312 protein-coding genes and 7 tRNA genes are annotated in these 355,025 nt (G+C 34.0%); 136 read left to right on the top strand and 183 right to left on the bottom strand.

All coding sequences use genetic code 11. From position 1 onward, the window contains the following. Positions 1 to 388 precede the first annotated feature (388 nt). The 5 genes from BLP44_RS02475 to BLP44_RS02455 all read right to left on the bottom strand — a co-directional run bounded on the left by BLP44_RS02475 (position 389) and on the right by BLP44_RS02455 (position 5,452). Positions 389 to 2,287 (bottom strand): amidophosphoribosyltransferase, encoded by a 1,899-nt coding sequence (locus tag BLP44_RS02475; RefSeq protein ID WP_008465986.1) that lies wholly within the window; start codon positions 2,285 to 2,287, stop codon positions 389 to 391. Between the two features lie 80 nt (positions 2,288 to 2,367). After that, the gene (locus BLP44_RS02470; RefSeq protein ID WP_008465988.1) at positions 2,368 to 3,291 is read right to left on the bottom strand and encodes a PfkB family carbohydrate kinase; all 924 of its coding nucleotides are present in this window, start codon (positions 3,289 to 3,291) and stop codon (positions 2,368 to 2,370) included. Between the two features lie 289 nt (positions 3,292 to 3,580). Continuing rightward, the gene (locus BLP44_RS02465) at positions 3,581 to 4,468 is read right to left on the bottom strand and encodes an alpha/beta hydrolase family protein (protein ID WP_091128924.1); all 888 of its coding nucleotides are present in this window, start codon (positions 4,466 to 4,468) and stop codon (positions 3,581 to 3,583) included. An 8-nt stretch (positions 4,469 to 4,476) separates the two neighbouring features. Beyond that, positions 4,477 to 4,881, bottom strand: a complete 405-nt coding sequence (locus BLP44_RS02460; RefSeq protein WP_091128920.1) for a hypothetical protein — start codon at positions 4,879 to 4,881, stop codon at positions 4,477 to 4,479. Further along, the gene (locus BLP44_RS02455; protein WP_091128917.1) at positions 4,865 to 5,452 is read right to left on the bottom strand and encodes an RNA polymerase sigma factor; all 588 of its coding nucleotides are present in this window, start codon (positions 5,450 to 5,452) and stop codon (positions 4,865 to 4,867) included. Before BLP44_RS02455 ends, BLP44_RS02460 begins: the two co-directional genes overlap by 17 nt. Before the next feature lie 309 nt (positions 5,453 to 5,761). Between BLP44_RS02455 and BLP44_RS02450 the strand changes: the two genes are divergently transcribed. Then, positions 5,762 to 6,109, top strand: a complete 348-nt coding sequence (locus tag BLP44_RS02450; RefSeq protein WP_008465992.1) for a DUF6249 domain-containing protein — start codon at positions 5,762 to 5,764, stop codon at positions 6,107 to 6,109. A gap of 63 nt (positions 6,110 to 6,172) precedes the next feature. On the opposite strand, the gene rnhA is transcribed toward BLP44_RS02450, so the two are convergent. Next, positions 6,173 to 6,652: a ribonuclease HI gene (gene rnhA, locus BLP44_RS02445; RefSeq protein WP_091128913.1), complete on the bottom strand. Its 480-nt coding sequence runs from the start codon at positions 6,650 to 6,652 to the stop codon at positions 6,173 to 6,175. Between the two features lie 150 nt (positions 6,653 to 6,802). After that, positions 6,803 to 7,366, bottom strand: a complete 564-nt coding sequence (purN, locus tag BLP44_RS02440) for a phosphoribosylglycinamide formyltransferase (protein WP_008465995.1) — start codon at positions 7,364 to 7,366, stop codon at positions 6,803 to 6,805. A 175-nt stretch (positions 7,367 to 7,541) separates the two neighbouring features. On the opposite strand from purN, the gene BLP44_RS02435 reads away from it, so the two are divergent. The 13 genes from BLP44_RS02435 (at position 7,542) to BLP44_RS02375 (ending at position 22,561) form a co-directional block, all read left to right on the top strand. Continuing rightward, positions 7,542 to 7,778, top strand: a complete 237-nt coding sequence (locus BLP44_RS02435) for an acyl carrier protein (RefSeq protein ID WP_007137004.1) — start codon at positions 7,542 to 7,544, stop codon at positions 7,776 to 7,778. Positions 7,779 to 8,017: 239 nt separating this feature from the next. Further along, complete coding sequence (gene fabF, locus BLP44_RS02430; protein ID WP_008465997.1) at positions 8,018 to 9,271, top strand: beta-ketoacyl-ACP synthase II; 1,254 nt, start codon at positions 8,018 to 8,020, stop codon at positions 9,269 to 9,271. A 10-nt stretch (positions 9,272 to 9,281) separates the two neighbouring features. Further along, positions 9,282 to 10,022 (top strand): ribonuclease III, encoded by a 741-nt coding sequence (gene rnc, locus BLP44_RS02425; RefSeq protein ID WP_008466000.1) that lies wholly within the window; start codon positions 9,282 to 9,284, stop codon positions 10,020 to 10,022. 125 nt (positions 10,023 to 10,147) lie between these two features. Beyond that, complete coding sequence (locus BLP44_RS02420) at positions 10,148 to 10,636, top strand: IPExxxVDY family protein (protein WP_008466002.1); 489 nt, start codon at positions 10,148 to 10,150, stop codon at positions 10,634 to 10,636. A 5-nt stretch (positions 10,637 to 10,641) separates the two neighbouring features. After that, the gene (gene pyk, locus BLP44_RS02415; protein ID WP_008466005.1) at positions 10,642 to 12,075 is read left to right on the top strand and encodes a pyruvate kinase; all 1,434 of its coding nucleotides are present in this window, start codon (positions 10,642 to 10,644) and stop codon (positions 12,073 to 12,075) included. Between the two features lie 602 nt (positions 12,076 to 12,677). Continuing rightward, on the top strand, positions 12,678 to 14,354 hold the full coding sequence (locus tag BLP44_RS02410; RefSeq protein ID WP_066033108.1) for an arylsulfatase: 1,677 nt from the start codon (positions 12,678 to 12,680) through the stop codon (positions 14,352 to 14,354). Positions 14,355 to 14,412: 58 nt separating this feature from the next. After that, the gene (locus BLP44_RS02405; protein WP_091128910.1) at positions 14,413 to 15,429 is read left to right on the top strand and encodes an HAD family hydrolase; all 1,017 of its coding nucleotides are present in this window, start codon (positions 14,413 to 14,415) and stop codon (positions 15,427 to 15,429) included. Positions 15,430 to 15,520: 91 nt separating this feature from the next. Further along, the gene (locus BLP44_RS02400; protein ID WP_091128907.1) at positions 15,521 to 16,339 is read left to right on the top strand and encodes a hypothetical protein; all 819 of its coding nucleotides are present in this window, start codon (positions 15,521 to 15,523) and stop codon (positions 16,337 to 16,339) included. A gap of 13 nt (positions 16,340 to 16,352) precedes the next feature. Beyond that, a complete protein-coding gene (locus BLP44_RS02395; protein ID WP_091128903.1) occupies positions 16,353 to 17,753 on the top strand; it encodes a DUF2252 domain-containing protein in 1,401 nt (466 codons plus the stop codon). A gap of 267 nt (positions 17,754 to 18,020) precedes the next feature. Further along, positions 18,021 to 18,599, top strand: a complete 579-nt coding sequence (locus BLP44_RS02390; protein ID WP_008466016.1) for a DUF4136 domain-containing protein — start codon at positions 18,021 to 18,023, stop codon at positions 18,597 to 18,599. Between the two features lie 129 nt (positions 18,600 to 18,728). Then, positions 18,729 to 19,904: a helix-turn-helix domain-containing protein gene (locus BLP44_RS02385; RefSeq protein ID WP_091128899.1), complete on the top strand. Its 1,176-nt coding sequence runs from the start codon at positions 18,729 to 18,731 to the stop codon at positions 19,902 to 19,904. Between the two features lie 86 nt (positions 19,905 to 19,990). Further along, on the top strand, positions 19,991 to 21,151 hold the full coding sequence (locus BLP44_RS02380; protein WP_066033104.1) for a BamA/TamA family outer membrane protein: 1,161 nt from the start codon (positions 19,991 to 19,993) through the stop codon (positions 21,149 to 21,151). 213 nt (positions 21,152 to 21,364) lie between these two features. Continuing rightward, positions 21,365 to 22,561 carry a C1 family peptidase gene (locus BLP44_RS02375; RefSeq protein ID WP_091128896.1) on the top strand — a complete coding sequence of 399 codons (1,197 nt, stop codon included), beginning with the start codon at positions 21,365 to 21,367 and terminating at the stop codon, positions 22,559 to 22,561. A gap of 86 nt (positions 22,562 to 22,647) precedes the next feature. Here the strand turns inward: BLP44_RS02375 and BLP44_RS02370 are convergent, their stop codons facing one another. The 3 genes from BLP44_RS02370 to BLP44_RS02360 all read right to left on the bottom strand — a co-directional run bounded on the left by BLP44_RS02370 (position 22,648) and on the right by BLP44_RS02360 (position 24,209). After that, entirely contained in the window at positions 22,648 to 23,085 is a 438-nt protein-coding gene (locus BLP44_RS02370; protein WP_091128892.1) for a hypothetical protein, read from the bottom strand. A gap of 2 nt (positions 23,086 to 23,087) precedes the next feature. Beyond that, a complete protein-coding gene (locus BLP44_RS02365; RefSeq protein ID WP_091128888.1) occupies positions 23,088 to 23,669 on the bottom strand; it encodes a Panacea domain-containing protein in 582 nt (193 codons plus the stop codon). A 144-nt stretch (positions 23,670 to 23,813) separates the two neighbouring features. Then, the gene (locus BLP44_RS02360) at positions 23,814 to 24,209 is read right to left on the bottom strand and encodes a helix-turn-helix domain-containing protein (RefSeq protein WP_091128886.1); all 396 of its coding nucleotides are present in this window, start codon (positions 24,207 to 24,209) and stop codon (positions 23,814 to 23,816) included. Positions 24,210 to 24,384: 175 nt separating this feature from the next. On the opposite strand from BLP44_RS02360, the gene BLP44_RS02355 reads away from it, so the two are divergent. Both BLP44_RS02355 and BLP44_RS02350 read left to right on the top strand, forming a co-directional pair. Further along, complete coding sequence (locus BLP44_RS02355; RefSeq protein ID WP_091128882.1) at positions 24,385 to 24,663, top strand: hypothetical protein; 279 nt, start codon at positions 24,385 to 24,387, stop codon at positions 24,661 to 24,663. A gap of 119 nt (positions 24,664 to 24,782) precedes the next feature. Further along, positions 24,783 to 25,463: a hypothetical protein gene (locus BLP44_RS02350; protein ID WP_066033094.1), complete on the top strand. Its 681-nt coding sequence runs from the start codon at positions 24,783 to 24,785 to the stop codon at positions 25,461 to 25,463. 352 nt (positions 25,464 to 25,815) lie between these two features. Here BLP44_RS02350 and BLP44_RS02345 read toward each other — a convergent pair. The 3 genes from BLP44_RS02345 to rseP form a co-directional block, all read right to left on the bottom strand. Next, positions 25,816 to 25,889, bottom strand: a tRNA-Asn gene (locus BLP44_RS02345). Positions 25,890 to 25,928: 39 nt separating this feature from the next. Further along, positions 25,929 to 26,002, bottom strand: a tRNA-Asn gene (locus tag BLP44_RS02340). An 83-nt stretch (positions 26,003 to 26,085) separates the two neighbouring features. Next, positions 26,086 to 27,429 (bottom strand): RIP metalloprotease RseP, encoded by a 1,344-nt coding sequence (rseP, locus tag BLP44_RS02335; RefSeq protein WP_066033093.1) that lies wholly within the window; start codon positions 27,427 to 27,429, stop codon positions 26,086 to 26,088. A 201-nt stretch (positions 27,430 to 27,630) separates the two neighbouring features. Here rseP and BLP44_RS02330 point away from each other — a divergent pair, with 201 nt between their 5' ends. From BLP44_RS02330 to hflX, 7 genes are all read left to right on the top strand, one after another. Continuing rightward, a complete protein-coding gene (locus tag BLP44_RS02330) occupies positions 27,631 to 28,701 on the top strand; it encodes an NADH:flavin oxidoreductase/NADH oxidase (protein ID WP_091128880.1) in 1,071 nt (356 codons plus the stop codon). A 65-nt stretch (positions 28,702 to 28,766) separates the two neighbouring features. After that, positions 28,767 to 29,810, top strand: coding sequence for a Gfo/Idh/MocA family oxidoreductase (locus tag BLP44_RS02325; RefSeq protein ID WP_091128876.1), 1,044 nt, complete (start codon positions 28,767 to 28,769; stop codon positions 29,808 to 29,810). 461 nt (positions 29,811 to 30,271) lie between these two features. Beyond that, on the top strand, positions 30,272 to 31,486 hold the full coding sequence (locus BLP44_RS02320; RefSeq protein ID WP_008466050.1) for an MFS transporter: 1,215 nt from the start codon (positions 30,272 to 30,274) through the stop codon (positions 31,484 to 31,486). 220 nt (positions 31,487 to 31,706) lie between these two features. Continuing rightward, the gene (locus tag BLP44_RS02315; RefSeq protein WP_091128872.1) at positions 31,707 to 34,526 is read left to right on the top strand and encodes a carboxypeptidase-like regulatory domain-containing protein; all 2,820 of its coding nucleotides are present in this window, start codon (positions 31,707 to 31,709) and stop codon (positions 34,524 to 34,526) included. 20 nt (positions 34,527 to 34,546) lie between these two features. Continuing rightward, on the top strand, positions 34,547 to 35,881 hold the full coding sequence (locus BLP44_RS02310) for a DUF5689 domain-containing protein (protein ID WP_091128870.1): 1,335 nt from the start codon (positions 34,547 to 34,549) through the stop codon (positions 35,879 to 35,881). Positions 35,882 to 36,017: 136 nt separating this feature from the next. Then, a complete protein-coding gene (locus BLP44_RS02305) occupies positions 36,018 to 36,875 on the top strand; it encodes a hypothetical protein (protein ID WP_008466054.1) in 858 nt (285 codons plus the stop codon). Positions 36,876 to 37,041: 166 nt separating this feature from the next. Beyond that, on the top strand, positions 37,042 to 38,274 hold the full coding sequence (hflX, locus tag BLP44_RS02300; protein WP_008466055.1) for a GTPase HflX: 1,233 nt from the start codon (positions 37,042 to 37,044) through the stop codon (positions 38,272 to 38,274). Positions 38,275 to 38,417: 143 nt separating this feature from the next. Here hflX and BLP44_RS02295 read toward each other — a convergent pair whose 3' ends face one another. The 6 genes from BLP44_RS02295 to BLP44_RS02270 all read right to left on the bottom strand — a co-directional run bounded on the left by BLP44_RS02295 (position 38,418) and on the right by BLP44_RS02270 (position 42,567). After that, a complete protein-coding gene (locus BLP44_RS02295; protein WP_008466056.1) occupies positions 38,418 to 39,368 on the bottom strand; it encodes a DUF3078 domain-containing protein in 951 nt (316 codons plus the stop codon). A 79-nt stretch (positions 39,369 to 39,447) separates the two neighbouring features. Beyond that, positions 39,448 to 39,957, bottom strand: coding sequence for a DUF2480 family protein (locus BLP44_RS02290; protein WP_091128867.1), 510 nt, complete (start codon positions 39,955 to 39,957; stop codon positions 39,448 to 39,450). Positions 39,958 to 40,029: 72 nt separating this feature from the next. After that, positions 40,030 to 40,353, bottom strand: a complete 324-nt coding sequence (locus BLP44_RS02285; protein ID WP_008466058.1) for an SUF system Fe-S cluster assembly protein — start codon at positions 40,351 to 40,353, stop codon at positions 40,030 to 40,032. 131 nt (positions 40,354 to 40,484) lie between these two features. Continuing rightward, positions 40,485 to 40,910 (bottom strand): SufE family protein, encoded by a 426-nt coding sequence (locus BLP44_RS02280; protein WP_066033087.1) that lies wholly within the window; start codon positions 40,908 to 40,910, stop codon positions 40,485 to 40,487. 2 nt (positions 40,911 to 40,912) lie between these two features. After that, the gene (locus tag BLP44_RS02275) at positions 40,913 to 41,338 is read right to left on the bottom strand and encodes a hypothetical protein (protein ID WP_035691498.1); all 426 of its coding nucleotides are present in this window, start codon (positions 41,336 to 41,338) and stop codon (positions 40,913 to 40,915) included. 14 nt (positions 41,339 to 41,352) lie between these two features. Next, complete coding sequence (locus BLP44_RS02270) at positions 41,353 to 42,567, bottom strand: aminotransferase class V-fold PLP-dependent enzyme (protein WP_091128864.1); 1,215 nt, start codon at positions 42,565 to 42,567, stop codon at positions 41,353 to 41,355. A 218-nt stretch (positions 42,568 to 42,785) separates the two neighbouring features. On the opposite strand from BLP44_RS02270, the gene BLP44_RS02265 reads away from it, so the two are divergent. Then, the gene (locus BLP44_RS02265) at positions 42,786 to 44,135 is read left to right on the top strand and encodes a serine hydrolase domain-containing protein (RefSeq protein ID WP_091128860.1); all 1,350 of its coding nucleotides are present in this window, start codon (positions 42,786 to 42,788) and stop codon (positions 44,133 to 44,135) included. A gap of 2 nt (positions 44,136 to 44,137) precedes the next feature. Then, positions 44,138 to 44,506 carry a hypothetical protein gene (locus BLP44_RS02260; protein WP_091128856.1) on the top strand — a complete coding sequence of 123 codons (369 nt, stop codon included), beginning with the start codon at positions 44,138 to 44,140 and terminating at the stop codon, positions 44,504 to 44,506. A 112-nt stretch (positions 44,507 to 44,618) separates the two neighbouring features. On the opposite strand, the gene sufD is transcribed toward BLP44_RS02260, so the two are convergent. The 4 genes from sufD to BLP44_RS02240 all read right to left on the bottom strand — a co-directional run bounded on the left by sufD (position 44,619) and on the right by BLP44_RS02240 (position 48,732). Further along, the gene (gene sufD / locus BLP44_RS02255; RefSeq protein ID WP_008466068.1) at positions 44,619 to 45,935 is read right to left on the bottom strand and encodes a Fe-S cluster assembly protein SufD; all 1,317 of its coding nucleotides are present in this window, start codon (positions 45,933 to 45,935) and stop codon (positions 44,619 to 44,621) included. Between the two features lie 66 nt (positions 45,936 to 46,001). Beyond that, positions 46,002 to 46,748: a Fe-S cluster assembly ATPase SufC gene (gene sufC / locus BLP44_RS02250; protein ID WP_008466070.1), complete on the bottom strand. Its 747-nt coding sequence runs from the start codon at positions 46,746 to 46,748 to the stop codon at positions 46,002 to 46,004. A 120-nt stretch (positions 46,749 to 46,868) separates the two neighbouring features. Then, positions 46,869 to 48,317 carry a Fe-S cluster assembly protein SufB gene (gene sufB, locus BLP44_RS02245; RefSeq protein WP_008466071.1) on the bottom strand — a complete coding sequence of 483 codons (1,449 nt, stop codon included), beginning with the start codon at positions 48,315 to 48,317 and terminating at the stop codon, positions 46,869 to 46,871. Between the two features lie 85 nt (positions 48,318 to 48,402). After that, complete coding sequence (locus BLP44_RS02240) at positions 48,403 to 48,732, bottom strand: HesB/IscA family protein (protein ID WP_008466073.1); 330 nt, start codon at positions 48,730 to 48,732, stop codon at positions 48,403 to 48,405. A gap of 332 nt (positions 48,733 to 49,064) precedes the next feature. Between BLP44_RS02240 and BLP44_RS02230 the strand changes: the two genes are divergently transcribed. Continuing rightward, positions 49,065 to 49,985 (top strand): coiled-coil domain-containing protein, encoded by a 921-nt coding sequence (locus tag BLP44_RS02230; protein ID WP_008466074.1) that lies wholly within the window; start codon positions 49,065 to 49,067, stop codon positions 49,983 to 49,985. A 74-nt stretch (positions 49,986 to 50,059) separates the two neighbouring features. Further along, entirely contained in the window at positions 50,060 to 50,917 is an 858-nt protein-coding gene (locus tag BLP44_RS02225; RefSeq protein WP_091128850.1) for an MBL fold metallo-hydrolase, read from the top strand. Positions 50,918 to 50,990: 73 nt separating this feature from the next. On the opposite strand, the gene BLP44_RS02220 is transcribed toward BLP44_RS02225, so the two are convergent. Further along, entirely contained in the window at positions 50,991 to 54,284 is a 3,294-nt protein-coding gene (locus tag BLP44_RS02220; RefSeq protein ID WP_091128847.1) for a T9SS type A sorting domain-containing protein, read from the bottom strand. 294 nt (positions 54,285 to 54,578) lie between these two features. Here BLP44_RS02220 and BLP44_RS02215 point away from each other — a divergent pair, with 294 nt between their 5' ends. Next, a complete protein-coding gene (locus BLP44_RS02215) occupies positions 54,579 to 56,213 on the top strand; it encodes a S8 family peptidase (protein ID WP_091128844.1) in 1,635 nt (544 codons plus the stop codon). Positions 56,214 to 56,277: 64 nt separating this feature from the next. Next, positions 56,278 to 58,158: a M1 family metallopeptidase gene (locus tag BLP44_RS02210; protein WP_091128840.1), complete on the top strand. Its 1,881-nt coding sequence runs from the start codon at positions 56,278 to 56,280 to the stop codon at positions 58,156 to 58,158. Positions 58,159 to 58,242: 84 nt separating this feature from the next. Here BLP44_RS02210 and BLP44_RS02205 read toward each other — a convergent pair whose 3' ends face one another. Both BLP44_RS02205 and BLP44_RS02200 read right to left on the bottom strand, forming a co-directional pair. After that, positions 58,243 to 59,439, bottom strand: a complete 1,197-nt coding sequence (locus BLP44_RS02205; protein WP_091128837.1) for a DUF418 domain-containing protein — start codon at positions 59,437 to 59,439, stop codon at positions 58,243 to 58,245. A 176-nt stretch (positions 59,440 to 59,615) separates the two neighbouring features. After that, the gene (locus BLP44_RS02200) at positions 59,616 to 60,554 is read right to left on the bottom strand and encodes an L-threonine 3-dehydrogenase (protein ID WP_091128833.1); all 939 of its coding nucleotides are present in this window, start codon (positions 60,552 to 60,554) and stop codon (positions 59,616 to 59,618) included. Positions 60,555 to 60,875: 321 nt separating this feature from the next. Between BLP44_RS02200 and BLP44_RS02195 the strand changes: the two genes are divergently transcribed. The 3 genes from BLP44_RS02195 (at position 60,876) to BLP44_RS02185 (ending at position 65,572) form a co-directional block, all read left to right on the top strand. Continuing rightward, positions 60,876 to 61,484, top strand: a complete 609-nt coding sequence (locus BLP44_RS02195; RefSeq protein ID WP_091128829.1) for a hypothetical protein — start codon at positions 60,876 to 60,878, stop codon at positions 61,482 to 61,484. Continuing rightward, the gene (mfd, locus tag BLP44_RS02190) at positions 61,477 to 64,842 is read left to right on the top strand and encodes a transcription-repair coupling factor (protein ID WP_091128825.1); all 3,366 of its coding nucleotides are present in this window, start codon (positions 61,477 to 61,479) and stop codon (positions 64,840 to 64,842) included. The genes BLP44_RS02195 and mfd overlap by 8 nt, the downstream gene beginning before the upstream one ends. A gap of 175 nt (positions 64,843 to 65,017) precedes the next feature. Further along, complete coding sequence (locus tag BLP44_RS02185) at positions 65,018 to 65,572, top strand: DUF5683 domain-containing protein (protein WP_091128822.1); 555 nt, start codon at positions 65,018 to 65,020, stop codon at positions 65,570 to 65,572. A gap of 504 nt (positions 65,573 to 66,076) precedes the next feature. Here BLP44_RS02185 and BLP44_RS02180 read toward each other — a convergent pair. From BLP44_RS02180 to BLP44_RS02170, 3 genes are all read right to left on the bottom strand, one after another. Further along, positions 66,077 to 66,733 carry a hypothetical protein gene (locus BLP44_RS02180; RefSeq protein ID WP_008466087.1) on the bottom strand — a complete coding sequence of 219 codons (657 nt, stop codon included), beginning with the start codon at positions 66,731 to 66,733 and terminating at the stop codon, positions 66,077 to 66,079. 125 nt (positions 66,734 to 66,858) lie between these two features. Next, positions 66,859 to 67,230 (bottom strand): YraN family protein, encoded by a 372-nt coding sequence (locus BLP44_RS02175; RefSeq protein ID WP_091128819.1) that lies wholly within the window; start codon positions 67,228 to 67,230, stop codon positions 66,859 to 66,861. Positions 67,231 to 67,381: 151 nt separating this feature from the next. After that, positions 67,382 to 68,281, bottom strand: coding sequence for a S66 peptidase family protein (locus tag BLP44_RS02170; RefSeq protein ID WP_035691568.1), 900 nt, complete (start codon positions 68,279 to 68,281; stop codon positions 67,382 to 67,384). Between the two features lie 229 nt (positions 68,282 to 68,510). Between BLP44_RS02170 and BLP44_RS02165 the strand changes: the two genes are divergently transcribed. From BLP44_RS02165 to BLP44_RS02155, 3 genes are all read left to right on the top strand, one after another. Continuing rightward, entirely contained in the window at positions 68,511 to 69,602 is a 1,092-nt protein-coding gene (locus BLP44_RS02165; RefSeq protein WP_091128815.1) for an endonuclease/exonuclease/phosphatase family protein, read from the top strand. Between the two features lie 116 nt (positions 69,603 to 69,718). Then, complete coding sequence (locus BLP44_RS02160; protein WP_066033077.1) at positions 69,719 to 70,258, top strand: 3-hydroxyanthranilate 3,4-dioxygenase; 540 nt, start codon at positions 69,719 to 69,721, stop codon at positions 70,256 to 70,258. Positions 70,259 to 70,389: 131 nt separating this feature from the next. Continuing rightward, positions 70,390 to 70,701, top strand: coding sequence for a hypothetical protein (locus BLP44_RS02155; protein ID WP_091128812.1), 312 nt, complete (start codon positions 70,390 to 70,392; stop codon positions 70,699 to 70,701). 2 nt (positions 70,702 to 70,703) lie between these two features. Here the strand turns inward: BLP44_RS02155 and BLP44_RS02150 are convergent, their stop codons facing one another. Then, a complete protein-coding gene (locus BLP44_RS02150; RefSeq protein ID WP_091128809.1) occupies positions 70,704 to 70,994 on the bottom strand; it encodes a type II toxin-antitoxin system RelE/ParE family toxin in 291 nt (96 codons plus the stop codon). Positions 70,995 to 71,047: 53 nt separating this feature from the next. Continuing rightward, positions 71,048 to 72,004, bottom strand: a complete 957-nt coding sequence (locus tag BLP44_RS02145) for an MBL fold metallo-hydrolase (protein WP_091128805.1) — start codon at positions 72,002 to 72,004, stop codon at positions 71,048 to 71,050. Positions 72,005 to 72,185: 181 nt separating this feature from the next. On the opposite strand from BLP44_RS02145, the gene amaB reads away from it, so the two are divergent. Next, the gene (gene amaB / locus BLP44_RS02140; RefSeq protein WP_066033075.1) at positions 72,186 to 73,739 is read left to right on the top strand and encodes an L-piperidine-6-carboxylate dehydrogenase; all 1,554 of its coding nucleotides are present in this window, start codon (positions 72,186 to 72,188) and stop codon (positions 73,737 to 73,739) included. Positions 73,740 to 73,801: 62 nt separating this feature from the next. Here the strand turns inward: amaB and BLP44_RS02135 are convergent, their stop codons facing one another. The 18 genes from BLP44_RS02135 to aspS all read right to left on the bottom strand — a co-directional run bounded on the left by BLP44_RS02135 (position 73,802) and on the right by aspS (position 93,873). Further along, on the bottom strand, positions 73,802 to 76,657 hold the full coding sequence (locus tag BLP44_RS02135; RefSeq protein WP_091128802.1) for a pectate lyase family protein: 2,856 nt from the start codon (positions 76,655 to 76,657) through the stop codon (positions 73,802 to 73,804). 469 nt (positions 76,658 to 77,126) lie between these two features. Continuing rightward, positions 77,127 to 77,897 carry a Bax inhibitor-1/YccA family protein gene (locus tag BLP44_RS02130; protein WP_008466098.1) on the bottom strand — a complete coding sequence of 257 codons (771 nt, stop codon included), beginning with the start codon at positions 77,895 to 77,897 and terminating at the stop codon, positions 77,127 to 77,129. Positions 77,898 to 78,060: 163 nt separating this feature from the next. Next, positions 78,061 to 79,452 carry an NADH-quinone oxidoreductase subunit N gene (locus BLP44_RS02125; protein ID WP_091128798.1) on the bottom strand — a complete coding sequence of 464 codons (1,392 nt, stop codon included), beginning with the start codon at positions 79,450 to 79,452 and terminating at the stop codon, positions 78,061 to 78,063. A 67-nt stretch (positions 79,453 to 79,519) separates the two neighbouring features. Beyond that, positions 79,520 to 80,959 carry a complex I subunit 4 family protein gene (locus BLP44_RS02120; protein WP_091128794.1) on the bottom strand — a complete coding sequence of 480 codons (1,440 nt, stop codon included), beginning with the start codon at positions 80,957 to 80,959 and terminating at the stop codon, positions 79,520 to 79,522. A gap of 10 nt (positions 80,960 to 80,969) precedes the next feature. Continuing rightward, complete coding sequence (nuoL, locus tag BLP44_RS02115; RefSeq protein WP_091128791.1) at positions 80,970 to 82,853, bottom strand: NADH-quinone oxidoreductase subunit L; 1,884 nt, start codon at positions 82,851 to 82,853, stop codon at positions 80,970 to 80,972. 6 nt (positions 82,854 to 82,859) lie between these two features. After that, a complete protein-coding gene (gene nuoK, locus BLP44_RS02110; RefSeq protein WP_008466103.1) occupies positions 82,860 to 83,180 on the bottom strand; it encodes an NADH-quinone oxidoreductase subunit NuoK in 321 nt (106 codons plus the stop codon). After that, positions 83,180 to 83,719, bottom strand: a complete 540-nt coding sequence (locus BLP44_RS02105; RefSeq protein WP_066033069.1) for an NADH-quinone oxidoreductase subunit J family protein — start codon at positions 83,717 to 83,719, stop codon at positions 83,180 to 83,182. Before BLP44_RS02105 ends, nuoK begins: the two co-directional genes overlap by 1 nt. Next, the gene (locus tag BLP44_RS02100; protein WP_035691504.1) at positions 83,720 to 84,265 is read right to left on the bottom strand and encodes a NuoI/complex I 23 kDa subunit family protein; all 546 of its coding nucleotides are present in this window, start codon (positions 84,263 to 84,265) and stop codon (positions 83,720 to 83,722) included. Positions 84,266 to 84,353: 88 nt separating this feature from the next. Then, positions 84,354 to 85,406, bottom strand: coding sequence for an NADH-quinone oxidoreductase subunit NuoH (gene nuoH, locus BLP44_RS02095; RefSeq protein ID WP_008466108.1), 1,053 nt, complete (start codon positions 85,404 to 85,406; stop codon positions 84,354 to 84,356). A gap of 3 nt (positions 85,407 to 85,409) precedes the next feature. Next, positions 85,410 to 86,441, bottom strand: coding sequence for an NADH-quinone oxidoreductase subunit G (locus BLP44_RS02090; protein WP_008466109.1), 1,032 nt, complete (start codon positions 86,439 to 86,441; stop codon positions 85,410 to 85,412). Between the two features lie 92 nt (positions 86,442 to 86,533). Beyond that, a complete protein-coding gene (gene nuoF, locus BLP44_RS02085) occupies positions 86,534 to 87,904 on the bottom strand; it encodes an NADH-quinone oxidoreductase subunit NuoF (protein WP_091128787.1) in 1,371 nt (456 codons plus the stop codon). A gap of 1 nt (position 87,905) precedes the next feature. Next, positions 87,906 to 88,436, bottom strand: a complete 531-nt coding sequence (locus tag BLP44_RS02080) for a complex I 24 kDa subunit family protein (RefSeq protein ID WP_008466111.1) — start codon at positions 88,434 to 88,436, stop codon at positions 87,906 to 87,908. A gap of 90 nt (positions 88,437 to 88,526) precedes the next feature. After that, positions 88,527 to 89,765: an NADH-quinone oxidoreductase subunit D gene (locus tag BLP44_RS02075; RefSeq protein ID WP_008466112.1), complete on the bottom strand. Its 1,239-nt coding sequence runs from the start codon at positions 89,763 to 89,765 to the stop codon at positions 88,527 to 88,529. 21 nt (positions 89,766 to 89,786) lie between these two features. Further along, entirely contained in the window at positions 89,787 to 90,308 is a 522-nt protein-coding gene (locus BLP44_RS02070; RefSeq protein ID WP_091128784.1) for an NADH-quinone oxidoreductase subunit C, read from the bottom strand. A gap of 1 nt (position 90,309) precedes the next feature. Then, entirely contained in the window at positions 90,310 to 90,858 is a 549-nt protein-coding gene (locus BLP44_RS02065; RefSeq protein WP_008466114.1) for an NADH-quinone oxidoreductase subunit B, read from the bottom strand. Between the two features lie 150 nt (positions 90,859 to 91,008). Beyond that, a complete protein-coding gene (locus tag BLP44_RS02060) occupies positions 91,009 to 91,374 on the bottom strand; it encodes an NADH-quinone oxidoreductase subunit A (RefSeq protein WP_008466117.1) in 366 nt (121 codons plus the stop codon). A 244-nt stretch (positions 91,375 to 91,618) separates the two neighbouring features. Further along, entirely contained in the window at positions 91,619 to 91,813 is a 195-nt protein-coding gene (locus BLP44_RS02055) for a cold-shock protein (protein WP_007137066.1), read from the bottom strand. A 308-nt stretch (positions 91,814 to 92,121) separates the two neighbouring features. After that, positions 92,122 to 93,873, bottom strand: a complete 1,752-nt coding sequence (gene aspS, locus BLP44_RS02050) for an aspartate--tRNA ligase (RefSeq protein WP_091128781.1) — start codon at positions 93,871 to 93,873, stop codon at positions 92,122 to 92,124. 158 nt (positions 93,874 to 94,031) lie between these two features. Here aspS and BLP44_RS02045 point away from each other — a divergent pair, with 158 nt between their 5' ends. Further along, positions 94,032 to 95,027, top strand: coding sequence for a TlpA family protein disulfide reductase (locus BLP44_RS02045; RefSeq protein WP_066033063.1), 996 nt, complete (start codon positions 94,032 to 94,034; stop codon positions 95,025 to 95,027). Positions 95,028 to 95,238: 211 nt separating this feature from the next. Next, a complete protein-coding gene (locus tag BLP44_RS02040; protein WP_066033062.1) occupies positions 95,239 to 95,586 on the top strand; it encodes a toxin-antitoxin system YwqK family antitoxin in 348 nt (115 codons plus the stop codon). 58 nt (positions 95,587 to 95,644) lie between these two features. On the opposite strand, the gene BLP44_RS02035 is transcribed toward BLP44_RS02040, so the two are convergent. The 7 genes from BLP44_RS02035 to BLP44_RS02005 form a co-directional block, all read right to left on the bottom strand. Further along, positions 95,645 to 96,757 carry a PepSY-associated TM helix domain-containing protein gene (locus BLP44_RS02035; RefSeq protein ID WP_091128778.1) on the bottom strand — a complete coding sequence of 371 codons (1,113 nt, stop codon included), beginning with the start codon at positions 96,755 to 96,757 and terminating at the stop codon, positions 95,645 to 95,647. Between the two features lie 274 nt (positions 96,758 to 97,031). After that, complete coding sequence (locus tag BLP44_RS02030) at positions 97,032 to 98,582, bottom strand: PepSY-associated TM helix domain-containing protein (RefSeq protein ID WP_091128774.1); 1,551 nt, start codon at positions 98,580 to 98,582, stop codon at positions 97,032 to 97,034. A 5-nt stretch (positions 98,583 to 98,587) separates the two neighbouring features. Beyond that, positions 98,588 to 98,887, bottom strand: coding sequence for a hypothetical protein (locus tag BLP44_RS02025; RefSeq protein WP_008466135.1), 300 nt, complete (start codon positions 98,885 to 98,887; stop codon positions 98,588 to 98,590). Between the two features lie 20 nt (positions 98,888 to 98,907). Further along, the gene (locus tag BLP44_RS02020; protein WP_008466137.1) at positions 98,908 to 99,240 is read right to left on the bottom strand and encodes a hypothetical protein; all 333 of its coding nucleotides are present in this window, start codon (positions 99,238 to 99,240) and stop codon (positions 98,908 to 98,910) included. A gap of 53 nt (positions 99,241 to 99,293) precedes the next feature. Then, complete coding sequence (locus BLP44_RS02015) at positions 99,294 to 101,783, bottom strand: TonB-dependent receptor (RefSeq protein ID WP_091128767.1); 2,490 nt, start codon at positions 101,781 to 101,783, stop codon at positions 99,294 to 99,296. A 217-nt stretch (positions 101,784 to 102,000) separates the two neighbouring features. Further along, positions 102,001 to 103,251 carry a 2-oxoglutarate dehydrogenase complex dihydrolipoyllysine-residue succinyltransferase gene (gene odhB, locus BLP44_RS02010; RefSeq protein WP_008466142.1) on the bottom strand — a complete coding sequence of 417 codons (1,251 nt, stop codon included), beginning with the start codon at positions 103,249 to 103,251 and terminating at the stop codon, positions 102,001 to 102,003. A 97-nt stretch (positions 103,252 to 103,348) separates the two neighbouring features. Then, positions 103,349 to 106,126, bottom strand: a complete 2,778-nt coding sequence (locus BLP44_RS02005) for a 2-oxoglutarate dehydrogenase E1 component (RefSeq protein WP_008466143.1) — start codon at positions 106,124 to 106,126, stop codon at positions 103,349 to 103,351. Between the two features lie 117 nt (positions 106,127 to 106,243). Here BLP44_RS02005 and BLP44_RS02000 point away from each other — a divergent pair, with 117 nt between their 5' ends. Further along, positions 106,244 to 106,795, top strand: a complete 552-nt coding sequence (locus BLP44_RS02000; protein ID WP_066033057.1) for a hypothetical protein — start codon at positions 106,244 to 106,246, stop codon at positions 106,793 to 106,795. A 66-nt stretch (positions 106,796 to 106,861) separates the two neighbouring features. Beyond that, positions 106,862 to 107,434, top strand: a complete 573-nt coding sequence (locus tag BLP44_RS01995; protein WP_091128765.1) for a hypothetical protein — start codon at positions 106,862 to 106,864, stop codon at positions 107,432 to 107,434. A 28-nt stretch (positions 107,435 to 107,462) separates the two neighbouring features. On the opposite strand, the gene BLP44_RS01990 is transcribed toward BLP44_RS01995, so the two are convergent. Next, positions 107,463 to 107,816, bottom strand: coding sequence for a hypothetical protein (locus BLP44_RS01990; protein WP_091128762.1), 354 nt, complete (start codon positions 107,814 to 107,816; stop codon positions 107,463 to 107,465). A 75-nt stretch (positions 107,817 to 107,891) separates the two neighbouring features. After that, complete coding sequence (locus BLP44_RS01985) at positions 107,892 to 108,866, bottom strand: polyprenyl synthetase family protein (RefSeq protein WP_008466147.1); 975 nt, start codon at positions 108,864 to 108,866, stop codon at positions 107,892 to 107,894. A 265-nt stretch (positions 108,867 to 109,131) separates the two neighbouring features. Between BLP44_RS01985 and BLP44_RS01980 the strand changes: the two genes are divergently transcribed. From BLP44_RS01980 to BLP44_RS01955, 6 genes are all read left to right on the top strand, one after another. After that, on the top strand, positions 109,132 to 109,653 hold the full coding sequence (locus BLP44_RS01980; protein ID WP_008466148.1) for a YceI family protein: 522 nt from the start codon (positions 109,132 to 109,134) through the stop codon (positions 109,651 to 109,653). Between the two features lie 107 nt (positions 109,654 to 109,760). After that, positions 109,761 to 110,360, top strand: a complete 600-nt coding sequence (locus BLP44_RS01975; protein ID WP_008466151.1) for a TetR/AcrR family transcriptional regulator — start codon at positions 109,761 to 109,763, stop codon at positions 110,358 to 110,360. A gap of 88 nt (positions 110,361 to 110,448) precedes the next feature. Continuing rightward, complete coding sequence (locus BLP44_RS01970; RefSeq protein ID WP_091128757.1) at positions 110,449 to 111,780, top strand: TolC family protein; 1,332 nt, start codon at positions 110,449 to 110,451, stop codon at positions 111,778 to 111,780. 12 nt (positions 111,781 to 111,792) lie between these two features. Beyond that, positions 111,793 to 112,860 (top strand): efflux RND transporter periplasmic adaptor subunit, encoded by a 1,068-nt coding sequence (locus tag BLP44_RS01965; protein ID WP_008466154.1) that lies wholly within the window; start codon positions 111,793 to 111,795, stop codon positions 112,858 to 112,860. Positions 112,861 to 112,951: 91 nt separating this feature from the next. Beyond that, positions 112,952 to 116,128 carry an efflux RND transporter permease subunit gene (locus BLP44_RS01960; RefSeq protein ID WP_066033054.1) on the top strand — a complete coding sequence of 1,059 codons (3,177 nt, stop codon included), beginning with the start codon at positions 112,952 to 112,954 and terminating at the stop codon, positions 116,126 to 116,128. Between the two features lie 333 nt (positions 116,129 to 116,461). Further along, entirely contained in the window at positions 116,462 to 117,712 is a 1,251-nt protein-coding gene (locus BLP44_RS01955) for a TCR/Tet family MFS transporter (protein ID WP_066033053.1), read from the top strand. A gap of 69 nt (positions 117,713 to 117,781) precedes the next feature. Here BLP44_RS01955 and BLP44_RS01950 read toward each other — a convergent pair whose 3' ends face one another. The 5 genes from BLP44_RS01950 to BLP44_RS01930 form a co-directional block, all read right to left on the bottom strand. Continuing rightward, positions 117,782 to 118,219, bottom strand: coding sequence for a retropepsin-like aspartic protease (locus BLP44_RS01950; protein WP_066033052.1), 438 nt, complete (start codon positions 118,217 to 118,219; stop codon positions 117,782 to 117,784). After that, positions 118,164 to 120,791, bottom strand: a complete 2,628-nt coding sequence (locus tag BLP44_RS01945) for a CHAT domain-containing protein (protein WP_091128753.1) — start codon at positions 120,789 to 120,791, stop codon at positions 118,164 to 118,166. The genes BLP44_RS01950 and BLP44_RS01945 overlap by 56 nt, the downstream gene beginning before the upstream one ends. Before the next feature lie 151 nt (positions 120,792 to 120,942). Further along, positions 120,943 to 122,895, bottom strand: coding sequence for a DUF7849 domain-containing protein (locus BLP44_RS01940; RefSeq protein WP_091129779.1), 1,953 nt, complete (start codon positions 122,893 to 122,895; stop codon positions 120,943 to 120,945). A 112-nt stretch (positions 122,896 to 123,007) separates the two neighbouring features. Next, the gene (locus BLP44_RS01935) at positions 123,008 to 123,991 is read right to left on the bottom strand and encodes a hypothetical protein (protein ID WP_091128750.1); all 984 of its coding nucleotides are present in this window, start codon (positions 123,989 to 123,991) and stop codon (positions 123,008 to 123,010) included. 179 nt (positions 123,992 to 124,170) lie between these two features. Next, positions 124,171 to 124,470, bottom strand: coding sequence for a hypothetical protein (locus tag BLP44_RS01930; protein ID WP_066033048.1), 300 nt, complete (start codon positions 124,468 to 124,470; stop codon positions 124,171 to 124,173). Between the two features lie 130 nt (positions 124,471 to 124,600). On the opposite strand from BLP44_RS01930, the gene BLP44_RS01925 reads away from it, so the two are divergent. From BLP44_RS01925 to BLP44_RS01905, 5 genes are all read left to right on the top strand, one after another. Further along, complete coding sequence (locus BLP44_RS01925; RefSeq protein WP_066033047.1) at positions 124,601 to 125,185, top strand: RNA polymerase sigma factor; 585 nt, start codon at positions 124,601 to 124,603, stop codon at positions 125,183 to 125,185. 2 nt (positions 125,186 to 125,187) lie between these two features. Beyond that, positions 125,188 to 125,913: a tetratricopeptide repeat protein gene (locus tag BLP44_RS01920; RefSeq protein WP_008466172.1), complete on the top strand. Its 726-nt coding sequence runs from the start codon at positions 125,188 to 125,190 to the stop codon at positions 125,911 to 125,913. Positions 125,914 to 126,627: 714 nt separating this feature from the next. Continuing rightward, a complete protein-coding gene (locus BLP44_RS01915; RefSeq protein ID WP_066033044.1) occupies positions 126,628 to 127,407 on the top strand; it encodes a TatD family hydrolase in 780 nt (259 codons plus the stop codon). Between the two features lie 64 nt (positions 127,408 to 127,471). Continuing rightward, entirely contained in the window at positions 127,472 to 128,608 is a 1,137-nt protein-coding gene (locus BLP44_RS01910) for a 1-acyl-sn-glycerol-3-phosphate acyltransferase (RefSeq protein ID WP_091128748.1), read from the top strand. Beyond that, positions 128,598 to 129,626 (top strand): asparaginase, encoded by a 1,029-nt coding sequence (locus BLP44_RS01905; RefSeq protein WP_091128745.1) that lies wholly within the window; start codon positions 128,598 to 128,600, stop codon positions 129,624 to 129,626. Before BLP44_RS01910 ends, BLP44_RS01905 begins: the two co-directional genes overlap by 11 nt. 119 nt (positions 129,627 to 129,745) lie before the next feature. On the opposite strand, the gene BLP44_RS01900 is transcribed toward BLP44_RS01905, so the two are convergent. Beyond that, positions 129,746 to 130,987 carry an MFS transporter gene (locus BLP44_RS01900; RefSeq protein WP_091128741.1) on the bottom strand — a complete coding sequence of 414 codons (1,242 nt, stop codon included), beginning with the start codon at positions 130,985 to 130,987 and terminating at the stop codon, positions 129,746 to 129,748. 91 nt (positions 130,988 to 131,078) lie between these two features. Between BLP44_RS01900 and BLP44_RS01895 the strand changes: the two genes are divergently transcribed. The 10 genes from BLP44_RS01895 to BLP44_RS01850 all read left to right on the top strand — a co-directional run bounded on the left by BLP44_RS01895 (position 131,079) and on the right by BLP44_RS01850 (position 139,460). Next, entirely contained in the window at positions 131,079 to 131,951 is an 873-nt protein-coding gene (locus tag BLP44_RS01895) for a LysR substrate-binding domain-containing protein (RefSeq protein WP_091128738.1), read from the top strand. 60 nt (positions 131,952 to 132,011) lie between these two features. Beyond that, positions 132,012 to 132,098 (top strand) — tRNA-Ser (locus tag BLP44_RS01890). A gap of 133 nt (positions 132,099 to 132,231) precedes the next feature. Continuing rightward, the gene (gene rhuM, locus BLP44_RS01885; protein ID WP_091128734.1) at positions 132,232 to 133,233 is read left to right on the top strand and encodes a virulence RhuM family protein; all 1,002 of its coding nucleotides are present in this window, start codon (positions 132,232 to 132,234) and stop codon (positions 133,231 to 133,233) included. Positions 133,234 to 133,324: 91 nt separating this feature from the next. Next, the gene (locus BLP44_RS01880; protein WP_091128731.1) at positions 133,325 to 133,687 is read left to right on the top strand and encodes an S-adenosylmethionine decarboxylase family protein; all 363 of its coding nucleotides are present in this window, start codon (positions 133,325 to 133,327) and stop codon (positions 133,685 to 133,687) included. 3 nt (positions 133,688 to 133,690) lie between these two features. Then, entirely contained in the window at positions 133,691 to 134,920 is a 1,230-nt protein-coding gene (locus BLP44_RS01875; protein WP_091128727.1) for a DUF4178 domain-containing protein, read from the top strand. Position 134,921: 1 nt separating this feature from the next. Further along, on the top strand, positions 134,922 to 135,107 hold the full coding sequence (locus BLP44_RS01870; protein ID WP_244511655.1) for a hypothetical protein: 186 nt from the start codon (positions 134,922 to 134,924) through the stop codon (positions 135,105 to 135,107). Between the two features lie 12 nt (positions 135,108 to 135,119). After that, on the top strand, positions 135,120 to 135,335 hold the full coding sequence (locus BLP44_RS01865) for a DUF350 domain-containing protein (protein ID WP_091128719.1): 216 nt from the start codon (positions 135,120 to 135,122) through the stop codon (positions 135,333 to 135,335). After that, the gene (locus BLP44_RS01860) at positions 135,328 to 136,848 is read left to right on the top strand and encodes a polyamine aminopropyltransferase (RefSeq protein ID WP_091128716.1); all 1,521 of its coding nucleotides are present in this window, start codon (positions 135,328 to 135,330) and stop codon (positions 136,846 to 136,848) included. Before BLP44_RS01865 ends, BLP44_RS01860 begins: the two co-directional genes overlap by 8 nt. After that, the gene (locus BLP44_RS01855) at positions 136,823 to 138,451 is read left to right on the top strand and encodes an NAD(P)/FAD-dependent oxidoreductase (RefSeq protein ID WP_091128712.1); all 1,629 of its coding nucleotides are present in this window, start codon (positions 136,823 to 136,825) and stop codon (positions 138,449 to 138,451) included. The genes BLP44_RS01860 and BLP44_RS01855 overlap by 26 nt, the downstream gene beginning before the upstream one ends. Further along, positions 138,429 to 139,460: a hypothetical protein gene (locus tag BLP44_RS01850; RefSeq protein ID WP_091128707.1), complete on the top strand. Its 1,032-nt coding sequence runs from the start codon at positions 138,429 to 138,431 to the stop codon at positions 139,458 to 139,460. Before BLP44_RS01855 ends, BLP44_RS01850 begins: the two co-directional genes overlap by 23 nt. Here BLP44_RS01850 and BLP44_RS01845 read toward each other — a convergent pair. From BLP44_RS01845 to BLP44_RS01820, 6 genes are all read right to left on the bottom strand, one after another. Beyond that, positions 139,450 to 139,956: a GNAT family N-acetyltransferase gene (locus BLP44_RS01845; protein WP_091128703.1), complete on the bottom strand. Its 507-nt coding sequence runs from the start codon at positions 139,954 to 139,956 to the stop codon at positions 139,450 to 139,452. The genes BLP44_RS01850 and BLP44_RS01845 overlap by 11 nt on opposite strands. Positions 139,957 to 140,144: 188 nt before the next feature. Beyond that, positions 140,145 to 140,897 (bottom strand): SGNH/GDSL hydrolase family protein, encoded by a 753-nt coding sequence (locus tag BLP44_RS01840; RefSeq protein ID WP_091128699.1) that lies wholly within the window; start codon positions 140,895 to 140,897, stop codon positions 140,145 to 140,147. Positions 140,898 to 140,949: 52 nt separating this feature from the next. Next, positions 140,950 to 141,378, bottom strand: coding sequence for a hypothetical protein (locus tag BLP44_RS01835; protein ID WP_091128696.1), 429 nt, complete (start codon positions 141,376 to 141,378; stop codon positions 140,950 to 140,952). A gap of 67 nt (positions 141,379 to 141,445) precedes the next feature. Beyond that, the gene (locus BLP44_RS01830; protein ID WP_091128691.1) at positions 141,446 to 142,219 is read right to left on the bottom strand and encodes a helix-turn-helix domain-containing protein; all 774 of its coding nucleotides are present in this window, start codon (positions 142,217 to 142,219) and stop codon (positions 141,446 to 141,448) included. Between the two features lie 133 nt (positions 142,220 to 142,352). After that, positions 142,353 to 143,135: a DUF3050 domain-containing protein gene (locus tag BLP44_RS01825; protein ID WP_091128687.1), complete on the bottom strand. Its 783-nt coding sequence runs from the start codon at positions 143,133 to 143,135 to the stop codon at positions 142,353 to 142,355. A 91-nt stretch (positions 143,136 to 143,226) separates the two neighbouring features. Beyond that, positions 143,227 to 144,405, bottom strand: a complete 1,179-nt coding sequence (locus BLP44_RS01820; RefSeq protein ID WP_091128684.1) for an acyl-CoA dehydrogenase family protein — start codon at positions 144,403 to 144,405, stop codon at positions 143,227 to 143,229. A 165-nt stretch (positions 144,406 to 144,570) separates the two neighbouring features. Here BLP44_RS01820 and BLP44_RS01815 point away from each other — a divergent pair, with 165 nt between their 5' ends. Continuing rightward, on the top strand, positions 144,571 to 146,346 hold the full coding sequence (locus BLP44_RS01815; protein ID WP_091128680.1) for a helix-turn-helix domain-containing protein: 1,776 nt from the start codon (positions 144,571 to 144,573) through the stop codon (positions 146,344 to 146,346). A gap of 26 nt (positions 146,347 to 146,372) precedes the next feature. Here the strand turns inward: BLP44_RS01815 and BLP44_RS01810 are convergent, their stop codons facing one another. Genes BLP44_RS01810 through BLP44_RS22845 form a run of 4 tightly spaced genes read right to left on the bottom strand, consistent with a single transcriptional unit; the run spans position 146,373 to position 147,067 of the window. After that, positions 146,373 to 146,570: a hypothetical protein gene (locus tag BLP44_RS01810; protein ID WP_091128676.1), complete on the bottom strand. Its 198-nt coding sequence runs from the start codon at positions 146,568 to 146,570 to the stop codon at positions 146,373 to 146,375. Beyond that, on the bottom strand, positions 146,557 to 146,697 hold the full coding sequence (locus BLP44_RS01805; RefSeq protein WP_139159162.1) for an rSAM-modified peptide: 141 nt from the start codon (positions 146,695 to 146,697) through the stop codon (positions 146,557 to 146,559). The genes BLP44_RS01810 and BLP44_RS01805 overlap by 14 nt, the downstream gene beginning before the upstream one ends. A gap of 40 nt (positions 146,698 to 146,737) precedes the next feature. Next, on the bottom strand, positions 146,738 to 146,878 hold the full coding sequence (locus tag BLP44_RS22850) for an rSAM-modified peptide (protein ID WP_139159161.1): 141 nt from the start codon (positions 146,876 to 146,878) through the stop codon (positions 146,738 to 146,740). A gap of 45 nt (positions 146,879 to 146,923) precedes the next feature. Next, positions 146,924 to 147,067, bottom strand: coding sequence for an rSAM-modified peptide (locus BLP44_RS22845; protein ID WP_139159160.1), 144 nt, complete (start codon positions 147,065 to 147,067; stop codon positions 146,924 to 146,926). A 573-nt stretch (positions 147,068 to 147,640) separates the two neighbouring features. Here BLP44_RS22845 and BLP44_RS01800 point away from each other — a divergent pair. From BLP44_RS01800 to BLP44_RS01785, 5 genes are all read left to right on the top strand, one after another. Next, complete coding sequence (locus BLP44_RS01800) at positions 147,641 to 149,197, top strand: vitamin K epoxide reductase family protein (protein WP_008466214.1); 1,557 nt, start codon at positions 147,641 to 147,643, stop codon at positions 149,195 to 149,197. Positions 149,198 to 149,258: 61 nt separating this feature from the next. Beyond that, on the top strand, positions 149,259 to 149,441 hold the full coding sequence (locus tag BLP44_RS22895) for a hypothetical protein (protein WP_008466216.1): 183 nt from the start codon (positions 149,259 to 149,261) through the stop codon (positions 149,439 to 149,441). Positions 149,442 to 149,684: 243 nt separating this feature from the next. Further along, on the top strand, positions 149,685 to 149,876 hold the full coding sequence (locus BLP44_RS01795) for a hypothetical protein (RefSeq protein ID WP_091128669.1): 192 nt from the start codon (positions 149,685 to 149,687) through the stop codon (positions 149,874 to 149,876). Positions 149,877 to 150,190: 314 nt separating this feature from the next. Further along, positions 150,191 to 152,383 (top strand): peptidase domain-containing ABC transporter, encoded by a 2,193-nt coding sequence (locus tag BLP44_RS01790; protein WP_091128666.1) that lies wholly within the window; start codon positions 150,191 to 150,193, stop codon positions 152,381 to 152,383. A gap of 2 nt (positions 152,384 to 152,385) precedes the next feature. Continuing rightward, the gene (locus BLP44_RS01785) at positions 152,386 to 153,681 is read left to right on the top strand and encodes an HlyD family secretion protein (protein WP_091128663.1); all 1,296 of its coding nucleotides are present in this window, start codon (positions 152,386 to 152,388) and stop codon (positions 153,679 to 153,681) included. Here BLP44_RS01785 and BLP44_RS01780 read toward each other — a convergent pair. From BLP44_RS01780 to BLP44_RS01770, 3 genes are all read right to left on the bottom strand, one after another. Next, complete coding sequence (locus tag BLP44_RS01780) at positions 153,678 to 154,340, bottom strand: tRNA1(Val) (adenine(37)-N6)-methyltransferase (RefSeq protein WP_244511653.1); 663 nt, start codon at positions 154,338 to 154,340, stop codon at positions 153,678 to 153,680. The genes BLP44_RS01785 and BLP44_RS01780 overlap by 4 nt on opposite strands. A 113-nt stretch (positions 154,341 to 154,453) precedes the next feature. Next, positions 154,454 to 154,978 (bottom strand): ribosome maturation factor RimM, encoded by a 525-nt coding sequence (gene rimM / locus BLP44_RS01775; RefSeq protein WP_008466225.1) that lies wholly within the window; start codon positions 154,976 to 154,978, stop codon positions 154,454 to 154,456. 16 nt (positions 154,979 to 154,994) lie between these two features. Next, the gene (locus BLP44_RS01770) at positions 154,995 to 155,555 is read right to left on the bottom strand and encodes a 30S ribosomal protein S16 (RefSeq protein WP_008466226.1); all 561 of its coding nucleotides are present in this window, start codon (positions 155,553 to 155,555) and stop codon (positions 154,995 to 154,997) included. Positions 155,556 to 155,744: 189 nt separating this feature from the next. Between BLP44_RS01770 and BLP44_RS01765 the strand changes: the two genes are divergently transcribed. Together BLP44_RS01765 and BLP44_RS01760 are read left to right on the top strand one after the other, a co-directional pair. Next, a complete protein-coding gene (locus BLP44_RS01765; protein WP_091128655.1) occupies positions 155,745 to 156,239 on the top strand; it encodes a DUF6252 domain-containing protein in 495 nt (164 codons plus the stop codon). 110 nt (positions 156,240 to 156,349) lie between these two features. Next, a complete protein-coding gene (locus BLP44_RS01760) occupies positions 156,350 to 156,694 on the top strand; it encodes an RNA recognition motif domain-containing protein (RefSeq protein ID WP_012023384.1) in 345 nt (114 codons plus the stop codon). 119 nt (positions 156,695 to 156,813) lie between these two features. On the opposite strand, the gene leuB is transcribed toward BLP44_RS01760, so the two are convergent. From leuB to BLP44_RS01730, 6 genes are all read right to left on the bottom strand, one after another. Next, on the bottom strand, positions 156,814 to 157,869 hold the full coding sequence (leuB, locus tag BLP44_RS01755; RefSeq protein WP_091128652.1) for a 3-isopropylmalate dehydrogenase: 1,056 nt from the start codon (positions 157,867 to 157,869) through the stop codon (positions 156,814 to 156,816). 153 nt (positions 157,870 to 158,022) lie between these two features. Next, complete coding sequence (locus BLP44_RS01750; protein ID WP_091128649.1) at positions 158,023 to 159,543, bottom strand: alpha-isopropylmalate synthase regulatory domain-containing protein; 1,521 nt, start codon at positions 159,541 to 159,543, stop codon at positions 158,023 to 158,025. Between the two features lie 228 nt (positions 159,544 to 159,771). Beyond that, positions 159,772 to 160,368 (bottom strand): 3-isopropylmalate dehydratase small subunit, encoded by a 597-nt coding sequence (gene leuD, locus BLP44_RS01745; protein WP_091128646.1) that lies wholly within the window; start codon positions 160,366 to 160,368, stop codon positions 159,772 to 159,774. 99 nt (positions 160,369 to 160,467) lie between these two features. Beyond that, the gene (leuC, locus tag BLP44_RS01740; protein WP_008466234.1) at positions 160,468 to 161,862 is read right to left on the bottom strand and encodes a 3-isopropylmalate dehydratase large subunit; all 1,395 of its coding nucleotides are present in this window, start codon (positions 161,860 to 161,862) and stop codon (positions 160,468 to 160,470) included. Between the two features lie 516 nt (positions 161,863 to 162,378). Next, positions 162,379 to 163,299 carry a helix-turn-helix domain-containing protein gene (locus BLP44_RS01735; RefSeq protein WP_008466235.1) on the bottom strand — a complete coding sequence of 307 codons (921 nt, stop codon included), beginning with the start codon at positions 163,297 to 163,299 and terminating at the stop codon, positions 162,379 to 162,381. 77 nt (positions 163,300 to 163,376) lie between these two features. Continuing rightward, positions 163,377 to 164,180 carry an SDR family oxidoreductase gene (locus tag BLP44_RS01730; protein ID WP_091128643.1) on the bottom strand — a complete coding sequence of 268 codons (804 nt, stop codon included), beginning with the start codon at positions 164,178 to 164,180 and terminating at the stop codon, positions 163,377 to 163,379. A gap of 335 nt (positions 164,181 to 164,515) precedes the next feature. Here BLP44_RS01730 and dnaE point away from each other — a divergent pair, with 335 nt between their 5' ends. Together dnaE and BLP44_RS01720 are read left to right on the top strand one after the other, a co-directional pair. Continuing rightward, entirely contained in the window at positions 164,516 to 169,051 is a 4,536-nt protein-coding gene (gene dnaE, locus BLP44_RS01725) for a DNA polymerase III subunit alpha (RefSeq protein ID WP_091128639.1), read from the top strand. A gap of 177 nt (positions 169,052 to 169,228) precedes the next feature. Beyond that, positions 169,229 to 170,161 (top strand): outer membrane beta-barrel protein, encoded by a 933-nt coding sequence (locus tag BLP44_RS01720; protein WP_008466238.1) that lies wholly within the window; start codon positions 169,229 to 169,231, stop codon positions 170,159 to 170,161. A gap of 111 nt (positions 170,162 to 170,272) precedes the next feature. Here the strand turns inward: BLP44_RS01720 and BLP44_RS01715 are convergent, their stop codons facing one another. From BLP44_RS01715 to BLP44_RS01700, 4 genes are all read right to left on the bottom strand, one after another. Next, positions 170,273 to 171,268 (bottom strand): Gfo/Idh/MocA family protein, encoded by a 996-nt coding sequence (locus BLP44_RS01715; RefSeq protein ID WP_091128636.1) that lies wholly within the window; start codon positions 171,266 to 171,268, stop codon positions 170,273 to 170,275. A 349-nt stretch (positions 171,269 to 171,617) separates the two neighbouring features. Beyond that, positions 171,618 to 173,726: a prolyl oligopeptidase family serine peptidase gene (locus BLP44_RS01710; protein ID WP_091128631.1), complete on the bottom strand. Its 2,109-nt coding sequence runs from the start codon at positions 173,724 to 173,726 to the stop codon at positions 171,618 to 171,620. A gap of 161 nt (positions 173,727 to 173,887) precedes the next feature. After that, complete coding sequence (locus tag BLP44_RS01705) at positions 173,888 to 176,095, bottom strand: TonB-dependent receptor (protein ID WP_091128628.1); 2,208 nt, start codon at positions 176,093 to 176,095, stop codon at positions 173,888 to 173,890. Between the two features lie 159 nt (positions 176,096 to 176,254). Continuing rightward, a complete protein-coding gene (locus BLP44_RS01700) occupies positions 176,255 to 176,608 on the bottom strand; it encodes a hypothetical protein (RefSeq protein WP_170830205.1) in 354 nt (117 codons plus the stop codon). 227 nt (positions 176,609 to 176,835) lie between these two features. On the opposite strand from BLP44_RS01700, the gene BLP44_RS01695 reads away from it, so the two are divergent. Continuing rightward, entirely contained in the window at positions 176,836 to 177,540 is a 705-nt protein-coding gene (locus tag BLP44_RS01695) for a porin family protein (RefSeq protein ID WP_091129775.1), read from the top strand. Here BLP44_RS01695 and BLP44_RS01690 read toward each other — a convergent pair. Further along, entirely contained in the window at positions 177,535 to 178,140 is a 606-nt protein-coding gene (locus BLP44_RS01690) for a hypothetical protein (RefSeq protein WP_139159159.1), read from the bottom strand. The genes BLP44_RS01695 and BLP44_RS01690 overlap by 6 nt on opposite strands. 199 nt (positions 178,141 to 178,339) lie before the next feature. Here BLP44_RS01690 and BLP44_RS01685 point away from each other — a divergent pair, with 199 nt between their 5' ends. From BLP44_RS01685 to BLP44_RS01670, 4 genes are all read left to right on the top strand, one after another. Then, positions 178,340 to 180,811 carry a bifunctional UDP-N-acetylmuramoyl-tripeptide:D-alanyl-D-alanine ligase/alanine racemase gene (locus tag BLP44_RS01685; RefSeq protein ID WP_091128622.1) on the top strand — a complete coding sequence of 824 codons (2,472 nt, stop codon included), beginning with the start codon at positions 178,340 to 178,342 and terminating at the stop codon, positions 180,809 to 180,811. 201 nt (positions 180,812 to 181,012) lie between these two features. After that, complete coding sequence (mscL, locus tag BLP44_RS01680) at positions 181,013 to 181,393, top strand: large conductance mechanosensitive channel protein MscL (RefSeq protein WP_008466253.1); 381 nt, start codon at positions 181,013 to 181,015, stop codon at positions 181,391 to 181,393. A gap of 176 nt (positions 181,394 to 181,569) precedes the next feature. Continuing rightward, a complete protein-coding gene (locus BLP44_RS01675) occupies positions 181,570 to 182,559 on the top strand; it encodes an aspartate-semialdehyde dehydrogenase (RefSeq protein ID WP_008466254.1) in 990 nt (329 codons plus the stop codon). Positions 182,560 to 182,679: 120 nt separating this feature from the next. Further along, complete coding sequence (locus BLP44_RS01670; RefSeq protein WP_091128618.1) at positions 182,680 to 183,189, top strand: SMI1/KNR4 family protein; 510 nt, start codon at positions 182,680 to 182,682, stop codon at positions 183,187 to 183,189. Positions 183,190 to 183,257: 68 nt separating this feature from the next. On the opposite strand, the gene BLP44_RS01665 is transcribed toward BLP44_RS01670, so the two are convergent. The 4 genes from BLP44_RS01665 to BLP44_RS01650 form a co-directional block, all read right to left on the bottom strand. Then, positions 183,258 to 183,575 carry a 2Fe-2S iron-sulfur cluster-binding family protein gene (locus tag BLP44_RS01665; protein WP_008466258.1) on the bottom strand — a complete coding sequence of 106 codons (318 nt, stop codon included), beginning with the start codon at positions 183,573 to 183,575 and terminating at the stop codon, positions 183,258 to 183,260. Between the two features lie 57 nt (positions 183,576 to 183,632). Next, positions 183,633 to 184,112 (bottom strand): hypothetical protein, encoded by a 480-nt coding sequence (locus BLP44_RS01660; protein ID WP_008466260.1) that lies wholly within the window; start codon positions 184,110 to 184,112, stop codon positions 183,633 to 183,635. Between the two features lie 214 nt (positions 184,113 to 184,326). Beyond that, positions 184,327 to 184,566 (bottom strand): NifU family protein, encoded by a 240-nt coding sequence (locus BLP44_RS01655; RefSeq protein ID WP_008466263.1) that lies wholly within the window; start codon positions 184,564 to 184,566, stop codon positions 184,327 to 184,329. Positions 184,567 to 184,645: 79 nt separating this feature from the next. Next, a complete protein-coding gene (locus BLP44_RS01650; RefSeq protein ID WP_008466265.1) occupies positions 184,646 to 185,776 on the bottom strand; it encodes an Mrp/NBP35 family ATP-binding protein in 1,131 nt (376 codons plus the stop codon). A 405-nt stretch (positions 185,777 to 186,181) separates the two neighbouring features. On the opposite strand from BLP44_RS01650, the gene BLP44_RS01645 reads away from it, so the two are divergent. Next, on the top strand, positions 186,182 to 187,783 hold the full coding sequence (locus BLP44_RS01645; RefSeq protein WP_091128614.1) for a L,D-transpeptidase family protein: 1,602 nt from the start codon (positions 186,182 to 186,184) through the stop codon (positions 187,781 to 187,783). Between the two features lie 65 nt (positions 187,784 to 187,848). Here the strand turns inward: BLP44_RS01645 and BLP44_RS01640 are convergent, their stop codons facing one another. The 3 genes from BLP44_RS01640 to BLP44_RS01630 form a co-directional block, all read right to left on the bottom strand. After that, on the bottom strand, positions 187,849 to 190,275 hold the full coding sequence (locus tag BLP44_RS01640; protein ID WP_066033009.1) for an ABC transporter permease: 2,427 nt from the start codon (positions 190,273 to 190,275) through the stop codon (positions 187,849 to 187,851). A 133-nt stretch (positions 190,276 to 190,408) separates the two neighbouring features. Further along, the gene (locus BLP44_RS01635) at positions 190,409 to 191,116 is read right to left on the bottom strand and encodes an ABC transporter ATP-binding protein (protein ID WP_008466269.1); all 708 of its coding nucleotides are present in this window, start codon (positions 191,114 to 191,116) and stop codon (positions 190,409 to 190,411) included. A 109-nt stretch (positions 191,117 to 191,225) separates the two neighbouring features. Continuing rightward, on the bottom strand, positions 191,226 to 192,476 hold the full coding sequence (locus BLP44_RS01630) for an efflux RND transporter periplasmic adaptor subunit (RefSeq protein WP_091128611.1): 1,251 nt from the start codon (positions 192,474 to 192,476) through the stop codon (positions 191,226 to 191,228). A gap of 160 nt (positions 192,477 to 192,636) precedes the next feature. Between BLP44_RS01630 and BLP44_RS01625 the strand changes: the two genes are divergently transcribed. Both BLP44_RS01625 and BLP44_RS01620 read left to right on the top strand, forming a co-directional pair. Beyond that, positions 192,637 to 193,989, top strand: a complete 1,353-nt coding sequence (locus tag BLP44_RS01625; RefSeq protein ID WP_091128608.1) for a sigma-54-dependent transcriptional regulator — start codon at positions 192,637 to 192,639, stop codon at positions 193,987 to 193,989. A 138-nt stretch (positions 193,990 to 194,127) separates the two neighbouring features. Further along, positions 194,128 to 195,453: a sensor histidine kinase gene (locus BLP44_RS01620; protein ID WP_091128605.1), complete on the top strand. Its 1,326-nt coding sequence runs from the start codon at positions 194,128 to 194,130 to the stop codon at positions 195,451 to 195,453. A 187-nt stretch (positions 195,454 to 195,640) separates the two neighbouring features. On the opposite strand, the gene BLP44_RS01615 is transcribed toward BLP44_RS01620, so the two are convergent. The 5 genes from BLP44_RS01615 to BLP44_RS01595 form a co-directional block, all read right to left on the bottom strand. Further along, positions 195,641 to 195,967 carry an MGMT family protein gene (locus tag BLP44_RS01615; protein ID WP_008466273.1) on the bottom strand — a complete coding sequence of 109 codons (327 nt, stop codon included), beginning with the start codon at positions 195,965 to 195,967 and terminating at the stop codon, positions 195,641 to 195,643. Positions 195,968 to 196,044: 77 nt separating this feature from the next. Next, on the bottom strand, positions 196,045 to 196,683 hold the full coding sequence (locus tag BLP44_RS01610) for a lysine transporter LysE (protein ID WP_008466275.1): 639 nt from the start codon (positions 196,681 to 196,683) through the stop codon (positions 196,045 to 196,047). Positions 196,684 to 196,725: 42 nt separating this feature from the next. Next, complete coding sequence (trmB, locus tag BLP44_RS01605) at positions 196,726 to 197,403, bottom strand: tRNA (guanosine(46)-N7)-methyltransferase TrmB (RefSeq protein WP_008466277.1); 678 nt, start codon at positions 197,401 to 197,403, stop codon at positions 196,726 to 196,728. A gap of 138 nt (positions 197,404 to 197,541) precedes the next feature. After that, on the bottom strand, positions 197,542 to 198,924 hold the full coding sequence (locus tag BLP44_RS01600) for an ammonium transporter (protein ID WP_066033003.1): 1,383 nt from the start codon (positions 198,922 to 198,924) through the stop codon (positions 197,542 to 197,544). Between the two features lie 263 nt (positions 198,925 to 199,187). Then, complete coding sequence (locus tag BLP44_RS01595; RefSeq protein ID WP_091128599.1) at positions 199,188 to 199,676, bottom strand: nuclear transport factor 2 family protein; 489 nt, start codon at positions 199,674 to 199,676, stop codon at positions 199,188 to 199,190. A 233-nt stretch (positions 199,677 to 199,909) separates the two neighbouring features. On the opposite strand from BLP44_RS01595, the gene BLP44_RS01590 reads away from it, so the two are divergent. Further along, on the top strand, positions 199,910 to 200,569 hold the full coding sequence (locus BLP44_RS01590; RefSeq protein WP_091128595.1) for a hypothetical protein: 660 nt from the start codon (positions 199,910 to 199,912) through the stop codon (positions 200,567 to 200,569). A 222-nt stretch (positions 200,570 to 200,791) separates the two neighbouring features. Here the strand turns inward: BLP44_RS01590 and BLP44_RS01585 are convergent, their stop codons facing one another. Next, the gene (locus tag BLP44_RS01585) at positions 200,792 to 201,106 is read right to left on the bottom strand and encodes an HPF/RaiA family ribosome-associated protein (protein ID WP_066033000.1); all 315 of its coding nucleotides are present in this window, start codon (positions 201,104 to 201,106) and stop codon (positions 200,792 to 200,794) included. 342 nt (positions 201,107 to 201,448) lie between these two features. Between BLP44_RS01585 and BLP44_RS01580 the strand changes: the two genes are divergently transcribed. Next, the gene (locus tag BLP44_RS01580) at positions 201,449 to 201,682 is read left to right on the top strand and encodes a hypothetical protein (RefSeq protein WP_091128591.1); all 234 of its coding nucleotides are present in this window, start codon (positions 201,449 to 201,451) and stop codon (positions 201,680 to 201,682) included. Positions 201,683 to 201,945: 263 nt separating this feature from the next. Here BLP44_RS01580 and BLP44_RS01575 read toward each other — a convergent pair whose 3' ends face one another. The 4 genes from BLP44_RS01575 to BLP44_RS01560 form a co-directional block, all read right to left on the bottom strand. Continuing rightward, positions 201,946 to 203,253, bottom strand: a complete 1,308-nt coding sequence (locus BLP44_RS01575; protein ID WP_091128587.1) for an MvaI/BcnI family restriction endonuclease — start codon at positions 203,251 to 203,253, stop codon at positions 201,946 to 201,948. Continuing rightward, complete coding sequence (gene dcm / locus BLP44_RS01570; RefSeq protein WP_091128584.1) at positions 203,234 to 204,457, bottom strand: DNA (cytosine-5-)-methyltransferase; 1,224 nt, start codon at positions 204,455 to 204,457, stop codon at positions 203,234 to 203,236. Before dcm ends, BLP44_RS01575 begins: the two co-directional genes overlap by 20 nt. Further along, positions 204,454 to 204,675, bottom strand: a complete 222-nt coding sequence (locus tag BLP44_RS01565; RefSeq protein ID WP_091128579.1) for a helix-turn-helix domain-containing protein — start codon at positions 204,673 to 204,675, stop codon at positions 204,454 to 204,456. Before BLP44_RS01565 ends, dcm begins: the two co-directional genes overlap by 4 nt. A gap of 121 nt (positions 204,676 to 204,796) precedes the next feature. After that, a complete protein-coding gene (locus BLP44_RS01560; protein WP_091128575.1) occupies positions 204,797 to 207,268 on the bottom strand; it encodes an AsmA family protein in 2,472 nt (823 codons plus the stop codon). 232 nt (positions 207,269 to 207,500) lie between these two features. Here BLP44_RS01560 and trxA point away from each other — a divergent pair, with 232 nt between their 5' ends. Then, a complete protein-coding gene (trxA, locus tag BLP44_RS01555; RefSeq protein ID WP_008466289.1) occupies positions 207,501 to 207,818 on the top strand; it encodes a thioredoxin in 318 nt (105 codons plus the stop codon). A gap of 228 nt (positions 207,819 to 208,046) precedes the next feature. Here trxA and BLP44_RS01550 read toward each other — a convergent pair whose 3' ends face one another. The 5 genes from BLP44_RS01550 to BLP44_RS01530 all read right to left on the bottom strand — a co-directional run bounded on the left by BLP44_RS01550 (position 208,047) and on the right by BLP44_RS01530 (position 213,253). After that, entirely contained in the window at positions 208,047 to 209,270 is a 1,224-nt protein-coding gene (locus BLP44_RS01550; RefSeq protein ID WP_091128571.1) for a hypothetical protein, read from the bottom strand. A 50-nt stretch (positions 209,271 to 209,320) separates the two neighbouring features. Continuing rightward, complete coding sequence (locus BLP44_RS01545) at positions 209,321 to 211,528, bottom strand: TonB-dependent receptor (protein ID WP_244511651.1); 2,208 nt, start codon at positions 211,526 to 211,528, stop codon at positions 209,321 to 209,323. A 10-nt stretch (positions 211,529 to 211,538) separates the two neighbouring features. Then, positions 211,539 to 212,009 (bottom strand): DUF4625 domain-containing protein, encoded by a 471-nt coding sequence (locus tag BLP44_RS01540; protein WP_066032994.1) that lies wholly within the window; start codon positions 212,007 to 212,009, stop codon positions 211,539 to 211,541. After that, entirely contained in the window at positions 212,006 to 212,437 is a 432-nt protein-coding gene (locus BLP44_RS01535; RefSeq protein ID WP_170830204.1) for a DUF4625 domain-containing protein, read from the bottom strand. The genes BLP44_RS01540 and BLP44_RS01535 overlap by 4 nt, the downstream gene beginning before the upstream one ends. Positions 212,438 to 212,902: 465 nt before the next feature. Next, positions 212,903 to 213,253: a hypothetical protein gene (locus tag BLP44_RS01530; RefSeq protein ID WP_091128560.1), complete on the bottom strand. Its 351-nt coding sequence runs from the start codon at positions 213,251 to 213,253 to the stop codon at positions 212,903 to 212,905. A 152-nt stretch (positions 213,254 to 213,405) separates the two neighbouring features. Between BLP44_RS01530 and BLP44_RS01525 the strand changes: the two genes are divergently transcribed. The 9 genes from BLP44_RS01525 (at position 213,406) to BLP44_RS01485 (ending at position 224,252) form a co-directional block, all read left to right on the top strand. Beyond that, entirely contained in the window at positions 213,406 to 215,973 is a 2,568-nt protein-coding gene (locus BLP44_RS01525; protein WP_091128556.1) for a M1 family metallopeptidase, read from the top strand. Further along, complete coding sequence (locus BLP44_RS01520) at positions 215,970 to 216,896, top strand: DUF58 domain-containing protein (RefSeq protein ID WP_091128552.1); 927 nt, start codon at positions 215,970 to 215,972, stop codon at positions 216,894 to 216,896. The genes BLP44_RS01525 and BLP44_RS01520 overlap by 4 nt, the downstream gene beginning before the upstream one ends. An 86-nt stretch (positions 216,897 to 216,982) precedes the next feature. Beyond that, positions 216,983 to 217,056: transfer RNA gene (locus BLP44_RS01515), tRNA-Asp, on the top strand. Positions 217,057 to 217,727: 671 nt separating this feature from the next. After that, a tRNA-Asp gene (locus tag BLP44_RS01510) sits at positions 217,728 to 217,801 on the top strand. A 183-nt stretch (positions 217,802 to 217,984) separates the two neighbouring features. Next, positions 217,985 to 218,806 (top strand): helix-turn-helix transcriptional regulator, encoded by an 822-nt coding sequence (locus BLP44_RS01505; protein WP_091128549.1) that lies wholly within the window; start codon positions 217,985 to 217,987, stop codon positions 218,804 to 218,806. Between the two features lie 437 nt (positions 218,807 to 219,243). Then, positions 219,244 to 220,536, top strand: coding sequence for a TolC family protein (locus tag BLP44_RS01500; RefSeq protein ID WP_244511649.1), 1,293 nt, complete (start codon positions 219,244 to 219,246; stop codon positions 220,534 to 220,536). Positions 220,537 to 220,655: 119 nt separating this feature from the next. Further along, a complete protein-coding gene (locus tag BLP44_RS01495; RefSeq protein ID WP_091128540.1) occupies positions 220,656 to 221,705 on the top strand; it encodes an HlyD family secretion protein in 1,050 nt (349 codons plus the stop codon). 1 nt (position 221,706) lies between these two features. Beyond that, a complete protein-coding gene (locus tag BLP44_RS01490) occupies positions 221,707 to 223,290 on the top strand; it encodes an MFS transporter (RefSeq protein ID WP_091128537.1) in 1,584 nt (527 codons plus the stop codon). 302 nt (positions 223,291 to 223,592) lie between these two features. After that, on the top strand, positions 223,593 to 224,252 hold the full coding sequence (locus BLP44_RS01485) for an HAD family hydrolase (protein WP_091128536.1): 660 nt from the start codon (positions 223,593 to 223,595) through the stop codon (positions 224,250 to 224,252). Positions 224,253 to 224,502: 250 nt separating this feature from the next. Here the strand turns inward: BLP44_RS01485 and BLP44_RS01480 are convergent, their stop codons facing one another. Beyond that, complete coding sequence (locus BLP44_RS01480; protein ID WP_091128534.1) at positions 224,503 to 225,294, bottom strand: hypothetical protein; 792 nt, start codon at positions 225,292 to 225,294, stop codon at positions 224,503 to 224,505. Positions 225,295 to 225,714: 420 nt separating this feature from the next. Here BLP44_RS01480 and BLP44_RS01475 point away from each other — a divergent pair, with 420 nt between their 5' ends. Continuing rightward, a complete protein-coding gene (locus BLP44_RS01475; protein WP_394363675.1) occupies positions 225,715 to 225,996 on the top strand; it encodes a hypothetical protein in 282 nt (93 codons plus the stop codon). Positions 225,997 to 226,251: 255 nt separating this feature from the next. Here BLP44_RS01475 and BLP44_RS01470 read toward each other — a convergent pair whose 3' ends face one another. Next, a complete protein-coding gene (locus tag BLP44_RS01470) occupies positions 226,252 to 227,097 on the bottom strand; it encodes a hypothetical protein (protein WP_091128529.1) in 846 nt (281 codons plus the stop codon). 183 nt (positions 227,098 to 227,280) lie between these two features. Further along, positions 227,281 to 227,362 (bottom strand) — tRNA-Leu (locus tag BLP44_RS01465). A gap of 110 nt (positions 227,363 to 227,472) precedes the next feature. On the opposite strand from BLP44_RS01465, the gene BLP44_RS01460 reads away from it, so the two are divergent. The 6 genes from BLP44_RS01460 (at position 227,473) to BLP44_RS01435 (ending at position 233,191) form a co-directional block, all read left to right on the top strand. Beyond that, positions 227,473 to 228,861: a dipeptidase gene (locus BLP44_RS01460; RefSeq protein WP_008466344.1), complete on the top strand. Its 1,389-nt coding sequence runs from the start codon at positions 227,473 to 227,475 to the stop codon at positions 228,859 to 228,861. Between the two features lie 233 nt (positions 228,862 to 229,094). Beyond that, positions 229,095 to 229,544, top strand: coding sequence for an energy transducer TonB (locus BLP44_RS01455; RefSeq protein WP_091128524.1), 450 nt, complete (start codon positions 229,095 to 229,097; stop codon positions 229,542 to 229,544). A gap of 201 nt (positions 229,545 to 229,745) precedes the next feature. Beyond that, positions 229,746 to 230,177 (top strand): toxin-antitoxin system YwqK family antitoxin, encoded by a 432-nt coding sequence (locus BLP44_RS01450; protein ID WP_091128521.1) that lies wholly within the window; start codon positions 229,746 to 229,748, stop codon positions 230,175 to 230,177. 19 nt (positions 230,178 to 230,196) lie between these two features. Further along, the gene (locus BLP44_RS01445) at positions 230,197 to 231,159 is read left to right on the top strand and encodes a DUF6624 domain-containing protein (protein WP_091128517.1); all 963 of its coding nucleotides are present in this window, start codon (positions 230,197 to 230,199) and stop codon (positions 231,157 to 231,159) included. Further along, positions 231,156 to 231,530 carry a BlaI/MecI/CopY family transcriptional regulator gene (locus tag BLP44_RS01440; protein WP_008466353.1) on the top strand — a complete coding sequence of 125 codons (375 nt, stop codon included), beginning with the start codon at positions 231,156 to 231,158 and terminating at the stop codon, positions 231,528 to 231,530. Before BLP44_RS01445 ends, BLP44_RS01440 begins: the two co-directional genes overlap by 4 nt. Continuing rightward, the gene (locus BLP44_RS01435) at positions 231,527 to 233,191 is read left to right on the top strand and encodes a M56 family metallopeptidase (RefSeq protein ID WP_091128515.1); all 1,665 of its coding nucleotides are present in this window, start codon (positions 231,527 to 231,529) and stop codon (positions 233,189 to 233,191) included. Before BLP44_RS01440 ends, BLP44_RS01435 begins: the two co-directional genes overlap by 4 nt. Before the next feature lie 214 nt (positions 233,192 to 233,405). Here BLP44_RS01435 and BLP44_RS01430 read toward each other — a convergent pair whose 3' ends face one another. Continuing rightward, positions 233,406 to 234,770, bottom strand: a complete 1,365-nt coding sequence (locus tag BLP44_RS01430) for a saccharopine dehydrogenase family protein (RefSeq protein ID WP_066032974.1) — start codon at positions 234,768 to 234,770, stop codon at positions 233,406 to 233,408. A 187-nt stretch (positions 234,771 to 234,957) separates the two neighbouring features. Between BLP44_RS01430 and BLP44_RS01425 the strand changes: the two genes are divergently transcribed. Beyond that, positions 234,958 to 235,344, top strand: a complete 387-nt coding sequence (locus BLP44_RS01425) for a DUF423 domain-containing protein (RefSeq protein ID WP_091128512.1) — start codon at positions 234,958 to 234,960, stop codon at positions 235,342 to 235,344. Positions 235,345 to 235,645: 301 nt separating this feature from the next. Further along, complete coding sequence (pckA, locus tag BLP44_RS01420; RefSeq protein WP_091128508.1) at positions 235,646 to 237,250, top strand: phosphoenolpyruvate carboxykinase (ATP); 1,605 nt, start codon at positions 235,646 to 235,648, stop codon at positions 237,248 to 237,250. 125 nt (positions 237,251 to 237,375) lie between these two features. Here pckA and BLP44_RS01415 read toward each other — a convergent pair whose 3' ends face one another. After that, positions 237,376 to 238,434, bottom strand: coding sequence for a phytase (locus BLP44_RS01415; RefSeq protein ID WP_091128505.1), 1,059 nt, complete (start codon positions 238,432 to 238,434; stop codon positions 237,376 to 237,378). Between the two features lie 76 nt (positions 238,435 to 238,510). Continuing rightward, the gene (locus tag BLP44_RS01410; protein ID WP_091128502.1) at positions 238,511 to 241,321 is read right to left on the bottom strand and encodes a TonB-dependent receptor; all 2,811 of its coding nucleotides are present in this window, start codon (positions 241,319 to 241,321) and stop codon (positions 238,511 to 238,513) included. A gap of 239 nt (positions 241,322 to 241,560) precedes the next feature. Between BLP44_RS01410 and BLP44_RS01405 the strand changes: the two genes are divergently transcribed. Continuing rightward, positions 241,561 to 242,661, top strand: coding sequence for a DUF4407 domain-containing protein (locus BLP44_RS01405; protein ID WP_091128499.1), 1,101 nt, complete (start codon positions 241,561 to 241,563; stop codon positions 242,659 to 242,661). A 140-nt stretch (positions 242,662 to 242,801) separates the two neighbouring features. Here the strand turns inward: BLP44_RS01405 and BLP44_RS01400 are convergent, their stop codons facing one another. From BLP44_RS01400 to ruvC, 7 genes are all read right to left on the bottom strand, one after another. After that, a complete protein-coding gene (locus BLP44_RS01400; protein ID WP_008466384.1) occupies positions 242,802 to 243,503 on the bottom strand; it encodes a PH domain-containing protein in 702 nt (233 codons plus the stop codon). 81 nt (positions 243,504 to 243,584) lie between these two features. After that, entirely contained in the window at positions 243,585 to 243,944 is a 360-nt protein-coding gene (locus tag BLP44_RS01395) for an MmcQ/YjbR family DNA-binding protein (RefSeq protein ID WP_008466385.1), read from the bottom strand. A 6-nt stretch (positions 243,945 to 243,950) separates the two neighbouring features. After that, entirely contained in the window at positions 243,951 to 244,301 is a 351-nt protein-coding gene (locus tag BLP44_RS01390; protein ID WP_091128496.1) for a DUF4260 domain-containing protein, read from the bottom strand. After that, positions 244,298 to 244,699, bottom strand: a complete 402-nt coding sequence (locus BLP44_RS01385; RefSeq protein WP_008466389.1) for a GNAT family N-acetyltransferase — start codon at positions 244,697 to 244,699, stop codon at positions 244,298 to 244,300. Before BLP44_RS01385 ends, BLP44_RS01390 begins: the two co-directional genes overlap by 4 nt. Positions 244,700 to 244,867: 168 nt before the next feature. After that, entirely contained in the window at positions 244,868 to 245,638 is a 771-nt protein-coding gene (locus tag BLP44_RS01380; protein ID WP_091128491.1) for a cyclase family protein, read from the bottom strand. Between the two features lie 79 nt (positions 245,639 to 245,717). Continuing rightward, positions 245,718 to 246,863 (bottom strand): radical SAM family heme chaperone HemW, encoded by a 1,146-nt coding sequence (gene hemW / locus BLP44_RS01375; protein ID WP_091128488.1) that lies wholly within the window; start codon positions 246,861 to 246,863, stop codon positions 245,718 to 245,720. A 66-nt stretch (positions 246,864 to 246,929) separates the two neighbouring features. Next, positions 246,930 to 247,484 carry a crossover junction endodeoxyribonuclease RuvC gene (gene ruvC / locus BLP44_RS01370; protein ID WP_008466394.1) on the bottom strand — a complete coding sequence of 185 codons (555 nt, stop codon included), beginning with the start codon at positions 247,482 to 247,484 and terminating at the stop codon, positions 246,930 to 246,932. Between the two features lie 102 nt (positions 247,485 to 247,586). Between ruvC and BLP44_RS01365 the strand changes: the two genes are divergently transcribed. Both BLP44_RS01365 and BLP44_RS01360 read left to right on the top strand, forming a co-directional pair. After that, positions 247,587 to 248,531, top strand: a complete 945-nt coding sequence (locus tag BLP44_RS01365) for a lysylphosphatidylglycerol synthase transmembrane domain-containing protein (protein WP_091128484.1) — start codon at positions 247,587 to 247,589, stop codon at positions 248,529 to 248,531. Further along, on the top strand, positions 248,528 to 249,631 hold the full coding sequence (locus tag BLP44_RS01360) for a glycosyltransferase family 2 protein (RefSeq protein ID WP_091128480.1): 1,104 nt from the start codon (positions 248,528 to 248,530) through the stop codon (positions 249,629 to 249,631). Before BLP44_RS01365 ends, BLP44_RS01360 begins: the two co-directional genes overlap by 4 nt. Positions 249,632 to 249,740: 109 nt before the next feature. On the opposite strand, the gene BLP44_RS01355 is transcribed toward BLP44_RS01360, so the two are convergent. Then, the gene (locus BLP44_RS01355) at positions 249,741 to 250,226 is read right to left on the bottom strand and encodes a hypothetical protein (RefSeq protein ID WP_066035107.1); all 486 of its coding nucleotides are present in this window, start codon (positions 250,224 to 250,226) and stop codon (positions 249,741 to 249,743) included. A gap of 153 nt (positions 250,227 to 250,379) precedes the next feature. Here BLP44_RS01355 and BLP44_RS01350 point away from each other — a divergent pair, with 153 nt between their 5' ends. Next, positions 250,380 to 250,880, top strand: a complete 501-nt coding sequence (locus tag BLP44_RS01350) for a DUF456 domain-containing protein (RefSeq protein ID WP_091128477.1) — start codon at positions 250,380 to 250,382, stop codon at positions 250,878 to 250,880. A 284-nt stretch (positions 250,881 to 251,164) separates the two neighbouring features. Further along, a complete protein-coding gene (locus BLP44_RS01345; protein WP_008466405.1) occupies positions 251,165 to 251,767 on the top strand; it encodes a DUF937 domain-containing protein in 603 nt (200 codons plus the stop codon). A gap of 63 nt (positions 251,768 to 251,830) precedes the next feature. On the opposite strand, the gene BLP44_RS01340 is transcribed toward BLP44_RS01345, so the two are convergent. The 6 genes from BLP44_RS01340 to BLP44_RS01315 form a co-directional block, all read right to left on the bottom strand. Continuing rightward, the gene (locus tag BLP44_RS01340) at positions 251,831 to 252,739 is read right to left on the bottom strand and encodes a pseudouridine synthase (protein ID WP_008466407.1); all 909 of its coding nucleotides are present in this window, start codon (positions 252,737 to 252,739) and stop codon (positions 251,831 to 251,833) included. A 204-nt stretch (positions 252,740 to 252,943) separates the two neighbouring features. Next, the gene (locus BLP44_RS01335; protein ID WP_008466409.1) at positions 252,944 to 253,900 is read right to left on the bottom strand and encodes a geranylgeranylglycerol-phosphate geranylgeranyltransferase; all 957 of its coding nucleotides are present in this window, start codon (positions 253,898 to 253,900) and stop codon (positions 252,944 to 252,946) included. 59 nt (positions 253,901 to 253,959) lie between these two features. Then, positions 253,960 to 254,550 (bottom strand): DUF502 domain-containing protein, encoded by a 591-nt coding sequence (locus BLP44_RS01330; RefSeq protein WP_091128474.1) that lies wholly within the window; start codon positions 254,548 to 254,550, stop codon positions 253,960 to 253,962. Positions 254,551 to 254,615: 65 nt separating this feature from the next. Then, positions 254,616 to 255,554 carry a mevalonate kinase family protein gene (locus tag BLP44_RS01325; protein ID WP_008466414.1) on the bottom strand — a complete coding sequence of 313 codons (939 nt, stop codon included), beginning with the start codon at positions 255,552 to 255,554 and terminating at the stop codon, positions 254,616 to 254,618. 30 nt (positions 255,555 to 255,584) lie between these two features. After that, a complete protein-coding gene (locus tag BLP44_RS01320) occupies positions 255,585 to 255,935 on the bottom strand; it encodes a four helix bundle protein (protein WP_091128471.1) in 351 nt (116 codons plus the stop codon). Between the two features lie 29 nt (positions 255,936 to 255,964). Continuing rightward, the gene (locus BLP44_RS01315) at positions 255,965 to 257,071 is read right to left on the bottom strand and encodes a diphosphomevalonate decarboxylase (RefSeq protein WP_091128465.1); all 1,107 of its coding nucleotides are present in this window, start codon (positions 257,069 to 257,071) and stop codon (positions 255,965 to 255,967) included. A 252-nt stretch (positions 257,072 to 257,323) separates the two neighbouring features. Here BLP44_RS01315 and BLP44_RS01310 point away from each other — a divergent pair, with 252 nt between their 5' ends. After that, positions 257,324 to 257,800 (top strand): TspO/MBR family protein, encoded by a 477-nt coding sequence (locus BLP44_RS01310; protein ID WP_091128461.1) that lies wholly within the window; start codon positions 257,324 to 257,326, stop codon positions 257,798 to 257,800. Positions 257,801 to 257,841: 41 nt separating this feature from the next. Here BLP44_RS01310 and BLP44_RS01305 read toward each other — a convergent pair whose 3' ends face one another. The 13 genes from BLP44_RS01305 to BLP44_RS01245 form a co-directional block, all read right to left on the bottom strand. Next, a complete protein-coding gene (locus BLP44_RS01305) occupies positions 257,842 to 258,573 on the bottom strand; it encodes a hypothetical protein (protein WP_091128457.1) in 732 nt (243 codons plus the stop codon). Positions 258,574 to 258,646: 73 nt separating this feature from the next. After that, complete coding sequence (locus tag BLP44_RS01300; RefSeq protein ID WP_091128454.1) at positions 258,647 to 259,324, bottom strand: MBL fold metallo-hydrolase; 678 nt, start codon at positions 259,322 to 259,324, stop codon at positions 258,647 to 258,649. A 61-nt stretch (positions 259,325 to 259,385) separates the two neighbouring features. Next, positions 259,386 to 259,958 (bottom strand): Crp/Fnr family transcriptional regulator, encoded by a 573-nt coding sequence (locus BLP44_RS01295; protein WP_066032956.1) that lies wholly within the window; start codon positions 259,956 to 259,958, stop codon positions 259,386 to 259,388. Positions 259,959 to 259,962: 4 nt separating this feature from the next. Further along, positions 259,963 to 260,610: an HAD family hydrolase gene (locus BLP44_RS01290; protein ID WP_091128447.1), complete on the bottom strand. Its 648-nt coding sequence runs from the start codon at positions 260,608 to 260,610 to the stop codon at positions 259,963 to 259,965. A gap of 4 nt (positions 260,611 to 260,614) precedes the next feature. Continuing rightward, the gene (locus tag BLP44_RS01285; protein WP_091128443.1) at positions 260,615 to 261,850 is read right to left on the bottom strand and encodes a BaiN/RdsA family NAD(P)/FAD-dependent oxidoreductase; all 1,236 of its coding nucleotides are present in this window, start codon (positions 261,848 to 261,850) and stop codon (positions 260,615 to 260,617) included. A gap of 170 nt (positions 261,851 to 262,020) precedes the next feature. Further along, a complete protein-coding gene (locus BLP44_RS01280; protein ID WP_091128439.1) occupies positions 262,021 to 262,698 on the bottom strand; it encodes a glycerophosphodiester phosphodiesterase in 678 nt (225 codons plus the stop codon). Positions 262,699 to 262,813: 115 nt separating this feature from the next. After that, a complete protein-coding gene (locus BLP44_RS01275) occupies positions 262,814 to 264,475 on the bottom strand; it encodes an alpha-amylase family glycosyl hydrolase (RefSeq protein WP_091128435.1) in 1,662 nt (553 codons plus the stop codon). A gap of 270 nt (positions 264,476 to 264,745) precedes the next feature. Further along, positions 264,746 to 266,608, bottom strand: a complete 1,863-nt coding sequence (locus BLP44_RS01270) for a glycoside hydrolase family 13 protein (protein WP_091128432.1) — start codon at positions 266,606 to 266,608, stop codon at positions 264,746 to 264,748. Between the two features lie 141 nt (positions 266,609 to 266,749). Then, a complete protein-coding gene (locus BLP44_RS01265; RefSeq protein WP_008466439.1) occupies positions 266,750 to 268,864 on the bottom strand; it encodes a glycoside hydrolase family 97 protein in 2,115 nt (704 codons plus the stop codon). Between the two features lie 28 nt (positions 268,865 to 268,892). Further along, positions 268,893 to 271,196, bottom strand: a complete 2,304-nt coding sequence (locus tag BLP44_RS01260) for a glycoside hydrolase family 65 protein (RefSeq protein ID WP_091128428.1) — start codon at positions 271,194 to 271,196, stop codon at positions 268,893 to 268,895. A 76-nt stretch (positions 271,197 to 271,272) separates the two neighbouring features. Next, complete coding sequence (pgmB, locus tag BLP44_RS01255; RefSeq protein ID WP_066032948.1) at positions 271,273 to 271,926, bottom strand: beta-phosphoglucomutase; 654 nt, start codon at positions 271,924 to 271,926, stop codon at positions 271,273 to 271,275. Between the two features lie 18 nt (positions 271,927 to 271,944). Further along, the gene (locus BLP44_RS01250; RefSeq protein ID WP_066032947.1) at positions 271,945 to 273,300 is read right to left on the bottom strand and encodes an MFS transporter; all 1,356 of its coding nucleotides are present in this window, start codon (positions 273,298 to 273,300) and stop codon (positions 271,945 to 271,947) included. 175 nt (positions 273,301 to 273,475) lie between these two features. After that, complete coding sequence (locus BLP44_RS01245) at positions 273,476 to 274,507, bottom strand: LacI family DNA-binding transcriptional regulator (RefSeq protein ID WP_008466448.1); 1,032 nt, start codon at positions 274,505 to 274,507, stop codon at positions 273,476 to 273,478. Between the two features lie 236 nt (positions 274,508 to 274,743). Between BLP44_RS01245 and BLP44_RS01240 the strand changes: the two genes are divergently transcribed. The 4 genes from BLP44_RS01240 to BLP44_RS01225 all read left to right on the top strand — a co-directional run bounded on the left by BLP44_RS01240 (position 274,744) and on the right by BLP44_RS01225 (position 283,440). Further along, the gene (locus BLP44_RS01240) at positions 274,744 to 277,725 is read left to right on the top strand and encodes a SusC/RagA family TonB-linked outer membrane protein (RefSeq protein ID WP_091128424.1); all 2,982 of its coding nucleotides are present in this window, start codon (positions 274,744 to 274,746) and stop codon (positions 277,723 to 277,725) included. Positions 277,726 to 277,760: 35 nt separating this feature from the next. Next, complete coding sequence (locus BLP44_RS01235) at positions 277,761 to 279,365, top strand: RagB/SusD family nutrient uptake outer membrane protein (protein ID WP_008466452.1); 1,605 nt, start codon at positions 277,761 to 277,763, stop codon at positions 279,363 to 279,365. 19 nt (positions 279,366 to 279,384) lie between these two features. Next, on the top strand, positions 279,385 to 280,485 hold the full coding sequence (locus tag BLP44_RS01230) for a SusE domain-containing protein (RefSeq protein WP_091128420.1): 1,101 nt from the start codon (positions 279,385 to 279,387) through the stop codon (positions 280,483 to 280,485). Positions 280,486 to 280,566: 81 nt separating this feature from the next. Beyond that, positions 280,567 to 283,440, top strand: a complete 2,874-nt coding sequence (locus tag BLP44_RS01225) for an alpha-amylase family glycosyl hydrolase (RefSeq protein ID WP_091128417.1) — start codon at positions 280,567 to 280,569, stop codon at positions 283,438 to 283,440. A gap of 140 nt (positions 283,441 to 283,580) precedes the next feature. Here the strand turns inward: BLP44_RS01225 and BLP44_RS01220 are convergent, their stop codons facing one another. Beyond that, positions 283,581 to 283,814 (bottom strand): DUF6814 family protein, encoded by a 234-nt coding sequence (locus tag BLP44_RS01220; RefSeq protein ID WP_008466457.1) that lies wholly within the window; start codon positions 283,812 to 283,814, stop codon positions 283,581 to 283,583. 14 nt (positions 283,815 to 283,828) lie between these two features. After that, the gene (locus tag BLP44_RS01215; RefSeq protein ID WP_091128414.1) at positions 283,829 to 285,322 is read right to left on the bottom strand and encodes an MFS transporter; all 1,494 of its coding nucleotides are present in this window, start codon (positions 285,320 to 285,322) and stop codon (positions 283,829 to 283,831) included. Between the two features lie 159 nt (positions 285,323 to 285,481). On the opposite strand from BLP44_RS01215, the gene BLP44_RS01210 reads away from it, so the two are divergent. Next, positions 285,482 to 286,117, top strand: coding sequence for a hypothetical protein (locus BLP44_RS01210; RefSeq protein WP_091128411.1), 636 nt, complete (start codon positions 285,482 to 285,484; stop codon positions 286,115 to 286,117). 92 nt (positions 286,118 to 286,209) lie between these two features. Here BLP44_RS01210 and BLP44_RS01205 read toward each other — a convergent pair. Then, positions 286,210 to 286,282 (bottom strand) — tRNA-Phe (locus BLP44_RS01205). Positions 286,283 to 286,381: 99 nt separating this feature from the next. Between BLP44_RS01205 and BLP44_RS01200 the strand changes: the two genes are divergently transcribed. From BLP44_RS01200 to BLP44_RS01170, 7 genes are all read left to right on the top strand, one after another. Next, positions 286,382 to 287,116: a type III pantothenate kinase gene (locus tag BLP44_RS01200; RefSeq protein ID WP_091129770.1), complete on the top strand. Its 735-nt coding sequence runs from the start codon at positions 286,382 to 286,384 to the stop codon at positions 287,114 to 287,116. Further along, entirely contained in the window at positions 287,109 to 288,338 is a 1,230-nt protein-coding gene (locus tag BLP44_RS01195) for a BamG family beta-barrel-assembly machinery protein (protein ID WP_008466463.1), read from the top strand. The genes BLP44_RS01200 and BLP44_RS01195 overlap by 8 nt, the downstream gene beginning before the upstream one ends. A gap of 51 nt (positions 288,339 to 288,389) precedes the next feature. Further along, entirely contained in the window at positions 288,390 to 288,947 is a 558-nt protein-coding gene (gene lptC / locus BLP44_RS01190; protein ID WP_091128408.1) for an LPS export ABC transporter periplasmic protein LptC, read from the top strand. Positions 288,948 to 288,951: 4 nt separating this feature from the next. Beyond that, the gene (locus BLP44_RS01185) at positions 288,952 to 289,146 is read left to right on the top strand and encodes a hypothetical protein (RefSeq protein WP_008466468.1); all 195 of its coding nucleotides are present in this window, start codon (positions 288,952 to 288,954) and stop codon (positions 289,144 to 289,146) included. 3 nt (positions 289,147 to 289,149) lie between these two features. Then, positions 289,150 to 290,406: a hemolysin family protein gene (locus tag BLP44_RS01180; protein ID WP_008466469.1), complete on the top strand. Its 1,257-nt coding sequence runs from the start codon at positions 289,150 to 289,152 to the stop codon at positions 290,404 to 290,406. A 107-nt stretch (positions 290,407 to 290,513) separates the two neighbouring features. After that, complete coding sequence (locus tag BLP44_RS01175; protein ID WP_066032939.1) at positions 290,514 to 292,613, top strand: peptidylprolyl isomerase; 2,100 nt, start codon at positions 290,514 to 290,516, stop codon at positions 292,611 to 292,613. Between the two features lie 270 nt (positions 292,614 to 292,883). Next, positions 292,884 to 293,327 (top strand): hypothetical protein, encoded by a 444-nt coding sequence (locus tag BLP44_RS01170; RefSeq protein ID WP_008466471.1) that lies wholly within the window; start codon positions 292,884 to 292,886, stop codon positions 293,325 to 293,327. Positions 293,328 to 293,338: 11 nt separating this feature from the next. On the opposite strand, the gene BLP44_RS01165 is transcribed toward BLP44_RS01170, so the two are convergent. Then, positions 293,339 to 294,247 carry a GYDIA family GHMP kinase gene (locus BLP44_RS01165; protein ID WP_008466472.1) on the bottom strand — a complete coding sequence of 303 codons (909 nt, stop codon included), beginning with the start codon at positions 294,245 to 294,247 and terminating at the stop codon, positions 293,339 to 293,341. Positions 294,248 to 294,344: 97 nt separating this feature from the next. Further along, a complete protein-coding gene (locus BLP44_RS01160) occupies positions 294,345 to 295,658 on the bottom strand; it encodes a hydroxymethylglutaryl-CoA reductase, degradative (RefSeq protein ID WP_066032938.1) in 1,314 nt (437 codons plus the stop codon). Positions 295,659 to 295,838: 180 nt separating this feature from the next. On the opposite strand from BLP44_RS01160, the gene BLP44_RS01155 reads away from it, so the two are divergent. The 6 genes from BLP44_RS01155 (at position 295,839) to BLP44_RS01130 (ending at position 303,100) form a co-directional block, all read left to right on the top strand. Then, positions 295,839 to 298,010: a S9 family peptidase gene (locus BLP44_RS01155; RefSeq protein ID WP_091128404.1), complete on the top strand. Its 2,172-nt coding sequence runs from the start codon at positions 295,839 to 295,841 to the stop codon at positions 298,008 to 298,010. A 34-nt stretch (positions 298,011 to 298,044) separates the two neighbouring features. Further along, positions 298,045 to 299,721 carry a peptide MFS transporter gene (locus BLP44_RS01150; protein ID WP_091128401.1) on the top strand — a complete coding sequence of 559 codons (1,677 nt, stop codon included), beginning with the start codon at positions 298,045 to 298,047 and terminating at the stop codon, positions 299,719 to 299,721. Between the two features lie 5 nt (positions 299,722 to 299,726). Next, positions 299,727 to 301,211 carry a peptide MFS transporter gene (locus BLP44_RS01145; RefSeq protein WP_066032935.1) on the top strand — a complete coding sequence of 495 codons (1,485 nt, stop codon included), beginning with the start codon at positions 299,727 to 299,729 and terminating at the stop codon, positions 301,209 to 301,211. A gap of 47 nt (positions 301,212 to 301,258) precedes the next feature. Beyond that, complete coding sequence (locus BLP44_RS01140) at positions 301,259 to 301,726, top strand: thioredoxin family protein (RefSeq protein WP_008466477.1); 468 nt, start codon at positions 301,259 to 301,261, stop codon at positions 301,724 to 301,726. Between the two features lie 214 nt (positions 301,727 to 301,940). After that, positions 301,941 to 302,393 carry a hypothetical protein gene (locus BLP44_RS01135; protein WP_008466479.1) on the top strand — a complete coding sequence of 151 codons (453 nt, stop codon included), beginning with the start codon at positions 301,941 to 301,943 and terminating at the stop codon, positions 302,391 to 302,393. Between the two features lie 260 nt (positions 302,394 to 302,653). Next, positions 302,654 to 303,100, top strand: a complete 447-nt coding sequence (locus tag BLP44_RS01130) for a thioredoxin domain-containing protein (RefSeq protein ID WP_162927163.1) — start codon at positions 302,654 to 302,656, stop codon at positions 303,098 to 303,100. Between the two features lie 2 nt (positions 303,101 to 303,102). Here BLP44_RS01130 and BLP44_RS01125 read toward each other — a convergent pair whose 3' ends face one another. The 5 genes from BLP44_RS01125 to surE all read right to left on the bottom strand — a co-directional run bounded on the left by BLP44_RS01125 (position 303,103) and on the right by surE (position 307,907). Next, positions 303,103 to 305,133, bottom strand: coding sequence for a ComEC/Rec2 family competence protein (locus BLP44_RS01125; protein WP_091128392.1), 2,031 nt, complete (start codon positions 305,131 to 305,133; stop codon positions 303,103 to 303,105). Between the two features lie 52 nt (positions 305,134 to 305,185). Further along, positions 305,186 to 305,671: a C40 family peptidase gene (locus BLP44_RS01120; protein WP_008466482.1), complete on the bottom strand. Its 486-nt coding sequence runs from the start codon at positions 305,669 to 305,671 to the stop codon at positions 305,186 to 305,188. Positions 305,672 to 305,677: 6 nt separating this feature from the next. Next, positions 305,678 to 306,799: a lipid-A-disaccharide synthase gene (gene lpxB, locus BLP44_RS01115; protein WP_091128387.1), complete on the bottom strand. Its 1,122-nt coding sequence runs from the start codon at positions 306,797 to 306,799 to the stop codon at positions 305,678 to 305,680. Positions 306,800 to 306,865: 66 nt separating this feature from the next. Then, on the bottom strand, positions 306,866 to 307,135 hold the full coding sequence (locus tag BLP44_RS01110) for a hypothetical protein (RefSeq protein ID WP_008466484.1): 270 nt from the start codon (positions 307,133 to 307,135) through the stop codon (positions 306,866 to 306,868). Next, positions 307,128 to 307,907, bottom strand: coding sequence for a 5'/3'-nucleotidase SurE (gene surE / locus BLP44_RS01105; RefSeq protein WP_008466485.1), 780 nt, complete (start codon positions 307,905 to 307,907; stop codon positions 307,128 to 307,130). Before surE ends, BLP44_RS01110 begins: the two co-directional genes overlap by 8 nt. Before the next feature lie 212 nt (positions 307,908 to 308,119). Between surE and BLP44_RS01100 the strand changes: the two genes are divergently transcribed. Together BLP44_RS01100 and BLP44_RS01095 are read left to right on the top strand one after the other, a co-directional pair. Further along, entirely contained in the window at positions 308,120 to 310,303 is a 2,184-nt protein-coding gene (locus BLP44_RS01100) for a carboxy terminal-processing peptidase (protein WP_008466486.1), read from the top strand. Positions 310,304 to 310,398: 95 nt separating this feature from the next. Beyond that, complete coding sequence (locus tag BLP44_RS01095; RefSeq protein ID WP_091129766.1) at positions 310,399 to 311,184, top strand: DNA/RNA non-specific endonuclease; 786 nt, start codon at positions 310,399 to 310,401, stop codon at positions 311,182 to 311,184. Here the strand turns inward: BLP44_RS01095 and rpe are convergent. The 13 genes from rpe to BLP44_RS01030 all read right to left on the bottom strand — a co-directional run bounded on the left by rpe (position 311,161) and on the right by BLP44_RS01030 (position 327,353). Next, positions 311,161 to 311,823 (bottom strand): ribulose-phosphate 3-epimerase, encoded by a 663-nt coding sequence (gene rpe, locus BLP44_RS01090; RefSeq protein ID WP_066032930.1) that lies wholly within the window; start codon positions 311,821 to 311,823, stop codon positions 311,161 to 311,163. The genes BLP44_RS01095 and rpe overlap by 24 nt on opposite strands. A gap of 360 nt (positions 311,824 to 312,183) precedes the next feature. Then, complete coding sequence (locus BLP44_RS01085; RefSeq protein WP_007804760.1) at positions 312,184 to 313,047, bottom strand: sigma-70 family RNA polymerase sigma factor; 864 nt, start codon at positions 313,045 to 313,047, stop codon at positions 312,184 to 312,186. Positions 313,048 to 313,202: 155 nt separating this feature from the next. Next, entirely contained in the window at positions 313,203 to 314,933 is a 1,731-nt protein-coding gene (locus tag BLP44_RS01080; protein WP_091128384.1) for a hypothetical protein, read from the bottom strand. Continuing rightward, a complete protein-coding gene (locus BLP44_RS01075; RefSeq protein ID WP_091128381.1) occupies positions 314,921 to 316,096 on the bottom strand; it encodes a DUF4249 domain-containing protein in 1,176 nt (391 codons plus the stop codon). The genes BLP44_RS01080 and BLP44_RS01075 overlap by 13 nt, the downstream gene beginning before the upstream one ends. A gap of 58 nt (positions 316,097 to 316,154) precedes the next feature. Further along, the gene (locus tag BLP44_RS01070; RefSeq protein ID WP_091128377.1) at positions 316,155 to 317,348 is read right to left on the bottom strand and encodes a DUF4249 domain-containing protein; all 1,194 of its coding nucleotides are present in this window, start codon (positions 317,346 to 317,348) and stop codon (positions 316,155 to 316,157) included. A gap of 55 nt (positions 317,349 to 317,403) precedes the next feature. Then, on the bottom strand, positions 317,404 to 318,588 hold the full coding sequence (locus BLP44_RS01065) for a DUF4249 domain-containing protein (protein ID WP_091128374.1): 1,185 nt from the start codon (positions 318,586 to 318,588) through the stop codon (positions 317,404 to 317,406). A 7-nt stretch (positions 318,589 to 318,595) separates the two neighbouring features. After that, positions 318,596 to 321,379, bottom strand: a complete 2,784-nt coding sequence (locus BLP44_RS01060) for a TonB-dependent receptor (RefSeq protein ID WP_091128370.1) — start codon at positions 321,377 to 321,379, stop codon at positions 318,596 to 318,598. Positions 321,380 to 321,384: 5 nt separating this feature from the next. Then, entirely contained in the window at positions 321,385 to 322,131 is a 747-nt protein-coding gene (locus BLP44_RS01055; protein WP_091128368.1) for a hypothetical protein, read from the bottom strand. A gap of 323 nt (positions 322,132 to 322,454) precedes the next feature. Then, positions 322,455 to 324,599, bottom strand: coding sequence for a polyribonucleotide nucleotidyltransferase (locus BLP44_RS01050; RefSeq protein ID WP_091128365.1), 2,145 nt, complete (start codon positions 324,597 to 324,599; stop codon positions 322,455 to 322,457). A 179-nt stretch (positions 324,600 to 324,778) separates the two neighbouring features. Further along, positions 324,779 to 325,045, bottom strand: a complete 267-nt coding sequence (rpsO, locus tag BLP44_RS01045) for a 30S ribosomal protein S15 (RefSeq protein WP_008466503.1) — start codon at positions 325,043 to 325,045, stop codon at positions 324,779 to 324,781. 162 nt (positions 325,046 to 325,207) lie between these two features. Beyond that, positions 325,208 to 326,146 (bottom strand): energy transducer TonB, encoded by a 939-nt coding sequence (locus tag BLP44_RS01040; RefSeq protein ID WP_091128363.1) that lies wholly within the window; start codon positions 326,144 to 326,146, stop codon positions 325,208 to 325,210. A 24-nt stretch (positions 326,147 to 326,170) separates the two neighbouring features. After that, positions 326,171 to 326,866, bottom strand: a complete 696-nt coding sequence (locus tag BLP44_RS01035; RefSeq protein ID WP_091128359.1) for a toxin-antitoxin system YwqK family antitoxin — start codon at positions 326,864 to 326,866, stop codon at positions 326,171 to 326,173. 31 nt (positions 326,867 to 326,897) lie between these two features. After that, a complete protein-coding gene (locus tag BLP44_RS01030; protein WP_066032920.1) occupies positions 326,898 to 327,353 on the bottom strand; it encodes a GAF domain-containing protein in 456 nt (151 codons plus the stop codon). Between the two features lie 70 nt (positions 327,354 to 327,423). Here BLP44_RS01030 and xrtF point away from each other — a divergent pair, with 70 nt between their 5' ends. The 6 genes from xrtF (at position 327,424) to BLP44_RS01000 (ending at position 332,154) form a co-directional block, all read left to right on the top strand. After that, a complete protein-coding gene (xrtF, locus tag BLP44_RS01025) occupies positions 327,424 to 327,960 on the top strand; it encodes an exosortase family protein XrtF (protein WP_066032919.1) in 537 nt (178 codons plus the stop codon). Next, on the top strand, positions 327,950 to 328,396 hold the full coding sequence (locus tag BLP44_RS01020; protein WP_091129763.1) for an exosortase F system-associated membrane protein: 447 nt from the start codon (positions 327,950 to 327,952) through the stop codon (positions 328,394 to 328,396). The genes xrtF and BLP44_RS01020 overlap by 11 nt, the downstream gene beginning before the upstream one ends. 46 nt (positions 328,397 to 328,442) lie before the next feature. Continuing rightward, positions 328,443 to 328,841, top strand: coding sequence for an HYC_CC_PP family protein (locus tag BLP44_RS01015; RefSeq protein WP_091128357.1), 399 nt, complete (start codon positions 328,443 to 328,445; stop codon positions 328,839 to 328,841). 120 nt (positions 328,842 to 328,961) lie between these two features. Next, on the top strand, positions 328,962 to 330,968 hold the full coding sequence (locus tag BLP44_RS01010) for a TonB-dependent receptor plug domain-containing protein (protein ID WP_091128353.1): 2,007 nt from the start codon (positions 328,962 to 328,964) through the stop codon (positions 330,966 to 330,968). 30 nt (positions 330,969 to 330,998) lie between these two features. Next, entirely contained in the window at positions 330,999 to 331,340 is a 342-nt protein-coding gene (locus BLP44_RS01005; RefSeq protein WP_008466516.1) for a heavy-metal-associated domain-containing protein, read from the top strand. 133 nt (positions 331,341 to 331,473) lie between these two features. Continuing rightward, the gene (locus BLP44_RS01000) at positions 331,474 to 332,154 is read left to right on the top strand and encodes a DedA family protein (RefSeq protein WP_008466518.1); all 681 of its coding nucleotides are present in this window, start codon (positions 331,474 to 331,476) and stop codon (positions 332,152 to 332,154) included. A gap of 260 nt (positions 332,155 to 332,414) precedes the next feature. Here the strand turns inward: BLP44_RS01000 and rodA are convergent, their stop codons facing one another. The 6 genes from rodA to purH all read right to left on the bottom strand — a co-directional run bounded on the left by rodA (position 332,415) and on the right by purH (position 339,682). Next, positions 332,415 to 333,650, bottom strand: a complete 1,236-nt coding sequence (gene rodA, locus BLP44_RS00995; protein WP_008466520.1) for a rod shape-determining protein RodA — start codon at positions 333,648 to 333,650, stop codon at positions 332,415 to 332,417. A 15-nt stretch (positions 333,651 to 333,665) separates the two neighbouring features. Then, the gene (mrdA, locus tag BLP44_RS00990) at positions 333,666 to 335,639 is read right to left on the bottom strand and encodes a penicillin-binding protein 2 (protein WP_066032915.1); all 1,974 of its coding nucleotides are present in this window, start codon (positions 335,637 to 335,639) and stop codon (positions 333,666 to 333,668) included. Then, a complete protein-coding gene (locus tag BLP44_RS23100) occupies positions 335,636 to 336,142 on the bottom strand; it encodes a hypothetical protein (protein ID WP_008466524.1) in 507 nt (168 codons plus the stop codon). The genes mrdA and BLP44_RS23100 overlap by 4 nt, the downstream gene beginning before the upstream one ends. Next, a complete protein-coding gene (mreC, locus tag BLP44_RS00980; protein ID WP_008466526.1) occupies positions 336,135 to 336,959 on the bottom strand; it encodes a rod shape-determining protein MreC in 825 nt (274 codons plus the stop codon). Before mreC ends, BLP44_RS23100 begins: the two co-directional genes overlap by 8 nt. 111 nt (positions 336,960 to 337,070) lie before the next feature. After that, the gene (locus BLP44_RS00975) at positions 337,071 to 338,099 is read right to left on the bottom strand and encodes a rod shape-determining protein (RefSeq protein ID WP_008466528.1); all 1,029 of its coding nucleotides are present in this window, start codon (positions 338,097 to 338,099) and stop codon (positions 337,071 to 337,073) included. A gap of 56 nt (positions 338,100 to 338,155) precedes the next feature. Next, on the bottom strand, positions 338,156 to 339,682 hold the full coding sequence (purH, locus tag BLP44_RS00970) for a bifunctional phosphoribosylaminoimidazolecarboxamide formyltransferase/IMP cyclohydrolase (protein WP_091128350.1): 1,527 nt from the start codon (positions 339,680 to 339,682) through the stop codon (positions 338,156 to 338,158). A 165-nt stretch (positions 339,683 to 339,847) separates the two neighbouring features. Between purH and BLP44_RS00965 the strand changes: the two genes are divergently transcribed. Together BLP44_RS00965 and BLP44_RS00960 are read left to right on the top strand one after the other, a co-directional pair. Further along, entirely contained in the window at positions 339,848 to 341,095 is a 1,248-nt protein-coding gene (locus BLP44_RS00965; RefSeq protein WP_066032913.1) for an ABC transporter permease, read from the top strand. Positions 341,096 to 341,185: 90 nt separating this feature from the next. Further along, the gene (locus BLP44_RS00960; RefSeq protein ID WP_091128347.1) at positions 341,186 to 342,073 is read left to right on the top strand and encodes a cupin-like domain-containing protein; all 888 of its coding nucleotides are present in this window, start codon (positions 341,186 to 341,188) and stop codon (positions 342,071 to 342,073) included. A gap of 131 nt (positions 342,074 to 342,204) precedes the next feature. Here BLP44_RS00960 and accD read toward each other — a convergent pair whose 3' ends face one another. The 3 genes from accD to tamL form a co-directional block, all read right to left on the bottom strand. Then, positions 342,205 to 343,062: an acetyl-CoA carboxylase, carboxyltransferase subunit beta gene (gene accD, locus BLP44_RS00955; RefSeq protein WP_008466538.1), complete on the bottom strand. Its 858-nt coding sequence runs from the start codon at positions 343,060 to 343,062 to the stop codon at positions 342,205 to 342,207. Between the two features lie 111 nt (positions 343,063 to 343,173). Further along, positions 343,174 to 344,241, bottom strand: coding sequence for a class II fructose-bisphosphate aldolase (gene fbaA, locus BLP44_RS00950; RefSeq protein ID WP_008466540.1), 1,068 nt, complete (start codon positions 344,239 to 344,241; stop codon positions 343,174 to 343,176). A gap of 60 nt (positions 344,242 to 344,301) precedes the next feature. After that, entirely contained in the window at positions 344,302 to 346,875 is a 2,574-nt protein-coding gene (gene tamL / locus BLP44_RS00945; protein ID WP_008466542.1) for a translocation and assembly module lipoprotein TamL, read from the bottom strand. Between the two features lie 37 nt (positions 346,876 to 346,912). Here tamL and BLP44_RS00940 point away from each other — a divergent pair, with 37 nt between their 5' ends. Further along, a complete protein-coding gene (locus BLP44_RS00940; RefSeq protein WP_091128343.1) occupies positions 346,913 to 347,641 on the top strand; it encodes an RNA methyltransferase in 729 nt (242 codons plus the stop codon). Positions 347,642 to 347,650: 9 nt separating this feature from the next. Here the strand turns inward: BLP44_RS00940 and porT are convergent, their stop codons facing one another. The 4 genes from porT to BLP44_RS00920 form a co-directional block, all read right to left on the bottom strand. Next, a complete protein-coding gene (gene porT, locus BLP44_RS00935) occupies positions 347,651 to 348,361 on the bottom strand; it encodes a type IX secretion/gliding motility protein PorT/SprT (RefSeq protein ID WP_008466547.1) in 711 nt (236 codons plus the stop codon). Between the two features lies 1 nt (position 348,362). Beyond that, a complete protein-coding gene (gene ubiE, locus BLP44_RS00930) occupies positions 348,363 to 349,094 on the bottom strand; it encodes a bifunctional demethylmenaquinone methyltransferase/2-methoxy-6-polyprenyl-1,4-benzoquinol methylase UbiE (RefSeq protein WP_008466549.1) in 732 nt (243 codons plus the stop codon). Positions 349,095 to 349,673: 579 nt separating this feature from the next. Beyond that, a complete protein-coding gene (locus tag BLP44_RS00925) occupies positions 349,674 to 350,156 on the bottom strand; it encodes a dihydrofolate reductase (protein WP_066032910.1) in 483 nt (160 codons plus the stop codon). An 11-nt stretch (positions 350,157 to 350,167) separates the two neighbouring features. Then, the gene (locus tag BLP44_RS00920; protein ID WP_008466553.1) at positions 350,168 to 350,512 is read right to left on the bottom strand and encodes a 2TM domain-containing protein; all 345 of its coding nucleotides are present in this window, start codon (positions 350,510 to 350,512) and stop codon (positions 350,168 to 350,170) included. A 239-nt stretch (positions 350,513 to 350,751) separates the two neighbouring features. Between BLP44_RS00920 and BLP44_RS00915 the strand changes: the two genes are divergently transcribed. Then, on the top strand, positions 350,752 to 351,048 hold the full coding sequence (locus tag BLP44_RS00915; RefSeq protein ID WP_008466554.1) for an isoamylase early set domain-containing protein: 297 nt from the start codon (positions 350,752 to 350,754) through the stop codon (positions 351,046 to 351,048). Positions 351,049 to 351,086: 38 nt separating this feature from the next. On the opposite strand, the gene BLP44_RS00910 is transcribed toward BLP44_RS00915, so the two are convergent. The 4 genes from BLP44_RS00910 to BLP44_RS00895 all read right to left on the bottom strand — a co-directional run bounded on the left by BLP44_RS00910 (position 351,087) and on the right by BLP44_RS00895 (position 354,593). Beyond that, a complete protein-coding gene (locus tag BLP44_RS00910; protein WP_091128338.1) occupies positions 351,087 to 351,938 on the bottom strand; it encodes a thymidylate synthase in 852 nt (283 codons plus the stop codon). 75 nt (positions 351,939 to 352,013) lie between these two features. Then, positions 352,014 to 352,637, bottom strand: coding sequence for a bifunctional nuclease family protein (locus tag BLP44_RS00905; protein ID WP_008466556.1), 624 nt, complete (start codon positions 352,635 to 352,637; stop codon positions 352,014 to 352,016). A gap of 165 nt (positions 352,638 to 352,802) precedes the next feature. After that, positions 352,803 to 353,771, bottom strand: a complete 969-nt coding sequence (locus BLP44_RS00900; RefSeq protein WP_091128333.1) for an electron transfer flavoprotein subunit alpha/FixB family protein — start codon at positions 353,769 to 353,771, stop codon at positions 352,803 to 352,805. A gap of 75 nt (positions 353,772 to 353,846) precedes the next feature. After that, entirely contained in the window at positions 353,847 to 354,593 is a 747-nt protein-coding gene (locus tag BLP44_RS00895; RefSeq protein WP_008466558.1) for an electron transfer flavoprotein subunit beta/FixA family protein, read from the bottom strand. Positions 354,594 to 355,025 lie beyond the last annotated feature (432 nt).

Here is a 355,025-nt window from a genome sequence, read left to right as displayed (position 1 = left end):
CTCACTGATTATCAACTCGTTAATTATTTAAAATAAAAAAGGCGGAAGTTACTCCACCTTTTTTGCCCCAAATCTACCATAAACTAACCTACTAACGTTATGGTCTAGTAAATGTATGACAGTTATTTTTTCGAGTAAAAATTTTTAGATGAAAGGTAAGTAAATCCGATGAAGAGATATAATCGGCTGTTTATAAATAGGTTGAGTTTATTTCAATAAAAAAGGTGGAATTGCTTCCACCCTTTTTGCCCCAAATCTACCATAAACTTAACCTACTAATGTTATGGTATCTCAAAAGTATCATAGCTTTTCAATTTCACCAAAGAAATGGGATGAACGGCAAAAAAAACCGATGAAATGCACTATTTAACCTTTTATTAGTATTTTATTAATACGCTCGAGCGTCTTTTCCTTCATAAAAATTCATGAAAGCACGATTTACAACTCTGTTTCCACCAGGAGTTGGGTAATCTCCGGTAAAGTACCAATCACCTAAATTTTTAGGGCATGCTCTGTGTAAATCTTCTACTGTTTGGAAGATGATTTTTACCTCTGCATTTATTTCTGGTGAGCTTAGCATTTCTGCAATTTTATCTGAGATTTCTTCGTCAGTAAATTGATCATATATTGCTGTAACATAATTCACAACATCTTTGTCTGCGAAATTTTCTTGAGCTTTACATTTGGCATAAACTTCGTCTACAATATGATAAAGGTTTCTTTCTTTTAATAAAGCAAGTGCTGCTCTAAAAGCAACTAAACCTTCTAGTTTTGCCATATCGATTCCGTAACAATCAGGATAACGAATTTGTGGTGCAGATGAAACAATTACAATACGCTTTGGTTTTAAACGATCCATCATTTTGATGATGCTCATTTTCAATGTGGTACCACGAACAATACTGTCGTCAATAATTACTAAGTTATCTTCTGGTTTAATTACGCCATAAGTGACATCGTAGACGTGAGCCACCAAATCGTCACGGCTGCTGTCTTCTGTGATGAAAGTTCTAAGTTTAGCATCTTTAATAGCCACTTTCTCTGTGCGTATCTTTACAGATAAAAGCTCTTGAAGTGTCTCTGCAGTTAATGTGTTTCTATTTTCTAGAATGTAATTATTTTTTCTCTGATTTAAGAAATCCTGAGCAGCTTCAACTAAACCATAGAATGATGTTTCGGCTGTATTTGGAATATATGAGAAAACAGTGTTGTCTGTGTCGCTATCAATTGCTTTAAGAACGGCAGGTAAAATAAATTTTCCTAAATTTTTACGTTCTTGATAAATTTCAGCATCACTTCCTCTTGAGAAGTAGATTCTTTCGAAAGAACAAGCTTTTAAAGTAGTTGGTTCCAAGATTTGGTTCATGGTAACATTACCATTTTTCTTGATAATCAATGCATTTCCTGGATTGATTTCCTGAACACTTTCAAAAGGAACATTAAATACAGTTTGAATAACTGGTCTTTCAGAAGCGACAACTACAACTTCGTCATCTTGATAATAATAAGCTGGACGAATTCCTGCAGGATCTCTAAAAACAAATGCGTCACCGTGGCCTAGTAAACCAGCCATAGCATAACCTCCGTCTAAATTTTTAGCTGAACGAGCTAAGATTTTAGCAATATCCAAACGTTCTGCAATTACTGGAGAAGCTTCTCTTTTTGAGTAACCTTCAGCTTTACAATCTTGGTATAACTGCATTACTTCTTTGTCTAAGAAGTGACCGATTTTTTCCATTACCGTAACGGTATCAGCCATTTCTTTTGGGTGTTGCCCTAATTCAACCAAGTTTTCGAAAAGTTCTTTAACATTTGTCATGTTAAAGTTTCCTGCCAAAATCAGGTTACGGTGCATCCAGTTGCTTTGACGCAGGAATGGGTGAACACTTTCGATGCTGTTTTTTCCAAAAGTTCCGTAACGAACGTGACCTAAAAACAATTCTCCAACATAAGGAATATTTGCTTTTAGCTCTTTCATGTTGTCTCCCAATTCTGGATGTGCTTTTAACTCCTCGCTGATTCTTTCATTGATTTGTTTAAAAACATCTTGTATAGGTTGTGCGTGATTAGAACGAACTCTACTAATGTAGCGCTGTCCTGGATCAACATCAAATTTAATGCTTGCAAAACCAGCTCCGTCTTGTCCACGGTTATGCTGTTTTTCCATCATTAAATACATCTTCTGGATTCCGTAGAAAGCAGTTCCGTATTTTTCTTTATAATATTCAAGCGGTTTAAGTAGTCTAACTAAAGCTATCCCACATTCGTGTTTTAAAGCGTCGCTCATTGTTTTTTGTTATTTGTGTGTTGTTGTAAGTTGTGTGTATTCGTAATAAAAAAGCCCCGTTTTATCGAGGCTCTTAGGCATTATATTTCTATGTCAAACTGAGTTAACGACTTAAATTGCTGTAATCGAATCGCTACCTCGGCTTTGCTTAATGATTCCATTCTTTCAGTTCCAAACTTCTCAACACAGAACGAAGCTAAATTTGAACCGTAAATAATTGCATTCTTCATGTTGTTAAACGAAATATTTTCGCTTTGCGCAATAAATCCAGAGAAACCACCTGCGAAAGTGTCTCCTGCTCCTGTTGGATCAAAAACATCTTCTAATGGTAAAGCCGGTGCAAAGAAAACTTCTCTGTTGTGGAATAAAAGTGCTCCGTGTTCTCCTTTTTTGATCACCACATATTTTGGTCCCATGTCTTGGATTTTAGCGGCAGCTTTTACTAATGAATATTCTCCAGAAAGTTGTCTTGCTTCTTCGTCATTGATTGTAATAACATCTACACGTTTAATAACGTCTAATAATTCTGGAAGAGCACAGTCCATCCAAAAGTTCATAGTGTCTAAAACTACTAATTTTGGTTTTTTCTCCATTTGATCTAAAACACTGCTTTGTACTAATGGGTGTAAGTTTCCTAACATTACAACATCAGCATCTTTGTAGTTTTGAGGAACTTTTGGCTGAAAATCAGCTAAAACGTTCAACTCAGTTACAAGAGTATCTCTAGAATTTAAATCGTTGTGGTATAAACCGCTCCAGAAAAAAGTCTTTCCTCCTTTTACAATTTCGATACCAGAGATATCAATATTTTTTGAAGTTAAAAGATCTAAATGTTCTTGAGGGAAATCGTCGCCAACTACAGAAACAATGGCCGATTGCAAGTTAAAAAATGACGCTGATAATCCGATGTAGGTTGCAGCACCACCTAATATTTTATCTGTTTTTCCGAAAGGAGTTTCAATCGCGTCGAAAGCAACTGTTCCAACAATCAATAGTTTATTCATTTTATGAATTTCGAATTAGGGTGCAAAGATACTTCATAAGTTACAATCTTGCAACGGTTTAGGTTCTCAAAATTTTCTTAAAAAAATGACATCGATTTTAGAGTGAAAATACTGTAAATGAATTGGTTAAAAACTGTTTTTAATGAAGCTTAAAATAGATTTTTCAGAATTAATCTGCAAGTTTTTTGAAAATAATTGCGAATATTTTACAGGTTATTCTTCTGGCTAGCTTTTTTGAAAAAATAAAGTTTTTTTCTTAAAAGCATTAAGAATTGTAATTAGATTATTTTTATTGCTTCTGATTATTTGCTTTACTTATATTTTTAATCCAATTGATCGCATCGTTCAGAGGCTCTTCAGATTTTGAAAAAGCGGTATTATGTCCCAGATTTGGAAACAATTTATATTCATAATGTTTTCCTTTAGATTTTAATTTATCAAGATATTCGATGGATAGATTCGAAGGAACTTGAATATCCTTACCTCCAAAAATCCAAATTCCTGGGATTGATAATTTACAAAGTACGTCAATAGGATTTGTATCAATAAACTCATATTTGTCTGGATCATTGAATACATGTTTTCTTGCCTCTTCTTCTGAATGTGTATCCCAGAATTTTTGATCTCCATTGGTGTAAAATTGGAATCTCAATTGTTCTTTAACCGTTATAAGCGCTCCGCTAAATATGGTCATAAATTTAACTTTCTTATTTTTCTCTGCTGCCAATGGAATAATCCATCCAGCTTGACTTCCGCCTATTAAACCGATTGATATTTTAGTATTTGATAAAGATTTGGATAAAGCATTTACGGCAGCACTTGCGTCTAAAGACAAAAGAGTTAGATTGGCGAAGTCCACATTGTTTGTTCCTACTTCTGGTCCTGCATATACGCCACCTGATTCTCCAACTCCGCGTTTGTCATATGTCAAAACTGCAATGCCATTGTTGGCTAGAGTTGTAGCAAAATCGATCATTCTTTTTTCTTGTCCAGATCCATGAACAATCACAACAGCAGCTTGAATGTTATTAGGCGTAAAAACAGTTCCAGCGAGAGAAATTCCTTCGCTAACAAATTTTATTTCTTTAGTAGTAAAATTTGATGGAATTGCTGATGCATAATTAGTAGCAAACAATAATAACACTAAGAGTGAATATAAGGGCGTTTTATTTTTCATTTTTAAATTTATAATTGATATTTCTTATCAAAATAATTCTTCAAAATACCAACCTGAACCAAAATCATAATTGGAACAATCAAAATGGCATATAAGATGTTTTTAGAAAAATGAATTCTAGAAAATGCTGTTGAGATTCTATCAGAATATAATTTCCCGATTACGTCAATTTTAAAATCATTATTCGAAACAGAAAACAGAGAAACATAAATCACTAATGCCGCCACAGCTAAGCCAATCGAAATCCAGATTGGTTTAGAAATTAAAGGTTTGTATGCTTTGAGTTTTTTCTCTTCTAGTATATGAACTTCAGCCATTATTTTTGAAGTGAAATCTACTGATGGTGACTGCAGTTTTTCTTCAGCCATCATTTTCTCAATAAGTTGTTCTATATTTTTATCGCTCTCTTTCATAACATTCTATTATTTCTGGTTCTAACTGCTGTCTCAAAATTACGGCTAATTTCTGTCGGCTCCTAAATAATTTCACTTTAGCATTATTGGCCGATATATTCATAACCTTTCCAATTTCTTCTAAACTATGATCATCAAAATAAAATAAGGTTAAAAGGAAATTTTCATCACATGGCAATAAATTCAAACATTTCTGAATGGTCTGCTTTCGTTCATTTTCTTCTAATGCGCTTAAAGCATTGTCCATTGTTTTGATTAAATGAGACGAAAAATCATCAATAGAAATATTCAAATCTTCTTTTTTGTTTTTCTTTAAACGGTCTAGACAAGTATTATAGGCAATTTTATAAATCCAAGTTGAAAACTTAGATTCTCCTTTAAATTTTGTCAGCGAACTATAAATTTTTATAAAAGTATCCTGTGCAACTTCTTCTGCTTCTTCCCGATTTTTAACCATTTTTAGAGCCAGCGTAAAGATCATATTTTTATAACGATCCACAAGAACGGCAAAAGCACTGGTCTCGCCCTTCAGGATTTTATCGATATAATGTTGATCAGTTAATGTGCTCATAATTATATAGGACGACAGAATGTTAATTTAGGTTACAAGAAATTGAAAATAAATTCCAAAAAGCAAATCCCAAATTCCAATCCAGTTAACTATCAGAGTTAAATTCAGATTATACATATTATATATATAGTATAAGCTTTTAGAAAGATTCAACTTTGACAAAGTTTTTTAGAGTCAAAATTAATTGATTATCAGTAAGTTTTGAAATTTGGAGTTTAGAAATTGGAATTTATTTTAAAATTCTTGTAACCTCATTTTAAAAACCCTCGTCATATGAGGTATATCAATCAATTAAAAACATAAAATATCATGGACGAAAAAATTTTAATTCCAATCAGTCTTTTCTTAATGATCTTCGGGATCGTTTATTTAATTTATTCAACAAGAAACAGAGAGCGTCTGGCTCTAATAGAAAAAGGGGTAGATGCCAGTATCTTTTTGCAAGGAAAGGGAAGTGGAGTTCCAGCTTGGAAAATCTTTGTAGTAAATCTAGCATTCTTATTAATAGGAAGCGGTGTTGGAATTTTTCTTGCGCTATTAATCACCACTTATACATCTCTTAATGATGGTGCGGTTTATCCTTCAATTATTTTTATAATGTCAGGAATCGGACTTTTGACAGGATTTAAAACTGCAAAAGACTTAGATAAAGAATAAAATTGAAATTAGTAATTTGAGTATAACGTATCGAGAATTTAGGTTTTCGATACGTTATCTTTTTTATAGCAACTTAGAATCGATGTTTTCGTAATAAGAATCGATTGAAAGTTTGGGTTGCATGGATGCCATTACAGCCAGTTGATCACAGCGTTCGTTTTGCGGATGGTTGTTGTGTCCCTTAATCCATTTAAAATCGACTTGATGTTTGCGGTAGACGGCTAAAAAGCGTTTCCAAAGATCTGCATTTTTTCTTCCAGCAAAACCTTTTTTCTCCCAGCCAAGCACCCATTTCTTTTCAACAGAATCGACAACATATTTAGAGTCCGAAACCACAAGGACTTTCATGTTGGGTTTTTTCAGTTTTTCTAACCCCACAATTACAGCCAAAAGTTCCATCCTATTATTAGTAGTCAGACGAAAGCCTTCGTAGAATTCTTTTTTGTGCGGAGTGCCCACCAGTTCCATCACGACTCCATAACCGCCATTTCCTGGATTTCCCTTTGCCGCGCCATCGGTATATATATGTACTTCGTGATTCATTTTATTTTAGACTGCTTAGATTTTAGATTTTTGGACTTTTAGATTTTTCTTTTTTAGATATTAAACATCTTCAGATTTTAGACTGCTTAGATTTTTTAAAATGCTTTAGATTAAAATCTAAGTAGTCTTATGTCTAAGAAGTCTAATAGTCTAAATTTCTAATAATCTATGTATGATTTCTGGAAAATGTTTTTGTTCCAGCTCATGAATCTTTTCTGCAACTGTTTCTGGAGTGTCTTCATCTGTCAAAGCCACATTTGCCTGAAAGATGATTGCGCCTTCATCGTAGTTTTCGTTAACATAATGAATAGATATTCCAGTTTCTTTTTCCTTATTATTTATAATGGCTCTATGGATATGCATTCCATACATTCCTTTGCCCCCATAATTAGGTAAAAGTGCAGGATGGATATTGATTATTTTATTTGGATATTGTTCAATTATGTTTTCTGGGAATTTGAGTAGAAAACCAGCCAAAACTATCAAATCCGGGTCGATTTTTTGTATTTTTTGTAAAACTTTTCTTTCTAAAAGTTCGTTTTTTTCGAAGATTTCGACTGGAATTTGATGATTTTTTGCTCTTTCAATCACTTTTGCCGAAGCATTATTTGTAAAGACCGAAACGACCTTTGCAATTTCAGTGTTCGAAAAATATTTTATAATGTTCTCTGCGTTAGTTCCTGATCCTGAGGCAAAAACGATAATTTTTTTCATAAAGTTGTGTGTTTTGAGAGTGCAAAAAACGGAATAAAAATCGAAAATAAATAGCTTTAAAAGACCTTTCTTGAAATTAATTTTATAAATTAGTGTCACATTTATAAACTAAATAGTTGTTTTAAAATAAAGTTTTTTATTTTTGCCAACAAATTAAATTCTAAAATTAAAGATTATGTCAGACATTGCATCAAGAGTAAAAGCGATTATCGTAGACAAATTAGGTGTTGACGAAAACGAAGTTGTAACAGAAGCAAGCTTCACTAATGATTTAGGAGCTGACTCACTAGACACTGTTGAGCTTATTATGGAATTCGAAAAAGAATTTGATATTCAAATTCCAGACGATCAAGCAGAAAACATTGCTACTGTTGGTCAAGCTATTTCTTATATCGAAGAAGCAAAAAAATAATAATACCACACCCGAATTCTAAAAAATCTCAAAATTTGAATATCCAAATCCCAAAATTGGAATTTGTTTTTTAAAGAATTGGAATTTCTAGAAATCGGGTGTTATTATTTTTTAAATTTAAATTTCGATTGATTTTTCAATCAAAAAGATATATTTATATTGTAATTCCCATGGCTCTTAAATAACTATAAGTTAAGAAAGCGTGGGTTTTATTTGTTTAAAGTACAAAACACATATTTATGGCATTAAGGCGAGTTGTTGTAACAGGATTAGGTGCACTTACTCCTATTGGGAATAATATCCAAGAATATTGGAATGCACTTGTGAATGGAGTTAGCGGAGCCGCTCCAATCACATATTATGATACCGAGAAACACAAAACGAAATTTGCCTGCGAAGTAAAAAACTTCAATATTGAAGATTACATGGATCGCAAGGAATCTCGTAGATTAGATAAATTTGCACAATACGCAATTGCTGCCAGTGATGAAGCTATTAAAGATGCTGGAATCACAAATGATAACGTAAACAAACAAAGAGTTGGTGTTATCTGGGGAGCAGGAATTGGAGGTTTAGAGACTTTCCAAGATGAAGTATTGTACTATGCAAAAGGTGATGGAACTCCAAAGTTCAATCCTTTCTTTATTCCTAAAATGATTGCCGATATTGCTCCTGCACATATTTCTATGCGTAACGGGTATATGGGACCAAATTATACTACGGTTTCTGCTTGTGCATCTTCTGCAAATGCATTAATCGATGCCTTCAATTACATTCGTTTAGGAATGTGCGATGTTATTGTTTCTGGTGGTTCTGAAGCTGCTGTTACAATTGCAGGTATGGGAGGATTTAGCTCAATGCACGCTTTATCTACAAGAAACGAAAGCCCAGAAACAGCTTCTAGGCCTTTTGATGCAACCAGAGATGGTTTCGTTTTAGGTGAAGGAGCAGGAGCTTTAGTTCTTGAAGAGTATGAACATGCTAAAGCAAGAGGGGCAAAAATCTATTGCGAAATTGGCGGTGGCGGTATGTCGTCTGATGCTTACCACTTAACTGCACCACATCCGGAAGGAATTGGAGTTATCGCAGTAATGGAAAACACATTGAGAGATGCTGGAATGACTCCCGATCAAGTGGATCATATCAATACTCACGGAACTTCTACGCCATTAGGAGACGTTGCTGAGTTAAAAGCAATTAGTGCTGTTTTTGGTGATCATGCTAAAAACATCAATATTAACTCTACAAAATCTATGACAGGACACTTATTGGGTGCAGCTGGAGCTATTGAGGCTATTGCTTCTATCTTGGCAATGCAGCACGGAATTGTTCCTCCAACGATTAACCATACAGTTGTTGACGAAAACATTGATCCATCTTTAAATCTTACTCTAAACAAACCTCAAAAAAGAGAAGTAAATGTTGCTATGAGTAATACATTTGGTTTTGGTGGACACAATGCTTGCGTATTGTTTAAAAAACTAGCTGATTAATTTTCTGTATATGAATATTATCAAAAAAATATTTTCGAAATCCCGTTCTCAAGAAGACGGGATTTTTTTTGACACTATTCAGAAAATTCTTGGTTTTCAGCCTTCTAACGTAGATTTTTATAGACGGGCATTTACCCATCGTTCGTCTAATAAACTAGATCAAAATGGGCATCCTATTAATTATGAACGTTTAGAATTTTTAGGAGACGCTATGTTAAGTGCCGTGATTGCTGCACATTTATTTAATAAAGCTCCAAATGGAGATGAAGGTTATTTAACCAAAATGCGTTCGAAAATAGTGAGTCGTGAACATTTGAACGAATTGGGTAAAGACTTAAATTTAGTGCAGTTTGTAGAGAGCAAAGTGCCGATTCAGCATTTTGGAGAAAACATTCACGGTAATATTTTTGAATCCCTAATAGGTGCTATTTATTTAGACAAAGGCTATACTTTTTGCGAGAAATTCATCCAAAAAAGAGTAGTGACGCCTTATGTAGATATTGCGCGACTTGAAGGAAAAGTGATAAGTTATAAAAGCCTTGTTATCGAATGGTGCCAGAAAGAAAAAAGAGTTTTTCATTATGACATTTTTGAAGATAACGGTATAGACGGACAGCGTTTATTTGGTGTTAAATTGAGTATTGATGATAAAGTTGTCGCAAGAGCGCGAGCAACTTCAAAAAAGAAAGCAGAAGAAAAAGCATCGCAGAGAGCTTATTTTGCGTTTCAAGAAAAAATTGACAAGAAATAGCTGCAAAAATGTTGTAACTCTCACAAGGCTACATCGTTTTCGTTTATAATTTAACAAAACAAGCATGTCATAACTGTTGATGCTCCGTTTAGAAATAGTATATTTACAACTTGATTTTTCAAGACATGGCTATTCATAAATTGGATTTAGACGAATTTGACGAAATTGATTATTATTTAATGGCAATTCATACTTCATTAGAAGATTATAGATTAGCCTATTTTATCAATAAAATCCTTCCGATCAACTTAAGTAAGAGCAAAAACGAGATCCATGCTCAGACTAAGGAAGGTGAAGCAAATTTTTCGAGATTCTATTATTATGATGAAGAAAAAGCTGTTTCCTGGAATTTAATTCAGAATAAAAATGAAATCATTTCTGTGAGTACAAATGATTTCCAGAATTTGTTTTCTAATGAAACAAGTGAGGTTTCGACAACAATTCATTTACTTCCTGAATTCAAAAAAGTCGATTTTTTCTTGAAAATTGATAATGGCGAAGAGGCGCTTAATTTTTCAGAAATTCAACAAAAATTAAACACAATAGAAAGTATTGTGGCTATTTATGCCGTTGATACAGACAAAATAAAATCAAAAAACAATCTAATTTTTTAAAAAAAATGCTAACAAACAAGAAAACCAAAATTGTTGCTACACTTGGCCCCGCTTGTAGTACAAGAGAGATCATTAAAGATATGATCGATGCAGGTGTTAATGTGTTTAGAATCAATTTTTCGCATGCAGATTACGAAGGAGTAAAAGAAAGAATTAATATCATTAGAGGCTTAAACGAAGAGTTTGGTTACACGACAGCAATTTTAGGAGATTTGCAAGGACCAAAACTTAGAGTTGGTGTAATGGAAGAAGGTACTGTTGTAAACGATGGAGATGAAATCACTTTTACAACTGCCGAAGATATTATCGGAACATCAAAAAGAGTGTTCATGAAATATCAGAATTTCCCAAATGATGTTAACCCAGGAGAGCGAATCTTGCTTGATGACGGTAAACTTATTTTTGAAATTGTTTCTACAGATAAAAAAACTGAAGTTGTTGCTAAAGTTATTCAAGGCGGAGAATTAAAATCTAAAAAAGGAGTTAATCTTCCAAATACAAAAATCTCTTTACCAGCTTTAACAGAGAAAGATATTGCAGATGCTATTTTTGCAATCGAACAAAAAGTAGACTGGATCGCACTTTCATTTGTGAAAACTCCTCGCGATTTGCAAGATTTACAAGAATTAATTGCTAAGCATTCTGAATATAAAATTCCAATCATTGCTAAAATTGAAATGCCAGAAGCTCTTGAGAACATGGATAAAATTGTAGCATACTGCGACGGTTTAATGGTGGCTCGTGGAGATCTTGGTGTTGAGCTTCCAGCTCACGAAGTTCCATTGGTTCAAAAAGATTTGATCAGAAGAGCTAAAACGGCTAGAATTCCAGTTATCGTTGCTACTCAAATGATGGAAACAATGATTACAAGTTTAACTCCAACAAGAGCAGAGGTAAATGACGTTGCTAACTCAGTAATGGATGGTGCAGATGCTGTAATGTTGTCTGGAGAAACTGCTACAGGAAACTATCCAGTACAAGTTATTCAAAGAATGGCACAAATTTGCGAAGCTGTAGAAAACTCTCCGCTTATTCAAGTGCCTCAAAATACACCACAAATTAAAACGAAACGTTTTGTTACTAAAACGGTTTGCCACCAAGCAGCTTTATTAGCAAATGAAATTGAAGCTAAAGCAATTTGTACCTTGACAAATAGCGGTTACACAGCTTTCCAAATTTCAGCTTGGAGACCATCAACAGCTCATATTTTAGTATTTACTTCAAACAGAAGAATCTTAACACAATTGAATTTATTATGGGGAGTTAAATCTTTCTACTATGATAATGAAGAAAGTACAGATGATACTGTAACAGATGTGAATCAAATTGCAGTTGACAAAGGTTATGCACAAAAAGGTGATTATTTAATTAACCTTGCTGCAATGCCAATTAAAGATAAAGGGATGGTTAATACGATGAGAGTTTCTGAAATCGAATAACAATTTCTTCAAATAATTTTAAAAAGACCGCTTAATTTTTTTAAGCGGTTTTTTGTTTTTAAAGAGTCTTTAAAAATTAAAACTGATTTCGCTATTTATATTTTGTCTTTTAGTGGAAATTTTGATCTATAATTTTTTAATAATCTGATAAAATTTTAGACAAAAAAAAGAATTTTTTGTTTCATTTTACTAAAAATTTAAAAATCGTCTATTCAAAAAAAATCTTTTGACGATTAATAACTTCTTTTTTGCCGTTTTACAATAAAAGCATAACTGATTAATTTTCTGGCAGTTTGATATGTTTCATCTTCTAAAATGAAACATTTTGTTGCAGATTCTCCAATTTTCTTGTTTCATTTTATAAAATGAAACAAGCTCATGCCGAATAAATACGATTGTTCGCTCTTTTATTAGTTAATTTTGAGATACTTAAGAAAAAGTTAAAATATCATGTTTCAAATTTTTAATATAAAATGAATTTGAAACATATCGAAAAGATGCAACATTGATGTAGAAGCGTTTTTTTGGAAATTACTATTTCCCATTTATTTTTTTTGGATTTTCAAACTCATACATAAGAATTACTAACGAATTTTTTTATCATGAAACAAATCGAATTAAAATGCGGATTTATAAATGCCATAAAGTTATTTGCAATACTATTTTTATCTGGTGTTTCTGTTACTGCACAAAGTAAGAAACCCAATATTTTGGTGCTTTGGGGCGATGATATTGGAACAACTAATATTAGTGCTTATAGTGATGGCCTTATGGGGTATACCACTCCTAATATAGACAAGTTGGCCAATGAAGGATTGCGTTTTTTACACTATTATGGAGAACAAAGCTGTACAGCAGGGCGTGCGGCCTTTTTAACAGGACAGCATGGTCTTCGTACAGGACTTACAAAAGTGGGATATCCGGGTGCGCCAATGGGTATGAGCCAGCTAGATCCTTCAATTGGGGGAATCATGAAAAGTTTGGGTTATGCAACCGGACAATTTGGTAAAAATCACGTGGGAGATCGTAATGAAAATCTTCCAACAGTAAATGGTTTTGATGAATTTTTCGGGAATCTGTATCACTTAAATGCTGAAGAAGAACCAGAATTACCAGATTATCCTAAAGATCCAGAATATCTGAAAAAATTTGGTCCTAGAGGCGTTCTGAAATGTACAGCTACAAATGTCGATGATGCAACAACAGATCCTCGTTTTGGAAGAGTAGGCAAACAAAAAATTGAAGATACAGGAGCACTTACTAAAAAAAGAATGGAAACGATAGATGATGAAACTTCAGCAGCAGCAATTGATTATATCAAGAGACAAAGTGCAGCTGGAAAACCATTTTTCTGCTGGTTCAACGCTACTCGTATGCACCTTCGCACGCACGTTAGAAAAGAGCATAGAGGGAGATATACTCACGGAGACAGTGAATATATTGATGGTATGATCGAACATGACGAAACTATTGGAAGTATATTAAAAGCATTGGATGATTTAGGAATTGCCGATAATACAATTGTAATCTATTCAACAGACAATGGCCCTCATATGAACACATGGCCTGATGGGGCAATGACTCCATTCCGTTCAGAAAAAAACACTAACTGGGAAGGAGCTTTCCGTGTACCATGTATCGTGAGATGGCCAGGGCATATCAAACCAGGAATCACTAACGAATTGATGAGTCACAACGATTGGATTCCAACTTTGGCTTCTATTGCAGGAGAACCAGATATAGTTAACAAACTTTTAAAAGGATATAGTGCTAACGGTAAAAATTATAAAGTGCATTTAGATGGTTATGACCAAAGTAGTTTTTTACTAGGAAAAACACAAAAAAGCGCCAGAGACAAATTCTTCTATACAGATGATGATGGTCTTTTGGTTGGTTTAAGAGAAGGAGATTATAAATATGTTTTTGCAGAACAGCGTATGCAAGGAACATTGGGAGTTTGGGGTGAGCCTTTTACTAAATTGCGTTTACAGAAAATATTCAATCTATACCAAGACCCATTTGAGAGAGCCGATATAACCTCAAATACATATTGGGATTGGGTAATGAATCATGTACAGATGGTATATGGCGCTATATATGATGTGACGGTATTTGCAGAAACCTTTAAAGAATATCCTCCAAGATCAATCCCGCCAAGTTTCTCTGCTTATACTATCATGGAAGATGCAATAAAAGATATAAAAGCGAGGGAATATGTTGAGAAAAATATTTTACCAAAAGTGAAAGAAGAAGAGGCAGCTTCAAAAAAGAAAAAATAAATTAATCAAAAAGAGATTCAGATAAATAAGATCTGAATCTCTTAATAAAATAAACACCATGAGAAAAAATATATTCATTTTGTCTCTCGCAGTTTTGTTTTGTTTTTCCTGTAAAAAATCAGATACAATAACTTCTCCAAATACAGAGAGTAAAAAAACGGAAACTATTGCAAGCGGAGACCCTTTGCCAAGCTGGAATGACGGAGCCGTAAAAAGCGATATAATTGCTTATGTTGAAAAAGTAACAAAAGAAGGAAGTCCAGATTTTATTCCAGAAGAATATAGAATTGCGACTTTTGATAACGATGGAACTTTATGGGCTGAAAAGCCTTATGTACAGGAACTTTTTGCTTTTTATAAAGTGCAGAAAATGGTAGAAGCCAAACCAGAATTAGCCCAAAAACAACCATTTAAAGCAGTAATAGAAAAAGACAAAACCTTTTTTGAAAAGGGGGGCGATAAAGCACTTATAGAATTGGTTGCGGCAACTCATACCGGGATGACCGAAGATGAATTTGAAGCTTCAGTTAATGATTTCTTTAAAAACGCAAAATATCCTGGTAAAAATGTTCCAGTGAAACAAATACGTTATCAGCCGCAATTGGAATTGCTAAATTATTTACGCGCAAACGGATTTAAAACGTACATCGTTACTGGCGGGACAATAGAGGTGGTACGAGCTATATCTCAGGATTTTTACGGAATTCCAAAAGATCAAGTGGTGGGAACTTCTTTTAAATACAAATATGATGCAGCTAAAAATATCGTACAGAGAGAAGCAGCTTTAGACCATTTTAATGATAAAGAAGGAAAACCAGTAGGCATTCAGCTGCATATTGGTAAGCGACCTGTTTTTGCTTGCGGTAATGAAGGCGGAGCAGGAGATATTGCGATGCTTACCTATTCGCAGGGAAATAAATATCCGTCATTTCAACTGCTTGTAAATCATAATGATTCAATAAGGGAATACAAATATCAAGAAAAGGATAATGCTTCATTAAATGCCGCTGCAAAAAACAAATGGCATGTGGTAGATATGCAGAAAGACTGGAAAAAAGTTTTTGCAGACAATTAGATTGAGTTAGTTAAAATTGAAGTGAAACAGTTTATTGGTTGGCTGTTTCATTTTGATTTTAAAATGTTTACAAAATTTTAAAAGAACGCCTATGGAGTTTCATAAATTTATTAGAGTACTATTGGGTACAATCTCTTTCGTTGTAAGCTATAGTTCTTATGCTCAAGAAGAACATAAACCAGGAAATAGCCCTCAGGAACTGGCTGATAAATTGGCAAATCCAGTGGCGAGTTTAATTAGTGTGCCACTTCAGAATAATTTGAATTATGGAATCGGACCATACAATGGCGTCAAATATACGATTAATGTTCAGCCCGTTATTCCATTTAAATTGAGTGACAACCTAAACTTAATAAGCCGATGGATTTTGCCGGTTGTAGATCAGCGAAATATAACTGGATTAAATACACACGAATTTGGTTTGAGCGATGCCACAGTGACAGCATTTTTTGCTCCAAAAACTGAAAAAATAATCTATGGAGTCGGACCAGCATTTTTAGTACCAACGGCTACAGATAAATTATTAGGAACAGAAAAATTTGGTGTCGGACCAAGCGTTTTAGTAATGCATCAGGGCAAAGGCCTTTCAGTTGGTTTTATTGCCAATCAGATCTGGTCTGTAGCTGGAGCCTCTGACCGTGCCGATTTTAATCAGTTTTACACCCAGATATTTCTTTCGCACAGTTATAAAAGTGGTGCCAACTGGGGCGTAAATGCCGAAATTACCCAAAACTGGGAAGGAAATACTACTTTAATCTCTTTAAACCCAATGATGGGGGGTATTACCAAATTTGGTGACCAAGTGGTACAGTTTTCAGTTCAACCACTTATTCCGATTGTGGGACATCAGGCCATAAAACCCGATTGGGGCTTGAGAGCTGTAATTTCTTTTGTGTTTCCTGGATCATAATATTTTATCAAGAATGGCTGATGTACTTAAAAATACAGACGAAATTAAGTTTGATCCTATTGCATCAAAGGCGCAGCGTTATGAAAAAGGCGTTTCGATTAGAAAAAAAACGCCTTTAGCAAAACATCAGGAATGGAACTCTTTTAAAAATAGAAAAGATCCTGTAGATATTTTAATTCAAACCAGTAAAGGAAGAGTTGAAAGTCTGGTGCCAATTCGGTATAGCAGAATGATGGAATCGCCTTTTGCATTTTATAGAGGAGCTGCCGCGATTATGGCAGCCGACTTAGCTCATACTGCTGTATCGGGAATAAATTTACAGCTCTGCGGTGATTGCCATTTAATGAATTTCGGCGGATTTGCAACTCCAGAACGCAAATTGGTTTTTGATATAAATGATTTTGACGAAACCTTTCCTGGACCGTGGGAATGGGATGTAAAAAGACTGGCAGTCAGTTTTGTGATTGCAGGGCGATGGCGAAAATTCTCCAATAAAAACTGTAAAGAATTTGCCTGGCATGTTGCTGATAGTTATAAGCGCCATATGTTGGATTACAGTAAATTATCGGCGCTTCAAATTTGGTATGCAGATATCGATTTGGCAGAGCTCATAGAATTAGGGCATGATAAGGAACTAAAAGAGTTTGACCAAAAGAGAATAAAAAAAGCTTCAGAATATACCGCTCACGAAAAGGAGTTTGCAAAAATGACGTATTTTGATGGAGCCAGAGCACGCATAAAAGATGATCCGCCTTTAATATTTCACCCGAGCGGAGATCTCGAAAAACTGGTTGCTAAAGAAGGAGAAATTGTTCATAAAAGATATATAGAATCTCTTTCAGAGGAAAAGCAGATTTTGCTAAGCAGGTATAAACTTCATGATATTGTCATAAAAGTGGTAGGTGTAGGAAGTGTTGGAACGCTTTGCGGGATCAGTTTGCTAATGTCTGCTACAGGCGAACCTATTTTTTTGCAGTTCAAAGAAGCCAGAAAAAGTGTGCTCGAAGAAAATGTAAAAATTAAAGGAAAATATATCCATCAGGGAGAACGTATTGTGATGGGACAAAAGCTTATGCAGTCTGCATCTGATATGTTTTTAGGTTGGACAAACGATAGTAAAGATAGATTCTTCTATATCAGACAGCTTAGAGATGCCAAAATAAAGTCGGTTCTAGAAGTTATGAAACCCAAAAACATGGCAGAATATGCCAAAGCTTGCGGATGGGCACTTGCAAGAGCTCATGCGCGTTCGGGAGACCCTTCCATGATTTCAGGGTATATTGGAGAATCAGACGAATTTGCCGATGCTATTTCGGAATTTTCGCTTTTATATGCTAATCAAAATGAATTGGATTATAATAAAATGCTAGAAGCAATAAAACATGGTAAACTTCCTATAGCGGGTGAAATTTAGGGTAGCCAAAGAGTAAAATTTGGCAAAAAAAAATGTGAAAATCTTGCATACAACACCTCAGAAAAAGGATAAAGTAAGATTTTATTTATTTAATACTGTTAATTAAATAAAATGATTTATCTTTGATAGTGGTCTAAGTAACTGTTTAATAGGTACTTGTGTATTTTTTGCAATTATTTAGATGCTTTCCTCTTCGTTCAAGATTTTTATGACTTTAATACATTCGAGTTAAACTGATTTAATTATTAATTTAATAAATACCACAACATGAATATTAAAAGAACAAGTCTTCGTATAATCCCAATCTTATTTTTGGGTTTGTTTTACAGCTGCTCTCCAACTGTAAAAGTTACAACTGATTATGATCATGCTGCGAACTTCAGCGAATACAAAACTTTTGCGGTGTATGATTTAAAAGCACAGCAAGGCCAAGTAAATCAGTTAAATGTTGATCGTGTTGCAAAAGCAATTCGAAACGAAATGCTCGCAAAAGGATTTACAGAATCTAGCAATCCTGATTTAAAAGTAAATGCGGTTTCGATATTAAAAAACAAAACCCAAGTGACAGCCGATACTAATTTTTATGGCTATGGCGGAATGTATCGTCCATACGGATATTGGGGCGGCGGTGCCATGATGGGCGGCGGTACCACAACATTCAACAGCTATGATTATGTTGACGGCTCGTTGGTAATAGATATCGTATCTACAAAAACCGATAAACTGGTTTGGCAAGGAATCGGAAATGCCGAAATTGACAGCAAACCAGATAATCCAGAACAATTCATCAACGATGCAATCAAAAAAATATTAGCTGGTTTCCCTCCTGGAGCAGTTAAAAAATAATTGATACATAATTGTACTTGCCGAAAGTACGGCAAGTACAATTATTTCTACTTCTGCATACGCCCCCATCGTATTCTATTTTTAAGATTTTAAGAAAAAATAATACCCACGCAAATTAAACTTAAAAAAATGATCGATATATTACTCTCACTTTTCTTTTTTATTGCCACAATTGCAGGTTTGGCAACTTCAATTATGGTTTTGTTTTCAAAAAAAAACTATTCAAAAAGTTTCTTTTTAGGAATGTTTTTATTGAGTTTGGCGGTAGTAAGTATCTACAATTTTTATCTGTCGGCCAACTTATTTAAAAATTTCCCAGATCTATTTACTATCACAAAAGCGTTTATATTTTTAACCGCTCCATGCTCTTTTTTATATGTTAGAAACATTTTATCATTAAATAAAAGTTTTAGAAAATACGATTGGCTGCATTTTATGCCTTTTGTGATCTATTTCTTTTTAACGCTAATTGTTTATGTTGGAAGCCATACCAATATAAAAGCGGTCGATTATATTGCAGAATTAATCAAAAATCCATTTTCTGTTTTAACCCTGACGATTTGGCTTTTCTATGTCTTTTTTCAAACCATGTTGATTTTAAACTATGATCTGAAAAAATTTAAAGGAAACCAATTTCATCAAATTAAAGTAATTAATTGGATTAGAGTGTATAATCTCATGATTCTGTTTTTATTTTCGGCGCTTTTTGTTCATCATTTCCTATTAAGAAAAATAGATGCAACAGACCTTTCTTGTTATGTGCTTATTTCCTCTGTATTGTTTTTTACGGTCGGCTGGCTTTATTTCAGACCTCATATTTTTCATGATCAAGAAGAAACCTTCGATTTTGTTGTTGATAATACAATAGAGGTAAAAACAAAAGAAACGAAGAATACAATTCCGATAACAAACGAACTGACGCTCGAAAAAAGAGAAGAATATCTTTTAAAGCTAGATCATGTTTTGAACTCTCAGCATCTATTCTTAAAAAAAGATTTCGTAATCAGAGATTTGTCAGATGAAACCGGAATATCTGTACACCACTTATCCAATTTGATTAATTCTGAATTTGGGCTTCATTTTCAGGATTACGTTAACCTCAAAAGGATTGAGTATTTTAAAGACAAAATAAATGATCCAGAATGGAAAGATTTGTCTTTAGAAGGCATGGCTTGGGGTTCTGGTTTTAAATCTCGAACTACTTGTTTTAGGGCATTTATAAAACACACCGGAAAATCTCCTTCAGAATACTTTAAAACCATTCGAATAAATCCGGAGCATACAAACGCGTATTACTTTAAATAGTCGTACTTAGGAATACATGAGTTTAATACTAGCGGTAGTTTCTATTTTTTTTAATGAGATGAGTTTGAATATAACGATAACATTCTATGGAAAACAAAAAAACAATACACAAAAAAGTCCTGTTTTTACTTTGGATAGTAGTATCGTTTAATGTTTTAAATGCACAGAAGCATCATACCGTTATGAAAGATTCTTTAGATGGCGCTTTCGATTTGAGCGACTTTCTAATTTATGCCAACGGATTCATAGTCGTGCCCACCATTATTACAGAGCCCGCCGTTGGAGGATTTGGAGGTGCTGTTGCGCCAGTTTTCCTGAAAAAACGTGCTCCTGTTGTGGATGAAAACGGTAAAAAACGATTTATAAATCCAGACATTACGGGAGGAATCGGAATGTATACGGCCAATAAAAGCTGGCTGGCAGGAGCTTTTCGTTCGGCAACATTGGTAAAACCTAAAATATTGTATCGCGCTTTTGCAGCTTACGGCGATATGAATTTATCATTTTATGCCAATAATCTTCCGAATCGGAAAGACGAAGAATTTAAACTCAATTTTAAATCGACCATTTTTTACACGCAATGGCTCAAACAATTTAATAATGCAAAATGGAGCGCAGGACCGCAGTATTTATTTTTAAATTCTAAGATAAATCTGCCCGATTTTAATCTTCCGCCGCCATTTGTTGATCCAAAAGATATTAAAAGCACGATAAGTCAGCTTGGAGCTGCGCTTCAGTTTGACGGACGTGACAACATATTTACGCCAGATAAAGGAATAAGAATCCAAACCGATTTTTTCTGGTCTGATAAAGCATTGGGGAGCGATTATCAGGCATGGCGTATCAATTTATCGGCAATTGGATATTATCCGTTGGCGAAAACCTTAATTGGCGGACTAAGGATTGAAGGGGAGCAGGCGTTGGGAAGTCCGCCTTTTTATTTAAAACCAGGAATCAATATGCGAGGAATTCCCGCAGCCAGATATATGGGAAACACCAGTATTGTGAGCGAGTTAGAATTTCGATGGGATTTGTACCGAAGATGGAGTCTTATGGGCTATGGAGGTCTCGCAAGCGCTTTTAACGATTGGGATCAAGCTTTTGCCAAACCTGTAGTTTATAGCTACGGAACAGGCTTTAGATATCTCATAGCCAGAAAATTTAAACTCCGTATGGGAGTAGACGTTGCCAAAGGGCCAGAAGAATGGGCTTACTATATCGTTTTTGGAAGCAACTGGATGCGATAAATACAGAAACAGAAAAAAACTTGTAAGAAGTTGTTTGTAAATAAAAAACCTCGATACAGGAGTATCGAGGTTTTTTGTGTTAAATATCTTAATAATCAGGCCCATTAAGAAAATATTAACAACTAAACATTACACAAATTGTATAATATTTAATTGTTTTGTAACAAATTGGAAACATTTGAGACTAATTTTAGTAAATCTTAAACATAACTTATGAATACATTTTCATTCAAATCAGTGTTTGCCGCTTCAATATTTTTGGCTGGAACTGCAGGCTGTTTTGCGCAAGACATTTTAGTAAATTCACTTAAACTAAATGCTAGCGACAAAAGTAAAGAGAACTTCAAATTTACAGAAGTAATTAACCTAGGAACAACATCGGTAAAATCTCAAGGATCATCTGGAACTTGCTGGAGCTACTCAACAAACTCATTCTTAGAGTCAGAAATGATTCGTTTAGGAAAACAGCCTGTTGAGCTATCTCAAATTTATTCTGCAAGAAATGTATATGTAGAAAAAGGGATTAACTATGTTCGTATGCACGGAGCAATTACGCTTGGAGATGGAGGAGCTCTTCACGATGTAATTAATATGTACAAAAAATACGGAACTGTGCCAAGAGAAGTTTACACAGGATTAAACTACGGAACAGACAAAAACAAATTTGCCGAAATGAGCGCTCTTATCGAAGGTGTTTTGGCAGCAGTGGTGAAAAACCCGAACGGAGAATTGACTCCAAACTGGCAAAAAGCATATTCTGCTGTTATTGATTCTTACTTAGGAAAAGTGCCAGATAACTTTACATACAAAGGAAAAAACTATACGCCGCAATCTTTTGCTAAAGAAGTAGTGGGAATTAACCCAGATGATTACGTAGAAATGTCATCTTTTACAAATGCGCCTTACTACCAAAAAACAACTATGATGGTGCCAGACAACTGGTCATTGGATCAAGTTTACAACGTAAAATTGAACGATATGACAGACGTTATCGACAATGCACTTAAAAAAGGATATACTGTAGCTTGGGCAACAGATGTTAGCGAGAAAAGCTTTAGCTGGAAAAACGGTGTGGCTTACGTAGCATCTAAAAAATTCGACGACATGACAGCTGAAGAAAAAGCAGACATGTTTAACGGACCAAAAGCTGAACCAGAAATTACTCCAGAAATGCGTCAGGCGGCGTTTGATAACTACACAACAACAGACGACCACGGAATGCACATTATTGGTCTTGCAAAAGATCAAACTGGAAAAGAATACTATATTGTAAAAAATTCTTGGGGAGAAACAAACGACTACAAAGGTTTCTTGTTTGTAACTAAGAACTTCGTAAAATATAAAACTACTGCATTACTAGTAAACAAAGGAGGAATTCCTGCTGAAATTGCTAAGAAATTAGGGGTTTAATTAACCTTAGAGTTTTAAGAAATAGAAAAGCGCTACAATGGAAATTGTGGCGCTTTTTATATTTAAAAAATCTTATTTTAAGGAAATCAGAGTAATTTTTTTAACCTTCTTTTAACTGATGGAGAGTTTTTAAAACATTCTATTATGTTTTCAAGTTCGATGTGATCTAGAACGCCTTTAATTTCATAATGAAAATCCGGAATAGGATAAGTTTGAAAAAATAAAGTTTTGTCAATTTCTTTTAACCAGCAACCATGTAAATAAGTGTCTTTAGAAAAAGAAAAATCATTATTCGAATCTAAAACATGACCAGCTTTAAAACAATATGTAGTTTGTTGGGCATCAATCAAATCTATACAGCCATGATTAATTATTGTATCAGAAGGGAAGTATTCAATGCTCGATGGCAAAGAAACTATTAATTGAGTTCCGCTTACTTCTTTTAAAAGTAAAAAGAATTTATTTTTTGAATCACCATTTTCGAAAACATAATTAGGAATATGTAATAAAGTCCCATCTTTCATAATTAACGAACTCTAAATCCGCTCAAACTTGATTCAAGCTTTTTATGATGATTGTAAATGGAAAGCTTTACAGGTTCGTTTTGTAGAATTTCCTCAAAATTCAATTCCACATTAGAACTGTTTTTTACACCCATTTCAAATTTTTCAATTAGATTGTGACGACATGCAGTATTGTACCATAAAGAATCTTTTTTATGAGTAAAATTAATTAAAACATAAGCGGGTTGATTCTTTACTGTTTCAGTTAGTTTTTCTAAAAGATCTAATTCATTATCTGAAAACTCATCATCATTAAATGTTTTTTTAGATTTGATATATCTTTTGTTTTCTATAGTATTTATTTCGATATAATCTTTTAAAATTATTGGATCATCCGAAAGGTCAACAAATATTTCTTGGGATACAGGTCCTAATTGCCAAACTTCATATTTTAAATTTAGAAAAGGTAATCCAAACTCTTTAATAGAAAATTCATCCAATAAATAGAGAATTTTTAAAAGTTTAGTTTTAGATAAATCATCAATTTTATCTGCTAGATAAATGATTGTATTCCCAATTTTTTCTATGTCGTTTTTAAAATGCATATAGATTGCAACATGCTGTTTTTTCGCATGTTAAATTTAGATTTGTAGTGGCAAATTTACGGTTTTTATTTGAGAAAGCCAATAACCTCTGCAGTCTTATCAGTAGAATCTTATAAATTATAAATATTAAGGAAACGGAATTCACTACTTCCCCTTCATCAACCTCTCCAAATACTCCACTTTATCCTTTTCAGCCTGAACCAAACGCTCATAAAGCTCTACAATTTTATCAAGAGGATTGAAAGTACAGTTGTGGTTTACAGTTGGTCCGCTATGAATAACAGAGCCTTCATGGTTGTTTTGAATATTGTTTAATACAACTTCATCACTATAATTCTTAATAGCATCAGCCGAAACGCCCAAAGCTTCTGCAATGGCGTTTAGTTTTTCATCATCAACGGTTTCGCTTCCTTCAATATTAGAAATCGTCTGTTGGCTCATGCCAATAGCAATGGCAAGTGCTTCTTGTTTCATTCCTCTAAGCTCACGAATGCGGCTTATGTTTCTCCCGATATGTTTTGGTTTTGTTGCTGTGCTCATACATCAAAGATATTAAAAATCCTTAAAAATTAAGATATTGGTAAAAGACTATCTTTTTTGGTGAATTACCAAATCTAATGTTTTGTCAGAATGTATTCTATTGTTTATTTAGCTGAGGTAAAAATACAATTTTTCGTACAATAAATATTCATAATCAAAACCATAAATAAACGCCATGAAAGCAGAAAATGAAAGCAATGCCAATGAGAACCAAATAATAGAATCGATAGCGAGATTGGTATCAGATATTGGTTTCGACGGAGAATATAAAAACCATCCAGAATATTTAACCGAGATTTTTGAGCATCTTCTAGAAACAGAATCTGGAGACAGCCGTTCCTTGCGAATTAAAATGCTAAGCTGCATTAGAACCAGTAAAATGTTGGCAAAAGCGCTAGAGCCATTTTCAGACGAAGAAATACAAAAGGCCTGCGTTAAAATGATAAAAGGGTAAAAAGAAGTACTTTATCGGCTTTCTAAGTAATTCATGGTCAGAATAAAAGCTAAGTAAAAGAAAATCAGTATCTTTAGTCTGAGTTTTTTAATAGGAGCATTAATTTTATTCAAAAAATCATGAAAAAGTATGAAGCAATTTTATGTACACTTGCGTTCGTATTTTCTCTCGGCTGTTTTGCTCAGAGCACAAACAGTGCCTCTGCTTCTCCAGCACCTGGAAAAACGACATTATTGACGGATAGTCTCCCTACAGATGATATGGTAATTCAATCGTATTATGTAGAAGAAAGAATAAATAAACTTTTTGGAGGTAGAATTATTACCTACCAAGTTTCAAAATTGGACATGGTCGATACTTATGATCTTGGTCCGAATAATACAAGAACCGTAATTCCGAATTACGTAAAAAGAAAACCTAAAGTTGCTCCAAATACAATAGAAACCAAAACGCTTGTTGCAAGTGCGAATACTTCTGTAGCGCCTGTTAAGGTTGAAGTTACAGCTCCTGCGCCTTCAACTTCAAAATATATAACCGTTAATATGGTCGACACTTACGAAAAAGTGATTGATAAAGGGTATAAATCTGTCGATATGCTTAAAAAAGTAGCCGACCGTTTTTATTTTGAAGGCAATCTAACCGCAGCAGCGGGCTATTACACCCAATTATTTGACCAAGCCAAAGATTTGGATGTTATTTATTATTATAGATATGCTCAGTCCTTAAAAGCAATAAATGAAGATGAAAAAGCAAATACTTTGATGAAAAGGTTCAAGAGTGAAACTTTGAGTATGAAATAGGGTTTTTCTTTGTGTGTTTTTTTAATCGCAAAGTTCGCTAAGGTTATTTTGAGTTAAATCTAAAGATTAAGTTCGCAAAGCTTTGTATAAGACTTTGCGAATTTTTTGTTTTATCTACAGTTTGTCATCCTGAGGAACGAAGGATCACACTCGCATATCGACAAAGATTGGTAACCTTTGCGATCTCCTTTATAGATTCTTATTTAAGTCTCGAAAAAAAACTCTTCGTGTCCTCTGCTTAAAACCTTTGTGAACTTTGCGTAAACCTTTGCGTTCTTCGCGGTTAAATAAACAATCCTACTATTGGGATTTGGGCAAAAAAAAGACTATCATTTCTGATAGTCTTTTTTTGCTCCCCCTCTTGGGCTCGAACCAAGGACCCTCTGATTAACAGTCAGATGCTCTAACCAACTGAGCTAAGGAGGAATCACCTTAAAAGGTTAATATGTTTGCTAAAAAAAGTTGCTCCCCCTCTTGGGCTCGAACCAAGGACCCTCTGATTAACAGTCAGATGCTCTAACCAACTGAGCTAAGGAGGAAAGTGTTGCTCTTTTTAGCGAGTGCAAATATAAAACTATTTTTAGTTTCTCAAAAACATTTCCACTCTTTTTTTGACTTTTTTTTACTTGCCTACAATGGCCTTGTAAATGTCGTTACCATTAGCAAATAGTAGCAGTGAAATAAGTAAAACAAAACCAACCATTTGCGCATTCTCTAGGAATTTGTCGCTTGGTTTTTTGCCGCTAATAATTTCATACAATAAAAACATTACGTGCCCACCATCAAGAGCCGGAATTGGCAATAAATTCATAACGCCAAGCATAATTGACAATAAAGCTGTGATTGACCAGAAAACTTCCCAGCTCCAAGAACTAGGGAAAATGTTGTAAATCGCCGCAAAACCACCCACTTGTTTGTAAGCTTTAGTTTCAGGATTAAAAATCATCTTCAATTGTTTTCCGTAACCTACTAATTGATCTTTTCCTTTTTCAAGACCAATCGGAATAGATTCGAAGAAACCATATTCTTTAGTGCTTATTTTATAGTATCCTAATTTCTCCAATGATTTCATGTCTAAACCACCAGCAAAAACACCTAAAGTTCCTTCTGGAGAAACCTTCACAGTAAGAGGTGTTTCTTTTAAATCGCGTAAAACAACTGCAGAAATTGATTTTCCTTTATTAGCTGCTAAGATTGCTTTTGCTTCATCAAAATATTTAACTTTTTGTCCGTTAAGAGAAAGAATCAAATCTTTTGCTTTCAAATTCTGATTAGGCGATTCTTCTCCAACTTTTCCGATAGCAAAAGGTCTGCGGATATCGATTAGCATTCCTTTTTCTGTTTTAGAAAGCTGATCCACAAAATCGGTCGGCATTGTAATAGTTTGCTGTTTTCCGTCTCTTTCGATCAAAATATGTTTAGCCATGATCACATTCATGTTCATGTCGCTGTCAAAATTCTCTACAGCTTTACCATCTATAGAAATAATTTTATCACCCGTTTTAAAACCAGCTTTAAGCATAGCAGGATTTTCAATTGCCACACCATCTTTTAAGTCAGCATTTGCAATATAAGTATCTCCATAAGCAAATGCCATTCCGATATAGATAATAAAAGCCAGAATAAAGTTTACGGTAACACCGCCAAGCATGATAATTAAACGCTGCCAAGCTGGTTTAGTACGAAATTCCCAAGGCTGAGGCGGAAGCGCCATTTGCTCTTTGTCCATACTTTCGTCAATCATTCCAGAAATTTTCACATAACCACCCAGCGGCAGCCATCCGATACCATATTCTGTTTCTCCGATTTTCTTTTTGAAAAGTGAATATTTAACATCAAAAAACAAATAAAATTTTTCGACTCTAGTTTTAAACAATTTAGCAGGGATAAAATGCCCTAATTCATGAAGAATAATAAGTAAAGATAAACTCAATAGAAATTGAGACAGTTTGATAACTATATCCATTTGTTGTTTTTAATTCGTATTTAACGCACAAAAGTAGCGTTTTCTATTTTAATATAAGTATGCAAGATAGTGTTTAAGATTTTAAATGTTTGTTAATTAATAAACATTTCGATTTCTCGTTTTAACAAGATGCCGTAACTTTACTTTTTGAACACTGCCTTACTCAATTGGTAGTATAAAATCATTAAAAGTTACAAGTATATGGCAACGAAATTATTTTCTCCCTTTACCATAAAAAATATCACCTTAAAAAATAGAATTGCGATTTCGCCAATGTGCCAGTATTCTGCAATTGACGGATTTGCAAACGATTGGCATCTGGTTCATTTAGGAAGCCGTGCCAGCGGAGGTGCCGGACTTATTATTCAGGAAGCAACGGCGGTTTCTCCAGAAGCCAGAATTTCTCCTTCCGATCTTGGAATCTGGAAAGATGAACATATCGAAAAACTAAAACAAATTAATGCCTTTATTGTTTCTCAAAATTCTATTCCCGGAATTCAATTAGCGCATGCAGGAAGAAAAGCAAGCGTTTCGGCTCCGTGGCTTGGAAATAAAAAGTTAGATTTCGCTAAAGGCGGATGGCAGACTGTAGCGCCAAGCGCGATTCCATATCATGAAAATGAACCATTTCTTCCGGAAGCATTGGACAAAAACGGAATTCAAAAAGTGATCTCCGATTTTAAAACCGCGACAAAAAGAGTGGTTGAAGCAGGATATAAGGTTGTAGAAATCCATGCGGCTCATGGTTATTTATTGCATCAGTTTTTATCCCCTCTGACAAACGTAAGAACAGACGAATATGGAGGAAGTTTCGAAAACAGAATCCGTTTTACATTAGAAATTGTAGAAGCGGTTCAATCAGAATGCCCTTCAGATTTGCCATTGTTTGTTAGAATTTCGGCAACCGACTGGGCGGAAAACGGATGGAATCCAGAAGAATCTGTTCAGCTTTCTAAAATATTAAAAGAAAAGGGCGTAGATTTAATTGATGTTTCGTCAGGCGGATTGGTTTCGCATCAAAAAATAACATTAGGGCCAGGTTATCAAGTTCCTTTTGCAGAAAAAGTGAAAGCTGAAGCAGATATCGCAACAGGAGCAGTCGGATTAATTACAGAAGCCAAACAAGCCGAAGAAATCTTAAATAAAAATCAAGCCGATTTGATTTTATTCGCCAGAGAATCTTTGAGAAATCCGAACTTGCCTTTAGATTTTGCCGCAACATTAAACGACGATATTCAATGGCCAAAACAATACGAAAGAGCTAAACTTTAAAAATTTTATGCGTACCGATTTGTGTTAATTCGTGCAATTCGTGGCAAAACAAAAAAACTATACCAATGCAGAAGATAAAAACAGCACTATTATCATACGGAATGTCGGGGAAAGTTTTCCACGCGCCATTTTTAGATATTCACGAAGGATTTGAACTATTAGGTTCTTGGGAAAGAAGCAAAAAATTAATTCAAGAAGATTATCCATACGTAAAAAGTTACGCTTCGCTAGACGAATTATTAAACGATGATGTCGATTTGGTAATTGTAAATACGCCAGTTGGAACGCATTACGAATATGCTAAAAAAGTGCTTTTGGCAGGAAAACATGCCGTGGTAGAAAAAGCATTTACAACAACGGTTGCAGAAGCAAAAGAATTGGCAAAAATTGCAAAAGAAAAGGGTTTAAAATTGGCTGTCTTCCAGAATAGAAGATGGGACAGCGATTTTAAAACCGTGAAAAAAGTAATTGATGATGGCGTTTTGGGAGATTTGGTCGAAGCCGAATTTCATTTCGACAGATACAATCCGTTGCTAAGCCCAAAAGCACATAAAGAAACGGCCAATGACGGAGCTGGAGTTCTAAAAGATTTAGGTCCGCATATTATAGATCAGGCAATAAGTCTGTTTGGATGTCCAAAAGCTGTTTTTGGCGACATTCGCGTAACCAGAGAAAACTCTGTTGTAGACGATTGGATCGATTTGACTTTGTTTTATTCTAATTTCAGAGTCCGTTTAAAAGCAGGATTTTTTGTTAGAGAAGCGAATCCAGCATATACACTTCACGGAAAAAAAGGTTCATTTTTAAAACCTCGTGGAGATGTTCAGGAAGACGAATTGAAAATTGGCAAAAAGCCAAACCTAGATTCTTGGGGAACAGAAGACGAAAGTTTGCAGGGACTTTTGCATACCGAAATAGACGGTAAAATTGTGAGAGAAAAAATTCCTACGCTTCAAGGCAATTATTTCAGTTTCTTTGATGGCGTTTACGACTCGATTGCAAATGATAAAAAAGAACCCGTTACCGCAGATGAAGGCGTAAAAGTAATGCAGGTTATAGAAGCCGCAATTGCAAGTAATGCCCAGCAAAAGGTAATAGGCATATCATAAAACGTTCCGTAGGAATGTCTGATTGGTAGAATGCACAGCAAAAGGTGATAAGCATATATTAAAAACATTCCATTAGGAATGTCTCGTCGGTAAATTTTTCGTTCCGTAGGAACGTTTGATACATTAAATTGTTAAAATGACACCAAAATCAAACGTTCCTACGGAACGTAAATGTGATGGGATATTATTTTTTTCTACCGACGAAATGTTCCTACGGAACAACGAAATGTAAATAGAACGGGATATCTCAAAAATTGAGAATCCCTTTTTTTGTTTACATAAAAAAATGAAACAAATTATAATTCTAGTAAACCCGAAAAATCGTAATTTTAATAATAAGAATTCAATTAAAAACCTCTCAATTTATAAACAATAACGTTGTATATTGTAGATAATCTTAGGCTTTATGCACTTTGACGAGCGTTTTTAGTATTTTTGACAACATTCCAATAAAAATCAATATGCTGATAAACATTAATCCATTATCGCTTTTTCAGACCAAAGCAAAAATCAAGAAAGTATTTAGAGAAGCCAAAGCTTCCTATTTAAATCGCATTCGTTTTGCTGTTGGAATGTTTTATTTCGGAATGGGTTTGAGTTTTGCCACATGGGCGAGTAGAATTCCAGATATCAAAACAGCTTTGCATTTAACAGAAGGTGATTTGGGTTCTATACTTTTTGCGCTTCCGGTTGGGCAATTGGTTATTATGCCTTTTTCAGGCAAAATGGTTACTAAATTTGGAAGCCATCGCATTTTGATTTTCTCCTTAATCATGTATGTTTTGTGCCTTATTAATTTAGGTTTGGCAACAACATCATTACAATTATCCCTCGGATTATTTTTATTTGGTCTTTTCGGAAACTTAGCCAATATTGCTGTAAACACACAAGGTGTTTATACCGAAGTTTTGTTTAAAAAAACAATTATGTCTTCGTTTCACGGAATGTGGAGTTTTGCCGGATTTACAGGCGCACTGGTTGGTTTAGGAATGCTGGCTTTAAAATTAAGTCCGCTGCATCATTTTATTATTGTAGCCGGAATTGTTTTATTGATGGTGGCATTTAACTTTAAATTTTTGGTTAGAGCCAAAGAAAAAAAGAAACCCAAAGAAGAAGGCAAAAAACTATTTGTAAAACCAGACACGGCTCTGCTTTGGCTAGGTGTTATCGGATTTTGCAGTATGGCCAGCGAAGGTGTTATGTTTGACTGGAGCGGAGTTTATTTTAAAGATATTGTAAAAGCTCCAGGACCATTGGTTGTTTTAGGGTATACTTCTTTTATGATTATGATGGCTAGCGGAAGATTTCTTGGCGACGGATTAATCAATAAATTTGGACGCGAACGTGTCATGCAGATTAGCGGTGTTATGATTTCGGCTGGACTTTTTACAGCGGTTTTTCTTCCTTATATCATTCCGTGTACCATTGCTTTTATGTTTGTAGGTTTGGGCGTTGCAACGATTGTTCCTACTGTTTACAGCATTGCAGGTAAAAACCCGACAGTTCCAGCGGGAGAAGCTTTAACGATTGTTTCGAGCGTAAGTTTCTTAGGTTTCTTAATGGGACCGCCTGTAATTGGGCACATTGCACAAAGTTTCGGACTGCAGTTTTCTTTTGCCTTTATCGGAATTTTTGGAGTTCTGATTGCTTTTATGGTTTCTAAAATTAGGACATAGGCTTAATATAATTGTTTTTAAGATTTATTATTTTTAGCTATTATTTACTTAAACTGAAATAAATTTGAAAGAATTTACTTATATTTAAATAATTTGTTTATTTTTGAATTTCTAACTTAGACGTTAAAGTTATAAGTTTCTCTTTTTCCAAAAACCAATTTTATCTTTTGAATTAAGGATTTTAATCCTAAGAATATTTAAAAGTTAATAACAGGTTTTAATGGTAAAAAACTACGCATTCATCTTTATTTTTTGGTTCTTTAATTTTGCTTTTGCACAACAAGAAATAACAGTAACAGGAATTGTTATTGATGCCCGAACGCAGAATCCGCTCGAAAATGTAGTGGTGACGATACAGAACACAGCTGTGATGCAGCTTACTTCAAAATCGGGAAAATTTGAACTTCATATATTTCCCAAAAAAGAACAATTACTTTTACTAAGAAGCCAAGGATACAAAGATTTTCTTTTGAAAGTAAAGTCCAATGCTGGACAGAATATTAATCTCGGAATATTACAGTTAGAAGACACTTATTCAGATGAGGTTCCTGCTGCATTAATCACTTTATCAGATAGCGATTTCTCAGAGGATAATAGTTCGTCTGAAATGACTTCGGGACTTTTGCAATCATCAAGAGATGCTTTTATGCAGGCGGCAGCTTTCAATTGGGGACAAGCTCGATTTCGCATGCGTGGTTTAGACAGCGAAAATGCAATCACGATGCTTAACGGAATGGCAATGAACAAAATCTACGATGGCAGACCGCAATGGAGCAATTGGGGAGGTTTAAACAATGTGCTTAGAAATCAGGAATTCTCGGTTGGAACAGCAGCTTCCAATTATACTTTTGGAGGTATTTTAGGCACACAGCAGATTTTTACACGCGCTTCCTTGTATCGAAAAGGAGCATCGCTCACGTTTTCTGGAAGCAATACTACTTATTTGTGGCGAGCAAACGGAACTTATGCCTCAGGGATGAATGCTTCTGGGTGGGCTTTTGTGGTATCAGCTGGAAAACGCTGGGCCGATCAAGGATATTTTGAAGGCACAAATTTCGATGCCAATTCTTTTTTTCTTAGTGTTGAAAAGAAATTAAACAGCAGGAATTCAATCAATTTTACAGGGTTTTATACGCCAAATTCACGAGGAAAGAACTCAGCGAATACTAGTGAAGTAACCGATTTAATGAGCGAAAAATACAACTCATATTGGGGATTTCAGAATGGTGAAAAGAGAAATGCAAGAACAAAAAATGTAGAAGAGCCACTCTTTATGCTGAATCACTATTTTAAAATTGATGATAAAACCAATCTGAATTCAGGTATAATGTATCAGTTCGGAAAAGTTGGAAATAGCAATATCGATTACCAAAATGCTGATAGTCCCGATCCTGTTTATTATAAAAAAATGCCAAGTTATTTTAGTTCGCTTTATGCTAAAGATCAAGGAGAGTTTTCGGGTGAATTTACTCCAGATTATGAAAATGCAGAAAAAAGCAAAATAGCATTTTTAGCAAATCCCCAGATTAATTGGAACGAAATGTATTTTGCCAATCAAAAAATAGAACAGAGTAGTTATGTGCCTGCGCAGAGCCATTATGTGCTGTATGAAGACAGAACAGATGATCAGACTTTTGCAGTAAATTCAAATCTGAATACACAGATAACGCCTAATATTTCTTTTGATGGCGGATTTACTTTTAAGAAATTAAAATCGCATAATTTTCAGTATTTATTAGACCTTCTTGGCGGAGCATATTTTGAAGATATTGACACTTTTTACAAAGGAAGCCTTTCTCAGTCTGATTTACAGCATCCAAATCGCCAAGTTGGAGTAGGAGATATTTACGGATACAATTACAATTTATTGGCTAATACCTTAGATGTTATTACGCAGTTTAAATTTAGTTACAATAAAACAGAATTCTTCTTAGCTCAATCCTATTCCATGTCAGATTATCAGAGAGAAGGATTGTATCAAAATGGATTGTATCCGACAAATTCATTGGGAAAAAGTGAGAAAGTAAATTTTGAGAATTTCGCTTTCAAAGGCGGTTTCACTTATAAAATTTCAGGAAAACAATTGTTGTTTTTTAATGCCGCACATTTTACAAGAGCGCCTTCTCTGCGGAATACTTTTTCAAATTCACGTTTGAATAATAATGTTGTAGACGGAATTGAAAGTGAAAATATCAGCAGCGCTGAGGCTAATTATGTATATCGTTCAGCAAAACTCAAATTACGCTTAACAGCCTATTATACAGCAATTAAAAATACTTCCAGAACTTCTTATTTCTATGCTGAAGGTATTTTTGACAATGGTTCTGGTTATGATTCGACCAATGCATTTGTCAGCCAGACTCTGACCAACTTGGATAAGAAAAATACGGGAGCAGAATTAAGTTTTGAATATCAAATTTGGCCAACATTAAAAACAACTTTCTCGGCAGCATTTGGAAATTACGTCTATACCAGTAACCCAAATGTAATGATTGTAAATGATGCCAATAGAGCAAAAGAAGGAGTGCAAACCACTTTTGATTTTGGACCCGCTTATTTAAAGAATTACAAACAGCCGGGAACTCCTCAGCAAGCCTATTCATTTGGAGTAGAATATCGTGATCCGAAGTTTTGGTGGTTTGGTGGCAATATCAATTATTTGGCAGAGAGTTATATAGATGTTTCGCCAATTTCTAGAACATCTCAATTTTACATCAATCCGGCAAATGGTTTTCCTTTTCCTGAGGCAACTTCCGAAAGAGGGAAAGAATTGCTAAAACAAGAAAAATATAAACCTGTCATGTTGCTGAATTTTAACGGAGGCAAATCTTGGCGTATTCATAAAAAATATGTGGGACTTTTTGCCAGTGTCAATAATGTTTTGGATTTAATATATAAAACAGGCGGTTTTGAACAGGCAAGAAATGCCAATTTTAGAGCATTGAATCAAGATGTTTCAAGCGGAACACCATCTTTTGGACCAAGATATTATTATGGTTATGGACGAACTTATTTTCTAAATCTTACAATCGGTTTATAAAACAGAAAACCTTATTTCTCATGAAAAAAATTATTTTATTGTTTGCATTATCCCTAATTAGTTGCACTAAAGAAGTTGAAACTCCAAAATTAGCATGCACTCAGCCCAATCTTCCTGTAAATAAAAGTGTAGAAAAAGTCTATGAGCTTTCGGGTACAACAGCGAAACAATATTTGTATGACGACATTATTGAAGCTTACGTAGTTTCGAGCGACGAAGGAGGCAATTTTTTTAAGACTATTTCATTGCAGACCAAAGAAACTGAAAAAGCACCAGCAATTGGTTTCAGCGTCCCTATTGATGCCACAAATACTTATATAGATTTCCGAGTGGGAAATAAAGTGTTTGTAAAACTTAAAAATCAATTTACAGATTTGTATTACGGCGGTTTAAGAATTGGGAGTTTGTATGTGAGTAATGCTGGTGATCCGACAATTGGCAGAATTTCCCAAAACGAATATAAAAATGTATTAAACGCTTCGTGCACAAATATAGACGAGAACCAGTTGGTTAAATCACTTTCTGTGGAAGAAGCGCTTTCAGATTCTAAGCTAAATACTTTGATAGAATTAAAAGATGTGGAATTTACCGAAGCCGCATTAGGACGCCATTATTTTGAAGAATCTAATAATGTTGGAGGTTCAACAAACTGGTATTTGAGAGACAAAACAGGAAATCAGATTATTTTTAGAACCAGTAGTTATGCAAAATTTGCAGATCATGCTGTACCGGAAGGAAGCGGAAAAGTGAAAGGAATTCTAACCAAATTTGGTACAGATTATCAATTTATGGTTCGATACGAAAGTGATATTGTGATGAATGGAAAAAGAAATACTCCATTTTTTTCAGAAGATTTTCAGTCTGTTAAAAACAATGTCAATTTTGCACTTCCGGGATGGAGCAACATTGTAGAGAAAGCAACAAAACTCTGGAAAAGTATGGTATATTCTGGTAATGGCTATGCAGAATTCAATACAACAAGCACAACTGCAGCCGAGAACGTGGCTTGGCTTGTTTCGCCTAAAATAAATCTAACGGGATATAAAAATGCAGTGCTTTCTTTTAGAAGTGCGCAACACGATTTGAAAATTGATTCTCCGTTAAATACATTAGAGGTTTACGTTTCAACTAATTTTGATGGCGCAAGCGTGACCAAAGCAAAATGGACAAAATTGGAAGCAAAAGTTCCAACACTTTCGACTCCTTCGCGTGAGTTTATCAGTTCTGGAGGAATCGATCTTTCGACTTATTCTGGAAACATAAATATTGCCTTTAAATACATCGGATCAGGAAAAGACAAAACATTAAATGGTGCATTTATGGTTGATGATATTAAGATATTTGGAGAAAAATAAGGCGTGAATTTTATTTTTATAAATAATGTATTGATTTTTAGTGTTTTGTTTAAAAGTTTGTAGTTTTTGTATTTCAAATAGTTAAAATCTAAATGAATTTTGTACTTTGGTCATCCCAAATCAATACAAATACCACATGAAAACCTACTTTATTGCCATCTTATGGATGGTGTTTCCTTTCTTGATGCACAGTCAAGACAACGTTAAGCTAAAGCAGATCAACATTGTAAAAACAAATTACCAAAACTCTAAAGACGGAGAAATTGTTAACAAAACAATGGTTTTTAAAGACGGTAAGCTTCAAACAATAACCACTTCAGATGTTGTACAGCATTTTTATTACAACAAAAACGGATTGCTGGATATGACTGTAAAAGATAAGGTAGGAAGCGACTGGAAAGAAGTAATCAACTATACTTATAACGCCGACAATAATATTACCAAATTTGTAAAAAAATACCAAGAAGGTCCAAATTATATTACCAAGACTGTTTCATTTGTTTATGAAGGCGCAAGGGTAAAAGTAACAACAAAAAAGAGCACCAATCATCAGAATTTAGTAGATGATATTGAATATCTTGTTGAAAACGGAATTATTGTAAGACGTACGTCACGCGATAGAAACAAGGCCATCATTGGAAAATTAGAATACGTTTATGTAAACGATAATGTGTCAAGACATAAAGGATTGGTTGGAGATAAAATCTCTAAATCATTTACTTATGATGATAAAAAATCGGTTGATCAGTTAATCGTTCAAAGTCTTTTTGGAGATAATTACAAAGTAATTGTACCTATGATTTCATATCATGAAGAAGAATTTGAGTTTGAATCAATTTCTTATAATAATGAAGTTAATTTCAGTCCATCATCTACAGCATTAGTTGCAATAAGCAGAAAATACAAATACAACAAATTAAACTATCCGATTTCTTGCTCTCAGATAGAAGAAAACGGAATTGTGAAAACGGAAAAAACGTTTATTTACGAATAAGGGTTTTAAACTTAGACCATTCATTTGAAAAGTGGAACTTTAGTTGAGTTTATCTTAACGGGTTCCATTTTTTTTGTAATGTATTCTTTTAAATATAAATGTAAAAACAAAATTGTATAATTGATTGTAGCTGACAAATGATTAAATTTGCACCTTATTCAAGACTATGTTAGAAAAAGAAGTTATAAATTTTGAGAGAACAGTAATTGTTGGTATTGTCACTCAGAATCAAAGTGAAGAAAAACTAAATGAATATTTAGACGAATTGGAGTTTCTGACTTTTACCGCAGGAGGTGAGGTCATTAAGCGCTTTTCGCAAAAAATGGAACGCCCTAATCCGAAGACTTTTGTGGGTACAGGGAAAATTGATGACATCAATCTTTTTGTAAAAGAAAACAAAATATCGACTGTAATTTTTGATGATGAATTAACGCCATCTCAGCAGAAAAATATATCAAGAATTATTGACTGTAAAATTCTAGACCGAACAAATTTAATTCTAGACATTTTTGCGCAAAGAGCCGAAACTTCATATGCAAGAACTCAGGTAGAATTGGCACAATGTCAATATTTACTTCCGAGACTTTCTGGTTTATGGACACACCTTGAACGTCAAAAAGGGGGTATTGGTATGCGTGGACCTGGAGAAACAGAGATTGAAACCGATAGACGTATTGTGCGTGACCGAATTTCGTTATTGAAAGATAAAATCAAAACAATTGACAAACAAATGAGTATTCAGCGAAGCAATCGCGGAGCAATGGTCCGTGTAGCTCTTGTTGGATATACCAATGTCGGAAAATCGACTTTGATGAATGCAATTGGTAAAAGTGATGTTTTTGTTGAGAATAAATTGTTTGCAACTTTAGATACAACAGTTAGAAAAGTGGTGATTAAAAACCTTCCTTTTTTACTTTCTGATACGGTAGGATTTATTCGAAAACTGCCAACACAATTGGTTGATTCTTTTAAAAGTACCTTAGATGAGGTTCGTGAAGCGGATTTATTGCTTCATGTGGTAGATATTTCGCATCCAGATTTTGAAGATCATATCGAGTCTGTAAATAAGACTTTACAGGAAATAAAAAGCAACGACAAACCAACTATTATGGTTTTTAATAAAATCGATGCCTACAAACATCTTACTATCGATGAAGATGATTTGATTACAGAAAGAACCAGAAAACACTGGACACTTGACGAGTGGAAACAAACTTGGATGAGTAATGTAGGGCAGGATAAAGCATTGTTTATTTCTGCCAGAAACAAAGAGAATTTCGAAGAATTTAGAGAAACAGTTTATGAAGCGGTTCGCCAGATTCATATTACGCGTTTTCCTTACAACAATTTCTTGTATCCAGATTATAAGGATGCAGTTGAAAAGGATGAAGAAGAATAAAGGAACGGCTTTTGAGAAATCAAAAGCCGTTTTTTGTTTTGTTGCAGATTAAAGATTTAAAAGAATTTAATCTAAATAATTCCTTAATCTGCGGTATTCATATTTTTTTAAATCTATTTGTTGAAATCTTGCTCATGCAATAATTAAAACCCAAAATTAACGCCTAGACCAAATACTTCTCTAGTTTGAAGTCCGGCAAATGCATTATCATCATAAATAGCCTGAAACGATAAATTAGCAGATAGAAACTTGTTGATTTTCATTATAACATTTAGGGAATAATTTATATCGACATTTTGTGGGTCTTCGAGATAATTGGAATAAAGGTTAAGTGTGTTTTCGGCAGTCACGTTTGTCATGATCGCCAATTTATAATAAACTGAAGCATAAAAACCAAGCTCGTAACGTATGCTTTTGCCTTCATCAACGCCAAAATAACTGCCGTCTACATATGGCAATCCTGTAAATCTATCAATTCCAGTTGTATAGGCGCTGTCTACGAAAGTGAATTTTGAAGTTAGCGGAGCAAAATTTATTTTAAGATTGTCATCTTTTGTCCAGTAAATACCTGGCCCTGTGGTAAGATATCCAGGAGACATAAATTTGGTTTGTTCAGTCCTTATTTGCTTTCCATTGGCATCTTGATCATAAATGTAGCCAGTTGAAAATTGTGTTCTAAAATTTAAGAAGTATGAATAATACCATTCTCCAAAGGCTCTTTTTCCGAGAATAGAATTGAATTCTAAACGGTCATCTGTTTTTTTTGTGAAGTCATCATTTTTGGTTTGAAGAAGACCGTACGATGCTAAAATTTTGTTGTCCCAAGTTAAATCGTCTTTTTTGTAATTGAAATCATAATTGATTCCTAATGTTCCAGAAAAGCTATCTTCTCCACCTGCAATCCAGTTGTTAAAACTCGATTGGTTTAATAAAAGGGAAACAGTTCCTTTTGTTTTCCACCCTTCTCCTTCTATAGTATCGTTAATTTTTTTTACTGCTTTTTCAGTATTTTGAATTAACTCTTTTTCTGAATTTTGGGCTTGTACAAATGTGAAATTTACTAAAATGAAAAGTAATAGGGTTAGCTTTCTCATGGTCTTTAGTTTAGAAGTGTATTACCAAATATACTAAAAACCAATGGAAAGTTAAGGTTTGCTGTAGTGTTATTGCAGGTTATTTCTTAGAATCTTTGTATAAAGGCACTGCTGAACATGCTTCGCCGTACATAATACTGCGGGCAAATGGCTGTAAATAATTTGTAGCTAAAATGTAAGCGCGCATAGGAACTGGCTTTCTAGAACAGCCTTTTACAATGACCGGTTTGCCTTTGTAAACAGAGTAATCTATTTTGCTTAAAAGCTCTTCATAAAGGCTTGCGTCAAGATCTTCTATAGTTCCGTTTACTACTTTTTTAGCAAAAGGAGCCAGATGAACACCAACTAAAATTAATGCCCAAGCCGGAATAATCGCATCTGTACTGCAGTTTACAGCTACATATTGATCCTGATATTGTGACCAATCGTGATTTTTAAGATGTTCTCTAAAGTCCTTTTCTTTCAATAAAAATCCTTCCAAAAGCCATTGCGAAATGTCAATCTGCACTCGCATTCCTTTTGGGTAATAATCCTCAAGATCAAAAACTTCTAAAGCACTATTGGCAACTTTATTGATGATTTCTTCCATTTTTTTTAGTTTTCAGTCACAGTCACAGTAGCAGTTTTTAACTGAGACTGTGACTGTAAACTGTATACTTTTTTAAAGCATTCCTAATTCTAATTTAGCTTCTTCGCTCATTAAATCTTTGCTCCAAGGCGGATCAAAAGTAATTTCAACATCAACATCTTTAATGTTTTCGATTGCTTTTACTTTTTCTTCTACTTCTCTTGGCAAACTTTCTGCAACAGGGCAGTTTGGTGAAGTCAGCGTCATAAGGATTTTTACTTCGTAATCTGTATTTACCATTACGTCGTAAATTAATCCTAATTCGTAAATATCTACTGGAATCTCAGGATCGTAAATGCCTTTTAAAACTCTTACGATTGATTCTCCTAATTCGTTTGTATCAATTTCTTGTTCCATTTTGTATATTTGTTTTACCATTAAGAGATTAAGAAAATTAAGTTTTATAGTTTACTTAATTCCCTTCTAATTACTTAGAAAATTAAGCATAAAGCTTTATGAACCTTAATGCCTTAATGGTTTAAAATTTCTTAATTTTTGTTTTTAGCGTCAAAAGCCAAAGCGTACATTTTGATGTTTTTGATCATCGAAACCAAACCGTTGGCACGAGTTGCAGATAAATGTTCTTTTAGGCCGATTTCGTCTATAAAATCAGTATCAGCTTCCAGAATATCTTTTGCTTTTTGATTAGAGAAAGCACGAATTAAAATCGCAATTATTCCTTTCGTTAAAATAGCATCACTGTCTGCTGTAAAAACGATTTTATCGTCTTGTTCTTCACCCTGCAGCCAAACTTTTGATTGGCAGCCTTTGATTAAATTATTGTCGGTTTTGTATTCTTCTTTAATTAACGGAAGACTTTTTCCTAGCTCGATGATGTATTCATAACGCTGCATCCAATCGTCGAACATTGAAAATTCGTCTATTATTTCGTCTTGTATTTCTTTTATCGTCATAATTATTCTTTAGCAAAATCAACTAATAAGTTTACTAGTTTCTCGATTTCTTTTGGCGGAAAACCATTGTCAAAACCTGCAGTTTCGTATGTTTTTCCGTCTTTAGTTATTTTTAAATTTCCTATTGCGGCGCCGTCATACGTGCGTTTGTCTGTTGGTGCTTTTAAAGAAGAAAGACTTTCTAAATTTACTTTTGAATAGGCATCAACAATTTTATTCCATTTTGCATCATCAATATTGCTTTTAACAGCTTCGGCGTTGCGTTCTTTAACAACAGAAACCGATTTATTTTGGACTACAATACTTTTGTAATAGCCTCTCGACATTGCAGAATATTCAATTTGTGTAGATTTCATATCTGCTTTTTTTTGACTGCAGCATCCCGTAGCAATAAAAAGCGTCAGGAGTAATAATGATACTATTCGCATATAATTTGTTTTTGTTAGCTTAACATAGTTTGTGCTTTCTTAACTGCACCAACCATTTGATCGATTTCCTCTTTAGTATTATAGAAAGAAAACGAAGCACGAATTGTCCCCGGAATACAAAAGAAATTCATAATGGGTTGTGCGCAATGATGTCCAGTTCTAACGGCAATTCCTAATTTATCTATAATAGAACCAACATCATACGGATGGATTCCATCAATATTAAACGAAACTACAGACGCTTTATTTTTGGTGTTTCCGTAAATTCGAATACCTTCAATTTCGTTAAGACGTTTTGTAGCGTGTTCTAAAAGTTCGTGTTCGTAAGCCTGAATGTTTTCGAAACCAACACTGTTTAAATAATCAATAGCAGTTCCTAAAACAATTCCACCAGCTATGTTTGGCGTTCCGGCTTCAAATTTATGAGGAAGATCAGCATAAGTTGTTTTTTCGAAAGTCACTTCTTTGATCATTTCGCCACCGCCTTGATATGGAGGAAGCTTGTTTAGCCATTCTTCTTTTCCGTACAAAATTCCAGTTCCCGTTGGACCGCACATTTTATGGCCAGAAAAAGCATAAAAATCACAGTCTAATTCCTGAACATCTGGTTTTAAATGCGGCACTGCCTGCGCGCCGTCAATTAAAACTGCGGCACCTACAGCATGTGCTTTTTCAATAATATATTTGATTGGATTGATTACACCCAACGCATTTGAAATATGATTTACAGTAACAATTTTCGTTTTATCTGAAAGCAGTTTATCAAATTCCTCAATAATTAATTCTCCGTTTTCATCAATTGGAATTACTTTCAAAATAGCACCCGTTTTTTCGCATAACATCTGCCAAGGCACAATATTACTGTGATGTTCCAAAGAAGAAACAACTACTTCATCACCCGGTTTTAAGATCGAAGCAAATCCGTTTGCAACTAAATTAATACCATGTGTTGTTCCTGAAGTAAAAAGCACTTCATGGGCATGTTTTGCGTTGATGTGATCTTTTACTTTTCCGCGCGCAACCTCATAAGCATCAGTTGCTAACTGGCTTAAAGTGTGAACGCCACGGTGAATGTTGGCATTAATTTCGTTATAATATTTTACTTCAGCATCAATTACAACTTGTGGTTTTTGCGAAGTAGCTCCGTTGTCGAAATATACTAATAGCTTTCCGTTTACAGTTTGTGAAAGTATCGGGAAATCAGCTCTTATTTTTTGAATATCTAGCATGTCTTATTTAGAAAAAATCTATTTACAAAAGTACTAAAACTAAATTTGTTTATACAGTAATTCTATAATTTCCTTTTATGGCGCCATTGTTACAGGAGCAAATACTGATTCTGCAAAAAATGATTTGCTTTTCTGAATTATCCGAAACAGATTTCTAATTTGAGTTCTAAAATCGTGAACATAAATTATTTATATTGCAATAAAAATACTAACTCATCATGAAAAAATTTCTCAAAGTACTTTTGCTTGTATTGGTTCTTGCTTTTTTGTATTTCGGATTTACAACTTATCCGAAACTTGATTTAATTTCGGGTTTTTCGGCCAAAAGTGTTGCGTCAGGTCATTTTATTGACAATCGTCCGTTGGATTTAATTCAGAAAACCGACAATGATATCAATTTGGTTGATTTGGCTAAAAACTCAATCGATGATGCTGGGAAATTTGCTATTTCTTCTGTTTACGGATTGAAAGAAAGAAAAGCCATTTATCGCGAAGGTCTTGGGGCAACTTTGATTAATGATGATTTTGATATTACAAAGCCATATCTGCTTCCAAAAAGAACAAAATTAGAAAACAATCTTCCTTTTCCATACGGAAACAACGAACCAAAAGATTCTACTTTCACGAATATTGATTATTCCAAATTGAAAAAAGCGGTTGATAATGCGTTTGATAAAACGGGAGGAAGAATTAAAAGAACTCGTGCAGTTGTGGTTTTATACAAAGATTATTTGATTGCCGAAAAATACGATACAGGTTTTAATAAAGACAGTAAAATTCTGGGTTGGTCGATGACTAAAAGTATAACAAGTTCGGCTTTTGGAGTTTTAGCTAAACAAGGGAAAATTGACATCTATAAACCTGCACCAGTTGTGGAATGGCAAAATGATGAACGAAAAAACATTACGCTTAACGATTTGCTTCACATGAATTCTGGTTTAGAATGGGAAGAGAATTACAGCACAATTTGCGATGCAACAAAAATGCTTTTTCAAGCCGAAGATATGGGAAAAGTACAATTGGAAAAACCTGCTCAATTTAAACCAAATACTCATTGGAATTATTCTTCAGGAACAACCAATTTATTGTCACTGATTTTAAGAAGGCATTTTAAAACACAGCAAGAATATCTAGATTTTTGGTACAGTGCCGTAATCGACAAAATCGGAATGAATTCGATGATTGTTGAACAAGATATGTCTGGAACTTTTGTAGGATCGTCATACGGATGGGCAACTCCAAGAGACTGGTCAAAATTTGGATTATTATATCTTCATAAAGGAAACTGGAACGGAGAGCAAATCCTTGATGAAAGCTGGGTAAAATATACAGCAACTCCAACCAATACTTCTGAAGGAAAATACGGAGCACAATTCTGGTTAAACGCAGGAGGAAAATTCCCAGATGTTCCTCGTGATATGTTTTATTGTAGTGGTTATCAAGGTCAAATGGTGGCGATTATTCCATCTAAAGATATGGTAATCGTGAGAATGGGTGTGAGAGAAGAGGAACCTGGATTTGATTTTAATGGGTTTTTGAGGGATGTAATTGATAGTTTGAGGAAATAATTATGAAGTATAAATTAAATCATGAAATTAGTTTTTGGTATAATTTAGTTTCAAAAATAATTTTCATAGGCTCATTAGGCTTTTTGCTCTATAGTGCGTTTGTGGAAACCCTTGCCTTGTTATTATGTATAGTGTTTTCTTTTTCTTCGTTTATTTTGATGCAAATGTTCAAGAAATATAAAACAATAGAATTTGATGAAAAAAGTATTTATTTTGATGATACTAAAGTTGATTTAAAAGATGTTGAAGAGATAGGTTTGGGCAAAATAACATTCAAAATAAATTTGGAAAAAGATCCAATAAACTTTTTTTACTCACCTCTTAGTAACAATTTTAATTTGCTAAAAACCTTTCACAAGGAACAAGTTTAACTGCAATCCCGATAGCTATCGGGAGCCAAGTAAAAAGCACAAAGTTCGCAAAGCTTATTAAAAAACTTTGCGAACCTTGCGTAAAACTTAGCGCTCTTTGCGGTTAAGTTAATTACAAATCAAACCCTAAATTCACGCCCAATTTCATGGCAATGATTTTAGTAATTCTTTGTTTTAATTCTGGTATTTTGATGCTTTCGATAACGGCATTTGAGAATGCGTACATCAATAAAGCTTTAGCTTCTTTTTTTGGGATTCCGCGAGACTGCATGTAGAACATTGCTGTTTCATCAAGCTGTCCAACAGTACATCCGTGAGAACATTTTACATCATCAGCAAAAATTTCCAATTGTGGTTTTGCATTGATTGTAGCTTTGTCGCTCAATAAAATGTTGTTGCTTTTTTGGAAAGCATTTGTTTTTTGAGCTTCTTTTTCAACCAAAACTTTTCCGTTGAAAACTCCTGTCGAACGATCAGAGAAAATTCCTTTATAATCTTGGAAACTTTCGCAGTTCGGCGTTGCGTGGTTTACCAAAGTATAATGGTCAACGTGTTGTTTATCATTTAAGATAGAAATTCCATTAAGCGTACTTGTTAATCTTTCTCCGAAATGGTAAAAGTTTAAATTGTTACGAGTTAAATTTCCTCCAAATGAGAAAGTATGAACAGACGCATGGCTTTCTTGCTGTTGAGAAACGTAAGTATTGTCAATTAAATTCGCTTCGTTATTATCGTTTTGAATTTTGTAATAATCAACAATCGCGCGTTTTTGGGCAAAAATCTCTGTAACAGAGTTTGTTAAAACCGGATTTTCGTTCAAGCTTTGGTGACGCTCAATAATTTGAACATGTGAATTTTCGCCCACAATAACCAAATTTCTTGGCTGAACCATTAAAGCGGCTTCATTTCCGGTTGAGAAATACATGATCTCAATTGGTTTGTCCGCTACTTTTTTCTTTGGGATATTGATAAATGCACCTTCAATTGCAAAAGCCGTATTCAATGAAGTCAAGCTGTCATCTTTACTCGCAATTTGATTAAAGTAGGTATCAATAACCATTTTATATTTTGGTTTGGTCAATGCCGAAGACATTAAGCAAACATCGATTCCATCGTGGGTTGTAGAAGACAAATGCGAACTGAAAACCCCATCGATAAATACTAATTTGTAAGTGTCAATTTCGTGTAAAAAGTATTTTTTTACTTGGTTAAATTCGATTGCGTTTTCCTGCTTTGGAAAAACCGTAAAGTCATTTTTTAAGATGGCATTTAGCGATGTATATTTCCAAGCTTCTTCTTTTTTGGTTGGGAAACCTTTATTTTCGAAGTTTTTTAAGGCATTTGTGCGTATGTCATGTAAATCTGAATGTACATCGACACGCTCTTCAAAAGCCATAAAAGACGATACTAATTTTTCTTTTAAATCCATTTTCTTAGTTGTAAGTTATGAGTTATGAGTTATGAGTTTTTGCAAACTGCAAACTATAACTCTAAACTAGTTTTCTGCCTTGATCCAATCGTAACCCTTTTCCTCTAGCTCATACGCTAGCTCTTTTCCGCCAGATTTTACGATTCTTCCGTTGTAAAGAACGTGAACGAAATCAGGAACGATATAATCTAACAAACGCTGGTAGTGTGTAATTACGATAATAGCGTTTTTGTCGCTTTTTAATTTGTTTACACCATTTGCAACAATTCTTAAAGCATCGATATCAAGACCAGAATCGGTTTCGTCAAGGATAGCTAATTTTGGCTCTAGCATTGCCATTTGGAAAATCTCGTTTCTTTTTTTCTCTCCTCCAGAAAAACCTTCGTTAAGAGAACGGGAAAGAAATTTACGGTCAATTTCTAATAGTTCCGATTTCTCACGAATTACTTTCAACATTTCGTTAGCAGGCATTTCTTCTTGTCCGTTTGCTTTACGAGTTTCGTTGATAGCCGTTTTCATGAAGTTAGTAACGCTAACTCCAGGAATCTCTACCGGATATTGAAAAGAAAGGAAAACTCCTTTGTGCGCTCTTTCTTCAGGAGCTAAATCAGCAAGATCTTCTCCGTCAAGAATTACTTCACCATCTGTAACTTCATAGTTTTCGTTTCCTGCAATCACAGCAGAAAGTGTACTTTTTCCAGAACCGTTTGGTCCCATAATAGCGTGAACTTCTCCAGCTTTTACTTCTATATTAATTCCTTTAAGGATTTCTTTATCACCAATTGCGGCGTGAAGGTTTTTTATTGATAACATCTTTTTTTTGTTTAAAGTTTCAAGTTTCAAGTTCTCAGTTGTGCTAAAAAACGAAACTTTGAAAAATCTTTTATTTTAATATGATATAAAATTCTTTTTTAATGGTTAAAAACTCGGTTCTTAACCTACAGATCCTTCTAAAGAAATCTCTAATAATTTTTGTGCTTCAACAGCAAATTCCATTGGAAGTTTGTTCAAGACATCTTTACTGAAACCGTTTACAATTAAGGCAATCGCTTTTTCAGTCGGAATACCTCTTTGGTTACAGTAGAAAACCTGATCTTCTCCAATTTTACTTGTTGTAGCTTCGTGCTCGATTTTTGCTGTTGGATTTTTACTTTCGATATAAGGGAAAGTATGTGCACCACAATTGTTACCCATTAATAATGAGTCGCATTGAGAAAAGTTTCTTGCATTCTCTGCTCTTGGCGAGATTTGCACTAAACCACGGTAGCTGTTTTGAGATTTTCCAGCCGAAATACCTTTAGAAATAATAGTCGATTTAGTGTTTTTTCCTAAATGGATCATTTTTGTTCCAGTATCAGCTTGTTGGAAATTATTGGTTACAGCGATAGAATAAAATTCTCCTACTGAATTATCTCCTTTTAAGACGCAAGAAGGATATTTCCAAGTTACAGCAGAACCTGTTTCAACCTGTGTCCAAGAAATTTTAGCGTTTGTTTCGCATAAACCTCTTTTGGTTACAAAGTTGTAAACTCCACCTTTTCCTTCTTTATTTCCAGGGAACCAGTTTTGAACGGTTGAATATTTAATTTCAGCATCGTCCAAAGCGATTAATTCAACCACAGCAGCGTGCAATTGATTTTCGTCACGGCTTGGAGCAGTACATCCTTCAAGGTAAGAAACGTAGCTTCCTTCATCTGCAATAACTAGAGTTCTTTCGAATTGTCCAGTTCCTGCTTGGTTGATTCTGAAATACGTTGAAAGTTCCATTGGGCATTTTACGCCTTTTGGAATATAACAGAAACTTCCGTCAGAGAAAACTGCTGAGTTTAATGCTGCATAGAAGTTATCTTTTTGAGGTACAACAGTTCCTAAATATTTTTTAACTAATTCAGGATGTTCTTTAATAGCTTCAGAAATCGGACAAAAAATAATTCCTTTTTCTGCTAAAGTTTTTTTGAAAGTTGTGGCTACCGAAACAGAATCGACTACAATATCCATTGCGATATTGTTCATTTTTTTCTGTTCGTCGATAGAAATTCCTAACTTTTTGTACATCTCTAATAATTCTGGATCAACATCGTCTAGAGTTTTATTAGGATCTACTTGTTTTGGAGCTGAATAATATGAAATTGCCTGAAAATCTGGTTTTTCATAACTTACATTTGCCCATTCTGGCTCGATCATTTCTTTCCAAGCGCGGAAAGCTTCAATACGCCATTCGGTCATCCATTCAGGTTCTTCTTTTTTAAGAGAAATAGCTCTTACAATTTCTTCGTTTAAGCCAATAGGGAAAGTTTCAGATTCTATATTGGTATAAAATCCGTACTCATATTCTTTAGTTTCCAGTTCGATCTTTAAATCGTCTTCGGTGTATTTGCTCATTATTTTTGTTGTTGTCTAATGTTTTGAAGTCTAAAATTCGAAAGTTAATAGAAGTCTTAGCGACTTGAGAACTTTCAGCTTTTGACTAAAGAGAAAATGATTCTCCGCATCCGCAAGTTCTGCTCGCGTTAGGATTATTGAAAACAAATCCTTTTCCGTTTAATCCGCCGGAAAATTCCAAGATTGTTCCAGCTAAATAAAGGAATGATTTTTTTTCAACAGCAATAGATATATCGTTGTCTACAAATATTTTGTCGTCGTCGTTTTTGGTTTTATCAAATTTTAACTCATAAGATAAACCAGAGCATCCGCCGCTTTTAACACCAACTCTTACGTAGTCGTGCGCAGCATCAAAACCGTCGTCTTTCATCAAGTCGATGATTTTCTTTTTGGCAGTATCAGAAACTTTTATCATGGTTCTTAGATGTTTGTTTTTAATGAACATTTACTTCTGTATAAAAATTATTACAGATTTAAAACGCTAATTTTCAATGTTAAATAGAAATTGTCTGCAAAGATACGACTTAAAAACCTTTTTCCATAACGGTTCACATTATTATAACAAATGAGAAAATAGATAATACTTATTTTGACAAAATCGATCTTAAAAACAGTTCTAAAATTTAAAAAGAAATCCTTTTTTAGAATTAAGCTGCAAATATCGCTCCTAAATGTTAAAAAACAAGTATTTCTACTGATTAAAGCCATTTTTTATTCAATTATTTTTGCAAAAAATTTGGAGTAATTATGAAAAAACAAAATGAAATAAAGTGGTTTAAACCCATGTTTGCTATAATTTTTGTTTTAGGAGTAGGTGCTGTGGTCTGGGTTTTTAGCAGTGAACCTGATAAGAATAATAGCGAAGTAAAAGAGGAAAGTATTGCCAATACCATCTCATTTGAAAGTAAGGAAACAAGTGAGCAAAAGAATATTTTGGATTCTCTAAATACATTAAAAAATGCATACGATCAGGCTATTTTAGAAAAAACAGCTTTATCTAAAGAATTAGAGTTAGAGCGTAAAAATGTTGAGAACTTAGTCGCAATTATTAAAGCTTCTAATAATCCATCGGCGGAGCAGATTAGAGTTTATAGAAATCAGCTTTCAGATTTGAATGCGTCATTAGAAAACAGAGTTCAGGAAATTAAAAAACTGAAATCTCAAAATAAAAATTTATTGACCGAAATCGAAACCCAGAATGTTGTCATGTATAAACAAAAGTTAGAAAATGACACTTTGGTTTCTAAACAAAAAAAGTTAGAATCGACTTTAAAGGACGCTTCAAAATTGTATTTAAGCAATTTTAAAGCAGTTGCGCTTCGTGAAAAAAGTTCTGGAGCCGAATTGGAAACAACGAAAGCAAAGAATACAAAAAAACTTAAAATTAGTTTTACTGTTAACGGAAATGCCGTTGCAAAAACAGGAAAAAGAGTTTTTTATGTTCAAGTTTTAGATCAGAAAAACACTGTTTTGGGTGATAATAAGCTAATTGAGTTTGGTAATGATAAAGCACTTGTTTACAGTTTTATAGTAAGTACAGATTTTCAAGGCAAATCGGTAAATGCATACGGAATTTTGAATGCTGACCAGTTTAAGAAGGGAACTTATTTTGTGAATTACTTTGATAAGCAGGAAATAATGGGAAGCACTTCGGTAACTTTAGAATAAAAGTTTTTTTGACTTTAAAATTTAGCAAAAGGAGTTTGAATTTTCTAGCTTTGTTCTTTTAGAAAATTATTCTCATGAAACTTTACCCAATAGAATCCGGAAATTTTAAGTTAGATGGAGGCGCCATGTTTGGTGTTGTTCCTAAAACGATTTGGAATAAAACCAATCCTGCCGATGCCAATAATTTGATTGATATTGCTGCGCGCTGTTTATTGATCGAAGACGGAAATCGGCTGATTTTGATTGATACAGGAATGGGTGACAAACAATCAGAAAAGTTTTTTGGATATTATTCGCTTTGGGGTTCGCATTCTTTAGATAAATCTTTAGCAAAATATGGTTTCAGTCGAAATGATATTACGGATGTTTTTATGACGCATCTTCATTTTGATCATTGCGGCGGAAGTGTTCAATGGAATGTTGACAGAACAGGTTATGAGCCAGCTTTTAAAAATGCTAAATTTTGGACAAACGAAAATCATTGGGAATGGGCAACAAAACCTAATGCCCGTGAAAAAGCATCTTTTTTGTCTGAAAATATTCTGCCAATGCAGGAAAGCGGCCAATTACATTTTATTGATAGACCTGAATCAGATTTTGGCTTTTCGAAAGAATTAAATTTCGACATCTATTATGTCGATGGCCACACCGAAAAACAAATGATTCCGTACATAAAATACCAAGATAAAACGATTGTTTTTTGTGCTGATTTATTAGCAACAGCGGGACATATTCCGTTGCCGTATGTTATGGGTTACGATACGCGACCTTTGCTGACAATGCCGGAGAAATCAAAGTTCTTGAATTTGGCTGCAGATAACAATCATTATTTGTTTCTGGAACACGATGCCCACAATCAAATAATTACTGTTGAACATACCGAAAAAGGTGTTCGATTGAAAGATGTTTTTACTTGCGAAGAAATTTTGTAGCAAAATCAAATAAAAAAAAATCCCGTTTTCAACATTCTGAAAACGGGATTTTTAAATCAAATTAAATTCTAACCTATTCTATTATTACTTTCTTCGCAGAAGCAACATCTCCATTGATTAAGTATATATAATAAATTCCTTTTGGCAATCCAGATAAATTGATTGTATTATCTGTGTTTGCATTGTTTAAAGTAAAAGATTTTACCAATTGCCCTAATGAGTTGTAAACTGTTGCTTTGTCTAAAGCGATATTGTTAATGTTTATTTCTCCTTTTGTCGGGTTAGGATATACAATGACTTGACTAAATTCAGATTTGTCAATCCCTAGACTTTTACAAGTATTAGAATACGTGGTAGTCGATTCTTTGATGTTCGACCAATTTACATTTGAATAATTCTCATCATCAACTTGTATACAGCTTAGAGAGGTAAGTCCTAAGAAAGTGGTATACAATGCAGAAGCAGATTTCTTTCCAGTATTTGATGGCAGAATAAAATTAGCATTGTTTCCGTTTCGAAGATTTAAGTAAACCAAAGGGTTATTAACAACATAAACAATTCTAAGTCTAGTATTTTTGGATAAATCTAATGTAGTAAGCTGATTTGAAGAAGCATTCAACGTTTCTAAAAGTAAATTGTTGCTTACATCAAGAGAGGTAATTTGGTTATTGCTTATATCTAAAGTTGTTAATGAAGTAAAATATTCAATACCCGTCAGATTTTTAATATTGCTATTTGAAAGGTCTAAACTTGTAACAGAACTTGCATTTGCTATAGTAATTTTTCCGTTTAAACCGTCTGTATCTATTCCTAAATCGATTAACTTTTGTTCAAATCGTGAATCTGGAATTGAAATATTATCACAGTTTTCACTAAAAGATGCTGTTGCGTCTTTTGCTGTTGGCCAATTGGTATTAGAATATGTAACATTGTCAACTTGGATGCAAGTTAAATCTGGATTTTGCTTGAAATTTAAATCGATAGTTGCTAATAATGCATTATTTCCATTTTTTAAATTTAATGCTGTCAGCTTATTGTTTTTGCAGTCTAAATTAGTCAGAGCATTATTTTTAGATACGTCTAGACTTTTCAGCTGATTATTTGAACAATAAAGTTCTTTTAAAAGAATATTGTCAGATAAATCTATGGAAGTTAACTGGTTATTAAAAAAGTTAAGATGGAATAATGCACTATTTTTAGTAACATCAAGGCTTGTTAATTGATTTGAATAACATTCTAAATAATACATTAAAGTATTTTTTGACACGTCAAGAGTTGTTAGTTTGTTCAATCCGCATTCTAACCCAAGTAAGTTTAAATTTTTTGTAACATTTAATGAAGTTAACTGATTGCCAAAACAATAAAATTGTTCTAATAAGGTATTGTTGGAAACGTCAATATTGGTTAACTGATTATTTACACAATATAAATTTTTTAAAGCCAGATTTTTTGAGATGTTTACATTTTGTAATTTATTGTTACTGCATTGTAATGTTATCAAACTAGTATTGTTGCTAAGATTTAAAGTTGTCAACAGATTTTGTTCACAATATAAAGTCTTAAGGTTTTTATTATTTGAAAGATCTAAAGATGCAAGACTATTTTTTGCGCAATTTAAAGTAGTAAGAGATGTAAAATCTTGTATTCCGGTTAAATCCGAAATACTTTTTGAAGATACATTCAAACTTGTAATGTTTGAAATATTTGCAGTAAGAACTTTACCATTCGGAATACCAGAATCATAGCCCAAAGCAATGAGTCTGTTTTCAAAATTAATATCTGGAATTAAGGTATAATTACCGCATACAACATTAAATGACGCACCGGCATCTTTTTTGTCAGACCAGTTTGTATTGGCATAAATTACATTATCAACCTGAATACAAGTTAAATTCGGGTTGTTAATAAAGGTTGTATAGAAAAGTTCGAAATTATTGTTGTTTCCGTTCTTTAAATTAAGATATGTTAAGTTATTGTCATTGCACGATATTTCGGTAATTTTTGGATTTTTAGAAATATCTAAATCTGTAATCTTGTTGAAATGACAGTTTAACATGTATAATTCTGGATTATGCCATACATCAATGCTTGTTAACTCATTATAATGGCACATCAGTTGTTCTAATAGAATGTTTTGAGAAACATCTAAACTTTTAATTTTATTTTGGTGACAAACTAAAGAAATTAATTTTTTATTGTTTGATACATCTAAACTTGTTAGTTCGTTAATTCCGCAATTTAAATCACTTAACTCTAGATTTTTATTGATGTTTAAACTTGTCAATTTATTGCTTCCGCACCATAAACTTTTCAAAGCAAGATTTTTATCTACATTCAAAGTAGTTAACAGATTGCCTCCGCAATTTATACTCTGTAGCGCTACATTGTTGTCAATATTTAAGGACGTTATTTTGTTGGAATTGGTCGCTAATTCAGTTAATAATGTATTTGCAGTGACATTTAAACTAGTCAATACATTTGATGAACAATTTAAACGAGTAAGACTAGTGTTGTTAGAAATATCTAATGCAGCTAATTTATTTTTCTGACAATCTAAATTATCTAATGCTGTATTTGTATTTAAATCTAATGCAGTTAATTGATTAGTGCCAAGATCTAAATAGGTCAATTTCGTATTTTTTGAAAGATTGACACTTGTTAGAGAATTTCGGCTTGCAATTAAAGTTTGTAAAGAGGTAAAGTTTTCAATTCCTGTCAAGTCTGAAATAGAACTTCTTGAAACATCCAAACTAGTTACAGATGAAATGCTTGAAGTCAAAACCTTTCCATCTGCAGTACCAGTATCGATGCCTAGGTCAATCAATTTATTTTCAAAATTAATATCTGGAATAGATGTGTATTTGTCTATGACAGAAACATTGTCAACTAAAATTTCAGAATTAAGAGAACCAGTAGTCCAGATATCAACTTCGACATTTTCAGAAACGGTTGGCGTATATTCAAATTCAATTTTTCTCCATTCTGTAGAAGAAAAAACCACATCTGATTTTTGAATTATTATCTCTTTAAAAGTGCCTGGCTTATGTTGCAAACTAAAATCTACAGAAGAAAAAGTACCTTTTGCAAGTTTGTGATACATTGTAACTATATACGTTTTACCTGCTGTTACAGGAAAATATTCAGTATTAATAAAGTTAAATGTTCCGCTGGCAACCATCATGTTAATACTTGAAGAACCATTTTGAGCAACAGTACTTTTAGAGATATAACCGCTAAAATACTGAAACCAATTATCCGGTTTAGATGACACAGACCAAGTTTCGAAATCTCCATTCGGAACTAAGTTGGTTTGAGCGTAAAAAGAAAAATTTGCCAATAATAGCAATAAAAGTAGTTTTGATTTCATAGGCTAAATTTGTAAATATGAGTGCGACAATAATACGACATTAGAAGTGTAATTCATTACGTAAAGCCGTAAAGACTATATTATTGTTGATTTTTTGACGATTCAAACCATTATAAGTATATTTTTAAATGATACAATTAGATTTATAATGATTTGATAGGTAAATGATTGCGGATATTATAGTTTTCAGTATTTTTCGTCAAAAATTCATAACACATTGTTAACAGTTAGTTTTTTGTAACAAAAAAGCATAATTTAGACCCATCTTTTAACTTTACTTATATTTATAGATACATGAGTCATATAAAACCTCTTAAATTATCTGCTTTTGCATTGCTTGTTTTAGCAGGATGCAGCGCTACAGTTCAAGCGCAGGTTTCTACTTCAAAGGAGTTTATTACAGCGCCGGCGGTGGTTGTGAAAAAAGCGCCTCTTAGCGAAAATGAATTAAAGAGATGGAGCCATCTAGATTTAATAAAAGATTCTATTCCAGGAATGAGTGTTGACAAAGCTTATGCTGAATTGCTGCAAGGTAAAAAAGGGCAGAAAGTAATTGTAGGAGTTGTAGATTCTGGTGTAGATATCGAACACGAAGATTTGCAGGGAATGATCTGGACGAATAAAAAAGAAATTCCAGGAAACGGAATCGATGATGATAAAAACGGATTTATCGATGACGTTCACGGATGGAATTTTCTTGGAGATGCCGTTCACGAAAACCTAGAAATGACACGTATCGTAAAAAAAGCTGATGATGGTTCTCCAGAATACAAAGCAGCTTTGGCGCAATATACAGAGAAGTATGAAAAAGCATTAAAAGATAAACAGCAAGTAGACTTTTTGCTTGAGGTTCACAATACCATTAAAAAAGAGCTTAATAAGTCAACATACAAAATAGAAGACTTAAGCGCTATTACTTCAACAGACCCTAAAGTGGCAAGAAGTAAAGCAATTATGACTCAGATTTTTACAAATGCAGGTCCAACTTTTGATCCAGAAGCTGATTTCACAGAATACAAAGAACAAGTTGACGACCAATTAAACTACAACTTGAACAAAGAATACGACGGGAGAAAAATTGTTGGTGATAATCCTGAAGATATTAAAAACAACCATTATGGTAATAATGTAGTTTTTGGTCCAGATAAAGAAAAAGCACTTCACGGAACTCACGTTGCAGGAATTATTGCTCAGGTTAGAGGAAATAATTTAGGTGGAGACGGAGTAGCAAACAATGTTGAAATTTTGACCGTTAGAGCCGTTCCAGACGGAGATGAGTATGATAAAGATATTGCTTTGGCAATTCGTTATGCAGTAGACAATGGAGCAAAAGTAATCAACGGAAGTTTCGGAAAAAGCTTTTCTCCACACAAACAATGGGTTTATGATGCTATTGCCTATGCGGCTAAAAAAGACGTTTTAATTGTTCATGCAGCAGGTAACGATGGTTATAATATTGATGAAGCAAAAAACATCAATTATCCGAACGATTCTAAAGACAACGTAAAAGAGTTTGCAGACAATTTAATCACAATTGGAGCGATTAATAAATCGTATGGAGAAAATGTTGTTGCTCCATTCTCGAACTTCGGAAAAATCAACGTAGACGTTTTTGCTCCAGGTGAAGAAATCTATGCAACGGTGCCAAACAATAAATACAAATATTTGCAAGGAACATCAATGGCATCTCCAAATGCGGCAGGTGTTGCAGCATTGATTCGTTCATATTATCCAAAATTAAAAGCAGCTCAAGTTAAAAAGATTTTAATGGACTCTGGAGTCGCTCTTCCTTCAATGGTTGTTTTGGGTGAAAGCGAAAATCCAGGTGAAAGCCCAAAAGCAGTTTCTTCTGTAGAATCATCAAAAACAGCTAAGATGGTAAACGCTTATAATGCTTTATTAATGGCTGAAAAGATGTCTAAAAAATAAACAATAATACACTATTAATCCAATGGAAGGGCGAAAGCTCTTCCATTTTCTATTACATATTAACATGCGAAAAATTATTTTACTTTCTTTCCTTAGTCTAGGGTTTAATTCGGCTTTTGCACAAAGCGCTCCATATTGGCAGCAGCACGCTGACTATAAAATGGAGGTTTCGATGGATGTAAAAAACTATCAGTACAAAGGAAAACAAGAATTGGTTTATACCAACAACTCTTCTGATACTCTAAAAAAGGTTTTCTATCATTTATATCCAAATGCTTTTCAACCAGGAAGCGAAATGGATGCGCGTCTTCATTTTATTAAAGACCCAGACGGAAGAATGGTAAACAAAGTAAAACAAGCTGACGGAAAAGAAGTAAAACAAAGCCGTATAGAAACGTTAAAGCCAAATGAAATTGGGTATTTAAAAATCGCAAACTTCAAACAAGATGGTGTTCCTGCTCAAACGAGAGTTTCAGGAACAATCCTAGAAGTGACTTTGGCAAAACCAATCCTACCAAATTCTAAAACGACTTTTACATTAGATTTTGACGGACAAGTTCCAGTTCAGATTCGTCGTTCAGGAAGAAATAATTCTGAAGGAGTAGAACTTTCTATGTCACAATGGTATCCAAAATTAGCTGAATTTGATTTTGAAGGATGGCATGCAGATCCTTACATCGCAAGAGAATTTCATGGCGTTTGGGGTAATTTTGATGTAAAAATTACAATCGATAAAGATTACACAATTGGTGGTTCAGGATATTTACAAGACAAAAATTCAATTGGTCACGGTTACCAAGATGCAGGCGTAACGGTAACATATCCTAAAAAAGCAAAAACGTTGACTTGGCATTTTATTGCGCCAAATGTTCACGATTTTACATGGGCTGCAGACAAAGAATATACACATGATATTGTAAAAGGACCAAACGATGTAGATTTGCATTTCTTCTACAAAAACAACGAAAAAACAACGGCAAACTGGAAACAGTTAGAGCCTTTAATGGTTAAAGTAATGGAATATTACAACCAAAGAGTTGGAGCTTATCCATACAAACAATACTCATTTATTCAAGGTGGAGACGGTGGAATGGAGTACGCAATGTGTACTTTAATGTTAGGAAACGGAACTCTAGAAGGAATTCTAGGTACTGCAACGCACGAATTAGGACACTCTTGGTTCCAGCATATTTTGGCTTCAAACGAATCAAAACACCCTTGGATGGATGAAGGTTTTACAACTTACATCGAAGACAGTGCTTTGAATCAATTAAAAGGAGACAAAAAAGAAGTAAACCCTTTTGCTGGAAATTATAAAGCATATTACAGTTTAGTAAATTCTGGAAAAGAACAGCCACAGACAACTCACGGAGATCGTTATGACGAAAACCGTCCGTACAGTATTTCTTCTTACATCAAAGGAAGTCTTTTCCTTTCTCAGTTAGAATATGTAATCGGAAAAGAGAATGTTGATGCAACTTTAAAAAGATATTTCAACGATTTCAAATTCAAACACCCAACTCCAAACGACATTAAAAGAACAGCTGAAAGAGTTTCCGGAGCTGAGTTAGATTGGTATTTGATTGACTGGACACAAACAACCAACACGATCGATTATGGAATTAAAGATGTTGCTGATAATGCAGGAAAAACAACAATTTCTTTAGAAAGAATTGGAAGAATGCCAATGCCAATCGATTTAAAAGTAGAATACACTGACGGAACATCTGAGACATTTTATATTCCGTTAAGAATGATGAATTTTGTTAAACCAAATCCAAATCCGAACGAAAAAAGAACAGTTCTAGAAGATTGGGCTTGGGCACAACAAAACTATAGTTTTACAATTGACAAAAACAAAACGTCAATCAAAAAAATCACTATTGATCCAAGCGGATTAATGGCTGACGTAAAACAAACGAACAATGTTTTTGAAGTGAAGTAAATTTCTCTTTTATGAATATAGAAAAAGCCCTTAAATTTATTTTAAGGGCTTTTGTTTTTATTATCAAGTTTATTCCAAGTTTTTTTATACCATTTTCATATCTGTAACAGCCTCTGGTTGTGCTTTTTTAAATGGAACCCATTCTCTATAACTAGCAGACCTCCATAACCATTCAATTGGGCCATAATTGTATTTTGAAAGCCACCATTTGCTAATGAATAGTTGAATAATAAATACAGAAATAGCGAGGATAAAGTAAAACCAATACGGCATTGAATCTGCAATTCCCAATCCAATTCCAGAAAAAATTATACCTGCCAATATATTTTGGCTCATATAATTGGTTAAAGTCATTTTTCCGCCTGCGCTAAAATAGTTGAAAATCGTTTTTAATTTGCCATTTATATACAAGAGGCAGATTGCTGTCGAGATAAATATCATCGTGCATAACACCAGCCAGTATAGCGGATGGAAAATCTTTAAAAAAGGAGCTTTGTAGATTATAGCAATGTTAAAACCGATTCCGATAAGTATAGCTATAGCTAAACTGGTAATGCAGACCGATTTTAAAAGTCTCTTTAATTCTGTTAAACGATTGAAAAAGTTTAGTTTTTGAAGCATAAATCCAAAAAGCATACAGCCCAGCATTACATAATGAGCCGTAATGGCATAACCTGGAATAATTATCTGCTCGTAAAACGAAGCAAGCAGATTAAACTTAAAAAAGTCAATCCAATTTCCAGAATGATACAGTTTTAAAAATTCTGGATTTGTTGCAATGGCAGGATGTTCAATTTTAATGCCATTTACATAAGCCATTACAAAAGGAACTGTAAGTACAATTACAGCAGAAATAATAGCTAAAGTTTTGGTAGAGCATTTGTAAAAAAGCAATAATACAAGTCCAAGAAAGGCATAATCCTTTAAGATATCGCCAAGCCAAAAAGCAGAATTAATAAAAGCTAAAATAAATAGCAAAACCATTCGCCAGGCAAAAAAAGCAACAGGATTTTTTCCTTTAGAGGCTACATTGTTAATTAAAATAGCAAATCCGTAGCCAAACAAAAGAGTTAATAATGTCCAAGATTTTGCAGCAAAAAAGTAACGGTTAATAAATTGAAGCACTTGTGAAAAAGCATTGTGCTTAATTTCTTTTTCTATACCAATGTATAAAAAGTCCAGATAATTGCCAATGGCTACACCCAATATAGCCCAGCCCCGAAGTATGTCGACAATTGCAGTTCTTTTGTTCTGCTCGACAGGATAATAAGAATTTGTCATTTGATTGATGTTTTTGTTGTGATTTGATTGATGATTTTAGAATAAACTTGATTATTGTTTAAACGCAATCAAAAGTACATAAATTATACAATCAGTATTTTTTTTCTTACAATAAAATTCAAAAAAAAGCGTGTCATTCTAAAAATAACACGCTTTAAAATCTTTATAGTTTTAGATTATGACAAATGCTCCAGCATATCTTTTGTCATAGTTTCCAAATCAAATTTATGATTCCATCCCCAATCTTTTCTTGCTTCAGCATCATCAATACTTGCTGGCCAGCTGTCAGCAATTTTCTGACGGAAATCTGGATTGTAGGTGATTTCAAACTCTGGAATGTGTTTTTTTATTTCAGCAGCAATTTCAGTTGGAGTAAAACTCATAGCGGCCAAATTATATGAAGAATGTATTTTGATTTCTTCAGCCGATGCTTTCATGATATTAATGGTTGCATCAATGGCATCATCCATATACATCATTGGCATTTTAGTTTCAGAAGACAAAAAGCATTCGTATTTTTTATCGGCAATAGCCTTGTAGAAAATATCAACAGCATAATCTGTAGTTCCGCCGCCTGGAGGAGTAGACCAGCTAATTAAACCTGGATAACGAATACTGCGAACATCAACGCCATAAACATTATGGTAATATTCGCACCATCTTTCGCCAGATTGTTTACTGATTCCGTAAACCGTAGAAGGTTCCATTATAGTGTATTGAGGCGTATTTTCTTTTGGAGTTGTTGGACCAAAAACGGCAATACTTGAAGGCCAGAAAATCTTCTGAATTTTTTTTGCTTTCGCTAAATTCAAAACATGAAAAAGCGAATTCATATTTAAATCCCATGCAAAAGCAGGATTCTTTTCGGCAGTTGCAGATAAAAGTGCTGCCATCAGATAAACATCTGTAATTTTATGCACTTCAACCAAATGCTCAATCTGATTAAAATCTAAAGCATTGACCACTTCAAAAGGGCCTGAATTAACAACATCAGTATTTAATTTTCTAATATCAGAAGCGATAACATTATCGGTTCCGTATAATTTACGCAGTTTTTGCGTCAGTTCTGTTCCAATCTGACCGCAGGCGCCAATGATCAATATTTTAGGATTCATTTTTTGCTGATTTTTTAGAGACACAAATATAACGTTTTCGCAATTACTTGCGCTTTTTTAAAGGATAAATTATAAATTCAATAATTAAAAAGTTTGTTTGTTATATTATTCTCTTTTAAGAGTGTGTCTTTGTGCCTTTTTGAAAATCTCTGAAAAAGCGCTATTTTATTGGAAAAACCATCAAATGAAATATTTCAAATTATCATCCGAATTACCATTAAAAGACAAAAAATAACCTTGATTTATAGAATCTTTAGCAAAAAACAGAATTCATAATTGTAAATTTACTTCGTAACTTTGCAGCCTAACTATATTTTATCAATGAAATACCAAATATCTCTTTTTCTGCTTTTGACAACTGTGTTATTTTCTTGCCAAAATGAAAATGAAAAACGCCTTGCAGAAAATGCAAAAGAAGCGAAAAAGAAAGAAGCTATTTTTAATAATATAAATAAAGGCTGGACTTTTCTAGATGAACCTATCAATGAAATCTCAGAATCGCAATTGAATTCTTGGACAGAGTGGCGTGAATTTATAAAAGAAATCGGAGAAAAGCCTAGAAAGACAATTGGTGCATTTCAGAAAAAATCGGCAGCTATTTCTAAAAAGGCGATGGCTTTAAGCAATAATATTCCGGCTCAGTTTAACCAGCCTCAAATCAAAAGCCGTATTTCTATTTTGATTACCAAAATCAGAATGCTGGATTTGTTTATTCATTTAAATAACATTCCAGACGATAAAGTGGTTTTTTTAATACAAGAAATCAACAAAGAACTGATTTCGCTGGAGAGACAAATGGATAAAATTGTCGAAAAAGCCAAAATCCCGAAAGAAGAAGGAGAAGAAGATTTCCTTAGAATGTTAGATACAACACGCGCGATTCCGAATTCGGCACCGCCAATAGATCCAAATATACCAAAAGTTGAGTAAAAACGTCTTATATACTACATACGATAATCTGCCAAAAGCAGAGCAGATTGCCAAAAGTTTACTGGAAGGAAATCAGGTAAAAATGAACATCAGCGGATTGTTGGGATCTGCTGTTTCATTTATTATTCGTTCCGTTTTTAGGAAAACAGAACTGCCTTTTTTGATTGTTTTAGACAACAAAGAAGAAGCTGCGTATTACCTAAACGATCTGGAACAGATGATTGGAGAACAAGATGTATTGTTTTATCCAGCTTCATTTCGTCGTCCGTATCAAATTGATGAAACCGATAATGCCAATGTTCTGCTTCGCGCTGAGGTTTTAAATCGAATTAATTCTAGAAAAAAACCGGCTGTAATTGTTACCTATCCAGAAGCGCTTTTTGAAAAAGTAGTTACCAGAAGAGAACTAGATAAAAATACTTTAAAAGTGGCTTTGAATGATAAAATTTCAATTGATTTTATCAACGAAGTTTTATTCGAATATGAATTCAAAAGGGTAGATTTCATCACAGAACCCGGTGAATTTTCGGTTCGTGGAGGAATTGTCGATGTGTTTTCTTTTTCAAATGATCATCCGTATCGAATTGAGTTTTTTGGAAATGAAGTAGACAGCATCAGAACTTTTGATGTTGAAACACAATTATCGGTAGAAACACATAAAAAAATCACGATTATCCCGAATGTCGAGAATAAACTTTTTCAGGAAAATCGTGAAAGTTTCTTAGACTATATTGCAGAGAAAACCGTTCTCTTCATTCAAAATACTGAAGGGCTTTTTAGTCAATTAGATAAACAATTTGCAAGAGCGGAAGAAGCTTTTGAGAAATTGTCGAAAGAGATAAAACATGCCACGCCAGAGCAATTGTTTTTAAATCAAGCGTCATTTATAAAACGAGCATTGGATTTTTCGGTTGTAGAATTGGCTTCAAGACCAGTTTTTAAAACCACTAAAAAATTCGAATTTCATATTCAGCCTCAGCCTTCTTTCAACAAACAATTTGATTTATTGCTGAATAATTTGAGCGATAATCATTTTAACGGATATGTCAATTATCTGTTTTGTTCAAATGAAACGCAGGCGAAACGTTTTCACGATATTTTTGAAAGCTTAGACGAAGCCAATTCAGAAAATATCAGAAAGCAATATCATACCATTGTATTGCCTTTATACCAAGGTTTTATTGATGAAGAAAATCAGATAACGGCTTATACCGATCATCAGATTTTTGAGCGTTATCATAAATTCAACATCAAAAACGGATATTCTAAAAAGCAAAATATCACTTTAAAAGAATTAACTGCGCTTTCTGTAGGAGATTATGTAACGCATATCGATCATGGAATTGGTAAGTTTGGCGGACTGCAGAAAATTCAAGTTGAAGGCAAAACGCAAGAAGCGATAAAACTGGTTTATGCCGATAATGATATTGTGTATGTGAGTATTCACTCGCTCCATAAAATCTCGAAATACAACGGAAAAGACGGAACGCCACCGAAAATCTATAAACTTGGATCGAACGCTTGGAAGGTCTTAAAACAGAAAACTAAAGCCCGCGTCAAACATATTGCGTTCAACTTGATTCAGCTGTATGCGAAACGCCGTTTGGAAAAAGGTTTTCAGTTTGCGCCAGACAGTTATCTTCAGAACGAATTGGAAAGTTCGTTTATTTATGAAGATACTCCAGATCAAATGAAATCGACGGCAGAAGTAAAAGCCGATATGGAAAGCGATCGCCCAATGGATCGTTTGGTTTGTGGGGATGTTGGTTTTGGAAAAACAGAGGTTGCCATTCGTGCGGCTTTTAAAGCCGTTGACAATAGCAAACAAGTTGCGGTTTTGGTTCCGACCACTATTTTGGCTTATCAGCATTATAGAACTTTTTCTGAGCGATTGAAAGATATGCCGGTTTCAATAGGCTATTTAAATAGATTTAGAACTGCGAAACAAAAAGCGCAGACTTTAAAAGATTTAGCCGAAGGAAAACTAGATATCGTAATTGGAACGCATCAGTTAGTAAACAAAAATGTGGTTTTTAAAGATCTTGGTTTATTGATTGTTGATGAGGAACAAAAATTTGGAGTAAACGTAAAAGATAAATTAAAAACTATTGCCGCAAATGTCGATACATTGACTTTGACAGCAACGCCAATTCCAAGAACTTTACAGTTTTCATTGATGGCTGCTCGAGATTTATCGGTAATTACAACGCCTCCACCAAATCGTTATCCGATTGAAACGAATGTGGTTGGTTTTAATGAAGAAATTATTCGTGACGCGATTTCGTATGAAATTCAGAGAAACGGACAAGTTTTCTTTATCAATAATAGAATTGAAAATATAAAAGAAGTGGCAGGAATGATTCAGCGTTTGGTTCCAAATGCAAGGGTCGGTATTGGTCATGGACAAATGGACGGAGCAAAACTCGAGGAATTGATGTTAGGTTTCATGAATGGAGATTTTGATGTTTTGGTCGCAACAACAATCATCGAAAGCGGATTGGACGTTCCAAATGCCAATACAATTTTCATCAATAATGCCAATAATTTCGGACTTTCAGATTTGCATCAAATGCGCGGTCGAGTAGGGCGAAGCAACAAAAAAGCATTTTGTTATTTCATCTGTCCGCCATATTCATCGATGACCGAAGATGCCAGAAAACGTATTCAGGCATTAGAGCAATTCAGCGAATTGGGAAGCGGTTTTAATATTGCGATGAAAGATCTTGAAATTCGTGGTGCGGGAGATTTATTAGGAGGTGAACAAAGTGGTTTCATCAATGAAATTGGTTTTGATACGTATCAGAAAATCATGAACGAAGCGATCGAAGAATTGAAGGAAAACGAATTCAAAGAATTGTATCCAGAGGAAAATGATATTGACACGAAAGAATACGTAAAAGACATTCAAATTGATGCCGATTTTGAGCTTTTATTCCCAGATGAATATATCAATAACGTTTCGGAACGTTTGGTTTTATATAACGAATTGAGCGCTATAAAAGACGAAGCTGGTCTACAGGAATTTGAGAAAAAACTAATTGACCGTTTCGGTCCATTGCCAAAACAAGCTGTTGCATTGTTAAACAGCATCAGAATCAAATGGATTGCAACGAAAGTTGGAATCGAGAAATTGGTCTTGAAACAAGGTAAAATGATTGGCTATTTTGTATCTGATCAGCAATCTGATTATTATCAATCGGTGAAGTTTAGAAATGTCTTGAACTTCGTTCAAAAACATGCGGCGCTCTGCAAAATGAAAGAAAAACAAACCGTTAATGGATTACGTTTGTTATTGACTTTTGAAAATGTGAAGTCGATAAAACGTGCTTTGGAGTTGATGGAATTGTTTGAGGAGTAAAATAAAGTTTGCCACGAATTACACGAATTTCCACTAATCTTAAATTTAATTCGTGAAAATTCGTGTAATTCGTGGCAAACGTATATAAAAAATTAAGCTTTCTTTATCTTTTATTTAAGAAAAATCTTAGAACTAAAAAGTTTTCTTTGAGTCAAATTTTCAAAGACAACTTTATATGCAAAACCAGCTTATTCTCCTATTTTTATTTTTAGGATTCACCACAATCTTCGCTCAAGGAAAAGATAAAATCGTTTTAAAAGATTCTTTAAAATCGGAAACGATTGACCCGCTTCGTTCAGCAAAAGCAGCATTTTATTCGGCTGTTTTACCAGGTTTAGGACAAATTTACAATAAGAAATATTGGAAGATTCCTTTAGTTTATGGGGCAATTGGCACGGGCACTTATTTTTATATTGACAATCAGAAAAAATATAATCTATACAGAGACGAATACAAAAATAGGCTTGAAGGAAAAAAAAGCGATTCTGAATTTTTAGCACGTTTATCAGAAAGCCAATTGACAACTGCTCAAAAAGAATATCAACGATACAAAGATTTATCAGCTCTATTTATAGTCGGATTCTATGTTTTAAATATTATAGACGCAAATATAGATGCTGCTTTATCGCAATTTAATGTTGATGAAAGATTGGCATTTAAACCTGCTGTTATGAAAAACGATATCACATTGAATACTAATTTTGGGTTTGCTCTAAATTACTCTTTCTGATATTTGTAAAAAAAAATCACTCCGAAGAGTGATTTAATGGCATTATTGTGGTTTTGGTTAGATAATTGTATCGTCAATTTGAAAAAAGTAGTGTTGATTTTAATTCTAACAAGCCACTTTCTTTCAAAACAATTTAATTCAATATTAGTTTGGCTGTACAGTCAAAAATCTCTCTTGTTTTTGATGCGTTAGCAAATATATAAAAATATTATTCGTAATAAATTATATTTAAAAAAACTTAATTCGGATTTTTTGTTAGTTTTTTATATAAAAGACGTAAAATGCAGTGTAAAGTGGCCTTTTGCAAGTAAGTGTCATATTGACGCTTTTGCAGAAATAAAATTTATTTTAGGACTGTCTTTTGAGAATATTCTTATTTGATAAAAATGGAATTATACTTAGGCGTTATTTTACTCAAAGAAAAATCCTTTCATCTTTCATTAAAAAGATAAAAGGATTTTGTGTTATAAGAAGAATCAAACGATTCTTAATATCTTATTTAATTTAGTTTTTCAAGTCTTTAATTACTTTAAACGCTACATCAACTTGATCTTCTCCAACTAAAATGGTAAACTCATTTGAAGTCGAAATTACCTCGTTAATGATAATTCCTTCCCAAGCCAAACGTTGGAAAATGAAATAGTAAATACCAGGAACAACAATGTTTTCTTTAGGTAATTTTACAGTGATAGAAGCTAAATTATCTAATTTCTGAATTAATTTTTCTCTCATAAAGTGTTTTTCAACTAAATGATTTACACTGCTGCTTACTACAATATTGGTTTCATTTACTCCACGAGATGAGGTATAAAAAATATCCGATAAAGCGTTAATATCCGAAATTAAATCTGCTTGTTTGTTTAAGACAGTTTCAGATGCTGCGAAAGTGTAATCTGTAAGTTCAGAACGAACGGTGATTTCACCTATATTTTTTATTACTTTATTGATTTTGTGGTTCAGTTTAAAATCTAGTTCTTCCGTCAGTCGTTTTAAAGACATTACTACAGCGCCTTGTTTTACTTCTTTTCCAAACTCACTTTCTAATTCGGTCATAATATTTCGCGAAAGTGATGTTAGGTTAATAATTCCGAGAGACAGGGCATTTAATAAAAATGGTTTTGTTTTAATGTAGTTTTCTACAATAGAAGAAACAGTTTTCATAATTCTTTTTTTTTTTTTTTGGTAACAGTTGAGTTGGTTTGTTAATTTAACATTGCGATGTTATAATTCTTTGCAAATATAAATAAAAAAACAAATTGTTACAATTATAACAATAAAAAATTATGTTAAAAGTGATAAAAAGCGTCATTAAGATGTTCAATTGCAAATGATTCCCCATTTTTATGGACCGCAATGATGTCAAAACGGATTTCTAAATCTTCTTGAAAATCCTTTTCCCTATCGTTTATGTAGGCATTTACTGCTTTAATGAGTAATTGAATCTTTTTTTGCTTGACAAAATCTTGTGGAGAACCAAAATCTAAACTCGAACGGGTCTTAACTTCAATAATGGCTAAAATGGAATCTTTTTGCGCAATAATATCTATTTCTGCTTTTTGGATAACAAAGTTTCGTTCTACAATTGAATATCCGTTTTCTTCAAGATATGCAGCCGCGAGATCTTCGCCTAATTTTCCTAAATCATTATGTTCTGCCATTGGTTTTGTTTTTTGTTTCAGGTTTCAAGTTTCAAGTTTTTTGCACGCAAAGACGCGAAGGCACAAAGAGTATTAAAAACTTTGCAACTTCGCGTCTTTGCGAGATTTTATGTGGTATTTAGTTCTCCTTAAAAGAAGGAGTGATGTGGTATTATTTTTTAAAAGTAACTGTACTTCCAGAAGCAGTAACTTCCATCGTAACGATATTTCCCATAATGAGAGCTCTGTTGTCTCTAATGTGTCCTGCTGGGAAATTAAAAATAACTGGAATATTGTATTTTTTGGTTACGTCATCTATAATTTCCAAAGCATTTTTCCCCCACGGCACTTCATTGTCTTTCATGCTTGTCATGCCTCCAATGATAATTCCTTTAAGGTTTTCAATGCACCCGTTGCGTTTTAAATTCATCATCATACGGTCAATATGGTACAGATATTCATCTAAGTCTTCTATAAATAAAATTTTATCCTTGCAGTCAATTGCAGATGGAGATCCTAATAAACTATATAGGATAGATAAATTACCTCCAACCAATTCACCCGTTGCACTTCCTAAACGGTTCATTGGAGATGGGCTGATTGAGTAAGAAATTGGTTCGTTAAATAAAGCTGCTTTTAATGAGCTTACGGCATCTGGAGTTGCTCTGGGAACTGTTACTGGCATGATACCATGAATAGATTTATAACCCATTGTATTCAAATGATTATGGAGAACGGTTACATCACTAAAACCAATGACCCATTTTGGATGCTGTTTGAATTTAGTAAAATCTAATAAATCTAACATTCTAACAGTGCCATATCCGCCTCGAACGCACCAAATTGCTTTAATATTTGGATTGTCTAATTGTTTTTGGAAATCGGCAGCTCTCTGTTCATCTGTTCCTGCCAATTGATGATAATCCAAACCAATTGTTGATCCGATTACAGCTTCTAAACCCCAGCTGTGCAATAAATCTATTGTTGGTTTTAAGTTGTCATCGATATTTTTTCTTGCTGTTGCTAAAAGTGCTACAGTATCTCCTTTTTGTAAATAAGGCGGTGTTATCATGTTTTGTTGAGATTGACAGTTGAATGATTCTAAAGCAAAAATAAGAAATGCGAGTTGAAACAGAATATTTGGCTTCTTAGTATTTAAAAGGTTTTTCATGATCATCATTTGCTTCTTTTCATTTGTATGAAAAAACAAATATAGAAATTTTAGATTTTAAATTTATTTGAAATTTCTTACAATTAAATAAAAAAGAGTAATATTGGAATGTTTTTTAAAATACTAAATAATGCACTTTTTCAGAGCCTTTTTAATAGTTCTATTTTTTTCAATTCAAACGCAATCTCAATCCAAAAAGTATAAAATACACACAGTAGCTTTTTACAATTTCGAAAACCTGTATGATACTGTAGATGATATATTTACAAACGATGATGAATGGACGCCAAATGGAGCACAGCATTGGACAACAGAAAAATATCAGCAAAAATTAAAAAATCTAGCAAGAGTTTTATCTGAAATTGGAACGCCAGAAAATTCAAATGCGCCCACTTTAATTGGTGGAGCAGAAATCGAAAACCGAGGTGTTTTAGAAGATCTAATAAAAGAACCAAAATTGCAGTCTTTAGATTTAGGAATAATACATTTTGATTCACCAGATAAACGCGGTATTGATGTGGCGTTGCTTTATCAGAAAAAATATTTTAGACCGACTTCTTATTCGAATATTCCATTGATTATTTATAAAAAAGAAATTCCTCAAAAAGAAGAAACAGAAGTTGTAGACGATGAAATTGAAGTTAAAAAAGAAAGCAAAAATCGTGTTTTTACAAGAGATCAGCTTTTGGTTTCTGGATTTTTAGAAAATGAAGAAATACATATTATCGTTAATCACTGGCCATCCAGATCGGGTGGAGAAAAGACTACGAGTTTATTCCGCGAAGCTGCAGGAAAATTAAACCGAAAAATTATCGATTCATTACAACATATTAATCCGCAGGCAAAAGTATTAACAATGGGAGATTTTAATGACGGACCATTTAATAAAAGTATAAAAGTTGGATTAGGAGCAAAGAGCTTAAAAACAGAAGTTGCGGAATTTGATGTTTTTAATCCGTTTGAAGAACTTGCCAATAAAGGTTTAGGAACTATTGCGTATCGTGACTCTTGGAATATTTTTGACCAGATTTTCATGACAGCTTCTTTGGTTAAATCGGATTTTTCGAGTTTTAATTTTTGGAAAGCAGGTATTTTCAACAGACCTTATCTTATTCAAAATTCAGGTGCATATAAAGGTTATCCATTACGAAATACACTTAGTGAAGCAGGTTTTAGTGATCATCTTCCAGTTTATGTGTATTTGATAAAAGAATTTAAATAAGTATTCAGTCTCAGTCGCAGTTTTCAGCCACCGTAATTAGTCTCAGCAAAACTGAAAACTGCGACTGAGACTGAATACTTTTCACTACCTTAGCTTTTTATAAATTTTGAATAAAAATGGCTATAGCAAAACCTTTCAACTTAACTAAATGGATTGACGAAAACCGTCATTTATTAAAACCGCCAGTTGGAAATAAAAATCTTTACGTAGATTCTGGAGATTATATTGTAATGATTGTGGCGGGACCAAATGCAAGAAAAGATTATCATTATAACGAAACAGAAGAGCTTTTTTATCAGCTAGAAGGAAATATTAAGGTTGTCATTCAGGAAGATGGCCAGCGTAAAGAAATGGAATTAAATGCGGGCGATATGTATCTACATCCAGCAAAAGTCCCTCATTCTCCTGTTCGTTCAGAGGGTTCGATAGGTCTTGTTATAGAAAGAAAACGTGCCGGGCAAGGTTTTACAGATGGTTTGCTTTGGCATTGCGATAACTGTAACCATAAACTGTATGAAGTGTATTTTGAGCTTCATAACATAGAGAAGGATTTTCTGTCTCATTTTGAACATTTCTACAATTCAGAGGAATTAAGAACTTGTAAAAATTGCGGAACTGTTATGGAAACTGATTCTAGGTTTGTAGCGAAGAAATAAGGTTAATTACATATAAAAATAACCCAACAACTATTGTAAGATTGTTGGGTTATTTTTTTAACGCTAAAAAAGAAGATTGTATCATTTTTGAAGTATATTTGTATTACAAATAACTCATAAATATATCAAAAATGATACAAGAAATAATTGCATATAAAAATATTGTCGATAATATTGAGAGTTTAATGAACAAATCACCATTTAAAAAAAGCTATATTATTGAGCAAGTTGGTATTCCAAGTCCAACGTTCTATCGTAAGTTAAAGACTCAGACTTTTTCTGCCGATGAAATGCTTTCTATTGCTAAAATTCTTTCTCCAGAAGAAAACTTTAGATTAGAATTAAAAGAGGAAATCGAGCAGGGTAAACGTGATCTCGAAAATGGAGATTTTATTACTCATGAAGAAATGCTGGCAGAATTAAGAAGTAAAAAACTTATATAGATTTACAAATCATAAGGATTTAAAGGCCGTTGGCGATTATTCCAAAAAGCAATCAGTTTTATTTGATTTTCTTTTATTGCATAATATAAAGTAATATGTTTTGAGATTACTATTTCCCGGCATTCTAAATCATCCCTATATTTTCCTATTTGAGGGTTTTTTTCTAATAACTTATTTACTCTTAATACATCGAGAATAAATTTTTCTGCTATTAATGGTGACCAATATAATTCTAAATAATTTCGAATAGAGTAAAAGTTATATTTTGCTTTTTTTGACCAAACAATTTCCATTTAATATAATTTATTTGGGCTAAAATATAAAAAATAACTTACAAATTTATTTTCTATAATTCAAGTTTTTTCCCTTGCTCAGGATAGATAATCTTCAAGCCTAAATCATTTTGAGCTTTTAACTGCTCTTTTATTTTAGCAATATTCTTTGCAGGCGGTTTCAAATGTGTGATGATAATTTTAAAGTTTTCAAGAGAACCTTTTCCTGCTAAATCCTCTAGGACATGAAGTTCTTTCATTAAATAATTTGGGGTTAAATGACCAAATAAAAATTTGTCAGGCTGTTCGTTAGGAAACGAAACTTCAATAAAAATTCCTTTTAATTGCTTTTCTTTTATCAATGGAGCAACTGCTGTCCATAAATCGCGAAGATTATTACTTTTTTCTACTTCGTCAGGACCAGTATCACCTAAATATAAGACATAATCATTCTCATTTTTAATTAAGAAAGCAGTACTCTCAAACGGATTAACATGGCTAAGAGAAAAAGCTTTAACTGTCATTTTGGTATTAGTTAAAGAAGTTTCTTCTCCCAGATTCAAAGTTTGAAAATGGTATTTTTTTAAACGAAAACCAGAGCCTGCATCTCCAAAATTAGCCCAAGTCTGATCGTTGAAATAATGGTTTTTCATCATTTCCATACATTTATTGGTAGCGTAAACCGTTTTAGAAGAATCGGCGGGAGAATTTATAATCAATCCCGAAACATGATCTAAATGGGCGTGGGAAATCAAATATCCTTTGATATATTTTCTTAGAACTTCGCTTGTAGAAACTTTAAACGTTTTCTTTTCTATGGCTTTTTCTATTCCAGCATTTACAGTTCCAGCGTCGAGACAGATATAATCGGTTGTGTTTGATGGAGCTATTAAATAAGCGGAAAGATTTTTTTCGTCAATTCCGCCTTTTATTCCTAAAGGAACTACTTGAAATGAGGATTTTGCTTTTTGAGAAAATATATTGGTTGTTACTAAAAGAAAACAAAGGAGAAGCCTAATGTAAGAGTTCATATTTTTAATTTTAAGTAATGCAAATTTCATTAAATAAATTCAATATTGAAGTTTTTGTTTCTGTTAATACTATAAAATAAACTTAAATTTACTTTCATTTATGAATTAACTTCAATGGGAAATTAATTCGAAAACAATATCTTTACATAAAAATATAACAATTTTAACCAAAAAAGTTACAATGACAACAATAGCATCGCAATTTGGAATGAAGGAAGCTCTTGAAAAATTGGGCATCAAGACAATAAATGAAGGAACATCAACAGGAATTAATAATTTTTCATCTGGAGAAATTCTAGAAAGTTATTCGCCAGTTGACGGAAAATTAATTGCTTCGGTAAAAATGTCAACAGCAGAAGATTATGAAAAAGCAATCCAGAGTGCTGCAGAAGCGTTTAAAACTTTTAGATTAATTCCTGCGCCACAGCGTGGTGAAATTGTACGTCAGTTTGGAGAAAAATTGAGACAAAATAAAGAAGCTCTTGGGAAACTGGTTTCTTACGAAATGGGAAAATCATTTCAAGAGGGTCTTGGAGAAGTTCAGGAAATGATTGATATCTGTGATTTTGCAGTTGGTTTATCTCGTCAGCTTCACGGATTAACAATGCATTCTGAAAGACCAGGACACCGTATGTATGAGCAATATCATCCGTTGGGAATTGTTGGAATCATTTCGGCCTTTAATTTTCCAGTTGCAGTTTGGTCTTGGAATACTGCTTTAGCTTGGATTTCTGGAGATGTCTGTGTTTGGAAACCTTCTGAAAAAACACCTCTTTGCGGTATTGCTTGCCAGAATATTATAGCTCAGGTTATTAAAGAAAACAATCTTCCAGAAGGAATTTCATGTTTGATAAACGGTGATTATAAAATAGGAGAGTTATTGACTGCTGATACTCGAATTCCGCTTATTTCTGCGACAGGTTCAACCAGAATGGGAAAAATTGTTGCTCAGACTGTGGCAGGAAGATTAGGCAAATCATTATTAGAACTTGGAGGAAACAATGCTATTATTGTGACTCCTGATGCCGATATTAAAATGACCGTTATCGGAGCTGTTTTCGGAGCTGTTGGAACGGCTGGACAACGTTGTACTTCAACTAGAAGACTGATTATTCATGAAAGTATTTATGATAAAGTAAAAGATGCATTGGTGGCAGCTTACAAACAGTTAAGAATCGGAAATCCTCTTGACGAAAACAATCATGTTGGTCCCCTAATTGACACTCACGCAGTGGAAATGTATGCAGCGGCTTTAAATAAAGTTGTAGCCGAAGGCGGAAAAATTTTAGTTGAAGGAGGAGTGCTTTCTGGACAAGGTTATGAAAGCGGCTGTTATGTTAAACCTGCGATTGCTGAAGCTGAAAATTCATTTGATATTGTTCAGCATGAAACTTTTGCACCTGTTTTATATTTAATTAAATATTCAGGCGAAGTAGAGAATGCAATCGAAATTCAGAATGGTGTCGCACAAGGATTGTCTTCTGCAATTATGACGAATAATTTGCGTGAAGCAGAAAGATTTTTATCTGCTACAGGTTCAGACTGTGGAATTGCAAACGTAAATATCGGAACTTCTGGAGCAGAAATTGGCGGAGCTTTTGGTGGTGAAAAAGAAACTGGAGGCGGACGTGAATCAGGGTCTGATGCTTGGAAAATTTATATGAGACGTCAAACTAATACAATCAATTATACTACAAATCTTCCATTAGCACAGGGAATTAAATTTGATTTGTAATTGTGTTATTATATAAAAGAAGAAGGCTTCCAAATTTGGAAGCCTTTTTCGTTAAGTTAGTTTTACTTTTTTATTAGTGTTTGATTAAATGATCCGTCGACAGTATAAATTTTAGCTAGGTAAGTGCCAGGAATTAAACCGCTTGTATCGATACTAGTAGAGTTCCCGGAATTAATTACCAGATTTCCAGAGATATTGTAGATAAGTACTTTTTGCACTTTTTGTTCTGGATCAGATAAGTATAATGTGCTCGAAACAGGATTTGGGTATAAAATTATTTGTGTTTCTGTACTTTCTTTTGCAGTAGTCTCAGTTGCAGAGGCCATTCTTAAAGTGCTGCCACTATAAACTGTACTAATGTAATATAGGTTGGCTACAGAACCTTTTGTGATAGTGTGAGAACCTGCACCGATTGATGCAGTTACAATACCTGAAGATGCTGTGTATGAAACGTTGTCTACTTTAATAGTTCCTGTAAAACTTGAATCGAAAACCAAAGTCAAGGTAGATGCACTAGCTGTTGTATATGTTATGGAGGTACTTGTTTCAATTTTTAGACGCTCAGTAAGAGTTAATCCATTGTAGGTTACAGAACCTGGTGTTGAATTCATGTTTCCTGTAATAGAGTAGAATGTACTTGTCTTTCCAGAAGTTGTAAAGTTATGAATTTCAGATCCGCCAGTAGAACCTGATGTTACCGTAATAGTTCCTGATGCCGTTACAGGAGTTCCCGCAGTTCCTGAAGTTGTTACAGAGTATGAAACATTTGCAGTTGGAGTTCCTGTAATAGTTATGGTTTTTGCAGCTGTATTTTTTACAAAAGATAGACCAGAAGCTGGTAATCCTGTTACAGTTGCGTCTGTAGCGTTTCCGCCCCAAGTAAACACGATTGAAGCGATAGCAGTTCCAGAAGAAACAGTCTGACTATTATTTCCTGTTGAAGTTAAAGTTTGGTTTCCAGCAGCAGTAACTGTTACAGTTCCTGAGCCAGTGGCTGGAGAACCACTAGTTCCAGAAGTTGCAATTGAGTATGAAACTGTTGCAGTTGGCGTACCTGAAATGGTGATAGTTTTTGCTGTAGTATTCTTTACAAAAGTCAATCCCGAAGCAGGTAATCCTGTAACAGTTGCGTCGGTTGCATCTCCTCCCCATGTAAATACGATTGAAGAAATTGCAGTACCGCTTGCAACAGTTTGATTGTTGTTTGAAGCAGAAGTCAAAGTTAAAGTCTGCGTTCCAGCAGGCGGATTTCCTTCTCCTTGTACAGCAACTAAAGTTCCAGTATAGTTTGTAAGAGCAGTTTTTAATGCTGTAATAACTAAAGAAGAAGTATCATCTGTAGCATTGTTGAATGTCCATTTTAAATCTCCTCCAGAAACACGTCCTGCATATTGAGTAGCTTTAGCTTTAGCTGTTGCTGGACTATCAATTACTAAATTTTTTACATATAAATTCGCATCGGTATCAAAGTTGTTGTAAACATTAGCGCCCGATTTAGATTTTACGGCACTGCTTACCACTTCGCCCCTTGTAGCAGCCACATAAGCATCAAAATCTGTTGTAGAGCTTATTTTTCCAGAGATATTGTACAACGGATTCGGATCATTATAAGCTACAAAACGCATATTATTTGTTCCGTTAGAAGCATCAAAAGTATTGTTGAAAGCTTTGATGCTTCCTCCAGCTTCACCAGAGAATGTTCCCATTGTTCCAGCGTTATTTACTTGATTGGCTTCATCCCAAATATCAGAACCTTGTAAAGAAGTCAGCATTGGGTGTTTGCTATTTCTAAAATAATTTCCTTCCATGAAAAGCGATGATCCAAGAGTTGATCCTGCTCCATATTTAGAAACTCCATCATAATAATTGTTATAAATATGCGCTGAATAATAACGTACACGAGGATGACGAGAATCTGAGTGATCAAACCAGTTATGGTGATACGTGATGTACAGTCCTGAAGTTGTTCCTTCGCTTAAACCTAAAAGGCTTGCTTTTCCATTGTCCCAAAAGTGGTTGTAAGATAATGTGATATAGGTCGAAGTTTTATTGTCAAGTGCACCGTCACCTTTTATCTGGTCAGCATCGCTTCCTGCATTCCCATAGAATAAATCGCAGTTATGAACCCAAACATGGTCATTGTCCTGTTGCATTCCTACGTTATCCCCTGCAGTACTGTTGCAGTTCATAAATCCGAGATTACTTACTTCTATGTTTGAAGCAGATTTCAATCTAACTCCCCATCCATTTGCAACTGCATCATCTCCAATACCTTCAAAAGTAACGTAACTTGAAGCATTGTTTGCGTTTTCGATAACCACGTCGCCACCTTCCATAACGTTCATATCGGTAATATTTCCAATTAAACGAATGATAAAAGGACGTGTATCTTTTCCTTTTTTAATCGCGTAAAGAATATTTTGAAGACCAATGCAAGGATTTGCACTAGCCCCAGTAATATTCATCGAAATGGTATTTTTGGTGTTTTGCGTAATGTAAAGAATTACGGCATTGTCTTTTGGAGTTCCGTCTGCTTTGTATCCTCCCGGAACACGTCCGCCTTCAAATGCAAATCCATTTCTGTCGTGTGCCGACACTGTAAGGCTTCCTGTCGTTGCTCCTGTTCCTTCAGTACCATTTACTACAGGTTTTACTTTTACAGTATAGTTTCCAGCTTTAAGTCCAGGAATATCAGCGCGAAAATAGGAGCCATAACTTCTAATTAGCTGGTCATCTATTTTTTGGTCTGTAAATCCGTTACCCGTATAATACACATTATAGGTCTGGGCACCGCTGACTGGTTGCCATTTTACAAAAGCAGATTCCAGCCAGCCAGAAGCTTCATTAATCTGAATGGTTTGAGCCCATAATTGAACTGTCATAAGAAAGACAGCTACGAAAAGTAGGTTTTTTTTCATAAGGTTTGTTTAAGATAGTTAATAAAATAAGTAAGTGGTTTTACTTACGATTCCAAGTGGTTTAATTGTAATCGATTACACAAAATTATATATTAATTTTTAATAGTATAATTTTTTTACTAAAAAAAAGAGGATAGTTAAATTTTTTAGCTTTTAAAATGTTAAAAATGTAATAAATTGCATTAATTGTAATTTATTGCATATTCTAAATCAGATGAAGAATGCTGAATTTTTCTCGCTTTATACAATTTTAAACCTTAAGCAAAAAGAAGGAGTGGGAATCTGTAATTTTTTTTTATTACATAAATTACATTTTCATTTTTTGTAAGAAATAGATTCTTTTAGTGTTTTAAATAAAAGATTATTCTTAAAGTTTTAATTTTTAGAATCAGAAAAATAATTGGGTTGAAATAAAAAAAGCCTTTCTGATTTTACTCAAAAAGGCTTTTGGATTATTTAAATGAGACTGTTAGTCCCTACTAGAAATTTTTGTTAAAAGTCTTAGGAATTCGATATACAACCAAACCAAAGTAATCATCAATCCCATTGCTCCATACCATTCCATAAATTTTGGCATTTTTTCTCTTGCTCCTTTTTCAATTAAATCAAAATCCAAGAAAAGATTAAGAGCAGCAATGATGATAACAAAAACACTTATACCAATACTCATCATAGAATTTCCATAATGAACAGGTGTCCAGCTTGAAAACATTGATACAACCCAAGAAATTAAATAATATGTTGCAATTGCTAATGTAGCCGCAACGACAACAGATTTGAATTGTTCTGTAACTTTAACGATTCTAAATTTATACAAACCAAGACAAACCAAGAAAGTAACAAGAGTTGCACCAACTGCATTAATTACGATTCCAGGAAATTTTAATTCAAATATTGCAGAAATACCTCCTATGAATAATCCTTCAAATAGGGCATATCCTGGAGCTAGGTAAGGAGATAATTGCGGTTTAAACGAAGAAACTAATACTAAAATGAAACCAACAATAGCACCGCCAATTGTAGGCAACATTGGATTTATTCCATTAAAAGTCATCCACCATGTTACCATAGCAGCACCACACAAAATAAGGAATAAGATTGCTGTTTTGTTGATAGTTCCAGACACCGTCATTTCTTGATTGTAGTCAATAATCTGAGCTTGGTGTACTTCTGTCCTTGGTTCAGCGTTTGATGAAAAACGCTTACTGTTTAAAAATGGATTTTTTGAATTAAAGTTCATATTTTAATACATTTAATTGAACTCAAATATATGGAGATTTTTTGAAGTGCAATTATTGGAAAGAATTTTTTAACATGAATTTCTGTTCTTATGTAAGGCATAAAAAAAATCCATTAAAAATTAATTTAATGGATTTTCGAGTATTTTAAATCAAGAGGTTATCTTATTTCAATAAGTCTAAAACTAATGATGGGAATAAACCTAATGCAATGTTTAAAGCAATTGATACCACAGCTGTAGCATAAATAAGGAATGGTTTTCCTGTTCTTTCTTGATTAGGTTCTTTAGAATACATCGCAATAATAAGTTTAAAATAATATCCAACACTTATAATTGAGTTGATTACTGCAACGATTACTAAACCAATATATCCTGCTTGAATGGTTTGGTCGAATAAGAATAACTTGGCAAAGAATCCAGAGAAAATTGGAATTCCGGCCATTGACAATAATGAAGCTGTAAGGATTGCTGCTAATAGCGGATTTGTTTTTCCTAAACCATGGAAGTTTGTAATATCTTCATTATCATGATCTCTGCAAACATATAAGATTACACTGAAAGCCGCGATCCCTGCCAATGCATATGCGGTAGTATAATACAGTAGAACTCCAGCAGAAGCAGAAACCGTTAATAATGCCATTAACATGAAACCTGCATGAGAAATTCCAGAGAAAGCAAGCATACGTTTTACGTTTACTTGTCGTAATGCCATGATATTACCAACAGACATTGAAGCAATAGAAATGATAACTACAATAACTTCAAACGTATGTAAGAGATCTTGATTGTCGAGTGAAGCAATTACATTCATGCCAGAGATTAGCTTAAATAGAGTTGCAATAGCTACTACTTTTGCCAAAGTACTCATCAAGGCAGTTGTTAGAGCTGGAGAACCTTCGTAAACGTCTGGAGCCCAGAAGTGGAAAGGAACAGCTGCCACTTTAAATAACATTCCGATAATCATTAAAATCAATCCAATAGGAAACCAGATCGGTAATTCTGCAGATAAAGCACTCTCATGGATTTCACTGATATCAAAAGTTCCCATTGCTCCGTAAATCAAACAGATTCCAAATAAAATAATTCCAGAAGCAAAAGATCCCATTAAGAAATATTTCATACCTGCTTCGTTACTCTTAATATTCAAACGGTCACTTGCCGCTAAAACATATAAAGCAATAGATAGAATTTCGATTCCTAAGAAGAACATGGCTAAGTTTCCAAAAGAAACCATTGCTACAGCTCCAGCTAGTAAGAAAACTTTAATAGCAACATAATCAGAAATTTTCGTTGGGTGATTATGGTAAAAATTATGGCTTAATGCTACAAGGAAAATAGTCAAAACGATAAACAATGATGAAAAAGCTGTAGAAAACTTACTCACTGCTATCATGTTGTTGTAATAACTTTGTTCTGCTCCAAATTCACAGTAATTAAGTGCCAATACCCCTAATAAACCCAAAATGGTAATAGGAACGATCGCCTTTCTTAAATTAAGAATTTCAAACAATAGGCAGAAAATACCCAATCCTGTTATAGCTATTAATGTATTCATTTTTATCTTTTTGATTTAGGATTTCAATTTTTAAGCTTAAATCCTAATTTATTTTTTGTTTAAAATATTAGTTCTTATTGATAACTTGTAAAATGTTTTCCAAGCTTGGTGTAATCAAATCTGTGATTGGTTTTGGATAGAAACCAAAGAATAATAAAACTGCAATGATTACAGCAAATGAAATTCCTTCGTTTAGCGTAACATCTGCAAAAGTTTTAGAATTAGTTTCTCCTAACATTACATGCTGGAACATTCTTAACATATAGTAAGCGCCTAGAATAATAGTAGTACCGCCAAGAATAGCAAACCAGATATTGATTTGAGATAAACTGTATAATACTGTAAACTCTCCAACGAAGTTAAATGTACTTGGTAATGCAACAGAAGCTAATACTAAGATTAAAAACATCGATGTGAATTTTGGAGATTGAGCACGGATTCCTCCCATTTCGCCAATTTCTCTCGTTTCGTATCTTCTGAAAATTACTTCTGCAGCAAAGAACAATCCCACTACAACAAAACCGTGAGCGATCATTTGCATAACTGATCCTCTAAAACCGTCAAGAGTCAAAGTGTAAGATCCAGCGGCAATTAATCCAACGTGAGCAAGAGAAGAATAAGCTAATAATTTCTTTAAATCTTTTTGTCTTAAAGCTACGATAGAGCCGTAAATAACTCCAGCAATTCCTAAAGCAATAAAAATATGCATATATTCTTTAGCCGCGATTGGTGCAAGTGGCAATTGCCAACGTAGAACACTGTACAATCCCATTTTTAGCATGATACCAGATAGAAGCATTGTTCCAACTGTTGGTGCTTTTTGGTACACATTTGCTTGCCAAGTATGGAAAGGAATAATTGGAATTTTAATAGCATAAGCTAAGAAGAAAGCCAAGAAAACCCAGAATTGCTCGCAAGCAGATAAGTTTACTTTGTATAAATCTTCAATTAAGAAAGAACCAGCTTTTGTGTATAAGTAAATAAAAGCAGTTAACATGAATAATGAACCAGCAAGTGTGTAAATAAAGAATTTAACCACTGCTTTTCTGCGTTCTTCAGCATCGCCATTACCCCAGATCAAAGCAATAAAGTAGATTGGAATAAGTGCTAGCTCCCAGAAGATATAGTATAAAAGACCGTCAGCTGCTAAGAAAGTTCCTGCCATAGCAAAAGCCATAAACAAGATTAATCCATAAAAGCCTTTTGCATTTTTATATTCATTTCCGAAAGAAGAAAATATAATAATCGGAGTTAAAGCTACAGTTAATAAAACCATTGCAAGCCCAAGTCCGTCACCACTTAAAGCGAAAGAAATTTTTGGCTGATTGATCCAGCTGTTGATTACGCTGATATTTTCGCCAGCATTATAATTATTCAATAATACAATTGAACATCCTAAAGCTGCTAAACTAAATAATAAAGCAACTTTTGAAGCTAGTTTGTCACCAGAAAAATAAGTGGCAAATGCACCAATTAAAAGTATAATTAATATAGTAGAAACGTTCATAGTAATAATATTATTGAGCTAAAAATATATAGGAAACAATTGCGCAAAGTCCTAAAACAAAAACAAATAGATATAATCCTATACTTCCGGTTTGTAATTTTTTTCCTTGGAAAGCAATTTCGTTTGCTATTTTACCTAATCCAAAAACAAGAGCAGATAATCCTGTCTCGATATAGTCTCTAAAGAATTTAGATAAACTATTAATTGGCTGAACAAATACTGCATCGTAAACTTCGTCTACATAATATTTGTTATATAAAACTTTGCTTAAACCAGTAATGTTTTCATCAGATTCTGGAACATTATCTTGTTTAAAGTATTTTACGTAAGCAATTAAAATTCCAAGTAATCCACCTAGAACTGCAACACCCATCAAAGTGTATTCAGTTGGGCCTAAGTGGTGTTCTTCTCCAGCTACTTTCGTGAAAAGAGGAGCAAGGTATCCATTTAACCAGCTGTTTCCAGGTAAACTGATCAATCCTCCAAAAGTCGCCAAAATAGCTAAGATGATAAGTGGAATAGTAATTAATGAACCACTTTCGTGTAAATGATGTTTTTGTTCTTCAGTTCCTCTAAATTCTTTAAAGAAAGTCAAGAACATTAAACGGAACATATAGAAAGCTGTCATGATTGAAGCAACTGATCCAACAACGTATAATGGAATACTGTGGTGGAATGCTGTCAATAAAATTTCGTCTTTAGAGAAGAATCCAGAAAAGAATGGAACTCCAGAAATTGCTAATGAAGAAATTAACATAGTCCAGAATGTGATTGGCATTGCTTTACGCAAACCTCCCATATTACGCATATCTTGCTCTCCGTGTAATCCGTGAATTACAGATCCAGATCCTAAGAATAAACAAGCTTTGAAGAAAGCGTGAGTGATTACGTGGAAAACAGCTACTTCATAAGCTCCAAATCCTAATGCTAAAAACATTAATCCTAATTGAGAAACTGTAGAGTAAGCCAATACTTTTTTGATATCGTTTTGAACTAATCCAATTGTAGCAGCAACCAATGAAGTGATTGCTCCGATAATTGCAATAACAGATTGAACATCTGTTGCAAGGTCAAAAACAAAGTTTAATCTTGTTACCATAAAAATACCAGCGGTAACCATTGTTGCCGCGTGGATTAATGCAGAAACTGGAGTTGGACCAGCCATCGCATCAGGTAACCAAGTGTATAACGGGATTTGAGCAGATTTACCACAAGCTCCAATAAATAAACATAAAGCAGCTAAAGAAAGTAATGGTAAATTTAAGTTAGTCGCTCCTGCAATTGCAGTTTTTAAAGTTGCATAATCTAATGTAGAGAACATCGATCCGATGATGAACATTCCGATTAATAAACCTAAATCTCCAATTCTGTTCATGATGAAAGCTTTTTTTGCAGCATCATTGTAATCTTGGTTTTTATGCCAAAATCCAATTAATAGGTAAGAGCAAAGTCCAACACCTTCCCATCCGATGAAAAGAACTAATAAGTTGCTTCCAATTACAAGCGTAATCATGAAGAATACGAATAGATTTAAATAGGCAAAGAATTTGTGCATATTCTCATCATCGTGCATGTAACTGATAGAGTATAAGTGGATCAAAGATCCAATTCCAGTTACGAAAAGTAACCAAAGAACAGATAATTGATCTAATAAAAATCCAAGATTGATTTTTAAGTTGCTAATCTGTATCCAATCAAATAAAGTAACTTCAATTCCTTTTCCAGTTGAAGTTATTTGATTAAAAAGTAAAAGAGAAACTACAAAAGAAATTGCTACGGCAATAGTTCCGATTGCACCAGAAACTGTTTTTCCTAAGCTTTTTCCAAAAAAGACATTTACTAGAAAACCTAGTAAAGGAGTTAAAACTAAAATTAAAGCTAAATTGGTATCCATTTCTGATTATCCTTTTAAATTTTTTAAATTATCGATACTGATTGATCCGATATTTCTAAAGATAGAAACTAAAATGGCCAATCCTACCGCAACTTCGGCTGCAGCAACCGCCATCGAGAAGAACACAAAAACTTGTCCTTGCGCATCTTGATGATAAGTTGAAAAAGCAACAAATAAAAGGTTTACCGCATTCAACATAATTTCGATAGACATGAAAACGATAATAGCATTTCGTCTGTACAATACACCAAAAATACCAATACAGAAAAGTACAACACTCAAAAAGATGTAGTTTTCAATACCTATTTGATTTAATATATTACCCATTATTTATTTAATTTTTCTTTTTTAGACAATAGAACTGTTCCAATCATAGCAACCAAAAGCAAGATCGAAGCAAATTCAAATGGAACCATATATTCGTCCAATAAGATTTTACCTAAAACTTTAATTGATTGGAAATCTTCTCCAGTAGAATCGTACTCACCAACAATTGGTTTTGAGTTAATAAAGATTGCAATTAAAACAATCAATATTAAACAGAAGGACACAATAGCACCTAAACGTGTAATTCTAGGACGGTGAACTTCTCGCTGTTCGTTCAGGTTCATCAACATGATGGTAAACAGGAACAGAATCATAATAGCTCCGGAGTAGACTATTATATGAACAACAGCTAAGAACTGAGAATTTAATAGTAAATAATGACCAGCAATAGAAAAGAAACAAATCACTAAGTAAATAGCCGAGTGAATCGGGTTTCTACTGAAAATAGTCAAGAAAGCAGTAATAACGGTAATAAACGCTAAAAAGCAAAAGATAACTTGAATAGTTGTTGCGTGTGCAAAATCAGGAATATGTATCATTTAGTTCGCGTTTTTAAGTTGAGCATTTTTCAAAGCCATTTCTAAAGGCATTACTAATTTATCTTTCCCGAAAATGAAATCTTCTCTGTTGTAACTAGCAGGAACTAACACTTTAGACTCAGTTAAGTAAATAGCGTCTTTTGGACAAGCTTCCTCACATAAACCACAGAAAATACAACGAAGCATATTGATTTCGTAGATCTCAGCGTATTTCTCTTCTCTATATAAGTGTTTTTCATCAGGTTTACGTTCTGCAGCTTTCATAGTGATTGCTTCAGCAGGACATGATAATGCACATAATCCGCAAGCAGTACAGTTTTCGCGACCTTGCTCATCGCGTTTCAACATGTGCTGACCACGGTAAACCGGACTCATTTCACGAACCTGTTCTGGGTAATGAATGGTAACTTTTTTTCTGAAAAGGTGTTTGACAGTAATGATTAAACCTTTTACAATCGCCACAAGATACAATCGCTCAACAAAAGACATCTCCTTATTTGAGACCACCTTTTTTCTACCCGATAATGATATAGTTTCTATTGACATTTTTACTATTATAGTTTATGATTTACAATTTGATATTCAATCAAATTCAAAATCTATTTTTGTTTTTATTTGAAGCTTATTACGGTTCTTAGAATCCTAAAGCTGCTGCAATATCGTGTCTTAAAATAACAACACCTGTAATCATGATATTAATAATCGAAAGCGGAATTAAAATTCTCCAGCCTAAGTTCATTAATTGGTCATATCTAAATCTTGGAATTGTCCAACGCACCCACATATAAAAGAATATGAAGAAACATATTTTAACGAACAATGCCGCGATCCCTAATAAGTTAGCTGCATTTACACCTACATTTTCTACCATCCATTGCATTCCTGGGTAGTTGTATCCGCCAAAGAATAAAACAGAAATAATAGTAGAAGAGATAAACATACTTGCGTATTCAGCAAATAAATAGAATCCCATTTTCATTGATGAATATTCTGTATGGTAACCTCCAATTAATTCGTTTTCACATTCTGCTAAATCGAAAGGAGTTCTGTTGGTTTCTGCAAATGAACAGATTAAGAAAATTAAGAATGATAATGGCTGATAAAAAACATTCCAGTTCATTCCTTGTTGCTGTAATGAGATTTCTTTTAAGCTCATTGTTCCTGTCATCATCAATAAAGCAATTATTGATAATCCCATTGCAATCTCGTAAGAAACCATTTGAGAAGCTGCGCGGATAGCTCCCATCAAAGAGAACTTATTGTTAGAAGCCCATCCACCAATCATAATGCCGTAAACTCCAACAGAAAGAACTCCAAAAATGTATAATAAAGCAATATTTACATCGGTAGCTTGAAGAATAATGTCTCTTCCAAAAAGATGCAAGCGATCTCCCCACGGAATTACAGCACTTGTCATCAAGGCTGTACTCATTGCAATTGCCGGACCTACAACGAATAAAAATTTATTTGGCGTATTTGGGAAAAACTCTTCTTTTGAGAATAATTTCATACCATCTGCAAGTGGCTGTAATAAACCTCCCCATCCAGCTCGGTTTGGTCCAACACGGTCTTGCAAAAAAGCAGCAACTTTACGTTCTGCCCAAGTAGAATACATTGCCATAATCATTGTTACCGCAAAAACGACAACAATAACAACACTCTTTTCTATAATAAATGCACTTTCCATTTCTTATTGTTTTTGGTCTTTATCAGTTAATGGAATTGCTGCCATACTAATCTTTTTACGGTCGATATCTCTACCTAAAAGAATGTTCTTTTCTGTATCGATTTGAACTTTCTCTAATTTTTGAGTGTAATTGTTTTGGTTGATTACAGAGTCTTTTTCAAACTCTCTTGGTCCTTCAATTACCCAGTCATTCACATCTTTGTGATCAAAACGACAGCTGTTGCAAATAAATTCTTCAACTTCATGGTACTCGTCTTTACGACCCGTTACACGCTGGATTTCTCCTCCAAACATCCAAACCGTAGTTTTACCACAACACCCTGGAGTAGTACATTCTCTGTGCGCGTTATAAGGTTTGTTAAACCAAACTCTTGATTTAAAACGGAAAGTTTTATCTGTTAAAGCTCCAACCGGACAAACATCAATCATGTTTCCAGAGAACTCATTATCGATAGCTTTAGAAATACCAGTTGAGATATTAGCGTGATCACCACGATCTAATACTCCGTGAACTCTGTTGTCTGTCAATTGATCTGCAACTTGTACACATCTTTGGCATAAAATGCAACGGTTCATGTGAAGTTGGATATTTGGACCAATATCTTCTGGTTCAAATGTTCTCTTTTCTTCAATGTAACGTGATTTCGGATTTCCGTGCTCAAAACTTAAATTCTGTAAATCACATTCTCCCGCCTGATCACAAATAGGGCAGTCTAATGGGTGGTTAATCAATAAAAACTCTGTTACAGATTTACGCGCTTCGGTAACTCTGGCAGAAGATTTACTGTTTACTTCCATTCCGTCCATACATCCTGTTACACAAGATGCCATTAATTTTGGCATTGGTCTTGGGTCAGCTTCACTTCCTTTAGAAACTTCAACTAAACAACAACGACATTTTCCTCCGCTGCCTTTTAATTTTGAGTAATAGCACATGGCTGGCGGTACCAAATCTCCACCAATCATACGTGCAGCCTGCAGGATCGTTGTTCCTGGTTCTACGTCTATACTTTGACCGTCTATGGTTACTTTCATCTCTTTATGATTTGAATGTTGAAAGTCGGAATATTGAAAAGAATTGCTGTCCTTTTTAACATTATGAACTTTATAACTTTCTGCTTTTTATATTATACGATTACTTTACCGCCAACTAAATGCTTAACTTGTGAAAAAGGCTCGGCAACAAAGTGATCTCTATTTTTAATTTTTTCTGGGAAACGAACATGATATTCGAACTCATCTCTAAAGTGACGAATTGCAGCTGCTACTGGCCAAGAAGCTGCGTCTCCAAGTGGACAGATTGTGTTTCCTTCAATTTTACTTTGAATGCTCCACAATAATTCGATATCTTCTTCACGGCCTTGACCGTTTTCGATTCTCCATAAGATTTTTTCTAACCATCCTGTTCCTTCGCGGCAAGGCGTACATTGTCCGCAAGATTCGTGGTGGTAGAAACGGGCAAAGTTCCAAGTGTTTCTAACGATACAAGCTGTGTCATTATACACGATAAATCCTCCAGAACCTAACATAGATCCAGTAGCAAAACCACCATCACTAAGAGATTCGTAAGTCATTAAACGATCTTCTCCGTTTGCTGTTTTGAAAATTAAATCAGCAGGTAAGATTGGCACAGATGAACCTCCGGGTACAAATGCTTTTAAAGGACGATCAGAAGACATTCCTCCTAAATATTCGTCAGAATTCATGAACTCATCTACGCTTAAACCTAATTCTATTTCGTAAACACCAGGATTTTTAATGTGTCCAGAAGCCGAAATTAATTTAGTTCCTGTAGAACGTCCAATTCCAATTTTAGCATAATCATCTCCAGAATTGTTTACAATCCAAGGCACAGTCGCAATAGTTTCAACGTTGTTTACAACAGTTGGATTTGCCCAAAGACCAGAAACGGCTGGGAAAGGTGGTTTAATACGAGGATTTCCTCTTTTACCTTCCAATGATTCGATCAATGCTGTTTCTTCTCCACAGATATATGCTCCAGCTCCACAGTGTACGTGAAGTTCTAAGTCATAACCTGAACCTAATATATTTTTTCCTAACCAACCGGCAGCTTTTGCTTCGGCGATTGCTCTTTCTAAGATTTTGAAAACCCACATATATTCTCCACGGATGTAGATATATGATAGGTTAGCGCCCAAAGCGTAGCTTGAAGTAATCATTCCTTCGATCAATAGGTGAGGAATAAATTCCATCAAATAACGATCTTTGAATGTTCCAGGCTCAGATTCGTCGGCATTACACACTAAGTGTCTAGGTCTTCCTGATTTTTTGTCAATAAAGCTCCATTTCATTCCAGCAGGGAAACCTGCACCACCACGACCACGTAATCCTGATTTTTTTACTTCTTCAGTAACTTCATCTGGAGTAAGTGTTTTTAAAGCTTTTTCTACAGAAGCATAACCGCCATTTTGGCGATACACTTCGTAGGTTTTAATTCCAGGAATATTGATTTTATCTAATAATATTTTTTGTGACATCTTATTTATCGTGTAATATTATTTTATCCTCTCTACAATCAGCAATGATCTGATCGATTTTCTCTTCTGTCAGTTTTTCTTTGTAGAAATCTCCCAATTGCATCATTGGAGCGTATCCGCAAGCACCTAAACATTCTACACCGGCAATAGTGAACATTCCGTCTGGAGTTGTTTCACCCATTTTAATGCCCAATTTTTCAGAAGTATAATCCATTAAATCTTCGGCACCACGTAAGCAGCAACAAGAAGTCTGGCAGAATTCAAACATGTACTTACCAATTGGCTTCTGGTTGAACATCGTATAAAAAGTAACCACTTCATAAACCTCGATTGGTTTTATCTGAAGAATCTCGGCAACTTTATCTTGCAATTCAATACTAAGCCAGTTGTTGTGTGCATCCTGAACTTCGTGCAAAACAGGCAATAAAGCCGATTTTTGTTTGCCCTCAGGATAATGACTGATTAATTCATTGATGCGATTCATCAATGCCTCGGTCATGTTTATTTCTTGTTTGTAATGTTTTCTTTCCATTTTATTCTTATTTTGCCACAAAGGCGCAAAGGCACAAATTTTTTAATTCAAATTCTTCCCAATAGCTATCGGAACTAAAATCTAAATTTTTTAGGCGTCTAATTCTCCTGCAATTACGTTCAAACTTGAAAGAATGATAATTGCATCAGAAAGCATGGCACCTTTAATCATTTCTGGGAATGCTTGATAATAAATAAAGCAAGGTCTTCTGAAATGTAATCTATATGGAGTTCTACTTCCGTCTGTTATTAAATAGAAACCGATTTCTCCATTTCCTCCTTCTACAGGGTGATAGATTTCTGCAACTGGTACAGGAACTTCTCCCATTACAATCTTAAAGTGATAAATTAAAGATTCCATAGAAGTGTAAACATCTTCTTTTGGAGGAAGGTAGTAATCTGGAACTTCAGCGTGATATTCGTTTCCTGGAGGCATTTTTTCTAATGCCTGACGAATAATGCTTAAACTTTCCCAAACTTCAGCGTTACGAACACAGAAACGATCATAAGTGTCTCCTGATTTTCCAACAGGAACAATAAAATCGAAATCTTCGTAAGATGAGTAAGGTTGTGCAACACGTACGTCGTAATCGACTCCAGCAGCACGTAAATTTGGACCTGTAAATCCGTAAGCCATTGCTTTTTCAGCAGTGATTGCACCAACGTTTACAGTTCTATCAAGGAAAATTCTATTTCTCTCGAATAAATTTTGGAATTCTTGCCAAACAGGTGGGAATTCTTCTAGGAATTTGTCTAGTTTTTTGAAAACTTCTGGAGACCAGTCTCTTTCAAAACCACCAATTCTTCCCATATTTGTAGTCAAACGAGCTCCACAAATTTCTTCATAGATTTCGTAGATTTTTTCTCTAAATTGAAAAACGTATAAGAAACCAGTATACGCACCAGTATCTACACCCAAAATCCCGTTACAGATAATGTGGTCTGTAATACGAGCCAGCTCCATAACGATAACTCTTAAATACTGAGCTCTTTTAGGAACTTCAATACCTAATAGTTTTTCTACTGTCATCCACCATCCCATATTATTAATAGGAGATGAACAATAGTTCATACGGTCTGTAAGTGGTGTAATTTGGTAAAAAGGACGATTTTCGGCAATTTTTTCGAATGCTCTGTGGATGTAGCCAATCGTTGGCTCAGCTTCAAGAATTTTTTCACCATCCATCAGCAGGATATTTTGGAAAATACCGTGTGTGGCAGGGTGTGTAGGACCTAAATTCAGTACAGAAAGTTCGCTTCCGTCGTCGTTTAATCTCTCCTTAATTATTTTAGCATAACGATGCTCTGGTGGTAATAATAGTTCTGACATTTTATAATGTTGAATTATTTTTTAGCAATTTGATGTTGTTCTTCCAAAGAATCTGTCGTCCTTGTCAGTTCTTCCGCTGTCTTCCAGTGGGAATTCTTTTCTCATTGGGTGAGACTGCATTTCGTCCATATTTAAAATACGTTTCAATTGAGGGTGTCCTATAAAGTTAACTCCAAAGAAATCGTAAGTTTCTCTTTCCATCCAGTTTGAACTCAAGAAAATATTGGTAATCGATTTGATTTCTGGTTTTTCACCATTTAAGAAAACTTTGATTTTTAATCGTTTGTTTTCATACCAGTTGTGTAAATGGTAAACAACCGCAAACTGACGTTCTGTTTCGTTCTCTGGATAGTGAATTCCGCATAAATCTGTTAAGAAATGAAAACGTAATTCTGGATCGTTTTTAAGGAATAGAATCAAGGCTGTAATTTTATCAGCCGAAGCTTCTAAAGAAAAAATATCTCTTTCTTGCTGAAAGTTAAAAACATCATTATTAAATGTTTCTACAAGTTTGTCTTGAATCAGGGTATTTTCTAAGGCCATCTTATGAGATATTATATGAAGCTAATAATTCTTGGTATTCTGGAGAGCTTCTTCGTCTCACCGATTCGCTTTTTACCAATTCCTGAAGTCTCATAACTCCATCAACAATTTGTTCTGGTCTTGGCGGGCATCCTGGCACATAAACGTCAACAGGAATAACTTTATCAATTCCTTGAAGAACAGAATACGTGTCGAAAACACCTCCTGAAGAAGCGCAGGCTCCAACAGCAATTACCCAGCGAGGTTCAGACATTTGCTCGTATACTTGTCTTAAAATTGGCGCCATTTTTTTAGAAATAGTTCCCATTACTAAAAGCATATCTGCCTGTCTTGGCGAGAAGCTCACACGCTCAGAACCAAATCGAGCTAAGTCATAGTGAGATGCCATTGTTGCCATGAACTCGATACCACAGCATGAAGTCGCGAAAGGAAGCGGCCATAATGAGTTGGCTCTTGCTAAACCAACAACATCATTAAGTTTTGTCGCGAAGAAACCTTCGCCAACAACTCCTTCTGGTGGTGCAACCATATTTACTTTTGAATCGCTCATTTTATTTTAGATTTCTGATTTTAGATTTTAGATTTTGTAATTCTAAAAAAGTAAAATCAATTTTTTAAATCAGTACTTTAAATTTTGAGTTCAAATTTTAAATCTCAGAATTAGATAAATCTTAAATCTCAGATCTAAAATCTAAAATCGTTATTCCCACTCTAATGCTTTCTTTTTGATGATGTAAAAGAATCCAACCAAAAGCAAAGACATGAAAACTAACATTTTTAACATTCCTTCAATTCCTAAGTCTTTGAAGTTTACTGCCCATGGATAAAGGAAAATAACCTCTACATCGAACAACACAAACAAAATGGCAACTAAGAAGTATTTTACAGAAAAAGGAATACGGGCATTACCAACAGATTCGATACCGCATTCGAAGTTTTGATCTTTAACTTCAGAGGATCTTTTTGGTCCTAATTTCCCAGAAATGATGATTGTTCCTACCACAAAACCAACAGCTAGAATAAACTGCATTAAAATAGGAATGTAACTGTATTGATCAGATTGCATAAACTTTGATTTTATACTTAAAAAATGAGCCACAAAGATAACTTGGAAGTCTGTAAAACACAAGTTAAAAAAGGATTTAAGTAGGGTGCCAAACGGCGTTTATGTCTAATTTTTATTCATTATAAATAACAAGGTGTTATTTTAATATTTTTTTAAGATTTGGGGTAAAAAAAAACGTCCCGATATTTTCGGGACGTCTTCTGAGACCATTCAGAGGCAAAAAAAAATAATTGCTATATTTTTCTTAGATCACTGCTACTTTAGCAGCAACTTTCCCTTTTCTTCCTTCTTCTTCTTCGTAGCTTACACGGTCACCTTCGCGTAATTCTTCCGCGTTAATTCCTGAAGCGTGAACGAAGATGTCCTTTCCTGTTTCTTCGTCTGTAATGAACCCATAACCTTTAGATTCATTGAAAAATTTTACTGTACCTGTACGCATTGTAATTGTAATAATAATTTATAATAAAACAAATGTAACATATAAAATCATACAAAAGACAAATACGTGTTAATTTTTTGTAAAAATTATTGATTTACAGTGTTTTTACGCGGTTTATTGCATCAATTTGTTTATAAAATAGCATAATTTGCGAATCATTAATTGTAAGAATATAAAAATATTAAAATTGTAAGAATATGATAATTTAAAAAAATTATCATTTAAGATTTTTCTTAACATTTTGTTAAAATAAAAAAGCCGCTGAATTTTCAACGGCTTTAATATTTTTTATGATTATTTTACTGCTTTTAAGCAATATCAACTTTTATACGAAGTTCTTTCAATTGTGCATCGTCAATTGCTGCAGGGGCATCGATCATGACGTCGCGTCCAGAATTATTTTTAGGGAATGCAATGAAATCTCTAATGGTTTCTTGTCCTCCTAAGATAGCAACAAGTCTGTCTAAACCAAAAGCAAGCCCTCCGTGAGGCGGTGCTCCAAATTGAAAAGCATCCATTAAGAATCCGAATTGCGCTTTTGCTTCTTCTTCAGTAAATCCTAAATATTTGAACATTAATTGCTGCGTTGCTTTATCGTGAATACGAATAGATCCACCTCCAATTTCATTACCATTCAAAACCATATCGTATGCATTTGCACGAACTTTTCCTGGTTCTGTTTCCAATAAAGCCATGTCTTCTGGTTTTGGCGAAGTAAAAGGGTGGTGCATAGCATGGTAACGCCCACTTTCTTCGTCTAACTCTAACAATGGAAAATCTACAACCCATAATGGAGCAAATTCTTCAGGATTACGCAATCCTAAGCGAGTTGCCAATTCCATACGTAGAGCAGATAGTTGTGCACGAGTTTTATTAGCTGGACCAGAAAGAACAAAAATCATATCACCAGGATTTGCTTCCGTTGCTTTTGCCCAATTTGTTAAATCATCCTGATCGTAGAATTTATCTACAGATGATTTATAAGTTCCGTCTTCGTTGCATTTTACATAAACCATTCCAGATGCGCCAACTTGTGGACGTTTTACCCAATCAATTAATCCGTCGATTTCTTTACGAGTATAATTTCCTGCTCCAGGAACAGCAATTCCGACAACTAATTCTGCTGCATTAAAAACAGGGAATTCTTTGTGTTGTGAAAATTCGTTCAGTTCTCCAAATTTCATTCCGAAACGAATGTCCGGTTTGTCATTTCCGTATGTTTTCATGGCATAGTCGTACGTGATTCTTGGGAATTTATCTACTTCAATGCCTTTAATTTCTTTTAATAAATGTCTTGTCAAGCCTTCAAAAATATTCAAGATATCTTCTTGCTCTACAAATGCCATTTCGCAGTCAATTTGAGTAAATTCTGGCTGACGGTCTGCACGTAAATCTTCGTCACGGAAACATTTCACGATTTGGAAATATTTATCCATTCCGCCCACCATCAATAATTGTTTGAAAGTCTGTGGGGATTGTGGCAAAGCGTAAAACTGACCTTCGTTCATACGGCTTGGCACAACGAAATCTCTTGCTCCTTCTGGAGTAGATTTAATTAAGTAAGGCGTTTCAACTTCGCAGAAATCTAAATCAGAAAGATATTTGCGAACTTCCATTGCCACTTTATGACGGAATAACAAACTGTTTTTTACAGGATTTCTTCTAATATCCAAATAACGATATTTCATTCTGATGTCTTCTCCACCGTCAGTTTCATCTTCGATTGTAAATGGAGGAGTAAGAGCAGTATTCAAAATTGTTAATTCAGAAACTAAAATTTCGATTTCACCAGTTGGAATATTTTTGTTTTTGGCTTCACGCTCAATAACAGTTCCTTTTACCTGAATTACAAATTCACGACCCAAAGTTTTGGCCAATTCAAAAACAGTTTTATCGGTACGACTTTCGTCGAAAATAAGTTGTGTGATTCCATAACGGTCGCGTAAATCGACCCAATTCATAAATCCTTTATCACGTGATTTTTGAACCCAGCCCGCAAGTGTAACTTCGGTATTAATATTTGAAGCGTTTAATTCGCCACAATTATGACTTCTATACATAATCAAAATTTTAGACTGCAAAAGTAAACACAAAATTCAAATTAATATAGTAAAGTGATAAGTTGATTCAGAATAATTTTAAATATTTTGTTAATTCTAAAAATCCGAAGCTTTAATTTCTTTAGTTTTGATTCATCTAAAAACTAATATTAATACCTATGAAAAAACTTTTTGTTGCAGGTTTGGTAATTTTCAATGCACTTTATATTGTTGCCCAAAGCAAAAATTCAATTAAGTTCACAGCTAAAATTGCCAATAGAAATAGTGATACTTTAGTGATTAAAGGAAGAGATAATTTCAGGCAAGTAATTCCAATTGATAAAAAAGAAATTTTTGCTGCTACTTTTGATGCTCCTCAAGGGTTCTATGTTTTTTCCGATGGAACAGAATCGTCTAATTTATATTTAAAGCCAAATTCTGAACTCAATTTAACTATGAATGCCAAAGAATTTGATGAAACGATTGTATATAAAGGTAAAGGTGTGGATGAAAGTAATTTTTTGGCACAACAGGCTTTAAAAGACGAAAGCTTTCAGAAAGATGCTTTTGCTAAAGAATCAGGCGAATTTACTGCTTTGCTTGATAGTAAATTAAAAGCCGATACAGAGAGTTTAGAAAAAGGAAATTTTGCTCCAGAATTTAAAACAGCTCTAAAACGCAGTTTTGAAAGTTTCCACCAATATGCAGCCGAAGAGTATGAAAGAGTTTCTAAAGCAAATAAGATGGTAGGAAAACCGTCTCCTGGATTTGACTACGAAAATTTTAAAGGAGGAAAAACAAAGCTTTCTGATTTAAAAGGAAAATATGTTTATATCGATCTTTGGGCTACTTGGTGTGCGCCTTGCAGAGCTGAGATCCCGTATTTGCAAAAAATTGAAGAGAAATACCATGGAAAAAATATTGAATTTGTAAGCATCTCTATTGACAAAGCAAAAGACAATGAAAAATGGAAAAAGTTTGTAACCGATAAAAAATTGGGAGGCGTTCAATTGTTTGCAGATAAAGATTGGGAATCTGAGTTTGTTGTGAATTATGGTGTGACAGGAATTCCGCGATTTATCTTAATAGACCCACAAGGAAATATTGTGAAATCTGATGCATCAAGACCATCTGATCCTGAACTAGATAAACAACTTAGCGCATTATTGAACTAATTTATTTACGAAATTTACAACGTTATCGTAAAACTCAAATATTTCTAGAATACCAGTAAAACCAGTGCCTTAGCGCTGGTTTTCTTATTTTATGCATTTTTCCAATGTTAAGTTTTTATTCTATGTTACCAAATTGTTAAGTAAAAGTTTTTTTAATGTAAACAATTAACTATATTTGATAAAGATTTCTTAACATTAAATACCTAAAGATATGAAAAAGAGTGTAATTTTAGCTGCAATATTGTTCTCTGGAATTGTAGTTGCACAAGAAGGAAAGCCTGAATTAGAAGCTGCTGGGAATAAGGTAAAAGCAACGTATTACTATGACAATGGTAAAGTGCAGCAAGAAGGCTTTTTTAAAGACGGTAAATTAGACGGTGTCTGGGTATCATATGACGAAAATGGAAATAAAAAAGCCGTTGGAGAATACACAGACGGAGTTAAAACAGGAAAATGGATTTACTTTAATGAAAACAGTTTAAGCGAAGTTGCTTATGTAGACAACAAAGTAAGCTCAGTTAAAAGTTTACAGAAAAATGCTTTAGCAAACAGAAATTAGTCATAATTTCAAAAATCAATTATAAAAAGACCGTTTCGTTTTTAATGAGACGGTTTTTTTATGCTTTACTTTTTTTAGATTTTCTACTTCTTCCAAACCAAATTATGAATCCGCTGACAGGAAGTGCGGCAGCAATTAAACTCACAGTAAAAGCTATTATTTTTCCTGGAAGATTTAAAACTTGTCCCGTGTGTATTCCGTAATTCATTTCGACAACTTGCAGTCCGAGGCTTTTTTCATCAAAAGTTTGGCTTTGGATTAATTTTCCGCTTGACGGATGAAAATAATAATTACTCTGCTGATCATAGCGTAACGGATGTGGATAAGCACCTGTGCTGCCAATATCGCCTTTTTTCTGCGGAATCATTATAAAAAACATTTCTGCTTTTGGCTGCAGTTTCTTAGTTTGAACAAATGCTTTGTCAATTGCTGTAACCGAATTTGCTTTGAAAGAGGTCGTGTCAATTATAGGTGTTTTTGTTTCAACACCCTTGTCTCCTCCAAAATTGAAAGATTTATAAATTCCGTCGCCAACCCATTCATAGGTAAAAGTAAGTCCGGTTATGGCTAAAATTAAGGCTATTATAGAAATGTAAAAACCTGTAGTATTATGCCAGTCGTAATTGACGCGTCGCCATTTTGCTGACCATTTTATGGTAAAACTTCTTTTAATGTCACTTTTTCGTTTTGGCCACCATTGTATGATTCCTGAAATGAGCAATAAAATAAAAATGATGGTCGCTCCGCCAATGATATGCTTTCCGATATAATCGGGTAGAAGGAGATACAAATGAATGTATTCTACAATAATGAAAAAGTCAGTTTCTGGATTTTCAGATTTCAGATATTTCCCATTATACGGATTGAAATATAAGTAGAGACTTCCCTCATCAGAATAAGTATAAACAATCGCCGATCTGTTTTTTCCATAATAAGCGATCATGGTGACTTTGTTATTAGGAACGACTTCTTTTGCTTTTTCCTGCAGTTGAGATGGTGGCACAAAAGGTTTGTTTTGAGGTTCAACCAAACGCCATTCTTTTCTGGTAATGTCTTTTATTTCATCATGAAAACAGAAAATGCAACCTGTAATACAGACTATAAAAACAATAACCCCAGAAATTAATCCGAGCCATTTATGTATAAATCGTATTTTGGTTTTGAATCCCATTTTTTGATTAAAAGCGTAAAAGTATGCTCAAAATCTATATAGGGCAAATATTTCTAAAGCATTTTGTTTGTAAAGGTAAGTGTTGGTCAAAGAAAAATCTCGGAAAGTCGCAAAGTCGCAAAGATTTTGTTTCCCGCAGATTTTGCAGATTGAGCAGTTTTTTTAATATTTTTATCTGCTTAATCTGCAAAATGTGCGAGAGAAAATCATTCCATTTTTCTAATCTGTAGCTTTAAATAAAAACTTGGCGCCTTCGTGCCTTAGTGGCTAAAAATTAAGAAACTGCTTTTTTAGGTTTTAAATGATACGCTGTGTATAAAGAAATTCCAGCAAGGAAAATCCAAAAAACATCTATGAAGAAAATCTGAAATTTATTATCCATAAAAGAATTCCAAAACCAATTTCCAGAAACAATTCCATTTGTAATTGGAATTAAGAATCCTAAAATACTTCCTGAAATCAGAGAGAATTTGTTGGTGAAAGCGTCATTTTTTTTAATGATAAAGAAAATCGTCAGCAAGAGCCAACCTCCAAAATAAAGCGCATAGAGATTGGACTGGCTTAAAGGATAGAAAATTTTGCTTCCTATAAATGCCAAAGCTGTAATTGGATACATGCTTAAACAAATCGCCAAGTAAATACGAACAACAGCAGCGTTGAAACGTCTTTTCTTTTCTGGCATATTGTTTTTCTGTCGGGCAACAAGCCAAATCATAACTCCAGAGATAATGACAAAACAAGTTATAATTCCTAAAAGGAAACTAACAATTTTTAAGGCATATCCGCCATAATCTCCAAAATGTATTCGGTATAAAACATTTTTGACAACATCTAAATAACTAGTATGAGCAATTGGATCTTTTTTGGCAATTTCTTTTCCGTCAGAAACTCTGTATACTACTTTTCCAATTCCTGTAAATTTTTTATGGCTTAAAAGTTCGCCCTCAACCAAAACGTGCATATTGGCATCTCCATAATTTTGGATGAAAACACGAGTAATTTCAAAATCAGCCCAGTTTTTTTTAGTTCTGGCAACCAGTTCATTAATATTAAATGGATTTGCCAGTTTTTTATTTTCAAATTTATAATCTGGATCAGTATATTCGAGTTCTTTATATAATTTATCTTGATCTCCCTTGTAAAGAGCCATTACAGCTGGAGCTACAATCAAAAGTTTAATCATAAAAAATGCTCCGGTAACCGCATATACAAATTGAAATGGCAGGCCAATCATTCCTAAAGCAGTGTGTGCATCTGTCCAAAGCGTTTTTAATTTTTCTTTGGGACGGAACATGTAAAAGTTAGAAACAATTTTATTCCAATGCAATAAAACTCCTGTTATGATAGCAAACAAAAAGAACAAAGCCGTAAATCCAGACAAATAATACCCTGCAGGATATGGAATTTGCGCCAAGAAATGAAGACGGTATAAAAGTTCGCCTAATGAATAAGACTCTTCGTAAGTGTAGGTTTTGTAATTTTTATTGTCTAGATAAAAGAACTCTCCCGCTTGCTGTTTTTTTGGAGCTAAGGTATCTTTAGTCCCTTCCATATATACAGCAACTCTATTTTCTACAGACGGTTTAGAAATGGTAAGATTTCTTCCGTGCAAAACATATTTTTTGTCAAGATGCTGAAGTGCATCATTATAATCTAATTGAATTTCTCTTGTGATTGCTGTAGATTCACTTCTTTCCCAATTGATGATTTCATCTCTAAAAAAAGAAAAAGATCCAGCGAAGAAAATTACAAAAAGAACTACGCTGATAACGATTCCGCTGACAGTATGCGTGTGAAAATAGATATTGTAATGACGGTTATTCATAAATATTATTGTGCCGTATTATAGGTTTGACCGAGATAAATGAAAAGACAAAAAAGTAGAGATAGCAAAATGTAAACTCCCCAGATTTTCCAGCCGTTTTTCGCTAAGAAAGCAATAATCATTAATGCCACCCAAAGAATAAAACCGCTGAAAGCCATTGTGATTAACACATCTTTTCGGCTAAACCAAGCCGCTAAAGCCAAATGAAAAGTAACAGAAACAAAGTATCCGCCTAAAATTGCAGCAGTAATTTTAGAAAAACGAGGCCAAAAAGAAGGGTTTAGATATTTTGGATTTGCTGGCATATTATATTTTAAAGTGGATTTTAATTGTAATAAAGTTCAGTTACAGCAACAAAAATGAGTAAGGCTAAAAGTAACTTGCTGTTTATTTTTTTTAAAGGCGTAAGGATAATGATTAAACTTCCCACAGTCATTAGCTGAATGAAAAACATCAAAGTGCCACAACCCAATGATTGTGTAAAAAGCCACATTGCATAAGCAGAAAGCAAAAGCATTAATCCAATAATTTTGGTTTGCTTTGGATTTTTCTGCATCCATTTTTCAAAACCTAAATCATACGACAACACTGCTCTTTTAGAAGTATAATACAGTGTGTAAAAAGCTAAGAAAACGATAAGACTGGCAATTGTAATCATAATCATTAAAATTTAAAAACACCTTCCGGTTAAGGAAGGTGTTTTGTTGTTTATTAGAATCTATAAGCGAAACTTGCCGCAACACTTCTCATGTTTCTTGGATGAATAGTTGACCATCCATCATAAGTATCAACATTTGCTATGTTGTCTAGTTTAAGAGTCAATGTGAATTTTTCTGTTCCGTAGAAAATAGAGGAATTTAAAACAGTGTAAGATGGTATTGTAAACTGACCAACGCCGTTTCTGTTCATTATTAAGTTTTTGTCAGCATAATTTCCTCCAAAACCTAAACCAAATCCTTGTAAATCTCCTTCTAAGAATTTATAGCTTGCCCAGAAGTTTGCAGAGTTTCTTGGTCCAGAGCTTTCTGGTCTGCGTCCTACGAAAGAAGGATCTCCAGCATTTAAGACTGCATCTACGTAGCTATAACCTGCCACAATGTTTAAACCAGTAACTGGACTTGCTACGATTTCTGCTTCAAAACCTTTGTTTCTTTGAGCTCCGTCTTGATAAGAAGTTTGAGTGTTGATAGAACCGTTAGATCCATATACTGTGTACACTTGATCTTTTACTTGAATATCATAGTAGCTGAATGTTGCATATACTTTGTCTTTAAGAACATTTAATTTTGTTCCAATTTCAAATTGATTAGCGTGTTCTGGTTTAAAAGTTCTCGGGCTAGAACTTCCGTCGGGTAAAATATCACTTGTTGGAGCAGAGTTTGCAAAGCCGTCCATATAGTTTGCAAAAATCGAAACCTTATCAATAATTGGTTGGTACACTAAACCAAATTTTGGAGAAAAAGCAGTTTGGTTGTAATCATCTGCTTTTGTTGTAACATCTCCAGCTGTCATAAAACGGTCTACACGTAAACTTCCCATTGCAGAAAGAGAAGGAGTAATGTTGATAACATCAGAAACATAAGCACTAAAAACTTCTTGTTTTGTTTTATTGTTATTTGCTGCAGCTTCTGCTAAAAGTTTATCTGAACCAGCTTTTGTCAAATTACCATTGTCACCAGTTGTAATATACTTGTCTGGATCTGTAATGCCGAATACGTATTGGTTTACAGTTGCTAAATCCATATTTCCAATATAAACTCTTCCGTTTGCCACATAGCCTGATCCGTTATCGATTTGTCCTCTATTGAAGTAGTCTAAACCAGCAACGATGCGATTTCTTAAACTTCCAATTTTGAAATCTCCAATGAAATTCTGTTGAATATCTGTTGTTAAAGTTGTAGAGTTTTGGTAATTCATAGAACGTCCTAAAACAATTCCTTCAGTAATTTCAGGAATAAATCTTGTTCCTTCATATAAATAAGTATAATATCCTTCAGATTTTGATGAACCTCTAGAAACTACTGTTTGAGAAGTCCATTGGTCAGAGATTTTATAGTTCATTTGTCCTTGAAGACTGTAAGATGGCGTTTGAATTGCAAGTTCGTTACTTGTGTAAGAACGTTTGTTGTCGTAACCCAATTCGTCAATATTGTGAACTCTTAATGCAGCGCCTCTATCCAAGAAAAGCATAGTTGGGTTTGTTGCTTCGTTTTTCATGAATTCAGTATTGATGAAAAATGAAAGTCTGTCATTTACTTCATAAGATAATGAAGGAGCAAAGAAGAAAGATTTTCTATATCCGGCATCTTGAAAGCTGTTTTCGCTGTGATAAGCTGTGTTAAGACGGAAGTTAATTTTGTGTTCTTCGTCTAATGGAGTATTTACATCAGCAGTCACGCGGTTTAATCCGTAGCTTCCAGCTGTATATGTTACTTCTCCGCCAAAACGGTCGTAAGGTTTTTTAGTAGTCATATTGATTAAGCCACCATAAGAAATAAGGCTGCTTCCGAATAAAGTTCCAGAAGGTCCTTTAATTACTTCAATTTTATCGATGTTTGCAGGATCTAAACTTCCGTTTGTTAAGCCTGGTAATCCATTAATCATTGTTGGCTGTACAGCAAATCCTCTTAAAGAGAAATATCCTGCTCCATCACCTCCACGACCTGTAGAGGCCCATAACGGATTTAATCCTGGAGCATTTTTAAGAGCATCATCAAGGTTTGTAACTACTTGCTCTTTTAAAAGTTCGCTTGTAATTGTAGTATATACTTGTGGATTTTCAAGATTTTTAAGAGGTAATCTTGATACTTGCTGTGTTTCTTTACGAGCAAGAGGGTTTTTTCTGCCGTTTCCGTTAATTACAATTTCACTTAACTGCTCAGAGTTTGAGGTAATACTGAAATTTTCAATTAATTCGTCTCCGCTATTAAGCGTAATGCTTTTTTCTTTAGATGTAAATCCAACTGCTGATACTCTAATAATATAAGTTCCAGGTTTTAGGTTCTTTATTTCATAGTTACCTTTGGTGTCTGTGTTTGTTCCGATTTTTGTTCCTTTTAAAGCAACAGATATGTTATCTGCTGTTCCACTATCCGAACTAATCTGACCTTTTATTGTCGCTTTTTCTTGTGCCAAAACAGATGTTCCTGTAAGTAGAGCCAAGCATAAAGTTAAGAGCGAAATCGTAAATTTTAATTTCATTTTTATTTAGAATTAATTTTGATAGTGCAAATTTAATTGCTGGAAAGCAATCAAACAAGTTGTTTTTATTTATTCTAAATAAAATATTTTTTAAAGGATAAAATTTTCAATAATTCAAAAAATTAACATCTTAAGCTAATCTTAAGCTAATTTTAAGCAAAAAAAGCCTGTTCTAATGAAAGAACAGGCTTTTGTATTGTCGAAAATTATTTAAAAATTACAATTCTAAAGCACGTTTAGCGTCGCCATTCATTAATAATTCTAATGGGTTTTCTAAAGCTTCTTTTACAGCAACTAAGAAACCAACAGACTCACGTCCGTCGATGATTCTGTGGTCGTAAGAAAGAGCCACATACATCATTGGGTGAATTTCAACTTTTCCGTTTACAGCAATCGGACGCTCGATGATATTGTGCATTCCTAAGATTCCTGATTGAGGAGGGTTGATGATTGGAGTAGATAACATACTTCCGAAAACACCACCATTAGTGATTGTGAAAGTTCCTCCAGTCATATCGTCAACTGTAATTTGACCATCACGAGCTCTTAAAGCTAATCTTTTGATTTCAGCTTCAATTCCACGGAAAGTTAAATTCTCGGCGTTACGAACAACGGGAACCATTAATCCTTTTGGTCCAGAAACAGCGATAGAGATATCACAGAAATCGTATCCTACTTTGTAATCTCCATCGATCATAGAGTTTACATCTGGATATAATTGAAGTGCTCTTGTAACTGCTTTTGTAAAGAATGACATGAAACCTAAACCTAAACCACCATGTTTAGCTTTGAAAGCATCTTTGTATTCATTACGAATATTGTTGATTGGAGTCATGTTTACTTCGTTGAAAGTAGTAAGCATAGCTGTTTCATTTTTAGCTGAAACTAGTCTTTCTGCTACTTTACGACGTAACATAGATAATTTTGTACGCTCAGTTCCACGGTTTCCTCCAGTTGGAGTTCCCATTGAAGCTACAGCTGTTGCATTTACTGCATCGTCTTTAGTAATTCTGCCACCTTTACCAGTTCCTGTTACAGAAGCTGGAGCAATATTTTTCTCGTCTAATATTTTTCTTGCTGCTGGAGATGGAGTTCCTGCTGCATAGCTTGTAGCAGCTGGAGCTTGAACTGGCTCAGCTTTTGGAGCTTCTGCTTTTACTTCAGCCTTAGGAGCCTCAGCTTTTGGAGCTTCTGCTGCTGGAGCTGCAGATCCGCTTCCTGCTGGTTTAGCAGCATCTGTATCAATTAAACAAACTACAGCACCTACTGCAACTGTATCACCTTCTTCAGCTTTTAGTGTAATTACACCGCTCATTTCAGCAGGCAATTCAAGAGTAGCTTTATCTGAATCAACTTCAGCAATAGCCTGATCTTTCTCTACATAATCTCCGTCTTTTACTAACCAAGTTGCAATTTCAACTTCTTTTATTGATTCCCCTGGTGATGGGACTTTCATTTCTAAAATCATCTTGTTTTTGTTTAAGGTTTTTATCGTTTCATGTTTCATGTTTCAGGGTGTTAGACTTGAAACTTGGAACATGAAACTTGAAACAATTATTTTTTAATTATCTAAATAAATTTTTATCGAATACCATTCTAATTGCATCAGCATGACGGCGTTTAGCACGTGTATAACTTCCTGATGCTGGAGCAGAATATGCTTTTAATGAAGCCAATCTCCATTTTACTAGATCAAAGTTCATTAACATATAGCTGTAAGCTCCCATGTTTTTAGGTTCTTCCTGAGCCCAAACATAGTCATCTGCATTTGGATATTGTGCAATGATTTCTTTAAGTTGCTCAACAGGGAAAGGAAATAATTGCTCGATACGAACAACAGCAACGTCTTTTCTTCCGTTGTTTTCTCTTTCTGCAGTAATATCATAGTAGAATTTACCCGTAACGAAAACTAATGTTTTAACATCTTTTTTGTTAACTGTAGTATCGTCAATAGTTTCTTGGAAACTTCCATTTGCTAAATCTTCTACTGGAGATACGCATCTTGGATCACGTAGTAAACTTTTTGGAGTAAATACTACAAGCGGTTTACGGAAATTTGTTTTTAATTGTCTTCTTAATAAGTGGAAGAAGTTAGCAGGCGTTGTACAATCTGCAACATACATATTATGTCTTGCACAAAGCTGTAAGTAACGCTCCATTCTAGCAGAAGAGTGCTCAGCACCTTGTCCTTCGTATCCGTGAGGTAATAAAAGAACAATACCATTTTGGTTGTTCCATTTATCTTCACCGCAAGAAATGTATTGGTCAATCATAATTTGAGCTCCGTTAGAGAAATCTCCAAATTGTGCTTCCCAGATTGTCAAAGCTTTTGGACTTGCCAATGCATATCCGTAATCAAAACCTAAAACTCCGTACTCAGATAAGTGAGAGTTGTAAACATTAAAGTTTCCTTTTTTGTCCTCTAAGCTGTTGATTAAGATTACTTCTTCTTCAGAATCTTCAACTTTAACTACAGCGTGACGGTGAGAGAAAGTACCTCTTTCTACGTCTTGCCCAGAAATACGAACATCAAAACCTTCTTGCAATAAAGATCCGTATGCTAAATGCTCAGCCATACCCCAATCTAAAAGATTAGTTTCGAAGAACATTGTTTTTCTGTCGTTGATTAATTTTTGAATTTTACTGATGAATTTTTTGTCTTCAGGTAAATTAGAAAGTGCATTTGCAATTTGAGTTAATTTTTCTTTTGGATAAGAAGTATCAACTTTTTGAAGCATTTGCGTGTCTGTAACCTGAACAAAACCTTCCCATTCGTTTTTCATGAATGGAGTAATGATAGTCAAATCTTTTTTACGAGAAGCTTCTAAATTCTCCTCCAATTGAGATTTGTATTGTTTTTCTAAAGCATTTACATAAGAAGCATCGATTACACCGTCAGAAAGTAATTTTTCTGCGTAGATGTCTCTTGGGTTTTTATGTTTAGCAATGATTTTGTATAAAACAGGCTGAGTAAAACGTGGCTCATCACCTTCGTTGTGTCCGTATTTTCTATATCCTAATAAATCGATAAATACGTCACGTCCAAACTGCATTCTGTAATCTAATGCAAAAGATACCGCGTGAACAACAGCTTCTGCATCGTCAGCATTTACGTGTAATACTGGAGAAAGCGTTACTTTGGCAACGTCTGTACAGTAAGTAGATGAACGAGCATCTAAATAGTTTGTTGTAAAACCAACTTGGTTGTTGATTACGATATGAATAGTTCCGCCAGTTTTGTATCCGTCCAATAAAGACATCTGAATGATTTCATACAAAATACCTTGACCAGCGATAGCCGCATCACCGTGAACAGCGATTGGCAATACTTTTGAAATATTTTCTGGGAAATGTCTTTCTTGTTTTGCTCTTGTGATACCTTCAATTACCGCTCCAACAGTTTCTAAGTGAGAAGGGTTTGGCGCTAAATTGATATTGATGCTTTTTCCAGATCTTGTTTTTCTGTCTGCCGTAAGACCTAAGTGGTATTTTACGTCACCGTCAAAATACTCTTGATCGTAGTCTTTCCCATCAAACTCACCAAAAATATCTTGAGTAGATTTTCCGAAGATATTTGCCAAAACGTTCAAACGACCACGGTGAGCCATTCCCATTACGAATTGTTCAACACCTTTTTCTGCAGCTTGCTCAATTAAAGCGTCAAGAGCTGGGATGATAGATTCTCCACCTTCTAATGAGAAACGTTTTTGTCCAACATATTTAGTGTGAAGGAAGTTCTCAAAAGAAACGGCTTCGTTTAATTTATTTAAGATTATTTTCTTTTCCTCTGTAGAGAAATTAGGCTGATTTGTATTTACAGCTAATTTGTCCTGAATCCATTTTACAACATTAGGATTTCTAATGTACATATACTCAATACCGATATGCTGGCAGTAAATAGTTTTTAGACGATTTACGATATCTTGCAATGAAGAAGGCGCCATTCCGATTGTTTGAGCAGCGTCAAAAACAGTTGAAAGATCTGCTGTAGATAATCCGAAGTTTTCAATATCCAAAGTTGGAGATGAAGTTCTACGATCACGAACAGGATTTGTTTTCGTGAATAAATGCCCGCGCGTACGGTATCCGTCAATTAATTTAAGAACGTTAAATTCTTTCTTTAGTTTTTCAGAAATCTGACTGTAATCTGTGTTATCGCTAGTCACGTACTCAACGATCGTTTGCACCGGATTTTCGTCATTATAAGTCGTTTGCCCAAAGTCAAAACCTTGAAAGAAACTTCTCCAGCTAGGCTCAACGCTGTCTGGGTTAACTAAATATTGATCGTATAATTGTGCAAAAAACTCAGTATGCGCTGCGTTTAAAAATGAAAACCTATCCATAATATGAGTGAATATACTTTTTTGTTATATAGAAAGGCAAAAGTACAACAATCGCATTTATTTAAATCTTTTTTTTACGTACTTTTACGTAAAAATTTGTTAAAATAAACGTTAACTATGAATAAAATTCAATTTTCAATCGATTGCAGATATTTTTTTGTGATTTTGGCTGTCTTATTTTCAAGTTATAGTATTGCACAACAAAAATATGTCATTGACAATAGTAACCATTTTTGGGATAAAGTTCAATTTGGAGGTGGTTTAGGTCTCGGATTTGGTTCAGGATATACCAATATCTCGGTAATGCCAAGCGCCATTTACAATGTTAACGAAATTGTAGCAGTTGGAGCGGGTCTTCAATTTGGCTATTTATATCAAAAAAATTATTACGAATCTTTCGTTTGGGGAGGAAGCCTTATAGGTTTAGTAAATCCAATCCCCGAAATCCAATTATCAGCTGAATTGGAACAGGTTAGGGTTGATACCGATTATGAAGAAAATTATTATCACCCAGGTTTTTCCGATTCTTATTGGAACACAGCTTTATATCTAGGAGCAGGTTATAGAACAAAAAATGTAACAATTGGAGCACGTTACGATGTCCTTTATGATCCTAATAAAAGTCTTTACGGCTCTGGATTTATGCCTTTTGTGAGAGTGTATTTCTAAAAGTTGCTATCCCGATAGCTATCGGGACTGAGATACTGAGGTTGTAAGATTTTTAAAAGTGGAAATTTGAAGAAAAAATATTTTTTAATAGCGGTAATTACAATTATACTTTTTGGTTGTAACAATTCCAAAAAAGAGGATATTAAATATGAAAAGGTTGTCGAAAAAGAATTTCACCCTTTTTTTGATTCTGATGAAATTGATCATTATTATGTGAATTACACTCTTAAAAATGTTCTGGATTTTATCGATAAAGATAGGACTTCAAAAAGAAACAAAGAATTTTCAGATTTATTTATGGGATATTATCCCAATAGTATTCCTAAGAAAGATTTCGTAAAAACATTATTGTCATATGGTTACAAAAAATCAAAGCTGACAATTAGACAGCAGAAAGAAGTTGAAAATGTTTTCAGTGCAAAAGACTCTTTACAGATGAGTGCATATGCTTGTGTTGCTGAATATCGAGATATCTTTATTTTTAAAAAGAAAAAAAAGACAATAGGAATAGCAAAAATTTGTTTTAAATGCGGGCGTTTCCAAATTGTAGGAAGTAAATTAGAAACTGAAGGATTTGGACTTTGGAGTGATTTAAAGAAATTGCACAATATCGTCCGTCCCAATGAGAAAAAAACTTAGGACCTTAGCATCTTAGAACCTCAGAACCTTATTTGTAATAATTTCGAAACCAAACCTTCTGCCATTCTCTTTTTAAGATCAAAAAAGCAACTTGCTCTGCTAAAATGACTAAATCTGAACCATCAAGTTGTTTGATTTCATTTTCTGGAACGTCAATGATATAAAGTAGATTTAAATATTCAGCAAATTTATACTGAATCATTCTATAGACTTTTTCGTGAAGCTGGATTTTTAATTCATCTGGAGAGATGCTCATTGGAAAATCAATTCCTTCATTCGCCAGATTAAAATCTTTATTAAGCTGCTCAATAAGACTCAGATATAAAGTCTCTGCTTGCGCCTGCGCTAATAATGATTCGGTATTTGCTGGTGCTACAAACATATGATTTTAGATTTTAGATTACTGATTTATGATTGTAGAATTTGTTATTGAAATTGATTTTTGAATTGCTAGTTTTTAAACTTTACGTCCCATTAAATTTTCTCCGAAAGTTCTCAAAACATTTTTCTTCTCATTGCTTATTTCCATTTTTTCTAATGTTTCAAAAGCTTTAAAAGTGTACATTTCGATTGCTTCCTGAGTGGCTTTTGATGCTCCGGATTCGTTGAAAATGGCTTTAGCGGTTGCTATTTTTTCTGTATTATCTTCCAGTTGAAGCGTGAATAATTTTTCTAATTCAGAAGCTTTTTCATCAGAAGAAAATTCTAAAGCCTTCAGATATAAATACGTTTTTTTGTTTTCTATAATATCTCCTCCAACCTGTTTTCCGAATGTTTCTGGGTCGCCAAAAGCATCTAGATAATCGTCTTGAAGTTGGAAAGCCAAACCTAAATTTAATCCAAAATCATAAATTAAATCAGCTTCTTTTTCAGAAGTTTTAGCAACAATGGCACCCATTTTCATGGCAGCCGCCACCAAAACAGCTGTTTTGTATTCAATCATTTTAAGGTATTGAGGAATCGTAACATCTTTACGAGTCTCAAAATCTACATCCCATTGCTGTCCTTCGCAAACTTCAAGAGCTGTTTTGCTAAATAATTTGGCCAAGTTTCTAAAAACACTTGGTTCGTATTGTTCAAAATATTGATATGCCAAAATAAGCATGGCATCTCCAGAAAGAATTCCCGTATTTAAATCCCATTTTTCGTGCACGGTAATTTGCCCTCTTCTCAAAGGCGCATCATCCATAATATCATCATGAACCAACGAAAAGTTATGAAAAACTTCAACTGCCATTGCTGCAGGAAGTGCCGTCTGGTACTCAGTATCAAAAACTTCTGCGGCCATTAATGTTAAAACGGGACGGATACGTTTTCCGCCAAGTCCTAAAATGTATTCTATAGGTTCGTAAAGATTTTTAGGCTCTTTATGTATGTTTTGGCTTTGTAGATAATTGATGAAAAAATCCTGGTACTGACTTATATCCTGCATAATGAATTCTGATTTCGAGCCCCAAAGATACAATTCAAATATTAATTTCTGGAGATGAAATGTTAAAAGCGTATAGATCATTAAAAAGGGCTTTTAACCTTTCTCATTTCTAATATGTTAAAAAAAATTCTAAAAAACTCGGAAACTTTTTTGGTATTTGGAGTTTCCTGTCTATATTTGCAGCATTAAAATGGAAACCGAGAACACTGTAAAAGTTTCCATGAAAAGTTTTAATGATTCGTAAAATCAATTAAATCAAGTATTTATGAAAACAAAATGGACCTTAGATTCTAGCCAGTCAGATGTTTTATTGAAAATGAGACGATCAAGAACTGCTTATTTGGGAGGAGATGCAAATAAATTTGATGGGTATGTGAATATTGAAGATAATGAAATTGAAGATGCTTCTGTCGAATTCTCATTAGACATCAATAACAAAAATGAAAGTTTCCAATCTATAGATGCTTATTTACAGCTTCAGGATTTTTTTGAAGAAGATGAACATCCGATCATCAGTTTCAAATCGACATCGTTTCAAAAAGTAAATCAGAACATCAATTTTTTCAAAGGAGATTTAACTATAAAAGATATTACTAGAGTAGTTGAATTAGACGCTGAATTTCTAGGAGAAAATATTTATAACGGAGAAAAGAAAGTAGCTTTTGAAATCAAAGGAAATATCAAACGTGAGGACTTTGGTTTAGATTACAGTTCTTTCAACCATGCTTCGGGAGGTGCTTTAGGTAAAGATATTAAACTTATAGCAAATTTAGAATTTAGCATATAAATCTTACCAAATCAATAATTTGATGTAAAATTATTACAAATAACAAGGAAACTATTTTTTTAATTTTAGTTTCCAAAGTATATTTGTGATGCAATCGAGAATTTAAAATGAAAGAGAAGATTATAGCAAAAGCAAGTGAATTATTTTTGAAGCTTGGTTTTAAGAGTGTTACGATGGATGATATTGCAGGTGAAATGTGTATTTCAAAAAAAACGATTTACAAATATTTCTGCAATAAGGAAGTTTTGATTGAAGAAAGTACCTCAATGGTTCATAGACAAGTTCACGAAATTATGGATACCATTATAGCGAAGAATTATAATGCTATTCATGAGAATTTTGAGATCAGAGAAATGTTCCGCGACATGTTTAAAAATAATACAGACACGTCTCCAATTTATCAGTTAAAAAAACATTACCCTGAGATTTACCAAAATATCCTTTCTTTTGAAATCGATCAGTGTACACAGTGTTTTAGAGATAACATCGAAAAAGGAATTCGCGAAGGGCTTTACAGAAGTGATTTGAATGTGGAGGTTTATGTTAAGTTTTACTATACACTAGTTTTTCATATAAACGAAAATACGGTTTCTGAAAGCGAAGCACAAAGAATCGAGCTTGAGGCATTAGAATATCATACTCGTGCAATGGCTACTGAAAAAGGAGTCGAAGAATTAGAAAAACAGCTAAAAAGAATAAATAATTAATCCAAATATATTCAATCGTCATTATTCTGAACGAGGACGGAAAATGGCGATACTATCTCAAAATTTAAAAATAAATATTTAACTACTTATGAAAAGAATCCTTCTTATATTTTTGTGCACCATTGGCTTCTCTGTCAACGCACAAACCACTTTAACCCTGAAAGACGCGGTCAATTATGCGCTTCAAAATAAGGCCGATGCTAAAAAAGCAAAACTTCAGGTAGAAAATAGTGAGTATCAGATTCAGGAAATACGTTCGAGAGCCTTACCGCAAATTAGTGCAAACGGGAATTTAACATATAATCCGGTAATTCAGACAACAGTTATTGATGGAGCTGCATTTGGCGCGCCAGGAACTACGATTCAGGCAGCATTTGGCCAAAAATGGACATCAACTGCGGGGATTTCTTTGACTCAGGCATTATTTGATCAGTCTGTTTTTACAGGTTTAAGAGCAGCAAAAACGACTCGTGAGTTTTATCAAATAAATGATCAGTTAACTGAAGAACAAGTTATTGAGAGAGTTGCAAATAACTATTATTCAGTTTATGTGCAAAGAGAAAGACTTATCCTTTTAGATAGCAACTATGTAAATACACAAAAAGTTCGTGATATTGTTCAAGGGCAGTTTAATAACGGTTTGGCTAAAAAAATTGATTTAGACCGTATTATCGTAAAACTGTCTAACATTGATACAGATCGTCAGCAGGTTAAAAATCAAATCGAGTTACAGGAAAATGCATTGAAGTTTTACATGGGTATGCCTATCGAAACTCAAATCGTGATGCCAAAAGAAGAATTTGAAGTTGTGCCAGCTTCTTTAACACAAGAGCCAAATATTGAAAACAGAACAGAATATTTGCTTTTGAAAAAACAAGAAGAACTTTTAGTATTCAATAAAAAAGCTGTTGAAGCAGGTTATTATCCTACACTTTCATTATCTGCAGGTTACAATTATATCGGACAAGGACCTGAAATGCCTTGGTTTGCAAAACCAGAAAAAGGTGTGTATTGGTCAGATTTCTCAGCTATTGCTTTAAACTTACACGTGCCAATCTTTACAGGTTTCGGAACTCGTGCAAAAGTGAGACAAGCTGATGTTCAAATCAGAGAACTTCAGGAAGATATTAAAGACACTAAACTTTCTCTTGATTTAGATTATAGAAATGCAATGACACAGATTAATAATAATCTTGTAACAATTGAAAATCAGAGAGAGAATATGCGTTTAGCGTTAGAAATTCTAAGCAATACCAAAAATAATTACCTTCAAGGTTTAGCATCTTTAACCGATTTGCTAGACGCAGAAAACGCATCACTTGAAGCTCAAAATAACTTTACAAGAGCGGTTTTAAATTATAAAATTGCCGAAATATCTCTAATCAAATCAAAAGGCGAACTTAAATCTCTTACTAAATAACAAATTATTACAATGAAGAAAATAATTATAACAGTCGTAATCATAATTGTAGCTTTTTTTGGAGTGAGCTACATTTTAAATAAGAACAAAGCAGAAAACGAAGCGAAAACTGCAATTGTAGCAGAAAAAAACGCAGCAGTTTCTGTAAAAGTAGCAACAGTAAAAACAGAAGATGTTAATTTGGCTTTTACTGCTAATGGAAACTTTGTGCCAATTCAGGAATTGACTTTCTCTGCTGAAAAATCTGGAAAAGTAATTAGTGTTTTAGTAAAAGAAGGTGACTATGTAAAAGTAGGACAAACTCTTTTAACAGTGAGAGGAGACGTTATCAACGTAAATGCTCAGGCAGCTGAAGCAGCTTACCAAAATGCAAAATCTGATTATGCTAGATATGAAAACGCTTTTAAAACTGGCGGTGTTACAAAACAGCAATTAGATCAGGCAAAATTGGCTTTGACTAACGCTCAATCTAATTATACTCAAGCAAAAATCAATGTTGGAGATACAAGAGTAAAAGCGCCAATTAACGGATATATCAACAAAAAATATATTGAACCAGGTTCTATTTTAGCTGGAATGCCTGCAACAGCATTATTTGACATCGTAAATGTTTCTAAATTAAAACTGAATGTTACTGTAAACGAAACTCAAGTAGCAAGCTTAAAATTAGGAAGTACAGTAAATATTACAGCAAGCGTTTATCCTGACAAAACTTTCTCAGGAAAAATTACTTTTATCGCTGCAAAAGCAGATGCTTCTTTAAATTTCCCTGTAGAAATTGAAATTACAAACAATGCAAGCAATGACTTAAAAGCAGGTATGTACGGAACTGCAACTTTCGGTTCAACAAACCAAAAACAAAACTTAAAAGTAGTTCCTAGAAATGCATTTGTTGGTAGTGTGAGTAGTAACGAAATCTTTGTTGTAGAAAACGGAGTTGCTAAATTGAGAAAAGTAGTTGCTGGAAGAATTTTAGGAGATAAGGTTGAAATTATCAGCGGTTTAAATGACGGAGAAACTGTAATTGTTACAGGTCAAATCAACCTACAAGACGGAAATACAGTAGAAATTATTAAATAATTATTTGGTTATAAGCATTAAGCGATAGGCTATAAGCAATTTAAAAGCTTAAAGCCTACTGCCTACAGCTTAAAGCATAAAGAAAAAATATATGAAATTAGCCGAAATATCCATAAAACGTCCGTCGTTAGTAATTGTATTGTTTACGATTCTGACACTAGGTGGATTGTTCAGTTACAGCCAATTAGGCTACGAGCTGATCCCAAAATTCGAAACCAACGTAATTACGGTTTCAACTGTTTATCCTGGAGCTTCTCCAAGTGAGGTTGAAAATACAGTAACAAAGAAAATTGAAGATGCGATTGCGTCTCTTGAAAATATCAAGAAAATCGACTCGAAGTCTTACGAGAGCCTTTCGATTGTATCGATCACATTGACTTCAAACGCGAATGTTGATATTTCGATGAACGATGCGCAGCGTAAGATCAATGCGATTTTGAGTGACTTGCCAGATGATGCAGATCCACCATCATTGACTAAATTCTCTTTGAGTGATTTACCAATTATGACGCTTGGTGCAAATGGTAAAATGGACGAAGCAGCTTTCTACGATTTGATCGATAAAAAGATTGCTCCAGTTTTATCTCGTGTGCAAGGGGTTGCTCAGGTAAACATTATTGGTGGTCAAGAGCGTGAGATTCAGGTAAACCTTGACGCAGTAAAAATGCAAGGTTACGGACTTTCTGTTCCGCAAGTGCAGCAGACCATTTTGAGTTCAAATTTGGATTTCCCTACAGGTAACATCCAGACTCGTAACCAAAAAATCTTAATCCGTTTAGCGGGTAAATATAAAAGTGTTGAAGAATTGAGAAACTTAGTAGTTTCTTCTCAAAACGGAATCCAAATTCGTCTAGGAGAAATTGCAGATGTTCAGGATACTCAAAAAATTGCAGAGAAAATTGCGCGTGTAGATCAAAGAAGCGCGATTGTACTTCAAATTGTAAAACAATCAGATGCTAATGCCGTTGCGGTAAGTGAGCAGTTGATTAAAACAATTAAAACTTTAGAGAACGATTATAAATCGGCTCAATTAAAATTAGAAGTAGCAAAAGACAGTACAGTCTTTACTCTTGAAGCAGCAGATTCTGTTGTGCATGACTTGTTAATTGCGGTTATTCTGGTAGCATTCGTAATGTTGTTCTTCTTGCACAGTATTCGAAACTCATTGATCGTAATGGTATCTATTCCAGCGTCTTTGATCGCTACATTTATCGGAATCTATTTATTAGGTTACACGCTTAACTTAATGTCTTTACTTGGTTTATCTCTTGTGGTTGGTATTCTTGTGGATGACGCGATTGTGGTATTGGAAAACATTTACCGACACATGGAGATGGGTAAAAGTCGAATTCGTGCCGCTTATGACGGAACAGCCGAAATCGGTGCAACTGTAACTTCGATTACTTTAGTAATTGTGGTGGTGTTCTTACCGATTGCAATGAGTACAGGATTAGTGTCAAACATTATTACACAATTCTGTGTTACGGTAATTATTTCTACAATGTTCTCATTATTGGCTTCATTTACAATTATTCCATGGTTATCATCACGTTTCGGAAAATTGGAGCACATTGAAGGTAAAAATCTTTTCGGAAGAATTATCCTTGGATTTGAAAGCTACTTAACTCGTTTTACTGACTGGGTATCGAACTTATTAAACTGGTGTTTAGATCACTATATTAAAACAATGGTTGCCATTGTGGTAATGTTCTTTGGAACGATCTTCTGGTTAATGGGAGGCGGATACATTGGAGGAGAGTTCTTTGCATCATCTGATAGTGGAGAGTTCTTGGTTCAAATTGAGATGCCAAAAGATGCTTCATTAGAGCAGACAAACTTTATGACGCAAAAAGCAGAAGCTTTCTTAAAAGGAGAGAAATATGTTTTCAGCCAGATTACAACAGTTGGTCAAACCAGTGAAGGTTTAGGAGCAGCTCAAGCAACAGCTTACAAAGCAGAGATTGACGTTAAAATGATCGATCAAAAAGATCGTACAGATGACGCCAACGTATACGCTGCAAAAGTGAAACGTAAATTGGAAAAAGTTTTAGTTGGAGCAAAAGTAAAAACAGTTCCTGTAGGTATCTTAGGTACTGCTGAAGATGCTACTTTAGGTTTGATCGTAACTGGTCCAAACGTAGAAAGTGCCATGAAATTTGCTAAACTTGCCGAAGCTGAATTGCGTACAATTCCTGGAACAACTGAGATTAAATTAACAGTTGAGGATGGAAACCCTGAGATCAACGTTCAGGTTGACAGAGATAAAATGGCTGCGTTAGGATTAACACTTCAAACAGTTGGTTTAACCATGCAGACTGCTTACAGTGGTAACACAGACGGTAAATTTAGAGCTGGTGAATACGAGTATGACATCAATATTAAATACAACGAATTTGATAGAAAAAACATCACAGACGTTAGTAATTTGATTTTCATCAACAATGCTGGTCAGCAGATTAAATTAAACCAATTCGCGACAATTACAGAAGGTTCTGGACCAAGTAAATTAGAGCGTAGAGATAAAACTGCTTCTGTAACTGTCCAAGGTCAGAACGTTGGGGTGCCAGCGGGAACAATTGTTCAGCAATGGCAGGCAAAATTAGATAAATTGCAAAAACCAACCGGAGTTAACTATATCTGGGGTGGTGACCAAGAAAACCAATCGGAAGGATTTGGTACTTTAGGAATCGCATTATTAGCCGCTATTATTTTGGTTTACCTTGTAATGGTTGGATTGTATGACAGTTTCGTTCACCCGTTTGTCGTATTATTTGCTATCCCGCTTTCGTTCATTGGGGTTTTATTTGCACTGGCATTAACAAACAATACCTTAAATATCTTTACCATCTTGGGGGTAATTATGTTGATCGGTCTGGTGTGTAAGAATGCGATCATGCTTGTGGATTATACCAATCAACGTAGAGCGGCTGGAGAATCTATCAGAAATGCCTTGATTCAAGCCAACCACGCTCGTTTACGTCCGATCTTGATGACGACAATTGCGATGGTATTTGGTATGTTCCCAATTGCATTGGCATCTGGAGCGGGAGCTGAGTGGAAAAACGGATTGGCATGGGTAATTATTGGAGGTTTGATTTCTTCATTATTCCTTACGTTAATTGTAGTTCCTGTAATCTATGATATTATGGAGAAAATCATTAGAAAATTCTCTAAAGGTGAAAAAATCGACTACGAAGCAGAAATGCATGCCGATTATACACCAACAGAATTAAGCGAAGATGGTTTTAATCCTAAACATACTCATTAATAGTTTTAATTTTTGATAGTGAAATTCCGAGCCCGAATTCGGAATTTCACAATGAAAAATCCCAGATTCCTTCAATTGGAATTTGGGATTTTTTTGATTGATTCTTTTAAATATTTCACCCAGATTCAATAGATTTTACCAGATTAATTGTAAAAGATCAGCGTGTATCTGCTTAAATCTTTTTTAAATCTGCGTGAAAAAATGTACCAATTTTAATAATTCAATACTAAGTTCTTAAATTCGGAATTTTAGATTTTTTTCATTGTGAATTAAAAAGATGATATAAAAAATGTCAGCTTTTTCGTTTATTTGCATCACCTTACAAAAATTATTATGCTACAAAAAGATAAGTCAGCAGCAATTGGTTTTATTTTCATAACCATGTTAATAGACATTACAGGATGGGGAATTATTATTCCTGTAATACCAAAATTAATCGAAGAATTGATTCACGGAGACATCAGCGAAGCTGCAAAAATTGGCGGTTGGTTGACTTTCGCGTATGCGATAACACAGTTTGTATTTGCTCCCGTTATTGGAAATTTAAGTGATAAATTTGGAAGAAGACCAATTATCTTAATTTCCCTTTTCGGATTTTCTTTAGACTATCTTTTATTGGCATTTTCGCCAACTATTATCTGGCTTTTTGTTGGAAGAATTATCGCGGGTATAACAGGCGCGAGTATTACAACTGCTTCCGCTTATATTGCCGATGTTAGTACGGCTGAAAACAGAGCTAAAAACTTCGGATTAGTAGGCGCTGCTTTCGGATTAGGATTTATAATCGGACCAGTTATTGGCGGACTTTTAGGTCAATATGGCTCTAGAGTTCCTTTTTACGCAGCCGCAGTTTTGTGTATGCTGAATTTCCTTTATGGATTTTTCATTTTACCTGAATCACTTAAAAAAGAAAACCGCAGACCATTCGATTGGAAACGTGCCAATCCAATCGGAGCTATTTTAGGATTAAGAAAACATCCAACATTAATCGGATTAATCGTTGCCATTTTTTTACTATATGTGGGTTCTCATGCGGTGCAAAGCAATTGGAGTTTCTTTACCATCTATCAATTTAATTGGGACGAGAGAATGATCGGAATTTCATTGGGAATAATCGGTTTATTGGTTGGCGTAGTGCAAGGAGGATTAGTTCGTTACATCAATCCAAAAATCGGAAATGAAAAAAGCATCTACATTGGTTTAGCTTTATATACAATCGGAATGCTATTATTTGCTTTTGCAACAGAAAGCTGGATGATGTTTGTGTTTTTAATTCCGTATTGCCTTGGCGGAATTGCCGGTCCAGCATTGCAATCTGTTGTAGCAAGTAAAGTAGCGCCAAGCGAACAAGGAGAAATTCAAGGGACTTTAACCAGTTTAATGAGTGCTTCTTCAATTATTGGTCCGCCAATGATGGCCAATACATTTTACTTTTTCACTCATGATGATGCGCCGTTTAAGTTTGCAGGAGCACCTTTTATTTTAGGTGGAGTTTTAATGTTGCTGAGTACAGTTGTTGCTTATTTTTCGTTGAAAAAACATGCGGTTCCGAAAACACAAATTGATAATCAAGAAATAGTATAAAGCTAAAAAGTCTTCATTTTAATGAAGACTTTTTTATTTGGAATTTAGATTTTTTTTTGATTGGAATTTCTATTTCAAATATAAATAATGATTAAAATAGTCAATAATCGCTTTTCCTTCCAATAGAACATCAGCGCCAATAATGCCATGAACAGCTTTTGCTTTAAAAGATTCTAAAGCCTCATTTACGTGTGAAAGATCAAAAATTACGATGCTGAAATCTTTGCTTTTCCAGCTTCCTAACTGCAATTTATTTTGAGACGAAATCTGTGTTGTCATTCCAGTTCCGCCTGCTCCAGAAGCTTTTGTTTTAGAGTTCTTAGCAGAAAGTTCGAAGCGTTCAATACACTCAAAGCCTACGCAGGTATTGGATGCGCCAGTGTCTAAAATGAAATTTCCAGAAATGCCGTTTATTTTGGCTTTTATCTGCAAATGCTGGGTTTTGGTGATTTTAAACTTTATTTTTTTGTACTTCTCTATTTTGAGAATTTCGTGAAGATTTTCCATTCCTGTAATGATTGAAAACCAAAAATAAGCCAATTGCCGCCAAAAAACTAATGATATACAAGATATAATTGGTTTGCTTTTCAGGCTTTTCAAGAGTGCCATAATACACAAAAGCACTCCAATAATAAGGTGACTTTTTTGCATTTGGAACGTTTTCATCTTTTAAAAACTCCCTTTTTGCATTTGCCGTTGCCTGTGCAAAAGACGAATTATGTTTTACCTCTTTATAAAAATAATCCATGAAAACAGAAGTTGTATAATCGTTTACATTCCACAAAGAAAATAATAGATTTTGTGCTCCCGCAAACTGAAAACCTCTTGCTACGCTCAGAGCGCCTTCGCCTTTATAGAGTTTTCCAATTCCGGTTTCACAAGCGCTCAGAACCACCAAATCAGGATTGAGCTGTAAATTATACAATTCAGAAAATAAAACTTCTTGATCATAGAATTTGATGCTTGCCGGAGTTTCCAGATCGCCTGAAGAGGCATGCGTGCTGAGATGTATAATCGATTTTCCTATTGCACTGTTTTTAAAGTTTGAGAAATCAGCATTTTTATTCTCAAAAAACTGTCCGTCAAAATTATGTTTTATAGATTGCAATTCATTTTTCGAAAAAGGAAGTTCGTAATTGGTTTTTTCGAAAATTGGAAAAAGGCCTAAAATATTCTTTTTGCCATTTGAAAGCGGATTTGTGTTCAAATATAATTCTGCAGAATTGTTATAAGAAACATCAAACTTATCCAGCAGATAATGCATTTTTGTAAAATTGGTTGTGTTTGAGGTTTCGCTTATTAAAGCTTCAAAAGGCAGAAAAGACAGAATTCCATCTGGAACAAGAATCAAATTTTTATGTTTTTCAACTTTTGGAATTTGAAGTTTCTTATAGATTTTATTTCCAAGTGCATTATACTTTTTAGGATTGTTGGCAATTGCAGATGGATCTTTAAAAAAGTCAATGAATGAAAGCAATTCCTTATCAGCTGTTTCAATTTTGTGCAGTGTGATTTTTTTGTTTTCGAGAATGAAATTATAGATGCAATGACTTCCAAAAAAATATTCCACTAATGCAGCATTGTCTTTTTTCAGTTTGTCGTACAACTTAGTCAAATCCAATTCAGAATTCTTTTTCTGATCGGTTTTGTTTTGCTTTGTTTTCAAAAGCAGCATCAATTCATTCTGTTTTTTAACGGCTTCATTGATTTTAGAAATATTAGCCGCTTCTAATTTTTGCTGTTCTTTCAGAATGGCGGTATTCCAATTTTGGAGCTGTTGCAAAATCAGTTTTTCTTCTCTTGAAATCGTTTCAATATTTTTAAGATGCTTTTTTAAAACAACCGATTTTGTTTGTTCAGACAATAGAAAAGCACTTTCGATATAATTCATTTTTCGTTCTCTTTCAAACAATGAAAGATAAATTTCAATGCATTTTTCTGTTCTGCTTCGGTTTCGTACTTGTGTTATAATTTTTGAATTTTCATAAACCAAAAGCGACTGAATCATTTCTTCGATTTTAAAAGAAAGCTCATAACTTTTTAAGGCATTTTTTGGCTGATTTTCGGCTAAATAAATTAAGGCCTGCAAATCTAAAGCATCTAATAAAACCGTTTCGGCATAAAGCGAATTCCCATTTGGGAGCCTATTTTTTGAAGCCGAATAACTGGGAAGAAGTGTTTTAAAAACTATTTCTAGATTTTGCTGAGCATCAACTATATTGCCTTCAGAAAAAGCAATAAAAGCGGCTTCATAATAAAATTGCCCTATTTTTCGAGGTTCCCGTTTCGGATTTTTATTGAATTCTGTTTTCGCCTTTTCGAAAAATTCGGAAGCTTTTTTAAAATCGTTTTGATCTACTTTTAACTGAGCCAGATTTCGATATGCATTTGCTAAAGTTTCGGTTTGCGATTTGTCATTTTTTAAAAGAGAAACCGCTTTCAAAAATGAAGTTTCAGCTTCAGCCTTTTTAGAAGATAAAACATAGTTTGTTCCCAAATTATTCAATAATAGACCTTTTTCAACAGCAGAAAGTTTTTCGGTCTGGATTGTTTTTTCAATCAATTCTATTGCTTTATAAACGTTACCAGTATTTTGATAGACATTTGAAAGATTAAGAATGGCGGCCGTTTTTTGGCTCTTGTTTTTCTCTTGACTGGCAATAAAATAATATTGTTTGATAGTGTTTTCGGCATTTTCATAATCGCCCAAAACGGTATATAAATTGCCCAAAGGTTTCAGGCAGAATTCAATTATATCATAATTTTTAAGTTTGTTTTTCTGATAAATCATCCAAGCTTTTTCGTAGCTTTTTACCGCATCTAAATTCTGTCCAAACTGATTTTCATAATACGCTTTGTTGCAATTTAAAATGACAATTGCCAACAATTCATCTTTGGTTTTGGTCTTGGCACTTTTCCAGAAATCACTTTCTATGTTTCTTAAATTCTGCAACGCTTCCGCTGAAGGATTCGCGGTAAAACTGTCAACAGCATTATATATTTTATCCTCCTGACTTTGTCCGAAAACATTCAGACACAGGAAAAGGAAAATAAAACCATATAAGTGATGTAAGTTCATATTATATTGTTTTTGCCACGAATTTCACGAATTTTTATAAATCGAAACTCAAAATAGCATTACTTAAATTTAGTGGAAATTAGTGAAATTCGTGGCAAAATATTCTTTGTGTATCTCTGCGTAACCTTTGTGCATCTCTGCGGTATAACCTCTAAAACTTCCAAATTCCATACACCTGAAAATAATTAAAATTCTGTTCAAAATTAATCACATAGCGCGCGCCCAAACTAGGTCCGATTCTGGCGAAACCAGCTGTTAAGTCAAATAAAAGCCCTGTTTTAAAGCCTGAGAAATTGTTTTTTATCGTATTAGAACTTGTTGTTGAACTGATCAAAAAGTTTTCTTTATCGCCTTCAAAAGTATCGACCGTGATCGTTTGATTCTGTTCTGAATACACATTTACATTCGCCTGAATTCCCGCTCCAACTCCAATGTAGTTATTGATATTATATCGAATTAAAACAGGAATTTCCCAATTGATATTTTTATTTTCAGTGGCAGTTGTGGTGCGTACCAATTGTCTGGTTCCGTTGGCATTTGTATTAAATTCTTCCGAAACGTTTACTTTGCTGTCATATTGGTTTAAAGCATTTTCCCATTCTACCTGCCAATAAAAACGATACGATTTAAAAGGCGAAAGCGTCGCGCCCACAAAATAGCTCGTCGATTTATCTAGATCTGGATAAAAATTATAACCTGCTTTGGCGCCAATCGAAATTCCAGGAAGGAATCTGGTAGTGGCATAGTTGGTAATTATGGGTTCGTTTTTATCAAAAATAATGGCAGTTCGGCTTTTGGTTTTTACCTTATGAAAATCTTCACCAAACTTCATGGAATATTTGACAAAACCTTTTGTAGAATCTTTTTCATGTACATTTTTCTGTTCGCTTCCAGGAAGATAAATGTTTTTAAAAGTAAAAATGATTTGTTTCTGTTTGATAATCGTATCGAGACAGCTTACGGTTGGCTCTTCACCTTTTGGACAAATCGGACATTCGGGATACATGCTTTCAATCTGAAAAGTTTTTTTGTCAAACATGTCGGGAACATCGGTTTCCAAACGGATCTTTCTTGCTGGACCTTCACCATTATTTTGAAAACGGGTTTTAAAATTTACTCGTTTGAAACGCACTAATCTGTAATTCATAAAACTTCCGTTAGAACCCATTTTGTTTGGATCGTGAGAAGTTACAATTTCCATTTCCAGATTTTTCACTTTATGGTTTTTATAACTTCTATTCGGGACAAAAATTCCTCGCATGGTTACTGTTGCACTGGTATCTTTTATCATTTCGGGAGTTGTTTTGAAAGTGTAAAAAACATTTCGAGTTTCTCCCGGATTCGCATCATCAAATTCTAAAATAGAAACATTGTGATAGGTTTTATTGGCATCTGAAAGTGAAGCTTCCAAATCTTCTTCAGTTGTGGTATTTCTATATTTTTTGATTTTGGAAGTCCCTTCGGCGGAAGCCAAAAAAGTATTCGAGTCATTTAAATCATCAGTCGAAGCAACAAGATTTTCTTTCACTTCACGTTCGCCCGCATACGTTCTGAAATCACTTAATTCGGAATTATTGTGTTTGAATTGCTTTTCATTATAAAATAAATAAAGCTTTCCGCTAGAAACATAATTTTCAAGATTCTGATAACTTACCACAACTACCATTTCTTGTTCTGGAATTGGATCACAGTTTTTAATAATCGCAAAACCATTCTGATCGGGAATAGAAGCAATGTCTTTATAATTGGTGTCTGTAATATCGTTTATGGCCACTTTCTTTGGGCGAGTTGCCGGAGGTTTTCCGTTGTCATAATTATTCGTTACAGCAAGTCTTGCCGTGTAAGTTCCTTTGTTTTTATAAACATGTTTAGGTTCGGCTTCTTTGCTGTAATGGCCGTCTCCTAATTCCCATAAATAAGAATAACTTGGTTTTGGCGCACCCGCAATCGGAATCAAAGGCGGAGTTTCTGGTTTAAAACTAACCTGATTTCCGTTTTGAATAAAACCTATATTGGCTCTTCGTGTTATGGTGTCTTTCACTTTGGTTTGTCCTATTGAAAAAATAGAAAATAGAATAAAGAAAATAGACAGTTGTGGTTTCATAACTAGATAGTTTTGAGGTTTAAAAATTTCTGAATGAAATCTCAAACAAGATTAAATGTAAAAAAAAGTGATGAGCAAATCACCACTTTTTCTCAAAAAAAGCATTTAGAAGTTACTGTATGGCATTAATTGCAGCAACTAATTGAGCTTCGGTGCCGACTGTTGTTTCGGCTAAATTAAATTCGTAAACCGCATTTGCAGAAATTGTCACGCCTTTTATCGCATAGCGCCAGTTTCCGTTATCTTCTGTTGCAAAAATGATATGGCAAGCTAATCCAATCGGAATTTGACCGTAATGTTCGCTAAACAATCCTTCAGCTGTATAAGTGTCCAATTGAGCAAGTGCATTTTTGCCTTCTCCATCGTAAGAAAGAAAAACGGCACTGTTTGTATTGTTGTATCCGTCTGGAACATCAACTAAAAGAGTTGTTTTTGGTCTTGGATCGTGGTAAAAACGATCTACGTTGGTCCAACCGAATTTACCGAAAGTCACATAATAATTGTTTAATTCACCTTGTACACCGCCTTTTCCATCAGTTCCATCAGCATTTGCTTTTGCTTCCCTCCAAGCCAAATTGCCATCTTCGTCGATAACTCCAGTCCACAAAGTCATTAGGTTATCAAAACCATTTGTCAATGCAGTCGGAACGATCATATTCATACTGCAAGAAGTTTGCAATTCGACTCCTCCCTGAGTTGCTTTGATGAAGAATTCTCCTCCAGAAATTAAAAGATTTTTCTTCCCGTCTGCGGTAATTCCCATAGTTGGTTTGTTGGTAACCAGCATATTTCCTTTATCAAAAAGTTCGATGTATTCAATATCGACTTGCCCAGTTACAGGATTTCCGTTTTTGGTTAAACAATCTCCGTTAATGTAAAGCTTTACACCCTTTGCTGAAGTTAAGGTAACAACGCCGTTTCCTGCGGTCATAGTAAAATTTTGCGTGTTTCTTTTTACTCCTTTTTCGCTAATGCTTTTAAACGCTTCAGAAGTAGGAGGCGAAATTTTGATATCTTCTCCGTCGCTATTGTCGCAGCTTGCGAACGTTGTCATCGCTATTATTAAAAGTCCGATCTTTTTTAAATTTGTTTTCATAATTTCTAGTTTTTATAAATCTGGCTTGATTGTTTCAAGTAGTTTTCAGATTTGGTTAATTAATTTTAATGTTATATCAACTCGGGTTAGATTTTGTTACCCTCTTTTTCAAAAATTTTTTTAAAGGGCTTTTATGTGCTTATATCAATTGACGTCAAAATTTGTTACCTCAGTTTTGTTTAAATAGAAATGCATTTGTCTTCAAAAAGATTTCCATCTTCGTCAACAGCGACCAAAATGTCTTTTTTGCGGGAGAATTTTAGAATAAGATAAATCCAGACAATTAGCCAGATGCCAAAAGTGAATACGCTTAGAAACAAATGAAAAGTATGATTTATGTTTTTCTTTTCTTTAGACAAAACCACATAAGGCAGTTTTTCATTTTGTTCTGTAATTACAAAACCGTTACGTGTTTTAGCAGCGATTATTTCGTAAAAGCGATCTAGATTTTTTTCATTGATATATTGGTAACTTTCCATTTCTTTTAATTTTTTAAAGGTTTTTAAAAGACTTTTGTTTCGATATATACAATTGATTGTAATATTGTTACCTCTTATTTTTGAAAATTTTTAAGATTCTTTTTTTAAATTAGCTGTAAAATGCATTTTTATGGATCAAAATAAAATTCATCCTGATCAAAAATATATCGACGGACTTGCTGCAAACGATTCACTAGTTATCGAAATGATATATAAAAAATTTGCGCCCAAAGTAGTTCAGTTTATCACCAATAATTCTGGAGATAAAGATCAGGCGCAGGATGTGATTCAGGAAATTATGATTTTGCTTTTTAATCAGGCGAAAGCCAAGAAACTTCAGCTCACTTGTCCGTTTGACGCCTATTTTTTCTTGCTCTGCAAAAGACGCTGGCTAAACGAATTGAAAAATTCTGCCAATAAAGGGGTAACAATTTATGAGAATGTGGTATCTATCAATGAATCTGCTCACGAATTGATTGCACAGGCAGAAGAATTTGATGAAAAACAGAAGCTTTTCGAAACCATGTTCCAAAAATTGGGAGAGAAATGCCAAGAAGTTTTGAAACTCAGTTTTTCTCTAAAATCAATGGAAGAAGTAGCCCAAAAACTCAATGTGACTTACGGTTATGTCCGAAAAAAGAAATCGTTGTGTGTAGGCCAGCTGACGCAGTGGATTCAAGAAGCGAAAAATTTTAACTCTTTAAAAAACAATTAATCATGAACGAAGAACGCTATATATTATTTGACCAATATCTTCAAGGCGAACTGACCGTTGATGAAAAAAACAATTTTGAGAAACAATTATCTGAGGATGCTGCATTGGCTTCGGAGTTTGAAAGTTTCAAAGAAATGCATTTTCAGTTGGAGAATAAATTCGGACAAGAACAGGAAAGAGAAATCTTTAAAGGAAACTTGACCAGAATTTCAGATAAATATTTTAATAAAAAGGAAAATAAAGTAGCTTCACTTAAACCGTGGTATTTTGCGGCAGCGGCATCTATAATTATTATGTTCGGGCTGTTTTTCTTTGATTACAAGCATTATCCAAATTTTGAAGATTATAATCATCCAGAAAGTGCTTATTTTACAGAAAGAGGCGTTTCTGAAGCCATTTTAAAACAAGCAGAGAATAATTTCAACGGAAAAAGATATGAAACAGCGATTCCGATTTTTGAAATGATTTTAAAAGAAAACAATTCAGACGAGATTAAATATTTCTATGCCGTTTCATTATTGCAAGTTGGCAAATACGTAAAAGCAGAAAATATATTTAAAGAATTGGAAGCCGGAAATTCTGTTTATAAAGAAAAAGCAAAATGGAATCTAGCTTTATCTAAATTAAAACAAGGAAAATATGATGACTGTAAAGCCATTTTACAGACAATTTCGCAAGACTATGAAGATTATGATGAAGTTGAACAGCTTTTAGAAGAATTGGATTAAATTCTAATTATTTAAGAAAAAATTTACCTCTTTACGGGAAACCTCAATCGAATTTGGAATTTTAGTTCTAAATTCGATTTTCTTTTTACAAGAACTTGTTCCAAAAACAATTTAAGTTAACCAGAAAAGCTAAATGAAAAAAGTTGTAATAATTTTTCTTCTTGTTTTTTCTCAGACCATTTTTGGTTTGGGTAGCATTACCCAGACCGAAAAATTGGCTGCGACATGTAGGAATTGTACCCGATATTGAGGTAAAACCAACAATAAAAGGGATAAAAGAAGGCAGAGATGAAGTTTTGGAACGCGCTTTGCTATATATAGAAACAGGAAAATAAACCCAGTTTGTCGTACTGAGTAACGAGGGATCGCACTAGCTGATCGAGAGAAAAAATGGGGGTTTTCTCCTCGAAGCTTCTTGTGAGGTCCTTCGTTCCTTAGAATGATAAAAAATAGGTTGTTATTGTTCTAGCCTTTGTCAAAGTGTACAACTTTTGACAAAGGTTTTTTTTTCACCCTGAGTGAAGTCGAAGGATCGCATTGAGAATCCATAAAGATTAGCGATTAGGGCTTCGACTCCGCTCAGCGTGACAAAAATAAAATCCGTGACAATCCGTGTTTTCACAAAGTGAATCCGTTTCATCCGCGTACCTCAATCGCAACAGAATTGCTATTCTTTTAATATTGTCGTAATTTTGGCACTTTAAAATTACAGCCTTGAATTCAACACCCATTATTACCGATACCCACACGCATTTATATTCTGAAGAATTTGATCAGGATCGTGACGAAATGATTCAGCGCGCTATTGATGCGGGAATTACACGTTTTTTTATTCCTGCAATCGATGCTGCAGCAACACAATCGATGTACGATTTAGAAAAAAATTATCCTGAAAATATATTTCTAATGATGGGTTTGCATCCCACTTACGTGAAAGATAATTATTTGGAAGAATTAGCTCATGTGGAAACAGAATTGTCTAAAAGAAAATTCTACGCAGTTGGCGAAATCGGAATCGATTTGTATTGGGATAAAACACATCTAAAAGAGCAGCAAATTGCTTTTAAAAGACAAATTCAGCTGGCAAAACAGTATAAATTACCCATTGTAATTCATTGCAGAGAAGCGTTTGATGAGATTTTTGAAGTATTAGAAGAAGAAAAATCTGAAGATTTGTTTGGGATTTTTCATTGTTTTTCCGGAACTTTAGAACAAGCAGAGCGCGCCATTTCTTATAATATGAAATTGGGAATTGGTGGAGTTGTTACTTTTAAGAACGGGAAAATTGATCAGTTTTTAAATCAAATCGATTTAAAACATATCGTTTTAGAGACCGATTCACCGTACTTAGCGCCCATTCCATATAGAGGAAAAAGAAATGAAAGCAGTTATTTGGTCAACGTTATAGCTAAATTAAGTGATGTGTATGGCGTTTCTACAGAAGAAATTGCAGCAATCACAACCCAAAACTCAAAAGACGTTTTTGGGATTTAACCTGAGCCTTACAAAACTTTAAATTTTTTTTTGTTCTTTTGCCCACTTTAAACAATTATAAATAATGCAGAAATTTGATGCCATTCGACCGTTTTATGATTCCGAAATAAATGAAGCACTTCATGCGGTGGTCAATCATCCTATGATGAAAACCATGATGAACTTTACTTTTCCGGATGTAGAAGATGAGGTTTGGAAGGAACAATTGAAGAAAACCCATTCTATACGAGATTTTCAATGCAACTTTATTTATAACACGATCCAAAAAGTTTTAGAAAAAAGCTCTGAAGGTCTTACCACATCAGGTTTTGAAAAACTGGAACCCAATACTTCTTATCTATTTATCTCAAATCACAGAGATATTCTTCTGGATACAACCTTGCTAAATGTTTGTCTGTTTGAACATGGTTTAGTAATGACAGCTTCGGCAATTGGAGACAATTTAGTAAAGAAAGCTTTTTTGGCAACTTTGGCAAAATTAAACAGAAACTTCTTGGTTCTAAGAGGTTTGTCTCCAAGAGAAATGCTTCAAAGTTCAAAATTGTTGTCTGAATATATGGGACAATTGCTGCTTCGCGAAAACCGTTCGGTTTGGATTGCTCAAAGAGAAGGAAGAACGAAAGATGGAAATGACGAAACCAATCCAGGAGTTTTAAAAATGATTGGAATGGCTTCTGATGAAGAAGATTTGATGAATTATTTTAAGAAATTAAAAATCGTTCCTGTCTCTATTTCATACGAATACGATCCGACAGATGTTTTAAAGATGCCGCAATTAATGGCAGAAGCAAACAACGAAGTGTACGTAAAAGATAAAAACGAAGATTTCATGAATATCATTAGCGGTATCATGGGAACTAAAAAGAGAATACACATTTCTGTCGGAGATGTTTTAGATACTGAAATCGATCAGATTGTGGCAGAAAATGATAATGTAAACAAACAGGTTCAAGCGTTGGCGCAGACTATTGATGATGTAATCTTGAAAAATTATCAATTATGGCCAACAAATTTTATTGCTTACGATATTTTAAACGAAACAGACAAATTTGCTCATAAATATAAAGAGAGCGAAAAACAGCTTTTTGAGCGCCGTTTAGAAATGCGTATCGGAAGCGATAATCCTGTGACAAGACAAGGATTTTTAGCTATGTATGCCAATCCTGTTGTCAACAAATTAAAATACCAAGATGTCATCTAAAGCAAAAATATTATTGGTTTATACCGGAGGAACCATCGGTATGAGCAAAGATTTTGAAACTGGAGCACTGAAAGCCTTCAATTTTGGTAAATTAATTCAGAAAATACCAGAAATCAAGCAATTGGATTGCGAAATCGAGTCGATTTCCTTCGAACATCCAATAGATTCTTCAAATATGAATCCTCAAATGTGGACCAAAATCGCCACAATCATTGAGGAAAATTATAATTCTTACGACGGATTTGTTGTCCTTCACGGATCTGATACCATGTCGTATTCGGCTTCGGCATTGAGTTTTATGCTGGAGAATTTGTCAAAACCAGTTGTGTTTACAGGTTCGCAATTGCCAATTGGGGATTTGCGCACCGACGCCAAAGAAAATCTGATAACAGCAATTCAAATTGCTTCTCTACAGGAAAATGGAAAGCCAGTTATTACAGAAGTCTGCTTATATTTTGAATACAAATTATACCGCGGAAACCGAACTTCTAAAGTAAATGCTGAACATTTCAGGGCCTTTACAGCACCAAATTATCCTGAATTGGTAGAATCTGGTGTTCATTTAACATTAAACAGACATTTATTTCTTCCTGTAAATAAAAATGCAAAACTGATTGTTCATAAGAATTTAGACAATCACGTTGCCATCATCAAAATGTTCCCAGGAATGAGTGAAATTGTTCTGGCTTCCATCCTTGCAACTAAAGGGTTGAGAGGAATTATTCTAGAAACTTACGGTTCTGGAAATGCACCAACTGAAGATTGGTTTTTAAACTTAATCGAAAAAGCCATCAAATCTGGAATACATATCGTAAACGTAACGCAATGCTCAGGCGGAAGCGTAAATATGGGACAATACGAAACCAGTACAGCTTTGAAATCGTTAGGGGTTATTTCAGGAAAAGACATTACAACCGAAGCCGCAATTACCAAATTAATGTATTTGCTTGGGCATAATATTCCGCAAAACGAGTTTAAAAATATTTTTGAAACTGCACTTCGCGGGGAAATATCATAGTTTAAATTGCAATATTTTAAAAATCCCAAATTCCAAAATCTAAAGTTGGAATTTGGGATTTTTTTATTGAAATTTTCGCTTAACCATACAGTTTGTGGAAAATTGGAATTTGGAATTTTTTAAAATTTGGAATTTCTATATTCCACAGGACAAGTCTCCAATTCATCAGAAGCTTTGTGTTTTTTGTAATAGATATAAATCAAAACAGAAAGAATACAGATTATTCCCTGAATAGCAACTGTGGCTCTTACGCCAAGCGAGTGCGAAACATAACCAATAATTAAACTTCCCACAGGAATCATTCCCTGATACGCCATCATATAATAACTGATGCTTCTAGAGCGCATACTCACAATACTATGCGTCTGAATATAAATGTTGATAGATGAAGTTTGTCCCATCATTCCGATTCCGCTCAGAGTCATACAGATTAGCGCAATTGTAATGCTATTAGAAACGGCTAGGATAATAATGCTAAACCCAAGTAAGAGACTGGCCGCAATCATTAATTTTCCCATATTTTCAGCCGATTTTAAATTGGCAAGATAAATAGCAGATAAAATTGAGCCGACTCCGGCAGCGCTTTCAAACCAGCTGAAAGTTTCGGCATTTCCGCTAAAAATATCTTTTGCAAAAACAGGCATCAAAGTATTAAAAGAAATTACAAACAAACTGCTGCAAGTTAGCATTAAGAGCATTCTTGCCATTTCGCTTTCTTTTTTTACGTAATCAAGCCCTTCTATAAGATCGTCCAGCATTTTAAGCTTGTTTTCTGCTTTAATATGCGGTGTGATTTTCATTAGCATTAGCGAAATTAAAACAGGCACATAACTCATAAAGTTTCCAATAAAACAGATGTCTTCTCCATATTGATGCAGAATAATTCCCGCAAGCGCAGGCCCCGCGATTCGGGCAAAATTGTTCATAGTCGAGTTAAGAGCAACTGCGTTTGGAAGGTCTTCTTTATTGTCAACAATGTCAATCATCATAGTTTGGCGACAAGTCATATCAAAAGCATTGATAATTCCCTGAACAAGGCTGAGCGCCAGTATAAAATTGATATTGTAAATTTTGAGATAAATAAGTAGCGCCAAAGTTCCTGCCTGAAGCATTGCCAAAGACTGCAATACCATCATAGCGCGGTGTCTGTCATAACGCCCAATAATACTTCCGGCAAGAGGTGCCAGAAACAGAGACGGTATCATACTTAAAAAAGTCGCTAATCCCAATAAAAATACCGATCCTGTTATACTATAAATCATCCAGCTTACGGCGGTTTTCTGCATCCAGGTTCCGATAACTGAAACAGATTGTCCGTAAAAGAATAACTTGAAATTTTTAGATTTTAAGGCTTTAAACATGATCTTTATTATTTGATTACAAAGTTCGGAATTATGATTTCATTAGAAAAATTAATAATTTTACTTATAATAAGTAGTAAAACTTATCAATATGGAAATCTATCAATTGCAGTATTTTATTAAAACCGCTGAAGTTTTGCATTTTACAAAAGCGGCAGAGTTGTGTTTTGTAACGCAATCAGGACTTTCGCAGCAAATTAAAAAGCTAGAAGAAGAGCTCGGAATGCCATTGTTTAAGCGAATTGGAAAAAAAGTGCAGTTGACAGAAGCAGGAGCCGTTTTTCTGATTCATGCTAAAAAAGTGGTCGAAAATCTAGAAAACGGTAAACAGGCGATTGAGGATTTAAACGAAATGATTGGCGGAGAACTCCGAATTGGCGTAACCTATATTTTTGGATTATTGATTCTGCCTGTTGTAAATGCATTTGCCAAAAGATACCAGAATTTGAGAATAATTGTGGAATATGGTACAACAGAAGCTTTAGAGCAAAAACTGATTAATAATGAATTGGATTTGGTTTTAGTAATTTCGTCTCACGAAATTGGTCCTCCAATTCAGAAAGTGCCCTTGTTTACTTCAAATATGGTTATGGCAGTTTCAAAAAATCATACTTTGGCTGAAATAGACAAAATATCATTTAAAAAAATAGCTGAAGTACCTTTGATTCTTCCGGGAAAAGGTTCTAATTCGCGCGAATACGTAGAGTTGCTGTTTGTAAAACATAACATGAAACCAAAAATTTCGATCGAATTAAATTCGATTCATGCTTTATTGCAAATGGTAGAAAATAGCGATTGGGCAACTATTGTAGCTGAAAAAGCTTTGAAAGGTTGGGAACATAGCCTTAAAGCAATACAAATTACGGGAGTTTCGACCAAAAGAGATTCATATATGTTGACAATGGGAGGTTACCAGAAAAAGGCCGTAAAACTGTTTATGGAAGAATTTAGAAAGAGCATCTGAAGTAACTTTGATTTTACTTTTGTAAAGTCAGATTTTTTTGTGTTATTTGCAGACCAAAATAGAGAGGTGTCCGAGTGGTTTAAGGAGCTAGCCTGGAAAGCTAGTATATGGGTAACTGTATCGAGGGTTCGAATCCCTTCTTCTCTGCAAATTTTAATTAAAATAATACCAAACCTCGGAATCTGTATTTCGAGGTTTTTTTATTAACTTTCTACAGTTATGCAAGATTTGTATTCAGTTTCATTATCTTATTTTAAGATTCAATAAATGGAAAAAGAAAATGACAAAAAGTGAAATCATAATATATAGTACAGCTGATGGTTTGATTAAAATTCAAACACGATTAGAAAATGATACTGTTTGGCTTACACAAGCGCAAATGTCAGAGCTTTTTGGTAAAGATAGAAGTGTGATTACCAAGCATATTGCAAATGTTTTCAAAGAAGGTGAATTAGAGGAAAAAAGCAATGTGCAAATTTTGCACATTGCAAATTCAGATAAACCAGTTAAGTTTTATAATCTTGATGTTATAATCTCGGTTGGATATAGAGTTAAGAGCTTTCAAGGAACACGATTTCGTCAATGGGCGACGGCAAGACTTCGTGAATATATCGTAAAAGGCTTTACGATGAATGACGAAATGCTAAAACAAACAGACAACGAAAGCTATTTTGAAGAATTATTGGCACGTATTCGTGATATTCGTTCGTCTGAAAAAGTATTTTGGAGAAAGGTTTTAGATATTTATGCGACAAGTGTAGATTATGATCCAAGGGCAGAAAGTAGTAAATTATTTTTTCAAACGATACAAAACAAGATGCATTGGGCGGCTCACGGACATACAGCAGCCGAAGTCATTTATGAGCGTATAAATGCTCAGTTGCCAAATTTAGGTTTGACTAATTTTAGAGGTGAAAAACCGACGAAACAAGAAATAGAAATAGCTAAAAATTATTTGAATGAAGATGAGTTAAATGTTTTGAATCGAATGGTGACAGCATATTTAGATCTGGCAGAAATACAAGCATTAAATAGAAAGCCAATGTATATGAAAACGTGGATTGAAAAGCTTGACGAATTTATTAAAATTACAGGTAATGAGATTTTAGAGCATAATGGTTCAGTGAGTCATCAAAAGGCTTTAGACAAAGCAAATGATGAATATATAAAATATAAAGAGCAAACTAAAAATGATCTTTCTGAAGCTGAAAGACATTTTATAAAAAATATAGAAGAAACAAGTAAAAACATAATCGTAAAGAAAAAATCGCAAAACACATAGCCCTAAAAAGTTATTTTCAAAATACGGTTTCCCGCATTTTTTTATTCTAGAAATATTATATATTTGGCTCCTGTGTAATATAAATAACTTAATGGATTTACCTCCTTATTCGCCAGGATTGCATAAACTGGTTACTCTACATGTCGACGAAATTTTTAAGCTTACCAATAGCAAAGGTTTTGTTGCAGTTACCGATTCCATTTTAGAAAAATACGAACTTGAGAAGGTTGGTGTTGTAGTGCATGACTTCGAAAACGAAAGTTTTACAATTTCGTACTGCCTGAAAGAATCTCATATTTGTATACACACTTGGCCAGAATACAATCAGTTGACTTTGGACGTTTATTTGTGCAATTATCTTCAGGATAACTCGCATAAAGTGCGTGCAGTTATGGCCGATTACGTTGCCTATTTTGAAGCAGAAATTATTAAGGATTTTGAAATTAACCGATAAGATATGAAGATTCCTTGTTACGATTGTAATACAGAAACCGAGTTAGAGGTTGGTTTTGAAGTTGTCAATTTTGTTTGTCCGAAATGTCAGAGTTTATATGCTCGTGATAAAGAGGGGCAATTTAGAAGGAGATCTCAGTATAAAAACGTACTCAGAGATTATCCATTGGAAATTGGCGATGTTGGGTTTTTGATGGGTAGCGAATACAAAGTCACAGGTTTGCTGAGAAAAAAAGTGCATCCTGATTTTACTTGGACAGAGTTTATTCTGCAGAACGAAGCTAAAGAGTTTCTATATCTTTCTGTTTCAAACGGGCATTGGATGATGCTTACCGAAATGGAAAATATTGCAGAATTAAGAGGAGGAGTTACAGTTTTAGACCATGATGGTATAGATTACGATTTGTTTGAACATTCGGATGCTGAAATCATAGACGCGCAAGGTTTTTTTGATTTTGCACTTCCTCAAAACAAATTAATTCATTTGGCAGAATTTATAAATCCGCCAAACATCATCTCTATAGAAAGGATGAACAATGTGCAATCAGCATTTCATGGCGAGTATGTGAAAAAAAGCGTCATTCAGAAAGCCTTTCCGAAAAGAACAATGCCGTATCAGTTTGGCGTAAACATGATTCAACCGTCTCGTTTTGACCTTCGCAATACTGCCATTATTTTCTGTCTTTTTGCTTTATTGATTATAACTGCAAACTGGTATATTTATAAAGATCAGGTTGAACAAAACGTTTTTAATAGTAAAATTAAGTTCAGCGAATTTGATAATAAAGAAATTACCACTCCATCTTTTGTGCTCAAAGGCGCTTCGGCTCCTATGACGATTAGCGTTTCGACAGAGGTTAATAATTCATGGGCCAATATAAACGTCGCTTTAATTAATGAAGATAATGGCGATGAAATTTATGCTAATAAAGACATCGAATACTATCATGGTTACTCTGACGGAGAATCTTGGACAGAAGGAAGCCAGTATGAAAAGTTTAATATCTGTGGTGTAAAAGGAGGAAAATACCATCTTTTGATTACACCAATGAAAGCTCCAGAAGATTCTTCTAATAGCGAAATGAATGTTAATGTGGTCTGGAATCAGCCTTCAAGTCGAAATTTAGGTTTAGTTATTCTAGGTATGGTTATAATTTATTTCATCATACGATATTTTAAAAATCAATTTGAAAAAGAGAGATGGGCAGACAGTTCCTACTCAACTTATGAATAATATGAAAAAAATTTCAGATTTCTTTGCCAATAATTGGGCGCCATTAGCAATTGGATTCTTTTGCTTTGGGGTTTACATCTATTTTGCTCTTGCAGGAAACAGAATCTGTGATTGCGAAACCACAGAAAATTATAAATCAACATCGAGCGGAAGCCGTTCATCTTTTAACCATTTTTACCACAAATAAAAACTATCAAATATGGAATTATTTCACGTACAGCCAATAGTAAACTCAATTCTTTATTCTTTTTTAGGAATTGTAATCTTATTAATCGGGTATTATATTATCGAAAAATTGACTCCAGAGAATACTTGGAAAGAAGTTGTAGAAAAAAATAATGTTGCTGTTGCCATTGTTTTGGCAGCATTTATCATCGGGATTTCCATGATTATTAGTGCTGCAATTCATGGGTAAAAAGTTTCTTAGATTTGAATTTCTTTTACTTTTTGCCGTATTTATAATTGCCACTTGCGGACTTATTTATGAGTTGGTTGCAGGAACTTTGGCCAGTTATTTATTAGGCGATTCGGTAAAACAGTTTTCATTTATTATCGGCGTATACCTATTTTCTATGGGTATAGGCTCTTTTTTTTCAAAGTTTTTCAATAAGAATCTGCTTAATACTTTTGTAGAAATCGAAATTTTGGTCGGACTTATCGGTGGTCTAAGCTCAGTAATTTTGTTTCTGCTGTTTGAAAATGTGGGTTCTTTTCAATTCATTTTATATTTATTTGTTTTCGTAACCGGATTTTTGGTCGGATTGGAGATTCCACTATTAATGAATATTTTAAAAGATAGAGTCGAATTTAAAGATCTGGTTTCGAATGTTTTTACCTTTGATTATATCGGAGCGCTTTTAGCTTCAATCTTATTTCCATTGGTTTTAGTGCCGAAATTAGGCATTATGGGAACTTCTCTTTTCTTCGGAATGATCAATGTAAGCATTGCGATTGCTTTGTGTTTTTTATTAAAAAGAGAATTAAAGAAACCATCTTTGTTAAGAGCAAAAGCCGTTTTCTCGTTTTTGATACTATTGACTGTTTTTATTTTTTCCAATGATATTCTCGCGTATTCAGAAGGGAAATTATACGGAGAAAATATCATTTATACGAATTCGACACCGTATCAGCGTATCGTTTTAACACATAATAAGAGCGATTACAGGCTTTATTTGAATAATAACCTACAATTTAGTTCTGCTGACGAATATCGTTATCACGAGGCTTTAGTTCATCCCGCAATGTCGATGGCTAAAAGCGTCAAAAACGTTTTGGTTTTGGGTGGTGGAGATGGTCTCGCGGTTCGTGAAATTCTGAGATACAAAGACGTCCAAAAAGTGACTTTGGTAGATTTGGATGAAGGAATGACAAAGCTTTTCAAAACCAATTCGGTATTGACGAATTTCAATCAGAATTCGTTGAATAATCCTAAAGTTACCGTAATCAATACCGACGCTTATATTTGGGCAAAAAACAACAAAGAAAAATATGATGTCGCGATAATCGATTTTCCAGATCCATCCAATTATAGTTTGGGGAAATTGTATTCACTTAATTTTTATCAAACCATAAAAACCATTTTAAAACCTGATGCGGCGGTTGTGATACAAACCACTTCACCATATTTTGCGCCGAAATCTTTTTGGTGTATCAATAAAACGGTCATGCAGGTCTTCCCGCAGGTTGACGCGTATCATGCGTATGTTCCGTCGTTTGGAGAATGGGGATATACTATCGCGATTAACGGTTTCGGAACGACTTTTAATACCGTAAACCGAAAAGCAGACGGATTGAAATTTTACAATTATCAATTCGATCGATTCAATTATTTTACAAACGATATGATTTCAAACCAAATTGAAATCAATCGTTTAGACAACCAGATTTTAGTACGCTATTTTGATGAAGAGTGGGGAAAACTGCAATAAATCCAGAAGGAGCTTTATAAAAGTAGTTGGCGCGGCTTTAATTGCAGTTCCGTTTCTGCAGTTTTGTTCGGATAAAATTGCGGCGATGATGATTCGTTTATCTGGAACTAAACACTTGCTTGGTCATCGTTTGTGGATTAAAGATTTTCCTAAACCAACGAAACAAATCCACATTCCGTATCTAATTGTCGGCGGAGGAATTTCGGGTTTAAGTGCAGCGCGCCAATTTCATAAAAAAGGAATTTCAGATTTTTTGATAGTAGAATTAGAAAATCATTTGGGCGGAAATTCTTCTAATGGAGAAAATAAATATTCCAAATATCCTTTGGGAGCGCATTATTTGCCTTTGCCTAATTTCCAAGATAAAGAACTGCTTCGTTTTCTAGAAGAAGAAAAAATAATTTTAAGTTATAGTGAAAAAGGTTTTCCAATTTTTGATGAATTGCAATTGACTTTTGCGCCAGACGAACGTTTGTTCTATAAAAATAACTGGCAGGAAGGCGTCGTTCCAAAAGAAGGAAATTTGATTTCTGATGATTTGGAGTTTGACAAATTCTTCAAAAAAATGGATGCGTTTAGAACCGCTAAAGGAGAAGACCAGAAATATTTGTTTGATATTCCGCTGTATCTTTCTTCTAAAGACGAAAAGACTAGAGCTTTGGATAAAATTACCATGAAACAGTGGTTCAAAGACAATCATTTTACGTCTGAGCCTTTGTTCAATTATATCGATTATTGCTGTAAAGATGATTTTGGTTTAGGAATCGAATATGTTTCAGCTTGGGCAGGAATTCATTATTTTGCAGGAAGAAAACAAGATTGTACGCCCGAAAAGCGCGACAGCGTTTTAACGTGGCCTGAAGGTAATTCGCGTTTGGCCAATCATCTTAAAAAATATACGAAAGACAAAACGCTCAAAAATCATTTGGTTTATGAAGTCAAAGTAGAGAACAATAAAGTGATTGCAAAAGCTTTTGATGATGTCAATAAAACCTCGGTTGAAATAATTGCTGATAAAGTGATTATGAGTTCTCCGCAGTTTGTAAATCAATATTTGATTAAAGACAGAAAAACGTTTACCGAATATTTTCATTACACGCCTTGGCTTTTGGCAACGCTGATTGTAAATGATTTATCAGATGATTTTAGTTTTCCGCTTTCTTGGGACAATGTAATTTATGATGCAAAAGGTTTGGGATATGTTTACGATCAGCATCAGACCGTGAATCAGGTTCAGGACAAAAAAGTGATTACATATTATTATAGTTTTTCGTCTGCCGATTTGAAGAAAACCAGAAAAGAGCTGTATAAAAAAGACAAAGAATATTGGAAACAGTTTGTTTTGAATGACTTAAAAGTGGCGCATCCAGATATTGAAGAATGTACAGAAGATATAGAGGTGTTTCTTTTGGGGCACGGAATGATTTCGCCTGCTCCAGGCTTTATTTTTGGAGAAGCGAAAAAACAAGCCAAGCAAAACATTCAAAATAAAATATATTTTGCTCATAGCGATTTATCAGGAATTTCGATTTTTGAAGAAGCTTTTCATCAGGGAATTAATGTTGTAAATGAAATTGTAGATGGAACAACCGTGGATTCATAAAGCCAAAACCGATTTAGCTTTTATAATTGGTCCGTCATTTTTTGTTTTGGCGATCATTTTCATTTTTCAGGATTATATTGCTCAGATTGAAGAATATTATTCTTTTTATACTTGGCTTTTCCTGATTGTGTTTATTGATGTTGCACACGTTTATGCAACTTTATTCAAAACTTATTTTGTTGCAGATGAATTTCAGAAACAAAAAAGAAGATTGATTCTGTTGCCGCTTTTTTGTTTCGTAACCGGAATTGTGCTTTTCTCTTTCGGAAGTTTAGTTTTTTGGTCTTTTTTGGCTTACGTAGCTGTTTTTCATTTTATAAGACAGCAATATGGTTTTATGAGATTGTACGCCAGAAAAGAAACGAAGACCAAAATCTCGATTTGTATTGATAATCTTGCGATTTATGCTTCAACTGGATACCCGATGCTATATTGGTTTTTTTCGTCTAAGCGAAAATTCAACTGGTTTGTAGAAAATGAATTTTTTAGGTTTGAAAATCAAAGAATTCTAGAAATCCTGTTTTGGGTTTATATTGGGATTTTGATTCTGTATGTGGTTTATACGGCTGTAAAATCAATTCAGAACCGATTTTTTAATATTCCAAAAAACAGCATTATTCTGGGAACTGCTTTGTCCTGGTATTTTGGAATTGTGTATTTTAATGATGATCTGATTTTTACTTTATTGAATGTCGTATCGCATGGAATTCCGTATATGGCTTTGGTTTATTTTAAAGAAATTGACGGAAAATCGGAAACAGAATTGGGGCGTTTATCTTTTTTAAAACAGTATAAAGGTCTTTTAATTTACATTGGAATTTTGCTTTTGATTGCTTTTTCGGAAGAATTTCTTTGGGAATTTTTTGTTTGGAATGAAAATATCAGCATCACAAATTTTGATTTTTCAAGTTGGCAGATTTTGTTAGTTCCTTTATTGACCGTACCACAGTTTACACATTATTTATTGGATGGTTTTATTTGGAAAACCAAAACTAAATCTAAAGTTTAATCTCAAACAAACTAAAAGAACCTTCTTTATAATGTTCTGGTAATTCGTTTGTCCATTCGATAGTGCTTATTCCTTTGTAAGTGAAGCCACAGCTGCTGTAATATTTATTTATTCTTTCATTTCCGCTGTGTGTGTCAAGCCTAATATATTCTTTACCGTTTTGTTTGGCATATTCTTTAGCCCATTCAATAATTTTTTTGACATAAGATTGTCCTCTAAATTTTGGATTGGTAGCAATGCGATGAAGGTAAATAGCAGGATCTTTACTGGCTTCCTTCCAAATAATTAAATCATTAAAAGTAATCACAAATGTACAAGCAATTTCGATTCCTTCTTTGATTATGTAATGGCGATTTTCAGCAATTTCTTTTTCTATTAATGCTCTTTCAAAACCTCTCCAGCTTTTATTGTTTACTGTCTTTTGATATGATGTAGCTTGATTGTAAATATTGAAAACGGCATCGATATCTTGTATTGTAGTTTTAGAAATAATCATTACGTAGTGCTTGTATTTTAAGAATTTATCCAGGCAAAATTAAGTATATTTTCTTAAAGCGGATACTTCTAATCTAGCCCCGATAGAAACGATATCCTTTTGTTCTGGGGTTCAGAACAAAAGATATAGTGGATAGCGGGACTAAATTTGTTTTGAAAATGAATGTTCTGCTTCAAGAAATTAAAAAACTAATTCTGTAAAGCGATTTTGACTTTCGGCATCATTCTGTCTACAAACATTTTGTAAGCTGTTTGGGAAGGATGTAAACCGTCTGAGGCAACAAGATTTGGATTGCTTAACCCCATACGCGTAATATCTGTAATCGAAACAAAAGCAACCTGATTGTTATTGCAATAGTTTTCTGCAAAAGAATTATATTGATCTATTTCTGCAGAAATTGTGGTGCTTTGCTGTCCGAATAAACTTTGTCCATAGGGCGTGTAAGCATAATCAGGAATAGAAATGACAACAACATTTTTTCGATCACCTTTGGCCAGCATAATAGCTTTGCTGACCAATTCAGGAAATTCTTTTTCATAAACAGAAAAGCTTTTGTGCTGATATTGATTGTTAACTCCAATTAAAAGCGTTACCAAATCATAATTGGATTCTGGTTTTTGCGATTCGATTGCTGAAAGCAAATTAGATGTTGTCCAGCCAGTTGTTGCAATTATTTTTAATGAAATTGTACTAGAGTACATGGCGTTTAAACTTGCTTTGAGCTGTTCTGGAAAACGACATGTTTCGCAAACGCTCTGACCAATAGTGTAACTGTCGCCTAATGCCAAATAATTTACAGAACTCGAAATTGGAGGATTTGTTGTAGGCGGATTTACAACTGGAGGAGTGGTTGTCGTAGGAGATGAGGGTTCATCTGAACTGCAGCTCAAAAGAAATCCTGAGAGTATAACAATAACTATCTGTTTAAAATCTGGTTTCATAATTTTTTTAAATTAAATTGGCTTTAAACAAATAGTTACGTTAAATAGGGCGTTACGGTTTTACGGCTTCTTTATAAATATTTCTTTCCATGGTGATATTTAATCTTGCAAACATTTCAGAGATATTAAAACCTTCTTTTTTATAGTAAGCTTGCACGGCCTCTTTGGCGCTTTTCAAGACGGTTTCATTTTTCCAGACAGCAATCGTTAAGTAAATTAAATTTCCATTTTCGTCAATGCGTTCGTATGCATTGTCATTTACAAAGCCGTTTAAATGTTTTATGAAGTTTCGGTTAATGCGTACTCGTTCTAAAAATTCTTGTTTTGATTTTTCGGGAACAATAAATTTATCGATAAAAATTTGTTGCATGGTTTCTGATTTTTTAAGTTCAATTTCTGAATTGATTGTTGTTGATTGAGCATTTGTTCTATAGTTGAATAATGTCAAAAAGACAATTCCGATTAAAATATTTGTTTTCATAACTCCTGTTTTTATTGATGTAAAATTCAGAATTGTGAAAACTTAATCCTTGTAAAAAATCATTGATTTACCAAAAAGAAGGAAAATTGAAAAACTCACTTGGAGTTTGTCCTGTAAACAACTTGAAATCTTTATTAAAATGGGGCTGGTCAAAATATCCGGCATCAATAGCCAGATCGATGAGGTTTTGATTTTTTTGTTTGTGATCGATAATTGATTTTATGCGAACAACATAGCAAAATTGTTTCGGAGAAGATCCAATTGTTTTTCGGAACCTTTTTTCAAATGCGTCTTGACTGATAAAAAGCGCATCAGCAAGCTCTTTTATTTTAACGATGCCTTTTTTTGATTGTATGATAGTAATGGCAGCAGAGATTAGATTGTCGGGTTTGTAATTGTGCAGTCTTGATAAAAGAAACTGTTCTATAACTGCAATTTTTTGATTGTTGGTTTTGGCTTCCACTAAAAGTTCTTCGATAATGGCAATTTTTTGCTGTGGAATAAAGTTGTCGAGCGAAACACTTTCTTCGAATAATTCATGAAGCGGTTCTTTAAAAAAAGCTTTAGCTCCAGCTTCTTTAAACTGAATGATAAGAGTTGCCGTATCTTTTGCGTAATTAATTAATCGTACTGATTTGCGAATACCTGAAATTGTAGAAACGGGCAGTTTTTCGTGCCGATTTTCTTTAATATAATTAACATAGCCTTTGCAGCGAAAAGCAATTGCTAGAGAGGTGCTGGGCAAAACCCGGTTTACCAATTCGTCTTCGCTTTCGATAATTCTGTAAGTCTTAATAAAAGGTCTTAACTGTTCTGTTGGAATGAAATCGATAATGTTCATTTGAAAGTATTTTCAACAGGCTGAATGTCAAAGGTATGAAAAAACAAAATTCCAATAACTTATCTGTCATTAAACAGTTTCAGTTATTGGAATTTTTAAGAAATAAGTTATGTTACATAACTTATAGTAATTTTTAAACCATTTCGGCTTTCATCAAAATTTCTTCCTCGATAGCATTCCAAAGTCCGATGCGTTTTTCTAGAGCAAGAATCGAAACTTCTTCAACTTCTTTCCATTTTTGAGCATCGTTTTCACACAGTTCTGTAATCATTTGCATAGCCATTGGTCCATGTTCATCGGCATCCAATTCGATATGTCTTTCAAAATAGTATAGTAATATTGCTAAATCGGTTTCCGGAAGGTTTTTCTGGAAGTTTTTCAAAATTTCAGTAAACATACTCGGAATCAAATCTTCTCTTCCAAAAGTAAATGCTGCTGCAATTTCGTGTGGTTTTCCTTCTTCGATAACTCTAAAAGTAAAATCTAAAAAGGCTTTTACATTTGGATGCAATGAGCTTTGTTTGATTGCTACGAATATATTATGAAGAGAGGTCACCTCTGATAAGAATTTTAAAACTCCTGTTGTATCTGCGCCACAGTCTTCCATAGCTTCAAGATACATTTCGTAGTGGCTTTGTCTTCTTCCATCAATACTTAAATCGCTCTCTTCTGCAAGAACAATTTCATTAATCAAATAACGTGTTTCTGGATTTTTGGTAGCAAACCAAGGTGTTGTTGTACAAGTAAGTTTGGCCTGTAAGGCTTTTAAAAGTGACATAAAATCCCAAACAGCAAAAACGTGAGTTTCTAGAAAGCTGTGAAGATCATTTATATTTTGAATCTTATTGTATAAAGAGTGGTTTAATAGTTGGTCTTTTTGAGGTTGAATGCTTTTGTTTATCGTTTCGATATTCATTTTTGAAAAAATTTTGATGCAAAGATAAAAAGCTTCTCCGTCAAGAAGAAGCTTTTTAGATTGATTTTATGTATATTTTAATAATTAGTGTTTATTTAAATGCTGGAATTCCAGTCACATCCATTCCAGTTATCAATAAATGTATGTCGTGAGTTCCTTCATACGTAATAACACTTTCAAGGTTCATCATGTGTCGCATGATGGAGTATTCGCCAGTAATTCCCATGCCTCCGAGCATTTGTCTTGCTTCTCTGGCGATGTTGATTGCCATGTTTACATTGTTGCGTTTTGCCATCGAAATTTGAGCAGAAGTTGCTCTACCTTCGTTTCTTAAAACTCCTAAACGCCAAGTTAATAATTGTGCTTTTGTGATTTCGGTAATCATTTCCGCCAGTTTTTTCTGCTGCAATTGAGTTCCTCCAATTGGTTTTCCAAACTGAATTCTTTCTTTTGAATATCTTAAAGCTGTATCATAACAATCCATTGCAGCTCCGATTGCTCCCCATGCGATTCCGTAACGAGCAGAATCTAAACAGCCAAGAGGGGCGCCAAGACCAGATTTATTTGGTAGAAGATTTTCTTTTGGAACTTTTACATTATCAAAGATTAATTCTCCTGTTGCAGAGGCACGAAGTGACCATTTGTTATGAGTTTCTGGCGTTGTAAAGCCTTCCATTCCTCGTTCTACAATTAAACCGTGAATTCTTCCTTCTTCATTTTTAGCCCAAACAATCGCAATATCAGCAAAAGGAGCATTAGAAATCCACATTTTGGCACCATTTAAAAGATAATGATCTCCCATATCTTTAAAATTGGTAATCATACTTCCAGGATCAGAACCGTGATCTGGTTCGGTTAATCCGAAACAGCCTATATATTCTCCCGTAGCAAGCTTTGGAAGATATTTCATTCTTTGTTCTTCGTTTCCATATTTCCAGATTGGATACATTACTAGTGAAGATTGAACAGATGAGGTAGATCTTACACCAGAATCGCCTCTTTCTATTTCCTGCATAATTAAACCATAAGAAATTTGGTCTAATCCTGCTCCGCCATATTCTACAGGAATATAAGGTCCGAAACCACCGATTTCTCCAAGACCTTTAATAATTTGTTTAGGAAATTCTGCTTTTTGCGCGTATTCTTCTATAATAGGAGAAACTTCTTTTTTAACCCAAGCACGAGCAGATTCGCGAACTAATTTATGTTCGTCAGATAGTAAATCGTCTAAGTTAAAATAATCTGGAGATTGAAATAGGTCTGGTTTCATGATTTTTAAATTTAGCAAAGCAAATTTACATAATAAAAATATAACAAATACATGTTAAAATGTTATATTTATTTATAGCAAAAATAATATTAATAGGAATTTGGCAAATAAATTGTAGTTTATTGATAATTTATAGACTATTTTTGAATTCCAAAAACAAACTAAATGAGGCTGATCATCTCTTTTTTCTTTTTACTATTAATCTATTCCAGTGGGGTTGCTCAAACTACAGGAGAGCTCACGGAACAAAAGTACTTAGAATTACAGGATAAAATCCGTTTTAGCATTAATGGAAATTATGATGAGGGTTTATCCTATGTAAATCAGATGATTAAGTCTAAAAATGAGATTCATCAAGCCTTCGCTTATGCTGCAGGTTCTTACCTGTATCAACTAAAAGGAAATGCTAGTCAATCTGATAAAATGTATTCAGAAGCAATAAAGCATTTAGCTAAAATTCCAGAGTCTAATGATAAAATAAAGTTACATGCGTATTTATGCAACTATAGAGGCCTTACTTTCTGGAAAAGATCAAACTATGGTAAAGCTCTTAGCAGTTATCAGGAAGGAGTCAAACTTTCTTCTAAAATAAATGATGTTGTACAAATTGTAAAATTTAAAGCCAATATTGCTTTACTAAATGAAGGCGTTGGTAATTATCAGTTGTCTATAAAAATCTTAAAACAGAATGATGCATTTCTCGATCAGAATGAGAGTTTGTATGAAAAAGATCAGTTTCAGAATTCTAAAAGTAATACTTACACAAATCTTGGAAATTCTTATGAAGGATATTACTACAAGAATCGAGAAAAAGCATATTTATTAGATTCTGCAGAATATTATTATAAAAAAAGTATAGCCTATTCGGATAGATTTATTGACAACAAGACTATTTCTAAACTTAGTTTAGGAAATATTTATCTGATTAAAAAGGATTATGTAAATGCCGAAAAAATTTATTATGATATCTCCTTTTATGCAAAACAGACTGATAATGAAGATTTGTATCAAATTGCCAATTATAATTTAGGGGATCTGTATTATTCTATGAAGAAATACGATAGAGCTCTTATATTTTTAAAAAAGGTAGATTCAATTAGCCAAAAGAATAAGACTATGGATAATAGTTATTTTAAGTCTAATTATATACAGGCTAAAATCTACAGTATCAAAAATGAACCCGAGCTTGCTTATAAACACTCTAAGCTATACCTGGACTCTTATGAAAAATATGAGGGAAATCTTAGAGAAGAAACATTAGAGGTAAATTATAAACAGGGAACAGCAAACCTTAGTGACGAGATGCTTAGCGTTCAGGAGAAGTATAAATATGAAGTGTTTTGGAATAAGGCATTGAAAATATTTTATGTAATCTTGGTAATTGGAATTGTATTTTTCCTCATCAAAAATATTAGAGATAAAAATAAAGCCCAAAAGAAAATGAACGCTTTAATTGAAGAGTTCAAAGCTAATCTGGAGAAAAAAGAACTTGAAAAAGCAGAAATAGAGAAAGCGCCTGCCGAAAAAGCAACTATAGATGTTCTTGAAACTGAAGATGTGGCTTTGAAAAAGGAAAATGCGAATTTGAGTATTGACGAGGCTAAAGAAAATAAGATAGTCGAAAAATTATTGGCATTAGAAGAAAAACTAGAATATTTAAATGCTGATTTTACGCTTTCTTATGCTGCTAAAAAAATAAAAACAAATACTACCTATCTCTCTTATGTTGTGAACAAAAGGTTTGGAAAATCTTTTAGTGAATATTCTAATGAGTTGAAGATTAATTATGTTATTAACCAAATGATTACAAATCATTTGTATCGTAAATATTCTACACAAGCAATTGCTGAAAGCGTAGGGTTTAAAAATGCAGTTTCTTTTGCAAAATCATTTCGCAAAAGAACTGGAGTGTCTCCAGCTCAGTTTGCGAATAATATTTAGTTCTATAATCATAATTTAATTTATTTTTATGTGCTTCCTTTGCCTCCATCCGCTTTTCCTGGATTTGGTTCTGGAAGCGGCTCTTCATCTCCACCTTTAATTGTTTTTTGTTCTTTTTTAGAAATTGTATATAGTAGAAAATCTTCGAATGTTAATTTGCTATTTTCATGACTTGATTTTTTGGATTCATTTTTAAATGTTTCAATTCTATTAATTATTTCCACCGCCAGCAGATCTTCCTGGATAAGGTTCAGGAAGCGGCTCTTCATCTCCACCTTTAATTGTTTTTTGTTCTTTTTTAGAAATTGTATCTAGTAGAAAATCTTCGAATGTTAATTTGCTATTTTTCATGACTTGATTTTTTGGATTCATTTTTAAATGTTCAATTCTGTTAATTATTTCCACCGCCAGCAGACCTTCCTGGATAAGGTTCAGGAAGCGGCTCTTCATCTCCACCTTTAATTATTTTTTGTTCTTTTTTAGAAATTGTATCTAGTAAAAAATCTTCGAATGTTAATTTGCTATTTTTCATGAGTTGACTTTTTTTGATTTATTTTTTAAAATTTCAAATTCTGATTTAATTATTTCCACCACCAGCAGATCTCCCTGGATTACTGACATCTGTCGGATCTTCGTAAGCTCCCCCTTTAATTGTCTTTTGTTCTTTTCTAGAAATTGTATCTATTTTAAAATCTTCGAATGTTAATTTTGACCTTTTCATGATATATTTTTATTTGAATTAATAAATTAGTACTATAAATCTTTCATAATATTTTTTAAACATTTTTTATCAGATGCCCAAAAGCAGTATTATAAATAGTTTATTTAGGGATTTTTTAGAATTAAAAGCAGTAAGAAATGGGCTTTGTATTTAAGTTAATTTTGTTGAAAAATGTACTGCTTAGATCTGTTTTTGTGAATGCTTTTTTTATTTCTTTAGAGCTTAACTCGTCTTTTTTTAGTCATTTATTTTAAGCCTATTCGTCTGATTTTTTCTTCCAAAATCATCTGTTGTTATGGGCCTATTTTTCATGTTTTTTAATGTTTAGATTATTGCTTTTCCAAAACTAGATAAAAAGCAAAACCGTTAATCGAAAATGGACTTTCTAAGCTTTTTATTCAAAAAACAAACATGTAAATAATTGTAAATCAATACATTAAAAAGGATACTATACTTGGTATAATTTATAAATTGTATGTGGTATAATTAATAAAATGTATGTGTTTATGCGATTTTTATCAATAAAATCCCCAATCTTTGCAGTGTAAAATGATTTAAAAACGATCAAAAGCGATGTTAAAACTTGTCCAAAAATTTCTGCAAATCAACCGCTACTCAGATATCAAAAATGAGTTTAAGGATCTGTTTTTGTCTCATCCAAATTATCCGAGTTTGTTTGCCATTACAGACTCGTTTGATTTGCTTTCTGTAGAGAATGCTGCTGTAAGAGTTTCGAAAGAACAGATTGAAGATTTGCCATCTAACTTTTTGGCATATTTTAAAGATGAATTGACACTAGTTGAAAAGATTAAAAGCGGTGTTAGAATCACAACCTCAAAAAAAGGAAGCCAAAAATTATCTTATGATAAATTCCTTTTAGATTGGAATGGAGTAATTGTGGCCATTGAACCAAACAATGTTGTAGCAAGAGATAATCTAAAAATAGAATACAACTGGCTAAAATATTTTCTGCCTCTTGCGCTTGTAGCAGGATTGTCTTTGTTCTATAATCGTTTTGATTGGTTTAGCGCTTCATTTTTGGTGACATCAGTTCTTGGTTTAATCGTAAGTATCTTTATAGTTCAAGAGAAGTGGGGAGTTAAAAACACTGTAATTTCAAAATTCTGTAATTTAAGTACTAATTCTTCTTGTCACTCGGTAATAAGCTTTAATGATGATATAGCAAATAAATGGTTGAGTTTTTCAGATTTGCCATTGCTTTTCTTTAGTTCAAGTATTATAGCAATATTGGTTCAGCCTTTAAGTTCAGCGATTTTTGTTGGATTCTTAAGTTTATTAGCTATTCCAATAATAGTATGCTCGATTTGGATTCAAAAATTTGAGATTCAAAAATGGTGCATAATGTGTTTAGCAATATCATTTTTAATATTGGCACAGAGTGTTGTTTGGTTTTCTTCAGATCTTTTTACATTGAGTTTCAGCTTTAATGAAATTTTTCCTTATGTATTCTCTTTGTTGCTTTTAATACCAATCTGGGCGGCAGTTAAAGTGATGATTAGAAAAATGCTTGATAATGAAAACTCGCTCAAAGAACTTAAGAAATTCAAAAGAAACTATTCCTTATTGAATTTCTTATCTAAAAAAGTAAAATATAACAAAGGGTTTGAAGACTTAAGAGGTTTGACATTTGGAAATAGAAATGCAGGAGTTAGACTTTCTGTAATTCTTAGCCCAAGTTGCGGACACTGTTATAAAACTTTTCAAGAAGCTTTTGACTTGGTATTAAAGTTTCCAGATAAAATATTTTTGAACGTTCTTTTTAATATTAATCCAGAAAATAATGACAACCCTTACAAAGCAGTTGTAGAAAGGCTTTTAACTATTAACAGAACAACACCTGGAAAAACAGTTGAAGCGATTTCAGATTGGTACATTAAAAGAATGACTCACAAAAAGTGGTTAAAAAAATGGAATGTTGATTCTGTAAGCATGATGATAAATCAGGAAATTCAGAAGCAATATGATTGGTGCTCGATGAACAATTTTAATTATACACCGATTAAGATTGTAAACGAAAGGTTATTTCCAAATGAATATGAATTGAACGAATTGAAATATTTCTTAAATGATTATGTAGAAGAAGTTCAAGTGTTAGAAAAAATAGCCTAAGAAACAGGAATTTAGACTGTTAAAATAGAAATTAGTTACCCCAACTTTAAAACCTGCAGTGATGTTAAAGAATATTTTAAAATTGAAGGGTGCAGTAGAATTGACTGCAAGTGAGCTGAAAACAATGAATAGAGATCATACTCCTATTTGTGAAGATGGATTTAAAGCTAAAAGATGTACAGAATTTGGTACTGTGCCAGCATACTGGAACTGCATACCAAATAATTATGTCGGAAGTTGCTAAAGAGGATTTTTTTAAGCATCAAGTTATTGCAAATTTGAGGCTTAAACCAAAAAATGTAAATAGCCAGTTATGTTAGAAAAGATTTTAAAAAGTAAGGAAACAAGAAAGCTGACAAAAAAAGAGCAGAAAAACATCTTGGGCAATGAATATTCAGAAGATATCAATTGCCATGATACTGTTGTTGAGAAATATTAAATAGTTAGGCAGAACAAACTGTTGTACTAGATAAAAAAGGTATTAATTATGTTAAAGAAAATTTTAAGTCTTGAAGGTGCTCAGTCCATTAACAAAAATGAACAGAAAACCATGAAAGGAGGAATTCCAGAATGTTGGGTTCAAGCCTTAGAAGCAGGATGTTTTTTAATACCGCTAGGCGAAACTTGTCCGCTAAATACATCATCAGGTATTTGTGATACAAGTCGTCTTTGTTGTTGATTTTTAACTTTTTTAAAAGTAATACGATATAGCCTTATTTAGAATTTAGTCATGTTTTTTTTAATGTATAGGCGCTCGATCGTGGAACATTGAGCATATTCTCAGTATTGATGATTGGTACTGAGATTCTTAGGAGTTGGTCGCAAGGTTATTTTTATTTGGTTAGGGTAACCGCGGCCATGTCCTAAAGAAATTGTGTTGCTAAAAAATTTGTTTTTAAATACTGAAACAGAGAAGATTTAGGTCTTCTCTGTTTTTTTATGGATTAACAAGAAATTTTTTTCTTAATTTGGTCTGGAATAAATCATAATAAATTGAAAAAATTCACTCATTATAAACAGGCAGATAACAAAGATTGCGGACCGACATGTTTAAAAATTATTGCTAAATATTACGGTAAAACAATCAACATTCAGGAGTTGAGAAATATTAGCGAAACAACTCGTGAAGGAAGTAATTTGCTTTTTTTAAGTGATGCTGCTGAAAAAATTGGATTTAGAACTTTAGGGGTAAAACTCTCTGTAAAAAGAATCGAAGAAGCTCCGCTGCCATGTATTTTGCATTGGAACGATAATCACTATGTTGTACTTTATAAAATAAAAAAAGGCAAATATTATATCTCAGACCCAGCTTTTGGTCTTTTGGAATACAGTAAAGATGAATTTGTAAAGTTCTGGATTGGAAATAATGCTCATGATGAGATAAAAGAAGGAATAGCATTATTGATTGAACCGACTCCAAAATTTTTTCAATCTAATTTTGATAAAGAAGAAGATTCAGGGTTGGGATTCAGATTCCTTTCTCAATACCTCTTTCAATACAAATCATTTCTTATTCAGCTTGCTATAGGGCTTTTTGCGGGTAGTTTATTACAGTTGATATTTCCATTTTTAACCCAAAGCATTGTCGATGTCGGAATACAGAATCAGAATATTCATTTCATTTATCTGATCCTATTTGCTCAGCTGTTCCTTTTTGCTGGGAGAACAGGTTTAGAACTCATAAGAAGCTGGATACTGCTTCATCTCTCGACCCGCATTAATATTTCATTAATTTCTGATTTCTTTATCAAGTTAATGAATCTTCCGATTTCTTTTTTTGATGTAAGGATGACCGGTGATATCATGCAGCGAATTAATGATCATCGTAGAATCGAAAAAATACTTACAACATCCTCTTTAAATGTGCTATTTTCTGTTATCAATATGTTTGTATTGGGGGCAGTTTTGGCTTATTTTAATCTCAAGATATTTCTGGTGTTTTTTGTCGGAAGCCTTCTTTATTTTGGCTGGATAAGTATGTTTTTAAAACGAAGAGAAATTTTGGATTACAAACGTTTTGCTGAAGTTTCTGTAGAGCAGAGCAAGGTAATGGAGCTGATAAACGGAATGCAGGAAATTAAGCTCCATAATGCAGAAAAACAGAAACGCTGGGGCTGGGAATATGTTCAGGCAAGATTGTTTAGGGTTTCTATAAAAGGTTTGGTTTTAGAGCAGTCGCAAAGCATTGGTTCGTCAGTAATAAATGAACTGAAAAATATTTTCATTACGTTTTTATCTGCAAAATTAGTTATTGATGGTTCTATAACGCTGGGGATGATGCTGGCCATTAATTCGATTGTAGGCAGTTTGAATGGGCCAATTACACAGCTGATCCAATTTGTGAGAGAGCTTCAAGATGCTAAAATTTCATTGGCAAGATTATCAGAAATTCACGAAAAAGAAGACGAAACGCAAGAAGAAGAGCATCAGTCCATTGATGTGCCGTATGATTCAGATATCGAATTAAAAAATGTTACTTATAGGTATTTAGGTTCAGATGTTCCTGTTTTAGATAACTTAAGTTTAAAGATTCCAGCTAATAAAGTGACAGCAATAGTGGGAGTAAGCGGAAGCGGAAAAACAACATTGATGAAACTCTTGCTGAAGTTTTACAATCCAGACAAAGGCGAAGTCTGTATTGGGAGTGCTCAATTGAAAAATATTTCACAGAAAGCATGGAGATCTAATATTGGAGCGGTTATGCAGGAGGGGTATATTTTCACTGATACAATTGCAAATAATATTGCAGTTGGGGCTGATAAAATCGACAAAGAACGATTGCTTTATGCATCTGATGTCGCAAATATTACACAATATGTAAGCGAGCTCCCATTGGGCTATAACACCAAAATTGGAGCAGAAGGATTGGGAATGAGCACCGGGCAGAAACAGCGATTGCTGATTGCCAGAGCAGTATATAAAAATCCTGAAATTTTGTTTTTCGATGAAGCAACATCTGCCCTTGACGCCAACAATGAAAAAGAAATTATGCAGAAGCTTGATATTTTCTTTAAAAACAAAACCGTAATTGTAATTGCGCATCGATTAAGCACGGTTATGAATGCAGACCAGATTGTGGTTTTGGATAAAGGTAAAATTATTGAAATAGGGAACCATACTACACTGGTAGAACAAAGAGGAAATTATTTTGAATTGGTTAAAAATCAATTGCAGTTAGGAAATTAGTCATGGCAGAAAACAACGATACATTTGAATTAAGAAGTGAAGAGGTTCAGGATATCCTGACCAAAGTTCCGCATTGGATGATACGATGGGGAACCGTTCTGATATTTGCCATTATTATCATGCTGTTTTTTGTTTCTTGGTTTGTCAAGTATCCAGATACTGTAAAAACAGAAATTGTAATTACAACTAATATTCCGCCAGAGAAAATAGTGTCAAAGTCTTCTGGACGAATTGAAGCGATTTTAGTAAAAGATAAAACAGAGGTGGATAAAAATAGTACGTTGGCCATTATTGAAAATACGGCGAATTATAAAGATGTTTTTCTGCTAAAAAAAATTGTGGATAGTTATGATATAAGCAGCTCAACAAAAGAGTTTCCTTTTGATCTGTTGCAAAATAAACAGCTCGGCGAAATAGAAAGTGCTTTCGCAGGTTTTCAGAAAGATTATCAGGCTCAGGAACTAAATAAAGACCTTCATCCTTATCAGGTGGAAAGCAGAGCACAGCAGTCTGAAAAAATCCAGATAACCCAAAGAATAGAAATTCTGCAGCAACAGAAAACAATTAACGAACATGAGCTGGAACTTCAGAAAAATGAAGTGGCACGCTTTGAGACTTTATTTAATAAAGGAATTATTTCTGCCCAAGAAATGGAAGCTAAAAAACTGAGTTTTCTTCAGGCACAGAAGAATTATAGAAGTCTATTATCGTCGATTTCCCAATTAAGGTCTTCTTTGATTGATAACACAAAATCAAGTCAGAATTCGCAGATAAACAGCACTAGAGAAGAAGTTAATCTTGGGCGTAACGTGTCGCAGTCGTTTTATCAGCTGAAAAAAGTGATTAGGGACTGGGAGTTGGCATATGCATTAAAATCTTCTATCAGCGGTAAAGTAACTTTTCTGCAGGTGTGGAATGAAAATCAGACCATAAATGTTGGAGATAATGTATTTTCTATAATCCCAGATGCTAAGAACAGCTTTATAGGAAAGGTAAAAGCGCCAGCTTTAAATTCAGGAAAAATAAAAGTGGGGCAGCGTGTCAATATCCGTTTGGCGAATTACCCAGATAGGGAGTTTGGCGTTTTGAAAGGCGAAATCAAAAATATTTCATTGGTGCCCGATAAGGATGGCAATCTTCTTATAGATGTTGCGCTTCCAAATGGACTGAAAACATCGTATAATAAACAGATTACATTTCAGCAGGAAATGAAAGGAAGTGCAGAAATTGTAACCGAAGATTTGAGATTGATTGAAAGAATTTTGTATCAGTTTAAAAGTATATTTGAACAGGTTTAAAATTTAAGATAAAAATCTTTAGTCAGCTCAATATATTCTGGAGTGTAAACATGGCGATCGACTTCAATCACTAATTCATCTATTTCAATTTCAGAAACCTTATTTCTGCTAAAAGCCAATAAACTGCGTTTAATTTCTGATTTTGGAGTTCCTTTTACGCGAGTAATTTTTAGAGGATATAACTCGGCTTCTTTCGCCAGAGCAATAAATTTTTCCTCTTCTTTGAAAGGAATAATTAAAGCAAGTATTCCGTTTTCTGAAAGTAATAAATCGGCAGCTTCAACAATTTCTTCAAAAGGCATTGCATCCTGAAAACGTGCTAGATCACGCTGTTCATTTTCGGATTTATAATCTTCAGAATAAAAAGGAGGATTTGAAACGATCAAATCATATTCATCTTCTGGTTCATCAATAAATTCATCCAGGCCAGCATGAAAACAAAATAATCTATCGGCCCAAGGAGAAGCTTCAAAATTTTCTACAGCCTGTTCGTAAGCATTTTCATCGATTTCAAGAGCATCAATTTGTTCAGCATGACTTCTTTGTGCCAGCATCAGAGCAATAACTCCAGTTCCCGCACCAATATCTAAAATACTAAAAGGGTTATGAGAAATAGGAGCCCAAGAGCCCAATAAAACACCGTCGGTACCAACTTTCATAGCGGTTCTGTCTTGCTTAATAGAAAATTGCTTGAAGCTAAATAAAGGCATTTCTGAATAAATAAAATTTACGATAGGTAATGACTGAAAACTGTGACTGAGACTGAATACTTTTATAAGTACATCTCAATAAGGCCTTCAGGAAGATCCATGATAACTTTTTTGTTCTCACGATCGATTTTTACTAGAAATTGATCAATCATAGGAACTAAGATTTCGACTTCACCATTTAAAACTTCAAAAAGAGGCTGTGCAGTTGAATCATTAATAGAAGTTATTTTTCCGAAAACGCCTAAACGTTTGTCTTCAATTTCGAAACCAATAACTTCATGGAAGTAAAATTTGTTACCAGTAAGTTTTGGCAACATAGTTAAAGGAAGATATATAGGACTGCCAACAAGAGCATCTGCATCTTCTTCAGTATTTACATCTTCAAAACGAACTCTTAAAAAGTCGTTTTTGTGTAATGAGCTTGTTTCAATGAAAAAAGGAACCAAGTGTTTGTTGCTTTCAACAAACACTGATTCCAGATTTTCGTATAACTCAGGTTCATCTGTGTCTAAATAGACTAAGACTTCCCCTTTGAAACTAAATTTTTTAGCGATTTTACCTAAATAAAAACAATCTTCTTTACGCATTATCGCTAAGTAAAAATTATGCTTCAGTTGTTTCGTTATTCTCTTCAGCAGCAGGAGCTTCTTCAGTAGCTTCAGCAACTTCTTCAGTAGCCTCAGCAGCTTGTGCAGCGGCAGCAGCTTCTGCTTGTGCAGCAGCAGCATCAGCAACACGTTTAGCGTTAACTTCTTGCTCAGCTTTTAAAGCTTTTGCTTTAGCATCAGCTTTTGCTTTAGATAAACCATCTTTTTTAGCATCAACTTTACCAGCTTTTGCTTCTAACCAAGCAGTTAATTTAGCATCTGCTTGCTCTTGTGTTAAAGCACCTTTACGAACTCCTCCATCAAGGTGGTGTTTCAATAAAGCACCTTTGTAAGAAAGGATAGCTCTAGCAGTATCAGTTGGTTGAGCACCATTGTGTAACCATTTAACTGCGCTGTCAAGGTTTAATTCAACAGTTGCTGGGTTAGTGTTTGGATTGTAAGTACCGATTTTCTCTAAGTATCTACCATCTCTTTTTGAGCGTGCATCTGCAGCTACTACCCAGTAAAAAGGTTTTCCTTTTTTACCGTGTCTTTGTAATCTAATTTTTACTGACATAATCTAGTGATTAAATTTTGAGGTACTCGACCTCTGTTAATTAAGGGCGCAAAGATATAATTTTTTTATGAAAAATGCGTTTTAAAAGAGATTAAATCTATTTGAATTGTTTTTTTAGCATTTTTTTGACTTTTTAATTTAAGTATTTAGCTCTTAATGCGATACTTTTGCATCAAATTCATTTTAAATATGAAAAAATACTTTTATTTTTTATCACTTTTACTTCTGCTTGTATCTTGTACCGAGGATATAAAATTTAATAATCCAGCTTTTCAGACCTTAAAAGATAATACTTTTTGGAGAGCACAAGTTTATGAGGCTGGAATCGAAACGAATGATTTTTTTGTTATTGAGGGGTCTTTGGGCTACGAGCAAATCAAACTTCAACTTTCTGAACCGTCTAAGAAAACATATGTTTTAGGTATAAATGATGATGTAAAAGCCATTTATAAGGATACTTATAAAGGGCAGGAAGCAGAATTTAGCACTGGAACAGGCAAAGGAACAGGAGAAATTATCGTTACAGAATACAATACTGTTGATAATACTATTTCAGGAACGTTTAAATTTACAGCAGTTAATACTGATCAAAATGCTGAAAAACAAACTATGCATTTTTCGGAAGGCGTTTTTTATAAAATTCCAGTGACACAGGGGCCTAACTTTGTTCCAGTCAACAATTAATTTCCTAATTTGAGCCTCATCAAATCAGAATAAAAACTTAAATAAATCCATAACATAGTAGATTAGATATAAATAAGACTACATTTGCTTCTTATTATAAATAAATATCTATGAATATTTTCGTTGGGAGCCTTCCATTCAGTATTGAGGAAGCAGATTTAAGAGAGTCTTTTGAGGCTTATGGAACAGTTGACTCTGTTAAAATTATTACTGATAAATTTACTGGAAGAAGTAAAGGCTTTGGTTTTGTTGAAATGCCAAATGATAGTGAAGCACAGAAAGCTATCGATGAATTGAACGGTGCTGTTGTTTCAGGTCGTACAATCGTTGTAAATAAATCTGAGCCAAAACCAGAGGGCGAAAGAAGAAGTTTTAATAACAACCGCGGAGGAAACGATCGTGGTGGTTACGGAAACAACCGTGGCGGAGATCGCGGAAACAGAAGAGAATATTAATGTTTTTTTTCTAAAATATAAAAGGGATAAACTTATGTTTATCCCTTTTTTGTTGCTTTTGTTTCAAGTTTCAAGTTGGAAAAACCTGAAACTTGAAACAAATAAAAGCTGAAACAAAATTATACATTCGCAGCTAACCAGTCACCAACTTCTTTAGTGCCGTATGCTTTACCTCCGTTAGCTAAATCTTCAGTAACTACTCCAGCTTCTAAAGCTTTGTTTACAGCATCTCTGATTGCTTTTCCTTCTTCCATCAATCCGAAGTTTTCGAACATCATAGCAGCAGATAAAATAGTAGCCATTGGGTTTGCAATGTTTAATCCTGTCGCTTGTGGGTAAGAACCGTGAATAGGTTCAAATAAAGAGACTTCAGCTCCCATAGATGCAGAAGGCATTAATCCCATTGAGCCAGAAATTACAGAAGCTTCGTCTGTTAAAATATCTCCAAATAAGTTCTCCGTAATCAATACATCATAAGAATTTGGCCATTGAACCAAACGCATAGCAACAGCATCAACAAATTCGTAGCTAACTTCAACTTCTGGATAGTCTTTTTCCATTGCTTGAACGGTTTCTCTCCATAAACGTGAAGTTTCCAAAACGTTTGCTTTGTCAACGCAGCATAATTTTTTAGAACGTGTCATGGCTAATTCGAAACCTTTTTTAGCTAAACGCTGTACTTCAGCTCTAGTGTAAACACAGTTGTCGTAAGCTGTATCTCCGTTGTCTTTTCTTCCTTTTTCACCAAAGTAAATTCCGCCAGTTAATTCTCTTAAGAAAACCAAATCAGTTCCTTCGATTCTTTCTCTTTTTAATGGAGATTTATCTAATAATGATGGGAATGTAAAAGTTGGTCTTACGTTTGCAAACAAACCTAATGCTTTGCGCATTTTTAATAGACCTTGCTCTGGACGTACTGGCGCAGAAGGATCGTTATCATATTTAGGGTGGCCAATCGCTCCGAAAAGAACGGCATCAGCATTTTTACAAACTTCGTGTGTTGCATCTGGATAAGGTTCTCCTACGGCATCAATTGCTGCAGCTCCAGTTAAAGCAGGTTTCCAAGTGATTTCATGTCCGAATTTCTTTGCAATAGCATCAGATACTTTTACGGCTTCATTGATTACTTCTGGTCCGATTCCGTCTCCGGCTAAAAGGGCTATGTTTAATTTCATTCTATATTTTTTAAAAGGTTCTAAGGTTCTGAGTTGCTAAGATTCTAAGTTTTTATTCTTATTACTTAGTTTTGTTTTTAAGATTCTGAGTTGCGGAGATTCTGAGTTCAAAGAAGAAAAACTTAGTGGCTTAGAATCTTAGCAACTTAGAACCTATGTAATTATATTCAACATTTTTTGCGTTGCAATAATCGCTGCAACAGTTTGATCTGAATCTAATCCGCGGGTTTTGAATTCTTTTCCGTTGTTGACCCATGTGATAATGGTTTCGCACAACGCATCAGAACTACTTCCTGGGGGGATTCTCACGGCATAATCGATCAATTTAGGAAGCGTAAGTTTTTTGCTTTTGTAAATCTTCGATAAAGCATTCATAAAAGCATCAAACTGACCGTCTCCTTGAGCGTTTTCTTCGATTATTTCTCCGTTTAAATTTAAAGATAAAGTCGTCGATGGGCGCATTCCTTTAGAATGAACTAGCATGTAAGAGTTTATCGTAATTTTTTCTTCGTAAGTATGACTGTCCAAAACATCTGAAATAATGTATGGAAGATCTTCTTTTGTTACGGTTTCTTTTTTGTCGCCCAATTCAATAATTCTTTGGGTAACCAATTTCAAATCTTCATTGTTTAATTTTAAGCCTAATTCCTGAAGATTTTTCTCGATATTGGCTTTTCCAGAAGTTTTTCCGAGAGCATATTTACGTTTTCTTCCAAAACGTTCTGGAAGAAGATCATTAAAATAAAGATTGTTTTTATTATCTCCATCAGCGTGAATTCCGGCAGTTTGGGTAAAAACATTATCACCTACAATTGGTTTGTTTGCAGGAATTCTGTAGCCTGTAAAAGTTTCAACTAGTTTGCTTACAGAATACAAAGAGGTTTCTTTTACATTGATATTTACTTGCGGTAAATAATCATTGATGACAGCAACAGTACTTTCAAGAGGTGCGTTTCCAGCACGCTCTCCCATTCCGTTTACCGTTACGTGAAGTCCGTTGATTCCTGCTTTTATGGCTTCCATAACATTGGCAACGCTTAAATCGTAATCGTTATGAGCGTGAAAATCAAAATGAATGTTTGGATATTTCGCTCTGATTTTTGAAATAAATTCAAAAGTTAAAGACGGAATTAAAACGCCTAAAGTATCAGGAAGTAAAACTCTTTTAATTGGCTGCGTTGCTAAGAAATCTAGAAATTGAAAAACATAGTCTGGTGAATTTCTCATTCCGTTGCTCCAGTCTTCCAGATAAACATTAGTTTCAATATTGTTTTCTTTGGCTAAAGAAATGATTTGGGCGATTTCAGAGAAATGCTGTTCTGGAGTTTTTTTCAATTGATGCGTTAAGTGATTCATTGAACCTTTGGTCAATAAATTCTGCACTTTGGCGCCAGCTTTTTTCATCCAGTCAATTGAAACTCCTCCATCAACAAACGTTAGAACTTCGATTCTGTTACTATATCCTTTTTCTTCAGCCCAAGAAGTAATGCCTTTCACGGCCTGAAATTCTCCTTCGCTTACGCGGGCAGAAGCAATTTCGATTCTATCAATATTTAATTCCTCCAGCAATAATTGTGCAATGGTCAGTTTTTCTGCAGCAGAAAATGATACTCCCGAGGTTTGTTCACCATCACGAAGAGTCGTATCCATTATTTCAATTTTTCTTTTTTCCATATTGATATTCTGTAATTCTGAAATTCTCTTGTAATTTGACGCTGATTTTACGGATTCGCTTTCGCGAAGACGCGGATAAAAACGGATTTTTTATTATTGAATAAAATAAAAATCTGTGTTAATCCGTGCTTTTGCGATAGCAAATCAGTTTCATCCGCGTTCTATATTCTAGAAAGACCCGAGAGGTTTTGAAGCCTGTCGGGTCTAATAGAGTGAATGATATTTCTATTAGTAAGGAAGTTTATCGGCGAAAGCTTTAATGTCTTCCTTCATGTTTTGCAAATAATCAATATCGTCAAAACCATTAATAAGATTGTTCTTTTTGTAACCATTAATAGCAAAAGACTCTTGCTCACCAGTTGACAATAAAGTAACCGTTTGGTTTGGAAGATTGATTTCTAATTCTGTTTTTGGATCAGCTTCGATAGCTTTGAAAATGTTAGCTAAAAATTCTGGGCTGATTTGTACTGGCAAAACACCAATATTCAAACAGTTTCCTTTGAAAATGTCAGCAAAGAAGCTAGAAACTACAGCACGGAATCCGTAATCGTAAACCGCCCACGCAGCGTGCTCTCTAGAAGATCCAGAACCGAAATTTTTTCCTCCTACAAGAATTTTCCCGCTGTAAGTTGGATTGTTTAAAACGAAATCTGCTTTTGGAGTATCATCTCCGTTGTATCTCCAGTCTCTAAAAAGATTGTCTCCAAAGCCTTCACGTTTTGTAGCTTTTAAGAAACGAGCTGGAATGATTTGATCTGTATCTACGTTCTCAATTGGCAGTGGCACTGCACTGCTGGTAAGTATATTAAATTTATCGTATGCCATTTTAATTTTAGATTTTGGATTTTAGATTTTAGATTCTTAAAATTAGAGTCTATAATAAATCTAAAAGCAATTTTATTGAATTTTTGAAATTGTCATTGACTAGAACAGTTCTCTTGGATCTGTCAATTTTCCTGTAACAGCAGCTGCAGCAGCCATAATTGGACTTGCAAGAAGCGTTCTAGAACCAGGACCTTGACGACCTTCAAAGTTTCTGTTTGAAGTACTTACTGCATATTTGCCAGCAGGAACTTTATCATCGTTCATTGCTAAACAAGCAGAACAACCCGGCTGACGTAATACGAAACCAGCCTCTGTCAAAATATCTAAAATTCCTTCTTCCTTAATCTGCGCTTCCACAACGTGAGAACCCGGAACTAACCAAGCTGTAACATTATCTGCTTTTTTTCTTCCTTTTACAATTTCAGCAAAAGCTCTAAAATCTTCAATACGTCCGTTTGTACAGCTTCCTAAGAAAACATAATCGATTTGTTTTCCGATCATAACGTCGTCTTCGTTGAAGCCCATGTAAGCTAAAGATTTTTTGTAAGTTTCCTCACCGCCTTCAACTTCTTTTGCACTTGGGATATGTTTTGTGATACCAATTCCCATTCCAGGGTTTGTACCATAAGTAATCATTGGTTCGATGTCTTCCGCTTTGATATTTAATTCGGCATCAAATACAGCATCTGGATCTGTTTTTAAAGTTTTCCAGTATTCAACAGCTTTTGTCCAAGCTTCTCCTTTTGGAGCGTAAAGTCTTCCTTCAAGGAAATCGAAAGTTGTTTGGTCAGGAGCAATCATTCCTCCACGAGCACCCATTTCGATACTTAAGTTACAAACTGTCATACGGCCTTCCATAGTCATGTTTTCAAAAACATCACCAGCGTACTCCACAAAATAACCTGTTCCTCCAGAAGTAGTTAATTTAGAGATGATATAAAGCGCAACGTCTTTTGGACCAACACCTTTACTAAGTTGCCCGTTTACGTTGATGCGCATTTTCTTTGGTTTAGGCTGCATAATACATTGAGTAGAAAGCACCATTTCAACCTCAGATGTTCCGATACCGAAAGCGATAGCTCCAAAAGCACCGTGAGTAGACGTATGCGAATCTCCACATACAATAGTAGCACCTGGCAAAGTAATTCCGTTTTCAGGACCCACTACGTGTACAATTCCATTTTTTTGGTGGCCTAATCCCCAGTGCGAAATTCCGTATTCAGCGGCATTGTCTTCAAGAGCTTTAAGCTGGTTTGCAGAAAGCGGATCCTGAACTGGTAAATGTTGGTTTATGGTTGGTGTATTGTGGTCGGCAGTTGCAAAAGTACGTTCTGGGTATAATACATTAACGCCTCTTGATTTTAATCCTAAAAAAGCAACAGGACTCGTAACTTCATGAATGAAATGGCGGTCAATAAAAAACACATCTGGCCCATCTTCAATTTTACGCACAACATGTGAATCCCATACTTTGTCAAATAATGTCTTACTCATTTTTTATTTTTTTAAATTGTAATTTCTATAACCACAGCAATTTCCTGTTCATTATAATAGCAAAACAAAAGTAAAAAAAGATAAAAAAGCGTCAATTTCGATATTTCATTATATACGATACCCAAACTAATTTACAAATTGCCAAATGGCTTTTGCAACTAAAATTTGACAGAAAAATGATAAAGAAACTGATTTAGATTTTCTTTTTCGGCTTTAATTTTTCTTGTTTATTTTATGTTTTAATAGTTTGCAAATTTATCTCAAAATCAATATAAAATATAAGAATTTGATTGAAAAAATCTAACAAATTACATAAAAATAGTAATAATTGTTAGTTTTAAAAATTTTGCTTAAAGAGCGCTTTTTGAGTTTTTTAAAGCTTTTAAAAGAGTTTTTTTGACATTATTTAGATTCAATAAAACATCAAAAACTACGACATCCAAGAAGTGTATTTTTATGAAATTTTATGTTTTTTTGAAGCAAAAACTGATTTTTTTAAAGTAGTATTTCTGAAAGTTAATTCAGTGAATTTTTAAATTCTAATGGAGTAAGACTGGTTTTCTTTTTGAATAATTTGCTGAACGATTGCGGATATTCAAAACCTAATTGATAGGCAATTTCTGCTACAGAAAGATTTGTCGTAATCAGAAAATCTTTTGATTTTTCAATTAATTTCGAATGAATATGTTGTTGTGCGTTTAAACCAGTCAAATTGCGAAGCATGTCGCTTAAATAATGACTTGAAACATTAACTTGTGAAGCTAGAAATTCTACTGTTGGCAATCCTTTTTTCAAGGTTTCTGCGTTGCTGATGTAGTTGTCCAGAGTCTCTTCAACTTTTAATAATAAATCGTGACTGATAGTTTTTCTGGTAATGAATTGGCGTTTGTAAAAACGATTGCTGTAATTTAGCAGAACATCAATATAAGAAACAATCACATCCTGACTCATTTCATCTATTGTGGTATTGAGTTCGTTGTCGATACTTTGTAATAATCCGATAATGGTTGTTTTTTCACTGTCAGAAAGATGCAGTGCTTCATTGGTGTCATAAGAAAAGAAACCATATTTTTTGATGCTTTTCCCCAAAGGATAATTCCGAATAAAATCGGGATGAAATAAAAGTGTATAGCCGCCGTATTCTGCGCCTTCTTCATTTTCAGTAAAAATTAATTGATTGGGAGAAGCAAACATGAGTCCGCCTTCATTAAAATCATAATAGCCTTGACCGTAGCCCATTTTTCCGTTGGTAGAAAACTTGTAGGATATCTTGTAAAAATCGAGCAAAAAGGCGTGATTCGCTAAATTTTCATTTATGACCAATTGTGTGTTATCTACCAAACTCACCATCGGATGAAGTGGCTTTGGGAGTTGAAATAGATCATGAAACTGTGATATAGAAGAGATTTTTGCTGGATTATGAGTTTTCTTTTCCATGATATAAAGGTATGAAAATTTAAAAGACTAATACCGTTCGGCTTCTTGAAACCTGAACGGTATTAGTTTGAAATGAATTATTCTCCAAAAAATTGTTTGCCAAATTCAGAACGAAAAACTTCGTCTCCAACTTCTAGTCTTTGTTTGTAAAATGCTTTTGCATCTTCACCGGCAACATATCTTAATTGATTTTTTCCGTCAGTTGCAGCTTCGTAAACAACATCGGCAATTTGTTCTGGAGTTGATGCCATTTCAAACATGGTGTCAACACTAGCAAACATTTTATCTACCATTGTCTGATATTCAGGTTTGGCACCAGTATCTAATGAACCATGAAGAAATTCAGTTTTGATACCGCCAGGAGAAACCGTTTTAATATGTATTCCAAACGGATTCAATTCATAAGCCATACTTTCGCTCCAGCCTTCTAATCCCCATTTTGTTGCGTGATAGATTGATCCTAAAGGAAAAGCGATTAATCCGCCAATAGAAGTTGTAGAGATAAACAAACCGCTTTTTCTTTCTCTGAAATACGGTATAAAAGCATTTGTAACGCGAATTACTCCCAATAAATTAGTGTTTAGCTGTTTTGTAATTTGATCATCCGTAAGGCTTTCCAAAGGGCCTATTAATCCATAACCAGCATTGTTAAAAACAATATCTATATCGCTAATTTCTAGAGCTTTTTGAACTGTATTTTGAATTTGATCAAAATTGGTAACGTCTAAAGGTAAAAGCGTTACGTTTGGTAATTGAGAAAGTTCTGTTTCTTTTTCAGGAGTTCTCATGGTTGCGATTACGTTCCATCCTTTTTCGTGGAATAATTTTGCTGTTGCTTTTCCTAAACCTGATGATGCGCCTGTGATAAAAATTGTTTTCATGATTATTATTTTAATTGTTATAATTTGATGAAGCAAAGTTCACGATACATTGCAGTTTAAAAGTGTTCATTTTGGTGTAATGAGTATCCAAAATGAATAATTGGACTTTTTTAAGAAAAAAATGAATGAAATTTGGCCGTTTTTACATTTGAAGAACAACGATGTTAATTGTGCTTTTTGTTAACAACTTTAGCTTCTTTATTTCTGTAAAAAAAGCGTAAATTTGAATTCCTCCGATTTTTCATTTCGCATTTTATTATGTTTCATGTTGTCAATGGCTTACAATATGAAAGGTGTGGGATTTGGAGCTTTAAAACTTGACTTTTTATAATTCTATGTACTTAATATTCGATACCGAAACAACCGGATTACCAAAACGCTGGGACGCCCCAATTACCGATTCTGACAACTGGCCTCGCTGTATACAAATCGCGTGGCAGCTTCATGATGAAATGGGACAGCTTGTTGAACATCAGGATTATTTGGTAAAACCAGAAGGATTTAACATTCCGTATGATGCTGAGCGTATCCACGGAATTTCGACTGAATTGGCTGAAGCCGATGGAATCACTTTGGCCGAAGTTTTAGAGAAATTCAATATTGCTTTAAGTAAAACTAAATTCATTGTTGGACAGAATTTAGGTTTCGACGTGAATATTATGGGCGCAGAGTTCCATAGAATGGGAGTAGATTCTACTATGGCTTCAATCCCTGTTTTGGATACTTGTACCGAAGTTACAGCTTCATTGTTACAGCTTCCCGGTGGTCGTGGAGGAAAATTCAAACTTCCAACTTTGACCGAATTGCATGAATATTTATTCAATGTTCCTTTCGCGGAAGCGCACAACGCAACTGCCGACGTTGAGGCAACTACGCGTTGTTTCTTAGAATTGGTTAGAAGAGAAGTTTTTACTAAAGAAGAGCTTGACGTTCCGAAAGAATATTTCAAAGATTTTCAGGAAAGAAATCCAGAGCCATTTAAGCTTATTGGTTTAAAACACATCAATTTAAAAGCGGCTTCTGATAAAATCAGGGAACAGCTTAAAGCTTTAGCTGGAGAAGGGCAGCAAAATGTTGTTTCAGAAGAAGACAAAGCCGATTTTAAAGCTGCAAAATTTGCGCATTTACATAACCATACACAGTTTTCGGTACTTCAATCGACTATAGGAATAGGTAATATTGTGGCTGCTACCGCTAAAAATGGAATGCCGGCTGTTGCTATGACCGATACTGGAAATATGATGGGAGCTTTCCACTTTGTGAGTGCTGTCATGAACCACAACAAAGGCGCTTCCGCAAAAAACAAAGCTTTGGTTGAAGCGGGAGAAGAACCGACGGAAACCGAAGTAAAACCAATTGTAGGCTGTGAATTTAATATCTGCGAAAATCACCTAGATAAAAGCAAAAAAGACAATGGTTATCAAGTTGTTTTATTGGCTAAAAATAAAGCCGGATATCACAATTTGGCGAAAATGGCTTCGATTGCCTATACAGATGGTTTTTATTATGTTCCGAGAATAGATCGCACGATTGTAGAACAATACAAAGGTGATATCATGGTTTTGTCTGGGAATTTGTATGGAGAAATTCCGAGTAAGATCTTGAACATCGGTGAAAACCAAGCTGAAGAAGCTTTGATTTGGTGGAAAGAGCAATTTGGAGACGATTTCTACTTGGAAGTGATGCGACACAATCAGGAAGATGAAAATCGTGTAAACAAAACCCTAATCGAGTTTTCAAAAAAACACAATGTCAAATTAATTGCGACAAACAATACGTATTATTTAAATAAAGAAGATGCCAATGCTCACGACATTTTACTTTGTGTAAAAGACGGTGAAAAACAGGCAACGCCAATAGGAAGAGGACGTGGTTACCGCTACGGACTTCCAAATCAGGAATATTATTTCAAGTCGGAAGAAGAGATGAAAAAGCTCTTTGCCGATTTGCCAGAAGCCATTATTAATATTCAGGAAATTGTAGATAAGGTAGAAGGATATTCGCTTTATCGTGATGTATTGCTTCCTAAATTTGAGATTCCGCAGGAATTTGTTGATCCTGAAGATGAAAAAGACAATGGCGTTCGTGGGGAAAATGCTTATTTGCGACATCTTACCATGGAAGGTGCCAAAAGACGTTATGGCGAAATCACCGAATCAATTCAGGAACGTCTAGATTTTGAGTTGATGACAATTTCGAATTCAGGATATCCTGGGTATTTCTTGATTGTACAGGATTTCATCGCCGAGGCAAGAAAAATGGACGTTTCGGTAGGGCCTGGACGTGGTTCTGCAGCGGGTTCTGCCGTTGCATATTGTCTCGGAATTACCAATATCGACCCGATTAAATACGATTTGCTTTTTGAGCGTTTCCTAAATCCTGACCGTGTATCGATGCCCGATATTGATATTGACTTTGATGACGAGGGTCGTGGACGTGTAATGGAATACGTAATCAACAAATACGGTCAAAAACAGGTGGCACAGATTATCACGTATGGTAAAATGGCGACCAAATCGGCAATTCGTGATACAGCTCGTGTACTGGATTTGCCATTATTTGAAGCCGATAGAATCGCAAAATTGATTCCGGGAATGATGCCGTCAAAATGGAATTTAGCGCGTTTTATTTCGGAGAGTGAAGAGGAGGTTAAAAAAGCCCTTCGTTCGGACGAATTTGACAATGTAAAAGAATTAATCGCGATTGCCAATGAAGATGATTTGGCAGGAGAAACCATTCAGCAGGCAAAAATCTTGGAAGGATCTATGCGTAACACGGGAATTCATGCCTGCGGGGTAATTATTACACCATCAGATATTACGAATTATGTTCCCGTAACAACCGCAAAAGATTCCGATTTATATGTAACGCAGTTTGACAACTCGGTTGCAGAAAGTGCTGGATTGCTGAAAATGGACTTCTTGGGTCTGAAGACCCTTACGCTGATAAAAGATACCGTAAAACTGGTAAAATATAGAACAGGAATTGAACTAAATCCAGATACTTTCCCAATCGATGATGAAGAAACGTATGCGCTTTTCCAAAGAGGTGAAACCGTTGGAATCTTCCAATATGAGTCGCCTGGGATGCAGAAATACATGAAAGACCTGAAGCCAACGGTTTTTGGAGATTTAATTGCCATGAATGCCTTATATCGTCCAGGACCTTTGGAGTATATTCCGTCTTTCGTTCGAAGAAAAAATGGCGACGAAGAAATCAAATACGACTTAGATGCCTGTGCGGAATATTTGTCTGAAACGTACGGAATTACCGTTTACCAAGAGCAGGTAATGCTTTTGTCTCAGTCTTTGGCAGGATTTACAAAGGGTGAGGCCGACGTCTTGCGTAAAGCGATGGGTAAGAAACAAAAAGACGTACTAGACAAAATGAAACCGAAGTTCGTTGAGCAAGCGGCAGCAAAAGGGCACGATGCTAAAATTCTGGAGAAAATCTGGAAAGACTGGGAAGCCTTTGCGAGTTACGCCTTCAATAAATCGCACTCGACTTGTTATGCGTGGATTGCATACCAAACAGCTTATTTGAAAGCGCATTATCCTGCCGAATATATGGCAGCGGTACTTTCCAATAACATGAACGATATCAAACAGGTTTCGTTCTTTATGGAGGAATGTAAACGTATGGGATTGCAGGTTTTAGGGCCGTGCGTAAATGAGTCGTACTATAAATTTACAGTAAATGATGATTATGCGGTTCGTTTCGGAATGGGCGCTATTAAAGGCGTGGGAGCAGGAGCTGTAGAAACGATCGTAGAAAACAGAAAAGATGGGAGATATAAATCGATTTTTGATTTAGCGAAGCGAATTGACCTTCGCGCAGCTAACAAAAAAGCGATTGAGAACTTAGCATTGGCTGGAGGTTTTGATTCATTTGAAGGAACTACCAGAGCGCAGTATTTCCATGATGATGGTGACGGAATAACTTTCTACGAAAAAGCAATGCGCTACGGATCTAAGTTTCAGGAAAATGAAAACTCTTCACAAGTAAGTTTGTTTGGCGAAACCAGCGAAGTGCAAATCGCAGAGCCTGTTGTGCCACCTTGCGAAGACTGGAGTACAATGGAAAAACTGGCAAAAGAAAAAGAAGTTGTCGGAATCTATATTTCTGGACATCCGCTTGATGATTTTAGATTCGAAATGAAATATTTCTGTAATGCCCGTTTAGAAGCATTAAAAAGCATGAACGAGTATGTGGGGAAAAATCTAATGTTTGCTGGAATTATTAATAACGTCCAACATCGTGTGGCTAAAAACGGAAAAGGTTGGGCGGCTTTCAACTTAGAAGGTTATGATGAGAGTTATGAGTTTAAGATTTTTGGAGAAGAATATTTGAAATTCCGCCATTTCTTAATTCAGAACAATTTTGCTTTTATAAAAATATTGATTAAAGATGGATGGGTAAATCACGATACTGGTAAAAAATCGGATCCTAGAATGCAGTTTGTGGAGATTCGCCAATTGCAGGATATTTTGGAAGCTTTCGCTAAAAAGTTAATTGTTTTATTGAATATTAAAGATCTGCATCCGGAGTTTATTCATAAATTAAGTCATTTGTTTGCTGAAAATAAAGGAGAGAATTCAGTAACTTTTGAAATTATGGAATTAGAAAAAATAAAGCGTCTAGTTGAGATAGAAACGCCAACCGATTTTGAAGCCGATGATGCCGTTTTTGAAGATGAGAATGAAAATGAAGATGCGGCACTCGAAAGTACAAAAGTGCAAGAGGTAAATGAAGTTGAAGAAATAAAAGTAGTAACCAAATTAACGATGCCTAGCCGCCGTGTGAAGGTTAGAATCTCAACTGAATTATTGCAGGAACTGGAGAAAATGCAGATTAATTTTAAATTGAACTAAAAAATTAACAGTTAAAATTTAAACAGATGTTAGTTTTTTGTGTTAAAAATATGCATGCATAATACTTTTTTAGTAATATTGCGCCAAATTACAACGTTTTCGTTCCAAGTCTAACTTTACAAACTGTACGAATGTGTTAAAATATTCTATGTTTGTACTAATCAATAAATCAAAATTATGAAAAAGAACCTATTTTTATTAGGATTATTAGTTTGCTCAATGGCGACAGTGGCGCAGACAGAAAAAGCAGAAAAACCAGAAAGCTGGTATTTTAAATTAGGAGGATCATATTTTATTCAAACGGCTGCAACAGAATTTCCAACTGTTTCAGGAGCCTTGCCTAATACAGATGTTTATGCAGCAGACGGTACGACTTTAATCTCTAGAGAAACAAATCATGGTTCTTTTGGTGAAGGTTTTCGTAGCGGTTTAACTGCAGGATATCGTTTTACTCCACGTTTAGGAGTAGAGGTAGGTTTTAATTATTTTAGCAGTGCCAGTAAAACTATGGTTGAAACAACAAATAGATTAGTAGCTGCAGGACCAACTTTTGCAACAGGTAAAGCAGAAGGAAAAATTAGAGCTTTTGATGTAGCTCCTGCATTGGTTTTATTCTTGGGTCAAACACATGGATTTGAGCCTTATACAAAAGTAGGGGTTATTGTTCCAATTCATGGAGATTTAACAATTGAAACAAACAGAACATATACTAATCCAGCTGGAGTAGTTAACAGTTATACTAAAGATGTGGTAAAGCCTAATCCTACAGTTGGATTTATGGCAGCATTAGGGACATCTTATAAATTAGGCAGCCATATTTCGATTTTTGCTGAATTAGAGTACCGCAATTTTACAGTTCATGGGAAAACTAAAGAAACAGAAGTGTATACTGAAAATGGTGTAGATAAATTAAATACTCCAACATCTTTCCGTCCTGACGCATCTTATTCTGCAAGTCATACAAAATATGTAGAGCAAATTAACACTACTTCGAATAGTAAAGTTACGAATGCAGCAGGTTTTGATAATACAAAAGCAACAGACGATATTAGTTCTTACGTTGGTATCTCAGGTCTTGGATTGACTTTTGGACTTAAATACAGCCTATAATTTTCCAATTTTTTTATAGTTTATAGTTTACAAAAAGAGGATATTCGAAAGAATATCCTCTTTTTTATGCTCATTTTTTGTCATTTCGATTTCTATGACAAACAGTGCGAACTATTTCGAATTCTCTCTAAACTCCTTCAAAACCTGATCAATAACCCAAGTGGTTCTTGCGCCAGAAGTTCCTTTAGATGGAGAAGCGCCTTCATTCCCTAATAATTCAGCAATAACAGTTTCAATAAATGGCTGCTGAATGTGAAGCGGGTTTTCTATAGTGATACTTTCTTTTTCTCCATTTGCATATTGAATATGAAGCGGATCGTTTCCGAAAGTAGAGAATGAAATTTTCCCTTTGTCACCCACAATTTCAGTATTGTCGTAACGTTCAAAACTCGCAAAATTCCAAATGCCAGATCCGTGAATTCCATTTTCAAATAAAAATGACATCGAAACCGCATCTTCGGCAGGATAAGCCAGTAACTGAGAAGTCGCATGTCCGCGAACTGATTTTATCGGACCTAAAACAAAATCAAGAAAATCTAAAGTATGACAAGCCAAATCAACAAAGATTCCGCCACCAGAAATATGCGGTAAAACGGTCCAAGGAAGATTGATTTCGTCATCATAACGTGCTTCAAAAGGATGGTATAAAACACAGTTTACATGTCTGATAGTTCCTAACTTTCCCTGATCGATAATTTCTTTTATTTTTAAAAAACGTGGTAAAGCTCTTCTGTAATAAGCAACAAACAAAGGAACATTATGTTCTTTGCAGGCGCTGATCATTTCGTTGCATTCTTCAAAAGTCAGAGCCATTGGTTTTTCTACATAAACTGGTTTGCCAGCTTTTGCACATAAAAGGGTATATTCTTTATGAGAAGAAGGAGGAGTGGCAATATAAACGGCATCAACTTCTGGATCATTTATTAAATCTTCAGCGTTAGAATACCATTTCGGAACGTTATGACGTTTTGCGTAATCTTCAGCAAGAGCCGCATCTCTTCGCATTACTGCAACTAAAGCTGAATTTGGAGCTTTCTGAAAAGCAGGTCCGCTTTTTACTTCGGTCACATTCCCGCAGCCAATAATTCCCCATTTTATAATTTCCATTGTGTAAGTTTTAGGTTTCTCAAATTTAGTGTAAAAAGGTTTATTTAAAAAAGTTAGCCACGAATTCCCGAATTTATTTTAATCTGTATGTTTAAAATTCTGTATCGAATTGTACGAATTAATTTCACGTAGATTTAAAATAATTTTAGCAGATGCGTGCTAATCTTTTTTAATTCAATCTGCTAAATCTGCAGAATCTGCGTGAAAAAAAATGAAAGCCACAGATTAAAAGATTTTCACAGATTTTTTAAGCCATAAAATCTTTTTAATCTGTGGCATAAAATAAAAAGCCACGATATTCAGAAAATAATTCGTGAATTCGTGGCTTAAAAAATTTCAGCTTAAAGCCTTACTTTTTCGGTAAAGCTTTAAAACCCATATTGTAAAGCGTGAAAGCTTGAATATCTACATTCTCTTGAATAGTAGCGGCAACAGATTTTCCTGCGCCATGTCCAGCTTTTACATCAATTCTAATTAAAACTGGGTTTTCTCCTGTTTGTTTTTCTTGTAATTCAGAAGCGAATTTAAAACTGTGCGCAGGAACTACACGATCATCATGATCTCCAGTAGTAACCATTGTTGCTGGATAATGAGTTCCTTTTTTAACGTTATGAACAGGAGAATATCCTTTTAAATATTCGAACATTTCTTTGCTGTCTTGAGCAGTTCCGTAATCAAAAGCCCAACCTGCACCTGCTGTAAAGGCATTGTAACGAAGCATATCCATAACTCCAACCGCAGGCAATGCTACTTTCATTAAATCTGGACGTTGTGTCATCGTTGCACCAACTAATAAACCACCGTTAGATCCTCCGCGAATAGCTAAATAATCAGATGAGGTATATTTTTGAGCAATTAAATACTCCGCAGCAGCGATAAAGTCATCGAATACATTTTGCTTTTGAAGTTTTGTACCCGCATCGTGCCATTTTTTTCCGTATTCACCGCCACCTCTTAAGTTAGCAACTGCATAAACTCCGCCGTTTTCCATCCAAACCGCATTAGCAATACTGAAACTTGGCGTCAAACTAATATTGAATCCACCATAACCGTAAAGGATTGTTGGGTTTTTACCGTCTAATTTTGCCCCTTTTTTATATGTAATAATCATCGGAACTTTTGTTCCGTCTTTTGAAGTATAGAAAACTTGTTTTGACTCATAATCTTCGCTTTTGAAATCTACTTTTGGTTTTTGGTAGATTTCAGACTTGCCAGATTTTGGTTCAAAAGAGTAAATACTTCCAGGTGTAGTGTAATTCGTAAAGCTGTAATACAAAATCTTTTCGTTCTTTTTTCCGCTAAAACCACCTGCAGTTCCGACAGCTGGAAGTTTGATTTCACGAACTAGTTTTCCATTGTAATCATATTGCTGTACAAATGAAACAGCATCTTTAGTATAGTTTGCAAAGAAATATCCAGCGCCAGTTGATGGAGATAGAATATCTTTGGTTTCTTTAATAAAATCTTTCCAGTTTTCAGGTTTTGGATTTGCCGCATCTACCGTTACAACACGTTTGTTAGGAGCATTAAAATCTGTTTCAATAAACAATTTGCTTCCTTGGTTGTCAATGATACCACTGTCACTATCAAAGTTGTCAACGATTGTAACGATTGGACTGTTGGCCTTAGTCAAGTCTTTAATGTACAATTCATTTCCGTACGTAGAATTGGCAGCTGTAATCACTAAATAACGATTATCTTCAGTAACATATCCGCCAACATATCTTCTTTTTTTGTCAGCTCCAAAAATTACTTTGTCGTCTTTTTGAGAAGTTCCTAGTTTGTGGAAATATAATTTGTGCTGATCTGTTTTAGCAGATAATTCACTTCCTTTTGGTTTGTCATAACTAGAATAGTAAAAACCTTCATTTCCGTGCCAAGAGATACCGCTGAATTTTATATCAACCAAAGTATCTTCTAAAACTTTCTTAGAAAGTGCATCAATGATGATAACTTTTCTCCAGTCGCTTCCTCCTTCAGAGATTGCATAAGCAGCTTTGCTTCCATCTTCAGAAAAATCAAGTCCGCCAAGAGAAGTGGTTCCATCTTTAGAGAAAGTATTCGGATCTAAGAAAATCTCTTCTTTTCCGCTTTCATCTTTTCTATAAACAACAGATTGATTTTGAAGTCCGTTGTTTTTAGAGTAATAAGTAAATTTTCCTTCTTTGAATGGAGCTCCAATTTTTTCGTAGTTCCAAAGTTTTTCCATTCGTTTTTTAAGTTCTTCACGAAACGGAATTTTATCTAAATAAGCATAAGTAACTTCATTTTGAGCTTTTACCCAAGCACCGGTTTCGGCAGATTTATCATCTTCTAACCAACGGTACGGATCGCTTACTTTGGTGTCAAAGTAAACATCAACAGTTTCTCCTTTTTTAGTTTGCGGATATTGCATTTTGCCTTGTCCAAACGAAATTCCAGCGGTTGTAATTGCCATTAATAAAAATGTTTTTTTCATAGTTAGTTTTTATCTGTTGTAACAAAAATAGCACTTTCTGTGAGATTGTTGTGTTATTAACCGCAAAGAACACAAAGAGTTTTTCGCAAAGTTCGCAGAGTTTATAAAAGCTTTTGCGTTCTATGCGTTTTTCCTTGCGTTCTTTGCGGTTAAACAAAATCTTATAAATTGAAATTTACGCCCAAAACGATATTTCTTCCAATGTTCGGAATACCGTCTGTTTTTAATCTAGAAAGGTGCGCAATATATTTTTTATCAAATAAATTGTTTCCGTTTAAGTTAATATCAAAAGCTGTTTTTCCTAGTTTAACGGTTCCGCCAAAACCTAAATTTACCAAAGTATACCCTTTAGAAGCCGTTTCGAAACCACTTACATTATCTTGGCTAAAAGTTGAAGAAACATTTAACGAAGCAAAACCTTCGCTTAGCCAGTTTTTGATGTTAAATTCAGTTCTCAAAGTATTATTCCAATTGTTTGCAGGAATTAGAGGCAGATAATCTTTGTTTTCTTTTTTACCAGTAACGGTTTCAAAACTAGTTTCAAAATGCAGCCAATCTAACGGATGCGGGTGAAAATGCAGACCTACTTCACCACCATACAATTGAGCATTATCTTGAACGTATGCAAAAACGTCATTGTCATCTAGAACTTCTCCAGTTGGCGAAGTATAGATGTAGTTGTTTACGTGATTGTAAAATCCGTTTACGAAAAATTCAAAGTGTGAGTTTTTGTATTCTAAGTTTAAATCGGTCTGAGCGTTTTGTTCTGTTTTCAGATTTGCATTTCCAATTTCGTAACGGTTTGTTCCTTCATGAACACCATTTGAAGTTAATTCAGCTAAGTTTGGAGCTCTAAATCCTGTCGCAACATTCAAACGGAAAGTTAAAGGTTCTGCAAGTTTGGTTTTATACCCCAAAGAAGCATTAAAACTGTCAAAAGATCGGTCTAAAGCTTGGAAATATCCTTCTTCACCTTCGATTCCGTGAGCGATCGAAGTAATGTTTCGGTTGTCAAAACGCAATCCTGCTTGAATAACGCTGTTGTCCCATTCGTAATTTGCAGTTCCAAAAACTCCAAAATCATTGGTTGTGGCGTCTGGAATTAAGTATTCTTCACCAGAATTTTTATTGGTCTGATGCATTCCCTGAACTCCCAGAATAGTTTCAATTTTTCCAAACTTAGGAAAATGATATTTTGCGTTATAGTTGAAAGTATTCAATTTCATATGTAGAGAAGCTTCATTGCTGTCTTCAAATTCGCTTCTGTCATTAGCAATATATCCTAAATCAACATCCAGTTTTGAATTTTCAAAAAAGATTACATTGTTTAAACTCAATAAATGATTGAAAATCCCCTGTCGCGGAAATTGAGTGTCTTTGCTTGAAGATTGTTCTGCAATTCCGTCTTCAGGAATTCCAATATCCAGTTTGTTGTAGTTGTATCTTAAAACACTTGAAAAACTTGAATTACTGTAACCGATTCCAGTCTTAAAATCAGTTTCGTTATAACGAGAGTTTGTAACGCGATCGCCACCTGAAATTTTGTAATCAGAATGTGTGTTGTAGCTTCCTCTAGCTAAGAATTTCCAGTTATCAGTAGAAGTTTTTAATCCAATAGAAGAATTGCTCCCTTGTGTATTGGTAAAATATTTTTGACTGAAATTAGCTTTAAAATCGCCAGCGTCAGCAAACTTTTCAGGGTTAAAATACAAAACTCCACCTAATGCATCAGAACCGTATAATAAAGAAGCAGGGCCTTTGATAACTTCAACACTTTCAATTCCCGCATCATTTAAACCTAAACCATGCTCGTCTCCAAACTGTTGATTTTCGATACGAACACCTTGTGAATACACTAAAACACGATTACCACTTAATCCGCGAATTACAGGTTTTCCGATAGAAGTTCCCGTTGAAATCTGAGAAACTCCCGGAATTGTCGCCAAACCTTCAATCAAAGTTGAAGTTCCTTTCTGCTGCAATGTTTTAATGCTTTCGTGCTCAATTTTCATTACGTTTTGCGATTGCAGTTTGTTAAAAGGAGTCGAAACCACTACTTCATCCATTTCTAAAATAGACTCTTCAAGAGTAATGTCTAATGTGTTTTGCTTAAGCAATTTTGCAATAGTTTTATTTTGATTCGCATATCCAACATATGTAAAAGCAATGCGAAGGCTTCCGTTTGGAAGATTATTCAATTCGTATTTTCCGTTTGCATCTGTCGTTGTCCCTTTATGTAATTCTGGAGCATAAACAGAAACTCCTGGCAATGGATTATTTTGATTATCGGTTACAGTTCCTGAAACCGAATTTTGAGCAGTCAGTACGCCCGAAAACCCTAAAATAAGGGCAATTATAAATTTTTTCATTTGAAAATGATGCTATAGTTAAATGGATTTTTTTCTTCGAATGGAAACCAAAAACGAACAATAAAGCATTCTGATCCTAATTGATAAAATAGGATTAGGAAACTCAATGTTTTTTGAATTTGAATTAAAAGAAATGTAATTTTTTCGAATAATCGAAACTTAAGAAACTATAGCGGCAGGTGGCCCTCGTAAGAAATACGAAGTGTTTGAAATAGAAAAAATCTTCTCTGAAAATGGGAAGAAATAAGGCGTTTCTTTATCAAATGCATGAAATTCAAAAGAGAAATTTTGCGGAAGAATAAAAGATTCAAACGCAAAATGGCAAACAAAACAAACGTCATAATCATGATGCTGATGCGTTATTTCTCCGCTCGGATCATTGTAATTATGATGACATTGTTTTTCTGAAAGTTGTTTTACGATATGCTCATAACTGTGTATCGACTGAAACAATATCGAGAACAATATCGTTACAGCAAATGATAGACTTAATATGAGTTGCTTTTTCTTCATACTCTGCAAAGGTATAAAAGATAAAAACAAAATTGATTAATTTTTTATTTCAGAGAATGGATTTATTGAAAATAATGCAGCAATTAATTTTATTCGCAGTCAAAATGAGAATATTTTTACTTTGTATCGTTACTGCAGAAAGCATTATATTATATTTGTATGTGAAATAAATGGGCGTATAAAAACGTTTGTTTATAATTATCTCTTTAAAAAAACCAGACCACGATATGCGAATTATTTTTAGCAGCTTATTTTTACTCACTTTTTTTAACTCTTTTGCACAAGAAGAAGTTAAACCTGAGATAAAACCAGTTATAAAAATAGACTCTCTGTATCGAGAAGACCAATTTTATTTTTCGGTTACCTATAATATGTTTACCGATATTCCAATCAATTTTAAGCAGAATAAATTTTCTCTTGGACTTTCAGGAGGTTTCTTGCGTGATATGCCCGTTAATAAATCCAGAACCGTTGCTATCGCTGCGGGTTTAGGTTTAAGTTATCAAAATTATTATCAAAATCTGACCATTTCCGAGGACGGTTCGGGATCTATAATATATGGAGTTAACGATTATGGCGAATTTGTTTCTAATCGGTATAGACAATATTCTGTAGATCTTCCAATTGAGTTTAGATGGCGTAATTCTACTTATGAAAGCACTAAGTTCTGGCGTATTTATGGCGGCGTAAAACTGAGTTATATTTTTTCGAGCGCATCTACTCTTGATGATGGTGAAAAAACATATAAAATCAACAATAATGCTGATATTAATAAATTTCAGTACGGACCCTATCTTGCTGCAGGATACAATACTTGGAATTTGTATGTGTATTATGGTTTAAGTCCATTGTTTAAGTCAGCAACGACTTTGAATGGCGAAAAGATAAATATGAAAACCTTAAACGCGGGACTTATTTTTTATATTTTATAACCATAGATATAAAAATAAAAGCTGTGGCATTATTCCAATAAACAATCCGATTAGTATTTCTCTTGAAGTATGAGCATTCATTTCTAAACGCGATGAAGCCACAATCCCTGACAATAAAATAAGCAAAGCTGGCCAATACGGATTATGCAGCTGAAGATGAATATTTAATCCGATAATAAAAATCGTTAATCCTGAGATAGCCACCATGTGCAAACTTGCTTTTGTCTTAAAAAGCACACACACCAATGCTAAAATAGTGCTGAATAAAGCGGCAAGAAAAAAGAAATGAAGCTCAGGATAACGCGTTATTACGATACTTCTTTTTACGAGCAAAATATATAAAAAACACTGCAAAATGAGCGGAATCGTTCGTTCTGAAGTCTGACTCAACATTATTGATTTTACATGGCCAGTCGATTTTAACAATAAATAAAATAAGACAGGAACAATTACATTAATGACCAAAATCTGTATTAAAACGAAATATTTTTCCTGCGCACTAAAAATATCGTCTTTATAAAATAAGTAAAACAAAGTAGCGTATAGCGATATAAAAATCGGATGTAATATATAGGAGAATATGGGAAGTACTTTTTTCAAAACATGGAAATTTGTGGTGTAAAAACAAATATACTCAATAAATGTTTTCTGCCACGAATTACACAAATTTTAGCAATTCATTTACAAAATCCTTTAATCTGTAGCCATAGTTTTAAGAAAGATGCAAATAGAATAATTAGTGAAAATTTGGGAAATTAGTGGCAAACCTTTTTTAAATTTGAAAAAAAGAAATTTCTAAATGAGCATAAATATAAAAAGCCTGATTTCAGTGTTAAATGCCAAATGGACTGGCTCAAATGCTGCTATTTTAATAGATCATATTTCAATTGACAGCCGTTCGCTTCAAAACGGATCGCAAACCTTATTTTTTGCTCTGGCCGGTGTTAATAACGATGCTCATTCTTTTATTCCCGATTTAATAGAAAACAATGTTCGGAATTTTGTTGTTCAATATATTCCAGAGGGTTACGCTGATAAAGCTAATTTTTTGGTGGTCGAAAATACGCTTCTTGCACTTCAGGGATTTGCAGCCTATTACAGAAGTCTTTTCCATTTTCCGGTTATTGGATTAACAGGAAGCAACGGTAAGACCATTGTAAAAGAATGGCTTAATTTTTTATTAAGTCCTGACTATAATATTATTAGAAGTCCAAAAAGTTATAATTCTCAAGTTGGTGTTCCTCTTTCGGTAATTGGAATTAATGAAAAACATAATTTAGGCATTTTCGAAGCTGGAATTTCGACAGTTAATGAAATGGTTAAACTGGAGAAAATCATTAAACCCACAATAGGTGTACTCACCAATATTGGAAGTGCGCATGATGAAGGCTTTTTGAATTTAGTACAAAAGATTGATGAAAAATTGCTTTTGTTTAAAGACTGTCCGATCATTATTTATCAAAAAACAGAGGTTGTAGAATCATGTCTGACTCAGTTTGCCGCAGAATATATGATTCATCCGCGAAAGCTTTTTTCATGGAGTTTTACAGATAAAAAAGCTGATGTTTTTATTGAAAAACGAGAATATAAAAACGACCATACTTTTATTCAATATCATTATCAAAATGAAACTTTCAATTTAGAAGTTCCGTTTAACGATTCAGCTTCTATAGAAAATACAATTTCATGTTTATTGGTTTTACTGCATCTTAATTACGATCAGGAGACAATCCAAAGTCGAATCCAGATGCTGTACCCAATTCGAATGCGTTTGGAAGTGAAAAACGGAATTAATAATTGCAGTATTATTGACGATAGTTACAGTTCCGATTTTCAGTCGCTTAAAATTGCTTTAGATTTCTTGGAAAGCCAGAAGAAAAAAGGAGCTTCAAAAACAGTCATTCTATCAGATATTTTTCAGAGCGGGTTTACAAATGAAGAATTATATTCTAAAGTAGCTCAGTTAATTTCAGACAATAAAATTAATCGTATAATTGGTATTGGACCAACAATATCTTCTTTTGCAGCTAAGTTTCCAAATAGTACTATGTTTGAAAACACAAGCAATTTTATTGCTGCAATCGATGATTTTAATTTTCACAATGAAACGATTTTAATAAAAGGAGCAAGATCTTTTGAATTTGAAGAAATCGTTTCGTTGCTAGAAGAGAAAACCCATGAAACCATTCTAGAGATAAATTTAGATGCCATCAGCCATAATTTTAATTACTATAAATCGAAATTGGCACCAGGTATCAAAATGATGGTTATGGTAAAAGCATTTGGCTACGGAAATGGAGGTTTAGAAATTGCTAAACTTTTGGAGCATCATAAAGTTGATTATTTGGGTGTGGCTTTCGCCGACGAAGGAATATCACTAAAAAATGGCGGCATAAAAGTGCCAATTATGGTTTTGAATCCAGAATCGACGAGTTTTCCATCTATGATTCAGTATCAGCTAGAACCTGAAATTTATAGCTTGAAAGGACTGAATGCCTTTTTAAAAATTGCTCGTGAAAAGAATTTAAAAGATTATCCCATTCATATCAAAATGGATACGGGAATGCATCGTTTAGGTTTTGAAAATAATACAATCGATGAGTTGATTGCGACTTTAAAAGGCAATTCGACAGTTCGTGTTCAGAGTATTTTATCGCATTTGGCGACAAGTGACGAACCAAAACATTTTGATTTTGTGAGACAGCAGATTGCTTTGTTCGAAAAACTTTCTTCAAAATTGATATCAGAATTAAATATCAATCCAATTCGACATATTTTGAATACTTCGGGAATTAGCAATTTTCCTGATGCACAATACAGTATGGTTCGTTTAGGGATTGGTTTGTATGGTGTTTCAAACGATCCTGCAGAACAGAAATATTTGGAAAATGTTGGAACTCTGAAATCTATAATTTCTCAAATTAGGACCATTCCTGCAGGCGACAGCGTAGGTTACGGACGTCGTTTTATGGCAGACCGAGAAACCAAAATTGCGACGATCCCAATTGGTTACGCAGATGGAATTTCGAGATTATGGGGAAATGAAGTTGGGTATGTAACTATTAAAAATCAAAAAGCAAAAATTGTAGGCAGTGTCTGCATGGATATGCTGATGGTTAATGTAAGTCATATAGATTGCAAAGAAGGCGATTCGGTAATTATTTTTGGCGAAAGTCCGACTGTGATAGAGATGGCTGTAGCCTTAAAAACAATTCCATATGAGATCATGACGAGTATTTCGCAACGCGTTAAGAGGGTATTTTTTAGATAATAGTATTTAGACCATATAAGATATATAAGTCCATCTTTGTCCAAATGTACTTCTTTTTTTAGCGTACTATGCATTTCAATTGCGTGACGCTTATAATTTCTATTATAACTTATATGGTTCAAAAGAGGATGCCGAATGTGTTTTTTTCAATAAAATTGCGTATTTTCGATATTCATTTATTAAAAACTAAACAAATCAGATATGGGATTTTTTTCAGAATTTAAGGCATTTGCAATGAAAGGCAACGTAGTTGATCTTGCTGTTGCAGTAATTATTGGAGCGGCTTTTGGTAAAATTGTAAGCTCATTTATTGAGGATGTAATTACGCCGCTGGTATTAAAACCTGCTTTAGATGCAGCTCATTTGTCAAAAATTGAAGATTTAACTGCTTTCGGAGGAGTTAAATACGGTATGTTTCTTTCAGCAGTAATTAACTTTATCATTGTTGCTTTTGTTTTGTTCTTGATTATTAAAGCACTAAACAGTCTTAAAAAGAAAGAGGAGCCAGCACCTAATCAGCCTGCTGCACCAACCCAAGAAGAATTGCTTACAGAGATTAGAGATTTATTGAAAAATAAATAAAAAATATAATACCGCTACACTAAGTCTAACTTAACCGCCTTCTAAAGAGGCGGTTTTTTTACAAAATGTTACAAATTAAACATTTTGTTATTTTTTGTGAATCACCTTGTCATGACTTTTATTATACTTACTTTTGCGTTACAAATTAGATTAATTGATTATTTAAAAATATAAAAATGAGAATTGCAGTTGTAGGCGCTACTGGAATGGTAGGCGAAGTAATGCTTAAAGTTTTAGCAGAAAGAAATTTTCCTGTTACAGAATTAATTCCTGTTGCATCAGAAAGATCAGTAGGAAAAGAAATCGAATACAAAGGAACCAAATATAAAGTAGTAGGATTACAAACGGCTGTTGATATGAAAGCGGATATCGCTGTTTTCTCTGCTGGAGGAGATACATCATTAGAATGGGCTCCTAAATTTGCTGCTGCCGGAACAACTGTTATCGACAACTCTTCTGCATGGAGAATGGATCCTACTAAAAAATTGGTAGTTCCAGAAATCAATGCTGATGTTTTAACTAAAGAAGATAAAATTATTGCAAACCCAAACTGTTCTACTATTCAAATGGTAATGACTTTGGCTCCTTTGCACAAAAAATACAACATTAAAAGAATTATCGTTTCTACTTACCAATCTATTACAGGAACTGGTGTAAAAGCAGTTAAACAATTAGAAAACGAGTACGCAGGAATTCAGGGAGATATGGCTTACAAATATCCAATCCACAGAAATGCAATTCCACACTGCGACAGTTTTGAAGAAAACGGGTACACTAAAGAGGAAATGAAATTAGTTCGCGAAACTCAAAAAATCTTAGGTGATAATACCATCAGAGTTACAGCTACTGCAGTTCGTGTGCCAGTTGTAGGCGGACACAGTGAGGCTGTGAACGTTGAGTTTACAAATGATTTTGATGTAAATGAAGTTCGTGAAATTCTGCACCATACAGATGGAGTTGTGGTTCAAGATAATTTAGATACTTTTACTTATCCAATGCCATTATATGCAGAAGGTAAAAATGAGGTGTTTGTTGGAAGAATTCGTCGTGACGAAAGCCAGCCAAATACTTTAAACATGTGGATTGTTGCTGACAATTTAAGAAAAGGAGCTGCAACAAACACCATCCAAATCGCTGAATACTTAATTAAAGCAGGTTTGGTATAATCGGGAGATTAAATTAAATTGTTATAAAGGAAAAACCGTAATTGCAGCAATGTAATTACGGTTTTTTTGTGAGAAATAGTTTTAATAAATAGGTAACTTAGCGGTTAAAATTTAAACTCTATGAATTTCGATAACTATAAAATAATCCCTAATTATAACACCAACAAAACAGATCTTTTTACAGCCGATGAAGAAGATATACTGGCTTGCGAGAAAACATTAAACATAACTTTTGATGAAGATTATAAAGAGTATGTTCAAAAATATGGAAGCGGTATTCTTGGAGGTACTTATGTACGGATTTATCTTCCTGAAACTATTGTTTTAACCTTGGAAGAATGGAGAAACCGTATTACTGAATATTGGTTTTGGGATGAAGGAAAAGAAGTTTTAACCAAGGAAGAAGTGCTGAAATCGATCCGAATTGGAGATACTTTTGATGGCGATGAAATTATATTTCTAAATAATCAATATTATATTCTGCCTAGATATAGCGAAATGATTTATAAAGCAGGAAATACATTGGAAGAAACCATTTCTTGGCTGTGTTCCTCTGGAATCTTAACAGAAGCTTTTTCTGAAAGAGAATTTGAGCCTTTTGATCCAAGTGGTCTGTTAAATTCCAATTAAAAAAATTCCAAATTCCAAGCAGAAGATGCTTTAGAATTTGGAATTTATAGTATTGTAAATTTGTTTTTTTAGTATTCTGGTGCCAACTCTAACTCCAATCCTTCTAAATCTTCAGTAATTGGAATCTGACAGCCTAAACGGCTATTAGACTTCACATAAAATGCTTCTGAAAGCATGGCTTCTTCATCGTCACCCATTTCTGGCAATGCAACATCATTTAGAACGTAACACTGGCAAGAAGCGCACATGGCCATTCCTCCGCAGGTTCCTTCAACAGGAAGTTCGTATGCTTTGCATAACTCCATTATATTCATTGCCATATCGGTTGGAGCTTGTAATTCGTGTACAACTCCTTCTCGATCTTTAATCTTTATTAATACATCCATTTTAATTATTGGAATTTTTTGGCAGGATTTTATAACGTGAAAAAATCCTAATTTATATTAGCTAGTAGGTTTAGTACTAAATGCGTATTCTTTTCTATTATTGTCCTTTAAGCGCATTTTTACACCAAGAACATTATCATTTTTTTCAAGAATTGTAACTACTGCAATTACAGAATAGTAATCTCTGTCGGATTGAAAAACTAATGTTCCTTCGTAAGTCGTATTTAAAACACCTTGTTTGTCTGTTGAAGCAGAAATTTTTCTCGGATGCGAGAATTCGGCTGAACTATAAGTTGTTTTAACCGTAAATTTGGCTTTGCCTTCAACAAAGTCATACAAGAAGTCATAGTTTCCGATTCGTAATGTTCCAGGTTCTTCATTTGGATTGATTGAAAAAACAATCTTACCTGAATATTGAAAATCCGACCATTCTTCAGATTCACTTACCCAAGCCTTGTCAACCACAACATTCTTACTTTGGGCATAATCTACAGAAACAAAAAACAATAAGAAAAAAAGAGCGTAATAGTTTTTCATAATTTAAGATTTTAAGGGTTTTGTGACAAATTTAAGTTAAAAATGTAACAATTCCTTAACTGAAACTCTTAAATCTTTGCGTTGTTTTTTATGAATGTGACAAAAAACGTCTTTTTTTTAGTGTTATATTATCATTTTCTTAATCAAACAACAAAACACTTATTATTCTTGTTAAACTTTAAAGGTTCAATTCTTATAAAAAGAAGATGTTTTGTTACATTACATTTACCACAGTTTCGATCTGCGGAGCATATTTTTTTATTGTAGTTTCAACACCCGCTTTTAGGGTCATTTGATTAACGCTGCAGCTAATGCAAGCTCCTTCCAAACGAACTTTTACATGTTTGTCATCTTCAATAGAGATTAATGAAATATCTCCACCGTCAGATTTTAAGAATGGTCTTATCTCATCTAAGGCCAATAAAACATTGCTTGTTATTTCTTCTGTTGTCATAATATTAATGTGTCAATTAGAAAATGTGCCAATTAGAAAATTTTTTAAAATTAGCTAATTATCTCATTATCTCAATTATCTAATTCTTTTTAACTGCAGAACAGCCTGCCATTGTTGTAATTTTGATTGCTTCTGTTGCAGGCAAGCTTTCGTTTCTGTTCACGGTTTCTTGTACAACATTTCTAGTAATTCCTTCAAATACTTTTTCTATTGGAGACGCAGTCTGCAATGCTGCTGGACGACCGTAATCTCCTGCTTCACGAATAGATTGTACAATTGGAACTTCTCCTAAAAATGGAACGCCTAAATCTTCGGCAAGGTTTTTAGCGCCTTCTTGTCCAAAAATGTAGTATTTGTTTTCTGGCAATTCTTCTGGTGTAAAATATGCCATGTTTTCAATAATTCCTAAAACAGGAACATTGATGTTGTCTTGCATAAACATCGCCACACCTTTTTTAGCATCTGCAAGTGCCACCGCTTGCGGAGTACTTACTACAACAGCTCCAGTAATTGGAAGCGATTGCATGATAGAAAGGTGGATATCTCCAGTTCCAGGAGGCAAATCAAGAAGCATGAAATCTAATTCTCCCCAATCTGCATCAAAAATCATTTGGTTTAATGCTTTTGCGGCCATTGGCCCTCTCCAGATTACAGCTTGGCTTGGAGCTGTAAAAAATCCGATTGAAAGCATTTTGATTTCGTAGCTTTCAATTGGTTTCATTTTAGATTTTCCGTCAACTGTTACAGAAACAGGTTTCGCATTTTCAACATCAAACATAATTGGCATTGAAGGTCCGTAAATATCGGCATCCAAAACACCAACTTTAAAACCCATTTTGGCAAGCGTAACAGCCAAGTTTGCAGTTACGGTAGATTTTCCTACTCCTCCTTTACCAGAAGCCACTGCAATAATATTTTTGATTCCGGGAATCGCACGGCCTTTAATTTCCGGTTTTTCTGGAGCTTCAACTTTAATGTTTACTTTTACTTTTGCATCAGGAGATATTAAATCATGAATTGTTTTTCTAATATCATCTTCCGCTCTTTTTTTGATGTGCATAGCAGGTGTATGCAATACAAGGTCTACAACAGCTTCGTCTCCAAATGTAATTACATTGGTTACGGCACCGCTTTCAACCATATTTTTTCCTTCTCCAGCAATAGTGATGGTCTCTAAAGCTTTTAGAATTTCTTTTCTATCTAGTTTCATTGTAATGGGCTTTTTTTATTCTCCAAAATCAATCTTATAAGATTATATTTATTTAAACTGATTTCAGGGTGCAAAGATAACAGATTAAGTTCGGAAATTAAGCGTTTTTGAATTGTAATTATTGATATTGAGATTATTCAAAATTATTCAAAAGTAATTTTTATAAAAAATGATAAAACTGATTTGATGATTTGAGAAAAACTTTTTCGATTTAGCTGAATATTTTTATATAAGTTTTTCTTCCGTTTAAATAAAATTCTCACAAAACTTCATTATATTTGATAGCCCAAATCGATGATTGTCAGATATGAAAAAAATATGTGAAAACTAAGGTTTTTTGAGCAATTTATTGGGTTTTCGGTATTTTTTTTAAAGTTGTTTCTACCAATTTAAAACTTTAAAAATATGCGAAATTTTACTTCTTCTTTAATTATTGTTACAGTCAGTTTTTTTGCATTTTCATTCAATTCATTTTCCAATAGTGCCAAAAGCAAGGCTGATATAACAAATTCAAAAACTGTTTCTGTCATTACTCTTGACGCAGCTTCGATTAATGCCTTTTTTAAAAAATATCCTAAACTTAAAAAATATCAGAAAGATGTTGAGGGTATTTACAAAGCCAAAGATTATAAATCTATTTGGTATGATGATAAAAGTATAACAGAATTCGGCTCATTATTATATCAGAAAGTAAATGTTCTGAAAGATCAGGGAATTGAAGAGAAAATGCCCTATAAAGAACAAATTGATGAGGCTTTTAACGAAAGCGCTTCAAGTAAACCATCACAGCTAGATACCGAATTACTGCTGACAAGCATGTATGTATTTTATGCCAGTAATGTATATTCTGGAGTTGATCCTGCGACATTGAAAAAAATAGGCTGGTACCTTCCTGCAAAATCTATTTCGTATACTCACATTCTAGATTCATTAATGGTAGATTCTGATCGATTGGATAAAGATGATAATCTTTTATTTAGCCAATACTACAGATTGAAAGATGCACTAAAAAAATACCGTAAAATAGAAACCGATAATCTATGGCAGAAAATTACGATTGACAGTGCTACTTTTAAAGATTTAAGACCAGATGATACAGCTATTGCCATAAAACAAATTAGAAATCGCTTATTTGTGGTCGGAGATTTAAAACAAGATTCTGGAAGCGATATTTATGATGAAGAATTGATGGCGGGAGTTTTAAATTATAAAAAGAGATACAATTTAAAAATTAATTATGCTCTAACGAGAGATATTATCAATCAGATGAACGAGCCAATCAGCAAAAGAATCAGAACGATTATGCTGAATATGGAAAGATGCAGATGGATTCCGACTAAATTGGCCAAGGCTGAAGAGTATGTTATGGTAAATATTCCTTCATTCAGGCTTTTTTATGTTAAGGACGGAAAATATGATTTGGTTTCGGATATTTTTGTTGGCAACAGACTTAGTGAGACTGTAATTTTTAGCGGCAATATGGATCGAATTGTTTTTAGTCCGTATTGGTATGTGCCAACGAGTATTATTCAAAACGAATTAAAACTTCAGATTGCAAATGATAAAAATTATTTGGCAGATCATAATATGGAATGGAATGGAGGGAAAGTGAGACAAAAACCTGGACCAAAGAATTCTCTTGGATTAGTAAAATTTATGTTCCCCAATCCAAACGATATTTATATGCACGATACGCCAGCAAAAAGTTTGTTCGAATTTGAAAAGCGCACTTTTAGCCATGGCTGTATAAATGTTAAAGAAGCCAAACAGCTTGCACTGCATATTCTAAAAGATGATCCAGACTGGCCTGTAGATAAAATTGACAGTGCTATGAGCGGAGAAAAAGAAACAACTTGTATGCTAAAACGCAAAATTCCAGTTTATATAGGTTATTTTACCTGTTGGGTTCAGGACAACGGAGAAGTCAACTTTTTTCCAGATGTCTATGATCGAGATCAGAGTTTAGACAAGCTGATTTATAATGATGCTGTAACCATGAGAGATTAAACATAAAAGCCCGACGGATTTTACTGAAATCTGTCGGGCTTCTTTAAAAAAAATGGTCTACAAGCTTATTCGTATTTTAAATATTTTAAGACATCTATTTTGGTTACCTGAAATGCTTTTGTTAAAACGATTACTAAAGTTAAAATCAAAAGAGAAATCAAGGCAATTGCAAAAGGTACTGTCGAAATTCCAATTCTAAAAGCGAAATCTTCAAGCCATTTCTGTAATAATATATAAGCAGGAACAATGCCGATTCCAAATCCTATTAAACAGAAAACAATATATTGTTTCGATAATTCTTTTAAGAGTATATCTGTTTCGGCTCCTAATGTTTTTCGAATGGCGATTTCTTTCAATCTTCTCTCCATCGAAAATGATGCCAAAGCAAACAATCCAAATACAGCAATTACAATTACAACCAAATTTAGGATGAAAAACAGATTTTTCTGCTTTACTTGCTCCGCGTAAGTCTTCGCAAATCCTTTGTTAACAAATTCGTAATCAAACGGATAATCTGGATTGACATTCTTCTCCCAATATGATTTCAATTTTTCTAACGTTTCTGTTAAATTATTAGGAGAAACCTTTACAAGCACATTATTAAAATTATTCCATTTTAAAGTTTGTAAGTTTATGAATACCATTGGAGGGACTTTGTCCTGAAGCCCCGTGATATTAAAATCTTTAACAACCCCTACAATTTTAAATTTCAAATTGCCTTTATCATTTCCCCATCCAGATGTTATAATAGTATTTATTGGGTCTTTAAGATTAAGTGTTTTTACTAAGGTTTCATTCATAAGCATGCTGCTTATGGTATCTGAAGCGTATTGAGGAGACAAATCACGCCCTTTTACAATTTTGATTTTCATCATATCAAGGAAACCAAAATCCATTTCCACATTTCTTGGCTGTACAAAAATGCCATTGTGCTTAAAGCCAGAGCTAGAATTGGTGCTTCCTCCAAAAGATCCTGCAAAAGCAGAAACACCTAAAACGCCGGGTATTTTTTTGATTTCTTGTTTGGTGGCTAAATATTGGTCTGTTCGTTTAGATCTATCAAGGTTGTTAAATGGAATAGAAATTACCTGATCTCCGCTGAAACCTAAATCTTTTTCCATCATATAATTAACTTGAGAATTGACAATTAATGCGCCAATAATAAAGAATGCAGCGATTCCGAATTGAAAAATAAGCATAGAATTTCGAATCCAGATACCACTTTTACTTCTTGAAAAATTCCCTTTCAAAACTTTTAAAGTCTCGAAATTTGAAATATAAATGGCAGGGAAAATACCTGCAAAAATGATTACTAATCCAAATATTAAAATAAGCTGCAGGTAGAATTCACTGCCATTTATAGTTAGTGTTTTGTTCAGGAAGTTGTTGTAGTAAGGCAATGATAGTTCTACAATAGCCAAAGCAAATAAAATGGCTAATGTTACGATTATGGCAGTTTCAAAAATAAACTGAGCAATAATCTGGTTTTTAGAGGCGCCTACGATTTTGCGTACTCCAACTTCCTTGGCGCGTTTTATTGCCGATGCTGTCGCCAAATTGATATAGTTTACCAATGATAAAACTAAAATCAAAACAGATAAACCTAGCATAATATAAAGCAATTTTAAATTGCCATAACCTTCTGGAAAATTTTTCCCTCCTGAACTTTTTGTACCGTGCAAACGAGATGTTTTCAGTTGGTCTATAATTACTTTTACTTCACCATTTTCTTTAATATATTGTTCGACAGTTTGTCCGCTTTCTTTAGCGTCTTTTACCGTTCTGTTTATATAAACTACATTCTGCATTTTCTTTAAAACAAGAGCGGGATCAACTCCATCTTTAATTTTGACCATTAAGCCATAATTAAAATTCCCCCAGCTATTTAAATCTCCTTCTCTTTTTACACCGCTAAAAACGTAAGTTGGCTCAATTGATGAAGGTTTAATTAATCGGTAAACCGACTTAACAGTGTAAATGTTATTATTGTATGAAATAGATTTTCCAATAGGATCTTCATTCTTAAAAAGCAATTCGGCCTGTTCAGTAGAAATGGCTACACTATTTTTTTCTTTTAGGATATTCTGTTTGGCACCTTTTACGATTTCGAAAGGGAAAAAGTCGAAGAAATTTTCATCAGAAACCATAATATTTTTAGTCAACAGTTTTTGATCTTTATATTTGATCACTTCTTCGTCGTACCAGTTGTTCATAAAGCATATTTCCTCAATTTCTGGTATGCTTGCTTTGGAAGTTTCTCCAAAAGGAATCGAATTGGATGCCCAAATGTCACCCGAGCCAATTTTGTTAAGAACCAAATAAGAGTTTTCTTTTTCCGGATTCCATTGGTCGTAAGAATGCTCATTATTCCAGTAAAGAATGGCAAAAATAATTGAAGCAATTCCGATGCTTAATCCCAGAACATTTAAAAACGAAAACAGTTTGCTTTGTTTTAAATGATATATAAATATTTTAAACCAGTTAAAAATCATTTTGATATATATTTTTATAGTTGATATGGCAGTTTTTTTCGAAACCTTTCGGTTTTAAATCATAGTAAATATTTTGCACACTAATTCTACCAGAACTACAAGTGCAGTAACAATAATTTTAATCATCACTTTATTATTTAGCGTCCATAAAAACATCAACATTTCGTTGATTTAACTTTTCAGAAAATATAACTCCGTCTTTCATATGAATGGTTCTCTGCGAAAAAGAAGCATCATAATCAGAGTGGGTAACCATCAAAATAGTAGCACCTTTAGCATGTAAATCGGTTAAAAGTTCCATTACCTCATTACCATTTTTACTGTCTAAGTTTCCTGTTGGCTCATCGGCCAAAATAATTTTCGGATCATTTACCAAAGCTCTTGCAACGGCAACTCTCTGCTGCTGTCCTCCAGAAAGCTGTTGCGGGAAATGCTTCAAACGATGAGAGATATTAAGTTTCTCAGCAATAGCCTCAATTTTTTGTTTTCTTTCAGAAGCTTTTACATTGTTATAAAGCAAAGGCAGTTCGATATTATCGTAAACAGAAAGCTCATCTATTAGGTTGAAATTTTGAAAAATGAAACCAATGTTTTCTTTTCTCACCTGCGCTCTTCCTTTTTCTTTCAGACCAATCATTTCTTGATCTAGTAGTTTGTAGCTTCCGCCACTAGCGCCGTCAAGAAGACCGATTATGTTTAATAAAGTCGATTTTCCACAGCCCGAAGGTCCCATGATAGTTAAAAAATCACCTTTTTTTATTTCTAAATTGATACCGCTCAAAGCAGCAGTTTCTATTTCTTCTGTTCTAAAAACTTTGGTTAAATTCTGAATTGTGATCATAATTTTTTAAGGTTTTGAAATGTTATTAAAATCGTTTTTTGATTGATGATTGATGTCTTTATAATTGTAAATTGTGAATTGTAAACTGTGACTGTGACTGAAAACTGAATTACTGCGATTGCGACTCAAGAGAAAGCTCTTCAATATCTTTATAATCGGTATAAGAAGAAGTGACTACAGATTCGCCTTCTTTTAAGCCTTCTAAAACTTCGTAGTAAGAAGGATTCTCGCGTCCTAATTTGATATTTCTTCTTACGGCTTTATTTCCGTTTACTACAAAAATCCATTTTCCGGCTGCTTCCTGATTAAAAGCGCCTCTCGGAATAACTAAAGTTTTGTTCTTTTCAGATAAAATCAATTTTACGCCAAAGCTAAGTCCGTCCTGAAGCACAATATTTTCTTTCGATGCAAAAGCCAATTCTACGGTAAATCTTCCGCCTTTAACCTCAGGAATCACTTTAGTTACGATAACTTCAAGATTTTTGCCTTTAAATTCTACTTGGCCTTTTAATCCTTCTCTAAGTTTTTCCAAATAAAATTCGTCAACTTCGGCAGTCAATTTGTATCCTTTATTAGAATCAATTTTTCCGATACTTGCGCCTGCCTGAAAAGTTTTTCCTAAAACCGGTTCAAAAGAAGTCAGTCGACCTGTTTCTGGCGCTGTGATTAAAAAGTTCTTTTTGTTATTTCTAAGAATATCCAAACTCTTTTCCATAGTCTGGATCGAACGGTTTATTTGAGAAATCTGAACCTGATTGCTTTGTTTTTCTTTTTGAATGCTCTGCTGAATTGTTTTTTTGCGTTCTTCTTGAAAACGAAGGCTTTCTTTAAAGGTGTTCCAGTCATTTTTAGAAATTACATCCTTCTCGTACAGCTTTGCATTCATATCGTACAATCTTTTGGCATCGTTGTAATCATGTTCAATTAAAACTAAATCTTTGTTTAAGTTTAATTCCTGATTTCGGATGTTTAATTTCCCTGTATTCAAATTGTTGATTTGCTCAATAATAGCAGTTTCCTGAGTCAGATAATTCAATTCTGTGTTCGGATTATACAAGCGAGCCAGAGATTGTCCTTTGGTAACCATTGCGCCGTTTTCTACAAAAATCTCTTTTACAGAACCACCTTCGGTAACGTTTACCAGCATCACATTCAAAGGTTCTACTTTTGCTTGAAAAACTACGAAATCTTCAAAAAAGGCTTTTTCCGCTTTTTGAATTACCAATTCGTCTGCTTTTACATTTAAAGTTCTTTTGGTGTTAAAAGCGAAAACCGAGATGGTAAGCAAAACTAAAAAAACAGCAATTGCTATTGCGAGATATCTAAATTTTTTATTTTTACGAGGAATTATCGTGTCCATTTTTTTAAATATTTTACTGATAATCAATAGGTAAATACTGTGCCATAGAATTTATTATTTGTAAAGTATTGATTTTAAAGAGGCTTCAGAAAACACTTCAAAAAAGCAGTGTCCGATAATGAACAGTTGACCGTTCGTAAGCGGACAGAAAAAAGACCACATGAAAAAAAAACTAGCCCAAATATTAGTTGTCGACGATCAGGAAGAAATTCTTTTTTCTGCAAAAATGATTCTTAAAAAGCATTTCGAAACCATTTTTACAACCAATAGTCCCAAAAAAATCATTTCAATTTTAAGCGAAAATGACATAAATGTGGTGTTGCTGGATATGAATTACCGAATTGGTTTTGAAGACGGGCGAGAAGGAATTCATTGGCTGAAAGAAATCAAAGAACTTTCTCCGCAAACTATTGTGATTTTAATGACTGCTTTTGGTAAAATTGAAACTGCTGTAGAAGGCATTAAAATTGGTGCTTTTGATTATGTTCTAAAACCTTGGAACAACGAAAAGCTGTTAGAAGTCATTGACAAAGCAGTTATCGAAAGCAGAAAAAACAGTAAAAAAACAACTTCAGAAAAATTAGAAAAGACCGAGAAAAAATATTTTGTCGGGACTTCGGCAAAAATAAAACAAGCGTATTCTATTGCTGAAAAAGTAGCCCGAACAGATGCAAACGTTTTGATTTTGGGCGAAAACGGAACAGGAAAGTATGTTTTTGCAGAATATATTCATCAGCATTCTGAAAGAAGAAACCAGCCTTTTGTGCATGTAGATTTGGGTTCGTTAAGTGATAATTTATTTGAAAGCGAACTTTTCGGTTACGCAAAAGGTGCTTTTACAGATGCTAAAATCGATACTCCAGGCCGTTTCGAGAATGCCTTAAACGGAACTATTTTTTTAGATGAAATCGGGAATATTCCGTTGCATCTTCAAGCTAAATTATTGCATGTTTTACAAACCAAAACCGTAACGCGTTTAGGCGAAAGCAAACCACGGCCATTGAATGTTCGCGTGATCGCAGCTACAAACAGTGATATAAAAACTGAGGTAAAGAATAAAACGTTCCGTGAAGATTTATTGTACAGAATAAATACAATGGAAATAAATCTTCCGTCTCTTCGCGAAAGAAAAGATGACATTGTGCCAATGGCAAACTTTATTCTGGAACAGATTGCCGAAAAATACAATCAGGAAAACTGGCGTTTTGAAGATAATGCGGCACCATATCTGGAAAAATATCCATGGAAAGGAAATGTCCGTGAAATGGAAAACAAAATCGAACGCGCATTAATTTTGGCTGAAAACAATACCATTTCGGTAATGGATTTGGATATTTTGGATTTTGAGGAAATTCAAGAAAATGATGAAAATCCGTTATCGGAAATGGAAAAAGGCGCCATTGAAAAAGCATTGTTCAAACACAACGGGAACATCAGTAAAACGGCTGAAGAACTTGGTTTGTCGCGCGCTGCGTTGTACAGAAGAATTGAAAAATACGATTTGAAGAATTAGAGAAAAAGAAGCAAGAGTCAAGATTTTTACTTTATCTTAAATTTTAGTTTCACGCAGATTTTGCAAATTTAGCAGATAAAAAAAAACTTTAATCTTTTTATCCCGATAGCTATCGGGAGTGGCAAACAAAAAAACTAAATGAAAAACTGGAAATTTTATAACGCGTTGTTCGTAAGAGTAGTGTTTGTCATGGCACTCTTTCTTTGCAGTGCTTTATTGTTTTATAAAGGATTTCGATTCAATGGTATTTTGGCTGGAGTTTTCGTTTTGATTTTCCTTTTCGAAATGTATTTTTTCGTCAAAAACCAATTGCTGTTTTATGATAAAACAATACACTCAATTTTGCATGATGACTTTTCTGCCCATTTTCCGGAAGAGCATAAAAGAGATAATTTCAATAGTTTGTATCTGTTGTACGATAGGCTAAAAACCCAGAGACAAGAACAGACTTCCAAAGAATTAATCTACCGTTCGATTTTGAACAGTATAGATACTGCAGCCTTAATTTTAGAGAAAGAAAACGATTCTTGGTCTGTTTTTATAATGAATGACTGTTTTTCAAATCTCTTCAAAGTACCAAAAGTAAGCCATTGGCAATATCTTAAAAACTATATTCCGAGTTTGTGCAGTGAGATTGAAAAGGTTGGTTTTACAGAACTTAAGATTGCTATTTCTATCAAAATTGAAGATCAAGACCTTCAGACTTTTATGCTTCAGACTTCGCATACTCAAACGTATAATAAAGAGTATTTTATCATTTTGCTAGATAGCATTCAGCGAGTGATCGAGAAAAAAGAAAAAGAAGCATGGATTAATTTAATGAAGATTATTTCGCATGAATTAATGAATTCTTTAACGCCGATTCGTGCGCTTTCGCAGAATTTGCTTCATATTGTAGATCAGGAAGAATTAGAAGAAGATGATTTTGAAGACATCAAAAGCAGTATTTCAACCATTATCAATAGAAGTGATCATTTGCAGTTTTTCGTGGAGAATTATCGTAAACTGGCAATGCTGCCAACGCCAAACAAGCAAATGACGCCAATTAATGCTTTATTTGAAGATTGTTTACGAATTATGAGTCCGATCTTGAAAGACGAAGGAATCGAATTGATAAATGAAATACACAGTTCACGTTCTATTATGATTGATAAAAATCAGATGGAGCAAGTAATTATCAATTTGATTACCAATAGTATTCATGCATTAAAAGAAAAAGAAGAAAAGAAACTGCTAATTTCGAGTTATACTGAAAACAATCGCTTTTTTATTGTGATTGCCGATAATGGGAAAGGAGTAGATGCTGAGATTCGAGATAAAGTTTTTCTTCCGTTTTTTACGACTAGAAAAGATGGAGCTGGAATTGGATTGACGCTTTCTAAAAATATTATAGAAGCACATGGAGGTTATCTAAGCTATCAAACGGATGAAGATAAAACAAGTTTTGTGATTTGTTTAATCTAAAGTGGTTTAGCCACAAAGGCGCTAAGACGCAAAGATTTTTTTTGTTCCAGCAGATTTTGCAGATTCGGCAGATTTTGAATTTTAAAAAGAGAATCGGCTAGATCTGCAAAATCTGCGAGAGAAAAATAAAAATATAAATTCTTTCTTCTAAAATGAACTTATATCACTTATATGGTAAAAATGATTTTTACGATTCAACTTCCGGTTTCCAGAAATGCTTTTCAAAATCTACAATCTGATTGTTGACTACTTTAATTCCTTCATTTTCTAAAAGTTGCTGCATTAAATTGGTTCCGTCAAAATGATGCTTTCCTGTTAGTAGTCCTTTTTGGTTTACAACTCGGTGCGCAGGAACATCGTCCATATTATGGCAGGCATTCATTGCCCAGCCCACCATTCTTGCTGAGCGGGCAGCACCTAAAGCTTTTGCAATAGCGCCATAAGAAGTAACTTTTCCAAATGGGATTTGTCTGACGATTACATACACTCTTTCGAAAAAATTTTCTTCAGCCATTTTAAAATATTTTTACCATTACGATATGAAGTTAATAAAAACTTAATTATTCTTAATCTCTTAATGGTTAGGTTTATTTATCCGAAGTAGTAATTCAAGATATTAAAAAGTGTCGCAAGTGCAACCAATCCTGTGATAGTTCCGATAATGGTATTCATGTTTCGCATGAAATAATCGGTTTTCTTTTCTATTTTTCCAAAGAAAGCAATATAACTATATAAAATTGCAAAAGCTCCAAGAACCGAGCCCAATACAAAGGTTAAAATAATTGTATTTTCAAATACAAACAGATGATATGAAGCAAGTGTTACACTTATTACAACATAATACGGAATAGGAAAGAAGTTTAATCCCGAAAGCAGCATTCCGAGAAAGAAACTGCTTTTTTTGCTGGTTTTCTTTAGTTTCGTTTTTTTCTTTGCTATTGGATCTTTTGCAAAAAAGAAAAAATAAATGGTTAAGATCGAAAAAATGATAAAACCAGCTTCACGCAATAATATTACAACATCTGGGCGATTGTCTATCACACGAGCAAACAATACCGCAATGTAAGCCTGAAAAAAAATAATTAAAACCGCACCAATTACAAACGACAAAGCATTCTTTTTTCCTTCTTTCATTTTTATTTTGGCAGCCGTCATATTGAGCAATCCTGGCGGAATAGTTCCAATGGCAGCGGCAATAAAGCCCGAAAGTAAAGGAGTAAGGTAGGTCATTTAGCTATTAAAATGGGTTAGATAAAGGTTTCAAAATTAAATTTAGTCTTTAATTTTGAAACGAATATACGTAATTGCCTTATTAATTTCTAAATATTGTTTTTCGTAAAAAGTCTGAATAGAAGTCACAACTTCAGGGCTTCCTTCGTTTTTATATACGTTATGGTTGGCATACAAAACCTCGTGACCTTCGCCATGAAGCAATCCAAGTGTATAACCGTGCATAAATTCGCTATCGGTTTTTAGGTTTACGACACCGTCTTTTTTCAAGATTTTTTTGTACAATTTCAAGAACTCAGAATTTGTCATTCTATGTTTGGTTCTTTTGTATTTGATTTGCGGATCTGGGAAAGTAATCCAGATTTCGTCAACTTCGCCTTCAGCAAAAATATGATTGATCAATTCGATTTGCGTACGAACGAAAGCTACATTATGAAGACCGTTTTCTACAGCAGTTTTAGCACCACGCCAGAAACGAGCACCTTTAATGTCAATTCCGATAAAATTTTTGTCAGGATATCTTTCTGCTAATCCAACAGAATATTCTCCCTTTCCACATCCTAATTCTAAAACTAATGGATTATCATTTTTAAAGAAATCAGAATTCCATTTTCCTTTTAAAGGCATTAAATCGCCCACAACTTCTTCTCTGGTTGGTTGAAAAACGTTTTGAAATGTTTCGTTTTCTCTGAATCTTTTTAGTTTATTTTTACTTCCCACTTTTACAAAAATTTTCGGCAAAATTAAGGAATATAAACGAATGAAAATAGCGTAATTAGGTTTAAAAAGTTTTCCGCCCACGAATTCACGAATTTTATTTTAAAAATAATTCGTGAATTCGTGGCGGAAAAAATAATATTAACCGTAATGAGGTTCTGTAATTGGTTTTAATTTTGGATCAAGAGATTCATCATGTTGAGACAAATCCAATCCGATGTGTTCTGATTCTTCTGAAACTCTCAGCGGAATAATGAAATTGGTTACTTTGAACAAGAAATAAGCTCCGAAGAAAGTAAAAATCGAAACTAAAACCAACGCCATCATGTGGTGTCCGAAAACATTCCATCCGCCGTGAAGTAAACTTGCATCTTCGCCGTGAGCGAAAATAGCAGTTAGAATCATTCCCATAATTCCGCCAACACCGTGACAAGCAAAAACATCAAGCGTATCGTCGAATTTTTTAGAATATTTACAGTTTACAGCTGTATTAGAAACCAAAGCCGTAATAAAACCGAAGAACATACTTTCTGGTACCGAAACAAATCCAGCAGCTGGTGTAATGGCAACAAGACCGACAACAGCTCCAATACAAGCTCCTAGAGCAGAAACTTTTCTTCCGTTCATTCTATCAAAGAAAATCCAAGTTAGCATGGCTGCAGCCGATGAAGTTGTCGTTGTAGCGAAAGCCATAGCAGCAGTTCCGTTGGCAGCAAGAGCAGATCCAGCGTTGAATCCGAACCAGCCGAACCAAAGCATTCCCGTTCCTAATAATACAAACGGAATATTGGTTGGAATATGCTGGCTGTTTTTTCTTTTTCCTAAAACAATAACGCCTGCCAAAGCTGCAAATCCAGAACTCATGTGCACCACAGTTCCTCCTGCAAAATCTTTAACGCCAAAATAGCTTCCTAAAACACCTGTTGGGTACCAAACTGCGTGACATAAAGGAGCATAAATGAATATCGTGAATAAACTAATGAAAACTAAATAAGAAATAAAACGAACGCGCTCAGCAAACGAACCCGTAATAATGGCAGGACAAATGATGGCAAATTTCATCTGAAACAAAGCAAAAAGCATAAACGGAATCGTATTGGCCAATTGTTTATGAGGCAGAACGCCAACATAATCCATAAAAGCAAAAGTCGTCGGATTTCCGAAAAAGCTGTAAAAGTGATCTCCAGAACCAAAACCAACCGGTTCTCCAAAAGCCAAACTAAATGCCACTACAACCCATAAAAGAGTAACGACGCCTAAGCAGATAAAACTTTGAAGCATGGTCGAAATAACGTTTTTCTTGCCAACCATTCCACCATAGAAGAAAGACAATCCTGGCGTCATAATTAAAACTAAGCAGCTCGAAGTAAGCATCCAAGCAACATCAGCAGGAACGATATGATCTATAGTTCCGAATTCTGATAAAACATAATTATTTTCTGTAACTGTTGGCCAAAATGCCCCTATCGTACATACGACGCTTATCATGATAAAGGAGATAATCCAGCGTTTTTCTATTTTCATTTTTAAAATACTTTGTTTAACCCTATTTTTTTTGGGGTCAAAGTTAGAAAAAAATAAAGATTCTTGTTTTAAAGGCTGTTAAAATAGAGGTATGGGTTTTATTTTGATCAATTTTGTAAAATACGGCCAATTTTTTTGACAGTATCTTATTCTAAAGTTACAAAAAAGCGCTGTTTTTGCCGAATTAATTAAAATTAATCTGATAACAGCGCTTCTAATATGCTCAAAAAGTTACGTTTATAATAAGAAAACCGTAAAATGTTTTATTTTTTCTGAAGTTTCGCAATCAAAGCGTCTTCAATTGGCGCTTTTATCTTAGTTACAGCATCAACTTCGTCATTCGGAATTGTCATGGATAAAACATAATGCTGAATTTTCCATTCGTTCCCCACTTTAACTAAAACTCCAGAACCGCGACAAATTTTCATTTGTGTATCTAGCAATTCATCAAACCAAGCAATTTTTCCGCTTTTATCAAAAAAGATATGGCGTTCTAAAGCTTTAAAATTCCATGTAGTTCCTTTATCAAAAAATGGTTTTGCCCAGATAGCAAATTCTTTTTTAGTCCAATTTTCAGTTGCATCAGTTCCAATGTAGATTGCATCGTCTGCCAATACATTAAAGTAAGCATCATATTTTACCTCGCCCGCAGCTTTATGCCACGCGTCAAGAGTTTGATTGATTTTGTTTTTGTCGGTTTGTGCATTTGCAAAAGTTGCAGCGAATAAAAGAAGTAAAAGTATTTTTTTCATGAGATATGTTATTTGACTTTAAAGGTATAATTTTTTTTGAACCATATAAGTGATATAAGAAAACTAAAGAAAACTCAATTATTGCCACAAAGGCACCAAGGCGCAAAGTTTATTTTAGGATGCCTAATGACTATGTGCCTTTGTACCTCATTAAATTATCATTAACAATATTCATGTCATTTAATCTCTCAAAAAACCACTATATTTGATTCATCAATACAAATACCCCAGTCATGAAGGCAAAATTACTTATAAGTTCACTCGCTGTAACTTCTCTATTGTTCGTTTCCTGTAAAAAGGAATTAGAACCGCAAGAAAGTACAGCAACTTCCGAATTAGTAAGATTAGGACTTGCAAAAGATACAACTAAACCTGCTGCGCCAGTGGTGCAAAACCCCGCTGCAAACCCAAATACAGTTTTAAGTGATACCAAAGGAATTAATCCTGCTCACGGACAGCCGGGCCACCGTTACGATATTGCAGTTGGAGCGCCTTTAAATTCTGCGCCGACACAGCAAGTGCAGGCAACTCAAGGACAAACCGTACAGGTGAATCCAACTCAGCAGAAAATGGTTACGACTACAACTGCCGCGCCAGTTAAAGTGGCAAAAGGAATGAATCCGCCACACGGACAGCCAGGACATAGATGCGATATTCCTGTTGGCGCGCCTCTAAACTCGCCTAAAGCGACAACAACTCCGACAACCACAAATACGGCTCAAAGCGGAACAGTTACTCAAAACTTTACCGTTTCTCCGCCAGCATCGAACCCAGTTCCAGCGTTGTTAAGCACAGAAGGAAATGAGGCGACAGTTGCAGAAGGAATGAATCCACCACACGGAAAACCAGGCCACCGTTGCGATATTGCAGTAGGCGCACCGTTACCAAAATAATAGAAAAGTGACAAAGGTGCAAAGTAGCAAAGGTTCTAAGTTTTTTCCTTTGTCACTTTGTCACTTTGCACCTTTGTCATTCTTTAAATATAAGTGATATAAGAGAATTTAAGATTTTCACACAAAAAAAAGCGAAGTACTAAAAGTGCTTCGCTTTTTTTGTGATATAAAGTTTTCCAGTAAACTTAAAATGAACTTATATCACTTATATGGTTTAAAATATTAATGTGTTTTTATTTTTTCGAAAGTTGTAGTCAACGATTTTTTCACTTTGGCCAATGCACCGCTGAAAGCTTTTTCGAGTGTTTCGGCATGTTCTGTAACCGTAATTGGCTGTAGTTTTACAGGACGAACTTCAATCACACATTTTTTGTCATGCAAGCTAAACTTTTCCCCGTTTTCGTCTCCAAAGTGAACTTCTACACGAGTAATTTTATCTTGAAAACGATCTAAGCTTTTTTCTATTTCTCCAGAAAAATAGCTTTCTAATCTTGCACTTCCTTCAATGTTTTTGTCGGTGTTGATTTGTACTTTCATAACAAATAAAATTTAATGATTCATTCTCAAACTTATCCATTTTGGCGGAAAAAGGCAAGTGAGTTAAGGAAATATTATGAATTATCTGAAGATTTATTTTTTCAATTTTGTAATTTCGATTTGGAGAAAATATACTTTTAGTATTTTATTTTTAAATAAAGAAAAAACTTACAATTTGTTTTTCTTTTTCATATATTTGAAGTCCTAAACTTCAAATTATGAATACAAAAAAAATTTTTGCCCGTACGGCATGCTGGCGGTATTGGAAACAACTGCAACGCGTATTTGAAGGCGTAGGACAGCTAACTCGTACGGGTTTTATTTTCCCTAAACTTCAAAATTATGAGTACCAACACCTTTTCCAAAGAAACCGAATTGAGGTTAACTGAATTCTTCAACAATTCAATTGATTCCAAAAGTATGGCCAAAACCATTAGGCAAGTAAATTTCCTAATTGCGTTAAATGCCATACGAGAAGATGGATTTATGAAAACTGAAACCGTAAATATTGAAGATGGTTTCTTTTGGCTAAATGAATTAGCAGAAATTCTTGATCCTTATTTGGGGATTGAGTAAGAAATGAGAAAAAGCCACTGTAAAGTGGCTTTTTATATTTAGAGTTTTTTAGACTTGTTTAATTTCAAGTTTAATTATGTGGTCACATAAATTGCATTTTAAAAAGCTTTCATTATCAACTAAGATGTCTATTTCAATTTCATTATCACAAACGGGACAATTGTAAATAATGTCATTAAGTTTGATTGGTTGAGTTAATGAAGTTGGAATAGGTAAAATAGAATATTCTATCATCAAATCTATGCTATAAGTTATTGAATTATTTAAATGGTAATATCTATAATTTCATTTTCTTTATATAAGTTGGATAAATATCCAGACTTAATTCGAAATTGGCTTCTTTTTTTTATTGAAGGCTTAGAAGACATATTTTCTATTTTAATTCCCGGATCGTAATAGATATTCCCATTTGCCATTTCTTTCAAAAACATTAAAAAATCTGTACCAGTTCCTAGAATTATTCTATTGCCATATTTATAATTTCTACCTGTGCCCGTTTCTGATAGGGAAGGAACATAGCAAGCCTGATTATGTTTTCTATTCCAATGTAAAAGCATTGACGAAAAACTCCATGAGGCCGTTTCGTTGTTGTTAACATCAATTAAAGCAATTCGACCATTAGCATTTCTAATTTTTCCCTCGGTTTGATCATATCCTATTAATTTTAATGTAAGATTTGTGCGAGGATGAAGTAAATCAGATTTATGTACTCCTCCAAAGTTTAATCTATCAGGCTTTCCGCTAACATCAGGATAACCATATTTTCTTAAAAAAGCTTCTGCGCCAGCTAATTTGTAAAAACCATCGGTGGGTTCAGGTGTCATTAATGTTATTACTCTTGAATTAATTCTTTCAAAATTTGCAACTCCAAATTGTTTTACTTCCCATCCAAGATAATCAGGCTCGGAATATCCATTTGGAGTTATTCCTAATTCTGCTTCTAGTGTGTAACCTCCGCAATTAGAGGACTCGCAAGGTAAAATATTTCCCAAAGCATCCAAACGCTTAGATTTAATCCAGCCAAGATTATGGATACGTAATAATTCTGTAATTAGTTTTTGTTTATTGTTTTGAAAAATTGGAAGTTCTATTATTTTGAATATTCCATAATTATTTAATGATGGTAAATTATTCAGTTCACTAGCAATCTCAGAATCAGGAGCAGCTACATATCCTAAAATTTGACCAAGGTCAGAAACTCCTAAAAAAAGCAACCTGTTTTGGAGTCGTTGTGTCATTAAATGAGAAGGAGCATTTTTACTTCCAATTAAAAATCCTGAAAATCTCACTTCAGGATATTTTGGATATAAAATAAGTTGTGACTTTGGAGCCAAGGTTAAGGTGCCATCTTCCAGAATCCATGAAAAATTTATTTTAGCCTTAAATCGTTCTTTTTTCCATTCTCCAGCCGCTTCAGTAGTAATTTCAGAAATAGGCAAAATATTTAATACCTCAAAGTTTCCTCCAAAATATACTTGATTTTTAGAGTTATCGTTGGGTGCTAGATTTTTTATATAAATCTTATTACATCCATTCGCTGAAAAGATTGATTTAAGATTGTTTAAATTCATTGATTCGAATTAATTCTTGTAATATGTTTTTTCCAACCGCCTGCATTAAAGGAGAGACGACTGAATTTCCAAATTGTTTGTAAGCTTGGTTGTCAGATACGGGAATAATAAAATTATCAGGAAATCCTTGAAGTCTTGCGCATTCTCGAGGGACTAATCTTCTTGGGTTTTTACCTTTCTGGGGTATTAATATTTCTGCCCCATCTTTGTAATATCTGGCGCTCATAGTTCTAGAAATTCCATTTAAATCAGCTAAACCGAATCCAAATCCATTTCCTTTAGCTTTGTGCTTTTTTGCATATTCTTGAAGATAATTCCAAAGTTTGTCTGACAATGTGTATTTAGGGTCTACATTGGGTAAAAGAATATCTTTTAATGCAAATTTTGCTTCGGTCATCTCAGGAAATTTGAAATTCTCTTTTCCTTCAAAATATTCGTTATCAAAACCAACAATGATAATTCTTTCCCTGTGTTGAGGAACAAAATATTTCCCATCTAAAACTTTATAGTAAATGGTGTAATTTAATTCCTCTAAAGTTTTTTTAATAACTTTAAAAGTGTTTCCTTTATCGTGAGACACTAAATTTTTAACATTTTCTAGCATAAAAGTTTTTGGTCTTTTATGTTTAAGAATTCTAGCAATATCAAAAAACAGTGTTCCTTGAGTCTCGTCTAAAAAACCATGATTTCTACCTAATGCGTTCTTTTTTGAAACACCAGCAATTGAAAATGGTTGACATGGAAATCCCGCTAGTAATACATCATGATCAGGGATTTCCGTTTCACTAATTTGAGTTATATCACCAAAAGGAACTTTACCAAAATTTGCTTCATAAGTTTTTTTTGAATAAGTGTCCCATTCACTTGTAAAGACACATTTTCCTCCTAGATTTTGATAAGCAAGTCTTATTCCTCCAATACCTGCAAATAAATCTATAAATTTAAATTTAGGTTCTTCAGGAGAAGGAAAAGGGATGTCCCATTTTATGGGTAAATAATATTGAAAGTTTGGTTCTTCTAAAATATTTAATTTTTCATGTATCGTTGTAAGATATTCTTCAGCATCATTTTTGAAATATTCCGAAACACCATTTTTATGATTTTGTAAATAATGAGTAAATTTAGCTAAACCATTATCTGTTTTTTTGTCAACATCAATTTGAAGTTTTTGCCTGATTTCTGAATATTTTTTTACTTTCTTCATTTTTTAAAACCCTTATCATTAAAAAAAGCTCCAAAATCAGTATCAAGAGCTGTTATTATTTTTTCTATTATTTCTATGGAAACATTTCGTTGACCTTTTTCAATGTCTGAAATATAATTTCTATCAACGTTGGAAATATTGGCTAAATACTCGATTGAGTATCCGTTTTTTTCTCGAAGTTCTTTGACCTTGAATCCGAATTTTTCTTTGATATTCATAGTGTATAAAAATAGTTTTGTGCGTACAATTGACCTGCGTACAATTGACCTCAAAAATATTAAGTTTTCAACTTAAATATTAACTATGAGATTTGTTTGTTTTTGGAAAAATAAAAGTTAATCACCCCTTATCCTTCTTCCCCCACTTAACCTTCATCTTTCCTTCATTATCATAAGCAATCAAATGCAGGACAATGCCCTTTTCGCGAACGGCTTTTCGTTCTTCTTTGGTGGCGAGTTTGGCGTCGTTTTTAGAATTTCTTAGCGGAACGGTAAGCGCGAGATTGGTGCCTCTGCCGAAAGAATAAACACCTTCTGCATCCATGTTAAGAACGCTGGAACTTATGGTGAGTTTATTGACATCGATTTGCTCTCCGCGAAGATTGAGCGAGCCTGATAAATCGCTGAAAGTAATATTCTCAACATCGCGAAGCGGAAAAGCAAATTTGCCGACTTTCATAATCGGTTCAAAATTGATTAAGGCGCCTTGGTTGACATTAAAATCGAGTTTTCCTTTCATAGAATTCATAATCAAATCACCTGTGCTGCTCATTAAACCAGCTACGTTCGCATTGCTAGTTAATCGCCCTCGGATGTTTTTCGGACTGAAAGATTTGATTCCGAAGTTATTGAAAGATCTTAAAAAACTCGCAATATCAACTCGGTTTACCTGTGCGTTTGAAGTAAAAACGTAACGATTGCCGCTTGGCTCAACAGAACCGCTAAAGTTTATGCTTCCGCCAGAAGTATTTAATGTTCCGTTTTTAAGCAGGATTTTAGAATTTAGCATTTGCAGTGTAGCCTGCGTATGGGTTGCCGTAAGCGCGCCATACGTGATTTTATCGGCTTTAAGATTAATTACGGCCGTACATTTTTCGATAACCGATCTTAATTGATTTGTAAAATTGACATTTTGCTTAACTGGTTTTTTTACTGCCACTTTTTGTTTCGGAGAACTTTCTAAAACGCCTATAAACTGTTTTACATCAATATTTGGGCAGTAAATATTCCAGTTTACGACCATTTTTTCTGGTGCGTCGTAATAGAGATTCAAGAAATTATCGATTTTTCCGTCAATACGAATAATGTTCTTTTTGTGTTTGTACGCAATTTTTTTAATGTAAAGCGCTTCTTGCGTAAACGACAATTGTACTGCGGTTTTTTCGGCATGAATCCTTTTCGGAATATAATCGAATGTAGCATCAGCAATATCAACATCGCCTGTAAATTTGGGTTTATTGATATACAAATCGACAATATCAAACTGAAATTTCAAATTGGCTTTGGCATGACCGCTTTCAAAATGAAGAATTTTTTCATTCGTCATTCCGTTGAGTTTCGAAATGTCAAAATCGGCATTTACAACTCCGGTGGCAATTGGTTTTTCAAGATTATTAATTACGGCTTGTGCAATTTTTAACGGAATGCTTTCGTATTCGGCTTTAAAATGGGTGAGAATAATAGCGGAATTTGGATCGCTGGATTCCTTTTCGGGTTTAAAAGTATTCGTAAAAATTCCTTTAAAACTGCAATTGGTAAACAAACCGTCGGGAATCGTTAATTCGTTATCGCGAACATCTGCCTGAACCACAATTTTCGGATCGCCTTCAACATTCAAATCGCCTTTGATGTCGCAGTTTACCTTAATCGGTTTTTTGATGTCGAATTGGTTGAGTTTCGAGCTAATGTTTGCCGATAATAAATTGGAAGCATTTCGCCATAAAATATCCGTTCCGATATTGATTCCGAACAGCGAATTGTTTTTTCCGATATTAAAGAAAGCGATAATGTCAAAAACATCAGAACCAATTTTAAGTCCTTTGGTTTTAATATCTATTTTCTGATTGGCTTCGGCATACGAAATATCAAAATTGCCTTCGAGAACTTTTTCTTTGGCAAAACTTCCGTGAACGGTATTAAAGGCAAGACTATTAATTTTAGTTTTCAAAAACAAATTGGTCTGCCAACTGTCATCTTCATAATTTACTTTCGATTCTAAACTCGCCACATCAAAATCAAACAATTTATGACCTAAATGATTGTCAATAATAACATGAACTTTGTTGAGGTTTACTTCATCAATCGTAGTTTCGGGCTTTTCTTTATCGGTTTGAGGCTTTTTCTTTTTGGGTTTAAAAATATTGGCATTAGAATAACCGTTTTCGGCTTTATAAATATAAATATCGGCGTCGTTGATCAAGATTTTATGAATATTGATTTCGTGTTTCAATAGACTCAAAATGTTCAAGCGTGCTTCGATTTCTTTTGCTCTCAGCAAAGTATGTTTGTGGCTTTGCCATTGATTGTCTTTTATTTCGACATCATTCAGCGCCAATGTGAAGTTCGGGAAACCCGTTAGAAACTTATAATGAAAATCGCCAATATGAAATTTGCCATTTATATTCTCGTTGATTTTGGTATTGACTTTGGCAATAATTTCGGCTTTATTTCGGTTAAAATATATCGACAAACCTCCGCAGGCAAGTAAAAGAATCGCGATTAGTCCAAGAATAAAATATCCAAGGCGTTTGGCATATTTTTTAAAAGAATCAGATTGCAGAAAGGATTTTGTTTTGGATAAAGTTTCTTTCATGTTAATCGTATTTTTGGATATACTAAAGATACTAAAAAAATGCTAAAAAGTTTATTGGTTTGATTTTCAGGTAAATAAATTGTAAATTTAGCGTTATACAGTTTATAATTATTGACAATACATTTATAATGAAAACTAATTTAGTAATGGTGTTTGATTTATTTTAAATTTTTAAATTTGTACTGTAGTTTGAAAGTTAATATTTCAGACCTAATTTTAATCTTAATATATTATGGCATTAGCAATAACAGATGCTACTTTTGATGAAGTAGTTTTAAAATCAGATAAACCAGTAATGGTGGATTTTTGGGCAGCATGGTGTGGTCCTTGTAGAATGGTTGGTCCAATCATTGACCAATTAAGCGAAGAGTACGCTGGTAAAGTAGTTGTTGGTAAAGTAGATGTAGATGCTAACCAAGAATTTGCTGCAAAATATGGTGTGCGTAACATACCAACCGTTTTGGTGTTTCAAAATGGTGAAGTAGTAGGAAAACAAGTAGGAGTAGCTCCGAAACAAGCCTACGCAGATAGTTTAGACGCTTTATTGTAATCTTAGATTACGATTAATATAAAAAAGGTCCGACGAAAGTTGGACCTTTTTTATGTGTTGAATTTTTTAAACACATAGAAACATAGATTTTATGCTCATAAAAGAGTTTAGAGAAAACTAGTTTTTACACATAGCTATGTGGTTTTAAATAAGTGAAACGTCTCTATACTCAAAGATAAGCTATGTTTCTATGTGTTAAAATAATTGAAATAGTTGTTCGAAAATTAATTAGTGGCTGTGAGTTTCGCTGTTTTCATAACCCAAAACCGTAATCATATAAGGCGTACTAGAAACCTTAGTCTTTTTGATTTCCAATGTAGTAAGGTTTACTCGCACTAATTCTCCAGTGGTTGGCGAAGTAATGTAAGCAAAACGGTCTGTAACTGCCATTTGAGGTTTTAATGTTGCATCTGTAGCTGTTTCTGCAGTCGCTTTAATTTCTTTTACCGCTTGCAAACTGCTGATATCATAAAGTTTAAATTCTCCTGAATGCAATAAAACAGCCAGTTTTTTACGATCGTAACTTGTTTTGCATTGCATAATGGTTGTGTTCTGAATAATTGGTTTTACAGTATTAGCCACAACATCAATTAAAAATGCGCCTTTTGCGGCTGTATAGCCAATGAATTTTCCAGCAGAAGCCGTTTCTAAAATAGTTCCGAACCAAGCCGTTCCAAAATCTGCTGGATGATTGATCAATTTTTGATTTCCGTTGCTTTCTACAACCAAAATGCCGCTTGACGAACCAAAAACAGCATACACGCCGTCTGAAGCATTTCCGTGAATTCCTTTTGTTTGAATTTTAGCATCAAAAAGGGTTTTTCCGGTGTTGTCGATGATTTTTACTTTTTCAGGAAGCGTTCCTGTCACCGAATTATCTTTTACCGTAATGGCATAAGTTCCGTTTGTAAAAGTCGCCATTGCACCGTGATGTGCCAATAAACCTGAATTTATCGTTTTGAATGTTGCACCAGCTTTGTTTACATCGGCTTCTTTACCAACAGAAAGCGTTCCGTCGCCGTCGTTAAAAGTTAGGATTTCGCCAATTTTACTTTTAAAATGCGTTGGTTTTAATGCGCTTGTCGCTAAAATTCCAAATTTCGGAACATCGTCAACATCAATGTGATCGCCGTGTAATTCCAATCCGCTGTCGAAAGTTTCTACGAAATTATTGTCTCTGTGAACAATTCCTGCATAACGTCCAGATTCTGTTGTGTACAAAGAAGATTTAGCAAATTTTGCCGTAAAAGAACTGATTTTATCTTCATGCGGATCAAAAAGCGTTAGTTCCGTAGTTTTTTCGTCAGAAAGTAAAACTCGAACAAAAGTGTGTTCTTCTGAAGTGTCGTGATCATGATCGTGATCATCGTGGTTGTCATCGTCGTTGCTGCACGAAACCGCAAAAAGCGAAACTGCAAATAAAAATAGTAGTTTGTAAAACTTGTTTTTCATTGTAATAAAGGATTTAAAATTTGTAAATAATTGAGTTTTGAATGGTTTGCTTATCGCGAAAAGGGAAACGGAATTTTCATAGAAACAATAATGTTTCTTCCCGCTTCTGGAAGTTCGATAAGACGGTAAAAGCTGGTGTGATTTAAATATCTTGTATTGAATAAATTCTGGATCTGAATATTGATGCTGATATCCTGTTTTCCTGTTTTTACTTTTGAACCAAAAGCCACATTAAAAACATGACTTTCAGCCGTTTTTTTCTCAGGCGGAACAATATTATTTTGCTGTGCCGTAAAACGATAATCAACACCAAAATAAGGTTCTTTTAAAAAGGAAATTTGCGGTTCATAATTCAATCCGAACAAAACAGAAGGCGGAGGCGAGAACGGAAGCGTATAGCCTATTTTACTTCCTGATTTTTGTTCTGAATAAAGATATTCAGCACCAATTTCTGCACTTAAAGATTTTAGGAAATAATAGCGCGTCTGGAATTCCGCACCATAGCGAAAGACTTTACTTTGCTCGTATTCAAAAACCTGATTTCCTGCGCCATAATAAATATCATGAGCTGAAGTTGGATTCAGATAAATGAAATTTGGAAAATAGTTCACAAAAGGCGTCAGTTGAAAAGACCAGTTTTGCTGATTCCATTCGATTCCCAAATCCAATTGATACGAACGTTCTGCATCCAAATTCGGATTTCCTTTTTCGAATCGGAAATAATGATAATTTACGCCGTTTGAAGCCAATTCTTTAGCAATCGGCATTCTGAAACTTGATCCCAAATTAGCTTTTAGCGAAAGATTTCCAGGATTATAATTGATTCCTGCAGACCACGTAAAACTGTCAAAAGTTTTGGTTAAATCTTGAGAACGCTGCAAGTATTCCATTTGCGTCTGATTGTTTTCGGAAACCGGACTTTGAAACCAATCGTAATATGATTTCATTTTGATTTTTCCGTAATCGTAACGAATGGCGCCGTGCAGAAACCATTTTTCGTTCAGTTCAATTTTATCGTAAGCAAATAATCCAGCGTTGAATTGTGTGAAAGCAGGAATAAGGAAACTCCATCCGCCAATGGCATTTTCCTGTCCAGCAATATTGGTTCCCACAGTAATCTGATGGCGATTCAATCGGAATTCATCTTTAGCAGAAAACGACCAAACATCTTTATCATATTGGCGTTCCAAATCTTGAGGAGCGTACATGTCTTCGGGATAAATTGCCGGCATATATCCATGATTTACGTAATGGCTATATTCTCTTCTAAAGTTGTTTTGAAAACCAATCTGTGTCTCAAAAGCATGATTCCCCAATTGAAAAGAAGTCGTATTGCTCACTTTCAAATGATTGACTTGCTGATACGGCATCAAAATATCACGGCTCGATTTGTCGTGCAATTCCAGATCAACATTTCGAGGTTCGAGTCCATGCGCATTCGCGAAAAATCCGCTTTTGGTATGCACATTGCTGAAATAGAAAACCGATTTAAAATGCTCGCCCGAATAACCCGTGCTCAAGTGAAAATCGAGTTCTTTTCCAGCCGTATTTCGCAAATGATTTTTGTACAGCGGAACAGCATAACTGTATACATGAACCACATCGGTCGGAACGCGATAATCCCCATAATCCATTGTGGTGACACGGGAATCAAAGAACCAGTTTTTGTTTCTTCCGAATAAATTAATAGAACTTCCAAATTGTGCATTGTTGCTTTTTCCGGTAAGGTCAACGCTTCCGCCAAAAGTATTTTGAGATGGAAGGGGCAGAGGTTTAATATTTATCGCACCTCCGACAGCATCAGATCCATAAATAAATGAAGAAGGGCCTTTTATAATTTCTACCCGATTGACAGCATATTGATCGATTTCCAATCCGTGATCGGCGCCCCACTGCTGGCCTTCGTGTTTCAATCCGTTTTCGACCACAATAACCTGATTGAAACTCAAACCTCGAATAAGCGGTTTCGAACCTCCAGAACCAATCGAAATAGTTTTAACGCCTGGCAATTTCTGCAAAGACTGCATCAAACTTCCGCCAAGATTACGCTGAATAAAGCTATTGTTTACTGTTTCAACATTTAGCGATTCTTCTTTTTTGCGTTTCTGAACGGTATTATTGCTGATTAAAACTTCCTCTAGCTCTTTAATTTCTGATTTTTTTTCCGAGGGCTGATTTTGAGAAAAAGCTTCAACTGAAACCAATAAACCGATGAGTAAAAAACAATATTTCCAATACATGGATAGGGCATTCTTCATTAATCTGATCTTATAAAATTTTAATACTTAAGCCTTTCAGCGTTTGCCAGCCCTCCTTGTCCGTCAAGCGGATCATAAAATGATAATCTCCCGGATCAACATCGGCAGGAATGGTGATTTGTGCTGTTGCTTCGTAACTTTTCATTCCATTTGGAATAGTGTAATTGTTAATGAAAAGCATAGGTTTTACAGGGCTTTTTACAGCTTCGGTTTCGCAGGTATTTACTTCTGTACTATGCGTATGATGGTCGAAATTGTGGTGAATGTCCAAACTGTAAGAACCCAATTCGACATTATCATTAAAAGTGGCTTTGAAAGTAAAGGTCTTTCCGCGTTCAATCGTGCTGCATTGAATAGGAAAAGCATTTGCCCCAGTGATGTCAATCACAGGATATTCGGTGTCGATTTCGGCATTATCGCTTGAACAAGATGTTATAAAGGCAAGTGTCAAAACACCTAAAAGAAGCTTTAGTTTTTTCATATTTTTTGATTTACAATCGTTAGGTTTTTCTTCACTTCCAGCTTACTTCCGTTTTGATCGTTTACGATAATGATGAAGTCGTATTTTCCTTCTGCGGCATCTTCTGGAATGTCAAAATGTTTGTGAACCGTTGCATTTTTTGCGCCCGCATATTGTGTCCAAGTAATTTCGTGTGACCAGACTTTAGAATATGTTTCGGTGTTTTTTTGCACAATTTTTACCTGCACATTTTCGATTTTATCAGCGGCAGTCACTTCTGCATTAAAATGGAAATCTGCGCCAATAGTTGCTGTTTCGCTGTTGCTAAGACCTAGTTCTACTTTGTCAATCTTAGGAATGGCTTGTTCTTGTTCTGAGTCGTCGTTACTGCAGCCTGTAAAAGCAATTGCCGCAAAAAGCGAAGCCAGAATGAGTTTTGTTGTTTTCATTTTTTCTGATTTGATTTTGATCATTTTATAAAGGTATTTGGGTTATATAAGAAGCCTATTGCAAAGTTTATAAGTCCCAGAGGGACAAAATATTGGTAGAAATATATTTGCCATTTTTGGGTAAGTCCCAGCGGGACGAAATATTTGTAAAAAAGAATTTAGGACCTATGCAAAAGCCTCAGCGAGGCGACATATATCTTTTCTCTAGTCAAACAGCACACTAGTAACTAAAAGCTGAATTAAGTTTAGTCCTAATATGTTAATCGATAAAAATTTGGAAGTTTTTTTGTGTAGAAAAAGTTATATCAATATCAATATCAATATCAATATCAATATCAATATCAATATCAATACATTGTATTAAATGCTTAAAACGAATGTAATAGCTATTGAATGTTTTTAAATTTTTAAATCATAAAAACAATTATATGCCGAATTGCAAAACAATCAGAAACACAAAAAATACTAAAGTGTAAAAGGTGGGGCTCGAAGTGAGAAAAGAGCGCCCTTAAAAAATGCAAAATGCGGTTTGCTGTAAAAACTAATGTGTTTTACAACAGGATTATTCTTGAAAAACTGAAAAGCATGAAATTCAAATGTGCCAACAGCGCTAAACTTAAAATCGCAAATCGAACATTTATGAAACGAATGCAGTTTGGCCTTGAATTGTGGCTTTTCTGAAACTGAAAATTCTATTTTCTCTTTCTGCGAATGAGTGTCCAAAATATGCTCATACGAATGCACAGCCGGAAAAAGTATTGCGAACAATACAATCAAAGGCATAAAGAGATTTATAAATTTAAGTTTCTTTTTCATTCGTTAAGATTACTTCTGATATTTTTAACCAGAATTAATGCAATAGTGTTGCAAATATAGAAATCTTATTTTTAAATGCAATGTTGTTGCGATAATTGTTTGTAAAAAATCAATGCTTTTGCTAATTTTAGCAAATCTTATATTCCTTAAAAATGAAAATTTTCTACAGCTTTCTTTGTTTTTTTATATTGATTTTCAATAGTTTTTCTCAGGTAAAAGAAAAGGCATTATTAGAAAATGGTGTTTTAGAACAGCTAGCGAAATTTCGTAAAAAACAGATTTCAGATCTTCAATACATTTTGTCTTTCGAAATTCCGAATCAGAAATCAGAAAATATAAATTCTAATTTGATTGTAAATTTGAGTTTATCTGATTTAAGTCAGCCCTTAATTTTAGATTTTAAAGAGAAAACTTCCAACATAAAAACAGTTGAAGCAAACGGAAAAAAGCTTTCTATTATTCATGAAAACGGGCATATTGTAATTCCAATTTCGGCTTTGGTTTTAGGAAAAAATACATTTTCAATTTCATTCATTGCGGGTAATTTATCTTTAAACAGAAATGACGATTTTTTGTATACTTTGTTAGTTCCAGATCGCGCGAGTACTTTATTTCCTTGTTTTGATCAGCCCGATTTAAAAGCGACTTATAAACTGAGCCTTTCTGTACCAAAAGATTGGTCTGTTTTGGCTGGAGCTGATGTTGTAGAAAAACTCGAAAAAGGAGATTTCACAGCTTATACTTTTGGAGAATCAGATAAAATGAGTACGTATTTATTCTCTTTTGTAGCAGGAAAATTCAAAAGCACTACACAGAAACCAGGTTTAGAAATGACGATGTTGTATCGTGAAAATAGTCCAGAGAAATTTCGCGTAAGCGCTGATACTATTTTCAATCTACATCAGCAATCTTTGGACTTTTTAGAAAAATATACCAATTATAAATTTCCTTTTCAAAAACTAGATTTCGCTTCAATTCCTGTTTTTCAGTATGGCGGAATGGAACATATTGGTGCAATTCAGTACAGAGAATCAACTTTGTTTTTGGACAATAGCGCAACTGACACGGAGAAATTAAATCGGGCAAAATTGATTGCGCACGAAACTTCACACATGTGGTTTGGAGATTTGGTTACGATGAAATGGTTTGACGATGTTTGGATGAAAGAGGTTTTTGCCAACTTCATGGCCGATAAAATCATGAATCCGATTTTCCCGAAAGTCAATCATAATCTGCAGTTTTTCACCGCGCATTATCCTAGCGCTTACGCGGAAGATCGATCTTTGGGAACACATCCAATCAAACAGCATTTAGCAAACTTACAAAATGCAGGTTCGCTTTACGGAGCCATTATTTACAACAAAGCGCCAATCATGATGCGCCAATTGGAAGCTTCAATGGGGGCAGCAGCTTTTCAGAAAGGAATTCAAAAATATATTCAGAAATACGCCAATGATAACGCCGACTGGAATAATCTCGTAGAACTTCTAGATGCTGAAACTCCCCTTGATATGAAAAAATGGAGCGATGTCTGGGTTAACAAATCGGGGAGAGCAATCTTTACAGATAAAGTTGAATACGATTCTAAAAACCGAATTAAAAGTTTTGAAATTCAGCAACAAGCAGAAGACCAATCAGAGAATATCTGGCCTCAGATTTTTCAGATTGGGTTGGTTTATGCTAAAGAGGTAAAGATTTTATCAGTCAATATTAATGATAAAAACACCCTTGTTAAAGAAGCCGAAGGACTTGAAAAACCAATTGCTGTTGTTTACAATTATAATGGTTTTGGATACGGCGTTTTTCCGCTTGACGGGAATAATTTAAATTATATTTCTTCTTTGAAAGATGAAATGGCGAGAGCTTCGAGTTATAGTAATCTTTATGAAAATACTTTGATTGGAAATGTTTCGCCAGAAAAAGCTTATGATTGTTTTCTAAAAGGAATTGAGACGGAGCAAAATGAATTAGTTCTGCGAATTGTTTCAGGAAGTTTGAATACAATTTATTGGAGATTATTGACGGAAAAACAGCAAAACAAATTCCAGAAACAGCTTGAAGGCGTTTTAAATGATCGTTTACAGGCCAATTTATCTGCAAATATCAAAAAGACATTGTTCGGATTATTCAGTTCAATTGCCTATTCCAATTCTGCAAAAGCCAGTTTATATAAGGTTTGGAACAGAGAAATCTCGATTCCGAATTTGAAGTTAAACGAAGACGATTATACCAATATGGCTATGAATCTGGTGATTTTCAAACATCCACTGGCTGATGGAATCTTGGAGAAAACAAGAACTTCATTTACAAATCCTGATAAACAAAAGCGTTTTGAGTTTTTGCTTCCGTCATTAACTAAAGACGAATTGGTTCGAAATGCTTTTATGGAATCTTTAAAAGACGATGCGAATCGTGAGAAAGAATCTTGGGTTTCTGTAGGTTTAGCCAATATAAATCATCCGCTTCGTCAGGAAAGTGCACAAAAGTATATTAGATTTTCACTAGATTTGGTTGATGAAATTCAGCGTACGGGAGATATTTTCTTTCCGAAAGATTGGCTGGACAATACGATTGGGAAGTATTCTTCGAAATTTGCTTTTGATGAAGTACAGCTATTCTTAAAGGAAAACCCTAATTTTAGTCCGATCTTGAAACGCAAATTGTTTCAGGCTACAGATTTGCTTTATAAAGCACAAAACATAAAAAAAGAAACCGAATGAAAATTGAATCGGAAATAGAGAAAGTCTCCAGTTTTCAGCATCTTGAAATGCTGGCGAATCAGGTTGTGGAGGGTTTTATATCGGGAATGCACAAGAGTCCGTTTCATGGATTTTCGGCTGAATTTGCCGAGCATAAAGTCTATAATGCAGGCGAAAGCACCAAACATATCGATTGGAAATTATTCGCCAAAACCGATCGTTTGTATACGAAACGTTTTGAGGAAGAAACCAATTTACGCTGCCATTTGATTGTAGATAATTCGTCGTCAATGCACTATCCTGAACTAAAATCGAATCAGCCTTTTTACGAAAAGAAAATTGGTTTTGCCGTTTTGGCTTCGGCAGTTTTAATGAATATTTTAAAGAAACAGCGCGATGCCGTTGGTTTAAGCGTTTTCTCAGATAAATACGAATATTACGCACCGGAAAAAGGGAGTGATCGTCATCATAGAATGCTTTTGAATAAACTGGAAGAATTATTGGTTCAACCAAAAGTCAAAAAAACAACCGATACTATTACCTATTTGCATCAAATTGCGGAAAAAATGCATCGCCGTTCGATGATTATTTTGTTTACCGATATGTTTCAGACCGAAGATGATGAGAAATTATTCAACGCATTGCAACATTTAAAACACAACAAACATAAAGTAGTTTTATTTCATGTGGTTGATAATGAAACCGAATTGAAGTTTGATTTTGATAATACGCCACGAAAATTCATCGATTTAGAATCGGGAGATGAGGTTTCTATTTTTGCTGATAACGTAAAAGAGCAATACGAAGAAAGGGTAGAGGCCTACTTTAAAAATTTGGCTTTAACCTGCGCAAAGAACCAAATTAAGTACGTTCCGGTAAATGTGGGCGACAATTTTGAAAAAATATTGACTACATATTTGGTTGAAAAACAAAACTTTGGATAATATTTTAAAAAATAATTTCATTTTTTTTATAAAAACGCTTGCAGAAATGAAATTCTGTTATATCTTTGCAACCGCAATAACGCAGAGGTTTGGTAGTTCAGTTGGTTAGAATACATGCCTGTCACGCATGGGGTCGCGGGTTCGAGTCCCGTCCAGACCGCAATATTGGGAGAAGCCTTTCTTAACAGAAAGGCTTTTTTGCCCAAAAACGGTATCTAAGATTAGTTGTGTTGTTTTGCTACGACTTTGTAACTCGTAGCTGGTTTAGTAGTTAGACCAATGAAAAGCTTTCCACTTTTGTGGATGGCTTTTTTGATTTAAGACACTTTCGGTTTTTGTTTTTAACCGCAAAGAACGCTAAGATTTACGCAATTCCGATAGCTATCGGGAGCAAAGATATTTTTAAAAGAATGCAAATTTCGCAACGTTTAGAATTGATTAAGCTTTGCGATTTTTTTTGCTTGATTCTGATTTCAACGAACAGTTTGTCATTTCGACGAAGGAGAAATCTCCGCAAGTAATTCCACAAAGATTTTCGATCATATATTAAAACATAGCCCGTGGTTTCAACCACGGGGACACAATGTATATCAAATACGTTTCCTGTGGTTGAAACCACAGGCTATGTTGAATAAAAGGGAAATAAATATTTCAAAAGTTGCATTCTTCGTGTGCCTTGCGGTTAAAAAGAAAGAAACTTCTTCTTTTTTAATTTTAAAGTGAATTTTTAAAATATTGGAATTTAATCAATTAAAAATTTCTCAAATATTATTCGTAAAAACGCTTGCAGAAACGAAATTCTGTTGTATTTTTGCACTCGCAATAACGCAGGGTTTGGTAGTTCAGTTGGTTAGAATACATGCCTGTCACGCATGGGGTCGCGGGTTCGAGTCCCGTCCAGACCGCCTAAGTTGTTAAAAGCCTTTCTTCACGGAAAGGCTTTTTTGTTTTTAAATTTTACCGCAATCCCGATAGTTATCGGGAGCTAAGATTTTACGCAAAGTTCGCAAAGGTTTTATTTAATCTTTGCGAACTTTGTGCTTTTACCTTGCGTGCTTTGCGGTTAAATTTCTTCCTATCTTTATATTATGGAACATTCCGGTCAGAAACTCGATAAATATTACATCAAGAAAGTAGATGCTGATAAAAAGAGCATTTACTGCCACCACGATTTGATGGGTGAATTGTTTATTCCACCACATAAGCATAATAAAGCACAATTACTTTATGCAGAAGGCGATGTTGTTTTTGTAACTACAGAAACCAAAACTTATTTTTTGCCAGCAAGGCATTTTATATGGATTCCGAGTGGTGTGGAGCATAGTATCGAGCCGAAATCGGAAAGCGTTACGATGCGAAATCTTTATTTTCCTGTTGAAAAAGAAGAAGATGACTTTTATAAAATAGAAGGAATTTACCCAGTCAATAATCTGCTCCTTCAAATGATGCTTTTTACGAATCGATGGAATGGAGATCTAAAAAAAGGGACTCCAAATTTTACCATTGCCAAAGCGATAAAAGCAATTCTTCCTCAAATTTGCACTAATAATTTACCTTTAGAATTGCCACAACCCAAAGACAAACGTCTTGGAAAAATTCTGCGCCATATCGAAAACAATCTTGGAGAAACAATTCTGTTTGCCGATGTCGCTCACGAATTTGGTTTTAGCGAACGCTCTTTGTATCGCTTGTTTCAAAAAGATCTCAAAATGTCTTTTATTCAATATTATACCATTAGAAGAATTTTAAAAGCTATCGAACTTTTATTGGAAAGAAAACTTTCAGTAAAAGAGGTAGCCGAAGAAGTTGGTTACAATAGCGTTCCAACTTTCAGTAATACTTTCTTCAAAATTTTAGGACAAAGACCTTCCGATTACTTAAATGGTGAGGAGATTTTAGAAAGTAAATAGTTTTTATTTCACGCAGATTTTAATAGATTTTAGCTGATTTAGCAGATTCTTTTTTATTCCATGCGTAAAAAAAAAAGTCTCGCAGATTCCGCAGATTTCAGAGATTTTTAAATGCTTTATAATCTGCACAATCTGACAAATTTGCAAGAGTAAAAAGAAAAATCTGCGCGCATCTGCTAAAATTTATTAAAATCTGCGTGAAATATCACAATCAAAATCTATTTTGTAATAAATTGTTTTTCAGTGTTTTAATATAACGTTTTCGGGAAATGGAATTTTAACATTTGTCCGAAATGAATATGTTCTTGGCTTTTTAGAATTATCAGTCACGAGAAAAATGAAGGAACTTTGCAGCATCAAATATTAATGTATTCATGTTCCTTAAAACAACAAATTCTACAGACGATTGTTTTCCCAGAATCCTGCTGTTAATCTTAATGATATTAGCATTCAATGGCTTACAAGCGCAGGAAGTCCACACGGTTTCGTTACAAGAAGCTTTGAAACTGGCCAAAGAAAACAACAAAAAAATCCTTAGATCTCAATTGGAGGTCACGCTCGCAGAGCAAAATATTAAAGAAAGAAAAGAACTTCGACTGCCAGACGTACAGTTAAATGGCATGTATTCTCGCATCACGAATATTACTGAATTCAAAGGAAGCGGGTTTTTGAAAGACAAAGAAGTTACGCCAGCAATTCCTGAAATTTACGAGGTAAATTCAACCTTTAAAATGCCAATTTATGCTGGAAATAAGATTAATAATGCCATCAAAATTGCGAATCAGGAAAACGAAATTGCTAAAATAAAAACCGAAAAGGCCGAAAATGATATCGAGCTTGAAGTGGTGGCAAATTATCTGGCGATTTATAAAATGATGGAACTTCAGAAAATATTCGAAGAAAACATCAAAGAAGAAAAAAGCCGACTGAAAGAAGTCCAATCGCTTCAAAAACATGGAACGGTTACGAAAAACGAGGTTATTCGTGCCGAATTACAGCTTTCAGATCGCGAATTGAATGCGTTAACTAACTCCAAAAACATTAAAATCGCACTTCACGATCTGAAAACGCTGATCCAAATTCCAGACAATGAAGAAATTGCAATCGATACAACTTCAAGTCTTGATGAAATGAACGGTCTAGATCCGTATGATTTTTATATGACAAAAGCTTTGCAAAACGAAGAAATGCGTATTGCAAGCCAAGAATTAAACATCAGCAAAACGGAATTGAAATTGGTTAAAGGAAATTACTTGCCAAGTGTTCATTTCTTTGGAAACTACGGTTTTTATTATCCAAACTACAAATTCTTTCCGCCAAATCCGTATTTGTACACTTTGGGACAAGTGGGGATCGAAGCCACTTTTGACCTTTCGTCTTTGTATAAAAATAAGACCAAAATGGAGCAGGCCAATACCAAAATCAAATGGCAGGAAATGCAGAATGAAATTGTAAAAGAGGAAATTCAGGATAAGCTGTATAAAGAACACACGCAATATCAGGAAATCCTTGAAAAGTTTGTGGTCGTTGATAAAGCGTTGGATTTAGCAGAAGAAAATTACCGAATTGTAAAGCTGAAATACTTAAACCAATTGGTTTTAATTACCGAAATGGTCGATGCCGATAATGCTTTGCTTCAGGCGAAATACAACAAAATTTCTACGCGATTGGATGCGGTTTTAAAACATTACGAACTGCTTCATACGGCTGGAATGCTTCCGCAAAGCTAGATGGTGAGAGATTAGGATAAAGCATTAGAAGAAAGAGGCAAGAGAAAAGACTTGATAGACGAAAGAAGCAAGAGAAAAGACATTTTAGAAAAGAACTAAGTTAAAGAGAAAAGAAAGATATGGTTAAGATTAAAAATGAAACTAGAAGAAATAAAACGTTTCATATACTAATAACGATTATTGCGTGCACGCTGGTAATAAGCGGTGTTATTTTGGGAATTTGGTTTTATGTATTTAACCGAAATCACGAAGAAACGAATGATGCTCAGGTGGAGCAATATGTGACGCCAATTATGTCGAGAATTACAGGTTATGTGCAAGAGGTCCGTTTCGATGAAAATCAGTTTGTGCACAAAGGCGATACTTTGGTTGTAATTGATAATAGAGAGTATCAATCGAAATTGAATGTGGCTCTTGCCGATGTTCAGAATGCGAAACAAAATAGCGTTGTGGCTGAGAAAAATGCCATAAATACAGCAAGCGCAACAGCGATTAACGAAGCGCAGTTAGAAGCTGCAAAATCGAATCTTTGGAAAACTAAACTGGAATACGAAAGATACAAAGCTTTGGTAAGCGAAGAGGCAGCAACTTCTCAGCAATTAGAAAAAGTAAAAGCAGATTACGAATTGGCGCAGGCGCATTTTCAGGAAATGAAAAATAGAATTCATTCATCGGCTTTGAGCACTTCTGTTGCCGAAGCCAATGTTCCGACAACACAAACCAATATTGCGTCAAAACAAGCTGTTGCCGATAATGCTGCATTATTTCTTTCGTACACTATAATTACAGCGCCTTATGACGGTTGGGTTGGAAAACGAACTCTACAGCCAGGACAATTGGTAAAAGAAGGTCAGTCTTTATTGTCAATTGTAAGTAAAGAAAAATGGATTACGGCCAATTTTAAAGAAACGCAATTGCAATATTTAAAAGTTGGACAGGATGTTGAAATAAAAGCCGATGCTTTGAGCGATAAGACTTTTACAGGAACAATTGCGTCTTTATCGCCAGCGAGCGGGGCAAGATTTTCATTGCTTCCTCCAGATAATGCAACGGGTAACTTCGTAAAAATCGAACAAAGAATTCCGGTTAGAATTCAGTTGAAAGACAGCGACAAACAAACTGACTTTTTAAGAGCGGGAATGAATATTACTGTGATCGCAGCACACTAAAATGGAAGATAAAAGTATTTTTAAATCATGGGTTCCAAAATGGGCAATCATTACAATTTTGTTTGTTTGCCTCTTGCATTCCATGATTTTATTGGGAGTTTATACGTCAAACGTAACGTATGCGGCGAGTTTTCTGGACATCGAGCCCGAAGATTTGCAGTTTGCAATGTGTGTTACGTACGGAACTCTGCTGGCAACAATTCTCATAGAAAGTCGATTTTCGAGTTTTTTCCCTGCCAAAAATTACCTCATAGGAGTTTATTCCTTAATTGGAGTTACGATTGTGGCGTCGGGTTATGTCGATAATTTTGCGGTTTTTCTATTGCTGAGAGTTGCCGAAGGAATCTTAATGGCACTTCCTGCCATTACCATCAGACAATTGCTTATTGAGCAGTTTGATTCTAAAAACGCCATTATAATTGGTTTTTCCTTTTATTATGGTTCGTTACTACTGTCATCGCCTTTTATTATGAATATTGCGGTTTGGTTTCTGGATCATTACGACTGGAAATACATGCTGTATGTTTCGGGCGGACTGCAGGTTTTAAATGTCTTTTTAATCTTGGTTACTTTTCGTGGGCACCGAATCACAAAGAAAATCCCGTTGTATCAAATCGACTGGATGAGCTATTTTTTGGTTTTAACAGCGATTCTTTGCGGTGCCTACTTTTTTGTGTATGCCGAGAAAAAATATTGGTTCGAATCTTCTCAAATGGTTTTAATGCTTATTACGGCACTTATTACGGGAGGTTTGTTCATCTTTAAAGAGCTTTTGGTTAAAAGGCCCACTTTTGATTTTGAAGTTTTTAAATACGCCAATCTGAGAATTGGTTTTTTATTGTTTTTCCTGTTTTACATCAGCAGAGCAACGTTGAGTCTTTGCCATTCGGCTATGTATTCGATTTGGAATTGGGATCCGTCGCGTGTTGCGGGCGTGCAGTACATTAACGGACTCGGAAATGTAATCGGATTGATTTTGGCGGCTTATTTCCTCATGAAATCGGTTTCTACCAAAATTATTTTCCTGATTGGTTTTTCGCTAATTGCCTTGTATCATTTTTGGTTTACGTTTCTTTTTGTGCCCGATGTGGCTTTATCAGATATTATTGTTCCGTACTTTTTGCAGGGTATCGGAGTGGGGTTTTTATTTGTTCCGTTAATTCTCTTTACCACATCTTCGGTTCCTGCAAATATGGCGGTTTCTTCGGGAATTGTCGGCGTTTCGGGACGTTTTTGGGGAAGTACGATTGGATTTTGCGTGATGCAGAATGCAACAGTATTTTTAAACAAAAAACACTTTTTTAAACTAAGCCAATTCGTAACCGGCGAAAATCCCGAAGCGCAGCAAACCATCGCCAGTACTACGCAGAGTTTTATCGCCAAAGGATATTCGGCAGATAATGCCAATGTTTTAGCCATGAAAAAGATCTTCGGAAGCATTACCAAACAATCGACTCTATTAGCCGATATGGAGATTTATACCATTGTGGGTTATGGTTTATTGGTTTTGATAATTCTAATTGCCTGTAATCAGCATTTGAGACAGACTATGACTTTGGTTAAAAGCAAGATTTGGATTGGGTAAAGATTTTGTTTGCTTCGTCTGTTCGAGCATAGCTCTCGAGTCAGGTTTAAAGTTTAAAGTTTTTGCCAATCTTTGTCTATTATTCTTGCAAAGGCGCAGAGATTTTTTTACTCTCGCAGATTGAGCAGATTAGATTTTTTAAATAAGAAAATAAATAATCCGCATAATCTGCCAAATCTGCGAGAGACAAATCCTTTAAATCTTTTTAATCTGTGGCTTTAAAATAAAAACTCTGCGAGAAACCTCAGTCCAACTCTACAGAATTAAGTATCTTGCAACCGTTAAAAACAACAAACAAAATTATGAGCCAGCAATGTGTAATTTTTGATATGGACGGCGTGATTTCACACACAAATCCGCATCATGTAATCGCTTTTGAAAAGTTTTTCGATAAATATAATATTCCGTACACGAAAGAAGAATTTGAAGAGCATATGTACGGAAAACACAATAGTTATATCATGACGCATTTCTTCAAACGTCCGATTGCGGGAGAAGAATTGATAAAACTGGAAGACGAAAAAGAAGGAATGTTCCGTGAGATTTACAAAGATAAAGTCGAAACGATTCCGCATTATATGGATTTTTTAAACGAATTAAAATCTCGTGGTTTTAAAACTGCAGTTGCAACGTCGGCGCCGCGTGCGAATCTAGATTTGATTGCCAATTTCTTGAAACTCGGCGAAAAAATGGATTCGATGATGTCATCAGAAGATGTTACGTTTCATAAACCAAATCCCGAAGTATATTTAAAATCGGCTGAACGTGTTGGCGTTTCTCCGTCGGATTGTGTGGTTTTCGAAGATTCTTTTTCGGGTATTACCGCAGGATTAAATGCCGGAATGAAAGTCGTAGGCGTTTTGAGTACGCATACCAAAGAAGAACTTCCGCCATGCGATTTTTATATTAATGATTATAGTGAAGTCAATGTGGATAAGATTTTAGAATTATTAGGGAAATAAATTCCAATTTTTTAAAATCCCAAATTCCAAGTGATACGAGACCTTTGTCAAAGTTTTAAACTTTGACAAAGGTTTTTTTTCATATTGTAACCACAATCTTGTCATTTCGACGAAGGAGACTCGAGCGATAGCGAATAGGCGAAGCAAATCTTCGTAAGTAACTCCGCAACGAAAAGCCAATCTTTGTAGAGCTTCTCGTGGAGATTCCTCGTTCCTTGGAATGACAAACTAGACGGATATTTAAAGTCGTTTAATACTTCTCCTCCAAAAAAGCCATCCAGCCTTTTTCAAATTCCTCTTGCGTTACGTTCAATGTTTTTTCGATGTTGCCGAAAGACGCAATCAGTTTGGGTAGAATGTCTTTTCCCCATTTTTGAGTCATATATTCGATTATGGTGTAGCCGATATTATAAATCTGATTGCCATGATTTAAATCTTCTAAAGTCAGGTTTTTGCTTTTGGCGTATTTCACACTTAACGTATTAACTTCTCCTGCTTCAAAAATGCTAATCGATTCCCAAAGCCAGCGCGGATATTCGGCTTTAAACTTTTTATCAAATTGCTTTTCAAAAGTTAGTCGGTCTTGGGTGATGATGGTGTCTTTTGCTTTATAGATTAATATGTTGAGCTGAACGCAATGTGTAAACTCATGCAAAGCCGTTTTGAGAGGATCGTCTGGAAAAATAGAATTAAACCAATTCGTCCATACAAAATGAAATTCGTTTGGACCACGACTTGTGCCTTTTGTGTTTTCTGTTAAACCTGTCGCTTCATTAAATTTGAATTGCGAACCGTAAACAAAAACCTTTATCGCGTCGTGTTCTACATCTTTTAGATTTTCTCTTATTTTAGAATAATTCTCCTCAAGATGTTTGCTGACTTTTTCAGCTTCGCTTTTATAAATTCCGGTATAGGAAACGATAAAATGCTCCGATTTAAGAGTTCGGGTTTCGTGCTGAACGGTAAAACTTCGAACTGTTCTTGCAAAATAAAAGACAGCAATAATTGCTAAAAAAAGGACTAGTAATCTGTATTTTCTCATGTGTTCTAATTGTTTTTTGAGATTTAAAAACAAGTGAAATTTTGAGAATTAGGTTTTTGGTGTTTTAAAAATAAGAATATTTAAATACTAAACTGTAAAATAATTAAAGAAATTTCTGAATTGTTTTTTGTTTTGCCACAGATTATTAAGATTAAAAGGATTTTCGCTCTTTTTTTGTCATTCCGAGGAACGAGGAATCACACTGGAAACTCCGCAACGAAAAGCCAATCTGTATCGAGTTTCTCGCGAAGATTTCTCCTTCGTCGAAATGACAAACTAGACTTAAAAAGCAAATGAATTATATGAATTGCCTTCCGCTTTAGCAGGAGGTTTTTTATGTTTAAAAAGACAAAGGCTTTAGCCGAAAATTGATTTCTATAAGAAAAAAATAATTAAAGTTGAACGCATATATGGGGTCAAATGAAATTAATTTCTAAGGATTTTTGCAATAATTTAAATTTAAAAAATATGGGCAAAAATCATTTTTCAAAAGAAGTTGAAATTAGATTAAAGGATTTTTTTACAAATACAATTGATTCTGATGAAATGGCAAGAGCTATACGGCAAGTAAATTATATTCTTTCCTTAAGCATCATTAGAGGCTGCGAAACTGTAGAAACCGAATTCAACAATCTTGAAGATAATTTTTATTGGCTCAATAAATTAGCTGAAGTTCTTGACCCTTATTTGGATGTTGGTTAAGTAGAAGAAATTATCTTCATTTCGACGAAAGGAGAAACCAAAAGCAAAACCGACAAAAAATTCCAGAGTGATTTCCGCAATTTTTTTCATAGTGTACAACCTGTTGGTGATGCTGAAAAGCTCCTTTCGTCAAGAGGAATTAATAAAGATGATTTACCGAGTAGTTTGTCATTTCGAGGAACGAGAAATCGCACTAGAAACTCAACAATCCTAGATATTTATGGTATGAAATTACGGCTCGTTTGAAATAAAAGTCTAAATTGTTTCCATTGATTTAAAATGCATCAACATTTGATAATGCTCATTTTCTTCAATAGGATAAATTATGTATTGGAATTCATCTATTCTTTTTGCTTTAGGTGTTATATGTTTAATGAAATTATCAAAATGTATTTTTGCTACCTCACCACCTTTTTTCATTAAAATAACATAATCGGCTTTTGGTAGTAAAACTTTAAAATTCGCTGGAAATATCGTTAGCTTTTTTTCTCCTTCATTGGGAAAATCCATTATTCTAACAGATGGAAATTCAATATTATCCTCATAATCTTCTAAATGTTGAATTTTTCTAATTTCCTCAATTAATTTGTCATTAAACATTTCTTGGGAATCAGTATTCTTAGAAAGTGTGTCGATTATATAATCGCCAGCATAATAGTGTCTCACGCACCCCATAAAAGTTAGTGCTCCACCTGATTCTTTTTGCACTTGAATAAAAGATTCTATTGATAAATGCTTTATGCTTTCAATCCATTTTTCGTTGTAATTTGTTTCAAATTCGTCAAGAGAAATTTCATCATCAAATTCAGGTTCTATTGTTGAGTTATTAATTTCTCCTAATGCTAAAGAAATTTTAACAGCTAATCTCCAATCATCTTTAGTTGCTCCAACATTAACTTCAACATCATATTTATCAAGACTTGTTGTAACAGCAACTCCTCTTGAAGATAGTTTTGGCAGATAAAATTTTGAGTATCCATCTAAAAGTTCTTGAGGATAAATTCCAAATGAAATTTTAGTGTCAACTGGTAAGTGTTTGTTTTTTAATAATTGACTGTGCGTAATTATTTGTTTGTTTTTGATGTAAATATGGAAGCTCATTTTTTGATTGAAATGTAGGTGATTTTTTTTCAAATTGATTAAAACCAAATATAGAAAATTTCTTGCAACAACTAAAAATGCTTTTATTAGTTTGAAATTTTTATAATTGAAAAAAACAAGAAGAAATTAAAAACGTATCAAAAACAAAAAAGCTTCTGAAAAAATATTCAGAAGCTTTTTTTGTGCGGATAATAGGACTCGAACCTACACGCCTTGCGGCACCAGATCCTAAGTCTGGCACGTCTACCAATTTCGCCATATCCGCGGTAATTGTGGGTGCAAAGATAGGCATACTTTTGAATTATCAAAGCATTTTTTCAAAATTTTTTTTAATTCTCTTTTTTGTACTTTTGGGTTTCTATAAAAATTATTTAAATGGAAAATATTAAGTCCTACGTTCAACAACATAAAGATCGGTTTATCAACGAATTGATCGAATTATTAAAAATTCCGTCGGTTTCTGCCGACACTGCATATTCTCAAGATGTTATTGACACAGCAGAGGCTGTAAAAGAAAGTTTATCAAAAGCAGGGTGCGATTATGTTGAAACTTGCGACACTCCAGGTTACCCAATTATCTACGGAGAGAAAATTATAGATCCAAATCTTCCAACGGTTTTAGTTTACGGCCACTACGACGTACAACCGCCTGATCCATTAGAATTATGGACTTCGCCACCTTTTGAACCCGTTATTAAAACTACAGATATTCATCCAGAAGGAGCCATCTTCGCGCGTGGAGCGTGTGACGACAAAGGTCAGATGTACATGCACGTAAAAGCGCTTGAATTAATGGTGCAAAGCAATACCCTGCCTTGTAACGTAAAATTCATGATCGAAGGTGAAGAAGAAGTGGGTTCTGCAAGTTTGGCTTGGTTCGTAGAACGTAATCAGGAAAAACTGAAAAACGACGTTATCTTGATTTCAGATACAGGAATGATCTCCAACCAACAGCCATCTATTACGACAGGTTTAAGAGGTTTGAGTTATGTTGAGGTAGAAGTTACAGGTCCGAACCGCGATTTGCATTCAGGTTTATACGGTGGAGCTGTGGCGAATCCAATTAATATTCTGGCAAAAATGATTGCTTCGCTTCACGACGAAAACAATCATATTACAATTCCAGGTTTCTACGATAAAGTAGAAGAATTATCTGCAGAAGAAAGAGCAGAAATGGCAAAAGCGCCTTTCAGCTTAGAAAAATATAAAAATGCTTTAAACATTGCTGATGTTTACGGCGAAAAAGGATATGTAACCAACGAAAGAAACTCTATCCGTCCGACTTTAGACGTAAACGGAATCTGGGGCGGTTATACTGGCGAAGGTGCTAAAACGGTTATTGCGAGTAAAGCTTTTGCTAAAATCTCGATGCGTTTGGTTCCAAATCAGGATTGGGAAGAGATTACAGAACTTTTCACAAAACATTTCACAAGTCTTGCTCCGGCTGGAGTTACAGTAAAAGTAACGCCTCACCACGGTGGTCAGGGTTATGTAACGCCAATTGACAGCATTGGTTATCAGGCGGCAAATAAAGCGTATACAGAAACGTTTGGAGTTCCTGCAATTCCAGTTCGTTCTGGAGGAAGTATTCCGATTGTGGCTTTGTTTGAAAAAGAATTAAAAAGTAAAACGATCTTAATGGGATTTGGTTTGGATAGTGATGCTATTCACTCGCCAAATGAGCATTTCGGAATCTTTAATTACTTGAAAGGTATTGAGACTATTCCGTTATTTTACAAGTATTTTGTGGAGCTTTCTAAATAAGTTTTTTTTAACCGCAGAGAACGCAAAGGTTCTTTAAAAATAAGATTATAAAAGTTCGCAAAGCTTCATCTCGTAGCTTTGCGAACTTTGCGTTTATAAGCGTAACCTTAAATAAAATCCTTGCGTTCTTTGCGGTTAAATTATACGCTGAGATTTTTCGACAGGATAATATCAGAACAATTTAAATTGAACTAAACAATTATATTTGTCTGCAAAAAACAGAAATTACAAATATGAAAAAAATACTAAGTCAAGGTTTTATATTGATAATGATTTTGTTTAGCGCCAAAAGTATGGCTCAGGATCTTACATCACAAAAGAGCGATCAGTCAAATGATGATATTTTTGTTGCTGTTCATATCGAAGCTGATTACCCAGGCGGAATTTATAGATTTCGTGATTTTGTAAAAACCAATTTTAAGATTCCTAAAAAGGCTGTGAGAAAAAAAGTGAAGGGAGAAATTCCGATGCAGTTTGTAGTGGAAAAAGATGGCTCTTTGTCAGATATCAAGGTTTTGAAGAATCTGGGTTTTGGTTTAGATGAAGAAGCTTTGCGTGTTGTTCAGCTTTCGCCAAAATGGAAATATGCTTCTTTAAATGGAAAAAAAGTTAAAAGTTTAAAAACCTTTTCAATTTATATTGATACAGAAAATGAAGAAAGTAAGCGCATTTATTTTGAATAGAAGTAATATACATAGTAAGTAAGTTTAGAATCCGTTCAGAAATGAGCGGATTTTTTTTGTTTTCCATATTTTAAGATTCAAAAGAAAACCTTTGCCACTTTGTCTCTCTGAACCTTTGTAACTAAAAAAAAAGACTTCTTTTTCTTGCATATTTAAAGTTTAACTCTACATTTGTAGAAACGAATCTATAATTGTAGAACAATGGCGAATTTGAAAAATATCTTTGTATTATTTCTTTTAGGTTCAATGCTTTTGAGCTGTAAAAGCAAACCGATCAATCAGAAAATTGACAAGAAAAAAGAAGGTGTTTGGATTGATAGTTATTCGCAAGATGGAACGAATTACAAATCGTATGAATATTATAAAAGTGATCTTCCGGTTAAAAAATGGAAATCGTACATTAACGGAAAAATCTACAAAACAGAAAAATATAAAAACGGAATCTGTGTCGTAAAAAGTTATTACGAAAACGGGAAACTGGAATCGAAAGGGAAAACAAAATTAGAAACGAATTCGGTTGAAACGCATTGGTTTTATTTTGGAGAATGGAAGTTTTACTCGGACAAAGGAAAATTAAAGGAAATTAAGAATTACGATCAAGGACAATTGATTTCGGAACAAAATATTAAATAAACTAACCAATCTCTAAACCATGAAAAAAATAATCACGCTTTCCTTTATTATGCTGCGCTGTCTTTTCATGCAAGCTCAAACGTATAAAGAGTGGGTTCATAAAGCAGATTCTTGCTACACGGCAAAAAATTATGAGTTGTCTGTTTCGTATTATGATAAAGCGTTTAAAATAGAACAGAAATCTTGGTCTGATTTATATAATGCTAGCTGTTCGGCTTCTATGGCTGGGCAGCATAAAAAAGCATTTAAATGGCTGAATCTCTCTATTGATAACGGATATGAGAATATGGCGCATATAAAAATTGATGAAGATTTAAAGCACTTGCACTCAGAAAAACAGTGGAATAAAACAATTGAAAAACTGCAAAAGAAATTGGATGTTATTGGCGCAAATTATGATAAGGCGCTAGAAAAACAACTTGCAGAAATTTATACCGAAGATCAGGAAATTCGTGGAGAGTTTATGAATGTTTACAGAGCTACAAAACCTGATAAAAAGAAAATTGACAGTATTGGAAAGATTATGGAAAGAAAAGACAGTATCAACCTCATTAAGGTGATGAAAATACTGGACGAAAGAGGCTGGTTGGGAAAAAATGTGGTAGGAACACAGGGAAATCAGACTTTGTTTCTGGTTATTCAGCATGCCGATTTACAATATCAGCAAAAATATCTGCCTATGATGAGAGAGGCCGTTAAAAATGGCAATGCCAATCCAGGAAACCTAGCATATTTAGAAGATCGAGTAGCTTTGAGAGAGGGAAAAAAACAAATTTATGGCAGTCAGAGTTTGAAGAATAAAAAGACAGGTAAAATATGCATAGCGCCAATGATAGATCCGGACAATGTAGACAAAAGGCGTGCTGAGGTCGGACTTGGCACAATGGCCGAATATGCAACAAAATTGAATATTGAATGGAATTTGGAGGAATATAAAAAGGAATTGGCTGAAACAGAAAAACTTGAAAACACGAAACCATGATACAATTATCAAATGCAGAAGAACAGTTAATGGAGCATTTATGGAAGCTTGAAAAAGCTTTTATGAAAGATTTGCTAGAATCCTATCCAGAACCAAAACCGGCCACAACAACGGTTGCAACTTTATTGAAAAGGATGATTGACAAGAAGTTTGTGGCGTATAACGAATTTGGAAATTCGAGAGAGTATTATCCGCTGGTAAAGAAAACAGACTATTTTGCCAAACATGTGAAAGGACTGATTAGCAATTTCTTTAATAATTCGGCTTCGCAATTTGCTTCGTTTTTTACAACCGAAACCAATTTATCGGCTTCAGAATTGGAAGATCTTAAAAAAATAATCGATTCAGAAATTCAAAAAAAGAAAAAATGATAACGTATCTTTTAAAATCGGCGATTGCTTTAGGTGTTTTTCTTGCCTTTTATCATTTGGTATTGGAGCGAGAAAAGATGCATCAGTTTAACAGATTTTTTTTGCTTTTTTCGATTGCACTTTCATTAGTCATTCCATATATTTCATTTGAAATTGTTAAAGAAATTCCTTTAGATGTTACAAATCAAATTGCTATAAATCAACCCATCCATATAGAAACCGCGGTCGAAAAAACCGACTATAAATTGGTTTTTTTATGGAGTTTGTATGCATTTGTAACTTTAATATTGGCAATAAGATTTGGAAGAAACATTATAAATTTTAGATCTAAAATAAAATGTAATCCATCAGTTGATTTTAAGAATTCAAAATTGATTTTGGTAGAAGAAAAAATCCTTCCGCACACTTTTTTGAACTATATTTTTATCAATGCCGATGATTATAATAAGCAAAATATTGAAGCAGAGTTATACGCGCATGAATTGGTTCATGTTACACAAAAGCACACATTAGATATTTTGTTTGTGGAGTTTTTAAAGACCGTTTTTTGGTTTAACCCGATCTTTTTATTTTATAAAAAAGCGATACAGCTCAATCATGAATTTCTTGCCGATCAAGAAATTGTAACAATTTATAAGAATGTTCCATTTTATCAAAATTTACTTTTAGAAAAGAGTAGTGGAAATCAAACGATTTACTTGGCCAGTAATTTGAATTATTTAGTAACAAAAAAACGATTAATTATGATGAAAAAAACAACATCAAAAAATGTAGCGTTTCTAAAGAAAATTGCTGCCTTGCCTATTGCTGTTGGGTTAATGTTTCTCTTGTGCGTAGAAACAATAGCTCAAGAAATTAAAACTGATGTAAAAACAGAACAGAATGTTTCGTCTCTCGACAAATACTATTCAAAAACGGCTTTTGTTTTCAAAAACAAAAATAATGGCATTATTGTTAAAAAGAAATATTCTGAGCTGACAGAACAGGAGAAAAAAAGTATTCCTCCTCAGCCATTTCTCGCGAAAAAATCTCCAGATTTAAAGGAATATGAAAGCTTTAAGAATAGCAATAATTATGCAGTTTGGATTGATGGCAAACATGTTTCTAATTCGAAATTGAATGAATATCAAGCAGATCATTTTGTTTCTTACTTTAATAGTTTTGTTTATAAAAACGCCAGAAGCAAGAGGTTTCCACAAAGTTATCAAGTAACATTGTTTACTGCTGAAGGTTATGATAAAGCGTATGGTGAAAATCAGGTGCGAAATGCCGGAACCATAACAATTATGGCTAATGAAGATGCACATAAAAATAAAATTCGAGAAACGCCAGGAAAAGAAACTACAGCAGTGGTTAACGATATCGAAAGACAGCCAGAATTTCCAGGAGGAATATTGGAGTTCTACAAATTTATTGGGAAAAATTTTAAATCACCAGCAGATAAAATTGAAGGGAAAATTTTAGTAGAATTTATGATTGAAAAAGACGGTTCGCTTTCAGAATTTCAAGTAGTAAAAGATTTAGGTTTTGGATTAGGCGATGAGGCAATTCGTGTTTTAAAACTTTCTCCAAAATGGAATCCAGGAATTCAAAATGGACAGCCAGTTCGTGTGCTTTATACTTTGCCAATAACAATTCAAAGTAGCAAAGAGACAAAGTAACAAAGGCTATTGGAAAGATTCTAGCTAACGCTGGACTTTGTAGAATAATAATATTTGGCTAAAGCCTTTTTATATTAGCATAAAACCTTTGTCACTCTGTTACTTTGCACTTCTGTCCCTTAAAAAGAAAAAAATCCGCTTCTTGATGGGAGAAGCGGATAAAATTAAAAACTAATTAAAAAAAAATTCTAAAAATAAACATGCAGAATCCAGACTAGAACAAATCTGGATTGTATCCAAAATAAGGTACATTTTGTTCGTTAAAAATGACCCCATATTCTTCTAACTCCTTCAAAATTGGTTCGTAAACTTCCTTTTTAATCGGAAGCTGAACGCCTGGAGTTGTGATTTTTCCGTTCAAGATTAATAAAGTAGCAATCGCAACTGGAAGTCCGACTGTTTTTGCCATTGCAGTATACGTTTGGTCTTCGCCAATACAAACCATTTTAGAATCGATTTGCTTCTTTTCGCCATTCAGTTCGTAACCAAATTTATGATACATCACGATCATATCTTTGTCCTCAGGTTCAAGAGCCCAGCTGTCGGTCAAGATTTTTTCCAAGATTTGAGCAGGAGTAGCATTTGGCAGATTTACTTTTTTGTTTGGGTTAAATAAATCCAGTTCCAAAAGCTTGTCCCACATAATATCGTCCTGATCGATTTTTAAGATCAATCGAGTTTTAATTTCGACAGAATCTGTTGGATGATACGGAAGGAAAGAATTGATAAACTGACGATAACTCATATTTTCTGACCCCTCTAAAATATAGCTATCATCAGTCATTCCAAGCTGTACAAACATATTCCAAGCGCGAGAATAACCCACTCTTCTGATTGTACCTCTATATAAAGTAAGAATATCATCTAAACCATAAACCGAACGATATTTAAGAGAATCGCGGTTAGAATACGCTTCAAACTTTCCGTAACCTTCTACTTCTAGAAATTCGGTTCTGCGAAACAAAGCGCTATACGGAATATATTTATAAGTCCCTTCTTGAATAAACTTTGCAGCACCGCCTTGACCCGCCAAAACTACATTTCTTGGCGCCCAAGTAAATTTGTAGTTCCATAAATTATTGTCAGATTCAGGAGCTACAAGTCCGCCGCAGAAAGATTCAAACAAAAGCATTTTACCGCCTTTCGATCTGATTTCGTCAATGACTTTCATGGCGCTCATATGATCGATTCCTGGATCAAGACCAATTTCGTTCATGAAAATCAGATTGTTTTTGATGGCTTCTTCGTTTAAAGCCTGCATAGCGTCACTTATATAAGATGCCGTAACAAGATGTTTTTTGAATTCAAGGCAGTCTTTTGCAATTTCAATATGCAGATGCGCAGGAAGCATCGAAATAACTATTGATGCATTTTCAATAGCTTTTTTTCTTTCGTCGGCATTAAAAATATCTAAGGCAAGCGGAGTGGCATTTGGATGATCTTGTGTTTTTGCTTTCGCAAGATTCAATGAAAGGTCAGCTACCGTTAAATGCAGTTTTTCTTCATTAGATTTTGATAATAAATAGCGAATCAAAGAAGATGCAGATCTTCCTGCTCCAAATATTAAAATGTTTCTCATGTCTTAAATATTTAACACAAATATATTTAATTGTTATAAATATAACAATTCAAATTAAATAAAATAAAATTATTTTTTTCGCAAAACCCAAAAGATAATCTGATTTTGTTCTAAATAATCTAGAAACAAAGGCGGTTTTTCAGTTCGTTTGAAGTATTTTTGTTTGAAATTTCAAAAGAGATATATTATGAAAAGAAGAATCATTTTAACTGGAGCTTTTGTTGGTATGTTAGCTATTATTTTGGGTGCTTTTGGTGCTCATTTATTGAAAAAATATCTGTCGGTTGACCAATTAAATACTTTTGAAGTTGGTGTTCGTTACCAAATGTACCACGCTCTTTTTCTTCTTTTTTTATCAACGCAAAAAGACCTTGCAGAAAAGACCTTAAAAACGATCTATAATTTGGTAGTGGCTGGCGTTTTGCTTTTCAGCGGTTCAATCTATTTATTGGCAACAAAAGACTACACTTTGTTTGAATCTAAAATTATCGTATTCGCAACACCTTTGGGTGGTTTCTTATTAATTATTGCTTGGGCGCTATTATTCTTTACGATTTTGAAGAGAAAATCATAAAATCCCGAAAAAAAAATTCTGTCTAAGAATTAATCTTTAATTTTGTCACATAAATAACATATAACTTTATTTGTGTGACTTTTTTGTATTTTCTCTTGTTAAACAAAAATAATATAACAAAATCACTTAATAAGTTGTAATTAAATAAATTAGAAGCGGTTATTTTTTTCTTTTTGTAATTTTTAAAGTGAAATTTCTCTTTTTTCGTATAAATCAAAGTGAAATTTAAGTATTTTGAAAGAAATAAAAATTAATCTGTAATTTTGCTTTAAACAAAAAATCACACACAACTTAAAAATTTATGGACACTAATACAGTTTTCGCGCAATCGATTTCGTTAAAAGAGTTAGGAATTGAAAATGCAAAAGTTCGTTATCAACTATCTGCAGATGAATTACATGCGATTACTTTGCAGTCAGGTCAAGGTGTTGAGAATTCTACCGGAGCGTTAGCGATTAATACAGGCGAATTTACAGGTCGTTCTCCACAAGATCGTTTTATCGTAAAAGACGATATTACTAAAGATCAAGTTTGGTGGGGAAATGTAAATATCCCCTTTGAGCCCCAAGCTTTTGAAAAGCTTTATAATAAGGTAACAGCATTTTTATCAAACAAAGAAGTTTTTGTTCGCGATTCTTATGTGTGCTCTGATCCAAATTATAGATTGAATGTTCGTGTTGTAACAGAAACAGCTTGGTCAAATTTGTTTTGCTACAATATGTTCTTACGCCCAGAAGCTTCAGAACTGGCAAACTTTGCTCCAGAATGGACAGTAGTTTGTGCTCCAAGTTTTATGGCAGATCCTGCTGTAGACGGAACACGCCAGTCTAATTTTGCTATTTTAGATTTTACTAAAAAAATTGCTTTAATTGGTGGAACAGGTTATACAGGAGAAATGAAAAAAGGAATTTTTTCTGCATTAAACTTTATTCTTCCAGTTTTCAAAAATACACTTCCAATGCACTGTAGCGCCAATGTTGGTGAAGCAGGAGACACAGCAATCTTCTTCGGATTGTCTGGTACAGGAAAAACAACTTTATCTGCAGATCCAGAACGTAAATTAATCGGAGACGATGAGCACGGCTGGACAAATGAAAACACTGTTTTCAATTTTGAAGGTGGATGCTATGCAAAAGTGATTAATTTAACAGAAGAAAATGAACCAGACATTTTTAGAGCAATCAAAAAAGGAGCGCTTTTAGAAAATGTGGTTTTCAAAGCAGGAACAAACGTTGTTGATTTTGATGATGTTTCTATCACACAAAACACTCGTGTAAGTTACCCAATTACGCATATTGATAATGTACAGCCAGGTTTGGTTGGACACAATCCAAAAAATATATTTTTCTTAACGGCTGATTCTTTCGGAATTTTGCCTCCAATCTCAAGATTGACTCCAGGTCAGGCGGCTTACCACTTTATTTCTGGATATACAGCAAAAGTTGCTGGAACAGAAGCGGGTGTAACTGAGCCTCAACCAAACTTCTCTGCTTGTTTTGGAGCGCCATTTATGCCTTTGCACCCAACTCGCTATGCTGAAATGTTAAGCAAGAAAATGAAAGATGCGGGAGTAAAAGTTTGGTTAATTAACACAGGATGGACTGGTGGAGCTTATGGAACAGGAAGCCGTATGAAGCTGAAATATACTCGTGCTATGATTACTGCTGCATTAAAAGGAGAATTGAATGATGTAGCGTTTAAAAATCATGAAGTATTTGGAATTGAAATTCCTCAAGATTGTCCAAATGTTCCAGTGGAAATTTTAAATCCTAGAAATACTTGGGAAGACAAAGATTTATACGATAAAAAAGCGTTAGAATTAGCTCATAAATTTAAAGCTAATTTTGCCAAATTTGAAGAGTTTGCCAATGCTGAAATCTTAGCAGGCGCACCAATTACAGAATAAAAGGAATTTTTAGTTCAAAATAAAAAAGCTGTTCATTTATGAGCAGCTTTTTTTTAGTTGGTTTCCAATCGCAGTAAAAAAAATAGACACTGAACACGGGACTGCGACTGAAAACCTTGAAACTTTTATTTTTTAGCTTCGTCTATACGTTTCTGGATTAAATCCCAAGCATAATAATGGAAAGTCATTCCGTTGCTCATGGCTACAAAAAGTCCGTTTTTATATTTTGGACCTAAGTTTACGCTCGTAACATCTGCACCATCACATTCAATTGTAGAAGTTGGCACTTCAGCCAATAACGGATGATTGTTTGCATTTCCTTTTGCACCTTCTCTCGGATAAACCATAAAGCTATTTGCTTGCTGATTTGACACTAAAATATATCCTGTAGAATCTGTTTTTTTATAAATCGCAATTCCTTCATGATCTGCTTTAAAATCTTTCTGACCGAAGAAAGCCAATTCTTTATTATCATTTAAAGCTGGATCTGCTTTGTATTTTCTAATTCCAGCTTGTTCATCGCAATAGTAAACAAAACCTAATTCGTTATCTACAGCAATTGCTTCAATTTCTTTTTTGCCACTGTAAGTTCCAAATTTGCGAACCACTTTCGCAGCAGCGAATTTTCCATTTCCAGAAAGTTCATATTGCCATAAATAACTTCCAGAAGGGCCTGTTTTTCTTCCTACAATAGCAAAAATCTTTCCGTCGGTTTTACGGGTGTATAAAGCAACTCCCATTGGATCGCGTTGCATTTCTCCTTCAAAAACTGGAATTCCGCCATTATCAATAGGCTCTAAATCTGGTAAAGTGAAAATTCTGATTTTATTTTCTTCACGTTCTGTAGTAACTGCAACGTCTACCTTTTTTCCGTCGATAATTAATCCGTAAGCGATATCAACATTGTTTGGACGTTTTAGCGGAATTGATTTTTTAAGTATTTTTCCATTTAAATCAAAAGCATACAAACCGCCATCTGTGTCTTTGTCTGTTCCCACAATAATACTTTTTGAAGCATCAGTTGGATTAATCCAGATTGAAGGATCGTCTGTATCGTGAGGCAAAGCTTCTGTAACCGCTGTTGGTTTTACGGCATTCGGCTGAATTGGAGCTAAAGTATCTTTTTTGCAAGCTGTAAAGGATAAGCTTAAAAGTAAAAAAGCAATTAAAGATGTATTTTTCATTTGTGTTATATATTTTTAATGCAATTAGACAGAGCGCTAAACTCTGTCTAATTTAAGAATTTTAAAAAAGTGCAGATTACAAGTCTAGTTTCAATCCGAAATTGTAACGTGGCTGGTAATATTCAGCTTGTTTGGTATGTGCAGCCACTCCTTGGTAGTAACGTAACGGCTGATTTGTTAGGTTATTTGCCTCTGCAAAAAAGCGAAGTTTTGGAGTGATTTTATAAGAAGCATTGGCATCTAAGAAAAACTGCTTGTCATAGTAACTGTCTTTGTAAGATTCAGAACCTAATTCATCTAAATAATCAGATGTAAAGTTAGTTGAGATTCTAGCAGAGAAATGTTTGTTTTCCCAAGATAAAGATCCGTTAAACATATGAGGCGTTGTCCCTGGAAGACTGATATTTTTTCTTTCATTTCCATCTTCGTCAGCAATTCCGTTTGCTTTAGATTTTGTATAAGTATAGTTTAAGTATACAGCAAAACCTTTTAAGAATTTACCAGGAAGGAAATCCAACTGACGCTGAAAAGCAACCTCAAACCCGTAAACATCAACATTCTCCCCATTTCTTGATTGTAAAAATGACCAGTTTTCTCCCGCTGGAATTGGATTTGCCTGATTTGGGAAATCTGCAGCAAATTTTTCAGCGGTATATTGATTGTCGCTGTAGTTATAAATAAAATCGTTTAATCTTTTGTAGAAAACACCTCCAGAAATCAAACCAACAGATTTAAAATAGTTCTCTGCCATGAAATCATAATTGTATGAATAGGTAGCATTAAGATCTGGATTTCCAGCTGTAATTTCTTTGTCGGCAGCAATGTTGTTTACGTAAGGAGTCAATGCATAATAGTTTGGTCTTGCCAATGCTGTTGTAGCAGCAGCTCTTAAAATTAGATCTTTTGTTGCATTGTATTGCAATGAAATACTTGGCAATAAATTAGTGTAAGAGTTGGTATTATTGATTTTACTTTCTAATTCTTCTTCGTCTAATACACGGTTTCCTGTATAATCGATATGAGTATTTTCAACACGGAAACCTAAAACCATAGAAAGTTTATCGTTAAAATCCTGATCCCATCTAACGTAAGCGGCAGTAATTCTTTCTTTAGCATTATAGTTTACCGCTAAATATTCTGCTGGATCAGCTTCTTTTTCAAATAAAGTTGCATTGTTTAAGTCTAAACTTCCTAAGAAAGAAGCCGAAGCAAAAGTTCCCGGCACATATTTGCTTCCTGGATTAAAATCTTTTCCGTCAAAATAAGACGTTGGAACTTGCGATAATAATTCCATATCATCGTTCAGCGGAGTATAAGAATAGAAATTATTGTTTCTTTCTTTTTCTTTCAAACGAAGTCTAAGCCCCGTTCTCAATCTTCCTTTCTCGCCTGCAATGACAGAGAAAGGGAAACGTATGTTTACTTTTGCGCCAAATTCGCTTTCGCTAGTTTCGTCTGTATTTTCGGTAACAGAATCAAATTTAAATTCGTCAACAGATTCTCCAACAGTTGTCATCAAAGGAAATCTGATGTCTGATAAATCTTCAAACATTTCTAGACCTTTTTGGCGGTATTCGATATAACGCTCACCTGGGCGGTATTCTCTTGCTTTTGCATAGTTAGCAGACCAATCTAAATCTAATGTCGAATTGATTAAATGCTCTCCGCGAATAGAATAGTTTTGAACTCTTTGATCTTCTAATCTTCTGTTTTTATTTCTGTTATTGTCTAAACCTCCTTTTGTCTGACGTTTTACACGGCCTTCAAAACCAACAATTTCTTCACCATTATAAAGTGGCTCGATATCATCGTAAGTCGTTCTAAAACGGTTTTCTCTATCATCTCTCCAATTGTAAATTGCGTTGGCAAAAATCGTGTTATTGTCATTGAATTTGTAATCTAAAGCAACAGAAGCACTGCGACGGATACGCTGTACGTCATATTTTCTAATTTCAGAAGCTTGCAAATATTCATTTCCAAAATCATCTTTTACCCATTCGTTCTCGATGTTATCAGAACCATAATCTACATTATTGTATGATCCGCTGAAAACAGCGCCTAATTTATTATCAAAAAAGCGATTTCCATAAACTAAACCAGCAGTATAAGAAGCGTGGTCACGAATTGGCAAATATCCTCCAGCAAGTGTTGCAGAGATTCTTTCGCCGTTTGGAGTTGCTCTGGTAATCAAGTTTACAGAACCTCCAATCGCGTCAGCATCCATATCAGAAGTTAATGTTTTATTTACTTCGATAGTTGAAATCATATCAGATGGAATTAAGTCCATTTGTACGTTTCTGTTGTCTCCTTCAGCAGACGGAATACGGTCACCATTTAAAGTAACAGAGTTCAAAGACGAAGCCAAACCTCTAATAATAATGTTACGAGCTTCACCTTGGTCATTCTGCATCGTGATACCTGGAACACGTTTTAAAGCATCTCCCACGTTAGCATCTGGAAAACGTCCCATTTGATCAGAAGAAATTACGTTTCCGATATTTTTGTTGTTTTTCTGTTGGTTCAATGCTTTTGCCTGACCTTTTAAGATGTCTCCAACAACAACTTCTTTTAGTTCGTTTTGAGAAGCTTTAAGCGCAAAGTCAATTACATTGTTCTTTCCTTGCTCCACTTTTATTTCTTGAGTTAAAGCAGTATATCCAATATATTTTACTTCAACTTTGTAAATTCCTTCATTAATATTTAATAACTCGAAACGACCGTTATAGTCAGAAACAGTATATTTTTTCTCGCCTACAATTTGAACCATAGCTCCAGGAAGAGGCAGTTTGTCATCGGCGTCTAATATCTTTCCAGATATAATCGCTTTCTGAGCAAAACCTGTAAAGGCGAATAAAAAGAATGCGGTTAATAGATAAAATTTCTTCATTGTGTGTGTTTAGTTTGATTTTCGATTGCGAAGCTAAAACCCCTGTATTACTAAAGCCTTGAAAAAAAATTAACATAGTGTTATGATTGTCCATTGAAATTTAAAATTTATTAATGTTTAAATAACACTAAAGCTGACAAATAATTGATTCACAATTAAAAAGAAAAACAATAATTTGACTGTATTTGAAAATTTGGCGTTAAATTTGCCGTATCAATCACAATCAAAAATCATCAATCATGTTAAAACAATTTTTTATCCTATGTTCAGGAGTCGATAGAGACCTCTTGAAAGACTGTTCAGAAGGCGAACAAACCAAATATGTTGGTATTGGTGCCACAGTTTTCTTTACAGCAGTTATGGCTTTCTTGGCCAGTGCGTATGCACTTTTTACCGTTTTTGATTCTATTTATCCCGCTCTGATTTTTGGATTTGTATGGAGTTTGCTGATTTTTAATCTGGATCGTTTTATTGTTTCTACGATTAAAAAAAGAGATCGTTTTTTGGATGAATTCCTGCAGGCAACTCCGCGTATCGCATTGGCAATTATTATTGCGATTGTAATTTCGAAACCTTTGGAGATTAAAATCTTTGAAAAAGAAATCAATACCGTTTTATTGAAAGAAAAAAATGAAATGGAATTGGCCAATAAAAAACAAATTGGAACTTATTTCAAGACAGATTTAGATAAAAATAAAGCCGAAATAGCTGCTTTAAAAGCTGATATTGTAAAGAAAGAAAAAGAAGTAAACGATTTATATTCAACTTACATTACAGAAGCAGAGGGAACTGCTGGAACTAAAAAATTAGGAAAAGGTCCAGTTTATAAAGAAAAACGTGAAAAACACGATGCCGCTCTTAAAGAGTTTGAAACTTTAAAAAAGACAAACGAAGCTAAAATTGCTGAAAAAGAAAAAGCAGGCGTACAGCTTCAAGCCGATTTAGACAAAAAAGTTTCGCAAACCCAACCCATCATTGAAGGTTTCGACGGATTAATGGCGCGAATTAATGCTTTGAATAAACTGCCTTGGCTGCCTTCATTTTTCATTATGCTGTTGTTTTTGGCAATCGAAACTTCACCAATTATTGCCAAATTATTGGCGCCAAAAGGAGAATTTGATTTCAAACAAGAAGAAGCCGAAACTGCAATGAAAGCTACTTTGGCACAAAATAAATACCAACGCGATTTATTAGTGAAAACCAGTGCCGAAATGCACGATAAAGTTTACGCTGACATCTCAGAAGACAAAGGGTTATTTGATTTACAGCGAAAAAATGCAAAAGAATTGCTGGAACTGCAATCGCATAAATTTGTAGAAAAACAAAAGGCTACGCTTTAGTCTAAAGTTGGAAAGTCGCAAGTCATAAAGTCGAATTACAGACTTAAAAACATAAAGCCAGAAATAGAATTTCTATTTCTGGCTTTTATTATTTTATAAAGAGAAGAAAACTTTAAGACTTTCGACTTTGACTTTAAGACTTACATGTAACTTAAAATCTCTTTTTTGTAAGCATCATATTCTCCTTGCATGATTAAACCATTATCAAGAAGTTTTTTGTAATTCTGTAATTTATCGAAAAGTTCTTCTTTAGATAAATCGCTCAATTTACGTTCTCCTGCTGGCTGAGTCGGAAGCGGTTCATAAGTTTCTGTAACAGCCGGCGCTGCAGGTAAAATTTCTGCAAAGCTTGTTACTTCTTCTGTTTCAACTTCTTCAATTTCCTCTGCTTCTTCTTCAAAAACAGGTTCAGCAGTTTCCTGAATTGGAGTTGCTGTTTGAACAGGATTTTTCAATAAATCCAATTGTTCTTTAGCATAAGTATAAATTTTTCTAGCCTGAATTTTCGGAATATAATCAATAGAAACAGCTAAATCTGTTTTAGTGCCAAATGAAAATTCAGAACCTAAAATGTTCTCTTTTACAAAGGTACTCGCAATATCATCCCAAGTATAATCGGTAAAATCCATAGAAAGACCTAAATTTTTAGGCTTGCAGATAATAATACGTTTGTTAGTTAATACAATGCTGTCTGGAAAAACAGTAATAGCAGGTTTTTTTTGTACTGCGATGTATCCAACTTCTTCGCCTTTCATCAATAAATCGTTAAGTTTCGAAGTGATTTTTTCAATCGCTTTTGGATCTTGTTCTTCGTTCAGAAATTTTTTAAATTGTTCTTTCATTTTTTTAAGGTTCTAAGTTGCTAAGCTACTAAGTCGCTGAGTTTTTCACTGATGCTACAAATGTAATGCCTAATTTTATAATTAGATAATTTCGCTCTGAATTTTCTTTGTTAAGCTTTTGAAAACTAATTCATACGAATGGTCTATGAGCTCTTTTACAAATTTATCTGCTAAGTTTCCGTTTAGGGCTATCGTATTCCAATGCACTTTGCTCATATGATATCCAGGTTGAATTTCGTCATATTCAGCTCTCAGTTCTTGTGCGCGGTCTGGATCACATTTTAAATTGACAGATTGTTCGTTTTTTTCCCATTGAGAAAGCGAAGACAAAGCAAACATTTTACCGCCTACTTTAAAAACCAATGTATCTTCGTCAAAGGGAAAATGCTCACTGACGCCTTTTTTCGAAAGACAATATTCGTAAAACGTTTCTAAATTCATAACTGTTTATTTACCAATTTCACCCAAATGTGTGTATTTAAAGCCTTTTTCATATTTAAGGCCATAACCAAAAACACGATCCATAGCCGAATGCGAAAATAGAATAATTCCTGTTAATTGAATGCTTTCAATACTTAAATAACATCCAATGGCATAAATTAAAAGTGCAATTCCTTTATGATGAAAGATATTATAAGCAAAAGAACCAATTTTGTTTCCGAAAACATATCCAATCATCGATAAATCAGGAGCCAAAATCAAAACCAGAAACCACCACCATTCATAGCTTAAGCGGTTAAAAAGAAATATTCCGAGAATAAATAAAGCGGCTTCTTCGAGTTTTAAGACTGTTTTCATTTGACTATTTTTTCCATCATCTTTTCAGGATGATTCAGTTTTGTAAATCCGAATTTCTCGTATAAAAAGTGAGCGTCAGTGGTTGCCAATCGCCAGATTTTGACTTCTTCGAGTTGAGGCTCATTCATCATCGTTTCGATTAAAATGGACGAATATCCTTTTCCGCGGTGTTCTTCGGTAATAAAAACATCCATTAAATAAGCAAAAACAACATAATCGGTTATAACGCGCGCAAAACCAATTTGTTTGCCATCCAAATAAATTCCGAAACAAACCGAAGCATCAATGGTACGTTGCACTTCTTCTATAGTTCGTCCCGCAGCCCAATAAATGTCTTTTAAAAAGTTCTGTATAAACGGAACATCGAGTTTCGTTTTGTCAGTTGATACTGTTATCATTAAGGGATGTTTTTTAACCACAAATTACACAAATTTCCACAAATTATTTTTTAAGATTAAAGTTTACAAATGATTAAATCTGTATAAATCTTTTTTATCCCGATAGCTATTGGGAGTGGCAAAATAAAAAAAGAAATTCGCGAAAATTTGTGTAATTTGTGGTTGATTTTAAATTTTGTATAGTATTGGTTTCGATGGACTAGCGTCATTTTCAAACGAAGCGATTTGAAGATTTAGTATATAATTTCCATCTTCAATTTCGTCTGAAACATAAATCATTTCGGTGATTGTGGCATTAAATCTTGCATCAGGATTTAGATTATGAGTGTCTTTAACATTCCAAAACGCTTTGTGAGCCAATAATTTCCCTTCGTCATGTTCTCTATCAACACTTGGCAAATCGATCAATAAATGCTGAATTTCGCTTTCGCGGATGAAAATCGCAGCATCTTCAGACAAATACGGCGGATTCGTATTCGAATATTTTCTTGATTTTTTTTCCAGCTGATTTGGAAGAGTCCGAATTATTATCGCTTCCAATTTTGTCATGCTGAGCGGAGTCGAAGCGCTCAATGCTTTTTGAACTTGCTCTTTCGTAATCACAAAATCTTCTCCAAATTTTTCAGGTTCAACCGTAATCAATTTAGCAAAAAAGAAAAACTGTTTTAAGGATTGGTTGATGCTGTAAAAATCATTTGTAATATGTCCTAAACATTCTGTATGTGTTCCATGCCCATGCGGATTGAAGAAAATATTATTAAAATTCGTAGATGATTTTCCTTCCGAAACTTTTCCAATCCAATCGCCAAAAATGACGGGTTCAATTGACGGTTTTTCGATGTACCAAGCAATCGGGTTTTCGTCTGTATTGGTTAATGGAATGGAGATATCGATTGGTTTAGATAAGTCGATTTCGAAGTTGTTAATTTTTGCTAACACAAATTTGGATTTTATGCCGCAAAGACGCTAAGTCACAAAGTTTAATAATTTTGAGCCTTTGTGCCTTCGTGGCTAATTTTTATTCATCCAAATTTAAATAAAACAGATCACTTGCAATTCCATCCGTTAAAAATTTTCCTTTAAGTGTTGGTTTTAGGATATTGTTATCAATCGAAAGCAAATCATCATGTAAGAATTTTTGAGATTGTTCTAATAAATAATTCAAATATTCTGAACCATATTCCTTTTCAATTCGATCTAAAGAAACGCCCCAAATCGTTCGCAATCCTGTCATAATATATTCATTATAACGATCTGAAATAGTTAAGACTTCTGTTTCAATAGGAAGTTCATCGTTTTGAATTGCTTTTAAATACAAAGAATTATTAGCAATATTCCAGCCTCTTTTTTCGCCGTCATAACTATGCGCCGAAGGTCCTATTCCGATGTATTTTTTACCTAGCCAGTAAGCCGAATTGTTTTTAGAGAAATAGTTTTCTTTTCCGAAATTCGATAATTCGTAATGAATAAAACCATTTTTTTGAAGCATTTCAACCAAAATCATAAAATGATTTGAAGCCACTTCATCTTGAGGTTCAGCAATTTTTCCAGTCTGAATTAATTTGCTTAAAGCTGTTTTCGGTTCAACCGTCAAAGCGTAACTCGAAATATGCGGGATACCAAAATCTAAAGCGGTTTGGATATTCTGTCTCCACATTTCGTCACTCATTCCTGGAATTCCATAAATCAAATCGAGCGAAATATTATCAAAATATTTTGTCGCTTCTTCCAAACATTTTTTGGCTTCTTCCGAATTATGAGCGCGGTTCATCATTTTCAAATCGTCTTCATAAAAAGACTGAATTCCGATGCTTAGTCGGTTTATCGGACTTTTGGATAACTCTAAAATACGTTCCGCCGACAAATCATCTGGGTTAGCTTCAAGTGTAATTTCTGGATTTTCGACAACTTTATAATTTTTGTAAACTTCAGAAATTAAAAAGTTTATTTCGTCATTATTTAAAACAGAAGGCGTTCCTCCGCCAAAGTATATCGTTTCAATGATATTGTCATTCTGAGCGGAGTCGAAGGGTTTTCGCATACCAATTTCTTTAGCCAAAGCCAAAACCATCTCGTCTTTCTTTTTCATCGAAGTCGAAAAATGAAAGTCGCAGTAATGGCAAGCTTGTTTGCAAAAAGGAATATGGATGTAGATACCGCTCATTTTTTTAGTTTTCAGTCTCAGTTTTCGGTCTCAGTCTCAGCTGTAAACTGTGACTGTGACTGAAAACTACTTTTTAATTCGATCTTCGTTTTGTTTCACAAAAGCATCCCAACCCGAATAACTTTTCCCAGCAACGACTTTTCCAGAATTGAAGTGATGGCAAACTGCAGCTGCCAAACCGTCTGTTGAATCGAGGTTTTTTGGTAATTCTTTTAAGCCTAAAAGCTGTTGGAGCATTTTGGCAACTTGTTCTTTACTTGCATTTCCGTTTCCGGTAATCGCCATTTTTATCTTTTTAGGCTCATATTCAGTAATCGGAATTCCTCTTGAAAGTCCCGCAGCCATGGCAACGCCTTGCGCGCGACCTAATTTCAGCATAGATTGCACATTTTTGCCAAAGAATGGCGCTTCGATCGCAATTTCGTCTGGGCAATGCGTCTCGATTAATTCGATAGTTCGCTCAAAAATGATTCTTAGTTTTTGGTAATGATTATCGTATTTGGAAAGTTGCAATTCGTTTAACTGCAGAAATTCCATTTTTTTATTGATTACTTTAATCAATCCGAAACCCATAATTGTGGTTCCAGGGTCAATACCTAATATGATGCGTTCTTGTGTCAATTTTTTTTGTTTCAGGTTTGAAGTTTCAAGTTTTTTGAAAATCAAACAATTCATTTTCTCATTTTCAAATTGCCACATTTTCAAATTGATTACTTTTGCGGCATGATTTCAATTCCTCACAAAGCTAAGCAATTCCTAGTTCTTCTGGCCAAACTTTTGATTGTTGGCGGCGCATTTTATTTTATTTACAATCAGCTGGCTAACAACGACAAATTAGATTGGCAGAAGTTTATTGTCTTGTTCAAGAAAAACCAGTCGGTTTTAGGGATTTCGTTTATTCTACTTTTGAGCGTTTTGAATCGTTATTTCGAAATTTTAAAGTGGCAGAATCTTGTACAAGTTATTCATAAAATATCAGTTTACGAAGCCACAAAACAGGTTTTAGCGGCATTGACAGCTGGAATTTTTACGCCAAATGGAGTAGGAGAGTATGCTGGAAAAGCGTTGTATTATCCAAAATCTGAAGCCAAAAGAGTGGTTTTCTTAAACTTAATCTGCAACGGAATCCAGATGATTCTAACCATTATTTTTGGGATTTTCGGATTGTTGTATTTTAACGCTGAATTCAATGTAATTACAACCAGAACAGTCCTGATTCTCTTTGGCGGATTTATGTTGATTTTGATTCTATTATTCTCCATTAAAAAGATAAAAGTAAAAGGCTATTCGATTGAAAAACTGATTCATAAAATCAACGAAATTCCGAAATCGGTTCATCAGAAAAATATCTTTTTGGGAATCTGCCGCTATTTGGTTTTTTCGCATCAATATTACTTTTTGTTTTTAGGTTTTGATGTCGATTTGCCTTACTTGACTTTAATGGCTGCGATAACTTCGGTTTACTTTTTGGCTTCGTCATTGCCAACTTTTCAGTTTTTAGATTTTGCGGTGAAAGGAAGTGTTGCGATTTATTTCTTTGGAATTTTGGGTGTAAACGAATGGATTGTAATTTTCATCAGCACTTTAATGTGGTTTTTAAATGTCGTGTTGCCAGTAGTTTTAGGAAGTTATTTTGTACTGAATTTTAAAACCAAAACAGCAGAATGATTTTTGGATTGTTCGCAATATTAACCATTTATATTAGTAGCATTTCTTTGCTGATTTATGGTTTTTTTAAAGTGAAGAAATATCAAATAACGGATTTAAAACCGCAAACTAGTTTTACGATTATAGTTCCGTTTCGAAATGAAAAAGAAAATCTACCTATACTTTTAGAGAGTTTTTCAAACTTAAATTATCCGAGAGATTTATTTGAAGTGATTTTGGTTGATGATTCTTCAAATGAAAAGTTTCAGGTTTCAAGTTTCAGGTTTCAAGTTTCGATAATCGATAATATTCGGATTTCAAATTCTCCAAAAAAGGACGCGATTACAACTGCAATGCAACATGTAAAAACCGATTGGGTTATTACCACAGATGCTGATTGCATTGTTCTAAAAAATTGGCTTTTGGCCTTTGATAATTACATTCAGGAGAACAAAGTTTCGATGTTAGCTGGTGCTGTAAGGTATCAATGTAAAAATTCTTTTTTAGATCATTTTCAGCAATTAGACTTGACAAGTTTGCAAGGTGCAACCATTGGAAGTTTTGGATTGAATAAAGGATTTATGTGCAATGGAGCCAATTTTGCCTACACGAAATCATTGTTTGAAAAACTGAATGGCTTTGGAGGAAACGAAAAAATCGCCAGCGGAGATGATGTTTTTTTACTGCAGAAAGCAATTGAAAAATTTCCAAAAGAAGTTCAGTATCTAAAAGCTGACGAAGCAATTGTCGTTACAAAACCAACCGAAAACTGGAAATCATTATTTTATCAAAGAGTGCGCTGGGCGGCCAAAACAACTTCATATAAAAGCACTTTTGGTAAATTTCTCGGGTTGATTGTTTTTTTCGGAAATTTGAGTTTTGTTTTTGGATTTTTCTTTCTTCTTTTCGGAATTTGGTCTTATCCGATTTTTGTGCTTTTTGCTTTTTTTAAGTTTGCAATCGATTATGTTTTACTTTCAATAACCAATCAATTTTTGACTAAAAACAGAATAAAAAGTCTTTTGTTGAGTAGTTTGTTGTATCCGTTTTTTAGCTCAACAGTAGCCCTATATAGTTTGTTTGGCTCTTATGAATGGAAAGATCGTCAGTTTAAAAAATAATTTCTTTTGAAATAGGGTTCCTTAGCCCTGATGGGAGCGGCATCTTTTTGCTTTTTTCTTTAAAAAGCAAAAAATATAGCGGACAGCAGGAATCAGCTCCTTATAAAACTTATTTATCGTCTTTTGCTTTTAGAATAACAGGCAGAATAAATTGTGTTTTTACTGGAATACCACGTTTTATAGCCGGATTTACTTTTGGGAAATCGACTAAGCGAGCATGCAGAATGCTGTCGATTTTTATGGTGTCATACGCTACTGAATCTTTAGGAAACTGAGGTTCAAACTTCATGGTTGAATTTGGAAAGACAGTAACTTTCACTTCGATAGTATCCAATTCTGGATATAATATCGATAAAGTATCTACGTTTAGTTTTTCTTGGATAAGGTTTGACATGACTTCAAAAAAACATTGCTGACGAAGTTTTTTATCTGCAATTTTATCACAGTTAGGAACAGAAGGATATTCGTCAACTTCTTTCCAATTGATTGACTTTAGCTCTTTTTGAAGTAATTCTTTTTCAGACGGAACCTGCTTCTCAAAATATTGACAAGAATTGAAAAGAATACAAATAAAAAAAGGGAAAAACTGCCTCAAAGTTTTAAAATTGAATGAATGAACAAAAATACAATTTTTTTTGTGAAGCTTGCCTAGGTTCATGGCATCTTCATACTTTAAAGATACATATTTTAAGGTTTGTACGAAAAAAAATAAAGTAGTAATTTGTAAAAATAAATTGATAAAAATAATATGGATTTACTTTTAGTGCTGTTGGGGTTTATATGCGTAATAGTAGGTGTTTTCGGAAGTTTTCTCCCTGTGTTGCCTAGATTATCAAGCTGTTGGGTTGGGCTGTTGCTCCTGTATCTAACCAAGGCAGTAGAAAACAATTATTGGGTTCTTGGAATCACTTTTGTTTTGATGGTAACGATTACCATTTTAGATTATGTGATTCCATCTAAGGGAACCAAAAAGTTTGGAGGAAGTTCTTATGGAATCTGGGGAACCAATATTGGTTTGATTGTCGGGATTATAGCGCCAATTCCGTTTGGAGTCATCATTGGTCCGTTTGTAGGTGCGCTTATTGGCGAATTATTATTCGACTCTCAAAATCATAAACGTGCGCTAAAAGCGGCTACAGGTTCTGTTCTCGGATTCTTGGCTTCGAGTTTTGTGAACTTCTTTTTTTCAGTAATTTATCTCGGGATTTTTCTGACTATCCTTTGGCAAAATAGAGCGCTTATTTTCTAAATGGTAATTTTGACTTTAAGCTTTTTCTTATATTTTTGATTTTTTGAAAAAAACTCTTAAAATTTTAAAAATAATTTTTGTATCTTATAGGTTACGTCAAGCTTTATATTTGCTCATTTCCTCATTTTTTAGGGCTAAATGCTTGAAAATCGACCACCTAAATTTTTAACTTAATTTTTGGAAATGTTAAAATATTTTATATTTTTATCACGATAATCGATGAAAAGCCTCATTTTATCGGTTATTTTAAATAAGTATAAATAATCATTTTTTAAGTTATGAGTATGACCCCAAACCTACAAATTGAACTTAGACGCTTTATTTCTTCTAATGTTGTCTCCAAGTTAAACAAGTTTTATTTTGAAAATGATGCGCTTTTAATCAAAGGAATAGATGTCTCGATCGGCACAATTCTGATGGGACTCTACAACAAAGCAGAAGAATCTGATTTTTACTCCGAAATTGTCTCGCTAATCCAAGAAGATTCCACTTTTTACCAAGAAGTAGATTTTAATGCAGGCAGAATTTTATCAGTCGACGACTGCTACCGTTTAGAAGGAAATGTATTGCTGAAAGAATTGTTTTCAAATAAAAAAGGCAGAATTTCAGAAATGGTTTCTAACGAAGTTGGCATAAAAAGCGAAACAGCCAGAGAAATACTAAACTTTTCAGCATTACTTGTAATGTCTTACTTAAGATATAATCTTCAATTAATAGAAAGTTTAAAACTCCTTTTAGAAGATCAAAAAAGAGATATTTTAAACAGCATTCCTCCCGGAATCAAAATCATCCTAGGTTTTTCAAATTACGAAACAGTAGAAGACAAAAACCAATCTATCGGAAGATCTATTTTTACCCTTTTCGGACATAATTTTTTTAGTTTTTAAAAATAAAAAATCCCATTTTCAAGAAGAAAACAGGATTCATTTATGATTTAATTTGAAAAACAATTACATGTTTTTCAAATTGATAATTTCTTGATCGGTCAAAAAGCGCCAATTTCCACGAGGAAGATTCTTTTTGGTCAGTCCGGCAAATGAAACACGGTCAATTCGTAATACATTATAATCAAACGATTCAAAAATAGCACGCACCACCTTTACGTTAGCAGTACGCAATTTAAGGCCAACTTCGCTTTTTGGCTCATTATCGATATAGCTTACTTCTTCAACAAAAACGCGGTGTCCGTCAAGAACAAGACCTTTGCTGATTTTTTCTAAGTCTTCAAATTTTAAGTTTTTGTCTAAAGAAACTTGGTAAATCTTAGACGATTTTTGATTTGGCAACGTAAATTTACGAATCATATCGGTGTCGTTAGTAAACAATAACAAACCAGTTGTATTCTTGTCCATTCTTCCGACAGGAGCAATTTTTGCATTTGTAGAACCACGAACTAACTCTAGAACGTTACGATATTCCTGGCCTTCGTCAAGCGCAGTCGTAAAGTTTTTAGGCTTATTCAATAAGATATATTCTTTCTTTTCTGGAGTTAGAGTAACGCCGTCAAAATTTACAACATCATTTAATTTTACCAAATACCCCATTTCAGTAACCACCGTTCCGTTAACTTTTACATTTCCAGACTGAATGTAAATATCGGCATCACGACGAGAGCAAATACCAGAATTGGAAATGTACTTGTTCAAGCGAATTTCATCTGAAGCTTTTTGTCTCTTAGCTGGCTGATTTTGTTTTCTAAATTTTTCAGCTGCTGCTTCTTGAGCTGCTTTTACTTCAGGTTTTACTTTTTTCGGTCCCTGCGCGCGTTTTGGTAAAGCAGGTTTTGGCTTGTTAGAGTTTGATCGTGAGCTGTTTGGTCTCGATCCGCCTCTTTTATTGTTGCCTTCCTTATTGTTCATAGAATCATTAATTTGTGCAAAGATAGTTTTTTCCTGCTAATAAATTCTAAGTTCAATGTTCTTAGATTAATAGCGCTGATTTTTTAATAAATTAGAAGCGTGATAATTGGCTTCGTTTAAACATTTTGGATATTTTGCAAAGATTCATAAAGTTGGACACAAAGTCTCGCAGAAAAATCTTTGTGTATCTCCGTGGAATATAGCTTAATAATTAGAAATCAATTCCTTTCCATGCCATAAAACACTAGGATTAATCAGTATAATGCAGAAAACGCCAGAAACAATCAGGAATTTTAAAACATTATGGAGCCTTAGAAATTGTTCTTTAGAATTGGATTGCCATAAATAAATCAGGAAGAAAAGCAGGACACCAAAACATATATAAAAATAGATATCCATATAACCCACATCATGTATGTTGACCAAAACATAAACTGGCACAATGGTTAAAAAAGTCAAAGCCGTAATGATTTGTTTTGAAATTTTTTCGCCATACAAAACAGGAATGGTTCTATAATCGGTTACTAAATCGCCTTTCAGATTTTCAAGATCTTTTATCATTTCGCGAATCAATAAAAGTAAAAACAAGAAAACTGCATGAGCAGAGATCACGACAAAATGACTCATATGATTTTCGATTTCTTCAAAAGAAATTTTATTGTAAAAATACAGCAAAATGGCAAAAAATGGAGTGACAGCCAGTAATGCCGACATTAGATTTCCGATAATTGGGTACTTTTTAATTTTATGCGAATAAAACCAAATCATGAAAATATACGCAGAAAAGAATAAAAAAGCGCGCCACGAAACAATAGAAGCCATTAAAACTGCTAAGAAATTCAAGCTGAAATAAACATTCAGTTTTGTTTTCTGGCTTACCAAACGATCCAGCATAGACTTGTTGGGTCTATTAATTAAATCTTTCTGACTATCGTAAAAATTATTGATAATATAGCCCGAAGCAATTGTAATAGCAGAAGCAAAAACAATTAGAAACAAATAAAAATCCAGCAGAATATCCAGTGCTCGAATTTCTGGTGCCAATATAAAAATCGCCGATAAATATTGTGCTAAAACTATTATTGGAATGTTATAACCTCTAACTACAGAGAACAAACTAACAATTTTCATTATTAAAAGTTTATTTTGTCTGCTCAGCATTTCTTATAGGTTATAGTTTTTAGAGTGGTAATTTAAGGTTATTATTTTTTTTAGAAGAATTAAAGCTTGTTTTTTAATAAAACTTTAGAACCGAATCCTAATTTTCTAATGCAGGCCAAAGCTTGTTTTTGAGAAATATCAATATCTGTAATGTCTTTCTTTTCAACGAAAACTACAGATCCACTCCACGGATTTGGCGCATCTGGAATAAAAACGGCAAATTTGTTTTCGTTTATCTCTTCAATTAAAAAAGCAAATTGCAATCCAGCGTCTGTTGGAACCAAAATGACTTTTAAATCATCCTTAGATTCAAGTCCCATAATGTTTTCATTCATGTTTTTCATAAATGAATATCCAGGAACAAAGCTCAGAATGCCATCTTCTAATTTCTGAATCAAATTTTTTGCTTTGGCAGTTTTCGCCAATAAACCCGCAACAAAACAAATAAGGATTATCATTATTATTCCAGCAAGTTCTTGAAGAGCAATTCCTAAAACATGTATTCTAGGAAGGTGTTCTGCCAGCGGAAGCGTAATTTTTTGAATAATGCCATAACCTTTTTCCAGAATAACGAGCAGTACAATCAATGGTGCCAAAAAGAGAATTCCTCCTAAAAAAGTTGCTTTAATTATTTTAAAAATACTTTTCATAATAAATAACTTTTTAGGATGAAAACTTATGGGAATCTACTCAAATAATTTCTGGGTTTAAAGCATTAAAATTGGTAAACAACTTCTAATTTATAGTCTTTTAAAGCTGCTTTTGCACGTTCTAAATCTTCAGTAAATCCAAGGATATAACCGCCGCCTCCAGAACCGCAAAGTTTTAGATAATAATCGTTAGAGTCAATTCCGTGTTGCCAGATTCCGTGAAACTGTTCCGGAATCATTGGTTTAAAGTGATTCAGAACCACTTTAGAAAGCTTTTTGGTATTGGTAAACAAAGACTTCATATCGCCATGCAAGAAGTTTTCTACGCAGGCATCTGTATATTTCACAAACTGATTTTTAAGCATCGCACGGAAACCTTTATCTTTTAAATTTTCCATAAAAATGCTAACCATTGGAGCTGTTTCTCCAACAATTCCTGAATCTAACAAAAATACAGCACCTTTTCCGTCAAAACTTTGGGTCGGAATTCCAGTTGCTTCAATATTGTCTTTTGAATTAATCAGGATTGGAATGCTCAAATAGCTGTTTAGAGGATCTAAACCAGAACTTTTTCCATGAAAAAAGCTTTCCATTTGAGAGAATATATTTTTTAAGTGCAATAATTTTTCGCGAGTCAGATTCTCTAGAACAGTGATTTTGTTTGTAGCGTATTTGTCATAAATAGCCGCAACAAGCGCGCCGCTGCTTCCAACGCCATATCCTTGCGGAATGCTAGAATCGAAATACATTCCAGTTTCAACATCATTTTTTAAAGTTTCTAAATCAAATGTAACCAATTCTGGCTGTTGTGTATGCAGCACTTCAAGATAAGCCGCAAAACTTCTTAAGCTTCTATTAGAAGCAATAGCTTCTTCTGTAGGTTCTTCGCTTTTTTTCAAAGCGCCATTATAAAAATTATAAGGAATAGAAAGTCCTTTAGAGTCGCGGATAATTCCGTATTCTCCAAAGAGTAATATTTTTGAGTAAAATAAAGGTCCTTTCATAATTGAAAATGGATAATTAACAATTGATAATTATATACTTTTTGAAGTTTTTACAATGCTTGTTAACAATCGTAATAACTCTGTTATTTTAGGTTTAATATTTTGAAAATCCATCTCAGACAGAAATTTCGTTTCATGTAGCAAATCTAGCCAATATTCCGTTTCGTTTGCTTCTTTTAATGAAATTGATAATTTATGAATGAAATCAGCTCTGCTTTGAGCATGTTCAGCTTCCCTAATATTTGCTCCAATTGATGTTCCTGATCGCAACATTTGTTTAGATAAAACAAACTCTTTATTTTCAGCCAAAACTTTATAAAGATTAACCACTTCAATTGCAAAAGCAAAAGATTTTTCTTTAATAACGTTTTTTTTCTCCATAAATTTAATCAATTATTAATTAACAACTATCAGTTGTTAATTAATAATGCACCGTTTCCAATTTTGTCGCAAATGTATTGACTATTCTGACAAAATACAACTAATTCGTCCTGAATAAATTGAAGTACTTTTTCGCTAACGTTTTCAGGATATAATACATGCACATTTGCACCAGCATCAAGCGTAAAACATACTGGAATTTGGGTTTCATTTCTAAATTTCCAAATCGCATTTATGATGTGAAGCGTGTTTGGTTTCATCAAAATAAAATAAGGCATTGAAGTCATCATCATAGCATGTAAAGTCAGTGCTTCACTTTCTACAACTTTAATGAATTCGTCTAAATTTCCGCTTTCAAAAATGGCGATTAATTTATCCAGGTTTTCATGTGCTTGAGCAAAACGTCTTTCTGCATACGGATGATTGTGCATTAAATCGTGTCCCACCGTACTCGAAACTTGTTTTTCGCCTTTGTCAACCAATAAAATAGTATCTTGATAATTCTTGAAATTTTCATGAATTGTGTATGGAAATTCTACTCCAAACAAGTCTGTGCTGCCTTCAATATTAGCCTGATTTCCCCAAACGACCACATTCCCTTTTACGCTTCGGCAGGCACTTCCAGAACCTAAACGAGCCAAAAATGAAGCTTTTTGATAGAAGTAATCATCAGTCATTTCTGGATTCAGTAATTTTTCCAGATTCATAAAATTCATTGCTAGTGCAGCCATTCCAGAAGCTGAAGAAGCAATTCCTGAACTGTGCGGAAATGTATTCTGAGTATCAATCGTAAAATGATAATCCTTTAAAAATGGCAGATAAACCTCAACTCTTTCCAAAAACTTCTGAATCTTAGGTTTGAAATCTTCTTTTGGTTTTCCCTCAAAAAGCAAATCAAAAGAAAAACCATTTGCTCTGCTGAGCGGAGTCGAAGCGTCTTTTTTAGAAAAAGCCAATTTCGTAATTGTTTTACAGTTGTTAAGCGTAAAACTTACCGAAGGATTTGCAGGAATCTGGTTCTCTTTTTTTCCCCAGTATTTTACTAAGGCAATGTTGCTTGGAGCGCTCCATTCAAAGTTCCCGTTTTCGATTGTTGAAGTATATTTATTTGGAATAAAATCGGCTGCTGTTAACATGAATTATAAAATTTTGGCAAAGATAACTTTTTCATTTTTCAACATGTAAGTTATTTAAGAAATTATAAGCATGGTTTACTAAAAATGAACTTTGACATGATTGTCATCCCGAGCGGAGTCTAAGGCTTATGAATTGGAAAGGGCTTCGACTCCGCTCAGCCTAACACAGAATTAAATCCTTCAAATGAACTTATTATAACTTATATGGTTTAAATTTTCTTTTGCCTATTTTTGAATTCAAAATTTGATGTCATGAATAAGTTTGTAAAAATCGCTATAGCTTTAGTAATTTGTTTAGCAGTAGGATATTCTGCCAGTTTAGTAACAAGACCTAGTATTGAAACTTGGTATGTCATGCTAGAAAAACCAGTTTTTAATCCGCCGAATTGGATTTTTATGCCGGTTTGGACAATACTTTATATTTTAATGGCTGTTGGAGCAGCGTTGGTTTGGGATAGAATAAAAGAAAATACCGAGGAAGTTAAAAAAGCTCTGCTTTTCTTCATTATTCAATTGATTTTAAACTCAATTTGGTCCTATTTATTCTTCGGATTAAAGAACCCTATGTTAGCTTTAATCGAAATTGTGCTTTTATGGCTGATGATTTACGAAACGTATTTGAAATTCATCAAAATCAATAAAATTGCTGGTTATTTATTGATTCCATATTTAGCTTGGGTTGGGTTTGCAACAGTTTTAAATGCCAGTATTTGGTGGTTGAATAAATAAGTTTTGTTTCAAGTTTCAGGTTTTCTTTGTTTCAAGTTAGGCTACTTCAGTTTCTTAAATTCTTCATTTTTGGCAAACAAAAAATCCATCGTATACAGTAAATTTTTCTTTTTTAGAATAATTTCCGATTGCGGATCGGCTGTGCAGAATTCTAGAAAAAGAGCTTTTTGATCGGAATTTAATTTTAAGTCTTTTGTAAAGAAATCTAAAGGGCAAGTTGATTCTACGAATGTTTTGAAATCCAATTCAGGAGTTTTCTTTTTAGGTTTTTCTTTTTCCTTTTTGAATAATCTAATAAGTCCTTCTCCCATTGCGATAAAATTCATTCCGTTTGTAATGGTGCCATCGTAAACGCCAGTATATTTACTTAAATTACTGGAAGCTTTTATTGATGCAATCGAATCTGAAACTTGCGGAGTTGAACTTACATGAGGGAATTTAATATTTGTAATAAGAACTTCATCCAATTCTTCAGGTTTCAGAATCATATTCACAACAATATCGTTTTGATCTATATTTTCCTGAGAAATTTTAAGTCTTTTAAAAAAGTAATCTTTAGAGAAAAACAACAAACTGTCTTTTGGACGAACCAAAATCGAAAATTCACCAAGTTCATTTGTTCTTGTACTGGTTTGAGCTGTTTTATTAATTACTTCTACTTTATTAAGCGGAATGTTTTGTGAAAGAACTTTCCCAGTTAATAGTTTTTCGGATTGAGAAAAAGTGAGTTGATAGGTGAAAAAAGAAATTGTGGTAAGTAATTTTACTCTCATATAGGATTAATTAGTTGAGAGTAAAATTATTAGAATAGTCTTAATGAAAACTTACAGAATCTGTAAATTCTTGTTAATAAGCAATGTTGCTTTTTTGGATGAATTTTTCAAGTTCACCGTTATTAAACAAAATAGGACCATGGCCAAAACACAATATTTTGGGTTTTAAAGATGCAAGTTTTAATATTGATTTTCTATTGGTTTCCTTATCAGCGGTAAATAGATGTGGAGGTTCGTGCAATCCAACTTTTGTAGTGAGCAGATTCATATTGGTCATGGCATCGCCAACAATCAAAACGCTGTCTTTCTCCCTAAAAAATGAGATATGACCGCTGGAATGTCCAGGAGTTTCAATAACTGTAAATCCGCCAATTTGATCACCTTCTTTTAAAGTTTCAGAAACAGGAGTTCCTTTACCTGCCCAGAAGTTTTTCTGAAATTTTGAAAAAATATGATTCGGATTTGGGTATTCTGTAAATACATTACCGCTTTCAGCAAACTCTTTTTCAGATTCACTGCATAAAAGAGGAATATTCAAAGTTTCGCAGATTGTTTTACTGCTTCCCTGATGGTCGGCGTGGGCATGAGTTAGTGCATGTTTTGTTATTGATTTGTCTTTTAAGGCTTTTAAAATGGTATATGCAGAACTGCGAATTCCAGCATCAATTAAAACATCTTCGATTACATAACAATTAATGGCATTTCTTGGAAATAAGGGAATTTGGTAAACGTCTTTGGCAATATTCTTCATCTTTATCAATTTTTATTTTGACAAAGATTTGAATTCCGTTTTTCAACTCACTTGATAAATGTTAAGAAATATCCTGACGGATTCTGCTCAGCGATTCGGGAGTTATTCCCAGAAAAGAGGCGATATAAATTAAAGGTGTTCGCTGGATTATTTTGGCTGGAGCCGAAGCTAAAAAAGTCTGGTATTTTTCTTTGGCAGGAATCATTTGAAGTTTTAAAACTCTGTCTGCCATACAAAGGTAATTTTGTTCAGCAAGAATTCTTCCGACACGTTCCCAATTTGGAATTTCGTTATACAAAAACTGCATTTTTTCAAAAGTGATCGAAAGCACTTTGCAGTCTTCAATGCATTGAATATTCTCAAAAGAAACAGATTGATTTATAAAACTGGAATACGAAGCAATAAAGCCGTCGTCACAGCTTAAATATGTAGTGATTTCTTTTCCATCCTTAAGATAATAAACTCGCGCCAATCCTTCAATAATAAAGAAAATCTTGTTGCTGATTTTTCCCATTAACGAAAGGTATTCTTTAGCATTGAATTTTTCATACTCAAAACACGAATCTATCGTTTCGATTTCTTTTTCAGAAAACGAAGCAATTGATAGTATTTGTTTTTTTAAAGAAGGATTCATGATTTTATAAAATAGCAATCAGTTCCGAAGCAGTATTAATAACCGTTTTTGCACCGCTGGCTTTCAATTCTTCTTCGGTTCTGTAACCCCAGGTAACACCAACAGGAAACATATTAGCGTTTACTGCGGTTTTCATATCAATATCAGAATCGCCAACAAAAAGTATTTCTTCTGGTTTTAAATTCCATTTTTTGCTGATCTCAATCGCTTCAAACGGATTTGGTTTTTTAAGTTCTTCTGTGCTTAAACCAACAGCTGTGTCAAATTGTTCAGGAAATAATTCATGAGCAATTTTTTTAGTTAACTCATCGGCTTTATTAGAGAAAACAGCCATTTTAATGTTCTGTGAAGTCAGTTTTTCAAGCAGTTCTACAATTCCATCATACGGTTTTGTTTTGAGTGTACAGATTTTAGTATATTCATCAATCATACATTCAAAACAACTTTCAATTTCATCATCAGAGCTGTTTGCAGTGGGCAGAGCTTTGCTTACCAGATTTCGTAAACCGCTTCCGATAAAATATTGATAAGTGTCGTAACTATGTGTAGGATAATTTAGAGCGGTAAGCACTTTATTCATAGCATCTGAAATGTCATGTAATGAATTGACTAAAGTTCCGTCTAAATCAAAAATAATTCCTTTAAATTTCATTCTATTAAATATTTTGAGCCAAAATAAACCCGCTCGTCCAGGCATTTTGAAAATTAAATCCGCCGGTAATAGCATCGATATTGACAATTTCCCCAGCAAAATAAAGGTTTTCATGAATTTTGCTTTCCATGGTTTTGAAATTGATTTCTTTTAAATCGATTCCACCTGCGGTTACAAATTCTTCCTTGAAAGTGCTTTTTCCGTTGACTTTAAATTCGGCTTTTGTGAGTTGTGAAGCCAAATTCTGCAATTGATTTTTAGATAAATCTGCCCATTTCGTTTGCTTCGCCTGTTCGCTATCGCTCGAGTCAGAATCAATTCCCGAAGCCAAAACCAAACTTTCCCATAAACGATTCGGAAAGTCAAAAGGTGATTTTTTAGAAACAGCTTTTTTGGCATGTTCCTGTTTTAAATCTTTTAGGATTTTTTCAGCATCTTCAAAATCGACATCATTTAGCCAATTCACAAAAATCGTAAACTGATAATTTTTGTCATGCAGAATACGTGCGCCCCAAGCTGAGAGTTTCAGGATTGCTGGACCGCTCATTCCCCAATGCGTAATTAATAAAGGTCCTGTCGATTCTAATTTGGTATCTTTTACTTTTACCGAAACTTGTGCTGCAACTCCCGGTAATTCTTTAATTCGTGAATCTTTGATATTAAAAGTAAATAGGGAAGGAACAGGACTTACAATGGCATGACCATGTTCCTGAAGCATTTCCCAGATTTTAGGATTGCTTCCTGTTGCCATTACTAATTTTTCAGCAGCATAATTGTCAGTTTGTGTATCAATTTTCCAATGATTTTCTTTTTTGAAAATCGATTGAACGCTTTGACCTGTCAAAACTTTTATACCTAGTTTTTCGGTTGCTTTTAAGAAACAATCTATAATAGTCTGAGAAGAATTGGAAACAGGAAACATTCTGCCGTCTTCTTCGATTTTCAATTCTACGCCATGTTTTTCAAACCATTCGATTGTATCGCCGGAACAAAATTGATGAAAAGGCCCGCGAAGTTCTTTTTCTCCGCGAGGATAAAATTTTACTAATTCGTTTGGTTCAAAACAAGCGTGCGTAACGTTGCATCGTCCGCCCCCAGAAACACGAACTTTAGAAAGAACTTCTTTTCCTCTTTCTAAAATAGCAATTTTAAGTTTCGGATTTTTCTCTGCAATATTAATTGCGGTAAAAAAACCGGCAGCGCCCCCGCCAACGATGATTATGTCGAAATTTTTGATCATATTATTTTTTGGTTGCCTCGAATTACACGAATTGGCACTAATTTTTTTAGCTAGATTTTTTCTTTAACCACAAATTGCACAAATTTTCACAAATTTAAATGCAATAATTAATTTGTGAAAATTTGTGCAATTTGTGGCAAAAAAAAATTTTAATTTGTGCTATTTTAAACTTATATTTTGTCTGGATTATCAGAGATAATTCCGTTTACTTGATAAGTTTTTACTTTTTGAATGTCTTCTTCTGAGTTTACTGTCCAAGGTAAAACTAAAAAACCTTTTTCCTGCATTTGTTGAACATTTTCAGCATTCAATAACTGGAAATCTGGATGTATTGCTTTTGCTTTTATTTTTTCGGCGAAAGCCAAAGCAGTATCTATGTTTTCTTCTGTTAAAACACCAATTGAGATATTCGGATTTAGTTTTGATGTTTCTTCTAGCATGTTCCAATCAAAACTTGAAATAATAAAATGCTCGTATTTCCAGTCCTTTTCTGAAATATATTCCTCTATTAAGCTGACAACTTTAGGAGCAGTTTCTAAACCTTTTAATTCGATATTGATGAAACATTTTTTATTTACTAAGTCGAAAACCTCGTTTAAAGTTGGAATCTGATATTTTCCATCAATCAAAAATGATTTTAATTCTGCTAAAGTAAAATCATTGACTAAACCTTTTCCGTTAGTGGTTCTATCAATGGTTTCGTCGTGAATTACAATTAAATATCCATCTGAACTCAAATGAACATCGAGTTCAATTCCGTCTGAATTTAGGTCTAATGCTTTTTGAAAAGCTTGTAAAGTATTCTCAGGTTCGTAGGCTTTGGCGCCTCTGTGAGCTATTTTTAGCATTCTACAGTTTTTTTCTTAACCGCAAAGGTCGCAAAGTTTTACGCAAGGTTCGCAAAGTTTTTTATAATCTTTGCGAACCTTGCGATTTTCCCTTGCGACCTTTGCGGTTAAACCTTTAGATCAGTTCGAGTAAAACAATATCAAAATCATTATCTATAAGCACTTTTCCATCAATTACTTCAACTTCTTGATTCGAGTAAGTGTCTTTTAGTTTTGTTCCGTTTGGGAAAATATCACCAACAGGAAGTTCTTTTCTGCCTTTTGGTAAATCTACTCCCATAACTACTTTATCTGTAAAAGAACCTTTTGTAAACGTTCTCGAAAAAGTATAAGGATATGGATTAATTAGTTTATGAACGCCCGCACCAACAGCAGGATGATTTCGTCTAAACTGCCCTAATTTTTGCCAGTGTAAAAGTGTTTTCTGAATTTCAGGATTGTTCTGAATATCATCCCAATTCATATTTGAACGTAAGGTTGCATCGCCCTGAGTGCCTTCAATAACTAAAGATCTAGCCGATTCATCTCCGTAATAAACCTGAGACATTCCTGGAGAAAGCAGTAATTTATTGGCAGTTTCAATGCTTTTTGTTCGATTCCCATCAAAAGGCTGTCCGTCGTCGTGTGAAGACATATAATTTAGGACAGAATATCCTTTTAGATCATTATTCAAAGCATTGGAATATTTCGAAAATAAACCTTCATAATCGTTCTGGGCAGCATTCCATTTAAATTCAAAATTGATTAGACTATTGAAACCATTCTGAAAATAATTGACTTTTCGATCTCCAAAATCATAATCCTGTCCGCCACTAATTCCGTAACCGTAAACTTCGGCAATCGTATAAAATGGGTTTTGATCTAGAACTTGTAAAGGATGGTGTTTTTTCCAAGTTTCAAAAGCGTAATCGCATTCCTTTTTGAAATCGGCCCAAACGCCTTCTTCTGTATGTTTTACAGTGTCGGCGCGGTAACCGTCAATTCCGAATTCCAGAATATAATCGGTAAGCCATTTAATGATGTAATATTTTGGACTTCTTGGATAGCCTGTTCTTTTAAAAAATGCATCTAATGAAGCAATTTCTTTTTCATAACGCCCTTCTTTTTTCCATTTTTCGATTAAGAAAGGAGGAAGTTCTACGTTTTGAGTGCTTTCGGTTTTCACATCCGGAAGATTTTCAACTAAAGTACACATCGTAGTATTTTCGAAAGATTTGTAATCGCATACCACACCAGTTCTAACCCAATCAGAAGGCCAAACGGGATCTTCTGGAGTTACAGGTCCTGTATGATTGATCACGCCATCCAAAATTATTCTGATTCCTTTTTCGTGTGCTTTTTTTACCAGTTTTGCCAAATCTTCTTTTGTTCCAAAGTTTGGATCTAGAGCTGTCCAGTCTTTTGCCCAATAACCGTGAAAGCCATAACTCAATCCAGTTCCTTCATCAACGCCATCATGGATTTGCTCAACAATCGGCGTAAGCCAAATGGCATTGATTCCTAGTTTTTCAAAATAACCTGATTCGATTTTTTTAGTGATTCCGATGATGTCACCGCCTTCAAATCCGCGTAGTTTTCCAGGAGTTTTGGTTCGGTTAAAATTTACGTCGTTTGAAGTGTCTCCGTTGTAAAAACGATCTGTAAGTAAAAAATAAACATTTGCTCCTTCCCAAACGAAAGGTGTTTTCGAAGTAGTATTCATTGTAACTGATTTTGAGCCAGAACAACCCGTAATTATGAATACTAAAGATAAAAAAAGGAAAGTGTATTTTTTCATTATTTTAGAATATTTTAGGATGGATTGCGTTGAAAAAAATAGCCACGAATTCACGAATTTTTATTCTCAAAGATTGTCAAAATAATTCGTGAAATACTTTGTGCTAAAAAAAATAGCCACGAATTCACGGATTTTATTCTCAAAGATTGTCAAAAATAATTCGTGAATTTGTGGCGGAAAAAATAGTTTCTCGCAGATCTCGCAGATTCGGCAGATTTTCTTTTTTAATTATCTGCTCAATCTGCAAAATTTGCGAGAGAAAAAATATCGTTATTCCAATTCTAAAACCAAGGCCGATTTTGGTTCTAAAGTGATTTCAGTAGCTAAATCAAATGTTTTACCTGTGATAACATCTTTTCCTGTTTTATAGTTTTTGATGCTTTCTTTGAAACGATTTGTTTTTACAACTTGCTCTTTTGCATTGTTATTGAAAACTACCATAACCGTTTTTTTATCAGTATATCTGAAATATACATAAGTATTGTTTTCTGGAATGTAATGTGTCATTTTACCGAAATGAACGGCTTCGTTTGTTTTTCTCCAGTTAAATAATTTTGAAGAGAAATCAAAGAAAGCAGCTTGTTGAGCAGTTCTTCCTGCTGCTGTGAAAGCATTGTTTTTATCGCCAGCCCATCCGCCTGGGAAATCCTGACGAATATCGGCATCTCCGCCTTTTCCTTTATCACCGCCCATTCCAATTTCTGAACCGTAATAGATTTGCGGAATTCCACGAACGGTTGCCAATAAAGTGATAGCTAGTTTGTATTTTGGCAGATCATATTTGAACTTTTCGTTCATACGGTCTGTGTCATGATTTTCGGCAAAAACCAAAATGTTATTCGTGTTTGGATATAGAAAATCCATTGCAAAATTGTTGTAGAATTTAATCAATCCGCTGTCCCAGTTTGGTTCATCTTCACTGAAAGCAGAAGTGATTTGGCTTTGAAGCGTAAAATCCATTACACTTGGAAGATTTGAATTGTAGTTTTCAATTGCACCAATTTTACTGTCTTTCTGCCAAAAAGATAAATTCGCCTGATTGTGCATCCAGATTTCACCCACAATATTAAAGTTTGGATATTCATCTGTAATAGACTTTGCCCAATTTGCCATTGCCGTTTTATCTGAGTAATTATAAGTATCTACTCTGAATCCGTCAAGATTTGCAAACTCAATCCACCAAATAGCGTTTTGCGTTAAGTATTTTGCTACTAACGGATTTCTAAGATTTAAATCAGGCATTGAAGGAACGAACCATCCATCAATACAAACTTCCTGATCGATTTTTGAAGCATGAATATCGGTTATTACTTCACGTCTGTGGTGAGTTTGTGTGTAGTTTTCAAATTGATTAAGCCATGATTTTGTTGGTAAATCTTTCACCATCCAATGCGTAATTCCCCAATGATTGGTAACATAATCCATAACCAGTTTCATGTTCTTTTTGTGCATTTCTGCCGATAAACGAGCGTAATCGTCATTGGTTCCGTAACGTGGATCTATTTTATAAACATCCGACTGCCCGTAAGTGTGATACGAATGCTGTTTGTCGTTGTCTTCGCATAAAGGCGTGCTCCAAATTGTTGTTGCACCAAGAGAAGAAATATAATCTAAGTTTTTGATGATTCCTTCGATATCTCCACCGTGGCGTCCGCTTGGATCTTGACGGTTTGCCTTTTCAGTTAATGAAGCATCGCTATCATTTTTCGGATTTCCATTTGCAAAACGATCTGGCATGATTAGATAAATCAAATCAGATGCATCGTAGCTTTTTCTCTCGGCAGAATTGGCTCTTCTTTCTTTAAGAGCGTATTTTTGAGTAAAAGCGACTTTGTTTTTGTTTTTGAATGAAAAAGTCAATTCAGAAGCTTTGACATCTTTTGTATCGATGGTTACGAAAAGGTAGTTTGGGTTTTCTGTTTTTTCTACATTTTTAATCACAACATTATTTGAAACCGAAGCTTCATATTGAGCAATGTTTTTTCCGTAGAACATAATTTGCAGTTCCGAATTTTTCATTCCTGTGTACCAAAACGGCGGTTCTACTTTTTGGATTTGTGCTTTCGCGGAAGCGGAAAACAACAAAACCATTAAGGCTAATTTATAGATAAATGATGTTTTTTGGGTTTTCATAGTAATAAGAAATTATTCTTCATTGTCAGTTCGAGCGGAGTCGAGAACCTTTGCGGCATCTCGACTCCGCTTGATGTGACAAGAAGATGTTGATTAAAAAAAGACAAGTAATCATGGGGGAAATTACTTGTCTTTAAAAAATTATTTGTTTTCTATAATGCTTATCGCATATCCTCCTCCAGGAGCAGAAAACTGAGATAATTTTGATTTGCTTGTTACAGCAATTTTCTTGATAGTATAAGCTTGCGGATTTGTTTTGTAATGCGCATCTTTTGCATCAGCGTAAATTGTTGCAGTGTATTTTTTGCCTTTTTCAAGGAAACTGAAATCGATGTTTGAAGTACGTGGCGTTTCTCCGTTTACATTTCCAACGAACCAGTTATTTGTTCCTTTTGCTTTACGGGCAACTGTGATAAAATCTCCAGGTTCAGCTTCAATATATTTACTTTCTGACCAATCTACAGCTACATCCTTAATGAATTGGAATGCATCTGGAAAACGGTTGTAATTCTCTGGAGTATCAGCAGCCATTTGTAATGGGCTATACATTGTAACATATAAAGCCAATTGGTTACAGATTGTACTGTTTACATGAGATTTGTTATCAGGACTCATTTTGCTAATATCCATTTCGAAGATTCCCGGAGTATAATCCATTGGGCCACCGATTAAACGAGTAAATGGTAGTACCGTAACGTGATTTGGTTTAGAGCCTCCAAAAGCTTGGTATTCTGTTCCTCTTGCCGCTTCGTTTCCAATTAAGTTTGGATACGTTCTTGCAATTCCTGTAGGGCGAACTGCTTCGTGAGCGTTTACCATAATTTTGTAATCAGCCGCTTTTTCAATTGCATATTGATAGTGGTTTACAATCCATTGACTGTAATGGTTTTCACCTCTTGGCAAAATATCGCCTACGTAACCGCTTTTTACAGCATCGTAACCATTGTCTTTCATGAATTGGTATGCTTTATCCATGTGGCGTTCGTAGTTGCGAACAGAACCAGAAGTTTCGTGGTGCATGATGATTTTTACACCTTTCGATTTTGCGTATTCATGAAGACCTTTTACGTCGAAATCCGGGTAAGGAGTTAAGAAATCAAAAACATAATCTTTTGAGTGGCCAAACCAGTCTTCCCATCCTTGATTCCATCCTTCTACCAAAACAGCGTCAAAACCATTTGCAGCAGCAAAATCGATATATTTTTTCACATTCGCATTGTTTGCTCCGTGAGTTCCGTTTGGTTTTGCTTTTGAAAAGTCAGAAACTCCCAATTGAACTGTTGGGAAATCGTTAGTATATGACCAAGAGCTTTTTCCTGTAATCATTTCCCACCAAACACCAACGTATTTTACTGGTTTAATCCAAGAAGTATCGTCAATTTTTGATGGATCGTTTAAATTATAAGTCATTTTAGAAGCTAAGATTTCTCTAGCATCATCGCTTACCATAATCGTTCTCCAAGGAGAGTGATTTGGCGCCTGCATATGACCTTTGTCTCCTTTTGCATCTGGAGTTAACCAAGATTCGAAAACGAAATTTTTATCATCTAAATTCAAGTGCATACAAGAATAGTCAATCAAAGCAGCTTCGTGTAAGTTGATATAGATTCCGTCAGCTGTTTTTAACATCAAAGAAGTCTGAACTCCTGTTGGTGAAAATGATTTTTGAGAAACGTTTGCTGTATACGCTTTTTGAGATAAACCTCTAATTTCTGATAATTTTGATTTTGTGTAATCATATTCCTGAGTATCGTAATCTCCTGGAATCCAGAAAGCGGTATGATCTCCAGTCATGGCAAATTGTGATCTTTCTTCTTTGATTACAAAATAAGTAAGATTCTTTTGCGCTGGAAATTCATAACGGAATCCTAAACCGTCATCGAATAAACGGAAACGGATAACGATTTGTCTGTCAGTACTTTTTTGGTTTAAAGTAACCGCCAGCTCATTATAATGATTTCTGATGTGATCTACTTCTCCCCAAACTGGTTTCCAAGTTTCATCAAAAGTTGAAGTTTTCGTGTCAGCAATTGTAAAGTCGTTCAATAAAGATTTTTTGTCATCTTTAAGTTCAAGACCTAGTTTACTGGTTTTAATAACTTCTTTGTTTTTGTATTTTAAATTGTAAACTGGAGTTCCGTCGTTTTGAAGAGAAAATTCCATTACGAACTTTCCTTCGGGTGATTTTAATTGCTGCGCTTTTGCAACAGTGCTGAACGCAAACAAAATTAAACTTGCGAAAAATAAGTTTTTCATGTTTTTTAGATTTTAGATGTATTGTAATTTAATTTATTTGTACAAATTTACTTGCAGTTACAGGTTTTCCGTTAACGATAATTGTTAAATCTTGATCGCCGTCTACAGTAAAAGTTGTTTCGTTGTGATTTACAGATACTTTAAGAATTTGGTTTCTGAAATTGATTTTAAACGTATAGCCTTTCCATTCCTTTGGAATTTTTGGAGAGAAATGAAGCTGATCATTTTTCACACGCATTCCTCCAAAACCTTCTACGATACTCATCCAAGTACCAGCCATTGATGTGATATGACAACCTTCTTCAACTTCTTTATTATAATCGTCCAAATCTAAACGAGAAGTTCTTAAATAAAAGGTATATGCCATGTCTATTTTATCTAAAGCAGCAGCTTGAATCGAGTGTACACAAGGCGAAAGCGAACTTTCGTGAACTGTAAATGATTCGTAAAATTCGAAATTGCGTTTTAATTCTTCTTTCGAAAAATGATCTTCGAAGAAATAAAAACCTTGTAAAACGTCGGCTTGTTTAATGTATGGTGAACGTAATACGCGATCCCAAGACCATTTTTGGTTGATAGGACGCTGTGATTTATCTAAATCTTTTACCGGAACTAATTCTTTATCTAAGAAACCGTCTTGCTGTAAGTAGATTCCAAGCTCTTCAGAAATAGGGAAATACATGTCATCTGCCACTTTTTTCCATTCTTTGATTTCTTCTGCAGAAAGATTTACTTTCTCCATTACTCTTTTATGATCTGCAGGATATTCTGAAGCTACTTTTTCGATTTGCTCCGCAGCAAAATCAATACACCATTTTGCAATATAATTGGTGTAGAAATTATTATTGATGTTGTTTTCGTATTCGTTTGGACCAGTAACTCCCAGAATTACGTACTGATTTTTATCTTTTGAAAAAGAAGCTCTTTGATGCCAGAAACGCGCAATTCCGATTAAAACCTCTAAGCCTTTTTCGGGAATATAAGAGTAATCGCCCGTATAACGGTTATAGTTGTAAATCGCAAAAGCAATCGCACCGTTTCTATGGATTTCTTCGTGTGTGATTTCCCATTCGTTGTGGCATTCTTCACCGTTCATGGTAACCATTGGGTATAAAGCAGCACCGTTTTTGAAACCTAAATTGTCTTTAGCATTTTCAATCGCTTTGTCTAATTGATTGTAACGGTATGTCAATAAGTTTCTCGCCACCTGCTGATCTTTTGTCGCCATGTAAAACGGTATGCAATAAGCTTCAGTGTCCCAATACGTAGATCCCCCGTATTTTTCTCCAGTAAATCCTTTTGGACCAATATTTAAACGAGAATCTTTTCCAGAATACGTTTGGTTTAATTGGAAAATATTGAAACGAATTCCCTGTTGCGCTTTTACATCACCTTCAATAGTAATATCTGACATTTCCCAAACTTTTGCCCAAGCATCGATTTGGTTTTGAAGCAAGGTTTCGTAACCTAAAGCAACAGCAGATTTGATTACTTTTTCGGCTCCAGCCAAAGTATTTTCGTGGTTTAAAGAAACCGTATATCCACCAATTTTTTGAATTGTTGAGGTTTGTCCTTTAGCAATAATAGTTCCGTAAGTGTACTGAACTTTATCTGTAGTTGAATCGATTGTTGATGGTGAAATATTTGCATTTTCTCCGTTAGCAAAAATCGTATTGTGCATGAAAGTCGTAACCTTAAAATGCGTTTTAAACGTTTGAGCCGTTACAAAAGCTTCGTTTGTGCCTTTTTTAACTTCAAGCGGTTCCCAGAATTTTTCTTCCCAGTTGGCATCTTCATTGGTTACGCCAGCGTCGATATACGGTTTGTAAACGATTTTTGCATCTTTGTTTAAAGGTGTAATATCGTATTTAATTACTCCAGCTTCGTCTAAATCTAATGAAAGAAAACGACGAACATTGACAGCGATTTCAGTTCCGTTTTTAAGAACAGCTTCAAAAGAACGATTGTACCATCCTTCTTTCATATTCAATTCTCTGCGGAAGTTTCTAACCTCTGTACACGTGTTCAAATCAAGATTTTCTTCGTTGATTTCAATGTCAATTCCGATCCAGTTTGGAGCGTTAAGTACTTTGGCAAAATATTTTGGATAACCATTTTTCCACCAGCCCACTTTTGTCTTGTCTGGGTAATAGATTCCAGCAATATAACTTCCTTGAAAAGTTTTGCCAGAATATGTTTCTTCAAAATTCGCACGTTGTCCCATAGCACCGTTTCCGATACTAAAAAGACTTTCGGACGATTTTACGCGCTCTGCGTCAAATCCTTCCTCGATAATTGACCAATTGTCTGGTTTTATATAATCTTGATTCATTTGTTTAATTTGATAATGAGTTAATTAGAAAATGAGATAACTGTACGATTCAGAAATTATCTAATTGGCACATTTTCTAATTGATTAATTTTTCTATAAAGTCTGCTGTGATTTGGGTAAAATCTTTAAAAATATAGTCAGCTTCATGTAAAATTGTTTCCTCACCAATTCCCACACTTACCATTTCTCCTATGTTTGCTGCCTGAATTCCAGCAACAGAATCTTCAAATACGATTGAATTTTTTGGATCAATGTTTAATAATTGAGCCGCTTTTAAGAAAACTTCAGGATCTGGCTTTGCATTGCTCACATCATTTCCATCAACAATAACATCGAAGTAAGACAGAACGCCTGTTTTTTCTAAGATTGGTCTTGCATTTTTACTGGCAGAACCCAGTGCAATTCCTTGATTTTTATCTTTTAATAGTTTTAGAATTTTTAAAACTCCTGGAAGAACCTCACTTTCATCCATGTCAACTAAATAAGATAGGTAATCTTCATTTTTTTGAATTAACCATTGATCTTTTTGTTCTTGAGTAGCCTGAACATTTCCTAACCCAAGTATAATGTCTAGCGAACGAACGCGGCTAACACCTTTTAGAAGTTCGTTGTCTTCGTGCGTAAAATTGATATTTAACGATTTGGCAATTTTTTGCCAAGCCAAAAAGTGGTATTTAGCGGTATCAACGATCACTCCGTCAAGATCGAATATGAATGCTTTTTTGCTCATTGTATGGAAAATTCTTAATTATGATTTTTGAGTAAAGTCGTCTACGTCTTTTACTTTAGAAACTAAAGCAGCAGCAATTAGAAAGCTAACTCCGCTTGTAACTAAGGCATAAATAGCGTCTCCATTGTAAAGGTATTTTACGATTGGACCGCCAATTAGAGCGTTTACAATTTGAGGAATAACAACAAAGAAGTTGAAGATTCCCATATAAACTCCCATTTTTTTAGGTGTTATAGAACCCGCAAGAATCGCGTAAGGCATTGCTAGGATACTCGCCCAAGCAATTCCGATTAAGATCATTGGCAGTACAACCCAGTCTTCATTTGGCATGAAATAAATAGAGATTAAACCGATTCCTCCAATAACCAATGAAAGAGAATGTGTTGCTTTTCTTCCAATTTTTTTAGCGATATAAGGCAAGAAAAACAAAGCGACAATGGCAGAAACTAAGTTGTAAACGCCAAACAGAATTCCGACCCAGTCACCAGCATCTTGATATTGCTGGCTTGATGTATCTTCTAATGGCAACCCGTAAATGTGGTGTGCTATTGCTGGCGTGGTAAAAACCCACATACCAAATAATCCGAACCAAGAGAAAAACTGCACCCAGCTTAATTGGCGCATTGTAACAGGCATCTTTGCAAAATCGGTAAAGATGTCTGTAATTTTTGACTTTTCTTCAGAATCGGAAATCGCATCATTTTGAGGATCTTCAAATTTTGCCAATTCTTCTGGCGAATATTCTTTGGTTGTAAATAGCGTAACTAAGATTGAACCAATTAAAACTGCCGCGCCAATTATAAATGACAAGGTTAAGTTTAATGGAACGCTTCCAGGAACTGTGCTATTAGGTACGCCAAAATATTTCGTAAGAATGTATGGCAATGCAGAACCAATTACGGCTCCAAAACCAATTAAAGAAGTTTGGATGCTAAATCCTGCAGTACGCTGATCTGTTCTTAAATTGTCTCCAACAAGTGCTCTGAAAGGCTCCATCGCAATGTTGAAAGAGGCATCCATAATCATTAGCATTCCAGCTCCAACCCATAAGGCCGGTAAAACAGAAATGAAAATGTTAGCTTGCGGCATTAGAATTAATCCTACCGAAGCTAAAATGGCCCCCACTAAAAAGAAAGGTTTTCGTCTGCCGAATCTTCCCCAGGTTTTATCGCTGTAATGACCAATAATGGGTTGCACTATTAATCCCATAAGGGGAGCAATAATCCAGAACCACGAAAGTTCATGTACGTCGGCACCAAAAATTTGAAGAATTCTGCTGGCATTTGCATTCTGAAGTGCAAACCCCATTTGGATTCCCAAGAATCCGAAACTCATGTTCCAGATTTCCCAGAAACTTAATTTACGCTTTTCCATTATCGTAATTTGTGAAAATTATACGATAAGCGCTTTGCTTATCAAAACTTTGTTTCTTTCGAAGTAAAACTAAAAGCCTTGACGGGCGTAAAATTATAAATTATTTTTTTATATATGCTAATAAAAAAGCCATAAATATTCTTTATGGCTTTAGAAAGTATTGATTTTAAGAAATTTAGTCAGTGGATTCTCTTTTTATGAGATGAGTTTCTATAACTTCTGTAATGTAATTTTCAGTGTGCTCTTCATCCTCATTTTCTTCGGCTTCTATTCTTTCTATAAGCATTTTGGCTGCTTTATTCCCCATTTTTTCTCCGCTCTGGCTAACAGTAGTTATGGTTGGAGTAGAATATTTTGAAATAATTCCGTCTGTAAAAGCAATTACGGCTAAATCTTCGGGAACTTTCAACCCCATTTTATTTGCAGTTTTGATAATAGTTACTGCGAAAAGTTCATTTACCGCGAAAACAGCATCAAAAGCTCTGGCGTGCAGTAGCTCAGAAATGGTTATTTCGCAAGTATCGACATCTTCAATTTTTATGATTAAATCTTCATTAAAAGGCAGTCCGTTATCTAATAAAGCTTTTTCGTAACCGTCAGTTCTTAATTTTCCAACGCTTACATAATCAACAGTTGTTACGAGTGCAATTTTTTTTCGTCCGCTGTCAATTAAGCTCTGAACGGCTTCATAAGCTGCAGATTTATCATCAATAATTACTTTATCGCATAAAATATCATTGGTAACGCGGTCAAACATGACAACCGGCATTCCCTGATTGATCACTTCTGTGATGTGGTGAAAGTCGCCTTTATATTGGGTTTCTTTAGAAAGAGACATGATAAAACCGTCGATACTTCCATTGGCTAACATCTCCATATTTAGAACCTCTTTATCAAAAGAATCATCAGATACGCATATGACAACACTGTAGCCATATTCGTTCGCAACCTGTTCAATTCCGTTGATTACAGTAGAGAAAAAGTAGTGTACGATTTCAGGAATAATGATCCCAATACTTTTCGTTTTTCGGTTTTTTAAACTAAGGGCAATATTGTTTGGTTTATAGTTGTAAAACTTAGCAAAAGCCTGCACTTTTAGCCTTGTTTCTTCTCCAATTTCAAGGCTGTTTCTAAGTGATTTTGAGACAGTTGAAATAGAAACATCCAGTTCTTTTGCAATCTGTTTTAGGGTTATTTTTCGTTTCATGTTGTTAATTGAAAAAAATCTATTTAATAATAAAGGTATCTGAAATTTTTATAATTGACAATTTTAACGCTAAAAGATTACAAAATATAGAAAGTTTTCAACACTACCACGTTTTCGTAAAGCAATAAAAAATGTCTCTGGTTGAGCATGTTAATAAATTCATAATTTTGAAATTCGAAGTAAAATTAAAAACTTAACTAACATTCAAAAACTCAAAACTAATTTAAACAAAAAGTATGAAAACAATTTACAAAAAGTTGTTATTTTTATTCCTATTGTTGCCTTTTACAGTGTTGGCTCAGAACACTTTAAATGGTACGGTAACTGATCATACCACAGGTCAGCCAATACCGGGAGTAAATGTAAATGTTCAAGGTGCTGCAGGAGGTACCTCTACTGATTTTGATGGTAAATTTCAATTGCCTAATCTGAAAAATGGAGACAAAATTTTAGTTTCATTTATCGGATACAAAACAGAGACTATTGTATTTAATGGTCAAAAAAACTTAGCTGTTTCTTTAAGCGAAGATACAAATCAATTACAAGAAGTTGTTGTACAAGTAGGTTATGGTACTGTTAAGAAAAAAGATGCTACGGGTTCTGTTTCTCAAATTTCAGCAAAAGAATTTAACAAAGGTATTAACGTAACTCCAGAAAGTTTAATTGGTGGTCGTATTGCTGGTGTGAATGTTGTTGGAGGTGGAGCACCTGGAGCAAAAGCAGATATTAGAATTCGTGGAGGATCTTCATTAAGTGCTTCTAATGATCCATTGATTATTTTGGACGGACTTCCATTAAGTAATGCTGTGCCAAGTGGTGCTACAAGTATTTTATCTACGATTGATCCAAATGATATTGAATCTTTTACAGTATTAAAAGATGCTTCTGCGGCAGCTATTTATGGTTCTCGTGCGGCAAATGGTGTAATTGTAATTACAACTAAAAAAGGGACTAAAGGTGGTGTAAAAGTAAACTTCAGTTCTCAAGTTGGTATTAATACAGTTGCTAATACAGTTGATGTTTTAAGTGCAGATCAATTTCGTGCTTTCGTAAATGAAAAAGGAAGCGATGCTCAAAAAGCATTAATGGGAACTGCAAGCACAAACTGGCAAGATGAAATTTTCCATACAGCTCTTACAACAAACAATAATATCTCTGTAAGCGGTGCTTTATTTGATAAATTACCAGTACGTTTATCTGTTGGAAATGTTGATAACCCAGGAATCTTAAGAAATACTTCTTTTGAAAGAACTACGACATCGATATCGTTAAATCCAGTTTTATTTGACAATCACTTAAAAATTGATATTAGCGGAAACTTATCTTTCAGTAAAAATCAATTTCAGGACGAAGACGCAGTTATTGGTTCTGCAATCAGTTTTGATCCAACTCAATCTCCTTACCAAGCAGGTTCTCGTTATGGAGGATATTTTGAATGGTTGGAGCCAAACGGAAATTTAGCATTATTACCTGCTAAAAATCCTGTTGCGAGATTAAATCAAGAAGATAAAAGATCTAAATCTACAAGAAAATGGGGTAATATTAGCGTTGACTATAAATTCCACTTTTTCGAAGATTTAAGAGTTGTTGCTGAAGCTGGTATTGACAGATTTGACAGTAGCGGATACAACAGACAAAGTACAGAAAGTGCTTTAGGATATCAGCCAAATCCTTTTAGTTCAGGAACTTGGGTGAATTTAGGTAACTATGATACTTATACTGATGACCTTCAAAACAAAAATTTAAATACCTATTTTGTTTATAGCAAAAATATAGGAAAACTTAAATTGGATGCTACAGCTGGTTATAACTACCAATTGTTCCAAAAAGAAAAATATCAATCAGGAGCGCTTACACAGCCTGCAGCTAGTAGAAATGAAGATGTTATTACTGATCCAGACATCAATTTACAATCATATTTTGGTCGTGTGAATTTAGGTTGGGACAGTAAATATTTATTGACTTTAAACTACAGAAGAGACGGAACTTCACGTTTTTCTGAAGAAAACAGATGGGGTAACTTTATGGGAGGTGCTTTTGCATGGAATATTGCTGAAGAGTCTTTCTTAAAAGATAATGAAACGCTTTCTAGCTTAAAATTGAGAGTTGGTTATGGAACTACAGGTCAGCAAGATATTTCTGCTCAGTACGATTATTTAAGAAGAGTTACTTTAGGTACTGTTAATACTCAGTATGTATTTAATGGTGTTGTTTACAGAACAGCTAGACCAGAAGGATATAATCAAAATATCAAATGGGAAGAATTAGCTGAAATGAATATTGGGGTTGATTTCGGATTCTTAAATGATAGAATTACAGGTACTCTTAACTATTTTGATAAGAAATCATCTGACTTATTAGCTGATGTATTGGTTCCAGATGGAGCTAACTTAAGAAACCAAGGATTTAATAATATTGGTGATTTAAGAACAAAAGGAGTTGAGTTTAGCCTTCAATCTGATATCATTAAAAAAGATAATTTAACTTGGAATGTTGCTGTTAATGCTACTTACTTAGATCAAAAAATTGAAAATTTAGGTCAGACTGTTCCTGGTTTCCAAGGTTATGAAGTAGGGGATAACATTAAAGGTGGAAATGGAAACAAAGTTTTAATTAACACAGTTGGATCTGCTCCAAACTCATTCTTTGTTTACGAACAATTATATGATGCTAACAAAAAACCAATCGCTGGGGCTTATGTAGACAGAAACGGAGATGGTAAAATTGATGCTAACGATCGTTACAGATATAACAAACCAACTGCAGATTACACATTTGGTTTATTCTCAACTTTAAACTACAAAAAGTTTGATTTTACAATGAACTGGAGAGCAAGTTTAGGAAATTACATTTTTGATAATGTAAATTCTAACATGGGCTATTCTGATGCTGCTTTAAGAAGACAAACTGACTTGTCAAATGTAAGTTCAGATTACTTAAATACTGGATTTGTTTTTGAAGATAATGGAACACAGCGTTACTTATCAGACTATTACGTAAAAGATGCTTCTTTTATCAAATTAGATAACGTAACTCTAGGATATACTTTAGATAAATCTTTATTAAAAGATGTTTCTTTAAGATTCTCAGCTGGTGTTCAGAACGTTTTTGTACTTACAAAATATGATGGATTGGATCCGGAGAAATTCAACGGAATTGATGGTAACGTTTACCCAAGAGCAAGAACATTCTTGTTTGGAGTAAATGCAAGTTTCTAATAGTACATTGAAAAACAAAATTTAAAACATACAAAATGAAAATATCATTTAAATATATATCTTATTTTTTCCTATTTATTTTAGGAATGAGTATGACGCTTACTTCGTGTACTGACGATTTAAACGTGACGCCAAAAGATGATGATGAATTTTTATCGGAAACTTTTTTCGAAGACCCATCATCTTACAAACAAGTTTTAGCGAAATTATATGCAGGTTTATATGTTGGAGGTAATGACGGTGATGCTTCTCCAGATATTTCTGGTTTAGGGGGAGATTTCAGCAGTTACTTGCGTTTGCTTTTTGTAACTCAGGAATTGCCTACAGATGAAGCAGTTATTGCTTGGGCGGATGGTACTTTGCCAACATTAAATACTCAGACATGGTCTCCTAATAATGAGTTTTTATACGGAACCTACTCTAGAGCATCTTATCATATCAGTTTGGCAAATGAGTTTTTAAGACAAACTACAGATGAGAAATTAAATTCAAGAGGTGTTGATGCTAATTTGAAAGCTGAAATTGCAACTTTTAGAGCAGAGGCTCGTTTCTTAAGAGCGTATTCTTATGTAAACTTAATGGATTTGTTTGGTAATGTGCCAATTACTACAGAAGCAGATCCAGTTGGATTCTTTTATCCGGTACAAAAATCAAGAGCTGAAGTTTTTGCTTTCGTAGAGTCTGAATTAAAAGATTTAGATAACAGTCTGCCAAATGCTAGAACTAATGAATATGGTAGAGTTGATAAGGTAGCGGCTAAATTTTTATTAGCTCAAATCTATTTAAACTCTAAAGTATACACAGGAACTGAAAGAAATAATGAAGTAGCAACTTTATGTAGTGAAATCATTAATTCAGGATATAGTTTTGCAAATGTTCCTTATGCTTATTTATTCTCTGCTGATAATAATACAAATGGTGCTCAGACTGAGTTTATTTTCCCAATCATTAGTGACGGAACTGCAATTAGAGCAACTGGTGGAGGAATGAGTTTCATTATTCACGCTGCTATTGGAGGAAGTATTGATGCTGCGTCAAGAGGAATGGACGGTGGTTGGTTTGGTACGAGAACTCGTAAAGAGTTTGTTGCTCTTTTCCCTGATGCAACAGCTACAGGAGATAAAAGAGGTACATTTCATACTGATGGACAAGCTTTAGATATTACTAATATCTCAACATTTACAGATGGTTATGCTGTAACTAAATACATTAACAAAAAAGCTGATGGTTCACCAGCTCAAAGAACTGATATTCCTGATACTGATTTCCCTGTATTTAGAATTTCAGATGCTTATTTAATGTATGCAGAAGCTGTTGTGCGTGGTGCAACTACAGGTAATTTAGCGACTGCTGTTGGTTATGTAAATCAAATTAGAACAAGAGCAGAAGCAACTCCAATATCAAGTGCAAATTTAACTCTAGATTTTATCCTAGCAGAAAGAGGAAGAGAGTTATTCTGGGAGTGCCACAGAAGAACAGACTTGATTCGTTTTGGAAAATTTACAGGAGGAAGCAAAATTTGGCAATGGAAAGGTGGTGTAATGAATGGAGTAGCAACAGACTCATACAGAGATTTAATGCCTATTCCTGCTAAAACTATTCAAGCTAATCCTACACTGAAGCAAAATCCAGGATACTAATATCTAATAGAACTGTAAAATGAAAAATATATATAAAATTTTAATCGCATTTATTGGTGTGTTAGCGGTGTCTTGTAATTCTGACGCTGTAGACGAAAGACCAATTCTTAATGTTGTTGCAGCTCCAGAAATTACAGCACCAACAACAGGACAAAATTATGTTCTGGACGTTGAAAAAGCATCAGACGAGGTGGCTAAATTTACTTGGTCGGCTGCAGAGTATTCAACAGATGTAGCAATAAAATATACTTTACTGATAGACAAGAAAGGGGGAGATTTTAAAAGTGCAAAAACATTGCAAACCACTACAAATAGTATTACAGAGGTTTCTGTACTAGCGAAAGAATTAAATCAAGCAGCAATTGATTTAGGAGGAAAGCCAGAAGTAGCGGCAGAGTATGATGTAAAAATTACCTCTAATGTATCAGGATCGTTTACTCAGGTTTCAAAAGGTTTAATTTCAATTACTGTAACTCCTTATGTAGGAAAAGTAGAGTATAATTTTGTTGATTGGTACTTAGTTGGTGATGCAACCGTTTCTGGCTGGGACAATAATAAAGGAAATCAGATCTTGTTCAGAAGCGCTAAAAATGCTAATGAATATGTATTCACAGGATACTTTAAAAAAGGATATTTTAAAGCTATTCAAAACCTAGGAAGCTGGGCTCCAATGTATGGAGGCAAAGACGGTTCTCTAGTTTACAGAGCAACAGACGGAGATCAAGATCCGCCAAGTATTGAAATCCCTGCTGAAGGCTATTATAAATTTAAAATGGATGTTCAAAAGTTAGCCTATACTTTAGAACCATACGCAGCAGGAGCTACAGCGCCAACATATAGTACAGTAGGTATTATTGGAGATTCAACTGCTAAAGGCTGGGATGCATCAACACCAATGGTGAAATCAACTTTTAATGCTCATATCTGGACACTTGGAGTGACATCTTTAAATGATGGAGGAATGAAATTCAGAGCAAATGATGCTTGGGATGTTTCATGGGGAGGAACTACTGCTTTTTCAGGTGGAGGTACTGGAGATAATATTCCAGTTGCAAAATCTAAATATGTTATTTATTTCAATGACTTAGACGGAAGTTATCTAATGATTCCTAATCAATAAAAACTTCAGTTAATAACTGAAAAAGGGCTATCTCCAGATAGCCCTTTTTTAATCTAACTAACCACACAAAACCACGAGATTATGAGAAAAATTTTACTATCAATATTTTTATTGATGGCAGTAACCGTTTTTGCCCAGCCTCAAACAGTTACTTATTCAATAAATCCCTCCACTTTTGAAGAAACAACTTCGATTACTATTTCAATCGCGGGTGCAAGCATTAATGAAGGTACTTGGAACGTTACAGGCAATGCCTTATATCTTTGGTCATGGTCGTATGATGTAAATGATACTAATCAATCGGATAGTCCGTCCAACGGGACTTGGACTTCATCCAACGAAGCAAGTAAATTTACCTATAACGCAGGAACTGATACTTATACCAAAACAATTACACCTGCTACATATTTTGCAAGAAACGGAATAGGACGAATTGGTTTTTTGGTTAAAGCGAAAGATGGAACAGGAGATAAAAAATCGCAAGATATTTTGGTTGAAGTCGGATCTTTCCAAGTTACTTTGACTTCTCCGGTTGAAAATAGCACTTCGATTCTCAATTCTGGCTCAAATTTTACTATTAGTGCAACAAACACAGGAGGAGCAGGTAGTTATACTTTAAAAGCTAACGGAACAACGATTAATACAAACGCCAGCACTTCAAGTTATTCCTATACACATACCAATATTACAGGAAATCAGAGTTACGAATTAATTTCAACTCAAGGAGCGACTACAGTTTCTAAGAAATTTGCAGTAGTTGTAAATCCAAATACTGTTTCTGAGGCTGTGCCCGCAGGTTTGGTTGACGGGATTAATTACAATGCTTCAGACGCTACTAAAGCGACTTTGGTCTTAGATGCGCCTTTAAAAGATTTTGTATATGTGGCTGGAAGTTTTAACAATTGGCAGCCCACATCAGCTTATGCCATGAAAAAAGATCCATCTTCGGGAAAATTTTGGTTGGAAATAACTGGCTTGGTTTCGGGGCAAAACAATATGTATCAATATTGGGTTGTCGATACAACGCCACTTGCGAATTCGCCAGCAATGGTGAAAACAGCAGATCCGTATTCTACTTTAGTGCTATCTCCTTACGATGATCCTTCAATTCCTGCTTCAAAATATCCAAATATGCCAGTTTATCCGACAGGACAAAATTTTGAGGTTACAGTCTTAAAAACAGGACAGACTCCTTACAATTGGCAGGTAACAAATTTTGAAAAACCAGCAAAAGAGAAATTAGTAGTCTATGAGGTTTTGGTTCGCGATTTTGATGCATCAAGAAGTTATCAAAGCTTAATTGATCGAATAGATTATTTTAAAAATCTAAAAATTAATGCCGTCGAATTAATGCCTGTAATGGAGTTTGAAGGAAATGAAAGTTGGGGTTATAATACTTCGTTTCATATGGCTTTAGATAAGTTTTACGGAACGTCAGATAAATTAAAAGAGTTTATTGATTTATGCCACCAGAATGGAATTGCGGTAATCCTCGACGTAGCTTTAAATCATGCTTTCGGAAGAAATCCGATGGTAAGAATGTGGATGAATGATCCTGATGGAGATGGTTTTGGTTCGCCAACTGCAGAAAATCCATATTTCAATACAGTAGCAAAACATAGTTATAACGTTGGTGAAGATTTTAATCATCAATCTTTAAAAACACAGTATTATGTAAATCGTGTTATCAAACAATGGATTGAAGAATATAAAATTGATGGTTTCCGTTGGGATTTAACCAAAGGATTTACGCAATCATGTACGTCAAGCGATAATGCTTGTACCGATTCATACCAACAAGATCGTGTAGATATTCTGAAAAAATACGCTGATTTTTCTTGGGCAATAGATCCAACGCATTATACTATTTTTGAGCACTTAGGGTCTGATGCTGAAGAACAGCAATGGGCAAATTACAGAGTAACAGAAACACCAAGCAAGGGTGTAATGATGTGGGGAAAAATGACAAAAGAGTATAATCAATTGTCTATGGGATATGTTTCTGAAAGTAATATTTTTAGAATGAATAGTGCAAACCGCGGCTTCGCAGCAAACCGCTTGATGGGTTATGCAGAAAGTCATGATGAAGAACGTTTGATGTATAAAAATGTGCAGTATGGCGCTTCAAACGGAAGTTATAATGTAAAAACATTAAATACGGCATTATCTAGAATGTCTGCTATTGGAGCAGTTTCTTTGCTGATTCCTGGTCCAAAAATGATCTGGCATTTTGGAGAACTGGGAATGGACGATTCTATTTTTAGCTGTAATAACGGAACTGTAAATGACGAATCGTCTGTGACTCCGGGAGATTGTAAATTGGATACAAAACCACAGCCACAATGGACAGAAAATTGGTTGGGCGATGCTAATCGAAACAAGATTTACAACGATTGGGCTAAGATGATTACCCTTAAAAAAACAGAACCAGTATTTTTAGGAACAGCAACAATGGCCAATGCGACTACTTTACTAGTAAATATCAAAATTACAAATAGCAATTTGACTTCTGCTCAACTTAAAGATGTTGTGATTTTGGCCAATTTTGATACAACAGCTCAAAATATGATTCCAGGATTTCAATATACTGGAGCGTGGTACAACTTAATGGATAATTCAACGATTAACGTTACCGATGTAAACGCTCCAATAAGTTTGGCTCCGGGAGAATATAGAATCTATGGTAATAAACAGGCAAATCTGGCAATAGAAGATTTTGAAAAAGGAAATCAAGTTACTTTATATCCAAATCCTGTTGCCGATTATTTTACTTTAAGTTTTAAAACTTTAAAAGTAGATATCTATTCTATTACAGGGCAATTAGTAAAAACATTTAATACAAACGGAAATACAGAATATCAATTCTCAGTCAGTAGTTTAGCTTCTGGGTTGTATCTCGTAAAGACGTTTGATGAGAATAATAAAGTTCGCGTTGTGAAGTTTATTAAAAATTAGGTTTGGTTAGTAATGAAAAAGGGCTGTCTAGAAATGGACAGCCTTTTTTGCTTAAAGTAGTTTTTTGTAATATAAAAATGTTTTTCGAGGTGATTAAATAAGTCGATGGAGTTCTATGATTTAACCGTAATTGTTTTTACTTATTTTTTCTTTTTAGGATCATTATACTCCCCAATTAAAGAATAATATCCAAATGTTCCTAAGCCCATAACAATAAGCGGCGTCAGTATAAATAGAATAATTGCACCAAATACCAAATCGTCTTGTTGGTCTGAAAGAAGTTTAGGTAAACCAAATTCAAACACGCAAAAATAGGCAGCCGCCGCAGCCAAAGCAATCCATAACGCCCCTAAAACTTGTTTAATCGCATTCATTTTTTTTTTAAATTTTAAAGGTGAGTAATTTTGTTTTTGTTTTCAATATAAATCATTCCAATAACAAAGCAGATTCCAGCAATAATTATAGGATACCATAATCCGTCCAAATAAAAATCGGCTTTGCCTGCTGTTTTGGCGTGTGATACAAAGTAAGTTGATATGGCAGGAAGCAATCCGCCAAAAATTCCATTTCCAACATGATAAGGAAGTGACATAGAAGTATATCTGATTTTAGTTGGAAACATTTCGACTAAAAATGCCGCAATCGGACCGTAAACCATGGTTACAAATAATACTTGAATAAAAACTAGGAAAGTCAATGTCCATTTATCGCTTGAATTGATTACTATTGATAAGTTAGTTTGAGTGTCTTTTTTGTCCAGATACGTTTTTTTCTCCACAACGGATGTTCCGTCTGTGTATTTTTTTTCCGTAATTGTAATAGAGCTTCCGTTAGTCTTGTTTTCAGTTGTAATTCTTGGAGTTTCAAGAATCTCCGTTTTCTTGCTTATATCCGTTGTGTCATACATCATCTTATAAATTGGTCTATAAGAAAAAATAGCCAGCAGCATTCCCAGCATCATAATGTATTTGCGTCCGACTTTATCGCTCAACCATCCAAAAACAATAAAAAATGGAGTTCCAATTAAAAGCGCAATTCCTAATAATTCATCAACTTGCGAAGAATCAATATTCATCACCGTTTTCATGAAACTCATTGCATAGAATTGTCCAGTGTACCAAACAACGCCTTGTCCCATTGTGGCTCCAAATAATGCTAAAAGAACAAATTTTAAATTGTAGCGGTTTCCAAAACTTTCCTTTAACGGATTTGTGCTTGTGGTTCCTTCTTTTTTAGCTTTCGCGAAAACAGGAGATTCATCCATGTTTTTTCTAATCAAATAAGAAACACCAACCATAGCAATAGAAACCCAGAAAGGAATGCGCCATCCCCATAAATCAAAAGCTTCTGCAGAAAGCACACTTTTCGTGGCCAGAATAACCATTAGCGAAATAAATAAACCAACAGTCGCAGTAGTCTGAATCCAAGAAGTCCAATATCCTTTTTCTCCTGCTGGTGCATGTTCGGCCACATAAGTAGCAGCGCCGCCATATTCTCCCCCAAGAGCAAGGCCTTGAAGCAGGCGTAAAATCAAAACTAATATTGGAGCTAGAAAACCAATTGTTTCATAACTCGGAATACAGCCTATTAAAAAGGTTGAACCGCCCATTAATAATAAGGTAGCCATAAAAGTATATTTTCGTCCAATGATATCTCCAAGCCTTCCAAAGAACAAAGCTCCAAATGGGCGAACTACAAATCCGGCAGCAAACGTGGCTAAAGTTGATAGAAACGCTGCGGTTGGATTATCGCTAGGGAAAAATTTTGTTGAAATAACAACAGCCAAACTGCCAAAAATATAAAAATCGTACCATTCAATCATGGTGCCCATAGAAGAGGCTGAAATTACTTTCCAAATGCCTTTAGTAGAAGTTTTGCTCATAAAACTGCTTTGAGATCTTGTTAGTGAATGAAAAAGAAAAATACAGTTTTACGAATATATAAGATTATTTTTTATTCAGTCAATACTTTTTTAACAAAAACTGACTATTTGTTGACATTCCGTGTTAACGTTTTTGATAGAGCTTAAAAATAAAGCAAGATGTTTATATTTGAACTACATTTTATGGTTCGCAATATGAAGCAGATTTTTAGGTTAGTTCTTTTTTTAAGTTTTGCAGTTTGCCGAAGTCAGAATGTGAATGTTTTTGATGGAAATTTGTGCGAAGCAGTTCCAGTCGCTTCAGAAATTTTGCAGTGGCAGTATATTGGTCTTAGGGGAGATTCTGTTTCTTACAAAAGTGAATTTGCTAATTTTACTAAAGTCAAAAATGGAGTGTTGCTATATAAATGGCAGGAAGGACATGATAATGGTCAATTTTTAGTAGTTGATTTTGATGAAAATTTTAGAGTTGTATTGAAAACGAAAAACCTAAATCAAGAAGTAAATTTTTCAGCAGAAGATAAAAAGAAGCTAAAGTTTACTTGTGAAATTTTAGAAAAGAAAAGTTATTATCAGAGTTGCAGGAAAGATCATGGTCATGCCAATTTATATATATTGGTTGTAAGGTGTAATAATGATATGAAAGCTCAGTATTATTCCCCAGAGAATCATCCTTATGAAATAAAGGCCTCAGATATTAATGTTTACTTAATTCAGGAAATTTTTAGTATAATGGATCGGAATTTTTGTAAAGATTTAAAAATAAAGAAAAATAAAAAGGTTAGTAAAGCTTAAAAATAACTTTGCGAACCTTTACGCTCTTTGCGGTTAGATAAAACAGAAAAGTATAAAAAACAAAAAACCCGAATATTTCTATTCGGGTTTTGTGGTACCTCCAGGGATCGAACCAGGGACACATGGATTTTCAGTCCATTGCTCTACCATCTGAGCTAAGGTACCGTGCTTGTTGCGGGTGCAAATATATAATCATTTTTGGTTTGTGCAAAACATTTTTTAGAAAAAATCAATTCGTATCTTCGCAAAAGCAAAAAAGAAAATATGATTTTAACGGTTGATGTCGGAAACACCAGAATTAAAGCGTCTGTCTTTGAGGATAATACTGCTCTCGAAAATTTTGTTTTTGAAAAAAACGAACTCGAAAAAAAAATTGAAAAAATTTTAGAAAAATATCCAAAATGCTCCGATTTGGTCGTTGCTTCAGTCGGAAGTATCGAAAAACAATCATTTTTGTCCTTCGAAAATAGACTTAAAGTTCATTTTTTTACTCACGAAGATGTTTTTCCGTTTCACAATAAATATGCAACTCCAAAAACTTTGGGAATAGACCGAATGATTTTGGCAGCAGGGGCGACGCTTCAATTTCCAAAACAAAACCGTTTGGTTATAGACGCAGGAACTTGCATTACCTACGATTTTATCGACGAAAATGATAATTATTTGGGAGGAGCCATTTCTCCAGGACTTCGTTTACGATATGAATCACTGCATAATTTTACTGCTAGACTGCCGTTATTAAGCTTAGAAGCTCCCGATTCTTACGTAGGAAACTCTACGGCACAGGCCATTCATTCTGGCGTTGTGAATGGTTTCGTCTATGAGATTGACGGTTTTATCGATGAATATCGCAAAGAGTTTTCAAATTTTATCATAATTTTAACGGGAGGCGATGCAGATTTTTTGGCTAAACGATTAAAAAATACCATATTTGCCAATTCAAATTTCCTTCTGGAGAGTTTGAGCCAAACATATCAATATAAAATCGACAATGATTAAAAAAGTAATACTAAGCGCTTGTTTGCTTATATCGTTCGTTTCATTCGCTCAACAAGGTACTGCTTCACCTTATTCTTTTTTCGGAATAGGAGATGTGAGATTCAAGGGAACTCTTGAAAACAGATCTATGGCAGGAGTTGCAGTAGAACAAGATACGATTCACTTAAATTTAGAAAATCCAGCAAGTTATGCCAGCTTAATTCAAACAACTTTTACAGTTGGAGGAACATTTGCGACTTCAAATTTAAAAACAACTTCTGCATCAGAAAAAGCACAGCGTTCTACTTTTGATTATTTGGCATTAGGAATTCCAATGGGAAAATTTGGTGCTTCATTCGGTTTGATACCAGTAACTTCAGTAGGGTATAAAATTCGTAACGATAATTCTGCAACAGAAGGGGCAACAAGTTCACAGCTTGACGGAAAAGGTGGTGTAAATAAAGTATATTTTGGTTTATCATACAAAATAATGAAAGACTGGAATATTGGGGTAGATGCACAGTATAATTTTGGAAAAATTACCACAACAAGCGTTGAAGCAATTACAGGGGTACAAAACGGAACAGCAGAGGTAAATACTTCTGAGCTTTCGGGTACAGCATTTAGTTTTGGAACGATGTATCAGAAAAAAATATACAAAAAGGTTAGTATGTTTTCTAGTTTAAGTTACACTTTCTCAAGCAACCTGAATTCAGATAATACCAGAGTTATTTCGGTTCAAGGAGATCCAGATCCTTATGTGGTTCCAACAGAGTCAACAAAATTAAAACTGCCAAATAAATTAAGTATTGGATTAGGAGTTGGTGAGGCTAGAAAATGGCTTGTGGGAGCAAATATGACTTTTCAAGGAGACGGACAGTTGGCAAATTATTACAATGCAGCTGAAAACGTAAGATACGAAAGCTACTCTAAATATGCTCTTGGAGGATACTATCTTCCAAATTACTCTTCTTTTACAAGTTATATGAGCAGAATTACCTATAGAGCAGGTTTGAAATATGAAAAAATTGGTTTGATTGTAAATAATGAATCAATTAAAGATATCGGAATGTCATTGGGAGCAGGAATTCCAATTCCGGGATCATTTTCAAATGTAAACTTAGGAATTGAATTTGGTAAACGCGGTACAACTTCTGCAGATTTAGTGCAAGAGAATTACGTTAATTTCAGTGTGAGTTTCTCTTTCAACGACAAATGGTTCGTGAAGAGCAAATACCAATAATCAAAACATATTATCTTTTAGAAGCTCATTACAATTTACTACATTTGGCAAATGAATTTACCAAAAAGATATAGTCTCATAGCTGTCACAGTTTTTGCTGTGACACTATTTTTTGGATGCGAAAGTAATTTTAAAGAAGTTCAGAAAATTAACTTCTCAGAATTTGTTCCTGCCAGCGATGCCGATACTGTAAATATTAAATATACAGATTCTGGACGCATTACAGGCGTTTTGATAAGTCCGAAAATGCTAGATTATTCAAATCTTGATTTTCCTTTTACAGAATTTCCTAAAGGGATTGATGTTACCTTATACGATAAAAAGCAGAAACGTACCTTTATAAGAGGAAATTATGCAGTTTCGTATAAAAATACAGGAATCATTGATCTGATAGGAAAAGTGAAAATCACTTCAGAAGCTGGACAGGTTTTAGAAACAGAACAATTGTATTTCGACCAGAAAAACGAATGGTTTTACACGGAAAGAAAATTTAAATTGACCGATACAAAAGGAGTTTCCCATGGTCAGGGAATAGATTTTAGCAAAGATTTTAAAGTGATTAATTCGCAACGAATAAGTGGTGAAATTGAATCAAACGAAGAATTATAATATTATGGGTTATTTAAAATATACACAATACGTTTACATCCTTTTTGCAGTTTTCTTTACTTATGATGGTATCGTAAAACTAAATGAGGGTGATGAGAGCTATCCTTTATATTTTGTGATTGCAGGGATGGCTGTTTTTATGTTTTTCTTTAGAAGAAGATTTCTTAACAGGCATAACGACAGAAACAAAAAACAATAAAAAATGGAAATTAGTATTATAATAATCTGTTTAATACTAGCCGCCTTTTTTTCTGGGATGGAAATTGCTTTTACATCCGCCAACAAAATTTATCTCGAAATTGAAAAGAAACAAGACGATTTTTTGTCTCGAATCTTAACAAAACTGACCGAAAATCCATCTAAGTTTATTGCGGCCATGCTTATTGGCAATAATGTGGCTTTGGTGATTTACGGTTTTTTTATGGGCGATCTGATTTTAGGTTGGATGGCTTATTTTGGTCTAGTTTTTTCTGATTGGTGGAATATTCTTATCCAAACACTACTTGCAGCATTTGTAGTTTTGCTGACTTCAGAATTTTTTCCGAAGGTGTTTTTTCAGATTTATGCCAATTCTTTAATTAAAATTCTGGCACTTCCCGCTTATTTATTTTACCGATTATTTTATTACATCTCTACATTTTTTATTTGGATCGCAGATTTTGTGCTAAGTAAATTTTTTAGAACAGAAGGAAATCAAATCCATTTGTTTAGCCGTATTGAGCTGGGAAATTATATTACAGAACAAATGAGTACAGTTGAAGAAGATGAAGAGGTGGACTCTGAAATCCAGATTTTTCAGAATGCTTTAGAATTTTCAAATGTAAAGGCGCGCGATATTATGACGCCTCGAACAGAAATTGTAGATATAGATTTGTTTGATACAGTCGAAGATCTGAAGGCTTTGTTTATAGAAACAGGATATTCTAAAATTATTATTAGCCAAAATTCATTAGACGACATTGTAGGCTATGTTCATTCCTTTGATCTGTTTAAAAAACCATCAACGATAAAATCGGTTTTGATGACTGTCGAATTTGTTCCTGAAACAATTTTGATCAAAGACGTATTGAATTTATTGATCAAAAAACGAAAAAACGTTGCAGTAGTTTTGGATGAATATGGAGGGACTTCTGGAATTGTTACCATTGAAGATATTGTAGAAGAACTTTTTGGCGAAATCGAAGACGAGCATGATTTAGACGAAGAATTAATTGAAGAAGAAATAGAAGAGGGCAAATATTTGTTTTCAACCCGATTGGATGTTGAATACTTGAATGAAACCTATAAATTGATGATTCCCGAAGAAGATTCGTATGGCACATTAGGAGGATTCATTGTCAATCATACTAAAGAAATCCCACAAAAAGGGGATAAGATTGTAATAGATAAGTTTCATTTTTCTATTGTAGAGGCTTCAAATAAGAAAATAGAACTAGTCAAATTGACAATTAAAGAGTGATTTTTTAAATTAATGAAAAAAAATGTTGAAAATAAAACGCTAGTTGTATTGTTATTAACTAGATAATTGTATTTTCGCAAACTGAATATAAAATTAACGATAATAAAATGGCAGTTTTAGCAAAAATTAGACAGCGTTCCGCTTTATTGATAGGAGTTATTGCACTTGCATTATTTGCATTTATAATACAAGATCTATTCACAAGAGGAACATTTGGTCAAAGTTCAAAAGATGTAGGAAGCATCGATGGAAAAGATATTTCATTTGAAGACTTTAGAGTTAAAGTTAGTAATGTTGAAAAAAGTGGGCAAGGTATAACTTCCACTGAAGCTGCAAACAGAGTTTGGGATCAAGAAGTTTCAATCGCTTTATTGTCATCGCAATTTGATAAATTAGGATTGAGAGTTGGTGAAAAACACATTTTAGAGGTTTTAAAATCAGATCCAAATATTGGTAAAAACCCAATGTTCTTAAACGCAGCAGGAATTTTTGATGTTGTTAAGTTCAAAGATTATTTTAAATCAAACCCAGAAGCAGCACAATATATTGCTCAAAAAGAGAAAGATGCTGAATTGAACGCAAAATTTCAAATCTATAATACTTTAATTAAATCAGGCCTTTACACAACTGCTAGTGAAGGAAAATTAAAGTATGAAATGGAAACTAACAAAGTAAGTTTTGCTTTTGCTGCAGCTCCTTATTCTTCTATTAAAGATAGTGAAGTAAAAATCTCTGACGATGAGATTGTTGCTTACATGAAGAAAAACGAGAAAAAATTCAAAGCAGATGCAACTCGCGAAATTCAATACGTTTTAGTTGAAGACAAAGCTTCTAAAGAAGATGAGGCTGAAATTAAAGCTAAATTAACTGCATTATTATCAGGAAGTGTTGTTTATAACGCAAAAACTGGTAAAAATGATACATTGCCAGGATTTAAAAATGCTACAAACATTGCTGAATTTGTAAATGCAAATTCTGATGTTCCTTACGATTCTACTTATGTTCCTAAAAATGCATTGCCAGCTGTTGATGCTGACAAATTATTCAGCTTGCCTGCTGGAGCAATCTACGGACCATATGTTTACGGAAGATATTATGCAATTTCTAAATCTCAAGGATTTAAAGCTGGTGTTAATGCAAAAGCTAGCCATATTTTAATTGGTTATGAAGGATCTCAAACTCCAAACCCAAAAGAAAAAAGAACTAAAGAAGAAGCTAAAGCTAAAGCTGAAGAAATTTTAGCACAAGTTCAAGCTAATCCAGATAGTTTTATGATGTTGGCTTTCACAAGTTCTGATGATTCATCTGCTCAGCAAGGTGGTGATTTAGGATATTTTGGGCCAAACCAAATGGTAAAACCTTTCAATGATTTTGTATTCAGCAACGGAATTGGTAAAGTTGGTTTAGTTGAAACTCCTTTCGGATTTCACATTATCAAAATTACAGACAAACAAGACGGAATTCGTTTAGCGACAATTGCTCAAAAAATCGAGCCATCTGAAGCTACTTCTGATAAAGTATTTACATTAGCAACTAAATTTGAAATGGATGCTGCTGAGAAAGACTTCAATGCTGCAGCAAAAGAATTAGGTTTAAAAGTTGCTCAGCCAGTTAATGCAAAAGCTATGGATGAAGCATTTGGACCATTAGGAAACCAACGTAACATTGTAAGATGGGCTTTTGATAAAGAAACAGATAAAGGAGATGTAAAACGTTTTGAAATTGCAAACGTAGGACACGTTATCGCACAATATAAAGGTGAAAACAAATCTGGTTTAGTTTCTGTTGATATGGCAAGACCGTATGTAGAGCCAATCTTGAAAAATAAGAAAAAGGCTGAATTGTTAAAAGCTAAAATGCAAGGTTCAAGCCTTGAGGCTATCGCTAAAGCAGCAGGAGTTGCTGTTCAGCAAGCTACTGATGTAACTCTAGATAATCCAGTTTTACCTGGAGGAGTTGGACAAGAGCCAAGAGTGGTAGGTAATGCATTTGCTTTAACAGCAAACAAAATCTCTGCTCCAATTGAAGGAAATACAGGTGTGTATGTAGTTAAAAACATTAAAACTGTAAAAGCTCCTGCAATTGCTAATCATGCTGCTTATGTAGAGAAAGTAAAAGCTCAAAGCGCATCTGATGTGAACAGAGTATTGCCAGCTTTGAAAAACAACGCTAAAATTGAAGATAACAGATTACAATTTAATTACTAATTAAACAGTAATCGAGCTTATAAAGGCCCGAAACGCTTAAAGCGTTTCGGGTTTTTCTTTTTAGAATCTACCAGTAATTATATTTTGTAATTTTTTACTGTTAATTTTCTGAAAGTATATAGGAATTATCGAAATTTAATTTAAAAAACTTGTGATTTTCAAAATATTACAGTTAATTTGCTCGATTTTTAACTTTAACATATTTTTGGCTTTTGCCATACAATAAAATAAATTATCCAATAAACAAAAAGCTTAATAATAAATCATTTAATGTTTTTTACTTTTAAATTTTTTAGAAGGAAGCCAAGAGTATATACCAAAATAGAAAGTCATATTTATGGTATTATTACAGAGCTTTTAAAAGTGAGCAGCACCGACATCAATGTTGATGAATTGGGTGGAAAGTATTATTTGAGTAACGAAGAACAGCATTTTAAAGTTACTATTTTGAGTAATGATTATGTAATCAGGCTAACCAATACGCATGATTCTGTAGCTGAAAAATACGATAAGGTTTTTGTTGAAGATGTGCTAAAAGCCGTAAAAGAAGAAAAACACCGACGTATGGAAGTGGTTTACGATTCAATTACCAATAGCATCGAAAAAATGGCAGAGCGCTTGCACAATAGACTTATAGAATCAAATGAGCAGGAGAGTAAATCGGTTCGTCGTTTGGAAACAAAACACGTTAAAACTAAAAAAGCAAATTATTAGTTGTATTTGCTTTATAGAATCATTTCTTCATAAGTCAAAATGGTTTCATATCCTTTATTAAAGAAATATTCTTTCGGATTTTCTTTAGAAACCACTAGAATAAAATCTCCGCCCCAAGCTCCAAGACTCTTTATTACGCCATTGAAATCTGGAAAAACAGCCTCTTTTATAGTCTGCATTTCTAAAACATTACTAAGATGAATTTCGTGTTTCTGTATCGCAGCGGCAAACTCTTTTAATGTTTTGGCATGAAGTATCGCGTTTGTGATTTTGTTGTTTTGAGCGACACTTTCTGATAAATGGCTATTTTTATGATTGTTGTATGAATATATAGCAGCTTTGCTGTTTTGTTTTTTATTCAGATAAACAAAATAAAGATGTTCTTTAAAATCGGGATTAAATTCAACTTGCTGTACAAAATTATCTTTTATTCGGTATAAAACTGGAGTGTTGTTTTGTGCGCATGCAATATCGTAACCGCTTCCACCAAAACTGTTTTTCAATAAAGTATAGGCGTTAATTCCGGCCCATTGGGCAATGTTATTGATAAGAGTGGAAGAAGTTCCTAATCCCCAATTTCTTGGAAAACTTAAGTGCGTGCTTACCTTATATCCACTAGCATTATCAATAAATTTTGGATTTAAAATATAAGCTTCATGCAGAATATTGACTAGAGTTGATTTTACGCTATCAATTTGCGGATCTGAACCTTTTATAATTTCATCAAACGAGATTGTTTCTTCAAACCATAAGTGTTTGTCGTAATCATAACTTTTCCATTCGATCTGTTTGTTGTCTAAATCTTCAATGACCAAATCTTGGCCAAATTTTGTAGGCAATGCAAAAGCATCTGCTCCGTCTAAAACGAGATATTCACCAGCGATGAAAAGTTTTCCGTTACTATAAAAGGTTGTTGGCATACTTGTTCTTTATTATAAATTCCAAATCTGAAATTCCAAAATTCCAAGAACTGACATTGGAATTTGGAATTTAAAATATTGGATTTTCTTAACTAGGTTATTTTCTTAAATTCTCAATAAATTCTACCACAGCGCTATGAGAAACGGCTGTTTTTTTGAAGTGCGTTTTAATTAAATGACGCTCTTCATCGGTAGCTTCAAATTGATTTATGATATTATTAAGGTGCATTTTCATATGTCCTTCCTGAATTCCTGTTGTGGTTAAGGAGCGTAATGCAGCAAAATTTTGTGCCAATCCTGCCACGGCTACGATTTCCATTAATTCTGGGGCGGAAGGTTTTTCTAAAATTTCAAGACACAATTTTACTAAAGGATGCAAAGAGGTTAAGCCTCCAACAGTACCAACGGCTAAAGGAATTTCAAGCCAAAAAGTGAAAATTCCGTTTTCAATTTTGGCATGTGATAAACTTGCGTATTGTCCATTTTTGGCAGCATAAGCATGTACGCCAGCTTCTACAGCTCTAAAATCATTTCCTGTTGCCAAAATAACAGCATCTACACCATTCATAATGCCTTTATTATGTGTAACCGCTCTAAAAGGTTCGACTTCTGCGATCTGTACAGCTTGAACAAAACGTTCTGCAAATTCTTGCGGATTTGTAATATGTTTTTCTGCTAAATCTTCTATTGGGCAAGAAACTTCGGCTCTAACAAGACAGTGCGGTACATAGTTAGAGAGAATGCTCATGATAACTTCCAGCTTTTCACCATTTTGGCATAAGTCAGAATTCTGAGCTTCTTCTTTTAAAGTAGAAGCAAACTGCTCCAAACAAGAATTGATAAAATTGGCTCCCATGCTGTCTTTGGTTTCAAAAGTAGCATGAAGCTGATAGTAATTTTCTAGTAAACTTCTTTTGTCTTTTAATTTAATATCAAGAATACCACCACCGCGTTGCTGCATATTTTTGGTTATGCTTTGCGTTTCTGAGAAGAATTTAGGTTTTATCTGTTCAAAAAAGTTGTTCAGTTTTTCTGCATCTCCGCTATAAGTAAAATGAACCTGGCCAATTTTTTCGGTATTGATTATAGTGGCTTTAAATCCTCCTCTAGTGGACCAGTATTTTGCTGCTTTAGAAGCTGCCGCAACCACAGAGCTTTCTTCAATTGCCATCGGAATGGTTTTGTATTTTCCGTTGATCAAAAAGTTAGGAGCGACTCCAAGCGGGATATAAAGATTTGTGATCGTATTTTCTATAAATTCATCATGAAGCTGCTGAAGCTTTTCGTCTGAATTCCAGTAATTTCTTATAATATTTTGTGCCTCTTCTGGATTTGAAAAGTATTCATTTGCAATCCAGTCAATTTTTTCTTTTTTGGATAATTTAGAAAATCCGGCAACAGCGTTGTTCATTCTCAATGTATTAAATAATATTGTTGCGGCAAAGATACTATTTTAAGAGTTTTGATTACAATCTATTTCAGACATGAAAGTGCGCAATCGTTATTTTTTTTAACATTTAACACTTAAAATGTGTATTATGTTTATTTTTTTTACTAAAATTGGGCTCTTTTTATATTTAAAATAATTCTAATGAATACAAGTAAATTTACTGCAGTATTTTTATTTTTAACTGCGGTTGTTTTTGGACAGCAGAAAATAACTGTCGAAAATGTTTTTAGCGGTACTTTCCGGGCTAAAGGAATGGATGAACTGCAATCGCTGAAAAATACAAATCAATATACTGTTTTAAATGTTGACCAGGCGAGCAGAAGTATGCAGATTGATTTATACGATTTTGCAACCCTGAAAAAAGTATCGAATCTTATTGATACTAAAAACTATAAAGAACTTGTCGACGGAATTGATAGCTATACCTTTGATGCTTCTGAAAAAAAGATCTTAATTGCTTGTAATTCTTCTAAAATCTTCCGTCACTCCTTTACTGCTGATTACTACCTTTACGATATCGCAGCAAAATCTCTGATTAAACTTGTTGATTTCCAAATTCAAGAGCCAACTTTCTCACCTGACGGAACTAAAATCGCTTATGCAAGAGAAAACAACTTGTATGTGTACGATGTAGCTTCAAAAAAATCTACGGCGATTACAACAGACGGAAAGAAAAATGCGGTTATAAATGGTATAACTGATTGGGTTTACGAAGAAGAATTTGCTTTTGTGCGTGCATTCGACTGGAGTAAAGACAGTAAAAAAGTAGCGTATATTCGTTTTGACGAAAGCCAAGTTCCTGAGTTTTCAATGTCAATCTTCCATAAAGATTTATATCCGAAAATTGAAACGTTTAAATATCCTAAAGCTGGAGAAAAAAACTCAGAAGTTTCATTGCATATCTATGATGTAGCTGCGGGAGCAACTAAAAAAGTAGATTTAGGGAAATATAATGATTTCTACATTGCGAGAATGCAATGGACAAATGATGCAAATGTACTTTCTGCACAGGTTTTAAACCGTCATCAAGATAATTTAGATTTATTGTTTGTTGATGGTAATACAGCGACTGCAAAAGTAGTTTTAAATGAAAAAGATAAAGCTTACGTTGATATTACTGATAACTTGACTTTCTTAAAAGATAACAGTTTTATCTGGACAAGCGAAAAAGATGGTTTTAATCATATTTATGTGTATGATAAAAACGGAAAACTTAAAAATCAAGTTACAAAAGGAAACTGGGAAGTGGTTTCATACTACGGTTTCGACGAAAAAACAAAAACTATTTTCTACCAATCTACAGAAAATGGTTCTATCAACAGAGATCTTTACAGAATTGGTTTAGATGGAAAAAATAAAGTGCGTTTGTCTTCAAAAACAGGAACAAGTGCAGCGACTTTCAGTCCGAATTTCCAATATTTTATTACAACTTTCTCAAGCAATACACAGCCTACAACTTATACTTTAAACGAGGCTAAAACAGGAAAAGAAATTCAGGTTATCGAAAATAATCAGGCGCTTGCTGATAAATTGAAAGCGTATGATCTTCCTTCAAAAGAATACTTTGTTTTAAAAACAGCTAAAGGAAACGAATTGAATGCATGGATTTTAAAACCAAAAGATTTTGATCCTTCAAAAAAATATCCTGTTTTCATGTTCCAATACTCTGGTCCAGGATCTCAACAGGTGGCTAATCAGTGGAATAATTCTAATGATTACTGGTTCGCTTCATTAACTCAGCAAGGTTACATTGTAGCTTGTGTTGACGGAAGAGGAACAGGTTACAAAGGAGCCGATTTCAAAAAAGTAACTCAAAAAGAATTAGGAAAATACGAAGTTGAAGACCAGATTGATGCGGCAAAAGTAATTGGTGCTTATCCTTATGTTGATGCTTCAAGAATTGGAATCTTCGGATGGAGCTATGGTGGATTTATGGCTTCGAACTGTATTTTCCAAGGAAACGATGTTTTCAAAATGGCAATTGCTGTTGCACCAGTTACAAACTGGAGATTTTATGACAGTGTTTACACAGAAAGATATATGCAGACTCCGCAGGAAAATGCAAGCGGATACGATCAAAACTCTCCTATAAATCACGTTGGTAAATTGAAAGGAAAGTTCTTATTGATTCATGGTTCTGCAGATGACAATGTTCATGTTCAGAATACAATGCAGATGATGGAAGCTTTAATTCAGGCAAATAAACAATTTGATTCTCAAATTTATCCAGATAAAGATCATGGTATTTATGGCGGAAAAACGAGAGTTCAGCTTTATACCAAAATGACCAACTTTATTAAAGAAAATTTATAATCTAAAAACATTAAACCTAATTAAATAGAATAGTATGGGAGAAACTCAAGTAAAAACAGCGCATCCAAAAGGTCTTTGGGTATTATTTGGAACGGAGATGTGGGAGCGATTCAATTTTTATGGAATGCGCGCTTTATTGACCTTATTTCTTGTGAATTCATTATTGATGAAGGAAGAAGAAGCATCATTAATTTATGGAGGTTTTCTTGGACTTTGTTATTTGACACCAATGTTGGGCGGTTTTGTTGCTGACCGTTACTTAGGAAACAGAAATTGTATCCTATTAGGAGGATTATTAATGGCGATAGGGCAAATGCTTTTGTTTACCAGCGGAAGTGTTTTTGAAAATAATAGACCGCTTGCTACTATTATTATGTATTCCGCATTGGGGGTAATTGTTTTTGGAAACGGTTTCTTTAAGCCAAACATTTCTAGTATGGTTGGGCTTTTGTATCCGAAGCAAGAGAAAACAAAACTTGATAGTGCTTTTACTATTTTCTATATGGGAATTAACATTGGAGCATTTTTAGGTCAGTCTATCTGTCCTTTATTAGGAGATGTTAAAGATGCAGGAGGAATTAGAGATATCCATGCTTTCAGATGGGGATTCATGGCGGCTTCTGTGGCTATGTTATTAGGTACAATTCTTTTTTACTTCTTAAAAAATAAATATGTGGTTTCTCCAGAAGGAAAACCATTAGGAGGGCTTCCTTCTAAAAATGATGCTTCGGATTTTGAAGAAGGAGAAGCGCAAAAAGCAAACTTTTCTACAAAAGCTCTTATTGGTGCAGGAATTGCATTTGTTGCTTTAGGATTCTTTTTCCATTACGTTGTAGGTCAGAACTTGATTTATACTTTGATTTATTCAAGTGGTTTGGCTTTAGCAGGATTAATTATTTCTGACACCTCTTTAACTAAAGTTGAAAGAGATAGAATTATTGTAATTTATATCGTGTCGTTCTTTATTATTTTCTTTTGGGCGGCATTTGAGCAAGCAGGTTCATCATTAACTTTTATTGCAGATAACCAAACAGACAGACATTTCTTTGGCTGGGCAATGCCGCCATCGATGGTTCAAATTTTTAACGGAATGTTTGTTGTGGTTTTAGCAGTTCCTTTCAGTGTTCTTTGGGATACTTTAAGAGCTAAAGGAAAAGAGCCAATTTCTCCAGTAAAATTAGCAGCGGGATTAGTAATCATCTCTATCAGTTTCTTTATGATTGCAACTCAGGTTTCTTATATCGGAACTTCAGGGCTTTTATTAGTTAAATGGCTTATCTTATTATATTTCTTAAATACATGTGCTGAATTGTGTTTATCTCCAATTGGTTTATCATTGGTAGGTAAATTATCTCCAAAACGTTTTGCATCATTATTATATGGAGTATTCTTTTTGTCTAATGCCTCTGGATATGCGTTAGGAGGAACTTTAGGTTCTATTTTACCAGCAACTGGTGATAAATTTGCAAAAGCAAAAGAACTTGGAATAGATCTTCAGGCGGTTTTAGATAAAAAAATAACGCTTTCAGCAGACCAATTGGCTTTGCTGGATCATCATCAAATTAGTGCGCAAAATCCAATATTTGCAGGATTTGAAATCCATAATTTATATGAATTCTTTATGGTATTTGTTGTCTTGACTGGTATTGCGGCGATTTTGTTGTTTGCTTTAACACCACTATTGAAGAAATTAATGCACGGTGTTAGATAATTAGAATGGAAAACAATATTACTTTAGAAGAAATTCAAAATTTTAAAGGCAAGTACCCAAAGCAATTGTGGTACTTGTTTTTGGTTGAAATGTGGGAACGTTTCTGTTTCTACGGAATGAGAGGGGTTTTAGCAGTTTTCATGGTAGATCAATTAGGTTTGGTTGAAGGGAAAGCAAATTTGCAATATGGGGCGATTCAGGCTTTTGTATATGCATTTACTTTTATCGGTGGAATTTTTGCTGATAAAATTTTAGGGTTTAAAAAATCACTTCTTTTTGGAGGAATCGTGATGATTTTGGGGAATTTGCTTATTGCTGCAAATCCACATGATTTCTTTTATTACGGAATAACACTTTCTATTATTGGAACCGGTTTTTTTAAACCAAACGTTTCTTCAATGGTAGGAGAATTGTATCATGAGAGCGACGGCCGTCGTGACGCAGGTTACGGACTGTTTTATGCAGGAATTAATATTGGAGGAATGCTTGGAGGAGCGATTCCTATTTATTTAGGGAAAAACTATTCTTGGAGTCTTTGCTTCCTTTCTGCAGCAATTGTTATGATAATTGGAGTTGTAACTTTTCTTTTAACGAAAAAGCACTTAGCGCCGATTGGAAATTCCCCATTAGAAAATCAGACATCTAAAAAACGTAATCTTTCTGAAATAGCCGTTTATGTAGGTTCTTTTGCTGTAATTCCATTAGTGTATATAATGGTTATTAATTCTGATTTTACAGAGTATTTTATGTATACAATCGGGGTTCTGGCATTGGGATATTTTTTGTATGAATTGATAATGATAAAAGAGAGAAAGCAACAACTTAAGTTTTTTGCTGCCTTTATCTTTATTTTTGCATATTTTATGTTTATGGCAATCTCTGAACAGTCAGGAGGTTCATTGTCGTTATTTGCGAAAGATAATTTGACCAATAAATTATTGTTCTTTAATATCGATCCAAATGTGGTAAATAATAGTATAAATTCATTGTATGTTATTATTTTTAGTCCATTATTAGGATTTTTGTGGATCTATATGTCTAAACGAAAAATAGAGCCTAATACCGTTATTAAATTTGGTTTGTCATTTATTTTATTGGCGGCAGGTTTCTTTATTTTTTATGCTGCTCGATATTTTGTAAACCAAGACGGATTAAGTTCGTTGGATGTATTTGCTTTAGGATATCTTTTGTATACACTGGGGGAATTATGTATTGGTCCAATCGGAATGTCTGTGATAACAAAATTATCGCCTAAAAGATTGTTCGGAATGATGATGGGATTATGGTTTCTTTCAAGTGCATTTGGCCAATTTGCTGCAGGAAAATTAGGAGCTGAAATGTCTGATGCCAACACTGGAACTACATTAATGTCTAAACTTATTGCTTACACGGATGGATATTATCAATTAGCTTTATATGCACTTGTTGCTGGGATTGCATTTATTGTGCTAACTCCGTTGATTAGAAAATTAATGCAAGAAGTTAAATAATTATATTGTAATTAGTTTTTGCATAAATTTGTATAAAATTTCTCATTATGAAAAAAATAGTACTTATTGCTTTGTTTTTAATTGGTGCTGCAAATCTTCAGGCACAAGAATTAAAATGGTATACAGATGTTAGAGAAGCAATTACTGTAAGTAATAAAGAACAAAAGCCAATGTTGATGTTTTTTACTGGTAGTGATTGGTGCGGATGGTGTATTCGTTTGCAAAATGAAGTTTTAAAGACAGCAGAATTTAAAAAATGGGCAACAGATAATGTTGTTTTAGTTGAGTTGGATTATCCTAGATCTGTTCCTCAGACACCAGAACTTAAAAGCCAGAATAATGAATTGCAGCAAGCTTTTGGGATTCAAGGTTTTCCAACTATATTCTTTACTAGTGCAGAAACAAAAGATGGTAGAGTTAACTTTAAAGGTCTTGGTAAAACAGGATATGTGGCCGGCGGACCATCAGCTTGGTTAACTGTTGCAGAAGGAATAGTGCATCCGAAGAAAATGTAAATTTTAATTTGAAAAATAATGAAAGGTCTCTTACTCTGTAAGGGACCTTTTTATTTAGTAGGAAAAACGCTTTGTAAAAGTTGCTTTAAATTGAGTATTTATTATTTTATTGTATGTAAAAAAACACATAATATATTTTTTATATTAATATAATTTGGATAATTAAAATATAATGTTAATTTCGTCTTGCTAATCTAACCAAAAACCAATTTATATGACTAAAAAACTACTTGCCCTAGTGTTTTTTATAGGTTCATTTATGATGCAAGCACAAAATTTAGCATGGAGAACAAACATGACAGATGCTATTGCTATAAGTAATGAACAGAAAAAACCAATGCTAATTTTATTCACTGCCTCAGGTGTAGCAGAAAATCTTCAAAACGAAATCTTTAAAACACCCGATTTTGCTGTTTGGTCACGAGACAATGTGGTCTTAGTAAAATTAGATTTATCTGATATGAATGCTTCAGATAGTGATCGTGAACAGAATGTAAAATTGAAAAATGCATTTGGAGTTCAGGATCTTCCTGAAGTATGTTTTGCAATGGCATCAGTAAGAAAAAACAAGACTACATTTAGCGCTTTAGGAAAAATAGCCTACAAACCTGGAGGAGCGAAAGCTTGGATTGCAGAATCAAATGCAATTTTGCATCCAGTAGAATAGTAAACGATTTCATTCGACTTTTATTTTAATTTTTTTTAGTCCCCTTTCTGTTTTACAGAGAGGGGATTTTTTTTTCTAAATCGAAACAGAGAATTTGATTATTTTTATTAGTGTTTATTTAACATTTATTAAAAAATCAGCCATTTATTGTTAATTTGATTTTAATGCTTATAACTTGGTTTTTAATTCATTAAAAATTTTTATTGAATTCTTTTTTTGTGTTATTTTAGTTTTATTAACATAACCAAACCCTAAATTATATGCCTAAAAAATTACTCATCCTACTATTATTTTTAAGTCCATTTTGTATGAATTCTCAAAATATAATTTGGAAAACCGACATTAATGATGCTGTAGCCGTAAGTGCAGAAAAAAGAAAACCGTTATTGATTTTTTTTACTGCTCAAGGCGTAAGTCCTCAACTTCAAAATGAAATTTTTGCTACCCGAGATTTTGAAGAATGGTCGCGAAATGTCATATTGGTAAAACTAGACCTTTCAGATTCTTCAGCTTCTGATGCTGTTAAAGAACAAAACCTAATGTTGAAGAATGCTTTCGGTATAGAAGATATTCCTCAAGTGTGCTTTTCTGAGGTAACGGTCAGAAAAGGAAAGACAAACTTTAATAAGTTAGGAATTATTGGCTATACAGGGTCTGGCGTTAAAAGTTGGATTTCTGAATCCAATTCAATTTTAAATCCAGAATAAAATTATAATTGATAGTATCCCTTTTCTTTTGTTGAATGAAAAGGGATATTTTTTTTAAGACAGCTGTTTCTCCAGTATTTCTGAATTGAATTGGAATTCGAACCATCAGCTATCACGATTTTTGGATGAATATGCAGTAACAGTCGATCTAGATTTATTCTCGAGGTTTGGGTAATAATTAGAATGTCTGGCTGAATTTTTTCTGAATAAGCTTTAGTACTATCAATTATTAAAATTTTAGTATTTTTAAAGTAAAGCACATTTTTAATCTCTTTGATTTTAGACAAAGTAATTGAATTTCCAACCAGATAAGAATTTATATTTCTTTTATTCATGTTTTTATCTATAGTATCTCTACTATAGAGTACTATGTTTCTTCCTAAGCGCTCAGAAATAAGCGTGTTGTTTTTTTCATTGTAAACGATTAACTCCTCTTCATTTTCAGTTTCAACTTTGGTTAAAATAAAAGCAAGTTGTATTGTAATAATTGAGGTAAACATAAATATCAATTTTTTAAAACTTGGTTTTTTAATCCAGATTATAGTGCCAATTATGAAGAATGAGAATGCCCACAAGTGATATAAATTAAAGCTGATGTCTCGAATAACAAATGAGTCGACAGAAGCAACTGCATGAATCATGAAATTTAGCAAATAAATGCTTTTCTCAAAAATCATTATCATAAATAATGGCGGGCTTGTAAAAATAGCGATAATCATAACTACAATTCCTGCAATCATAATGAATGATAAGATAGGTAATATAATAATGTTTGTGACAAAAAATAAACCTGGAAATTGATGGAAATAGTAAAGGCATAAAGGCAAAGTGCCAATTTGTGCAGCAAAAGAAACGGTGAGAGCTTCCCAAATGTAAATGATTATCTTGTATTTCGGTTTATAGATGTTTTTTAAAATGGGATGTAGCCAAAGTATAAAAAATAATGCGATGTAACTTAATTGAAAACCGACATCAAATAAGAAATAGGGTTCAAAAATTAAAATCAATAAAATAGAAACTAGTAAAGTATGATAGATATTGCCGTTTCGGCGTAAATGACTTCCAATTGCAACAAAAGAGAACATAACTACGGATCTCAAAACGGAAGGAGATAAACCAGAAATTATGGCAAAACCTGCTAAAGAAATTAGAATTGAAGCAAGTTTTAAAAAAGAGCCTTTTCTTGTGTTGGGAATAGGTTTTAAAATGAAAGTGATGAAAAGCATTATAAAGCCCACATGAAGCCCCGAAACAGATAAAATATGCGTAGCTCCAGAATATTGATAATCTTGGATAATATCTTGTGAAATCTCTTGCTGCTGCCCTAAAATTAAAGCCAAAGCAACATTCATTTCAGCTGTATTAAATTTTGATTTTTCAAGATTGGAAATTATTCTCGAATGCAATTTTGCGCAATAATACCAAATGTCTTTTTGAACCGTTTTGCTGACCGAAATTTCTTTTTTCTGGCAATAGATCTGAGCGTAGATTTGTTTGTCTGCCAAATATTTGCTGTAATCAAACTGATTCGGATTTTTACTGGGTTTGTTTTGCTTTAAAATAGTTTGAATTTTAATGCTATTCCCTACAATTAATGGGTTTTGAATGCTGTCTTTCTGAACGTTTACAATTATTTTTCCCGAATAAGCTTTTCCTGATATTGTTTTCACAAGACCAATGTAACGATCACTATAATCGTTGCTCTTTAATTTTTCTCTTAAAATTAATGTGATAAATTCAGGATTTTTGAAAGCTATTTTACAATGCGTGTAATTGCTTTTTTGAAGACTTTGTGTGTGGCATAAAAGTGTCAATGCTCCAATAAAGAAAGACAAAGCATAACAGGTGTTTCCAAATAAAATAGATTTCTTATTATGCTTTAAATTCCAAAAGAAGGCACCGCAAAATGCTATAAAGCTAACTGAAACCCAAAAGGCAATAATCGAAATAGAAAAATGCAGGTAATAAGAAGCGATTATGCCAAGAATAAACGCAAGTGTGATTTTTACTAACGGAAAATCTAATACTTTCATGGCATAAAAGTATTAAATATTTGTAAGAAAAATAACAAATAAAATGAATTTTTTAAGGAATTACTCTATTTACCTGTTCGAAAGAATTCTTGTAATAAGGCTCTTTGGTAGAAGAAATAATAACTCCTTTTGAGGTTGACGAATGTACAAATTTTACTTCATCAGAATTGGCTTCTGTAATTAATCCGACATGGTTAATTTGTCTGCTTTTATTGGTTTTAAAGAAGATTAGATCGCCTTTTCGGGCATCGTTTAACGGAATTACTTTTCCAATTTTTGCTTGCTCATAAGAACTTCTCGGAAGTTGTATATTTTCACTTTCAAATGTAGTATAAACCAATCCGGAACAATCAAATCCGTTTTTTGTAGTTCCTCCAGCTTTGTAGCGCACGCCAATATTGTCAGTTGCTTTTTCAATTAAATTATTTACCAACGATCTGTTTTCTTTTTTAGATTCGTTTTTGTTTGCAACAGAAGAAGTTGATTTACAAGAAGTAAAAGCAATTGTTAAAAGCAGAAAAAGGAGTATTCTTTTCAAAATAGATTAATTAGTTTGTTTTAAATCGGCAACAATGAGTTTCGCTGTGTTCTTACTTGCGCCAACTCCGCCTAATTTTTGTTCTAATATATCGTAATTTTGCAGCACTTTATTGCGATAGTCAGGTTCCAATAATTTTTGGAGCTCTTCTTTAATTCGTTTTTTATTACAATCTCCCTGAATTAATTCCGTCACAACTTCCTGATCCATAATCAAATTGACAAGAGAAATGTATTTTAAAGTGATAATGCGTTTTGCAATCTGATATGAAACTTCACTTCCTTTATAGCAAACAACTTCAGGAACTTTAAAAAGAGCTGTTTCAAGAGTCGCCGTTCCAGAAGTTACCAGAGCGGCTGTCGAAGAACGAAGCAAATCGTACGTTTTATTGGAAACAAATGCAATGTTTTTATTTTTTAAGAATTGCTGATAAAATTCGTATTCCTGACTTGGAGCTCCAGCAATAACAAATTCGTAATCCTGAAAATCATCAACAACGCTCAGCATTACACTCAGCATTTTGGTAATTTCTTGTTTGCGGCTTCCAGGTAAAACTGCAATGATTGGTTTTTCGCCTAGATTATTTTCTTTTCTAAATAAAGCTTCATCAAAGGCTGGCTGATTCTGAATCGCATCGATAAGCGGATGCCCAACGAAATCTACAGGGAAATGATGTTTGTCTTCGTAAAAGCTTTTCTCAAAAGGCAAAATCACATACATCTTATCGACATCTTGTTTGATGGCTTTAATTCTGTTCTCCTTCCAAGCCCAAATTTGCGGAGAAATATAATAATGCGTTTTATATCCTAATTCCTTTGCCCATTTTGCAATTCGCATATTAAAACCAGGATAATCAATAAAAATAATCACATCTGGTTGAAACTCCGTGATGTCTTTTTTACATATTTTAATATTATTTAAAATGGTTTTTAAATTGAAAACCACTTCAATAAAGCCCATAAAAGCCAAGTCGCGATAATGTTTTACCAGAGTTCCACCTGCTTTTTGCATTAAATCTCCTCCCCAAAATCTAATTTCTGCTTCGGGATCTTCAACATATAATGCCTTCATTAAATTTGAACCATGTAAATCTCCAGAGGCTTCTCCTGCAATTATGTAATACTTCATGTTGGTTTTTTTGTAAATGTGCTAAGTTGTAAATCCGCGAAAGCGCTAACCTCGCAAAGATAAGATTTAAATAACTAATGTCGAAATAGCCAATACAATCACGGCTAAAATCACACCTCGAGCCATGTATTCTTTGTTTCTTTTTAAAAGAATAGCAAATACACCAAGGTCTAAAAGTGTTCCTATGGTAATTATTTTTCCGAGATATCCGTATTCTCGAATCATTTTAAATCCTGATGAAATATCAAATGTGGTAAAAAATGTAATGAACAGATAGCTTCCTAGAAGAGCCGTAAAAATTCCGATTAAAAAACCGATTAGTATTTCTTTAGTCATTTAATTTCCAAGTATTAAGTTGCTGAATAGAGTGATGGGCAGTCAAGTCAAATTGTACCGGAACCACTGAAATATATCCGTTTGCCAAAGCCCATTCGTCGGTATCTTCGCCTTTGTCTTCGTTTACAAATTTGCCCGCAAGCCAGTAATAATCTTTTCCGAAGGGAGTTTGTCTTTTGTCAAATTTCTGCGCATAATAAGCTTTCGCTTGACGACAAACTTTAATTCCTTTAATTTCAGATTCTTTTAATTTTGGAAAGTTGACGTTTAAAACTACTCCTGGAGGCAGTTTATTAGCCAGAGTTTCTAAGGCAATTTTTTTTACAAAAGATTTGATCGGCTCAAAATCAGCGTTCCAATCAAAATCTAAAAGAGAAAATCCTATAGCCTGAATGCCTTCTATTCCAGCTTCGACAGCTGCACTCATGGTTCCAGAATAAATGACATTGATAGACGAATTTGATCCATGGTTGATTCCCGAAACGCATAAATCGGGTTTGCGTTTTAAGATTTCGTTTACTGCCAATTTAACGCAATCTACAGGAGTTCCAGAACAGCTGTATTCTGCAATTGTGTCATCGTCTTTCGAAATTTTATCTATAAATAAGGTATTGTTGACTGTGATGGCGTGCCCCATTGCGCTTTGAGGTTTGTCTGGCGCAACAACGATGACATCGCCTATGGTTTCCATGACACTGATAAGGGCTCTAATTCCAGGAGCCAAAATACCATCATCGTTAGTTACTAATATTAGTGGTTTCTCAGCTTTCATTTAATAAATATTATGTGTAGATTTAACAATTGTAGGATTTTAAGAACAAAATTAATCACAATTATTTGCGATAAGTCACAAATAGTGTAAAATTTGTCAACTAAGGTAAAGAACTTTTTTGCGAATTAAACATTTTTATATCTTTAACAAAAAATTATCGAAGCGTTAGCTCTCGTGGCATAGTTTTTAACGTAACTTAGATAAAAAAATTGATGAATGCTATTATAAAGTTTATGAAAAGAAATTATAAGATACTCATAGCCGTATTGTGCTTATCGCTTACCTTGTTTGCATTTAAAATGAATGCCGATAGGACAATCGACCCAGATCCGAATAGAGACAAGACACTTTTAGAATTATTAGCATTTGTTATTGAAAAAGGGCATTATAGTCCAGCAGAAATAAATGATGAATTTTCAAAAGGCATTTTTAAGGATTATATTGACGCTCTAGACCCTTCAAAAAGATTTTTCCTGCAGTCAGATATTGACGAGTTCAAACAATATGAATTAATGCTTGATGATCAATTTTTGAATAAAGATATTACTTTCTTTAACCTTACTTATACTAGGTTGATGAAGCGTATGGAGGAAAGTAAAAAACGTTATAAAACGATTTTAGCTCAGCCTTTTAATTATAATGTTGACGAGACTTTTAATGCAGATTATGAGCACATTCCGTATGCAAAAAACTTAACTGAGCTTAATGAAAGATGGAGAAAACAAATTAAATTATCGACTCTTTCTTCTTTAGTGACCAAACAAAAAATTGAAGAAGAAAAGAAGAAAAAAGACCCAGCTTACAAAGAGAAATCTTTTGAAACTTTAGAAAAAGAAACTCGCGAAAGCTCTTTAAAATCGCTAGATGATAATTTTGGTGTAATTAAAGATTTGAATAGAGAATACTGGTTTTCTGTGTATTTGAATTCGATTATGGCTCGTTTTGACCCTCATACAAGTTATTTTGCACCAGAAGAAAAAGATCGTTTTGATGTAAATATTAGTGGAAAACTAGAAGGTATTGGAGCTCGTTTGACTAAGAAAAATGATTTTACTCAAATTGACGAGTTAATTTCTGGAGGTCCAGCTTGGAAAGGAAAACAGCTTGAGGCTGGTGATTTAATCTTGAAAGTTGCTCAAGGAAATGAGGAACCTGTAGATGTTGTGGGTATGCGTTTGGATGATGTCGTGAAAAAAATTAAAGGTCATAAAGGAACTGAAGTAAAACTGACAGTTAAAAAAGTTGATGGTTCTATTAAAGTAATTTCTATCATTCGTGATGTTGTTGAAATTGAAGAAACGTATGCAAAATCTAGTGTTGTTGAGAAAAACGGCTTAAAATATGGAGTAATTTATCTTCCTAAATTCTATATCGACTTTGAAAATAAAGACGGACGTGATGCAGGAAAAGATATTGCTCGTGAAGTAGAAAGATTGAAAAAAGAAAACATCAACGGAATTGTACTTGACGTTCGTGATGATGGTGGAGGATCTCTTTCTACAGTTGTTGATATTGCTGGTTTATTTATCGAAGACGGACCAATTGTTCAGGTGAAATCTGCTGGTAAAAAGAAAGAAGTTTTATATGATAAAGATAAAAAAATCGAATGGGATGGTCCATTGGTTATCATGGTAAACAGTTTTTCTGCTTCGGCGTCTGAAATTTTAGCTGCTGCCATTCAAGATTACAAACGTGGTGTAATTATCGGAAGCAAACAAACTTACGGAAAAGGAACTGTACAAAATGTACTTGATTTAAATCAATTTGTGCGTAACGCAAATTATGGAGATCTTGGAGCATTGAAAATTACAGGGCAGAAGTTTTATAGAATTAATGGTGGTTCTACTCAGCTAGAAGGAGTTCATAGTGATGTTGTAATGCCAGATCGTTATGCTTACTTGAAAATGGGTGAGAGAGATATTGATAATGCAATGCCTTGGGATAAAATTGATCCAGCTGATTATAGTACTTGGACTTCTAATGAAAACTTTACTAAAGCTATCAATAACAGTAGAAACAGAATTGCACAAAATCCTCAATTCAAATTAATTGATGATAATGCAAAATGGATAGATGTCAAGAATAAAGAAAATGTTTATAGTTTGAATATTAAGAGTTTTAAAGAGACTCAGGAACAAGTTGAAAACGAAGGAAAAAAATATAAACCAATTTCTGATTACAAAAACAATCTGATTTTTAAATCGCTTCCTTATGAAGAAGAAGAAATGAAAGCTGACGCTTCTTTAAAAGAAAAAAGAGAAGCATGGCACCAAGCATTATCTAAAGATGTTTATGTAGAAGAAGCTTTAAATGTATTGGATGATTTGCAAACGAAAAGTTTGGTAAAAAATACAGTTAATCCTAAAATGAAAAAGGATAAACTAGTGAAGTCTTAAGTTCGAATAGAATTTAATTTGTTTAAAAACGCTCTATAAATTTTTTGAATTTATGGAGCGTTTTTTTTGTAAGTTTAGTTTTTAAAAATAAAAATATGAAAGGTTGTTTTGGTTTGATTTTACTAGGTTTTGTATTACTGTCATGTAAAAAAGAAAATGTAAAAAATACTCAAGAAATAAATAGTAATGAAATTGTTTCTTTTAAAGGAAATTCTACTTATGGAGATTCTCTATATAACACTGCTTATCTCCCGACTTCAACAACCAAACAGATTGTAAAGCATCAATATTATACGCTTTCTTACAATGAAAAGTTTGAGCAGGCAGAGTGGGTAGCTTACGAATTGAAAAAGGAATATTTAAAAAATAATGATTATAAACGTCCCTATTTTATAGAAGATCCAAAAGTAACTACAGGTTCTGCAGATTGGAGAAATTATAAAAAATCAGGTTACGATAAAGGTCATCTTTGTCCTGCAGGGGATATGGAGTTCAGCAAAGATGCTTATAATGACACTTTTTATACTTCGAATATTTCTCCTCAGAAAAGAGATTTTAATGCTGGAATTTGGAATAGGATAGAGCAGAAGACTCGCTATTGGGCAGGAAAATACAATGATATTTACGTGGTAACTGGCGGGATTGCAAAAGATTCGGATAAAAAAATAGGAACAGAAAAAGTGGCTGTTCCTAAATATTTCTATAAAATTGTTTTGGCTAAAAAAGGGAAAGAGCATAAAGCAATTGCTTTCTTGGTTCCAAACGAAAAAAGTGATCAATCGATTTATGATTTTGTAGTTCCAATTGAAACTTTGGAGAAAATGACCGGAATTGATTTCTTTCCGAATCTTAAAAACCTAAAAAGCAGTAAGGACTTTTAAATCTGCAATTGTTTCTGTTGGGTTTTCAGCCTTAAAAACAAAACTTCCAGCAACTAAAACATCTGCGCCTGCTTCTACTAATTGTTTTGCATTTTTGCTGGTCACACCGCCATCAATTTCGATTAGTGTTGAAGCATTTTTACGTGTTATAAGCGCTTTTAGTTTTTTTACTTTATCATAAGTATTTTCGATGAATGATTGTCCACCAAATCCAGGATTTACACTCATAATGCAAACTACGTCAATATCGTTTATAATATCTTCCAATAAATCTACATTGGTATGCGGATTCATGGCTACACCTGCTTTCATTCCTTCAGCTTTAATAGCTTGCAGTGTTCTGTGTAAATGTATGCAAGCTTCATAATGAACAGTCAATCCATTTGCGCCTAAATCAGCAAAAGTTTTAATGTAACGGTCAGGATCGATAATCATTAAATGGACATCGATATATTTTTTGGCATGTTTTGAAATGGCTTCTAAAACTGGCATTCCAAAAGAAATATTTGGTACAAAAACTCCATCCATAATATCGATATGAAACCAATCAGCCTGACTGTTATTAATCATTTCGACATCGCGTTGCAGATTGCCAAAATCGGCAGCAAGGACTGAAGGGGCAATAAATGTATTTTTCATTGTAGTGTTGTGTGTTGTTTTATTACAAAGATAAAGTTTAAACGCAAAGCACGCTAAGAATTACGCAAAGTTCGCAAAATTATTTAAGGATGAGAAGTTCGCAAAGCTTTGTGTTTTCTGAATTCTATTAAAAATATATCTTAAAAAAACTTAGCGAACTTTGCGTAATTCTTAGCGTGCTTTGCGGTAAAAAAACGTTGAAAGAAAAAATAAAAAACTCCGGTAATCAGCCGGAGTTTCAATCATCAATCAAAAAACGAACAGTCAATCAAACTGTTGTTTGCGGTACAAAGGTTTCATGTTTTATGTTTCAAGTTACACAAAGCAGCTTGAAACTTTAAACCTGAAACAAATATTGTCTTATCCTAAGTAAGTTTTAAGGATTTTACTTCTAGAAGTGTGTTTCAATCGACGGATTGCTTTTTCTTTAATTTGACGAACACGCTCACGAGTAAGGTCGAAAGTTTCTCCAATTTCTTCAAGAGTCATTGGGTGTTGATCGCCAAGACCGAAATATAAACGAACAACATCTGCTTCTCTTGGAGTTAATGTTTCTAAAGAACGTTCGATTTCAGTACGAAGAGATTCGTGAATTAATTCTCTGTCTGGATTTGGAGATTCGCCAGAACGTAATACATCATAAAGGTTAGAATCTTCTCCTTCCACAAGTGGAGCATCCATAGATAGGTGACGTCCAGAGTTTTTCATAGACTCTTTTACGTCGTTTACAGTCATGTCAAGTTCTTTTGCAATTTCCTCAGCAGAAGGCGGACGCTCGTTAGATTGCTCTAATAAAGCATACATTTTGTTGATTTTATTGATAGAACCAATTTTATTTAATGGTAAACGTACAATACGAGATTGTTCAGCTAAAGCTTGAAGAATCGATTGACGAATCCACCATACAGCGTAAGAAATGAATTTAAAACCACGAGTCTCATCAAAACGTTGAGCCGCTTTAATTAAACCTAAGTTTCCTTCATTAATTAAGTCAGGAAGAGTTAATCCTTGATTTTGATATTGTTTAGCCACAGATACTACGAAACGTAGGTTGGCTTTTGTTAGTTTTTCTAAAGCTCTTTGATCACCAGCCTTTATTCTTTGTGCTAATTCTACCTCTTCATCAGCGGTAATTAGGTCAACTTTTCCAATTTCTTGTAGATATTTATCTAACGATGCAGTTTCACGATTAGTTACCTGCTTGGTGATTTTAAGTTGTCTCATGTTGTTGTCTCCCTATTTTTTAAAGTGTACAAATGGTTATACGTAAGGAGTATCGAAAAAGTTACAATTATTTTAAAAATATTCTATAAAAATAGAAACCTGCCTTTTAATAGGCAGGTTTTGTGTGTGTTATGTTTATTTCGAAAATGAAATTTTTAATTCACGACCGTATTTTGAACTTCAATGTTTTCTGAAATTGACACAGGAATTCCATTTTTAGTAAAACCTTCAAGTCTTATTTCAAATGTTCCTGTTAGATCTGAAGTATAAAATGAAGTTTCAGAATTCTTGTCTACATGTGCTTCAGGATTCCAAAGCAACTGATTTCTGAAGTCTGGAATTCTGTCATTGTCAGAACCACTTTCGTATTTTACTTTATTGTAAATTTTTTTTGGTTGCGGTCTTAAAACTGTTGGCTTTGCTATGAAACTTCCTGTTTGAGTACTTTTAAAATCTTTATTGAAAGTGGTAAAACTAATTAACCCGTTAAAAGATCTTGGACCAAGATAATATCTTCCTACTATAAGTTCAATTTTGTAGACATTTTTCATGCTGTACAATGCCAAATCGTTTGCATTTTCAACATATTGTCCATCCACAAGAACAAGTGCAGATTCTGGAAGCTGAGGAAAAACACTAGGATCGGTTACATGCAAATAAAGATTGTTATCTTTTTGTTTTGAATAAATTTCTACAACAACCTCAGTGATAGTTTCTTTCAGCGTTTTGAAACGAGTGTAGTCATCTAAAATATATTCTTTAGCAAGAGGATAATAAAATGCATCTGTTGAAGGACTTTTCTCGATATTGTCTACTTTTTTATGAAAATAAGCATTTTCTACCTGACTAGAAACAGATCTTTCTAATAAGCTTTCCTTAAAAGTATAAGATAGACTTGTGTTTTTATCAAATGATAGTTTCGAGTAGTCTATTTCAGGACCATTATCTACAACAAGGTTATAAGCATTGGCTTTTTCATCAATGATCTGTAAAATTATATTTGGAGTATAAAATGTTTTCCCGATGCTGAAAATAAAGTTTCCATTCATATCGGTTTTTACAACTTTGAAAGCAAAAGATTTTCCCGGAATAGATAATCCAACAGAAATATTTGCAATTGGGTCTACGTTATTTTTAGCAGAAATTTTTCCAGAAATGATTTCGCCCCTAACTTCTGGCAAAACTATTTTCTGATCTTGTTTTTGTAGATCTAATGCCATAGGATAAGAAGGATTAGAAGCAAATGCAACAGCAGAAATTTTATCTGTCGCAGGGATATTGTCTAATTTTCTAACCGAAAGCGAATAGTTTCCGTCTTTAAAATCTTTATTTGAAGCCTCAATTTTTAAGTCTACCAATTCTCGATTTGTAAACGTTTTTTTGTTCAAGTTTAGTGCTATGTTTTCATTTTTTAAGTTTTCTGAAACATTTGCTTTTGAGCTATTGGCTAAAACTTTTTCAGCATTAGTTTTTTCATCTGTTTTATACGGATTGATAATATTGATGTTTAATTGAAACAATTCAGAAATAGGTTTGTTCAGCATCCAATTGGTAAATCCGATTAATTTATAACTGCCCGTTTTTAAAGTGGTCGGAATAAAATAATCACCTTGTCCCACTCCATTTTCGAGTGCGATTTTAGTGTTAAATACAGATTTTTGATTACTGTCAACAATTTCTACATAAGCTATTTTACTTATGTTGCTTGGTGTTTTATCGGACGACTTTAGGCAGTAAACTTTGTATAATAAAGTTTCACCTGTTACAAATGATGTAGCATTAGAATGAACATACAAAGTTTCATCTAAAGTGATAGTCTGTTGTGCTCTGCTAAATTGTGTATTAATCAATACAAACAATAAAAGGATGTGTTTTATTCTGTCCAAAATGAAGGTTTTATGTTAGATGAAAATGATGTGCAATCTCCGCATACACTATCGACCATAGTATAAATTATGCCACTATTTGTGATGTAGGTGTTTAAGTTACGATTTATATTATAAATCATAGTTTCTCCTTCGCAATCCTCTCCTCCAAAACAAAATCTATACATAATATCGTCGCAGGTGTTAAAGTAAGGAATCGGTTTGTTTGGAAAAAAATCAGTATAATTAAAAAATATTCTTTGTTCTGAATACGATGCTACATCAAAAAAACCAATAACTTTTGTAGAAGAATCATTAATGCATCTTATATTTCCAGAAATTAGTCCTGGCTGTTTTGGAGACAATATACTTTCAGAACTTGCAATATCTCGCATTGTCTTATGAAAAGTATAAGCTTCCAATCCTTCTATATATTGTTTTACTAATATGCTATAACGATGGCCAATAATGTAATTATTTTCCTCGATAAATCTTATTGGAAGATTTACGCGATCTTCTGCTTGGTCGTTTGTATTTACTAAAATAATGTTTGTAGATTTAGCATTAGAGTAGCAAATTCTAGTGTTTGGATCATTCTCAATTAAGGCAACAGTTTGCGGACTGGTTGTGATGATTTTTAATGTAGACCATCTTGGAGCAACAACTTTAAAAGTCTCTTCATATTCATATCTGTAATACTTTGAAGATTTTGCTGGGTCGTAAGTATTAACATTGATTTGAACTCCAGTTTCATTGTCTTTATTTGTCGCTAGTGCTGGGACAACACTTTGTATAGGATTTACTGTTGTTAAAGTTTGAGGGCTTGATTGATATATTTTTCCATTTTTGGTAGTAACTTCCAAAGTATATTTTCTGTCTGGAGCAGCCTGAAAAGCTACTTGAGATTTATATACTCCCGAATTTTCTTCAAATAAATATTCGTTATTTTGGTCATCCTTAACGATAACTTTAGCTCCGCTTTCAACAGCTACTTTCTCGTCTTCAAATTTTGAAGTTTTGGTTATTTTAATCTCTTGGTTTTTAAGTTCATTTGTTAATGTTGCTTCAATAACAATTATTTCTTCATAAGTATTGGTAACAAGAGGGAATGTTTCTGTACAACCACAAAAAAGGATCGTAAGAAGTGTTAGAAGGATCGTGTTTTTTATTATATGAAATTTCATGGCTTGAATATATTCTTTTTTAATCTGGTTCTGACTTTCATTAAGAAATCATCGTTTTTTAGTTATCTACCCAAAACGGAGGTTTTATGCTAGATGCAATTGTTGTACAGTCTCCACAAGGAGGTTCAACCCAATAGGTAAAACTGCCTCCTGTTCCCGAAAAATAAATTATTTTTTCTAAGGATAAATCGTCAAAATAAGTACCGAAATGCGTACAAGGATCAGGAACAAAAGCTTCTGCTTCTGAGTAGCAAAATTCTTTACAGTCTACAATATAAGGTGGAGGGAATTTACCAGGGAATAAATCTTCGTAGTTAAAATAAATTCGTTCCGTAGATACAGAGCAGACATCAAAATACCCTGCTATTTTACTGTTTGAGTTATTAGTAGATCTTAGATTGCCTATTAAAAAACCAGGCTGATTTGGTGAGACAATAGTTCCTCCGGAAGCTGCTGTTTTCTTTAATGTATTGTAGTAATTATATGCTGCTTGACTTTCGATGTATTGTTTTACCAAAATGCTATATCGGGTTGTAATTATATAATCTTGATCGTTAATAAATCGAATTAAATAATTTACTCGATCCTCTTTTAGATCATTTGTACTTGTTAATAATAATTCTACATTTTTTTTAGAACCATAACAAGTCTGGGTATCTGGATTATTTGTGACAAAATAAGGAAAGCCATTTGCATCCAATTTTAATGTTGTTTTTCTCCATTTTGGCGCGATAACTTTGTAGGTTTCCTCATATTCGTATCTATAATACGTTGACGAGCTAGCTGGATCAAAGCTATTAACAAGAATGCCAACACCATTTACGCCATCTTTTTCTTCAACGGCTGCCACTACACTTTGCATTGGATTTATAGTTGTAAGCATTTCAGGCAATGATTCAAAAGATCTGCCGTCTTTAGTGTTAATATGCAATTGATATTTGGTATTAGGAACTGCTTGAAAGTCTATATCTGAGACATATTTTTCAGAATCTTCAGTAAAGTTGTATTTATTTCCAGCATCGTCTGTAATAAAAACCTCTGCTCCAGTTTCAGAAAGATAGCCTTCGTCTTCAAATTTAGCAGATTTGGTAAGTTTTATTTCCTGTTTTTTAAGTTCGTTGGTTATGTTGGCTTCAACGACTAAGACCTCTTCATATCTGTTTGTTACTAACGGATATGCTTCTGTACAGCTATTAAAAAAGACTGTGAGAAGTATGAAGAGGGCTATATTTTTTATTAAATAAAATTTCATTTATTGATATTCTTTTTAAGTTGATTTAATCTTTTAAAAACTAGATAACTTTTATTTAATCTACCCAAAAAGGAGGCTTTATATTAGATGCAATTTTTGTGCAATCTCCGCATGGAGCATCAACCCAAAATGTTTTGAGGTTACTGTTACCATCTCCAGAAAAATAGGTTATTTTTCCTAGAGGTAAATCCTCCATATAAGAACAACAGTGTGTACAAGGAACAGGATTATTAGGTTCTTCTGCATAACAAAATTGTGTGCAGTCTACTGCATAAGGCGGAGGGAATTTACCAGGAAATAGATCCTCCCAATTAAAATAAATCCGTTCTGTAGATACGGAGCATACATCAAAATAGCCTGAAATTTTTGCGTTACCATTAGTTGATTTTAAATTACCCAATAAAAGACCAGGTTGCAAAGGGGAAGTTATAGTTCCTCCTGAAACAGCTGTTTTATTTAATGTATTGTAGTAACTGTAAGCTGCCAGACTTTCTACATACTGTCTAACCAAAATACTGTATCTGTGTGTGATAATATAATCTTGGTCGCTAATAAATCGAATGCGATAATCTACTCTGTCTTCTTTTAATTTGTTTGTGTTTAACAGCATAAATCCGATGCTTTTATTAGACCCATAGCAAGTCTTAGTGTCTGCAGAATTCGATTCAAAGGTTGGTCCGCCATTCCATACAAGTTTAATTGGCAGCCATTTTGGTGCAACTACCTTGTAGGTTTCCTCGTACTCAAACCTATAATAGGTCGATGTAGCTGTAGGATCAAAACTATTGACACGAATACCGACACCATTAATATCATCCTTTTGCTCTATTGTTGCCACCACACTTTGCATGGGAGTTATCGTGGTAAGCATTTCTGGCGATGATGCAAACGATCTACCGTCTTTGGTGTTAATGTGTAACTGATATTTTACATTTGGCACAGCCTGAAATTCTATATCCGAAACATATCTGTCAGAGTCTTCACTAAAATTATATTTATTGCCAGCATCATCTGAGATGAAAACTTCTGCTCCGCTTTCCGGAAGATAGTCGTCATCTTCAAACCTTGCAGATTTGGTAAGTTTCACTTCCTGTTTTTTAAGCTCGTTGGTAAAATTAGCTTCAACAATCAGAACATCTTCAAACCTGTTTGTTACCAATGGATACGCCTCTGTACAGCCATTAATTGCAATAGCAGTTACAAGTAAAATAATAATCTTGTATAGACTGTAATTTTTCATTTTAATGCTAAAATTTAAAATTATAAGTAATACTTGGTACAGGTATTGAGAATATAGATGTCTTATAACCCTTTACTTTTCCATTTTGATCTGTTACGAAATAAATAGAATAGGGATTGTTTCTTCCTAGAACATTGTAAATAGAAATATTCCAGAAACTGTGCGCTAACTTTTTAATTTTATGATTTCCTTCAATGTTAATTCCAATATCTAAACGAATGTAATCTGGAATTCTATAGGCATTTCTGTCGCTATACAAAGTATATTGTGAATTTCCGTATTGGAAAGTACCAATAGGATATGTTATTGGTCTTCCTGTTTGATACAAAAAGTTAGTCGATAAGCTGTAACGTTTTGTAAATCTATAGTTTAAAATTGCACTTAAGTCATGAGGTTTATCAAAATTCGCAGGGAAATATTCACCATTATTTACGATTTCAGAGCTGAATTGGCTATCAAGCTTGATAAAAGTACGAGAATAAGTATATCCAATCCAACCGTTTAATCTTCCAGTTGATTTTTTTAACAAGAGCTCCACTCCATATGCCTTTCCTTCTCCTTGCAAAAGCTCAGTTTCAACATTTTGATTAAGCAATAATTGAGCTCCAACTTTGTAATCAAGAATGTTTTTTGATCTTTTGTAATATCCTTCTAAGCTTACTTCGTATTCTTCATCTTTTAGAGTTTTAAATAAACCTAAAGAAACCTGTTGAGCAGTTTGAGGTTTTACATTAGAATCAGATAATTTCCAAGTATCTGTTGGAGATTGTGTAACGTTGCTTGATAATAAGTGAATATACTGGCGAGTTACATCATAACCTGCTTTAATCGAGAAATCTTCTGTGAAAGAATATCTTGCAGCAATACGAGGTTCAAGACCACCATAGGTTTGTATAACTTCATTATTTTTATAGGTCGTTGTTCCGGTTACAGTTTCATCGCTCAATGGCAAGCCGGGAGCATAGGTATTTACTTGACCAGGCCCTAGTGACATGTAATAAGAATATCTCAACCCAAGATCAATAAGCAATTTATCACTGAATTTATAACTGTCTGACAAATAAACTGCAGATTCCAATGCTTTTTCTTTTTCAACGTCTGTTGCAACTAAAGTAGCCTCTGGTTTTGTTGGATGCTGATATCCAGGTGAAACATTGTATAGTTTACTAGCAAGTCCGTAAGAAAAAGTATGTTTTGGATTTAGCTGATAGCTAAATTTTGCCTGTAATTGTGATTCATTTACTTTATAGCCAAAATCAAACGAATTTATGTCGTCAGAATCATAATCAATGTTGAATTTATATTCACTGTTTGTGAAAATAAAAGCAGCTTTGTTTTTTTTGTTAAAAGTATGATCCCATTTTAATGAAGCCAATCTGTTGCTATACTTATAAATAGAGTCTGAACTTAAGCTAAAACGGTCATGGCTGTAATATGCGGTAGCTTCTAAATTATTGTTTGCATTAATAGCGTTATTGTATTTCAAAATTCCATCATAGAATCCCGCTTGGCTATTTTTTAATTCTTCATCGTCAAGAGCTTTTAGAATCCAGTCAGAATACGTTGCACGGCCGCCAACAATAATACTTGACTTGTTTTTTTCTATTGGAACACTAAGCGTAAGGTTTGATGTGATAAGGCCAATAGCACCTTCACCTGAGAATTTTTCAGGATTTCCATTTTTTGTAGCAATATCAAATACTGAAGATAATCTTCCTCCAAAATCGGCAGGAATACTTCCTTTGTAGATATCTGCTTTTTTTGTCGTATAAGGGTTAATAGCAGAGAAGAATCCTAAAAAGTGCTGTGGATTATATAATACTGCATTATCTAAGAGGATTAAGTTCTGGTCGTCTTTTCCTCCTCGAACATTAAATCCTGCAGAACCTTCACCTGTAGTTTTAATACCAGGGAAGGTAGTGGCAACTTTTAGAATGTCTCTTTCGCCAAGTATCAAAGGAACATTTTTTATTCCTTCAATATCAATAGAAACTAAGCCTGAAACAACAGATTCAGTAGTTTTCTGTCCTTTCTTTTTAATAACAACTTCATCAAGCTGATTTGATTTTTCGTTGATGCTAACATCAAATTGCCCGTCATCATAAACCATTAAGGTTTTTACCACTTCTTTATGGCTTAATGATTTAATTTCTATAATGTTTATGCCTCTTGGTAACTGCAAAGAATAATTTCCGTCAAGATCAGTAGAAGTGTTGATGTTTTTATTTCGAACTTTAATGTAAATATTCGGTTCTGCTTTACCGGTTTCTTCGTTTCTAATAGATCCAGAAACTGTAAAAGTTTTTCTAGTAGATTCCTTGTTTTCTTTACCAATGAATACAATAGAAGACTTTTTGTTTACTGTAAAAGTGCTTAAAGAATCGTACTGCTGATGAAATACTGGATTTTCACTATCGGTATTTGTATTCTGATTCGTCTCTGCTGGAGCATCAGTAAAATAATTTGCTGGTAAAGTATCGTGAATTGTGCTATTTAAAGTAAAAATAACCTTGTTTTTTAGAATGATATAATTCAAGTCTGTTTTGCTTAAAATCTTATTAAGCAAATCATCGATTTTTACATCAATATAAGTTCCTGAAATTAATTGCTTCTCAGAATTAACCCAAGTAGGATCAAAGTAAAATTTGTATTTGGTTGCTTCTTCAATACTTTTAAGTGCATTGGTTAAGGTTTCGTCTTTAAAAGTAATAGATAATTTCTCATTCGTATTTTGCGCAAAAGACAATTGAAAAGAGAAAACGATAAATAAGGAGAGTAAAATTTTTTTCATTTGTTTTATTTGCTTGATATTGAAAGAGAGTTAAAAGTGTATTTCATCAAATTTTTCATGAATTGATTTAAATCGGATTTTCTCAGTTCTCTGTTCAATAAATAAAACCCATTGATTTGTTTTTTCTGTTCGGGAAATAATTTAATAAGGTCGCTTTTGCTTTTTATTGGATAAATTTTACCTTTTAAATCGATAAAAAAAGAATTATTTTCTTTGAAAGTATAATAAAGACTGCTTTCGTTAATTGTCTTCTGCATGTCTTTGTGATGTTTGATATACAACACTAAATCTGGAGAAATTTTAGTTTCTTCATAGTAGCCTGTGGTAAATTCAGGGATATCTTCGTTTTTTCTTTCTCTTTTGATAAAGTTTTTATCCTGAATAGAAAATGAGCTAACTTTATTTTGTGCCAGGTTTATACCAATATTGTCAGATCCACCGTCAGGATTTAAAACTAGTATATCTCTATAAATATCATACTTAAGCTTAATATCATAATAAGCTTGATCTTCATAAACAACTTTGCCTAATTCGTATTTATTTATTAAATACAGATGAATGTCATTTCCTAAAGTTCTGAATGGATTTGTGTGAGGTATCCCATTGTTAATATCCAGATTGCTTCTGCCAACAGTAGTGTCAAACCAATTGTAAGTATTGATATCATTACTAGTTTGACTCTGAATAGGATGAATGTTTAAGAATAATTCAAATAAAATGAGAAAAACGATTTTTTTTTGGTAATTTTTCAAAGGATTTAATGGTTTTGTTAATGGTTTTCGGAAGATTTCAAAAGTATAAAAAAAAGGTTACAAATAAAACGCTAATTTGTTAAATTGTGATAAAAAGGCGCTACAGGCATGCAAAACGCATTGTGTAACTATTAAAATTTAGAATTTTTAGTAAAAAAAATCGAAAAACCATGCTGAAGTGTGTTTTTTAGTTTTTTTTTGAATAGAATTTATTTCAAAAAAAAGCTAGAGACATTAAATGTTGCTTCTAGAAACTGAAAAACCCCAATTCAATAAAGAATTGGGGTTTTCTATAAATAAACCTTTAGTAAACTAAGATCTGATTACTCTTTTTTCTCCTCACGCGGAGGTCTTGGAACAAGTGCTTTTTTAGACACTTTTTCTTTTTTAGTTTTAGGATCAACTCCTAAGTATTTCACTTGGAAAACATCGCCCATTTTGACTACGTCGGCAACATTTTCTGTACGTTCCCAAGCTAGCTCAGATACGTGAAGCAATACTTCATTTCCAGGTGCAGCAGTATATTCAACTACAGCTCCAAAATCAAGCATTTTAATTACCTTCACTTCGTATGCTTCTCCAACTTGAGGTTTGAAGGTTAGGGCATCAATTTTAGCCAATACTGTTTTGATTCCTTCTGGATCAGTTCCTAAGATTTCAACAACCCCTTGCTCGTCAACTTCGTTGATTACAATAGTAGTTCCTGTAGCTTTTTGTAATTCTTGAATTACTTTTCCTCCAGGTCCGATTAACGCTCCAATAAAGTTTCCAGGAATAGTTCTAGTGATGATTTTTGGTGCATGATCTTTAACTTCTGGTCTTGGAGTTGCAATAGTTTCAGTTAATTTTCCTAAAATATGTAAACGTCCATCACGAGCTTGTGCTAAAGCTTGTTCCATGATATCATAACGTAATCCTTCGATTTTGATATCCATTTGGCAAGCCGTAATACCATCAGCAGTTCCAGTTACTTTAAAGTCCATATCTCCTAAGTGATCCTCATCTCCTAAGATATCAGACAATACAGCAAATTTTTCACCGTCAGTGATTAATCCCATAGCAATACCAGAAACTGGTTTTGTCATTTGAACTCCAGCATCCATAAGAGCCATTGTTCCAGCGCAAACTGTTGCCATAGAAGAAGAACCGTTAGACTCTAATACCTCTGAAACAACACGAATTGTATAAGGACAATCTGCAGGAATCATATTTTTAAGAGCTCTTTGAGCTAAGTTACCGTGACCAACTTCTCTTCTTGAAGTTCCTCTTAGTGGTTTTGCTTCACCAGTAGAGAAAGGAGGGAAGTTATAGTGTAAGTAGAATTTCTCTTCGCCTTGTTCAGATGGAGAATCGATTTGGTTAGCTTCTTTGGAAGTTCCTAAAGTTACCGTTGCCAAAGCTTGAGTTTCTCCACGTGTAAATAAAGAAGATCCATGCACAGATGGCAAATAATCAGTCTCACACCAAATTGGTCTGATTTCTGTTGTTTTTCTACCGTCTAGACGAATTCCTTTTTCAAGAATTACATTACGAACAGCTTCTTTATTTGTTTTGTAGAAATATTTTCCAACTAAACCAGCAAGATCTGCATTTTCAGCGTATTCTTCTTCAGTAAATAAAGCTTTTGCTTCTTCTTTTACAGCTGCAAATTTTTCACCTCTTTCTGCTTTTCCAGAAGCTTCTTGTGCAATTGCATAGCATTTATCGTAAGCGGCAGCTTTTACTTTTGCGTAAACAGCTTCGTCTTCAACTTCACCTTCATAAGTTCTGTATTCTTGAGAGCTTAATTTTGCTCTCAATTTTTGTTGAGCAACAATTTGGACTTTAATAGCTTCGTGTGCAAATTTAATTGCTTCAACCATTTCAGCTTCTGAAATTTCTTTCATCTCACCTTCAACCATGGCAACAGAATCCATAGAAGCTCCAATCATCATATCGATATCAGATTTTTCTAATTCTTCTCGGCTTGGGTTGATTACTAACTTTCCGTCGATACGAGCAACACGCACTTCAGAAATTAAGTTGTAAAATGGAATGTCAGAAACAGCTAATGCTGCAGATGCTGCTAAACCAGCTAATGCATCTGGCATAACATTATCATCATGAGACATTAATTGAATCATAACCTGAGTTTCGGCATGGTAATCATCTGGGAAAAGCGGACGTAATACACGGTCTACTAATCTCATTGTTAATACTTCGCTGTCGCTAGGTCTAGCTTCTCTTTTGAAAAATCCTCCTGGGAAACGTCCTGCAGCAGCAAATTTTTCACGGTAATCTACCGTTAATGGTAAAAAGTCAACACCTGGGTTAGATGTTCTTGCGGAAACTGCAGTTGCTAAAAGCATACAGTTTCCTAAACGTACAACAACTGAACCATCGGCTTGTTTTGCTAATTTACCAGTTTCGATTGAGATGCTTCTTCCATCTCCTAAATCGATAATTTCTTGTGAAACTTGTGGAATCATAAATTTTTCCTTTTTGATTATACAATGGGTTTTAGTTGTGTTGTAGTTGTTGTTGTGTGTAGTTGTTGTTATCTAAAACCCAATGAAAAACCAAACTTTTTTTCTTGTAATATGCTTATTATAAACAGCTGTAATGTAAAAACAAAAAGAGGCACTCTCGCACCTCTTTTCTATATTGATTATTTTCTGATATTCAATACTTTGATAATCTCACGATATCTGTTGATATCTTTCTTTTTCAAGTAGTCCAACAAAGCTCTTCTTTTACCTACTAATAGTACAAGAGAACGCTCAGTGTTGTAATCGTGACGATTTTTTTTCAAGTGTTCAGTTAAGTGAGAAATTCTGTAAGTGAACAACGCGATTTGACCTTCTGCACTTCCTGTGTTTGTTGCACCACCGTGTTGTGCGAAGATTTCTTCTTTCTTTTCTTTAGTTAAATACATTCCAATATTGTTTTAAATGATTTTTATGTATGTCAATACAACTTTTGTAAGACGGGTGCAAAATTAGATTAAAAAAACAAAAGAATCAAACAAAAATAAAAGAATCTTAAAATAGAATAATGATTTTTATTTTTTGAATAATTTCCTATCCTAATTATTTTGCTAATTTGGCACTGTAAGAGGTATAGCATATAATACTCTCACAGGTACTCCCCTCTGTTTTCCAGGAATCCAGTTTTCATAACTAGTGATTACTTTTATAGCCTCTTCATCAAGGCCATATCCTAAGGATCTGAGAACTTTAGGCTCAATGATTTTCCCTTCTTTATCAATTATAAACTGAATAACCAATCTTCCGCCTATTTTATTTGCAATAGCTTCCTTCGTTTTTACAAAATGATCACCAATATATTTATAAAAATCGTTAATTCCTTTTTGAGGTAATGGTTTAAGTTCCAAAGCATCATATTCTAACTCTTTTCCATTGGAATTAATGCTTTTTCCAGAAATAAACTTTCCATTTTTATAAAATTCAGTGTATTGGCACTTGGTGATTTCGTTAATTCCTTTCCATTCTCCGTCCTTAAATCCTTTGTTTAAATTTCCTTTTGCCGAAGAGGTCCCCCAATCTTCTTCAAAATAACCATTTCCCTTTTCTACGGTATGTTCATTTTTAGAATTCCAAAAATCAAAGATTTTCATGTCCGAACCAAATCCTTTTTCAGATTCCAAATACTCGCCCCTAATTCGTGGATTCCCATTTTCATACCATTCTGAGAAGCTTCCATTTAATCTTGATTTAAGGTAGTTTTCAGTTCTTTTTTTCTGTCCATTTTCAAAATAATAAATATATTCGCCTTCTTTTGAATATCCGTCTTTGGTTTTAGAATTTCCTTCCATTTTTAACGCACCGGACTTATAATAATCCTTTACTTGATATAAATCCTTCTCAGTGTAATAATCTTTAATTATTCGGTAAGAAATGTGATTTTCTTTAGAAGCATCTTTTCCAATTGAATCAAAATATACGATTTTATCTAAAGTGCTTTGTGAAAAGATCCACATCGGAAAAAGTAAAAAAAATAGAAAGTTTTTTTTCATAAAAGTTGATAGTTGGTATAGTTATTATTTTGATTTTAAAGCTTTTTTACCAGATTGCTTTTCGCTCAAAGACGAATAAGAAAATTTGACATTGTTTGCATCAGTACTTACGCCCGAAATTAAAACTCCTTGATCATAATTGTCAACAAACGTAATCTTTCGTAAAATGTCATTCCCTTCCCAGTAACCTTGTTTCAATCCGCCTTTGACTGTTCCTTTTTGAGTAACAAACTGGTCTGTTTCTTCGTAATCTCCATTTCCATTCGTAACGGTTTGATTTTTATTTATATCCCAGCAATTTAGAATCAAAGTCTGGAGCTTTTTTGTTTTCGGATCCCAAATGTTCTGTTTTTCGCATTTTTTACTCTGATCTTCGTACCAGCTAATTTCTTTGCCAGCTTTATGGTCTTCAGAATAATTTATAACAGATTCTTTTGCACCATTTTTATAATAGTAAATAAATTCCCCGTCTTTTTTTAGAACATCTCGATCTAAGGTCGATCCCGTCATTTTCTTTCTTCCATTTTTGTAGAAGTCAGTCACAACATAACGGGTGCTTTTCTGAGAATAATTGGTAATTACTCTTGTGTAAGCATGATTTTCGGGTGTACATTCACGATTTAAGGAGTCTAAAAAGATTTTTTTAGACATCATGCTAATTTGCGCAGACAGATTAACTGAAATTATCAGAAGCAATATGAGTAAGATGTTTCTTTTCATTCAGTCTATTTTTATCTTAAAAATAGTTCTTCTAGAATAATTTAGCAACTTCTTGATTTACAAATTCTAAAAATCTTTCGTCAGCTTCTGTAAACGGATCAATTACATGGCTGTCAATGTCGATTTGGCCAATATTTACTCCATTAACAAAAAGTGGCACTACGATTTCAGACTTAACTGTTAAACTGCAGGCAATATAATTGTCTTGAGCTTTAACATCTGGCACTACAAAATTGGCATTGCTTTCGGCAACCTGACCACAAATTCCTTTTCCAAACGGAATAACAGTGTGATCTGTTTCTGCACCAACGTAAGGGCCTAAATGTAAAGTTTTAGTGTCGTGATTTGCAAAATAAAAACCAACCCAGTTGTAATATTCTACATTTTCGTTTAAAAGTTTGCAGACTGCTAATAATTTTTCGTCTCTATTTTTTTGACTGTCAGTAATAATACTGCTTATTTGTGGTTGTAATTCTTGAAATGTCATGATATTAAATTTTATACAAAAGTATTTAAAGCTGAACTCAAAAAATATATAAATTTGAAAAAAAAATCTCTTGAAAAAATATTTAGTACAGTTTAAGCCATTTCTGATTTTTATAAGCATTTTTTTTCTGACATATATTGTCCTTACATTGCTTTACAAATTTTATTTAAATAGTTATCAAGCAGAAGATCTTGATGCTATAACGATGGTTTCTGGAAGAAACTCAGAGCAATTGTTAAGGCTCTTAAACTATGACGCAATTATTCAGAAAAGCTCGCAAAATCCTTGGCAAGAGATTATTTTAAACGGAAGATTTATAGCGAGAATAGTTGAAGGATGTAATGCTGTAAGTGTAATGATTCTTTTTGTGTCTTTTGTGGCTGCTTTTTCAGGAAATTTAAAAAAGACATTATTATTTATATTCTTTGGACTAATATCTATTTATATCCTGAATGTTATTAGGATTTCACTTTTGATAGTGCTTATCTATCAATTTCCGCAATATAGCCATTTCCTGCATGGAACATTTTTTCCTTTGATGATTTACGGATATGTTTTTGTTTTATGGATTTTCTGGATTAATAGATTTTCAAAGTATGCTAAGTAAATTAAAAGAGAAGAAATTTAAAATCTTTGCGGCAATTGCTGTAGTAATAGGTTTTGCTTTGATAAGAACATTTGAGCGAAAACTGTTTTATGATCCTTTTTCGGTATATTTTAATGCCGATTTTCAGTCTATTCCTTATCCGCCAGTAGAGAATCTTAAGCTTTTTGCGGGACTTTTTTTTCGTTATTTTTTAAATTCAATTTTGTCTTTGGCTTTGATTTACGCTTTATTTCACGATCGTGATATTCTTAAATTTAGTCTTCTGATTTATAGTGTGTTTTTAGTTGTTTTTCTATTGATGTTTTACATCATACTCGAATATTTTCCAGATGGCAGCTGGCTTCTGTTTTATGTTAGGCGATTTTTAATTCAGCCTATTTTGATATTATTATTTATTCCGGGATTTTATTATCAGCTTCAAAAAACTAAAAAATAACATTTGTTTTAGTTTTTTTTCGAGAGTTTTTAAATAGCTTTGCAGTATGAATTTGAAAAAGTGCACAGGTCTGTTTTTAGCGCTCCTTCTATTGATTTCCAATATAGGGTTTGCTTTTGATGTGCACTATTGTGGTGGAGAAATTGCTTCGGTTTCTTTAAAAACTACAGCAGAACCTGTTCTTGAGAAGAAATGTTGTGGTTCTAAAGAGAAAAAGAATTCTTGCTGCAAAGATAAAGTTGTTCATTTCGAAAAGAAATCAGACAACGCAACTATCAAATTTTTCTTTTTTCAATTTGCTTTCCCAGCAGTTGCACAAGATTATAAACCTCTAGTCTTTTTAGAAGTTCCAACTTTTAAAAAGAAAGAAGTTCTTTCGTATTATGCTGATGCGAATGCACCTCCTTTATTTAAATTATACCATCAGTATATTTTCTATTCCTGATTTTAATGTTAAGATGCAATGCGAGTCCTAATCAAGGCTTTGTATTTACATTTTGATAGTTTTTGTTTTTGCAAAAACATCAAGAATGTAATTCTATTTCAACATTAAAATCAATTTTTTATGCAAAAAAATATAATGCTTTTTGCAATGATTTTGCTTTCTTTTTCTGCTTTTTCACAGGAAGATCTTCAAGAAGTAAAAATCACTAAAAAGCAAAAAGGAATTAAAAAATCCTTTACAGTAACAGCCAACACTTCTGTAATTACCAGCAAAGAATTACTTAAAGCAGCTTGTTGTAATTTGGCTGAAAGTTTTGAAACCAATCCGTCAATCGATGTTAATTTTTCTGATGCTTTAACAGGCACTAAGCAAATTAAAATGCTGGGTCTGACTAGTCCATATTTAATGATTACAGAAGAAAATATTCCATCTGTTCGAGGAGCGTCTCAAGCCTATGGTTTATCCTTTACGCCTGGAACTTGGATTGAAAGTGTCCAAATTACGAAAGGAGCGGGAAGCGTTATAAATGGTTACGAAAGCATTTCTGGCCAGATTAATACAGAGCTTTTAAAGCCATTAAATGATATTCCTTTCTTCTTGAATGCTTACGGATCGACAGATTCTCGTTTTGAATTAAACACCCATTTCAATAAAAAATTATCAGACAAATGGGCGACTAGCTTATTTGTTCACGGAAATGCGCGTGTAGCCAAAAACGATATGAACAAAGACGGTTTTCTCGATAATCCGTTAGGAAAACAAATCAATGTTTTAAACCGTTATCAATATTATAATCCAGAAAGTGGTTTGGTGAGTTTTATCAATTTCAGATATATGAATGATAAAAAACAAACCGGAGAAGTAAATTTTGATAAAGATCGTGATCGTGGCACAACCAATTATTGGGGTTCAGAAATTAATACTGAACGCTTTGATGTTTCGACAAAAATTGGATATGTATTTAAGGATATGCCATATCAAAGTATTGGTTTTCAAAATGCTTTTAATAGCCATAAACAAGACTCTTATTATGGTTTAAATCAATATGATATTAAACAGAATAGTTTTTATTCTAATTTGATTTTCAATTCGATTATCAATAATACGATGCATAAATTTTCAACTGGTCTGAATTTTACTTATGACCAATATCAGGAATTTGTAAACTTAGCAGATGTCAGCAGAATTGATAACTCGGTTGGTGCTTTCTTTGAATATACTTATGATAATACAGATAATTTTAGTCTGATTTTAGGCGGAAGAGTTGATAACCATAATCGATTGGGAGTTTTTGTTACACCAAGGTTGCACATGAGATATAATCCATGGAAAAATGGTGTAATTCGTTTTTCTGCTGGAAGAGGAAAACGTTCTGCAAACATTTTTGCTGAAAATCAACAGCTTTTTGCTAGTTCTAGAACTTTTTCAATTTTAGATTCCAACGGAAAAGTATACGGCTTAAACCCAGAAATTGCATGGAATTATGGAGTGAGTTTTTCTCAGAAATTCCGTCTTTTCAACAGAAATGCCGATGCCGGCTTTGATCTTTATAGAACAGATTTCCAAAATCAGGCCATTGTAGATGTGATGCAAAGTCCGCAGCAAGTGTTGTTTTATGATTTGAAAGGAAGTTCTTTTGCAAACAGTCTTCAGGTTGAGTTCAATTACGAATTAATCCATAATTTGAATTTAAGAACAGCTTATAAATATCATGACATTCAAACCGATTATCTAAGAGGAACTTTCCAACGCCCGCTTCAGGCAAAACATCGTTTCTTAGGAAATTTAGAATATGAAACAACGATGAATAATGACAAGCAATGGAGGTTTGATTTTACTTATAATTGGTCAGGAAAACAACAATTGCCTTATACAGCTTCAAATCCTGTAGAAGATCAGTTTCCTGATTTTTCACCTGCTTATGCTGTAATGAATGCGCAAGTGACCCGAGTTTTTTCTCCAGTTTTTGAAGTGTATGTTGGGGGAGAAAATATTGGAAATTATAGACAAGAAAAAGCAATTTTAGGGGCAAATGATCCTTTTGGACCTAATTTTGATGCGTCTATTGCATATGCTCCAATTTTCGGACAGATGTATTATGCAGGGCTTAGATTTAAAATTAAATAACAATTTCAATAAATAATAAAATTAAATACAATGAATAAAATAGTTTTAATCGCAATGATGGTTTTTTTAGGTTTTTCAGCTCAGGCTCAAACTAAAAAAAATAAGAATTTAAAGTACACAACAGAAGTAAACGGTAACTGTGAACAATGTAAGAAGCGAATTGAAAAAGCGGCTTACGGTGTTCCAGGAGTAAAAACAGCAAGCTGGGATGTAAGCTCTCATCAGCTTTCGGTTATTTTAAACGAAGAGAAATGTTCTCCTGCAGATTTGAATAAAGCAATTGCAAAGGCGGGTCATGATACTAAGGAAGTTAAAGCAACAACCGAAGATTATGAAAACCTTCACAGCTGTTGCAAGTATGTAAGAGAATAAGAAATAGAGGAGCCCAAACAATTAGTTTGGGCTTTTTTTAATAGTTAATTTATGTTTAAAATACCGCATTTTATTGTGGTTAAGGTAAATTATTGTTACTTTCACGAACTATAAAAAATAACCAATCACATTTATGAATAATTTTGAATGGACTCAGTTACTAAACCCTGAATTTTATATTACTTTAAGCGTCGGAGGTTTTCAGATTGGGTTGTTTATCGTTCTGTTTATAGTTTTTGCTGAGACAGGACTTTTTGCAGGCTTTTTTCTGCCTGGAGATAGTTTACTTTTCTTAGCAGGTATTTACAGTCGTGATCTAATTGAAAATGTAGCTTACATCCCAAATGACTTTATAAATGTATTTCTGCTTGCTACAGCAGTTGCTGTAATGGGAGTTTTAGGGAATATGACTGGTTATTGGTTTGGTGCAAAAAGTGGTTATTATTTATTCAAAAAAGAAGATACATTCTGGTTTAAGAAAAAGTACTTGCTTCAATCAAAAGATTTTTTTGAAAAATATGGGGGTAAAGCAATTATTTATGCTCGTTTCTTACCAATTTTTAGAACGTTTGCCCCAATTGTTGCCGGAATCGTTTCGATGGACAAAAAGAAATTTATGTTTTATAATATTCTAAGTTCTTTTCTTTGGTCGTTTATTTTAATTTTCGCTGGACATTATTTATACGGCGTTTTCTTAAAACAAGGCATAGATTTGAAGAAACACATTGAATATATCATTATTATAATCATCATTATTTCAACATTCCCAGTTCTGCTGAAACTTTTGAAAAAGAGACCGCACGAAGAGATATAATCAAATAAAAAACAAAAAAATCCGAAGTTTTTCAGCTTCGGATTTTTTTATGCTTTGTTATTAAAGCTTATTGCCAATAATATTTCTAATTGTATAGATAGTATAATTTCTTCAGCATTAAAAGAAACAATAAAGCAAAATATAAAATCAAAAAGCTGTAATTAGTTTTTTTAAACTTAATTACAGCTTTTAAATTATAGGTTAATTAAAAGATATCTTTAATTGGATTTGGAAATTTAAGGATGGAGAATATTTGTATTCTACCATTCATTCACCTTATTGGCATCCATTTTAAGGAAAATAAACAATAAAATAGTGAATCCCCAGAGTCCAGAACCTCCATATGAAAAGAAGGGTAGAGGAACCCCGATTGTTGGGAAAATTCCAATTACCATCGCAATGTTAACAAAGAAATGGATAAAGAGAATTGCGGCAACACAATATCCGTATACACGGCTGAATTTTGTTTTCTGTCTTTCTGCTAAATAAATAATTCTAAGAAGCAGGCCTGTGAAAAGTAAAATAACGACCAATGAACCTACAAAACCCCATTCTTCACCAACAGTGGTAAAGATATAATCGGTGTGTTGCTCTGGTACAAATCCTCCTTTGGTTTGCGTGCCTTCAAGAAAACCTTTTCCAAGCCATCCCCCAGAACCAATTGCAATTTCAGATTGGTTGGTATTGTATCCAATACCTTTCATATCTACAGTTTTGCCTAATAAAATATTGAAACGGTCTCTGTGGTGTTGTTTAAAAACATTGTCAAATACATAATCAACAGAGAAAACAAATCCTGAGATTAGAACTAATAAGATACCGCTCAAAATGATATTTCTATCTACGACTCTTCCTTTAAAGTGTATAATTGCTAACACAACAAAAGCCATTGCAATTACCGCATATGGTTCTAAAACTAAAGTGAGAACGAAAAGAACAATGGTTATAAATGCTGTCCAAACATACCAAGAGGGCAAACCTTCTCTATATAAAACAAGTATGAACGCACTATAAATTAAAGCACTTCCAGGATCTGGTTGTGGTAAAATCAATATTACGGGCAATAGCATAATGGCCAAAGCTTGGATTTGTCTGTTAGTTTCTTTTAAGTTAATTTGAGTGTCACTCAAGTATTTGGCTAATGCAAGAGAAGTTGCAGCTTTTGCAAACTCAGATGGCTGTAAAGTGAAGCTTCCAATGGCATACCAGCAACGCTGTCCTGCTATAGTTTTCCCGAAAAGGAATAATCCTGCAAGAGACAATAAGGAAACTCCAAAGATGATACTTGCATATTTTTCGTAAAATTTACCATCAACAAAAAGCACAACAAATATCAATGGAATAGTACAACAGATAAAAATAAGTTGTTTTTGATACGTTCCATCGGTAGATAACAAAGAAGACGAGTAAATATTAAGCCAACCTAAAGTTACCAGCGCAATGTAGATAAAGACACTTATCCAATCAATATTATTTTTTACACTTTGATTTTTCATTTGAAATAATCTTTCTTAGTTTTTCTTTGTTGTGTCTACGGCTGTTTTTTTAACTTCAGTTTTTGGCGCTGTTGCGGCCGGTGCTTTTGGTTTTACAATTTTTGCTTGCAAAACAGAATCTTTTGGAACAGATTCGATTTTAAGAGCATCGCTTATTCCGCCTACTTTAGCATATTCTGAAAGTAAGCTTTTGTTTAATACTCTTACTTCTAGATCGGTTCTTGTAATTTTCTTTCTTAGATATTTCTCAATCATTAAACTCGCAATCGGACCTGCAACTGTTGCTCCGAAACCTCCATTTTCAATCATAACGGCGATAGCAATTTTTGGATTGTCTTTTGGGGCAAAAGCAACAAATATAGAGTGGTCTTTAAGCTGTGTTCTTTTGCCGTTTATTTTGGCAAAGTTCTCAGCAGTACCTGTTTTCCCACAAATATCTATTCCTTCAACTCTAAGAGCATAAGCTGTACCTTTATTATATACATCAAATAATCCGCTGATGACTGGCGGGAAATATTTTTGATCAATCGTGGTCACGTGTTTTGTAGTGAACTTTTCGTCTATTTTTTCTCCCTCAATTTTTTTAATGATGTGAGGTGTGTAATAATATCCTTGATTAGCAACTGTAGCCATCATATTTGCCAATTGAATAGGCGTCATTAAAACCTCTCCCTGTCCAATTGCATTTGATACAATAGTAGAGCTTCTCCAACCTCCGTTAGGATAAATTCTTTTATACGTTTTTGAAGTTGGGATATTTCCCCTTTTACCAGTTGGCAAATCATAACCCATGAACTGGCCTAATCCAAAACTTTTTACATGGCTGCTCCAAACATCAACAGCGTGGCCAGGGTCTTTGTACTTGTTGATGGTAAGCATATAGGCTTGTCCAAAATAGGTATTGCAAGAATTGTAAATTCCATTATGTAATTGGTGTGGCCCAAAACCGTGACACTTCATAAAACGTCCTCCACCATAACTAAATCCGTGATGACACATAAAAGTAGTCTGCTCATTTACTACACCTTCTTGAAGTGCAACTAAACCAGTCAGGATTTTGAATGGAGAACCTGGAGGATACTCTGCTAAAAGTCCTCTGTCGTATAAAGGTTTTGCAATAGAATCGTGATATAAAAGTGTATAATTTTTAGATCTCTGACGTCCTACTAAAATACCTGGATCATAAGAAGGAGCGGTAACCAATGCTAGAATTTCTCCAGATTTAGGTTCAATAGCAACAATTCCTCCTCGTTTATTAATCATTAATTCTTCTCCATATTTTTGAAGTTCAGCATCGATCGTTAAATTAATGTCTTCTCCAGCAACGGCGATGGTATCGTATTTTCCTTCTTTATAAGGACCAATTTCTCGGTTGTATTTGTCTTTTTGAATATATTTTACTCCCTTTATACCGCGTAAAATTTCTTCATAGCTTTCTTCTACACCTTGCTTTCCAATTAAATCTCCACTGTTATAGTAAGGATTTTTAGCAATTTGTTTTTCATTTACTTGAGTTATAAAACCAAATATATTGGCACCGTAATCAACCTCATAATCGCGAAGTGATCTTTTCTGAAAATAAAAACCATCATATTTTCTGATTTTTTCCTGAAAAGCAGCAAATTCATTTTTATTCAGCTGTGATAAAAAAACAGAAGGAAGTCTTGGACTGTAAACTTTTGCTTTTTCAATACGCTTATGGTATTCCTCTTGTGTAATATTCAGAAGAGCACAAAATTCGGCAATATTTAGGTCTTTTTTTATGTCTCTTGGAATAACCATGATGTCATAAGAAGCCTGATTCGCAACCAGAAGTTTTCCGTTACGATCATAAATATAACCTCTTTCAGGGTAGTCATATACTTTTTTTATTGCATTATTTTCTGATTTCAGCTTAAAAGAATCATCAATAATCTGCAGGTAAAAAATCCTAATCACTAGCAAAGACGCTGCAATAATAATTATAGTGGGCAGCAAGACTTTTCTCATCGTTTATTGGGCTTAATAAGATAAATTATTATTATTGAGGTGATTATAGTAAAGATAGAACTAAATAAGGTTCGGAGCAAAATGTCCCAGATAAATTTGAATTGAAATGCTTCCAGAACAAATAGTACAATGTGATGCATTAAGACCGAAACCAATATGAATGAAAATCGTTCGGGTGTTAAAGATTCGTTTAGTTTAATAGTTTGATATTCATAACTTAAACCAAAAGAAAATTTAAAAATGTAAGGTCTGTAATAGGCTAAAATAACACAAGCAGTGGCGTGTATTCCGCCAGAGTTACAGAACATATCCATGATCAGACCTAAGAAAAAGCTTGAAATAATTAATCCAGCTTTATTGCTGTTTACTGGGTAAAGAATAATATACAAGATATAAGGGAACGGACTTATATATCCTAAGAAATTCATATTGTTGAAGATAACAATCTGAATTGCCAGTAACATAATAAATCGAAAAATATTGACTAACAGAGCGCTATTCATTTTTTTCTTTGTTTTCTAAATTAATAAGTTCCTCTCTGTCTTTGCTTTTGATAATATAGACGTGCCCTAAGTTTGTCATGTCGTTAAATAGCTTAACTTTTATAACATAAAAACTGGTTTGTTCTTCTTTATAAACCGTTTCAACAGTACCAATATTGATTCCTTCAGGGAAAATCACTGATTGTCCTCCTGTTACAATGGTATCTCCTTTTTTAACTGAAGCTAGCCTCGGAACATCTCTTAGCTGCACGAATCCTGTGCTTTTTCCATCCCATGTTAAAGAACCAAAATGGTTTGATTTTTTTAACTTGGCATTAATTCTAGATTTCATGTTCAGAATGCTCACAACAGTAGAATATCTTGGAGATGTATCATCTATAACACCCACAATCCCCAAACTATTTATTACTCCCATATCTGGTTTAACGCCTTCGTTAGATCCAGAATTTAAAGTAAGGAAGTTTTCGTGTGTACTGTATGTGTTATGAATTACTTTTGATACAATGATATCAGCAGGTTTTACCCCTTTAATAGTGTCAGGTAAAGGTATTTTAGATGTGTCTTCTTTGTTGAATAAAAGACTTTTTAATCTTGCGTTCTCAAGTACAAGTTCGTCGTTTTCAGCTCTTAAATTCATGTATTCATTAACACGATTGATTTTTTCATAAACACCTCCGCTTAAGAAATTTGCAGAGCTGATTATTTTGCTTCTGTGGTAAGAATGGGATTGAATCGTGAGTCCTAACGAAATACCTAAAAGCAGCAAAAACAGCAATCGATTACTGTTTCTTATAATGAAATTAAATATTTGCTGCATTTCTTGTCTGGTTATTTTGTTTCAGGATATGCTTAAAGGTTTCAGTTTTTACAAGGGTCAAATAATAGAAATTTGACCCTTATAAAAGTAAATTGATTGTTATTTTGAATCTTATTTGATTAAGATGCTTTTGAATTTTGCAATGTTTTTAAGAGCCATTCCTGTACCGCGAACAACAGCTCTCAAAGGATCTTCAGCAATATAAACTGGCAAATCTGTTTTTTGAGATATACGTTTGTCAAGACCTCTTAACATAGATCCTCCACCAGCTAAATAGATACCCGTATTGTAGATGTCTGCTGCTAACTCAGGAGGAGTCTGAGATAATGTTTCCATTACCGCATCTTCAATACGCTGAATAGATTTGTCTAATGCTTTTGCAATTTCACGGTAAGAAACATCTACTTGTTTTGGTTTACCAGTAAGCAAATCTCTACCTTGAACTGACATGTCTTCTGGCGGACCATCTAAATCTTCGATAGCCGCACCAATTTGAATTTTAATTTTTTCAGCAGTACTTTCTCCAACAAATAAGTTGTGCTGTGTACGCATGTAATACACGATATCGTTTGTGAAAACGTCACCTGCGATTTTTACAGATTTGTCACATACAATTCCGCCCAAAGCGATAACAGCAATTTCTGTTGTACCACCTCCGATATCTACAATCATGTTTCCTTTTGGTTGCATAATGTCAATACCAATACCAATTGCCGCCGCCATTGGTTCATGAATCAAATAAACTTCTTTTCCGTTTACTCTCTCACAAGATTCCTTCACCGCTCTCATCTCCACTTCAGTAATACCAGAAGGAATACATACAACCATACGTAAAGCTGGAGTAAACATTCTTTTTTTCAATGCAGGAATACTTTTAATGAACATATTGATCATTTTTTCCGAAGCATCAAAATCAGCGATTACACCATCTTTCAAAGGCCTTATAGTTTTGATGTTTTCATGTGTTTTACCTTGCATCATGTTGGCTTCTTTACCAACAGCAATGATTTTGCCTGATACTCTATCACGTGCAACGATAGATGGACTATCAATGACAACTTTATCATTATGAATGATTAAAGTGTTTGCGGTTCCAAGGTCTATCGCAATATCCTCGGTCATGAAATCAAAAAATCCCATAAGTTTTTTAGGGGTTTAAAATGTTATAAATTATTTATCGAACAAAGTTAAACAAATTAATGTTTAAAATGACGAGTTCCTGTAAATACCATTGCAAGATTATTTTCATTGCAATAATTTATACTTAATTCGTCTTTTATCGAACCTCCTGGCTGAATTACAGCAGTTATTCCTGCTTTTTTAGCTAATTCTACACAATCCGGAAATGGGAAAAATGCATCACTTGCCATCGAAGCTCCATTTAGATCAAATCCAAAAGCTTTTGCTTTGTCAACTGCTTGAATTAAAGCGTCAACTCTTGAAGTCTGACCCGTACCTGATGAAATCAATGTTCCGTTTTTAGCAAATACAATTGTGTTTGATTTTGTATTCTTGCAGATTTTAGAAGCAAAGATCAAATCTTCGATTTCTTGAGCATTAGGTTCTGTAATGGTAACGGTTTTTAAATGCTCTTTATTATCCGTAATATTATTTCTGTCCTGAATTAACAATCCGTTAAGACAAGTTCTTACTTGACGAGCTGGTAATTCAACGTCGTTTTGTACTAATATGATTCTGTTTTTCTTCTCTTGTAAAACTGTAACTGCCTCATCATCATACGCTGGAGCGATTACAACTTCGCAGAATAGTTTGTTGATTTCCTGTGCAGTTTCCAAATCAATTTTTGTATTAGAAATTAACACTCCTCCAAAAGCTGAAGTAGGATCACAAGCCAAAGCTGCTAAATAAGCTTCGCTGATCGTTTTTCTTGAAGCCAATCCGCAAGCGTTGTTATGTTTTAAAATGGCGAACGTAGGTCCGTCATTCTTAAATTCAGCAATTAAATTTACCGCAGCATCAACATCTAATAAGTTGTTGTATGACAATTCTTTTCCGTGAAGTTTTTTGAACATCGCATCAAAATCTCCAAAGAAGAATCCTTTTTGGTGAGGATTTTCACCATATCTTAAAACTTGACCATTTGCAATGCTTTCTTTGTAAATAGTCTCGTCTGTATTGAAATAATTAAAAATAGCTCCATCGTAGTGAGATGAAACATGAAATGCTTTAGTAGCAAACAATCTTCTGTTTTCTAGAGTTGTTGCTCCGTCTTGCTCAGTAATCAAATCCAAAAGTAAGCCGTACTCGTTAACAGAAGCAACAATTACAGTGTCTTTGAAATTTTTTGCACCAGCACGAATTAATGAAATACCGCCGATATCAATTTTTTCAATAATATCTTGTTCGCTAGCTCCAGAAGCAACTGTTTTTTCAAAAGGATACAAATCAACAATTACTAAATCGATTTGAGGAATATCAAATTCCTTCATTTGCTGCACGTCGCTTTCGTTGTCTTGACGATTCAAGATACCACCAAAAATTTTTGGGTGTAAAGTTTTAACTCTTCCGCCAAGAATTTCTGGGAAAGAAGTAATGTCTTCAACAGGAACTACTGGAATGCCAAGGTTTTTGATGAAATCTTCAGTTCCTCCAGTTGAATAAAGTGTTACATTTTGCTCGTGTAATTTTCTAACAATTGGTTCTAATCCATCTTTAGAAAAAACAGAAATTAATGCCGATTGTATTTTTTTAGTTGTGCTCATTGTGTAGTTATGATTTTGAGACTGCAAAAGTAGTTTTTTTATATATTATATTAAAAAAAATTAGTGTAACAAAATGCTAAAAAAATCTACTGATGAGTAAGTTAACTTTTATTAGGTTTTTGAATTTAAATTATTGAATTTTACTTTATTGAAAAATACAAAAATATGATCGTTTATCTAAGATTATTGAAAGAAAGTCTAAGCTTTGCCATCAATGCTTTGCGAAATAATAAATTACGCACTCTGTTGTCGCTTTTAGGTGTTACGATTGGTATTTTTTCGATTATCGCTGTTTTGGCTGCCGTTGACTCTTTAGATAAAAAAATCTCTAAAGATTTGAGCAGCTTAGATAAAAATACAATTTATTTAATGAAATATTGCTTTGGGCCATCTGAAATTCCGCAATGGAAGAGAGAGCAGTTTCCAAATGTAAAATATGACGAGTACATTGGCCTAAAAAACTCAATGAATAATACTGATCAAGTCGGATACCAGCTTTTTGTAAACAGGGAAAGTTTAAAATACGATTCTAAAACAGTCAGCGATGTAAATATTATTCCGTCGTCAAGCGAAATGGTTGATATTGATGGGTTGAGTTTTGATAAAGGAAGATTTTATAATGAATCTGAATCTAATTCTGGAACTCCTGTTATTGTTCTTGGATATGATATCGCTGAAGGACTTTTCGGCTCAAGCGATCCGATCGGGAAAAATATTCGTCTATACGGACAGCGTTTTACCGTTATTGGCGTAATTGCCAAACAAGGAGCTGGATTCTTTGGAGACAGCAATGATACTTCGGTTTATCTTCCTGCTAATTTTTTAAGAAGAATGTACGGAGATAGCGATTCTATGACTCCAGTTATTGTGTTGAAACCAGTTAAAGGTGTCGATATGGATGCTTATAAAGCAGAAATTGCGCAAAAACTACGAGCAATTCGCGGAATGAAAGCGGGAGAAATGGATAATTTCTTTATCAATGTCCTTTCTGGATTTACCGATTTTATTGATGGAATTTTAGGTCAGATGAATTTTGTCGGCTGGATCATCAGCGGATTTTCTCTTCTGGTTGGAGGTTTCGGAATTGCCAATATTATGTTTGTTTCAGTTAAAGAAAGAACAAATCTTATCGGAATTCAAAAATCATTAGGCGCAAAAAATAAATTTATCTTATTCCAATTTTTGTTTGAAGCTATCATTCTGTCAGTTATTGGTGGAATCATTGGGCTTCTGATGGTTTGGGGAATTGCACTTGTTTTGACAAAAATGCTAGATTTTGAATTTGTTTTAAGCCTTGGAAATATTATTTTAGGAACAAGTTTGGCAGCCTTTATTGGACTAATTTCTGGTATCCTTCCAGCGGTTTCGGCAGCAAATTTAGATCCTGTTGAAGCTATTCGAACTGGAATGTAAATGTTGCTTTTGTGTTATTTTACTGTAAATTTTGATGGCTCGAAATAATTAGATATTTTTGATAGAACCAAGAACTAAATCCTTAACACAATGAGCTTTAATCTTAGATCTGTCGATACTGTTGAGTCTATTTCTAGAGAAGATTTCAAGAAGAATTATTTGGATAAAAAAAAGCCCTTGATTATAAAAGGACTCACAAATGATTGGCCTGCAAAGGAGAAATGGTCGACAGAATATTTTAAGGAGATTGCTGGTGATATTGAGGTAAAATTAGTCGATAATTCTAAAGCAGATCCTTCAAAAGTAATTAATGCTTCTATTGCCACTATGAAATTTGGCGATTACTTGGATCTCATAAAAAGAGAGCCTACGCAATTGCGTATCTTTTTCTTCAATCTTTTCAAGCATAGACCAGAATTGGTTAATGATGTAAAAGTCCCAAAAGAATTAATGGGAGGTTTTATTGAAAGTATGCCTGCTATGTTTTTTGGAGGTTCAAAGGCGATTACTTTTCTGCATTATGATATCGATTTGCCACATCTTTTCCATACACATTTTGGAGGGAGAAAGCACATTATATTATTTGATAATAAATGGAAAAAAAGGCTTTATTGCATTCCAAATACTACTTATGCTTTAGAAGACTATGATGTTGCTAATCCCGATTTTGAAAAATTCCCAGCTCTAAAAGGAGTAGAAGGATATGAAGTTTTCTTGGAACATGGCGATACTTTATTCATGCCAACGGGAATGTGGCATTGGATGCGTTATATAGATGGTTCTTTTTCTCTTACGCTTCGAGCGTGGGACGCATCTTGGTCTCGAAAAATAGCCAGCGTTTGGAGTTTATTTATGCACGGAGCAGTAGATAGTGGTATAAAAGTAGTTTTTAGAGAACGTTATGCTGTATGGCGTGAGAAACTGGCTTTTAAAATTGCTGAGAAAGAATTAAAGAAGGATTTGAGAAAGGCTAGCTAAGAAAAATTCCTTAGGAGAAATATTGGTAGCAACGGAATTTATTCCGTTGAATGTTTGATATGTCCATGTTTAATATAAAAAAATCCCAAGAAATAATTTCTTGGGATTTTCTATTTTAAATAGTTTTAAAACTATTTTCTAATATCATTATTTTGAATCAAATCGATATATAAGTTGATCTTATCTTTCAATTCTTTTCTTGGCGTGATAAAGTCTAAGAAACCGTGCTCTAATAAGAACTCAGCAGTTTGGAAACCTTCTGGCAAATCTTTTCCTGTAGTGTCACGTACAACACGTGGACCAGCAAAACCAATCAAAGCGCCTGGCTCAGAGATGTTGATGTCTCCTAACATAGCGTAAGATGCAGTTGTTCCTCCTGTTGTCGGGTCTGTGCAAAGAGAGATGTAGGGTAATTTAGCTTCAGCTAATTGAGCTAATTTTACAGAAGTTTTTGCTAATTGCATTAAAGAATAAGCAGCTTCCATCATACGAGCTCCACCAGATTTAGAAATCATTACAAAAGGAAGTTTGTTTTTAATGGCGTGATCAATACCTCTCGCGATTTTCTCACCCACAACAGCTCCCATAGATCCACCGATGAATGCAAAATCCATACAGCAGATTACAAGTTCTCTTCCTTTAGATTTTCCAACTCCCGTACGTACAGCGTCTTTAAGATGAGTTTTTTCCATTACGTCTTTCAATCTGTCTGCATATTTCTTTGTATCAACAAAGTGCAAAGGATCTTTAGAAGTCATGTTTTTATCTAACTCAACAAATTCGTTGTTGTCGAATAAAATTTCAAAATAGGTTGCGCTTCCAATTCGAACATGAAAATCATCTTCAGGGCTAACGAACAAATTTCTCGCCAATTCGTCAGCATCAATAATTTTTCCAGTAGGAGATTTGTACCACAATCCTTTCGGAACGTCCATCTTATCTTCAGTAGCGGTCGTAATCCCTTTTTCTTGTCTCTTAAACCAAGCCATTTTTTTAATTTTAGAATGTAGATTTTAAATTTTAGATTTTTCAATCTGAATTCAAAATTTAAATTTCAGGCTTCATTAGAAATCTGAAATCTAAATTCAAAAATCTAAAATTTAAAGTGTGTTTACGTTATTTAAATCAGCAAAAGCTTGTTCAAGTCTCGCGTTGAATGTCACTTCGCTTTCACGAACCCATTTTCTTGGATCGTAGTATTTTTTGTTTGGAGCATCTGGACCTTCTGGGTTACCAATTTGAGTTTTTAAGTACTCAATATTGTTTACCATATAATCACGGATTCCTTCAGTGTATGCAAATTGTAAATCTGTATCAATGTTCATTTTGATAACTCCGTAACCGATAGCTTCTCTAATTTCTTCAAGTGTAGAGCCTGAACCTCCGTGGAAAACGAAATCAACTGGGTTGTGTCCAGTGTTGAATTTGCTTTGTACGAAATCTTGAGAATTTTTTAAGATTTTTGGAGTTAATTTTACGTTTCCTGGTTTGTAAACACCGTGAACGTTTCCGAAAGCAGCAGCAATTGTAAATTTAGGGCTTACTTTAGATAATTCTTCGTAAGCGTAAGCTACTTCTTCTGGTTGAGTGTATAATTTTGAGCTATCTACGTCTGAGTTGTCAACGCCATCTTCTTCACCACCTGTAATACCAAGCTCGATTTCCAATGTCATTCCCATTTTGCTCATTCTAGCTAAATATTCTTTGCAGATTTCGATGTTCTCTTCGATTGGCTCCTCAGACAAATCGATCATGTGAGAACTGAATAATGGTTTTCCTGTTTCTGCGAAGTGTTTTTCAGAAGCATCTAATAAACCATCGATCCAAGGTAAAAGTTTTTTTGCACAGTGGTCAGTGTGTAAGATTACAGTTGCACCGTAAGCTTCTGCCAAAGTATGAATATGTTTTGCTCCTGCGATTCCTCCCGCGATTGCTGCTTTTTCACCTGCATTTGATAATCCTTTTCCAGCGTTGAATTGCGCTCCACCGTTAGAAAATTGAATGATAACTGGCGCGTTAAGTTTCGCTGCAGTTTCAAGAACTCCATTAATTGTGCTTGATCCAGTAACGTTTACTGCTGGAAGAGCAAAACCCTTCTCTTTCGCATAATTAAAGATCTCTTGTACTTGATCTCCTGTAGCTACTCCTGGTTTAATGTTGTGTGCCATTTTAATTTTTTTTATAGTTGTTTTTAGTTTTTAGGTTGCAAAAATAAGAATTAATTAGCATTAGAACGGATAATTTATACCAAAATTTAAAACCGAGTGTCCAAAATTGTATTCTTTAAACCATCGGTCTCCCTTCTCATGTGCCGGATTATAAGTCTTAAAGCCTAAATCTAAACGTATCACAAAAAAGCTCAAATCGTATCTCAAACCAAATCCTGTTCCTAAAGCAATTTCTTCTAAATCGTTTAAGTTGTCAAATCTTGCTTTTGGATCTATCACATTATCGAGCACATTCCAGATATTTCCGGCGTCTGCAAAGAGAGCTCCTTTCACATCTCCGAAAATTTTGAAACGAAATTCTGCGCTAGCGGCAAATTTCATATTAGCCTCGTTAAAGTCGTTTACGGCATTGGTGCTTCCAGGTCCTAAAGCATAAGGCTGCCAAGCTCTGTTGTCATTGGAACCTCCGCCATAATAACTTCGCGAAAACGGAATGTAGTTTGAATTTCCAAACGGAATTGCAATTCCAAAGAAGCTTCTCACTGCCAAAACTTTCTCTTTTCCAAAATCCCAGTGTTTGATATAGTCAAATTCAGTTTTTATATACTCTGAATATTCTAGATTAAAAATCTCGTAGTTTCCTTTAGAATTCTTAGGTAAATTTCCAATCTCTGAAATAGCTGATAATAAAGTTCCTGCCGATTCGATTTTAGTTCTAAACTGATAGAAATTATTGTCGGCCAGATCTTTTTTGGTTGTTTTGGTAAAAGAAAAACTGGTTGCCAGAATAAAATCATTTTCGGTCAAACGAACTCTTCTTTCTTCAATGCTTTCAACTTCCTGATATTGCGAATTGCCTGGAGTCAAGGCTGTTTTTCCAGTCAATACATCATTTGTAAAACCAGTGGTTCCTTGGGGTATAGTAAGATCTTTTCGAGCTTGTTCCTCAGGTGTATCTCCCCAGTTGTTGACATTGGTATTGTAATCTTTTCCGATATAATTTAAATCATCATAAGAAGAAGTGTATACATTAAAGTAATTGTCTGGATTTAAATTACGGACAAACTGTGCATTCAACAATTCGAATTTTGCTGTATTATGACGTTTTGGTGTCCAGTTGTACGAGATACCTCCCGTAAAGTTTTCTTTGTCCAAACCAATATTTCGCTGCTTAGAAAAACCAGAAGTAATAGAGGTGTAGGGAATCATGCTTTTAGGAATGATTTTTTCTGTTCCAAAAGGGAGTAGAATTCTCGGAAAGTTCAATTTCATATCCAGACCATATTCAGAAACATTAAAGAAATTATTGTTCGGATTGGCCATATCTCTAGATGATCCCACATTTAAACGGGCAGAAATTTCAAGGGTCTCAGCGCGGTTAAATACATTTCGAATCGTTTCCGAAACACTGGCTCCAATTCCAAAATCCTGAATGTTAGAATGCGTTAAGTCAAGAGTGGCTCCAAAACTGTATTTTTTTCTCGGAGTCAAATAAACATTGGCAATAAGAGATTGAGCTGTAGAATCTCTTTTGTCCACTTCATATTGTATTGACGGATAGTTGAAAATCCTTAAGTTATTCAAATATCGAGACGAAAGAGTTGTTCTAAAATCGGCAAAAGTACTTCCTTTTGTGATGAAAATCGCATCGGTAATCGCACGCGGTTTATATTTTAAAGTCTTGTAGCTATATAAATTAAAGTTGTTGTACGTTACACTATCTGTTGGTTTTTTCTTGGCATTTGCGGCAGAATAATCAGTGTAAATGTTTACATCGCTAATTTTATACAATTTAAAAGGCTCTGTACGGCTAGAATCTCTTTCTTGAATGGTATTATTGTTTATGATTAAAGTCACATCAGCTTTTGCTTTTTTGCCAATGGTATCAATGTCAAAAGTTACATAGGTTGGCTGAAAGTAATAAGCACCGTGATTTCTAAAATAGGTTGTGATGCGGTTTTTTTCTTCTTCAAAATCTGTGGTTTTGTATTGATTTCCAGATTTTAATAAAGAAGGTTCGTTATTAGTTCTATATAATGAATCTAATGCAGGAGTCATTATTTTGGTTCTAATAGTATCTAACTTGTAAGCCGGTCCTGTGGTAATGTTATAATTAATGGCAGCTCTCTTTTTTCCAACCGTATCAATAGTATAATCGGTTTGAACATTAAAAAAACCATTATTGAAATAATAGTATTTTAATCGAAGCAATGATTTTTTAGTTTTAGAAGTATCAATGATTACTGGCGGTTCACCAGTGCTTTTTAGAAATTCATGAATTCCTTTATAATAGAAAGATTGCCCTAGACGGTCCACTTGTTTTGCAGAAAATATCTTAGACATACGCTCATATTTTCCAGGATTGTTTTTAAATTTTGCCTGATAAGTAGAATCTGGATTTAAATTGGCTAAATTGTATAAATTTAATCGAAGTTTATAGCCTAATAATTTACCATTTGGTTTTTGGTACATCTGATTTGAAGCTATCTCATCGTTTGTCGATTTTCCGTTAACTAGAATATTATTTTTTACAAGAAGGTTTTTTCCATCGGGAACTCTTTTTACGGCATTACAAGCGCAAATTAATATTGCAATTAGAAGAAATGCTATTATTTTTGTGGAATTATTTTTCAAGTGTTTTTTAATATTTAATTCAAAAGTACATTATTTTATGGTTAGTAAAAACCAAATAAAACTAATATCAGGCTTGCATCAAAAAAAGCAGCGTTTTGCTAATCAATTATTTTTTGCTGAAGGAGTAAAAGTAATTCAAGAATTGCTGCAATCCAATTTTGAATTAGAACATTTATACACCACGTTAAATGATTTTCAAACGGTTCATGCATCAAAACGCACTCTTATTAATGAACAAGAACTGAAAAAAATAAGTGCTTTGTCGACTCCAAATTCTTGTTTGGCAGTTTTTAAAATTCCAGCCGAAAAAGAAATAATCGATTCAGGCTTGATTTTAGCTTTAGACGACATTAGAGACCCAGGAAATCTAGGCACTATTTTACGTCTATGCGATTGGTTTGGCATTAAGCAGATTATCTGTTCTAAAGAAACAGTGGATATATATAATCCGAAAGTGGTACAAGCTACAATGGGATCTATTACCAGAGTAAATGTAAACTATGTTGATTTAAAACTTTTTCTTGCTCAAACTAAACTGCCGATTTTTGGAACTTTTATGGACGGAGAAAATATTTACCAATCAAAACTGCCTCAGGACGGAATCATTATTATGGGTAATGAAGCCAATGGAATTTCAGATGAGATTGAAAAAATCGTAACCAGCCGTCTCACAATTCCTAGATTTGGAGAGCTTCAAAAAACTGAAAGTTTAAATGTAGCTACTGCAACAGCAATTATTCTTAGTGAATTTAAACGAAATAGTTAATATTTTGTTTTAATGGAAAGTGAAATTTATTAAAAGCGCTCTAGATTTCATCGAATCAATGTTTCCTGTCCATGGGCTGTCTGGAGTATTGTCTCTAATAAGCTCATCCGTTATGCCGAACATTCCTCTAACAGAAGGAGAGAAAATAAAGTATTCTGTAAAAATATCAATTCCTAAACCTAACTCATAAGCGGCTGTCCATTGTTTTACTCTAAATTTTTGCTCGAAGTTGTCGTCTTTAGATTTGGAGTTACTCGATAAATTTAAAGTTGTAGACATTCCGCCAACTAAATAAGGACGTATGTTTCCTGTACGTTTAGCAGAAAATTTCAATAATAAAGGAAAGTGAATATAAGTGCTGTTTACTTCTCTTAAATAATCACTTTCTTTGTTGCTTATGCCTGGGAAATAAAGATCACGTTTCGTATAATACAAACCTGGTTCAAAACGCAGATTAATATATTCCTGAAGCCTTAAATCAGCCACAACCCCTACGTTAAAACCAGTTGTTTTTTTAACTTGAATATCTTCCTGCACAGGAGTTTTGTAATCAAATTTAAAGTCAAAACTATTAAAGCCTAAATAATAGCCAAAGTAGATACGCTGCTTTTGCCAGTTTTCAAGATTAATAATAGGATCTTTGCTAAACATATTTTTAGCAAATTGCGAATGTCCTTTTGTCGTTAAGACCAATAAAAATAAGATTACAACTTTTTTCATACTATTTTTTAGATGCAGAATAAATTGTTGCGACACCAAAAGTTTGAGGCATTGCCACAACATCTATAAACCCAGTTTTTCTTAAAATATTGTTTAAGGCCTCTCCATAAGGAAAAGCAGCAGCCGATTCAGACAAATATCCATAAGCGTCATTATCTTTAGAAAACAATTTTCCGATTAATGGAAGTATGTTTTTGCTGTAGAAATTGTAGCCTTGTTTATAAGGGAATTTATCTGGGACAGAAGTTTCTAATATAACAAATACACCATTTGGTTTTAAAACTCTTAAAATTTCTGCAAAACCTTTTTCTAGGTTTTCAAAATTTCTTACGCCAAAACCAACTGTGATCGCATCGAAATAATTGTCTTCAAACGGCATGTTTTCAGAATCGCCTAAAACTAGTTCAATGACATTTGAAAGTTTCTTTTCTTCAACTTTCTTTTTTCCCACTTCCAGCATTCCTGCAGAAATATCCAGACCAATAATTTTTTCGGCATTAGTTTGTGCAAGCAAAATAGCCAAGTCGCCAGTTCCAGTTGCGATATCAAGAATAACTTTTGGTTTTTTGTCTGATACTATTTTTAATACTTTTTTACGCCATTTAACATCGATTCCAAAAGAAATTACACGATTCAAATTGTCGTAATTCCCGGAAATGGTATCAAACATTTGGGTTACTTGCTCTTTTTTACCTAAAGAAGAGTCTTTATACGGAGTTATTTTTTCAGACATTTTTTTTATTTAGGCAAATATAAACAATCTAGTTTAACTGTAATTGAGTTTTTTAATTGTAAAATAAATGTTTTGGAAGATTTATTTTAAAACTGATTATAGAGGTTTTTTGCCATCCCTAAATCTTGGTATTTTGCCAAAATCCCTAAATCTTGGTATTGTCTAATAGCGCTATTATGAGCAACTTTGTTCAAGTAAAAATGATTAAAGTTTTAATGATTGATACTGTCGCTATGACTTAAACAGATGATTACTTTTTTTGTGCTGGTAATTCATTTGTTCATGAAAGAGTTTTGTAAGTATTGTTCTTGGGGGGAAATACTATATTTAAGCGCAAAGTACGTTCTTAGGATTAAATTTGTTTTTGGAAATTTTAATTTTCTGCCTTTAATATCTTAGTGGTATTTGTTATTAGAGGCGTTTGAGACTTAGGTCTCAAATAACATTAAATGTTATTCAGTTTTACAGATGTTTCTCGACATTTGTGATTTTTTTAAACAAAAATTTTTTCTTGAGCGAGTCAAGCTTCAAAAATCAATTATTTAAAAACATCCTCCCTAAAAAGAGGATGTTTTTTATTTATTTTCTAATGTAAGTTTCGTAAGTATAATCATAAAGGTGTTTTTCATCTTTATAATTTTCTTCAGATTCTACTAAAACCCATTCGCTTTTATTGATTTTAGGAAAAAAAGCATCTGCATCAAAAGAATGATGGACTTTGGTCAATTCAATAATATCAGTAAACGGAAGAGCAAGATTGTAAATTTCGCCACCGCCTATAACATAACTGTCATCGTTTTCAGGACACAGGGCGATTGCTTTTTCGATGCTATCTACTACAATGCATCCTTCTGGTTTATAATTTTCTTGACGAGAAATTACAATATGAACACGGTCTGGTAGCGGTTTGGGAAAACTTTCAAAGGTTTTTCTTCCCATAATGATATGATGACCAGTAGTAAGCGATTTAAATCTTTTAAAATCATTTGGCAAATGCCATACTAATTCGTTGTTTTTTCCAAGCGCATTATTTTCGGCCGCAGCCGCTATCATTATAATCATGGTATGCTTAACTAAATTTTATTTTCATTCTCTTCGTTGATAGAAGATTCAAGTTGACTGATTCTTTTTTGCTGTAAAGCAACTAATCGGTCGATTTGTTCTCTTTCCCATTTCTTATTCATAAAACGGTCGGTTATGTACACTTTTATAAAATGAAGAATAAAAAGGAAAAGCCAGATGGTAATACCCCAGATGCACCAATTTTGGGTTGCACCTTGTCCAAATCCAAAAAATCTATTGGCAATAAATAAAAATAAGCTTCCAAGCAGGAAAAGTACAAAATGAAAATATAAGACCTTTTTTTGTCTTAATCGGCGTCTAGCATATTCGTATTGTTCGTGCACTTCTTTTTCCATAAGATAAAAATGAGATTATAAAGTTAAAATTTATTTTCGAAAGACAATATTTTGGGTATAGAATATTTGCTTTTTAATGACTCAATAATTTGAAAAACAAAATTTTAACTGCTTTAAATTACCAATAAAGCGAAAAAAATATGCTGTTTTTGGCATTATCATAAATCGGTTCTGACGGTAGTTAGTGTTTCGTTGAATTTAACTAATTTTAGGTGTATAAATCTAAAAACGAAATAGTTATGTCTTTGAAAAAACAATTTATCAAAACGAAGCCGGTTGTTAAAGTTACATTTTCAATAGATGCCAAAGATGCTGATTCGGCAGCCGTGGTTGGAGATTTTAATAACTGGAATGCCTCAGAAGGAACTTTAAGTAAGTTGAAAAATGGAACGTTTAAAGCAACTTACGATTTGGTGAAAGATGCGATTTACGAATTTAAGTATGTAATCGACGGAACTTATGTTAATGATCCTGAAGCCGATTTTTACAAATGGAATGACTATGCCGGGAGTGAAAATGGAGTTTTAGTTGTATAAAAAAATCCGCTTAAATTTTTAAGCGGATTTTTTTATTTTTATACAGCAACACTTCCTTTAATGGCAGGATGCGGATCGTAATCTACAAGTGTGAAATCATTATAATCAAAATCAAAAATGTTTTTAATATCTGGATTTAAAATCATTTTTGGTAATGGTCTTGGTTCACGCGTTAATTGCAGTTCCAATTGCTCAAAATGATTGTTGTAAATATGTGCGTCACCAAAAGTATGTATAAATTCACCTGGTTCTAAGTCGCATACTTGTGCAATCATCATAGTCAGCAATGCGTAAGAAGCAATGTTAAAAGGAACTCCTAAAAAGATATCGGCACTTCGCTGATATAATTGGCATGAAAGTTTTCCTTTTGTTTCACCTTTTTCAGGATCCGGACTTGCTACGTAAAATTGAAAAAATGCGTGGCAAGGAGGCAATGCTGCTTTATTATTGGCTACATTTTCTTCAAAAGATTTTTTAGTGTCTGGCAGAACCGAAGGATTCCACGCAGAAACCAGCATTCTTCGACTATTTGGGTTTGTTTTTAATTCGGTGATTAATTCAGAAATTTGATCAATTTCTTCGCTGTTCCAATTGCGCCACTGGTGTCCGTATACAGGACCCAAATCACCATTAGAATCTGCCCATTCATCCCAAATTTTCACTCCGTTTTCCTGAAGGTATTTGATATTTGTATCGCCTTTTAAAAACCAAAGCAATTCGTAAATGATGGATTTTAAATGTAGTTTTTTGGTCGTAACCATTGGGAAACCTTCACTTAAATCAAAACGCATTTGATAGCCAAAAACGCTTTTAGTTCCTGTTCCGGTACGGTCTCCTTTTTGATTGCCGTTTTCTAAAACGTGTTTTACTAAATCTAAGTATTGTTTCATGATTGTTTATTCGGTTATTCGTTTAACTGTTTAATCGATTTAACGAATAAACAAATCAACGATTGAACATATTTTTTATCTTCTAGAGATTTCGTCTCTAATTTTTGCTGCTTTTTCGTAATCTTCCTGAGAAACGGCTTGGTCTAAAAGCTCGTTTAATTCTTGTAAAGAATGTTTTGCGTAAACGTCTCCAGATTGGTTGCTTTCTTCTTCATGTCCGAAAGTTTCTGGGTTTGAAAGAACATCATCAATTTCTTGAGCGCCAGAATCTGTTTCGGCAGTATTCGATTTTAAATAAATTCCAGCTTTATCTAAAATGTTTTTATAAGTAAAAATAGGAGCGTTGAAACGAAGCGCCAAAGCGATAGCGTCAGAAGTTCGTGCATCGATAATTTCTTCGATTTTATCTCTTTCGCAGATCAAACTTGAATAAAAAACACCGTCGACTAATTTATGAATGATAACTTGTTTTACCACGATATCAAATCTTTCGGCAAAATTTTTAAATAAATCGTGTGTTAACGGGCGTGGCGGTTTTATTTCTTTCTCTAAAGCAATAGCGATTGACTGGGCTTCAAAAGCGCCAATGACAATAGGTAATTTTCTTTCGCCGTCGACTTCATTCAAAATTAAGGCATAAGCGCCATTTTGAGTTTGACTGTATGAAATTCCTTTTATGGATAATTTTACTAGACTCATATATATTTGTAAAAAAGGCACTTAGCACCTTATTTTAATACTATTTTGGGTTGGAAAATAAAGCTGCAATTTTAATCAAAAAATATGGAACAAAAAAGCTGCCTATAAACAAAGATACAACATCTTGTTTTTAGGCAGCAATATTTTTAAAGAGAATTCTTTGTATTAAGAATGCTGAGCTTTAAAAGCTTTTAATTTCTCTGTTAATTGTGGTACAATTTCAAAAGCATCTCCAACAACACCATAGTCAGCAACTTTAAAGAAAGGAGCTTCAGGGTCGTTGTTGATTACTACTTTTACTTTAGAAGAGTTAATACCAGCAATGTGCTGAATAGCTCCAGAAATACCAATAGCGATATATAAGTTTGTTGCAACGGGTTTTCCTGTTTGTCCAACGTGCTCGCTGTGAGGTCTCCATCCTAAATCTGAAACTGGTTTAGAACAAGCCGTTGCAGCGCCAAGAACAGCAGCAAGATTTTCTACTAATCCCCAATTTTCTGGGCCTTTTAATCCGCGTCCGCCAGAAACTACGATATCTGCATCAGCGATAGAAACTTTTCCAGAAACTTTTTCTACGGATTCTACTTTTACTCCAAAGTCATTGTCACCAACAGTTGGGGTGAAATCTTCTGCAGCGGCAGCTCCTGCACTTTCAAAAAGTCCGTAAGAGTTTTTAGCTAAACCAAGAACTTTTACATCTGTATCGATTTGTGTAATGTTGAAAGCTTTGTTTGAAAAAGCGTTTCTTTTTACTTGAAATGGAGAAGTGCTAACTGGCAATCCAACTACATTTGAAGCAAAACCAGCATTTAAAGCCACAGCAACTAGCGGTGAAAGATAAATGCTATCTGTTGTAGAAGAAAGCAAAACTACTTTTGTTCCTTCTTTTTCAGCAGCTTGTTTAATTACATCAGCGTAAGCTTTTGCATTAAAACCAGCTAATTTATCATTGCTTACTTTTAAAACTTTATCAACTCCGTATTTGCCTAACTCGCTTACATCGCTGATGTTTACTGTTAAAGCAGTAACAGTTGTTCCTAATGATTCGGCTACTTTCTTAGCATAAGAAGCTAATTCGAAAGCCACTTTTTTAAATTTTCCTTCTGCAGATTCTGCATATATTAATATTGACATGATTTTTTTGTTTTGAGGTTTAAAGTTGAAGGTTTCAAGTTTTGCAAACTGAAAACTGCGACTGAAAACTAATTATTAGATTACTTTCGCTTCGTTGTGTAATAAATTGATTAATTCATCTAAATTATCTGCAGAAACTAATTTCACTGCTGATTTTGGAGCTGGTTTTTCAAATTTCACCGCTTTTGTATTTACAGCTGCATCAACTGGCTCAAGAATAGTAAGCGCTTTTGTTCTTGCAGTCATAATTCCTCTCATGTTCGGGATACGTAAATCTTTCTCTTCAACAAGACCTTTTTGACCTCCAATAATTAAAGGAAGAGTAGTGCTCACGGTTTCTTTTCCACCGTCGATTTCACGAACTGCTTTTACATTGTTTCCGTCAACAGTTAAAGCTGTACAAGAGTTTAGGAAGTTGTATCCTAAGATTCCAGCAATCATTCCAGGGACCATTCCACCGTTATAATCTAAAGATTCTTTACCAGCAATTACAAGATCGTAACCACCGTTTTTAATTACTTCTGCCAATTGTTTTGCTACGAAGAAACCATCTGTAGGATTTGCGTTAACGCGAATAGCTTCGTTTGCTCCAATAGCCAATGCTTTACGTAAAGTTGGTTCAGTATCAGGACCTCCGACATTTACAACTGTTACATTAGCACCTTGTTGTTCTTGAAACCATATAGCGCGTGTAAGACCAAATTCGTCGTTAGGATTAATGACATATTGTACACCATTAGTGTCAAATTCTGAGTCACCGTTGGTAAAGTTAATTTTTGAAGTAGTATCAGGCACATGGCTGATGCAAACTAGTATTTTCATAAGTATATATTTTGAATTTATAATATGCTTTTACAAATTTAGAATTTAATTTGGAATAATTATACTATGCATGCATAATATTTTTTAAAACTATTACGATTTCGCAGATTGTTCAGTTTTGGATGATTTTCATCGGAATCTAAAAATAAAATAATATTCATTTTGTCTGATTGTTAGGAATTTTGCAATAACCGATAGCTGGAAAGCAAATTAAATTTGTCTGAGAAATACTAATTTTTGATTTTTTACGTTAGGATGAATGAATTTTGAAGAAACAAGAATTAAACAAATAGATAGAAGTTTGTCTGAAAAATATTTTAGAAAGAATTAAGTGTTGATAATACGTTATTATATCGATTTCGTAATTATCACAATAAAGTTTAAAAAGTTAAAACCTGAGAACAGATAGAAGTTCATGCGATTTTAAATTCA

It is taken from the genome of Flavobacterium anhuiense, from assembly GCF_900101855.1.
Taxonomy (GTDB): domain Bacteria; phylum Bacteroidota; class Bacteroidia; order Flavobacteriales; family Flavobacteriaceae; genus Flavobacterium; species Flavobacterium anhuiense.
This window is presented reverse-complemented; position numbering and strand designations above follow the sequence as displayed.

What these genes read in the sequence shown, in the direction of transcription:
- BLP44_RS01635 (WP_008466269.1), bottom strand. Translation starts at nt 191,116, where the DNA reads ATGATCACAATTCAGAATTTAACCAAAGTTTTTAGAACAGAAGAAATA.
- BLP44_RS02275 (WP_035691498.1), bottom strand. Translation starts at nt 41,338, where the DNA reads ATGCGAATAGTATCATTATTACTCCTGACGCTTTTTATTGCTACGGGA.
- BLP44_RS02120 (WP_091128794.1), bottom strand. Translation starts at nt 80,959, where the DNA reads ATGAACGTTTCTACTATATTAATTATACTTTTAATTGGTGCATTTGCC.
- BLP44_RS01135 (WP_008466479.1), top strand. Translation starts at nt 301,941, where the DNA reads ATGACTAAAAAACTACTTGCCCTAGTGTTTTTTATAGGTTCATTTATG.
- BLP44_RS02370 (WP_091128892.1), bottom strand. Translation starts at nt 23,085, where the DNA reads ATGAAAGATGGGACTTTATTACATATTCCTAATTATGTTTTCGAAAAT.
- surE (WP_008466485.1), bottom strand. Translation starts at nt 307,907, where the DNA reads ATGAAAGCTGAGAAACCACTAATATTAGTAACTAACGATGATGGTATT.
- BLP44_RS02055 (WP_007137066.1), bottom strand. Translation starts at nt 91,813, where the DNA reads ATGCGTACAGGTACAGTAAAATTTTTCAATGAATCTAAAGGTTATGGG.
- BLP44_RS01780 (WP_244511653.1), bottom strand. Translation starts at nt 154,340, where the DNA reads ATGAAAGTTGGTACCGACGGTGTTTTATTGGGCTCTTGGGCTCCTATT.
- BLP44_RS01820 (WP_091128684.1), bottom strand. Translation starts at nt 144,405, where the DNA reads ATGAAACCAGACCTATTTCAATCTCCAGATTATTTTAACTTAGACGAT.
- BLP44_RS01320 (WP_091128471.1), bottom strand. Translation starts at nt 255,935, where the DNA reads ATGGAGAAAAAAAACGTTATTAAAGAAAAATCTTTTGCTTTTGCAATT.
- BLP44_RS01155 (WP_091128404.1), top strand. Translation starts at nt 295,839, where the DNA reads ATGAATACAAGTAAATTTACTGCAGTATTTTTATTTTTAACTGCGGTT.
- BLP44_RS01160 (WP_066032938.1), bottom strand. Translation starts at nt 295,658, where the DNA reads ATGAACAACGCTGTTGCCGGATTTTCTAAATTATCCAAAAAAGAAAAA.
- BLP44_RS02405 (WP_091128910.1), top strand. Translation starts at nt 14,413, where the DNA reads ATGAGAAAAAATATATTCATTTTGTCTCTCGCAGTTTTGTTTTGTTTT.
- BLP44_RS02215 (WP_091128844.1), top strand. Translation starts at nt 54,579, where the DNA reads ATGAGTCATATAAAACCTCTTAAATTATCTGCTTTTGCATTGCTTGTT.
- BLP44_RS02145 (WP_091128805.1), bottom strand. Translation starts at nt 72,004, where the DNA reads ATGAACTCTTACATTAGGCTTCTCCTTTGTTTTCTTTTAGTAACAACC.
- mreC (WP_008466526.1), bottom strand. Translation starts at nt 336,959, where the DNA reads ATGCAGCAAATATTTAATTTCATTATAAGAAACAGTAATCGATTGCTG.
- BLP44_RS02220 (WP_091128847.1), bottom strand. Translation starts at nt 54,284, where the DNA reads ATGAAATCAAAACTACTTTTATTGCTATTATTGGCAAATTTTTCTTTT.
- BLP44_RS01590 (WP_091128595.1), top strand. Translation starts at nt 199,910, where the DNA reads ATGAAGGCAAAATTACTTATAAGTTCACTCGCTGTAACTTCTCTATTG.
- BLP44_RS02400 (WP_091128907.1), top strand. Translation starts at nt 15,521, where the DNA reads ATGGAGTTTCATAAATTTATTAGAGTACTATTGGGTACAATCTCTTTC.
- BLP44_RS02125 (WP_091128798.1), bottom strand. Translation starts at nt 79,452, where the DNA reads ATGAATACATTAATAGCTATAACAGGATTGGGTATTTTCTGCCTATTG.
- BLP44_RS01870 (WP_244511655.1), top strand. Translation starts at nt 134,922, where the DNA reads ATGAAAAAAATTTCAGATTTCTTTGCCAATAATTGGGCGCCATTAGCA.
- purN (WP_008465995.1), bottom strand. Translation starts at nt 7,366, where the DNA reads ATGAAAAAAATTATCGTTTTTGCCTCAGGATCAGGAACTAACGCAGAG.
- BLP44_RS01225 (WP_091128417.1), top strand. Translation starts at nt 280,567, where the DNA reads ATGAGAAAAATTTTACTATCAATATTTTTATTGATGGCAGTAACCGTT.
- BLP44_RS01990 (WP_091128762.1), bottom strand. Translation starts at nt 107,816, where the DNA reads ATGTTTGTAGCACCAGCAAATACCGAATCATTATTAGCGCAGGCGCAA.
- BLP44_RS02395 (WP_091128903.1), top strand. Translation starts at nt 16,353, where the DNA reads ATGGCTGATGTACTTAAAAATACAGACGAAATTAAGTTTGATCCTATT.
- leuD (WP_091128646.1), bottom strand. Translation starts at nt 160,368, where the DNA reads ATGGCATACGATAAATTTAATATACTTACCAGCAGTGCAGTGCCACTG.
- mrdA (WP_066032915.1), bottom strand. Translation starts at nt 335,639, where the DNA reads ATGAGAAAAGTCTTGCTGCCCACTATAATTATTATTGCAGCGTCTTTG.
- BLP44_RS02185 (WP_091128822.1), top strand. Translation starts at nt 65,018, where the DNA reads ATGCAAAACCAGCTTATTCTCCTATTTTTATTTTTAGGATTCACCACA.
- BLP44_RS22845 (WP_139159160.1), bottom strand. Translation starts at nt 147,067, where the DNA reads ATGAAAAGGTCAAAATTAACATTCGAAGATTTTAAAATAGATACAATT.
- rpe (WP_066032930.1), bottom strand. Translation starts at nt 311,823, where the DNA reads ATGAAAAATACATTTATTGCCCCTTCAGTCCTTGCTGCCGATTTTGGC.
- BLP44_RS01855 (WP_091128712.1), top strand. Translation starts at nt 136,823, where the DNA reads ATGAAGAGTGGGGAAAACTGCAATAAATCCAGAAGGAGCTTTATAAAA.
- BLP44_RS01830 (WP_091128691.1), bottom strand. Translation starts at nt 142,219, where the DNA reads ATGAACATTATCGATTTCATTCCAACAGAACAGTTAAGACCTTTTATT.
- lpxB (WP_091128387.1), bottom strand. Translation starts at nt 306,799, where the DNA reads ATGAAGTATTACATAATTGCAGGAGAAGCCTCTGGAGATTTACATGGT.
- BLP44_RS01565 (WP_091128579.1), bottom strand. Translation starts at nt 204,675, where the DNA reads ATGAATATCAAAGAAAAATTCGGATTCAAGGTCAAAGAACTTCGAGAA.
- BLP44_RS01700 (WP_170830205.1), bottom strand. Translation starts at nt 176,608, where the DNA reads ATGAAGAAAAAGCAACTCATATTAAGTCTATCATTTGCTGTAACGATA.
- BLP44_RS02135 (WP_091128802.1), bottom strand. Translation starts at nt 76,657, where the DNA reads ATGAAAAAAAACCTACTTTTCGTAGCTGTCTTTCTTATGACAGTTCAA.
- BLP44_RS00895 (WP_008466558.1), bottom strand. Translation starts at nt 354,593, where the DNA reads ATGAAAATACTAGTTTGCATCAGCCATGTGCCTGATACTACTTCAAAA.
- BLP44_RS01210 (WP_091128411.1), top strand. Translation starts at nt 285,482, where the DNA reads ATGTTTATATTTGAACTACATTTTATGGTTCGCAATATGAAGCAGATT.
- BLP44_RS01150 (WP_091128401.1), top strand. Translation starts at nt 298,045, where the DNA reads ATGGGAGAAACTCAAGTAAAAACAGCGCATCCAAAAGGTCTTTGGGTA.
- BLP44_RS01695 (WP_091129775.1), top strand. Translation starts at nt 176,836, where the DNA reads ATGCGAATTATTTTTAGCAGCTTATTTTTACTCACTTTTTTTAACTCT.
- BLP44_RS02090 (WP_008466109.1), bottom strand. Translation starts at nt 86,441, where the DNA reads ATGAAAGTAACCATAGACGGTCAAAGTATAGACGTAGAACCAGGAACA.
- sufD (WP_008466068.1), bottom strand. Translation starts at nt 45,935, where the DNA reads ATGGATTTAAAAGAAAAATTAGTATCGTCTTTTATGGCTTTTGAAGAG.
- BLP44_RS02380 (WP_066033104.1), top strand. Translation starts at nt 19,991, where the DNA reads ATGGAAAACAAAAAAACAATACACAAAAAAGTCCTGTTTTTACTTTGG.
- BLP44_RS01180 (WP_008466469.1), top strand. Translation starts at nt 289,150, where the DNA reads ATGGAAATTAGTATTATAATAATCTGTTTAATACTAGCCGCCTTTTTT.
- BLP44_RS01435 (WP_091128515.1), top strand. Translation starts at nt 231,527, where the DNA reads ATGATAACGTATCTTTTAAAATCGGCGATTGCTTTAGGTGTTTTTCTT.
- BLP44_RS00960 (WP_091128347.1), top strand. Translation starts at nt 341,186, where the DNA reads ATGAGCTTTAATCTTAGATCTGTCGATACTGTTGAGTCTATTTCTAGA.
- BLP44_RS01415 (WP_091128505.1), bottom strand. Translation starts at nt 238,434, where the DNA reads ATGAAAAATACATCTTTAATTGCTTTTTTACTTTTAAGCTTATCCTTT.
- BLP44_RS01000 (WP_008466518.1), top strand. Translation starts at nt 331,474, where the DNA reads ATGAATAATTTTGAATGGACTCAGTTACTAAACCCTGAATTTTATATT.
- BLP44_RS01085 (WP_007804760.1), bottom strand. Translation starts at nt 313,047, where the DNA reads ATGAGACAACTTAAAATCACCAAGCAGGTAACTAATCGTGAAACTGCA.
- BLP44_RS02180 (WP_008466087.1), bottom strand. Translation starts at nt 66,733, where the DNA reads ATGAAAACTGTTTCTTCTATTGTAGAAAACTACATTAAAACAAAACCA.
- BLP44_RS01200 (WP_091129770.1), top strand. Translation starts at nt 286,382, where the DNA reads ATGATTTTAACGGTTGATGTCGGAAACACCAGAATTAAAGCGTCTGTC.
- BLP44_RS00925 (WP_066032910.1), bottom strand. Translation starts at nt 350,156, where the DNA reads ATGATTATAATGATAGCGGCTGCGGCCGAAAATAATGCGCTTGGAAAA.
- BLP44_RS01340 (WP_008466407.1), bottom strand. Translation starts at nt 252,739, where the DNA reads ATGAACAATAAGGAAGGCAACAATAAAAGAGGCGGATCGAGACCAAAC.
- BLP44_RS01765 (WP_091128655.1), top strand. Translation starts at nt 155,745, where the DNA reads ATGAAAAAATACTTTTATTTTTTATCACTTTTACTTCTGCTTGTATCT.
- BLP44_RS01350 (WP_091128477.1), top strand. Translation starts at nt 250,380, where the DNA reads ATGGATTTACTTTTAGTGCTGTTGGGGTTTATATGCGTAATAGTAGGT.
- BLP44_RS02435 (WP_007137004.1), top strand. Translation starts at nt 7,542, where the DNA reads ATGTCAGACATTGCATCAAGAGTAAAAGCGATTATCGTAGACAAATTA.
- BLP44_RS01525 (WP_091128556.1), top strand. Translation starts at nt 213,406, where the DNA reads ATGAAAATTTTCTACAGCTTTCTTTGTTTTTTTATATTGATTTTCAAT.
- BLP44_RS01900 (WP_091128741.1), bottom strand. Translation starts at nt 130,987, where the DNA reads ATGTTTAAAGCCTTAAAATCTAAAAATTTCAAGTTATTCTTTTACGGA.
- BLP44_RS01720 (WP_008466238.1), top strand. Translation starts at nt 169,229, where the DNA reads ATGAAAAAGAACCTATTTTTATTAGGATTATTAGTTTGCTCAATGGCG.
- BLP44_RS01585 (WP_066033000.1), bottom strand. Translation starts at nt 201,106, where the DNA reads ATGAAAGTACAAATCAACACCGACAAAAACATTGAAGGAAGTGCAAGA.
- BLP44_RS01910 (WP_091128748.1), top strand. Translation starts at nt 127,472, where the DNA reads ATGCAGAAATTTGATGCCATTCGACCGTTTTATGATTCCGAAATAAAT.
- BLP44_RS01060 (WP_091128370.1), bottom strand. Translation starts at nt 321,379, where the DNA reads ATGAAAAAAATTTTACTCTCCTTATTTATCGTTTTCTCTTTTCAATTG.
- BLP44_RS01735 (WP_008466235.1), bottom strand. Translation starts at nt 163,299, where the DNA reads ATGGAAAAGAAAACTCATAATCCAGCAAAAATCTCTTCTATATCACAG.
- BLP44_RS01980 (WP_008466148.1), top strand. Translation starts at nt 109,132, where the DNA reads ATGAAAACAAAATGGACCTTAGATTCTAGCCAGTCAGATGTTTTATTG.
- BLP44_RS00965 (WP_066032913.1), top strand. Translation starts at nt 339,848, where the DNA reads ATGATCGTTTATCTAAGATTATTGAAAGAAAGTCTAAGCTTTGCCATC.
- BLP44_RS01040 (WP_091128363.1), bottom strand. Translation starts at nt 326,146, where the DNA reads ATGAAAAAAAACTTTCTATTTTTTTTACTTTTTCCGATGTGGATCTTT.
- BLP44_RS01235 (WP_008466452.1), top strand. Translation starts at nt 277,761, where the DNA reads ATGAAAATATCATTTAAATATATATCTTATTTTTTCCTATTTATTTTA.
- BLP44_RS02455 (WP_091128917.1), bottom strand. Translation starts at nt 5,452, where the DNA reads ATGAGCACATTAACTGATCAACATTATATCGATAAAATCCTGAAGGGC.
- BLP44_RS02000 (WP_066033057.1), top strand. Translation starts at nt 106,244, where the DNA reads ATGAATAAAATTCAATTTTCAATCGATTGCAGATATTTTTTTGTGATT.
- BLP44_RS01685 (WP_091128622.1), top strand. Translation starts at nt 178,340, where the DNA reads ATGAGCATAAATATAAAAAGCCTGATTTCAGTGTTAAATGCCAAATGG.
- hflX (WP_008466055.1), top strand. Translation starts at nt 37,042, where the DNA reads ATGTTAGAAAAAGAAGTTATAAATTTTGAGAGAACAGTAATTGTTGGT.
- BLP44_RS01070 (WP_091128377.1), bottom strand. Translation starts at nt 317,348, where the DNA reads ATGAAATTTTATTTAATAAAAAATATAGCCCTCTTCATACTTCTCACA.
- BLP44_RS01670 (WP_091128618.1), top strand. Translation starts at nt 182,680, where the DNA reads ATGAATTTCGATAACTATAAAATAATCCCTAATTATAACACCAACAAA.
- BLP44_RS01975 (WP_008466151.1), top strand. Translation starts at nt 109,761, where the DNA reads ATGAAAGAGAAGATTATAGCAAAAGCAAGTGAATTATTTTTGAAGCTT.
- BLP44_RS02410 (WP_066033108.1), top strand. Translation starts at nt 12,678, where the DNA reads ATGAAACAAATCGAATTAAAATGCGGATTTATAAATGCCATAAAGTTA.
- BLP44_RS01630 (WP_091128611.1), bottom strand. Translation starts at nt 192,476, where the DNA reads ATGGACACGATAATTCCTCGTAAAAATAAAAAATTTAGATATCTCGCA.
- BLP44_RS02200 (WP_091128833.1), bottom strand. Translation starts at nt 60,554, where the DNA reads ATGAATCCTAAAATATTGATCATTGGCGCCTGCGGTCAGATTGGAACA.
- BLP44_RS02270 (WP_091128864.1), bottom strand. Translation starts at nt 42,567, where the DNA reads ATGCTAGATATTCAAAAAATAAGAGCTGATTTCCCGATACTTTCACAA.
- BLP44_RS01280 (WP_091128439.1), bottom strand. Translation starts at nt 262,698, where the DNA reads ATGCTAAAAATAGCTCACAGAGGCGCCAAAGCCTACGAACCTGAGAAT.
- BLP44_RS01110 (WP_008466484.1), bottom strand. Translation starts at nt 307,135, where the DNA reads ATGACTAAAGAAATACTAATCGGTTTTTTAATCGGAATTTTTACGGCT.
- BLP44_RS02260 (WP_091128856.1), top strand. Translation starts at nt 44,138, where the DNA reads ATGAAGTATAAATTAAATCATGAAATTAGTTTTTGGTATAATTTAGTT.
- BLP44_RS01185 (WP_008466468.1), top strand. Translation starts at nt 288,952, where the DNA reads ATGGGTTATTTAAAATATACACAATACGTTTACATCCTTTTTGCAGTT.
- BLP44_RS02210 (WP_091128840.1), top strand. Translation starts at nt 56,278, where the DNA reads ATGCGAAAAATTATTTTACTTTCTTTCCTTAGTCTAGGGTTTAATTCG.
- BLP44_RS01405 (WP_091128499.1), top strand. Translation starts at nt 241,561, where the DNA reads ATGTTAAAACAATTTTTTATCCTATGTTCAGGAGTCGATAGAGACCTC.
- BLP44_RS01850 (WP_091128707.1), top strand. Translation starts at nt 138,429, where the DNA reads ATGGAACAACCGTGGATTCATAAAGCCAAAACCGATTTAGCTTTTATA.
- ubiE (WP_008466549.1), bottom strand. Translation starts at nt 349,094, where the DNA reads ATGTCTGAAAAAATAACTCCGTATAAAGACTCTTCTTTAGGTAAAAAA.
- BLP44_RS01620 (WP_091128605.1), top strand. Translation starts at nt 194,128, where the DNA reads ATGAAAAACTGGAAATTTTATAACGCGTTGTTCGTAAGAGTAGTGTTT.
- BLP44_RS02460 (WP_091128920.1), bottom strand. Translation starts at nt 4,881, where the DNA reads ATGAAAGAGAGCGATAAAAATATAGAACAACTTATTGAGAAAATGATG.
- BLP44_RS01470 (WP_091128529.1), bottom strand. Translation starts at nt 227,097, where the DNA reads ATGAGCTTCCATATTTACATCAAAAACAAACAAATAATTACGCACAGT.
- BLP44_RS01715 (WP_091128636.1), bottom strand. Translation starts at nt 171,268, where the DNA reads ATGGAAATTATAAAATGGGGAATTATTGGCTGCGGGAATGTGACCGAA.
- BLP44_RS02075 (WP_008466112.1), bottom strand. Translation starts at nt 89,765, where the DNA reads ATGTCAGAACTATTATTACCACCAGAGCATCGTTATGCTAAAATAATT.
- BLP44_RS01315 (WP_091128465.1), bottom strand. Translation starts at nt 257,071, where the DNA reads ATGTTAACAGCAGCCGATTTTATTCCAAATAAATATACTTCAACAATC.
- BLP44_RS01785 (WP_091128663.1), top strand. Translation starts at nt 152,386, where the DNA reads ATGGCAGAAAACAACGATACATTTGAATTAAGAAGTGAAGAGGTTCAG.
- purH (WP_091128350.1), bottom strand. Translation starts at nt 339,682, where the DNA reads ATGAGCACAACTAAAAAAATACAATCGGCATTAATTTCTGTTTTTTCT.
- BLP44_RS01490 (WP_091128537.1), top strand. Translation starts at nt 221,707, where the DNA reads ATGGAAGATAAAAGTATTTTTAAATCATGGGTTCCAAAATGGGCAATC.
- BLP44_RS01580 (WP_091128591.1), top strand. Translation starts at nt 201,449, where the DNA reads ATGAGTACCAACACCTTTTCCAAAGAAACCGAATTGAGGTTAACTGAA.
- BLP44_RS01770 (WP_008466226.1), bottom strand. Translation starts at nt 155,555, where the DNA reads ATGTCAGTAAAAATTAGATTACAAAGACACGGTAAAAAAGGAAAACCT.
- BLP44_RS01575 (WP_091128587.1), bottom strand. Translation starts at nt 203,253, where the DNA reads ATGAATTTAAACAATCTTAAATCAATCTTTTCAGCGAATGGATGTAAT.
- BLP44_RS02290 (WP_091128867.1), bottom strand. Translation starts at nt 39,957, where the DNA reads ATGGAAGAAATCATCAATAAAGTTGCCAATAGTGCTTTAGAAGTTTTT.
- BLP44_RS01665 (WP_008466258.1), bottom strand. Translation starts at nt 183,575, where the DNA reads ATGGATGTATTAATAAAGATTAAAGATCGAGAAGGAGTTGTACACGAA.
- rodA (WP_008466520.1), bottom strand. Translation starts at nt 333,650, where the DNA reads ATGAAAAATCAAAGTGTAAAAAATAATATTGATTGGATAAGTGTCTTT.
- BLP44_RS01645 (WP_091128614.1), top strand. Translation starts at nt 186,182, where the DNA reads ATGCGAAATTTTACTTCTTCTTTAATTATTGTTACAGTCAGTTTTTTT.
- BLP44_RS01215 (WP_091128414.1), bottom strand. Translation starts at nt 285,322, where the DNA reads ATGAGCAAAACTTCTACTAAAGGCATTTGGAAAGTAATTTCAGCCTCT.
- BLP44_RS02360 (WP_091128886.1), bottom strand. Translation starts at nt 24,209, where the DNA reads ATGAGCACAGCAACAAAACCAAAACATATCGGGAGAAACATAAGCCGC.
- BLP44_RS02065 (WP_008466114.1), bottom strand. Translation starts at nt 90,858, where the DNA reads ATGAGCGATTCAAAAGTAAATATGGTTGCACCACCAGAAGGAGTTGTT.
- BLP44_RS02230 (WP_008466074.1), top strand. Translation starts at nt 49,065, where the DNA reads ATGAAAAAACAAAATGAAATAAAGTGGTTTAAACCCATGTTTGCTATA.
- rpsO (WP_008466503.1), bottom strand. Translation starts at nt 325,045, where the DNA reads ATGTATTTAACTAAAGAAAAGAAAGAAGAAATCTTCGCACAACACGGT.
- BLP44_RS02005 (WP_008466143.1), bottom strand. Translation starts at nt 106,126, where the DNA reads ATGGATAGGTTTTCATTTTTAAACGCAGCGCATACTGAGTTTTTTGCA.
- BLP44_RS01560 (WP_091128575.1), bottom strand. Translation starts at nt 207,268, where the DNA reads ATGAAAGAAACTTTATCCAAAACAAAATCCTTTCTGCAATCTGATTCT.
- BLP44_RS01335 (WP_008466409.1), bottom strand. Translation starts at nt 253,900, where the DNA reads ATGCTGAGCAGACAAAATAAACTTTTAATAATGAAAATTGTTAGTTTG.
- BLP44_RS00940 (WP_091128343.1), top strand. Translation starts at nt 346,913, where the DNA reads ATGGTTAGTAAAAACCAAATAAAACTAATATCAGGCTTGCATCAAAAA.
- odhB (WP_008466142.1), bottom strand. Translation starts at nt 103,251, where the DNA reads ATGATTTTAGAAATGAAAGTCCCATCACCAGGGGAATCAATAAAAGAA.
- rnhA (WP_091128913.1), bottom strand. Translation starts at nt 6,652, where the DNA reads ATGAATCACGAAGTACATATATATACCGATGGCGCGGCAAAGGGAAAT.
- BLP44_RS02150 (WP_091128809.1), bottom strand. Translation starts at nt 70,994, where the DNA reads ATGGAAATTGTTTGGTCAAAAAAAGCAAAATATAACTTTTACTCTATT.
- BLP44_RS01650 (WP_008466265.1), bottom strand. Translation starts at nt 185,776, where the DNA reads ATGAAACTAGATAGAAAAGAAATTCTAAAAGCTTTAGAGACCATCACT.
- BLP44_RS01260 (WP_091128428.1), bottom strand. Translation starts at nt 271,196, where the DNA reads ATGAATCAAGATTATATAAAACCAGACAATTGGTCAATTATCGAGGAA.
- BLP44_RS01835 (WP_091128696.1), bottom strand. Translation starts at nt 141,378, where the DNA reads ATGAAAACAAATATTTTAATCGGAATTGTCTTTTTGACATTATTCAAC.
- BLP44_RS01460 (WP_008466344.1), top strand. Translation starts at nt 227,473, where the DNA reads ATGGAAAATATTAAGTCCTACGTTCAACAACATAAAGATCGGTTTATC.
- BLP44_RS01015 (WP_091128357.1), top strand. Translation starts at nt 328,443, where the DNA reads ATGAATTTGAAAAAGTGCACAGGTCTGTTTTTAGCGCTCCTTCTATTG.
- BLP44_RS02285 (WP_008466058.1), bottom strand. Translation starts at nt 40,353, where the DNA reads ATGGAACAAGAAATTGATACAAACGAATTAGGAGAATCAATCGTAAGA.
- BLP44_RS01050 (WP_091128365.1), bottom strand. Translation starts at nt 324,599, where the DNA reads ATGATTCCACAAGTTTCACAAGAAATTATCGATTTAGGAGATGGAAGA.
- BLP44_RS02355 (WP_091128882.1), top strand. Translation starts at nt 24,385, where the DNA reads ATGAAAGCAGAAAATGAAAGCAATGCCAATGAGAACCAAATAATAGAA.
- BLP44_RS02330 (WP_091128880.1), top strand. Translation starts at nt 27,631, where the DNA reads ATGGCAACGAAATTATTTTCTCCCTTTACCATAAAAAATATCACCTTA.
- BLP44_RS01145 (WP_066032935.1), top strand. Translation starts at nt 299,727, where the DNA reads ATGGAAAACAATATTACTTTAGAAGAAATTCAAAATTTTAAAGGCAAG.
- BLP44_RS01805 (WP_139159162.1), bottom strand. Translation starts at nt 146,697, where the DNA reads ATGAAAAATAGCAAATTAACATTCGAAGATTTTCTACTAGATACAATT.
- BLP44_RS01250 (WP_066032947.1), bottom strand. Translation starts at nt 273,300, where the DNA reads ATGGAAAAGCGTAAATTAAGTTTCTGGGAAATCTGGAACATGAGTTTC.
- BLP44_RS01600 (WP_066033003.1), bottom strand. Translation starts at nt 198,924, where the DNA reads ATGAAAATAGAAAAACGCTGGATTATCTCCTTTATCATGATAAGCGTC.
- BLP44_RS22850 (WP_139159161.1), bottom strand. Translation starts at nt 146,878, where the DNA reads ATGAAAAATAGCAAATTAACATTCGAAGATTTTTTACTAGATACAATT.
- BLP44_RS01440 (WP_008466353.1), top strand. Translation starts at nt 231,156, where the DNA reads ATGATACAATTATCAAATGCAGAAGAACAGTTAATGGAGCATTTATGG.
- BLP44_RS01660 (WP_008466260.1), bottom strand. Translation starts at nt 184,112, where the DNA reads ATGAAAAACTATTACGCTCTTTTTTTCTTATTGTTTTTTGTTTCTGTA.
- sufB (WP_008466071.1), bottom strand. Translation starts at nt 48,317, where the DNA reads ATGAGCAAATACACCGAAGACGATTTAAAGATCGAACTGGAAACTAAA.
- BLP44_RS01935 (WP_091128750.1), bottom strand. Translation starts at nt 123,991, where the DNA reads ATGAAAACAAATTTAAAAAAGATCGGACTTTTAATAATAGCGATGACA.
- BLP44_RS01005 (WP_008466516.1), top strand. Translation starts at nt 330,999, where the DNA reads ATGAATAAAATAGTTTTAATCGCAATGATGGTTTTTTTAGGTTTTTCA.
- BLP44_RS02170 (WP_035691568.1), bottom strand. Translation starts at nt 68,281, where the DNA reads ATGATAACACCGCCTTATTTACAAAAAGGAGATACTGTAGCACTTTTA.
- leuC (WP_008466234.1), bottom strand. Translation starts at nt 161,862, where the DNA reads ATGAGTAAGACATTATTTGACAAAGTATGGGATTCACATGTTGTGCGT.
- BLP44_RS01595 (WP_091128599.1), bottom strand. Translation starts at nt 199,676, where the DNA reads ATGAAAAAAATACTTTTACTTCTTTTATTCGCTGCAACTTTTGCAAAT.
- BLP44_RS01940 (WP_091129779.1), bottom strand. Translation starts at nt 122,895, where the DNA reads ATGAAACCACAACTGTCTATTTTCTTTATTCTATTTTCTATTTTTTCA.
- BLP44_RS00915 (WP_008466554.1), top strand. Translation starts at nt 350,752, where the DNA reads ATGTCTTTGAAAAAACAATTTATCAAAACGAAGCCGGTTGTTAAAGTT.
- BLP44_RS02045 (WP_066033063.1), top strand. Translation starts at nt 94,032, where the DNA reads ATGAAAAAACTTTTTGTTGCAGGTTTGGTAATTTTCAATGCACTTTAT.
- BLP44_RS01095 (WP_091129766.1), top strand. Translation starts at nt 310,399, where the DNA reads ATGAAAGGTTGTTTTGGTTTGATTTTACTAGGTTTTGTATTACTGTCA.
- BLP44_RS01125 (WP_091128392.1), bottom strand. Translation starts at nt 305,133, where the DNA reads ATGAAAGTATTAGATTTTCCGTTAGTAAAAATCACACTTGCGTTTATT.
- BLP44_RS02030 (WP_091128774.1), bottom strand. Translation starts at nt 98,582, where the DNA reads ATGAATAACCGTCATTACAATATCTATTTTCACACGCATACTGTCAGC.
- BLP44_RS01920 (WP_008466172.1), top strand. Translation starts at nt 125,188, where the DNA reads ATGAACGAAGAACGCTATATATTATTTGACCAATATCTTCAAGGCGAA.
- leuB (WP_091128652.1), bottom strand. Translation starts at nt 157,869, where the DNA reads ATGAAATTAAACATAGCCCTTTTAGCCGGAGACGGAATCGGACCAGAA.
- BLP44_RS01970 (WP_091128757.1), top strand. Translation starts at nt 110,449, where the DNA reads ATGAAAAGAATCCTTCTTATATTTTTGTGCACCATTGGCTTCTCTGTC.
- BLP44_RS02205 (WP_091128837.1), bottom strand. Translation starts at nt 59,439, where the DNA reads ATGACAAATTCTTATTATCCTGTCGAGCAGAACAAAAGAACTGCAATT.
- BLP44_RS01330 (WP_091128474.1), bottom strand. Translation starts at nt 254,550, where the DNA reads ATGAAAAGTATTTTTAAAATAATTAAAGCAACTTTTTTAGGAGGAATT.
- BLP44_RS01960 (WP_066033054.1), top strand. Translation starts at nt 112,952, where the DNA reads ATGAAATTAGCCGAAATATCCATAAAACGTCCGTCGTTAGTAATTGTA.
- BLP44_RS01425 (WP_091128512.1), top strand. Translation starts at nt 234,958, where the DNA reads ATGAAAAGAAGAATCATTTTAACTGGAGCTTTTGTTGGTATGTTAGCT.
- pgmB (WP_066032948.1), bottom strand. Translation starts at nt 271,926, where the DNA reads ATGAGCAAAAAAGCATTCATATTCGATCTTGACGGAGTGATCGTTGAT.
- BLP44_RS02160 (WP_066033077.1), top strand. Translation starts at nt 69,719, where the DNA reads ATGGCTATAGCAAAACCTTTCAACTTAACTAAATGGATTGACGAAAAC.
- BLP44_RS01845 (WP_091128703.1), bottom strand. Translation starts at nt 139,956, where the DNA reads ATGATTATTTCTAAAACTACAATACAAGATATCGATGCCGTTTTCAAT.
- BLP44_RS01710 (WP_091128631.1), bottom strand. Translation starts at nt 173,726, where the DNA reads ATGAAAAAAACATTTTTATTAATGGCAATTACAACCGCTGGAATTTCG.
- BLP44_RS01625 (WP_091128608.1), top strand. Translation starts at nt 192,637, where the DNA reads ATGAAAAAAAAACTAGCCCAAATATTAGTTGTCGACGATCAGGAAGAA.
- fabF (WP_008465997.1), top strand. Translation starts at nt 8,018, where the DNA reads ATGGCATTAAGGCGAGTTGTTGTAACAGGATTAGGTGCACTTACTCCT.
- BLP44_RS01365 (WP_091128484.1), top strand. Translation starts at nt 247,587, where the DNA reads ATGATTTCAATTCCTCACAAAGCTAAGCAATTCCTAGTTCTTCTGGCC.
- accD (WP_008466538.1), bottom strand. Translation starts at nt 343,062, where the DNA reads ATGGCTTGGTTTAAGAGACAAGAAAAAGGGATTACGACCGCTACTGAA.
- rnc (WP_008466000.1), top strand. Translation starts at nt 9,282, where the DNA reads ATGAATATTATCAAAAAAATATTTTCGAAATCCCGTTCTCAAGAAGAC.
- BLP44_RS01360 (WP_091128480.1), top strand. Translation starts at nt 248,528, where the DNA reads ATGATTTTTGGATTGTTCGCAATATTAACCATTTATATTAGTAGCATT.
- dcm (WP_091128584.1), bottom strand. Translation starts at nt 204,457, where the DNA reads ATGAAGAAAGTAAAAAAATATTCAGAAATCAGGCAAAAACTTCAAATT.
- BLP44_RS02465 (WP_091128924.1), bottom strand. Translation starts at nt 4,468, where the DNA reads ATGAAAAATAAAACGCCCTTATATTCACTCTTAGTGTTATTATTGTTT.
- BLP44_RS01230 (WP_091128420.1), top strand. Translation starts at nt 279,385, where the DNA reads ATGAAAAATATATATAAAATTTTAATCGCATTTATTGGTGTGTTAGCG.
- BLP44_RS02310 (WP_091128870.1), top strand. Translation starts at nt 34,547, where the DNA reads ATGAAAAAAATTATTTTATTGTTTGCATTATCCCTAATTAGTTGCACT.
- BLP44_RS01535 (WP_170830204.1), bottom strand. Translation starts at nt 212,437, where the DNA reads ATGAAAACAACAAAACTCATTCTGGCTTCGCTTTTTGCGGCAATTGCT.
- BLP44_RS02035 (WP_091128778.1), bottom strand. Translation starts at nt 96,757, where the DNA reads ATGGGATTCAAAACCAAAATACGATTTATACATAAATGGCTCGGATTA.
- BLP44_RS02015 (WP_091128767.1), bottom strand. Translation starts at nt 101,783, where the DNA reads ATGAAATTAAAATTTACGATTTCGCTCTTAACTTTATGCTTGGCTCTA.
- dnaE (WP_091128639.1), top strand. Translation starts at nt 164,516, where the DNA reads ATGTACTTAATATTCGATACCGAAACAACCGGATTACCAAAACGCTGG.
- BLP44_RS01290 (WP_091128447.1), bottom strand. Translation starts at nt 260,610, where the DNA reads ATGAAATTTAAAGGAATTATTTTTGATTTAGACGGAACTTTAGTCAAT.
- BLP44_RS02105 (WP_066033069.1), bottom strand. Translation starts at nt 83,719, where the DNA reads ATGATACATATTCCTGATTTTGCACACGCAACAACTATTCAAGTTATC.
- BLP44_RS02070 (WP_091128784.1), bottom strand. Translation starts at nt 90,308, where the DNA reads ATGGCCTTAGAAAATACCCTGATTCAAGACAAACTTGTAGAAACATTT.
- BLP44_RS01675 (WP_008466254.1), top strand. Translation starts at nt 181,570, where the DNA reads ATGAGAATTGCAGTTGTAGGCGCTACTGGAATGGTAGGCGAAGTAATG.
- BLP44_RS01400 (WP_008466384.1), bottom strand. Translation starts at nt 243,503, where the DNA reads ATGAAAGAACAATTTAAAAAATTTCTGAACGAAGAACAAGATCCAAAA.
- BLP44_RS01825 (WP_091128687.1), bottom strand. Translation starts at nt 143,135, where the DNA reads ATGAATATCGAAACGATAAACAAAAGCATTCAACCTCAAAAAGACCAA.
- BLP44_RS02155 (WP_091128812.1), top strand. Translation starts at nt 70,390, where the DNA reads ATGATACAAGAAATAATTGCATATAAAAATATTGTCGATAATATTGAG.
- BLP44_RS02385 (WP_091128899.1), top strand. Translation starts at nt 18,729, where the DNA reads ATGATCGATATATTACTCTCACTTTTCTTTTTTATTGCCACAATTGCA.
- BLP44_RS22895 (WP_008466216.1), top strand. Translation starts at nt 149,259, where the DNA reads ATGTTAAAGAATATTTTAAAATTGAAGGGTGCAGTAGAATTGACTGCA.
- BLP44_RS01925 (WP_066033047.1), top strand. Translation starts at nt 124,601, where the DNA reads ATGGATCAAAATAAAATTCATCCTGATCAAAAATATATCGACGGACTT.
- BLP44_RS01730 (WP_091128643.1), bottom strand. Translation starts at nt 164,180, where the DNA reads ATGAAAACAATTTTTATCACAGGCGCATCATCAGGTTTAGGAAAAGCA.
- BLP44_RS01410 (WP_091128502.1), bottom strand. Translation starts at nt 241,321, where the DNA reads ATGAAGAAATTTTATCTATTAACCGCATTCTTTTTATTCGCCTTTACA.
- BLP44_RS01020 (WP_091129763.1), top strand. Translation starts at nt 327,950, where the DNA reads ATGCTAAGTAAATTAAAAGAGAAGAAATTTAAAATCTTTGCGGCAATT.
- pyk (WP_008466005.1), top strand. Translation starts at nt 10,642, where the DNA reads ATGCTAACAAACAAGAAAACCAAAATTGTTGCTACACTTGGCCCCGCT.
- BLP44_RS02040 (WP_066033062.1), top strand. Translation starts at nt 95,239, where the DNA reads ATGAAAAAGAGTGTAATTTTAGCTGCAATATTGTTCTCTGGAATTGTA.
- BLP44_RS01750 (WP_091128649.1), bottom strand. Translation starts at nt 159,543, where the DNA reads ATGGAAAAAAGAAAAATTGAAATAATGGATACGACTCTTCGTGATGGT.
- rseP (WP_066033093.1), bottom strand. Translation starts at nt 27,429, where the DNA reads ATGGATATAGTTATCAAACTGTCTCAATTTCTATTGAGTTTATCTTTA.
- BLP44_RS02080 (WP_008466111.1), bottom strand. Translation starts at nt 88,436, where the DNA reads ATGGAAAGAAAACATTACAAACAAGAAATAAACATGACCGAGGCATTG.
- BLP44_RS01345 (WP_008466405.1), top strand. Translation starts at nt 251,165, where the DNA reads ATGACCCCAAACCTACAAATTGAACTTAGACGCTTTATTTCTTCTAAT.
- BLP44_RS01390 (WP_091128496.1), bottom strand. Translation starts at nt 244,301, where the DNA reads ATGAAAACAGTCTTAAAACTCGAAGAAGCCGCTTTATTTATTCTCGGA.
- BLP44_RS01325 (WP_008466414.1), bottom strand. Translation starts at nt 255,554, where the DNA reads ATGAAAGGACCTTTATTTTACTCAAAAATATTACTCTTTGGAGAATAC.
- BLP44_RS01705 (WP_091128628.1), bottom strand. Translation starts at nt 176,095, where the DNA reads ATGAAAAAATTTATAATTGCCCTTATTTTAGGGTTTTCGGGCGTACTG.
- BLP44_RS02130 (WP_008466098.1), bottom strand. Translation starts at nt 77,897, where the DNA reads ATGAACTTTAATTCAAAAAATCCATTTTTAAACAGTAAGCGTTTTTCA.
- BLP44_RS01495 (WP_091128540.1), top strand. Translation starts at nt 220,656, where the DNA reads ATGGTTAAGATTAAAAATGAAACTAGAAGAAATAAAACGTTTCATATA.
- BLP44_RS01430 (WP_066032974.1), bottom strand. Translation starts at nt 234,770, where the DNA reads ATGAGAAACATTTTAATATTTGGAGCAGGAAGATCTGCATCTTCTTTG.
- BLP44_RS01300 (WP_091128454.1), bottom strand. Translation starts at nt 259,324, where the DNA reads ATGAAGAATATTGCCAAAGACGTTTACCAAATTCCCTTATTTCCAAGA.
- BLP44_RS02060 (WP_008466117.1), bottom strand. Translation starts at nt 91,374, where the DNA reads ATGCAATCTGATCAATACAGTTACATTCCTATTTTAATGCAGTTTATT.
- sufC (WP_008466070.1), bottom strand. Translation starts at nt 46,748, where the DNA reads ATGTTATCAATAAAAAACCTTCACGCCGCAATTGGTGATAAAGAAATC.
- BLP44_RS02100 (WP_035691504.1), bottom strand. Translation starts at nt 84,265, where the DNA reads ATGTCAATAGAAACTATATCATTATCGGGTAGAAAAAAGGTGGTCTCA.
- BLP44_RS02325 (WP_091128876.1), top strand. Translation starts at nt 28,767, where the DNA reads ATGCAGAAGATAAAAACAGCACTATTATCATACGGAATGTCGGGGAAA.
- BLP44_RS01840 (WP_091128699.1), bottom strand. Translation starts at nt 140,897, where the DNA reads ATGAAACCAGATTTTAAACAGATAGTTATTGTTATACTCTCAGGATTT.
- BLP44_RS01075 (WP_091128381.1), bottom strand. Translation starts at nt 316,096, where the DNA reads ATGAAATTTCATATAATAAAAAACACGATCCTTCTAACACTTCTTACG.
- BLP44_RS01950 (WP_066033052.1), bottom strand. Translation starts at nt 118,219, where the DNA reads ATGGAAAATCTTCACGAAATTCTCAAAATAGAGAAGTACAAAAAAATA.
- BLP44_RS01275 (WP_091128435.1), bottom strand. Translation starts at nt 264,475, where the DNA reads ATGAAAAAATACACTTTCCTTTTTTTATCTTTAGTATTCATAATTACG.
- BLP44_RS01295 (WP_066032956.1), bottom strand. Translation starts at nt 259,958, where the DNA reads ATGAATCCTTCTTTAAAAAAACAAATACTATCAATTGCTTCGTTTTCT.
- BLP44_RS00900 (WP_091128333.1), bottom strand. Translation starts at nt 353,771, where the DNA reads ATGTCAATATTAATATATGCAGAATCTGCAGAAGGAAAATTTAAAAAA.
- BLP44_RS02295 (WP_008466056.1), bottom strand. Translation starts at nt 39,368, where the DNA reads ATGAGAAAGCTAACCCTATTACTTTTCATTTTAGTAAATTTCACATTT.
- BLP44_RS01175 (WP_066032939.1), top strand. Translation starts at nt 290,514, where the DNA reads ATGGCAGTTTTAGCAAAAATTAGACAGCGTTCCGCTTTATTGATAGGA.
- BLP44_RS01500 (WP_244511649.1), top strand. Translation starts at nt 219,244, where the DNA reads ATGATATTAGCATTCAATGGCTTACAAGCGCAGGAAGTCCACACGGTT.
- BLP44_RS01165 (WP_008466472.1), bottom strand. Translation starts at nt 294,247, where the DNA reads ATGCCAACAACCTTTTATAGTAACGGAAAACTTTTCATCGCTGGTGAA.
- hemW (WP_091128488.1), bottom strand. Translation starts at nt 246,863, where the DNA reads ATGAGCGGTATCTACATCCATATTCCTTTTTGCAAACAAGCTTGCCAT.
- BLP44_RS01795 (WP_091128669.1), top strand. Translation starts at nt 149,685, where the DNA reads ATGTTAAAGAAAATTTTAAGTCTTGAAGGTGCTCAGTCCATTAACAAA.
- BLP44_RS02365 (WP_091128888.1), bottom strand. Translation starts at nt 23,669, where the DNA reads ATGCATTTTAAAAACGACATAGAAAAAATTGGGAATACAATCATTTAT.
- BLP44_RS01140 (WP_008466477.1), top strand. Translation starts at nt 301,259, where the DNA reads ATGAAAAAAATAGTACTTATTGCTTTGTTTTTAATTGGTGCTGCAAAT.
- BLP44_RS01540 (WP_066032994.1), bottom strand. Translation starts at nt 212,009, where the DNA reads ATGAAAAAACTAAAGCTTCTTTTAGGTGTTTTGACACTTGCCTTTATA.
- BLP44_RS01930 (WP_066033048.1), bottom strand. Translation starts at nt 124,470, where the DNA reads ATGGAAAGTTACCAATATATCAATGAAAAAAATCTAGATCGCTTTTAC.
- BLP44_RS02350 (WP_066033094.1), top strand. Translation starts at nt 24,783, where the DNA reads ATGAAAAAGTATGAAGCAATTTTATGTACACTTGCGTTCGTATTTTCT.
- BLP44_RS02225 (WP_091128850.1), top strand. Translation starts at nt 50,060, where the DNA reads ATGAAACTTTACCCAATAGAATCCGGAAATTTTAAGTTAGATGGAGGC.
- BLP44_RS00910 (WP_091128338.1), bottom strand. Translation starts at nt 351,938, where the DNA reads ATGAAACAATACTTAGATTTAGTAAAACACGTTTTAGAAAACGGCAAT.
- BLP44_RS00975 (WP_008466528.1), bottom strand. Translation starts at nt 338,099, where the DNA reads ATGGGATTTTTTGATTTCATGACCGAGGATATTGCGATAGACCTTGGA.
- nuoH (WP_008466108.1), bottom strand. Translation starts at nt 85,406, where the DNA reads ATGGAAAGTGCATTTATTATAGAAAAGAGTGTTGTTATTGTTGTCGTT.
- BLP44_RS01010 (WP_091128353.1), top strand. Translation starts at nt 328,962, where the DNA reads ATGCAAAAAAATATAATGCTTTTTGCAATGATTTTGCTTTCTTTTTCT.
- BLP44_RS01945 (WP_091128753.1), bottom strand. Translation starts at nt 120,791, where the DNA reads ATGAACTTACATCACTTATATGGTTTTATTTTCCTTTTCCTGTGTCTG.
- BLP44_RS01815 (WP_091128680.1), top strand. Translation starts at nt 144,571, where the DNA reads ATGAGGCTGATCATCTCTTTTTTCTTTTTACTATTAATCTATTCCAGT.
- BLP44_RS02420 (WP_008466002.1), top strand. Translation starts at nt 10,148, where the DNA reads ATGGCTATTCATAAATTGGATTTAGACGAATTTGACGAAATTGATTAT.
- aspS (WP_091128781.1), bottom strand. Translation starts at nt 93,873, where the DNA reads ATGTATAGAAGTCATAATTGTGGCGAATTAAACGCTTCAAATATTAAT.
- BLP44_RS01655 (WP_008466263.1), bottom strand. Translation starts at nt 184,566, where the DNA reads ATGACAACAGAAGAAATAACAAGCAATGTTTTATTGGCCTTAGATGAG.
- BLP44_RS02315 (WP_091128872.1), top strand. Translation starts at nt 31,707, where the DNA reads ATGGTAAAAAACTACGCATTCATCTTTATTTTTTGGTTCTTTAATTTT.
- BLP44_RS01640 (WP_066033009.1), bottom strand. Translation starts at nt 190,275, where the DNA reads ATGATTTTTAACTGGTTTAAAATATTTATATATCATTTAAAACAAAGC.
- BLP44_RS01880 (WP_091128731.1), top strand. Translation starts at nt 133,325, where the DNA reads ATGGATTTACCTCCTTATTCGCCAGGATTGCATAAACTGGTTACTCTA.
- BLP44_RS01270 (WP_091128432.1), bottom strand. Translation starts at nt 266,608, where the DNA reads ATGAAAACCCAAAAAACATCATTTATCTATAAATTAGCCTTAATGGTT.
- BLP44_RS01895 (WP_091128738.1), top strand. Translation starts at nt 131,079, where the DNA reads ATGGAAATCTATCAATTGCAGTATTTTATTAAAACCGCTGAAGTTTTG.
- BLP44_RS02020 (WP_008466137.1), bottom strand. Translation starts at nt 99,240, where the DNA reads ATGATTACAATTGCCAGTCTTATCGTTTTCTTAGCTTTTTACACACTG.
- BLP44_RS02475 (WP_008465986.1), bottom strand. Translation starts at nt 2,287, where the DNA reads ATGAGCGACGCTTTAAAACACGAATGTGGGATAGCTTTAGTTAGACTA.
- BLP44_RS01545 (WP_244511651.1), bottom strand. Translation starts at nt 211,528, where the DNA reads ATGAAGAATGCCCTATCCATGTATTGGAAATATTGTTTTTTACTCATC.
- BLP44_RS01800 (WP_008466214.1), top strand. Translation starts at nt 147,641, where the DNA reads ATGTTAAAACTTGTCCAAAAATTTCTGCAAATCAACCGCTACTCAGAT.
- BLP44_RS01475 (WP_394363675.1), top strand. Translation starts at nt 225,715, where the DNA reads ATGAAATTAATTTCTAAGGATTTTTGCAATAATTTAAATTTAAAAAAT.
- porT (WP_008466547.1), bottom strand. Translation starts at nt 348,361, where the DNA reads ATGAAAAAAGTTGTAATCTTATTTTTATTGGTCTTAACGACAAAAGGA.
- BLP44_RS01550 (WP_091128571.1), bottom strand. Translation starts at nt 209,270, where the DNA reads ATGAAAAACAAGTTTTACAAACTACTATTTTTATTTGCAGTTTCGCTT.
- BLP44_RS01385 (WP_008466389.1), bottom strand. Translation starts at nt 244,699, where the DNA reads ATGATAACAGTATCAACTGACAAAACGAAACTCGATGTTCCGTTTATA.
- nuoL (WP_091128791.1), bottom strand. Translation starts at nt 82,853, where the DNA reads ATGGATACCAATTTAGCTTTAATTTTAGTTTTAACTCCTTTACTAGGT.
- BLP44_RS01065 (WP_091128374.1), bottom strand. Translation starts at nt 318,588, where the DNA reads ATGAAAAATTACAGTCTATACAAGATTATTATTTTACTTGTAACTGCT.
- BLP44_RS01220 (WP_008466457.1), bottom strand. Translation starts at nt 283,814, where the DNA reads ATGAATGCGATTAAACAAGTTTTAGGGGCGTTATGGATTGCTTTGGCT.
- BLP44_RS01985 (WP_008466147.1), bottom strand. Translation starts at nt 108,866, where the DNA reads ATGCAGGATATAAGTCAGTACCAGGATTTTTTCATCAATTATCTACAA.
- BLP44_RS01305 (WP_091128457.1), bottom strand. Translation starts at nt 258,573, where the DNA reads ATGAGAGTAAAATTACTTACCACAATTTCTTTTTTCACCTATCAACTC.
- BLP44_RS01505 (WP_091128549.1), top strand. Translation starts at nt 217,985, where the DNA reads ATGGAACATTCCGGTCAGAAACTCGATAAATATTACATCAAGAAAGTA.
- trxA (WP_008466289.1), top strand. Translation starts at nt 207,501, where the DNA reads ATGGCATTAGCAATAACAGATGCTACTTTTGATGAAGTAGTTTTAAAA.
- nuoF (WP_091128787.1), bottom strand. Translation starts at nt 87,904, where the DNA reads ATGTCACAAAAAATATTATTAGATAAAATCAATATTCCTGGAATTAAA.
- BLP44_RS02240 (WP_008466073.1), bottom strand. Translation starts at nt 48,732, where the DNA reads ATGATAAAAGTTTCTGATACTGCCAAAAAGAAAATCATCGACTTGATG.
- BLP44_RS02280 (WP_066033087.1), bottom strand. Translation starts at nt 40,910, where the DNA reads ATGACGATAAAAGAAATACAAGACGAAATAATAGACGAATTTTCAATG.
- fbaA (WP_008466540.1), bottom strand. Translation starts at nt 344,241, where the DNA reads ATGGCACACAACATTAAACCAGGAGTAGCTACAGGAGATCAAGTACAA.
- rimM (WP_008466225.1), bottom strand. Translation starts at nt 154,978, where the DNA reads ATGCGTAAAGAAGATTGTTTTTATTTAGGTAAAATCGCTAAAAAATTT.
- BLP44_RS02390 (WP_008466016.1), top strand. Translation starts at nt 18,021, where the DNA reads ATGAATATTAAAAGAACAAGTCTTCGTATAATCCCAATCTTATTTTTG.
- BLP44_RS01610 (WP_008466275.1), bottom strand. Translation starts at nt 196,683, where the DNA reads ATGACCTACCTTACTCCTTTACTTTCGGGCTTTATTGCCGCTGCCATT.
- BLP44_RS01285 (WP_091128443.1), bottom strand. Translation starts at nt 261,850, where the DNA reads ATGATCAAAAATTTCGACATAATCATCGTTGGCGGGGGCGCTGCCGGT.
- BLP44_RS01030 (WP_066032920.1), bottom strand. Translation starts at nt 327,353, where the DNA reads ATGACATTTCAAGAATTACAACCACAAATAAGCAGTATTATTACTGAC.
- BLP44_RS01760 (WP_012023384.1), top strand. Translation starts at nt 156,350, where the DNA reads ATGAATATTTTCGTTGGGAGCCTTCCATTCAGTATTGAGGAAGCAGAT.
- BLP44_RS01480 (WP_091128534.1), bottom strand. Translation starts at nt 225,294, where the DNA reads ATGAGAAAATACAGATTACTAGTCCTTTTTTTAGCAATTATTGCTGTC.
- BLP44_RS01100 (WP_008466486.1), top strand. Translation starts at nt 308,120, where the DNA reads ATGAATGCTATTATAAAGTTTATGAAAAGAAATTATAAGATACTCATA.
- BLP44_RS01130 (WP_162927163.1), top strand. Translation starts at nt 302,654, where the DNA reads ATGCCTAAAAAATTACTCATCCTACTATTATTTTTAAGTCCATTTTGT.
- BLP44_RS01455 (WP_091128524.1), top strand. Translation starts at nt 229,095, where the DNA reads ATGAAAAAAATACTAAGTCAAGGTTTTATATTGATAATGATTTTGTTT.
- BLP44_RS02195 (WP_091128829.1), top strand. Translation starts at nt 60,876, where the DNA reads ATGAAATACCAAATATCTCTTTTTCTGCTTTTGACAACTGTGTTATTT.
- BLP44_RS01615 (WP_008466273.1), bottom strand. Translation starts at nt 195,967, where the DNA reads ATGGCTGAAGAAAATTTTTTCGAAAGAGTGTATGTAATCGTCAGACAA.
- BLP44_RS01395 (WP_008466385.1), bottom strand. Translation starts at nt 243,944, where the DNA reads ATGAATTTAGAAACGTTTTACGAATATTGTCTTTCGAAAAAAGGCGTC.
- BLP44_RS01265 (WP_008466439.1), bottom strand. Translation starts at nt 268,864, where the DNA reads ATGAAAAACTTATTTTTCGCAAGTTTAATTTTGTTTGCGTTCAGCACT.
- BLP44_RS02165 (WP_091128815.1), top strand. Translation starts at nt 68,511, where the DNA reads ATGCACTTTTTCAGAGCCTTTTTAATAGTTCTATTTTTTTCAATTCAA.
- BLP44_RS02025 (WP_008466135.1), bottom strand. Translation starts at nt 98,887, where the DNA reads ATGCCAGCAAATCCAAAATATCTAAACCCTTCTTTTTGGCCTCGTTTT.
- BLP44_RS01240 (WP_091128424.1), top strand. Translation starts at nt 274,744, where the DNA reads ATGAAAACAATTTACAAAAAGTTGTTATTTTTATTCCTATTGTTGCCT.
- rhuM (WP_091128734.1), top strand. Translation starts at nt 132,232, where the DNA reads ATGACAAAAAGTGAAATCATAATATATAGTACAGCTGATGGTTTGATT.
- BLP44_RS02265 (WP_091128860.1), top strand. Translation starts at nt 42,786, where the DNA reads ATGAAAAAATTTCTCAAAGTACTTTTGCTTGTATTGGTTCTTGCTTTT.
- BLP44_RS00920 (WP_008466553.1), bottom strand. Translation starts at nt 350,512, where the DNA reads ATGGAAAAAGAAGTGCACGAACAATACGAATATGCTAGACGCCGATTA.
- amaB (WP_066033075.1), top strand. Translation starts at nt 72,186, where the DNA reads ATGACAACAATAGCATCGCAATTTGGAATGAAGGAAGCTCTTGAAAAA.
- BLP44_RS02320 (WP_008466050.1), top strand. Translation starts at nt 30,272, where the DNA reads ATGCTGATAAACATTAATCCATTATCGCTTTTTCAGACCAAAGCAAAA.
- BLP44_RS01530 (WP_091128560.1), bottom strand. Translation starts at nt 213,253, where the DNA reads ATGAAAAAGAAACTTAAATTTATAAATCTCTTTATGCCTTTGATTGTA.
- BLP44_RS02175 (WP_091128819.1), bottom strand. Translation starts at nt 67,230, where the DNA reads ATGGCAGAACATAATGATTTAGGAAAATTAGGCGAAGATCTCGCGGCT.
- BLP44_RS01445 (WP_091128517.1), top strand. Translation starts at nt 230,197, where the DNA reads ATGAAAAAAATAATCACGCTTTCCTTTATTATGCTGCGCTGTCTTTTC.
- mscL (WP_008466253.1), top strand. Translation starts at nt 181,013, where the DNA reads ATGGGATTTTTTTCAGAATTTAAGGCATTTGCAATGAAAGGCAACGTA.
- BLP44_RS01195 (WP_008466463.1), top strand. Translation starts at nt 287,109, where the DNA reads ATGATTAAAAAAGTAATACTAAGCGCTTGTTTGCTTATATCGTTCGTT.
- nuoK (WP_008466103.1), bottom strand. Translation starts at nt 83,180, where the DNA reads ATGGGTAATATATTAAATCAAATAGGTATTGAAAACTACATCTTTTTG.
- BLP44_RS02470 (WP_008465988.1), bottom strand. Translation starts at nt 3,291, where the DNA reads ATGAATAAACTATTGATTGTTGGAACAGTTGCTTTCGACGCGATTGAA.
- BLP44_RS02375 (WP_091128896.1), top strand. Translation starts at nt 21,365, where the DNA reads ATGAATACATTTTCATTCAAATCAGTGTTTGCCGCTTCAATATTTTTG.
- lptC (WP_091128408.1), top strand. Translation starts at nt 288,390, where the DNA reads ATGAATTTACCAAAAAGATATAGTCTCATAGCTGTCACAGTTTTTGCT.
- BLP44_RS01310 (WP_091128461.1), top strand. Translation starts at nt 257,324, where the DNA reads ATGAATAAGTTTGTAAAAATCGCTATAGCTTTAGTAATTTGTTTAGCA.
- BLP44_RS02450 (WP_008465992.1), top strand. Translation starts at nt 5,762, where the DNA reads ATGGACGAAAAAATTTTAATTCCAATCAGTCTTTTCTTAATGATCTTC.
- BLP44_RS01035 (WP_091128359.1), bottom strand. Translation starts at nt 326,866, where the DNA reads ATGAAAAGAAACATCTTACTCATATTGCTTCTGATAATTTCAGTTAAT.
- BLP44_RS01860 (WP_091128716.1), top strand. Translation starts at nt 135,328, where the DNA reads ATGGGTAAAAAGTTTCTTAGATTTGAATTTCTTTTACTTTTTGCCGTA.
- BLP44_RS01965 (WP_008466154.1), top strand. Translation starts at nt 111,793, where the DNA reads ATGAAGAAAATAATTATAACAGTCGTAATCATAATTGTAGCTTTTTTT.
- BLP44_RS01450 (WP_091128521.1), top strand. Translation starts at nt 229,746, where the DNA reads ATGGCGAATTTGAAAAATATCTTTGTATTATTTCTTTTAGGTTCAATG.
- BLP44_RS01875 (WP_091128727.1), top strand. Translation starts at nt 133,691, where the DNA reads ATGAAGATTCCTTGTTACGATTGTAATACAGAAACCGAGTTAGAGGTT.
- BLP44_RS01485 (WP_091128536.1), top strand. Translation starts at nt 223,593, where the DNA reads ATGAGCCAGCAATGTGTAATTTTTGATATGGACGGCGTGATTTCACAC.
- BLP44_RS01520 (WP_091128552.1), top strand. Translation starts at nt 215,970, where the DNA reads ATGAAAATTGAATCGGAAATAGAGAAAGTCTCCAGTTTTCAGCATCTT.
- BLP44_RS00905 (WP_008466556.1), bottom strand. Translation starts at nt 352,637, where the DNA reads ATGAGTCTAGTAAAATTATCCATAAAAGGAATTTCATACAGTCAAACT.
- BLP44_RS01865 (WP_091128719.1), top strand. Translation starts at nt 135,120, where the DNA reads ATGGAATTATTTCACGTACAGCCAATAGTAAACTCAATTCTTTATTCT.
- BLP44_RS01905 (WP_091128745.1), top strand. Translation starts at nt 128,598, where the DNA reads ATGTCATCTAAAGCAAAAATATTATTGGTTTATACCGGAGGAACCATC.
- BLP44_RS01955 (WP_066033053.1), top strand. Translation starts at nt 116,462, where the DNA reads ATGCTACAAAAAGATAAGTCAGCAGCAATTGGTTTTATTTTCATAACC.
- BLP44_RS01170 (WP_008466471.1), top strand. Translation starts at nt 292,884, where the DNA reads ATGTTTTTTACTTTTAAATTTTTTAGAAGGAAGCCAAGAGTATATACC.
- BLP44_RS02305 (WP_008466054.1), top strand. Translation starts at nt 36,018, where the DNA reads ATGAAAACCTACTTTATTGCCATCTTATGGATGGTGTTTCCTTTCTTG.
- pckA (WP_091128508.1), top strand. Translation starts at nt 235,646, where the DNA reads ATGGACACTAATACAGTTTTCGCGCAATCGATTTCGTTAAAAGAGTTA.
- BLP44_RS01245 (WP_008466448.1), bottom strand. Translation starts at nt 274,507, where the DNA reads ATGAAACGAAAAATAACCCTAAAACAGATTGCAAAAGAACTGGATGTT.
- BLP44_RS23100 (WP_008466524.1), bottom strand. Translation starts at nt 336,142, where the DNA reads ATGAATAGCGCTCTGTTAGTCAATATTTTTCGATTTATTATGTTACTG.